The organism is Bacteroides sp. D55t1_190419_B8, from assembly GCF_015558905.1.
GTDB lineage: Bacteria > Bacteroidota > Bacteroidia > Bacteroidales > Bacteroidaceae > Bacteroides > Bacteroides vicugnae.
Map to the genome: position 1 here is coordinate 115,344 of NZ_JADMOU010000001.1, position 461,373 is coordinate 576,716.

The following is a 461,373-nucleotide window of genomic DNA, read 5'->3' on the forward strand; positions in this document are numbered from 1 at the left end:
TTTTAAATCAAGGGAAAGTAGCTAATCTATACAACAGATATCAGTCTACCATCTCCCAAATCCCAAATCCGAATCTATCATGGGAACGTACCAAATCATGGAATTTCGGTGTAGACCTAGAGTTATTCAGTATGTTTTATATGAATCTGGAATATTATACACGACGTTCCAATGCGATTGTTGAGTTGGAATTACCTTATGAATATGGAATAACATCCATGAAACGCAACGGTGGTATTATCCACAACAGAGGTATCGAATATACATTAACTTTCACCCCGATACAAAAACGAGACTACGCATTAAGTGTCAGCCTGAATGCTTCCAAGAACTGGAATGAAGGAGGACATACAGACATTGATGTCAATGCAGCTTCTTTTTTAAGCGGGCGTTCAGATATTGTACTAAAAGAAGGATATCCGCTCAGCAGTTTCTGGTCATACTCTTTTGCCGGATTAGACGGGAAAACCGGTGAAGCTTTATTCAATCTTTTGGATATTCCGGAAGAAGAACGTAGCAGACAAATCGATCCGACTACTTATCTGGTATATTCTGGTCAGAAAGAGCCTTATTTCACCGGTGGATTGAGCTTAAGTTTCCGCTATAAATCATTGACTTTAAACACAAGTTTTTCACTTCTACTTGGTAACAAGAAACGTCTGCCATCGCCATATGAACAGTTCGCAAGTTCATATTATATGCCAGATCCGTATACAAATATAAACCGTGATTTACTGAACCGTTGGAAAGAACCGGGAGACGAAGCACATACAATTATTCCTTCTTTACCCAGAGCAGGTATGGCCTATGTGGAATTGCCCAATAATGAGAATGTTTATAGAATTCCATTATGGGAACAATCTGATGCTATGGTGGTCAGCGGCTCTTTCTTACGCTGTCGCAACATCGGTTTATCCTGGCAAATGAAACGCGAGTGGTGCGAAAAGATATATATGAAAAATCTATCACTCAATTTTAACATGGATAACATCTTCGTTATCGCCAGCAAACGTTTCAACGGTTTCGACCCGGAAGTTAGCAACAGTGTACTTCCACGGAATTATTCATTAGGTATTAACATTGGTTTCTAAAAAATAAAAAGATAAACAATGAAAAGAATTATATATATACTAACAGGAATAGCCTTACTATCGCTATCCTCTTGCTCAGATTTTCTAGAGCCTAAATCTCAAAGTGAGTATGTTCCTAAAGATGCAAATGCTTTGCAGGAAATGCTGATAGGCTCCGCTTATCCCAAACAAGACAAAGGTAATAGCCTGCTAGCCTTTCTTAGTTTCTTCGACGATGATATTCAGTTTCATAAAACCGATTATGAATTTAGTATTAACTCTCTAAAAGAAGTAGAGGCCAAGCAAGCTGTTTATACATGGCAACCGGATATGTTTTTCATTATGGAAAGAAATGGTTACAATATTCAAAATGTCTGGGAGGGATACTATAACTATATTTTAGGTGCCAATGCCGCTCTCGATTATATCGGTGACGTAAGTGGTACGGAAGCTGAAAAAAATTATGTAATAGCTCAATCTCTCGGATTAAGAGCTTTCTATTATTTTATGTTGGTTAATCATTTTGGAGCACCATACAACTATAACAAACAAGCTTTAGGAGTTCCGCTCAAACTAGACAGCAACCTGCTCCCTGAAGACCAACTGTTAATGACACGAAACACCGTTGAGGAAGTATACAACCAAATTGTGGACGATCTGAATGAAGCTGAACGTTTATTCCTTACTTTGAGCAAAGATAAACAATATGAGCCCAATTATCTGGTCAACCTTCCAATGATACAATTACTGAAATCCCGTGTTTTTCTTTATATGGAAAACTGGAAAGATGCAGCTATATACGCCAATAAAGTAATAAATGACTGGTCTTTCTCTTTAATAGACTTAAACGCCCTCCCTTCTCCAACAGTGGCAGAGCCTTATTATAATTTTACATCTTTAAAATCATCTGAAGTTATTTGGTTATACGGAAGCGTTTCAGACCTTACCGTGTTCAATGATCAGTCGGTAGAGTATGAGGAAGAAGGTTACTTCGGTAATACCACCTACTACAGAGAAGCTTTTATCGCTTCTGATAACCTGATTGAAAGCTTTGAAGATGGAGATTTAAGAAAAGAAAAGTATATAGCGAAAGAGTACAATAAAGATGATTACGTTTTCTATGAAGACTCTTACACAACTTTTGGCAAGTACAAACTTTCGGCTACAGGTGAGCCTAGTGGATCGGAAAACTTTGCTTTATCCTTCAGACTAGGCGAAGCCTATTTAAATCTAGCAGAAGCAGCTGCTCATAATAATGACGAAGGTACAGCACTCTCTGCTTTAAAAACCTTACTGGCTAAACGTTATGCCCCCGACAAATTTGTTGAACCTACCGGATTAACCGGCGATGCGCTCAAAACTTTCATCAAAAGTGAAAGAAGAAAAGAACTTTGTTTTGAAGGGCAACGATGGTTTGACCTCCGACGCTACGGAATGCCACAAATTATTCATAGATGGGGAGAACAGGTATATACATTAAAACAGAATGACCCTTCCTATACTATGCCTATACCAGACGCTGTCTTGATTAAAAATAAGAAACTGGAACAGAATCCTTTAGCTCCAAAACGGGAAAGTTAATAGTATATATCTGATGAATTAAACAAAGGAAATGAATATGAGAAATATATATATTTTATGGGGATTACTTGCTTGTATGGCATTCACCTCATGTTATGAAGAAGATACACTGACTCCTACAGAAGGAGGCGTTGAATTACGCTTCAAAGTACCTCAAGGAAATAATAGCTGGGACGATGACATTGCTCAAATATACGAAGACTATAATGTATATCTGATTTATAAAGATTTGCAAAAGGAAGATTTTAACCGGAGCTGGACAGGTACAACATATGGTAGTGGCTACGAAGGCCAAGGCTGTGTAAATGATGAAATGACCAATTACTATGTCGAATTTATGAAAAAGCAAATCTTTGCATACTTGAATCCGCCGATCACTTCTAAAGTTCTGCCTATGTATTGGTATTTGGGATACAATGTCCATAGTAAAAGCGTATTAGAAATTGGAGGCGTGATCCTAGCGAGTTGGATTGTGCCCATACACGAGAATCGCGATGGGTTGGATTATTGGTGCACTTGTATGTTCGGAGAAGATAATCCCGGCGATCCTTATTTAATACCTACAGACAGGGCAGTGCTTGACAGACGCCGGAAAATGATATTGGGTCCCATATTGGAAAAAGCTGTAAAAGCCGGAAACATTGTTATACCTGAAGAATTTGAGGCAGGATTCGACCATGTCACCAATCTGGTAAGAGGTTTGGGAATGGAAGATGACCCAAACTATTATCTTACCAGAGGATATCCGGGAAGTGTCAACACATATGTATTCAATAGTATCAGCACACCGGACAATAACTCTTATCCTCCAACCAATGAAGAGACTTTTATAGGATATATGCATCTTTCCATGTTCTATAACCAAGCTCAATTAGCAGAGGAATATCCGGCTGATAAATATCCTTTTCTTGCCGAAAAGTTCGCTTTCGTACAAAAATATTTGAAAGATAAATATCAGATTGATCTGGAAGCAATAGCCAACGGACCGGAAAATTGGGATTTACCTTTACCTCCAATACCGGAAACGCCCGATGAAGAATAACAACTCTGACAATTAACTATAAACTTATAATAATGACAAAAGTAAGAAATTCATTGCTAACCATATTACTCTTATGCAGTGCCACTGTATGGGGAAATAACGGACTGAAAATATCAGGAAGAATAAAGGTATTAAAGCCAACGACTTTGCAAATAAAAGACATGAACGAAAGCGTTGTATTAAGCTGTCTCATCGGCACGAATGGCACATTCAGTACCGACGAGACAGACATCCTCCCTGATGTCTATAAACTTTATTTAGGAGAAACCGAGCAGGATATTTATCTAGAGAATACTCCGGTAACAATCAATGGTTACTTTGATGAAAAGAACCCCGAACAAAGTTCGCTTTCATTCACCGGCATCGATTCGTTTCTGACTTTACAAAACTATATGCCTACAGAAAGAGATCCGGATATAGCAACGATTTCTGCTTCTGTCAAAGGGAAACTGACTCCCGGCATGGCAGCCGCACTAGCCTATCTGGCAAATATAAATGATTACCAATCCAACAAAATGTTGTTGGATATGATACCGGAACAAGACAGAAAGTCTTTATCTGCCAAATGGCTGGTAAATCGGGTAGAGGTCCTCTCCCATCAAATTATCAGCGCGGAATGTCCCGACTTTACATTCATAGATGCCAACGGAAAAAATGTAAGTCTGAAAGATTTCCGTGGGAAAATTGTCGTACTGGATTTCTGTGCTTCTTGGTGTGGTCCCTGTCGCAAAGAAATGCGTAGCATGCTGACAATATACAATGAACTGAAAGCTGACGATCTGGAATTTATCAGCGTCTCATTAGATGACAGCGAAGCTAAATGGAGAAAAATGCTGGACGAAGAAAAACTCCCGTGGGTGATGCTGTGGGACAAGACAGGCTTCCCTAAAAACAGTAAAACTCCAAGTGCTATCCAGAATGCTTATGGCTTCTACTCTATCCCCTTCCTTGTAGTCATTGACAAAGAAGGCAAACTCGCAGCACGCAACGTCCGGGGCGAACAGGTGCGCGAAGCCATTTTAAAAATAAGAAAGTAACTAAACTGTATAAATTATAACTCATCCAACAATGAAGAAACTTATATTTCCTATCGTATGCTGTTTTGTCAGCATGGCAGTATCGGCCCAGTTAGTCAAACAAAAGGTAGAAACACAAAAGAAACAATCCGAACTGGACTGGTTTAACTGTTCTTTCGACCAAGACAGTGTGTACGGGGCTGAAGTAAACAAGGCCTATGATTACCTGAAAGCCAACAAAAAGAAAGCTAAAAAAAGACCGGTCGTCGCATTGATCGGAACAGGAATGGACGTAGAACACGAAGATCTGAAACAGGCTATCTGGGTCAATCCCAAAGAAAAGCTGAACCAGAAAGACGATGACAAGAATGGTTTGATAGACGACATCAATGGATGGAATTTCATCGGCGGTAAAGATGGTCAGGTCATGGAAGCCCTGACACGTGAAGGAGAACGTGAATTCTTCCGCCTCAAAGATAAATACGCTGATTATGTCTTTGATGGAAAGAAATATTATAAAATCGTTAACGGAAAACGTCAGGAGGTTCCCGCACCGGAAAATATGGAAGAATACAATTATTATCGTTTTAAGGTTATGCCGGAATCCAGAATTGGCGGTTCATACGGTGGCTTGCAACTTTCCTATGTAATTGAGGAATATATCGAAAAGTTCGACAAGGACATGAAAAAACGTTTTCCCGGAAAAGAACTGACTGTTGAAGAATTCCAGAGTTGTTATAATCCTAAAGCGGAAAGAGACAGTCTTTCTGAAGTTGCTTTTGTTTTTACAGCTTACTCATTCAGCATCTATAATACAGACAAGTGGGAAACTGTATATCAGAGAATGGGAAAGAAAAGCGCAGAAACTGCCAAAGCATCCTACGAAGATGCATTGAAGAAATATGGTACAGACAACCGGAGAGAAATTGTAGGTGACAATCCTTTGGATATTAATGACATGCATTACGGCAATAATGTACTGTTGACATCGGATGCAGCAACCGGTGTAATGAAAGCTGGTGTCATCGCAGCCAAACGTGACAATGGTATCGGAAGTAACGGTATTGCCGATAATGCCGAAATCATGACCTTGCGCATCCATCCGGGAGAAGGGGAACCTTACCTGAAAGATATGGCATTGGCCATCCGCTATGCAGTAAATCACGGAGCAGACGTTATCTTACTGCCGGAACAAAACTCCTTATATCCTGAAGAACAGAAACAATGGGTAACAGATGCGCTGAAAGAGGCAGAAAAGAAAGGAGCATTAGTTATCGTTCCTGTTTGGGATCTGTCGATAGACATGGATAAAAGTGAATTCTTCCCGAACCGGAAGATGGGCAAGGATGGCGAGCTTACCAATTTCATGGTGGTTGCTTCATCCGACAAGAAAGGTAATCCGGTACTGAACACGAACTACGGCGCAACGACTCTTGACATCTATGCTCCGGGAACGGATATTTATTCTTCTTATATGGGCGATACTTACCAGAAAGGAACCGGTGAAGGAATGGCCTCGGCTACCGTGGCCGGTGTAGCTGCCCTTGTAAAATCTTATTTCCCCAAACTGACCGGCTCTCAAATCCGTGATATATTACTGAAAAGCGTCACCTCACGCAAAGGAGTGGAGGTAGAAAAAGGAATCCGTGTGAACGATAGTCCTTCACAAGATTTGTTTCTTTTTGACGATTTATGTATTTCCGGAGGTATCGTAAATGCTTATCAGGCAATTTTGGAAGCGGAAAAAGTCAGCAAATAAAGATTAGTCTATGAAGTATACTCGTATAACAGGAACCGTCATCGCCTTTTGCATGGCGGTCTCTTTATTCGCCCAACAATATAAAGCAACCATACCTTATCAAATGGTAGGCGGAAAAATGGTTATCGAAATGAAAGTGAACGGCACCGCACGTCCTTTTATCTTTGATACCGGGGGACGTACCGCACTCACGACCAAAGCCTGCCAAGTACTACAGATAGTGGCTACGGACTCGATGAAGGTGACGGATGTAAACAACGTGGAAAGCTATTACAAAACTGCGCGGATAGAAAATCTGACAACTCCCGATAATATTATCAACTTTAAAAATGCACCGTCGCTGGTTATCGATGAGGTAAAAGGTTGGGAATGTTTTGGAGTAGACGGTATTATCGGCAGCGATTTGTTTGCCAGTACCATTGTCAGCATAGATTCACAGACAAAAAATATCATAGTCACATCTGCAGAAAAGCCTTCTACGGTATCTTTACGGAAAATGCTGAATTTCACGAAAGATGGCGGTATGCCGATTATCAATATACAGATAGCCCCGGTGAGCAACATAACTGTATTATTTGATACAGGTAGTCCCAGTCTGTTATCTCTTATTGAAAGCGATTTTGAAAAAATCAAACCCGAAGCCTCTATGGAAGTGGTTTCCGAAGGATATGGAGAAGGGAGTATCGGAGTATCCGGTCAGGCGGACAAGGCGTCTTCTTACAGGGTTCGTATTCCATTGTTATCAGTCGGAGCCACCAAATTCCGTAACGTAACAACCAGCACCAACAATCACCCATACACATTATTGGGTGTCAAGCTGTTGCAATACGGTAAAGTGACCATTGACTATCCACGCGGAAGATTCTATTTTGAAGCATTTCAACCGGACAATGAAATAAACAATCAAGGTAATAATTTTGACTTGACGGTCAAAGACGGAGACTTATATGTATCTACTGTATGGAGCAGTACGAAAGGTAAGATAGCAGTCGGAGACAAGGTGATTAAAATCAATGGCAAACCTGCTAAGAAATATGACTTCTGCGAAAGTATTCTGAACGGAATACCGGAGTTGAAAGAGAAGAAGAAAACGAAACTGACGATCAAGACAGCTTCTGGAGTAAAGGATATTATCTATGAAAAAGAATAATATGAAAAGAATAGGAATACTGACCGGCTTATGGTTGCTGTTATTTCTAAACTGCGGACAAAGAATGGCAGCGCAAATCCGGAATAAGGTTTGCGACACCATTCCTTATGAATTTATACAAGAGAAAATCATTATCCCCGTCACCGTTAACGGTATAAAAGTGAAATATATCGTCGACACGGGAGGAAGAACCGGAACTATGTATGATGCTGCGACGGAAATGAAAGCTACTGCCGCAGGATATATGCGTATTTCCGATGTGAATGCACAAGGCTCCAATTATCAGGAAGCACATGTACAGAATGTATCTATCGGGGAAAACTATAAAATCAAGCAGTTGAAGACAATGGTACTGCCAAAGAATCCATTCTTCACCGGACTAGGGGTTGTCGGTATTCTTGGAGGAGACGCTTTCGCACAGTCGGTAGTTACATTCGATTCCCGTTCTAAAATAATGGTTATCAATTATCCGTATCGTCCTGAAGGACTAAAAGTAACGGATGGGATTCCACTGTTGGATGAGACGGAGCATCATTCCATCGTCAACGTCCGCTTAGGGGATAATGATTTCAAGGTTCTGTTCGATACGGGTGCAGATGGATTTCTGCTTTATTCTACAGAAGATTATGAGAGACTGTCTGACATTTCAAAAGTTACTAATCACGGATATGGTATCGTAGCTGCCGGAATAACAGGTCTGGGCAAGCCGGTAGATATAAAGAAGGTGACTGTTCCCCCCATCAACATCATGGGGAAAGAATTCACAAATGTGGGTAGTACGACCACGGTGATGAATGGAAGCATCATCGGAGTGGATTTACTGGAATACGGTAAAGTAATTATCGATTATATGCGCAGACGGTTCTACTTTTTTCCGTTTGAAGAAGGAAAAACCGACATGGGCGGTGCTCCAGCTCTCTGGAACGTAAGTATACTGCCGCGCAATGAGAGATTTGAAATCACAACGATCTGGGACAGCATGAAAGATAAAGTAGCTTTCGGCGACCAGGTGATTAACATCAACGGTACTTCTCTGGAAGATTGTCCCATGAGCCAGATGGCTGTAGAAGATATCATGAATGCCATCCCCGGTGATACCGGTTATATTATTGTCAAGAAAGACAATCAAGAGAAAAGAATTGAAATCAGGAAAGAGAAATGAACTTTAAACAGAAAAAAGATATGAAGCGAATAATAACAAAGATGTATCTCTGTCTACTTGCATTTTGTATTGCCGGAGGAATCAGTGCACAGACACAGAACAGTATGACAGAGGTCATTCCATTCAAAACCATTGATGGAAAGATAATCGTAGAAGCCGCCATAAATGGCGAAGTGGCAGACTTTGTCCTCGATCTGTCAGGACATAACGCCCTGCTTCCTGAGGCCATCAAGAAGTTACACATCGACACGGGGAAGAACGGTACTTTTAGTGCTTATCAGGATTTTGTATTCAAACAAGTACCTGTTGGAAAAGTATATGAAATGGCAACTGTTGCTATTGGCAACAATACGTTTAGCAACGATCTTCCAGCTTTCGTTCTGGAAGACGAACCGTATCTACGCAAGCTGGGAGTGATGGGTGTATTAAGCGGTGCCATTTTCCGCACTTCTGTTCTGACCATTGATATGCAACGGAAAAAGCTCACAATTACGCAGCCCTATCGTCCCTCTTATATGAAATTAAACTACCGGGAGAACTTTGATCTGATTACAGGATTAGGAATCGTATGTCCGATATCCATTCAAGGGAAACCTGTTTCTCTTGTTCTGGATACGTGGAGCGAAGGACTGGTAAATCTTACCGAAAAAGATTTCAATACATGGAGCGCACAATACACCAAAGGAACCAACCAAAAAGTTTCCAATGGATATAAAGAAGCCACTCAAGAAGAGGAAAGCCTCATCTTACCGGAAACCATGTTCGTAAAAACAAAGATTGAAGATGCCATGGCAGTGAAGAACCCGTACTTGAAACGCTCTGTATTAGGCAAAAAAATACTGGACTACGGAATCATATCCATTGACTATATTCATCAGAAAATTTATTTCCAGCCATTTGACATGGTTCCCATACCGGAAGCGGAAGCTAAAGTAACGGAAACTAAAATTGAAGACGGTAAACTGAATCCGATTACCCGCCAATTCTTCCTCGAACACATCTTCGACTACAGAAAAGGGAATGATTTCGTTTATAACGGCGACAAACCGGTTGTGATTGATTTCTGGGCAACTTGGTGCGGACCTTGCATGCGCTTACTTCCGGAAATGGAAAAGCTGGCCGAAAAGTATAAAGGTAAAGTTGTATTCTACAAGGTTAATGCGGACAAAGAAAAGGATTTATGCAATCACTTCGGTGTACAGGCATTGCCTACCTTATTCTTCATACCTGCAGGCGGCAAACCGATTATTGAAGTCGGAGCCACTCCGGAGAAGTACGTACAAATCATCGAAGAACAACTACTGAAATAAAAACTCTCTCTTAATTATATAACTAAATTAATCTGAAACTTTAGCTAAAAGCCGGACATCGTTCCGGCTTTTTTATTTCCATATTATTGGAACTTATCATATAAACAAGTACATTTGCCCTGTCAAACCTATTTATAACTTAACACACATTTTGACCATGAAGAAAAGTATTTCTCTTCTTCTTTTGTCCTTATTAATGATTACCCCCAGTTGTCAGAAGACAAAAGAAGCGGTGAACGAGTACAACATCGTTCCCAACCCCAACCAGATTCTTCCACAGGAAGGACGCTTTGAACTAAACAACAAAGTCTGCCTCGTAGTTCCTTCGGATGCTCCGGAAGTAAAAAGCATTGCCGACAGCTTAGCCGGACAACTAAAACTGACAGCAGGAATTTCCTTGAAAGAAGCTGAAAGTGCAGACGGAAAAACAGCAATCTCTTTTGTTGTACAGGAAGGTATGCCGAAAGAAGGTTATAAATTGTCGGTTACTCCCAGTCTCATTACACTCACCGCTTCCCAACCGAACGGATTCTTTTATGGAGTGCAGACTCTTTATCAGTTACTCCCTCCGGCAATTTACGGAAAGCAGTTGGATAAGAAAGCTGACTGGTCGGTTCCTGCCGTAGAAATTGAAGATTCACCCCGTTTTGTTCATCGCGGACTCATGTTGGATGTTTGCCGCCATTATGTACCGATTGACTACATTTACAAGTTTATCGACTTACTGGCTATGAACAAGATGAATGTCTTCCACTGGCATTTGACAGACGATCAGGGATGGAGAATTGAGATCAAGAAATATCCCAAATTGACGGAAATCGGTTCCAAGCGTGAAAAGACATTGGTAGACTATTACTATGTAAACTATCCGCAAGTATTCGACGGAAAAGAACATGGAGGTTATTATACACAGGAGCAAATCAAAGAGGTAGTGGCTTATGCTGCAAGCAAATATATCAATGTCGTTCCCGAAATAGAAATGCCGGGACATGCATTGGCTGCACTTGCTGCCTATCCGGAATTGTCATGCGACTCGACACAGACTTACAAGGTATCTCCTACCTGGGGAGTATTCGAGCAGGTATTCTGTCCAAGTGAAACGACTTTCAAATTCTTTGAAGGAGTGATGGATGAAGTGATAGAATTATTCCCCAGCGAATACATTCACATCGGTGGCGACGAATGTCCCAAGACAGCATGGAAGAACAGTGCTTTCTGCCAGCAGTTAATCCGTCAGTTAGGATTGAAAGATGATACGACTCCCAGTAAGATAGACGGAATAAAACACAGCAAAGAAGATAAGTTGCAGAGCTATTTCGTTACCCGCATGGAGAAATACCTGAATGGTAAAGGCAAAAACATCATCGGCTGGGACGAGATTCTCGAAGGTGGTCTGGCTCCCAATGCGACTGTTATGTCATGGCGCGGTGTAGAAGGAGGTATGAATGCAGCCAAAGCTGGGCATAATGCCATCATGACTCCGAATCCTTATGTATATTTGGACTACTATCAAGAAGAGCCGGAAATTGCTCCGACTACTATCGGCGGATACAATACCTTGAAGAAAACATATAGCTACAACCCTGTTCCGGACGACGCTGACGAGCTTGCCAAGAAACATATCATCGGAATACAAGGTAATATCTGGAGAGAGTATATGCAAACTTCAGAACGTACAGACTATCAAGCTTTCCCGCGTGCAATGGCTATCGCCGAAACGGCCTGGACACAAAACGCAAACAAAGACTGGAAGAATTTCTGCGAACGGATGGTGACTGAATTTGAACGTTTGAAAGTTATGAACACCCAGCCTTGTCTCAATTTCTTTGACGTAAATATAAATACGCACGCAGATGAGAACGGTCCTTTAATGGTATTGCTGGAAAGTTTTTACCCGGATGCGGAAATCCGGTATACAACGGACGGCAGCGAACCGTCCAAAGCGTCCGCTTTATATGAAAAGCCTTTTGTTCTTGAAGGCAATATCGACCTGAAAGCTGCTGCTTTCAAAGACGGAAAGATATTGGGCAAAGTAGCCCACAAGCCACTGTATGGCAATTTATTGACAGGAAAGCCCTATACGGTTAATTATACGATGGGATGGACAGGCGATATATTCGATGAAAACGATGTATTAGGAGCCGACCAGACTACTTTCGGACTGACCAATGGTAAACGAGGTAACAACGCTTCGTATACTCCATGGTGTAGCTTCGGTATCGTTGAAGGTAAGGATTTGGAATTTATCGTTCACTTGGATAAGCCGACACAAGTCAGCAAAGTTATTTTCGGTTCTTTATTTAATCCTGCCATGAGAATTCTTCCTGCAGGAGGAGTTGCCGTAGAAGTATCAGCAGACGGTAAGCAATACACACCGATAGCCGAAAAAGCTTTGAAACACGATTATCCGGAAACAGGAAGAATTGCATTCACCGATTCCATTGAATTTGAACCGACACAGGCTACGTTCCTGAAAGTCAAAATCAAGAATGGCGGCACACTGCGTAATGGTGTCAACTTTGAAAAGAATAACGGTCCGGAAGTCATTCCTGCCGAATTATGGATAGATGAAATAGAAGCATATTGACCAAAGACAATCGGCAAATGCTGTTCTACAAAATCACCCACGCTACAGATTAAACTCTAACGTGGGTGATTTTTATATTTATAAGGGTTTTAATCCCCTTCTATGATCGGATATAAACCGGATTAAATAAGTCCTTTGGCAGAAAGATAACGTTCTGCTTCCAAAGCAGCTTTGCAACCACTTCCAGCAGCCGTAATAGCCTGACGATAATGCGGATCGGCAACGTCTCCTGCTGCAAAAACTCCGGGGACTTTTGTACGGGGACTATCACCTTCCGTGATGATATAACCCACTTCGTCCGTATCAACGTATTCTTTAAATATTTCAGTATTCGGCTGATGTCCGATAGCCAGGAAGAAACCGTCGATAGGCAAGCTATAACGTTCTTCATCCGGTTCACCCCAACGTTTCACCAGGTTTACACCTTCTACCCCATTATCGCCAAACAAACCAACCGCATTGTGTTCAAAAAGAACTTCAATCTTCTCGTGGTTCATTACTCGCTCCTGCATAATCTTCGATGCACGCAGAAAAGGTTTGCGGACAATCAGATATACTTTGGATGCAAGTCCGGCAAGATAAACAGCTTCTTCACACGCTGTATCACCGCCACCGACTACAGCTACAACTTTCTTACGATAGAAAAATCCGTCACAAGTAGCGCAAGCACTTACCCCCATTCCGGCATATTTCTTCTCATCCTCCAGTCCCAGATATTTAGCAGTAGCTCCGGTAGCAATAATCAATGATTCTGTTTCAATAACCTTATCACCGTCGATTGTTATTTTATAAGGAGCTTTGCTCAAATCGGCCGCTGTAGCAATACCGAAACGAATGTCTGTTCCGAAACGGCTTGCTTGTGCACGCAAGTCTTCCATCAACTGCGGACCACTGATTCCTTCCGGATAACCGGGGAAGTTCTCCACATCCGTAGTAGTAGTCAACTGGCCACCCGGTTGCAATCCTTCATAAAGTACCGGACATAAATTTGCACGTCCTGCATAAATCGCTGCCGTATATCCGGCAGGTCCTGAACCTATAATCAGGCATTTTACTTTTTCTATTTCTGCCATTTTAATTTATCTTTTTCGTTTTGTTATAAACGTATATTATCTCAAATCTATCACCTCCGCATTGGGATATTGCTTTTTATCAAACGTAAAAACCTGATCCGCATAATTCTGCTTTGTCTGATAACTTGTAATGGTTATCTCATTACGTGTCTGTTGACCACGCTGTTGAAGCAAAATATACAAAGGTTCATAAGTATCCTTCGTCACAAAAAGAGTGATACGTTCCAACTCCTGTTTCTTATCTCTGGCAGTCAAAACGACTTCCCAAACAGCTTTTCCACGATACGTCTTAGTTGCTCCCAGCTTATAAGAGAATCCTTTCTGATACATATATAGAAATGTATACGGATTAATCTGCTGCAACTCTTCCTGTGTCGGATTGCTGACGTTCACTTCATCATTCTTTGTCACATAACTCCACTGCGTTTTTCCATCAAACCAAGTGATGATATCCGACGTTTTCAGTACGAATTTCTCTCCTTTCAACTGAATCGTTCCATTTTCAGCACCTTCTACCAGACCGTTCGTCACAGCCTTTACAGTAAAATCGGCCTTTACACCACCTGCTTTACGAAACGCCTCTGCCGTCTTATCAAGAATGACTTTAGCCTGCGACTGCTGTTGTTGGGCAATCACAGGCAAAGACAGTAAAGCTATTAAAACACTAAAAATGTATTTTCTCATTTGATTAATAAACGAACGGTTACTGTAAATTGTTCAATCGCATTTCAAGATCATTATCATCCATGCACAAGACATCACGTGCCTTGCTTCCCTGGGTAGGGCCTACGATTCCCGCTTTTTCGAGTTGGTCCATAATACGTCCGGCACGGTTGTAACCGATAGCTAATTTACGCTGAATTAACGAAGTGGAACCTTGCTGATGAATCACTACCAATCGGGCTGCATCTTCGAACAACGGATCGAGACGTCCCATATCAATATCTCCTACTTCACTACCACCATCTTCGCTCACGAATTCAGGCAGGAAGAACGGAGTAGGATAACTTTGCTGACGAGCGATGAACTTCGTAATTTCTTCCACTTCCGGCGTATCGATAAAGGCACACTGCACACGCACCGGATCGGCTCCCTGCAAGAAGAGCATATCCCCCTTACCAATCAGGCGGTTAGCACCCGGACGGTCGAGAATGGTACGGGAGTCCATCATGGCGGATACACGGAATGCGATACGCGCCGGGAAGTTGGCTTTGATCGTACCCGTAATAATATTTGTAGTCGGACGCTGTGTAGCAATAATCATGTGAATACCGACAGCACGCGCCAACTGTGCAATACGGGCAATCGGAAGTTCCACTTCCTTACCGGCAGTCATAATCAAATCTCCGAACTCATCAATCACCACTACGATATACGGCATAAACTTATGTCCCTTTTCCGGATTCAAACGACGGTTGACAAATTTTTCGTTATATTCTTTGATATTACGCACATGCGCCATCTTCAAAAGATCATAACGGGTATCCATCTCCACACAAACAGAGTTCAAGGTTTGCACTACTTTCGTTACGTCCGTAATAATAGGTTCGCCTCCATCAGGAAGTTTGGCAAGGAAGTGATTTTCAATCACCGAATAGATACTGAATTCCACTTTCTTCGGGTCGACCAGTACAAACTTCAATTCTGCCGGATGTTTCTTATATAATAAAGAAGTGATAATAGCATTCAAACCGACAGATTTACCCTGACCGGTTGCACCTGCCACCAATACGTGCGGCATCTTGCAAAGGTCGAACATAAAAACTTCGTTCGTGATCGTCTTACCCAATACAATAGGCAAGTCATATTTGGATTCCTGAAATTTCTTGCTTCCGATCACACTTTGTCCGGAAACAATCTTCGGATTCTTGTTCGGTACTTCAATACCGATGGTTCCTTTACCCGGTATCGGAGCAATAATACGGATACCATCAGCGGAAAGGCTCAATGCGATATCATCTTCCAACCCACGGATTTTAGAAATACGCACTCCCTGTTCCGGAGTAATTTCATATAGAGTTACCGTAGGTCCTACGGTTGCTTTAATCGTACTGATTTCGATTCCGAAGCTACGTAATGTATTGATGATGCGGTCTTTATTTGCATTCTGCTCGTCCATGTCAATCGTCGGATCATCATTTTCGAAATGCTTCATCAGGTCGATAGTCGGAAAACGGTAGTTCTCCAGATCTTTAGTAGGATTATAAGGTTCAAGTTCAGGTCCCTGATATTCTTCTTCCGAAGCTGCCGGTTCTACCTCAAACCCAGGTTCCGCCTCTTCCAAAGAGTCTTCCTGCACAATAGGAGCAGGATTGGAAAGTGTCGGTTCAAATACCATAGTCACTCCTTCACTTTCGTCAGATACAGAAGTATCTTCCTTTTCCGGTTTATTAATAGGGAGGTTTTCTTCAGCCTGAATATCCATCACTGGTACCGGAGGAGGTGTCTGTTTATACGTCCGTTTCAAATTGAACTCCACTTCTTGCGGTTGGGAAGTTGTAAATTCCGGATCGTCTTCTCCTTCCGGAACGTTCTCTTTTTCTTCTTTCTTTTCGCGTTTCAGGAAACTCAATGCAAAAAGTTTACGCAACCAGATAACGGTACGTGCACTTATATATATAAAGAAACAGATAGCGGTTATCAACAGGATCATCCACACACCGGGTACTCCTACTTGCGAAATCAGCCAACGACTGACATTATATCCGTGCATACCTCCCAAATAAATGAAAGAATCCTGATAATGATCCATAAAGGCAAATCCGAAGAATACGGAGAACCAGACCAACAAGAGTGTGCAGCCGATAAACCACTTCCACAGACGTACAACACGTACACGCATCAACTTCAATCCTGCCACTGCCAGGAAAACAAGTATGAAAAAAGAGGAAACACCGAAACAGTCATTAATCAAATAACTGGCCAACTGCGCTCCGCGTGAACCTGCATAATTCTTCACCTGATTATTAACGGCTGCCAAGTCTGCCGAACTGCCACTATCGATAATACTTTGGTCGGCAGCCCCCGTGAAGAAGAAGGAAGAAAAAGCCAACAACAGGTAAACGGAAAAGATGACCAGCATCAATCCGATTACAAAATGAATGGTTTCATTCTTACATACAGCCACAATTTTACTGGGGGAAGAGGGAGTACGTTCCGCCTCCTTATCTAATTTCTTCTTTGCCATGAGTCTTTAATTCTTTTTTATAAAACTGGAATGAGATTCTAAGCTGCAAAAATAATAAAAAAATAACGAGCACTACGCTCATTCAATCCTTTTTCTTACCTTTGCGTTTCAAATCAATATAGATCATGGAAAAAGAAAGCCAAACGATATTTGATAAAAACGTAATTGAGTTCGTAACGGTAGCTGCCGAATTTTGTGCATTTCTCGAACGTGCCGAACGCATGAAGCGTAGCACTTTCGTTGATACATCATTAAAAATACTTCCCCTGCTCTATCTCAAAGCATCTATGCTGCCCAAATGTGAGACTATCGGGGACGAAGCGCTCGAAACGTATGTCACAGAAGAGATTTACGAAATTCTGCGCATCAACCTTTCCGGATTGATGGCCGACAAGGATGATTATCTGGACGTATTCGTACAAGATATGGTGTATAGCGACCAGCCTATCAAGAAGTCTATATCGGAAGACCTGGCCGACATTTATCAGGATATTAAAGATTTCATATTTGTCTTCCAACTGGGACTGAACGAAACGATGAATGATTCATTGGCTATCTGCCAGGAGAACTTCGGTACACTGTGGGGACAGAAACTGGTAAACACGCTCCGTGCCCTTCATGATGTGAAATATACCCAGGAGGAAGAAGAGGAAGAAGGATTTTACGAACCAAGCGACGACAACGATTGTTGTGAAGAAGATGGCTGTCATTGCCACGATGATGATTGCCACTGCCACGAAGACGGTTGCCATTGCCATGATGATGAATTAAAATAGAAATGATTGTAAGAAGAACCATAGATAAAGATGAACTAAAAGAACTCCCGAAAACTGTCTTTCCGGGACGTATTTATGTTATCCAGTCGGAAGCTGAAACGGAAAGAGCAGTAGCTTACCTCCAATCCAGACCTGTGATAGGTATCGACAGCGAAACTCGTCCTTCCTTTACCAAAGGACAATCGCACAAAGTAGCACTTCTCCAGATTTCTTCCGAAGAATGCTGTTTCTTATTCCGTCTCAATATGACGGGATTGACCCAGCCATTGGTTGACTTGTTAGAAAACCCGGCTGTTATCAAAGTGGGACTTTCACTGAAAGACGACTTTATGATGCTGCATAAACGCGCACCTTTTACCCAACAAAGCTGTATCGAGTTGCAGGACTATGTGCGTCAATTCGGAATACAAGACAAAAGTCTGCAAAAGATTTACGCCATCTTATTCAAAGAAAAAATATCCAAATCACAACGCTTGTCCAACTGGGAAGCTGATGTATTAAGTGACGGACAGAAACAATACGCTGCTACCGATGCATGGGCGTGCCTCAATATCTATAATCTGCTGCAAGAGCTGAAACAGACAGGAGATTGGGAGGTTTCTCCGCTAACAGCTACAGTCTCTCCCACGGAGGAAGTGATAGGTAATAAAATAAGTGATTAATAACCAATAATAAAACCATCTAAAGCCCTTTCCCCGTTGGGAAAGAGGGTTGAGGAAAGACTACATTATGCATAAAGTATATCTCAAACCTGGTAAAGAAGATTCTCTTAAGAGATTCCACCCGTGGATTTTTTCCGGTGCTATCGCTCGTTTTGACGGAGAGCCCGATGAAGGTGAAATTGTAGAAGTATATACCTCAAAAAAAGAATTTATTGCCGAAGGACATTTCCAGATCGGAAGTATTGCTGTGCGCGTACTGTCTTTCCGCCAGGAACCTATCGATCACGATTTTTGGAAACGCAAACTGGAAATAGCATATGCTATGCGTTGCAGTATCGGCATCGCCACCAATCCGGTCAACAATACTTACCGGCTTGTTCACGGTGAAGGAGACAATCTCCCCGGACTGGTGATTGACGTGTATGCCAAAACCGCTGTTATGCAGGCACACTCTGCAGGAATGCACGTAGACCGCATGACAATTGCCGAAGCTTTATCCGAAGTAATGGGTGACAAGATCGAAAATATCTACTATAAATCAGAAACAACTCTTCCTTTTAAAGCAGACCTTTTCCCTGAAAACGGTTTTCTGAAAGGAGGAAGCAATGACAATATCGCACAAGAATATGGATTGAAGTTCCATGTGGACTGGCTGAAAGGTCAAAAGACCGGGTTCTTTGTAGATCAGCGTGAAAACCGCTCTTTGCTGGAACGTTATGCCAAAGACCGTTCGGTACTGAATATGTTCTGCTACACTGGCGGATTCTCATTTTACGCCATGCGCGGAGGTGCGAAACTCGTCCACTCTGTCGACAGTTCAGCCAAAGCGATTGATCTGACTAACAAAAATGTGGAACTAAACTTTCCCGGTGATTCCCGTCACGAAGCGTTTGCCGAGGATGCTTTCAAATATCTCGACCGCATGGGCGACCAGTATGATTTAATCATCCTTGATCCGCCTGCATTCGCCAAACATAAAGATGCATTGCGGAATGCTTTGCAAGGCTACCGTAAGCTGAATGCCAAAGCATTCGAGAAAATCAAACCGGGCGGTATCCTGTTCACCTTCTCTTGTTCGCAAGTGGTAAGCAAAGATAATTTCCGTACTGCCGTATTTACCGCTGCAGCCATGTCAGGGCGTAGTGTACGCATCCTACACCAGCTGACTCAACCGGCTGACCATCCGGTAAACATCTATCATCCCGAAGGAGAATATTTAAAAGGGTTGGTACTCTACGTAGAATAATCGGTAAGGTGCCGGAGTCAAGTTTCCATTCGGATATCAGGCATTTCTCCGGAAGTATAACTGATCAGAGAGGGCAGTAACAGAAAAATGGAAGATTCAAAGTTAATTATAGTTAACAAACAGAAGATTTCCGAGAAAACATTATGTTGTATAACATAAACCCCATATCTTTGCACTGTGTTTTTCATGGTATTAGATTTAAGGTTAACAAAGATTGGCTGTCTGGGATAGATAGCCTTCTTTTTTTTATACCCTCTTCATTTGTTTTTTCACACCCAAATCTCATCTATTCTTCGCATTTATACCATTTTTATCCCCTTTTTATCAAATTACTTATCCACCTATTCAACGAAAATATTATATTTGCAAGGTTTATGAACGTGAAGAGAAACACAAATTAAAAAAGTCATGAGTATAAAAGTTCGTTTGATTATTATGAACTTCCTGCAATTCTTTGTATGGGGGTCATGGTTAATATCACTAGGTGGTTATATGGGAAGAGAACTTCATTTTGAAGGAGGACAGATCGGAGCCATTTTCGCCACCATGGGGATTGCCTCTTTGGTAATGCCGGGTATTATCGGTATTATCGCTGATAAATGGTTTAATGCAGAACGTTTATACGGACTTTGCCATATTGCAGGGGCAGGATGTCTCTTCTACGCTTCTACCGCAACGGGATACGACCAGATGTATTGGGCCATGTTGCTCAACTTGTTAGTATATATGCCTACTTTATCCCTCGCTAACACAGTATCGTACAATGCACTGGAACAATACAAATGTGACCTGATTAAAGACTTCCCTCCTATCCGTGTATGGGGAACAATCGGTTTTATCTGTGCCATGTGGGCTGTCGACCTTACCGGATTCAAGAATTCAAGTGCGCAACTTTATGTAGGCGGTGCTTCCGCATTGCTACTCGGACTTTATTCATTTACCCTCCCGGCCTGTCGACCGGCTAAATCTGAAAACAAATCATGGCTCTCCGCTTTCGGACTGGATGCGCTGGTATTATTCAAGAAAAAGAAAATGGCTATTTTCTTCCTTTTCTCCATGCTTCTAGGTGCAGCATTGCAGATTACGAATACTTACGGCGACCTTTTCTTAAGCAGTTTTGCCAGCATCCCTGAATATGCAGATTCTTTCGGAGTGAAACATTCAGTCATCCTGTTATCCATTTCACAGATGTCCGAAACATTGTTTATTCTTGCCATACCTTTCTTCCTGCGTCATTTCGGAATCAAACAAGTCATGCTAATCAGTATGTTCGCTTGGGTGTTCCGGTTCGGGCTGTTCGGTTTTGGAGATCCGGGATCGGGACTATGGATGCTGATCCTTTCCATGATCGTTTATGGTATGGCCTTTGATTTCTTCAACATTTCCGGTTCGTTGTTTGTTGAACAAGAAGCCAATTCTTCTATCCGTGCCAGTGCACAAGGATTGTTCTTCATGATGACTAACGGATTGGGAGCCATCATGGGGGGATATGCCAGCGGTGCGGTAGTTGATGCATTCTCGGTGTATGCTGACGGTAGACTGGTGAGCCGCGAATGGATGGATATCTGGCTGATCTTTGCCGCTTATGCGCTGGTGATCGGTATTCTGTTTGCCCTGATATTCAAGTACAAACACCAGCGAAAGTAAAACAAATTAAGTAAAAGAGAACGATGGACAAAAAGATAGAATTACAAGTTATAAATATCACAAACAGCCAGGCGCAAGTAGGCGCGTTTGCTATGCTATTAGGCGAAGTGAACGGTGAGAGGCAACTGCCTATCATCATCGGCCCTGCGGAAGCCCAGGCTACAGCTTTATATCTGAAAGGAGTAAAAACTCCCCGTCCGTTGACACATGATTTATTTATAACAAGCCTTACTATACTGGGAGCCAGCCTGATACGTGTATTGATTTACAAAGCAAAGGATGGTATTTTCTACTCCTATATTTACCTCAAAAAAGACGAAGAGATTATACGTATCGACGCACGGACTTCAGACGCAATTGCCCTGGCAGTGCGCGCCGACTGCCCGATTCTTATTTATGAATCTATTCTTGAACAAGAATGTCTTCATATGTCATCAGAAGAAAGAACCCGTTCTGGAAAAACGGACAACGACGAAGAGGCTGAAGAAGAACATGATTTGCCCGGTGCTACTTCCAGAACACTTGAAGAAGCACTGGAACAGGCTATCAAAGATGAGAATTATGAATTAGCCGCCCAGATACGTGACCAAATCAATTCAAGAAATAAAAATCAGTAAGTAATATTATGCACGTATTTTATACTCCCGATATACAGAAAAGCAACGAGCTTCCCGAAGAGGAAGCACAACACTGTATCCGTGTTCTGCGGTTAAGTATCGGAGACGAAATCACTCTTACCGACGGTAAAGGTAACTTTTACAAAGCTGAAATCACTGTTGCAACCAACAAACGTTGTTTCGTAAACATCAAAGAATCCATTTTCCAGGAGCCTTTATGGCCATGCCATTTACACATTGCCATGGCACCGACGAAAAATATGGACCGTAACGAATGGTTTGCAGAGAAAGCCACCGAAATAGGTTTTGACGAACTGACTTTCCTCAACTGCCGTTTCTCGGAACGTAAAGTTATCAAGACCGAACGGATTGAAAAGATTCTGGTATCAGCCATTAAACAATCTCTCAAGGCACGACTGCCAAAGTTGAACGACATGATCGAGTTTGACCGATTCATCGGACAGGAGTTTAAAGGACAGAAATTTATCGCACACTGTTACGAAGGAGAGAAACCTCTATTGAAAAATATCCTGAAACCCGGAGAAGATGCTCTTGTCCTGATAGGTCCCGAAGGAGATTTCAGTGAAGAGGAAGTGAAGAAGGCCATCGAACGGGGATTCGTTCCGATCAGTCTCGGCAAATCACGGCTCCGTACAGAAACAGCAGCACTAGTGGCCTGCCACACGCTGAATTTGCAAAATCAATAACAGCAGTAAACGTCTGAATCAATGATTATACAACTTTTAAATAACATAAGTATGGCAAAGAAAACGATTTCACGACTCTCGGTACTGGCAGTACTGATTGTTTTCCTGGCAGCATGTTCCAAGACATCGGAATATACAAATGTGATACCGGCTGACGCTTCGGTAGTTGCCTCTATCAACCTCAAATCCCTCGCAAGCAAAGCAGGATTGGATGATAAAGAGAATGAAGCTGCTAAACAAAAAGTACTGGAAGCACTGAAAAGTGGAATGAATGCCGCCACATTCCAACAACTGGAAAAGGTTATGAAAAATCCGGGCGAATCGGGAATCGATGTTGAATCTCCATTCTATGTATTCTCTTCATCTTCTTTCCCTTATCCCACCGTTGTAGGTAAAGTGAACAATGAAGATAAGTTGCATGCTTCACTCGACGTGATGGCAAAAGAACAAATCTGCCAACCGGTAGGTGAAGCTGACGGTTACAGTTTTACAACGATGAACGGCGGTTTGCTTGCTTTCAATAATTCTACTGTACTAGTAGTTAACGTAAGCGGAACGACTCAAACTGATAAAGCCAAAGAAGCCATTACTAATTTGTTGAAACAGACAGCAAGCAACAGTATCGTGAAATCAGGAGCTTTCCTGAAAATGGAAAAACAGAAAAGTGATATTAACTTTTTCGCTTCCATGACAGCTATCCCTTCAACCTACCGCGATCAGATAACCATGGGATTACCTACCGAAGTGAAAGCGGAAGACATCACTCTGATAGGAGGACTGAACTTTGAAAAAGGCAAGATTGCCCTCAAAACAGAAAACTATACTGAAAACGAAGCTGTAAAAGCTCTCCTGAAAAAACAAATGGAATCTGTTGGAAAAGCTAACAACACTTTTGTTAAATACTTCCCTGCTTCTACCCTGATGTTCTTCAACGTAGGCGTAAAAGGAGGCGAACTGTATAACCTGTTGAGCGAAAACAAGGAATTCCGCAACACAGTATCTATCGCTAAGGCAGATGAAGTAAAAGAATTGTTCAGTTCATTCAATGGTGATATTTCAGCAGGGTTAATCAATGTTACCATGAGCAGTGCCCCTACTTTCATGATGTATGCTGACGTCAAGAACGGCAATGCACTTGAAACTATTTACAAGAACAAGCAATCATTGGGACTAAAAAAAGGAGAAGACATCATACAACTTGGCAAAGACGAATACGTCTACAAGACAAGAGGCATGAATATATTCTTCGGCATCAAGGATAAACAAATGTATGCAACCAATGATGAGTTACTTTACAAAAACGTAGGTAAAGCTGCCGACAAATCAGTCAAAGATGCTCCTTATGCATCGGATATGAAAGGAAAGAGCTTATTTATAGCAATCAATGCCGAAGCAATTCTTGATTTGCCTATAGTTAAAATGGTGGCAGGTTTCGGAGGACAGGAAGCTAAGACATATATCGAACTGGCCAACAAGGTTTCTTACCTGTCTATGAGTTCGGAAGGAGAAATCAGCGAGATCGACCTTTGCCTGAAAGACAAGGATGTAAATGCCCTCAAACAAATTGTAGACTTTGCCAAGCAATTTGCCGGCATGTAATAAATGTATAAACAAACGGTATGAATAGTATTCACCTACAGCAAACACTTCCCCAAGTGTTTGCTGACCGTAATTCGGTGACTTCGGACGTATGGCATCAGGATCTTTTCTTCCGAAAAGGAGAGATGTATCTGATTGAAGCGGCTTCCGGCACCGGCAAATCTTCGTTGTGCAGCTACATCTATGGTTACCGCAACGACTATCAGGGGATTATTAATTTCGATGAAACCAATATCAAAGCATACTCCGTGAAGCAATGGGTCGACCTGCGAAAGCATTCACTAAGTATGCTTTTTCAGGATTTACGCATCTTCACCGAACTGACCGCTCTTGAAAATGTGCAATTGAAGAATAACCTCACCGGATGCAAAAAGAAAAAAGAAATCTTATCATTCTTCGAACAACTGGGGATCGCAGATAAAATAAATGTGAAAGCCGGTAAGCTATCTTTCGGACAGCAACAGCGCGTCGCCTTTATCCGGGCGCTCTGCCAGCCGTTCGACTTTTTATTTCTGGATGAACCGATCAGCCACCTGGACGATGATAACAGCCGCATCATGGGTGAACTTATCATTGCCGAAGCAAAGGCACAAGGAGCCGGAGTGATCGCCACTTCCATCGGTAAACATATCGAGTTGCCTTACAACCATACACTTCAACTGTAGTAAGCTGGTTAATAATAGGTAGCAGGTAATAAACAATCTCTTTTCACAGCATCATTTCAAATCGTAAATCGTAAATTGTAAAATCGTAAATAAAATGCCAACTCTTGTCTGGAAACTCCTTCGCCAACATATCAGTATCGGTCAATTAGCCGGTTTCTTTTTAGCCAACCTATTCGGCATGATGATTGTATTGCTTAGCGTACAGTTTTATAAAGATGCCATTCCGGTATTCACCGAAGGAGACAGCTTTATGAAAAAGGATTTCATCATAGCTACAAAGAAAATCAGCGCTCTCGGTTCTTTTGCAGGAAAAAGTAATACATTCTCTGCCGAAGAAATTGCGGATCTGAAGAAGCAACCGTTTACCAAAACAATAGGAGCTTTCACTCCTTCCCAATTTAAAGTTTCGGCAGGATTAGGAATGAAGGAAGCTGGTATTCATCTTTCCACAGATATGTTTTTTGAGTCTGTTCCCGATGAGTTTGTCGACATCAAACTCGATAAATGGCATTTCGATGAATCTACACATACCATACCCATTATCATTCCCCGCAACTATCTGAATCTTTACAACTTCGGTTTTGCGCAAAGCCGAAGCCTTCCCAAACTATCGGAAGGATTGATGAGTCTGATTCAAATGGATATTATGATGCGTGGCAACGGACGGGTGGAACAGTATAAAGGCAACATTGTCGGCTTCTCCAATCGCCTGAATACGATTCTTGTTCCCCAGTCCTTTATGAAATGGGCTAATGAGAATTTTGCACCGAATGCAGAAGCCCAACCGGCACGATTGATTATCGAGGTTAGCAATCCGGCAGATTCCGCCATCGCCAGTTATTTTCAGAAGAAAGGATACGAAACGGAAGACGGCAAGCTGGATGCCGGAAAAACAACTTATTTCCTCCGTCTTATCGTAGGTATTGTATTGGGAGTGGGTTTATTTATCAGTATCCTTTCATTCTATATACTGATGTTGAGCATCTTCCTGCTCTTACAAAAGAATACGACCAAGCTGGAAAGTCTATTACTAATCGGATACAGTCCCAACAAGGTAGCATTGCCTTATCAGTTGCTCACGGTAGGATTGAACGTTATCGTGCTTGTATTATCCATCGGATTAGTCTCCTGGTTACGCAGTTATTATATAGACAGCATCCGCTTGCTATTCCCACAACTGGAAACCGGATCATTATGGGCAGCAATCAGCATGGGAATTGTATTATTCATCGCCGTATCGGTTATCAATATAGTGGCAGTGAAAAGAAAAGTGCTTTCCATATGGATGCATAAGGCGTAGATGGAAAAGACTCGCTAAAACAAAGTTTTCACAAAGACTTATAATATATGAAAAGCATAACTACATTTTCGATTAATAGGGTTTCAATAGCTTTCTTTTTCGGAATGCTGTTCTGTTTTGCTCCATTGTCGGGGCAAAACGAACAAGATACAATCATTGCGTATTTTAATCTGCTGGAAAAAGTCCCACAGGAAAAGCTGTACCTGCATCTGGACAAGCCATTTTATGGGGCAGGAGAAAAAATATGGTTCAAGGGATATCTGGTAAACTCTGTTACACATCAAGATAATACACAAAGCAACTTCATCATTACAGAGCTTGTCAACCGTTCCGACTCTATCGTAGAACGTAAGAAGATTCGTAGAGATTCACTGGGGTTTCATAATGCTTTCACCCTCCCTCCCACTCTCCCGGCAGGTGATTATTATTTGCGGGGATATAGTAACTGGATGCTTAATCAGGAACCGGAATTCTTTTATTCACGCAATCTGAAAATCGGTAACTCGATTGATAACACGATTGTCTCGAATATTGAGTATCAGCAAGAAGACGAATCACATTATACAGCCAAGGTAAGATTTACCAGCAATGCCCAAGAGGCTTTCAGAAATACTGCTATCCGCTACCGCTACTTTGAAAATGGAAAGATAAAAGATAAAGGTAAAAGAAAGACAGACGAGAATGGGATGATTTCTATTTCCCTGCCGGATCTGAAGCCTATTGCCACACGCCACATTGAAGTAGAATTCGATGATCCCCAATATATCTATAAAAAGACTTTCTATCTGCCTTCGTTTACAAAAGACTTTGACGTTAAGTTCTTCCCGGAAGGGGGAGCTCTCCTGGCCGTTGCTCATCAGAATATAGCTTTCAAGGCTCAAGGATCGGACGGCTTTTCCACAGAAATAGAAGGCTGCCTGTTCGATGCCAACGGAGACACATTAACAGTCTTCCGCTCAGAGCATGACGGCATGGGAGTTTTCACACTGAATCCGACTATAGGGAACTCTTATTATGTGATTGCCAAATCCGATGACGGTATCAGTAAACGATTCGACCTCCCGGCTGTAGAAGAAAAAGGAATCACACTTTCCATGACACATTATAAAAAGGAAATCCGTTACGAAATCCAGAAAACAGAAGCTACCCAGTGGCCTCAAAAGTTATTCTTGATTGCACATACTCGCGGAAAGCTGATCATCCTGCAGCCAGTCAGTGTCGACAGGACTTTTGGAAGAATGAACGACAGTTTATTCAACGCAGGCATCACCCATTTCATGCTGATCGACCAACAGGGTAATGCACTTAGCGAACGCCTGGTTTTCGTACCCGACCGGAATCCGCATCAATGGCAAATTCTTGCAGATAAGCCGACATACGGAAAAAGAGAAAAGGTATCCCTGCAAATTTCAGCAAAAGATGATAACGGTACTCCGGTAGAAGGTAGTTTCTCCGTCAGCATTACCGACAGAAAGAGTATCCGTCCGGATTCGCTTGCTGACAATATCGTATCGAATCTTCTATTAACCTCCGACTTAAAAGGATATGTAGAAAATCCCGGATATTATTTTCTGCAACAAGACCTCCGGACTCTCCGCACGGTAGACTTCCTGATGATGACGCACGGATGGCGCAGACACCATATCCGGAATGTACTGACTGCACCTTCAATGAACCTCACCAACTATATGGAAAAGGGGCAAACTATCAGCGGACGTATCAAAGGCTTCTTTGGAGGTAACGTTAAGAAAGGACCTATTTGTATTCTGGCTCCCAAACAGAACATCATCGCCACTACCACCACAGACGAAAAAGGAGAGTTTATCGTGAACACATCTTTCAGAGATAGCACGACTTTCCTTGTTCAGGCACGTACCAAAAGAGGATTTGCCGGAGTAGACATTGTGATTGACACTCCTCAATACCCGGCAACTTCACACAAGTCTCCTTTCCATGATGGAACAGCAACGTTTATGGAAGATTATTTGCTCAATACCCGCGACCAATATTACATGGAAGGTGGAATGAGAGTGTACAATCTGAAAGAAGTGGTAGTCACTGGAAGTCGTAAAAAGGCCAGTTCAGAAAGTATTTACACAGGAGGTATCAACACCTACACGATCGAAGGGGACAGATTGGAAGGATTCGGTGCACAAACAGCTTTCGATGCAGTCACCAGACTTCCGGGCATTAGCGTGACAAATGGAAATGAAATACATATCCGCAACAATCCCGAGCAACCTGTCATTGTCGTTGACGACGTGGTATATGAAGACGATAACGACATCTTGACCATGATACAAACCAGTGATATGTCGAGTTTGAGCCTTCTCCGCGGTGCCGATGCAGCAATCTTAGGCTCCCGCGGTTCGGCAGGTGCTATCGTTATTACGCTGAAAGACGGTAAAGATATCCCGGCAAGACCGGCACAGGGCATTATCACGTGTACTCCACTGGGGTACAGCGACTCGGTCGAGTTCTATCATCCTACTTATGATACGCCCGAAAAGAAGAATGACCAACGCTCGGATTTACGAAGTACAATCTATTGGAATCCTACCCTACAACTGGATGCTAATGGAAAAGCAATCATCGAATACTATACTCCGGACAGCACTGCACCGGAAGATATAACCATAGAAGGTGTGGATAAAAATGGAAAGGCATGCCGGATCATACAGGCAATAAGCAACAGATAAATGTGAAAATGATTTTGAACTAAAGGCACTTTAGCTGAACAATGCCAGTATCTTCAAGCTACTTTACCCGTATCTATGCGTTATTCTCACACGCTTCATCATCATTAGATTGAATACCAGCAATTAGAGGTTAAAATACAAATTAACCTTCCCTACTCTCTTATTTATCTTGATAAAAAAGCGATTGAATACCAAACAGGTTAAAAATATTTCGTAATTTTGCAGATATAAAAGAATGAAGCTATGCCGGACTATGATTTAATCGCCATACTCGGACCTACAGCCTCGGGTAAAACTCCCTTTGCCGCTGCCTTGGCCTATGAACTCAACACAGAAATTATCAGTGCCGATTCCCGTCAGATATATAGAGGAATGGATCTCGGTACAGGAAAAGATTTGGCCGACTATACCGTAAACGGACGTACAATCCCCTATCATCTGATTGACATTGCAGACCCCGGATACAAATACAATGTGTTTGAATATCAACGTGATTTCCTGAATTCTTACGAAAGCATCAAACAAAAAGGCTGTCTTCCCGTTTTATGTGGAGGGACAGGTATGTATCTGGAATCCGTGTTGAAAGGATATAAACTGATGCCCGTACCGGAAAATCCGGAATTACGCAACCGTTTGGCAAATCATTCGCTGGAAGAGTTGACGGAAATATTAAGTCAATACAAGGCTTTGCATAACTCCACCGACGTGGATACCGTGAAACGGGCGATACGTGCAATAGAAATTGAAGAGTATTATGCAGCCCATCCGGTTCCCGAAAGGGAATTTCCGGAACTGAACAGCCTCATCATCGGAGTGGATATTGACCGGGAACTGCGCCGTGAAAAGATCACCCGCCGATTAAAACAACGATTGGATGAAGGAATGGTGGACGAGGTAAGACGATTGATCGAACAGGGAATTGCACCGGACGATCTCATCTACTATGGACTGGAATACAAATACCTGACATTGTACGTCATAGGCAAACTGACTTATGAAGAAATGTTCAACGGTTTGGAGATAGCCATCCATCAGTTTGCCAAGCGACAAATGACCTGGTTCCGTGGCATGGAAAGAAGAGGATTTACGATCCATTGGATGAATGCAGAGTTACCAATGGAAGAAAAGATAGCTTTTGTAAAAGAGAAACTGCAAGGGAATTAGTATCTTTGGCAGTTATTATAGTGCGATTTTTAATACACAATAGGATAGATATACAAATATGAGTGTAGAACCGAAGAAATGGGGAGTGATTTACAACCCAAAAGCTGGTACCCGAAAGGTAAAGAAGCGCTGGAAAGAAATTAAGGAGTACATGGACAGTAAAGGTGTAGACTATGACTATGTACAATCCGAAGGTTTCGGTTCGGTAGAGCGTCTCGCTAAAATTTTGGCCAACAATGGTTATCGCACGATTGTCATTGTGGGAGGTGATGGGGCATTGAATGATGCCATCAATGGCATTATGCTATCCGATGCCGAAGATAAAGAGAACATTGCCCTCGGTATGATTCCGAACGGTATCGGAAATGACTTCGCCAAATATTGGGGACTTAGCACCGAATACAAGCCGGCTGTCGACTGTATCATCAATCATCGGTTGAAGAAAATAGACGTAGGCTACTGCAACTTCTACGACGGAAACGAACACCAGCGTCGCTATTTCCTCAATGCCGTTAATATCGGACTGGGAGCACGAATCGTCAAAATCACCGATCAGACCAAGCGTTTCTGGGGAGTGAAGTTCCTTTCATACGTTGCCGCCCTGTTTTCTCTTATATTTGAACGGAAGCTTTACAGAATGCATCTCCGTATCAATGACGAACATATCCGCGGACGCATCATGACCGTATGTATAGGCAGTGCCTGGGGATGGGGACAAACACCCAGTGCCGTTCCATACAACGGATGGCTGGATGTATCCGTAATCTACCGCCCGGAATTCCTGCAAATTATTTCCGGACTATGGATGCTGATTCAGGGAAGAATCCTGAATCACAAAGTGGTGAAAAGCTACCGGACGAGAAAAGTAAAGGTACTCCGGGCACAGAATGCAGCGGTGGATTTGGACGGGCGTTTGTTGCCTAAACATTTTCCTTTAGAAGTAGGCGTGCTCCCGGAAAAGACAACGCTTATTATTCCAAATTAAATATAATTAGGCACGGATTACGCGGATTACACGGTTTTCTTAATATAACCGAATTGGCAAGAACAGTGTAATTTACAGTATCTGCAAGAACCGTGTAATCCGCGTAATCCGTGCCTGAAAATAAACTTATAATAGTAGTTAAGTATGATAGAACTTAAGAACAACCCCACCGGCAACTTTTTCCTGTTGGCCGGTCCGTGTGTGATAGAAGGTGAAGAAATGGCAATGCGCATTGCCGAACGAGTAGTAAAGATCACCGAAGCACTGCAAATTCCTTATGTATTCAAAGGTTCTTACCGCAAGGCAAACCGCTCACGTCTGGATTCGTTTACCGGCATTGGCGATGAGAAAGCACTCAAAGTATTGAGAAAAGTACATGAGACTTTCGGAGTCCCTACCGTAACCGATATCCATACCGCAGATGAAGCTGCAATGGCAGCCGAATACGTGGACATACTTCAAATCCCGGCTTTTCTTTGTCGCCAGACCGACTTGTTGGTTGCCGCAGCCAAAACCGGAAAAACGATTAACATCAAGAAAGGACAGTTCCTTTCACCGCTGGCAATGCAGTTTGCTGCCGACAAAGTGGTGGAAGCCGGAAACAAGAATGTGATGCTTACCGAACGCGGAACAACTTTCGGCTATCAGGATCTTGTTGTGGACTATCGTGGTATCCCCGAAATGCAAACATTCGGCTATCCGGTGATTCTGGATGTCACTCACTCCTTGCAGCAACCCAACCAGACCAGTGGGGTAACGGGAGGAATGCCGCAGTTGATAGAAACTGTCGCCAAAGCAGGTATCGCCGTAGGTGCCGACGGAATATTCATCGAAACGCATGAAAACCCTGCCGTGGCAAAAAGCGATGGTGCCAATATGCTAAAGTTAGACCTCCTGGAAGGACTGTTAACTAAGCTAGTCAAGATACGGGAAGCTATAAAATAACTCTTTTCCCTGTCTATTTGTGATTTACAACCAAACACAACGACAAATAACACAGAAATATTTATTTAAACTAAATAGAACATGAAACATTTATTACGTGGATTATTTATTGCAGTCCTTTTTATATGCTGCAATTTCCAGCTCGTACTTGCACAACCCATGCAAGAGTTACCTGTAGACAAGAATGTCCGCATCGGTAAACTAGACAACGGGCTTACCTATTACATTCGCCACAATGCCCTTCCCGAAAAACGAGTTGAATTCTACATCGCCCAGAAAGTAGGTTCTATTCTTGAGGAACCGCAACAACGTGGTCTGGCTCACTTTCTGGAGCACATGGCTTTTAATGGCACAAAGCACTTCCCGGGTGATGAAACCGGACTTGGCATCGTGCCCTGGTGCGAAACGAAAGGTATCAAATTCGGCACGAACCTGAATGCATATACCAGCGTCGACCAGACGGTGTACAACATCAGCAACGTACCGACTGAAAATATAAACGTGGTAGACTCTTGTCTGCTGATCCTTCATGACTGGTCGAATGCTATCAACCTTGCCGACAAGGAAATTGACAAAGAACGTGGTGTTATCCGCGAAGAATGGAGAAGCCGCAACAGTGGTATGCTTCGCATCATGACTGATGCACAGTCTACTCTATATCCGGATTCTAAATATTCAGACTGTATGCCTATCGGAAGCATTGATGTTATCAACAACTTCCCTTATCAGGATATCCGCGATTATTATGCGAAATGGTATCGTCCGGACTTGCAAGGAATCGTTATTGTAGGTGATATCAATGTAGATGAAATTGAAGCCAAACTGAAAAAGGTATTCGCAGATGTAAAAGCTCCGGTAAACCCGGCCAAACGTATCTACTATCCAGTGGCAGATAATCAGGAACCGCTTATCTATATCGGCACAGACAAGGAAGTGAAGAATCCTTATGTAAACATCTTCTTCAAACAAGACGCTACACCGGATTCTTTGAAAAATACCATTGCTTATTATGCTACCCAGTATATGGTCAGCATGGCTATGAATATGCTGAACAACCGTTTGAACGAACTCCGCCAAACTGCTAATCCTCCTTTCACTAGTGCAAGCGCAGAATATGGAAACTATTTCCTTGCCAAGACTAAAGAAGCACTCGCACTTGATGCAAGCAGCAAAATAGACGGCATCGATTTAGCAATGAAAACAGTTTTGGAAGAAGCTGAACGTGCACGCCGCTTCGGATTTACCGCATCAGAATATGAACGCGCACGCGCCAACTATCTGCAAGCCGTAGAATCTGCTTACAACGAACGTGAAAAGACTAAAAGTAGTTCTTACGTCAACGAATACGTTAACAATTTCCTTGAAAAAGAACCGATTCCGGGAATCGAAGTTGAATATACACTGGTAAACAAACTGGCTCCGAATATCCCTGTAGAAGCTGTCAATCAGGTGATGCAACAACTAATCACTGACAACAATCAGGTGGTTTTACTGGCCGGTCCGGAAAAAGAAGGCGCTAAATATCCTACTAAAGAAGAAATTGCTGCTTTATTGAAACAAATGAAGTCATTCGATCTGAAACCTTATGAAGATAAAGTTTCTAACGAACCGCTGATCTCTGAAGATATTAAAGGTGGCAAGATTGTTTCTGAAAAAGCTGGTGATATTTATGGTACGACTAAGTTGGTGCTTTCCAACGGCGTAACTGTATATGTGAAGCCTACTGATTTCAAGGCTGACCAGATTGTAATGAAAGGTGTAAGCTTCGGTGGTACCAGCGTATTCCCGAACGAAGAAATTATCAATATCTCTCAATTAAACGGAGTAGCTCTGGTAGGTGGAATCGGTAATTTCAGCAAAGTGGATCTGGGTAAAGCTTTAGCCGGCAAACGTGCAAACGTAGGTGCGGGTATCGGCAACACTACGGAAACTGTTTCCGGTAGTTGTGCTCCGAAAGACTTTGAGACAATGATGCAGCTTACTTATCTGACTTTCACATCTCCGCGTAAGGATAATGAAGCATTCGAATCTTACAAGAACCGTCTGAAAGCCGAACTTCAAAATGCGGACGCTAATCCGATGACTGCTTTCAGTGACACAGTTACAAGTGTACTATACGGTCACCATCCGCGTGCCATCAGAATGAAGGAAAACATGGTAGACCAGATTGACTATGACCGTATTCTTGAAATGTACAAAGACCGCTACAAAGATGCTAGTGATTTTACTTTCTTCCTGGTAGGAAACGTAGACTTGGCTACAATGAAACCGTTAATCGCCAAATATCTGGGAGGTCTGCCATCTATCAACCGTAAAGAGACTTTCAAAGATAACAAGATGGATATCCGCAAGGGAGAGATCAAAAATGTATTTGCAAAGGCACAGGAAACTCCAATGGCTACCATCATGTTCCTTTATAGCGGCACTTGCAAATATGACTTGCGCAACAATGTCCTGCTTAGCTTCTTAGATCAGGCTCTGGATTTGGTTTACACTGCTGAAATCCGTGAAAAAGAAGGAGGTACATACGGTGTAAGCTGTAACGGAAGCCTTGGTAAATACCCGAAAGAGGAACTTGTTCTTCAGATTGTATTCCAAACTGACCCTGCCAAGAAAGATAAACTGTCTGCTGTTGTTGTAGAACAACTTCACAAAATGGCAAAAGAAGGTCCGTCTGCCGAGCACATGCAGAAGATCAAAGAATATATGCTGAAGAAGTATAAAGACGCCCAGAAAGAAAACGGCTACTGGCTTAATAATATGGACGAATACCTCTACACGGGTGTGGATAATACCAAAGACTATGAAAAGTTGGTCAACAGCATCACAGCGAAAGAAGTGCAAGAATTCCTCGCCAATTTGCTGAAACAGAACAACGAAATTCAAGTCATCATGACCGTGCCGGAAGAAAACAAATAAAAATTCTCTAGTATATCTACTGAATGATGATATTCAACGAATTACGCAAACATGGAAGGCTTGCCGCCAAACGGCATCCGATGTATGAAAAGAACAAAGTTGCTAAAATACTCGGTTATGTCATGGGCGCATTCTGGGCCGGTTACCTGATATTCTTCGGTACGACGTTCGCGTTCGGATTTTCTGATATGGTTCCCAACCGGGAACCATATCATGTGATGAACGCAGTGGTTCTGATCTTTATCCTGGCACTGGACTTTCTGTTGCGTGTTCCGTTTCAAAAAACACCGACACAGGAGGTAAAACCTTACCTCCTGCTGCCGGTTAAACGAATTCGTGTCATCGACTTTTTACTAATCCGCTCGGGACTAAGCCTGTTCAACCTGTTCTGGCTGTTTCTGTTTGTCCCTTTTTCCTTCATCACTATTACCAAGTTTTTCGGTATCTCCGGTGTCATCACCTATCTTATCGGTATCTTGCTATTGATTATTGCCAATAATTACTGGTACTTGCTTTGCCGCACTCTTATCAACGAACGTATTTGGTGGATTCTATTACCTATCACTTTTTACGGTGGAATAGGCTGCCTTCTTTTCATTCCCGAAGATAGCCCCCTCTTCTATTTCTTCATGGATCTGGGAGACGGATATATACAGGGCAACATTCTATATTTTCTCGGCACCATACTTGTGATTGCCATTTTATGGCTGGTTAACCGCAAGATCATGTCCGGACTTATCTATGCAGAGCTGGCAAAAGTAGAAGATAGTCAGATTAAGCATGTCTCCGAATATAAATTCTTCGAACGCTACGGGGAAGTTGGCGAATATATGAGATTGGAACTGAAAATGCTTTTACGTAACCGCCGCTGTAAAGGTGCATTACGCAATATCGCTATTGTAGTGGTGGCTTTCTCCGTTGCACTTAGCTTTTCCAGTGTCTACGACGGCAATTTCATGACTTCCTTCATCTGTGTATACAACTTTGCCGTATTCGGAATGATTATCCTTTCACAGATTATGTCCTTCGAAGGCAATTACATTGATGGCCTGATGTCTCGTAAAGAATCAATTATGAGTCTGCTGAAAGCCAAATATTACACATACAGTATTGGTGAAATCATACCTTTCATACTCATGATTCCCGCCATCATCATGAATAAACTCACTTTACTGGGCGCCTTCGCCTGGTTTTTCTATACCATCGGCTTTATTTATTTCTGTTTTTTCCAACTGGCTGTCTACAACAAACAGACGGTACCCTTAAACGAGAAAGTGGCAAGCCGGCAAACGAATAGTGCTATACAGATGGTGGTTAATTTCGCGGCTTTTGGTGTGCCTCTCATCTTATACAGTCTATTAAATGCATTTTTAGGTGAAACAATCACTTACATAATTCTGTTAGTTGTCGGTCTCGGATTTACCCTGACTTCTCCTTTATGGATTAAAAATGTATATCATCGTTTCATGAAACGGCGATACGAAAACATGGAAGGCTTCAGAGACAGCCGCCAATAAACGCTCATGAATCATTAACCATATAAACATTGAAGATCATGATTATCATTGACAAACTTAAAAAGAATTTCGGTGAGAAGATTGCCGTAGACATAGAACACTACGAAATCAATCAAGGCGATATGCTCGGATTGGTGGGAAACAACGGTGCCGGTAAAACAACTCTCTTCCGAATCATGCTGGATCTGCTAAAAGCAGACGATGGTAAGGTGATTATTAATGATATTGATGTCAGCCAAAGCGAAGACTGGAAAAACATTACCGGTGCTTTCATTGACGATGGTTTTCTGATTGATTATCTCACTCCGGAAGAATATTTCTATTTCATCGGAAAGATGTACGGACTAAAGAAAGAAGAAGTAGACGAACGTCTGATTCCTTTCGAACGTTTTATGAGTGGAGAAGTGATCGGGCACAAGAAGCTAATCCGCAACTACTCCGCAGGTAATAAGCAAAAGATCGGAATTATTTCTGCCATGCTTCATTACCCGCAATTACTGATACTGGACGAACCGTTCAACTTCCTCGATCCAAGTTCTCAGTCTATCATCAAACATCTGCTCAAGAAATATAATGAGGAACATCAAGCTACGGTTATTATATCCAGTCACAACCTCAATCATACCGTAGATATATGTCCGAGGATCGCTTTATTGGAACACGGTGTCATCATCCGGGATATTATCAACGAGGACAACTCCGCAGAGAAAGAACTGGAGGATTATTTTAATGTAGAAGAAGAGTAAACGGTAAATAGGGAATGATAAAATAATGAATGGTAAGTATTCATCCTTACCAAAATTATTGCATAAACTAATTATGATGAGATATATAACAGAAAAGTCTGATACCCATAAGTCTAGTATAAAGAAACCTGATAGAAAGAAAAGATACTTCCTGCAATTCGTCCTTTTATTAGGACTGGTTGCCAGCCTTAGCTCCTGCCGCACCTCCGCTCCCCGGCTGGATTATCAAGCATTGGCGCAGGCTTCTATATTGTTGGGGGTAGATATCAATATGGAGGATAACCATAAGCTCTATCTGGAAGCAGCCGACTGGATAGGAGTTCCCTATCGTGGTGGAGGTGATTCGAAACGAGGAGCCGACTGTTCGGGATTAGTTTATCAAGTGTACCGTAAGGTATACCGCACCCAAGTGCCGCGTAACACGGAAGATCTGAAAAAAGAAAGTAATAAAGTCGCCAAGCGGAATCTCCGGGAAGGAGACTTGGTATTCTTCACCAGCAGCCGTTCAAAAAATAAAGTAGCTCATGTAGGCATTTACCTCAAAAACGGAAAGTTTATCCATTCCAGCACCAGTAAAGGAGTGATCGTCAGCAACTTGAACGAGAACTATTATAGCAAACACTGGATAAGCGGCGGCAGGATACGTTAATTATCAACTTCTAATGATATAAAATTATGAAATCATTCATCGGAGCAGTTCTATTTATTTGCGTGGCATTCAGCGCCAATGCACAGCTTTTATGGAAAGTGTCCGGCAACGGACTGAACCAACCGTCCTACATCATAGGCACTCACCATCTGGCACCGTTCAGCATCATGGACAGCATTGCCGGACTTAAAAAGGCTATGAATGAAACCCAACAAGTATATGGAGAGATGAAAATGTCGGAAATGCAATCGCCCGCCACCATGGGAAAGATGCAAAAGGCAATGATGATTGAAAGTGATACCACGCTGAACTCTCTCCTTTCTCCGAAAGACTTTGAGACTGCTAATAAATTCTGCAAAGAAAACCTGATGGTAGATTTAAATATGGCTCCGAAGCTAAAGCCTGCCTTCTTATTAAATAATGTAGTGGTGATGGCTTACGTAAAACATATAGGGAAATTCAACCCGCAAGAGCAACTCGACACATTCTTTCAGAGCCAAGCCATCCAAAACGGAAAAAAGGTGGACGGACTGGAAACTGCAGAATTCCAATTCAACCTGCTTTTCAATGGCAGTTCACTACAACGGCAAGCACAACTATTGATGTGCACTCTTAACCATATAGAGACTGAAGTAGAAAACCTGAAAAGGCTCACAAACGCCTACATGAGCCAAGATCTGAACACTATGCTTAAAATCAGCGAAGAGCGTAAAGGCGATCAATGTGACGCACTTCCCGGCGAAGAAGATGCTATGATTTACAACCGTAATAAAGCATGGGCTGAAAAACTACCGGCAATCATGAAGGCTGCCCCGACTTTTGTCGCAGTAGGCGCCCTGCACCTCCCCGGAGAAAAAGGATTATTAAACTTACTAAAAAGACAAGGATACACAGTAGAAGCTGTGAAATAAGAAAAGTATTTAGTACTTTTGCGGAAAAGTTTTCCCCAATGAACTACAAAACCTATTTATTCGATTTCGACTACACACTAGCCGATTCGTCGCGTGGTATCGTTAAGTGTTTCAGAATTGTGCTTACCCGGCATCAGTATTTAACCGTTACTGATGAAGCTATCAAGCGTACAATCGGCAAAACATTAGAAGAATCATTCAGTATCCTTACCGGAATTACCGACCCGGCACAGTTGGAGGCCTTCCGGCAGGAGTACAGACTGGAAGCTGATGTACACATGAATGTAAATACCCGTCTTTTCCCCGACACATTGTCTACGCTGAAAGAATTGAAGAAACGGGGTGCCCGCGTCGGAATTATCTCTACCAAGTATCGTTTCCGGATATTGAGTTATCTGGAAGAATATCTGCCTAAGGATTTTCTTGATATAGTAGTGGGAGGAGAAGATGTAAAAGCACCGAAACCTTCGCCGGAAGGAGTTAAATTTGCATTAGAACATCTGGGAAGTAGCCCCGATGAAACATTATATATTGGAGATAGCACCGTAGATGCCGAAACAGCGCAGAATGCAGGAGTCGATTTTGCAGGTGTGCTGAACGGAATGACAACGGCAGAGGAACTTCGTGTTTATCCACACAAAATCATTATGCAGAATTTAGGAGAATTAGTCCAATAGGCTACAATGAGAGCTAAAACGCTCATTTATTTGCCGTAATCATTTTATCTCCTATAAAAAATAAAAGAAATATTTGTCGGGAACGAATAAAAATAGTACTTTTGTGCCCGATTATTCCGCAACGGGTTCGATAAAGAGTTCTTTAAGTGATTAAAGACCACCCGCCGGAGCTAACTTATACATTTATATATAAGATGTACGCAATTGTAGAGATTAACGGTCAGCAATTTAAAGCAGAAGCTGGTCAAAAGTTGTTCGTTCACCACATCGAAGGTGCAGAAAACGGTTCAACAGTAGAATTTGAAAAAGTTCTTTTGGTAGACAAAGACGGAAATGTAACAGTAGGTGCTCCTACCGTAGAAGGCGCTAAAGTTGTTTGCCAGGTTGTTTCAAACTTGGTTAAAGGCGACAAAGTTCTTGTTTTCCACAAGAAAAGAAGAAAAGGACACAGAAAACTGAACGGTCACCGCCAACAGTTCACTGAATTAACAATTACAGAAGTAGTAGCTTAATCAATTAAAAAGTAAGAAGAAATGGCACATAAGAAAGGTGTCGGTAGTTCTAAGAACGGCCGCGAATCACAAAGTAAAAGATTAGGCGTTAAGATATTTGGTGGCGAAGCTTGCAAAGCAGGTAACATCATCGTTCGTCAAAGAGGTACTGAATTCCACCCGGGTGAAAACATCGGAATGGGTAAAGACCACACTCTTTTCGCTTTAGTAGATGGTACAGTTAGCTTCAAAGTAGGCAAAGAAGACAGAAGATATGTTTCTGTTGTTCCTGCTACCGAGGCATAATTGCACAACTGAAAATATTTAAGAGAAGGAGATGTAATCCAATGGATTACATCTCCTTTCTTTTTATACAACCAGAGTTTTATATATTACTCTAAAAGAGACATATATATCATTCACTGCATATATGTTTATTATACAGCTCAATACATGTATTATATATATATATCATAGACATATCATATATATTATATATAACACATATATTTGCTTGATTATTCGTTTTTTCTTTATCTTTGTAGCCTTAAATAAGAAAGTTCATAAAAAGTATAGATATGCTTACCATTAAACAAATTACAGAAAACACAGAGGCGGTACTCCGCGGACTGGAAAAGAAGCATTTCAAAAATGCAAAGGAAACGATCGATCAAGTGATCGCTCTTAACGACAAGAGACGTAGCACACAAAATGAATTAGATAAGAATCTGGCAGAGGTTAACTCGCTTTCACGCACCATCGGTCAACTGATGAAAGAAGGCAAGAAAGAGGAAGCTGAAACTGCACGTGCCCGCGTTGCCGAACTAAAAGAAGGTAACAAAGTATTAGACGCCACCATGACACAGGCTGCAACAGATATGCAGAATGTACTTTATACCATTCCTAACATTCCTTACGACAGTGTGCCCGAAGGTGTAGGCGCTGAAGATAACGTAGTGGAAAAAATGGGAGGTATGGAAACTGAACTTCCTAAAGATGCACTTCCTCACTGGGAACTGGCTAAGAAATATGATTTAATAGACTTCGACCTGGGTGTAAAAATCACAGGTGCAGGTTTCCCTGTATATAAAGGTAAAGGCGCACAACTTCAACGCGCTCTTATCAACTTCTTCCTGGACGAGGCACGCAAATCCGGATATACTGAAATCATGCCACCGACAGTAGTTAACGCTGCTTCCGGTTATGGCACAGGACAGCTTCCTGACAAAGAAGGACAAATGTATCATTGCGAAGTAGATGATTTATATCTGATCCCGACAGCAGAAGTGCCTGTAACCAACATCTACCGTGATGTGATTTTGGAAGAAAAACAGTTGCCAATCATGAATTGCGCCTATACACAATGTTTCCGTCGTGAAGCTGGTTCCTATGGTAAAGATGTGCGCGGACTGAATCGTCTGCACGAATTCTCCAAAGTAGAATTGGTTCGTATTGACAAACCGGAACACTCCAAACAATCTCATCAGGAAATGCTCGACCACGTAGAAGGTCTGTTGCAAAAACTGGAACTTCCGTATCGTATCCTCCGCCTCTGTGGTGGTGATATGAGCTTCACCGCTGCCCTTTGCTTCGACTTCGAAGTATATTCAGAGGCACAGAAACGTTGGTTGGAAGTAAGTTCCGTATCCAATTTCGATACCTATCAAGCCAATCGTCTGAAATGCCGTTACCGTAATGCAGAAAAGAAAACCGAGCTCTGCCATACATTAAACGGTTCAGCATTAGCATTGCCACGTATCGTTGCCGCCCTACTTGAAAACAACCAAATTCCGGAAGGTATCAGAATACCAAAAGCATTGGTTCCGTATTGTGGTTTTGACATGATAGACTAATATTTGGCATGACAGACTAATAAAAGTACCGTATATAAAAAGCCACTCATCAAAAGAGTGGCTTTTCTTTTATATTTCGTAAATTAGCTGTATCTTTGCCAAAATTTATATCATTCTGATAGCAGTTACGTAATAAAAACAACAAATTAATTAGATAATGAACAAAATCATTAGCAAGGAACGCTTTTCTGAAAAAGTATTCAAATTTGAAATTGAAGCTCCTTTAATTGCTAAATCTCGTAAGGCCGGACACTTCGTCATCGTACGTGTAGGCGAAAAAGGAGAACGTATGCCATTGACTATCGCAGGTTCCGACCTAAAAAAGGGCACCATTACTCTGGTAGTACAGGAAGTCGGGCTTTCTTCTACCCGTCTCTGCGAGCTGAATGAAGGCGAATCTATTACTGACGTAGTAGGCCCACTCGGACAAGCTACCCATATAGAGAAATTCGGAACAGTAGTCTGCGCTGGTGGCGGTGTAGGTGTGGCTCCGATGCTTCCTATCGTACAGGCTTTGAAGGCTGCCGGCAACCGTGTTATCACCGTATTGGCTGGACGCAATAAAGACCTTATCATCTTGGAAAAAGAAATGCGTGAAAGCTCTGACGAAGTAATTATCATGACGGACGACGGTTCTTACGGTCGTAAAGGTCTGGTGACAGAAGGTGTAGAAGAAGTTATCAAACGTGAGAAAGTAGACAAATGTTTCGCTATCGGCCCTGCCATCATGATGAAATTTGTTTGCTTGCTGACTAAAAAATATGAAATTCCGACAGATGTTTCGCTAAATACGATCATGGTGGACGGAACTGGTATGTGCGGTGCTTGCCGTATCACTGTGGGAGGAAAAACAAAGTTCGTTTGTGTAGACGGTCCGGAATTCGACGGTCACCAGGTGAATTTCGACGAAATGCTGAAACGTATGGGTGCGTTCAAGAATATCGAACGCGAAGAAATGCATAAGCTGGAATCGGAATGTGAAGCAACCAAAGAAATCGATGAAAAAAGTCGTAATGCTGCTTGGAGACAGGAGTTACGTAAATCCATGAAACCCAAAGAACGTACAGCCATTCCTCGTGTAGAAATGAATGAACTCGATGCTGAATACCGTTCACATAGCCGTAAAGAGGAAGTTAATCAAGGATTAACAGCAGAACAGGCTGTTACAGAAGCCAAACGTTGTCTCGATTGTGCTAATCCGGGATGTATGGAAGGCTGCCCGGTAGGCATTGATATTCCCCGCTTCATTAAGAATATCGAACGCGGCGAATTCCTCGAAGCTGCCAAAACATTGAAAGAAACAAGTGCGCTTCCGGCTGTTTGCGGTCGTGTGTGCCCGCAAGAGAAACAGTGCGAATCAAAATGTATTCATCTGAAAATGAATGAAAAGCCGGTAGCTATCGGTTATCTGGAACGTTTTGCAGCTGATTATGAACGCGAAAGCGGACAAATCTCCGTACCTGTCATTGCAGAGAAAAATGGTATCAAAATAGCAGTTATCGGTTCAGGACCTGCAGGATTGGCATTTGCCGGAGACATGGCTAAATATGGATATGATGTAACTGTATTCGAAGCGTTGCATGAAATTGGAGGTGTATTGAAATACGGTATTCCCGAATTCCGTTTGCCAAACAAGATTGTAGATGTAGAAATCGACAATCTTGGCAAGATGGGCGTTAACTTCATCAAAGACTGTATTGTAGGAAAGACTATCGGTGTAGAAGACTTGAAAGCGGAAGGTTTCAAAGGAATATTCGTGGCTTCCGGTGCCGGACTGCCAAACTTTATGAATATCCCGGGAGAGAACTCCATCAATATCATGTCTTCAAATGAATACCTCACCCGTGTCAATTTAATGGATGCCGCCAGCGAAGATTCGGACACTCCGGTAGCTTTCGGTAAGAATGTGGCAGTAATCGGTGGTGGTAACACAGCTATGGACTCTGTCCGTACAGCAAAACGTCTTGGCGCTGAACGTGCTATTATTATCTATCGTCGTTCGGAAGAAGAAATGCCGGCACGTATCGAAGAAGTAAAACATGCCAAAGAAGAAGGAGTTGAATTCCTCACTCTGCATAATCCTATCGAATATATTGCTGATGAACAAGGTTGCGTAAAACAGGTTATTCTGCAAAAGATGGAATTAGGAGAACCGGATGCTTCCGGACGTCGTAGCCCTATAGCTATCCCGGGAGCAACAGAAACAATCGATATAGACCTGGCCATTGTCAGCGTTGGGGTATCTCCTAACCCGATTGTTCCAAGCTCTATCAAAGGACTGGAATTAGGACGAAAAGGAACTATCGCAGTAAATGACAACATGGAATCTTCTATCCCGATGATTTACGCAGGTGGCGACATCGTTCGCGGCGGAGCTACTGTAATTCTGGCGATGGGTGATGGCCGTAAAGCTGCCGCTGCCATGAATGAGCAACTGAAAACAAACGCCGGCAACTAACTGCCGCTTATTAACACCCGGGCTAAACTTCCCTAACACGTGGGATAACTACATCTGACACGTGGGCGGAAGTTTATCGAGAGGTGGGCTAAAGCCAACTCATATGTGGGTAGAACACCGATCATCCCCGGCATAAAAAATAGAATAAGAAAAGCCCCGTTTACGAAATGTAAAACGGGGCTTTTCTTATTCAAATATCAAAGATACTTTCTACTTTACCACTTTGTTCGTCGCAGGATCAGGGAAAATGACAGCCGGTTTAAACGACTTGGCTTCCTCAAAATCCATCAATGCATAAGACATGATTATCACAATATCATCCGGTTGCACCTTGCGGGCAGCAGCACCATTCAGACAAATTTTGCCCGAACCGCGTTCACCTTTGATAATGTAGGTTTCAAAGCGTTCACCGTTGTTATTATCAGCAATATACACTTTCTCTCCCGGAATCATGTTTGCAGCATCCAGCAGGTCTTCATCAATCGTGATACTACCCATGTAGTTCAGATTTGCCTCTGTGACACGTGCACAATGAATTTTCGACTTCAACACTTCAATCATCATAAGGTTTCGTCTTTTTAGTTATTCTTTATATTTAATGTTATCAATCAGCCGGACTTCTCCACAGAACACTGTGATGCATCCCACCGCATAGGAAGTATCTTCCCAATTACTAATTTTCTGCAATGTGTTTCCGTCTACGATCTCAAAATACTCCATACGCAAACCCGGAGCAGCTTCAATCGCATCTTCAACCATCTTTTGCGTCTCGCTCACTGTATGAGTGGCTGCAAAGTTACGACTTTTAAATAAGGTGCGAGAAATATTTAAAGCATTTTCACGTTCTTCTGCAGATAAACGTTTGTTCCGGCTACTCAATGCCAGTCCGTCTTCCTCACGTACAATTGAACAACCTACAATTTCAAGATTATATTTCAATTGCCGAACCATTTCACGAATAATCGCTAACTGCTGGAAGTCTTTCTCTCCGAAATATGCCCGATCCGGCAGTACAGCATCAAACAGTTTGCTGACAATTTGGCAAACACCGTTAAAATGTCCCGGACGGAAAGCTCCTTCCATCACCGTATCCAATGGTGCATAGCTAAATTGACGAGTATCCGGTTCCGGATACATTTCGCTAACTGAAGGAACAAAAGCGAAATCCGCCCCGCATTCTTCCAACAAACGACAATCTGCATCCAATGTACGCGGATATTTCTCCAAGTCATTTTTATCGTTAAACTGTGTGGGATTCACAAAAACACTCACAACAGTTACACCATTCTCACTTACGCTGCGCTTTACCAGAGATGCATGTCCCGCATGTAAAGCACCCATTGTAGGAACCAGTCCCACCTTTTTACCTTGGGCTCTTAGGGCAGTCAATTCTGCCTGTAAGTCCTTGATAGTGTGCACTACTTTCATTTTCGTCAATTGGTTTATGTTTTACTCGTTTGCAAAAACTCTGCAAAATAAACTAATATTTGCCACATAAAGAAAGAATATCTTATTTAATGTGTCTTTTTTTTCGTATCTTTGCAGAATATTATAGTGAACTATTGTTATTATGACAAAGGCGAATAAAGTTTTATTTATTACTCAAGAGATTACACCTTACGTTTCAGAATCCGAAATGGCCAATATAGGTAGAAACCTTCCACAGGCGATACAAGAAAAAGGCCGTGAAATCAGAACCTTTATGCCTAAATGGGGAAATATCAATGAGCGCAGAAATCAACTGCACGAAGTGATCCGCCTCTCTGGTATGAACCTGATTATCGATGATACTGACCACCCCTTGATTATAAAAGTTGCTTCTATCCAATCCGCACGCATGCAGGTATATTTCATCGATAACGATGACTATTTCCAGAATCGGATGCAGACAACGGATGAAAATGGTATAGAATATGATGATAATGATAGCCGTGCCATTTTCTATGCACGCGGTGTATTGGAAACAGTGAAAAAGCTCCGCTGGTGTCCTGATGTCATTCACTGTCATGGCTGGATGACAGCTTTAGCTCCTCTTTATATTAAGAAAGCCTATAAAGACGAACCTTCTTTCCGCGACGCTAAAGTGGTATTCTCTGTTTATGAAGATGATTTCAAGAATACACTTAGCGACGATTTCGCAACAAAACTGATGCTGAAAGGTATTACCAAGAAAGATTTAGGTGATTTGAAGGAACCGGTAGACTACGCCGCTCTTTGCAAACTCGCTGTTGACTATTCGGACGGAGTAATACAAAACAGTGAAAAGGTAGACGAGTCTATTATTGAATATGCCCGCCAATCTGGCAAATTGGTACTTGACTACCAGAACCCGGAAAACTATGCGGATGCCTGCAACGAGTTCTACGATAAAGTATGGGAAGCCACTGCAAACGAAGAAGAAGAAGAATAAAAAATCAAGATACGACGATCATGAAAGCAAAATACGCCTTAATAGCTTTACTGGCAATCACCTTTTGGGGTTGTGATGACAACACTGCCGGACTGGGATTGGGAATGTTTCCGGGAAGCGACCAAAATATCAATGGAAAGCTATCTACATTTGATGTAACTACCGAATCCGTTCATGCCGGTAAGATATATGCAATGACCAATGTGGGGTATGTAGGAAAGTTCACTGATGAAACATTCGGAACTTATCAGGCAGGTTTCTTGGCGCAACTTAACTGTCCGACTGGAATGACATTCCCCGGAGTATATGATGGTACTGCTTTGGACAGTAAAGGGAAAGCTACCCGGGTAATGGTAGGGGACGATAATGAATATAATAAAGATGTGACTTTCATACGCGATGATAAAAATAATATAATTGGCAACATCCATACAATTGAACTTTATTTGTGGTACAGCAGTTATTTTGGAGATTCATTAACAGCCTGCCGCCTAAGTGTTTATGAATTAGGAGGTGAAGGGAAGAAAGAACTAAATGCAGATAACGCTTACTATACTGATATCAACCCAGAAGAGTATTACAATTCTCAGAATATATTAGGTACTAAAGCATACACAGCTGTTGATCTTTCCGTAAAAGACTCTATCCGTAACCTTAGCACATATGTCCCAAGTGTACATGTTTCTTTCAAGAATGAAGCTGCAATAAGAATAGGTACAGAAATAATAAAAAAATCCAGAGAATTAGGTGTCAATCTTGATAATAAAGCATTCAAAGATATATTTAAAGGAATCTATATAAAAAGTGATTATGGTGACGGTACGGTACTTTATATAGATCAAGCACAAATGAATGTAGTATATAAATGCTACGCTGTTGATACACTTAAGGGTACTATCCTACCCAAACAAGTAGTAAAAGAAGGAGAGTCTAAAGATTCTACTTATTATGGCTATCGTACCTTTGCTACTACTCGTGAAGTTATTCAAGCTAATCAATTAAACAATGACAAGGATGCTATTCAAAAGTGCATTGATGAAGATACTTGGACATACCTAAAGAGTCCAGCAGGAATTTTTACTCAAGTAACCATTCCTGTTAGCCAGATAGCAGAAAAACTCCAAGGTGATACATTAAATGCTGTCAAGTTAGGAATGCCTATCTATAATGAAACCAATGATAAAAAGTTTGGTATGTCTACTCCTAATAATGTTTTATTGATACGTAAAAAGTATAAAGACAGTTTTTTCAAAGACAACCAGCTAAGTGATGGTATAACCTCATCTCTATTTACCCCTACCACAACCAACTTTACTCAATATACATTCAATAATATCACTCAAATGATAAATGATTGTTTAGCAGATAGAGAGAAAGCTGAGAAAGAAATACGGGAAAAGGGATCTATAACAATCAAAACAACTGATTTAGAAGGAAATAGCAAAAATGAATCGGTCAATGATATTAAAGACTGGGAAAAGTTAAGTGAGTGGAACAAATTCGTACTTATCCCAGTACTTGTGACTAAAGATTCTTCTTCAAGTAATAGCTACTATGGTTCCAGTAATATTATCAGTATACAACATGATTTAAAACCTGGTTATGCACGTTTGAAAGGAGGTAGCAAAGGAAGTATACAAGATACTCATGGTAACCCTTCATATCCAGAGTATTTACTCAAACTTGAAGTTGTCTCTACAAACTTCGGAACAAAATCGAAATAAAAGACAAGTAAAATAATCTATAAAATAATAGCACAGGTAACATTAGAGTAACCTGTGCTATTATTTTATAGATATATTCAGATGAAGCAGCCAAGGCAAATTTCACTCTTTGTATTATAAAAAAAGACATTCATTGAAATCCCTTAAAATCTCTATCATAAAAAACCGTGAGTGTCTTTTATCTTACCCACGGTTCCAATATATAATAATTCTTATACTCCCTTATTTAGCAGCAGCCTTTTTAGCTTTACCTGTAGCCTTCTTCGGCTCCGCAGCTGCTTTCTTAGCTTCAGCTTTCTTTGCAGCAGGCTTTGATTTAGCAACAGCTTTCTCTTTTACTGCCGGTTCTTTAGCATCAGCAGCCTTTTTGACTGTCGTTTTCTTTGCCGCTTCTGCTTTTGCCTGCCATTTAGCCACTTCTTTTTCCAACTCGGTAATCTCATCTCCCTGGTTCTTAATTGTAGTCAACAAAGAATTTAATTCTTCACTGTCTACATCAGCAGGATATAGTGCATCTACCCGTTTGATAAAGTCACCCAGAATATTCATATAGTTGGTGAAAGCATCATAAGGAGAATCATAGATCCCACGATTCAGCCACATACCATTATTCTTCGTTGTCATGAAACGGAAGTTATTGCTAGCCTGCAAATAATCCCAATCCTGTTTGATACGACGGTCGTCACACAAATGCACACGTTCAGCTACACTATACAATTTATTGAAAGCCTCGCGTTGCATAACATTACCTAGCCAACAACTAGTATCTCTTTCTTCATCTACCCATGACATCGGATATGCAACATCAAGCTGTGACACTGATTTCAACTTCGTTACAATTTCTGTCGGTGTAGAGAAAGTGATTCCCTTAGCCTTTGCGCATTCCGGTAATGCTTTCAAGAATTCAAGAATATTAGAAGATAACGGTTGAGCCATACCAAGTGCGCTCAATTCCATGAAGATATTAATTACTTGTTCTTCTTGCGGTAATGCATCGATCCAATTAATATATTTATCAGCGAACAAAGGATATTCCGCCCAATCCGAATTGGAGAAACGCAAGCTGATATCGTCAGAAAGTTTGAAATCTCTCAACAAAAGCTTAAGACTGGGAGCTTGATTACAGTGATAGACATAATGCGGACTCTTCCATCCCAACACATGTTTAGCACCTTCCGTTAACATCCCCTTAAAACCCATAGAAGCTACCAAGCCACCAATTTCATCAGAATAAATCAGACTAGAATTGCGGAACACTTTCGGTTCTTTACCAAACATCTGTTTCATCTTATCACGTTGACGAAGCACTTCTTCGCGGAAGCAATCCTCGTTGGCAAGTGAAGACAAACCATGTGAATAAGGTTCACACAAGAACTCACAACATCCTGTTTCATTCAACTGATGCAATAAATCAATGACTGCCGGAGCATGAATTTCCAATTGTTCCAAGGCTACCCCCGAGATAGAAAGCGCTACTTTAAAGCCCCCCCCCGAGTTCTTCACCATCTCAATTAAAGTATTGAGAGCAGGAATATATGAACGTTCAGCGACCTCATTCATACCCGTTTCATTCGCATAATCATCGTAATAATAATGATCATTACCAATATCGAAGAAACGATAGCGTTTCAAATGGATAATTTGATGTATTTCAAAATAAAGACAGATAGTTCTCATTTTTATTTATTGTTTTGTTATTTACCATAGTTTCTTAACACAGCATCATAGAGAGCACGGATTCTCAAGCCGACTTTTTCCCAAGTAATCCCATCCACTTCTTTCTTACCTTCTTCCTTGAGGTATTCGAAAAGAGACGGATTAGTACAAAGAGAGTGGATAGCGTCAGCCATTGCATGAATATCCCAGTAGTCAGTTTTTATCACCTTATCAAGAATCTCGCCACACCCTGACTGCTTAGAAATGATGGAAGGCGTTCCACACTGCATCGCCTCCAATGGAGCAATACCGAAAGGTTCAGAGACAGACGGCATGACAAACACATCACTGTTCTTATAAACTTCATATACCTGCTTACCTTTCATAAAACCAGGGAAATGAAACCGGTCAGCAATACCACGCTCGGCCACCAGATTGATCATGGCATTCAACATATCACCCGAGCCAGCCATAACGAAACGAATATTACGAGTACGACGCAACACAAGAGCAGCAGCTTCTACAAAATATTCCGGCCCTTTCTGCATCGTAATACGTCCGAGGAAAGTGACCACCTTTTCTTTTGAATGATCGGGACGTGGAATGTCCAGCAGCTCCTGCGACAATGGATAAACAGCATTATGCACTGCAAATACTTTTCTAGGGTCCTGATGATACTCGTTAATAACAGTGCGGCGAGTCAACTCGGACACGCACATGATACAATCGGCATGATCCATACCATTCTTCTCAATCGAATAAACAGTAGGATTGACTTTGCCACGAGAACGGTCAAAATCAGTGGCATGCACATGGATACAAAGCGGCTTTCCACTTACCATCTTGGCATGTACACCGGCAGGGTAAGTGAGCCAGTCGTGAGCATGAATAATATCAAACTCCTGCTGACGGGCTACTACTCCGGCAATGATCGAGAAATTATTAATTTCTTCGTGCAAGTTCCCGGGATAGCCACCTGCAAATTCCATACATCCCAAATCATTCACATGCATATAAGAAAAATCGGCATAGATATGATCACGGAAAGAATAATACTCCTCCGGTGTCATTTCCAACAAACGGGACTTCAAGTAATCGTAGTGGACATCACGCCATACGATGGGTACTTGATTCATACCGATTATTTTCAAGAACTTTTCTTCTTCGCCGCTAGGCTTAGGCATACAGAAAATCGTCTCCATATCACCTTGCAGACTCAATCCTTTAGTTATTCCATAAGAAGCAACCGCAAGACCACCATATATTTTGGGAGGGAATTCCCATCCAAACATTAAAACTTTCATCTTCGTTCCTCCTTTTTTAATAATACTTAGACAGTAGCTTTAAGACACGCAGTATTTCTGCTACATTCATCGCGAACGACACCGCGCCACGTCCTTTGAAAGGCGGGTTCCCATCGAACAACTCGGGAATGGAACCAACACAATGGCTTGTCATCTCGTCATCATAACTAATAAGCTGGCGTTCAACAAATGACAATCCGCTCATCTTATAAATTCGAAGATAAGCTTCCAGATAGAATCCCATCAACCAAGGCCAAGCAGTTCCCTGATGATAAGCATAATCCCGTTGTATCTGCGGACCCACATAGTTAGGATTATATCCACCACTCTTCGGACTCAATGAACGAATTCCTTTCGGAGTGAGCAGCTCTTTGGTCACAATATCAAGCACCTGTTTCTTTTGTGCACGATCCAAAGGAGAATAATCAAACGCTACGGCAAATATCATGTTAGGACGTACACTCCAATCCATCATATTACCGTCAACATAATCAAGCAGATAACCATATTCGTTACGGAATACCTCGACAAAAGACTTTCCGGTTACTTCCGCCTGCGCATCGAGTTCATCCGCCAAGTATACGTCTCCCCCTTCGCGCACCAAATCAGCGATGAAACGCAGCGCATTATACCACAACGCATTAAATTCAACAATATATCCTGTACGAGGAATCACCGGATGTCCGTTCACAGTAGAGTTCATCCATGTAATCGCCTTATCCGTACCGTTAGCAAAAAGTAATCCATTGTCATGCAAAAAGAGATTCTCATGTTTCCGCTGACGGATAAACTCCATCATATCTTTCAGGAGTTCTCCATATTTCTGACGACATTGCTCACGGGAAGTCTCTTTTGCATATTGCTGCAAAGCCCAGACAGCCCAAAGCAAAACGTCCGGATGCTCCATTTCATAAATCTTGTATCCGACAGGTTCTTCATTAATAAAGTTGCGAATCGCTTTTTCCGCCGTTTTCATCACATCCTCAAACTGGTCGACCTCATCGAGCGCAAGCGTCAGCCCCGGCAGTGCAATGAACATATCACGCGCACGACACTTAAACCACGGATAACCGGCAAGAATATAATGTTCGTCTTCCTGTTGGTTATGGAACTGATGAGCGGAATTCTTCAGGCAGTGATAAAAGCTATCACGCGGGGTACGATCAGCCACTTCAGCCTCAAATGTCTGTTTCAATCTACGGGGAGTCACTTCTGAAGTTCCGGCAGAGAATACGATACTCTCCCCTTTCTTTATATCCACCTCAAAATAACCGGGAACATAAAGGTCTTCATTGAAGTCATACCCTCGTTCTTGTTCTTTCGGGTATTCAATCCCCCGATACCAGTCAGGCATGAAATGGAACTCACACTTTTTATTCAACTGCATATAAAGTTCCGGATAGCCGGGATACATACAGGTTTTAATACCATTTTCCACAAGTTGATACTCGCGGCTTGCCTGCCCATTTTCATGTGTGTACTCGCGTACACTCCTGAAAGCGAGGAACGGGCGAAAGCGCAAGGTTGTGGCCGAATGCGCATCAAGTAACGTATAACGAATCAGGATTCTATTTTCATGATGTACAAAGATTTTTTCTTTGCGGAGGATAACACCTCCGACACGGTAAGTTGTTGCCGGGATATGCTCACAGTCAAACTCACGGATATACTTGTGTCCGTTAGGACTAAAGTTGTTTCCTTGATATTTGTGCAACCCCAAGTTAAACTCCGCACCGTGTTGAATTACCGTTTCATCAAGAGAAGATAGCAGCACATGATTTTCATCGTCGAGATTGGGAACTGGAATCACCAACAGGCCGTGATATTTGCGTGTGTTACAATCAACAATCGTCGTACAATGATAAGCTCCTGCTTTGTTCGTCCGGAGGATTTCTCTTTGAAGAGATTCTTCCAGATTCGTCATGAGGGTCTTGTCAAATCGTAAATAACTCATAGTTGTGCATTATTAAAGGTTAATTATTGGTCATTATATCGTATATCTATTTATTGTTACATACCGTATATATTGGCTGTAGCATCATATACAACGGGTATAACGCCCAAATGTACAAATTATAGATAAAAACAAAAATAAAAAGGCTTTTTATTTTCAGATTTTGTGCAAATATTCGTAGTATTGCGTAAAATATCTAAAGAAAAGAATGTCATGAAGCAAGATATTCAGCGTATCATGCTGGCTGCAGCAAAGCCTTTGTTCCTTATTTTTATCCTCTATTTACTCAAGATTATGGAAGTCGGAATGGACTGGGACTTCTCTCGCTTGGGGGTATATCCTATGGAGAAACGGGGACTGGTAGGTATTTTAACTCACCCGCTGATACACAGCGGATTCAGTCATTTACTGGCAAACACAATCCCTTTATTTTTCTTGTCATGGTGTCTTTTTTACTTTTACCGGGGGATAGCAAATAAAATTTTCATCCTAATCTGGCTAGGAGGCGGACTACTAACTTTCCTGATCGGAAAACCGGGATGGCACATCGGTGCCAGCGGATTGATTTACGGACTTGCCTTCTTTCTCTTTTTCAGTGGTATTCTCCGCAAATATGTTCCACTCATTGCCATTTCTCTACTCGTCACCTTTTTGTATGGAGGAATTATATGGCATATGTTTCCTTATTTCTCCCCCACCAATATGTCGTGGGAAGGTCATCTCAGCGGTGGAGTTATAGGAACATTCTGTGCTTTCGTTTTCGTCAATCACGGTCCACAACGACCGGAACCTTTTGCAGACGAAGCGGAAGAAGAAGAGAATATAGAAGAAGTAACGACAGCAACGGCAGAAGAGGAAAAAGAAGAGAAAGAACCATTATAAATGCCACCTCATGCCACCGTACTGTCACAACTGTGCCATCGTATTGGCACAATTATGACATAGGCGTGGCACAACTGTGCCACCATGGTGGCACAGTTAATATAATAGCTTTCCAGTTCAATAAGATAATCTGAATTCAATCAAGACCGATGCAACGCCTCAATCAATAACGTTATATTTGCCGTAAACAATCTTACAGATATAGCCAATAAGATGATGCCGAAGAACTTACGAATAATATAAATACCTCCTTTTCCCAGGAAACGTTCTACACGACCGGTCATACTCACTACAAAGTAAACCCAGATCATGTTCAAGACTAAAGCTATAATGATATTAACACTGGCATATTCCGCCCGGAGAGAAAGCAAAGTGGTGAAAGCTCCGGCACCTGCCAACAGAGGAAAGACGAGCGGTACCAAAGTTGCTTCTTTGATAGGACCCTGGTTCTTGAAAATCTCAATATCCAGAATCATCTCCAAAGACATGAGGAAAATGACAAATGCGCCGGCTACTGCAAACGACTCAATATCTACATGGAAGAGTTTCAGCATCATATCTCCCGCATAGAAAAATCCGATCAGCAAAGCAAAAGAGATGACAGTAGCTTTCATTGCATTCACATCTTTCCCTTTTTCTTTCAGGTTAATTATAATAGGTATAGAGCCGATAATGTCTATCACGGCAAAAAGTACGATAAACGCACTGATCATCTGTTGCCAATTGAAGCCTGCGAACATAATTTCCTCCTTTTTTTCTGCAAATATACTCTATTTTTATGCATTCAAACAATAAAAAAAACAAAAAGAACGCTCAGATATTGACAGCAGTATTGTATTATGAGTAAATTTGTACGATTAACAAGAGATTACAACATATGGAAACAATGTTCGACACTTTACTCCAATTGCCTTTATTTCAAGGTCTTTGTCATGAAGATTTCACAAGTATTCTGGATAAGGTCAAGCTACACTTTATCAAGCATAAAGTGGGAGAAACTATCATAGAAAATGGTAGTCCGTGTAAACAACTCTGCTTTCTGTTAAAAGGAGAGGTTTCTATCGTCACAAGTTCCAAAGAAAATATATACACCGTCATTGAACAGATGGAAGCACCTTACCTGCTGGAACCACAGTCGTTGTTCGGCATGAACACCAATTACACTTCCGCTTATATAGCACATACGGAAGCACACACTGTCAGCATCAGCAAAGCGTTTGTACTTAGCGACCTGTTCAAATATGAAATATTCCGGCTCAACTACATGAACATTGTCAGCAACCGGGCACAAAATCTTTATTCCCGTTTATGGGAAGAACCGACACAAGACTTACAAGAGAAAATCATTCGCTTTTTCCTGCTACATTGTGAAAAAACGCAGGGAGAAAAGATATTCAAAGTAAAAATGGATGACCTTGCCCGCTACTTAGATGACACTCGGTTGAATACATCAAAAGCACTCAACGAGCTACAAGACAAAGGATTATTAGAGTTACGCCGGAAAGAGATTCTTATTCCGGACGCACAAAAGCTGATAAGCGAATAGATACGAATTAACCAACAAAAGAAATTATCTATCACAAAAATAGCCTCAACAGGAATTTCCATTGAGGCTATTTTTATGATACAAAGTGTATTATTCCCATTCAATAGTTGCCGGCGGCTTGGAACTGATATCATAGGTGACACGGTTCACTCCTTTCACCTTATTAATAATATCATTCGATACCTTACCCATAAATTCATAAGGCAGATGTGCCCAGTCAGCTGTCATGGCATCAGTAGATGTCACAGCACGCAAAGCAACCGCTCTCTCATAAGTACGTTCATCTCCCATTACACCCACGGACTGTACCGGCAACAAGATAACCCCCGCCTGCCATACTTTATCATACAATCCCCAGTCACGCAATCCCTGGATAAAGATATCGTCAGCATCCTGCAGAATACGTACTTTTTCAGGAGTAATATCTCCCAGAATACGCACTGCCAGTCCCGGTCCCGGAAACGGATGACGGGTAATCAGATGCTCCGGCATACCCAACTCACGGCCCACCCGGCGAACTTCATCCTTAAACAACAAACGAAGCGGCTCACACAACTTCAGATTCATCTTTTCAGGAAGTCCCCCTACATTATGATGGCTCTTTATTACCGTACCCGTAATAGACAATGACTCAATGCAATCCGGATAAATAGTACCCTGCGCCAGCCATTTCACGTCTTTTATCTTATGAGCTTCTACATCGAACACATCGATAAAGCCCTTACCTATAATTTTACGCTTACTTTCCGGTTCAACCACCCCAGCCAGTTCTGCGAAGAACTTTGCACTGGCATCAACGCCAATCACATTCAAACCGAGACACTCATAATCCTTCATCACATTCTTGAACTCATTCTTACGCAGCATACCATGATCTACAAAGATACAAGTCAAGTTCTTGCCAATAGCCTTGTTCAGCAACACTGCTGCAACCGAAGAATCGACTCCGCCACTCAAACCGAGAACGACTTTATCATCCCCCAACTGCGCTTTCAGCTCGGCAACCGTACTTTCAATGAATGAAGCCGGCGACCAGTCTTGTTTGCAACCGCAAACATCTACCACAAAGTTCTTCAGGATTTGAGTTCCGTCTTCACTATGGAATACTTCCGGATGGAATTGAACACCCCACACTTGCTCACCTTCTACCTGATAAGCAGCAATCTCCACTTTATCTGTTGAAGCTATTTTCTTGAAATTATCGGGAATAGCAGTAATCGTATCTCCATGGCTCATCCATACCTGCGACCCATCACGCACTCCTTTAAACAGCACATTATCTTTGCAGAATGAAGCCAAGTGAGCACGTCCATATTCGCGTGTTCCGGCCGGTTCCACTTTTCCGCCATTAGTGTATGACATAAATTGTGCACCATAACAAATACCCAATATCGGATATTTACCACGAATTTCACTCAAATCTACTTTGAAAGCATCTTTATCGTAAACCGAGAAAGGACTTCCGGAGAGAATAACCCCTTTAATAGTCGGGTCTTCTTTAGGAAATTTGTTATAAGGAACAATTTCACAATACGTATCCAATTCGCGTACACGACGACCTATAAGCTGTGTTGTCTGCGAACCGAAATCAAGAATTATTATTTTTTCCTGCATATCAATGGTTGGATTTTGAATAAATTGAGTTGCAAAAGTAGAAAAAAGTACGCAATCTATATTAATAATGAAGAGAAAAATAAAGGAGATTCACCAGTTTACACTTGGAACCTCCTTTATTTCAATTAGAATCAACGATTCTTTTCTTTCAATAAATCACGTATCTCCGTCAACAAAACCTCCTCCTTCGTTGGCGCAGGAGGAGCTGGAGGAGTGGCTGCCACTTCTGCCTGTTTTTTAGTTGTCAACTTCGTAATCAACCGTATAAATAAGAATATAGCGAAAGCTATAATCAGAAAATCAAAGGTGGCTTGCAGAAACTGGCCATAATCCAACGTCACGGCCGGAGCTATCTCCTTGCCGTCAGCACCAATCTCCGCTGCTTTCATCACCCATTTCAAATCTGTAAAGTTCACACCGCCAACCAGTAAACCAATCGGAGGCATGATAACATTAGCAACCAATGATGATACGATTTTTCCAAATGCACCACCAATAACAACACCGACAGCCATGTCAATGACGTTACCTTTCATAGCAAACGCCTTAAAGTCCTGTAAAAATGTGTTCTTTCCCATCTTTTTTCAATATTTAATGTGAATTTAATATGCGAATATAAAAACATTTTTGTAATTTTGCACCGCATTTGAAAATAAAACAAGTGCGAAGGCTGAGAGATATTTGAACAAATATTATAAAACCCTTAAAAGTTTAAACAAAATGATTAAAGTAGGTATTAATGGATTCGGACGTATCGGACGTTTCGTTTTCCGCGCTGCAATGACAAGAAACGATATTCAAATCGTAGGTATCAATGACCTTTGCCCGGTTGATTACTTGGCTTATATGCTGAAATACGACACAATGCATGGTCAATTCGATGGTACTATCGAAGCAGATGTTGAAAACAGCAAACTGATCGTTAACGGTCAAGCTATCCGTATCACAGCTGAAAGAAACCCGGCTGACCTGAAATGGAATGAAGTAGGCGCAGAATACGTTGTTGAATCTACAGGTTTGTTCTTGAGCAAAGACAAAGCTCAGGCTCACATCGAAGCTGGTGCAAAATATGTTGTAATGTCAGCTCCTTCTAAAGATGACACTCCGATGTTCGTTTGCGGTGTAAACGAAAAAACATACGTAAAAGGTACTCAATTCGTATCTAACGCTTCTTGTACTACTAACTGTTTGGCTCCTATCGCTAAAGTATTGAACGACAAGTTCGGTATCCTTGACGGTTTGATGACTACAGTTCACTCTACAACTGCTACTCAGAAAACAGTTGACGGTCCTTCTATGAAAGACTGGAGAGGTGGTCGTGCTGCTTCTGGCAACATCATCCCTTCTTCTACTGGTGCTGCTAAGGCTGTAGGTAAAGTAATCCCTGCATTGAACGGCAAATTGACTGGTATGTCTATGCGTGTTCCGACTTTGGACGTATCTGTAGTTGACTTGACAGTTAACTTGGCTAAACCGGCTACTTACGCTGAAATCTGCGCTGCAATGAAAGAAGCTTCTGAAGGCGAATTGAAAGGTATCCTGGGTTACACTGAAGATGCAGTAGTTTCTTCTGACTTCTTGGGTGACACTCGTACTTCTATCTTCGACGCTAAAGCAGGTATCGCTTTGACTGATACTTTCGTTAAAGTTGTATCTTGGTATGACAACGAAATCGGTTACTCTAACAAAGTTCTTGACTTGATCGCTCACATGGCATCAGTTAACGCTTAATTAGAAGCCTGAACAATATAGAAACCGCTGCGGGAAACCGTAGCGGTTTTTTTATACATTTCATTTTATATATTGTTAAAAAGCAACGTGTTATCCGTTGAATAAGCTACAATTTTAGTAGCTTTGTACCTCTATGAAGAGATTATTACTAACATTGATACTAGTTTGCACTATGAACAATATAATAAATGCCCAGAATCCTTTCTACGGGCAATATCATACGCCGCACGAAACCGTGCCGTTCGACCGGATTAAAACCGAACATTATGAACCTGCTATTCTGGAAGGAATCAGGCTGCAAAATGCTGAAATAGAAGCTATCATACAGAATCCGGAAAAGGCTGACTTCACCAATACAATAGAAGCTTTCGACGAATCCGGAGAATTACTGGATAAAGTAGTAGCCGTCTTCGGCAATATGCTAAGCGCAGAAACGAATGACGACCTGCAAGAACTGGCTCAAAAGATAATGCCGTTGCTTAGTGAACACAGCAACAATATCACACTGAACGAAAAGTTATTCGCACGTGTGAAAGAAGTGTATAACCAGAAAGAGGCTTTGCAACTGACACAGGAACAAAAACAGTTACTGGAAAATGCATATAACAGCTTTGTACGCCATGGCGCCAACCTGGAAGGAGAAGCACGGGAAGAATACCGTCGCCTGACTACCGAATTGAGTAAACTGACTCTAACTTTCAGTGAAAACAATCTGAAAGAGACGAATGCTTATCAAATGCTGTTAACAAAAAAAGAAAGCCTCGCCGGACTACCCGAAATTATCATAGAAGCAGCTGCAGAAACAGCCAAGAGCGAAGGAAAGGAAGGATGGGCGTTCACGCTTCACGCTCCGAGCTATGTTCCTTTCATGACGTATTCCGATAATCGGGATTTACGTCAAAAACTGTATATGGCTTATAACACCAAATGTACACACGATAACGAATTCAATAATATCGACATCGTAAAAAAAATAGCCAATACACGCATGAAAATAGCCCAATTACTGGGATACAAAGATTATGCGGAATATACGCTAAAGAAAAGAATGGCTGAAAACAGCAAGTCGGTATACAAGCTACTCAACCAACTGTTGGAAGCATATACTCCTACTGCACAGCAAGAATATAAAGAGATACAGGAACTGGCTCGTAAAGAACAGGGAGCTGATTTCGTTGTCATGCCTTGGGACTGGAATTATTATTCAAACAAACTGAAAGACAAAAAATTCAATATCAACGAAGAAATGCTTCGCCCCTACTTCGAACTGGAACAAGTGAAGAAAGGAGTGTTTGGTCTGGCTGAAAAGTTATATGGAATCACGTTCCGGAAAAACACAGAGATTCCGGTTTACCATAAAGAGGTGGAAGCCTTTGAAGTGTTTGATAAAGACGGTAAATTCTTAGCCGTCCTATACACCGACTTCCATCCGCGTCCGGGAAAACGTGCCGGAGCTTGGATGACGAGTTACAAGGAGCAATGGATAGATAAAAAGACCGGTGAAAACAGCCGTCCGCATGTATCCGTTGTAATGAACTTCACCAAGCCAACCGAGAATAAGCCTGCTTTATTGACTTTCAATGAGGTAGAAACATTTTTACATGAGTTCGGACATAGCCTGCACGGTATGTTTGCCAATTCCACTTACAGGAGTTTAAGTGGAACTAATGTATATTGGGATTTCGTGGAACTTCCCTCACAAATTATGGAGAATTTCGCCATAGAGAAAGATTTCCTCAATACCTTTGCCCGTCATTATCAGACGGGAGAAGTTTTGCCGGATGAATTGATAAAACGTCTTGTAGATGCATCAAACTTCAATATTGCGTATGCTTGTCTGAGACAAATAAGTTTCGGTCTACTTGATATGGCATGGTATACGCGTAACACTCCTTTTGAAGGAGATGTGAAAGCTTATGAACAGGAAGCCTGGAAGGATGCGCAAATATTACCGGTAGTACAAGAAGCTTGCATGAGTACGCAGTTCTCCCACATCTTTGCCGGTGGATATGCCGCTGGGTACTACAGCTACAAATGGGCGGAAGTATTGGATGCTGACGCTTTTTCATTATTCAAGCAAAAAGGGATATTCAATCAGGAAGTGGCAGACTCATTCCGCAATAATATTCTGTCGAAAGGAGGAACGGAACATCCGATGGTACTTTATAAACGTTTCCGCGGACAGGAACCGAGCATTGATGCTTTGCTAATCAGAAATGGGATAAAGAAATAAGTATTAAGTTATTAGATATTAAATATGAAGAGAAGTATATTTCAAATAGTAGGATTGCTTTTATTGCTTCCTTTATTTTCTGGATGTAATGATTCGGACGATGTAGCTGCTATCTTTACAGGAAAAACTTGGAAACTAAATTATATCACAGTAGATGGAGGTCATGAGATGTTTGGCTTTTGGGAGAATGAAGAACAAGAAAAAGCAAGTATTGAAGAGCTTAATAAAAACGGTACATACAACATCGTATTTGATGGTACAGTAGATGGAGATGTTATCAACGGAAATATAAAAGGAAGTGTAATTGCAACCAGTACTTTTGAAGGGAAATGGAATGCCAACGCCAAGAACAACAGTTTTAAAGCTACAGTCACCACCGCTGGTAGCTATGGCAACGATAGACTCGCCAAAAATTTTATAGAGGGACTTAATACCGCCACATCTTACGAAGGAGACAGTAACAACTTATACCTTTTATACAAACCGGCATCCGGAAAACAAACTTTCCGCATGGTTTTCCGGGTAGTCAGCAATAAATAGTAAACAACATGGACACTAAAAAGAAACAATTAGAACTTGACAAACGTTATATACGCATGGCCAGCATATGGGCTGAAAATTCCTATTGCCAACGCCGTAAAGTAGGAGCTTTAATTGTTAAGGATAAAATGATTATCTCCGACGGATATAACGGGACACCTTCCGGATTCGAGAATGTATGTGAAGATGAAAACAACCTGACAAAACCATACGTTCTGCATGCGGAAGCCAATGCCATTACCAAAATAGCGCGTTCAAACAACAGTAGCGACGGTGCTACCATGTACGTCACCGCCTCTCCTTGCATCGAATGTGCAAAGTTAATCATACAGGCGGGAATCAAACGGGTAGTTTATTCCGAGCATTACCGCCTGGAAGATGGAATAGAGTTATTAAAACGGGCGGGAATCGAAGTTATCTACACAGAGTTAGATGATAATTCCTCTCCCAATAAATAAGAAGACGAACGTTTTAAAAAAGGAATAGACATGAGTACAAAAAACTCTTCACGTTTCACACCTGTCATCATAGCAGTCAGCGTGGTAGTCGGGATTCTTATCGGTACATTTTATGCCAAGCATTTTGCCGGCAACCGTTTGGGTATCATCAACGGTTCCTCCAATAAGCTAAACGCATTGTTACGCATTGTAGACGATCAATATGTCGACACCGTAAACATGGCCGATTTGGTAGAAAAAGCCATGCCGCAAATTCTAGCCGAACTGGATCCGCATTCAACTTATATCCCAGCCCTAAATCTCGAAGAAGTCAACTCTGAGCTGGAAGGCAGCTTCAGCGGAATTGGCATCCAGTTTACCATACAGAATGACACCATTCATGTCAATGCTGTTGTTCAGGGAGGTCCTTCTGAAAAGATAGGATTAATGGCGGGCGACCGCATTGTTACTGTAGACGATAGCTTGTTTGTCGGCAAGAAAGTAACGAACGAACGGGCTATGCGCACCTTGAAAGGTCCGAAAGGCTCACAAGTAAAATTGGGAATCAGACGAACAGGAGAAAAGGACTTATTACACTTCAACATCACGCGTGGAGACATTCCTCAAAATACCGTAGATGCCGCTTATATGTTAAATGACAATATCGGTTATGTGAAAGTCAGTAAATTCGGACGTACCAGTCATGTAGAATTGCTGAATGCATTAGCACAGCTCAACCATAAAAAATGCAAAGGTCTAATCATTGACCTACGCGGTAATACCGGAGGATATATGGAAGCAGCCATCCGCATGGTTAATGAATTCCTGCCCGAAGGCAAGTTGATCGTATATACTCAAGGCCGTAAATATCCACGTGCAGAAGAATTTGCTAACGGTACGGGTAGCTGTCAGAAAATGCCGCTTGTTGTATTGATTGACGAAGGTTCTGCTTCTGCCAGTGAAATCTTCACCGGAGCTATTCAAGATAACGACCGGGGTACAGTTGTAGGACGCCGTTCTTTCGGTAAGGGACTTGTGCAACAGCCCATCGATTTCAGTGATGGATCGGCTATCCGCCTGACTATCGCCCGCTACTACACCCCATCCGGACGTTGCATCCAACGCCCGTACGAAAGTGGTAAAGACCGTAACTATGAGCTGGATTTATATACCCGTTACGAACATGGAGAATTTTTCTCACGTGATAGTATCAAGCAGAATGAGAGTGAACGTTATAATACCAGCTTGGGACGTACTGTGTATGGCGGTGGTGGTATCATGCCGGATATATTCGTACCGCAGGATACGACGGGAGTCACTTCTTATCTATCGACAGTTATTAACCGGGGATTGACTATTCAGTTCACATTCCAGTACACCGACAACAATCGGAAGAAATTAAGCCAATACGAAACAGAGGAAGAATTGCTGAATTATCTTCGTCATCAGGGTTTGGTGGAACAGTTTGTCCGTTTTGCTGACAGTAAAGGAGTGAAAAGAAGAAACATCCTCATTCAGAAATCATACAAATTATTGGAAAAGAACCTCTTCGGCAACATCATCTACAACATGCTTGGATTGGAAGCTTATCTCCAATACTTCAACAAGACAGATGCTACTGTTATTAAAGGTATTGAGATACTTGAAAAAGGAGAAGCTTTCCCAAAAGCTCCGGTAGCCGTTGAAGAGGAAGAAGTGACGAAGGATAAAAAAGATGGAAAGAAAAAAAGAACTGCGCAAGCATATAGCATTACTGAAGACCCGACACGCGGATTCAACTATGCGAAAGCTGCAATCAGCTAACATACTTGCCGCCCTCGAAGCCCATCCGGCTTTCAGGGCGGCAAATACAGTATTACTATACCATTCGCTGAATGACGAAGTAGACACACATGCCTTTATTCAAAAATGGAGGACTGAAAAGCGGATCCTACTCCCCGTAGTAGTAGGCGATGATTTAGAACTACGGATATACACCGGACCGGAAGACATGTCAATCAGCGGTATCTACGGTATAGCAGAACCAACCGGAGAAATATTCACAGACTATGCAGCCATAGACTTCATCGTCGTTCCCGGAGTAGCTTTCGATGCTAAAGGTAACCGTCTGGGACGGGGAAAAGGATATTATGACCGTCTCCTGCCACGCATACCATCAGCCTACAAAGCAGGAATCTGTTTCCCATTTCAATTAGTAGAAGAAGTTCCGGCGGAATCATTCGACATCCGCATGGATATAATTATAACAATCAATGAAGACGAATTATCACACCCATACCACCCGCTGCCATCATGCGACAGGGAGTGACGAAGAATTTGTTTTAAGTGCCATCAAAGGCGGCTATCAAGAATTAGGTTTTTCTGACCACACTCCGTGGAAATACCACACTGATTATATATCCGACATCCGGATGCTTCCCGAAGAATTAGCGGAATATGTGGAAAGCATCCGTTCGCTGCAAGAGAAATATAAAAATCAAATCAGCATAAAAATAGGATTGGAATGCGAATATTTTCCTGAATACATACACTGGCTAAAAGGAGTCATCAAAGAATATAAACTGGACTATATCATCTTCGGAAACCACCATTTTCACACAGATGAGAAGTTTCCCTACTTCGGCCGGAATACAGATTCGGTAGACATGCTCGAACTCTATGAAGAGAGTGCTATTGAAGGAATGGAAAGCGGACTATTTGCCTACCTTGCCCATCCGGATTTATTTATGCGTTCTTACCCCGAGTTCGATCGTCATTGTAAGCTAGTCAGCAGGCATATCTGCCGGACAGCAGTACGGTTAAACTTACCGTTGGAATATAATATCGGATATGAAGAATATAATGACATTCATGGTATTACTACCATTCCTCATCCGGATTTCTGGAAAATAGCCGCCCATGAAGGTTGCACCGCTATCATCGGCGTGGACGCCCATAACAATCAATATTTGGAAAATCCTTTTTATTACAACCGTGCAACCGAAACACTCCGGAAGCTAGGCATAAAGGTGATAGACAGAATATCTTTCTTCAACGAAAAATAATATTTGTAATAACGGTAGCCCCGACTTTCTGATTCAGCGTGCGTACCAATACCTCACGCCCCATCATCAATTCCTGACGAAGAGCAGCAGAAGTCAGATGCACATACAATGTCTGATTACGAATATAAAGATTGCTGGTATAAGCCGCCGCCGGTCCCAAGATTTGAGGCCAGGCATCCAGCAGCCTTTGTTCGTTCAGCGGAGATTCCAAACTCTCCTGACGAAGAAACTGTTGAATCAGTTTTCCTATTTGTTCGGCATCATTGCGCTTCATTTTCAGCCTCCGTTTCTTGAATTGTACCCTCCTCTACACGAAATATTTTATAATCGCTGCCTACCTTATGTAAAATACGGTCGAGATGTCCCCGGTTCGTATCCGTTATAAATATCTGCCCGAAATTGTCTCCGGCCACCAGCTTCACAATTTGCTCTACACGGGAAGCATCCAACTTATCAAAAATATCATCCAGTAATAATAAAGGAACAGTCCGACCGGTACGTTTCAAAAAATCAAACTGTGCCAGTTTCAATGCTACCAGATACGTTTTGTTCTGTCCCTGCGAACCTTCTTTCTTTATCGGGAATTCACCCAACAACATATTCAACTCATCTTTATGAATGCCACGCAAAGAGAATCCCATTATCTTATCCCTCTCCCTGCTTTGCTTCAACACTTCCAACAAAGAAGCATCCCGCGCATGAGACTCATAAGATAGTCCCACCACCTCTTTATCTTGCGAAATAAAGGAATAGAAAGATTGGAAAATAGGAATAAACTCCCGGATAAACGCTTCACGCTTCTGGAATACGATTGCACCGGCTTGCGCCATCATCTCCTCCCATACAAGAAACAGCTCCTCCTCCACCGGAAACTCACTCTTCAACAATGTGTTACGCTGCGCCAATGCTTTATTGTACCGTATCAGCGCTTCAAGATATTCCTTATCATACTGCGAAATCACTACATCCATAAACCGGCGGCGCTCCTCACTTCCTCCGGCTATCAATTCGGAATCGGCAGGTGAAACCATCACCAGGGGCAGAAACCCGATGTGGTCCGAAAAACGACTATATTCTTTCTTGTTCCGTTTAAATTGTTTCTTCGAACGGCGTTTCATCCCACAATAAATCTCTTCAGGAGTTCCGTCCTCCGCTTCATAAAAGCCCTGAATCACGAAAAAGTCTTGTTCATGACGAATATTTTGAGAATCAATCGGGTTTCCGGAGCTCTTACAGAAAGACAAGAAATACACCGCATCCAGCAGATTCGTCTTTCCCATTCCATTCAGTCCGAAAAAGCAATTCAGCTTAGCAGAGAATCCCAGTTCTACCTCTTCCAGATTCTTATAGTTTAATACAGATATTCGTTTCAGTATCATTGTGTACACGTTAATTTGTTCACAAAAGTAGCAAGATTTTCGTGGTTTTCGGGTGTAAAACAAAAAAAGATGCTTCTAAATTTCGTTTGTAGATATAAAAAAACTACTTTTGCGAGTCGAAATATCAAACGGTGAATAATAACAAAAAGAATCATATAAAATGGCAGAACAAAAGAATCAGAACGAACATCTGAACGTAGAAGATGCACTGACACAATCGGAAGCATTTCTTATCAAGTACAAAAACGCAATTATTGGCGGTGTTGTTGCTGTGATTATTATTGTAGCAGGTTTTATCATGTACAAAAACCTCTATGCTGAACCACGTGAGGAAAAAGCACAGGCAGCTCTTTTCAAAGGACAGGAATACTTTGAACAGGATGCTTTTGAGCAGGCTTTGAATGGCGACAGCATCGGTTATGCAGGTTTCCTGAAAGTTGCCGATGACTACAGCGGAACAAAAGCGGCAAATCTGGCAAAAGCTTATGCTGGTATTTGCTACGCACAACTTGGCAAATATGAAGAAGCAGTGAAGATGCTGGACAGTTTCAATGGAAAAGACCAAATGGTTGCTCCGGCAATCTTGGGTGCTGCAGGTAACTGCTATGCACAACTTGGCCAATTAGACAAAGCGGCTTCTACTTTACTGTCGGCTGCAGACAAAGCAGACAACAACACATTAAGCCCGATCTTCCTGATACAAGCCGGTGAAATCCTGGTAAAACAGGGAAAATATGACGATGCTGTAAACGCTTACACTAAGATCAAGGATAAATACTTCCAATCTTATCAGGCTATGGACATCGACAAATATATCGAGCAAGCTAAATTGATGAAAAAATAATATACCTTATTATATAAGGGAATCGAGGCACGGATTACACCGGATTAAGCGGACTATCTATTAAAACCGTGGAATCCGTGAAATCCGTGCCTTTCTTCTTAATCTCTCATACTCTCAAATTTTCATTTTATAATCCTCAACTTTTAATTAACTATGGCAACAGCTTACCATAACTTATCCGAATATGATTTCAATTCCGTTCCGAATGCAGAAGCAATGAAATTTGGTATCGTCGTATCCGAATGGAATTTCAATATTACCGGTGCTTTACTGAAAGGTGCAGTCGATACATTAAAAAAACATGGAGCAAAAGACGAAAATATTCTGGTGAAAACTGTACCGGGAAGTTTCGAACTTACTTTTGGAGCCAACCAAATGATGGAAAATTGCGATCTTGATGCAATTATTGCAATTGGTTGCGTAATTAAAGGAGATACTCCACATTTTGATTATGTTTGCATGGGAGCAACCCAAGGAATTACCGAATTAAACGCAACTGGCGATATACCAGTTATTTACGGATTAATTACCACAAATACAATGGAGCAAGCAGAGGATCGTGCCGGTGGCAAACTGGGTAACAAAGGAGATGAATGTGCAATTACTGCAATAAAAATGATCGATTTTGTTTGGAGTTTAAATAAATAGTTGTATCTTTGCACCGCAATTGAGAAACAAACCTCCTCAAAAGCAAAAAAGGGCAAATACCAGAGTGGCCAAATGGGGCAGACTGTAAATCTGCTGTCTTTCGACTTCGGTGGTTCGAATCCATCTTTGCCCACAAAAAATTGCGGAAGTAGCTCAGTTGATAGAGCATTAGCCTTCCAAGCTGAGGGTCGCGGGTTTGAGCCCCGTCTTCCGCTCTCCAAAGAGAATCTGAGAAATTAGATTCTCTTTTTTTGTTTTACTTTAGTCCGCTAAGCTTATGAAGAATTCTCCGGTACAATCGCACGTACTCCGGCTAGCACATCCCCCTATCCCCACTGTCCGCATCGGGATTATAGGACTGGGCAATCGAGGATTGCTCACCTTACAACGTTATCTGCAAATCGAAGGAGTAGAAATCAAAGCTCTTTGTGAAATAAGAGAAGGAAATTTAAGTAAGGCTCAACAACTATTAAAAGAAGCCGGCCGTTCCGAAGCCACCGGATATACTGGAGTGGAGGGATGGAAAAAGATGTGCGAATCGGACGAAGCAGATTTAATATTCATCTGTACCGACTGGTTAATGCACACTCCAATGGCAACCTTCACAATGGAATGCAATAAGCATGTAGCCATTGAAGTTCCGGCTGCTATGAGCGTGGAAGAATGTTGGCAGTTAGTAGACACTGCAGAAAAAACCAAGCGACACTGCATCATGCTCGAAAATTGTTGTTATGATCCTTTTGCACTAATGACCCTCAATATGGCCCAACGAGGACTGTTCGGAGAAATCATGCATGTAGAAGGAGCCTACATTCACGATCTTCGTTCAATGTACTTTGCCGAAGAGAGCGAAGGCGGCTACCACAACCATTGGGGAAAAAGATACAGCATCGAACATACAGGCAATCCTTATCCCACTCATGGGTTAGGCCCCGCCTGTCAGATACTGGATATTCATCGCAGCGACAGAATGGAATATCTCGTTTCCATGTCTACTCATCAGGCAGGAATGAGCGAATATGCCCGCAGACTATTCGGCGAATATTCACCGGAAGCCCACCAGAAATATCAATTGGGAGATGTAAATACCACTCTCATCCACACGCTCAAAGGGAAGACGATCATGCTTCAATACGCCATATCCACCCCACGTCCTTACAGCCGCCTTCAAACAATATGCGGCACACTGGGATTCGCCCAGAAATACCCTGTCCCCTGTATCGCCCTGGATCCTAATGGAGACACTCCACTTGAAGGAGAACTGCTAGAAAAAATGATGGCACGCTATAAACATCCTTTCAGCGCAACCATTGGCGAAGAAGCACATCGCAGAGGCCTACCTAATGAGATGAATTATGTAATGGATTACCGCCTTATTCATTGTCTGCGCAACGGGCTTCCACTGGATATGGATGTATACGACGCTGCCGAGTGGTCGTGCATCACAGAACTAAGTGAAAAATCTGTACTGAATAAGAGCATGGCAGTAGAAATTCCGGATTTCACCAGGGGAGCCTGGAAAAAATACAAATACTAGGTTCCAACAGAAGTACAGCTGAAGCAGGTAGCTTACCCCAACAAGAGTAGTAAACGTTAAGCAATTCTAAAAAGGTGACTTTTTTTTAGGAAGAGTCTCTTTATGACATGTCTTTTATATGTATTTGACGTCACATAAGCCTACACAAAATCAGGTAGAAAAAGCCTGACTCATTTTTTACCTCATAATAGAAACTTATCTGATGAAAATATCGATTATAAATACAAATAATTGGCTAATTAATTACTATTTTTGACACGTAAATGAAAAACAGCGAATAACCCCTATTAAAAACTTTAAAATATGATGAAGAAACTACTTACAGTCACTGCCATCGGCTTGGCTTTGTTAACTTGGCACACCAGTTGTACTCAACAACCAAAGGCTCCGGAAGCCTTTACTCCCATCAAAGTAGAAACTCCTGCCCGCCCTGCCGGACAAGAAGATGTAATCCAACTCGTTACTCCTAAAATTGATACCGTTCGTGTCGGTTTCATCGGATTAGGAATGCGTGGTCCCGGCGCCGTGGCACGCTGGACCCATATCCCGGGAACTAAGATTGTAGCATTATGCGACCTGCTTCCCGAACGTGTTGAAAAATCACAAGAAATTTTGAAGAATGCCGGACTTCCTGAAGCTGCTTCTTACAGCGGTTCGGAAGAGGCATGGAAGCAACTTTGTGAACGAGACGATATTGATCTGGTATACATAGCCACCGACTGGAAACATCATGCAGCAATGGGTGTTTATGCCATGGAACATGGCAAACATGTAGCTATCGAAGTTCCTGCCGCCATGACACTGGATGAAATCTGGCAGCTAATCAATACTTCCGAAAAGACCCGTAAACATTGTATGCAGCTCGAAAACTGCGTATATGACTTCTTTGAACTGACCTCTTTAAACATGGCACAACAAGGCGTATTCGGAGAAGTGCTTCATGTAGAAGGTTCATATATCCACAATCTGGAAGATTTCTGGCCTGAATACTGGAATAACTGGCGAATGGATTATAATCATCTGCACCGTGGCGATGTATATGCTACCCACGGCATGGGTCCTGCTTGTCAGGTACTTAATATCCACCGTGGTGACCGCATGAAAACATTGGTATCAATGGATACGAAAGCTGTCAACGGACCGGCTTATATTAAGAAACAAACAGGAGAAGAAGTGACCGACTTCCAGAATGGTGACCAGACTTCTACCCTGATTCGCACAGAGAACGGAAAAACAATGTTGATTCAGCACAACGTAATGACTCCACGCCCATACAGCCGTATGTATCAAATAGTGGGAGCCGATGGTTATGCAAGCAAATATCCGATTGAAGAATATTGCCTGAGACCTTCACAAGTTGATTCAAAAGATGTGCCTAATCATGAGAATCTGAATGCACATGGTTCTGTACCTGAAAACGTAAAGAAAGCCTTGATGGATAAATATAAAGATCCTATTCATATAGAGCTGGAAGAAACAGCCAAGAAAGTAGGTGGACACGGTGGTATGGACTTTATCATGGACTACCGCCTGGCATATTGCTTGCAGAATGGACTGCCATTGGATATGGACGTTTATGACTTGGCAGAATGGTGTTGCATGGCTGAACTTACCAGACTTTCTATCGAAAACAATTCAGCTCCGGTAGAAGTACCCGACTTCACTCGTGGTGGATGGAATAAAGTACAAGGCTACCGTCACGCTTTTGCAAAATAAAACAGAATATTTCCTTTTAGCACGAGCATAATGAACCAATCCGGCTTCTCCCCCAAAGCCGGATTATTCATGGGTTCGTGTTTGAACATTTTATAGATTATCATTATCACGTTTATGAAAACAGCTATTCCAAAGCCTTCTAAGCAAAGCATTATCCGTGAAGCCAGAGATTATGTAATGATTGCCATCGGCATGATTTTGTATGGTATCGGTTGGACCGTTTTTCTGTTGCCTAACGATATCACCACCGGGGGAGTACCGGGTATTGCTTCTATCGTATATTGGGCCACAGGTTTTCCGGTACAATATACGTACTTCAGCATCAACCTCTTCTTGCTGTTACTGGCACTCAAGTTGCTGGGACTAAAGTTTTGCATCAAAACTATTTTCGGTGTATTTACTCTCACCTTCTTTCTGTCCGTCATTCAAAAACTGACGGCAGGTTTCGGTCTTCTCCACGACCAGCCCTTTATGGCATGTGTCATCGGAGCATCCTTCTGTGGAGGCGGCATAGGTGTTGCCTTTTCGGCCAATGGAAGTACGGGAGGTACAGATATTATTGCAGCCATCATCAACAAATACCGGGACATCACATTAGGAAGAGTCGTGCTTATCTGCGATATGATTATCATTTCTTCCAGTTATTTTGTCTTAAAAGACTGGGAAAAAGTGGTGTATGGGTTTGTAACTCTTTATATTTGTAGTTTCGTTCTCGACCAGGTAGTGAATAGTGCCCGCCAATCCGTACAGTTCTTTATCATATCTAACAAATATGAAGAAATAGGACGGCATATTAACGAATATCCACACCGGGGAGTGACGATTATCAATGCAACCGGCTTTTATACAGGACGAGAAGTAAAGATGATGTTTGTATTAGCCAAGAAAAGGGAATCGCCTATCATCTTCCGATTGATAAAAGACATAGACCCGAATGCATTTGTATCGCAAAGTGCTGTCATCGGAGTGTATGGAGAAGGATTCGATCATATCAAAGTAAAATAAAAAAGAAATGAAAAACCAATATTGAGATACATGAAATTTCGACCAACCCCCAATTTATTAACAGGCATTTTCATGGGAATATTTTCCCTGACAACACTTAGTACAATGGCTGAGAAAGCCGTGAAACCTTATTGGCAGGACGTGCAGGTAGTTGAAGTCAACAAAGAGTATCCACGTACTTCTTTTATGACATACAACAATCGCGCTGATGCTTTGAGTGGCAAGTTCGAACGAAGCAAGTATTACCGCTTGTTGAACGGAACCTGGAAATTCTACTTCGTAGACTCTTATAAAAAGCTTCCCGACAACATTACCGATCCGAACACCAATACAGATTCGTGGGATGATATTCAGGTGCCCGGAAACTGGGAAGTACAAGGACACGGAATAGCCATCTACACCAATCATGGTTATGAATTCAAACCTCGGAACCCGCAACCTCCTACTCTTCCCGAAGCCAATCCGGTAGGAGTTTATCGCCGGGACATCGATATTCCGGCAGACTGGGACGGGCGGGATATCTACTTGCATCTGGCAGGAGCTAAGTCCGGCGTATATGTATATATCAACGGACAAGAAGTAGGATATAGTGAAGATTCCAAAAATCCGGCAGAATTTCTTATCAACAACTATGTGAAGCCCGGAAAGAACGTACTTACAGTTAAAATCTTCCGTTGGAGCACCGGTTCATATCTTGAATGTCAGGACTTCTGGCGTATGAGTGGTATTGAACGCGATGTTTTTCTGTATTCACAACCTAAAGCCGCTCTCAAAGATTTCCGAATTAAGTCTACGCTGGACGACAGTTACAAAAATGGAATCTTCGGTTTAAATGTCGATTTGAGAAATCATGAAAAGGCTGCAACTAATCTTACATTAGTTTATGAACTATTAGATGCACAAGGAAAAGTTGTAGCTACTGAAGAGAAGACAGCCTATATTCCATCGAACGAAGTGCGTACACTTTCTTTCGATAAGAATCTGACAGATGTCAGCACATGGACTTCCGAACATCCGAATCTATACAAACTGTTGATGACAGTAAAAGAGGATGGCAAAGTCAATGAAATCATTCCTTTCAATGTAGGATTCCGCCGGATTGAGATCAAGCCTATCGAACAGAAAGCTGCTAACGGAAAACCATATGTCTGCTTATTCATCAACGGTCAGCCTCTGAAACTGAAAGGGGTAAATATCCACGAACATAATCCGTCAACAGGTCATTATGTAACAGAGGATTTAATGCGCCGTGACTTCGAACTTATGAAGCAGCATAACTTAAACAGTGTACGCCTTTGCCACTATCCGCAAGACCGCCGTTTCTATGAGCTTTGTGATGAATACGGACTTTATGTATATGATGAAGCCAATGTGGAAAGCCACGGAATGTATTATGATCTCCGGAAAGGCGGTTCACTGGGAAACAATCCCGAATGGCTGAAACCACACATGGATCGCACCATCAATATGTTTGAACGTAATAAGAACTACCCGAGCGTTACATTCTGGTCGCTGGGAAATGAAGCCGGAAACGGATATAATTTCTATCAGACTTATCTGTGGGTGAAAGAGGCAGACAAAGACCTGATGAATCGTCCGGTCAACTATGAACGTGCTCAATGGGAATGGAATTCCGATATGTATGTTCCGCAATATCCGGGTGCCGACTGGCTGGAAAATATCGGAAAGAATGGTAGTGACCGTCCTGTAGCCCCTTCCGAGTACGCACATGCCATGGGAAACTCCACTGGAAATCTGTGGGGACAATGGCAGGCAATTTACAAATATCCGAATCTCCAAGGCGGATATATCTGGGACTGGGTAGACCAGGGCCTTCTCCAAAAAGATAAAAATGGAAGAGAATACTGGGCTTACGGAGGTGACTTCGGGGTAGACGCACCGAGCGATGGTAACTTCCTCTGCAACGGTCTTGTCAATCCGGATCGTGGTCCGCATCCGGCAATGGCTGAAGTGAAATATGTACATCAGAATGTAGGTTTTGAAGCAGTAGATGCCGCAGCCGGTATATTCAAAATCACCAACCGTTTCTATTTCACTAACCTGAAAAAGTATCAGATTCACTACCATATACTCGCTAACGGGAAGACAATAAAAGGTGGAAAAGTATCTTTGGATATTGCTCCGCAAGCCTCTAAAGAGTTCACCGTACCGGTAAATAGTCTGAAAACCCAACCGGGAACAGAATATTTTGTCAACTTCAGTGTAACAACCACAGAGCCTGAACCGCTGATTCCAACCGGATATGAAATTGCATACGACCAGTTCCAACTTCCTATTCAAGCAGAGAAGAGTATTTATAAAGCAAACGGTCCGGCATTGAAAACAATAACCCAAGGAGATGAATTAATCGTTTCTTCCTCCAAAGTAAACTTTGTATTCAACAAGAATAGCGGATTAGTAACCTCGTATAAAGTAGACGGTACTGAATATTTCAAAGACGGATTTGGTATTCAGCCTAACTTCTGGCGTGCTCCTAATGATAATGATTATGGTAACAGCGCTCCTAAACGCTTGCAGGTATGGAAGCAATCAAGCAAAAACTTCCGCATAACGGATGCTACCATGACAACAGAGGATAGAGCAGTTTCTTTAAATGTGACCTACTTATTGGCTGCCGGCAACTTGTATGTCGTCATTTACAAAATCTATCCGAACGGAATAGTCAACGTAAATGCCAAGTTCACATCAACGGATATGCAGCCTACAGAAACAGAAGTTTCCGAAGCTACCCGCATGGCTACATTTACCCCCGGAAGTGATGCTGCCCGCAAGGCTGCCTCCAAATTGGAAGTCCCCCGTATCGGGGTGCGTTTCCGCTTGCCGGCACAGATGAATAATGTACAATACTTTGGCCGTGGCCCGGAAGAGAATTATATCGACCGCAATCACGGAACGCTCGTTGGCGTATATAAGACAACAGCGGATCAAATGTACTTCAACTATGTGCGTCCACAGGAAAACGGACATCACACAGATACCCGTTGGATCGCCTTATCTCCTAATAAAGGAAACGGTCTGGTTTTGGTAGCGGACAGTCTTATCGGATTCAATGCCTTGCGCAACTCTATCGAAGACTTTGACTCTGAAGAAGCTCTGCCCCACCCTTACCAATGGAATAACTTCAGCCCGGAAGAGGTTGCCAATCACGATGAAAACGCTGCCCGCAACGTATTACGTAGAATGCATCATGTCAACGACATCACTCCCAGAGATTTCGTTGAAGTTTGTGTGGATATGAAGCAACAAGGAGTAGGCGGATATGACAGTTGGGGCGCTCGCCCGGAACCTTTCCACCAAATCCCGGCTAACCGTGATTACCAGTGGGGCTTCACATTAGTGCCCGTTCGCTCGGCTAACCAGGCCAACGAAGCTGCTAAATATGATTATCGATAACCTTTGTATAAATTTTTAAAGAAAAAAAACATGAAAGATTTATCTAGCATCGTAGCTAAATTTAAAGTCCAAGGTACGATAGAAGAAATCAAACCTTTGGGTGCAGGACTTATCAACGACACTTATAAAGTAAATACCAAAGAAGCAGATGCTCCCGACTATGTTTTGCAACGCATCAATCATGCCATTTTCCAGAATGTAGAAATGCTTCAATCCAATATTACTGCTGTTACCAATCACATTCGCAAGAAACTGACGGAAGCCGGAGAATCGGATATAGACCGCAAGGTGTTGAGTTTCCTCGAAACAGAAGAAGGTAAAACATACTGGTTCGACGGTGACAGCTATTGGCGTGTGATGGTATTCATCCCACGTGCAAAAACGTATGAGACGGTGAATCCCGAATATTCCAACTATGCAGGAGAAGCCTTCGGCAGCTTCCAGGCTATGTTGGCCGATATTCCGGAAACATTGGGTGAAACCATACCCGATTTCCACAACATGGAGTTCCGCCTCAAACAACTACGTGAAGCCGTTGCAAAGGATGCTGCCGGACGGGTATCAGAAGTGAAGTACTATTTGGATGAAATAGAGAAACGCGCAGATGAAATGTGTAAAGCTGAACGTTTATATCGTGAAGGAAAACTTCCCAAACGCGTTTGCCACTGCGATACGAAAGTGAATAACATGATGTTCGACGAGGATGGTAAAGTGCTTTGTGTCATCGACCTGGATACGGTAATGCCTAGCTTTATATTCTCCGATTATGGTGACTTCCTACGTACAGGTGCCAACACAGGTGATGAAGACGACAAAGACCTTGATCGTGTAAACTTCAATATGGAAATATTCAAAGCATTTACCAAGGGTTATCTGAAAGGAGCTAAATCATTCCTGACGCAGATCGAGATTGAAAATCTTCCTTATGCGGCTGCTTTATTCCCATACATGCAGTGCGTGCGGTTCCTGGCAGATTATATCAACGGAGATACTTATTATAAAATCAAATATCCGGAACACAACCTCGTTCGCACCAAAGCACAATTCAAATTACTTCAAAGTGTGGAAGCAAACACACCGGAAATGACAGCGTTCATCAACGAATGCTTGTTAAATTGAGAATTGAGAATTAAAAATTGAGAAATAGGGATTATTCAATAATCCCGCTGATTAAAAATATCAAAAAGGCAACTAACTCGTAAAGAATTAGTTGCCTTATATTTTTTTATTTTGAGAATATCCAGAGATAGCCACAGCGCAGCTTATTTCTCAATTTTTAATTCTCAATTCTCAATTTAACAAATGCTCCATTTTTCCAATGGTAGACTACAGGGCAGCGGAGAAACGGTTTCAGTTTCTCTGCTGTTTCTTTTGACATATAGTCGGGGGTTGTTAACGTAAGTGTCAGTTCCGTATTTTCTTTATTAAAATCGGCTTTCATCAATAGCATATCTGCCGAACGACGTGCTTCATCAAACTTATAAACTCCTATTGAATCGGGAGCATTCAGAAAATCATCCATCAAGGGCAAGGTAATAAAGAGAGATGTAGTAAGCGGTTTCCAGTCGTCCGTATAGAAACGGATGCTGCTATCACAAGCAGGAGCACAAACAGTAGAGACTGTACAGATTACGTTCGTTGAATCATTTAGTGCCAACACTTTCATCTGCCAGGTAGATTGAGCTGACATTTGCATACGGATATAGTCTTTACCAAGATCAGTCATCTCCGACTTCTTGCCGAAACGGTTTTCCACTTGCGCTTTCATCTTACTTTCCAGAAAGTCTATACAATCTTCACGATTCACTTTTGTAAGCAAGGGACTTAAAGAATCCGGCATATTCACAAACAAAGTTTTGGCTTCTTGCGCCTGAAGAGCAGTCGAAACAAAAAGTCCGACAGCAGAGAAGAATATAGTGATAACAAGTTTATTTATTTTCATATCTGTCTTATTTAACCTATGACAAACAGTCTTGTGTTACTGTTTTAACTTTTAGACCCCAAATATAAGAATATCATTCCGATTAACACCAGTATAAGGTCAATCGCTTTGCTTTTTAAATTCTTTTCACGGAAGAAAAGCGCACCGAAAGTGAAAGAAACAACCACACTTCCCCGACGCACCATCGAAACGATAGAAATCATCGAATCGTCGTAACTTAATGCGTAAAAGTAAACAAAATCGGCAGCAGAAAGGAAAATGGAAATCAGGATAATCGTCCAATCCCAGCGGAACGGAGTAGTGGACTTTCTTTTAGGCCACCAAAGCAACAGCAGGATAGGACACATGATAAACACCTGATAAACATTATACCAAGATTGCACCAGCATCGGATTCAGAGACTTCATCAGATATTTATCATACAAACCGCTGATAGCACCTGTAATGGCAGCCAATACAATAAAAAAGATCCATTTGTTATGCTTAAAATCAATTCCTTCTTTCTTTCCCGAACGGCTCAACATAAAGAAAGAGGCAATGGCCAGCATCACGCCAATCCATTGATAGAGATTCAATCGTTCACCAAATACCAGCATAGCTCCCACGAGCACCATCACCGGACGGGTGGCATTGATAGGTCCCACAATGGTTATGGGTAAATGCTTCATTCCGAAATATCCGAATATCCACGAAGACAATACGATGAACGACTTGATGATAATATATTTATGCTGTTCCCAACCAGCAACGGGAACATTGAATATCGTTCCTCCCAACAAATCCGGTTGATAAACGGATATCAGGATAAACGGTAGAAAGATGAGACTGGAAAAAAATGTATTTAGAAACAAGACAGGAAGTACTGCATTATCTTTCAACGATTTCTTCTTGAATACATCATAAAAGCCCAGCAAAGTAGCCGATAGGAATGCTAATAATAACCACATAAGATGATTTACGATTTGACGATTTACTATTTACGATTGAAATTTCCTAAATGATAAGATGCTATTGGTCAGGTAGATTCAAATATATTTTCCGGATACTCCACATTGACTAAAAACAGGGCTTGCCCCGGAGCAGATGTCCCGGCTTTGCAACGGTCCTGCTGTTCTATAATCCGCCGGAAACCTTCAATAGTCAGTTTCCCGCGTCCCACTTCAATGAGTGTGCCTACGATGGCTCGCACCATATTCCGCAGAAAACGGTCGGCACGAATCGTAAATACCCAGGTAGCATCTTTTTCTTGCGTCCATTCTGCATGGGTGATATGACAAATATTGGTCTTTACATCCGTATGAAGTTTACTGAAACTCGTAAAATCGTTGTACTCGAAAAGGATACGCGCAGCTTCGTTCATGCGTTCATAATTCAACTGGTTATAAAGCCGCCAGCGATATTGCCTGTTAAAAGGATATTTCGATGTCGTCACATAATATTTATAAGTTCGCGCAGTCGCATCAAAGCGGGCATGGGCATCCGGCCGAACCCGGCAAACACGATAAATGGAAATATCGGGAGGCAGCAGACGATTTAATTTATCAGTAACAGAAGTAGTATCCAACGGTTCATCGGAATCAAAATGAGCAACCATCAGAGAGGCATGCACTCCCGCATCCGTCCGGCCTGCTCCTATTACTTCAATTTCGCGACGCAGAAAGGTAGACAATGCTTTCATCAGACATTCCTGCACACTAATCCCATTCGGTTGAATCTGCCAACCGTGATAGTTGGTTCCGTCATAAGCCAAATAAATAAAATACCTTTGCACGCTAATTCCTCTCTTTTAGGGTTTTCGCGCGCAAAAGTAGTCATTTTATCTCATTTATCTTTGTATAATTCGCATAAACCTGTATATTTGGAGAACAAAATAATCATGATTCACTAATACCTCACAATTATGAGTAGTACCATTTTCCTTATTATTGCCCTTGTGACAACAGGAATATTTGTAATCCAATTCGTTCTATCCATCTTTTTCGGAGACATAGATGCCGATGTAGACGTGGATGCTGACATCAGCAGCGTAGTTTCTTTTAAAGGACTAACTCATTTTGGAATCGGATTCGGTTGGTACATGTATTTAGCGGGAAACACTGAAATTCAAAGTTATGTCATCGGCATTCTAGTGGGTCTTTTCTTTGTTCTCGCTGTGTGGTTTCTCTATAAGAAAGCTTATCAACTGCAACAAGTGAATCATTCTGAACAGACAGATCAACTTGTAGGACGGGAATGTACTATATACTTCAAGCAAAGTGACAGCAAATATACAGTACAGACAAGCCGGGACGGAGCAATGCGCGAAGTAGACGTCATCTCCGAATCCGGAAAAGCATATCAGACGGGTGACAGAACAATCATCACCCGTTATAAAGACGGAACGCTATTCATTCAATAACTATTCAAATACACAATTCTATGACACAAGAAATGTTGATTATGGCTGCTATATTAGTGGCAGTCATCCTACTCACTTTTATTGGTATCCTTTCTCGTTACCGCAAATGTAAGAGTGATGAAGTCCTCGTTGTATATGGTAAAACAGGAGGAGATAAGAAGTCAGCGAAGCTATATCACGGTGGTGCAGCTTTCGTATGGCCGATTATCCAGGGATATGAATTCCTTTCCATGAAACCCATGCAGATTGAATGCAAACTGACGGGTGCACTGTCTGCTCAGAATATCCGTGTGGACGTGCCGACTACCATTACTGTAGCTATCAGCACTGATCCCGAAGTAATGCAAAATGCTGCTGAACGTATGCTGGGTTTGACGATGGACGACAAACAGAATTTAATTACCGATGTCGTATATGGTCAGATGCGTATGGTGATCGCCGATATGACTATCGAAGAATTAAATTCAGACCGCGATAAGTTTCTGGCTAAAGTAAAAGACAACATCGATACTGAACTTCGCAAGTTCGGTTTGTACCTGATGAACATCAATATCAGTGACATTCGCGATGCTGCCAACTACATTGTCAACTTAGGTAAGGAAGCTGAAAGTAAAGCTCTGAACGAAGCACAAGCTAACATCGAAGAACAGGAAAAGCTGGGTGCTATCAAAATTGCCAATCAGATTAAGGAACGCGAAACCAAAGTTGCAGAAACGCGTAAAGATCAAGATATCGCCATCGCAGAAACGAAGAAACAACAGGAAATCTCGGTTGCCAATGCAGATAAGGACAGAATTTCTCAAGTAGCCATCGCCAATGCGGAAAAAGAATCACAAGTAGCAAAAGCTGAAGCTGAAAAGAACATCCGTATCGAACAGGCGAATACCGAAAAGGAAAGCCGTGTTGCCGAACTTAACTCGGATATGGAAATCAAGCAGGCGGAAGCTGCCAAGAAAGCTGCCATCGGACGCAATGACGCACAGAAAGAGGTGGCTCTGTCAAATTCAGAACTGGCCGTGACGCAAGCTAATGCCGACAAGCAAGCCGGTGAAGCTGCCGCCAGATCGGAAGCTGCCGTACAAACTGCACGTGAAATTGCCCAGAAGGAGGTAGAAGAAGCCAAAGCACGTAAAGTAGAATCTTCATTGAAAGCTGAAAAGATCGTTCCTGCGGAAATCGCCAGACAGGAAGCTATCCTACAGGCTAACGCCATTGCCGAAAAGATTACTCGTGAGGCAGAAGCACGCGCAAAAGCTACTTTGGCACAAGCGGAAGCAGAAGCAAAAGCTATCCAGATGAAACTGGAAGCAGAAGCGGAAGGTAAGAAACGTTCATTACTTGCTGAAGCGGAAGGTTTCGAAGCAATGGTAAGAGCAGCCGAATCGAACCCGGCCATCGCTATCCAATACAAGATGGTAGACCAATGGAAGGAAATCGCCGGCGAACAGGTAAAGGCATTCGAGCACATGAACTTAGGAAATATCACGGTATTCGACGGAGGAAACGGTGGCACAAGCAATTTCCTGAATACATTAGTAAAGACAGTAGCTCCGAGCCTTGGTATATTGGACAAGCTTCCTATCGGTGAAACAGTGAAAGGCATTATCAATCCGGACAGTAAAACGGAGGAAGAGCCTGCAACGAAAGCTGAAGAGAAGAAGGATAAGAAATAATCCTGCTCCGACAAATAATAGTGCGCTGATGAAAGAAAATGATTGTTCTTTCATCAGCGCACTATTTATATACACATAAACAAAAAAAGTCTTTGAATATTCCCCAATTATTACGTTCTTTGTATTACATAAAATATGTAACATAAAAGATATAATAAGATATGAAACCATATAATCCATTCCTTGTGTACGGTTACAACAGTCCGGAATACTTTTGTGACCGGGAAAAAGAAACTGATAAAATGATTTCAGCGTTACAAAACGGGCGGAATCTGACATTAATATCTCCTCGGCGTATGGGAAAGACGGGACTCATCAAAAATGTATTCTACCGGATGAAACAGGAAAAGAATCCGAATACCGCCTATTTCTACATGGATATCTATCCCACACGCGACTTAAAGGCATTCATACAATTGCTTGCTCAAAATGTTCTCGGGAAATTGGATACCCTGTCCCAAAATATACTCAGGCAAATGACCGCTTTCTTCAAATCTTGCCGCCCCATAATCAGTACTGACGAAAGAAGCGGTATGCCTACCGTAACTCTGGACTTTGCCCCTGCTCATGCCGAACAGACACTAAAAGAAGTGCTCGACTATATGGCAGCTTCAAAAAAACATTGTTACCTTGCCATTGATGAGTTCCAACAGATTACAGAATATCCGGAAAAAGGTGTAGAAGCATTGCTCCGTTCTCATATCCAATTCATGCCAAATGTACACTTTATCTTTTCCGGAAGTAAAAAACATGTAATGGAAGAAATGTTCAGTTCTGCAAAACGACCTTTTTATCAAAGTACCCAGATTATTGTATTAAAGGAGATTCCATTGGAGAATTATTATTCATTCGCACACTCATTCTTTGCCAAAGAAAAAAGAGAGCTACCGTTAGAAACATTCTCCTACTTATACCAACTTGAAAACGGACACACCTGGTACATTCAAAGCATACTCAACCGATTGTATGAGAAGAAAATCAACCCTATTGATAACCGACTGGTAGATAGCTGTATAAACGACATTTTAGATGAACAGGAAACCATATACCAAAGTAACCTGACACTACTAACCAACAATCAAGTGGATCTATTGAAAGCTATTGCCACAGAAGGCTGTATAAAAAGTATAAATGCCAATGACTTCATCAAAAGGCATCATCTAAAAACGCCCAGCAGCGTTAACGTGGCACTGAAGTCCTTACTAAATAAAGAACTGATATATAATACACCAGATGGTTATATTGTCTATGACCGTTTTTTCGGAAAATGGCTGAAAGACACAGTGATCTAACCACACTAGAAATGATTTGGCAATTTCATTTCTCATATTCTCATAATATTTGATTAATAACCTACTAATCAACAATATATAATATGAGAAATACTTTTCAATAAGGTATTTCTCATATTATTTTGCCTGAAAAAGTCGTAAATAAACGGTATTTCTCATACTTATCATCATGCATTTCTCATACCGAAACTGATATTCAATAAACGGAAGTATATACCTTCTTTTTACTTTCATACAGACTTCCTTTGTCCCATATATTGTGGGAAGAGATTCCCTAGCTGGAGGGAAAAGATTCCCCCATTTTGTGGGAAAGTATTCCCACATTTTATGAGAATACTTTCCCACAATATATGGGACTATCGGAACTAATAGATATCCTTAACCTAGATCATAGTATTCTATGTATTCGTCAAATTGAGGTGATCCGGCAACGCCCCTCTTGCGGAAAAGTCCTTGTATATATTCCTGCTCCTTCGGCTTTATCAATCGCTCTTTGTTGCAGCAACGGTAATAAACAGTCTTGCCGAAATAGGAAATCATCTGCCGTTTAATAATGTTGGCATCAGCAAGGGGCACACGATCCAATATATGTTTCATTCCCCGTGCAAAAAGCAAAGGCTTTTCATCAATAAAGTAAGTGCAGTCTCCGCCATCGGAAGTGATATGTTCGGGATTGATAACCGTTACAGCAGCCCGTTCTTTCGGCATCCGGAGAGTTACTTGTCGACGCAGACATTTGTCCGCGCGCAAACAATGTCCATTCAAGCAATGAGCAAAGCTGACGGGCATAGAATTGTAATCGAAATCTGTTTTCATGTGTGTTATGTTTAGTGTGAAATGGTCTATTTTTATAAACCGCTACAAATGTATAAAAAAATAGCGTATATTTGCGGGCAAAAAATACAAAATGACTATTTATAAGCTTCGCATATTACCGCTATTTTTATTAGTTATTGGGGTGACAACGCTTACTTCGGGCTGCAAAAAGAAAGATATGTCACTGAAACTGAATGAGCCACGCAACATTCGGGGTGTTGTCAGCTACAAACGTTCTTTCCCTGATTTGAACGACGCACATCTGAAAGCCGCTAAAAAGATCGGTATTAGTCCGCTGGCAGACCGAGAGGAAGCGGAAGCAATGAAAGAAAAGCTGACTCATATCACTGATAATGAATTTTATGCAGTGGATTCATTAACACACTCCATTCCCTACCTCGTTCCACGCGCCAGTGCATTGCTCGATACAATAGGTTCCAACTTTCTCGATTCATTGGCTGCCAAAGGTTTGAATCCTAATCAGGTAATCATCACCTCCGTACTACGCACCGAAAACGATGTGAAACGTCTCCGCCGCCGCAATGGAAATGCCTCCGCCAACTCTGCACATTGCTTTGGAGCAACCTTTGACGTCAGTTGGAAACGTTTCAAAAAAGTAGAAGACAAAGATGGAAGACCGTTGCAAGATGTAAATGCCGACACACTGAAACTTGTCCTGTCCGAAGTTTTAAGAGACCTGCGACAAGCTGAAAAATGCTACATCAAATACGAATTGAAACAAGGTTGTTTCCATATTACTGCCCGATAAATATCTTTTTCCAAAATCTTTGACCAGCATATCATAAAACCTTCAAGGTAAATTTTGCGTTAAGATGAAAAACTGCTATCTTTGTATGATTCCAACGCTAAAAAAATCAGATTATGGGCAAGCTTTATCCTATCGGCATACAGAATTTTGAAAGTCTTCGCAAAGACGGTTATCTCTATGTAGATAAAACCAAACTTATCTATCAATTAGCAAAGACCGGCCGTTATTATTTTCTTAGCCGTCCCCGCCGTTTTGGAAAAAGTCTGCTGATATCTACCCTTGAAGCTTATTTTTCGGGGAAAAAGGAACTTTTCAAGAATCTAGCCATAGAGGAACTGGAAAAAGAATGGATCAAACATCCCATCCTCCACATTGATCTCAACACCGAAAAATACGATACACCGGAAAGTCTGGAAAATATCTTAAACTTCACACTGGTAAAGTGGGAGCGACTGTATGGCACCTCTTCATCAGAGACCACCTTTTCTTTGCGCTTCCGTGGAATCATCGAACGGGCTTATGAACAAACCGGGCAACGTGTCGTCATTCTTATTGATGAATACGACAAACCCATGTTGCAAGCAATTGGCAACGAAGAACTTCAACAGAAGTTCCGCAACACAATGAAGGCTTTCTACAGTGTATTAAAAACAATGGACGGATTCATCAAACTCGCTTTCCTGACAGGTGTCACTAAGTTCGGAAAAGTGAGTGTATTCAGCGATCTCAACAATCTGATTGATATTTCAATGGACGAACAGTACGTGGAACTCTGTGGTATCACAGAGAAAGAAATCCACGACAATATGGAAGAAGACTTGCATATATTGGCAGACAGACAGAAAATGACTTATGAAAAAGTATGTTCTGAATTGAAAGAATGTTATGATGGTTACCACTTCGTAGAAAACTCCATAGGAATATATAATCCTTTCAGTCTACTCAATACGTTCTATAAAATGAAATTCGGTAGTTACTGGTTTGAGACCGGCACTCCGACTTATCTGGTAGAATTACTTAAAAAATCCAATTATGATCTTCAACGTATCACGCATGAAGAAACGGATGCAGATGTACTGAACAGTATTGATTCGACTTCCCGAAATCCGATACCGGTTATTTACCAAAGTGGATATCTTACAATCAAAGGATTCGACAATCGTTTTGGGATTTATAAATTGGGATTCCCTAACCGGGAAGTAGAAGAAGGCTTTGTTAAATATCTTCTTCCTTTCTATACGAATATAGATTTAATTGAATCCCCTTTCCAAATACGTCAATTTGTGGATGAAGTGGAACAAGGTGATTACAACGCCTTTTTCCGCCGCCTGCAAAGTTTCTTTGCCGATACACCTTACGAATTGATACGCAATTTGGAGCTGCATTATCAAAATGTGCTTTTCATCGTATTCAAACTCATTGGGTTCTATGTAAAAGCAGAATATCATACTTCTCGGGGACGCATTGACCTCGTCTTACAAACCGAGCGTTTCATTTATGTTATGGAATTCAAGTTGGATGGAACTGCCGAAGAAGCTCTGCAACAAATCAATGACAAACATTATGCACAAGCATTTGCCACAGACAAACGACAAATATTCAAGATAGGCATCAATTTCAGTAATGAAACAAGAAACATCGAAAAGTGGATAGTGGAAGATTTGCAGTAAAATTCACCTCTAAACAATCAGAGAATCCAAAACGTTTCATTAAATTTGCAGAAATTTTTCTTTAATACGATTGAATGATAGAGAAACTGATTGTTCTTGAGGATATTGATCCGGTTATTTTTTACGGCGTAAACAACGCCAACATACAGTTAATTAAAGCTTTATATCCAAAGCTACGCATAGTTGCCCGAGGCAATGTCATCAAAGTGCTGGGCGACGAGGAAGAAATGTGTGCCTTCGAAGAAAATATCACCAAACTTGAAAAGTACTGCGCCCAATATAATTCACTGAAAGAAGAAGTTATCATTGACATTATAAAAGGAAATGCGCCGCAAACGGAACAGACAGGAAACGTGATTGTGTTCAGCGTCACGGGAAAACCTATCATCCCCCGAAGCGAAAACCAGTTGAAACTGGTAGAAGGATTCGCCAAGAATGATATGGTATTCGCCATCGGTCCGGCAGGTTCGGGAAAGACATACACCGCTATCGCTCTCGCCGTACGTGCATTGAAGAATAAAGAAATCAAAAAAATCATCCTTAGCCGCCCCGCCGTAGAAGCCGGAGAAAAGCTCGGTTTCCTGCCCGGCGACATGAAAGATAAGATCGACCCATACCTGCAACCTTTATACGATGCCCTGCAAGATATGATACCTGCTGCCAAGTTAAAGGAATACATGGAATTGAACATTATCCAGATTGCCCCGTTAGCCTTTATGCGCGGACGCACGCTGAATGATGCAGTCGTGATTCTTGACGAAGCGCAGAATACTACCGCACAGCAAATCAAAATGTTCCTCACCCGCATGGGTATGAACACCAAAATGATTGTGACGGGAGACATGACACAGATTGACCTTCCCGCTTCACAAACGTCAGGATTGGTGCAAGCTCTCCGCATCTTGAAGGGAGTGAAAGGTATCAGTTTTGTTGAACTGAATAAAAAGGATATCGTACGCCATAAACTGGTGGAACGTATCGTGGATGCTTACGAAAAATTCGACAAAGAAGCGAAAGCCGAACGTAATGGTTCACCACAGAGGACACAGAGTACACAGAGGATTTAATCCTGATATTTCAATAAACTCTCTGTGTACTCCGTGTCCTCTGTGGTGAAATTAAAGAAAGAAGCATAATTTTAATATATATCATTATGAATGCATTAACAAAAACAGATTTCAACTTTCCGGGACAGAAAAGCGTGTACCACGGAAAAGTGCGCGATGTATACAACATCAACGGCGAAAAACTCGTCATGGTAGCAACCGACCGTATTTCGGCCTTTGACGTAGTACTTCCTGAAGGTATTCCTTACAAAGGACAAATGCTGAACCAGATTGCAGCTAAATTCCTCGATGCCACTACTGACATCTGTCCGAACTGGAAAATAGCTACTCCGGACCCAATGGTAACGGTAGGTGTATTGTGTGAAGGTTTTCCGGTAGAAATGATTGTACGCGGTTACCTGTGTGGTAGCGCATGGCGTACTTACAAAAGCGGTGTACGCGAAATTTGTGGCGTGAAGTTGCCGGACGGAATGCGCGAAAACCAGAAATTCCCGGAACCCATCATTACTCCGACTACGAAAGCTGAAATGGGATTGCACGACGAAGACATCTCTAAGGAGGAAATCCTGAAACAAGGACTGGCTACTCCGGAAGAGTATGAAATTCTCGAAAAATATACATTAGCCCTTTTCAAACGTGGTACTGAAATCGCAGCAGAGCGCGGACTAATCCTCGTAGATACAAAATACGAATTCGGTAAACACAACGGTACTATCTACCTGATGGACGAAATCCACACTCCGGATTCAAGCCGCTATTTCTACTCTGAAGGTTATCAGGAACGTTTCGAAAAAGGCGAACCGCAGAAACAACTTTCTAAAGAATTCGTTCGTGAATGGTTGATGGAAAACGGTTTTCAGGGCAAAGACGGTCAGAAAGTACCGGAAATGACTCCGGCTATCGTACAAAGCATCAGTGACCGTTACATCGAATTGTTCGAAAACATCACCGGTGAGAAATTTGTGAAAGAAGATACTAGCAATATCGCTGAACGTATATTCAAAAACGTCGAAACTTTTTTGAATAGCTGATAAGCGATAAATGACAGATAATAAATGATAGTTGATAGATGATAAATGATAGTTAATATGCAGCTTATCGCATATAATTATTGACTCTGTCATCTTACAACTATCATTTATCAACTATCTTCTTCAACTATCAACTATCATTTATCAACTATCAACTAAAAAATGGATTACCCGCAACAACATATCAAGCCTTACGACGAAGAAGGGAAAAAGACCGAGCAAGTGGAACGTATGTTCGACAATATCGCACATGCCTACGACAAGTTGAACCATACCTTATCTTTAGGTATCGACCGCAGCTGGCGCAGAAAAGCTATTGCCTGGTTACGCCCTTTCCAACCGCAGCGCATGATGGATGTAGCGACCGGCACAGGGGATTTTGCTATCCTCGCCTGCCGCAAACTGCAACCTGCCGAACTGATCGGCACGGACATCTCGGAAGGTATGATGAATGTGGGACGTGAAAAAGTAAAAAAGGAAGGACTGTCGGATAAAATATCTTTTGCCCGAGAGGACTGTACTTCACTCTCTTTTGCCGACAATAATTTTGACGCTATCACTGTAGCTTTCGGTATCCGCAACTTCGAAGATCTCGACAAAGGGCTCTCCGAAATGTGCCGCGTACTGAAACCGGGCGGCCATCTTGTAATTCTGGAACTTACCACTCCGGACCGTTTCCCGATGAAACAACTGTTTTCCATCTACTCTAAAGTCGTCATTCCATTATTGGGCAAGCTTCTCTCCAAAGACAACAGTGCCTACCACTATCTGCCGGACACGATCAAAGTATTTCCTCAAGGGGAAGTCATGAAAGGAGTCATCGCACGAGCCGGATTTAGCGAAGTCAACTTCAAACGGCTGACTTTTGGCATTTGCACTCTTTATACCGCGACAAAATAGTACCAAATCATTATGAATGATTAATTTAATCCTGATTGCATTATGGAAAAATATGGTTTAATCGGCTACCCTCTGCGACATTCATTTTCTATCGGATACTTTAATGAGAAATTCAAATCCGAAGGTATCAATGCAGAGTATGTGAATTTCGAAATTCCCAGCATTAATAACTTCATGGAAGTTATCGAAGAGAATCCCAATTTATGCGGGCTTAATGTGACTATCCCCTACAAAGAACAAGTGATTCCTTTTTTGGATGAACTCGACCGTGATACCGCAAAGATAGGTGCAGTGAATGTCATTAAAATCATCCGCCAGCAGAAAGGAAAAGTCAAACTGGTTGGCTACAACTCCGACATCATCGGATTCACTCAATCCATTCAGCCTTTATTGCAGCCTCACCACCAAAAAGCTTTGATTCTGGGTACCGGCGGAGCTTCCAAAGCCGTCTACCATGGGCTGAAAAACTTGGGTATTGAAAGTATATTCGTATCACGAACCCACAAAGCCGATGATATGCTGACTTATGAGGAACTGACTCCCGAAATCATGGCAGAATATACAATCATCGTCAACTGTACTCCCGTAGGAATGTTTCCCAAGGTAGATTTCTGTCCTAATATTCCTTATGAGCTACTGACTCCAAACCATTTGCTCTACGATTTGTTATATAATCCTAATGTTACGCTATTCATGAAAAAAGGAGAAGCACAAGGGGCTGTTGTTAAAAACGGTCTGGAAATGTTGCTGCTCCAGGCATTTGCCGCATGGGAGATATGGCATAAATAAGGATTAGAAAGAATTTTTATGAGGAGAAAAGTTGTATATAGCATCATTATTATCATGCTGGCATTGACCGGCTGCACCATCGGAGGAAGTTTTTATATGTTAAACTTTTCATTGACTCCGAATGCCAAGATTTTGTCTAAAGATGCCGACTCTTATCCCTTCATGTATAGAGACTACCCTTTCCTACGTCCATGGGTGGACAGCCTGAAACAAGTGGACGCACTGAAAGACACTTTCATCATCAATCCGCATGGAATACAACTTCATGCGTATTATGTTGCTGCTCCCCAGCCCACCAGTAAGACAGCAGTCATTGTACATGGATATACAGATAATGCTATCCGTATGTTTATGATTGGTTATCTATATAATCGAGATTTAGGATATAACATATTACTTCCCGACCTGCAACATCAGGGAGAAAGTGAAGGTCCGGCCATCCAGATGGGATGGAAAGACCGTTGGGACGTATTGCAATGGATGAACATTGCCAATGAAATTTTCGGAGACAGTACGCAAATGGTTGTACACGGCATTTCAATGGGAGGTGCGACAACCATGATGGTGTCCGGTGAGGAACAGAAGCCATTTGTTAAATGCTTTGTTGAGGATTGCGGCTACACTAGCGTATGGGATGAATTCTCACATGAGCTTAAAGCCAGTTTCCACCTTCCTCCTTTTCCACTAATGTATACCACAAGCTGGCTCTGCGAAAAGAAATATGGATGGAATTTCAAAGAGGCTTCCTCACTGAAACAAGTAGCCAAATCACAGCTTCCGATGTTGTTTATTCATGGGGATAAAGATACGTATGTACCCACCTGGATGGCATATTCGCTCTACGAAGCCAAACCGGAACCCAAAGAACTATGGATTGTGCCGGGAGCGGCTCATGCTGTTTCATACAAAGAGAATAAACAGGAGTACACCGACCGAGTCTGTGCATTCGTTGGGCGATACATTCATTAAACCTATTATAACAAAGAGTTTTAGATTCATAACAGAAAAAGTTTCTATATTTGCAAACGTAAAATAATCGTTATGAAATCAATATTGACTTTTATACTAGCTACTTTTCTTCTGTTCCCACTACAAGCTCAAGAGAAAGTATACACGGTGGACAACCTCCCGAAAGTTCATCTGCAAAACAAAATGCAATATGTTTGCAACCCGGCCGGCATACTTTCACAGGCTGCTTGTGACAGTATAGACTCCATGCTTTATGCCTTGGAACAACAAACAGGAATTGAAACGGTGGTTGCCGTAGTTCCTTCAATCGGAGAAGAAGATTGTTTCAACTTCTGCCACCAGCTACTCAACCAATGGGGTGTTGGGAAAAAAGGCAAAGATAATGGATTGGTCATTTTGTTGGTCACAGATCAACGTTGTATCCAGTTTTATACCGGTTATGGCCTGGAAGGAGTGCTCCCCGATGCGATCTGCAAAAGGATTCAAACCAAATATATGATTCCTTACCTGAAAGATGGAAATTGGAATGCAGGAATGGTGGCTGGTCTTAAAGCAACTTGCCAGCGTCTTGACGGTTCCATGGAAAACGATGCCCTCTCCGATTCGAACGACGGTGGTTCCTTTGATTTTGTTCTTGCCATCCTTTGCTTTATTGTCATCGGTGGAGGTCTTGCTTTCTTTTCTGCACGCAGGCAAAGCCGTTGTCCGAAATGCGGTAAACACCAATTGCAAAGAACCGGAAGTGCAGTCGTATCCCGGATTAACGGAGTGAAAACTGAAGATGTCACCTATACATGTAGAAACTGCGGACATACCATCATACGTCGTCAACAAAGTTATGATAGCGACTACCATCACCGGGGAGGTGGCGGAGGCGGTCCATTTATCGGCGGCTTTGGTGGAGGTAGTTTAGGAGGCGGAGGCGGTTTCGGTGGAGGCAGCTTTGGCGGAGGAATGGGAGGCGGTGGTGGTGCCGGCTCACGTTTCTAAAGAAAATAAGAAAAAACAGATTATCAAATTCAATAAAAACAAGAAACATGAAGAAGTCAATTATTATCATCTTAGCCGTTGTGGCTATCCTTGTCATATGGGCAGTAAATGTATATAACGGTCTGGTTACTATGGACGAGAATGTAAGTGGCCAATGGGCAAATGTAGAGACTCAATACCAACGCCGTGCCGACTTGATACCTAATTTGGTAAATACCGTGAAAGGATATGCGACACATGAAAAGGAAACATTAGAGGGAGTTGTTGCCGCACGTAGCCAGGCAACTCAAATTAAAGTGGACGCTGCCGATCTGACACCGGAAAAGCTGGCGCAATACCAAAAGGCACAAGGTGCTGTAACATCAGCACTGGGCAAGTTATTAGCTATTACCGAGAATTATCCGGACTTAAAAGCTAATCAAAACTTCCTGGAATTACAAGCTCAACTGGAAGGAACTGAAAACCGTATCAATGTAGCACGCAAAAATTTCAATGATACTGCACAGGCTTATAACACCAATATCCGCCGTTTCCCAAAGAATATCTTTGCAGGAATGTTCGGCTTTGATAAGAAAGCATATTTTGAAGCAGAAGAAGGAAGTGAGAAGGCTCCAAAAGTAGAATTCTAAAAAACTTCTCAACATAAAAAAACGTTGCCTGAAAAGTTTGAGTATTAAAGAAAATACATAAAACTCTTCAGGCAATATTTTTAGGTCAGTCCCTCTACACGAGAGAAACTATAGAACGTCTAAACGCTACTTATTCCACAGTCAGGATTTCATTATCTTGCCAGTCAATTGTTCCACTTGCTCCATTCTGGTCAGTCCATCCTTTGGTTTGTCCAAGCCAAGAGTTATTATCCAGAATATCTTTGGAAAGTCCCAAAACATAGTAATTAGTGTTCCAACCGATCTTAATCCATTCATTGTTATTATTCTTATCCGGTTGTGTGTTAGGCTCACCATATTGGAAATTGGCTTCCCAAAAATCGGCTACTTTCCTGAGTTGATTTTGGAAATCAGCAGATTCCGGATCAGCAAAGATATTCTTACGAAGATCAGCCAACACGTCTTTGCTGGCCGGTGTATAGCCATCCTTAACGTCTACATATTTAGCAGTTCGGTATTTCTCAGTCAATGGAGTCACCCCTAAGAAGGAACAAGTATTTGTAGAACTTAACTCCATTGTTCCGCCCTGTCCGCCATCATAAAGCATCCAGCGCCAAATATCCCAATACCTTTTTCCCTCATAAGCCAGCTCAACCTGACGTTCCCGCAAACATGCGGCAAGAGCTGACGCACGGTCTGTTACATAAGTATCCAACCCATAATTATTATCCGCTGGGATACCGACACGTGCACGTAACTTTCCAATAGCCTGTTTACATAAATCAATCTGGTTAGTAGCCGCATAGCATTCTGCCAAATTTAATTGCAATTCTGCATAGCGATAATCATAAATATGCACGCCTGAAGCTTCATAGTTATTATCCGAAGCCGTAGTAAGCCCACTCATCTTGCGAACAAATACCGGACTGGAAATATTTACACCTTCACTATAGGCAAACCCGCTAGTAGTCGATGTCGTAGTTCTCCAACGATAAGCCCAAACTGTATCATTCGTCAAACTCTTATGTCCCCATTTCAAGCCATTGAAAGCAAATGTCTGATAGAAACGCGGATCACGATTTTCCATGAAACGCAAGCTTCCATCTTCCACTCTATGAGCAACATCGGGCAAAGTTCCGTCAGCCATTGGAAATACATCTATCAACTCAATAGGCACACCTTTTCCACCACTACCTCCTTGAGAACTCAAACGGATTGCTTTCTCCCAACGATTATTTTTATATCCCAGCGAAGAATTACTTTCTTTTGCCAACAATCTGACAACCAACGTCTCTCTATTTGAATGTTCATTATCATCATCCGCAAGAATCTTACTCCAACTTGCCGCATCTGTCACACCATTCAGTCCACTAGCAGTAATACCTGACATTGCATTCAAAGTAGCATTCAAGGCTTTCTGCCAGCGATCATTACCCGCATCATTCCATCCTTTATTAAATATAGGGCTGGCATAAAATAACAACACACGACTTTTGTATGCCAGTGCACCTCCACGCGTCAGCCGACCATAATCATTTGTTCCCCATTCATCCGGCAGCAAAGTTGCCGCTTCAGTCAAATCTTTCACAATCTGTTCTACACACTGTGTCACAGAAGCTCTCGGCAGCCCTGCATCCGTAGCCTCTGCATTCAATACCGTTGTCACAATAGGCACACAACCATACATACGCACCAAATCGAACAATTGCATAGCACGCAAAAAAAGTGCCTGGCCTTTAGCTTTGTCCTTTGTCTCCTGCGAAACAGAAGAGGCATCTATATCACGAAGCAGAATATTGCAGTTACGAATACGTGTATAAGCATTATTTGTAACGCTTGATCCTAACGCCTTACCGAAATAACTGGCAAACAACGGGTCATAGCTTTTACCACTAGAAGCATCTGTTTGTGTTTTGATATCATCAATCGTTGAATACCGAGTACTCGGGTCAATCCGGCTGGTAGAAGTAATTCCCCACATTTCATCAGTAAATTCATTAAAATCCTGGGCGTATGAGGCGTGTAATCCCAGATATTGAGAGGTAGGAGAAGTGTAATTCTCAAAACAATTCTGATATAAACCTGCCAAATACCAGGTTATTTTAGTTTCTGAATCAAAATCATCATAAGCTCCATAATTATTCATATCCAAAAATGAATCGCTACAGCCAGACATGAACATACCCAAAGCTAAAGTTCCTGCATATAAAAAATTTCTCTTTTTCATCATTGATACAACTATTAAAATGTAACATTAACACCTAACGACCAGGTTCTCAAAGTAGGATATTCTGTAGAAGAACTATCATACATATTGCGATAATGATTCGGATAAGGATTATACAAATCCCACAAATTATTACCGGTCAGATTCAGACGGACAGCCGACATCTTCAACGGTGCAATCCATTTCTTAGGAAGTGTATAGCTGACAGACAGATTACGTATATAACAACGGAACGTACTAATCATCCATAAATCTGAATTGGCAAGAGCTGAACTGGAGATTAACGATTCTACTCCTAAATTGGGATATTTACCATCCGGATTGTAAACTTCATCAAACATATCTCCCCAGAATGAATCCGGTGCCCAAATCATTGTACTCTTACTTCCTCCCATAGAAGCACGGTCTATAAAACGTACGCCTCCCCATGAAGTCGAGATGCTGGCACTAATAGCAAGACCTTTCCAGCTAGCGCCCAATCGGGTTGACACATTGTAGGTTTTATTCTTTTCACACAATTTTCCATAATCCTGTTCAAGAACGATCTGTCCATTAGGTCCCTGCTGCACACCATTAACCATTTCACCACCCAAATCTTGATAAGCAACCATACCCGGACGTAAATCATCTTTACTCGTTTTATCCAAATACTTAGTTTGTCCACCTTCAGGAGTCCACGACTCCAAATAATTCCAATAATTATTGATGTCTTCCTGCGTACGCAAAATACCATCGCCACCGGAAGTATTCTTCCACACTTTAAATCCCCACACAGGAAGATAAGTAGACATTCCTTCCTCCCAACTTGAGTTGCACGGATATTTGTTATAACGTAAGCCCGGAACCCATTCTCTGACTCTACTGCCACTTAGACCGAAATCCATACCGATATTATAGTTTACTTGTCCGATCTTGTCACGCCAAGTTAAAGACAATTCACCGCCGTAAGTATCAACCCGGCCAAAATTTTCTTCCGCATACGAACCACCTGCATAAACAGGAATACCTGGCTGACTAGCCATATACTGATTCAGAATGTTATCATTTATGTCATAGTAGAAATCAAAAACTGCGCTTAACCGACCATCAAAGAAACGAGTATCAAAACCCAGATTAAACTTATCTGAAACATCCCATTTTACATTACGGTTCGGAGATGCCTGCGGTATCAGACTAGTACCCGGTTTTCCACTTTCAGCACCAAACTGCATACCTTTCAAATCCATTTTATATTGTTCTTTCCACTTCCACATTTTAATATTATCACGTCCTGTACGCCCCCAAGACGCACGAACTTTCATAAATTCAAACCAAGGCAATGAACGTTTGAACCATGACTCTTCAGACATGATCCATCCGGCAGAAATACCAGGAAAAAAGCCCCAATAATTTTCAGGAGCAAACTTTGTCGAAGCATCCGAACGGAAAATAAACTGCAACATATAACGGTCCGCATACGAATATGCTACACGTCCCAAATAAGAAAGTGAACCTGATTCACCTTTTGATGTCACTGTATTATCTGAAGTCAAAGCCGATTTGCCATCCTGCCCCACGATAGAAGGTCCACCAACTCCCAGATAAGTATCAGATATATCATGTGCTAAATCAGCATACTCAATATCACGGGAATCATAGAATGATTCGTAACGTTCAACAGAAACCATAGCAGAAATAGAATGTTTGCCAAATGTACGGTCATAGTTCACATAGAAGTTCATCTGCCGTCTTTCCGCTTGCTTATCTTTAAATGACAAGGTACTGTTTTTATCAAAAATAGCTTTTGTAAAAGAACTGTTAGGAATAGTATAGACCAGATGTTGATCAGAAGCCATTCTGGTGTTTACATAAGCCAACTCATAAGGAAAACTAGCCTGTTCAGTGGCTTCGCTCGAATGTGAAGATGAATAAGTGGCACGAAGAGACAAACCTTTCACAAAAGGCACCTCATAAGTCAATGAGATATCAGCGTTCCAGCTATTAGTCCTTTCTTTACTAAAGGAACCGCTATTGTTTAAAGCAAAATAGTTCCAGGAAGTCACGTAGTCACGATTGAAGTTGGGGTTATTATAAGTGTTCTCTATCGGTCCCAACCAATATTCCTGATCTTCTCCGTTTTCATTGGGTAATGTTACACTCCAAGGCATATGATTAGGCATGTGGTGTAATGCGCTATAGTCAGACTTTTCAGTACTTCCTCCCATACCATACAGTTTGAAACGTGCTCCTTTAGTATATATCTGATCAGACTTACCTTCGTTACCGGCAACGGTAGCAGACAACTTAATATCATTTGTCAAACGTACATCCACACCAGCACGATAAGTATAGCGCTTATAACTTTGATTTCCCAGATTCGCTCCCTGGTCAAAATAAGTAGCTCCTGCATAGTAAGTAGCACGTTCACTACCGCCACTCACATTCAACGTATGTGTCTGCTGGAAAGCGGATTTCCACCCAGCTTTATCCAACCAGTCATAATTCAAGTTATCCATCTCGGCCAACTCCATATCACTATAAAGCACATCAAAATCATCATAACCACTAGCTTTGTTAGAGCCTATTGCCAAAGAATTATAGAAACGTCCATAATCGGAACCTTTCAAAACCTTGGAATGACTAACCGCATCATTTACGGCGAATTTACCAGAATAAGAAATCAGGGGAACACCTTTTTTTCCTCTTTTAGTCTTCACCAGAATAGCTCCATTAGCTGCACGCGAACCGTAAATAGCTGCACTCGCATCACGCAACACCGTAATGCTCTCCACTTCTGAAGGATCCAGCATATTAAATTGTTCCATACTTGGCTGACCGTTAGTACCCAACTGAATCACATCATCAATAATTATCAATGGTGTAGAATTTCCTCCATCTTTAGAAATGCCTGTAAAAGTTCGATTCTGACGAATATAGACTTCATTGGCATTTGTACCCGGACGGCTGGAGCCTAGTTCTACTGTCAGGCCATTAACCATTCCCTGTAATGCTTCTGAAAGATTAGACACCGGAAGGTCTTCCAACTCTGAAGCCGAAATTGTTGATACAGAACCTGTAATATTTTTCTGTTTCATGCTACCATAGCCAACCACAACTACCTCATCAAGTTTTTGACTATCTTCCTGAAGAACAATATGCAAAGTATTAGCTTTGGGGGTAATAACTTGAGTTACAAAACCAATATAAGAAATAACCACTTTCTTACCTTCCGGTACATTTAACGAGAAATGACCATCTATATCAGTAACAGTACCTGCCGAAGAATCTTGCAATCTTATGGTAGCACCAATGATTGCCTGCCCACTTTCGTCCAATATCTGCCCCGTTACTTTTCGGGTCTGTGCGTTAACAGACAGTGCAAATGCAATAAAGCATAACAATACACCTATCTTTTTAACGAATAAGGAACTTATTAACTTCATAAATATAACGTGTTTATCCATATTATTTTTGTTTTTTGATGTGTGTCGATTGCGAACTATTGTCTCCATTTTAAAGCCCCTACACTAGAACAACCAGAGAATAATTCGTTCAGCTTGAAATTGTTATTTCCAGGATCGGTAAACAAACTGATCGTCGACATTTTGGAGTCAGCCAACCCAAGACTTCCCTTACTGGAAGAATGGTCGTTTGACTGGAAACTATTCACTGGGCTGAAACGATAAGTTCCGGTATAATCATCCTGTCCGCCCGAACCCAGTTCGTTAAACATTGGAAGATTGCCATTAATTTTCATAGAGCCACCAAAAACGCAATTCTCAATATTGACAGCAATACTCGCATCCACCCGGAATAAAAAAGAGTTTTCCATTGGAGCATAACAGAAAGTGGTGTTTGTAATCGAAATATTCTTACCGCTGTCACTATTTCGAAGATCAACAATGCCACAAATATTGGTTATGGTACAATTGTCAAAAGAAACATTGTTTATATAATTACCTTTTTTACCATCCGTCGATACTATACCTTGATTACCAATCGCATTTATCGTACATTCTTGAAATGAAATAGCTTCAACATTTCCACCAGTGCTCTTTGAACGAACGATAGCACGGAAATTTTCAATATAACAATTAGAAAAATCAATCTTATTAATCAAGAAATTAGTAGTTTCCGGACAAATCACCTGTTTACCACTTAAACTGTTATTGGTAGCTTCATCTAATGATTTCGATGCTTTAAGATTAATACGTTTGAAAGTTACTTTATCTATTGCCCCACCTTCTACTACACGGAAAGCGTTCTCAAAGCTAAAGGTACAATAATCCTCCAAAGTTTGTGGCGTCACAAAGTTGACAGAATGTGCAAACTCTGCTACCACTTCACCGCTATTCACCACAAATGTTTTTCCTGCAGGAAGCAGAAAAGTCGTTCCTTCCTCCAAAGAGTTCCAATCCAGTTTATTGAAATAGTCCGGATCAAACGCTTCATTACGTAAATCTACCCGGTTCGCCGTACCATAATCCGCATCCAGATTTTCGGTAGCTTCTGTTTTCACCTCTACGCGCGCCTGATATGTATCAGAGGTCTGTTCTTCACCTGAATAAAGGCTAACCCGATAAGCTGTTTCAGGAGAAAGTTCATCAATCACCTTAGAACCAGACAGATACTCTTCTGCAGAAACAGGATACACTTTCATTGTTTGTGTAGATACTTCTTCCGTTCCCATCGGAACAGCGGTCAAAGCTGTGATAACAACCGTATCATTAGGTATCCATGCGACAAGAGCTTTTGTATCTATAGCACGGGATTCTTTCAATTCAATAGACAACGGGCGATAAAGAATACCTGTTACTTCTGTCTCCCAATAACCGGACAGTCTTCCATCACCAGTACATTTTACCTTAAATTTGTAGTTTTCCTCCCAATCTAAATCTATCACACAGGAAGATTGACTGGCAGGTACTATTTCTGTTTTATAAAGCTCCTCCCCTTTATCGGTCACTTTATAAACCTCAATTACATACTCAGTTGCTCCTTCTACCGTTTTCCAACTTAAATAGGCCTTGTTTTGTACAACCTCCATAGTAGCAACCGGACGCAACAATACTTTTGAACTCGAATCATCATTATCCGAACAGCCTGTCAGTAATGCTGAAAAACAACTCAAAAGGAGTCCTACCGCCATCAGTTTCATTAAATTCATAGCATTTTATTTTAATATTAACATTCGATTGATTTACTTCTTAAAGTTGTACGAGATGCTTTCATCCACCAGACTATTGAGATATACTTCCAAAGCAGTATACCCAACATCCGTAGTTTTATTACGGTCTTCAGGATTATTCGGGTCCAATCCTACTTTCTTTTCCCAAGCATCATCCATGCCGTCTTTATCCGCATCAGTAATGGCTCCTGAGGTTTTATAGGTCAAACCTCCAAAACCTTCGGCTTCATCAGGACTATTAATTATCCCAGGAATAGAACCGCTAGTTTCATTTCCTGCTCCCGTGTAAGTACAACTGCCGTTCTTCACTTCCTTCATAATACGTTCATCGACCTTGTCACGTGGAAAAGCACCGGCTCCATTTTGTCCAATTACCGACTGGAAAGCCTGTTCTGCAGATTCATATTTTTCAGATAACGTATATGTTTCCCAATCAAACCAATATTGTTCGTAGTTATCTCTTCCAGAGGCTACAATAAAAGAAGGAGCTTTCATTTCATCGAAACTATAAGGATAGCTTCCATCTGTATATACCCCTTTCCAATTATCAGAAGTCAGTTCTGAATTACCTTCCATCACATTGCCACTAAAATACCATTTAGAGACAGCACGTAAAGGTGCTTTTTCCGAATCACGCGCACTCGACTGACGGAAAAATTTCAGATCTTTCACCCGGCTCGTTGTAGCAGGTCCAGGTTTATAATAATTATTCACGAAATTACATGCCCATCCATGATGTTCCGGATCTTGTGATTCATCCATTCCACCGTAAGTTGCCATCTGACTTCCCCAGTTATAATTCACATTATTGATGTATTCCATATATACATTAATATCTTGTCCGGGATCTTTTCCACGTGCACCATTCATCAACGGAGTACGGCTATTACAGTGAGCAAATAGATTATGATGGTAAGTAGATGAAGTTCCTCCCCATGCACCTCCATAAGCACGGGAACCTTTCTTATTAACTGAATAATAAAGTCCTTCACTAGAAATACACCATTGTACTGTAGAGAAATGAGTATCAATAAAATCAGTATTCTCTTCACTAGCCCAACTAAACGAACAATGGTCAATTATAAAATTATTCGCATTCTCCACACGAAGACATGCTGCATTATGATCTTTTCCATTCGCATCTTTATCCCCTACACGAAAGCGCATATGGCGAATTATAAAATTCTCGGAACCTCCAAAGTTTACTTCATTTTTAATTACACAAATGCCACCTCCCGGAGCCGTCTGTCCAGCTATTGTAAAATTCTTAGCTTTACAACGTATATCTGATTTCAGTTCTATTTTACCGGAAATAGCAAAAACAACAGTCGTAGCTTCATTTTCAGAGCATTGCTTCAATGCCCACCGGAAAGACCCTTCCCCATCATCATCGGTATTAGTAACAATAACAACTTTGCCTCCACGTCCTCCTGTAGCATTTTTACCGAAACCTTCAGCAGTTGGAAAAGCTTTTAATACTTCCGGATCTTTTGCATAAGGCCCCAGTTCCATGTTAGTAAATCCTTTAATATCAGTACATGCTCCCAAACTCAAAGTGCAGCCAATTAGAAAAAGACTTTTAACTAAACAACGTTCCATTGTATTAGAAACACTCACATGTCTTGGTTTTAAAAACTCAAAAACACGCTCTGTACGCATACGTGTTTTCCATTTCTCAATAAATGCATAATTTTTCATCCATTTTAATTTAAAGTTTATACAAATTACCATAGCTTTATGAGAGAGCTATATGATTATAATCGTTAATATGACACAATATAAATTATATTGTACTCACTTTTTCGTACTTAATTTCGCCTTTTAAATACTATTTTTCCTAAAAGAATATTCATTGCCACCTTCTATTTTCGCATAGATTGTCCGTAATTATACAATAAGATATAAAATTACTTAACTACATAATCCAAGATTATCTGGTATTTTCAATACTACATAATGATAATTTCCTAACGAAAAGAATACGAAAACTATTTTGAGTAATGGCATTTCTATAAAGATAGTTGGCTGTACAAAAAAAAAGCAGTACTTTTGCAGCCGTATACAATATAATTCTATAACTCATGAGTAATCAACGATACATGATGCGTGGAGTAAGCGCATCAAAAGAAGATGTGCACAACGCCATCAAGAACATCGACAAAGGAATTTTCCCGAAAGCATTTTGCAAAATTATCCCCGATATATTGGGAGGTGACCCGGAATATTGCAACATTATGCACGCCGATGGCGCCGGAACCAAATCATCTCTTGCTTATATGTACTGGAAAGAAACGGGTGATTTGTCCGTTTGGAAAGGCATCGCACAGGATGCATTGATTATGAATATCGACGACCTGCTTTGTGTAGGTGCCGTAGACAATATTCTTGTCTCTTCTACCATTGGACGTAATAAACTGTTGATTCCCGGAGAAGTAATTTCCGCCATCATCAATGGAACAGATGAATTGCTGGCCGAACTCCGTGAAATGGGGGTAGGTGTATACGCAACCGGTGGTGAAACAGCTGATGTCGGCGACTTGGTTCGTACAATCATCGTTGACTCTACCGTAACTTGTCGCATGAAACGTTCAGACGTTATCGACAATGCCAATATTCGTCCGGGTGACGTGATCGTCGGTCTGGCTTCTTACGGACAAGCTACTTACGAAAAAGAATACAATGGCGGTATGGGCAGCAATGGTTTGACAAGTGCCCGTCACGATGTATTCGGAAAATATCTTGCTGAAAAATATCCGGAAAGCTACGATGCTGCCGTTCCCGAAGAATTAGTTTACTCCGGCAAGTTAAAACTGACAGACAGTGTAGAAGATTCTCCGATTGATGCAGGTAAGTTGGTGCTCTCCCCTACTCGTACATACGCACCGGTAGTGAAGAAATTACTCGATGCACTGCGCCCGGAAATCCATGGAATGGTACACTGTTCCGGTGGTGCACAAACCAAAGTTTTACACTTTGTTGAAAATGTTCGTGTAGTAAAAGATAATCTTTTCCCCGTTCCTCCTTTATTCAAAACTATTCAAGAACAAAGCGGTACGGACTGGGCAGAAATGTACAAGGTATTCAATATGGGACATCGCCTCGAAGTCTACTTGTCACCGAAACATGCAGAAGAAGTAATTGCTATTTCCGAGTCATTCGGTATTCCGGCACAGATTGTAGGACGTGTTGAAGCATGTGAGCAAACAGAATTAATCATTAAGAGCGAATTCGGAGAATTTAGATACTAAAGAATGGCAGATAACAGTACCATATTAGAAAAATTAGACGGACTCGTAGCCCGTTTTGAAGAAATATCTACCCTTATCACAGACCCGGCAGTGATTGCCGATCAGAAACGTTACGTCAAGTTGACTAAAGAATATAAGGAATTAGACGACTTGATGAAAGCAAGGAAAGAATATATCCAATTACTGGGTAATATTGAAGAAGCTAAAAATATCCTTGCTAATGAATCGGACACCGAAATGCGCGAGATGGCAAAAGAAGAAATGGACAATAGTCAAGAGCGCCTTCCGGTATTGGAAGAAGAAATCAAACTGATGCTTGTCCCTGCCGATCCGCAAGACAGCAAGAACGCAATTCTTGAAATCCGTGGTGGTGCAGGAGGTGATGAAGCAGCTATCTTTGCCGGTGACCTCTTTCGTATGTATGCCAAATTCTGTGAAACCAAAGGTTGGAAGATGGAAGTCTCCAATGCAAACGAAGGGACAGCAGGAGGATTCAAAGAAGTTGTTTGTAGCGTCACGGGCGATAATGTATACGGAATCTTAAAATATGAATCGGGAGTACACCGCGTACAGCGTGTTCCTGCTACCGAAACACAAGGACGTGTTCATACTTCTGCCGCATCAGTGGCGGTACTTCCCGAAGCTGAAGAATTCGATGTAGTCATCAACGAAGGAGAAATCAAATGGGATACTTTCCGAAGTGGTGGTGCCGGTGGACAGAATGTAAATAAGGTAGAATCCGGAGTACGTCTGCGTTATATCTGGAAGAACCCGAATACAGGTATTGCCGAAGAAATACTCATTGAATGTACCGAAACACGTGACCAACCGAAAAATAAGGAACGTGCTTTGGCCCGTCTCCGTACGTTTATCTATGACAAGGAACATCAGAAATACATCGATGACATTGCCTCCAAACGTAAAACAATGGTATCGACCGGAGACCGTTCTGCTAAAATCCGCACCTACAACTATCCGCAGGGACGAATCACCGACCATCGCATCAATTACACGATTTATAATCTTGCTGCATTCATGGACGGGGATATTCAAGACTGCATCGACCACCTGATCGTAGCAGAAAACGCGGAACGCTTGAAAGAAAGCGAGCTTTAGAAAAATGAAGAGTTGATCGTTGAGAATGATTTCTTAGAAATAGTCAATAGTAAATTGTATAATAGTAAATAACAAGATGGATAAGCAACAATTATTTGAAAACATAAAGCGCAAAAAATCATTCCTCTGTGTAGGACTTGATACTGACATCAAGAAAATCCCGGAGCATCTGTTGAAAGAAGAAGATCCGATCTTTGCATTCAACAAAGCCATCATCGACGCGACAGCAGATTTGTGCATCGCCTATAAACCCAATCTGGCTTTCTATGAAAGCATGGGCGTAAAAGGATGGATCGCATTTGAAAAGACAGTAAAATACATCAAAGATAACTATCCGGATCAATTCATTATCGCTGACGCAAAGCGTGGTGACATCGGAAATACTTCTGCCATGTACGCCCGCACCTTCTTTGAAGAGCTTAATATCGACTCTGTAACGGTAGCTCCTTATATGGGCGAAGACAGTGTTACTCCGTTCCTTACCTATGAAGGTAAATGGGTGATCCTGTTGGCATTGACTTCCAACAAAGGTTCGCATGACTTCCAACTAACAGAAGATGTAAACGGCGAACGTCTGTTCGAGAAAGTATTACGTAAATCACAAGAATGGGCTAGTGACGACCGCATGATGTATGTGGTAGGTGCCACTCAAGGACGCGCTTTCGAAGATATTCGTAAAATTGTTCCGAACCATTTCCTTCTCGTACCAGGTGTAGGAGCACAAGGCGGCTCGCTCGAAGAAGTTTGTAAATACGGAATGAACAGTACATGCGGAATCATTGTTAATTCCTCACGTGGTATCATCTACGTAGATAAAACAGAGAAGTTTGCAGAAGCTGCCCGCACCGCCGCACAAGAAGTACAGGCGCAAATGGCTGAACAACTCAAAGCAATTCTCTGAAAAGAGAAAAAGGATCTCTAAAGAAAACGAATGCCTTACGAAAGAAAGATAATTAACGACCCCGTATTCGGGTTCATCAATATTCCAAAGGGGTTACTGTACGATATAGTACGGCATCCCCTTTTGCAGCGTCTTACCCGCATCAAGCAGGTAGGATTATCATCTGTTGTATACCCCGGTGCACAACATACCCGCTTCCAACACTCTTTAGGTGCTTTTTACTTGATGAGTGAAGCTATCAGCCAACTGGCTTCTAAAGGTAATTTCATCTTTGACAGTGAAGCGGAAGCTGTACAGGCCGCCATCCTGTTACATGATATAGGACATGGGCCTTTCTCACATGTACTGGAAGATACTATAGTAAAAGGGGTCTCCCACGAAGAGATTTCCCTCATGCTGATGGAACGGATGAACAAAGAGATGAGTGGTCAGCTTAGTCTTGCCATTCAAATCTTCAAAGACGAATATCCAAAACGCTTTCTCCATCAACTTGTAAGCGGTCAGCTGGATATGGACAGATTGGATTATCTTCGCCGCGACAGCTTTTACACAGGTGTGACAGAAGGAAATATCGGTTCCGCACGGATTATAAAAATGCTTGATGTAGCGGACGACCGCCTGGTTGTCGAATCCAAAGGAATCTACTCTATCGAGAATTTCCTTACGGCACGTCGCCTGATGTACTGGCAAGTATATCTGCATAAGACGTCCGTCGCATACGAAAAAATGCTTATCAGTACCCTATTACGTGCTAAAGAACTGGCATCACAAGGAGTGGAACTGTTCGCATCACCCGCATTGCGTTTTTTCCTTTACAATGATATCAATCCTACGGAGTTCTATAACAACCCCGACTGTCTGGAGAATTTTATTCAACTAGACGACAATGATATATGGACAGCCTTGAAAGTCTGGAGTACTCATGCAGACAAGGTACTTTCTACTTTAAGCATGGGAATGATAAACCGAAATATCTTTAAAGTAGAAATTTCATCGGAACCGATTAGTGAGGACAGAAAAAAAGAATTAACTTTGCACATCAGCCAGCAATTAGGTATAACCCTTTCCGAAGCGAACTATTTTGTCTCTACCCCCAGCATCGAAAAGAATATGTATGACCCGGCAGATGACAGTATTGACATTATCTACAAAGACGGCACTATCAAAAATATTGCCGAAGCATCGGACATGCTGAACATCTCATTATTGTCCAAAAAGGTAAAGAAATACTATCTCTGCTATCAGAGATTACACAGATAAGTATAAAATATTCATGCAATAACACGGAAATCTGAAAAAAAAATCCGTTATTTGTGAACTAATTAAATTTTAAATTAAAGACATGGAGTTCTCGGCTAAGCAAATTGCAGCATTTATCCAAGGGGAAATCATTGGAGACGAAAACGCTACGGTACACACATTCGCTAAAATTGAAGAGGGAATGCCCGGAGCAATTTCTTTCCTGTCAAATCCCAAATATACACCTTACATCTACGAGACACAATCAAGCATTGTCCTGGTTAACAAGGACTTCACTCCCGAGCACGAAATAAAAGCTACTCTGATTAAGGTAGACAATGCATATGAAAGTCTGGCTAAATTGCTCAATCTTTATGAAATGAGCAAACCTAAGAAACAAGGTATAGATTCATTAGCTTTCGTTGCACCCAGCGCCAAAATTGGTGAGAACGTATACATCGGTGCATTTGCCTATATCGGTGAAAATACCGTGATCGGAGATAATACCCAAATTTATCCACACACTTTTGTTGGAGACGGCGTGAAGATAGGCAACAGTTGCTTGCTTTACTCCAATGTAAATGTTTATCATGATTGCCGCATAGGTAACGAATGTATCCTGCACTCGGGTGCAGTGATCGGAGCTGACGGATTTGGCTTTGCTCCCACTCCGAACGGATACGATAAGATTCCGCAAATCGGAATTGTCATTCTGGAAGATAAAGTAGATATAGGTGCTAATACTTGTGTAGACCGTGCTACAATGGGAGCTACGGTAGTGCATAGTGGTGTCAAATTAGACAATCTGATACAAATAGCACATAATGATGAAATAGGTTCGCATACCGTAATGGCTGCACAAGCCGGAATTGCCGGTTCTACCAAAATTGGTGAATGGTGTATGATCGGAGGCCAGGTAGGTATTGCAGGACATTCCAAGATAGGAGACAAAGTTGGTTTAGGCGCACAGTCAGGTGTACCCGGAGACATCAAATCCGGTAGTCAACTTATCGGAACTCCTCCCATGGAACTGAAGCAATACTTTAAAGCATCCGTCGCACAAAGAAGCTTGCCGGATATGCAGAAAGAATTGCGTAATCTGCGCAAAGAAATAGAAGAATTAAAACAACTATTAAATAAGTAACCAATGCTGAAACAAAAAACGCTGAAAGATAGCTTTTCACTGAGCGGGAAAGGTCTTCACACTGGACTTGATCTCACTGTAACATTTAATCCTGCTCCGGACAATCACGGATATAAGATCCAGCGCATTGACGTAGAAGGACAACCAACTATCGATGCAGTAGCCGACAATGTGACAGAAACCACCCGTGGTACTGTATTGTCGAAGAATGGAGTCAAAGTAAGCACCGTTGAACATGGTATGGCAGCCCTCTACGCACTGGGCATTGATAACTGCCTCATCCAGGTTAACGGACCGGAATTTCCTATTTTAGATGGTAGTGCACAATATTATGTACAAGAAATAGAACGTGTAGGAACCGTAGAACAAAATGCCGTCAAAGACTTTTATATTATCAAGTCTAAAATTGAGTTCCGGGATGAAACGACAGGCTCTTCTATCATTGTACTTCCTGACGAGAATTTCAGTCTGAATGTACTGGTTTCTTACGATTCAACCATTATTCCGAATCAGTTTGCTACACTCGAAGATATGCATAATTTCAAAGACGAAGTGGCTGCCAGCCGTACTTTCGTCTTTGTTCGCGAAATAGAACCGCTGCTTTCCGCCGGATTGATTAAAGGGGGTGACCTGGACAATGCAATCGTAATCTACGAGCGTAAGATGTCACAGGAAAGTTTCGACAAGTTGGCAGATGTGATGGGAGTACCTCACATGGACGCTGAACAATTAGGCTATATCAACCACAAGCCGTTGGTTTGGCCCAATGAATGTGCCCGCCACAAGTTGTTGGATGTGATCGGTGACCTTGCTTTAATTGGTAAACCGATTAAAGGTCGTATCATTGCTACCCGTCCCGGACATACTATCAATAATAAGTTTGCACGCCAGATGCGGAAAGAAATCCGTTTGCACGAGATACAGGCGCCAAGTTACGACTGTAGTCGTGAGCCGGTAATGGATGTAAACCGTATCCGCGAATTATTGCCGCACCGCTATCCTTTCCAACTGGTTGACAAAGTGATTGAGATTGGTGCTAACTACATTGTAGGTATCAAAAATATCACGGCTAACGAACCTTTCTTTCAGGGACATTTCCCACAAGAACCTGTGATGCCGGGAGTACTTCAAGTAGAAGCAATGGCACAAGTCGGTGGTTTACTTGTCTTGAATTCAGTAGACGAACCCGAACGTTATTCTACCTATTTCATGAAAATAGATGGAGTGAAATTTCGCCAGAAAGTAGTGCCGGGAGATACTATTATCTTCCGTGTAGAAATGCTGGCACCTATCCGCCGCGGCATTTCTACTATGAAAGGATATGCATTTGTTGGCGAGAAAGTTGTTTGCGAAGCAGAGTTCATGGCACAAATAGTGAAAAATAAGTAATAATTGATATATTAAAAGCATGATAAGTCCTTTAGCGTATATTCATCCCGAAGCTAAAATCGGGGAAAATGTAGAAATTGCGCCTTTTGTATTTATAGATAAGAACGTAGTTATCGGCGACAACAATAAAATTATGGCTAACGCCAATATTTTATATGGTTCACGTATTGGTAACGGAAACACTATTTTTCCGGGTGCTGTTATCGGAGCCGTTCCGCAGGACCTTAAGTTTCGCGGTGAAGAATCGACAGCCGAAATCGGGGATAATAATCTGATTCGTGAAAATGTAACAATCAACCGTGGTACAGCAGCTAAAGGGCGCACGATTGTAGGAAATAACAATCTACTGATGGAGGGTGTACACGTAGCACACGACGCATTGGTTGGTAACGGATGTATCATCGGTAACTCTACCAAGATGGCAGGTGAAATCATCATTGATGATAATGCGATTGTCAGTGCTAATGTATTGATGCACCAATTCTGTCATGTAGGGAGTCATGTAATGATTCAGGGCGGATGCCGCTTCAGTAAAGATATTCCTCCTTACATCATCGCAGGACGTGAACCGATTGCTTTCAGTGGAATCAATATCATCGGCCTGCGCCGTCGTGGTTTTGCCAATGAAGTGATCGAAAGTATTCACAATGCATATCGTATCATTTATCAAAGTGGTTTGAACACGACAGAAGCATTGAAGAAAATAGAAGATGAATTTGAAAAAAGTCCGGAAATTGACTATATTATTGATTTCATCCGTAATTCAGAACGTGGTATCATTAAATAAACAGTTCAAAATAGTCATATTATGATATACAGATTTACTATCATATCTGATGAAGTTGACGATTTTGTCAGAGAAATACAAATTGATCCGGAAGCTACTTTTTATGACTTCCATGAAGCAATACTGAAATCAGTAGGGTACACAAACGACCAGATGACTTCTTTCTTTATCTGCGATGACGATTGGGAAAAAGGAAAAGAAGTAACCTTGGAAGAAATGGACGACAATCCGGAAATGGATAGCTGGGTAATGAAAGACACCGTTATCAGTGAACTGGTGGAAGATGAAAAACAGAAACTGCTATATGTATTCGATTACATAACAGAACGTTGTTTCTTCATCGAACTATCCGAAATTATCACCGGAAAAGATATGAATGGCGCCAAATGTACCAAGAAATCAGGAGATGCCCCTAAACAAACGGTAGATTTTGAAGAAATGGCTGCTGCCAGCGGTTCTCTTGATCTGGATGAAAACTTCTATGGTGACCAAGATTTCGACATGGAAGACTTCGATCAGGAAGGATTCGACATAGGTGGCGACGCAAGTACTCCATACGAAGAAGAAAAATTTTAAGTATTAAGTATCAAGTATTAGGTATTAATTGCTATGCAGCGCCAAGCAGTTAATACCTAATATTTTTTAGTTCCCCACACATCTTAATACTTAATACTTGATACATAATACTTAATACTTAAAGCCCAATGCCTACTCTCATTGTTCTAATAGGTCCTACAGGTGTAGGGAAAACGGAATTGAGCCTGCGCTTAGCAGAAACTTTTCAGACAAGTATTGTATCTGCCGACTCGAGACAGCTTTATGCCGAATTAAAAATAGGCACGGCAGCTCCTACTCCCGATCAACTTAAACGTGTCCCTCATCAATTGGTCGGTACGCTCCACCTTACAGACTATTACAGTGCCGCCCAATATGAAATAGAAGCGTTGGAAATTCTGGAAAAATTATTTACGCAACATGAAGTTGTGATTCTCACAGGTGGCTCAATGATGTATGTAGACGCTATCTGTAAAGGTATCGACGATATTCCTACCGTTGATGCGGAAACCCGTCAACTCATGCTACAGAAATATGAGGAGGAAGGACTTGAACAACTCTGTGCAGAACTTCGCCTGCTAGATCCGGAATATTATCGGATAGTGGATCTGAAGAATCCCAAACGTGTAATTCATGCATTGGAAATTTGCTATATGACCGGACGCACTTATACTTCTTTTCGCACCCAACAAAAAAAGCAACGTCCTTTCCGTATTCTAAAAATCGGTCTGACTCGCGACCGGGAAGAGTTGTATGACCGTATTAACCGTCGGGTAGATCAGATGATGGAGGAAGGATTACTGGAAGAAGTACGCTCGGTACTTCCCTATCGCCACCTCAATTCGCTCAACACAGTAGGTTATAAAGAACTGTTCAAGTATCTGGATGGAGAATGGGAACTCCCCTTTGCCATAGATAAAATCAAGCAAAACTCCCGTATTTATTCGCGTAAACAGATGACTTGGTTCAAAAGAGATGAAGAAATACAATGGTTCCATCCGGAACAAGAAACGGAGATACTGGCGTACCTCCGTCAATTTTTATCATAATGTATTTTGACCGTATTTGAAAATAGAGAGTATTTGAAAATCCACTGCTATTCTTCGGATACGGTTGTTTTTATTGTGGAAGTTACTGTATCATTCACAGTACGAATAGGAATCTGACGGACTTGATATTCCTCTTTTACTAAAAGATTCACTTCAATCACTCCATTCTTCCCCTTATCACCATAAGCCGCCAAAGCATTCTTATCTTTCAATACAGATATACTTCTAATACGATCAGGAGATATATTTGCCAAAGGATCATCACCAGAAGCCTCTTTGCCATCAATAATAATCAAAGGCTTCCCTCCAGTAGCAGAATGAAACGTAACACCCCAATTCTTAGCCCCACTATTCAATGCGTCTAACCTTGTTTTATTAAGACTTCCTATTTCTATCTTTTTCGGTTTAAACTTCTTTTCCGAATATAGCTTTATATTCATCAATCCATCCTTGGCTTTTTCTCCATAAATCTTGATAGCCTTTTCAGCACCTATAACAGAGATACTCTCAATACGTTCCGGATTCAAGGCATTTACCACTTCATAGTCCGACTCCTTCCCATTAATAATAACTAAAGGTTTTTCTTCACCTGAAATTCCCCGCACCGAAACAGCCACCTCCTTTTCTCCGGATGTTAAGACAGAATCTTTCTTTTCTGCACGATACCCTACCACTATCACCTTATTTTTAGCAGTATCAGCCGGTTCCTTAACAACATTTTCTTCACTCTTTTTTTCTACAATTGCTGCCAAATCATTAACTTTGACAGCAGAAATCTCTTCCATTTTTTCAGAGATTTCAGGACGGGCAAAAGCAGTTACTGCAATAGCTGCCAACGGAAGTACATACAAATACTTCAACCGTGCCCACGGATTCGATTTTTCTTTTAACATCATAGTGATACGTTTTTTAAGTTTACTGTGATTAAAGCTGTTGGCCATAGAGTAGAGCCTTGTGCCAACAGCTTTTTTTATTAATAATAGTTGATATTCCTTCGCGTTTACACCCTCATTAATTACAGTCTCATCCGCTTCGTACTCATGAATATTCTGCAACTCCTGTTTCAACAACCACGCACCAGGGTTGAACCATTGGAAAAAGATGCAAATATCCGCCACCAATAAGTCAACTGAATGACGATGGTGAATATGAGCCATTTCATGAATAAGGATTTCCCTCCCGTTTTCCTTCAGGTCTTTCCGGCTGATGACAATATACTTCATCCAACTGAACGGAGCTATCTCCTGATTGTGCACCACAAGTGTACCCCCCTTTTCCAACTTCTCATGTTTACCGGAATGTATCAACCGGAAGAGACAAATCAAAGAATAGATATTGCAACAGGCAAGAAACAGAATACCCGCCAAATAAACCAGCAGAACCACCTGTACCCAAGATATAGCCGACGTCTCCTGCACTACATCAGCATCAACAGGGGTAGCTTCCAACTCTGCCATCAGTAGCAACTGCTCGATGGAAAGCATAGCCTGTTGCACCTCAACCTGATGCCGGGTAGTTACTTCGATACAAGGAATGAGTAATGAAAAGAACAACACTCCCAATAAAGCCATTCGATTGAAACGATGAAAAGTTTCCTTGCTAAGTAATAACCTGAAAAACAGGTAAAACAAAACAAGACAAACTGACGATTTTAATATATAGATGAAGAAAACTCCCATAGCATAGATTTTCGTTAAAAAGATTAGTGTTTCTTATCAGCCTGTTCCACTTCGTGAATGAGTTGTTTCAATTCATCCAACGAAATATCTTCCTCTTTAACCAAAGAAGAAACAGCATTCAGATAAGAATTATTAAAATACTTGCTAATCACATTCCGCAACGTTCCTTTACGAAAATCCTCTTCACTGACTACGGGATAGTATTGATAAGTATTCCCAAAAGTATAGTGAGCTAAAAAACCTTTTTCTTCCAGCCCACGCACAATCGTAGATAATGTATTAAAATGAGGCTTGGGCTCTTCATAGAAAGCCAACATTTCTTTCACAAACAAGGGGCCTTTTTCCCAGAAAAAGCCCATGATTTCTTCTTCTTTTGCTGTTAATCCTTTCATATCTGCAACTTTGTTTGCTGCAAATAACGAAAAGTTTTAGTTCATAAACTAATTTATCTAGTTAAAGTAAACTAAAAGCTATAGTTAAGAAGAAAATCTTACTATTAAATACCTGTGAAACAGAATTTCTACTAATCCTTTAGCCCCACAGTTTATTCACAATAAAGTTGCCGATATAGAATAAGTCGCCCATAAAAACAATACTGAATACCAGAAAAGTGAAACAAGTACTCCATCGGGCTCCTCCATCCTCTTCGCCGCGTTTGATACGGAGCAAGGAACTATGCAAACAATCACCTGCTATGAACAGCACAAACAAACTCGGTATCAAGTCACCCCACGATACCAACCACAGATTATCCCCCTTCCCTAACAGGAATGTCAATGCTACGGCCAATAAGAAGACAGAAGCATATTGCAAATCTTTTCTTTTTGAATTCATAGTGGTAATGTTTAAAGTCCTTTTCACAAAGATATTGAATCTCACCCAATAATCCTTATCAAATCTATATAAAAATCGGTCAGGCTTTGTTGAATCTAAGTTTATTGTTACTTTTGCAAGTACGAATTAAAACCAAAACCGATTATAAAAGCAGATGAAAAAGATCAGCATCACTTTATTACTCTGCCTTCTCTGTCTGACCGGAATGGCACAAGGACAAAAGGCACTCGATTTAAAAGATATCACCTCCGGACGTTTCCGCCCGGAAAATATCCAGGGAGTAATCCCCATGCCTGATGGCGAACACTACACGCAGATGAACGCTGACGGCACGCAAATCATTAAATACTCTTTCAAAACAGGCGAGAAAGTAGAAGTGATTTTCGATGTAAGCACTACACGCGAATGTGACTTCAAGAACTTCGACAGTTACCAGTTCTCGCCCGACGGTCAGAAATTGCTGATTGCTACTAAAACGACACCTATATATAGGCATTCATACACAGCTGTACATTACATTTACCCTTTGAAACGAAATGATAAGGGCGTTACGACAAACAACATTATTGAACGGCTGTCTGACGGTGGACCTCAACAGGTCCCCGTCTTTTCTCCAGACGGTACAATGATTGCTTTCGTCCGCAACAATAACATATTTCTTGTTAAGCTGCTTTATGGCAACAGTGAAAGCCAAATCACGGAGGATGGCAAACAGAACTCTGTAATCAACGGCATCCCCGACTGGGTGTATGAAGAAGAGTTCGGTTTCGACCGTGCTTTGGAATTCAGCGCTGACAATACACTGATCGCTTTCATCCGCTTCGATGAGTCAGAAGTTCCCTCCTATTCTTTTCCGGTATTTGCCGGGCAAGCACCCCACATTGATGCTTTAAAAGATTATCCGGGTGAATATACCTACAAGTATCCGAAAGCCGGATACCCGAATTCGAAAGTAGAAGTACGCACGTATGACATCAAGTCACATGTCACCCGTACGATGAAACTCCCGCTGGATGCAGATGGATACATTCCGCGTATCCGTTTCACAAAGGATGCCAACAAATTGGCTATCATGACATTGAACCGTCATCAAGACCGTTTCGATCTCTACTTTGCCGATCCTCGTTCAACACTTTGCAAACTAATACTCCGTGATGAATCTCCTTATTACATAAAGGAGAATATTTTCGATAACATTCAGTTCTATCCGGAATATTTCAGCCTGCTTAGCGAACGTGACGGTTACAGTCATCTCTATTGGTATAGCATGGGAGGTAACCTGATTAAAAAGGTTACTAATGGTAAGTTCGAAGTGAAAGATTTCCTGGGATATGATGAAGAAGACGGCTCTTTCTATTATACCAGCAACGAAGAGAGTCCTCTGCGCAAGGCTGTCTATAAAACAGACAAGAAAGGCAAAAAGACCAAATTGTCTCAACAGGCAGGAACCAATACACCGCTTTTCAGCAAATCGATGAAGTATTATATGAACAAGTTCTCCAGCCTGGATACTCCTTTGTTAGTTACCTTGAACGATAATTCGGGCAAAACGCTCAAAACGCTTATTACAAATGATGCGTTGAAACAAACATTGTCCGGATATGCAGTACCACAAAAAGAGTTCTTTACTTTCCAGACTACAGATGGCGTGAAGTTGAACGGCTGGATGATGAAACCGGTTAATTTCTCCGCATCCAAAAAATATCCGGTACTGATGTATCAATATAGTGGCCCGGGTTCCCAACAGGTATTGGATACTTGGGGAATCAGCTGGGAGACATACATGGCAAGCCTCGGTTATATCGTGGTATGTGTAGATGGTCGTGGCACTGGAGGCCGTGGAGAAGCTTTTGAGAAATGTACCTATTTGAAAATCGGAGTCAAAGAAGCCAAAGACCAGGTGGAAACAGCGCTTTACCTAGGCAAACAAGCGTATGTGGACAAAAACCGCATCGGTATCTGGGGTTGGAGTTATGGCGGATACATGACTCTTATGAGCATGAGCGAAGGAACTCCCGTATTCAAAGCCGGAGTAGCAGTAGCCGCACCGACCGACTGGCGTTTCTATGATACGATTTATACCGAACGTTTCATGCGCACTCCCAAAGAAAATGCGGAAGGATATAAGGAATCATCAGCCTTCACCCGTGCCGATAAACTTCATGGAAATTTATTGCTGGTACATGGTATGGCAGATGACAATGTTCACTTCCAGAACTGCGCAGAATATGCCGAACAGTTAGTCCAGCTTGGAAAACAATTTGATATGCAAGTGTACACGAATCGTAATCACGGAATATATGGTGGCAATACCCGCCAACACTTGTACACACGGTTAACCAACTTCTTCTTGAACAATTTATAATGACGGATAGAGTACGTAAGCCCGAATGGCTGAAAATTAATATCGGTGCCAACGAACGATACACCGAAACAAAGCGAATTGTCGACTCCCACTGCTTGCACACTATATGCAGCAGTGGGCGTTGCCCTAATATGGGGGAATGCTGGGGAAAAGGAACTGCCACCTTCATGATTGGCGGTGATATCTGCACACGTAGCTGTAAATTTTGTAACACACAGACAGGACGTCCCCATCCGTTAGATGTAAACGAACCGACGCACGTAGCAGAGTCCATCGCACTGATGAAACTGGATCATGCCGTCATCACCTCTGTAGACCGGGATGATTTACCTGATTTGGGAGCAGCACATTGGGCACGTACCATCCGGGAAATAAAACGGTTGAATCCACAGACAACCATTGAAGTACTGATTCCGGATTTTCAAGGCAGAATGGAGTTGGTAGATTTAGTAATTGACGCCCGCCCCGACATCATATCACACAATATGGAAACTGTGCGCCGCATTAGTCCACTAGTGCGCAGTGCAGCAAATTATGATACAAGCTTACAGGTTATCAGGCACATTTCCGAAAAGGGAGTCAAATCTAAAAGCGGCATTATGGTCGGACTGGGTGAAACTCCGGAGGAAGTCGAAACATTGATGGACGATCTGTTAGCAACCGGTTGCCAGATCCTTACCATAGGTCAATACCTGCAACCGAGTCACCGGCATTATCCTGTTGCGGCATACATCACTCCGTTGCAATTCGCGAAATATAAAACAGTTGGTTTAGAGAAAGGGTTCAATATCGTAGAGAGTGCTCCCCTTGTTCGTTCCTCCTACCATGCAGAGAAACATATTCGTTAGAAAACAAAACACATACACTATTTGTTTTATAGATAGAACCGACAAATAAACATAAATATAGAGATGGACCATAAAGGAATACTTTCTTCCGCATTTAACATGTCGCTGGGTTTTATCCCCGTTATTATTTCCATTTTGTTGTGTGAACTTATAACGCAAGACACGGCTATTTACATCGGTACAGGTATAGGTATTATAGGAATATACCTTTCTTATCGACGTAAAGGATTGTTAATTCCTAATTTTATCCTCTATATAGCGACCGGAGTGTTGGCACTATTATCCGTAGCAGCTCTCATTCCCGGTGATTATGTTCCCCCCGGTGCGTTACCACTGACTCTGGAAGTCAGTATTCTCATTCCGATGCTAAGTCTTTATATGCATAAGAAAAGGTTTATCAACCACTTCTTAAAACAGATAGGTTCTTGCAACAAACGTTTATATGCTCAGGGAGCAGAAGCCGCCGTTGTATCTGCCCGCATTGCCCTGATTTTTGGAATACTGCATTTCATTATAATCAGCATCACTGTCATTTTGCAGGACCCACTTAGTAAGACAAGTCTGTTTGTACTCTATAAAGTATTACCTCCTACGGTCTTTCTCATGAGCATCCTGTTCAACCAGATCGCTATCCGTTTCTTCAATCACTTAATGTCTCACACAGAATATGTTCCTATTGTGAATACAAAAGGAGACGTAATCGGGAAGACCCCTGCGATAGAGGCTGTTAATTATAAGAACGCGTACATCAATCCGGTGATAAGAATTGCCATATCCACTCACGGAATGCTATTCCTTTGCGACAGATCGTCAACAGCAATTTTGGACAAAGGAAAAGTGGATATTCCCATGGAATGTTATCTCCGTTACGGAGAATCTTTGGAGGCAGGTGCCACTCGTTTGATAAACAATGCTTTCCCGCATGAGAAAGATATCAAACCTGAATTCAACATCGTTTATCACTTTGAAAATGAAGTAACCAACCGTCTTATCTACTTATTCATCGTTGATATCAAGGATGATTCCATCCTTTGTACCCCTCGCTTTAAAAACAGTAAGCTATGGAGTTTCAAACAGATAGAGGAAAACTTGGGAAAAGGCTTCTTCAGTAGCTGTTTCGAAGATGAATATGAACACCTGAAAGGCGTTATTTATATAAGAGAAAAATACAGGGAATCTTAGACAGTTCAGGCACATGTCCCTTCCAGTCCTTCACTGTACGCGTCTGTATATACTCTCCTTCACACGTAATATCGGCAGCAATACAAAGCTTTGTTTGAGGACGGCAGTTTAATAAAATATCTTCTATCATCTTATGATTCCGGTAAGGCGTCTCAATGAAAAGTTGTGTCTGATTTTCAGCATACACACGCTGCTCCAATGTTTTCAGTTTCTTGGCACGTTCCCCCGGTTCAATCGGCAGATAACCATGAAACGCAAAGCTCTGCCCGTTAAAGCCCGAAGCCATCACGGAAAGAATAATCGAAGAGGGTCCGACCAAAGGAACGACCTTCAGTTTTTTACGTTGTGCGATGGCAACCACATCCGCTCCCGGATCAGCTACCGCCGGACAACCGGCTTCGGAGATAACTCCCATTGAAGCTCCGCCTACCAAAGGTTGCAGATAACCGGAAATATCTTCAGGTGAAGTATGTTTGTTCAACGGATAAAATGTCAACGCATCAATATCAATCTCCCGGTCCACCTTTTTCAGGAAACGACGGGCAGAACGAACATCTTCGACTATAAAATACCGGATACCGGAAATAATTTCCTTATTATAGGAAGGCAATACCTTTTCAATCGATGTATCGCCTAAAGTCACGGGCAACAAATAAAGGGCAGTTTCCACTTATTAAATTGAGAATTGAAAATTAAAAATTGAGAAACAAGAAAGAGAAACGATTCAGGAAGCCAGGTAGTTGGATTCACTTAACATTTCGTGGTAATCAGTAAATTCCAGAAGATCTTTCAGCTTCATATCCTTATGCTTTTTCATGTAAGAAGCAATGATTCTTGCTCCCACCCACGTACCTATCAATGCCGGAGCTTGAGCACCCAACATATCAACAGCAGGAGCAGGCTTCATATAATAGCGAATCACCATCGGGTCACGAGCATGCAGATGATCGTTGGTACAGATATAATTCCATATCTCCTTTTCATTATCCTTGCACCAGTCGCTTTCCTCCTTGGAATACCCCATTGCTTCACCTATATCACTATATCCCAATAAGTTCTGCACTACGTAATTGATCTTCCCCGTATGCATCATCAAGTCAATCAGACAAGTACCTTCATGATAGTTCATACCGTAGCGGCTCAAAAGATAAAAAACAAAACAATCCGGCACAATCCGTTCCGGACGCATCGAGCGACACTGATAATCGTAATAGAAACGCTTATAAAGAGGATAATCTTCCCCCATATATTTATCAAGACTGATTCCCAATAAAGAATCCACCAAAATAATAGATTCGTTGAAAGCGGATACTTGCGAATAGATAAACGGCACTTTCGTATCAGGCACTTCCTTTTTCAGTTTCCGAAATCCTTTGCTAAGTCCTTTTTCCACTTCATCCAGATTAGGATATTTTGCTTCTACATCGCTAAGCAAACGAACCAAAGTCGTATCCGAATAGAATTTTTGCAGACGTTGCGAGATGGTATCATCTTTCACCGTGCCGATAGACAATACATCCTCAATCAGGATCTTCGTCGGCATACGGTAGTCCATCGTCAACTTCTGCATGGCAGAAAAGCTGTTGGAGCGAACATATTCACTCAACAGCTTATCATATCTCAGAACAGAAATCTCTTCTTCCTTCTGCTCCATACCCTTTCCTGTGCTTATCCCGCAGGAGGTGAAAAGCATACTCATTAATATAATAAGAAGAGAGATCCGTAGTTTCATAATCTTTTATCCGTAAATGATGTTACCATTTTCGTCCATGTACTCATCGAGTCCTTTTTCGTAAGTAGCCATGGCACGAAGACTCATACCTACGCTGGAGAATCCACCGTCATGGAATAAGTTCTGCATAGTCACCTTACGGGTAAGATCGGAGAACATCACGATGCAATAATCGGCACATTCGTCAGCCGTTGCATTTCCGAGCGGAGACATACGGTTGGAGAAGTCGAACAATTTGTCCATACCCTTCACGCCCGAACCGGCAGTAGTAAATGTAGGCGACTGTGAAATCGTGTTCACACGTACGCTATGTTCGCGTCCGTAAATGTAACCGAAGCTGCGAGCAATAGACTCCAACAAAGCCTTTGCATCTGCCATATCATTATAGCCATAGAAAGTACGCTGTGCGGCTACGTAGCTCAAAGCAACGATAGAACCATAATCAGCAATAGCATTCAGTTTCTTGGCCGACTGAATCATTTTGTGGAATGAAACAGCTGAAATATCCAATGTCTTATCCAACATTCCATAGTCAAGGTCATCGTAAGTACGTTTCTTGCGCACGTTGGGAGACATACCGATAGAGTGGAGTACAAAATCAATTTGTCCACCCAGTATATCCATGGAGGTCTTGAATACATTCTCCAAATCTTCTACGCTAGTGGCGTCTGCCGGAACAACCTGGCAATTTAATTTTTCGGCCAAAGCATCGACTTCTCCCATACGGATAGCCATCGGAGTATTTGATAATGTAATGGTTGCACCTTCTTCTACGGCACGCTCTGCCACTTTCCAGGCAATAGACTGATCGTTCAAAGCACCGAAGATAACACCTCTTTTTCCTTTCAACAAGTTGTAACTCATATCTTTTAATAGTTAAATTTTGTGCAAAGATAGGAACTTTCTGCATAAAAACACGAGAAGTGTGCAAATAATAGACAGAAATGACAAAAAATACACGTAATCTATCAATTAGTCCACATCGCCTTAGGCTTTCCCACCTATCTTTGCAATCGATAATTAAGAGGTTTTTTCAAGAAAAACAATAGATGTATAACCCTATAGAAATTAAGTTACTAAATGAACACATTGACAAAAAGACTCTTCTGGATAGCCGTATGCTGTTTACCGTTTATTGCATCGGGATGTAAACAAAGCAAGACTGCTGTAAAAGAAAGCTCAATCAGTGACGCTCTTTACCAGAATTTACCTTTTGAAATGCCGAAAGTACAGCAACCGGTTTTTCCTGCTTACGAAGTAAACATTGAGAAATTCGGAGCCAAAGGAGACGGTCTGTTCCTGAATACCAAAGCTATCAACGATGCTATTAAAGACGTGAATCAACACGGAGGGGGTAAAGTGATTATCCCGGAAGGTGTCTGGTTGACTGGTCCGATCGAGCTGTTGAGCAATGTAAATCTATATACGGAACAAAATGCGCTGGTACTTTTTACCGGTGATTTTGAAGCATATCCTATCATTGCCACTTCTTTCGAAGGACTTGAGACTCGTCGTTGCCAATCGCCGATTTCAGCACGCAATGCAGAAAATATCGCTATCACCGGACATGGTACATTTGACGGAAACGGTGACTGCTGGCGTCCGGTGAAAAAAGGAAAGCTGACTGCTTCACAATGGAAAAAGCTGGTAAATTCAGGAGGTGTTCTCGACGAGAAACAAGAGATATGGTATCCTACTGCCGGCTCACTGAAAGGTGCAATGGCTTGCAAAGACTTCAATGTACCCGAAGGTATCAACACAGATGAAGAATGGGCAGAAATCCGTCCGTGGTTGCGTCCGGTACTGTTGAGTATCGTCAAAAGTAAAAAGGTACTGCTGGAAGGCGTTACTTTCAAAAACTCACCAAGCTGGTGTCTGCACCCCTTGTCATGCGAAGATTTCACAGTAAATAATATCATGGTCATCAACCCCTGGTATTCTCAAAACGGTGATGCTATCGACTTGGAATCCTGTAAAAACGCTCTAATTATCAATAGTGTGTTTGATGCGGGAGATGATGCCATCTGTATCAAATCCGGTAAAGACGAAGATGGACGCCGTCGTGGAGAACCTTGCCAGAACGTTATCGTGAAAAACAATACAGTATTGCACGGACATGGTGGATTCGTGGTAGGTAGTGAAATGTCCGGCGGTGTGAAGAATATCTATGTAGAGGACTGCACATTTATGGGTACAGATGTAGGTTTGCGTTTCAAGAGTACCCGCGGACGTGGCGGTGTGGTAGAAAACATCTACATTAACAATATCAACATGATTAATATCCCGAATGAACCTTTATTGTTCGACTTGTTCTACGGTGGAAAAGGTGCCGGTGAAGAATCGGAAGAAGATCTGTTGAACCGTATGAAGACTGCCATTCCTCCGGTGACGGAAGAAACACCTGCTTTCCGCAATATTCACATCTCCAATATTGTTTGCAGAGGTTCGGGACGTGCCATGTTCTTCAACGGACTGCCGGAAATGCCCATCAGCAATATTACCGTTAAAAACGTTGTGATGACGGAAGCTACGGATGGAGTCGTTATCAGCCAGGTGGACGGAGTTACTCTGGAAAATATTTATGTAGAATCTTCTAAAGGCAACAACATATTAAATGTTAAGAATGCCAAGAATCTGACTATAGACGGAAAGGTTTATGAGGAATTAGGAGCAAAAGAGGAGATTTTAAGTCTCAAATAAGGTTCACCACAGAGGACACGGAGGACACAGAGGATTCTGTTTAATAAAATAAAATCCATTTACTGCATATTTATTCCTCTGTGTCCTCCGTGTCCTCTGTGGTGAAAGAAAAGAAAACCACAATATCATTATATAGAGTAAAAAGCTCAAATAGCAGACTATAATCTCCTCAAAAGAGACACAGTCTGCTATTTTTTCTGCTATTTTTGCAAGGAGAAATACGACGTATAATTTCAGCCTTAGAAACATGAAGAAGAATCTTTTTATTATTACTTTCTTTTTAGGAGCTTTCAGTCTGTCTGCCCAAGCGCAGAAACAGGAGAAAACCATCACAGTTGAAGTGCAGAACAACTGGAATCAGGCAAAAACGGATGCTCCGATTGTCATCAATTTGCATGAACTGCATACTGGTTTCAAAGTAAAATCTGCCATTGTCATGGAAGGGAGCAAAGAAATAGCTTCCCAGTTGGACGATCTGAACAGAGACCGTAAGATGGACGAACTGGCTTTTGTTGCCGATCTTCCTGCTCATGGTAGAAAAACATTCCAGATTACACTTTCTTCAGAAAAGAGTACAAAGACTTATCCTGAACGAGTTTATGCCGACATGTTTATCGTAGACAACCGGAAAGGAAAGCATCAGCGGGTACAAGCTATCACTGTTCCCGGCACTAGTAATATATACAGTATGGTACGTCCTCACGGTCCGGTATTGGAATCGGAACTGGTAGGATACCGCCTTTATTTCAATGAGAAACAGACGCCGGATATTTATGGCAAGTTCAACAAAGGGCTGGAAATCAAAGAATCGCAGTTCTATCCGACGGATGAGCAGTTAGCTAAAGGATTCGGAGATGACGTGCTCCGTGTGTTCGACAGTTGCGGACCGGGTGCGTTGAAAGGTTGGGACGGACAGCAAGCTACACACATCACTCCGGTAGACACCCGCACGGAACGTATCATCTCTTACGGACCGGTACGCGTGATTGCTGAAATTGAAGTGACCGGATGGAAATATCAGGATACGGAACTGAATATGATGACACGTTATACGCTCTATGCAGGACATCGCGATCTTCATATTGAAGCATTCTTTGACGAACCGCTCAATAAGGAAGTTTTCTGCACAGGTGTACAAGACATAGTAGGTACTTCCAAGTCTTTCTCCGATCATAAAGGGCTTGTAGGAAGCTGGGGAACGGACTGGCCTGTAAACGACACAGTGAAATATGCTAAAGAAACCGTAGGACTGGGCACTTGCATTCCTCAACGTTATGTGAAATCGGAAGAAAAGGATAAAGCTAACTTCCTTTATACGATTGCCGCTCCGGGAAATAAATATTTCCAGTATCATACGACTTTTACTTCGATGAAAGAAACTTTCGGATATAAAACACCGGAAGCATGGTTTGCCTATCTTCGTGAATGGAAAGAAGAGTTGGCTCACCCGGTAACCGTAAAGGTGATAAGGTAGATACATATACAACTAAACAAAAATTACGAGGTTTCTACCAATTTTTCTATGACTCTGCACAAATATTCCTCCTTGTGCAGAGTCTTTTTTTCTACCTTTGTCACCGGATAAAACCAGCAAATCACTTATATAATTATAATCTATAACATGAAACGATTGACACAGACTTTAGCTTTTTGCCTATTAACGGTCTTCACCGCAGTAGCACAAAAAAACTATGTATCTGAGGTATGGGTTTCCGACCTCGGAAACGGTAAATACAAAAATCCGGTACTTTATGCCGATTACTCCGATCCTGACGCTTGCCGCGTAGGAGATGATTTCTATATGACTTCATCCAGTTTCAACTGTTTACCCGGATTACAAATCCTACATTCCAAGGACTTGGTGAACTGGACGATTATCGGTGCCGCCGTCCCCAATGCCCTCCCTCCCATCGAAACTCCGGAACGGCCGGAACATGGCAACCGTGTCTGGGCCCCAGCCATTCGCCATCATAACGGAGAGTTCTATATCTTTTGGGGGGATCCTGACCAGGGAGCTTTTATGGTGAAAGCCAAAGACCCGAAAGGTCCGTGGAGCGAACCAGTCTTGGTGAAACCGGGAAAAGGAATTATTGACACCTGCCCGTTTTGGGATGAAGACGGGAAAGTGTATATGGTACATGCATACGCAGGAAGTCGTGCCGGACTGAAAAGTGTAATCACCATCTGCGAACTAAATGCAGAAGCAACAAAAGCCATCACTCCTTCACGCATAATCTTCGATGGTCATGAAGCACATCAGACTTGTGAAGGTCCTAAAATGTATAAAAGAAATGACTATTATTATATCTTCCATCCGGCCGGTGGCGTACCAACAGGCTGGCAGGTTGTACTACGTTCTAAAAACATCTATGGTCCCTACGAATGGAAAACCGTACTTGCGCAAGGCAACTCTCCTGTCAACGGTCCTCATCAGGGTGCATGGGTAGATACTCCTACCGGAGAAGATTGGTTCCTTCACTTTCAGGATGTGGGTGCTTATGGACGTATCATGCATCTTCAGCCTATGAAATGGGTAAACGACTGGCCTGTGATTGGCATAGATAAAGACGGTGACGGCTGTGGCGAACCTGTTCTGACTTATAAAAAGCCGAATGTAGGTAAAACATATCCCATCTGCACTCCGCAGGAAAGTGACGAATTCGACGGATATACCCTCTCTCCACAATGGCAATGGCATGCCAACATCAATGAAAAATGGGCATACTATGCAGGTGATAAGAGCTATGTAAGATTATACTCCTATCCGGTTTTGAATGACTATAAAAATCTGTGGGATGTAGCCAACCTGCTTCTACAGAAAACGCCTTCTGACAATTTCACTGCAACAATGAAACTTACGTTTACCCCTAATCCTAAAAATAAAGGTGAACGCACCGGACTGGTTGTAATGGGTAGAGATTATGCCGGAATCATTCTGGAAAATACAGATAAAGGTCTGGTCCTGTCTCAAGTTGAATGTAAAAAAGCAGATAAAGGAAAACCGGAACAGGCAAATGCTTCTGTGGATCTTTCTCAAAATACTGTTTATCTGAAAGTTCGTTTCAGCTATGACGGCAAGAAGATCAAAGGCAGCGAAGGCGGACACGATCTCATTGTGATGTGTAACTTCAGCTACAGCCTTGACGGAAAGAAATATCAGCCACTAGGCAATCCTTTCCAGGCAAGAGAAGGACAATGGATTGGCACAAAGGTCGGAATGTTCTGCACACGACCGGCTATCGTCACTAACGACGGAGGATGGGCAGATGTAGACTGGTTCCGGATTACTAAGAAGTAATCAATGTATATATAATGATGAAGAAGAAGATTGTCCCACTACTTTCCAACAGAAGTAGGACAATCTTCTTTATCATTATATAAACTCACATACAAGCCCAACCAAATTTGCGAACAAGCTCCGCTAGCAGGCTACGGTCTTTCATTGGCAAATTAATAACCACATTCTCTCGCTTCTCTCCAGACAAAACATATCCCTCAGCCGGCAATTTATCTTCCGACAAGGCACTTTCCTTTAATAGCGTTTTCTGATATTCACCCGATTGAAACACAACATCGTAATACTCATGTTCACTTTCAGGCTGCAGATAGAGCAAACGCAAATCCGCTTCACCCACTAAAAAAGATTCAAGCCTATGTGTAGAGATACGAATTCCCGTATAGCGACAAACCGTCTCATCATCGTACAAAAGGCAAAGATACAGTGTATCAAAGGCATCTCTTGCCACAAAAAGTTGCGGCACATCACAGAAATCCAATATCCTGTCTATCCTTAATACATCTTCCATAATCAGACTATTTTAGCTTGTAAAACATTAAATTCCTTCGTTCTCCACCAAGAATAATGTGCTATACCGAAGGTTTTCTTTAACACTCCATCTTTTGGTTCTAAGGTGACTAAAGCAATACTTGCCTTCTTAAACTTAGGAAGTTTCAATCTTTTCTCCGCTTCTTCCCTTTCCGAAAATAGAGAGACTGCCCTTGTTACGCATTCATCTATTCCTAATCCTTTAAAGACTTTATCCGGCTGCATTTTTCTTTGTGAAAAGAAATCTTCTGTTGTAGCAGGATTACCATTTGCAATTCTATAATAATAGCCTTCGCACTGCTTCGCATCTGTAGGAGGGCATTGTTCGGGCAGTGTCTTAAACCATTCTGCATTCATTATTCTTTAGTTTTTCGCAAAGTTAAGTCAATCCGGTAAAATAACAAATATATTTCCAGCTTTGTTTGTCATTGGATATTCTCTAAACTATTGCTCCACTCTTCCCTATCTCACTTTTTTAGTATACCTTTGCAAATCGGGAGATTTAAGTATAAGATTAACAATAAACCAAAGACTCAATGAAGAAACTAGTTATATTTGACCTGGATGGAACATTGCTGAATACCATCGCCGACCTTGCCCACAGCACCAATTATGCTTTAAATAAATTAGGATACCCCACTCATGAAATAGAAAAGTACAACTTCATGGTAGGCAATGGTATCAATAAACTCTTTGAACGCGCATTGCCCGAAGGTGAAAAGACGGAAGAAAATGTACTTCGTGTACGCAATGAGTTCGTTCCTTATTACGATATTCACAATGCAGATGATAGCCGACCTTATCCGGGCATTCCGGAACTGTTATCCTATCTGCAGTCTGCAGGCATCCAAATTGCCGTAGCATCCAACAAATATCAGGCTGCCACAGAAAAGCTGGTTGCCCATTACTTCCCCGGTATTCACTTTACAGCAGTTTTCGGCCAACGGGAAGGAATAAATGTCAAACCCGATCCGGCAGTTGTTTTTGATATATTAAAACTAGCCAATGTACAAAAGGAAGATGTTCTTTATGTAGGCGATTCCGGTGTAGATATGCAAACGGCTGCCAATGCAGGAGTTACCGCTTGCGGAGTGACTTGGGGATTTCGTCCACGCACGGAGCTGGAAGAATTTGCTCCTCAATACCTCACAGATACTGCTGAAGAGATAAAACAGTTCCTCTAGGCCGGTAAAGTCTAATATTACATATTTTCCGTACAAATTTCAATATTACTTTCCTTACAATGCATTTTCTTTGCAACAGGTAAAGAAAGGTTCACTTCTGTGCACCTAAATCTAAGAACAGTAGTAATTTAATTTATTATACAATGAAAAAGCATCTTATACTATTTTTTATCGGAGTAATATTGAGTTATGGGAACATAAAAGCACAGACAGTTCCCGATAAAAAAGAAATTCTCAAAGTAACCCTCCAGGTGAACGACTATTTTATGAAGAAATATGCTGATTATCGCACTCCTTCTTTTGTCAAAAAAGTGGTTCGTCCTAGTAATATCTGGACACGGAGTGTGTATTACGAGGGTCTAATGGCACTCTATTCCATCTATCCTGCAGACGAATATTACCTCTATGCCAAGGAATGGGCAGATTATCACCAATGGGGATTCCACCGGGGAACAACCACCCGTAATGCTGATAACTACTGCGCCAGCCAAATCTATCTCGATTTATACAACATTTGCCCTGATCCTGAAAAAATACGGAAAACGAAAGCCAATATGGATATGCTGATCAACACTCCACAAGTAAATGACTGGTGGTGGATAGATGCCATCCAGATGGGGATGCCGATATTTGCCAAAATGGGAAAACTTACGGGCGAACAGAAATACTTTGATAAGATGTGGGACATGTATGAATATACCCGCAACCAGCATGGAGAAAACGGAATGTTCAACCCCAAAGACGGTTTATGGTGGCGAGATCATAATTTCGATCCTCCGTACAAAGAACCGAATGGTAAAGACTGTTACTGGAGCCGTGGAAACGGATGGGTATATGCAGCTTTAGTACGAGTTATGAATGAAATTCCATCCGATGAAAAACATCGTCAGGATTACATCAATGATTTTCTGACTATGAGCAAAGCACTGAAACAATGTCAGCGTGAAGACGGCTTTTGGAATGTCAGCCTCCACGACCCGACAAACTTTGGAGGCAAAGAGACTTCCGGTACAGCCCTTTTCGTATACGGCATGTCCTGGGGGGTACATAACGGGCTATTGGATAAAAAGACATATCTGCCTGTAATCATAAAAGCATGGAATGCCATGGTGAAAGATGCAGTCCACCCGAATGGCTTTCTTGGCTACGTACAGGGAACCGGCAAAGAACCGAAAGACAGTCAGCCTGTCACTTATGATAAAGTTCCTGATTTTGAAGATTTCGGTACAGGCTGCTTCCTGCTTGCCGGAAGTGAAATCTACAAATTAGACCTCCATATATAGTTGATAAACAATCTTACGTTGAATCTGGTCAACTTTTCATAGACCGGATTCAACGTAAACTCTAAGCTTTATTTCTTTCTCCTTTCTGGTAAGCAGAAGGAGATACTCCAAACTGTGCCTTAAAGCATTTACTGAAATAAAGGGGATCGTTAATACCAACTTTATAAGAGACTTCCGCAACAGTCAGATTCCTTTCGGTTAAAAACAATTCGGCAGCCTTCTTCATTCGGACAACACGTAAATACTCATTCGGTGAGTATCCTGTCACTCCGCGTAATTTCTTATAAAACACAGTTCGTCCCATCCCCATCATTTGCGCAAATTCATCAATAGAAATATTGTATTGAGAATAAATCTTTTCGACTACAGCTACCAACTGGTCTGCAAATTCCTTGTCCCGGTCCGTGTTGCATAAAGCAGGACGTACCACCCCCGGCTCACTGGAGAATTTCTTCCGCAACTTTTCGCATTGCTCTATCAGCCGGAACACTTGCGCAAGCAAAAGCTTAAAGCTAAATGGCTTCGCAATATAAATATCCGCTCCCGCCTCAAGACCTTCCAGATGTTTATCCGGCGAAGTCAATGCAGTCAGTAAAATAATGGGAATATGGCTTGTCGCAAAGTCTGCTTTCAATTTCCTGGTTACTTCAAAACCGGTCATTCCGGGCATCAACACATCACAGATAATCAGATCAGCATCATAGTTGCATGCCTTTTCAAATCCGGATATTCCATCTGCTGCCACTTCTACTTCAAAATAAGCACTTAGTTCCTCTTGCAAGAATCCACGAATATCATTATCATCTTCAATTACTAGTATTTTATGTTTTCTCGATGAAGTAACAGCCTTCTCATGTTCCTGATATTCTTCTGAAAGTTCCTGCAAATGGTGAGCTTGCATATTCGCTTCTTCCAACAGAACATTGCCGGGCACCAGAAAATCTTTTTCCGAATAAACCGTTTTATCGGTTGGAATACATACGATAAATACAGAACCTCCTCCTTCATTATCTTCATATTCAATGGTTCCTTTATGTACCTGCACCAATTCATGGCTCAAATGAAGCCCTACCCCAATGCTATCTCCGGAGAAACTGCTTTGCATAAAGCGCTTAAACAGTTCACTCTGCTTCTCTTTAGGGATGCCTACTCCCGTATCGGCTACCTGAATCTGCAAGCACTTCTTTGCCTCATCCACATTTACAGAGAACAGAATTGTTCCACCCGAAGGAGTATATTTAAAAGCATTTGAGAGCAAGTTATAAACCACTTTATCCAGGTTTCCTTTATCAATAAACATTTTGTAGGATGGCACTGACGGCAAAAAGCGGAAATCCATATTTTTCTGTTCTGCCACATCACTGAAACTTAGATATATTTCATACAGGAAAGCAACTACATCTGTTTCCTGCAGAGAAAGAGCCAATTTGTTATTCTGCATCTTCCTGAATTCCAGCAACTGATTAATCAGCCTCAACATGCGCTGGGTACTTTTATCCATCACCTTCAAAGGATGCAATAATGCCTGAGGAATATCGTCTATCCGGTACATTTTCTCCAATGCTCCCTGAATCAACGTAAGCGGAGTACGGAATTCATGAGAGATATTCGTAAAAAATACCAGTTTATATTCCGTCAATTGCTTTTCAACGTTGATGCGGTTGCGCAGTCTATTGAAATTAATGATGATACGATATGTGAAATACAAGGCTATTAATATCAAGATGAAATATCCAAGCATAGCCCAACTTGTTTTCCAGAACGGCGGTACGATGACAATCTTCAAAGTTGTTTCGGTATCATTCCAAATGCCGGCGCCATCACAGTATTTCACATGGAATATATAAGTGCCCGGCTCAAGATATTTATAAGAAGCAAAGCTCAAAGAAGATGGAACATTCCATCCTTTATCATAGTTCTCCAGCCAGTACATATACTTGATTTGTCCATTATCCGAATAATCGAGAGTAGAAAAATCAAGCATGAAAGAGTTTTGGAAATATTTCAATGTGATCTTATCCGAATAAGCCAAAGATTCCTGCAAAGGAGAACCCGGCATATTAGGCTTCACCTGAATTCCATTGACAGACAGTCCGGTAATAACAATCGGGGAAAGCAGTCTCTCGGTTGGAATCTTTTTCGGGTCAATAATGGTTAATCCATAGTTTGTTCCAAAAATGAGTTTCCCGTCTGCTCCCATACATGCACTGTTTTCGCTATACACATTTCCCAATGTATAGGATGAGAAGAAATAGTTTTCAAAAGAATGACTATTCGGGTTGAATCTTGAAATCCCATATTCCGTGGCAATCCATAATTGCCCCGAATGATCTTCCTGAATAGCCTGAACCATATTATTGACCAGTCCTTCTGATATTCCATAATGCGTATATTTCAAAGATTGGCAATCATCTGTCAATTCACATAGATTCAAACCGGCCCCCGAGGTTCCTACCCACATACGCCCTTTACTGTCACGAAACAAGCAGCGAATCTCATTGCTACAAAAGTTGCCATCCGTATAGCTAAACAAACGATAGTTGTCTTCATCAGCTATCAATGAATCCGGATGGAAAATACAAATTCCTTCACTTGTACCCATCCATATCATTCCTTTTTCATCTTCTGCCATCACCCGGACTATCCGCAAACCATATTTTTTTTGTTGGAAGAAACGACGGAACTTATATTGTCCGCCCGCAGTTTGTTCGGCCAGATCTAATCCGCCTCCAAATGTTCCCACCCACATACGGTTCTTTTTATCACGAAGAATGGAATAAATATTAGAATGAGACAAAGCAAAAGGATTAGACGGATCCGGTTTATACCAAGTGTCTCCTACTTTTAGTCCGTCTCCCCGGGTTCCTATCCATATATTCTCCTGACTATCTTCTGAAATCGCATAAATATTATAGGGCAAATAATGATTATCTATCTTAGTTTTCAGATGAGAATCATAATTATACAATCCACCTCTTCGCGTTCCTACCCATATATCTCCATTCGACATTTTAGTCAGTAACCGAATTGTATTCGAACGGTCAAAAACATCCGGTGATTCTGGATAGACATGCGTAATGCCTTTATTTGAAATGGAAATATGAGACAAACCGGAATATTCGGAGCTTACCCATATTCCTCCTGTCCTGTCTTTCATCAAACATAACAAGAAATCTGACCCTATAGGTCCTGCATTCTTCCCTTCGGAAACAAAGTGTTCCAACCGGTCTTCCTGAATATCATAAGTGAAAAGTCCGTTCCCATAAGTCGAAATCCACACTATTCCCCGATCATCACGAACCACATGATAGCGTTCATAATCTATATATTTCATCTTCTCTTCCGGGATCAACTGGAAGTCCTTTATTTCTCCGCTCTTCACGTTTATATAATAAATCCGTCCCGTATTATTGTAAGCCCAACAATCTCCGTAATTGTCATGAATAACTTTCCCATTATTTATTTTCAACTTCCGATAAGGAGTTATTTGGATAGTTTGAAAATCAAACTCATACACTCCCTCGTTTGACGTAAATATAACCCATTTGTCTTTTATCAATGAATGTGCACTGACGGATGTATTACCGGCAATCGTAGAAAGAGATGCTAAACAATATATCTTTTTCGAGCCATTGACACAGCGATATACATCTCCACCCTTTGTCAAAAAATACATATCCCCTCCATGAGGAAAAGAAGAGGAAAAATTCAGTTCCCTATCTACAATCTCAACTTTCCCTTTATAGACCGATGCAAGTCCATGCATGGTACCAATCCATATTCTGCCACTGGAATCTTCATTGATAAATTTAATTCGATCGTCCGGCAATCTTCCTGACTCTGCGCGGAACTTCACAGAAGTCATGGTACGATTCTCCTTACAAACGATTTGACGCACTCCACTTGCTCTGTGCCAAAGCCACACATCTCCATTAGAGGACATATATATTTCCGAGTAACTCTCTCCATCATCTCCGGTACCGGTAAAATCGACAAAACAAGCTTTTTGCAAGTCATAACAACTGAATAATTCCGGCACTGTCTTTATCCATAGGAAACCATTTTTATCCTCTGCTACGTGTTTTATTCTATTGTCTGCCAAAGAGACCTGATCGTGTTTGCCGGTTTCCAACTGATAGGTAAGAAAAGAATTACCATCATAGCGGGTCAATCCATCTAAAGTGCCCAACCACAAAAATCCTTTACTATCCTGATACATACATCGCACAGAATTACTGGGTAGTCCGTCACTGGTCCTCATTTGTTTGGAATTAAGTTCGATATCGGCATAACTTTCCGGCACAAATAAAAACAACAAAGCGAAGAGGGATAATAATTTATTTTTCATACAGTCCTTTAGGTTATTTTGATTGCTGGTTACAAAGATACGTCTTTCCCACTGCAATAAAGAGTACAGCATTATGAAATAATAGAAATTCCATATAAGTTTGTTCCTAATATAATCAGACGACAAACGGACTAGATACACGTTTAGCAAATGACTCTTTTAAAATCTATGTGAACAAAACTAGTTAAAAAGTAAATAAAGTACAAAAAAAGATTCCTACAAATTCCGAATAAGGATTATTATCCATATTTATGTCATTTTTTCCATATACCGAGCTGTACTTTACATGAGCTCAACTCCGGTACAGAAGTAAGCAAACTAATTTGTTTTCTCTAATACCAGCAGTAGTATCTCCCCCAAAAAGAAAGAGTGCCGAAAAACGCTTCACCCTTCACCTTCTCCTGTTCATCGGTGTTATCGGGTGAAGGCCCGCCTTTCACCGAGAGTTCACTCCCGATTTCATTATAGCAAATCTAATTTTCATTATAGCAAATCAGAATATGCTTATAGCTAAATTTATTATGCTCCCGGCAACCAGTTTTTTTCTTCCTAAGATTTGAAACAAACATTAGGATATTCCAAGTGAAAGATGCTAAATGATTGAAACAAACTCTTTGATCTTTAAAAAGCACTGCTTTAAGCGGGGTAAAGCTATGCTTTACTACTTCTAAAGCTTAGCTTTGGATATGAAAGTATAGGTGAAAGACAGCTTCTTCACCCTGTATCGCTTTATTCATCAGCTTTTGCTATGAAAAGGTGAAGAGAGAATGAGAATGTGGAAACTGCAATGATTTGTACATCATAGGCAGTCTTCCACTCTTCTTCATCCATAGTTATTTTTATCTATTACAACGATATCCTATTTCACCAACTCGCCATTGATATAAAGATTCTTGAAAGTGACATCTTTCGTCCCTTTAATATCATTTCCTCCTTTGGCTACATTATTAAAATGAGAATCCTCTACACTGATGTTATATACATGTTTATCATCCTCCAATCCGATAATAAGCACACCCAATTTACTCTTCTCACAAGTTACATTCTTCAAATGCACGTTACGGACAATCGGATCAAAACCTCTCTTGCATTTTTCCCGATTCTCATATTGCAGATTGATACGAAGTACTGCTTCACGACATTGCCCTACTGTTACATTGCGCACATATACATTTTCTATAAGTCCTCCACGGCAAGTACTGGTCTTAATACGAATGACACGATCCAGATTCGGACTATCCATCCGGCAATCTTCTACAAACAAGTTACGATAACCACCGGAAATCTCACTGCCAATCACTACTCCTCCATGTCCATTCCTCATCATGCAACCACGTACGATAATGTTCTCACTGGGAATATTCCATTTACGTCCGTCTTCATTACGTCCTGATTTAATGGCAATACAATCATCACCCGTGTCAAATGTACAATTCTCTATCAACACATTCTTACAAGATTCAGGATCACATCCGTCTCCGTTAGGTCCACGATTGAAAACAGTCACTCCACTTACAATCAGGCTCTCACAGAAAAGAGGATGAATCACCCAAAACGGAGAATTCAACAAAGTAACACCTTCAATCAAGATTGTGTGACAGGAATGTAAATTCAGTAGCTGCGGACGCATCCCGTCTTCCGGCTTCATCAGACGTTTGTAAACGGGAGTCGATGTTTCACCATACATCAACAAGCGTTCACGACCTCCATTGCGTTGAGCCACCATACCTTCTTTCCAACCATACTTTACGGCTCCACACATAGGCCACCAAGTTTCCATGCTACCCTGTCCGTCAATTATACCTTTTCCGGTTATGGCAATATTATTTTCGCCATAGGCATAAATCAAGGGGTGAGCGTTATAGCAATCAATTCCCTCCCAACGGGTTAAAACAGCAGGAAAGTAAAGGCTCTGATCCGTAGAGAATTTCAAGACAGCTCCCTCTTCGAGATGGAAATTCACATTACTCTTCAGAGTGACAGGTCCGGTATAGAAAGTTCCTTTGGGCACAATTACTGTGCCACCTCCTGCCAGACTACACTGTAGAATAGCTTGATTGATAGCTTCATGGCAAGGATTAGCCTCATCATCTGTTTTTGCTCCGAAATCGGTTATAAGAAACGTTCGTTTCGGAAAAGAGGTTCGTTTAATCTGTTTTTCGATGCGGGCACTTTCTTTAAACGCCTTATCAAAATCAACAGTATTCGCATAAGTTACCTCTGCCACAAATAGCAGTATAAGTAGTAAATAAATAGTTCTTCTCATCATAATGCATCTCTTTTTAATCATTTATTTTTGTTTTATTGAATTGTAATTCCCATCAGGCCGATAACAACATCGTTCGAAAGTGTTTCCAACGTCAGATGGCTTAATTCTTTAGAAGGATTCAAAGGCATATCCAAAAGTATGCCCGCTCCCCCCTCAATGGAACGTCCATAAACACCCTTTATTCCTAAGTCTTTTCCCAAGTCATTACTTACCATACCTGTCTTGAAATGAATACGGTAAGGACGAGGAGAAGATACAGTGAATGCCTGACCATCGACATAGAAATCCTGCTCGATAGGACACCAGTTATCCGGATTCACTAATTCCAGCACATCGGAAGTGCCATCCGTATAGAATACACGAATGATACCATTAGCAATGCGGCACTGCATGTGGTTAGTACTACCTGCCATCATCAAATAGGCATGAGAAGCTCTACCGGAAAGCGGAATACTCAAACTATCCGGATAATTATCCCACAAAGAAGTGAAAGCTATATTCTTTCCTTGAGCCAATGTTCGGAATGAAACACCCAATTGGGTAGTCAACACCTCATCATGCACCAACGCACGCAAACCCGTATCGTCAATATCGGCTGTTAGTTTCGGGTGACACCACTCACCAATGCCCTGAACAGGAAGCTGTAGAGTGGTAAATGGTGAACGGGGAGTGAGATACTTATTCCGGAAAATATCAGTAACATTCGCATTGAACAGAGAATCCATATTTATCATCCGGCACTCCAATGTGTTCACCTGTGAAAAAGGGAGAACGACTGATGATTTTTCTAATTCTGATATTTGTATATTCACAGGCTGCCACCATTCCATTTGTCCCTGTTTCATGCGAACAAAGAAAGTATGATGCCCTAAATGATCGTTGACTTTACTTCTAATAGATGTATCACTAATGTTCGGTTGTACCAAAACTCCCTGTGGATCATATATCTCACCGAATAATGCCCCTAAAGTTGAAGGGATATTGATCTCCGCTAAAGCATCCGTCTGTATTTCAGGCAGCACCGAACTCAAACTTTTTCCTCCCCATACAATTTCGACTGTTGATTTCTTTGCAGAAGAGGCAGGGATGATAATCACCGGATAACCGGAAGCCGCTTCTGCAAAACTCCAGTCAGCCTCTCTCCCATTCACTTTCACCGAATGAATTTCTTCTCTCCCGGCATTCACTTGTAATGTCAATGCCAAAGGAGTCTCAAAACGTTGCTCTATTTGATAGGTATCCACATCTTTTTCCCGAACAAAGCTATAAGTCATATCCGGCAAAGAAATAGAAGCTTTTGACCATTCTGCGGGAAATCCCGGACGAATCACCATCTTACCGTTCAAAACATCCGGTAAAATACCATACAAGCCTTGTACCAGCAATCGGGAAGCTACCCCAATCGGATCTCCGAAGTCACGATAGCATTCTCCACGGGCAGCATCATAAAAACTGACTTGTCCAAAATTGCCCGGACTGTTCCCTAGATACATACCATCCAGAAAGGAGCTTTTCATCAGTCGGCATCCTTCCTCCGGACGTCCTGCCTGAAAATAAGCCAAAGCTGTATGCATCACCTCTGCGAAAGCCACATTATTGATACTCCAGGAATAAGGTAACCAATTGGTAGTGGCAATCGTTGCATACCCCTCTTTCAGTCCATCGGCATATACAGGAATATGAGGTATTTCCGTATCGACATAGCGCGTAGCCTGATAAGCCTGAAAAGGATCAGCAACTTCACTATCAAGTGCATGATATATAGTCCACAATCCCGGACTTTCATGAAGCCGACGATGTCCCATGAAATCCTGATACTCCGCCCAGCAACCTTTACTCTGCATCCAAAGGCGTTTATTCATCGCTTTCAATATTTGTTCGGCTTCCTTCTGATAAGGTACAGAATCTTCACCTATCAAGGAAGCTAGAAAAGCTGCCATTTTATTGGAACGATAGTTGTAAGCCGATGAATGGGTGACAGCACCACTATTGTAATAAAGTGCATCGCTTGCCCAGATACAAGCATAAGCATCATATAAACCATCATTATCCGGATCATAATTTAATTTTTCCCAAGCAAGATGACGGGTAATTACAGGCCACATTTTACGGACATACGCCGTATCTCCCGTCCAGTTGAAATGCCATAAGAGTTCATCCATATAACAAAGATTCATGTCATAATGATGCATTTGATTATTGCGCCCCGGATTCCGGCAAATATAACCGTTACTATATTGAGGAGTTCCCCAACGTTTTTCCGAACGTGCCAGATTCATTGTGGAGTCCTGTGCCGGATGCGGAATTGTATTCGGAACATCAGTCACCTGACTGGCCGCATAAGCATCAAAATGAGTACGTGCCCGATCATGCCATCCTAAAGCATCACCGGTATACCCGGCTCTCCACCCACTCAACGGCATACGCCAGCCAATAGCACCGTGCAACCAGACTTGCCCATCCCAAATTCCATCGGCAGCAGCAACTAACGCTCCTCCCAAGGTATTCAAATAAGGGTCCGGAGTTTCTATTTTCAAACGGGAGGCTAATGCCAAAGAAGCCGCCTCCGCTTTTTGATAGAGTTTATGGGCATTAGATTGTTCAGGCACTTCCCCACGTACTAAGTATGCTTCTTTCTGCAAGGGAAGTTCACCTGTGACAAGATCGGTAACTTCGGCCGGAAGTTCGAAACAATCAGCCGGATCGACTCCCATATCTCCATTACGACTCAAACGTTTCCCGGTAGCACCTCCATGCTGCCAACGAAGTATAGCCCCTTTAGGCATATTCGAAGCGGAAAAACGCCAGATAGCTCCATCCATATCGGCTAATGCCAATACTACAATACGCAGTTCTCCTTTTCCCCAGGAAGGGTCTGTCAGATAATAGGTACGCTTTCCTGCCGAGTAGCGGGATTCACAATATCCGGTACGGTCAAGTGCGACTTCTGTTCCATCACGAAGAATGATTTTGAAACTTATATTTCCTCCACGTCCATTATTATAAAACGCAAAAACCGGCCGGTCACTTGTTTCTACACGAAAAGGGCTATGGCTACCATACAAAGCACGGGTATAGCGGTTCTTACCGTTGATACAAACAAATTCATCTCCATCAGGATGGTATTGCAACGTCCGTTTTGCCCCTCGCAAATGCTCGTTTAAGGAGATGGATTCTTTAAAGTCACCGATCTGTTTTGCCTCTCTTTGAGCATTTAATTGCATTGCCGGCAACATAAAAAGACAATAAGCAGTAAGCCCTCCTTTTAAAATAAGATTCAGACGAAAATATTTCATATTTTTTGTGTTTGATTATGGTAATGGCTTCAATCCTTCCCAACGAACATTCCATGTCCCGTCTTTCGGGAATCCCGGATTAGTTTCGGTACATCCGTCCCAACCTGCACACATCATTGCAATAGCAGTCAACAAGCCACCATTACCCGGTAAATAAATGCGCAAACGACCGTCTTGATAATTATGACCATTCGGCAGGTATGTATTGGTACGTTTATCCATCAGTAAAGCTCCAACAGCCTTTTCCGGTTCACCCAAGCGGGCAGCATTCATGGCTGTCATCGGATAATCCCATCCCCAGGTTTTACCCCAATTCCAGTTATCCCAAATCCAGTGCAATGTATTTTTCATATAATCTTCCCGGATAAGTTTATTCATCGGAAGGATACCGACTGAACCCAGCACTGCCATGTGATCGGAAGTATAACGAATGTCTTTATAAGTATCTGTAGCTGTTTCAGCAGCCAGATAAAGTCCATCTGCATTATAAGCTAGAGGTGAAAGTTTGTCGAGCATTTCATCCCATTCCAGATTACGCTGTTGCCCCATACGCTCACGCCATTGTTGGGCGGTCTGCATTGCAAAATGCCAGTAAGAAAGTTCGAAAGGAGGATTAACAGTTTCTGCTGCACGTAACGTTTCTTGTGCGGGGATGGCACCTTTCAACACATAGCGTCCTTCCAGTTCATCATAGGTAGCAAAGGAGTACATAAATTCAGCCGTCTCTTGTACTAAACGATTATATTTCTCTAGTACTTTTTTAGTCGGATCGGCACGATAAAGCAATTCTGCCAGATAAATTAAATGGGGTTGTTGCCAGATCAAAAAACTTCCTACTTTAGAGGGAGCTTCTGTTCCTGACGGGTCGGTCATTTTCATCCAACGAACACCGTCAAATCCTTGTCTCTGTGCTATTTGGCGTGCCATAGGTTCTGCTTTTTCATACCAAGCAAGTGTACGGTCGAGTAAATTGCTACGGTTCCAGAGAGCAAATTGGGCTTCGTGCCACCAGATCATTTCAAGATGAAATTTACCAAACCATGAATTATAAGTAAGCCCCGTTTCTTGCGGAGGAGTAGTACCCGCGCTTTGAATAGCAAGCAGATATTGACTAAGTACCACACGTCGTTCCAATTCTTTGGCGCGTGAATCCGTACATGAAGAGAAATCAACAGCTGCACCTTCTTTCCAGAAAGAGTTCCAATAGTTTTTTGCTTCTTCCTGAATCTGTTCCACGGTGACAGTCTGCGTAGAAGGAGCTTCACTAGTAAAAGCACAGGTAAAAGCCAGTTTGTCGTCTATCGGGGTCAAGACAAAACAGTGTTTTGCTTTCTCATTCAAAGTCGCTTTTCCTTCCCAGTGTAAAGTCACATAATACTTTGTACTGTCCAGCGTATGCTTCAATACTGCAGAAGATTCATTTTGAGTAACAATCGTCGTCGTATGTTTATCAAAGGCTTCCCAATTACAAGCATCATCACAGTGTCCTCCTGTAGGATACGGAAAGCGAAAACAAATTCCGGTATGTGCCTTGGAGGTTATATGAGCAGCAATCATATCACTGGAAGGATGGCAGACAGTCTCCACCTGATAATCTTCACCATTTAATTTAAACCTGCTCTCAATTTTTCCATTCCACAAACAAAGTTTCTGATGAATATCAGTCACTTGTTCAATATCCGTATCTTCTTTCACGTCGAAACCGACAATCCCTAAATGAAGACGGTGTGGATTGACACGAAACCAGTTAGCGGCATCTTGCTGTCTGCCTTTCTCTTTGAACTGTGTGGCATAAAATTCTTTCTTCCCTCGCCCAAAATCGTACTCTTTCAGGGTTTCTTCCGGAGTAAGATGTTCCGGATTGGCAAAGCTATGCCATCCCCACTGGCTTTGCGTTCCTAATGGAACACCTTTGCTGTAATTATCCGGAAATGTCTGCAAACCGGTTATATCTACCGTATAAGCAAACTCTCCATTTCCTACAGAAAGGGAAGCCAATGAATCGAATGCCGTAACAACGGGACTATTTCTTTCTACTAATGCTTCACGGTCAATCGGAGTTTGCTTCTCCGAACCACAAGCCGCCAAAACAACGGCGAGTAATAAATAAAACAGTTTTTTCATGGCATTTAATATATTTGATTAATATTTATAGTTGTGTCCGAACACAAAACAACACTTCCTTACCAACTTCTGTTTAACTTGACAGAAGTACCAAGATAAATGATAATATAGAAGCGATGGCTAAGCTACTCTACGATTATTGGTTTGCATAATTCAATTTCCTGAATGAGGAAAAAACCACTTGATAAAATCTACTTCATATAACTGGAATGTTGCGTCAAATTAGGATTATCAATTAATGAATGACCGACAGACCGGGCCGAAAAAGACAACAATTCACAACAATTTTCTTAAAAATCGAAATAAAGGTCATCGCTGCCATCAGTAGCTTCAATCCAATTCAGATATTTCCCGCCATTCTCTTCAGTTCCTGTCGGATTTTTATAAATTAGCTTGCTCACTTGCAGTTCTGTAGAGTTTTTCTTGTTGACCCCTGCGCAACATATGTACATTCATATTATAGGCACCGTCATGTGTCTCAAACATTTGTGTAGGATAATATTGAGCACCCTCATTCACTGCTATACCATGTATTTTTACTATATCCAACAATTTAGTCTGGAATTAGCCATTCTTTCAATTCTATCAAAGAACTCGTAAAAATTGCGAAAGAGCGGGTCTCTTTGGAGAGACCAACACTTTCGATTCTTGCCACCACTACCTTCAAATGGGCGTCGATACCGCAAGCCAGCTGTACCAACTGAGAGAATGTTACGTGTACCATAAGTTATTCATTTGTAGAAGTTATATAATACAAAGGTAACTTCAGCTGAACATTTACATTCTCTTTAGCGAGTTTTTTTATCTCATGGGGATTTCATTTGAATACAACCTAATTTTTATTGAGTACTCACTACTTTTACATTAGTATTTTTCCTATTCCAACGCATCAATTCCTATACCCTTCATTCTGCTCATAAAGTCCGGGGGTAACATTTAACTGATTCATCGGAATCGGATAAATATGTCGCCCGTCTTTAAGATAAGTTTTCAGCTCCGAAAAATTATAACGATCAAATTTCTCTTCCGTATCCGATTTCCATGTACCATAGCGAACTTGGTCGAACCAACGGACACCTTCACCCATAAATTCAATCTTACGTTCACGTTTGATGTAATTCATGGCATCTTCCTCGCTAATGCCTGTTTCAGGTAACGCATCACAATTAGCTCTTGTCCGTATCTTATTAACAATCTTCATAGCATTTTTCATATCACCTTCACCGGCCAACAATTCCGCATATAAAAGTTGCATATCTTCAATACGAATAATGGGAAGATTCACACCCCAATCATCATACTTTTTCATGCCACTCTCCGCATCAAAAGACATACCAAGCCCCTCAATTTTCACATGGGTAGGTATAAATTTATAGAACATAGCTTTAGTATATACCTCACAAGTGGTTCCATCCTCAAAAGTCATCGTTTCGGACGGACTCTGATAAGCAGGAGCCACCGCGTCAGCCTCAAACCCAGACATCACACCAAAATTATACCCACGCCCATCTTTCTTTCCATTTGAGTATTCACGGTCAAATTCGTGCATCAACGTCTTTTCCACATAAATATTATTCAGCGAGAAATTATAGTTTTTTGACCAATTAATCGGAACAATTTTAACGGGAAGCATATTGAATATAGCTGGATTACCTGTACCGCCCGTTCGATATTGAATAGAAAAAATGGAATATTTGTTATAATATGCGTCGGTTGGCATCCATTGCTTCCGCCACTCTTCCAATGACGGAGCCCAATAATCGGTGGCATGCGAGTCGTTCAAAATACTCTCCAATTGCATTTTCGCCAAAGCTTTTGCATTGGAATCATTATACGGATAACCGACCAATGTCATGTACACACGCGCCAACATAGCTTTCGCCGCCATTTTATCGGCACGTCCTTTTTTACTGATATTTGCACCGTTGGCATCTTTCATATCGTCTTTATAAGGCAAATTTTCCGCATTTTTCAAATCTGGAAGCACGCGGTTATTAATCACATCCTGTGGTGCCGACTGCTTTACGGATTTTATTTCTGCCGGTGACATCGGTTTGTCTATCACAGGTACATATCCGAATAAACGGGTCAATTCAAAATACGCCCATCCCCTTAAAAAATAAGCTTCATTCACTAATTGAGTCTTAAGTGTTTCCGAAGTAAAAGAAGTATTTGGAATCTTTGAAATGGCAACATTAGCATCGTAAATCACCTTATACCACATATTCCATGTGTCATTGAACATCGCCATATCATCTGTAGCCCTGAATGTTCCGATTTCAGAATATTCACGGAAAGCATCCGGATTAGGCTCTACCCACGCAGCGTCAGAACGGCATTCAGACATAAACCAATACTCGCAATTGGACGCCTGACGCAAATCTGTGTAAATCCCTAAAACTCCCTGTTCCGCCTGAGCCTGTGTCTGATAAAATCCGTTCGAGGTCAATTTATCCACAGGTGGAGTGTCTAAATAATCATCACAAGAAAAAATAGTCAACGCCAATGTGCTTATATACAATATATTTAAAAATTTAAACATAATCTTCATTTTAAGGATTAGAAATTAACGTTTATACCAAGTGTAAATGTACGGGCGCTAGGATAACCACCATAGTCCAGCCCCAATGCGCTGGCTCCGCCGGGGCCAGAACCCACATTAGCCGCCTCTGGAGAATAACCACCATAGTAATTATCCCATTTTGCCAAGTTTTCTATAGACAAATACACACGTGCAAACGAGATGAATCTAGGATTAATAGGCAACTTATATCCTACAGTAAGATTCTTGATACGTAGATAATTGGAAGAATACAGCCAACGGGAATCCAATGTTGTACCAGTCGTCTGACTCAAGATATAAGGAACAGAGCCATTACCCAGTTCGTCCTCAGACCACCACGCATCTCTCCAATGCCCCATTATATTGGATTTAGCCCCCATACTCGGACGGTCGATGGCACGTCCCAAGATACCATAAATCTTACCGCCGGTTTGTGCTGTCAATAATATTGATACATCAAAGTTCTTATAAGAAAATCGGTTAGTCATACCGAATACAAACTTAGGTGTCGGACTTCCCAAATAGTCTCTGTCATTATCTTTATCATACTTACCGTCATTATTAACATCTCTGTAGCGAATGTCACCCGGTTGGATTTTCTTACCTTCGAAGGTTACAGGCTTTCCATCATGATCCGCACTATAAGCATCTATTTCTGCCTGATTTTTCCATACCCCGACAGCCTCATACATATAATATGTATTAACAGCCTTACCTACAGTCAAGATATTGGAATAATTGCTGCCGGAGAATCCGGAGAAAATCGGAGTATTATCCGTGCCCAGTTTCTTGACTTCATTCTTGTTATAGGACATATTGAATGAGGTATCCCATTTAAAAGTACCGGTCAGGTTGTGAGTATTCAATTCTATTTCAAAACCTTCATTATGGATATCACCTAAGTTATCCCAAATGGTGCTGAAACCAGATGCTCCTTCTACTGGAACTTGATACAACAAATCTGTCGTATTTTTTGTGTACCAGTCCAAAGACAATTGAATACGATTATTCAAGAAGCCCAAATCAACAGCAATGTCCGTACTATGCGTTTTTTCCCAACCCAAATCAGGATTACCCAAGCTGTTTGTATAGAAACCCGACGCACCACCATAAACAGCAGACGCCAAAGTAGCATAAGCCGCAGTATTGCTAATAGAGTTGTTACCCGTCACACCATAGCTACCCCTGACTTTCAAAGTATTCCACCATTTCTGTTCCCAATTCTTAAAGAATTTTTCATTAGAAACGATCCAACCACCAGATACTGCAGGAAACACTCCCCACTTATTATTGGCACCGAAAACAGAGCCACCGTCAAAGCGCAAGCTACCGGAAACCATATAACGATCGTCATAATTATACTGCAAACGCCCGAACGTAGAAAGTAATTTATTGGGAGTCTGTTCAGTCACCGTATTGGTGCCGACCGCTACTTTCGAACCATCAAACGAACCGATAATGGCATCGTTAGGGAAAGGACCCTTAAAGCCTTGTTCAGTTTTATATCCCAAAGAGGATTGCTCAGAAGAAAAACCAAGCATGGCACTTACCCCATGTTTGCCAAATGTATGATCATAGTTAGCTACAGCCTGTAACAAAGTGCTCCAGATACGACTTGTTGAATGGCTTCCGGAAGAAGACTGCCCTTCACCTTTCGCCCAACTTTTTCCTGAACTAGAAAAAGAATATTTATTACCATCCACATCATAATAATTGGCAGCTGCAGACAACTCAATACGGAAATCCTGAAACGGAGTTATACGTAAAAATGCATTTCCAACCATACGTAATGTACGATTCTGATTTATATCCGTATTCAAGATATAGCTGGGACTTGAAGTCGTATCTGCCCATCCGTAGCGATCGTTAGGCTGAACATAAGTCATGTAACCGACTCCCGGTTCTGAAACCGGGCAAGAAGACAATGTCTTATGAGCCTGAGAGTCTTTACCGTTAGCACGTCCCGAGCCATTCGTAACTATATAAGTGGGTGCCAAGTTCATTCCGATAGAAAAATACTTATTAATCTTGGATTCCACATTGGCACGGAAAGAAAAGCGTTCATAATCTGTCCCCGTCGCCAAACCTTCCTGGCTTAAATAACCACCAGAAAACAAATAATTGACATTGTCAGTTGCACCGGAAACACTCAAACTATAATCTTGAATAACAGCCAGACGATACACTTCATCCTGCCAATCCAACAAGCTAAGTTTCTCCGGAGTCGTAGTATAAGTATGCGAAGCCTTCATATCCTCACTTAGATAATTAAACCAGCGGTTATCAAGAATATATAGATAAGAGTCGTCTGTGCCTGCTTTAATTCCCACATTAGCCAGACGGGTAGCATTATCGTCCCTGACACTTGCATTAGCAATACCTTTCTTTTGGGCTGTCGCCAAATAATTAGCATCGTTCCATTTTGTACGGAATTCCATCCATTCGGCAGCACTCAATAAATCTATTTTCTTTTCCAGTGTTTGAAAACCTACACTCGCATTAAAAGAGACTTTTGGCTTACCGACATTTCCCTTTTGAGTAGTTACAATAACAACTCCATTCGAACCACGGGAACCATAAATCGCAGAAGAAGCCGCATCCTTCAAAACTTCAATGGAGGCAATATCCGCAGGATTTATACCACTTAATGTATTCAAGGGAACTCCATCTACAACGTACAAGGGATCTGAATTCGCATTCACAGAAGCTGCGCCACGTACACGAATCTGCATATCCGCACCCGGCTCTCCATTTGTTGTCCGAACGGTTACACCGGCAAGTTGCCCTTGTAATGCCGTTTCAGGTCTGGCCAACGGACGATCTTGTATTCCCTTCTTGTCCATTTTTGCCACAGCACCGGTCAAAGAGCTCTTTCTTACAGAGCCATAACCAATCACTACAACTTCATCCAAGACTTCCGTATCTTCTTCCAGAATGATCTTAAGATGACTCTGTCCTTTCACTGCAACATTTTGAGGCTTATAACCCACAAAACTAATCTGCAAAATTGCATCATCCGGAACATTATTCAATGTAAATCCACCATCAACATCAGTGATAATACCATTAACAGTTCCTTTAACCAAAATGCTTGCACCAATGACAGTCTCTCCTGCTTTATCAAAGACAGTACCTGTGATTGTCTTTTCTTGTGCAAGAATGTTTAAATGAAAGCTTACTAACAAAAGCATTAACAAGCACATTCTTTTTTGTGAAATTTTCATAAGTTATTAATATATTTGATTCATTAATGTTCGGAATAGTTTAGAACAATCTTTGTTGCTCGTCAATATCCGGTTTTAATTGATAATTATCCAATTCATTAGTCAAAAATCGATATACAGTATTCTTGCCTTCTGTGTAATTTTTCATAGATTATGAACTTCATTTCATCAGGGTAGTACTTAGAGACAATAGGACAGGAAAGCCTTATAGCCAAATCACTGATAATACTAGTTTCTTAGTCCACCCATAATGCAAAATGGTCCATTCAAAAAAACAGAAACGTCAAAACTCCCCCGGCAAGGGCCAATTGGGAGTAGGTATATGCATCTTTTTCATTTCCTTTTCAAATTCAGTCACCATTTCAGGATACTTATCAGCCAAATTGACTGATTCAGTCATATCTTCCCTTATATTGTACAATTCCAAAGGCGCATCCTTTTTAATCGCAACCACTTTCCAATCACCGCGGCGAGCAGCACGTTGCTTACCAGGGAACTCCCAATACAACAGACGATTGTCCGTATCTACTTGACCACCATAAAAAAGAGGCAATATATTGATGCCATTGAGTTTTTGAGGTAATTTATCCGTAGCGTCTCCCAATGCCGCCAATGTAGGCATCACGTCTGGGAAATATACAATATTGTCTAATTTACGAACAGAAACTTTACCCGGTTGATTGACAATGAAAGGGATACGAATTCCACCCTCGTAAAGCTGGCCTTTTATACCTTTAAGGCTCCCTTGACAATTAAGTTCAGCAAGAGGTGCCTGCTTAGCAGCCCCGTTATCGGAAGCGAAAATAACAAGTGTATTCTCACGCAATCCCAATCTGTCAAGTTCGGCAAGCAAACGTCCAATGGCCCGATCCATGTGAGTGATAAGGGCAGCATAACGTTTGGTATTCATATTCCAATCTTCCTCGTCATACCATACAGTGTCATCAATGATATAAGGCTCATGAGGAGCGTCATAAGCAAGATATAGGAAAAAAGGATTGGACTGATTGCGATGAATAAATTTTATCGCATCATCGGTAGATAGGTCAGTATTATGTTTTATATGACGATCCAATTCATTCTCTTTTATGTTTTCAATTTTACGGTTATTAAATCGCCAATATGGATAATAATAGGGGTCATTGGAATAGGCAGTGCTGATGAGCCACCCGTAAAATTCATGAAAACCACGGTTCAGTGGAGTGGCTTCAGAATTAAAACCGTCAAGATGCCATTTATTGACTAGACACGTGCGATAGCCGGCAGCACTAAGTACGGTAGCAATAGTAGTGTCATTGGGCATCAAGTGCATACGTCGAATAGGTTTTGTGCCTTTAAGTCCTTCTATTCCACCCGCATTACAAAAATTGTCACGGATAGTAGTATTTCCAGTATTACGGCCTGTCATAAGGGCGCAGCGTGAAGGTGAACTTATGCCAGAACCCGCATAACATTGAGTAAAAGTGGTTCCTGTAGCAGCAAGTTTATCTATATTAGGAGTTTTGATGTACTTATTTCCATAGCATGCCAAATCACAATATCCCATATCATCAGCGAGTATGAAGATGATATTAGGCTTCTCTTTATGTTCTACGAACTGCGACTGTGCAGCAACTGACGTAGTGGCAGTAAGCATCGCTACCGTGTAAAACGGTGAAAGAATTTTTCTTCTATTCATGATATATTGCATTTACAAATTAATTTATGATCAGTACATAGAAATTATTATTCACACTAAACCTTATTATTTGTTCAGTTCAATACAACCCATAATGAAAGGTCCTGTCGCTTTCGCATCATTATCTCTCATTTTCTCTCCTATATAATATTCAAAACTACCATCCCGATAAGGCTTACCACCTAATCCACCTACTTGGCAACATTTGGTTAATGTCAATGTTCCGTCCGGATTGGAAATCAGTAGTTTATCACACAGACCTTTAAAAGCCTTTTCTGCAATGGCGCGATACTGACTATCAATGTATCCTTTATTCACAGCTTTCATATAGGCATACATACATTGCGCCGTAACAGAAGCTTCCGGGAAATTATCGGTACGTGAAGGTTGGTCAATTACCTGATACCATAAACCATTTTTATCTTGATATTTTGAAAGGGTTTCTGCTAATTCCTTCGTCCATTTAATCATATCAGCATAGCCTGAATGATCTTGGGGAATATATTCCAAAGCATCTACCAAAGCCATAAACCACCAACCGATACTACGTCCCCAGAAATTAGGAGAATGGCCAGTTTCCGGATCAGCCCAGCGCTGGCTACGGTCCTCATTCCATGCATGATAATAAAGTCCGGTCTTGGTATCGTATGTATGCTGATGGCAGAGAGTGAACTGTTTAACAGCCTCATCAATCCATTCCGGACGATTAAATTCAGCTCCATATCTAGCCATAAAAGGAGAAGCCATATACAATCCATCCAACCACATCTGATAAGGATATATTTTTTTATGCCAAAAACCTCCATCTGTTGTACGAGGTTGTTTTTTTAGCTGATCTATCAAATTCTCGATAGCCAATTTATATTTCTCCTTTTTGGTTTCCTTGTACAAATCAAACAGAACTTTTCCGGAATTTATATAATCCAGATTATAGGTTTCTTTCTTATATAAATGAATCTCTCCTTTGTCGTCTACCAAAGAATCAGCCCATGCCTCTACATAATCAAAGTACCTACGGTCTCCTGTTTTCTTCCAAACTTGTAACATCGCACAACAACCTACTCCTTGCGCATAACCAAAATACAGGCGTTTTCCATGATCCAGTTGCCACGCTTTCGGGAAACGGCGAATTTCCGAATCGGCAAACAGACGATAATAAGTGTCGGAAGCAAAAGAATCTGTACGGAAAGGAACTGCCGGAAGTCCGGCTTTATTAAACAGATTTACTCTAAAGAAAGTCCCATAACCGTAGCGTACAGCTACAGGTACAGAGACATAAGTTGAAGAAAGCGTTATCGAACTTCCATCAATTACGGCTTCAGCCGGATAAAACCGCGCATCATTGCCAGCAATAAAAAATCCTTTTACCGGTTCATTGCCGGGTGTCTGCAGGCCACCTTCCGCAAATTCAAAATCTAATGTAATTTCTCTCCCATTCACTTTCATTGATTTGTAGAGAGGTCCTGAATAAACAATCTTTTTACCATATTGCTTTGCTAATGCCCAAGCTGCCAGCCGTTCGCCCGGTGCAACTTTATTTCGTGGATGTATGTCTGTAGAATCGGCTGCATCCGTCACTACTGCCATACCAATGTTCTCAAGTCCACCTAACCATGTTTTCAATTGTGCTTCACGAATACCTGCCGGTTGTTTGTAATGTGGTGCAATCTGTACAAAATAGAATGGCATATCCGGCTGATTCCACTCTTTCCGCCAACTATTTATCAAGTTAGTAAATACCTCCTGATATTTCTCATAACGAACAGAGTTGGACTCTCCCTGATACCAGATATTCCCTTTTACAGTATACCCTACTATAGGAGCAATCATACCATTCCACAATGTAGCCGGAACCTTGCACTTATCTTTTTCCCTACTCACCTTTTCCTTTGAATATTGTTTTAAGACATCGGCATACAGCGGATTGTTTTCCATCACTTTCATGCTTGTCCAGGATTCGGCATGTGTTCCTCCCCAAGTAGACTGAATTAAACCAACCGGTGTACTCAATTCCTTATGCAATTTACGCCCAAAGACAAATCCTATAGCAGAAAAGTCTTTCAGATTCTCCGGACTACAAACCACCCACTTCCCTGTACAATCCTCTTTTTCACCATCAGGCGCCATCTGATGCTCTACATGAAACAGACGGATTTCCGGAAAATCAGCATCTTTCATTTCCTCCGCTTCATACAGCATTCCTGTTTTCCATTTCACTTGCGGATTACGAGCTACTGGAAATTCCATATTTGACTGTCCGGTACAAAGCCAAACTTCACCTATTAATACATTATTGATATGAATCTTATTATCGCCTTTCAATATCACAGACTGTCCGGAAGTGGCTACCGGTGTTTGTATCATCAATTCCCAATGACCGCTTTCTGAAGCAACCACCTTATATTTCTTATGATCCCACGAAGTTTTTACCTGAATCTTCTCTCCGGGACGTGCTTTTCCCCAGAAACGTACTTTCGCATTTTGCTGAAGTACCATATTATCTGATAATATAGAGGGAAGTTGTATATCTGCATAAATTCCCAAAGGGAAAAAACAGATCAATAGCCACAGACAAAAAATAATTCTACAGAATTTCATTGTATTTTATAGTTTTAGATTCAATGTTTTACTAAATAAGCACATGTCAAAGATAGCGTATTACATGGCAGAATTAAAGGAAAGGAATATGGAGAATTCGACTTTCTTATGTAAATTCATATGCGTACAGCCTATCAGACGTCGTTTTTGTACGATTTTACAGTCTATGTACAATTTTCCAGTCTTTCTGCCATTCTTTTTTAATTCACCTTAGTTATTTCAACCTTTCTTATGATGAGTGAATCAATTATGTTTTCATCTATCTTCACATCCTTTTTCGCCTTGATAGCCAGATTGTCGAAACAGAAATTGGATAATTTGTACTGATTTGATTTCTCTACAGCAAAAAAGGAATCGCAATCCAGGTGAATATTACGCATCGTTATATAGCTGGAATATGAGACCGGCATATCTTTGCGATCTTTCAGATCATAAAACTGTGTCCATGGAGCAATAAAGATACAATTGCGAACATTCCCTTTTACGTCTTCAACCAAGATGTACTTATATTGTTGAGGAGTATCCGGACGCATTTTCAGCCATAAAAGGCGTTTAGCCTGATCCAAATCACAACGCCGGAGAATTATATTATGATTATAGATTGACTCACTTCCACAAGTCAGCACTCCGTGACAAAATCCGAAAGTACAGTCTTCAATAATAATATCACAATTGCCACCATTATCGGGATCTTGATCCGCCCAGGGTCCTTTCCCGCCTTTTAAAGCAATCGCATCATCGTTGACAGACATATAACATCCCTTAACCAGTACATTTTTACATGCATCAATATCAATAGCATCTGTGCTGGGAGCTTTTACAGGGGAAGAGGGAGAATAGATATGTAAATCCAAGAGTTTTACACTATCACACTTATAAATGTGAGTCGTCCAAAATGGAGAGTTCACCAGCCGTACATCAGAAATCTGTACGTTATTACTATGGGATATATGAAGCAAACGGGGACGTAATTCATCCATATTAGTACATTTAGGAATAACCCGCCGCCGCAACCAGAATGATTTCCAGTATCGCTCACCGTTTCCATCAATCGTTCCTTTCCCGGAAAGAGTAAAACCATCAATCTTATCAACATTAATCAAGGCAGAAAAGTATTTCAGATTCTGTCCTTCCATCCGTGTTTCTATTACAGGAAAGTTGCTAATATCATCACTACCTTTTAATATAGCCTTTGATTCCAGATGTAAATGTGTTCCCGGTTTGAAGAAAAGTGCGCCACTAAGATAAGTGCCCTCCGGAATGACAACAACTCCCCCACCATTGTCGGATGCCAAATCTATAACAGCCTGAATCTTTTCAGTTTGTAGTAGTGTACTATCATTCACTACTCCATAATCTGTAATCAAAAATTTCTTTCCCATTATACTGATATCAGTTTTCTCATTTTGGTAAAACCAATCCGGTATCATTTTACCATCGGGAAATTTCTCCTGACTAAATAGTTGTAAGCTACAACATGCCGCTACTATTAAAATTGCTGACTTTATCATTTTCTACTGCTTATTACTTTTTCTGCAAAAGTACCGCATCTGCCCATTCACCCCAAGCTTAAGGATATGGAGATATTGATTTTCTTATGGAGTTCCATGCAAAAGCCTCAAATACTACTTATTCGTATACAATATTCCATATCCGGATGCACTTTTCTACATACCTAAAATCAGTACAGTTTCTCCGTCTCTTAAATAAAAAGCGCATCCTCTTTATAAAAGAAGACACGCTACAAATAGACTTTTTTCTTATATCGACGTTTGGAGATTAATTCCCCGGCAGAATATTATCTCGTAGTCACAGAAACTGTAATATCGTACGTAAAGAATATAATTTTTCAACAACAATGTTTATATCATTTACTTTTCATAAGAAATCCCCAATCAAGTTATATTTCGTATTATACCAAAGAAGAAAAAAACTGACTCATCTTTCATAATCCTCTTCACCGTTCTTAATAAATTATTGAGGAGTTTATTATAAACGCTATCCAAGTTTATTATAAACTATAAATTCCGGATCTAAGAACACAGCCATGATTTTTTGCAACAAAAAAGGCTGCAAATCCCATAAAGATTCGCAGCCTTTGGCTTATACGAAAACTCTCACAGTTTAACTACTGCAAGAATTTCCTAATATATTGTCATCATATTGTACCGGTTTCTTTTTCATTCTTTTTATAATACTACCTTTTACCCATTGATATTAACATCCACAAATATACAACATAAAAAAGGTTTTGTCAAGAGCATCCCGCCCATAAGAAGAATTATTTTTAAATTAATTTCAAAAGGTGCACAATTGTATATAATCTTTGTACATTTCTCCATTTCATACATTCAAAAAAGAAGTAATTTTGCGAGTGAATAAATATATTATTGATTATCATGAAACACCAATTATATCTTTTCGTTTTTCTGCTGATCACACTGTCTATTATCAACAGTCAGGCGGCCGAACGCAAAAAATACAACTTCAACAGTGAATGGAAGCTGCAAATAGGAGAATTTCCTAAAGCCAAAGACACTAAATTCGACGACAGTGAATGGAAGCAAGTAACTTTGCCTCATGCTTTCAATGAAGATGAAGCATTTAAACTCTCCATCGAACAATTGACAGACACAGTGGTGTGGTATCGCAAAAGTTTCCGGATTCCGGAACTGAAAAGTAACCAGAAAGTATTTATCGAGTTCGAAGGAGTACGTCAACGTGGAGACTTCTATCTCAACGGTCATAATCTGGGCAGACACGAAAATGGCGTAATGGCAGTGGGATTCGACCTGACTCCATATATGAAGGAGGGTGAAAACGTAATTGCCGTTCGCACCGATAACAACTGGATGTACAGAGAAGAGGGAACCAACTCCAAATTTCAGTGGAACGACCGCAATTTCAATGCTAACTATGGCGGTATCCCCAAAAATGTATTTCTGTACGTTACCGATAATGTATATCAAACTCTTCCCTTATACAGAAACCTGAAAACAACAGGTGTTTATGTGTACGCCAAAGATTTCGATATAAAAGGGCATAAAGCAACCATTCATGCCGAATCAGAAGTCAGAAACGACAGTAAATCTCCCCGCCAGTTCAGTTATCAAGTGACTGTGCTTGATGCCGATGGCAAACGATTGAAGACTTTCCAAGGTGATAAAGTGACTTTAAAAGCAGGAGAGACTAAAACGGTAAAGGCATCCGCCATTATCAATAATCTTCATTTCTGGAGTTGGGGATATGGTTACCTGTATACGGTAAAAACTGCCTTGAAAGATGACAACAATCAGATATTCGATGAAGTCAGCACCCGCACCGGATTCCGTAAAACACGCTTTGCTGAAGGAAAAATAGAATTGAACGACCGTGTTATCCAAATGAAGGGATATGCACAACGTACCAGCAATGAATGGCCTGCAGTGGGTCTGTCCGTACCAGCCTGGTTGAGCGACTTCTCTAATGGTCTGATGGTAAAAGGAAATGCAAACCTAGTTCGTTGGATGCACGTCACTCCATGGAAACAAGATGTAGAATCTTGCGACCGTGTAGGTCTGATACAGGCAATGCCTGCCGGAGATGCAGAAAAAGACCGTGAAGGACGCCAATGGGAGCAACGGGTGGAACTGATGCGCGATGCAATCATTTATAACCGCAACAACCCGAGTATCTTGTTCTACGAATGTGGCAACAAAGCTATCAGCCGTGAACATATGATAGAGATGAAAGCTGTTCGTGACAAATATGATCCGTTTGGCGGACGTGCTATCGGTTCACGTGAAATGTTGGATATTCGTGAAGCGGAATACGGCGGCGAAATGCTATATATCAACCGAAGTGAGCATCATCCGATGTGGGCTACCGAATATTGCCGCGACGAAGGTTTAAGAAAATACTGGGACGAATACAGCTATCCTTTCCATAAAGAGGGTGACGGTCCGCTTTATAAAGGTAAACCGGCTACTGATTATAACCGTAACCAAGATGAATTTGCCATTACCATGATAGCCCGCTGGTATGATTATTGGCGTGAGCGTCCCGGAACAGGCAACAGGGTCAGCTCCGGCGGCACTAAAATTATCTTCTCTGACACCAATACCCATTACCGGGGAGCGGAAAACTATCGCAGAAGTGGAGTGACAGATGCTATGCGTATTGAGAAAGACGCCTTCTATGCACATCAGGTGATGTGGAACGGATGGGTAGATACGGAAGAAGACCAGACCTACATTATCGGACACTGGAATTATCCTGAAAATACAGTAAAACCCATACATGTGGTATCTACCGGGGAAGAGGTGGAACTTTTCCTGAATGGTAAATCTCTGGGTAAAGGCAAACGCCAATACAATTTCCTCTTTACTTTTGACAACATAACATTCAAACCGGGTAAACTGGAAGCAGTCAGCTATAATCAAGCAGGAAAAGAAATCAGCCGCTACGCTATACATACAGCCGGTGAACCAGCCAAACTGAAACTTACCGCTATTCAAAATCCCGAAGGATTCCATGGAGATGGTGCAGACATGGCTTTAATACAGGTGGAAGTTGTAGATAAAGACGGAAAACGTTGCCCATTGGATAATCGTACGGTTCAATTCACACTCAACGGTCAAGCAGAATGGCGTGGAGGGATTGCTCAAGGTGAAAACAATCATATCCTTGATACAAAACTTCCGGTAGAATGTGGCATCAACCGTGCACTGATCCGTAGCACAACCACTGCCGGAAAAGTAACTCTGACAGCACAGGCTAAAGGATTACTTGCCGCCACACTCACATTGGAAACAGTGCCTGTAAAAGTTACTGAAGGTTTAAGCACTTATCTCCCGCAGGAGACTTTAAAAGGACAACTGGACAGGGGTGAGACTCCTTCTACCCCTTCTTACCAAGATAGCAAAAAAGGTGTACGCATCGTTTCAGCAAAAGCCGGTTCCAATAACAGCGATGCTGAAAAGAGCTATGATGATATCGAACTGACGGAATGGAAAAATGACGGTAAGTTGAGCACTGCCTGGATTACTTATACACTGGAGAGAGAAGCCGAAATAGACGATATATGTATCAAATTGCAAGGGTGGCGTTCACGCAGTTATCCATTGGAAGTATATGCCGGAAACATCCTGATTTGGAACGGAAATACAGATAAGAGTCTGGGGTATATTCATCTCAATGTAGAAAAGCCGGTACGTGCCAACACTATAACCATTCGCCTGAAAGGAAATACTAGTGACAAGGATGCTTTCGGACAGATCATTGAAGTAGAAGCCAAAGCTGCCAATAAAATGGAACAGGAAAAGAGCAGTAGCAAAAATCAGTTAAGAATCATTGAAGTAGAATTTCTCGAAACAATCAAATAAATTAGTTCTCAACAGGTATTAGCACTGCTTTAATAGCCTCCCCTAAAAAGTCATTAGCCAAGCTTTCAGCTCCATCAACATTTCATTGCGGAATTTAAAACTATCTTTCATTCCCCATCCGTGTCCACCACTGGGATAAATATATATGGCAGCCGGTATCTCCTTTTCTTTCAAAGCAGAATAGTAACGAATAGAATTCATAGGTACCACACCCCTGTCGTCATCGGATAAAGCTATAAACGCTCTCGGTGTGAGCGAATCCACCTGATACTCATTACTAAATTCCTTTTTCAATTCCTCCGTTGCTCTTTCACCTAGAAACTGTCTGCACGATCCACCATGCCCGTATTTAGGTTCCATCGAAATTACCGGATAAAAAAGAATCTGAAAAGCAGGACGAAGTTCTTCGGAAGCATGCGTAGCCACTGTAGAGGCCAAATGCCCCCCTGCCGAAAATCCCATGATACCAATGCAATCAGGATTAATATTCCATTCAGAAGCATGTTCTTTCGCATAACAAATAGCTTCGTATGCATCCGACATGGGAACTTCCCGGTTACCATTAGGCATACGGTACTTCAAGACAATAGCAGCTATTCCCTGTTCATTGAAAAACGGTGCCCAGTCATAACCCTCGTGAGCCATTGCCAAATGCCCGTATCCACCTCCCGGACATATAATAACAGCTTTCGCCGGCTGTTGAGAGGCTTCCGGCAGATACACCCGGATACTAGGTTTGAAATTATTCTTTTTATCATCATATCCCTGGGCTTCCATCCCATTCGTATTGGGCAATCCGTTTTGCCACAAATCTATATCAATAGGTGAGTTCTGTTTTTTCATCACTTTATCTTGTGCATTTATAGAAGTACAAGCAGTTGTAAAGCAACTGCTCAAAAGTAATATTTTACAAAAAGAAATCAGTTTCATACTATGCTATTTTAGTTAATCTTATTCTTGTGAATCCTGCGGAGAATCACTATTATTATTCACACCACGCTGATAAACAGACGGTGCTACTCCGAATTGAGCTTTGAAACATTTACTGAAATAGAAAGGATCGCTGATACCCACCTTATAGGAGACTTCTGCAACCGTCAGATTATCTTCCGACAGTAACAACTCGGCTGCTTTCTTCATGCGCACAACACGTAAATATTCATTAGGCGAATATCCCGTTACTCCACGTAGTTTCCGATAAAATACCGTTCGTCCCAACTTCATCATCTGTGCAAACTCATCAATAGAGAATTCAGGCCGGGCGAGGTTCTGTTCAAGGATAGCAGCCAACCGATCTGCAAATTCTTTATCCCGGTCAGTGGTACACATGGCCGGACGCACAATACCCGGTTCACTGGAGAACTTCTCACGCAATTTATCGCGCTGCTCGATCAGGCGGAATACACGTGCCAACAACAATTTTACACTAAACGGTTTGGCTATGTAAGCATCCGCTCCGGCTTCTATACCTTCCAGATGTTTCTCCGGTGAACTCAAAGCAGTCAGCAGAATGATAGGAATATGGCTCGTATCAAAATCCGATTTCAGCTTCTTAGTTACCTCAAATCCCGTCATTCCCGGCATCAGAACATCACAGATAATCAAATCGGCATCATACGTACGTGCCTTCTCAAATCCGGATGTACCGTCAGCAGCAACTTCTACTTCGAAATAGGCTCCGATTTCCTCTTTCAAGAATTCACGAATATCATTGTCATCTTCAATAATCAAGACTTTCCGTTTATTCAGAGGAACAGCCAGTTTTTCCGAGTCAGGAAGTTCTTCAGAGAGCTGCAACAAATGATGCGCATGTCCGTCCGCCTCTTTCAGCAGTACATTGCCCGGGACAAGGAAGTCTTTCTCCGAATACACCGTCTTATCCGTCGGAATGCATACGGTAAATACAGAACCACCGCCTTCATTATCCTTATACTCAATCGTTCCTTTATGTACCTGAACTAGTTCATGGCTCAAATGCAACCCTACACCGATACTGTCACCGGAGAAGTTACTCTGCATAAATCGCTTGAACAATTCGTTCTGCTTCTCTTTAGGAATGCCGACTCCCGTATCCGAAACCTGAATCTGCAAGGTTTGCTTCCCTTCGTCCACATTCACCGAGAGAATAATTGTTCCGTTCGAAGGAGTATATTTAAAGGCATTTGAAAGCAGGTTATAAGTCACCTTATCCAAATTTCCTTTATCAATAAACATTTTATAGGACGGCACCGAAGGCAGGAAACGGAAATTCATATTCTTTTGTTCCGCTACATCTCCGAAGCTCAAAAATATTTCATAAAGGAAAGAGATGACATCCGTTTCCTCTAAAGAGAGTGCCAGCTTGTTATTCTGCATCTTTCTGAATTCCAGCAACTGATTGATAAGCCTCAACATACGCTGCGTGCTCTTATCCATTGTTTTCAGCGGATATATCAATTCACGCGGGATATCAGTCACCCGTTGAATCTTCTCCAATGCTCCCTGAATCAAGGTAAGCGGAGTACGGAATTCATGAGAGATATTGGTAAAAAACACCAGTTTATATTCTGTCAACTGCTTTTCTACATTGATGCGGTTACGCAAGCCATTAAAGTTACGAACGATACGGAAAGCAAAGTACAAGGCTATGATTAATAACAGCACATAACCCAGCATTGCCCAAGTCGTTTTCCAGAATGGAGGGACAATTACAATTTTCAGTGTAGTCTCGCTATCATTCCAAACACCCGTTCCATTGCTCGACTTGACGTGAAGTATATAAGTTCCCGGATTAAGATACTTAAACGAAGCAAAATTCAGAGGAGAAGGAGCACTCCATCCCTGATCGTAATTTTCCAGCCAATACATATATTTGGTATGACCGCTATCCGAATAATCAAAAGTAGAGAAATCTATCAAGAATGAGTTCTGAAAAAACTTCAGGGTTATTTCGTCCGAATAAGCCAACGATTGCTTTAACGGAGAGTCCTCCATCTGCGGATTCATCTGCGTTCCATTGACATATAAATCCGTGAAAACAACCGGGGAGAAAGTTTCGTTATCCTGTATCTTTTCAGGATCGATCACTATTAATCCGTAGTTTGTGCCAAAAAGCAGTTTTCCATCTTCGCGCATACAGGCGCTATTCTCACTATACACATTTCCCAGTGTATAGGAAGAAAAGAAATAGTTTTCAAAAGAATGGGTAGCCGGATTAAATTTGGAAATACCATATTCGGTGGCAACCCAGAGATTCCCCTTTTTATCTCCCAGAATGGACTGGATTACATCGTTAACCAATCCTTCGGAAGTTCCGTAATGTTCATATTTCAAAGAACAATAGTTATCCTGCGGCTCACAAAGATTCAGTCCCGAACCGGACGTACCAATCCACATCCGCCCTTCCGTATCCCGGTAGATACACTTGATTTCATTACTGCAAAACTTTCCGTTTGTATAACTGAAAAGATGATAATTATCGGCATCTGCAATCAATGAATCCGGATGAAAAACACAAATACCCTCACTGGTTCCTACCCACACCATCCCATTTGCATCTTCTTCTATCACACGCACCATCCTCATCCCGAATGTTTGCTGGAAGAAATGACGGAATTTATATTTACCGTCGGGAGTAGGTTCAGCCAATTCCAGCCCACCGCCAAATGTTCCTATCCACATGCGGTCTTTACGGTCGCGATAAATGGCAAAAACGTTATTATCGGATAAGGCTGTCAAATCAGAAGGATTATTATAATACCAGGTATCCCCCACTTTGAGACCATTTCCACGAGTTCCCATCCACATTCGTCCCTGCTTGTCTTCGGTGAGAGCATAGATATTAGAATGGAAATATTGATTGGTCATTTTTGAATGAAGGCTCGAATCAAAAGTGTATAATCCCCCCTTACGCGTACCTACACAGATATCTCCATTAGACATTCTAGTAAGCATACGGATGGTGTTCGACCGGTCGAACAAATCACGGGATTCGGGATAGATGCGGGAGGTTCCTTCATTCAATACGGAAATACGGGACAAGCCTGAATATTCCGAAGCTACCCAGATGCCACCAGCACGATCTTCCATCACATATTGCAGGAAATCCGAACTGATATGACTCTGGTCATTAATGTTCGCCACAAAATGCTCCAGTTTATCTTCGGCAGTATTATAAGCGAAAAGCCCATTTCCATAGGTCGAAATCCAAATAATTCCCCGCGAATCATGGACGATATGATAACGTTCAAAGTCGATATAACTTATCTTATCCTGGGGAATCAACTGGAAGTCCTTACTCTCTCCGGTTTCGGCAAGCACATATGTAAGTCGTCCCGTATGATTGTATATCCAATAATCTCCACGATTATCACGTATCAATTCTCCCTTTTTAATATTCAAGCGAGGATCTGCGGCCATCTCTCCGGTAGCAAATTGATAAGTATATACTCCGGTAGTAGTCAGGATCACCCACTTATCTTTCAACAGGAAATTTCCGGTTGGCGATGTCGCCCCTGCCACAGTGGCAAGAGAAGCCAACTTTTGCATTTTTTGAGTAGCCTCCTGATAATAATAGATATCTCCATCTGCTGTAAGGAAATACATATCGTTCTTATAGGCTAGCGAAGAAGTGAAGTGGATTAATCGGTCTTCTATCCGATATTGCCCGTTGGAGACAGAAACCAGACCGCATTGAGTGCCGATCCAAATACGCCCACTGGTGTCCTCATTCACGAATTTCACCCGGTTATCCGGCAGGTTTCCACGTTCGGTCCTGAATACGGTAGATGTCATCTCACCATTTTTCTGATGTACCATCTTCCGGCAGCCGTTTCCCGAATGGGAAAGCCAGACATCTCCGTTAGCAGCTACAAATACCCCTGAATAATTCTGTCTTAGTTCGCCACAACCGGTATAGTCAACAAAACGGGCACGTTGCAAATCATAGCAACTATATAGTTCAGGTGTAGTGGAAATCCACAAAAAGCCATCTTTATCTTCTGTCAGATCGTAGATACGGTTGTCTGCCAAAGACACCTTGTCACCGATTTCCGGACGGAAAGTAAGAAAAGAGTTGCCGTCATAACGACTTAATCCGTTCAAAGTAGCCAGCCACAAAAAACCTTTGCTATCCTGATAAATGTATCGAATAGAGTTATTGGGAAGACCGTCACTCGTTCTCATTTGTGTAGAACGAAGCTCTATCGCACCATAGGCATTCAACACAAAACTAACAAGAAAGGTAAAGATTAAAAGGTGTCTTTGCATCATATAGATTCCAAGATTAATAATTAATGTTGGACAAAAATAATCAAGATAGTTGAGATAATAAAAGAAACAACGAACCTAATTACTAAAAAATCAATCCATGTGAAATACTTCCGGCAAAGGAATGGACACCGGCGAGTTGTCCGGATTCACTTCCATGATATCCGCCATATAGTCCCACCATTTCTGCACAATCTCCGTATTACCCAAGTCCTGCGAACCAGCCTCACCTTCCGTTTTCTGGAAAGCAAACAGGATATTGGTCTCCTTATCCCAATAAATCGAATAGTCCGACACTCCGTTCTTGGAAAGCAATGCTTTCAATTCGGGCCAGATGGCAGCGTGTCTTTTCTCATATTCAGCTTCACATCCGGGTTTTAAATACATTTTAAAAGCTTCTCGTTTCATGGTTCTATCTATTTAAAGTTAATCTTTCTTTTCTTCTGTATCGATGGCAAAAATAGGTGCAGTCGTCTTCTGTTTCACCTGATAATACTGAACGGCGCTGTCATTCATCTGCGGGTACTGATTCTTCAATAGAGAAATCATTTCCGCACCTGCCCAAAGCACCGGTCCGTATCCATGTGCCGCATATACATTGACCGGACGATAGTAATAAAAAGCAGGATCGAAAGCCATCCCCGTACCCACACAAGTGCCTTCCACCTGACCTTCCGCATTGATCTTACCGGCCACGGCATGCCATCCCAAATGAGCGACAGGTCCATAAGCAATGGCATCAATCCAGCCTTTATTGATAGCATGCGCCAAACAGTATACGTAAATAGCCGTAGCAGACGTCTCCAGATAAGAATCATTCCGGTCGAGCAATTGATGCCAAAGCCCTTCTCCACTTTGCAAGGCAGTCACTCCGCGTACATGAGCCCGGAAATAATCCATCACTTTCGCGCGTTGGGGGTAATCTTCCGGTAATACATCGAGCAATTCACATGCTGTCAGCATAGCCCATCCATTGGCACGCGCCCAACAAAAGGCAGGATGATCGGTACTGCTTTCCACCCATCCATGACGATACAAACCTTTTTCAGGGATAAACATACGGTCGGCAAATTGCAGGAATTGTCTGACAGCCTCCACCAGATATATCTCTTTTTGAGCCTTGTCATAACGGCTCATCTGGGCTACTGCCGGAATCCCCATAAACATGTCGTCCAACCAAAGTGTATTATGTTGCGGACGATTGCGGGCAAAAGTACCATCTGCCAACCGATATTCTTTATTCTGAATAAAATCAAAATAGTTCTCAATTAATCCGCCTACAGGAAGCGAGCGGTCTTTCACACGGACTTTCACCATCGCTGCACACACAGCCCCGGCATCATCCAGGGCATGAGGGGTGAGGATTTGCAGCAGTTGAGGGTCTGTCGTGCCTTTCTCTTCGTACACACGCCTAAAATGAGGCGCCACTTCTGCCAGAAAGCGGAAACGGTTCTGCACATAGTCCATGTAACGTTGATCGCCCGTAGCTTCGGCAGCTGCTATCAAGGCTGAATAGGTTACTCCCCATTCGTAACTTGCCAGACGGAAAGCACCACGTTCCAGTTGCGCTTCCTCTCCCATCGTGGTGTAGTCGGTTATCAGTTTACCAGTGTTCTTATCTACCACACGTGCCGGAGTCTCCTTATCAATATAAGCAAATACACGGTCTATATCTTTCTTGACCTGCCCGGGTGTCAGGTCACCATAAGTACCCTGATAGGCAGGTTGCAGCAAATGTAAAGGAGTATTTGAATCATTCACTACCGTTTTCTTTTTCTGTGCACTAACCGGCAAGGTTGCCAGCAATAAAGCAATGGTTATGATACGAATATTCATAATCTATTTTTTAGGTATTTTACATCCTCTGAATACAGTGCCCTGAAGCTCCGGTCCGAAATAGAATCCGGGCTGTGTAGGCTGATTATAAGCAACATTCTGGGTAGCGATACTTATACGATAAATCGGATCTTCGAGGAAAGTATGAAAACGATAGTCGGTAGGAATAGTGGAGACGTAAAGCCGCAAAGCTGTATTATCAGTTGTACGCATCAGTACTTCTTCGCGCCAGTCACCCACGATATCTCCCTGAAGGCAAGGATTCGCTTTGGTTCCATTATTAGAAAGAGTCCCCTCAAAAATAGCTATGCGCTCACAGATTCCTTTTTCCCAATTGTATTTGCTGATCCTATTTCGATCCAGCAATTCACGCAACAAATCTCCATCCCACCAGACAGCCATATTACAGGATAAACCTCTCACCCGGTCTTTTACTACTTCTCCTTTCACATTCCTTATTCCTCCGGAAGCAACAGACCACATTTCAACGCCCGGTTGAGTCGGGTCAATATCGGCTGCCATACAACGCCCCACATCCGTACTGTCTTTAATCTGAAATAAAATTTCTCCGGTAGCTGCATCCCGATAGGTAGAACCGTCACGTTTATTTTCATGGCAATCCCATACTTGCATCCCTTTACGAGAAGGGTCGAAATGAGTCAGGTGAATGGCATCGCCGTGTCCCATTTTCGTGGTGTAGAGTCCTTTGCCGTTATGGTCTATGGCGCATGAACCGTAGATAATCTCATCGCATCCGTCACCGTCCACATCACCTACCCGCAGGTTATGGTTTCCCTGTCCGGCATAATCTTCACAACCGGGATTATTACTGTCGAATACCCAACGTTGTTTCAGCTCCTTTCCATCCCAGTCAAAAGCAGCCAAAACAGTACGTGTATAATATCCACGACACATCACTACGCTTGGGTGTATGCCGTCGAGATAGGCAACGCAGGCCAGAAAACGGTCGCTGCGATTACCACGACTGTCTCCCCAACCCATCAAGTTTCCTCTTTCGGGCACATAATCAATTGTTTGCATCGCTTCTCCTGTCAATCCGTTGAATACTGTCAGATATTCCGGTCCGGTCAGAATACGCCCCTGCTCACTTCGATAGTCCGCATTGACGTCTCCAATCACTTTTCCGACTCCATCCACCGTTCCGTCTGCGGTCTTCATCACCACTTCCGCATGACCGTCACCATCCAGATCATAAACCATAAATTGAGTATAATGCGCACCTGCACGTACATTCTTTCCCAGATTAATACGCCATAGCTGCTGACCGTTCAATTTATAACAATCAACATATACTTCTCCCGTATAACCGTCGTGTGAATTATCATGTGCATTACTCGGATCCCATTTCAGAATAATCTCATATTCACCATCACCGTCCACGTCACCGATACTGGCATCATTCGGAGTATAAAAATAGTTTTGTCCTAACGGAGTCGTACCATCTTCGGGGCGGTTCAACGGAATATTCAGATAACCCGACGGGGCATTTGCCGGTAATTGATAGCTGCTTTCCGTTTTCCCTTCCCTTGCTTTCACGGTATAAAGTACAGATTCTGTTCCTGTATAAGCATCCTGAAAGAAAGTGGCATCCTTCAACGGATGGTTATTTATCTTTTCACCATTCCTATAAATATCAAAAGATTCATTCATCGGGTCGGAAGACAAATAACGCCAGGAAACAGCTACAGTAGACGGATTCTCCCGGATAGCAATTACACCACGTCCCAGACGTTCGCGTTTCAACTTCGAAAAGTCATAGTTTGGCTGGGCTATCGAGGAGATAGCTATCAGGCAGAAACTAAAAAAAAGAGTTATGCACTTCATAGTTTTATCGATTAATCAAATTACAACACAAAAGTAAAGGACGCAGCCCATTGATAAAATAGAATATTGTACAGATATATGTAGAAATCATCATTAGACGTACTTTTAACACTATTTTCTGCCATCTCGTGAACGAATTTAAAGACATTTGCACGGAAATCCATTGAAAAAGAAAAGAACGTCTCTTACCTTTGCCATAGAAATTAGTATAAACAGCAAATTAATAAAACAGAACTATTGTACCATGAAGAAACCACTATTCTTACTCTTTACAGGATTGCTTCTTTCTTGTCTGATACCAGTCCATACGGTCGCAGCACAAGAACTCCCGACACAAAAAGAGACTTTAGAGAATATCATAAAGGTGAATGACTACTTTATGAAGAAGTATGCCGATTACACTACTCCCAGTTTTTATGGTCGTGTACGTCCCAGTAATATCTGGACGCGTGGTGTATATTATGAAGGATTGATGGCTCTCTATTCTATTTATCCGCGCGAGGATTATTATAAGTATACTTACGACTGGGCAGATTTCCACAAATGGGGAATGCGCAACGGCAATACTACCCGTAATGCAGACGATCATTGTTGCGGACAGGCATACATTGATATCTATAAAATCTGCCCGTCAGACCCGAATATGATCCGGAATATCAAAGCGAGCATCGATATGGTGGTGAATACGCCGCAGGTGAACGACTGGTGGTGGATTGATGCCGTACAGATGGCAATGCCTATCTTCGCTAAATTCGGAAAGATGACCGGAGAACAGAAATACTACGATAAGATGTGGGATATGTACTACTACACACGCAGCCAACACGACGAAACGGGTATGTTCAACCCTAAAGACGGTCTGTGGTGGCGTGATCAGGATTTTAATCCTCCATATAAAGAGCCGAATGGCGAAGATTGCTATTGGAGTCGTGGAAACGGATGGGTATATGCTGCTTTGGTACGTGTGTTGGATGAAATTCCTTCTGACGAGAAACATCGTCAGGACTATATCAATGATTTCCTGACCATGAGTAAGGCTTTGAAGAAATGTCAGCGTGAAGATGGTTTCTGGAATGTCAGTCTTCACGACCCGACGAACTTCGGAGGAAAAGAGACTTCCGGTACAGCCTTATTTGTTTATGGTATGGCTTGGGGAGTCCGCAACGGATTGCTCGACCGCAAAGAGTATCTCCCCGTCCTGTTAAAAGCATGGAACGCTATGGTGAAAGATGCCGTACACCCGAACGGATTTCTGGGATATGTGCAGGGAACAGGCAAGGAGCCTAAAGACGGACAGCCGGTTACTTACAAGAGTGTACCCGATTTTGAAGACTACGGAGTCGGTTGTTTCCTGCTTGCCGGAACAGAAGTTTATAAATTAAAATAACATACAGTTTTCGATAAGGTATAAGAGAATAATAAGGCACGGATTACACGGATTAACACGGTTGTTTTACGTAATCATAGCACTAAAACCGTGAAATCCGTGTAATCCGTGCCTAAAAAAGAAAACGAACATGAAAAATAAATTGTTTCAGTATACGTGCGGACTGATAATCATTGTATGCAGTTTACAACTGCAAGCGCAAAATAAAGTTTCCGCTCCCATGGCAGACGTCAATCAGGTGGTTGACAACACGCTGGACAGCTTGAATAAGGCACGCACCTCGCGGCCGGAAGCCGGTTCCAGCCGGAAAGGTAACAACCCGGTTCTGTTTCTGGTAGGTAATTCAACCATGCGTACCGGAACTTTAGGAAATGGCAACAACGGACAATGGGGATGGGGCTATTTTGCCGGCGACTATTTCGATTCCAACCGGATTACTGTTGAGAATCATGCGTTGGGAGGCACCAGTAGCCGTACTTTCTACACCCGTCTTTGGCCGGATGTAATCAAAGGGGTACGCCCCGGAGACTGGGTTATCATCGAATTGGGACACAATGATAATGGTCCTTATGACAGCGGACGTGCCCGCGCCTCTATTCCGGGAATCGGCAAAGATACGCTGAACGTAACCATCAAAGAGACCGGAGTGAAAGAAACCGTATATACATACGGGGAATATATGCGCCGTTTTATTCAGGATGTAAAAGCAAAAGGGGCTCATCCTATCCTATTCTCGCTTACTCCCCGCAATGCTTGGGAAGATAAAGACAGCACCATCATCACACGTGTCAACAAGACTTTCGGATTGTGGGCAAAACAAGTAGCCGAAGAACAGGGGGTTCCTTTTATTGATTTGAATGATATCAGTGCCCGCAAATTCGAGAAGTTCGGTAAGAATAAGGTGAAATATATGTTCTACATCGACCGTATACACACAAGTGCTTTCGGTGCCAAAGTCAATGCGGAATCTGCTGCGGATGGAATACGTGCTTATGAGGGATTGGAATTGGCCAATTATCTGAAGCCCGTTGAGAAAGATACTGTGACAGGTTCCAGTCGTAAAGATGGACGTCCGGTATTGTTTACTATCGGAGACAGTACAGTCCGAAATGAAGATAAAGACAAAAACGGTATGTGGGGTTGGGGAAGCGTAATTGCCGATGAGTTCAATCTGGATAAAATTTCTGTAGAAAACCGTGCCATGGCAGGACGCAGTGCCCGCACTTTCTTGGACGAAGGTCGTTGGGATAAGGTTTATAATGCCTTGCAGCCGGGAGATTTTGTGCTGATTCAGTTCGGACATAATGATGCGGGAGACATTAATGTAGGCAAAGCCCGTGCCGAATTACGTGGTTCCGGTGACGAGAGCAAAGTCTTTTTGATGGAGAAGACAGGGAAATATCAGGTGATTTATACATTCGGCTGGTATCTTCGGAAATTCATTATGGACGTTCAGGAGAAAGGAGCTGTTCCCATCGTTCTAAGCCATACTCCGCGTAACAAATGGAAAGATGGAAAAATAGAACGCAACACAGAGTCTTTTGGTAAATGGACACGTGAAGCAGCCGAAGCTACCGGAGCTTACTTCATTGATCTAAATAAGATTAGTGCCGATAAACTGGAAAAGGTGGGTATCAAGAAAGCAGCTACTTACTATAACCACGACCATACGCACACTTCCCTGAAGGGAGCACACATGAATGCGAAAAGCATTGCCGAAGGACTGAAAAAGACCGATTGCCCGTTGAAAGAGTATCTGAAATAATAATGCAATAAAGACAAAGAAGAAATATCGACCATATCGAATGCTTACATATTCAATATTAAAAAAGGAATATTTAAGCATTGCAGAAAAGGAAGAATGACATAAATGAATAAGGGAGGATGAAATAATTCCGGCATTTGCCAACATCTTATTTCTTCATTTCACTTTTCACTGCCGTTAGCTGTCAAATAGGAAATTATTATATATCCATCCCTTGCAGATAGATATCATTTTAGTAAAACACTATTCATAATAGCATTTAGGTTCTTTCTTTATTTTCAATCCAATTAGAGAAATACCACCCCCAAAAGAGCACACTTGCAGCTTCCTCACCGATAAAGGATAGGTTCCTCGGTGGGGAAGACAGCGTTCCTCACCGAGGAACACCTCGTTGGTTTAAACCCAATGAACCATTTATCTATTAGAGAAACAGTATATTCTATCGGTTATCATTCACTTTTCGTCTATATTCCCGTATATTATTGCACCTATTTATACAGTTTTTCTTCCAGTTTACCAATCCTAAAACGATCATTCTCCGGTTTAATCTTAAAAACAGAACATCGAGATAGGATAGAATCGTCTTCTTTTCAAAAAGAGGCAAACAGCTATCCTCTGCAAATACGGCCACAAATCATTGATTTATTCCACAGAATAGATTAACTTTGCCTATACTAATTAAAAGTCTGCCAATATGAGCCAAGTGAAAGGAATACCATACGGAATATCCGATTTCAACCAAATGAGAAATGGAAACTTCTATTTCGTCGATAAAACCATGTATCTCCCCCTTATTGAGGAAATGCCCAGCTACCTTTTCCTGATTCGTCCGAGACGTTTTGGAAAAAGCTTGTTTCTAAGTATGATGCATACCTATTACGACATATTACAGAAAGATAATTTCGACAAATATTTCGGCGACTTATGGATAGGAAGTCACCCGACTGAACAACGCAACAGTTTCCAGGTCCTTTTCTTTGACTTCTCAAAAGCCGGTTGTTCGCTGCCGGGAGCAGACTTGATGAGTAGCTTCAATGAATATTGCAGCATCATCATCAATCAATTTGCACATCAATATGCACCTTTCTATGATGCAGATTTTAAGGAAACGGTTGAAAACATCGAAAGTGCCAAAGCAAAACTCGCTTATATTGAGATAAAAGCAAAAGAAAAAGGATATCCTCTCTATCTGATAATCGACGAATATGACAACTTTACCAACGTCATATTGAGCGAACACGGACAGAAAATGTTCCATGATCTGACTCATGCCAGCGGTTTTTACCGTGAATACTTCAAGCAATTCAAAGGTATGTTCAACCGGATTTTCCTAATGGGAGTCAGTCCTATCACTTTGGATGACTTATCCAGTGGATATAATATCGATTGGAATATATCGACCGATTCCCGTTTCAATGCTATGATGGGATTTGATGAGACAGAAGTACGTGAAATGCTGTGTTATTATCAGCAAAACGGTTTGCTGGTCGGTAATATAGAAGCAATGATTACGGAAATGAAGCCATGGTACAACAATTATTGCTTTGCCAGAATGTCTTTAGACAACGACCGTGTATTCAATTGCGATATGACTTTATATTATCTGCGTAACCAAATTGACTTCCACCGCCCGCCCGAAAACATGGTAGACAAAAATATCCGTACGGATTACAGCAAATTGAAAATGTTGGCACGCATTGACCACGACACCACCCATGAAGGAAGCCGTATGAGCACTATCGAGGAAATTGCGGCAAAAGGCGAAATATTGGTAGACTTGCATACTTCGTTCCCGTCAGAGAAAATAGCGGATATTGAAAACTTCCGAAGCCTGCTCTATTATTATGGCTTGCTCACCATGTGCGGCACCCGTGGCGACCGTTTGAAAATGTGTATACCTAACAACTGCGTACGCGAGCAATATTTAGGATTCTTACGCGACTACTATCAACAAGCCCATAGCCTGAATCTTTCACACCTAAAAGACTTGATAGATGATTTCGCCTTCGATGGTCACTGGCAACCATTCTTTGAAACCATTGCCCGCGCTTATCGGGAAAATTCTTCCATTCGCGATGCCATAGAGGGAGAAAGAAATTTACAAGGCTTCCTGAAAGCTTATCTGGCAATCGCTTCCTACTATCTCGTACAACCGGAACTGGAAATGAATTATGGTTATTGTGACTTCTTCCTATTGCCGGACAAAGCACGTTATTCCGATATAGAACACAGCTATATCCTGGAACTGAAATATGCTCCACGTACAGCTACCGCTGAAGAACTTGAAACTCAAGCAGAAGAAGGAAGAAAGCAATTACTGCAGTACAGTAAAGATAAAATCGTACAGAAACTGGCTACCGGTACGACACTCCACCTGCTGTTACTCCAGTTCCAAGGCTGGGACATGGTGAAGTACGAGGAAATCAACGGTTCTGTTATTCATCCCTCGGAATAACTTCCTGCATATAAATAGCGTCGAGACTCCAAAGGGCAGCATCATTCGTGCTGATGCTTGCACATTCATCTAATGGAGCCGGAACTTCCGGTGGAAGGATGGTCGTGATGCGGAAAGAGGGTGCAGGTGTATGTTCCAAACGGGTGAATAAGTCCGTCCAGGCTTCTTCTGCCATTTGTCTATCACGCAGATGATAAGCCGCATAAGCCATCAGGCGGGATATACGGAAACGGCTGTGACTAAGTTCCCATGCTTTCTTCTTATAACGTGCGGCATGGTCAAGCCAGGCGTCTTTCCATTCGGGTATATCAATCATACGCATCATTTCATTGGCAACCTCAAATCCGCCCATGATCGTCATTAAATGATTAGTCGATTCTAATTTCGGATCACATTCGGTTGTGATGATACCTGTTTCCGGATCAAATCCCAGAGCTTTTGGACCGGTAAACAGGCGGTTGGGTAAGGCGGAAATACTCTTCATTCCTGCTATGATTTTGTCACGATAAGCCGTGTTACCCGTACGCTCCCACTCTGTCATCCAATTACCGGTATAGGCCAGCCAGTCGGGACCGATACGCAAACGGGCAGGTGCAGTGCAAGGATATTCACTGCGAGGTTGAGCCAGACGCATAGGGTCTAGTTCGTAGAGTTTATGGTCGGCATCTTTGACTTCGGTCATTAAGTCTCCACAGCGTTCGTCAGTAGTGAGATAATAGTAGAAACGGTTCCAGGCGGCCTGACTGATTCGTGCTTCTTTTGCACCACACCCCCAATGACTCACATTATGACGGCTACCCAATCCGGCATTCGGACCAATGTGGTAAACGTCGACTTCACCCGTATGCCGGGTCATGGCTTCAGCCATACGCCAGATGTCGGCACGACCGGTACGAAGAAAATTATACCAAAGCCACATATTGGAAGCTAGTTCTGTATTGTCCCAAGCAAAGCCTCCGACGTCATAACGCCAGGTATGACGGACAGGATCATAAGCGTGCATCACATCACCATAATTCCAGAAGCCATACCATTTGTTCTGTTCAATAGCTTTCTGGTAGAAGTGGATGTAAGCATCCAGACGCTCTTCCACACGAATACGAAAGGAAGTACTGCGATCGGGTAGACTCCATATTCCGAAAGCTCGACGGTTATACAGGTATTCCGGAGTTGGCATTAATATGCTGGTGGCAGAGAGCTGTCGGGCGTCATCCGCAAAAGTTTTCTTTCCTGTGTAACCTCCTTGCGGAACGAGAGTGAGCGTGGTGGTGCGGGCAATACCATATGGAGTACTCATTCCTTCCTGCACATCTTCATAGCTGGCATTCAGACCGTGAGCCACATTATCATAGTGGCGTAAGTCCATCGGTTCTGCATCCGGACTCCACAGCCAAGCAGTAAGCGTGGCAACCGGAGTTCTTGCATCTGAAATTTCGATAGAAGACGGATAAGATTGCCAGAAGTCATGCAGGCAAAGTCCCAGTCCACCTGTTATATCACCGGCAAAAGCATAACCGTCACTACGGGTACCGGAGAAAGTCCCTATCCAGGGAGCATCACCATTAGTACGTTTACGAATGGAGAATGCGTCAGCCGTGAGTTGAGACAGGCGGTAGCCATTCCATGAAGCCCAGTCATTAAGCAATTCCCGGTTTTTCTCGTCAAAAGCTTCATAAGGAGGAATACGTTTGCCCTCCATTTGTTGCTGTTGCAGAGATAGTTCATCTTGTACCTGTGGCATGGTAAGCATACGTCGTCCCACTAATGGTTGCACCGGTTCACTCCAGACTCCTCCATCCGCACACGAAAAAGCGACGTGACGGTTGTACAGGGCTTCACGCATCGGAACATCGAAACGAATGCCCAGACTACGGATGAAATCCATCTTCTGATCGCCGTCATAGATAAAGCTATGCACCATTTTTATCTGTTCACTACCAGCATAAAAATAGAGGCGGACAACAAAAGGAAGCCACTCACGATTATTCTGACTGTTCTCATCAGAGTCATTCGCGTAGTTCCCTTCAGAGTAGTTCGTATCAATCTCCTTATTTCTGTTCCGATGCACGCCTTCCAACTTTATAAGTGCCCGTACTGAACCCAGACGTTCTACGGTTACTGATTTTATTTCTCCTATGTAACGAGTAAAAGATATTTGAGATGTATTTTCTTGAATCGGTTTGCTTTGAGTGCTACAAATAAGATGTGCTTTCTCTCCTACTTTAGTTCCTTTATATAACAGACTATCAATCAGGAAATCTCCGTATCGAGGGATAAAAACAGAAAGTACCCCTGTTTCAATTTGAATATTTTCAGGTGTTTCAGTGATAGAGATAGAAGCCTTAGGCTGTTTATTGGTCGTTTTTGCTTTCTTGGAGGCTTTTTCTAATGTCAATCTTTCCGTTCCGGCAGGAATGACTCCGGCAACTCCGCTCCATTTCACTGAGCCATCCGGCCAATAGGCTAATGGCCAGGTATCCACTGGAATATCTTGATATTCATTCACTTTTAGCCGCAACGGAGTTGCAGGAAATACATCTCCTTCATCAAAAGGAACTCCGAAACTTACCGCTTTATCCTGTTCAGGGGTATCACCGATCCAATGCAAAGGAACGGCAGAAATCTGTTGAGGTGAACATTCATAGCGAAAATTAGTAATGCGGGTACGTGATAAGGTGGTACGAAAACCGAACCATCCTTCAGTCAGAGGTTCGGCATCGCGGAAGTCCACCAGTCGCTCGCCATCGATGTAATAACTAACCCTATTATCTTCATTGGTTATCTTGATGTGATACCAGTGATTTGCCTTTAGCAAATGGTCGGCATCCGTATATTCTTTCCATATAGCAGGACGTATTTTCGGATCTGCGATTCCTGCCTCATTACCGTCATAACGGCGGAAGCGCGTAGTGGAGTTATAATTTCCACCATATCCCATATAGTAGAGTTGCAGGGAATAACAATTCAGAAAGATTCCGTTGCGCCACTTTTCACGTTTCCAGATATTATCAGGATAGATAGGATCCGAAGCCATCCAGAAACAATTCAAATCACTCAATCGGTCTCCTTCTTTTTCTACAACTACACACGCGTCATATTCAATCGTCGCCCGTCCATTCATCTTTTCTTTTCTCCAGAGAGTTAGCCCTTTGGGAGAAACGATTTCAGCTGTATCACCGATAAATGTCACTTTATAATCAGGAGACTCCGATTCGACCTTCCAATATTTATGAAACTGGCGGGCGTTGAGGCCGGAGACTTGATTGTCTTGTGCATTCATGTTCATTCCCAAAGTGATGAAAAGGAACAAAAGAGGAAATATGTTCTTCATACGTCAATAAGCTATGTCACACTGCAAAAATAAGGAGAGCCGATTAATAAAGAAATGGAATATCATCCATTTATATGGCGATTTGTGCAAATATGAAAAAAAGAACAACCCGACAAAATGGTCGGATTGTTCTTTTTTACAAACTAATCTTTCAAATAAAGTTCTTCTTATTCTGCATTCTTCATCGTTTCTGCACCGACGTAGTAACCTAAATTAGTCCCCTGGTTATATCCCATATTCTGCATAGCTTGAGACATATCATAAGTGTGGTCTGTCATCAAATGAGGTAAACGATGAGTCGTAGGATGGTTAGTCGAGAATATATAAATAGACTTACCATCACTCGAACCTAAAATGACCTCTTCACGATAATCACCGAGGAAATCGCCATAGTAACAAGGATTATATTTCGTACTGTGATTTCCGTCGTTAGCACCATAAATACCGAAATACACCAAACGATTTTTATTTGTCTTGTTTACATCCGGATTGTTCTTGTAACTAACAACACAAGCACGGTCATACATTTCTCTAGTCGGCTGGCCACTCCAATAAATAGCAGCATTATACATCACACCACTACCAATTCCTTTCGGATAATCAGTAGCAACCACTCCACCACTACTACAACTGTACATACCCGACTGCAAAGACGAATAATATTCAAATCCCGGACTATCCGGATCTACATCTGCTACAATACAACGTCCCACATCACCATTTTTACCTGCTCCATGTCCGGTAATCAGGTTTCCATTTCGCGCATCAATCACCTGACAACCGTATCCAAGCCCTTGTGTACTGTAAGTTTCCTCTTCCTCAAAACAAGCAACAATTTGTAATCCTGCACGGTCTTGAATGAATTTACCCACATACAAACAGTCGCCATGACCATTTCCCGTACACCATAGTTCTACTCCATTATCGTCAATAGCTGCTGATCCATATAATATTTCATCCTTTCCGTCACCATCCAAATCAGCCACACGGAAACAATGTGAACACATCGCTTTCCATTTATCATCATGGTCGGCTGTATCAAATTTCCAACGATTCACCAGTTCGCCTCCTTTCAAGTCGAATGCCCACACCTGCCAATTCGCGTAAATACCCCTACTGATAATCAGACTGGGATTGGCTGTTCTTACACCAGTTGTTTCGTCTGGTATACCGTCCAGATAAGCCACACCAATAAAGAAGCGGTCCATACGGTTTCCATAATCATCCCCCCAATAGCTATTCCAATATTGAGCACGAGAGGTTTTAGATTCATCTTCTTTGCCACGAGGTATATTAGTAACACGCGTGATTTCGCAACCGTCATATCCACGGCAAATAGAAATATATTCAGGGCCTTCCAATATCAATCCACAAGTTGTATACAGGCTTGCTCCCGAATACCAACCCACACCATTCGTGTCACGTATACGATAATCATTCACATTTCCATTCGCATCAGTAATTTGTTTACCATTACCGAACTTCGTTCCTTCGGACGAACGGAATGCGATTTCACACAAGCCATCTCCGTCAAAATCATATAATATATAAGAAGTATAATGCGAACCGGAACGAATATTTATACCTAAGTCTATTTGCCATAATAACGTACCGTTCATCTTATACGCTTCAAGCAAAGTGGTACCATTGCGCCATCCACCTTGATTAGCTCCGTCATACGGTTCTCTTTTCACAACAATTTCCAATTCACCGTCACCATCCAGATCGCCTACCTGAATATCATCCGGAGAGTATGTTAATGATAAATCCGGCACATTCGTATTTAGGACAATTTCATGATAGAATTTGGTTGCCATTTGAGAGGTAAAGGTATAGTCACAAAGCGTTTCTGTCTGACCGGCCAGTGTCACTCGATAATAACTATTCTTATCCGGATCAATATCTGCATCCGTCCAACAAGTAGTATTTGTAATCGCTTCCTCATTCAGCTTTACTTCTATACCACCATTTTCCGATTTATAAATATCAAAAGCCGTATTCGCCGGATCAGTCAACAGTAATCTCCAACTTATTAATGCAGACGAAATACCTGTTGCATTGTTTACATCAGAACTTGACATAGGATCATAACTAACCCACATTGCGCGACTACCTGTGATTACCTCCGTCGGCAAGTCTGGCAAGACTTCCTCCGGTTGGTTTGAATTATTACTGTCGTCGACTATAGGATCACTTTCTGAGCAAGCACCTGACATCAGCAAGCTCAACAATCCCATTGTATATAATATCTTCTTCATATTCAGTACCTTTTTTGTTTAATAATCATTTACCATCCCGGATTTTGCACTAAGTTAGGATTCTTCCCTCTTTCACTCTGCGGAATCGGGAATAAATACATCTTGTCATCCCACTGCCGACTCACCGTATTACGAGTATATTTAAATGAACCATCTGAATTTTTAGTGATTTTCATTTCATCAATACTCTTGAAATAAGTATCTGCTTCTTTCCAACGGCGTACATCCCAAAAACGATGTCCTTCAAAAGCAAGCTCTACCATACGTTCATTTTTATACTTCTTCCACCAATTTGCATTAGTCATACCGGTAGGAAATTCCGGCATTTTAACCCGAATACGAGTCTTATTCACCATATCATTGGCAGAAACTCCAAATTCAGGATCTTTTGTATAAGGATTATCGAAATACTTGAACAATGCTTCCGCATAGTTCAAATAAAACTCACCCAAACGGAACGTAATCCATGTATGATAAGATGTAGAAGCACTTGCAGAAGTTGTATTTACCGCAGCCTGACAATACTTTTTCAAATAGTAACTGGTAGGAGTACCTCCACTTAAAGGTTCACCATTTGCTCCACTCGTATAGGTTTCCAAAGCTGTTTCATTCCAGTTCGGCCACTTTGTATCGCCATTTTTAGCTATTGTTTTTTCAAATCTCGGGTCACGTCCTTCATAATAAGGTTGATTCTTATCATAACCAGTAGTTTCATCCGGTCTCAAACCGGTTGCCTGAAATTCGTATGCATCTACTAACGTTTGTGTAGGACAGTTTCCTCCCTTACAATTTTCCAATCCAATGGGAAAATTATATTTTTCGAATGAGTTGGTACCGGTCGAAGCGCGTTTTCCAAAAATAAGTTCATCAATAGCATCATTATAGCTTGTTGCACTCCACAGAGTTTCATATTCACTGATTAATTTCATCTTGGCTTCGTCACAAGCATCAATCAGTTCTTTGCTTGCCGTCGCAGCACGATACCATAATTCTTTATTATTGTCCGGATTAAACAATGGACTCGCTGCATAAAGGGCAGTACGCGCTTTGAGTGCCAACACAGCACGTTTGTTAGCTCTACCTGTCTCTGTTGATTCACCTGAAGGCATTAAATCTCCCAATTTGGTATAGTCAGGGATAATATCATTTTTTATTGCATCACATTCGGAAATGATGTAATCAAAAATATCTTGCGCAGGTGTACGAGTGAGTGAGTTGACCTCACTCGTTGACAATACATGATCCGTAAAAGGAACATCACCGTATTGTCGCACCAGATTGAAATAGAAATAAGCTCTCAAAAAACGAACTTCATATTGGTAATTGTTATAACGGTACATCTCCGCTTTATAATCTGATATTTGTTCATAATCAGAAAAAGTCAGTCCCGTAAACTCTTCCAAATAAAGATTACAATCGGCAATAGCCTTATAACAGGCAGTCCACATACTGCTTTGTGCATTTGTCGGACTCCAGGAACCATTGTAGAAATACTCAATCGAATTTCCTGTATAGGCATATTCCGCTTCATCCGTAGCAGAGCCTAAAACAGCCCCGCTATAGTTACCGAAGTCAGTGTCGAGTTCTTGATAAATGTTGGACACTAAACCGCCCACATCACCAAAAGTACGTTTCACATAATTCGCGTCATAATTACTGTATTCTTTATATTCCATATTGTCCGCGCAAGAGGAAAGAGCAAAGATGCCCAGAACACTATATATCAATTTATTCAGTTTCATTCTTTCGCATTGTTTTTAGTGATTAAAAACCTATTATCACACCAACTACCACGCTCTTATTCAGCGGGTTTGTCGCACCGTAAGATTCCGGATCCGCCACATCAATGTGGTCAAAACAAAGTAAGTCTACTCCACGGACATACAACTTGGCACTACCTAATATTTTAGTACGCTCCATCAAACGTTTGGGAAATTTGTAGTAAACTTCCAGGTTACGTAATTTCAAAAATGAACGGTCAGCCAGCCAAATGGTATTAGTCTGATAATTATTAGCATTACTTTCTGAACTCAGACGCGGATATTTAGCATTCTGATTCTCCGGCGTCCAACGATTTTCATAATAGTGAGTAGAAAGAGACGAGTTGCTGATTAATGGCCAGAACACGCTTTTTGTATTCAATACGGCAGAGTAATTACCAGCGCCCTGGAACATGGCATCGAAACCAAGTCCTTTCCATTCAGCTCCCAAATGGAATGAATAATAAATTTCAGGAGCAGTAGTGCTATATCCAATAGCTGTCTGGTCGTTGGAATCAATGATGCCATCACCATTTACATCTTTATATTTAATATCGCCTGGTACTACCGTACTGAAATTCTGTGTAAGACTATTTGCTATATCCTCTTTATCTTTGAAAAAGCCCTCTGCTATCATTCCATAAACCTGTCCCAACCGATGACCGGTTTGCACCAAATTGTTATATAGACGTGGTTCTTCTAACTGTTCTTTAATCTCATTCCGATTCCAGGCAAAATTACCTCCGATGTTAAAAACTAAATTACCTATCCGTTTGGTATAGTCCAGACCAATCTCCGTGCCCCAACTATCTACAATACCTGCGTTCTCAAAAGGAGCATCCATACCTAATACCGTGGAATACTGCCCTTCGGAAGATACCCAAATATCTTTTCTACGTTGATAATAGCCTTCCAACGTCAAATTCAACCCTTTAAACAAGGTGGCATCAATACCTACATTATATTTATAAGCCTTTTCATGGGTAGAGTTTACAGTTGCTAAACGACTGACATACGTACTTCCGAAAGCAGAGTTGTAACCGGAATCAAAACGATACATTGTACCGGAAGTCGAATAAATCTGATCCCAATAGTCATAAACCGTATTGCTTCCATCTTTAGGAAGATAATCGGCATTGATAACACCAAATGAAGCCCGTAGTTTTAATAAGTCAATCCACGAAGTGTTCTTCAGGAAGTTCTCTTCCGAAAGCACCCAAGCTGCAGAGATGGTGGGTGAAAAAGCCCACTTATGTCCCGGTGCCAACAGGCTCGATTCAGACCCCAACAGTGCCAAATCTACATAATACCGTTTATTGAACCCGTAGTGAGTATACCATGACACATTCTGACGGTAGATGGTAGTGTTTAACCCGTAACTGTCACGATATTCATACTCCCACTTCAATTGAGAATAGAGATCATGTTTACCAAACGAGCGGTTGTAGTTAATATTACCGGAAAAGTTAAACTGGCGTGTCCAATCGTTTGTATTAGCACTGGTTGACATTTCGCTAGGCGTACCACCCGTAACAGTAGTATACATCGGACCACCGGCACTAGGGTCTGTCCAACTGGCCGTATACCCTTTATAAGAATAAGTCTTACTATGGTCTTCCCAGATAGACGAATAGTTGTCATAGGCCAAACGCAAATCAACTCCTAATCCTTTTACGAAACCGGATAAGTCTTGTGATAAAGTCAAATCAGCAAACAAACTACGTGTATGTCCCTTACTATAGGCCGCGCCTTGTGACTGTGCCACAGGGTTTAATGTGCCTGCCCAAGTGGAATTACCACCCCAAGTTCCATCTTCTGTACGTACGGGGAAAGCAGAGGGAGGCAATGAGTAAACCATATTCCACAAATCTGCCGAAGCTCCCGGACGACTTGATTCCGCCAATGTACCCAGAATATTCAACTTCAATTTAGTCGTATTCGTCAAATCGATATCCAAATTCGAACGCAAGTTGGCACGAGAATATTTATCTTGCGTAGAGTATCCATCGTTCATATTGGCATTCTTTATGAAACCTTTATCGGTTAGTAATCCAACCATCGTGTAGTAACGAAACTTATTACCTCCACCTCGGAACTCAATGGTATATTTATTTGAGATACCTGTGTTTTTGAATGTTTCATCAATCCAGTCCACATTCGGATAAAGATAAGGAAGCATGGCAGATATATTTGCACCAATACCGCTTCCTGTCACCGTTCCATTACGAAACATATTAATTTCATCCGAAGTATAACGTGCGCTCAATCCTTCATAGCCACGTGCTTCATTGATTGCTTCAGCATAGGTTGCAGCATCCGCAAACTCCGGACGACGCACTTGGAAATTCGTCACGTGGTCGTAAGTAAAGTTCACTTCTCTGGTGTTATACTTACCACGTTTCGTAGTCACCAGGACAGCACCATTAATACCTTTGTATCCATATAATGCTACCGCGGCAGCATCTTTCAATATAGATACTGATTCTACTTCTTCCGGGGTTATCAAGCTCATATCACGTTCCAAACCATCTACCAATATAAGCGGTGAACTGCTTGACAAGCTCTGCAAGCCACGTATATAAAAGGTAGGCTCCACGGTGGAGTAGTTACCTGCATTTTGCAAAGTGGTTAGTCCCAGTCCTTGTCCGAAAAGAGAATTAGAAATATCCTTTGAGGCACGCTTGTTGAATTCCTCGTTATACACAGTAGAAACCGCTGCAGTTGATTCGTGACGGGTGAATGTACGATTGGCTCCTACATCAATTGTTTCCGCTCCATAATCCATCACTATCCTCACTGGTTTTCCGTTTTTCTCCACCTTTACAGTGGTAGAACCTTTATCCGATGTCACCACCTGTAAACTCCGCCCTGCCTCGGCAGCAATCTCAAATTTACCATTCTTGTCGGTCTCTACTCTGACAGACGGTAAACCTGCTACTTGTACGGATGCTCCATACACAGGATTTCCCCATTTGTCTACAACAACACCTGTAATATTGTTGTCAGTATTCTGTGCTCCACCCGGAATGCTTAAACATGCCAACAGAGCCAGTACCAGAATCTTATATTTCTTCATATCATTATCTAATATCGTTATTCATATTTGTTGCCTCATTACCATCCCGGATTCTGAATCAACCCATATCCTTTGTTGATTTCACTCTGTGGGAACGGAGAAAGGTACCACTTGGAATCAAAACCTTTTGTCCACCAGACACGCGTTCTGTTTTTCAATTGGAACTTTTTATAACTAAACTTTACAGGCTGCAAAGCACCGCCATTCTTACTTGTTGTTTTATCAGATCCTTCACGCCATGCTTTCTCTATAGGTGAACCATTACTATCCAAACGATAGATCAGCAATCCATGCAAAGGAGTTTCGAATCGATCGGCACGTTTGTAACGAACCAAGTCAAAGTAACGGCTATCTTCCATACCTAGTTCACAGGCACGTTCACGCAATAGTTCTTCCAGTAAAGCGTCTTTGTCAGAAAGCAGATTCTTGTCGGGATTACATTTCACGAGTCCGGGCAGTCCGACACGAGCACGCACAATATCAATTTGGTTTACAGCTCCTTGAAGATCATTGTTGGCTTGAAGCAATGCTTCTGCATAAGTCAAATAAAGGTCGGACAAACGAAGATATACCCAATGTACCCCCTGGCGATTATAATCGCTATCACTCAAGTAGTATTTCATATTCTCGTAACCGGTGGCAAAACGTCCACTCTCCAGGAAAGAGCTTGTTCCGGCATCCGAGCCGCCTACCCAAAGCTCCCACGGGTCACCACTCATGCTGGCAGAAGACCATCCCAGATTTTCAGGTACGTTGTTCACTATCGCCGATTCATATAGACGTGGGTCACGTGTTAAATCAAGATCTGAAAGTGTTTGTTCCCCATCTTTAAAAGTCCCCTTCAGGAACATCTCGTCCAACTTACCTTCTGCTTCAGTCTTATCCCAATCGAAAGGTGTACCATCTGCCCAAGGAAACATTTCCACATATTCTTGTGTGGGGGTATATGAATTACGACCATTGTTACACCAGGCATGCCAGAAATAACTTGAAGAACCACCGGTTGTCTCATACCCATTTACACGGACAGAGTGTAACACTTCGGGACTATTCAGCAATACATATCCCATACGATAAGCATAGCGGTAATCAGCAGGAGTATCACCAGTTGCTTCTTTCAGCTGATAGAATCCATTCACTGCCATAGCGTTGAAGAACTCCTTGCAGGCTGCCAAGCAGTTGTCCCAAAGTTCTGAACGATAGCTTCCGTACCACACCAGATGTTGTTGTTCAGCTTCACTGCTTCCGCCTGCATATCCCTGGCTGGCATTAAATAGAGGAGAAGCAGCAAACTGCCAGATTTTACACTTCAGAGCCATCGCTCCGGCTTTTGTCCAATGTCCCGTTTCAGTAGTAGCATCCGCTCCTGTATAAGCCCATTCAAGCCCTCCTGAATTAATAGCTTCATCCAACAGGTTAATCATATATTTTACTGTTTCCTCCACAGTAGCACGCGGTAAGTTATAGCTTGATTCTGTTCCGGAAAATGATTCGTAAACTAATGGTAATCCTCCGTAATGGCGGAACATATCAAAATAGCGGGCAGCCATTATACACTTAGCTTCTGCTTTTATCTTTGTTTTTTCTGTATCGCTCATACCCGGTACATTATCCACATTCTCCAATAACAACCAACACCAGCGTACAACCTGCCACACTACCTCACGAGTGTACCCAAAGATATCACCACGCGTTCCATAATTGGCTGTGTGTGTACCACTATAGTAACTATTGTAAATGGTAGTAGACTCATAATGAAGTTGCCAACAGTCAGTCAACGCATCAAACTTTCCCAGATAAGGATTAGATGAGTCCGGGAAATCGACATTCGAGCTATTTCCATAAGGCAGTCCATAATATTGGCGACTGTAGCAGGAATTCAGAAATTGACGCGTATAGGTAGCACTGTTAAACACCGTATCTTTAGTAGCCGTTCCGCCCGGTGCTTTATCAAGGAAGCTATTTCCAAATTTAATTTCGTCCACACAGGATACAGAACCTATGCAAAGAATCCCCCCTATCACTGCTCTGACGAGCCATTTATATCGTTGTTTCATATTTTTTCTTTCTAAAAACGGTTAGAATCCTAATTTCAAACTCACTGTATAGGTCTTAGTCAATGGATAGGAAGGTGCATTACTTGCTGTTGCTTCCGGATCTCCCCAAAGGTATGGGGTAAACGTCAACAGATTGTAACCACTGAATGCCAATTGACAGGTGTTCAATCCTAATCTCTTCATGAAAGGAAACTGGAAGTTATAAGACACGGTAAGCGTTTTCAGACGCAAGTACTTGGCATCTTTCTCATACAGTGTAGAAGTGGCATAGTTATTGTCCGCATTATCCCAAGTTGCACGAGGATATTCCGCATTCTGCGAAGGATTCTCTGTAGTCCATGTATTGGTCAAGTGGTAAGCCAACAGTCCCCCCCCGGTCTTGGTAGCAGAAGAGACAAAGGGCTGACGGAATACATCTGAAATCATACGGCTTACATTCCAAGCCCCTGTCCACTGTGTATTTACTTCCCAATTCTTCCAGGCAAATCCGAAATTAAGACCAACCATATATTCCGGATCATCCGTAAATCCATAGTCGTAACTCATATCGTTAGAGTCTATTTGACGGTCACCATTTAAGTCAACGTACACAGCATCCCCATTTTTCAAGTCTACTGAATGTGTTGGGAATGGACGATTGAATGTCTTTTCATACAGTTCGGGAGTACTTTCATCGTAATAACGCCAAAAAACATACTGGCTACGCGAACCAATGCGGTGACCTTTCAAATACTGATAGTCGTAATCTTGCGGTGATTCTTTACGTTCAATGATCTCATTCTGGTTGTAAGAGAGATTAATCCCTGCCCAATAACGGAAATTCTTACCTATTCTATCATTCCATTTCAGTGATAATTCCCATCCCCAGTTTTTCACTTCCCCAAGATTTGAATATGGTGTGGTAAATCCCAGCATACCTGGCGCTGTTCCATCCTGCAACAGAATGTCCCAACGATGTTCCTTGTAATATTCGATTGTAGCGGATAATCGGTCATCAAAGAAGTTGATATCCATGCCATAATTCTGCTTGAAAGCTTTTTCCCATGATACGTCCGGATTATTTTTTGATTTTTCGTAGGCTCCTTTGCTAGTTGTAACATTCAGACCGTCCGTTCCGAAAAAATAGCCATAGCCACCACTACCGGAAGAACTTGCATATCGATTGGTTAAATCATTTAAGTTAACGCTATACGGGTCAGCTGTATACATAAACCGGCTACCACTGATCTTGTCATTACCTACCAATCCGAAACTAGCACGTAATTTCAAGAAACTAACGAACGGTTTTGCACGTTGAAACCAATTTTCTTCGCTCATCACCCAACCCACAGAACCTGCAGGAAAAAGAGCAAAACGTTTATCCGGAGCAAAGTTCTCAGAACCGTTATAACCCATATTAGCTTCAATCATATAACGATTCTTCCAGTCATAAGTGACACGTCCTACCAGTCCGACATAACCACGCGGAACATCCGGATATTCTGTATTTGAATAATAATATTCTTTGGACTGATTGTAAAGTAACAATGCACCTACATTGTGGTTTCCGAAAGAACGATTATAATTCAATCCTGCCTCCATATACCAATCACGCGATTTACCTGTACCACTACTATAACTTACATCTGTATACTTACTCCCATCCACAGGGCGCAGATTTACTATACCCTCACTTGACAATACAGGGTTATAAGTCATTTCTGTTCCACCGGATAGATATTTGTAAACAGTGAATGAACTATTATAAGATCCTTTCAATTTGAATGAAAGTCCCTTCGTGATAAAATCCAATTTCTGATCCAGAACAAGGTCAGCGTTCAATGAGTTATTACTAGTGCGAGTAGCACCACCTCCATAGTAAGTAAATGGGTCGATATCACCAGTAAAAGGCAGGCTCATTCCATCATCATAGCTGTCAGTTGTAGTGTAAACCAATTTATCATTTACAAAACCGGCACTTTTGAATGGAGTGGCATAATAGATATTTTTCACCATACCTGATGAGCCCTGACTTGTACGTGGTTTATCAGAAGAATTAACATTACCCGCCACATTAAAAGACAGAGTGGTTGTTTTTGTCACATCCATATCCAGATTACTTCGGTAGTTGAACCGACGATACTGATAACTGATGTTATAAGGTAACTGAAATTCATTGAAAAGTCCCCCTTGTGTATAAGCTCCGGCAGAAATGAAATAACGTACTTTATCCGTACCTCCGGATATATTAACATTATGTTGACTTTGCAAGGTGGCATCTCCCATGATATAATCGACCCAGTTAATACTTGGGAAACGAATAGGATCAGATCCATCTTTAAATTTCTGAATTACCGCATCACTAAACATCGCTTCTTTCCCATCATTGGCACGCATCTGATTATAAAACGTTGCATAGTCATACGAATTGGCCGTCTCCACCATTTTAGTCGGCATCAATACGGAAGCTGAAGTAGTAAACGAAATTTTCGCCTTTCCTTCTCTACCACGTTTAGTAGTTATCAAGATAACACCATTAGCACCACGAACACCAAACACAGCAGTTGCCGAAGCATCTTTCAGGATAGAAATGGACTCTATTTCATTCGGGTCAATATCATTCATGCTACGTTCCACGCCATCCACTTGTATCAATGGAGTAGAATCTGCCCACGTTGCTTTACCACGAATAAAAATATCTGCAGCATCCGAACCCGGCTCACCGGAATACTGTACAGTAGTCAAACCTGTCATTTGACCTCCCAATACATTAGAAACAGAACCTACAGATGTACGTGTCAAAGCCTCACTCTTCACACTGGCAATCGCACCGGTCATAGTCACTTTTTTCTGCACACCATAAGCTATGATTTCTACCTCTTGCAAGGCAGTAGCATCTTCGACCAGCACAACCCGCATATCTTTCTTTGCCGCCACTATCTGGTCGCTATATCCAATAAAGGATATTTTCAATTTTGTACCTGGGCGTACATTGACTTTGAACACACCATCAATATCGGTGATTGTACCGATATTAGTGCTTTCAACAACTACATTCGCACCGATCACCGGTTCGCCTTTATCATCTACCACCGTTCCTTTGATGAAGCCTTGCTGCTGGACTACGTCCATGGCAGCAAAGACTTGTCCTTGATTACCGAAACTCGGAAGCAGGGCGAAGGAGAAAAACAGTGCGACAGGAAGAGCAGTTCCTTTTATTAAGTTTTTCTTATTCATATTTATCACTCATAATAGTTTTTTAATCGCATATTGAAAGAGTCGCTCCATTTATTTTAGACAACATCCTCAACATATTTCTTATAGCAAATTATCCTGATGCTTTTAAAATGCAAGCATCATAGGGAAATAACCAGCTGCTCCTCCTTGGTTTCGATATTTATCAACCAGGTATGCTCCTGTAGCCTGAAGTAGATGCTGATATATTACCGTTGTATTTCCTGTACGTTCATTACTACTCCAATGACGACTACCTACAGCCAGAGCCTCTCCACCTGCGTTTTTAATACTTTCTTGAACGGTAGATATAACATTTACGAGTTCATCTAATTCGTATAAAGAGGGAAGATACCAGCTAGAGGCAGAAGCAGGCACGAAAACTGCTCCACGATAAGCCTCAACATAACTTACAGCCTTGTCGCACACAAATGTATTAGGAGACATCGTCATTAATACTGTATTGTTATATCCCAAATATGCTGCAATGGAAGTATTATATGTTGTACAAGCTACAAATTTATCCGACCAATCTTCATCCGTTGAATACCAGCCGCCAAAAAACACATCTCTATTAGTTGAAAATGCAGCAGTTTGTGTTCCACCAACTGACGGGTAAGTTATAGCCAGTACGAGTCCATGCGTACAGCTTGGATAATCACGGCGCAATGCATCATTTGTTTCTGTATATGTAGCAGGAGTTGTTATTGACGGTTGCGGATTACCTACATGATATACAATACCGATTACATTGTCTGGTGCAGTTTCTACATCTTTGCTGACAATAGAACCATCTGCACAATAATAGTCTCCTACAGCCAAAAGATGTGAACTCTTATTTGTGTCCTCGATCACATATTTTTTTGCAGTTCCACTTTCCAAAGTACCGTTAGCAGCATAATCCATTTCTTGTGCTCCAGTATAAGTCCCTTTGATAGAAAAAGCCGTATTGGGTTTCACCAAAAAGCGATAAGTATCTGTACTTGCCTGATAATAAGGAGATGCCTCCACATTATCTATAGTAAAAGAACCTACAGTTACAGGCAATTTATAATCTTCCAGTGTTACATCCGTATTTGTAAAGGTATACACCTTTTCAGGCATTTGTATCACAGCCATCGCCATTCTATGCTGCATGGTAAAAGCAATTGACCCTTTCAAGCGGTCACCTTGTACAGTCCCTGTGCTTGTCATCAAATCATACTTAGTATAGTTATCACCACTTTGGTCTACTCCAACTTTCCAATTGCTGACATATGTAGCGAAAGGATCATCATTCGCAGGTTCGAAAGTAACTTTAGAGTCATAGGGATAATAAGCATAAAAGTTCATTTTAGAGAACTCCGAACCTTTATATTCTATAGCATCTTCACCGTCGGTCAACACCCATTCCCCATCCTGATACGTAAATTGGCGGTTATTTATATCTTCAACAATATTTTCACCTTTGACTGCGAAAATACCAATCATATCGCCTTCGGAAAATTTAGTTGTATAATTATTCTCCGTAGCCCGCGTTCCAGGAGCATTTACAGTTTGAAAGCCATCTTCAGATACGCTGATTTGGAAGCCTTGTAAAGTTCCCATATTTTCACCTTCTATCCCGTCATCCTGCGAACAAGAAGCCAAGGACACTACTCCAAGAAGAAGCATTGATATATAGTTATATACTTTCATAAATCAGATTTTATTTAGTTTTTAGTAATTCTTTCGTTTTATTCAAAATATCATTTTTTGGATGTAGGAGTAATAGTTTCTTCTGTGATATTCCAGCTTGGATTAGTGATGTTCGTACCTGTTCCTGCTACACTCGGATCTGACTCAACAGTTCCGCCATCTTCATTTTTCCATCCAATGATTTGTGTCTCTTCGGTAATAGTTAATACAAAAGGATTATCTTTATACTCATTAGCTTGAATAGTATAATTATAAGAAACCCCAGGCTCCAATTTTGTCAAATTCGGAAAGTGAACTTCGTAATAATATCCGTTCATTCCTGCTTGGATATAGACTTCTTTCTGTGGAGTTTGCGGTAATAAGATAGCCTGTATCGTATAATTATCAGCTGCACCTACTTTAGTCCATACAATATCATCATCCGACGTTACAGATTCTATACTTACAGTTGTTTCTCCTGTATTCGGATTAAATGTCCCGTTCTTCTTCAAATTAATAAGGTAGCATGTGATATCCGACAATGTAACATTCGTACCAGCTGTAAAAGTCAGTTTGATACGACTCATTACATGATTAAATGCTAATTTTACATTGGGAGTTTCGGCAGTTGCCTTTCCTGATGCATAAAGAAAGTCAATCTGTTCACGTTTTTCTGCTGTAGCCTGATTTTCACTATCAGTAGACACTTCAATGGTTTCAGCTTCCGTACCTGATGTTCCAGTGAACGGATAATAAGCTGTCACATCATATTCTTGAGTACCTAATACCCAGATATCTTCAGCATATCCACTTTTTGCGGCAAACAAGCTATTTTCACCACCGGTATATTCATACTCAATATTCACCTGCCGGGATCCGCATGTAATTCCAACCAAGTCACCCATTTCCCAACTTGTTTCCGTAGCTCTAGTCTTAAGTTCGCTTGCCTCTCGATTATTAATCACTGCACTAAAAGAAACTTTTGCACCTGTTTCTCCTGCGAACTTGATATCAGATTCTTTCACGTCATTACTGCATCCCGCCAAAAGCAGCAGAGCAAAAGCAGCCGTTACATAGTTTATTTTCATACCATGTTTTTTAAAATTAAACAAATATATTCTCATTTATAGATTCTCCATAAGTAATAAAGAATAGCCCTCGAAATTCATCCTTTCTAATGACTATAAGTGAAAGGCTGTGTTTTCCATAGTTTATCATACTTCAAAATATTAAGTTAAACAAAAGTTAGATTCTCTTTTGACTTGAAAGCCTTGTTTATCAAAGCATTATTAGGATTAGAAAGTTACCGTTAGACAATAATGAGGCAGCTATTGAAGAATCTTCAATAGAGAAAAAATTTGAAAACAGAAGAAATGCCTCAAGACGAGGCATAAAAGAATCAACGTTTTATAATAACTGATTTAATATTTCCCTAAATACTTTATCAGCATGTTCTTGCATAATTTTGATATAATTGAATATAGGACGATTGTTTTTCATACTGTGCCCTATGCAATACTCTATTTTCTCAATTTGGATACCTAAGTTATATCCATGTTGTGCAAATGTCTTTCGAGCAGAATAGTAAGTAACCTTTTTACTTATCCCCGAAAGTCGTGCTACTTTGTCTATATGTCGAAAAATCAAACTGTATATCTGTCTATAAGATGAATACTTTCCAAATTTTAAATACCCGTCTCTAGTCAGATATTTATCTATGATAGCTTTTGCTTCGGGTTGTAGAGTAAATGCAATTTCATTCTCTCCTTTTTTACTATTACGTGTTTTATGACGTATATATCTCATATACTTTTTATCTTTAAAATTATATGCCAACAAATCTCTCAAGTTAATACCACCTAAATAATAAGTAAGCATAAAAATATCTCTTACTATAGATTGAGAAGGTTTAAAAAGACGAGTGTCTCGTATTCTCTTTAATTCATCTACTGACAAATCGAGTTCTCGTACATTACTTGCAGGCATTTTAAAGAGAACAAAAGGATGGATAGAATAAGTTACATAGTTCATTTTACCTGCATAATTCAATACGACTTTTATCAGAGTCAAATATATCCTGATAGTAGTATCTGCCAGATTCTCTTTACGGAGAGCTTTTGAAAATCCTTGTATATGGAGAGGACTCAACTGTATTAGAGGGAAATCTCCATTCATATACTTAATGAATCTCTCTGTAGCTATCTTGTAGAGTTTATAAGATTTCTCCCGTTCTTTTCCTTTCATAAAATCCATATACTCTTTCGCAACAGTTTGAAAAGTGATTCCTTTTTTCTTTTGTTCATAAGTGATAATACGTATTAGCTCAGTACATGAGATTACAGGTAAATAGCTGATTGATGTAACAATTTCCTCATACTCATTGATTAGTCTTCGAAGACAAATGTTCATATTTGCAGCATTCTCATGCCTTACTACTCTACCATTTTTTAACTGGTTGGCAGAATCCAAAGTAAACTGGGTAGATATATATCTGGTTTGTGAATGGTGGGCTACTGCTACCCTTATCCGATGTCTGCCATTTGATAATTTTTTAGTTGGAACAATTACAATTGAAAAATTCGCCATATCGTTTTTTAGGTTTATAAATTACTATTTTCAATACAATAAAATAGAAACAAAAAGATTCATAGTCATTGGTCACCAATCGAAAATCGCACCCATAACATGGAATATCGTGCAAAAGACGGTATTTTCCATGCATTTGTACGATTCTGCATTGCTATATCTTGATTAAGTCGTTATGTTTGCAACACTTTTTCACAGGTAGAATGTAAAAAGTTTCTTTTAAAAAGAGAATCTAACTTTTGTTTAACTTAATAACAATAAATACACTATGTAAATATATAAATATTATATAATACATTACATTACCAATCCTCTATAAAATCCTATATTACAGGAATATCCCCATATAATAAAGCAAGAGATAAAAAGTCCTCAAAAGAAGACGAAAAGAAAATGAACAATAAAGGCTATATAAACCAATATTTATAACTTAATAATTAAAGTATGAAAAGCAACAAAAAAGGTAATCACCTGTACGCCTATAAGGATACTATCCGACGGCTATTTCTCCTCACTTTGTTTTCTTTTTTAATAGTAGAATCTTATGCCCAGAATAAGACAATTTCGGGCACAGTTACAGATTTCACCGGAGAACCGGTTATTGGTGCCAGTGTATTGGTTAATGGTACTACTAATGGTACAATTACCGATTTAAATGGCAAGTTTTCTCTTTCCAATGTGCCAATGAAAGGTACAATCACTATCACTTATATAGGATATAAAAAACAAGAAGTATCCGTGGCCGGAAATACTAACTTCCAAATTACTCTTCAAGAAGATACAGAAACCTTAGACGAAGTAGTAGTTGTAGGATATGGAGTCCAGAAAAAAAGTGACGTAACCGGTGCTATGGCTCGCGTAGGAGAAAAAGAACTGAAAGCAATGCCTGTAAGAAACGCACTGGAAGGAATGCAAGGCAAAACAGCCGGTGTAGATATCACGTCCAGTCAACGTCCCGGAGAGGTCGGTAACATTAATATCCGTGGACAACGCTCCATTAATGCGGAACAGGGTCCGTTGTATGTGGTAGACGGTATGGTCATTCAAAATGGAGGCATTGAAAACATCAATCCTTCCGATATTGAATCTATTGACATTCTGAAAGATGCTTCAGCCACAGCAATTTATGGTTCACGTGGTGCCAATGGTGTCATTCTTGTGACTACTAAAAAAGGAAAAGAAGGGAAGGTAACCCTGAACTATTCCGGTACTGTCACTTTTGAAACACTACACGATGTAACAAAGATGATGTCTGCCTCCGAATGGCTGGATTATGCCCGCTTAGCTAAATACAATGCAGGATCTTATGCTTCCGCCACTCCGACTTATGAAGCAGATAAAGCTGCATTCGGCAGTGTAACCTCTTCATGGCAGAACATCGAGAAGGCATGGGTAAACGGAGTTTACGATCCATCTTTAGTAGGTTCATACGACTGGACTTCTCACGGCAAACAAACAGGGATCACTCACGAACATACCTTAAGCGCATCCGGAGGGTCTGACAAATTTCAAGGCTATGCCTCATTCGGCTATCTGGACCAGAAAGGTACACAACCGGGACAAGCATACGAACGCTATACATTGAAAACCTCATTTGACGTAACTCCTGTCGATTGGTTCAAAATGGGTTCTTCAATCAATGCATCGTATTCAACTCAAGACTATGGATACAGTTTCTCAAAATCTGTAACCGGTTCGGGTGATTTCTATAGTGCATTAAGAGGTATGATCCCCTGGACAGTGCCTTACGACGAAAACGGTGAATATGTCCGTTATCCGAGTGGTGATGTAAATATCATCAACCCTATTCGCGAATTGGACTATAATACTAATCAACGCCGCACTTTCCGCGCTTCTGCCAGTTTGTATTCACAAATTGATTTCGGTAAAATCTGGAAACCATTGGAAGGTTTGTCCTATCGTCTTCAGTTTGGCCCTGAATTCCAATTCTACACCTTAGGAGTTGCTAACGCTGCTGATGGTATTAATGGAGACGGTAACAATGGTGCACAATATAAAAACGAACAAAAACGTGCATGGACATTAGATAACCTGATCTATTACAACAAGTCTCTGGGACAGCATAATTTGGGAATGACATTGATGCAATCCGCTTCTGCCTACCATTACGAGATGGGAGATATGAGAGCCACTAATGTAGCCTCATCGGATGAGCTTTGGTATAATATAGGCTCTGCCGGCACACTGAACTCTTTCGGCACAGGACTGACTGAAACTCAAATGGCTTCTTATATGATTCGCCTGAATTATGGTTATAAAGATAAGTACTTGCTAACAGCATCTATGCGTTGGGACGGTGCCTCTCAATTAGCCGAAGGACACAAATGGGCCAGTTTCCCCTCTGCTGCTATCGCATGGAGAATGGATCAGGAAGATTTCCTGAAAGACATCAGTTGGCTGAATCAGTTGAAACTTCGTGTAGGTATGGGTGTTACAGGTAATGCGGCAATCAAAGCATATGCAACCAAAGGTGCCATCACAGGTTTATACTATAACTGGGGACAGAATGACTCATCTCTGGGTTATGTACCTTCAGATCCTTCACAGAAGGAACCCGCCAAAATGGCTAATCCGACTCTAGGCTGGGAAAGAACTACACAATACAATGTCGGTGTTGACTATGGTTTCTTTAATAACCGGCTTACCGGTAGTGTCGATGCATACAAAACGAAAACAGATGATTTGTTACTGGAAATGTCAATTCCTTCGCTAACGGGTTATGTTTCCACTTATGCGAATGTGGGTAAAACATCCGGATATGGTATTGACCTACAAGTAAATGCAATACCTGTACAAACAAAAGATTTTTCTTGGAACACTACTTTAACATGGTCAATGGACAGAAACCGAATTGACGAATTGTCCAATGGTAGAACGGAAGATGTGAACAATAAATGGTTTGTCGGTGAAGAAATCGGCGTTTATTACGACTGGGTATATGATGGCATCTGGAAAACAGAAGAAGCTGAAGAAGCTGCCAAATATGGACGTAAACCGGGACAAATCAAAGTGAAAGATTTAAATAATGACGGCAAAATTGATGCTAATGACGATAAGAAAATTGTAGGGCACACACGTCCACGCTGGACAGGTGGATGGAGTAATACTTTCAGTTATAAGAATTTTGAACTGTCCTTCTTTATTCTATCACGCTGGGGTTTTACAGTTCCACAGGGAGCCGTTACTCTTGACGGTCGCTATATGCAGCGTAAAGTAGACTATTGGGTGGCCGGTACCAATGAGAATGCAAAATACTATTCACCCGGTTCTAACGGTGAAGGAGCCGATGCCTTTAACAGTGCAATGAACTATCAGGATGGCTCATACATCAAAGTTCGTAATATTTCATTGGGTTATAACTTTGCCCCACAGCAATTAAAGAATTTGGGTATCAATAATCTGAAGTTGTATGTTCAAGCCATGAATCCATTCAACATCTATAAGGCATGTGACTTTTTGGATACTGACTTGGTAAACTATGACAATAACACCAAGACATTTGGCTCACCTACCACTTTGAAGAGTTTTGTAATAGGTGTCAACATTGGATTCTAATAAACAAATTAAAGTAAAGACATTATGAAATTAAATAGAATATTATTTGCAGCTCTAATAGCCGGCGCAACAGGAAGTTCGATCACTTCGTGCAGTGAATCTTTCCTTGATGAGAATTTAACAACTCAATATAGTACTGACCGCTTTAAGACACAGGAAGGACTTGATGAATTAGTGACTGGAGCCTACCAGAAACTAAAATTCAAATTCAACTATATATGGGGTATTCAGTGTTACAACATGGGAGTGGATGAATTTACCGATGCTAACAATGTTATCCCTGCATGGAACCACTATAGCCAAGATTTAAATTCATCTGAAAAAGATGCCAACCAACCTGTCTGGGACAATTACTACGGACTGGTTGAACCCGCAAACATATTGATCCAGAATATACCTCAATATTATAACCAAAGTTCACCCTCATATAACACACGTCTGGGAGAAGCGCATTTTCTAAGGGCTTATGCTTATTTCGAATTAGTGAAGCAATTTGGTGGCGTACCGTTAAAATTAGTTCCGTCCACAAGTGCGGAAACATATTTCACACGAAATTCTGCTGAAGAAATATACACCCAGATTATATCAGATTTTGGAGAAGCCTACAGACTACTTCCGGATAAAGGTGAATCGATTGGACGAATCAATAAATACGCTGCCGCCCATTTCCTCGCAAAAGCGCATTTATTCCGGGCATCCGAATTGTACAGTGACTGGAACAGTAATTATGTAGCATCCGACCTTGATGCTGTGATTCAATATGGTTCGGAAGTGGTAGATGCACATCCGTTGTGCAATGACTATGTAGAACTTTGGGACTATGAGCAGCCGAACGGAGCCAATGAAAAAGTAAGTGAAGTGGTTCTGGCAGCTCAATTCTCTAACGACGAATCAACATGGGGACGTTATGGAAATCAGATGCATCTTTATTATCCGGCCGTATATCAAGGTAATGATATAGGTGGATGTAAACGCGACATCTCCGGAGGACGTGAATTCTCATATGTGAGTGCCACAGAATATACTATGCAGGTGTTTGACCGTGTCAATGACTCTCGTTTCTGGAAATCATTCATTACCTGTTATGGAGCCAACGAGACCAAAAGTGCTCCCACCTGGACAGCAGAAGATATGCCATATGCCCCGGCAGGTGTAAAAGAAGGCGACAAACGTTTTAGTGGAGGTGAACTCGGTATGAAATACATCGTTAATGACCCGGGAGACAACCGCTATGAAAAATATTCCAACGCTCCGGCATATACTGTTCTGAAAGATGGAAAAATGTGCAATACATATACATATGTACGTTATTTCAAAGGACAGGAACACAGCTGGAATATAAATGAGAAAACGGGCAATTATTACGATATCATACCTCACAAGCGTTCAGTAGCTTTATCTAAATTCCGGGATGGTTACCGTGTTTCCATTGCATCTCAATTCGGTACTCGCGATGCCATCATCGCCCGTTCGGCAGATGATGTATTAATGGTTGCCGAAGCGTATATTCGTAAAGGGGAAGCCAATTACGACAAAGCTATCGAATGGATAAATAAACTGCGTGAACGTGCCGGTTACGAAACAGGTGAAGACCGTAGTAAGAATGTAGATGGCGGACAAGCTTATAAGAATAATCCTTATTGTTCCGGAAAAGGTGGCGGGCATTCTTCCGAAGGTGCTATTTACTGGGAAGAGAACACTTATTATGAGTCAAACAATATCGGACAGGAGACTACTGCTTCTACTAAAACAACAATGAAATTAAATAGTGTGGCAGATGTTTATAACTCTACAGTCGACACCCCTATCTACAACGAACTGGGCTGTACATCCAATGCAGACAAAATGATGTGCTTCCTATTAAATGAACGTACCCGTGAGCTTTGTGGCGAATTGCAACGCTGGGAGGATCTGGCGCGTACCAAAACATTAGACGCACGTTGGCATAAATTCAACGATGGTGTCAGCAGAGGTCTTGGTGAATTCAAACCGGAGAAACATTACTATCGTCCGATTCCTCAAGCCTTCCTGGATGGTATCACCAATTCAAATGGTTCTGCACTAAGTAATGAAGAAAAGAAAGCAATGCAGAATCCGGGATATTAAGATAAACAACTAAACTTATTGCCACTTGACACTCTTTGAAATAGTATTCCTAATCAAAGAGTAGCAAGTGGCAATATCATTATCTTAATTCCCGATATATTTTCACTTCGTCTTCTTCATAAACATCTTAATCTGATCGCTAATCTGCTCCATCCCCTTTATCGAAGGATGACCGCTCTTTTTATCAATATCATGCAGTTCAATACAATCAATATTATAGTGATGACAGATAGCTCTGACCGACTCATTAAACTCTTCCTTTAAACCTGAATTCAGCAGAAAATAGATCTCAACATTAGGATAACGATCAATCATGTGGTCGAGCAGATATGCCATGGCCGGACGGAATGTATATAAATCTTCCTTGGTCCATCCTTCATACTTGTAATCCCCAAGCGGTGAACCGGCCCAACAATCATTCGTTGCACCGAAAATAAAGATGATATCCGGACATCCCAACTTATCCATACGGGTAATAAAAGAACGATCCGAATAATCAGCCTGATTATAACCGGTATTACAAATTGTTGCGCCGGAAAATGAGTTATTGATACAAAGGCGGTAGTTATTCTCTTTGATGAATTTATGCCACCAAGTCTGCTTTACGGAAGTTACGTCCGTTTGCTGTTGCGGAGAAACGTAATACCAAATGCTATTGGTATCGGGTTGCAGGTATCCTTCAAATGTTGAATACGAATCGCCTAAAATAGATATAGATTTCAGGCTTTGGGCAAAGCTGATACTGCTATATAGAGTGATTAGCAGTAATAAATAAAAGGATTTCTTCATCTTAGCATAAAGTTTTCAATTTTGCTGCTAAGATACTACATTATACTAAAATTATAGCATGAAATTTTCCGCTACTTTCAGGAAAGGGTTATTTCCCTTTCCTATCATAAGTCACATTCTTTTCCACTACATTCTCTACATTATTCACTTTCTTCACGAACTCTTTCACCTCACCCACTTTCACATTCTCAATCGTTACATTCTTAACCGGCAATTTGGCATTCCCCTTCAATTCATAGATGGCATCTGCCGACTCACAAGTCACCTTATCCATATAAATGCCATCAATACGGGTAATCCGTTCCTCATAAGTAGGTACCAGATCTTTCCATTGATACAATACTTCCGTATCTATTTCAAGCACCCGTTGAGCGATGCCTGCCTGTACATTTTTCATGTAAACGTTTTCTATAAATCCACCCCGGCGATGATTGGTCTTCACGAAGAAAAGACGCATTACCGAATTAGGAGCCGTGCAATCGTGCATATAGATATTCCGTATGCCTCCGGATATTTCACTTCCGATGCCAAGCAAAGTATGCCCTTTAAGAATTTGACAACGACGGATAACAATATTTTCACAAGGAGTATTCAATCTCCAGGCATCCTGATTGCGTCCGGCCTTGATAACTACCGCATCATCCCCCTGATCGAAAGAACAATCCTCCACCAGAAAGTTGCGACTCATTTCAAAGTCGATACCATCGTTATTATGTCCATGAGCTTTCACATCCAGATTGCGTACCACTCCCCCGTCACACATATAAAGGTGAATGGTCCAGAACGGACTTTCCCGTATCTTAAATCCATCCAACAGCACATTCTTACAACGATTGAAATGAATCAGATGCGGACGAAGATGATTCTCCCCTATTGCCATCTGACGTTCTATCACAGGGACATTAGTCGAAGCTTTTGTATACAACTCCTTCAACGCTTCCAAATGAGGCTGGGGACGTTTGAACCAAACTCTCCAGGCATCCATTTTCGGCTGGAGAGTTCCTTTACCCGTAATCGCCACATTCTCACATTCAAAAGCATAAAGTAAAGGAGAATAGTTATAACATTCCAAGCCTTCCCAGGAAGTCATCACTGCCGGAAGATAATCAGAAGGATTATCCGTGAAATTCAAAACTGCATTCTCTTCCAAACAGAGGTTTACATTACTCTTGAAATGAATAGGCCCGGTCAGCCATGTACCAGCCGGAACAACCACACGTCCACCTCCCGCTTGATTACATGCCTCAATAGCGGCAGCAATGGCTTTGGTATTATCCGTCTCACCTCCTGGTTGTGCACCGTAATCCGTTATCGGGAAATCTTTATCGGGATAAATAAAGATTTTAATAGGCTGCATGGGAAAAGGCGCTTTCACCTTTACCGTCTTATAATTATCACCGGCAAAAGCCAAAGAAGCAGTCAACAGACAAAAGCAGATACCTGCCATATATTTCAATAAGTTCGTCTTCATCGTATGATTCTATTTTTAATTCATTCAAATCCTGCAAAGATAAAAATATCTATTTATTGTTACATTGAAAAGACCAATACACCTGCCGTAGGAATTTCCGTAGTTCCTATCAGCGCCTTGCCCCCTTTCGGCAAGTTAAATGTATAAGGACGATCCGAATAGTTCAATACAATTCCCAATCCATTACGATATTCCATTGTCACACCAGATGGCAGGTCCATCACCGGGATATTCAGTTGTACATATAGTTTCTTCAATATATCTTTTTCCAATGCTCCATCATGACTGTCCACTCCAACATAAGTGATTGTTCCCTTTCCTAATTTACGGAAAGTAACAGCCGGACTTCCTTCATAGAATTCGTTTTTATAAGTAGCCCAGACCTGTGCGTCAATGGGAGGATTCAGAATTTCTCCCCATGTATTCCAAGCATACTCCTTTCCATCCATCATTACAGTACCGGGATCTTCAGGAAGAAGTAAATCGTAAAAGTTCATTTCGTTTCCTGTCAAAGGAGTAATCATGGAGCCAAAAGGAGCTTCAGGAAGACGGCCATAACGATCCTTTTGTGCCGTACGGCAGGTTAAGATTAGATTTCCGCCATTTTTCACGTATGCAATCCATTTATCCACCAATTCCTTATCAGCCAATTGATAAGCCGGTATTACGACCACCGGATAATCGGATAAATTCTTTGTCTCTGATATAAAATCGACAGGAGCTCCGAATGATTTTAGGGTACGGTAGTACTTTTCGATGTGTGCAAAAGTGTCCCATGTACGATTCTGCTTCTGCCGCTCGATACTCCAGGAGTTTTCATGATTGAAAAGAATTGCAGTACGACGGGCAAGGTAATCGGCAGGTTTGGTTTCACGGGAAGAGCAATGTTTACGAAGTTCACGAATCTCCTTTATAAATGTCTCATATTCTCTTCCGCCGGGAGTAACAGTCACTCCGTCCGTGCCGACAATTCCGTAATGATATTGTTCCGTGCCGTAAAGAGGCTGGCGATAACGATAGGTGCAGATAAAATCACTTCCACCGGCAAACACACTCCACATCCACAGACGAACTGCGCCCGGAAGAGGTTGGGGATTGATACTGCCCCAGTTCACCTGTCCCGGCTGTAATTCCATCACACCATAAGTTCCCTGTATCGGACGGAAAAAATCATTTGCCCAGGCTATCCGCAACGGATTACCTACCCGGTAGCCTCGACGACCAATCCCCTCATTATCACCATATACCATATAGCGGGTGTAACTCTGGAAATCAAGTGCGGGGCTACCACCGATGTGACCTTCGTCATAATTCGGTATATAATTCGTAGTCACCCATTGGTTCTTTGCATATTTCTTAATCAACAGACATTGTTCGTTCAGGAAATCATTGGTTTGTGATGCAGCAAAACGGCGGTAATCCAAAATTTGATGATGATTCATAAACATCTGTACGCGCTTGGGAAGCGTTATTTCATCAAAAGACGAATAAGCCTCACTCCAGAAAGCAGTGCCCCATGCATCATTTAAAAGTTGGATATCATTATTGTATTTGGCACGGAGAAAATCACGGAAAGCAAGCTCCGCTTTCGGATTATAATCAAACTGTACAGCAGGTTCGTTGTCGAGTTGCCATCCGATAATACGGGAGTCATTTCCATAATGTTGCGCCAGTTTTTCAATCATCTTGTATGATAATTCCCTGTAAAGAGGCGAAGCAAATGAAGCATGCTGGCGAGCACCGTGGTCAAGTATCGTTCCATCCTCATTCTTCAATAGAATTTCGGGATATTTCCGGCTCATCCATACAGGAGGAGTGGCAGTAGAAGTACACATGATCACTTTCAAATCATATTTGGCAGCTAAAGCCACGGCTTTATCGAGCCAAGCAAAATCATAGCGTCCCTCTTCCGGTTCCAGTTGCGCCCAGGCAAACTCGGCAAAATGGGTAAATTCAAATCCCAGTTCATGCATCTTCTTGAAATCACGTTCCCACTGGCTTTCATCCCAATGTTCGGGATAATAATAGACTCCTGTCAGTGTCAGGTCTTTGTCGTTAAACCAAGACTTCTTTTTTAGTGTCTCCACAACAGAAGCATCCACCGCAAACGCCGTTCCATGACGGATGCCTCTCGGGAAAGAGACCTGATCGGACACATCTTCCCATGTTTCACCATGATCCAAAGAACGAACAGCTCCATAACGATGGTCACGGTATTTATCAAAATAGACATAAAGCGTATCACCTACAAAAAGAGGAGCCGGACCTTCCGCCCAATATTTTCCTGTAATAGATGCTGATACTTGGGTCGGGAATCCTTTTTCTATCTTCTTTGTACGTGTCACACGCAAATTCTTTTCCGGTGGATTGGAATTTTCATTCTTGACTACCATTATCAGATCTTCCCGCTTCGGGTCTTTCACAATAGCGGCATCAATCACACTGAAATCTGGATTGAAGAACATCTTCGTCTTCGAGAAAGTACGAAAATCCTTCGTTGTTACATAATAAATACGATGATTCAGTCCTTTCTCACTTTCACTGGTAGCCACTTCTTTGTGACGACCGGGAATCGTAGTTGCCCAAAAGATATAATAGGTTTGTGAAGGTTCATCGTAAAACAGTTCGGGAGCCCAACAGTTATGTGCATCCGGCTCGTGCATCATCACAGGAATTGCTTGTTGCTCACTCCAATGAACCAAATCTCGGGAAGAGGCATATCCGATAATCCGGTCCGTCCAACTAGAAGTCCAGACCATGTGAAAAGTTCCGTCCGGCGACTGGCAAATACTGGGGTCACGCATTAATTTATCTTTACCAACCGCAGGGGTAAGATAAGAACGTCCGCCATGTAAAGGCAGCCAGTTCAATCCATCATAACTATATGCTAAATGCAGTCCGTCTTTACTGTCATTGATAAAATAAGAAAAGAGGTAAGCTGTCTCACCGGCAAAGATTGTCATCACCGACCAAAGACTTAGAGCTATCCAGATTACTACTTTTTTCATGGTTCCTTATTAAGATTAAAAAGTTTACCCTGCAAAGATAAGGCATCTCCGCCCCTCCTCAAAGATAAAGAGCATGGACAATATTTCAAATCCATGTAGTTTTGTACACGAACGCTTTTAGATGTCCATTTTGATACAATATTCTATGTATCTGTACATCTTTCTATTTACTAAACCCTTAAAAAGCTCTACTTTAGCGGCAGATTTTAAAAAGAATGAAAAACATATCAATTCTATATATCATGAAACGACTTTTAGTAAGTATTGCTATCGTATTTATCTCCATACTGACCGTAGCGGGACAAAATCACTCTTTCAGTTTATCCGGCAAATGGAATTTCCGGATAGATCGGGAAGATACCGGCGCCAAGGAACAATGGTTCAAAAAATCCCTCGACGATTCTATCAACCTGCCCGGCTCCATGCCCGAAAAATGGAAAGGAGATGAAGTGACCGTCCGTACCCAATGGACCGGAAGCCTCTACGACAGTTCTTACTACTTCAACCCATATATGGAAAAATACAGGATAGAGGGACAAGTAAAGCTACCCTTCTTTCTGACTCCCGACAAACATTATGTAGGTGTGGCCTGGTATCAAAAGAAAGTGACAATTCCGGCTGACTGGAAAGGAGAAAGAATCACTCTTTTTCTGGAACGTCCGCACATCGAAACTACTGTATGGGTAAATCAGCAGGAGCTTGGTATGCAAAACAGTCTTTGTGTTCCCCATGTCTATGACCTGACTGCTGCAACCACCCCCGGAAAAACGTACCTGATTACCATCCGTATCGATAATAGAATCAAAGAAATCAACGTAGGTCCCGATTCTCACAGTATCACCGACCAGACACAAGGTAACTGGAACGGCATCGTCGGACGAATCGAGTTACAAGCTACTCCCAAAGTCCATTTAGAAGATATTCAGGTATATCCCGATTTGAGCAATCAGAAAGCGCTGGTTCGCATGAATATACGGTCTGCTTCTTCCACCAAGGGAGAGATCACCCTTTCCGCCGAGAGCTTTAACACGGACATTCAGCACAAAGTGGCTCCCATACATCAAAGTTTCAACATCCGTCCGGGAGATAATCCGGTGGAAATGGAACTTCCGATGGGAAAAGAGTTTCTGACGTGGGATGAATTCAGTCCGGCACTTTATAAACTGACGGCAAAGCTGGTCAACGGCAAACTGTCTGATACGAAACAGGTACAGTTCGGTATGCGTGATTTCAAGATCGAGGGAAAATGGTTCTATGTGAACGGTCGTAAGACAATGCTTCGCGGTACAGTGGAAAACTGTGATTTCCCGTTGACAGGCTATGCTCCGATGGATGTGGCTTCTTGGGAACGGGTATTCCGCATTTGCCGCAGCTACGGCTTGAATCATATGCGCTTCCACTCTTTCTGTCCGCCGGAGGCAGCTTTCATTGCTGCCGATCTGGTTGGTTTCTATCTGCAACCGGAAGGACCGAGCTGGCCGAACCACGGTCCGAGACTGGGTAACGGACAACCGATTGACAAATACCTGATGGACGAAACCATTGCACTGACCAAGGAATATGGGAATTATGCTTCATACTGTATGCTGGCTTGCGGCAATGAGCCTTCCGGTCGTTGGGTGGCATGGGTCAGCAAGTTCGTGGATTATTGGAAAGCAACCGATCCGCGTCGTGTATACACAGGAGCTTCCGTTGGAAACAGTTGGCAATGGCAACCTCACAATGAGTATCATGTGAAAGCAGGTGCACGCGGATTAAGCTGGGCAGGTGCGCAACCGGAAAGTGAATCGGATTATCGTACAAGGATTGACACGGTGAAACAACCGTATGTATCACACGAAACGGGTCAATGGTGCGTATTCCCGAATTTCAATGAAATCCGTAAATATACGGGAGTTAACAAAGCGAAGAACTTTGAAATCTTCCGGGATATTCTGAACGATAACCACATGGGAAGCCAAAGCTACGATTTCATGATGGCTTCGGGCAAATTGCAGGCACTCTGCTACAAACATGAGATTGAAAAGACCTTGCGTACTCCGGACTATGCGGGATTCCAGTTGCTGGCTCTCAATGATTATTCCGGTCAGGGAACTGCATTAGTCGGTGTACTGGACGTGTTCTTTGAAGAAAAAGGATATATCAACGCAGAACAGTTCAGACGCTTTTGCAGTCCGACCGTACCTTTGGCACGTATTCCTAAATTTGTATATGCCAATAATGAAACATTCCATGCCGACATTGAAGTATCCCATTTCGGAGCTGCTCCCTTGAAAAGTGCAAAAACAGTATATACCATTAAGGATAAATTCGGAAAAGTATATGCTCATGGAACTGTCGGCACCCATCACATTCCCATCGGAAATCTTTATTCTCTGGGTAGTGTAGATATGACTCTGGAAGCAATCGATACACCGCAGAAACTAAATCTGGAAGTACGTATCGAAGGCAGTGATGCCGTAAACGACTGGGATTTCTGGGTATATCCGGCACAAGTGGAACTGGCGCAAGGAACAGTATATACCACCGACACCTTGGACGCCAAAGCATTGGCAGTGTTGCAGGACGGAGGAAATGTGCTGATTACGGCTGCCGGAAAGATACAATACGGCAAGGAAGTCAAACAATATTTTACTCCCGTATTTTGGAATACTTCCTGGTTCAAGATGCGTCCGCCACACACAACAGGTATTTTCCTGAATGAATATCACCCTCTTTTCCGTGAATTTCCTACTGAATATCATAGCAACCTGCAATGGTGGGAACTGCTGAACAAAGCGCAAGTGATGCAATTCACCGACTTCCCGGCAGAATTCCAACCTACGATTCAAAGTATTGATACCTGGTTTATCAGCCGGAAAATTGGAATGTTGTTCGAAGCAAAGGTGTTGAACGGCAAACTGATGATGACCAGTATGGATATTACCTCCCAACCGGAAAAACGGATTGTAGCCCGCCAGATGCACAAAGCAATCCTGGATTATATGAATTCGGATGCTTTCCGTCCGACAGAAAAGATAACTCCGGAACTAATCCAAGCATTATTCACCAAAGTGGCGGGAGATGTGAAATCTTATACCAAAGATTCACCTGACGAGCTCAAACCAAAAATTAACTAAATGGGAAATTATCAGGCACGGATTACACGGATTACGCTGTTGCTCTATAGAAAGCATAATTCTAAAAACCGTGAAATCCGTGTAATCCGTGCCTAAACTCCATAAACAATATACTTTTATATTATTTACATGAAAACAACTATTATAGGTTTGCTAGTCCTGGCAACGGCAAATATCAACGCACAGGAGAAAGCCCAAACATACCAGTTGGCAGACGCTCCCCGCTACAGTGAGGAGACAGGATACGGATATGATCTCGTCGCTACTCCCGCGAAAGGCAGTAAGGCACCCTTCTTCTTTTCTGTCCGTGTGCCGGATGGTAACTACCAAGTAACCGTTCGCCTGGGAAGCAAGAAACAGGCAGGGGTGACCACTGTAAGAGGCGAGTCACGCCGACTGTTCATTGATAACCTCGCGACCCAAAAGGGACAATTCGTAGATGAAACATTTATCATCAACAAACGCAATCCCCGCATTTCCGAGAAAGAATCCGTACGTATCAAACCCCGCGAAAAGACTAAACTGAACTGGGACGATAAACTGACTCTGGAATTTAACGGCGATGCACCCGTATGCCAGAGTATCAGTATCAAGCCTGCCGATCCGTCGGTGATTACCGTTTTTCTATGCGGCAACAGTACCGTAGTCGACCAGGACAATGAACCATGGGCGAGCTGGGGACAAATGATACCTCATTTCTTCGGCACGGACGTTTGTATCGCCAATTATGCGGAATCGGGCGAATCAGCCAATACTTTTATTGCCGCAGGACGTTTGAAAAAAGCATTGAGCCAGATAAAGAAAGGAGATTATCTTTTCATGGAATTCGGACATAACGACCAAAAGCAGAAAGGGCCGGGCAAAGGAGCCTATTACTCTTTTATGACCAGCCTGAAAACATTTATTGATGAAGCCCGTGCACGGGGAGCATACCCCGTACTGGTCACTCCCACCCAACGCCGGAGTTTCGATGCCACCGGACATATCCGTGACACACACGAAGATTATCCGGAAGCCATGCGCTGGCTGGCAGCAAAGGAAAATGTTCCGTTGATCGACCTCAACGAAATGACCCGTACGCTTTATGAAGCCTTGGGGCCGGAAACGTCCAAACGCGCTTTCGTGCATTATCCGGCAGGCACTTATCCGGGACAGACCAAGGATTTTGCCGATAACACCCACTTTAATCCTTACGGAGCCTATCAAATAGCCCAATGTGTGATTGAAGGAATGAAGAAAGCCGTACCGGAACTGGCTAAACACCTGAAAATAGACCCATCCTATAACCCGGCACAACCGGACGATGTGAATGTTTTCCATTGGAACGAATCACCATTCACGGAAATAGAGAAACCGGACGGAAATTAGGAGATAAGTATTAGGTATTAAGTATCAAGTATCAGGCATTAGATAAATATGAAAACCAAAGGCATCTTTCCCCTGCTCCTACTAGCAGGCACACTTTTGACAGCAGCTTGCGCCACCCCAACGGCCAAACAGGCAGGAAACAACAGCTTCGAATGGGGGCAGGTTCCGCAGCAACCGGATTTGTCGTGGGCCGACAGTGTAGGCAGCCGGCAAATGCCCGGAAACAATGTAATTTTATCCGCTAATTCTTTTGGCGCAGTAGCAGACAGCACGGTGCTTAGCACGGAAGCTATCCAGAAAGCAATTGACAGTTGTGCCGTCAGCGGTGGAGGAACGGTAGTTCTCCAACCGGGATATTACCAGACAGGAGCACTGTTCGTAAAAAGCGGTGTCAACCTGCAACTAGACAAAGGGGTGACTTTATTGGCCAGCCCATCCATTCATCATTATCCCGAATTCCGTTCACGGATTGCAGGAATCGAGATGACATGGCCCGCGGCAGTTATCAACATTGTCAATGAAAAGAACGTTTCTGTCACCGGAGAAGGAACACTGGACTGCCGGGGAAAAGTATTTTGGGATAAATATTGGGAAATGCGGAAAGAATACGAAGCAAAAGGATTGCGCTGGATTGTGGATTACGACTGCAAACGGGTACGGGGCATCCTCATAGAACGTAGCTCGGACATTACATTGAAAGGATTTACCCTGATGCGTACCGGTTTTTGGGGGTGTCAGATTCTTTACTCCGATTATTGCACGATAGACGGACTGACAATCAACAACAATATAGGCGGACACGGTCCGAGCACGGACGGTATCGACATTGATTCTTCCTGCAATATCTTGGTCGAAAACTGCGATGTAGACTGTAACGATGATAATATCTGTATCAAATCGGGACGGGATGCAGACGGACTGCGGGTGAACCTTCCTACAGAAAATGTGGTCATACGAAATTGCATCGCCCGCAAAGGTGCCGGACTTATCACCTGCGGAAGCGAAACTTCCGGCAGCATACGGAATGTATTGGGATATAATCTGGAAGCAATCGGCACCTCGGCCGTACTGCGGTTGAAAAGTGCCATGAACCGTGGAGGAACAATCGAAAACATTTATATGACTGAAGTAAAAGCGGCAAACGTCCGTCACGTACTGGCAGCAGACTTGAACTGGAACCCCAGTTACAGTTACAGCACTTTACCCAAAGAGTATGAAGGGAAAGAAATCCCGGAGCACTGGAGAGTCATGCTGACCCCGGTAACGCCTCCCGAAAAAGGTTATCCGCGTTTCCGCAATGTCTACGTATCAAAGGTAAAAGCGGAAAATGTGGACGAATTTATCTCCGCTTCGGGATGGAATGACTCGTTACGTCTGGAAAATTTCTATCTTTATGCCATCGAAGCGCAGACCGACAAACCGGGCAAAATCTGCTATACGAAGAATTTCAACTTATCTGAAATCACGTTAAAGACAGAAGAAAAGAATGTCATTGAACTAAAAGAGAATGAACAAAGTAATATCAACTTCAACTATGTTAAGACATCTCCTGACCATCGCACTGCTGGGAATCTTGCTCATTGATGCGCAAGCACAAGCACTGACGCCACCTGCCGGCACTTTCCGGTTGGGTGTATCGAAGAAAGGAAACGAAAGCCACTGGCTAAAACCTGAAGAAAAGATACAGGGAGTGTCCTTCCAATGGAAAGCATTGCCCGATAGTCGTGGATTTATCCTGGAAGTAGAAGTCGCCTCTGCTCCGGAAGCCGATGCCCTATTTTGGAGTTTCGGCGATTGCCAACCGGATTCGGACATCAATGTATTCAGCGTGGAGGGACAAGCCTTCACTTGCTACTACGGAGAAAGCATGAAGTTGAAAACGCTGCAGGCTGTCACCCCTACCGATGATATCCGCTTGAGCGACGGACATAAGGATGCAACTCCCCTGATGCTTTACGAATCGGGCAAACAAACCGACTGCCCTGTATTGGCCGGACGTTGCAGTCTCTCCCCGGCTTCTTCCCGAAACGAAGGAAACAAGCCTTTCCGGCTTTATTTCTGTTTCTACGAACAGAATGAAAAAGCGGATTACAACTACTATATGTTACCGGATATTTTTGCCAAAATCGACAAAAAATGAAAAGGATCTATTTATTATTCAGTCTGTTAATAGGTTGCATTTATCTACATGCAGCCATTTATAATGTAATGGACTTCGGAGCCAAAGCGGATGGGAAAACAATTGATTCGCCTGCCATCAATCGTGCGATTGAAGCGGCCGCACAGGCCGGAGGAGGCACAGTATATCTACCTGCGGGAGAATATGCGTGCTATTCCATCCGGTTAAAAAGTAACATTCATATCTATCTGGAACAGGGCACCCGCATCATTGCCGCCTTTCCCGGAAAAGAGGAAGGATATGATACCGCCGAACCGAATGAACATAACAAGTATCAGGATTTCGGTCACAGCCATTGGAAAAACTCTTTAATTTGGGGAATCGGACTGGAGAATATTACGATCAGTGGTCCCGGCTTAATCTACGGTAAAGGCTTGACCCGTGAAGAGAGCCGCCTGCCGGGTGTAGGCAATAAGGCGATCAGCCTGAAAGATTGCAGAAATGTGACCCTGAAAGATTTATCCATGCTGCATTGCGGGCATTTCGCCCTGTTGGCTACCGGAGTGGATCATCTGACGATTCTGAATCTGAAAGTAGACACCAACCGGGACGGCTTCGACATTGATTGCTGCCGGAACGTACGTATCAGCCAATGCACGGTGAACTCCCCCTGGGATGATGCCATTGTCTTGAAAGCCTCTTATGGATTAGGACGCTTCCAAGACACAGAAAATGTGACGATCAGCGATTGTTATGTCAGCGGCTTTGACAAAGGCAGCGTAATGGACGGCACTTGGCAGCTGGACGAACCGCAGGCTCCCGATCATGGTTTCCGTACGGGACGCATCAAATTCGGCACAGAAAGCAGTGGAGGTTTCCGCAATATTGCGATTATGAACTGTATCTTTGAACATTGCCGTGGGCTGGCATTGGAAACGGTAGACGGAGGACATCTGGAAGATATTGTAATCAGTAACATCACAATGAGAAATATAGTCAACGCGCCTATTTTCCTCCGGTTGGGTGCACGTATGCGCAGTCCTGAAGGTACTCCTGTAGGCACCATGAAACGTATTCTTATCAGCGATATCAATGTATGGAATGCCGACAGCCGGTATGCTTCTATCATCAGCGGCGTACCGGGAGCCTGTATCGAGGATGTGACTTTCCGTAATATTCACCTTTATTATAAAGGTGGCTACAGTGAAGAGGATGGCAAACGCGTTCCGCCCGAACAGGAAAAAGTATATCCCGAACCGTGGATGTTCGGCACGATTCCCGCCAAAGGATTTTATATCCGTCATGCACGGAATATAACTTTCGACGGTGTCCGTTTCCACTTTGAACAGCCGGACGGACGACCGCTTTTTGTTACTGATGATGCAGAAAACATAGAATATTATAATACGCCGAACGAATGATGAATAAAAGACAATGGATAGTCCTTTGCCTGCTTGCCGCAGGTGGAGTAATGCAAGCACAGCAATGGCCGGATGCTCCGGTGGAAGCACGTCCCGGTGCCAGATGGTGGTGGTTGGGAAGTGCCGTAGATGAAAAGAACCTGACATACAATCTGCAAGAATATGCACGCACCGGAATGGGGGCGGTAGAAATTACTCCCATCTATGGTGTGCAGGGCAATGATGCGAACGAGATTCAATTTCTCTCTCCCCGCTGGATGGAAGTTCTCAAACATACACAGGTGGAAGGAAAGCGCACCGGTATCGAGATTGACATGAATACCGGAACCGGATGGCCTTTCGGCGGACCGGAAGTCAGTATCGAAGATGCAGCTACAAAGGCTATCTTCCAGACATACAACCTAGAGGGGGGCAAAGAGATTGAACAAGATATCAACGTGACCGACCCTAAGCAACAGGCTTATTCCGTACTAAGCCGAGTGATGGCTTACGATGAGAAAGGTAAATGTATCAACCTGACCGCCCACGTAAAAAAAGACAAGCTACAATGGAAAGCCCCTGCGGGCAAATGGAAAATCGTAGCTCTTTATATTGGTAAGACACGACAGAAAGTGAAACGTGCCGCTCCCGGAGGTGAGGGATATGTAATGAACCATCTCTCAAAGAAAGCTGTAAAGAACTATCTTTCCCGTTTTGACCGTGCTTTCAAAAGCAGCAAGACGAGCTATCCCCATACATTCTTCAACGACTCTTACGAAGTGTATCAGGCAGACTGGACAGACGATTTCCTGGAACAATTCACTCGTCGACGGGGGTACAAACTGGAAGAACATTTCCCTAAATTTCTGGACGAAAGCCGTCCGGAAGTCAGCAGACGTATCGTATCCGATTACCGGGAAACGATTTCCGATTTATTATTGGAGAACTTTACCTGTCAGTGGACGGACTGGGCACACAAAAACGGTAGCATTACCCGCAATCAGGCACACGGTTCCCCCGCTAACCTGATTGATATTTATGCCGCCGTAGATATTCCCGAATGTGAGGGTTTCGGACTGTCGCAATTCCATATCGAAGGATTGCGTCAGGACTCCTTGACCAAAAAGAATGATTCGGACCTGTCTATGCTAAAATATGCTTCTTCAGCCGCTCACATTGCAGGAAAAACATATACTTCTTCCGAAACATTCACGTGGCTGACGGAACATTTCCGCACTTCTTTGTCGCAGTGCAAACCGGATATGGATCTGATGTTCGTTTCGGGTGTCAATCACATGTTTTTCCACGGCACTCCGTACTCTCCGAAAGAAGCCGAATGGCCCGGATGGTTGTTCTACGCTTCTATCAATATGAGTCCGACAAACAGTATTTGGCGTGATGCTCCTTCGTTCTTCAACTATATCACCCGTTGCCAGAGCTTTCTGCAAATGGGACGGCCGGATAATGATTTCCTGATTTATCTTCCGGTATATGATATGTGGAATGAGCAGCCGGGACGATTGTTATTATTCACGATACACCACATGGATAAACTGGCTCCTAAGTTTATCGACGCTATCCATCGCATCAACAACAGCGGCTATGACGGGGATTATATTTCCGATAACTTTATTCGCAGTACACGTTTCAAAGACGGACAGTTGGTTACTTCGGGCGGAACGGGCTACAAAGCATTGGTAGTGCCTGCTGCGCACCTAATGCCGAGTGATGTATTGGCACATCTTTATGAACTTGCCAAACAGGGAGCTACTATCGTATTCCTCGAAAATTATCCGACAGATGTACCGGGATACGGTCAGTTGGAACAAAAACGCCAAAGCTACCAGCGTACGCTCCGGCAACTTCCGGCTGTTTCTTTCTCGGAAACAACCGTTACTCCAATCGGAGAGGGGAAGATTATCACAGGAACGGATTATGCACGCACATTGGCCAGCTGCAATATTTCTCCCGAAGAAATGAAAACCAAATTCGGACTACAAGCGATCCGGAGAGTGAATGATACGGGACACCACTATTTCATCTCTTCCTTGCAAAATAAAGGAGTGGACGGTTGGATCACATTGGGAACGAATGCAGCCGCAGCCGCTCTCTTCAATCCCATGACCGGAGAATGTGGTGAAGCTAAAGTGAGACAGGCAGACGGCAAAACACAAGTCTATTTGCAATTAAAATCCGGTGAATCGATTATTCTGCAAACGTATCAACAATCTTTGCAGACATCCAAACCGTGGAAGTATGTAAAAGAACAACCTTTCAGCCTTCGTCTGGATCATGGTTGGAAGTTGCACTTCGCCGAAAGCAAACCGGAAATTCAAGGAACATTTGATATAGATCGCCCCTGTTCATGGACCCATATCAATCATCCGGCAGCCCAAACGAACATGGGAACCGGTGTTTATTCCTTAGACATCGAATTGCCGGCTTTGCAAGCTGACGACTGGATTCTTGATTTGGGAGATGTACGCGAAAGTGCCCGTGTCCGCATCAACGGACAGGAAGCGGGATGCGCATGGGCAGTGCCTTATCAACTAAAGTTAGGCGAGTTCTTAAAACCCGGAAAAAACCACATCGAGATAGAAGTCACGAATCTCCCTGCGAATCGAATTGCAGAATTAGACAGGCAGGGAGTGCAGTGGCGCAAATTCAAAGAAATCAATATTGTTGATTTGAACTATCGTCCGGCCAATTATGGGCATTGGAGTCCATTACCCTCCGGCTTGAATAGTGAGGTACGGCTGATTCCGGTAAATGTGATGCCATAGTTGAGGCATTGTCATATCATCATACTGCAACAAACTATTTTTTCAATCTTGTACTTAAGACTTTTCAGTGCAAAGATTAAGGGTTTTCAGTGCAGAGATTAGTAGTTTTTTATGCAGTCGGTAAGTCGTCCCGTTACAACGGGACAATAGGCACATTACAAAGTGACCAATATCACCTTATAAGATGATATTGGTCACTTTGTAATATGATTACCTGTCTTTGGAAAGATGGGAAGCACTAAAGATACAAAATTAAATAGTAAAAAGCAAGAGTGAGACAGGAAATATAGCTTCATCCCCTGAACGGATTGATTTTATTTCCGAACCGGGGAATGGACTAAAAAGACTACTTTAAATCCATTACAGCCTGCTCCAACTGTTTCAATGCTCTTTCCAGCGTAACACGTGGACAAGCAACGTTCAACCGCATAAATCCCTCGCCTTCCTTACCGAATGTTGTTCCATCATTCAGTGCCAGATGAGCATCTTCTACAAAAAGACGATTCAGTTCTTCCTGATTGAGTCCCAATGCGCGGCAATCCAGGAAGATCAAGTAAGAGGCTTGCGGACGGATCATCTTGATAGCAGGAATATGTTCTTTCAAATACGTTTCAGTGAGATCCACATTTCCTTTAATATATGCTATCACTTGGTCCAGCCATTCTGTTCCATGACTGTAAGCAGCTGCAACACTTAAATAAGCAAAGAGATGTCCTTCGCTAAACTCGCTGGCTTCCATATATGTCCGGAAACGGTGACGAAGTTCGTCGTTCTCAATAATTGCATAAGAACTTGCCAATCCCGGCATATTGAATGCTTTGCTGGGAGACATAAAGACAAGAGAATTCATACGTGCCTTCTCTGAAATCAAAGCAAAGGTAGGATGTTTGTATGGAGGCAGCGTTAAGTCAGCATGAATCTCGTCAGAGATAACCAATGTGCCGCTTTCATAGCAGATGTCGGCTATTTGAGACAGTTCTTCTTTCGTCCATACACGTCCACCCGGGTTATGAGGGTTGCTTAGAATAAGCAATTTGCATCCTTGAATATCTTGACGGAAGCGGTCGAAATCAATATAATATTGTTCATCTTTCAGGACTAACGGGCTGAATACCACTTCGCGCTCATTCTTTTGAGTGACCAAAAAGAAAGGATGATAAACAGGGGGCATTACCATTATCTTATCTCCTTTTTGCGTAAAGCAGTGGATCACAAAAGCCAAGCCGCGGACAATACCGGGAGTGAAAGTCAACATCTCTTCACGGATAGTCCAACCATGACGCTCCTTCACCCAGTTAATAATAGACTCCGACCATTCTTTGCAAGCAAATGTATATCCGAGTACTTCATGTTCCAGGCGTTTTTTCAAAGCCTCTATGACAAAAGGAGCTGTGCGGAAATCCATATCAGCTACCCACATTGGAATCAGGTCATTGCGTCCCCAACGACTCTCTACTGCATCCCATTTTACGGAATCTGTACCGTTACGGTTTATTATTTCATCAAAATTATAGTTCATACTGCATAATGTTTTTATGTTATGTGAGACAAAAGTAGTACATTTGTATTCAATTCAAAAAAGAATTTATGACGAAAGCTTTATTTTTTGATATAGACGGAACGCTGGTCAGTTTTGAAACTCACCGTATACCGTCTTCTACCATCGAGGCACTGGAAGCTGCCCGTGCAAAAGGGCTGAAGATATTTATCGCCACCGGGCGCCCGAAAGCCATTATCAATAACCTTTCCGAATTGCAGGACCGGAACCTGATCGATGGATATATAACCATGAACGGAGCCTATTGTTTCGTTGGTGAGAAAGTTATTTATAAAAGCGCTATCCCACAGGAGGAAGTGAAAGCAATGGGAGCTTTCTGCGAGAAGAAAGGTGTTCCCTGCATTTTTGTAGAAGAACATAATATCTCTGTCTGCCAACCTGATGAAATGGTGAAAAAGATATTCTATGACTTCCTTCATGTGAATGTAATCCCGACTGTGTCTTTCGAGGAAGCAACAAGCAAAGAAATCATTCAGATGACACCCTTTATCACGGAAGAGGAGGAAAAGGAAATCCGCCCGTCTATCCCCACCTGCGAAATTGGACGCTGGTATCCTGCCTTTGCAGACATTACGGCAAAAGGAGATACCAAACAGAAAGGGATTGATGAAATCATCCGTTATTTTGATATCAAACTGGAAGAAACGATGGCATTCGGAGATGGAGGAAATGATATCAGCATGCTCCGCCATGCGGCTATTGGAGTAGCCATGGGACAAGCTAAGGAAGATGTGAAAGCCGCTGCCGATTATGTTACAGATTCAATAGATGAGGACGGAATCAGCAAAGCAATGAAGCATTTCGGAATTATTTAATCAATATGCTAATATGAGCGTAGATACTGATAACGCCGCATTTCAGGATGCATTGAACCTAATTCAATATACCCGTCAATCGGTCTTTCTAACAGGAAAGGCCGGTACAGGAAAATCTACATTCTTGCGTTATGTCTGCGAGCATACCAAGAAGAAGCATGTCGTACTTGCACCAACCGGGATTGCCGCGATTAACGCCGGAGGAAGTACGATGCACAGTTTCTTCAAACTCCCTTTCTATCCGCTGCTGCCGGATGACCCGAACTTGAGTCTCCAGCGTGGTCGTATCCATGAATTTTTCAAATACACCAAGCCTCATCGGAAGCTGTTGGAACAAATAGAACTGGTCATCATCGACGAAATTTCAATGGTAAGGGCGGATATCATTGATGCCATCGACCGAATCCTACGTGTATACTCTCACAATCTGCGCGAACCTTTCGGCGGGAAACAACTGTTATTAGTAGGCGACGTATTCCAACTGGAACCCGTCGTAAAGAACGACGAACGGGAAATATTGAATCGCTTCTATCCCACTCCCTACTTTTTCTCTGCCAGAGTATTCGGACAGATAGATCTGGTATCCATCGAACTTCAAAAAGTATACCGTCAAACAGACCCCGTTTTTGTCGGTGTCCTCGACCATATCCGGAACAATACAGCCGGAGCGGCCGATCTGCAACTACTGAACACCCGTTATGGAAGTCAGATAGAAGAATCGGAAGCTGATATGTATATCACTTTGGCCACCCGCAGAGATACGGTAGACTCTATCAACGAAAAGAAACTGGCAGAACTTCCCGGCGACTCCATTACTTTTGAAGGAGTCATCGAAGGAGATTTCCCCGAAAGCAGTTTGCCCACTTCACAAGAACTCGTACTGAAACCTGGTGCACAAATCATCTTTATTAAAAATGATTTCGACCGCAGGTGGGTAAACGGTACAATTGGTGTCATTGCCGGAATTGATGAGGAAGAAGAAACGATCTATGTTATCACCGATGATGGAAAAGAGTGTGACGTAAAGCGTGAGTCATGGCGCAATATCCGTTATCGCTACAACGAAAAGACCAAAGAAATAGAAGAAGAAGTCTTAGGCAGCTTCACCCAATACCCCATCCGGTTAGCTTGGGCCATCACTGTCCATAAGAGTCAGGGACTGACTTTCAGCCGTGTAATCATCGACTTCACAGGTGGTGTATTTGCAGGTGGACAAGCATACGTGGCACTAAGCCGCTGTACCTCACTGGACGGTATTCAGCTCAAAAAGCCTATTAACCGTGCTGACGTCTTCGTCCGCCCCGAAATCGTAAACTTTGCCGGACGCTTCAACGACCGCCAGGCTATCGACAAAGCTCTGAAACAAGCACAGGCCGATGTGCAATACGCCGCCGCTTCACGCGCTTTCGATAAAGGAGACATGGAAGAATGCCTGGAACAGTTTTTTCGTGCTATCCATTCCCGCTACGATATTGAAAAACCTGTTCCCCGCCGTTTAATCCGCCGCAAGCTCGGTATCATCAATACACTAAAAGAGCAAAATAAAAAACTCAAAGAACAAATGCGTGAACAACAGGAACGCATACGACAATATGCCCATGAATATCTATTAATGGGTAACGAATGTATTACCCAAGCCCACGATATACGCGCTGCCCTCGCCAACTACGATAAAGCCCTTAGCCTCGACCCTAATTATGTGGACGCCTGGGTGAGAAAAGGCATCACCCTCTTCAACAATAAAGAATATTTTGACGCTGAAAACTGCTTCAACATCGCAGTCAACCTCCATCCCGCAAACTTCAAGGCTGTTTATAATCGGGGAAAACTTCGATTAAAAACGGAAGATACAGAAGGAGCAATTGCAGATTTGGACAAAGCAACAAGTCTGAAACCGGAACATGCCGGAGCACATGAGCTATTCGGGGATGCCCTGTTGAAGGTAGGTAAAGAAGGGGAAGCTGCTTTGCAATGGAGAATTGCGGAAGAACTCAAAAAGAAAAAAGGGAAATAAAACAGCCCCTTTGGCGAAGTTAATTCAATACCGAAATGAGGTAAATGGTCATTTATGAGTTCACCACAGAGGACACGGAGGACACAGAGGTTTAATATTTTTTATTCACTATAGAGTAACACAGCTTCTCACGTATTTATCGCTCTGTTTTACTTGCAGAAAGAGAGAAAAGAACTCTGTGTCCTCCGTGTCCTCTGTGGTGAAATTATTTAGCGAAGAGATATGCATTCATTATTTTTCTTTATATCCAAATCTTATTGTTGTTTAATAATGACATGTTTTTCAAGAGCGAGGTACTATTAATCAAAAACTTTTATTAGTTTTGTTCTTTGTAATATCTCAAACTCTTAAAATAGAAGCAAATGAAAAAAGGTTTGAAAATCGCAGCTATCACAGTAGGAGTCATCATCATTCTGATGTTCCTTCTTCCTTTCGCCTTCCAAGGAAAGATAGCCGACATTGTAAAAACAGAAGGCAACAAAATGCTTAATGCACAATTTGACTTTAAGAACCTTAACATTAGCCTGTTCCGTAACTTTCCACAGGCTTCTGTCACTCTCGAAGATTTCTGGTTGAAAGGTACTGGTGAATTCGCCAATGACACCCTTGTACGGGCCGGAGAAGTTACTGCCGCAGTCAACTTATTCTCTCTTTTTGGAGATAGCGGTTACGATATTTCTAAAATATTTATTGAAGATACACGGTTACATGCCATTGTATTGCCGGACGGACGTGCCAACTGGGATATCATGAAACCGGATACAACAGCAACTGCCGAAACTCCTGTTTCAGAAGAAGAAGCATCTTCTCCTTTCAAAGTAAAGCTACAACGGTTTGTTATCAAAAACATGAACCTGATTTATGACGATCAACATGGGAAGATGTATGCTGATATCCGCGACTTTAATGCAATCTGCGCCGGAGACTTAGGAAGTGACCGTACTACTCTGAAACTGGAGGCGGAAACCCAATCACTTACTTACAAGATGAATGGAATCCCTTTCCTTGCCAATGCCAATATCTCCGCAACAATGGATGTGGATGCCGACCTTGCCAATAATAAATACACATTAAAAGACAACACCATCCGCCTCAACGCCATTCAGGCAGGTATCGACGGTTGGGTAGCTTTGAAAGATCCGGCTATCGACATGGACCTGAAACTTAACACGAACGATATCGGGTTTAAGGAAATCCTGTCACTGATCCCAGCCATTTATGCTACGGAATTCTCCAGTCTGAAAACAGACGGAACCGCTACGCTTACTGCAACGGCCAAAGGTATCTTGCAAGGCGACACCGTTCCTGCATTCAACATTGATATGCAAGTCAAGAATGCCATGTTCCGCTATCCGGCTTTACCAGCAGGAGTGGATCAAATCAATATCAGTGCCAACGTCCAGAACCCGGGAGGAAATATCGACCTGACTACGGTCAATATCAATCCTTTCAGTTTCCGTCTTGCCGGAAATCCGTTTAGCCTGACGGCTAATGTGAAAACGCCGGTCAGCGATCCGGACTTTAAAGCTGAAGCTAAAGGGATTCTCAACTTAGGCATGATCAAACAAGTCTATCCACTTGGAGACATGGAGTTGAACGGTACCATTGATGCTGATATGCAAATGTCGGGACGACTTTCCTATATCGAAAAAGAGGAATACGAACGTATGCAAGCTTCGGGCACTATCGGACTGACGGGTATGAAACTCAAAATGAAAGATATGCCGGACGTAGAAATCAAGAAGTCCCTCTTCACTTTCACCCCAAAATACCTCCAGTTGAGCGAAACAACCGTCAACATCGGGAAGAATGATATCACAGCCGACAGCAGGTTTGAAAACTATATCGGTTACGCATTGAAGGGTACTACATTGAAAGGGAACCTGAATATCCGTTCCAACTATTTCAATCTGAACGACTTCATGACCGCTTCTGCGGATGAAACGACTGCATCAGAAACTGCGTCTACCGACTCCGTAGCTACAGCTGCCACGGGTATTATGGAAGTTCCCCGCAACATCGACTTCCAAATGGACGCTAACCTGAAACAGGTGTTATTCGATAAGATGTCTTTCAATAATATGAACGGTAAGCTTGTGATAAAAGATGGCAAAGTGGATATGAAAAATCTCTCCATGAACACCATGGGTGGCAACGTGGTCATGAACGGCTACTACTCCACTGCCAACGTAAAGAAGCCGGAAATGAAAGCCGGATTCAAACTCTCCAATATCGGTTTTGCACAAGCTTACAAAGAGTTGGATATGGTGCAGAAGATGGCTCCTATCTTCGAAAACCTGAAAGGTAATTTCTCTGGAAGCATTAATGTACTGACAGATCTGGATGCAACCATGAGCCCTGTACTGAATACAATGCAAGGTGATGGCAGCCTTTCCACCCGTGATCTTAGTTTAAGCGGAGTGAAAGCAATTGACGAGATAGCCGATGCCGTCAAACAGCCAAGTCTGAAAGACATGAAGGTGAAAGATATGACACTGGATTTCACCATCAAAGACGGACGCGTAGAAACCAAACCGTTCGATATCAAGATGGGAGACTACACATTGAATCTTTCCGGTAGCACAGGCCTCGATCAAACCATCGACTACTCCGGAAAAGTGAAGTTGCCGGCATCTGTAGGCAATATCTCTAAACTAATGACTCTTGACTTGAAGATCGGAGGTTCATTTACCTCTCCGAAAGTCAGCGTCGATACTAAAAGCATGGCCAACCAAGCTGTCGAAGCTGTAGCCGATGAAGCTATCAGCAAACTCGGACAGAAACTGGGACTGGACTCTGCCGCTACCGCCAATAAGGATTCAATCAAACAAAAGGTGACAGAGAAAGCAGCAGAAAAGGCACTGGATTTCTTAAAAAAGAAACTCAAATAAGAAAGAAGGAGAATGAATTATGCTTCTGAAGCTATATGACAAAAATAATAACCCGCAGGATTTACAACGAATCATCGATATCCTGAATGACGGCGGACTGATTATCTATCCCACTGATACGATGTACGCCATCGGCTGTCATGGTTTGAAGGAACGTGCCATAGAAAGGATATGCCGGATCAAAGAGATAGACCCTCGAAAGAACAACCTGTCTATCATCTGTTATGACCTGAGTAGCATCAGCGAATATGCGAAAGTAGACAATAATATCTTCAAGCTGATGAAGCATAATCTTCCGGGGCCATTTACTTTTATTTTGAACGGAACCAATCGGTTGCCCAAAATCTTCCGCAACCGGAAAGAAGTGGGTATCCGTATGCCGGATAATAACATCATCCGCGAAATCGCACGCCTGTTGGATGCTCCCATTATGACTACCACACTGCCCTACGAAGAGCATGAGGACTTGGAATATATGACAGATCCCGAACTGATAGATGAGAAGTTCGGTGGCATCGTTGATCTGGTCATTGACGGAGGTATCGGAGGTATAGAACCTTCTACCGTAGTGAAATGTACCGACGACGAGCCGGAAATCATCCGGCAAGGGAAAGGATGGCTGGAAGAGAATTAATATCTTTCCACCGGAATCAATCTTTCTATCAAAAAAAGGGCTGCCCTCCGTTCGATACGGAAGCAGCCCATTCTTTTGATGGAATCCATTCAGAGGATAGAATCTTACTTAATCAATGATTCCGGATCCAAATGAGCAGATTCGATATCTTTAAAGTAACGGTAAGTACCCACTTTCAATTCCGCCGTAGCAGCATCATCACAAACGATAATACCCTTTTCATGCATTTGCAATGCACTGATTGTCCACATCTGTGTGATAGCACCTTCTACAGCGTGATACAAAGCACGAGCTTTGTTATGACCATTTACAATAATCATCACTTCTTTTGCAGAAAGCACAGTACCCACTCCCACTGTCAAAGAAGTCTTAGGAACTTTGTTGATGTCATTATCAAAGAAACGGGAGTTAGCAATGATGGTATCCATTGTTAACGTTTTCTGACGAGTGCGTGAAGTCAATGAAGATCCCGGTTCGTTGAACGCAATATGTCCGTCAGGACCGATACCGCCCATAAACAGGTCAATGCCACCGTATGACTTGATCTTTTCTTCGTAACGAGCACATTCTGCATCCAAATCAGGAGCATTACCATTCAGAATATTCGTATTCTCCGGTTTGATATCGATATGACCGAAAAAGTTATTCCACATGAAAGAATAATAGCTTTCCGGATGTTCTTTCGGCAATCCTACATATTCGTCCATGTTGAATGTTACCACATTCCGGAAGGAAACGATTCCTTTCTTATTCAGGTCAATCAAAGCTTTATACATGCCCAGAGGAGATGATCCGGTAGGACAGCCCAACACAAATGGTTTTTCGGGGGTTGGATTGGCAGCTTTTATTTTAGCGGCAACATAATGTGCAGCCCACAGAGATACGGACTGATAGTCCGGCTGAATAATAAGTCTCATAAGTCGATTGTTTTATAGGTTAGTTAATAAATTATCTCATTCACTGTTTTAACGATCTTTCTTCAAACGGTCTGCCATGGCACGTGCCAGATTTTCGCACTGGGTATAAGTCAGGTCTTTCATCGCCTGCTTCATCTCCACCGGATCACCGATCAATTCGAATTTACTCTTTTCAGCAAACTCCGCCAGACGTTTCACCGCTGCACCTGCCCATGCGAAAGAACCGAAGTAACCCAAATAGCGTCCCTTCACCTCACGCAGCAGAATCTTTGAAAGCAGCGCTTCCACCTCCGGGAATATCTGATTACTATACGTAGGAGAACCGATAATCAATCCCTTATAACGGAAAATATCCGCTATAATATAAGAAGGATGACTCTTTGTCACGTTATGCATAACGATATTCTTAACCCCCTGTGCAGAAAGCTCTTCAGCAATAGCTTCCGCCATCTGCTCCGTATTTCCATACATGCTTCCGTAAGCAATAACAACACCTTCATCCGCATCATAACGGCTCAAACGATCATATATACCGATCACCTTTGCAATATTCTCCGTCCATACCGGTCCGTGAGTAGAACAAATGGCAGAAATGGGAAGTCCGCCCAATTTCTGCAAAGCCTTTTGCACGGGGCTTCCGTATTTACCAACGATATTAGAGTAATAACGGACCATTTCTCCCCAATACTTATCTACATTGATCCGAGTATCCAGGAATCCGCCATCCACCGTACCAAAACATCCGAATCCGTCGCCGGAGAAAAGAACTCCATCCGTTTCATCAAAAGTCATCATCGTTTCCGGCCAATGCACCATCGGAGTCATATAAAAACGCAGTTTGTGACGTCCCAAAGCAAGGAAATCACCATCCTTTACCAGATATTGTTCACCGGTTACCCCATAGAAACCTTCAATCATACCGAATGTCTGCTTATTACCCACAATGATAATCTCCGGATAATGTTGTTTAATCAATCGGATAGATCCCGAATGATCCGGTTCCATGTGATTTATAATCAAATAATTAATGGGACGTTCTCCAATCACTTGCTTGATTTTACGCAAGTAGACTTCAAAATAACAGATATCTACCGTATCTACCAATGCCACCATTTCATCATCAATCAGATAAGAGTTATATGAAACTCCATAGGGCAATGGCCACATCGCTTCAAATCTGTGCTTGTTACGGTCATTTACTCCCACATAGTGGACATTTCCTTTAATTCTTGTTTTACTTTCCATCTTTCAAATCCATTAAATATTTCTTCCACTATTCTATACTCCGCAAAACAGCTGTTTATTAAGTGGTAAGTTTATCGTCTGCAAAAATAATCCTTTTTTCCGAATCCCTATACTTCTTACCTTGATAAGCACCTCTTTCTTTCATTCTTTTTTGTAAACGAGCTACAAATTCATAATTTTTCAATCCCCAGTCCGGAGCTATTAATAAATCTTTAGGAGATTGGGAAACAAAGCGTTCCACAACCATATCCGGACGGAGATGCTCTACATAATCAATCACCAGATCAATGTATTCCTCAACCTCACTAAACAAATGAAAGTCAGCAGGAGTTACGTCATACTCATGTGCCATTCGCGTACCACGGATCAACTGTAACTGATGAATTTTGAGCGTAGCTAAAGGCAGATCGGAAAGAATTTCCGCTTGCGCCACCATTGTATCATGCGTTTCTCCCGGAAGCCCGAGGATGATATGTCCACCTGTCAGGATACCACAGGCCGCTGTCTGGCACACAGCTTCTACTGTATCTGCATAAGTATGCCCCCGGTTAATACGTCTCAAGGTTTCATCACAAGTGCTTTCGATCCCATATTCTACCATGAGAAACGTATGTTTGTTCAATTCTTCCAGATAACGCAACAAGCTTTCCGGCATACAATCGGGACGCGTACCAATCACCAGCCCGACTACTCCATCCACCGCCAATGCTTCCTCATACTTACGCTTCAAGCCTTCCAACTCCGCATACGTATTGGTATAAGCCTGAAAGTAGGCTAAATATTTCATTTCCGGATATTTATGGGCAAAAAAACATTTGCCTTCTTCCAACTGGGTAGTAACAGATTTCTCTGTCCGACAATAATCCGGATTAAAAGTCTGGTTATTACAATACGTACATCCGCCCCATCCTTTTGTTCCATCACGATTAGGGCAAGTGAAACCTGCATTCAATGAAATCTTTTGTACTTTGTAAGGAAAATATTTCCGCAGAAAAGTAGGGAAATCATTATATAATAGCTGCGTAGACATATTCATTCACTTTTTTTCTTTATTTTACCTACAAACATAAGCAAAATCAACGAGTTACGGAAAGTTGGCACAAAATATCTTCAATATATTAAAAAAATCATAATTACTATAAGATAAATTAATAAATATTGCAATACGAAAAACTATTTAATTAGCTTTGCTATGATTTTAGGCATTGGCAGGAGGATACTTGTGAAAGTCTTGTGCAATTTATTCCCCAATTATGATTTCATCTCACCATACCCCATGCAACTCTTGTCAATAAAATTATCCTCTTTATAATCTGAATTAAGATTATAAAGAGGATTTTTTACTAATATGATTCCTTGACTTTATCTAAAACACAAAATAGAAATCAGAGCTATATAGCAAGAAGAGGAAAAAATAGGCAAAAACGAGTATTATTCGTTCAAACCACCTATCTATCTTTCTATTCTGCTTTGTTTTCTCTATTTTTGCTACAAACATTAAAACAACTACTATGAAACGGCTCCATATTCTATTTCTTTTTCTGACAATAACAATCACTCTAACCGCTCAACCCATCTGTCAGGTTAAACACTTTTCGGTAAGTGACGGTCTCGCTCAAGGAGTAGTGATGAGCATATTACAGGATCAGAAAGGGCTTGTTTGGTTTAGTACCTGGAATGGGCTTAACAAATTTGACGGATACACGTTTAAGACTTATAAAACTTCGCAAGAAAGTAAATATGCATTTGGAAGCAATCGCATGGGGACTATTTCAGAAAGCAAATACGGAGATATATGGTGTCCCACTTACGATGGACAAGCTTGTCTTTTTGATGTGGAAACCGAGAAGTTTATCGATGTCCTCCAACCTATTGAGCTTGCCACGAAACAAACAAATGATGTCACGCGTATTTATTCGCTGGAGAAAGGGATCGCCTGGATTCTCTGTAAAAACGGATATGCTTTCAGAGTAGACGAACAACGATGTAAAAAAGGAGAAGGTATCACTCTTTATTCAACTTCCAACCACAATCTGAAAGGAGATCAGATATTGAGCGTTTATCAAGACTCTGAAGAAGATGAATGGATATTGACGGACAAAGGTGTTTCTATCATAGGAAAGAAAACACTGGATACTGACTTTCCTTTCCAGTTTATCACTCAAATAAAAGAGACCATCTATCTGATTGCAGAAAATGACAAGTTAGCCAGATATAACTTCCACACTAAAAAACTGAAATTCGTAGACATTCCTTATCCCCATCATAAAATAAACAATGTCACTGCCATAGGAAAAGATATGCTGGCATTGGGAACGGACAATGGACTCATTTTATATTCTATCCCGAAGAATAGTTTCCAGCAAATAGACATCCGTACAGCTACCCAAACTTCCAACGATGTGGAATCTGTCTATCAAGACCACTTGGGAGATATCTGGATCTTTTCAAAAGATCCGGGGATTGTTCATCTTAACCTCGCGACCCATGAAAAAGAGCATCTGTTCACTCCCAAAGATGAGATTATCAAGCATGGGCGTAAAAGTCGCAAACTTATTTTTGAAGACAATGCGAAAAACCTATGGCTACTCCCCACGGAAGGAAACTTTTGCTACTATGACCGGAAAGAAAGAACTCTCAAACCACTTCTTACGGATATCAATAATCCCAAGTCTATTTTCAGTCCGTTAGTCAGGTCTTATACATTGGATAATCAGGGAAACTGCTGGTTTGCAACAGCACGCGGCGTAGAAAAACTATGCTTCTTTCCACAGAGTTATCAATTTAACTTGACTGATTACGAGGCGGAAACACGTGCCTTCCTGCAAGACAGCAATCAACGTCTATGGACAGCATCGAAATCTAATTATATCCAGATATTTGCACCGGATGGTAGCTTGGCGGGATATTTATCCAAACAAGGAAATATCATTAAAGAAAAACAGTCGTTCTATAATGGAGTATATTCCATTCTGGAAGATAAAGATGGAAATATCTGGTTGGGGACTAAAGATATCGGACTTTTCCAACTCAAAAAGACAGGAGTAAATCATTATTCTATTCACCATTTTGAACACCAGCCAAACGATCCTTATAGTTTAAGCAGCAATAGCATTTATGCCATCTTTCAGGACAGTCGCAACAACATTTGGGTGGGATGTTATGGGGGCGGTTTAAATATGCTGACACAGGATAAAGATGGAAAAACATCCTTTATTCATAGTAATAATGAATTAAGAAACTATCCCATAGCTTACGGTATGAAAGTACGCAATATTGCAGAAGCTCCGGGAGGAGTGATTTTGGTGGGAACGACTAACGGGCTGCTTACATTCTCAAACAACTTCGAACGTCTGGAAGAAATTAAATTCTACCGGAATATCCATAGGCCGGGAGATAAAAACAGTCTTAGTGCCAATGATATCATGCATATCTATACAGACAAGAATAAAACCACTTATGTCATCAGTTTTACCGGAGGTGTAAACAAAGTGATATCTCCCAACCTGCTTAGCGATCATATCCAATTCAAGAACTACGACAAGAACAACGGGTTGGCCTCCGACTTGGCACTATCAATCATTGAAGATGCACAGAATCAATTATGGGTTGTTTCGGAGATTGCGCTCTCCAAGTTCGATCCGGCCAAAGAAACTTTTGAGAACTATGAATTAAGTTCCATCTATCAGGAGTTCAATTTCTCCGAAGCTCTTCCTATCATCAATGCCCGTAACCAAATTGTATTGGGAACTGATAAAGGCTTTCTGGAAGTTTCTCCGGAGAAGATGCGGAAGAGTAGCTATGTTCCTCCTATTGTGTTTACAGGACTCAAGATTCAAGGACACCTTACCGATCACTCCATTGACAATCTGGAAGAATTGGAACTGGAACCGTCGCAAAGGAATGTAACTTTCCAGTTTGCTGCGCTTGATTATGTCAATCCAAAAGGGATTTTATATGCCTATCGCCTGCAAGGACTAGAAGAAGAATGGAATGAAGCAGATAATAACCGTTCCGCAAGCTATATCAACTTACCTGCCGGCAAGTATCAGTTGCAGATAAAGTCAACAAACAGTGACGGAGTCTGGGTGGACAACGTACGGGCTCTATCCATACATGTACTTCCCACCTTTTGGGAAACCTACTGGGCATGGCTGCTCTATTTCATTCTATTCACACTCTTCACGGCAAGCATCGTATACGTGTTGTTTTACATCTACCGGTTACGCCACAGAGTGGATATGGAACAACAATTAGCAAATATCAAACTGCGATTCTTTACTGACATATCTCATGAATTACGCACTCCGCTGACTTTAATCAGTAGTCCTGTGACAGAGGTATTAGAGAATGAACCTCTTTCTCCTTCTGCCCGTGAGCACTTGACTTTGGTACATCAGAACACAGAGCGCATGCTCCGACTGATGAATCAGATTCTGGATTTCCGCAAGATTCAGAATCAGAAAATGAAACTACTGATTGAAGAAACCGATTTGATTCCACTTCTGCAAAAGGTGATGAGTAGCTTCAAACTGATAGCCGAAGAAAAGAACATAAACTATCAGCTGACTTCTACCATCCAATCGGTGTATAGCTGGGTGGACAGAGACAAGTTTGAAAAGATATTCTTCAATCTGCTTTCCAATGCATTCAAGTATACACCTGCCGACAAATCGATCACCGTTCATATCACAACGAAAGAGAAGACGGTAGAGATAGAGGTTGCAGACGAAGGAATCGGAATTGCAGTAGAAAAGCAACATTCCTTGTTCCAACGTTTCGAGTCATTGGTAAAACAGAATATTCTGCAACCATCTTCCGGAATCGGACTGTCTCTCGTGAAAGAGATGGTGGAAATGCATCATGGCACTATTACAGTAAATAGTCAACCCGGAGTAGGCAGCCGTTTTACAGTAAGCTTGCCTTTACAACGGGAAATTTTCGAAGAGGATGTGCAGGTAGAATTTATCCTGAATGATAGCCAGCGTTCAGCGCCTCATCCCGTCGATAGCATGAAAGCACCGGAAGAAGTGGAAGAAAAAGAAGACCTTGAGAATAATTCGGATAGTTTCTCCATACTGGTGGTAGAAGATAATGAAGAGTTAAAGGCTTTTCTGAAAAGTATTTTATCGGAGAATTATACGGTAATCACAGCTTCCAATGGTGAAGAGGGATTGCAACATGCTGTTGACGATCTGCCCGATCTTATTATCAGTGATGTTATGATGCCGGTAATGGACGGTTTAGAAATGATCAGGCAAATCAAAGAGAACAACAATATTTGCCATATCCCCATCATCGTATTATCTGCCAAAGCCTCTCTGGACGACCGTATCGCCGGATTAGAACAAGGCATTGACGATTATATCACCAAACCTTTCAGTGCTACTTATCTAAAGACCCGTGTAGCCTCCTTGTTACGACAACGCAAAGCATTGCAGGAGCTCTATATGAATAGACTGATGGAAGGAAAGAATACCTCTTCTCCCGATCCTCTGACTCCTTCACAACCACAGATTACTCCATACGACGAGCAATTTATGGAGAAAGTAATGGCATACATGGAAGAACAGATGGACAACGCCGAACTAACGATTGACGAATTTGCAGAACAGTTGATGCTTAGCCGTACAATCTTCTACCGGAAATTAAAATCAATCGTCGGGTTGACACCAGTTGACTTTATACGGGAAATACGTATCAAACGTGCCGTACAACTGATTGACAGCGGCGAATATAACTTCTCACAGGTAGCATACATGACAGGGTTCAACGATCCTAAATATTTCAGCAAGTGCTTCAAAAAAGTGATAGGAATTACTCCGTCAGAATATAAAGAAAGGAAAAAGTGAAGAAATCCTCCTTTTCTACCGGATATTCCCCACAAAAAGAATGAAAAGGGCGTACTATTGCAGTCTCAAATCTAAAAACCAAAAAAACTAGAAAATGAAAAAGCAATGGATCATTGCCTGTTTTATCGGAATTCAAGGGGTAAATGTACAGGCACAACAACCCAGCAAGTATCCCTATCAGGACACGAAGCTGACTGCGGAACAACGGGCGGATGATTTACTTCAACGCCTCACATTAGAAGAAAAAGTGGCGTTGATGCAAAACAATTCACCGGCTATTCCCCGGCTTGGCATTAAGCCGTATGAATGGTGGAACGAGGCCCTTCATGGCGTTGCCCGTGCCGGACTGGCTACTGTTTTTCCGCAAACCATAGGTATGGCCGCTTCTTTCAACGATGCATTACTATATGAAGTCTTTGATGCCGTATCCGATGAAGCACGTGCCAAGAACCGCCAATTCAATGAAAAAGGACATTATAAACGTTATCAGGGACTGACCATGTGGACTCCCAACGTCAATATCTTCCGCGACCCCCGCTGGGGACGGGGACAGGAAACCTATGGCGAAGACCCTTACTTGAGCGGTCGGATGGGAATGGCAGTAGTCAGAGGCCTGCAAGGACCGGAAGATGCCGAATATGACAAACTTCACGCCTGCGCCAAACACTTTGCCGTGCACTCGGGTCCCGAATGGAACCGTCACAGCTTCAACGCAGAAAACATCGCACCCAGAGATTTATGGGAAACCTATCTGCCTGCCTTCAAGGAACTGGTACAAAAAGCAGGAGTTAAAGAAGTGATGTGCGCTTACAATCGTTTCGAGGGCGATCCCTGCTGCGGCAGCAACCGTCTGTTAACCCAAATTCTCCGCAACGACTGGGGATTCAAAGGAATCGTAGTCTCCGACTGCGGAGCAATCGGAGACTTCTTCCAACGCAAGAAACATGAAACGCATCCCGATGCCACCCATGCCTCTGCCGACGCTGTTTTAAGCGGAACGGATCTCGAATGTGGCGGCAACTTCAAAAGCATCACCGATGCTGTGAAAAAAGGGCTGATTTCGGAAGAGAAAATCAACACATCAGTCAAAAGACTACTGAAGGCCCGCTTTGAACTGGGAGAAATGAATCCGACTCATCCTTGGAGTAACATTCCATTTTCTGTTATCGACTGTCCCAAACACAAAGAACTGGCACTGAAAATGGCACATGAGAGTCTGGTATTGCTCCAAAACAAAAACAATATCCTTCCATTAAACCGCCAGATGAAAGTGGCAGTCATCGGCCCCAATGCCAATGACTCGGTCATGCAATGGGGCAACTACAACGGCTTCCCTTCACATACCGTTACTTTACTGGAAGGAATACGCGCCAAACTGCCCGACGCACAAATCATCTACGAACCTGTATGCGGATATACAAACGACACCACCCTGCACAGCCTGTTCAACCAGTGCAGTATCGACGGAGAAGCCGGATTCAACGCCACCTACTGGAATAACCGCGAATACAAAGGCAAGATTGCCGCAACCGACCGCCTGACCACTCCTTTCCATTTCAGTGCCGAAGGTTCTACCGTATTTGCTCCCGGTGTAGGATTGAAAAACTTCACCGCCATCTATCGTTCCACTTTCCGCCCGGTGGATTCCGGTGCCGCCACTTTCCGCGTGATGACGAACGGAGGAGTCACTTTATTCCTCAACGGCAAGCAAATAGCTGAAGCCACCAACATCAAGAATCATACCAATCTGTATTCTTTCAACTACGAAGCAGGAAAGAGTTACGACATTGAGTTGCATTTTATTCAAGTAAAAGACAATCCTGCACTGAACTTCGACCTGGCGAAACAAACTCCTATGGATGCCCGTGAAATCCTGAACAAGTTGCAAAGCGCAGATGTAGTTATCTTTGCCGGAGGTATCTCTCCCCTGTTGGAAGGAGAATCCATGCGGGTATCCGATCCCGGATTCAAAGGTGGCGACCGTACAGAAATCGAATTACCCGCCATCCAGCGCGAAGTTCTTGCTCTTCTGAAAAAGAATGGAAAGAAAACAGTATTCGTCAATTTCTCCGGTTCGGCGATGGCCATCGTGCCCGAAACGCTGAATTGCGATGCTATCCTGCAAGCATGGTATCCCGGACAGGCAGGTGGAACAGCCGTTGCTGATGTTCTTTTCGGAGATTACAATCCTGCCGGACGTCTGCCTATCACTTTCTATAAAGGTTTGCAGCAATTACCGGACTATGAAGATTATTCGATGAAGGGACGTACTTATCGTTTCATGGCGGAAACTCCTCTTTATCCATTCGGCTACGGTTTAAGTTATACCCATTTCTCTTATGGGAAAGCCACACTGAACCAGTCGAAACTAGCCAAAGGCGAAAAAGCCATCCTTACTATCCCGGTAAGTAACGTCGGACAGAGAGACGGTGAAGAAGTGGTTCAAGTATACATCTGCCGTCCTGACGACAAAGAAGGTCCGCAAAAAACTCTTCGTGGTTTCCAACGGGTCAACATATCCAAAAGCAAGACCGAAAATGTAACAATCGAGCTTCCCTACGAATCATTCGAGTGGTTTGATACCGCCACTAATACGATGCGTCCTTTGACCGGAACATACAAGGTACTTTATGGTAGCAGTTCATCCGCCGACGATTTGCAATCACTCTCTATAACGATTTTATAATTTTACCCTCATGCCCTCATAAGCTACTTTAATCCCTTTATTCATCGGGGATATAGCTATGAGGGCAGACTATAACAGCAAGTAATGGCGAAAATTAACCGCCGTGAAATTAACCGTCGTTATTTTTAGGAGGCATTATTAGATTTTATAACAGAACCAAATGATTGGAATAACTTGGAACAGATCGATCTAGGAATTAAACACCATTCTTTCTGTCAACTTTTCGCTTTCTCCTGCAAAAGATTTTTCATTTTCATTTCTCATATTCTCATAGTATTCGTATAAAGCAAAGACTGTCAAACAGATAGTCTATGAGAAATGATTTCTAAATAGGCATTTCTCATAATTTTTTGGCAAAACACCCCGGATTTTACCTCATTTCTCATACTTACTGGAGGCATTTCTCATAGTGTATCCGGAGGATTTCCCATCAACAGAACTTATTGCTTCTTTCCGTGTGTACTGCTTTTATTCCTACGGCAATGACATTTTGCAAACAATTCATTGTTTGTTTATATGAAATGTACTCGTTAATAAGTTATTAATCAATGGATAATACCGTTTTTTCTAAGGAGGAAGCCAATCGTTGCACTCCAGTGAACAGATCCTTGCACTTTAGTGGAAAGAACCGTTCACTGGAATGCAACGATCTGTTCACTAGAGTGCAACAAACCGAATAGTGGTAAGAAAAAACGGTTATGATGAAGGAAAAACAGATAAGTATACGGTGAATAATACACAGAAAAGCTATAAACAGCAGAAAGTTGCCAATTAAACTGAAGAAGGAAAGGAGTATGAGAATAAGATGTGATTACTAAAGGGTTGAACAAGCTGTTATCCAACCCTTAATTTGAACCCTATTAATTCTTTGTAAGCAGCCGTTTTTCTGAAATTGTCCCGTATTCTTTGCCATTGATAGTAATACCTGTTGTATTCTCTATCTGTATCATCGAATCATCGGGAGTTTCTATATCCACATTCTCTATGCTAATCTTTGCAACTTTGTTAATCACGATACCTTGCTTTGCACCCGTCACCACCATATTCTTGATGGATATGTTCTCAATCGGCATTTCGGGAAGTCCGTTAAGAAAAACCACCCGTCCGGCTTCCTTACAGATCATATTATCAATACATTCGAGAAGTTAAGTACTCTCTGACTTCTTCTTTAATCCTAAGCACTAAAGTATTATATATTTTAACATTCAGATCAACTATTTTCAGTGCTATAAAATTAGCCTTTTCATTATCTCCTTGCTTTAAGTACATTTTCCAAAGTAAGTAACTAGGTATAATTCTCGAGGGAACCATATTTGAAGCTATTTTATAATAATACTCGGCTTTATCAAAATCTGATTTAGATGCATATGCATTCCCAATCTCACAATAAGTTTCACAAGACGGAAGTAGTACATACTCATATTCTATTATTAAATCATAATGCTGATTTTTAGAAAGCCACATATTCATTCTGTTTAGGAATATAAGTTCATTTTTCAAACTCTCAAAATTCATTTTCAAATAATTGCTCATGCAATCTTCTTCCCGAATTGATAATTTAAGTTCATCAGAATAATCCTTAAACTTCAAACCTTGCAAAATTGAAATATTCATTAATACCAATAGCATTATTTGAATTAAATATGGAAAGCATTTTATTTTTATTACATGAGCACTTTCAATAGAGGCGCATATAAGTGGCAATAATATTATTAATGGAAACACATTTGCAGGATAAGAAAATTGAGATACTATGAGAAATGAAGCAAGCAAAGATTTAAATATTCTATTACTAGAATTTACAGGTGCCTCAAAAAACAAAACTATTAATAATAAGATAAATAACATTCCAATTATGCCTTGTTCCACACTTATATGTATAAACTCATTATATGGATAAGCCACATTATCCGCTATAATTGAATAATGAGAATCCGGACATGTTTCAAAAAAAGATGCTTGATAAAGCATATACTCTTCATTAAACGAATTTAACCCATGACCACAAATTGGTTTATCACAGATCATTTGTAAAGAGACCTTCCATATCAGCAAGCGGGCATTAGCTGAATCAACTCGATAATTATATAACAGAATTACTATCCCACCTAAAAACACAATTACAAACATCACAATTAAGACACTTCTTTTCAGGCAATATTTTTTATTATCATGAAGAAAATAAATCAATAATCCAACAATTACAGCCAACATACTTGTTCGAGAATCAGCAAGAACTAAGGCGAATAATATTAAGACTGATGACAATAAATAGAATATACATTTCAATATGCTATTTTTATTATAAAAAAACAAGCATAAAGAAGCCACTAGTGCAAGTGCAAGAAAGCATCCCAATGAGCCAGGATTTCCAAAGCTACCAGTGATATCAAAAAGCGAATGATTGCTACGAATGTACCCAAACTTTTGTAAAATGACAATAATCGATTGAAAGGTTCCCGAAATTATAATACTATTAATTACTATCCATTTGGATTTCATTTTTCTGACAACTATATAGCAAATTAAATTAGAAATTCCTCCCCAAATAAACATTGCATCTACTCTCCAATCTTTACTCCATGCAAGAAAAAACATATAGACATACCATAGTCCGATAACAATATCCGACAAGCTAAGACTGACTTTAGTTTTATTCGTAATTTTATTAACAAAGAAAAAGTAGACTAATAAAATAACACAGAAAAAAGTTGCAGAATAAATTATTAATTCAAGTTCAGCATAAAGACGAGTCCTTATTACCCAGTCATAAAGAAGCGGAAGTAATATTATCCCTCCTGCCAACATATTTGAGCCAACTTTTTTCATTATGTACATGCACAAAATTACCAATAATAGAATAAATATACAGAAGTGCAGAGGTTACCCCTCTACACTTCTACAATACGCCATAGTAATTTATTATAGTTCTTCAATTGAAAATTCCAATTCTCTCTCTGTTAGTTTTTCTCCAGGGAAATCGGTCAAAAGCCCTATTAACTCTCTATATTTCCGATTAACGTCCAGTCTATAGTCTCCAGTATTGAAATTATCGGACAAATACCTTCCTCCAACAAAAGGGGTGCCATTAATTATTCCACTAGAAAGTTTACCATCAATATATTCTCCTTCAGAAAAAGAGCCATTCCTACAATAGCTTCCTCCAATACCATGAGGCAATCCATTCCTTATTTCTCCATGATATACACATCCCGTTTTTTTATAAATGTATCCTTCTCCATTCGATGACCCATTTTCAAAATCACAAATTACAATCGTTCCTGAAGGCCATTCTAGTCGCCCGTGTCCAGAATACTTTCCATTTTTAAGTTCTCCATAATATCTACATCCGTTTTTCTGATATTTAGTACAAGGTTCTCCCTTTTTTCTATTGAATATAGTACCTTTATAAATATCCCCATTAATAGTATAGAGAACCCCTACTCCATTTTGAATATTCCCGATGAAGACACTACCATTAACAAAGCGAAGAGTATCGTTTTGAGCGTTAACATAACATCCGAACATAAGTAGCATTAACAAAATCATATTCTGTTTCATATTCATATCATTCTTGTCGTGTTACAAAATAAAAATACTTGTGACAATATGGGCATTTTATATAATATCGAGTCCCGTTAGGCTCCAGCCACGTTACTATTTTTTTACAATGCATAACAGGTTGCAAATGTTCTTTTTCTTCAGTACTTGGTTCTGGAGAAGAGTTATCATGTGATTCATTGCAATTACGTCTTCCACAAATATAACAAACATCACTACACATATGACAGCCTACCCCACTGCAATAAATACACCAATCTTTATCATTAAATGGGTCACACCAAGAGCAGCCTTTACCACTGCACCATGAACATTTACTATCATTGCTACCATAATCATTATCATTTCCACTACCACCATAATCATTATCATTTCCACTACCACCATAATCATAGTCGTTATCACTATTGCCATAATCATTGTCAAAGTCATAATCACTGTCTGTTCCGTTTCCCCAATTTTCCCCCCATCTAGTCATTGGATAGGAACTTTTACGAGATAACTTGAAATTTCCAATGATCTCTGCAGCATGTAGATAATTTGCTTCAATTTTCTTATGGCTATCATCACAAAGTTGCACTTTTGCAATTCTATTACCTTCATTATATCTTTCAACTTTTTTGTGAGAAGTAAAATTTATATCGGAATATACAACAACCCCACTAAATTTGCCCTTACTACCTAAAGTAATAAAATTGTTAGAAAGGTCTTCTTTTTTAGAAAAAAACTTAGAATCAGGGATTAATGTCACTAAATACAAGCTATAGACATCTTTGTCAATATCCTTTTCTATGACTATTTTTTGCGTTATATCCACAGTGTTAATCTGAGGTCTAACACCATTTACCCCAACCCTTGTAGCACGATATTTATATTGTGGAATAATTGGTACATCCGTATTAATAATCATACCATCCTGAGAAAGCACTGCCTTATCCCATAAAGGTGTAAAGTCTCCAGGTGTTATTGGATTGCCTTTTGATTCTGGGTCGTCAATTAACAACTTTGTATAATTATTATCAAAGAAAGCACGCGCTTCTGATATAGACTTCGTTTCTCGACTTACATTATTTAACAGACTATCTTTTTCACACGATAATAAAATAGCTACAGAGCTCACCAAAATAAAGCTCATCCATATATAATTATTTTTTTTCATTTCTTTATTTTCAAGTATGATTAAACATTACATTATTTATTCGTATTTTTTTTAGAAGCCCAGTGCCGTTGAAATCTATAAGTCATTTCCGCTAACCATCTATCATAAGTTTTATGATTAAAAACACTTTTAATATTTGCACAAAATTTTTGGTGAGCTTCCATACTCATTATATACTTGTCAGACTCTGACAATCTAGACTTTCCAATCTTGTAATCTTCAAAAACATAAGAATTATACAATTCCTTAAATTTTTCAACTTGAAGCTTTGAAAGGCCATAATCATTGATAAGAGAAAATTCCAAATAATTATTCATACGAGATTCCCATTTCAAAAATGTAGAATTATCTAACATAGTAGTTAATGCTTGTAATTTGTCATTTTCTACTTTTTCCAACTCTATTTTTTGCTCTCCTTTACTTATTCCTTTTGCATAGACTTCACTTCTTTTTCCTTTATAATAACGTTCAATCTCGGATAAATTATACGCTTCTTTATATGATATATTATATACATCCATATTTTTTATTGCGTCTTCCCAAATATGTTTCCGTAAAAGATATGTCCTACCAAGCTCCTCACCCAGAATTTTATTAAGATTACTTCTCAGTTCTGTACCCAGCCTAGCTTTTTCTTTCTTTTTCCCTAATTCATCCATATTGCTCAACGACATATCATAACGTTTTTGATAATATCCAGTTTCAATTTCTGATACTTTTAAGACTTTGTCAATTGGAACAAGCCAATCCTCACTAAGTATTCTATAAATTTCACAATTATCAGCAATTATTTTTCTCCACATTTCAAACTGTGAAGAAAAAAATATTTTAGAAACCTGACTCTTAAATTCATCATATATTGATTCATATTCAGCAATATAACGTTCCGCAGAAATCTGTTTACTTTGTAAGAATAGTATTTTATCCTTTTTAAAATTTAAAGCATTAGTATACTCTTTCGCTTGCCAAATCGTTAATCCATATGAATTTCTCATATAAATTTCTCTTTGAACAGATGAAATCTGATTAATTCTCGGAATCTGTGAGCTCGCATACATATAAGATGTATGAGTAATTCCCTCAATAAAGAGAATCAATAATAACAGCATTTTTGTCTTCATTCTATTATTTTTTATGTTAAGTAAATTCTACCACCATATTTGTTTCTCATTTTCATATGTAAAAGGACGTTCTTCTCTTCCTTTACTTATATTACGCAGCCAATACAACCCATTTCTTGGAACATTTTTATATACCAACCAATATTCCTTTGCTATCTGTTTTCCCATACCAACCCAACGATTATCCCAATATAACAACTCATATTTCTCACCAGGAACTATATTATTATCATCAGTTCTTGGACAGTACTCTATCGCTTTTACAGTTACAGGTTTTTCAAGTTCGAGTCCTATCCAAGCATCAATAACAGCAGGTATAGTAATATATGTCAGCACTTTATCATCAAATAGACGATTTAAAGAAGCATCCTTGAGAAAGTCACTGGATATAATATTCCCATTAATTCTCTCACCCTTTTCATTATAAAAACATAATTCAGCCAAACTTAAATTCCTACCTTTTTTCTTATATCGAAGATATTTAAATTTTTGTTTATTATTGATTATAATTTTTGTTGAATGGCTTTCCAAACTATCCCCACTGATAACATATAATTCTTCTGCATCCGAAAAGTCTCTTCTATTCGCTCCTTCAAACACCCCGCCTTTCATTAATTGTGCAAACTCCTTTATTCGCTCTGTCAATGGATTCTTTCGTGTTAATACCATCGTTTGAGTCTTATTCTTATCTATATTAATTTCTCTTTTTCCATGTGTAGACAAAATAAAAGGATTGCCCAAAGACACTAATCCATCCATTGTATAAAAAGAAGGTAAATACAAAATTCCATATCCTACATTTTCACCTCTAAACTGATTAATACCATTGATACTTCCTAAGCCTACATTTCTAAAAGTAGCTTTATTTTTTCCGGCTGCAGTATATGCAATGGGAATCCAACCTTGACGAGAAAAAAGAGATAAATATACAATTTTTGATAGTCTGTGATCATAACTTATTGTAAAATCAGTTACATCCAAATCGTAATCTTCAGTAACATCTATCTTATTTAAATTAGCAAATTCCCCTGGAATCACTTCTTCCTGACGATATTTAAATAAGACATCATCCTTAACTGTTTCAAAAGAATGACGGTAAACTTTGGCCACTTTATTTCCTGCCCATTTGTTATCATACAACTTTCCTTTCACCAACGTCTCCAAATTTACAAAACTATTAGAGGGAGTAATTACAACAGCCATTTGGTGCCCCATATTATTACTTCCCCATATAGGGACAACATCTACAGCAGACGGTATTCCTAATGCCCTCAAAATCATAACTTGTAATAATACTGCATCATCACATTTCCCGCTTAAATCATTTCTCATTGACGAATAACTCTTATTTGCCTTTTTAAAAAAAGTCGCACGAACCTCAAAATTTAAATCTTGTCCAATTTTCTTTGCAACTTCTATAGGATCTTCACTATAAAGAATATACTTAGAATATTTATGAAAGCACTCTTTCTTCCATATATACTCTAAGGGTTCATTATAAATGCGATATGGTAATACAAAATTATAAAATTGTTCCTGAGAATATAATTTAGACCAAGGTACTTTATTCCAAGCTAATAATGATTCATTCAATGATATAATCAGAGAATCCGCTTGCAAAATATCTATATCATATATAATATCACGACCTTTTTTTCTATTCCTGTTATAAGAATATTGGAATTTAGAATAATCTATAATATTGGATTTTAAGGAACTATTTATATATGCATTTTGAATTTTCACATCATCAACAAGAGAATACTGCGAAGATATGTTTTGAATGATAAAGTTTGTAATTTCTTTTTCTAACGATGTATTCGAATACTTGCTTACAAACTTGTCTATTTCCTTATATTGAAGTATTTCTGCACGTTCATTAGTTGGTACACAACTTACTAAAAAGAAACTAAATAATATGGATAATTGAATTTTCATCATTACTATGATATTTTGGTATTACTAGTAATCAAGTTCATTTTATTAGAATCTACAAATAATCAGTATTCAGTGGTATCATAGCATTGATGTTAGATAGAATATATAGATTCTGATATTTTTCTAAAGAATATCTTTTGTGACATTTGTTCTCAAAAATAGACATTAGAGGGTTGAACAAGCTGTTATCCAACCCTTAATTTGAACTCTATTAATTCTTTGTAAGCAACCGCTTCTCTGAAATCGTTCCCAATTCTTTTCCATTGATGGTTATATCGGTTGTATTTTCTATCTGTATCATCGAATCATCGGGAGTTTCTATATCCACATTCTCTATGCTAATCTTTGCAACTTTATTAATTACGATACCTTGCTTCGCGCCCGTTACCACCATATTCTTTATGGAAATGTTCTCAATCGGCATTTCGGGAAGTCCGTTCAGATACACCGCCCGTCCGGCTCCCTTGCAGAACACGTCCGAGATATGTATGTTCCTGAATGCCGGAGTTTCTTCGGTAACATCCGGCACAGGCCCGCCCGGAGCACCTTTGGTGGCATAATACAAGTCGGCAATCAAGGCATCATTCGGAATGTCTATCATATTGATATGGTTGATATAGATATTCTCCACAACACCGCCACGACCGCGGACACTCTTGAACCGCAGCCCTACATCCGTACCGATAAACGAACATTCGGATACATACACATTCTTCACGCCGCCGGACATTTCGCTACCAATGACGAATCCGCCATGACCGTGCAACACGGTATTGTTTTTCACAATCACATTCTCGCAAGGCTCTCCACGCCTGCGCCCGTCTTTATCCTTTCCCGATTTCAGACAGATTGCATCGTCACCCGCGTCGAAGAAACAGTTCGTTATCAGTACATTCTTGCAGGATTCCACATCGAGCGCATCCCCATTCTGCGAGTACCACGGATTGAACACCTTTACATCATTCAACGTCAGGGATTCGCAAGACAAAGGATGAAGGCACCAATTCGGAGAATTTTTAAAAGTCACGCCTTCCAGAAGCACCTTTCTGCTCTTCACAATGCTTAGCAGAACAGGACGCAACCAGCTTTTCATTTTTTCCCATTCTTTTATATCCATGTCCGGACGCTTATTTCCCCAGTCTGCCATAAGCACGGAAGCCTTTAAAGCACCTTCATCAGGATACCACACCTTGCCGCTTTCATCTACCTTACCGCCGGATTGAAGCAACTTTTTCCATTGTCTATCCGTCATCTTATCCTTTTTGACGGGACGCCACCGGTCTCCCGCCCCATCGAAAACACCGTAGCCGGTGATGGCTATGTTTTCCGCATTTATTGCCGAGATAGGCGACTGGCAACGTCGCGTATCCAATCCTTCAAACGAAGTCGTGACGATTGGATATAAAGAAGTATCACTACTGAATACAATCAAAGCATTCTTTTCAGCGTGCAAATTGACGTTACTCTGCAAAACAATGGGACCTGTCAGCCATAAGCCTTCCGGAATGATCACTTTGCCCCCGCCTTTGTCGTGAACCGCTTTGATAGCCTTGTTAATAGCCTCTGTATTCAGCGTCACACCATTGCTTTTTGCTCCAAAATCACAGATACTCACCTGATAATCGGGGAAAACGGGACGTTCCACTTTAGGCATGGAGAAAGGAAGATCTTTATATAAATCTTCCATTTCTATCGTTTGATCCTCCGAGTTTGAATATGCCTGACAAGATGCCAATAACAAGAGTCCCATCAGCATTACTCTGAAATCCTTTTTCAAAAATCTATTCATACTTATCTTTATTATGTATCAAAACCTATTGAAATATACTATTTATTTTCAACGGGAAAGAATCGCCTTATTTCCCAAAGAACCATACTGATTCACGGCACAAACCTGCAATATCATCACCGGATATTCAGGAAGAGTCAGATACATTCCACGTGTCATACCTACTACCCTGTCTCCACTGAAAACAATATACCCCGTCGCATCCTTCACACTTTTCCACTCCAGTCTCCGGTCCTTTCTTTTAAGCCCCTCCGGAGCAGGAAGTTTTTCCATCATCCTGCGGGGATTCCACTGATCTGTTCCGGGAATTATATTCTCATAAGTATAAGTAGCAGCCTCTTCTGCCGTAATCACCGCACGACAGGTTCCTTTCGGAGCATTCTCACCACGTCCCTCATATTCCGTCTTACGCTGATCCAGTTGCAGGACATTACCCGCGGCATCCCGACTGTCATATTCGGCAAACAAAGCAGGGATCGCACCCATATTTGCCCAACCTTCAGGAGAAATAGGAATATTCATAGTAGTGTGAATATAAACCGTCTTTGGCGAATTATGCCACGGACGTCCCAGTTTCACCCCCCACTTCTTAACATTAGCCGCCGCTTCGTTACCATCTATCGTACAGTCTCTGAAAACATACCCCCATTTCGCATCCTTATGACAAGGAGCTACAATAATAGCACCGCTACGAGTATTATAGAAAGTACAATTTTCCGCCAGTACATTTCCTCCGCCATAGAAATAATCTACCGCTCCTTCAATCCAACAATCTTTGACGTAATGTCGTGCAGTATCATTGCCTGTAGTCATCCATGTATCCTGAAAAGAACGGAAGTTACAATTATTAAATGCGATACGATCCGCCTGACTGCTCATTGCCAAAGCTTGCGGCCCTTTCTGGCTATCCACTCCCCAATCGTTAACATAAGAGATGTTTTCCGAATAGAAATCAGGCGCTTCAATCTTCACTACACTGCCATCGTATTTATAGACATCCGATTCCGGATTATGAACAGAATGCCTCCAATAGTCCGTATCTGTCGAAGTAGCCTCAGGTTTGCCACCCACATTCAGACTGTGGTGAATGATGGTTTTATCTTTGTCCTGTCCTATCAAATGGATGAATGTTTTTGTCTTTGGTATAAATAGGTACTCTCGATAAGACCCATTCTTCACAAATATACACCAAGGCGTCTTTGAATTTTCGGGTGCGACATCAATAGCCTCTTGCACCGTTCTGTAATCACCACTGCCATCTCTTGCCACTACAGCCTGAAAAGGAGAATTACTTTCACCGGAATGATTCCTATCTATAAGCCCCCTCCCATCAGCACCCCAGACTGGGGAACACAAGGAGAACAGCAAGATGACTCCCTGTAAAATGCATTGTATCTTCTTCATACTTCAATTATGTAAATTTTATATAGAGGAAAAAAACAGCCCCCGGTTTCTTTTCCCAAGGGCCATTTGTTTTCAGAAAAACGATTACCTGTTCATAACCAGTATGGTCCTGACAATGATCCGGTTATGGAATCCAACGAGTATCACCGGAACGATTAGTGACAATCGGAGAATTCGAATCCTTGATTGTCAGATCGCCCTTTTCCGGGTCAACAAACAGTTCGGCAGCAGTCATATCCAAATCGGTTGCATTGATCTTACTACCACCCAACGCATAATCTTTCGTTGTATAATTGTTAGAGAAGCTAGTGGTAGTATTGGCACCGATTGAATAAATTTCACCACACGGTGAAGCCAAGACTACTCCTTCCAACACCAATTCCGAACCAACAGCAGACTGTATATTAATCATACGCTGATTGCGACAGAAGCTGTAGAAGGTTACATTTTTATATTCCAGATGAATAGGTTTGTCCAGATTGGGAGCATAGAAGATGTTACCCCAGCCCCAGCCGTCTGTACTGTTGTTATCTCTACTGAATGTGCAGTTTCTGAAAATAACTCTTTCCAGATGATCATAAGAGTTACCTTCCTTGTCTGTCGATCCAAGATGGAACGTACCGTATGCACCTGTCTGCCAACCGCATTGTTCAAACTTGCAGCCTTCCATTTCGAAGTTCATCAGATGTTTATTGTTAGCTCCCTGATGACGCCAGAATCCACGTCCGAATCCATAGAAGTCGCAATTAACGAAACTGATATTCTCCAGCGTGTATGCATTACCACTATTAAAGAAATAACTGTTCAATATCTCCTGCCGGAATTCAACATTTACAAACTCTATACCGGAAATATAAGATCCGGCAACCACATTCCATGAAGATTCCATAGTGACAATAGGCTTAATGCCTTCCGTGCTACCGACCAGACGGAAACCTTTCTTTATTGCAAATGGACTCAAACGATAAGAAGAGCCAGCCGGCAAGAAATATTCGGTACCCTCCGGAATCTCCGCATTATCATTATTATCAGTCAGAAGTTTCGTCAAATCATCATCCCAACCTACCGTAATAGATTCGGCAGCCGGTCCCGCTGTACGGAAAGTAGCCTGATTATAAGGTTTGTCATACTTCCTCGGCTTACTTGTATCGTAAATATTAACCGCATACAGTGTATTCTTATCCAGACCGGTCACTTCGGCACGTCCCTGTGCTTTTTCCTCTTCAGTCAGATAACGGGATACATTCGCTAAAGTTTTGTCCATCATCGGCATCACGCTGATACTGTCCACCGGATTCTGTACATCTACTTTCCAACGAATGATAGCAGAGTTTTCTGTTATCTCTGTTTTTGATACGTCTTCCAATAACTTCGCATATTCCGGTCTGGCCTCTGTAGAAGCATTCGTATAAGTCCATTGAGAATTATTGACTGCATTTGCCGCATTCGAACGCACACGAATATAGAACGTTGTTCCATAAGGGATATCGTCCAGAAAGACAAATGGTTCAGTTGTATCTACCGACATAAACAAACTTTTGTAATACGTATCCTGATGCAACTCTACCGTATAGGATGATGCATCATTTACTTTATACCACACCAAAGTAATAGAATTACTCTTCACCTCCGGTTTCTCCAATACGAATCTGGGCTGAAACAGATCGTCTATTTTGTTATATTGGTCGTCTTGGCAACTTGTGAAAAGCGCTCCCCACAACAAAGCAGGCAATAAGACTGTTGTCAATCTATATAGTAACTTCATCATAACATTCATTTTTACTGGTTAATATCCATAATAGTTTTGAATAGCCCCTCTATGGTCTGTAATTACTTGTGAAGGATAAGGACACAAATATCTCAACGGATCAGAAGGTTTCACACTCTTGTCGTTATTCAGATTGATAAATCCTCTGAAACTCCAGGAAATCTCTTTCAAGGTCTCAAATTGCTGCGTTTCCGAGTTCAGGACTCTCCATCCAATAGCGTATGCCAACGTTTGATAACCGGCAGGTTTACCCGTTCCGAATTCTTCTTTCTCAATGCCGACTATATCCAGAATGGTTCTGTCCGGATGTTCCGGATCAGGGACTGACTTATAATAAATATTTTCAGGTACTTTCTCAATACCCGGTATATAGGTACCATTGGCAACCAACCCCCAATTAATCATTTCAAAATAGAGATTATAGATCACCTCACTGTACTTATTCCAACGGGCCAAGTCATATTTACGGATACTTTCACCCCCAAATTCCCATTTTCGTTCGTCCATGATTGCTTTGAAGAAATCGTCTTCTGTATTCAGACTTTCTACGTAAGATTCTACTTTCGAAGCCCACAAAGAAGGATCAAACGCACGCCGCCTTACCCTCTTCATCGCTTCCTTTGCATCATCACGCGGTCCGAACCGCTCGTTCACCGCTTCAGCATACATCAACAACACATCTGCAAACCTCATGCGTATGCTATTGATACCCGTTCCCGCACCACTGGAAGAGCCTAACGGAGACTTCATTTTAAGTTTCGACCATTTACCTACTCCCATGCCGGCGATTCCCATATCCATCTCCTGATTCAGGTTCTTATCGTATTTGTAAGGAGCACACGTAACGTCACGACGCAAATCATCCCCATCAAATGTAAACATATACGTACCACAATAATGCAGATAGTTGCTGGCACTTCCATACTCGTGCTTGTCACCGGCAATCGTTACACCTACATTATACCCGTAACGGCTGGTCACACTTTTCAGCATAGGGATAGCAAAAATCACATCGTCATTATTCGCCGTCGTCCAATTGCATTCATTGTACCAAAGTTCTTCGTAACTCTGTTTCAAATCATGCTTGTTTTCCTTGATTACTTTACCCAGATAGGTGATAGCGATATCATAATAATGCTCGAAATTGTCACCACGTTCCATATATCCCACGTTGTCCGGATTCTCTTTATCGGGACGTAAAGACCATCCTCCACGATACAAAGCCAGTTGTCCGATAAGTGCCTGGCAATATTCGCGGGAAGCACGCTCTACCCCGTAATCCAGATCGGCGGCATATTTCATCATCGGCTCTACATCAATCAACTCGTCAATCAGGTATTCCAGTATCTTGTTCCGTTCCGTCACACCGACTGAAAAGAAATCATCTGTGGATTTCGAAGGTTCGGTCACAAAGACGACATCTCCCCATGTACGAATCAAATCCAGATAAAGCATCGCACGAAGTGTTTTCACCTCTCCGTACATCTGTTGAATTTCAGTCGGTCCCTCCTCTTTTATCTGTAAGGAGAACAAAGAGGAATTTTCCATTTCATGCAGGAAGTCGTTCGCATAATTGATCACGGAATACATATTGTTCCATGTACTATTCAACGTATTCCAGTAGGGTTTGGAATCGAAACAACCGATATCCGCACCGGTGGCCGCTACGGTATTATTCTTAAAGGAAGACATTTCTACATCCGTATTCGTATTCAGGCTGTTGGCAAGCGTACTGCCATACATACCGTCTTCTGTCATTGCAGAATACATTTTAGTCATCAAGGCTTTGGCTTCCTCTTCTGAAGTAAAAACGTATCCGGGGGTAAATCCTGAAGGAGGCTCCACATCCAGAAAGTCATTACAAGATGTGAAAGAGAGCATCGCGCAGGCTATGGTTGAATATAATAACTTCTTATTCATTGTTCTTTCATTTTAGTTAGTTTATTAAAAGGTCAATTGCACACCGAACGTGTATGTGCGGCTTCTCGGATATCTGTTATTATCGATATTCGGCGTTAATCCGGTAGCAATATCTACCTCCGGATCATAACCGCTATATCCGGTAATCGTAAAGAGGTTGTAACCTGACGCATAGAAACGTACTCTGCTCAAACCCACTTGATTGGTCCATACACGTGGCAGTGTATAGCCGATAGTAGCCGTATTGAGACGCAGGAAAGAACCGTCTTCCACTGCATATGACATTGCAATGGGACGTCCGATAGAAGTCGGATTCCACATCGTCGCATTCTTATTAAACTCTGCAAGAATTTCCGGACTGTAACGAATTTCATTACCCATATCGTCAAAATTACGCCAACGCTTCGCAGCAGAAATATCCATACTGAAATTGTTGTAATTATTGCTTGCCCATGTAGTCATCATTACTTTATTAGCATTGAACACATCGAAATCATACATGAAATTAAAGAATGCACTTACATCAAAACCTTTAAAAGTTGCATTTAATCCAAATCCTCCCGAAAACTTCGGAGTAGTATTACCGATCACAGTACGGTCGTCATCCGTCAACGTATACGGGTTGGCACTATTTTCATCCACCGGAGTGAGTTTTTTAAATTTGGCATTACCCGGACGCGGGTCACCGGACAACGGGCTGGAGTTTACGACTCCGTCTTTCAATGTCCATGTTCTGGATTTTGAATCAAATGGCTTGAAATCATCCACTGTATAGAAACCGTCATTCACAAATCCATAGATCAAACCGGTAGTACCTCCTACGTAGGCACGATAATCATCTGAATTCAATAGTTGAGAGCCTGCCCAGCCAGAAGAAAGCACCATTTCCTTTTCACCACTTGCGAGCTTGTCGATCTTGTTTTTATTACGACCGATATTAAACGTCGCGTTCAATGTAAAGTCCGGACGGTCGATGATATAACCGGTCAGAGACAACTCAACCCCTCGGTTTGAAGTCTGCCCCACATTCTCCATAAGATGCGTGTAGCCTGTATAGCCGGGAATAGTAGAAGAAAGCAGTAAGTCTTTCACCGTGTTCCAATAGAATTCCAATGATCCGCTTAACCGTTCTCTGAAAAAGCCGAAGTCAACGGCAAGGTTACGGGTAATGGTAGTCTCCCATTTTACATGGGGATTATACAGTTCTTTCGTGTTATAAAATTGATAATAGTACCGGCTCGTTTCTTCCCAACCCGCAGGCCGGCTGCTGCTGATACCATACAATTTCTGATAAATATCGGAAGAGATACGGTCATTTCCAGAAGCACCATAACTTACTCTCAATTTAAGATTCGACACCACTTCACTCTCTTTCAAAAAGTCCTCATTAGACATACGCCATGCAACAGCCGCTGCCGGGAAAAATCCCCAACGATTGCCTGAAGCAAACTTCGATGAACCATCGGCACGCAAGGTCACGGTAGCGAGATACTTATCCTTATATCCATAGTAAGCACGACCGAAAAAAGAAGAAATGCGTGTGGGCGAACCGGCAGAAGACTTATTTTCGTAAGGAGTACCCAAAGACAGGTTATCAAATGCTTTTTCCGCAGTTGTATTCACCGGAAAATAGCGGGTAGTATAGGTCTTACGGCTGGATTGGGAACTCTTCATTTCTTGTCCGACCATCAATTGGATATCATGCGTATCATCCAACATAAAGTTGTAGTTAAACACATTGGATAATTGCCATTTGGAACCTTGAGACATACTCCACTCAGCCATTGGCTGGTTATTATTATTCTTGGCGTTAGATGTATCAGTGCCCCAAAAACGTCGAGACTCCTCTGTATTATTTTCAAAGCCGAATTCCGTACGGAAAGTCATGCCTTTCATTATATTCCAAGTCAGAGCACCTATCGTATTGAGAGACTTATTAATTCTTTTCTTATAATTCTTTTCAGATTCTTCTTTCGGGTTAAAGCGGGTTATCTCATCCAATAAATCAGGGTCATAATAAGTATCATCTTCCGGCAATTTCATATATTCATCCAATCCTTCAGTAGGTGCCTGACGGAGTGCATCCAAAAGACTCACCCCATCCGTACCGGAACCGTCCACTTCTTTATGCAACAAACGGGTGCGGTATTCAAAAGTCAGGAATTTAAAGAGTTTGGTATTCAGACTCACATTCAGGTTGTTCTGTTTCAACCCGTTCCCCACCATCACACTAGGACGGTCTTGATGGATAAATGCCACTTTATACTTCGTTTTCTCTGTACCGCCATTGATACTAAGGTCTACATATTTAGATACCGGATTCGTTCCAAAAATTTCATCCTGCCAGTCCGTTCCTTTATCTCCCTGATAAATATAGAATTCATATGCTTGTCCATACTTATTAAAGAAATCGTCGGGTATGGAATTCTTTTGACGGGCATTCTCATATTGCATCAAAACATATTCGTAGGGATCCATCACGTCCAGCTTGTTTGATAATGTGCTTGTCTGCAAGTAAGTATTCAAATTGATAGATACGCGTCCTTCCTTTGCTTGTTTGGTAGTCACCAGAATGACACCATTAGCACCGCGAGCTCCATAAACTGCCGTAGAAGCAGCATCTTTCAAGACATCGATGGACTCTACATCTGTCGGTGGAATATCATTTAAACTTCCCACTTCAAATCCGTCTACCAAAATCAGCGGACTGTTGTCCTGCGTGATCGAACCTCCACCACGCACCAATATTTTAATTTCCGCATCCGGTGAACCATCCACTGCTGTCACCTGCACACCCGGCATTTTACCGACAATAGCCTCTGCAACGGAAGCAGTCGGTACTTTTTCGAGAACCTTGCCCGATACACTCGATACCGAACCAGTCAGATTTCCTCTTTTCTGTGTACCATAACCGATTACGACCACATCATCCAATTGTCCGACGGCTTCCGTCATCTGAATATGAATTCCGGAAGTACGTCCTTTCAACGGTTCTTTCACTTCATTCATTCCGACATAACGGATAGTCAACACAGCTTTATTCACATCAGGAACATTGGTCAGTGTAAAGTTTCCGTCCATATCGGTAGTAGTACCTATTTTTGTGCCTTGCACCATTACTGCGGCACCTATTACCGGCCCGTAGTTATCTGTCACCGTACCGGTTACGGTCTGTGCAAAACCACTGACCGCCACCAATAACAGGGTGAATATACTTATAATTAGTTTATTCATTATACTAAAGTTTTTTGTTACAAAATATACGGTTTACTATTTCTTCTCGATAACCTGACCGCCCAGATTCTGATTGTAAACAATATGCTGAACCAGGTTATGAAAATAAACTTCGAGATTGGAATAACGCCCGTTGGGATCTACTGACGTACTTATCTGTGCAGCATCATCCGGATTATTCGGATCAAGTCCGTAAGCTTCTTCCCAAATATCAGGAATTCCATCGCCATCCGTATCAGGCCAGGCTTTCAACGATTTAACTTCAGGATATCCTTCTGTATCTCCTACCGTATCAATAATTCCAGGACGCGGTTTTTCATCCTTCGAACCAGTCCATGTAGAAGTACCTCCTCTGACCTCTTTCACGATACGTTGATCAATAATATCTCTGCGCAAAGAGGCGCCGGCATATTGCAATACCTTTTCATAGGCTTGCTCGGGTGTATGGCTGGTCACCTTACTAAATGGCTGCGGTTCCGCCATTCTCATTGCATGCATTTCTTCTTCTGTAGGATGCAAATCGCGCCAAAATTGACTCCAGATTCCATTCGTCCAGTTATCTGCCGTAACTTCTGCACTGGCAGTCACATGGTTGCCCTCGATATATGCTCTGGCGGTAGGATCACTTGACAGAACTCTCCACGACATACTTCCTGTTCCGGTAGCCGGTCCTGCTTTATAATAGCAGTTGACAATATTGAACGTTCCATATTTTCCACCATAACAGCCAAATCCGGCTTCACTCCAGTTATAATAGACATTGTTTCGTACATCAAAATATCCGATATGGTCACCGGCTCCTTGGGTTCCGGGTTCCGGCATATCAGAAATTCGGGGAGCACGGCTACTATGATGTGCCATCAGAATATGATGGTAAGAAGCATTATCACCACTAAACATCGCTCCATACCCATGAGCTCCTTTGGCATGATTGGAATTATTCAAGCTCTCTGTTGACATACACCACTGCGCAGTAAAATTCTGACAACCATAGAAAGACAGAGTTTCATCAACTCCCCAACTGGCAGTAACATGATCGACAATCGCATTCGTGAAATATCTTCCTCCAATAGCATCTTCGGCATAATCCTCGTATTTGTCACCGGGACGGCAACGTAAGAAACGAATAATTGCATTCATTTCTTTGCTGTCTGCCGACAGATTAAAAGAGAAATTATAGTTCTTCAACGTGATACCATCGCCCGGAGCTGTCTGTCCCAAGATACTTACATTGGGATGATCTACTAAAAACAATCCACGCTTCAGTTCTATGATACCCGAAACATCAAAGATGATATTCCGAGGCTGGTCGGACTTCTCGATTCCATAACGCAGACTTCCTTTGATGGGAGTTTCATTTTTGCCATAATCTTCCAGATTAGTAACCCGATAGATTTCACCGCCACGGCCTCCGGTTGTAAAACGTCCACCTCCCTCCGCACCGGGGAAAGCCAAAAGTTGTCCGGCCGATGGGTCGTCACCAATACTCGTATCAGGTTTACCATACTGAAAAATCTCTATCTTCTGTTCCAACACGCTGTTCTTTATGGTCACAGAAGAAGTGCGTGGAAAACGATCTGTATTATCTTGTATTTTCAGTACGATTGCATCTTCTGTCGAAGCTTCCTTATCCAAAGTAATCCAGGGTTCGGTTGAAGTCATCGTATATTCTATTGCATATTCTTGAGTGACGGGAATAGTTAGTGCCTTACACTTATAAGGAATAATATATTCATCCTGCTCTACTTCCAGAGTCGTTTTGAGTCCTTCCTGAACAATCTCCACAGTCTTACTCATGATGTAATCACCCACTGTCTTAAATACGATATTCCCTCTTCTCTCCGCTGCCACGTTCAATGCAATAGCAAAGTGAACATTATCCGTCACAAAACTACGGCTCTCCTGTGCAGACTGATCGACTTCCTTGATCCAGTCGGTTTGATCGTCAATCTCTATTTTCCATGCCACATTGGATACAACCTGACAAATCAGAGTAGTTCCTAAAAATGGAATCACTTCTTTTGAATAATCCAGCAAAATATCCGGATCAGTACCCAGTTGTTCTACAGAGATTTCCTGTTCAATCGTCGTATTAACATTCGTCAAAGTAACCTTAATCTTACTTTCACGCTTCGCGTCATCTGTGTTTTCAGTGAAGAATAAACGAAGATCGCCGTTTCCATTTCCACTTTCTTTCGAAAGAGTCAGCCAGCTACCATTACTTTCTGTGACTTTAGCTGTCCAATCGCCGGTTGCAGTCACATTGATAGTAAAAGAACCTCCTACATTGGTGAGTTTCACCTCATTCTTTGATACTTCCAAGTTATTAGCTAATGCTGCTTCGTTCTTTTCGTCATCCGAACTACAAGCCCCAAGCAATCCTGCCAATAATATGATTAGAAATGATCTCATATCCTATATAATTTATTCGTTTATACTTTAACTATTTTCTAATCCAATGCGGATCACCGATTCCTTTGGTATATACTTCCGAACTCTTGTCCTTAATAGTCAGATCCCTTCCCTCAACATCCGTAAAGAGTGCACTCATTGAAGTTGTTTCAGCCGGAAGTTCATTATCGTTTACTCCCCAAGTATTCATGACGAAACCTTGCGTATGATAATTGTCTGCAAATGTTCTGCCTGTTACATTTCTCAAATTAAACCAAGTACCACTGCCTTCTCCGGATATGCCACTGAACAGATTATTCTTAACCGTCAATGTGAAACTGCTGGTATTCTTCGGCGACAAATCAAAGAATGTCATACCTACAGGTGCCATTCCGATGAATGTACAATTCTCTATGGTTATACTCAAATCACCGGTCATGGAACTCAGGCCTGTTATCAATGCTTTAGTCAGATTATTTGCATGGAATGTAGAATTTCTGAACACAATATTGTAAATAGGAGCATCCTGTTTAGTAGACAACCCGAACAATCCGCTGCTACCAGAATTTAATCCGAAGAAACGGCAATCTTCAATAATAAGGTTATCAACAGTTTGCGCCAGTTTGGCATTTACTTCCTGATACCACATCGTGCGTCCCAAATCATTAATATCACATCCTTTCAGCGAAATCTCTTTCACATGGAAATGTTGATTCTTCAACTTGAAGAAATCCGAGTCTGTCGTTTTTATACTCAGGTTTTCAAAATGAACAGCATCAATTTTGTTATCACCGGTAGATATGCTCATATTACCCATTTCCATATAGGCCAGTTTTTGTCCATTTGTCGGTTTCTGCCCTACAATATAGAGGCTCTTTCCGAAATCAGTCTGTCTTCCCAACTTATACTCTCCCCCTGCTTTCAAGAACAGCTTCACTTCAGTTACAGTCACATCCGCCATCAACGCTTTGCATATCTGTTCCAGATTCTCTTCCGGATTCACATATCTATATCCATCCGGTATTCTCATCGGAGCTTCCGGATTTATTTCTTCTTCATCCCATCCTTCCGACGCTATCGTCACTTTATAATCCTGAATCATCGGTTCGTCGGCGTTATTAAGAGCAAAAGCCACCTGTGTAGTGTCATCGGGCAATATAGGGAATGTACCATCAATAGTTTTCGACTGCACCACATTATTATGCTGATCCAAATAATCAATGCGAATACCTATCTCTTTTCCTATCGTCCGCGTCTCAAACAACACCATATCATCTGTATAATTCACACCACCACTGCTGGTAGCTTTATCGCGGATTATTTCTATCGGTGTTTCTATGAATCTGGCATCCGACACTTTATAACCGGAAATCGGACATGAAAGCACAGCGCGTACCGTAGAATATCTCTTATCCGCTTTTTTATCCGTAGCTTTCAGACGGATCACTCCTGTCCGGTTATACATACGAATACTCAACGGATCATTGAACGGAGAACTGTATTCCACAGGTGCTGAAATAGCATACTTCGTTTTTGCCGCCAGATCTTGCCGAATAATAATATCATTCAAATTACTCGGACAAGGAATCGAATCTGTCTGTGTTGTTGACAGAATCCTATATTTTCCATTAGGTAACTGGAAACGATAATGTGAGGTATAATTAGCAAAATACTCTCCGTTATCTTTATATATAAAAAGAGGTTTGGTTGATAATCCCGTATTCACTGCCCACGGTTCATCATCCAAGAATAATTCGATTTGATTTACTACTGAAGTCGAATACTTATCATCATCAGAGCAAGCATACGTACCCAGTAGAAGTGTCAATCCCACTAAAGAATAAATTATATTTTTTCTCATAAGACTCCTGTTTTAAAATTCAGATTCTTCTATTGTAAATGGTTGGGGTAACATATCAGTTTTACTCATGACCAGACTACGAGTCCACGAATTTTGTAAATACGCTTCCTCTAATATAGGCATATAGACTATAGAATGTTTGGACGGTTCAAAGGCAATGCCTGTATCAAGCGGACTATTTGTGCGGTTTACTTCTTCTCCGCCTTTCAAATATACCACATCTACCGACGTTCTTAAGTCTGCATTGATTGTTGGAAATGAATAAACAGATGCACTAAAGCCTGCAGCCCGATCCACACTAATCGTTATATCCTGTTGAACACATGCTCCGGTTTTTACTTTATAGGCAACACCTACATTCGTAAAAGTGACATTCAACTGGTCAAACCGAGTAATAGCATTGAGTTCATCTGCAGTTTCTCTAGGTTGGAATGTAGCTTGTCCAACCAAACGTTTCAGTTCCAGACTTAGATTACTGACAGAATAGTCTGAAGTCAGATCTACAACATTGGAAATATACACCTGTTTTTGTGCATAGATATCTTGATACACTACCACTTTAGAGAGGCTGTCTACATCGGTCAGATGATCCGCATTCGCTACAGCGAAAGTTTGCAGATTTTCTCCGAGAGGAAGATCTATTTGCAAATTCCCATCGTTTAAAGGTAGATTCTTTCCGTATACCATAGAATCTTTCAGATACGCATAAATGCCAATCTCCGTTATGCCTTGTTCGGTAAAGGTTTCAAGACTTGCCCGGCTAAAACTAACGCTTACAGGATGCGTTTCGGGCTCTTGAGGTAACTCGCCAGATTCCCATCCCTCCTCTATCTGCTGTGAGCAAGAGAAGAAAGTGAGAAATAGTAAAATTGAAAATTTCGTTAGATGTCTCATAAATATTAGTTTATACAGTTTTAAAATACAACAACCATTATAGTGTTCTTTTCCCCCAAGGGACAGGGGGGCTTTTTAAGGAGAATTCATACTCCGGAATAATAGATTCATGTTTCTCATTTGTTTAGATTTTCATTATACATTAAGATGTTTTTCGCTAAAGTGAATTCTTTGTTCTTTCACCAGTGCAAATTTGAAGATTAAACAAGAGAAGATAGAGTAAGATTTAGTAGAAAAGGAGGAAAAAACGGACTGGGGCAAAAAGTGCCCCTCAAGTATAGCTATGCACAAAAAAGATATGCCCTTCAAGTGTTATCATAAAACACCTGAAAGGCATATCATCTAAATTCACCGCATTGAACGGAGAATTACTGATTACCTATTTGTTCTGTGCATCGACTATATTTTGCACCAAACTATTCAAATATACCTCAAGATTCGTATATTGTCCATTCGGATCTTTCGTTTTTGTATTTCCATCTGCGGGATTATTCGGATCAAGTCCGTTTTTTATTTCCCACTCATCAGGTATGCCATCACCGTCTGAATCCACCGGTACCGAAAGACCTGCTATTGACAATTCCGGCCAGGGAGAATCACCTATATCTTCGGGGCTATTGATAAATCCGGGTTTATTTCCTTCTCCTGTGAAAGTTGCCGTTCCTTTCCGGGTGTCAGAGATGATACGTTTGTCTACTTCATCACGATAATTACAACAACCCGCATAGTTCATTACCTGTTCATAAGCCTTGTCAGCCGAATAGGTAGTGATTACTCCAAAATCAAGAGGTTCTTTCAGACGGATAGATTCTTTGGCTTCTTCTGTCCAGAGGAAGTCTACTTTTTCATCATTCTTCAACTGGGCATAGACCCCATCCGTCCAGTTATCGGCAGTCACTCTGTTGTTACCTTCTATCTTATTTCCATCAATATAGAAAGTTCCCCATTTCTGCAGGTAAGGTTGAAAAGCTAAGTTCTTTTTGGGTTCTCCATCAACGTAAACATAAGCCTGCGGATAAACTCCGACTTTGGCGATACGATATTGCACCTGTTTGGAGGCCTGTTTGGTTGCCGGTCCCGGTTTATAATAGTTATTGACGATATTGACATGCTGATCTTCTCCGCCATAGCAACCGTTTCCAGCCCAGTTGTAGAAAACATTATTCCGAATATCAACACATTCGCCAAGAGCTAATGTAGAAGGACGAGGGCCCAGACGCGGCACGCGACTTTCACAGTGAGCGATCAAGTTATGATGATAGGAAGCTTTATGGCCTCCCCAATTACCGCCATATCCGTGTGCCCCTTTTACATGAGTCGCTTTTCTTAATGCTTCAGAGCCAATACACCATTGTACCGTGGAGTTTTCCATACCATAAACGGAAAGACATTCATCCACACTCCAACTAACGGAGCAATGGTCTACCATAATATCTTTTTTATCACAGCCGCCCAATCCATCGGGTTCTTTTCCACTGGCTTCTCCGGGGCGGAAACGAAGAAAACGGATAATTACATTATTAGAATTAATAGAAAAGCCATAATCAGCCAGACAGATTCCTCCGGGAGAAGTCTGTCCTGCAATGGTGAGATGATCTTTCCCTGTTCGTAACTCCGATTTCAGATGAATCGTGCCAGCCACATCAAAAACAATCGTTTTAGGTCCATTTTGTTTCAAAGCCCATCGTAAAGTCCCTTGCGAACCATCGTCTTCCAAAGAAGTCACATGATACACTTTACCACCACGGCCGCCCGTCGTGTATCTACCGTGTCCTTCAGCTCCGGGAAAAGAGATCACTCGACCTTCCCGGACGCCTGTCTCCTGTTTTTCGGGTATGTCATAGGAAAAAGACATCGTTCCTCCCACGACCATTGCCAGCAGACAGACATTAACTAATATTCTTCTCATTTCCTTATTCACATTATTAGATGATGGAAACAAAAGTAGTGGAAGCTTTTCATTCTGACATTCATTTTTTGACCGATATGGGGGAAAAATCAGTTTTTATGATAAGATTGAACCAATTTTAGATCCCCAGCCGCTCTTTTAATAACCGGTAACCGGAAAGACTCACTTTTAGTTTCACGCCAGTTTTCAATAACAACTGATAAGTTTCTTTTCCAAAAAGCTCCACCCGCGAAATTTGTGTTACGTTGACAATCGTAGAACGATGTACACGCACAAATGTATCAGGAGACAGATGGGTCTCAAAATACTTCATTGTTTGTTCTTTCAGATATTCTCCGGTAGGAGTTATCAGCATCACATAATCTCCACACGCTTGTATGTAGATCAGTTCATCTGCCTTTACCAGATGAATTCGGGAACCGTCTTTCACTGTAATGCGATTTATTAATTCTGTCTGTGGTTTTCCTTGTTGTTCGGTCACAGTTAGCTGATGTGCAGCCAATTCTTTATCCAGTTCCTGATTCTGTACTTCTTCCTTAGTTACGATCAGGCGATACCATAAAGTAATGGCAATCAAGGTTGGTAGTCCGAATAATAACCGGAAAGGTATGGTCTGCACAAAAGGAATATAGGATACGCCTACAATCCTCACCATGATATCACAGATCATAAAACTACCCGCCAGCCATAACAGGCTTCCAACGATTATCATGATTATATCCGTCTGGAACAACGAAACAAGACCGACCACAAACCAGGCTAAATAGGCTATGGCTGCCAGCCAACCAATTGTTGCGACTCCATCTACCAGAGCAGGAAGATAGTTGGTTCCGGTATATCCACAAACTAAAGCCACCTGTGTTGCAACCAGAATCAACGCTAGCACCAGCATCGGAACCCAGCGGAATGGATAATCTATTATCGGATGTGCTTTCATACGCTAGTCTTTAACTTCCAAGCCTCCGAAAGAAAGCGTTCCACGAATGACCAATATGCTCTCCTTGTTTACATTCCCATTTTGCCAGCGTTTGTCATCACATCCTCCAAAAAAAGCATTGCATTTGAACACGACTGTCCAATCCGACGGGACATAAATTTCGACTCCCCCCCAACTGCAATCCAAATCAATATAGGTTTCTCCCGGTGCAATATGGGTATGGCGAAGATCAATAGTTGTCCCCCCGAAAGAGGTACGAATGATGGCTCCTTTAAACAACTCATCAAGTACTACGTGGCGTGCAGCTCCCCAGACATTCTCCGAACGCAAAAAGCCATCTACTGATTCCGACTGTTGTTGTTCACTCTCAAAGTTCATGCCGGGTCTACCCTGATGCATCTTCATCCATTGCCGACGATGTTCCATTGTATGCTGACGAGCCCATTGCGCCCTCTTATTTCTGCCGGGTTTGAAGATAAATAAAACGCCTGCTATTATCAGGGCGAGGGGCCACACCATTGCCTGTGAATTCTCCGGCAACCAGGAAAGTCCTCCTGTCAAAAAATAGGCACCCGCCAGAAAAAGGATGATTCCACCGATGAAATGGCGGCGAATCATAGCATATATACCTAATAATATAAGGAGTGAATGCCAGGATACGATTATATCAAATACTTCTGATGTAATCCATCCCATATTACGGGCAAACAGTAGAATCCCGGAAAGGATAAAAAGTGAAGCTATCAGTATTTTACCGGAAAAGCCTGTAGCACGGGGAAAATTTTGTTTCTCTTCCATTGTCTCTATTATTAATTGATTAATGGTTCAAAGATACATCATTTCCCTATGCTTCCACAGGCTTTTCTGTTGATTTACGGTATAAATTCCGATGAATGCCGGATAAAAACCGGTGAAAAAATCAATTTAGAAATCCCTGATTCGTATATTTGCCGGTCTTTAGAACACAAATAACACCCTTCAAAGCTAATAACTACACCTCGCAACAAACTAAAAAACAAAAAATACGAGGTGAAAAACAAATATTGCACATCACTATATCTTCATTCTCATACTTTTGTAGCGATGAATGAACTCTCATCGGGATTTTTATGAAATATCAAACAACAACCATTAATTAATAAACATGCAAAGAATGTCTAACAAAGTGAAAAACATGCGCTCTTTATTGCTAATACTATTTTCAGCAATATCGCTTAGCGTATCTGCGCAAACGATTACCGTAAAAGGTAACGTGAAAGACACCAGCGGAGAGCCTGTTATTGGAGCCTCTGTTGTAGAAAAAGGTAATACTACCAATGGTACGATTACAGATTTAGATGGTAATTTTTCTATTAAAGTTGATGGCAAAAAAACATTGGTTATTTCATACATAGGTATGAAAACTCAAGAAGTAGCCGTTCAAGGTAGAAAAACAATTAATGTACAAATGGTCGACGATTCGAAAGCTTTGGACGAAGTCGTAGTAATTGGTTACGGTACAGTCAATAAAAGAGATTTAACCGGTTCTGTAGCCTCTGTTAGTGCCAAAGACTTAGCTGCTATACCAGTAGCAAGTGCATCTGAAGCCCTTACCGGTAAACTTGCCGGAGTTAGTGTTACTACTACTGAAGGTTCTCCCGATGCAGATATAAAGATCCGTGTTCGCGGTGGTGGTTCATTATCACAGGATAACTCACCTTTATATATTGTAGACGGTTTCCCTGTTTCAAGCATTAGTGATATCGCCCCCTCGGAAATTCAAAGCATCGACGTATTGAAAGATGCTTCTTCCACAGCCATTTATGGTGCCCGTGGTGCAAATGGTGTAATCATCATTACTACTAAGAGCGGAAAAGAAGGTAAAACGCAAGTAGACTTCGGTGCTTCTTTCGGTTTTAAACAGGTAACCAAACTGACTGAAGTCTTGAGTCCTTACGATTTCGTTGCTTATCAGCGTGAAATCGGTTCTCTGGATTATGGTAACTTTGCCGATATGGATATCTGGCGTTCTATTAATGGTACCGATTACCAAGACGAGATGTTCGGACGTACTGGAAACCAGCAACAATATAACATTAATGTAAGTGGCGGAACCAAGCAAATGACTTATAGTGTCAGCTATGCCCATAATGAAGAAAAAAGTATCATGCTTAATTCCGGCTTCAAAAAAGACAATGTAAATGCAAAAATTAAATCAGAACTGAATAAATGGATGACACTGGACTTTAATGCCCGGTTAAGTTACTCTACCATTGACGGTTTAGGTGGTGGTGCTGATACCAATGAATCCAATGCTGCCAATTCAACTGTGGCTAATGCTACCGTATTCCGTCCGGTTGATTCACTTAAATACAGTGATGACGACGAAGAAAACAGTTCGGCACAACAGAAATCTCCATTGGAACGTCTGCTTGCAACAGATAAAACTCGTAATACTTTCAACCAGAACTACAATGTGGGTTTAAACTGGGAACCATTCAAGAACTGGACATTCCGTTCCGAATTCGGATATGGATGGAAGTTTGACGATACAGAACAGTATTGGGGAGTAGATGCAGTATCTAATTCTAAATATGGATATAACGGTCAGCCACAAGCCTACCTATTAAGAGAAAAGACGATGAGCTGGCGTAATGCCAACACATTGACCTATGATAACAAGAAACTGTTCAAAGGTCGTGATAAACTCAATGTATTGATCGGACATGAAGTAAGCAGCAATCAAAAGAAGTCAATCGAAAATGTATCTGTAGCTTTCCCTGTCACTATGAATTTCGATGATATGAAAGCAAATATGGGTTCGGGTAAAGCTTTAGCCAACCAATCTACCATTGCTGCAAAAGAAAACATATTATCATTCTTTGGTCGTGTGAACTATACCATGATGGATAAATACTTGCTTGCTGTTACAGTACGTGCAGACGGTTCGAGCAAGTTCGGCTCCGGAAATCGTTGGGGTGTTTTCCCGTCAGCAGCTTTGGCATGGCGTATCTCTGACGAGGCTTTCATGAGTAACACTCAAGACTGGCTGTCAGCTTTGAAACTACGTTTAAGCTTCGGTACTGCCGGTAACAACCGTATCAATTCCGGTTTGCTTTCCACCACTTACTCTTTGGGAGGTAATGATGCACGCAATCCTTTCTTCAACGGAGAAAGCACTACCATGTTGGAACATGGAACGAACTTATACAACCCCGATTTGAAGTGGGAAACAACAGTAACCCGTAACATCGGTATTGACTATGGATTCTGGAACAATCGTATCTCCGGTGCTATCGACTTTTACTGGAATACAACCAGAGACTTATTGATGCGTACTGAAATTCCTTCTCTCTCCGGATATAACTATCAGTACAAGAACTTCGGACAGACATCCAATAAAGGTGTAGAATTGTCTGTTAGCGCTGTTTTATTTGATAAAAAGAATTTCTCTTTGAACTTCAATGCCAACATTGCTTACAACCGCAACCGCATTGATAAACTGAATACAGACTCTCCCTGGCAAAGTAGTAACTGGTCAGGTAGTACAATGGCCAAATACGAAGACTTCCGCGTAGAGAAAGGCGGACGTTTGGGTGAAGTTTGGGGATATAAGACAAACGGTTATTATACCGTATATGATCCTGTCACCAACCCTACCGGCGAACTGGTTTGGGCAGGTAGCGAATGGGGATTAAAAGACGGAATGCAAGATAACAGTCCTACTATCACCGGTGGTAAATACTATCCGGGTGGTTTGAAACTGGAATGTGATAAAGATGGTAACCCTCTCAAACAACGTTTGGGTAACACTATCGCTCCTACAACCGGTGGTTTTGGATTCGATGGTCGCGTAGGTAATTTCGACTTCAATGTATTCTTCAACTACTCTCTCGGAAATGTAATTGTCAATGGAACAAAACTGGCAGCTTCTTTCCGTTCAGGTTCAAGAACCGGTTATAACTTAAACAATGATTTCAGACTGTCTAACCGTTACACATGGATTGATCCGGAAACTGGTTTGAACCTGTCGTCCAGTTCTACAGATGTCCTCAATACCTATGGAGACATGACAACAGCAGGATTACGTCTGAATGAAATAAACGCTAACGCCAATATGTACAATCCGGCCAGCGCTACTACCATGCAGCTGACTGATTATGCAGTAGAAAAAGCCTCATTCCTGCGTTTGAATAACATTACTATCGGATACTCTCTTCCAAAAACAATTGTAAGGAGAGCGTTTATGCAGAATGTGAGAATCTATCTGACAGGATATAACCTGTTCTGTTGGACTAACTACAGCGGAGCAGACCCTGAAGTCGATACAAGCAGTAAGAAAAATGCGATGACTCCGGGTATAGATTACGCCGCTTATCCTAAGAGCCGCACATTTGTGGGTGGTATTAACGTTACATTCTAATTAAAACATTAAACAGATTGATCGTATGAAAATATATAAGACATTATTCCTAGGGCTGGGGTTAATTACCCTGTCTTCCTGTTCGGACTTCCTGAATCAGACCTCACCGTCTGAATTGGATAATGAATCAACTTTTAATAATGCCTATTATACAGAATTGGCACTTAATAAAGTTTACGGCAGCCTGACGCAAGACCAGACTTATTCTAATTTCCTGCCTATCATTGCCGGAACCAATACCGACTGTGAACTGATTGACGGTTTGGGTACGGATGCAAGCAACACGTCCAGCGAACGTGGTAATATGAACTATAACGCTAATCCGGGATGGTCACAACTTTCCAAAGTATGGGATGCCATGTACGGAGTAATCGAGAATGCGAATCTGGTAGTAGATGGTATAAACAATAGCCAACTGATACAACAAGCAGGAGCAACCCGTACCAGCATGATGAGATTCCGTGCAGAAGCGATAACATTGCGTGCGATGATTTATTTCGATCTGATCCGCTTGTTCGGTGATATTCCTTTCAAAACAGAATCTTCCAACAGCGACCTGTCTAATGTTTACATTGGAAAGGCAGACCGTGACGATATCATGGATGAATTGATAATCGAACTCGAGGAAGCTATCGGATATTTACCTTGGGCTGGTGAAGACGGTTATACAACTGAACATGTAAGCAAAGGCTATGCTCACGCTCTCTTGGCTAATATTGCAATGACACGTGCCGGATATGCTATCCGCGAACAAGCTAAAGACGGATATATCACCGGAGATAACAGTGACGCTACTTATCCTACTCAACGTTGCAGCGATACCAAACGTAGAGAACTATTCGAATTGGCCGAAAAACATCTGGCAGCTGTTGTCAGTTCAGGAAAACATAAACTGAATCCTTCTGTAGAAGAATACTGGCGTTTAATAAATATCGGACAACTTGATCAGACTTATCAAGAAAACCTGTTCGAGATTCCAATGGGACTGAACAAAAGTGGTGAGCTGGGATATACTATCGGATATCGTATAAACGGTGCCAGTTCCCTATTCGGTCCGAAAGGTAACTCATCCGGTAAGTTGAAACTGACTGCTCCTTATTATCTGTCGTTTGGCGAAGGAGATATCCGCCGCGATCTGACTTGTGCTATTTCACAACTTTCTACAGACAAAAACACCAAAGTATTTAAAGAATATATGTTAGGAAATGCTCCTTTCGGTCTTTATTGTGGAAAATGGGATTATCGTAAGATGATGGAAAACTCTGAATGGTACGCAGCTGTATTGGCCAGCGATCAGAAAGTTTGTTCCGGTATCAACGTAGTGAAAATGCGTTATCCGCAAGTATTGCTGATGTATGCCGAAGTTGTGAACGAACTTTATGGTAAGGGTGCAACAGCCGAAGGTTGTACATTAACAGCCACAGCAGCCCTGAAAGAAGTGCACGACCGTGCTTTCACCGATGCAACCAAACGTGATGCTGCATGGACTGCTCTAATGGGAAAAGACCTCTTCGATGCAATTGTTGACGAAAATGCATGGGAACTGGCAGGAGAAGGTGTTCGTAAGTTCGACCTAATCCGTTGGAACCTGTTGAGCGAAAAAATAGACGAGTTCAAAAACGAATATACAAATGCAGTGTATAATGGTACATATCCACAGTATGTGAACTATAAATATCGCACGGACAATCCGATGTATATCGATATGACTTCTCTCGTATTTGGAGCTAAAGTAGGTGGAGAATATGAAAACAAGAGCTTCTTCGGAGCTGAAACCAGTGACAAGGAGCAAAAGAATCTGAAAGTAAACTTGCCTAGTATTTCTGGCGGATTGAACAAGGCTGTAAAGAATCGTTATTTATTGCCGATAGCTTCTACAACCATCTCTACCTCAAACGGTAAATTACATAACTCTTATGGTTATTCGGATTAATCTTAAAATCTTAAAATCGTAAAATGATGAAGAATATAAAAAATATATTGGGAATGGGAGCTTTCATGCTCCTGGCCTCTTTGGCGGTATCTTCGTGTACAGAGAAAAGTGATTGGGATATTGACTCTTCCTATAGCCGTCCTTTCGGAACTGATGAAAACGGAATCAGTGTAGAAACAGACAGTAAAGTAGCCAGAGCGGTAGTAACTTGGAGCTCAACATCCAATACCGACTATTACATTATCGAGATTAGTCCTAACGAGATGACTGACGAAACTCCAATGGGATCAGAAGAAAATGGAAATATCGTTTATGGAAATGATCCTGCCAACCGGATCAAGCAGTCACCTTACACAATGGATAATCTGGCGGTAAATACGACTTATTATATGCGTATCAAGTCTATTTCCGGAGAGAAGGAATCTCGTTGGGTAAATTATAAAAAGACTTTTGCTTCAGTTAAGGAAGAAGCTATCCTGAATATTCCAACTACTGAAGACTTACCTGAAGGTCAAGGAAAAGTACGTATGTCATGGGAAGCCGGATTAGCAGTCGATCATTTCGAAATCATGGAAACGGGTGCCACAGAAGCAACTTCACGTGTTATTTCGTCAACAGAAGCTGCCGCAGGTGAAGCATGGGTTGAAAATTTGAAGTCGTTCACTGAATACACGATTACTATTTATAATGGAAATAATCCACGTGGTTCACAGACTGTTACCATCCCTGGTTTGGAAATCGAATCTACCATCAGTGATATAACAGCAAATTCAGCTGTATTCTCATGGGAAGAAACGGTGGATGTAGATGAATATGCTTGTGTTCTTTCTACCGAAGGAGTACCTGAATCAGGAACCCAATTATCACCAGCAGATATTGCTGCACATAAGGTAACAATCACAGGTTTGGCTTCCAGTACGGAATATACGGCTTATGCTTTCGCAAACGGCTCTATATGTTCTCGTATCACCTTTACAACTAAGAAAGGTAAACCGACAGGTTATACTGAAATGACATGGGAAGATGCCCTTGCCAACTGGGATAATCTTTCAGGAAAAGTATTAATCAATGTTTCCGGAACAGAAGGATTTGCACAAGAAAAAGAAAGCATTGCTGCTGGCGTGACTCACCTTATTTTCTGGGGTGACAGTCAAGACGGACAGGTTAATATGACTATTAAAAAGGGCGTAGGTGCCAGCGGAATATGTGATAAAGTAGAATTCCATAATCTGAATATTACCGATGAAGGAAATACAACCCTTATTTATCAAAACGGTGCTTCAGGTTGCATCAAAGAAATAGAAGTTACCTCGTGTACAATTACCAATATCCGTGGTATCGTTCGTATGAATGCAAGTACAAGTAATGCTATGTCTGTTACTATTGATGACTGTATCATCAAAGGATTGGGAAGAGCAGCAACATCCAATCATTATGGATTACTTCTTTCTGACAAGGTAACATTAACAACTCTCAACCTAGCGGTTTCCAATACTTCTGTTATTGTAGCCAAGGGAGCTTCTGCGTCTCAATTCATAAGACACAAGTCCGGACAAACCGGTACAATAACAATCAAGGATTGCACATTCTATGATATGTCAGCAAGTGATGCTTTCTGCAGAGATACAAAAGATATGACAATGACTATATCAAACACCCTGTTTGCCAAAGGTGGAGTTAAACCTTTCTACAACCCAAGTTCTGTAGCTACAACTCTAAACGTAAACGGTTTATATAAGGCTTCTGACTTTGCATTTGGTGCTACCGACTGGGGAAAAGACTATACTAGTCTTCCTCTGACTTCCGATCAGCTATTCCCTAATGGCTCAAGTGAAGATTTGACTTTTGGAGCAGATGTTCCTGAAGAATACAGAGTCGGTGACCAACGTTGGAACAAATAACTAAATAAAACTGCAAGGTTTTCCGTCAAGTCTGGAATTTGCATTTACTTGACGGAGAATCTTCTCTAAAAAGCAACAGATATTATGAATACAAATTCAATCAATACAATAAGTAAATACTTACTTCTGTTCTTGTTGATTCTTACAGGTGCTTCCTGTAATGACAACGATGATGCAGAAGATACAAGCATCCCTGTTCTGATTTCACAGAATATCAATGATGGTGATGTAGTAGGTCCGAGCGGGTATGTAGAACTGACTTTCAGCAAAGCTATGCGTCAGGCTCCGGATACAGAAATATATTTCAACGGAGGAGTAGTGCGTGTATCCATCAACTACGAAAAAGTACGTTATACCTTCTCTGGTATGGAAAACAAAGAATGTACTTTCGAAGTTCCTGCCGGAGCATTAACAGATATGCAGGGAAGAGCTTACGACGAAGACTTCTTTTTAAGCTTTACTGCCAAATCTGAAATTTCGGGTGGTGGAAAAGTATTCGATGCAATTGTTGATTCAAAAGGGAATGGTGATTACACTACTCTCCAAGCCGCAATCAACGCCATCACTACCCCACCGACCAGTCCTTATAAAATCTTCATTGCCAACGGAACTTATAATGAATGTGTCCGAATCAATAAGAATAAACCATTTGTTCATTTAATCGGTGAGAGCCGCGATGGTGTTAAAATCCAGTTTGCAGTAAACCGTGTAGATGATTCAAGTAATGCTACCTCATGGCCTTATTCTATTTTCAACGAAAACTCACCAGCCCGCAAAGCCGGATATAGTGAAGACCAAAACACAGTAGTGTTGATTGAAGCCACAGATTTTTATGCTGAAAACATTTCAATCATCAATCTTTATGGTGCATTCTCAAATCGTCACACTGGTGGTTTAGGTAAAAATGGACAGGCAGAAGCCTTGATAAACCGTGAAGACCGCTTTGCTTTGAATAATTGTTTGCTTGTCTCCTATCAGGATACATGGTGGACCCGTTATTGGAACAATACAACCCCTCATCGTGCATACGTTTATAACTCATGGATTGAAGGTCATACAGATTATATCTGGGGAAGTGGCGATGTACTTATCGAAAACAGTACATTCTATAATACAGGCAATGACGGTGGTAGCGTTATAACTGCTTCGCGTACCAGTGAAAGCGATAAATACGGATATGTTATAAAAGATTGTACGGTAAACGGTGATGATACAAAATTCTCATTCGGACGTTCCCAAGCAACAACCACGAAAACTGTCTGGATCAACACCAAGTTGAAAATGGATATTATAGATTCACACTGGGGATATGGTGGACAAATACCTACACTATATGCTGAATATAACACTATCGACAAGAATGGAAATATGATTGCGGAAAGTAAAACAATCACCTCCGGAAACGTTTCCTTCACTAGCTCAGTGCTAACAGCATCCGAAGCTGCTAAATATACATATGAGAATATAATAACTATTGACAGCTGGAACCCGAAAGAGTATATGGAAACTCCCCTTGCAGCACCTACCAATGTCAATCTGTCGGGAAACACTCTGACATGGGATGCAGTATCCGGTGCTGCCGGTTACCTCATCTTTATGAATGGTAACTATGCAGGGCAAACTACAGACACTACCGTTACACTGACCAACACTGACGAAAGCAATATTTATACAGTGAAAACTGTAAGCCAGTACGGTACAGTAAGCGAATAAAACCAATAAGATTTAATAAAGAGTTCTTTGTCACATCATCAGCAAATATAATGTATGAGACAAAGAACTCTATTTTTTTAAAAGATAATTTGTATGCTCAAATCTATTAAAATGGGATTATTGTGCTTCTGTGTAATCAACCTATCGGTTGCTTGCAGCAGCGAAGACCCAAGTATCACTGATGAAACACCGGGACAAAATACCGGTAACGGTGGTAATGAGAACGAAAGTGGTGAAGAAGAGACACCTGCCGAAACGCATTATGCCTTTCCGGGCGCTTACGGTGCAGGTTGTTATACTACCGGCGGAGCAGGCGGAGAAGTGTATACAGTAACTTCGCTTGAAGATAACACAACACAAGGGACACTACGCTACGCATTAAATCGTACGGGAAAGCGCACGATCGTATTTGCGGTAAGTGGATTGATAGAACTGAAAAGCCCCTTGAAGATAACCAACGGAGATGTAACGATTGCCGGCCAGAGTGCACCGGGTGACGGTATTTGCCTGAAAGGACATCCCGTATCCGTACAGGCAGACAACGTAATCATCCGCTTCATGCGTTTCCGCATGGGATCGGACAACTTTACAACAGAAGCAGAAGCCGACAGTGGTGATGCATTGTGGGGAAAGCAACATAAAAATATTATCATTGACCATTGTTCGATGAGTTGGAGCACTGATGAATGTGCTTCTTTCTACGATAACACTAATTTTACCATGCAATGGTGCATCATCAGCGAAAGTTTGAATCGTTCGGTACATACCAAAGGTAATCACGGTTACGGAGGAATATGGGGAGGATCACCCGCTACATTCCACCACAATTTATTAGCCCACCACAGCAGCCGTACACCACGTCTATGCGGTAGCCGCTATACAGGGAAACCGGAAAATGAAAAAGTCGATTTACGAAATAATGTTTTCTATAACTGGGGACCGACCAATGGCGGCTATGCAGGAGAAGGAGGAAGCTATAATTTCGTGAACAATTACTACAAGCCCGGACCAGTTACCAATACCAAGAAAAATATTGTAAACCGTATCTTCCAACCTAACGGTGACGACGGTACAAATAAAAACACCAAAGGTATATGGGGTACTTTTTATCTGAAAGGAAACTATTTTGACGGCACATGTCCTGAATTGAAAGCCGAATATCAATCTCTGCTTACTTCTGTAAACAATGACAACTGGCAAGGGTTACACCCCAATGCAACAGAAGCCGTTCCTTTACCCGATGGAGGAGAAAAAGCACTTCAGTCAAGTAACGAATTTACCATTTCCGAAGATGCATCCGAATTCACTCAATCGGCAAAAGAAGCTTATGAATCAGTATTAAAGTATGCCGGTGCTTCCTTAAAATATGATGATGTCGATAAACGCATCATAGCCAACGTTCGCAACGGAGATTATACGGCAGACGGCAGTAATGGCAGTGAAAAGGGACTTATTGATAAAGCCAGCGATGTAGGTGGCTGGCCGGAATATAAAAAGGAAACCGGTCCGAAAGACACCGACGGCGACGGCATCCCTGATGAATGGGAGACTGCCAACGGTTTGAACCCCAAAAGTAAAGCCGACGGTGCCAAATATACTCTAAGTAAAACGTATACCAATCTGGAAGTTTACCTCAACAGTCTGGTAGAAAAGTTGTATCCCAACAAATAAATCGTCTATATCCCTAAACAGTTAAAAGATAATGAAGCAGAAAATATCTCTATTTTATATAGCTATTGCATTCAGCATCGCAGGATTATGTACCTCATGCTCTTCAGACGATCCTGTAGATGATACAGGTGGAGGAACAAATAATTCAGGTGGGACATCTTCTGATGTCAAGCAACTGGATTATGGAGAACTTCTTGCTTTCCCATACGCCGAAGGGCACGGTCGCAATACCACCGGAGGACGCGGGGGAAAAGTTTATCATGTGACTAGCCTTGAAGACGACGCCAGTGGAAGTATCAGCGGAAGTCTGCGCTGGGCTATGCAACAAGACGGTCCTAAAACGATTGTATTTGATGTGTCGGGTACCATCTATTTGAAATCGGAATTAAAAACCCAGAAAGATGATCTGACCATTGCCGGACAGACATCACCGGGCGGTATCTGTATTGCCAATTATCCATTTACGATTAATTCCAGCAATATCATCATTCGTTTCATCCGTTTCCGCCCCGGAAACTCTAACGTAGACTGCGACGGATTAGGAGGTTGTGACAAACAAAATGTAATCATCGACCATTGTTCAGTAAGCTGGGGAAGCGATGAATGTCTTTCTGTCTATGGTATGCAAAATTCTACCGTACAATGGTGTTTAGCTTATCAAGCCTTACGTGTGACTGATGTAAAGATCAATGCTGCCACAGGCAAATTCGCTTCTCACGGATATGGCGGTAACTGGGGAGGAAACTATGCCTCTTACCACCATAACCTGATAGCCCATTGCGAAAGCCGTGTTCCACGCCTTGGTCCCCGATATACTACATTAGCACTGAACAACAACGATGGAGAGCGAGTGGATATGCGCAACAATGTTTACTACAATTGGGGAGGCGAAGGCTGCTACGGTGGTGAAGCGCAACACGTGAATATCGTTAACAACTACTACAAGCCAGGCCCCGGAACCGATGAAAGCGGTAAAGCAGACCGTGCATACCGTATCGCGAAGCCAGATGTATATCCGGAAAATTACTCTGGCGAAGCCTACAAAAAATGGCTTCAAACTTGGGGAAAGTTTTATATCGACGGAAATAAAGTAGTAGGCAATACGACTGTTAGCAATGATAACTGGACAAAAGGTGTATTTGACCAAATGGACGGTAAAAACTGTGCAACTACGGAGCTTTGGAACCAACATACCCAGATAAAATCAAGTTCACCGATAGTTAAGGCAGGAAATGTAAGAACTCATACGCCGGATGAGGCTTATGAACGTGTGATGAGCTATGCAGGAGCCAGCAACTATCGTGATAAAGTCGACGAGTTGATAATTAGCGACGTTAAAAACAGAAAAGCAAGTTGCACGGGAGATGCCAGCAAATGGGAAGGTCTTTCCGGCTACTCACAAAACAAAAGTGGATATATCAACGACCCGAAAGATGTCTGCAGAGCCTTAGGAGTAAATGATCCCTACGATGTTCTGAAATCTGTAACCAATGCAAACGTGAAAGATACGGACGGTGACGGTATTCCCGACTACTGGGAAGAAGAATATGGTTTGAATCCCAAGAAATCTGCTGATGGAAAAGAAACGACTATTGACAAAAACGGGAAGTACACTAATCTGGAAATGTATCTCAATAGTCTGGTGCACGAAATCATGGTAAATGGTGCGACAGGTGGCAGTGTTATAGAATAATTTTAGTAAATTCGAACCCAAATGATAAATTAGTAATGAAAAAGAATATATTAGCAATCTGTAGTTTGATATTGGCTTTTCCTCTAGTGGGACAAGCCATGCAACCTGCCATTTCGGTTGAAAAAACATCAAAGGACTATCCTACCCCGGATCGTTCTAAAGTTCTCGCCTTCCCCGGTGCCGACGGAGCAGGAAAATATACCACCGGTGGTGCCGGAGGTGCTGTATACACTGTTACGTCCCTGGCAGACGACGGTTCGGAAGGGACACTTCGCTGGGCTATCAGCAAGAAAGGTCCCCGCACCATTGTCTTTGCGGTTAGCGGAATTATTGAACTACAAAAAGCATTAAAACTCAGCAATGGTGATGTGACCATTGCAGGACAGACAGCTCCGGGTGATGGCATTTGCCTGAAAAACTATACGTTCTCTATTCAGGCAGACAACGTAATCGTCCGTTTCATCCGTTCCCGTATGGGAGTCGACATCAAACAAAAAGGTGACGACGCAATGAATGGTACAAAAGCGCACCAAAACATTATCATAGACCACTGCTCCATGAGTTGGTGTACGGACGAATGTGCCACATTCTATGATAACCGTAATTTCACTCTTCAATGGTGCATCATCAGTGAAAGTCTCGCCAATTCTATCCACGAAAAGGGAGCGCATGGTTATGGAGGTATCTGGGGTGGACAGCCTGCTACTTTTCACCATAACTTACTCGCCCATCACACTAACCGCACACCCCGTCTTTGCGGAAGCCGTTATACGGGTCGTCCGGAAGATGAAAAAGTGGAATTATTCAATAATGTGATTTATAATTATGGCAGTGACGGTGCTTATGCCGGTGAAGGAGGTTCCTACAACTTTATCAATAACTACTATAAACCGGGACCTTTCAGTGCGACAAAAGGTTCTTTCAAACGCTTGTTTACAGCGTATGCCGATGATGGCAAAAACAACAATAAAGCAGGTGTTCATGGTGTATTCTATTTCAAAGGTAACTATATGGATCCTACCTGTCCCAAACTGACTGACAAGCAGAAAGAGGCTCTTTATAAAGTGAATATGGATAACTCTTACGGACTGGTTATCAAAAAAGACTTTGCCACAGAAAAGGAAGTACTGTCTAAAAAAGCATTTGACATAGCCGAACATACTTCTTTGCAACCTGCCAAGAAAGCCTACAAAGATGTTCTCGAGTTTGCCGGTGCTTCATATCGCCGTGACGCCATAGACCAACGCATCGTAGATGAAACTCTCAAAGGCACTTATACTTACGAAGGTTCTCACGGAAGCACGAATGGAATGATTGACCAACCGTCTGATGTAGGAGGATGGCCGGAATATAAATCAGAAACAGCACTTGTTGATACAGATGGTGATGGTATTCCCGATGAATGGGAAAAGAAACACAACCTTAATCCCAATGATCCTTCAGACGGAGCCAAATATACATTAAGCCCGGAATATACAAACTTGGAAATGTATATGAACAGCCTTGTGAATCATCTGTACCCTAAAAAATAAATTCGGATAACCAAGATGAGGGTAAATGTATCGAAACTCTCATAAACAATAATTCACCCTTGCCACAGATAGTTGTAGCGAGGGTGATTTCGATAAAAGGGGAGCTTTGAACATCCCCCTTTCTATATCTTTCCTTTCCTATTATTATCTCCCTACTCTATCCCGATACTCCGTAGGCGTCATTCCAACCTGTGCTTTAAAGCATTTACTGAAATAACGCGGATCATTAATGCCTACCATATACGAAATCTGGGTCATATTAAATTCTCCGGTTTCTATTAATTGTGTAGCCCGCTTGATACGCATTTCTTTGATAAATTCAATCGGAGCCAGTCCGGTAAGTGTTTTCAGCTTCTTGAAGAAGACAGAACGGCTGACAGCCAGTTCCCGAACCAGATCATCTACCACCAGTTCTCCATTATCCATGTTCTGCTCCATCAACTCTACCAATTTATCCATAAACTTACGGTCGTTGGGAGACATTTCGAGAGTTGCAGGTACAGTTTCGGAGGCATCTTCTTCAGCAGACGGCATATCCGTAGCCACAGGCGCTACCTCCTGGCCGGTAGAAATATTGATATGCATCAGACTATCCCGGTAGAAACTTTGCAGTTTCTTACGCTGCATCAACAGATTTTCCACACGGGCTTGCAAATAGGTAGCACTGAAAGGTTTCGTTATATAATCGTCCGCACCATATTCCAGTCCCTCCAGTTTGCTTTCAATCGTAGTTTTGGCAGTAAGCAAGATGATAGGTATATGGCTGGTCGTCATATCCGCACGCAGTTCACGCGTCATTTCAATACCGTCTTTTTCAGGCATCATCACGTCACTGATGATAATATCCGGCAGGTACTTCAAAGCCTTGCTTGCCCCCTCCTTACCGTCAGCAGCTTCCACCACCCGGTACATCGGAGAAAATATACTGCGCAAGAATTCACGTAACTCCTGATTATCTTCGACTAACAACATCAATTCTTTGGAGTTTTCTTCTTTCGCAAATTCTTCCCCATACACATCTTCAATTTTCTCCGAATCATCGCTTACCAACGTTTCAGACTGAATGGAAGAATTGGCTATATCCACTACTTGTCCCATTCTTGCCGGAGCAACCGCATCTTCCAGAATAAACTCGGCTTCCTTATCATAATGTTCTTTTCCCTTTAGGAAATCTACTTTGAAGCAACTCCCTTCTCCCAAATGGCTATCAACGGAAATAGTCGCTTTATGCATTTCTACCAGCTCTTTCACCAATGAAAGTCCGATACCCGTACTAGCCTGATTGAAAAGATTCTTATCCACCAGATTCTCAAAACGGACAAACAGTGACTTCTTTTTATTTTCCGCAATACCGATACCCTGATCTTGCACGCCAATAGAAACTGTATTTTCATCTTCACGGATAAACACTGTAATCATCTTACCATTCGGCGTATATTTAAATGCATTGGAAAGCAAATTGAATACAATCTTTTCCAGCTTATCGGCATCCACCCAAAGATAAAGATGTTCCTTTTCGGTCTGGAACAGGAAATCAATCCGATGTTCTTCGGCCACAGCTTCAAAATTATCCATCACCTTACGGACGAAAGGTACAATATCCAGCCGCTGCACCTGCATCTTCATCTTCTTATTCTGAATCTTGCGGAAGTCCAGAATCTGATTGACAAGACGGAGCATCCGATTGGTATTCCGTTCAACCACCACTAACTGTTCGCGAGCATCAGCCGGCAATTTATCATTCTTCAAGACCTGCTCCACCGGACCTGCTATCAACGTAAGCGGGGTACGCAACTCATGCGATATATTAGTAAAGAAACGTAGTTTTATATCCGAAATCTGCTGTTCGACCGAAACCTCATGCTTCAACCGATAAATGGTAAACAGGATATAAACGGCTACGAAAATAATAATCAGAATAAAAAGTACATAAAGCACATAAGCTACCGGCGTCTCCCAGAAAGAAGGAAGAATAACAATGTTCAGCAGACGTTCATTATCCACCCACACACCATCACTATTCGTTGAACGAACACGGAGCACATACTCTCCTTTCGGAAGATTCGTATAAGTCACACTACGCTGTTTGTCGGCAAAAGTCCACTGTTTCTCAAATCCGTCGAGAATATAAGCATACTGTATATTCTGCGGATTGGTATAATCAAGTGCCGCAAAGTGAACGGAGAAAATATTCTCTTTGTGTGAGAGCACCAATGGGTCGGTATCGTCAATATCCACCTTCAGCAAGGAGTCATCTCCGGGTGTAATATCCTCATTAGTCACCATCAGCTTGGAGAATACGATAGGTGGGATATAGCTACTCTTACGAATAGAGTCGGGATTAAATATAAAGACTCCGCCACTGGCACCGAAAAGCATACTTCCTTTAGCCGTCAATGTGGAAGCCGCTTCACTAAAGCGCACCGGGAAAGTAATACTACGTTCGTCGTAACTTTCAAAACGTTCTTCAGACGGGATGAACTTACAAATCCCATTCTCCGTACTAATCCATAAATTCTCCTTACTATCTTCGCGGACAGAAAGCAAGACGTCAGAAGGAAGACCATCCAGTACGGAATATGATTTGAACTCTCCATGACCGTCTTTACTGATAGATACCAGTTTGTTGAGTCCCCCGCCGAAAGTAGCCAGATAAAGTTCCTTTTTCTTAGTGGAAATAATCCAATGGACATCATTATTACTCAAACTTTGCGTATCGTTCGGCATACGGGAGAAATGATAAAACTGCACATCCTCCGGTTTCTTAAAGTTCTCATCAAAAGCAACAGCTCCCGTAGTTGTGCCTACCCACAGACGTCCATTATGATCGGAAGTAATGAAACGCGCTTTGTAGCAAGGATCAATCGGATATCCTTTCAGATTGTTCCGGTGATTGATAAACAACGTCTTTCCTGCTTCATTCTCCGTAATATAATTGATACCTCCGGCAAAAGTAGCTACCCAGATACGACCATAATGATCTTCATAGATACAATACACATTGTTATCGCTCAAACTGTACATATCTTCTTCACGATGAAGATAACGGGTCAGTTTATAAGACATTCCGTTGGAAGAAGTCGGCTCGGCACGGACAAGTCCGTCTCCTTTTGTTGCAATCCAGATCATTCCTTTCGAATCCTGAATAACAAAATAAACAGTTCCCAACATGGGAGTACCAGTAGTAGAAACGATGCCGCTTTCGGTCAGGTATCCTTTATAAGTTTTATCGGCATCATACATACGAAGCATACCGTCTTTCAAACCGACCCACAGATTACCCAGTTTGTCTTCACACAGGGCACGCACCTCATTATGCAATGATTCATGTTCATGCGGCATAGGAGTCATCATCGCGAAAGGCACATTCCGATAAGTCACTTTCTCCAATCCCTTAGAGTGGGTGCAAAGCCATAAATTACCTTGTTTGTCGGAAAAAGCCGAATGAATCTTATTGGAAAAACGCCAGTCACGGCTACCCAATTCATTATAGAAAGGAACCAACCGCTTTTTTTGAGGATCAAAATAAGAGAAACCTCCTCCGTAAGGATGTACCCAAAGATATCCGTTTACATCTTCATGGATATGGAAGGCCGGACGGGAACGTTCGGGATTACTGTATTCAATAAGAATCTGTTCACGGGTCACCACTCCGGTCGAAGGATTAAAATGGGCTACAACACCCGGTTCTTCCTGCTCAAACCACACTTCCGAAGCACGGTCTACATAAGCAGAAAGGATCGGTTTTGCGGGTAAAGCCTTGCAAGTCAGGAATGAATAATGCACATTTGTTTTAGTCCGCAAGTTGTAAGTAAAGAAACCATCCGAATCAGTAGTGATCACAGAGATGTCCGGTGCAACCGGATGAATAGAAGTGATCCGTCCTTTCGTGGGGAGCTCGATCAACGTAAATTCTCCGCTTTCTTTCTGATAAGACCAGATGCGTCCATGATCGGAGGCAAAGCAAATGTCCTTATCCCGCTCCTGTACTGCATAAAAAGCTTGGTTCATTCCGCCAAACTTTCCTTTTGTCTCCGTAAAGTAAGAGTCCGGTTCTTTCTTTTCGGGGCGGATCATGCCGAGACCGTTATCTGTCAACAGCCAGTCATTGCCTGCTTTATCTTGATGTACTTTGAGTATATGTAGAGAGGGAAATAACTCCGTCTTACTGGAATAAATATCCCATGTCAGGCGATTATTCTCATCCGGATGAGTCTGGATTCGGATAGCTCCGTCATTTTCTGTCAGCAGCCAGACGGTTCCATTCGGCATCACCTCAATGGTATGTACATTGAAAGCGCTTCCCTCTTCTCCGGCAGCAGGCACCTGTTCAAAAGTCTCCGTCTTCGGATCGAAACGATGGACACGATTATCATAGGTCAGTAGCCACAGAAAACCGTAACGGTCTTCATAGATACGATCTACACGGTTATTGGTCAAACTGATATAGTTTCCCTGACGGGCCTTGTATGTTTTAAAGGTATAACCGTTGAAACGGTTGATGCCATCCCAAGTGGCAAACCAAAGATTGTCTTTGTGATCCTGCAAGATGTTCATCACCGTATTTTGGGATAATCCATCTTCAGTAGAATAGTGGGTGAAAAAACAGTGCTGCTGTGCATGTGTCAAGAACACAATAGCTAGCAAAAAGATTACTGAAATTAAGGTTTTCTTCATCATATCACTCGGTTCTGTGCCGTAAAGATAGAAAAATACTTGTAGTTTAATGCAATCTTTAGCGGCTATTTAACAGAATCGGACCATTCTATAGAACAAGTCATCAATTTTAGACATAAGAATAAAAGAACAAAATATCTTGTCGGATTCTGTTTTTTCGCTCTTTTGTTCTTATGTCCACTTATTTATACTTCTGCTTTGTTGTTCTGCTGCTTCCAGCTAATTTGTTTCTTTACCTGTTCATCAAATCAGCGCTTTACCGTTATCAGTTTGTTTCCGTTCTCTACCGGATTCCAACCATCTTCTCCTGCCAAAACAGTTGTTATCTCATATCCTTTCTGATTTTTCAATTGTCGGGAGAAAGCAGCACGTGCTTTCGGGTTGGCCCCTTCACCCCGATTTTCGTATTCGGCATAAAAGACTGTCTTTTCATTTTCTTTCTTGCCCCAATTATTCCAACCGACAGGAAGGATATGTTTCCCCAACTCACAACGAATAAATACAGCCTGTGCATACGGACGCCAAGGACGGGACAGATATACTTTCTTGGCTTCCGGCTCTGCTGTCAACCGGCAATCGTAGAAGACATAGCCGTACTTTTTCCCTTTATCGGTAGAAGGAGCAGTGACATAGCCATCGCGTTTGCTATGAATGTGACAGCGATTAAAAACAGCGGTAGACCAGCCGAAAATAAAATCGACTGTTCCTTCAATATAGCAATCTTCGTAATATTGACGGCTTTGCTTCCCATATGTGTAGAGAGTATCTTGGAAGCCGAGGAAACGGCAGTTCTTAAAATAGACACGGTCGGCAGATACAAAGCAGGCAACTGCCTGTCCTACGGGACCTGATGAGTTCTCAAAAGTGATATTTTCCGCATAGAAGTCGGGAGCATAGATATAGCAACTGGATGAACCGGAAGTTCCCATATTCTCACCGAATACATTTTTCTTGTTTGCGAAACCGTCATAAGTCAATATCGTACCTTCTTCTCCAATCAGGGAAATATTAATCTTGGATTCAGGGATGATGAGTTTCTCTTTATAAGTACCCTTGCGAACCAGAATAGTGGTACGGATGTCTTTGCGAAAATCGGGAACAGCATCGATCGCTTCCTGCACGGTAAAGAAATCACCGCTACCATCTTGAGCCACTACATAATCGGATTGACGGATATATTTCGCCAATTCCGGAATTTCCTTGCCGATGGCATCCACAGCCAGCCCTGCAATAGTTCGCGCTCCGTATACATTCAAGTGAGTATTGTCTTCACGGCCTTTCGGAAAAGCAGGCACTTGATTGGGCTCAACAAACACAAATAATTTCTTAGATTCTACTGGTCCAAGTCCTTGTACCAGGTCATGAGTGATTTTATTCATATCAATGAAAATCACTCCTAATTCTTTTGCCACATTGCGGGGAGCATCCAGATAAGCACCATGTGTATCGAATAAAACAGCTCCTTCCTTCGGCTGTTCCTTTTCCCCCGGCGTGCGGCGGACATCTTTTGCAATGGCGTCATCCTTCGGTTGCACAAAGTTACGACGGACGATAGAGTTAAACAATACCGGTATTCCACCCTTGGCACGGGTTTCATTTACATAGCGGCGAAGAATCTCATCAAAAGTTGTCCCCGGATCAGTGTGACGGGTAGAGTCTGCTTTCTCATCGTTATGACCGAACTGAATAAAGACATAATCTCCTTTTTTCACTTTGGAAATCACTTTTTCCCAACGTCCTTCACTGATAAAGCTCTTGGAACTGCGTCCGTTAGCAGCATGATTGTCTATCCGTACATCTTCAGAAAAGAATCCGGGAAGCACCATTCCCCAACCACGTTCAGGGTTTCCTCCATCTATTTTCTTGTTAGCCATGGTCGAATCGCCTATCATGAAGATAGTGATAACCGGTTTGTCCGCACGAAATGCAGAAAAAAGAATGAAAACTGCGGCCAGCAGCCCCCACATTTTATGTCTTTGTGTCTTCATATTTATCTATAATTATAATACTAACTTGCAGCTTATCGTAAACCGATTTATTTCGGTTGAACCAATGTGTTCACCGTATTGAAGCAAAGTGTTTCAAGCGTTGAAACTAATAATCACAAGCGGGCTGGCAACCATTCGCCTTGCTTCTCTCATTTATAAGGATACCAGTTACTACTTTCTTTAAAGATATTTTCCGGGGTATACTTCGTTATTTCCTTCTTTGTCAGCTGTTTGGCCCACATTACACGTCCTGTCGTGTCAGCACCTGCACCGGTATTTCCAAATTCGGCATAACGAGCTGTTTTTTCGTTCTCCGGATTCTTCCAGTTGTGCCATCCTTCGGGGCGGATGTGATTACCAAACTCGCAATTAATAAAAACCGTTGCCGCATAAGGACGCCACGGACGACCCAGATATACTTTTTTCACATCCGGAGCAGCTGTCAACTTGCAGTTCTTGAAAACATATCCGAATTCTTCACTTTGTGGGGTTGAAGCGGCCGTGATATATGAATCGCGTTTGCTATGAAGCTCACAATATTCAAATAGAGCAGTTGAGGGACCAAAAATAAAATCGGTAGTCCCCTCGATATAACAATTGGTAAATAAGAGCCGTGTTCTTTCAGAACCGGTATAAATAGTATCCTGATTTCCCAGGAAACGGCAGTTGACAAACATGAGCCTGTCACCTTCGGTATGAAGAGCTACCGCCTGTCCCAATGGAGCCGCATTATTCTCAATCGTCAAATCCTTAAAAGTAATGTCATTTCCCTCTACTTTTACTGTATAGGTACGAAATGTCCCCATCTTATTGATGTTGGCATGATCGTCATAAGTAATAATCGTTTTCTCTGCACTTTCGCCCACCAGTTGAACATTCTTTACCCAAGAAGGGATGACCAGTTTTTCTTTATAGACACCATTCTTGATAAATATAGTTACCGTATAATCCATAAAAGCGCGGACAGCTTCCACTGCTTCCTGAATATTACGATAGTCTCCTGTCCCGTCACGTGCCACAACTAACGTGTCTTTGCGTTGCTGTTGCTGTGAATAAACAGATGTTACTCCTACGCCGAGCAGAAGCAAACACATCATTCCTTTAAAAATAGTCCTTTTCATCGCCGGAAATTACTTTTGTAAACGTTCATATTCCAAGCTAGCCATAATAAAAGGTCCTACGGCTTTAGGATCGTTATTGCGGATAGTTTCATTTATATAATAGTCATAATCGCCGGAACGGTACACTTTTCCTCCCAATCCTGCTACTGCGCAAGCTTTGGTGATGGTTACCAATCCATTTTTGTCCACTTCGATAAAATTATCGAGAAATCCCTTATAACCTTTCAGCGCTACATCCAGATAAGATTTATCAATATATCCCAGACGGACTGCCTTAAAGAGCGAATAAACGAACATAGCAGAGCAGGAAGATTCCACATAATTTCCCTTGTCCCCACTCCTGTCCATTACCTGATACCATCCTCCTGTCTTCGGGTCTTGAAGTTTCTTCACCTGCACAGCCACATTATTCAGGATATCCAGCAGGGAATCTCTTCCGGCTTCATGCAGCGGAATAAATTCAAGTGCATCTACCAATGCCATTGCATACCATCCCATAGCACGTCCCCAAGTATGTTTCGACTGTCCGGTTACCGGATCTGCCCAACGTTCGGTACGACTTACATCACACGCATGGCGATAAAGACCGTTCTTAGGGTCATACGTATGCCGCGCACAGGTGATAAATTGGTTGATAACATCTGCATAGTCCTGCGGAAGATTATTACGGAAGGCATATTCGGCATAGAAGGGAGCTCCCATGTAAATTCCGTCCAGCCACATCTGATGAGGATAAATCTTTTTGTGCCAGAAACCACCGTCTTCATTGCGCGGCTGTCCTTCAAACTGGCTATAAAGCAGATCGAGCGCTTTTTTATATTTAGGATTCTTCGTTTGCTCATAGATACGGAAAAGAATTTTTCCGGAGTTGATACGGTCGAGACTATAATCAGTTAATTTGTAAGCGGTAATGCTGCCGTTCCCATGCACCATTGTATCTGCATACGCAATGGCATAATCACGAATTTTCTTGTCACCATAAGCATCATACACATCAAGCATAGCTCCCAATTCCAGTCCGTGGCAATAATCCCACTTCAATTTCGGTTGGAAATCGAGTTGCCAGGATTCCGGGCAACGGATCATTTCCGATTCGGTCATCCGTACAGACCAGGGCAACTTGCCGTCTACCTGTTGCGCCGATACCGGAACGGTCATTGCAATCAGCAGAGCCAATATAAAAAAATTAGAAAAAAGAGTTCGTCTCATGGTTTGTTATTTTAAGGATTAAACATACAAGTCTTTCACGCTACGAAAGTAGTGTTTTTCCTCCAAACCCGATAGGATTTTTTAGTCAAGTAGGTGCATTTTTTGTTTTTCGTGCACGGAAACGACCAATTTTGTGCACGTAAACGTCAAAAATGTCCATTTTTTATGCAATATCTGATAAATTAAGAGTTTCGTTTTGGAAGAAAGCGGAAAAGGTCGTACTTTTGGCACGGTTTACAACTAATACCCTCTGGGGGAAACACAGGTAATTTATCATTAAAACAGAGAAAAAATAGAACAGAATGGAAGAAGTATTCAAGTACATTATCGGTCTTGGAGCGGCAGTGATGATGCCGGTCATTTTCACAATCTTAGGAGTATGTATCGGTATTAAATTCTCTAAAGCGCTGAAAAGCGGTTTATTGGTAGGTGTCGGTTTCGTCGGTTTATCGGTAGTCACAGCGTTGCTTACCAGCAGCCTGGGCCCTGCACTAAGTAAAATGGTAGAAATCTACGGATTGGAACTGGGTATTTTCGACATGGGATGGCCCTCTGCAGCAGCAGTTGCCTACAACACATCTGTCGGTGCTTTTATTATTCCGGTTTGTCTGGGTGTTAATTTGCTGATGTTGCTTACTAAAACAACCCGCACTGTCAACATCGACCTTTGGAACTACTGGCATTTCGCCTTTATCGGAGCGATCGTTTATTTTGCTTCCGACAATATCTTCTGGGGATTTTTCGCTGCAATCATCTGCTACATCATTACACTAGTAATGGCGGATATGACTGCTCCCGCTTTCCAAAAGTTCTATGATAAAATGGAGGGTATCTCTATTCCACAGCCTTTCTGCCAAAGTTTTGTTCCGTTTGCTATTGTAATCAACAAACTACTTGATAAAATTCCGGGATTCGACAAACTGAATATCGATTCTGAAGGTATGAAAAAGAAATTCGGATTGATGGGTGAACCGTTGTTTCTGGGTATAGTCATCGGTTGCGGTATCGGAGCACTGGGTTGTGCCAGTTGGAAAGAAGTATTGGACAGTATTCCGGGGATTTTAGGATTAGGAATCAAGATGGGTGCGGTGATGGAGTTGATTCCACGTATCACCAGCCTTTTCATCGAAGGTTTGAAACCGATTTCTGACGCTACCCGTGAGTTGATCGCTAAAAAATATAAGAATAACACCGGTTTGAGCATCGGTATGAGTCCTGCATTGGTAATCGGTCATCCGACTACGTTGGTGGTATCTTTGCTTTTGATCCCTGTAACGATCTTCCTGGCTGTTATCCTTCCGGGCAACCGTTTCTTACCGTTGGCTTCTCTGGCAGGTATGTTCTACTTATTCCCGATGATTCTGCCTATTACAAAAGGTAACGTAGTGAAATCATTCATTATCGGTCTGGTAGCTTTAACAGTCGGACTGTATTTCGTCACAGGACTGGCAGGTTTCTTCACGCTGGCTGCCAAAGATGTATATGCTGCAACGGGTGACCCGACAGTGAATATTCCCGCCGGTTTCGAAGGTGGAGCACTCGATTTCGCTTCCAGCCTCTTCTGCTGGGGTATCTTTCACTTGACTTACAGTCTGAAGATTATCGGTCCGGCTATCCTTGTCGCGCTGGCACTCGGTATGGCTGTTTACAACCGTATCCGCATGACCCGGAATGACGCGAAAAATGCATCAACCAATAAAGAATAATATAAATCCTATAAAGAAAAGATGATGAAAAAATTAGCAATTGCAATGATGTTGGGTATCGCAGCGATGTCTGCTTCTGCCCAGGTGAATTACAAGATGCAAGTGGCTTGCAGTCCGCAAGACGTGAAAACGTATGATACAAACCGCTTGCGTAGTAGCTTCCTGATGGAAAAAGTAATGGTTCCGAATGAAATTAACCTTACTTATTCGATGTACGACCGTCTGATCTTTGGCGGTGCAGTACCTGCAACCAAAGAACTGGTTCTGGAAACAATCGATCCGCTGAAAGCTAAATTTTTCCTCGAACGCCGTGAACTGGGTGTTATCAACATCGGTGGCGAAGGTATTGTAACTGTAGACGGTAAAGAATACACGCTGAAATTCAAAGATGCCTTGTACGTAGGTAGAGGCAAGCAGAAAGTGACTTTCAAGAGCAAAGATTCCAGCAATCCTGCCAAGTTCTACATCAACTCGGCGACTGCTCACAAAGAGTACAAAACTCAATTGATCACTATTGACGGACGCAAAGGCTCCCTGAAAGCTAATTCATTCGCTGCCGGAAAGATGGAAGAAAGTAATGACCGCGTTATCAACCAGTTGATTGTCAACAATGTACTTGAAGAAGGTCCTTGCCAATTGCAGATGGGATTGACGGAATTGAAACCGGGTAGCGTATGGAACACGATGCCGGCACACACTCACTCCCGTCGTGTGGAAGCATACTTCTATTTCAACGTACCGGAGGGCAATGCTATCTGCCACTTCATGGGCGAACCTCAAGAAGAACGTATCGTATGGATGCAGAACGAGCAGGCTATCATGTCACCGGAATGGTCTATCCATGCTGCTGCCGGAACAAGTAACTATATGTTTATTTGGGGTATGGCTGGTGAAAACCTCGACTATGGAGACATGGACAAGATCAAATATACAGAAATGCGCTAACCGTTGCGTATTCCTATTCATACATATAATCAATGATCCGAAAAACTTCATTCTTTTCTCTTGCAGGAGAAAGGGGTGAAGTTTTCCGGATTTTACATATTCTTCCCCCAAAGAACAAACACTTCGTTACCTATTATATAATAAGATGTAACAAAATCCATATATAATGCAACGAATAATACATGATTTTGACCAATTTTTACAAATAAAATTCAGTCGAAATGCCGACCTTTGTCAACGAAACAAAATCTATTTAAATCCATTATCATGAATGCATTTCAAAAAACAGGCGAAAAGATGACAAACTACAGGTGGACCATCTGTGCTATGCTATTTTTTGCTACTACAGTTAACTATCTCGACCGTCAGGTTCTCTCATTGACGTGGGACGAATTTATCAAACCGGAATTCCACTGGGACGAATCTCACTACGGTACTATTACTTCTGTTTTCTCCATTGTATACGCTATATGTATGCTGTTTGCCGGTCGCTTTGTCGATTGGATGGGAACTAAAAAAGGATTTTTATGGGCCATCGGTGTCTGGTCGGCAGGTGCTTGTCTTCATGCCGTTTGTGGCGTTATCACAGAAGCACAGGTAGGTCTGCATAGCGCAGCAGAACTGGCAGGTGCCACAGGAGATGTGGTAGTCACCATTGCTACTGTCAGTATGTACTGCTTCCTTGCTGCCCGCTGTATCCTCGCTTTGGGAGAAGCCGGTAACTTCCCCGCTGCAATTAAAGTAACTGCAGAGTATTTCCCTAAGAAAGACCGTGCTTACGCTACTTCTATCTTCAACGCCGGTGCTTCTATCGGTGCATTGATCGCTCCTCTTACCATTCCTATTCTAGCAAAAATGTTCGGTTGGGAAATGGCGTTTATCGTAATTGGTGGACTTGGTTTCATCTGGATGGGATTCTGGGTATTCATGTACGATGCTCCGTCGAAAAGCAAACACGTTAACCAGGCAGAGCTTGACTATATCGAACAAGACCAGCGCGAAGCTGGTAGTGCGCCGATGGCAGACGAAAAAGATGAAAAGAGAATGAAATTCTGGCAATGCTTCAGCTACAAGCAGACATGGGCTTTCATCTTTGGTAAGTTTACCACTGACGGCGTATGGTGGTTCTTCCTTTTCTGGACTCCGTCTTACCTGAATACTCAATTCGGTATCAAAACTTCCGATCCACTAGGTATGGCATTGATTTTTACGCTTTATGCAGTAACAATGTTGTCTATCTACGGTGGTAAATTGCCTACTATCTTTATCAACAAAACAGGTATGAATCCGTATGCAGCCCGTATGAAAGCGATGTTGATTTTCGCCTTCTTCCCATTGGTTGTATTGTTGGCACAGCCGTTAGGCACGGTTTCTCCATGGTTCCCGGTTATTTTGATCGGTATCGGTGGCGCTGCTCACCAGTCCTGGTCGGCTAATATCTTCTCTACTGTAGGTGATATGTTCCCAAGAACAGCTATCGCAAGTATCACTGGTATTGGTGGTATGGCAGGTGGTTTCGGCTCCATGATTCTTCAGAAAGTAGCAGGTAACTTATTCGTATATGCTTCCGGAACAACGATGGTTGACGGTAAAGAAGTCGAAATGACGAAAGAGTTGCTGGAACAGGGAGCGCAATTCGTACACCCGGCCATGACATTCATGGGCTTTGAAGGTAAACCGGCCGGATATTTCATTATTTTCTGCGTGTGTGCAGTAGCTTACTTGTTGGGTTGGATCATCATGAAAGCATTAGTTCCGAAATACAAACCTATCGTATTGGATTAATTCCATATCAATAGATACTATCCATAAAAACAAAAGAGTAATCCGTCGCCGGATTACTCTTTTGTTTTTTAACCAATTATTCAAAAAATGAAAAAAATAAAAAAGCCTCTTCTCACGAAGAAGGCTTTTTAGGTTTACTTATCCTGCATCATCCTCCTGCAAAATATTTAAACGTAACACTTAAAACAGTGTTTTTGCATTCCTATAATGAAGTATAGTAAACGTTAAGATGAAAAAAAGGGAAGTCTCACGACTTCCACAATTCTTCTAACCTTAAATCTAAATCTCTATGAAAAAAACGTGTTGCAAATATAGGCGTTTGTTCAATATAGAGGTGTTAATGAATTGCATAAAGAGAGAATAAAAACTAACATCTGCAAAATGATGCAATTTTTCAGGAGCCTTCTATTAATTTTAATAAACTTTTGTAGAGTGGATTACGTTCCAAGAGTTCGGGAACTCCTGTGATGAACATCTGTTTCCTCGCACGGGTTAAGGCAACATTCAGTTTCCGGTCAATCAAAACACCCTCTTCTTCCGTCAGATTGGATAGAAATTTTAATTGATAAGGGTAGTTGACACAGAAGGAATAGATTATTACATCACGCTCGCTTCCCTGAAACCGCTCCACGGTGTCAACCAGAATGCGATTCAGAACCGGAATACCTACTGATTCTATTTCTTTTTTTATCAATGCTATCTGACTCCGATAAGGAGTAATGATTCCTAAGGTACGGGATTCGTCAAAATCCGACTGATGGTGTTCATAAATGCGAACGGCTAAATCTGCAACGATACGTGCTTCCGAATAGTTGATTTTGGCAGACGCTCCTGCTTTCTCCGGCACAGAAGGATAAAAGGCTAAACGGCAGATCGTGTCCGAGTCCTCTATTTGATGAGGTAGTCCGACAGGAATCAGACGACCTCCGTAAAAAGTACGATTGGCGAATAAGGCAACCTCCGGATGCATACGTCCCTGACGACAAAGCATATCATAGGAACGCTGAATAGCGGACGATGAACAGGCTGCCGTACAGCTCCGGTAAAGACGTTCAAACAAAGAATCTTTCAGATTACTCAACCCGATAGACAGTAATGATTCATCATAGATTGCCGCCTGTTCGGTGTTTTGCTGAACAACGGCAGGCAGTTGCTTATGATCTCCAATCAATACAAACTTATCAATTGCATTTTTCCCGTCTTCTCCACGGGCACAAAGAATACCCAGTAACTGCGGCTCCAATATTTGAGTAGCCTCATCAATGATAGCCACATCAAAGTGTTTCAGACGAAACAGTTCCGGTTTACCGGAAATAGCCGCTACGGTCCCCACGATAACCCGGCAATTCCGAATACGCTCGTAGACCTCTGAACGACGGTTGCAAGAAGATAACTCATTTTCAATCAGATGCTCGCGATAGGCTTCATCACAGGATAATTCGCTTCCCACCCGGATAAAATCAACTGCCGGGGCAATGGAAGCCAACGACTTGCATATCTCATCAACCGCCCGGTTGGTATAGGAAAGCAAAAGAATCTGCGCATCCTTGTCTGCATGAAAGGTTTCTACCATTTTCTTCAAGGCGCACGAAGTCTTGCCCGTTCCCGGAGGTCCGATAAGAAGGAAATAATCCTGTGCGGCTTTTGCTTTCAAAGCAACTCGTGCAAAATCATCCTTCGAAGAGGAAATGAGAGAATCCAATGATTCATCAAACCTCGGAGAACGCTGCGATAACAACAAATCCCGACGTTCCTGTGCGGCGGAAAGATAGGCATACAAGCCCTGATACATGGAACGGAATGTAGTATCCATGATATCATGTTCTATCGCATAGAGGCTTTCGGCAGGAAGCACGGATGGATTCTGCTGGGTAGCACGCAAACGAATACCAATTTCATTTTCTGTCAGGTATTCAATATTACCTTTGAAAACCATTTTATTGGTGACATTATCTGCATCGCAATTCCGTTCATAAAGGATAATAGCATCTCCTTGACGGAAATTAGGAAGAAAAGTTTCACTTTCAAGAGCTCTATTTCCGATTATCTTACTTTCAGAGACTTCATTTTCAGTAATATCACTTCCGGTAGTCCCATTTACGGGGATCTTATTTGTCAAAGCATCCCCTGCTTTTTTCTTTTGAAAAAAAGAAAAAGTAAGTCCGGCTTTATGTTCATCAGCAGCATGATTCTCCTTTATTTTCAAATCATAAATGATTTCTCCGGCCTCACATTTCTCCGCCAACGTAGAGAGCCACAAAGAAGCTGCCCCTGTACGTCCTTCATAATCTACGTCACCGGATTTTGAGGTATAAAGTTCCTTTGTTATAAAGTTGTACACCGCATAGAAGTAATTCTTTTCCAATGAGGAAAGAGCTTTCAGCTTCGATTGGAAGTTATCAATAGAAGGACGCAGGTATGTTTCCCAGAAACGCCCTTTCAAGCCTCGTTCATTCAAGGTGGAAGCATTGATTTCTTCCAGTTTTTGTGACGTATACTCCAAGCTGTTTCGTAATTGGATGCCATATTCATCAGCTACAATCCGGTTACGCAAATCAATTACCCGGCGTACCATCGCCCACGAAGGACGGGAAGGGTAAAGAAGCGGATAGCGGGTATAAAGTAAATAAGCCTTCACTTTCCGGTGATCCATTCCCATCGAATATTGCAATACCGCCTGATAAAGCAACATCTGTACCTTATTATTCTCTTTCGGTTCTACCTTGCCCCGGATAGCATACTCGTCCGCTTTACCGGATTTCATTTCGATGAAAGAAGACATATCCCGCTGCATATAGTCAAGACGTCCCTGAAGTCCGAGTGCCTCACAGATATAAGATGGTTCGAGCACGGCATCTGTTTTGTCAAGCTCATAGCCGGCTGCATGAAAGGTGTCATTTACTGTTTCACGAATATGATCGAAGTGCAATTTGCAGTCTTCAAAGAATTGGCGTTCTTTCTCCTTGTCTCGTAAATCGGAACAGGCGGCCAGTTCAATAGGATAACGCCGGAAGGCTTTCTGCATACAGGTACGATAGTCTATCTCTTCGCTCTTTGCATGAATCCATTCGTCCAGAAAAAGGTTGGCTATATTTCCCAATAATAAAGGACGGGCATTTTCGATCGGTTGAAGACGGGAAAGAAAATAGTTGGCCGGATGGTGTCCGTAGTCACGGAAACACTCGGCAAGGGAACTGATGTCGAGCAAGTAATCCGGTTCGAGTACGATAAAAGAAGGGGTCAGGATTCCAGCTTCATCGATGGCTACATCCAATAAGTTGACTTGCGCATGACGCCAAAGCAGCTTGCACGTTTCTGCAAACTCTTCATTGATCTGGGGAACATTATAACGGACAAGGTATGGTTGCTCCGAAACTTCCTCCAAGGGAGTCACATACAGATATTGTTCGTCGGCATACTGGAAACAGACACGCATCCGCTGTACCCGTTCGCGGGCAGGAGGCGCAACCAAATAGGTGGCATCCGCACGGGGAAGCAACCGATATAGTTTCGGAGGAATATCTTCTTCCAAGAGTTTACGGATAAAGAAAGCCAGAGTTTTCGCATCCCGCAAGAGTTGTTCCCGATTGGGCTCTTGTTGACGGTTCAGGATAGCATTTGAAGTTAACCGGAAGGTATGCAGCCGATTCTGCTCGGCAACAGAAAGACCCACCTTAGCCGACACAAAACTAATTCGTGCGGAAAGATCGGTCATCTGTAAACTTTCGTTTTGCATTTGCGCGCGACAAATGCGTTCCAGCAAGTCACGCATTTGCTTATATCCTACGGCAAGGTAGGCGTCTTCTGCCCGGCAAACTGCTAAAAGTAATTCATAAGATTCTATCGCTTCACTCTTCGGACAGGGCAACGTCATCTCCAGCTTCATCTTCTACTTCCTCTTCGGTTTTCTTCTTGTCTTTTATCATCAAAATACTCATCTCGTACAACAGATAAAGTGGAATAGCTACGACACTTAAAGTGAAAGGGTCGCCTGTCGGAGTAATAATAGCTGCTGCTATCACGATAACAACCACCGCATGACGGCGGTATTTCCGCAGGAAGGACTTGTTCACCACTCCCATCAAAGAAAGCAGCCATGTAACCAATGGAAGTTCAAAAGCCAATCCCATGCAGAGAATCAGCATCATAAAATTATCTATATAGGAATTGAGTGACAAGATATTCTCCACTTCCGAGCTCAACTGATAAGTAGACAGGAAACGAAGTGTCAATGGATAAACCATAAAGTACCCCAGCAGAACACCGATGAAGAACATCAGCGTTCCAATAGTCAATGCTTTACGTACTCCTTTTCTCTCATTCGGATAAAGAGCGGGATTAATGAAACGCCATATTTCAAAGAAGAGATAAGGCATAGCTGTCACAACCGACATCCAGAATGCTGTCGACATGTGAATAAAAAATGGAGCAGCCAAGTTGATATTGACTAGCTTCACATAAAACTGTTGTGTAAAAAAATCATCGGTCAAATCAAATGTCTTCCCGATATGCCGTAATAAATCGTAGAATATGAAATCATTGTGGCAAGGTGCCAATATCACATGATCGAAAAGATAGGGCATAGCAATGAAGTAGCCTACCGCCAAAACAAACCAAATTCCGATCACCCGAAAAAGTACCTTACGCAGTTCATCCAAATGATCCCAAAAGGTCATTTCTGCCATCCGTACTTGCTTTACTTACCTGTGTCGGCAGGTTTATCCAGATCTTCTTTTGCCTTGTTTATTTCATCTTTTGCTTCGTTCACACCGTCTTTGAAGCTCTTCACGCCTTTGCCTAATCCGCGCATCAGTTCAGGTATTTTCTTTCCACCAAAAAGAAGAAGGATAACCAAAGCGATAATAATCCATTCGGACCCACTAGGCAAAAAGCCTAACAATAATAAGTTTGTCATAAGTTTATTTGATAAAGAGGTTTTTAATAGTTGCTGCAAATATAATCATTTTCACTACAGGTTACATGGATTAACACAGATTTTTATTCACCACAGAGGACACAGAGGGCACAGAGTCCTTTTTTTATGATACGCTGTCAGTATCTGATTTGTATCTTTGAAAAAAACTCCGTGTCCTCTGTGGTGAATTAATCCTGATAATATACCCGTTTCACCCGTGTCGATATACTTGTCAGCACTTCATAAGGGATCGTATCCAGCTTATCGGACAACACCGTAATCGGCAGATCATCACCGAAAATGATGGCCTGATCGCCTTCCCGACAGTCAATGTCCGTTACATCTATCATGCACACATCCATGCAGATATTACCCACATAAGGGGCTTTCTTTCCGTTCACCAGGCAATAGGCATTGCCACGTCCCAAATGACGGTTTAATCCATCCGCATAGCCGATAGGAATAGCTGCAATACGTGAAAGGCGTACCAGATGTCCCATCCGGCTATATCCCACCGTATCTTCCTGGGGAACATCCCGGATTTGAAGAATGGTAGTCTTGAGCGTGCTCACATTATGTATAATCGAATTGTCTATCGGGCTAACTCCATAAAGTCCGATTCCCAAACGTACCATATCAAACTGTGCATCGGGGAAACGTTCGATTCCTGCCGTATTGCAGATGTGACGGAGAATCTTGTGAGAGAAAGCGGCTTGCAATTCCTGCGAACCTTTCTCGAACAATTCAATCTGTTCACGGGTGAAAGCGTCGAACTGCGACGAATCACTTCCTACAAAATGAGAGAATACCGAACGGGGGATCACTGCACTCTGATTCTTCAGACGACGAATGAGCAATGGTATATCCTCTACCGCAAAGCCCAAGCGATGCATACCTGTATCCAGTTTCACATGAATCGGGAAGTTGGTGATTCCTTCTTTTTCTGCCGCTTTGATGAGCGCATCGAGCAGATGGAAATTATAGACTTCCGGTTCCAACTTATAATCGAACATGGTTTTAAATGCTGTAAGCTCCGGATCCATGATTATAATAGAGGCGGTAATACCTGCTTTGCGAAGTTCGGAACCTTCGTCAGCCACCGCCACAGCCAGATAATCGACATGGTGTTCCTGCAAGCTCTTGGCTATTTCGTACGAACCGGCTCCGTAAGCGGATGCTTTCACCATACAGATTACTTTTGTTTCCGGATGGCGAAGCATGGAACGGTAATGGTTCAGATTGGCGACCATCGCTCCGAGATTTACTTCAAGGATGGTTTCATGTACCTTCAATTCAAGCTCTTCGGATACCAAATCAAAGTTGAACACGCGCGAACCTTTTACCAGAATTACTTCCGAATGAAGTGATTTGAGTATGCCGGACGTAAGAAGTGCTTCTGTGTTGGGAAAGAAGTAGCGTTCGAGATCATCATCAAAACGAGCGGAACAGGAGGATATTTCCTGCCCTACACCAATCAGTTTATTTATTCCTTTACTCTGCACCAGCTGTGCCACACGCCGGTAGAGCGTAGCGGTACTTTGTCCGGTTTCTAGTATATCCGACAGGATCAGTGTCCGCTTCAAGCCTTTCTTTTCGGAACGGCGTACCAGAAAGTCGAGTGCAATATCCAACGATGCCAGGTCTGAATTATAACTATCATTAATCAATACGCAGTTATTCTTTCCTTCTTTCACTTCCAGACGCATGGCAATCGGTTCGAGACGGGCCATCCGTTCGGTGATCTGGTCGGCAGGCGTCATCAGGTAAAGACAAGCTGCCAGGCAATTCAGCACGTTTTCGATGGAAGCGTCATCGATGAAAGGAATACAGAATGTATTATCCATTTCCAGATAACGATAGGATATAACGGTATGATCTTCTTTCTTGATTACACGGCTGATATACAACGGACGTTCAATATCCTTACAGCTCCAGGCTATTTCACGTGCGGTCAGCATTGATTTTGCGACACAATTACTGATTAATTCGTTATCACCGTTGTAAATCACTACATCGCAGTCTTTGAAAAGCGTCAACTTCTCCATACACTTCTCTTGCAATGAGAAGAAGTTTTCCTGATGGGCACCGCCGATATTGGTCAGAATACCAATGGTAGGCTTTATCATTCGTTTCAAGGCTCCCATCTCTCCCATTTCAGAGATGCCGGCTTCAAAAATACCCAGTTCTGCTTCTTCTGAAAGCTGCCATACAGAAAGAGGAACTCCGATCTGCGAATTATAGCTACGCGGAGAACGGACGATACAACGATCCGGACTAAGTAACTGGTGCAACCACTCTTTCACAATGGTTTTTCCATTGCTTCCGGTGATACCGATCACAGGGATTTTAAATTTATCACGATGCGCTTCGGCAAGCTTCTGCAAAGCTTTCAGAGGATTGGGAACGATAAGGAAATTGAGAGTTGAGAGTTGAGAATTGAGAATTGGCTGCGCATCATCATCCTGCCCAGATTTCTCCATTTTCAAATCTCCATTCTCAATTAATTTAAAGTCTTCTTCTGTTATTACAAAATTGCGTACGCCCCGGTCGTATAATTCGGGGATATAACGGACTCCGCTATTTCGTTTGGTAGTTAAAGCAAAAAAGAGAGTTTCTTCCGGAAAACTCAAAGAGCGGCTGTCTGTTAACAGCCAATCAATAGTCGCTTTATGTTTGCCTATACGGCGGGCACCGATACTTTGGGCTATGGATTCAATCGCATATGACATAGTTCTGTTTCTTTTTGAAAATCTAAGTACGGGTATTTTCCGATAAGTCGTTCTATTTTTAACACTATTTGTCCTAAAAAGCGTTGATACGCCTCTGACTCGGGGTGAAAGGGTTTATGTGCCAAGTCACGGCGGATGTCTTGCACTGCCATGATAACCTGCTTTGTTTCAGTGGAAAAGAAGGTTTCGGAGAAGCGCTCCCACAGGTAACGAATCGCCAGAGGAGACGGATGCAGCATATCGTCAGCATAGAAGCGATAATCACGCAATTCGTCCAATATGATCTCATAAGAGGGGAAGTAGAACACTCGTTCCGGGAACAGTTGCTGCAACCGGTCGATGGCGAGCAACAAGGTAGATTTGCTTAATTGGTTGGCGTGCATCCCGTCGCGTATATGACGGATCGGGCTGACTGTAAACAGCCATTTTAATTTCGGGTTCCGGGCGGCCATTTCGGTGATGAGTGCTGTATAATCTTCTACAATTTCTTCAACAGTAAGCCGGTAACGTAAGAAGTGGTTTTCCGGCAGTTGATGGCAGTTGGCTACCACTTGTCCACTCTCTTTTTGTTTATAGACGTAGGCAGTGCCCAGAGTTACCATTAGCCAGTTCAATTCCGGCAGTCTTTGATGGGCGTGATGAAGACGGGCATTTATGGTATGCAATGTTTCTTCGGGCGTAAAAGCTGAAAAAGAGCCGTGATGCATCGGACTATGCCATAAGTCTTTGTAGGCAAACAAATCCTGACTGGTATATTCTTTATTTCCTATAATCTCTCTCAAAGCGGATGAGATGGACAAAGGATTATAAAGGATACCAAAAGGATTCAGATCCAGCTGAAACCCGGCATTTGTTAATTGTCTCCCGATATTTTCCGCAAAACAGGAGCCCATCAGAAGAATACGATCTGCATGACTGACAGGCGGCATCCCGGCAGGCAATTCTACAGATGTTTGAAAGTTCATACGATTTTCCATCATTTCATTACGTTTCATATGCAAAAGTAATCAAAAAACAATTTCCTACCTCTTTTTCCTCACGATTCAATAATCTTAGGGGGTACGGAAAAACAGATACGTCTCTATGCCGAATAAGATTTTATAAAAAAAAGGAGGCCGAATATACTTTCTTTTCGTATTTTTGCACTAAATTTCCTCGAATCATGAAGAATGAACCGATATATAACTTGCTAAACACTATCAATTATCCTGAAGACCTGCGAAAACTAGACGTGGAGCAACTGCCGGAGGTATGTAGTGAACTAAGGCAAGACATTATTAAAGAACTCTGCTGCAACCCGGGGCATTTTGCTGCCAGTCTGGGAACAGTGGAGCTGACCGTAGCTTTACACTACGTCTACAATACACCTTATGACCGTATTGTATGGGACGTGGGACATCAGGCATACGGCCACAAAATACTGACAGGACGCCGTGAAGCCTTTTCTACGAACAGGAAACTCGGAGGAATCCGCCCTTTCCCGTCTCCGGAAGAAAGCGAATATGATACTTTCACGTGCGGACATGCTTCCAATTCTATTTCTGCAGCTCTCGGTATGGCTGTCGCAGCCGCCAGAAAAGGAGATGCCAAACGCCATGTAGTAGCCATCATAGGCGACGGTTCCATGAGTGGCGGACTGGCTTTCGAAGGACTGAACAATGCATCCGCCACGTCGAACAACCTGCTCATTATCCTGAATGACAATGACATGGCTATTGACCGTAGTGTAGGAGGCATGAAGCAGTATCTCTTTAATCTGACAACTTCCAACCGCTATAATCAGCTACGTTTCAAGCTCTCGCGCATGCTGTTCAAGCTCGGCATCCTAAACGAAGAACGTCGCAAAGCGCTCATACGTTTCGGGAGCAGCCTGAAATCAATGGCTGCACAGCAACAGAATATTTTCGAAGGGATGAATATCCGTTACTTCGGTCCGATAGACGGACACGACGTAAAGAATCTGGCAAGAGTATTGCGCGACATCAAAGATATGCAAGGACCTAAAATCCTGCATCTGCATACTATCAAAGGAAAAGGATTCGGACCGGCAGAGAAGCACGCTACCGAATGGCATGCTCCCGGCAAGTTCGATCCCGTCACCGGCGAACGTTTCATTGCCAACACAGAAGGAATGCCTCCGCTTTTCCAGGATGTATTCGGAAATACATTGGTAGAGCTTGCCGAAGCCAATCCGAAGATTGTCGGTGTCACTCCCGCCATGCCTAGCGGTTGTTCGATGAATATACTGATGGAGAAAATGCCCAAACGCGCGTTTGATGTAGGCATTGCCGAAGGACATGCGGTTACTTTCTCCGGTGGAATGGCCAAAGACGGATTGCAACCATTCTGCAATATCTATTCTTCTTTTATGCAACGGGCGCATGATAATATCATTCATGACGTAGCGATTCAGAATCTCCCTGTTGTTTTGTGCCTCGACCGCGCCGGACTGGTTGGCGAAGACGGTCCCACTCATCACGGAGCTTTTGATATGGCGTGTTTACGTCCGATCCCCAATCTGACGATCAGTTCGCCCATGGACGAACATGAATTACGTCGCCTGATGTATACGGCACAATTGCCGGACAAGGGTCCGTTCGTGATCCGTTATCCTCGCGGACGCGGTGTATTAGTGGATTGGAAGTGTCCGCTGGAAGAGATTCCGGTGGGAAAAGGACGAAAACTGAAAGAAGGTAACGACCTTGCGGTTATCACTATCGGACCGATAGGAAACATAGCCGCCCGTGCCATCACCCGGGCAGAAGCTGATTTCGGTCTGTCTATCGCCCATTACGATTTGCGTTTCCTAAAACCACTGGACGAAGAGCTGTTACATGAGGTAGGACGTAAATTTCAACGTGTGCTGACTATCGAAGACGGGATTATCAAAGGCGGAATGGGTAGTGCTATCCTTGAATTTATGGCAGACAACGAATACAAACCAACCGTGAAGCGTATCGGTATCCCTAATATATTTGTAGAGCATGGTTCAGTGGCCGAACTATATCAACTGTGCGGCATGGATGAAGAAGGGATTCTGACTAAAATAAAAGAATTTATCAATTGACATGAAGATTATTATTGCCGGTGCCGGCAACGTAGGCACCCATTTGGCCAAGCTGTTATCGCGCGAGAAGCAAGATATCATCTTGATGGATGATGACGAAGAGAAACTAAGTGCTCTTAGTGCCAATTTTGACTTGCTGACTGTTGCCGCTTCTCCTTCTTCCATCTCCGGATTGAAAGAAGTGGGCGTCAAAGAAGCCGACCTGTTTATCGCAGTCACACCGGACGAAAGCCGTAACATGACCGCCTGTATGCTGGCTACCAATCTGGGAGCTAAAAAGACAGTGGCACGTATCGACAATTACGAATATCTTCTGCCCAAAAATAAAGAGTTTTTCCAGAAGCTGGGAGTAGATTCTCTGATTTACCCGGAAATGCTGGCTGCCAAAGAAATCGTATCTTCGATGCGTATGAGCTGGGTACGCCAATGGTGGGAGTTCTGTGGAGGTTCTCTGGTTCTGATTGGTACGAAGATGCGCGAAAAGGCTGAAATCCTGAATATACCGCTGCATCAGCTAGGCGGTCCTAATATACCTTATCACGTAGTAGCCATCAAACGCGGAACGGAGACGATTATTCCCCGTGGAGACGATGTCGTTAAATTGCATGATATTGTTTATTTCACCACTACCCGCAAGTATATTCCTTATATTCGTAAGATAGCCGGCAAGGAAGATTATGCCGACGTACGCAATGTGATGATTATGGGAGGAAGCCGCATCGCAGTCCGTACCGCACAATATGTGCCGGACTATATGCAGGTGAAAATAGTAGATAATGACCTGAACCGTTGTAACCGCCTGACAGAGTTACTGGATGATAAGACAATGATTATCAACGGAGATGGTCGCGACATGGATTTGCTCATCGAAGAGGGACTAAAGAATACCGAAGCATTTGTAGCTCTGACCGGTAACTCGGAAACAAATATTCTAGCCTGTCTCGCCGCTAAACGTATGGGAGTGGAAAAGACGGTGGCAGAAGTAGAGAATATCGACTATATCGGTATGGCGGAAAGTCTTGACATCGGTACTGTTATCAATAAAAAAATGATTGCTGCCAGCCATATCTACCAAATGATGTTGGATGCCGACGTGTCTAATGTGAAATGTCTTACTTTTGCCAATGCGGACGTTGCTGAATTCACTGTACCGGAAGGTGCTAAAATCACCAAACACCTGATTAAAGACCTGGGACTCCCGAAGGGTACTACCATCGGAGGAATGATCCGCAACGGAGAAGGTATCTTGGTGACGGGTGATACACAAATCCGTCCCGGCGACCATGTAGTCGTATTCTGTTTGAGTATGATGATTAAAAAGATTGAGAAGTTCTTTAATTAAGTATTAAGTATCAGGTATTAAGTATTAACCGTGGCAATCCATTTTCACCGACTAATACTTAATACCTGATACTTAATACCTGATACTTAATACTAGTTTATGATTAATTCAAAGATGATATTCCGGATTCTGGGCTTTCTGCTTCTGATAGAAACAGCGATGCTGTTATGTTGTGGAGCGGTCTCTCTTTTTTATAAAGAGAATGACTTGCAGAGTTTCCTGATTTCATCTGCTGTCACAGCCTGTATCGGCGTTCTGTTGCTTGCCGTCGGGAAAGACGCAGTGAAATCCTTGAATCGTCGCGATGGATATGTCATCGTCAGCGCAGCATGGGTTACCTTTTCCCTTTTCGGAATGTTACCTTATTATATAGGAGGATATATTCCCAATGTTACAGATGCTTTTTTTGAAACGATGTCCGGATTTAGCAGTACGGGGGCCACTATTCTGAATAATATAGAGTCGATGCCCCACGGAATACTTTTCTGGCGGGCTATGACGCAATGGATAGGTGGTTTGGGTATTGTATTCTTCACCATTGCCGTTCTGCCGATTTTCGGTGTGGGCGGAATTCAGGTATTCGCAGCAGAAGCCAGTGGACCTACTCATGACAAAGTGCATCCCCGCATTGGCATCACCGCTAAATGGATTTGGGGTATTTATGCCGGAATGACGGGAACACTGATTATTTTATTAATAGGTGGTGGCATGAGTATATTCGATAGTATATGTCATGCTTTTGCAACGACCAGTACCGGTGGGTTCTCTACCAAACAGGCCAGCATTGAATATTACCATTCACCTTACATAGACTATGTAATTTCCATTTTCATGTTCCTTTCAGGAATTAACTTCACATTGCTACTGTTGATGTTTAATGGGAAAATTAAGAAGTTCCTACATGATGCGGAACTGAAGTTCTACTTTATTTGTGTTTCATTCTTCACTCTATTCATTGCTGTCTGGCTCCATCAGACTACTTCTATGGGAGTAGAGGAGGCATTCCGGAAATCGCTTTTCCAAGTGATTTCATTGCAAACTTCTACGGGATTCGTCACAGCTGACTATATGCTTTGGCCTTCCATCCTTTGGGGCTGCCTCGTCATTGTGATGATTATCGGAGCTTGTGCCGGCAGTACAACAGGGGGGATCAAGTGTATTCGTATGGTTATTCTGTTTCAAGTAGTGAAAAATGAATTCAAACATATTCTTCACCCTAACGCCATACTCCCGGTGCGGGTAAATAAGCAAGTTATTTCCCCTTCCATCCAGTCTACTGTATTGGCTTTCACCTTTTTGTATGTAGTTATTGTTATCATCAGTGTTCTTGTCATGATGGGCTTAGGAGTCGGTTTTCTGGAATCAATAGGAACCGTAATCTCAAGCATAGGTAATATGGGACCAGGCCTCGGCACATGTGGTCCGGCTTTCTCATGGAGTGCATTGCCCGATGCTGCCAAATGGCTGCTTTCTTTCTTAATGCTCTTGGGACGCTTGGAATTATTTACTGTATTATTGCTTTTCACTTCCGACTTCTGGAAGAAGAATTAAAAACTCAAATTCTCAACAATACTTATCCCTATGAGAAAAAAATACTCATACCTATGAGAATATATTTCCATTGGTATGAGTATTTTTTCTCATTACGATGAGTATTCTATCGTATTTCTACGTCATTATCGCATCATATCTTTCTAAGTAAAATCTTTCTTACTACAGGTTTATTAACCTCATAAATCTTATTGATAAGAACTTCCATTTCCTGCTCACGAGCTTCACGGACAGGATCCAACATCATCTTTGAATACATATCGCGACGTCCTTTCAACCAGACATTCTTATCCACGTTTTCATCCATTATCTCAATTGCTTTTCTATCATTAGCGAACAACAATCCCTGCTGCTGGAAAAAGCCAAATTGACACCATGCATACTCTCTGAATGTTCTTTCAATCTCCCAACGATATTCATTCAGGTGCATCACTGTCAATGCCTGTTGATATTGAGGAGTTTTGGATTCGGCAGCTAGATTAATGCCTTTTGCCAAGTCGTCGTCTCCACTCCATATTCCAATTTCTTCCTCATCAATCAACAATTTATAATCACCTTTCAGACCTGTTACTTTCAGAACCTCACGATTCATTTCATCCATAAAAGGAATGACTTTCGTAGCTTCTGCCTGACCTTTTTTTTGTCCCCATCCACGGGCAATCGTATCCAAAGGATAAGGAAGAGCTTCTGCCAGATAGTCAAAGCTCAAATCTTTCCCGTTCTTCTTGATATTTGAGACTGTACAATTCTCTGCTTTAACTGCCTGTTTCTTATTAGCATTTATCTCCATTTCTGCTACTTCTTTACCCACAAATCCTTGTGCTTTCAGGAAAAGGTAAGCCATCACCATGTGTCCGTCATTATCCGGATGAATACGGTCGCTGCCACAAAGCGTAAATGCCGGATCTTTCTGTTGGTTTTGTTGATTCAAAGCAACCATAGGAGCATTCAAATCCGTAAATTCCCAATTGTTCTTAGCTGCAGATTCTTTCTGGTATTCAACGATACGTTTGATAGTTTCGTTCTTTGTTTTGAACGGTACATTCTCTTTCAATTGCACGGTTTCATCATAAGGGGAAGTTCCGACCATCACAATACGGGTATCAGGAAGATCTTTGAAACGCTTCTCCATTTGCTGATAGTTCTTGATACTTTCCTGATATTTCTGTTCACCGAATTCTTTGGGATTATCCCCGTTATATTCAAAATATCCGGAGTCATTCATACCAAAAGTAACCATCAATACAGAGGGTTTCATTGGGAAAATATCTCCATCCAAGCGTTTGTTCATATCGTATGCCGTATCTCCGCCAATACCACCGTTCAATATGCGGAGAGGCATATTCGGAAAACGAGTCATATAATACAACCAGATATACGAATGGTAATGACCGCCATCCGTGATACTGTTTCCTAAAAATACTGCTCTTTCACCCTCTTTAAAAGGTTTCACAGTTTGAGCAAAGGCAGTAGTATATGTCATACAAACTGCCGCAATCAATACAAAAATCTTTTTCATGTCTTAATATTTTTTACAAATACAAATGCCAAACAGAAAGATTATGATCTTCTTCATGAACATTTTCTTTATTTTTTGAGAGAATCGTATACAGCAACTGCCACGCGAGAATCAGCACAGCCATAATAGAGGAACCACTTCTGGTTGTGGAATACAAGTCCCTCGATAAATACCGTTCCGGCAGGGTATTGTCCGCTTTTCTCAAAGTCTGATTCGGGAGTATAGAACGGTTTATCCAGACGATCGATTAGTTTGGTAGGGTCTTTACTATCAAACAGGGCTTGTCCGGCACAATAGGAATTCGCTGTATAAAGCGTATCCCCCTCTGCACCCGATTTGTTTTTACCGTTATAAAACAACAGGATTCCTTTATCTGTCAGGATAGCAGGAGGACCACATTCGGTCAGGTCACTGTCGAATTTACCCGGACGGGGTATCATGACTTTCAGGAATTCGCCGTTTTCATCCAACATTGGTTCCCAGTTGGCGAGGTCTGTGGAGGTAGCTACATTGACAAACTTTTCTCCCCAATACATCCAGTATTTCCCATCTATTTGAGCGATCACTTGTTTGCCGTCAACTAATTTAGTCAGGATAGAGGCAGACTTTGAGAATTCATCCAGAAATCTTCCATTATAGGCTTTGGCAAAAGCAGGTCCGTGTTTTTCCCAAGTTTGGAGGTCACGTGAGGTGGCCACTGCCAAACGTGCCTGTTTACGATTCCATTGTGTGTAATGCATTACATAGAGTCCGTCTTCTGTTACGGCAACGCGCGGGTCTTCGCAACCACCCGGATTCTCGAGTTCTTTCTGACTATCGTCTGCCGGATAAAATACGGGAACAGACATTCGTTGGAAATGGATTCCGTCATCGGAAGAAGCGTATCCTAAACGGGAAGTACGTGAACCGATACCGGTTGCCGAATTATCTTCAGCCCGATAGAGCACTACAACTTTTCCATCATAAACGGTGGCAGCCGGATTGAATGTATCGCTCGCCTCCCATGCCACTGAATCCTGCCTCATCGGACAATAGAAAATAGCAGTAGTATCAGGTGAGATAATTGGATTAACGCCTTCCGGACGCTGGAAGTCCGCCCACGCCCAATCCGGAAATTCGGCTGTTTGTTTCTTCTCGCCGCATGAAGTAACGAATGCGGCAGCCATCAGTAGATAAGCTATGCTCTGTAGTTTTCTTTTCATTCTTACGTTGTTTGATTAATATGTCTTCATAATTAGTTTTCATAATAAAATAGGCACGGATTACACAGATTAACGCTGTTGCTTTACATACCCATCATTCTAAAAACCGTGAAATCCGTGTAATCCGTGCCTAATCTTTTTGCAAAATTATTACCAACCTGCTTTATTTCTTTAAGGGAAAGAGGGAGGCACCACTTTAGTTCCCCATTTTACATCGGGTTTGGCCGAGGTAGCAAAATCAATAGTCCCACCATTATTAAGTTGATCCCAATCTATCCATGTACTATCATACGGTTTGCCATTCAACTTCATGGATTTGATATAGATATTCTTTTCCGAACCGCCTTTTATCACTATATCTCCTTTCTTCAGATGAACTTTCACCGATGAAAAGATTGGTGTATTTACAGTAAAGCCTCCTATTCCCGGTATTTCGGGATAAAGACCGATACAGGCAAACACATACCAGGCACCCATCGTACCTAAATCATCATTACCCGGCAGACCGTCAATTTTACTTGAATACTGTTCATTCAATACACGGTTGATAATTTCCTGTGCTTTGTAGGGAGTTCCCACCCAGTTGTATATCCAGGGGATATGGAAACTCGGTTCATTGCCGGAAGCAAACCAGGCATCATTGTAGCCGGCATCCAGACGGGTGAAGAATTCGTCCAAACGTTTCTCTGCCGCGGCTTTTCCACCGATTATTTCAATCAGACCGGCAATATCGTAAGGCACCATCCAGAAATAATTCTTATAGGTCGATTCACGGAAGTCTTCAGTCAGAGGTTTCCACGAACCATCCGGATTACGTGATTGCAACCAGCCGGTTTCCGGATTGTACAGATTCTTCCATGAACGGGCAAAATGAAAATAACGCCAACTTGCAAATTCATCTCCTACGGCGTGCAATGCAAACTGTCCGATGGCAAAATCCGCAGAAGTATATTCCAACTGAATGGAAGCATTATAATATCCTTTATCCAAATACTGTTTCAATCCCGGACGCGCCTCCACATTCTGCGACATTGCTCCCGGTTCTTCGGCTCCCTTTCTCATTATTTTGAAGATCGGCTTCGGATCATAATTACGGGCACCAAAAGCATAGGCATTAGAGATCAGGATAGGAGTCGGATCTCCTTGCATCACTCCGGTTTCAATATTCGCCATGACCCAACGTGGATAAGCGCCGCCAGCTTCTTCAGCAAATAGTTGGTGAGAAATCACAATATCAGAAGCTACTTCGGGATCGAGCATCGACAATAATTGAATCTGTGTGCGATAGGTATCCCAGTTGCTGAAAGAGGTATAGTGTTTAGAACGGGACTTATGCACCTTGAAATCAGCTCCCATATACTCTCCGTTCACATCACTGCATACATTCGGGTGAATGAACGAACGATACAAATGGGTATAAAATTGAGTGGTCCGGTCCGGATTAGTGCCCCCTACTTCGATTTTACCCAAGTAGTCATTCCATTTGGATTCTACCTGGTTTTGAATCTGTAAGAAGTCCCATCCGGTATTCTCTGCTTTCAGATTCTCACGTGCATTTTCTACGGAAACATAAGAAACACCAATCTTATACTGGATATTTTTCTTCTTGCTTACATCAAAAGTAAAGTAGACTCCGGAATATTCTCCCTCGGCAAAAGTGGTGTTCGGTTTCAGTTCATCTCTTTTCCAGGTTCCCGATTCCAAGGCATCGGCATCAAATTCTGCAACGAAATAGACTTTATACGGTGTACGCAGACCGCAGAAATTGCCACCCTCCGCATAACCTTCACACTTATTCGGTGCAGTGATTACAACGGCTGCCTGCTCGATCGGAGTGGCGGAAATACCTCCACCGATAATGACCGTACCATATTGTTGATCTGCCGGATATTCATAATTCGCCATACCGGTTCTTTCGGTCACAGTCAGTTTGGCTTTGATATCTTCCTGCACCATTGCCTCATAATAACCTGCGTGTCCTTTTTCTTCAGAGATATTGATACGATAGTTGAGAATGTTGTCCGGAGACATCTTCAGTTTGCCTTTTACCGGAAAAGTAGGGAAGTTGCCCATGTGTTCGCAACCGCCGCCACTCAATTGGTTGATGACGAATCCTGAACGTTTGGAAAAGTAAGAAGGGGTGAACTGCACCATTCCATAAGGATAGGTGGCTCCGGGATAAAGATATCCCGAAGTCAGACCAACGCCTTTTGTACCTATCAGTGTATTCACCTGACGGGCATAATTGCTCCCGGCATTCTGTGCCAGGAGGCTCCCCCACCCTCCAATCAATACCAATAATAAACCTGTTAAAACTTTATTTTTCATACTGCATTTCGTTGTTTCTTTTCTTATTCTTTCGACAGAGAGAAAGGAGCGGCATATTTTGACGTGCATCTTTCTTTATTCGGTTGCCCTCCCATTTCAAAACGGAGCGTACCACCGTCTGCTATGTCGTCATATTTAATGAAATTCTTGTCCAATACACGTCCATTCAAAGTAGCAGACTGGATATAGACATTCTCTTTATTGTTGTTATTTGCTTCGATCACAAACTTATTTCCGTTTTCCAGCGTTATGGTAGCCTTTTTAAATAGTGGACTGCCAATCACATATTCATCCGTACCCGGACAAACGGCATATATACCTAATGAACTCAATATATACCAAGATGACATACCGCCTTGATCTTCATCACCCGGATATCCTCTTTCTGTTGAATTATAGAGTCTTTCAACAATCTGGCGTACCCAATACTGTGTTTTCCATGGCTGTCCGGCATAGCTATACAAGTAAGGCATGTGCTGAATCGGCTGATTGCCATGTGCATACTGTCCCATCCCTGCCAATTCCATTTCTTTCATTTCATGGATCACTCCTCCGTATGTTCCCGGCTTGATAGTGCTGGGCAGGGTAAACACTGAATCTATTTTGGTAGTAAACTTCTCATCGCTTCCGAACAAGTTGATTAATCCTTCGGTATCATGGAATACCGACCAGGTATAATGCCAAGCATTGCCCTCACAGAAAGGTCCGCCCCATTCCAGCGGGTCAAACGGTTCCTGCCATTTGCCATCGACTCCTTTTCCACGCATAAAGCCGATGGATGGATCGAATACATTCTTATAGTTGTACATCTGACGAGCAAAAACTTCCTGATAGTGTTTGTTTCCGACCATTTTTGCCAGCTGGTAGCCACAGAAGTCATCATAAGCATATTCCATGGTCTGGGCACTCGATCCCATTGATTCCGGATAAGGAACATATCCCAGTTCAAAATATTCTTTCCAGAAGCCGCGTCCGTTGGCTCCTCCCCAAGGACCTTTGTTCATCGCTTCGTGTGCGTATGCTTTCAATGCTTTTTCCGGGTCGAAGGTACGGATGCCTTTTGCCCATGCGTCTGCCAATAATGAGATGGAGTGATTACCCAACATTCCTCCCGTTTCTCCGGGAGCCGACCAGGATGGTAGCCACCCGCATTGTTCCTGTGCGGCAAGCAAAGCATTCATGTAGCGTCCTTGCATAGTAGGATGAAGAATATTGGTCAGTGGGAACTGTGAACGGAAAGTATCCCAGAATCCATTATCGGTATACATATATCCGTCATATACTTTGCCATCGTAAGGGCTGTAATAATAAGGTTCTCCGTTCGCTTTACGTTCGTAGAATTTACGTGAGAAAAGATTAGCACGGAACAGACATGAATAAAAAGTCTTCATTTGTTCTTCTGTTCCACCCTCTACCTGAATTCTGTTCAGCAGTTCATTCCATGTTTTTTGTCCACGGGCTTTAGTGGTTTCCAGATTGGAGTCTTTACCCAGTTCATTGTTCAAAGTAATCACAGCCTGTTCTGCACTGATATAGGAAGAGGCTGCCTTAGCATGTACTTTCGAGCCTTTTTTAAACTTGATATAAGCACCATAACCTTTGCCTGCTCCCTCCTGTTTTTTAGAGAAGATTTCATCTTTCTGATTTTCCCATACGCCGTAATCTTCAAATGCTTTATCGAATTGCACAACGAAATAACTGCGGAATGTCTTGGAATTATTTACAAAACGCTGGTTATTCACCCAACCGGATATTTGTCTCTTGGCGGGATCTATTTTGATTTCACTCATATCTGTATATCCGTCGATCACCAGATAGGCATCTCCGGTAGAAGGATAGGAAAAACGCAAATGCACGCCGCGGGTAGTCGGTGCCATTTCGGTGGTAATGCCATTATTCAGTGTTACTTTATAATAATGCGGCTTGGCAATTTCATTGTCATGACTAAATTTCGTCGCCCGTTTATCCTGATTAACAACTAGTTCTCCCACCATCGGCATAAAAGAATATACGGCATAATCACTCATCCACGGGCTGCATTGATGTGACTGGCAGAATCCTCTGATGGCATCTACCGCATACTGATACTTCCAGCCCTCTCCATTCTTTCCGGTTTGTGCAGACCACGTATGCATGGCATAGGGCATACCGGTAGTAGGATATGTATTTCCATAACTTAATCCAAAATGGGAATCAGTGCCCTGTAACGTATTGACGTATTGCACCAAGTCTTTCGTTTGAGCGTATATTCCAGTGGAAATAAAAACTGTTACAATAGAAGTCAATAGATTTTTGATATTTATCATTTGCACGTTATTATATGATAGTTATTTACTTCTTTAAGACGAATAAAAATACAATTACCACTAAATCTTCCTCATAGTAAAAAGGAAAAAAGAAAATAATGCATATCATAACATCATTCTCTTTTAACACATCAATCAGTTTATTACGTAGAGTAAAAGACTACTTAATAGTACAAACTAAATATAAACCATAATTTCAATAATATAAAATTTAGTGTGAATACAAACCAAATACAAAATCATAGCTTCCTCTATCTACGACTATTGTTTTTTTTTGAATACCCATCTTTTTATTGTTTATCTTGCACGAAACAGCATTATCAGGTATACAAACAGTAGCAGTTGTTCCCGCAGGAATTGCTAATTGAAGACACAACTGACCATCTTCCAATTTCCAATTGACGCCAATAGTACCATAAGGAGATTCTTTCGTAATTTTAGCCCAAGTTACTCCATTGGGTATTTGAGGATCAATATAGATATGACGATATCCTGGAGCAGCCTCATCAGGATGTATTCCTCCTACAGCTTGGTAGAACCAGGTTCCAATCCCATTATAGCAGTTATGTACCCGGCTACGTTCACCACTCCAATATTCCCAAGTTGCTGTAGCACCATTATCAATCATATACAAATAACCAGGATAATCACGTTTCTTCAACATCTGATAGAAGAAATCTACCTTCTTATTCCGAACAGCCCATTCTGTCAGGATTGGTACTCCAACCAAACCAACTGCTATATGTCCTTTATGTTTTTCCGCAGTGATAGCCATCATATTCTCTTTCACTGTGTTATATAGAGAATCGGGTACGACACCTACCAGCATAGGATAGCACATATCCAACTGCGAACCGGTAGAATAAATGCCATCATTCGGACGATAAAAAGTTCTATGTATTAATCCATTAAGCTTTTCTTTACGTATTGCAAATTCTTCGGCCTCTTCTTTCTTACCCAACGTTAGGGCTGCCTTACTCATAGTACCTAGACATTCACTGATAAAACAGTTATTTACTAAATCTACAGATGACTGGTCACCGGAATCCACCCCCATCGGTGCTAGCCAATCGCCAAGATACCAGTCACGATATTTCGTATCAGGCCAGCGTTTCAATAAACCGTCGACTGTATATTTATCAACATACTTGAACCACTCTTTCATTTGAGAATAATATTTCTTTATTAGCCGTGAATCACCGTAATTAACATAAGTTCTCCAAGGAGCCAACACAAAGAATCCACACCAATAAGGACCACCTCCGCCAGCACCGGGATTAGGTCCAACATGTGGTAAACTACCTCCCTCACGCATGGAGTCTCCCCATGTCTGTACCCAGTTTAGAAAAGTTGGAGCTACGTCATACATAGTCTGTAAAGATATTGTCGAAGAGTTCCCGTCACCACCATAACCGGCGCGTTCCAAATGGGGACAGTCTACCATATATCCGCTAAAAGTGAGGCATTTCATTGTATACTGAATCATATTATGAATAGCATTCAAATCGACATCCGAACACTCAAAAGTAGCGGTTTGCTGATAATCTCCGTGAATCTGGAGAGATCTCATCCATTCACTTTCTGGCCTTACAGGAAGATTAGAGATCCGTACATACCGATAGGCATGATGATTGAATTTATTTCTAAAGCATTCTCCTTTCCGTCCACCAGATATATAAATATCACTCTCGCTCTGCTTATCAAATGCCCCATCCTTAGTCAAATTATCACTGTATTCCATTATTATTTCATGCCCCATAGGCAACATAGGCATGTGCATTTCAAACCATCCGGTTTGTACCCGTCCCATATCTACCAGCCAAACGTCTTCGTTCAGCTTCTTTATAGAAACAGGTTGTAATTTCTGATAAATTTTATTTACCTCACACATTTGAGGTGAAGTGATATGATTTGGGACTTTCACCGATACGACTGGAGCCCACCTCATTTTGTCCAAAGTTTGTGAAGAAAGATCTGTCGGTAAAATTCTCCCATCCACCCTTTCACCAGCAAACTGCAATGCACGCCAAGTCCCTGTATCTGCATAACCACTCTCACGTCCCCACCACGAATTATCGGTTTTCGTTAGCACTTCCCACTTTCCATTTCGTAAGACATTCAATTCGGCCTTTACTAATGGACCATCATATGCTGCTCCAAAAGTAGTACTTTTATACCATCCTTGTCCAATCCAGATCAATAAGTCATTTTCTCCCTCTCTTAAGTAGGGAGTTACATCATAAGTAACAATCAAGGAACGCTTAGTCAGATGAGATACAGCAGGTGTCAAAACGCTTTCTCCTACTTTTTCTCCATTAATATAAATCTCGTGATAGCCCAGTGTATTCACGTGTAGAAATGCAGTTTCCTTTCTTTTTATATTTATTTTCTTGCGAAGAATAGGAGCACAAATCTCCCCGCCCTCAACAGAAGCCCCTATATATTCACCATGCATTTGTGATTGTTCTAAAATACCAATAGAAAAATGAGCTATCGAGCTCCATGCTGAAACCTGCATTTTAGAGTTCCACACACGAACTCTCCAATAACATAATGAACGGGAAGATAAAGAAACACCTTGATAAGGTACCATCACCGAATTATCAGACTTCAATTTTCCTGTATTCCACAAATCAGCTTTATTCCGGACCAGTAAAATACTATCCGAAGCAACCTGTATCTCATAATAGGCTTGTCCGCCTATTAATTCTTTACCTTTCAATTTCCAACTGAAATGAGGAGTGACATTATCAATGCCCAGAGGATTGACCAAATTCTCACACTTTAATTCTGCCAGTATAAAAGGAGGCTCTTTTGTTTCGCCATATACAAACAATGACATACCACAAAAGCAATGTATTAATCCTACACATAATAACAAACGTATATTCCTCATAAAATATTTGTTAAATATTCAACACAATCGATTCATATCCCTCTACCCACAGCCAGCAAAATGACTATGAATCACCTATATTATAAATCTACCCTAGTCAACCTCACCCGATGAATGACAGGCTTGTTTATTTCATAAATTGTTTCAACAATAGAATTCATATAATTACTCCATACTTTACGGATTTCAGGGTGCATCGCCTTGATATACCAACCGTAACTTGCCCTAAGAAAAAAGTCCTTAGGCAAATATTCTTGAAGTTTATTAATGGCTTTCTGATTATCGGCAAATAAAAGACCTTCTTTTTTCAGAAATGAATATTCTGTCCACAAATATTCCCTAAATCGTTTTTCTATTTCAAACCGCTCTTCATTCAGATACATGATCTTTATGGCTTGCTGATATTGGGGAGTAATCGGATAATTCGCTAAATTAACCCCATCTTCCAACTGTTCTGATGAAATTTCATCTATAAACTGATTGTCTATAGTCAACCGATAAGTCCCTTTCTGTAGATTGATTACCTGACAATATTCCTGATTGAATTCTTCCATAAACGGAACTAATTGCATCGCGTCACGTTGAGATCTATTGTTTCCCCAGCCATGTCGAGGAATGGAATCCAAAGGATAAGGAAGTGCATAAGCCAGATAATCGAAAGTAAGTTCATTCTTTTCCTTCTTCAATTTTGATATTTTGCAGTTCTTATGTGTAACCACATTCGAACTCTGTGCATCAATCAAGAATTCCGATACCTTATTTCCATTCAAGCCTTGTGCTTTCAAAAATAAATAGGCCATCACCATCTGACCGTCATTATCAGGATGAATCCTATCTATCCTGCAAAAAGTAAATGTAGAATCTTTCTTCTGTTCTTCTAAGCTTATTTCACACATCGGACGATTGAAATCCACAAACCCCCAGCCGTTTTTTCGTGCCGATGTACGCTGGGCATCTACAATTTTCAAGATAGCATCATTCTTCTGATGCAGAATGAATCTATTAAATTTTGAGGTTTCATCATAAAGAGAACTACCGATCAACACCTTGGTTATTTTATTTTTAGCCTGTAATCGCTCCTCTATCTCCCGAAAGCCTTTTAATGATTTTATGATCTGTTGTTCTGATAGTTCTTTAGCGTCATCTTTCATGTAAATATCATAACCAGTATCATTCATACCAAAAGTAAGAGCTACATAAGTCGGTTTTCTGTCAAAAACATCATAATCCAACCGTTCTTTAATATCCCATACACTTTCTCCACCAATGCCAGCATTCATGATAACAATCGGCTTATCAGGAAAACGGGTCATATAATATAACCATATAAACGAATGATAATGTCCACTATGAGTTATGCTATTACCAGTGAATACTACTCGTTCTCCTTTTCTAAAAGGAGGTATAGCAGATTGTGCTTGCAAGCCATTACAACTTATATAAAATAAGCATACTAGAAAAAGTATATTACTAAATATTTTTATATTCATCAGCCATTAAAACTATTCAATAATAAAATTATTATGATTTACATACCCTATCCCATCTGATCAGAACATTTCATAATATAGGAGAACCCCGTTATTACACTACTACCAAAACTTAAAAGTGGAGAACTTAATTAAGTTCTCCACTTCATTTATCATTCGCATGTTTCCTCTACTACAAAATCACTATTAGTTTCATTATCCAAAATAGAAATACTTTTATCCTTATTTGTAAAATGAACCCGGATATTTAAGATAACAGCATCTTTTGGCAAACTGAAGAACTCTTTCGGGTAAATATATTTCTGCCATGAAGTAACCTGGCCCATATCACCTAATTCTTCCATTAATGTCTTACTGCTTGTCTCATCTATAGTCTTTTCTTTTTCCACTCCGTTTTCCTCGTATGTTACTTTCCCCACCAAATACGCTTCACCACCTTTAAGACCACCTTCCGTTACATAATTTGGTTCATTATACTTGATTGAGAAGATATCACCGAAACCGAAAGTAGCTGGCACAAACGAAATTGCAGGATCAGCAGTAAAGTCCATCATTGGTTCATCTCCTCCAGTTACCTCAAGTACCTTAGAAGCTTTCACATAATCATCTGGGTATTTTTCACTGTTAAATCCAAAAGCTTCACCACAGAATGTATAACCCATAAAGAATTTTATAGCTCTTGCTCCTGTATGAAGTTTAATATTCACAGTACCAGTTACTTCTTTTTGTCCTGCAACCTGATCATTAATCTGGAATGTAGTAGCGGACTTAAAAACGACCCATTCAACAGGACCGGTATTCTCTAATACACCAATCTTACTTTGAAATGAAGATGCCCAAGGCAAAGCGTCCGATGGATTTTTTTCTCCTGATCCTACAAGTACCATAGGTTCATTAGTCACAACATTAGCTGCAAAGCCTGCTGCAGTTGTAAGTGTCAGAGTAGCATTATTGGCCACATTCCAGCTTTTGGGAACCAAGATGCCAAACGCCAATTTACTATTACCATCAGTTTCTGCAACGATCTTTATTTTAACTGAAATATTAATATCGCTATCCACCTGAGCGTTATCCGGATGAATAATATCCTCTATAGTCATACAAGTGGCAACAAGGAATGATGCTACCAAAAGTAGCAACAAATGTTTGCTTTTTTTCATGAGTTTCATATGTATTCTATTTATTGATTTATACTTTTAAAGGTGTATTTATAATTCAGTGACGGACAATCCAATTGGAAAGGAATAGTGAATTCTCCATTTTGATAATAGGCGATTACATGTTCTGTCCCAGTTATACGCAATTCATTGGGAAGTGCCTCTGTATTCAGATAGCAATCTACTTTACCAGATGGGACCTCAAAATTATAAGGAGAGAAAGGTACCTCCCCGTTAGAAAAAGTCACGCCGCTTATTTTACTGTCAGTGTAGTGTATGGTCAGACGAAACGTCTCAAAGAATGGGAACTTTGAAGCGACATCTATACCATTTATATTCACCTCATCGTATTGCATTACCTGTCTAATACCATAATTTATATCTCCATCAACAGGATAATTATCACTCATCTTTACCCGGTCATCAGTATTACAACCTGAGAGGGAAAATAGCAATGATACTATTACTAAAATCAATGTATTCTTTTTCATATCTTTTTAAACTTTTCTAAATTTGAACTATAAGTGCATTGCCCAAATTCCTTGCAACAATACATTCTTATTTCTCATTCATTTTAAAATCTTATCTATTTCGATCCAAAAAAATCTGGGACGATAAGTACTCACATCACTAAACTGTTCTGCAAAAACTTCTGTATTGACATTATAGCTTATTAATAGCATACCGTCCTTCTCGAATTGAGGATGAGCCATCGCATTATAAGTAAATAAGTGAGGGATATCCTGTTCGTATGTCTTGAAAATAAGTTGTTTGTTTCCCCACGGTCCATACGGAGTATCTGCCGTGAACGTGTATATCTCGCCAGAATTGAATGTTTTCTTCTGCGTTAGCAAAACATATTTATCACGCAATCTAAACACATTGAACTGTGAGGAAACCGGCACACTTGTCAAACCTTTTAACTTTTCTGTTGCGGAAGCATTAGTGCTCCAACCGGAACCTGTGTAATACTCCCAACCTGTATACAGATTATTCATCATAGATCTTGCAACTAACACTTCAGAAATAGGATTCATATCATTAGTCACATCTACTTGCGCATACATATAAACATACTCTCCATCTTTCAGTGCTGCCATTCCATAATGAATATTCTCGGAACCATTAAAAGGTATGGGAGTAGTCTTTACCAGCTCCAGGCCAGGTAAGTTATACTCCAGAATGTGGGTTGTTTCGTATCTGAATCCCCACATATCACCACTTCCCTGATACATCAATGTCTGAAAAATATAGAGTTTGTTACCATCCACAAATCCATGGCCGGGCCAGTACCACTTCTTTTCATCCGGATATTCGGGAGGTACGGCTGCCGAAGAGTTTTTATTGCCATTGGCTCCGTAAATAGCACTGACTTTACCTTTACTATACACAATATACGTATTTCTATACATGTGATCTGAACCAGAACGTTGACCATTAGTAACAGTCCCGATATATGAATCGCCCATCATGAAAATACTTCTGCCATCGGGCAACAGAATCGAATACATACCATCTCCTCCCGTAACACTACCTTGGTCAGGAATGATAATCCTTGATATTGTTTTGTCAAGACCATCAATCTTTACTTGCGTCGCAAAGGTTTTTACAACCTCATCATTCTTGATTAATGATATAGATACAGATACAAGTTCATTGTACGGTACATGAGTGAAATAGAATTCCGTCTTATCTTTACCGACAGTTTTGACTGTTTTGGGCTTGTCTAGCTCAAACCTATAATTATCAAAACTCACTTTGGTATTAGTAAGTTCCCACGACAAGTATAGCGTATCAGCATTTGATGAGTTAATGACCTTCATAAAAGTATCACTTTCTCCATTGTCAAATGGGTTCTCTTTCGTGCCCTCATCCTCCGAACAAGAGAATAAAAGGCATAAACAGAATGCTAAAAATACCATATATTTGGAGTTACACTTCATTTTCAAGTTATTTATTTTCAGTATCTTTTTGCAATGACATTTTTTAGTCTCTTTTCAGATTAGGATTCAAACGTTTTTCCCGGATAGGATAAGGTAATAAAAGATCTGCTTCCTTAAATGCAGCACTATGTCCTGGAGTTTGATACCCAATCATATCTACAATCTGACCTGTGACAGCATGCAAAGCTTTTCGAGTTCTCAACATATCATACCATGTCTGTCCTTCAAAGCAAATTTCCCAGAATCTTTCTTTCAAGACATCATTCGTCTTTATTGAAGTCGGTTTTGCTTCTGTAGGCAATGCTCTTTTTCTCACTGCATAATATGCATCAATTGCATCGGTGTCAGTTGTTGTACCTCCATCCGCTTGTGCCTTTGCTTCAGCCATCATCAACAATACATCAGCATATCTCAGCAATGTGTAATTAGCACCTGATTTTCCTGTATTCGCTGCCTCATCATCCCAATATTTATATATATAAGGTCTTCCTAATTGAACTATTGCTGACTTATCAAGAGCTTCATGCTCGGTATAATAAAATGCCTGTTCATCCTTACGTTTATCACCAGTGGGATATGAATTATAAAACAACATCGTTGGAACCAATGCACCGCCATATACAGCATTGGCTGAAATAGCTTTTGCAGGTGCGGGATAAGGTAGCATATTACCATGTACAGGAGAACCTGCATTATCTGCCTCTCTTTGAATAGACCATATATGTTCACCAGCATTTTCACTGGTTCTCAATTCTTCGTATGTATCAAACAATTTAAACGCCTCACTTTTATATACTTCACTGGCCTTTGCATAAGCTTTCTGATAATATTCTGTGCCTTTCTGTAATGGATATCCGGCCATTGTCAAATAAATCTTAGCATGCAATGATTTTACAGCTCCTTTAGAAACTCTTCCGTTGGCATTCGTCCAGACACTTTTATCCATGAGTTCACCAGCTTTCGTCATATCCTTATCTATTTGATCATAAACTCCTTCAATGGATGTTAACCCTATTTCAACATTTGATAAATCTGATGTGCTGGTTAGTTTCAATGGAACAGGTCCATAAAGTCTTACCAAATTGAAGTAGTAATATGCGCGCATAAAATAAACTTCACCTAACAGCTCGTTTTTTTTATCTTGAGTTAAAATTCCCTCCTTCATGGATTCAATACCTTCAATAATGCTATTGCAGTTCTCTATAGCTTTGTATCCCGTTTCCCAGAATTTCTGAACATATCCGTTATTTTCCGCCACATTCAGATTGTTGGCCTGTGCCAAATCCTGAGTGCCCGAACCACGAAGCCGTTCACCATATCCAGACAAGTATTCTATAAAGATGAATGTTTGTGAACCTGGTTCTATATCTCCGTCAAAGATATCGTCCAAAAATGTATATAGTCCGTTCACTGCAGCGACTACTTGCCCTTCATTTTGGAAGTATAATTCAGGGGTAAGGAATGTTTTAGGTTTCTCTTCAAGAAATGCATCACATGATGTTGCAATTACTGCCAGAGTAATCAACCCACATAAAATTGAATATATTTTTTTCATAATCGTCTATTTTATTTTCTTAAAATACAACCTTTATATTACCAGTAATAGTAGTCGGACGGGGATAAGCATAAAAATCTATACTTTGTCCACTATCTGCATTGAATGCACCAACTTCCGGGTCATATCCTGGATATTTTGTAATTACCAACAAATTTTCTGCAGAAACCCCTATAGACAAACTTTCAAAAATTTTAAGCGCTTTCATAACTTTAGGAGAAAAAGTATATGATAATGAAATGTTACGAAGTCTCAAGAAATCACCTTTATGAAGCATATATGAGTCTTTCTCATTTTCTCCAAAGTAGTTATCCGAAGGAAGACGTAACGCGGCAATCATTGTATTCTGATTTTCAGGAGTCCATGCGTTAAGTATGGATTTAACATTATTACTATACAATGGTCTGTTTTCTAACATGGAATTTGTAATGTCCATAATTTTAAATCCATAAGTATAGTTCAGGTCGACCATCAAAGAGAGACCTTTATAAGTGAATGTATTTACCATTGTCAGACTTCCTTTAGGAGTACCACTTCCCATAATCTGGCGGTCTTCCTCATCAATTTTATAGTCTTTATTCACATCTTCATATTTGATGTCACCTGGTTTCTTACCATATTTAGCAGCTTCTGCTACTTCTGCCAATCCCCATGTGCCCAGTCTTTTATATACATAGTATGACGCCCACTTTTCTCCTTCTCTAGCTATCGTATTATTACCTGTATCAATCGTTTCTCCATTGATATCTGCAACCACCAATTTATTGGTAGAAAATACCAAGTCTGTTACCCACATAAAATCACGGGTATGAATGTTGCGTGAAGTAATAGTTGTCTCAAAACCTTTATTAACTATTTCTCCCAGATTAGTCCATGTAGTCGTATAGCCGGTTGTAAAAGGAACCTGCTTTTCGAACAACAAATCTTTAGTAGATTTGTGATAGTAATCCATGATTACTTCCAAACGATTATCCCAGAAACTCATATCAACTCCGATATTGAATTGACGTGACGATTCCCACTTCAAGTCTTTATTACCTAGATTACTAAGAACTACGTAAGAGGTAAGTGCCTTGTTAAATATAGTAGAGCCGTTGCTATATTGCGATATGGTTCTATAATTGGGAATAGAAGCATTTCCTACGATACCATAACTAGCTCTCAATTTCATTTGACTGAGGACATCTTTTACAGGGAAGAAGAATTTTTCCTCTGAAATACGCCATCCGGCTGATACAGATGGAAAATATCCATACTTATTATTCATACCAAAGTTTGAAGCACCATCCACTCTGAATGTGAAACCAAGAAGGTATCTATCAAGAAAACTGTGGTTCATTCTAAAATAGTATGAATTCATAGTATTCTGATTCATTCCTGATTTTGGTTCATGCCATGTGGTTCCTGCCGATAAATTGTGATAGCCGAACGAATCGTCGAAATATTGTTCAGACCCCGAAGATGATTCTTCTGCATGATTATAATACCAACTGGCTCCCAAAACAAAGTTCGAGCTAAGTTTTCCATCAAAGAAAGTATCTGTATAAGTAAAATAGTTTTCACTGGTAAGTTTTTGGCTATCGCTATTTTTTATATCAGCATATCCGCCATTGTTTTCACTGACATCAAACAGCCCGGCTTTGGCATAGCTCATTTCTTTCCTATTTGATACCTGATAATCTCCCTGAGTAGTAAATGTTAACTTCTTAGTAATGTCAAATGTAGCATTCAAACTAAACAATGAGAAGTTAGACTTCCATTCGTTCTTTCTATCCTGAAGTAGTAACAACGGATTCTCTGCTGTTTCCGATAAAGGATAATCGTGTTTACGTCCCCATGTACCATCATCATATTTAATAGGAACGATAGGTGGCATTTCAATCATGTTTCTGATAGCCCCCTGATTAAAAGATCCCTCCATATCGTTATTATTGCCTTTCTGACTACCTACAGTTCCCACAAGTTGGATACGGAACCAATCTTTTATCTTAGTTCTTACATTCAATGTAGCAGAATAACGTTCGTACACGCTTTCTTTTATCAATCCTTCCTGATTCTGGTATCCGACACTGGCATATACGCTTGTATCTTCATTCCCTGATGAGAAAGAAAGGATATGGTCGTTAGTCATAGCTGTTTGTGTCACCGCTTTCTGCCAATCTGTATTATATTTCGGAGAAGCAATCAAAAGTCCGTTTTTATCGTATTGGTAATTTTGGGAAGCATCTTTAGCATAATAGAACAGATTTTCATAAGGTGTTGTCAAATGAGGCATTGTCTGTCCACTATATGCGTATGCACGTCTTTGAACCTCCATATATTCATCCGCATTCAGCATGTCGAGCTTACGGTTCATAAAGCCAAATCCGACTTTACCATCATAAGTGATTGAGCCTTTGCCTTTTTTACCCTTCTTGGTGGTTATAAGAACAACTCCGTTTGATCCTTGTGCACCATACATGGCAGTTGCAGCAGCATCTTTAAGAACATCAATAGATTCCACGTTGGCAGCGTTTATAATGTCCGGATCCACTCCAATAACACCATCCAATACATAGATAGGATCTTTTCCTGCATTGATAGATCCCATACCACGAACACGTAAAGATGACGATCCACCTGGTCTACCAGACATCGATATATTTTGCACACCTGCTACTTTTCCGGCAACGCTCTGCATAATATTGAAAGCCGAAGGTCTGTTATTCAGTTCATCACCTTTCACAGAACTAACAGAAATTGACATATCTTTTTTCGAACGGGTTCCATATCCAATAACCACCACATCATCAATCAACACTGCATCTGATTCCATTACCACTTTAAACTGTGACTTGCTGCCAATAGGCAATTCTCTCGTCTTCATTCCCATATAAGAGAATTGTAGGATTCCTGCATTTGCGGGTATCTTTAGTGTAAAGACACCATCAAGATTAGTTGTCGTACCCACTCTCGTACCTTTAACCATTACCGTTACCCCTATTAAAGGCTCACCATTTTCATCTGTCACTAAACCAGAAATTGTTCTTTCTGATTGTTGCAAAATGCTGTCTGAAAAGGCTTTTGCCTGAACTCCACCCCATAATAGTAGAGCCAGTAACAACATCATTTTTGCAAGTCCGGGAAATGCACTAAGTGCATCCGCTCTTTGTTTTCTTTTCATAATAGTAAACAATTTTTAATTAACAAAACATTTTCATGTTATTTATATATCAACTCAGAATCCTCTAACCATTTTAGGATATTCTATATATTAAACCTTATCTATTTTAAGCCACTCACAATCAATTCAATATTTATCTTCCCCACTCTTTATTAGGTGTATTACCCATATACAATTCCAAGACACTACCGGCCGCAATATCTGCAAAGTCCAGATAACATTTATTATATACCTTGCCGTTTAATAAGGCTTTTTGTATATACATATTATCTTTGTTGTTATCATGGGCAATCACCGTAAACGCTTTCCCTGAATAATATTTCGGATCAAGATGAAACTCTACCTTATCGAAAACGGGACTTGTTATTTCCACACGCGTGTTGCCCGGACAAGAAGGATGAATGCCAGAAGCTGCCAAAATATACCATGCTGACATTTGCCCCACATCCTCATTACCAACAATCCCCTCTACTTTATTTGCATAAGCTTTTTCACAGGTGTGGCGAGTCCACTTCTGCGTATACCAAGGTACCGCAAGCTGATTAAACAAGAAAGGCACGAAGTGTACCGGCTCATTTGCATGGTTATAATATTCATTCCATAACATACTGGAAGGAGTTTTATTGAAAAAATCAAGTAAGTCTGCGATCACCTTTTCTTCACCCCCCATCAACTCTACCATTCCTTGGACATCGTGTGGAACAAACCAGCCTTGTTGATAAGCATTTGCTTCTATACAACCATACCATTCTTCAAGACGTCCATTTTCCGGCCATACTTCCCAGGTACCATCCACCTTGCGAGGACGAAACCATTCTTTTTCTTTATCAAAAATATTATGATAAGCCTGTCCTTTTTCATAAAAAAAATTTATATCTTCTTCCTTTCCCAAGGCTTTAGCTAATTGAGATATACACCAGTCGGTATAAGCATATTCCAAAGTATGTGAGATACTCAACGGTCCCGAAGTATAGCCCAATGAGTCATTGCCAAAACGATGAGATGTATTGATGGCATACTGATATGCTTTTTCGATATCATACGTACGGATTCCTTTTATATAAGCATCAGCCAATACAGACAAGACAGGATTTCCCAACATACAACCGGAATAAGAATTCAGAAACTCCCAGCGTTCGTAATATTTACGCCCGCTTTGATCGGCCATCGTTATCAAAGAATTTAATTCATCACTAACCAAACGCGGATTAATAATAGTCTGCAGAGGAAATTGGCTACGGAACACATCCCATCCACTAAAAATCGTACGTTTCGTAAATGTGCTGTCTTCTGTGTGTATATTATAATCTCCACCTACATAACGTCCATCTACGTCTGTATAAATACGAGGATCAATCATCGTATGATATAAAGCCGTATAGAAAATTGTTTTTTCATCATTCGTCCCTCCGGATATCCGAATGCGGCCAAGTTCTTTATTCCACAAATCCGTAGCTTCCTGTTTTACCTGTGCTAAATCTTTAGAAGCAATTTCCTGTTTAAAATTATTAGCAGCTCCTTCCATATCGACGAAAGAGATACCCACTTTCATCTCCACGCTCTCCCCTTCTTTGGTCGGAAATTCAGTAAAGAAGCCCAAGTGTTTGCCTTCCAACTCTTTCTTATCTTTTATAATCGGAGCCTGTGAAACACGTGTCAGATAGGGAATACTCACTACCTCATCCCGCTTCCGGGTCCATTGGTCAGGAATATCTGCACTCCAGAAACCGTAATCAGTCAGAGGTTTGCTGAATTGCGCATAATAATAAACGGTATAATTGGCTTTTCCCTCGCCATTACCCCATCCACCACCATCGGGTGTGCACTTCATCCAGCCTTGAATCGTATAATCATCTACCACTTTAATATATTGGGAAGTAGATGTTCCTCCTACCCTGCGTGCCAGATCTATCTGAATACGGGATTGATCGTTAGAGGGATAAGTGAAACGCAATATTCCACAATGCGGCGTCGCACTGCTCTCTACTTTTATTTTGTAATCAGTCAACTCTACAGAATAATATCCGGCTTTAGCTGTCTCGGTTACTTTATTATAAGCCGAACGATATCCTTTGATACTATCGTTATTCTCTTTGCCTGCCACTTTATACAATTCACCGGTAGTTGGCATTACAAGAAAATTTCCTAGATCCCCAAACCACCCTACGCCACTCATCTGGGTAAAAGCAAATCCCTCAATCGTTTTATGCTCATCACTATAACCGGAACCGTTATCGCCTCCTGTTATTGTGTTCGGGCTAACTTGCACCATACCATAAGGAGTCGTAGCCCCAGGAAAAGTTTTACCTAACCCATGATAAACGCCGGCAGCTCCCACACTGGTACTGGCACCAATAAATGGATTTACATAATCCGCCGGGATTAGTTCTTCCGAAGCTGTATGGATCGATGAACACCCTGTCATCCACCACAAAGAGCAAGCAATTAAAAGACTAGCAGTTGCTTTATACATAACAATATTATAATTATTTTAATTCAAACCCAAAACAAATGTCTTTATACCAAAACGAGGCATTGAAATTGTCATTTCCGACTTTCCGGCATGTGTTTTTATTTTCTTTCTTTCGATGCATTGACCATTCAGATCGACTTCTTCCACGCTTGATAATGGCATATCGAAAACGATCTTCTGCAGCTTGTCATTTCCTTCTGCATTAAACAGGCGTAATATAATCTTTCCACTTTCCAACCGGGCAGTACTTATTTGATAACCTGTATTTCGCAAATCGACAAATGATTTTGATTCCAAAGCTGCTATTGAATGGCAGGAATATAGCAACGGCTCATTCCAGCAATCGCTATCATCTGCTATTGATGCTTTGTCCCATTTACCACGATGAGGTATGATTGCATATTTCATCTTCAGCGGCTGCGTAATTTTATAATCCGGCCCCCAAAGTCCTCCTCCCGAATATTGAGCTGTGAGTCCTAATGGATAATCTTTCCCATGAGAATAAGAAGTGGTATGATCTGACAATAAAGCCAGTGCATAATCGCCCTCCTGTTCAGCCAAATCAACCCAATGAAGTATGATATTATGTTTGATCTGATCCCAGGAATTAAAGAAAGTATTGTCGAGTTTACTTTCACAAACATCAAACGGTGCATTCTTATAGATACGAGGAGAATGAAGATCGGCTGGAAACAGAACATTCAGTTTAAACCGGTCATCACAAAAGGCCCTACGATTATCACTCCAATGATTTTCTTTATATTCTCCAATACCTACATTCTTTTTCCAATCAATTGTCAATTCAAAATCAATTCGTTTTGTTCCTTTAGAAAGAGTTATAATCTGTGTAAACGGATGAGAAGCAATTTCTCCTTGTACCTTTACTTTTTTCTCATACGTGTTATCTCTCAATACCGTCAGTCTGCCCGGTGTTTCCGTAGAAGAATGAAATTTATTTTCTTCATAAAAGAAACCTCTCAATTCTCCCAAAGAATATTCACCTGTTTTACATGCAAACTCTTTATTCCCCTCTTTCTTAGCAATCAGACTTTTTATAATTCCTCCTTTCGATAAGTCGAAAACAATCTTATACATATCATTTTCAACCGCGTACTCCTGTTCATTAACCTTTTCACTCTTTGAAACCTGTTCATTCCCTGAAACTGCTCTTTTACCTGTTTCTTTCTTTTTTATGCAATACGTGGAGTAACCGAAAGGAGGAATATCTGCTTCAAAAAACAATCTTATTTTTTCACCCTCACTTTCTACAAAGCAACCTATCTCTTTCCCTTTCCAATCATAAATACCTAAATCCGAATATCCTGATTCCGAAGGAAGAAGGACATTCATTGTTTCTTTTCTTTCCGTTCCTAAAGTATTGAAAACGCGTATATACTGTTGTTGAGTGACCTTTTTCTGTTGAGCAATGGGATTATCAAAGCTCTGCATAGATGCTCCGATAATTCCATCAGCAATAGCATTCGTACTATCTGTCCAGCGTTTGATCTGATCTGCCCATGTACCCTGTTTATTCAATCCATTGTAGGGCACAATCCATGAGTCATGATGCTGCGCCAGCATTAAAGTGCGCCATGCCTCATCCATATCAGCTTGTGGACAGGTATATTTATTCTTCAGATAAGCCATCACGGACATTTTTTCCGCCATGATAATCCGATTTTCAGATGTGCGTACTTCCTGTGCGATACGCTGCATCACCTGACTTCCCCACATCAGGTTTACATGCATGTCCTCCTGTGAGAAATGCCAGTCATCATCTGTTTTTCCAATGGAGATCTTTTCAATGTAATCTCTCCATCTCATATATATAGAGTTATTTTTTGTGTTCTTCCCACTTCCTATCCACGGACCATTTTTCCATCCGGCATCCTGAAAACACATACCAACCGGATGCTGGATACCTGCATCACGACAAGCTTTCAAATATGCGTCCGAATTCCCCCAGGCAGTTGTTTGCCAAGTCGATTTCTGCTCCAATTCTTCACAAGCATACCGGGGAACTGCCAATATGGAAGTACCATCTGGTCCTACCCAGTTAACCAGTTCACCACCATAAGCAGCCGTATATCCTCCCCAACAAGTATTAGGACATTTCAATACAGCATATTTAAAACCGAATAGTTTAAGAATTTGTGGCAAACAGCTTGTGAAACAAGGTTCCTCCACGGAATAAGTGACGAAATCCACCTCTGGAAAATGTGCATTTATTTTAGCTATACCATATTGAAACTGCCGTATGATACTTTCACCCGAAATATTATAGCAATAGGGTTGCGCATAAGTAGGATTCGTAAATTCTACCTGCTGACTGGTTGCCACTTCTTTAAAATGCTGATAAGCTTCTGGGGTCTGTACACGAATCGTATCCCAGGTTTCAGGTTCTATTTCCAGACCTATTCGCCAATCCGGATGCATGTGCAACTGATCCACTATAAATTGCGTTTTCCATTTCACCGGATAATGACCATATATTCCGCCATGGTATCCGTCAACAAAATAGGCTTGCTGCGAATAGGCATTAGTAGATAAGAAAACAGTCAGTAATATGATATAAATTTTATTCATGGTATCCTAAGACTATTTGGTTTTGCGTTGTTCCATTTTACGCATAAATTCTTTTAATTTTTGCTGCGCAACTTCTTCGTCATTCTCATTCTCCGGAAATGTCCAATCAAGAAGTACCAAAAGATTCTGATTTACAATAAATTCTTCTTTAAGTTCTTCACTATTATCCACTTCCTGCAGAAAATTTGTTTTTTCATCAGAAGTCAGTTCATCAGCAAAATATCTATTCAGAAAATTTCTCATTCCTCGTCCTTTTTTATCAAAGAACGATTAGATACATAAAAACCCCTAAAAGAATATCTATAAATTAATTAAAAGTCACGCTGCTAAGCACACATTAAGTTTTACTCTCAATTTTTTAAGTGCTATTCCCATTTGACATTCCACTGTATTCACCGAAATTCCCAGCTTCTCGGAAATCTCCCTGTATTTCAATCCCTTCATACGACTTAACAAAAATATATCACGGCATCTTTTAGGTAAACTGTTGATAGCATCTCTGACCAGTCTTTCCGTTTCATTTCCCTCGGATATATCAGATACATCAAAACGGTCTAAAGATTGCAGTTTCAAATTTAATTCTATCTCAAAAGAGGCTTGCACATTCTCTGCATATTTTTGTTCGAATACCTTATGCTTCAAATAATCCAAGCATCTGTTTCTTACAAGTCTGAAAAGGTATGCATTTACATTTTCGATATGATCTATCGCATCTCTTCTCTCCCATAGGTCTGTAAACACATCTTGCGTTATGTTTTCAGCATCCTCTTCCAGTACAACAAATTCTTTTGCGAACCGAACAAGTTTGGGATAATACATAAGATATAATTCTGAAAAGCTCATAGTTGTGTGTTTCTTTAGATTAGTATTCAGTTATCAAAAATCTTATGTTGCAAATATAGAGATGAAAAAAGCCTACTTCTGTGTGGAAGTAGGCAGGAAAGTAGACGTTTTAAAGACTAAAAATCTTATATATATTTAATAATCAACATCTTATCATAATACCATTTTGTTGTTTTGGTAAACCCTGTAGAATCATTTTTGAGATAAAGAACCGAGCTTTTTCACCTCTTCTTCAAAGAGATTACTATCAAGAACAGACATTCTCTTCACTTTACTCTTATAATTATAAATTGTCTGCACAGAATAATGTAGAAATACAGCGATCTGACCTACGTCTATGATCCCTAATCGGATCAATGCAAATATGCGCAATTCTGTATTTAACTGGTCTTTTTCGAGCTTGTAATGCTCCTCCGGTTTCAACAGAGAATTAAACTCTTCTACAAAATTGGGATACAATTTAAGAAATGCTTTATCAAAGTTATTATAAAGTTCTTCAAGTTCCTTTTCAAAAGGACGGGAAGAGGATTTATACAAATCATCAATTTGTCCTGTCTTTATTTTCCTGTTTACATTCTTCCTGTATTCATCAAGCTTATTAATATAAACGGCACACTGGTTCATAAAATATCCCACATACTTTTCCTTGATTAGATTTGCTTCATCAAGATTCTTATTCAATCCAATCAATTTTTCATTCATGGCTTTAAGATGTCGTTTAGCCCGGGATACCACTTTTGTTTGCTTATACGTGAAATACAAGGTTATTGCAAGCGCCACCACAAACAAACTGGTCAGTAATATATAAAAACGCAGGTTTCGTTTCTGCTCCTCCAGCCTGTATAAATAAGTATTCTCTATAATCGGATGAATACGGGCTATTACGGTATTCTTAAAACGGGAGTTATAGAAAATTGCATCATCCAAAGCCACTTTTATATAATTATAAGCGCGGTCTATATCTCCTTTATGATACAAATTGACTGCTAAAGTCAACAATGCTTCATTCTCTTTCACCGCCAACTTCGTATCTGTCATAGCAGCCAGTATCAGGTACTTTTCCTCCAATTCAGGATTTTTCATCAACCGATAGATTCGTGCAAGTCCCATAGCCATCATAGCATATCCATGAGACTCCGGTTCCTGTTTATCATATATTTGCGTCAATATCTGAAGTGCTTCTTTTGTGTCACCACTATCTTGAAGCTTCACCGCTTTTTCTTTCCTGTACTCGTCGGACTCATTAAACAAGATACTCATGACTGTATCTCGATAAGCTTCTTTTTCTACAATATATCCTTTAGAGAATCGTACATCATCCGTATATTTAATGAGGTTTTCATAATAGCGTATCTTATTCCAACAATACAATGCTTTCAGATGATCGGGTAAATCTGCACACTCAATTGACTTAAAAATGTCATTTGCCTGAATAAACAAACCGGATAGGGAATAGACGAAAGCCAAACGGAGTTTCTCTTCCAAAAGATATTCCTCATTACCCATCTTCTTTGCAATCTCAATATTCTCATGAATATATTGTTCTGCCGAATCACAGACAAAAGTTTCATACTGATGGATAATCTCTTTATTCAAATTATACAAATCTTCCGGAGTGTTCTGTCCGGACTTCTTTGTCTTCAATTCTTTTATGGTGGCTTCCTTTTTCTGTGTATACACCAAACGTTCAGAAATCACTTTGTCCAACACCTTCAACAAAGAGTCATTTTCATTACCTGCATAGAGGTAAAATAAGGAGTTCAAGAGAAAAAATGTAAACCAAAGTGTGCGTTTCATATTAGTGCGTTCTTTCTTAGTCTGCAAAAAAATGTATTTTATTTGTGTAATTCGTAAAAAAGGAAGTAAATCGTTCTTTTTATTGCATCTTTTAACAAATACAGGAGAAAGAATAGCTTTATTTCAAAATGATATTTATGAAACCGTACCGACCAAAAAACGAATCCTCTGGAAGCGGAGTTAAAAAAAGCTTTTTTGCCACTCGGACTTTGCAAAAAGTATAAATATTAGTTCTATATTTGCAGCCGTTAAAGGAGAAAGATGAAACAAAGCTTAAAATTCGGACTACTTTTAGTATTGGCTTTGCTCATCCATTGTGCAACTAATGGAGCAATGGAAGATATGTGCAAAGTTTCCTCCCCGACTTATCGGCAGGAGAAGTGCTATGTGTCACAAAATTGTCCGATTCACAATGCTTTAGAACGTCTTTACAACCTTTACGCTACCCAATCTTGCGATATGAGTCATACGGACGTCACGCATGTCCCGGCAAATAAAAGCATACTGTTGCCAGTTGCTTTTTCCGGAGAACATCACAATTCTCAAACACCGTACCACTCTTCATCTTCTCATCCCCCAACGTGCTATTATGATCCTATCTCCTATTATATATATGAGTTAAGAAAGATTGTTATTTAGCCTACAGTACAGTAGACTCTTTTACTCGTCTTTTATTACAGTTGGTTTTATTCTCCATAGGGCGAATAGATTAATTGTTTATTTCTATATAATATTCAATCTAAACAGCTATTGAATTATGAATTTTACATTTTTAGTTGTTGTTTTACTGACAGCGCTTGCTTTTGTCGGTGTAGTAGTAGCTCTTTCGCGTGCTATTTCTCCCCGTTCATACAATCTGCAAAAGTTTGAGGCTTATGAATGTGGTATACCGACACGTGGTAAATCATGGATGCAGTTTCGCGTAGGCTACTACCTGTTTGCTATCCTGTTCCTGATGTTCGATGTCGAAACTGCTTTACTGTTCCCGTGGGCAGTAGTTATGCATGACATGGGACCACAGGGACTTATTAGTATTCTCTTCTTCTTTATCATTTTAGTTCTGGGTCTTGCTTATGCCTGGAGGAAAGGAGCTTTGGAATGGAAATAACCAAAAAGCCAAAAATAAAATCTATTCCGTATGATGAGTTTATCGACAATGAATCATTGGAAAAGTTGGTCAAGGAACTTAATGCAGGAGGAGCAAACGTTGCCCTCGGAGTTCTTGACGACTTTATCAACTGGGGACGCAGTAACTCACTGTGGCCGCTTACCTTTGCAACCAGTTGTTGCGGTATCGAATTTATGGCACTGGGTGCCGCGCGTTATGACATGGCCCGCTTTGGGTTTGAAGTAGCACGTGCCAGTCCGCGCCAAGCTGATATGATTATGGTATGCGGAACAATCACCAATAAAATGGCTCCGGTACTGAAACGACTCTATGACCAGATGCCCGATCCGAAGTATGTGGTTGCCGTAGGCGGATGCGCTGTCAGCGGAGGTCCTTTCAAAAAGTCCTATCATGTGGTTAACGGAGTGGACAAGATTCTTCCGGTAGATGTATATATTCCCGGATGCCCGCCACGTCCTGAAGCTTTCTATTATGGCATGATGCAATTGCAACGCAAAGTAAAAATAGAAAAGTTCTTTGGTGGAGTAAACAGAAAAGAGAAGAAACCGGATTATTTAAAAAATGAAGAATGATTCTACATTCTGTAATTAAAAGGATTTATGCAAGAAATACAATTTATAGCTCCTGCAACGTTACACGACGAGATGCTGCGCTTGCGAAATGAAAAACAGATGGACTTTCTCGAAAGCCTCACCGGTATGGACTGGGGAGTAGCCGATGAGAAAGACGCTCCGGAAAAACTCCGCGGTTTAGGCGTAGTCTACCATCTGGAATCTACCATTACAGGCGAACGGATAGCATTAAAAACAGCGACAACCAACCGCGAGCTACCTGAAATTCCATCTGTCAGCGACATTTGGAAGATAGCCGACTTCTACGAACGTGAAGTTTTCGATTATTACGGTATCACTTTTGTCGGTCATCCTGACATGCGCCGGCTTTATCTGCGTAACGATTGGATAGGTTATCCAATGCGCAAAGATAATGACCCGGAAAAGGATAACCCATTGTGTATGACCAATGAAGAGACGTTTGATACGACTCAAGAAATAGAACTGAACCCGGACGGAACCATCAAAAATAAAGAGATGAAGCTGTTCGGTGAAGAAGAATATGTAGTTAACATCGGTCCGCAACACCCTGCTACTCATGGTGTAATGCGCTTCCGTGTTTCTCTGGAAGGTGAAATCATTCGTAAGATTGATGCGAACTGCGGTTATATCCACCGGGGCATCGAGAAAATGAATGAAAGCCTCACCTACCCTCAAACATTGGCTTTGACAGACCGCCTTGACTATCTGGGTGCACACCAGAACCGTCATGCACTGTGTATGTGTATTGAAAAGGCTATGGGTATTGAGGTTAGCGAACGTGTGAAGTATATCCGTACCATTATGGATGAATTGCAACGTATCGACTCTCACTTGCTGTTCTACTCTTGTCTTGCCATGGACTTGGGAGCATTAACAGCATTTTTCTATGGATTCCGTGATCGCGAGAAAATTCTCGACATCTTTGAAGAGACTTGTGGCGGACGTCTGATTATGAACTACAATACGATTGGCGGTGTACAGGCTGATCTTCATCCTAACTTCGTCAAACGAGTAAAAGAGTTCATTCCTTATATGAGAGGAATCATCCACGAATATCATGATATATTTACGGGTAACATCATCGCACAAAGCCGTATGAAAGGCGTCGGTGTGTTAAGCCGTGAAGATGCCATCTCTTTCGGTTGTACCGGAGGTACAGGCCGTGCTTCAGGATGGGCGTGTGACGTACGTAAACGAATGCCATACGGTGTATACGACAAAGTAGATTTCAAAGAAATTATTTATACGGAAGGTGACTGCTTTGCCCGTTATCTGGTGCGTATGGATGAAATCATGGAAAGTCTGAACATCATCGAACAATTAATAGACAATATTCCCGAAGGACCTTATCAGGAGAAGATGAAGCCTATCATCCGTGTTCCGGAAGGCAGTTATTATGCTGCAGTAGAAGGAAGTCGTGGTGAATTTGGTGTCTTCCTTGAAAGCCAGGGTGACAAAACGCCTTACCGCCTGCATTACCGTGCTACGGGATTGCCGCTTGTTGCCGCAATCGACACCATCTGCCGGGGAACGAAGATTGCCGACTTAATTGCTATTGGCGGAACAATAGATTATGTCGTTCCGGATATTGATAGATAAAATACTTAATTATTAAGAATATATGTTCGACTTTAGTATAGTAACAAACTGGATACATGAGCTACTGCTCTCCATTATGCCGGAGGGATTAGCCATCTTTATAGAATGTGTAGCTGTCGGCGTGTGCCTCGTAGCACTATATGCCATCCTGGCTATCATATTGATCTACATGGAGCGTAAAGTTTGCGGTTTCTTCCAGTGTCGTCTTGGTCCGAACCGTGTTGGTAAATGGGGTTCTATTCAAGTGGTCTGTGACGTACTCAAAATGATGACCAAAGAAATCTTCATGCCGAAGGGTGCCGACCATTTCCTTTACAATCTTGCTCCATTCATGGTGATTATCGCCTCATTCCTGACTTTCGCTTGTATTCCTTTTAATAAAGGTGCAGCGATTCTGGACTTTAACGTAGGCGTGTTCTTCCTATTGGCTGCTTCCAGCATTGGAGTTGTCGGTATCTTGCTGGCCGGTTGGGGTAGTAACAACAAATTCTCTTTGATTGGTGCCATGCGAAGCGGTGCACAGATTATCAGTTACGAACTTTCTGTTGGTATGAGTATCATGACTATGGTAGTGCTGATGGGAACCATGCAATTTTCTGAAATCGTAGAAGGACAGGCTGACGGCTGGTTCATCTTCAAAGGACATATCCCTGCTGTCATTGCTTTTATCATTTACCTGATTGCCGGAAATGCAGAATGTAACCGTGGCCCGTTCGACCTTCCCGAAGCTGAAAGTGAGCTGACTGCCGGATACCACACAGAATACTCCGGTATGGGTTTCGGTTTCTTCTATCTGGCAGAATACCTGAATCTGTTTATCGTGGCCAGTGTTGCCACCACTATCTTCCTGGGAGGATGGATGCCGTTACACATCGTCGGGCTGGATGGATTCAACACTGTAATGGATTATATTCCGGGCTTTATCTGGTTCTTCGCTAAAGCATTCTTCGTGGTGTTCCTTCTGATGTGGATCAAATGGACGTTCCCACGTTTACGTATCGACCAGATTCTGAATCTGGAATGGAAATATCTGGTTCCAATTTCTATGGTAAACCTATTATTAATGGCATGCTGCGTAGCTTTCGGCTTCCACTTTTGATAAATGAAAATTATGGAATATAAAGATAAAAAATATACGTACTTAGGTGGTCTGGTGCACGGCATCAGCACACTGGCAACGGGTATGAAAACCAGCATCAAGGTATACTTCCGTAAGAAAGTGACCGAGCAATATCCCGAAAACCGGAAAGAGCTGAAAATGTTCGACCGTTTCCGTGGTACGCTGAATATGCCCCACAATGAGAATAATGAACATCGCTGTGTAGCCTGCGGATTATGCCAAATGGCTTGTCCGAACGATACAATCAAAGTGACCAGCGAAACCGTCGAAACAGAAGATGGCAAGAAAAAGAAAATCCTGGCAACCTATGAATATGACCTGGGTGCCTGTATGTTCTGCCAACTCTGTGTCAATGCTTGTCCGCATGATGCGATTACGTTCGACCAGAACTTCGAACATGCAGTATTCGACCGGACAAAACTTGTCCTGAAACTGAATCACGACGGTAGTAAAGTAATAGAAAAGAAAAAAGAAGTTTAGATATGGGATCAACACTTGAAACAGTAGTATTCTACTTTTTGGCAGCATTTATTATTGCTATGTCCATCATGACGGTGACTACCCAACGTATCGTACGCTCGGCCACCTACCTGCTCTTCGTGCTCTTCGGCACGGCCGGCATCTATTTTTTGCTGGGTTACACCTTCCTGGGCTCTGTTCAGATAATGGTTTATGCCGGTGGTATCGTCGTTCTTTATGTATTCTCCATCCTGTTGACCAGCGGAGAAGGTGATCGAGCCGAGAAAGTGAAACGAAGTAAGCTCCTGGCCGGGCTCATTACCATGATTGCCGGTTTAGCAATTATCCTGACCATCACGTTGAAGCATAATTTCATGCAGACGGCTAATCTTGCCCCGCACGAGATCAATATTCATGCCATCGGGAACGCTTTGCTTAGTAGCTACAAATACGGTTATATATTACCTTTCGAAGCTGTCAGTATCCTGTTGCTGGCTTGTATCATCGGTGGTATCATAATTGCACGTAAGAGATAGAAAATCAAGTATTAACTATTAAGTATTAAGTATATGATACACATGGAATATTATCTGGTAGTTTCTACCATCATGATGTTTGCAGGAATCTATGGATTCTTTACCCGCCGGAACACACTGGCTATCCTGATTTCTGTAGAGTTAATGCTGAACGCCACGGACATCAACTTTGCCGTATTCAACCGTTTTCTCTTTCCGGAGGGAATGGAAGGCTATTTCTTTGCACTCTTTTCCATCGCCATCTCGGCTGCGGAAACTGCAGTAGCCATTGCCATCATGATTAACATTTATCGTAATCTCCGGAGCATCCAGGTGCGCAACTTGGACGAGCTGAAGTGGTGATTTGTTTCTCACCAAGAACAAATAATAATAAATCAAGTAATAAAAATAAAACTGTATGGAACTAACAATTCTAATACTCCTTCTTCCTTTCTTCTCCTTTCTCATACTGGGAATCGGAGGTAAATGGATGTCCCATCGGACAGCGGGCACAATTGGTACGCTGATACTGGGAGCAGTAGCGGTACTATCCTACGTTACAGCTATCCAATATTTCTCGGCTCCACGACTGGAAGACGGAACATTCGCCACACTGATACCTTACAACTTCACGTGGCTTCCTTTTACAGAGACCTTACACTTTGATTTGGGCATCCTGCTCGATCCTATATCAGTAATGATGTTGATTGTCATCTCTACCGTGTCACTGATGGTACATATCTACTCTTTCAGCTACATGAAAGGTGAGGTAGGTTTTCAACGTTATTATGCTTTCCTATCCCTGTTTACCATGTCTATGCTGGGATTGGTTGTTGCAACCAACATCTTCCAGATGTACCTTTTCTGGGAATTGGTGGGTGTAAGTTCTTATCTGCTAATCGGTTTCTACTATACAAAACCTGCTGCGGTTGCCGCTTCCAAGAAAGCGTTTATTGTCACTCGCTTTGCCGACTTGGGCTTCCTGATCGGTATCCTGATTTACGGATATTATGGTGGTACATTCGGATTTACCCCGGACACGGTATCCTTGATAAGCGGTGGAGCTTCTATGCTTCCATTGGCTCTCGGATTGATGTTTGTCGGTGGTGCCGGTAAAAGTGCCATGTTCCCGTTGCATATCTGGTTGCCGGATGCAATGGAAGGTCCTACTCCGGTCAGTGCATTGATTCATGCGGCTACCATGGTTGTTGCCGGTGTATATTTGGTGGCACGTATGTTCCCGCTTTTCATTGCCTATGCACCGAATACGCTGCACATGGTTGCCTGGGTAGGTGCATTCACCGCATTCTATGCAGCAAGTGTGGCTTGCGTACAATCAGATATTAAACGCGTACTGGCTTTCTCTACCATTTCACAGATTGGTTTCATGATGGTAGCTCTGGGTGTCTGTACTTCCATGAATCCTCACGAAGGAGGCTTGGGCTACATGGCTTCCATGTTCCACCTCTTCACACATGCTATGTTTAAGGCATTGCTCTTCCTCGGTGCAGGTAGTATCATTCATGCTGTACATTCTAACGAAATGTCCGCGATGGGAGGTTTACGCAAATATATGCCGATCACTCACTGGACATTCCTGATTGCTTGTCTTGCTATTGCCGGTATTCCTCCATTCTCGGGTTTCTTCTCGAAAGATGAAATTCTGGCTGCTTGCTTCCAATACAGCCCTGTAATGGGATGGGTAATGACAGTAATTGCTGCGATGACCGCTTTCTATATGTTCCGTCTCTACTACGGTATTTTCTGGGGGAGCGAGCCGCTCCGGGCAGATTCCCATTCGGAACATAACACGCCGAAGGGAAACTTGGAAGCGGCACCTTGCCGCCCTTGCCGCCCACATGAAAGTCCGTTGGCTATGACTTTCCCATTGATGTTTCTGGCGGCAGTAACTTGTGGAGCCGGATTTATTCCTTTCGGACACTTCATCAGTTCGAATGGAGAATCTTATTCCATCCATCTCGATCCGTCGGTGGCTATTACGAGCGTTGTCATTGCGATTATTTCGATTGCAATCGCTACATGGATGTACAAAAATGCCAAACAGCCAGTTGCCGATTCATTGGCAAAACAGTTCAAAGGTCTGCACAAGGCTGCTTATAACCGCTTCTATATTGACGATATATACCAGTTTATCACGCATAAGATTATCTTCCGCTGCATCTCTACTCCTATCGCATGGTTCGACCGTCATGTAGTGGATGGATTCTTTGATTTTCTGGCATGGGCTACCAACACAACAAGCGACGAGATCCGTGGTTTGCAGAGCGGTCAGGTACAACAATATGCATACGTGTTCCTTTGCGGTGCACTGGCACTTATCCTACTGCTGATTCTCTAAATAGTAAATAGTAAATCTTTAAATAGTAAATCATAAAGATGAATTTCTTATCAATATTCGTACTTATCCCCTTATTGATGCTGGCCGGACTCTGGGCAGCACGAGGAATCAAAGCCATCCGGGGGGTTATGGTTACTGGCGCATCGGCACTTCTGATTGCCTCCGTCGTACTTACATTCCTGTATCTGGGAGAGCGTAGTGCCGGAAACACGGCAGAAATGCTTTTCCGTGCAGATACGCTTTGGTATGCCCCGCTTCACATATCCTATTCAGTAGGTGTTGACGGAATTTCGGTAGCCATGTTGTTACTGTCCGCTGTCATTGTGTTCACCGGTACATTTGCTTCCTGGCGTCTGCAACCGCTGACAAAAGAATATTTCCTTTGGTTCACCCTATTGTCTATGGGAGTATTCGGATTCTTTATATCCGTCGATTTATTCACCATGTTCATGTTCTACGAAATCGCATTGATACCGATGTACCTGTTGATTGGTGTATGGGGATCAGGACGTAAAGAATATGCAGCCATGAAGCTGACCCTCATGTTGATGGGTGGTTCTGCCTTCCTGCTGATCGGTATTCTCGGAATCTATTTCGGTTCGGGAGCAACCACTATGAACCTCCTCGAAATCGCGCAGTTGCACAACATACCTTTTGCACAGCAATGCATCTGGTTCCCGCTGACTTTCCTTGGTTTCGGTGTATTAGGTGCCCTTTTCCCGTTCCACACATGGAGTCCTGACGGTCACGCTTCCGCCCCGACTGCCGTATCTATGCTTCATGCCGGAGTATTGATGAAACTGGGAGGTTACGGATGTTTCCGTATTGCCATGTATCTGATGCCGGAAGCTGCTAACGAACTTTCATGGATATTCCTGATATTGACAGGTATCTCTGTAGTTTACGGTGCATTCTCCGCTTGCGTACAAACCGACTTGAAATATATCAATGCTTATTCATCCGTATCTCACTGCGGACTGGTTCTTTTCGCCATTCTGATGCTGAATCAGACAGCAGCAACAGGAGCTATCCTTCAGATGCTTTCACACGGATTGATGACAGCCTTGTTCTTTGCTCTTATCGGTATGATTTATGGACGTACACACACACGTGACGTTCGCGAGCTTGCCGGCTTAATGAAAGTTATGCCGTTCCTTAGCGTATGTTATGTAATTGCCGGTCTTGCCAACCTCGGTCTGCCGGGATTAAGTGGCTTTATTGCTGAAATGACTATTTTCGTCGGCTCTTTCCAGAACAACGACCAGTTCCACCGTGTACTGACTATCATCGCTTGTTCTTCGATTGTGATTACTGCAGTCTACATTCTGCGTCTGGTAGGTAAAATTCTATACGGAACCTGTACCAACAAACATCATCTCGAACTGACTGATGCGACTTGGGACGAACGTGTAGCCGTTATCTGCCTCATCGTTTGTGTAGCCGGACTAGGTATGGCTCCTTTCTGGGTTAGCCACATGATTGGTGAAAGTGTACTCCCCGTAGTCTCACAACTGATTCCATAGCCCTTTAATTTTTAATCTTTAATTTTGAATTGATAAAGATGGATTATTCACAATTTCTATATATGCGAGAAGAGCTGTCGCTCATAGCCGTCTTACTGCTGCTATTTCTAGCTGACCTCTTCATGAGTCCGGATGCACACAAAAATGGTGGGAAAGCACGCCTGAACACAATGTTACCCGTTATTCTGATGGCTATCCATACAGCTATCAATTTAATTCCGGGAACTGCTGCCGATGCATTCGGCGGTATGTATCATTATGTACCGATGCACACAGTGATTAAATCAATCCTGAACGTCGGCACACTGATTGTTTTCCTGATGGCACACGAATGGATGAAAAGAGAAGATACTTCGTTCAAGCAAGGAGAATTCTATGTACTAACACTCTCTACCTTGTTTGGTATGTACCTCATGATTTCTGCCGGACACTTCCTGATGTTCTTCATCGGGCTGGAAACTGCTTCTATCCCGATGGCAGCACTGATTGCCTTTGACAAATACCGTCATAACTCTGCCGAAGCAGGAGCCAAATACATTCTGACAGCTCTTTTCTCCAGTGCATTACTGTTGTTCGGTCTGTCAATGATCTACGGTTCTGCCGGTACTCTTTATTTCGATGACCTTCCTGCCCATATTGACGGAAATCCGTTGCAGATCATGGCATTTGTATTCTTCTTTGCAGGAATGGCATTCAAATTATCATTGGTTCCGTTCCACTTATGGACAGCAGATGTTTACGAAGGTGCTCCGAGTGCAGTTACCGCTTATTTGAGCGTTATATCAAAAGGATCGGCAGCATTTGTTTTGTTGGCTGTACTTATCAAAGTATTCGCTCCAATGATCAATGACTGGCAGGAAGTACTTTATTGGGTAACCATCGCTTCTATCACGATTGCCAATATATTTGCTGTCCGTCAGCAGAACCTGAAACGTTTGATGGCGTTCTCCAGTATTTCACAAGCGGGATACATTATGTTGGGCGTTATCGGAGGTACGGCACAAGGCATGACAGCTTTGGTATATTACGTATTAGTGTACGCTGCTGCCAACCTCGGAGTATTTGCCGTGATTACTATCGTGGCATTACGCAGTCAGAAATTCACGCTCGAGGATTATGCAGGACTTTATAAAACGAATCCCAAAATCGCTTTCCTGATGACTCTGTCTCTGTTCTCATTGGCAGGTATCCCTCCGTTTGCCGGATTCTTCTCGAAGTTCTTTATCTTCATGGCTGCTTTCGACGCAGGTTTCCACTTGCTGGTATTCATTGCATTGGTAAATACAGTGATTTCATTGTACTATTATCTGTTGATTGTAAAAGCAATGTATGTCACTCCTTCCGACAACCCGATTCCTACTTTCCGCAGCGACCGCTGCACGAAATGGGGACTGGCACTCTGCACACTGGGTATCATCGGACTGGGTATCGCAAGTATCGTATATCAGTCTATCGATAAATTGTCGTTCGGAATATAAACGAACTACCTCTATAACATAAGAAACGGTCTTGGTTTCATGTCCCTATCAATCGACATCAAAACCAAGACCGTTTCCTTTATATATTAAATTGCCCCTTTACCGGGCACAACTCATCTCTTCCGTCACAATTACCCCAGGAATAGTAAACCAGAACCGTGATCCTTTTCCTTTTTCAGAGTCAACGCCAATACGTCCACCCAGTTGTTCTACAATGCTTTGACAGATAGAAAGTCCCAATCCTGTACCGTGCACAAAAGAATTAAGCTTCACAAAACGTTCAAAAATATGCGGTAACTGCTCTTTCTCAATACCGATTCCCGTATCTTTGACATAAAACTCCAACTCTCCTTCTTTTATTTCATATCCGACATGAATACTCCCTTCGGAGGTAAACTTCATTGCATTATTAACAAAGTTAGAGATCACCTGATGTATGCGATTACGATCACTAATGACATGACAGACAGGAAGATGATTATCGAGTACCAGTTCCACGTCTTCTTTCGCTTTCATACGCATCGAGCGGACAATATCCTCACACAACAGATTTACATCTACGTCTCCATTAGTAAACTCAAACGTACCAGCCTCAATCTTCGAGAGGTCGAGTATATCCGAAATAAGTTGCAGTAACAGATCATTATTCTCACGTACAATCTTAATATACTCCTGACGTTCTGCCACGTCTTCAGTTTCCACCAACAAATCGGAGAAACCAACAATAGCATTCAGCGGCGTACGGATTTCATGACTCATATTTGCAAGGAAAGCACTTTTCAAGCGATCCATCATCTCCGCTTTATCGCGTGCCTGAATCAATTCGGCTTCGGTCTCTTTCAGCTCTGTGATGTCATAATTGATACCGATGATTTCTATTTCGTTTTCTTCCGGTCTATAGTTAGTGACCATTACATTACTATTTACCCAATTCCATTCGTTCTTTGTTCCGGGACGACGAATACGCACTTCTCCCTGAAAATGCCTCCTTTTACCCTTCTTGACTTCGTCATAGAAATCAAAGAAACGTTTACGGTCTTCCGGATGCATTTTGCCATAAACTCCCACAACCTCGCTCAAAGGAATATCTTCTTCCTCACCCAAATTCTTATACCACTGTTTAATAGCATAACCTTTCCGGTTCAAAAGATTCAGTTTAGCATAACCTACCTTGGCATAGTCGGATATCATCAGGAAGAAATTCTCAAAATCACGGATACGATTCATCGCGTCGATGCGTTCCGTATTGTCAATGCTGATTAAGATATATCCGTTAAAGTTACCCTCGTTGTCATATAGTTTACTAACTTTCGAATATAGTTCGATCACGTTGGAGCGGCTTGTTTCATAATATCCCCCGGTTTGCTCAAAAGAATAGTTAAGCCGGAAATCGACTAAATCCTCATTCCTCACACGATCACGGATGTTCTGTGGTACATTCGGATTCTCAAAGAAATTAACCCCTATTACATCCGATTTATTCACTACACCGAATATCTCCAGATCTTTATTATTTAAATCCACCAGATACCCGTCTTTATCATAGATTTCGACTCCTGCCGGGATATTGGTAAAGATATTCTTAAATAACTTTTCGCTCCGGTCCAGTGCCCGATTGGCTTTCACTGATCCCGTGGAATCGAGGAACAAGCCGACAACTTCATCCTGTTCAGGAGAATAAATAATCCAATGCGTATAGCGTTCCGTTTTAGGAAAATATTCATCTTTTTCCCTATAAGAATCACTATCCAGGATCTCTTTCAGAAAATCAAGTTTTTGGAGATAGTCGGAATGCTTTTCAGATCCCAAAGCACCAATATAAGATTCCAAAGGATGTCCGAAAAATGTGGAACTTACCTCATTTGCATCTGTCACCCGATAATCACAAGGCTTATTATTCTCGTCACGGATAATCGACATACGGATATAACCCATCGGCATAAAATGGAACAGGTTATTCAGGAAAGCCTGTTCACGGATCACCTTGTCCTTGGCCTTACGCAACTCGATACAAATGCTTATAATATTTCCCAATGAAGAGAACCATTGAAAATCTTCATTACTCCAGCCATGGTAATTTTTCACCAGATCAATGCCCATATACCCCCAAACGTGATCACCCGTCATCAAAGGAGTAACCATTAAAGAACGAATCCCCTGAACAGCAAGTATCTTATACTCATCGGCTGCTGCTTCCGGTAATTGTTCCAATGTATCCAAGAGAATAGGTTTACCAGCTAATATCTGTTCGCTCCACCACTTCGATTGACTGATAGGTATATTTTGGAGAGTCTCTTTTTCAGCTGATACCCCTTCGGAAACAACTTCATAAGTACAACTATGATGGGTATGAGTCTCATCATATTCAAAAATATAAACGCGTCCTTCGCCATCATATAGATTCAGTATATCTCTTAAAATATCTGTTATACAAGATTCCACCTCTTCATCACGAAGGAAACGAAGCAACGATTGCGACACAAAATTCTGACGGCGAAGCAAGTCATTCACACGTCTTAATGCATCCCTTTGATCTTCTTCCTTAGGAGCTTCGACACGCTGGATTACTCCGAAAGATTTATCACCTCCATCAGCACCTGCTCCCTTCTCACGAAAAGCCAGACGAGTATGTAACCAAACCTCACCATATTTGGAATGAATAGGAAAAGTTTGTTCATAAAAGTCCTTATGAATAGAAGTGTTTGCCTGAAACTCTTGGGTAATTTGCTTGCGATAATCTTCACGTACCAGATTCAGAAAATCCGAATTAGAAATAGTATCTCCATCCAAGCCCAGAAGATCACAAAGATAATCGGAACATAAGTAATATCCTGTCGTTAAATCTACTTCCCACCACCCGATCTGTGCAAGAGAAGCCATTTTATGGTACCGCTCGTTGTCTGTTTGCATAATTTATATCATTGTAAGATAATAGGTCGACAAATATACGAAAAAGGAAATCACTCATACCATAAAAAACCAAATAAAAAAACTAAAATAAGATTACGAAAACAAACAAATAGAATATGGGAGAATCTGTTTGTTACAAATACTCCCATACCTCCTATTAAAAAATAAACCTCGCTAATCTATATCTTAATTATAATGAGGAGAAATTATATCCGGTCCAAGTGAACAGGGATGCATCTGCACCAGTGTTAGTAGCAGGTTCGGTAAATGTATTCAATGTACCGTTCAGCTTCGTTTTATATTGCAGAGTATTCGTTATGCTAATGCTGGAAGCTGGATTTCCCGCACCTTTGCTGTCGTTCATATCAATCAGGTCGATGGTTCCGCCGGTTCCTTTGACAAGCGCATTGATAATGGTAGCTTTCGCGCCACGACGAATCTTTATCACATCCTGCATACGGTCTACATTGTCCGTTGTATTTGCAGCATTATTTACAATCGTCATATTTTCAACCGTAAAGTCCGATTGACGCAGATGATCGGGATAGATACCGTCCAAATTACCGTCTGCTTCAATACCGCGCGGATCTGCTTCCGTACTGGTATAACCGCTTTCCCAAACACCATAGCAGTTTTTCAATGTACCGGAATATCCTTGAGTAAAGTCGAACATATCATCATCCGGGTTTACAGCTAACAGGTTCGTTACATTCACTGTACCGCCAAAGAATTCGATAGCATCATCCGCACTTTCAAGAATATAGATATTCTCAATCTTGGTACCGTTTCCAACACCGTTCAACGTCAATCCATTGTGTTCGATATCTGCTGTAGAGCGGGCACCGGCATAGCAGATTTTCACATAAGTCAGTGAACCGGAATTATCATTATCGACACTACCACCATATTTATAGTTATTGTCGATTTCTGTCAGACCTGTATCACTCTTATTTGCATTCGAACCGGAGATCGGAGCTTTACCGTTGATAATGACTCCTCCCCAATAACCGGATGTGGGACTCGTTGAGTTGGCTGTGAAAACGATTGGCTTGTCAGCGGTACCGTCAGCATAAAGTTTACCCCCCTGTGCTACCAGCAGATAACTGCTGAAACCTTCACGGGCTTTAATCGTTGTTCCGGCAGGGATATTCAGACGGCCTCCGTCTTCAATCACGACTGTTCCGTTCAGAATATATTCCTTAGCTTCCAGCGTTTGCTCTCCGGTCAGCGTTCCGGACAGGATATTTTCACCCACAACGATAGAGCTACCTGTTCCGCCATTGTTTCCACCATTTCCATTACCATCGCCGTCTCCGTCACTATCACTGCTACATGCAGTCAATGTAAGTGCTGTTGCCATAACGGCAAATGTCATAAAGTTCACAAACAATCTTTTCATTTTGCTTTCATTATTAGTTAATAATTTTATTTCATCACCCGGTTTAGAATGTACACGACACCCCCAGGCTTATATTTATTCCTTTCTTATAATCATTCAGTATCACCTTCTCCCCATTTTCGTTCGCTTTGCGGCTTAACTTATAAGAGGGATTCAGCAGATTACGAGCTTTCAGATTGAGTGAGAGATGTTTATTGAGTTTAGCTTGAGACACAAAATCCAGTGTCAGGATTCCCTGCTCCATCATATCTTGATAGCCCTGTGTACCAATGGTATATATCTTATCACTCACATAATTAAGTACCAATGTATTGACAAAGCTACGCTTACCCTTCGTGAAGTTATGTGAGAGATCGAAATTGACAATCCACGGTGCAGCTCCTTCCAGTTGCGAACCGGTAGTAACGGTTGCCAAAGGCATTTTGGCATTCGTGTAGATATAAGAGCCGTTCAATCCGAAAGAGAGTTTATTCATTCCATTCGCGGCATTACCTGCCGGACGGACAAACAGATTCTTACGTATTTCCACTTCTACTCCGGCTATGGTTGCTTTATCCGCTATATTCTCATAAGAAAGATAACCTCCGGCACTTGCCACTTCTATGCGGGATATCGGATTCTTGATCAGTTTATAAAAAGCCGTGAGAGAAATCAATTCGGTCGGAGTGGGATTAAAGTCCCATTTCAAATCAAGGTTATAATTATCCGAAGGTTTCAGATTGGGGTTACCCTGGCTGTTGAAGTTCACACCAACATAACGGTAAGGAGATATTTCCTTTGCCTGCGGCAGCGTATACGTTTTGCTGGCTCCCAGACGAAGCGAGTTTTTCTCATTCAGATTGTATTTGAGATTCAAGCTGGGCAGGAAATAATCTTTTTGAATGGTATTGTTTCCTTTAGAGCCTCCACGATTGACATTATAGTCCACTTCAATGTCTACCTTGTCATATTTCAATCCCAGATTCACAATCCAACGGGAAGTAAACTGGTAGGTAGCTTCGGCATAAGCGGAATGAATATTCTTTTTTACTGTATATTCATCTATATTCTTCTGTATCTTAAACCAGTCGGAAGAAAAGTTTTCCTGATTATAATAATCGTCAAGCGAGAAGTCATGCAAAGAAGGGATGGTAGAAACATGTCCTACCGTCAGATTATACTCCGTAGCTTTGAAGTTATCATCAACGAATCTGCCTGCATATCCGAAACGGACATTTGATATCTCTTCCACATCATCTTTCAGACGATAGACCAAGCCTGCTTTTACATTCAGGTCGTTTTCGTCTAAAGTTGAGAAATAGCGCTGTTGCGAGTTTCCTCTAAGCAATGTATATCCATTTTCCGCTTTGGTCAGGTTGTTGATACGACGGTCCGGTTCATAACCTTTCACTATATTATAGGAAGCGCCTGCATCCAGACTTAATGATTTGGTTAATCCCCAGTTGGTCATCAGCTGATTAACGATCAACATATTGTCATTCGCCTGTTGACGACGGGTGAATCCGAGGTTTTCGTAGTCGTCACTAAAAATCGAGTTCTTACCGTTGTAGTCACCCACCGACTGGGTATTGGCATGAATCATCATAAAATTATAACTGATGTGATGACGGTTCTGCATATCGAAATCAACATTGGCAAGTGCCAGCTGACTGATATTCTCCGTATACTTCTTGCCATTCATATCTTTATATGTCGTACCGCTGGTAGTTGTATTACGTATGATTTCATCCGTATACTGATAGTCCGTCGTATGTCCGGCAGTCAGGAAGAAAGAAAGCGGATTTTTGTCTTCTCCGACATAGAATCGTTTGCCACCGGAAATGCTATAACTCCGATTGATCTGGAGATGTTGACCGAAAGGGTCTAACTTATTTTTGAAGTTCCATGAGTTTTCATCCACAGGTTCGGTGCGATTGGCAAAGCCCATAAAGTTCACTCCATCCTGTTTCAGAAAATCGGCCGCTACAGTCTGTGTGTTCAAGCCACCGGAAATACCGAATCCCAAATGACCGCTACCTATCAGTTCTTTGGATACAATATCTATGGTTGCCCCTCCAACATCACTGCTGCCTCCTGCGTTGAATGCTTTATTTACGCCTACAGACTGGATAATGTCCGTACCGAAGAAATCAAGAGAGATATTCTTATATTCCGGATCTTCGGAAGGAAGAGCGAATCCGTTGAACGTGGTTGCATTGTAACGGTCTCCCAATCCACGGACAAAGACATTCTTCACCCCGTCTTGTTTAGATACTCCGGCAACTTTAGTGACGGCACCTTCCGCATCCGAAACACCCTTGCGGGAGAGTTCCCTAACGCCGACGGATTGCACGGCAATCACTGCCTTCTGCTGTTCGAGCAACAGCATATTCTCATTTTCCCGGTTCTTTTTGGCTACTACCACCACGTCGGAAAGTTCTTGTGCATCTGTTTCCAGTTCCAGATTCAAAATCACCAGCTTTCCATTCTCCACACGCACCTTACGGCGCACTTCTGTCTTATAGCCTACATATTTTATTTCAATATCATACATACCTTCCAAAACACCGGCAACATTCAACTCGAAGTTACCATCCATATCGGTAACGGCTCCGGCTTGAGTGCCTATCAGCCGGATAGTAGCTCCGATCAGAGGTTCTTTGGAAAGTTTGTCTTTCACAGCTCCTTTCACCTTTATATTAGCAGCCAATGCGGAAAGTACACATACGATACTGAAGAAGACTGCAACAGAGAATCTTAATAGAAATGGCTTTTTCATCGAACTTTACTCTACGTTTAAATTACATCGGCAAAGGTAGAGCGTAAATGTTACGATGATAATACGAAGAAAATACAATCTATTGAAATAAGCATTGCAATCTCATTGCTTCTACATGGAATTTCCTTTCATTGCTATCTTTATTTCCTTTCCTGCTTATGACAGGCAATGCCAACCCGCTGGCACAACTGTGCCAGCGCAATGGCACAACAGTGACAACGTAGTGGCACAACTGTGACAAGCCGCTGGCACAAGCCCTCGTCCAGAGCATCTCCAGAGGCTTCCTTTGCAGAAAAAACGGAGTCCGGGAGGGGGACTAGCGTCAACCGGTCTCTATCCCCTCGCCAATCACTAAATCAATTTCTTTTTCTTCCGGTAGTTCTCACGAAACTCTTTGGGCGAACAACTCTTTTTCTTTTTAAAGATACGGTTGAAATTGGAAAGGTTATTGAAACCGCACTCATAACAAATCTCGGCAATAGACATAGTAGAATCGACCAGCAACCGGGAAGCAAAGCCCAAACGAATGTCTATGATATAATCAGATAAGTTCTTTCCGGTACGCAGTTTGAAGAACCGGCTGAACGACACATCCGTCATTCCCACCATATCAGCCAATTGCCCCAGACGTATTTCCTCCTGATAATGTGCATTGATATATTCCTGCACTTTTTGCACACGGCGGCTGTCCGAATGAATATCTATCTTGGCAAAAGACGAACTGGACAACGTACGGGCTTCTTCTTCAAAGAGAGAAAGCTCATACAGTATCGTCATAAACTTGATGACTGCATAGAATCCCTGTTTCTCGGAAGCAAGCGTATCCAGCAACGGATAAATTTTCAGTATGGCAGACATGGGAAAACAAAGTCCCTTCTGTGCCTTATCCAGCATCCGGCGGATAGAATCGAATTGATTCTTATTGATAAAGCTCTTGAAGAAAAGATCGGAAGAAAACTGGATGGTAATCTCCCGTATCTCTTTAGAACGACAGTCGTTCTGTTCCCAGACGTGTTCCAAGTCTTTTCCCGTTATCAGCACCAGATCATAGTCGCCTATCACTTCGGAAGAATCTCCTACAATCCGCCTCACCCCGGCAGCCTTTTCGGTGAAGTTCAATTCAAATTCGGAGTGATTGTGAATAGGATAAGTGAATTCCGTTTTATAACGCTCCGCAATGTAAAAGCAATCCTTATCTGATAAAGGAGTGATTTCACGGATAATCTGGTTGGATAACGGTGTAGTCATAGTAGTAGTAATTTATAAACGTTTGATTAGTTTTCTATCTTTACCCCTATCCGATGGAAGTCGGCTCCCGACGGATTCTGGAAAACACGCAGATCGAATTCAGGAATAATGGCAAGCACATGATCGAAAACATCTGCCTGTATGCCTTCATAGGCAACCCATACTTTATTGGCAGAAAAGAAGTAGAGTTCCAACGGAATACCGGTTTCGGTAGGCTGGAGCTGGCGTACCATGCAGGTCAGATCCTGATTGACGGTAGGCAGGTTTTTCAGATAATTAGTCAGATAGGCGCGGAAAACTCCCAGGTTTGTTTGCCGACGTCCATTCACTAATACGGAGTTGTCGATGTGATGCTCCTTATTATATTCTTCCACTACCTTTTCCGTTTCATCCACATAGTTCGTCAAAAGTTGTATCTTCCGGTATTTTGCCAACATTTCCGGTGTACAGAAGTGCACGCTGGTCATATCTATATTAATGGAACGTTTCACACGGCGTCCGCCGGATTCCTGCATTCCCTGCCAGTTCTGGAAAGAGTCACTAATCAACAGGTAAGGAGGAATGGTGGTGATGGTGTTATCAAAGTTACGCACCTTTACGGTGTTCAATGTTACCTCTATCACCGTACCGTCCGCACCATATTTCGGCATCGTGATCCAATCGCCCACTTTCAGCATATTATTGGCAGAAAGCTGGATGCCGGAGACAAATCCCATGATACTGTCCTTGAAGACTAACATCAAAACGGCAGCGGAAGCTCCCAGTCCGGTCAGCAGCACCACCGGGCTTTGCTTTATCAGGATACTGATAATAATAATGGCTCCTATAAAGAAGAGAACGACTTGTGCTGTCTGCAAAAGTCCCTTCAAAGGTTTGTCCTTATATTGTTCACGTGCGCTATATACGAGGTAAACGGCTGTGAACAGCGCACTGACGAAGCGAAGAAAGACTGCCAGGATATAAATCATACAAAGTCTGCGAAGGAAGTCCAGCAAACCGGAGTCCGCATGTTCGGGAAATGCGATAGGGATAGATATATAAATCAAAATAGGTGCTACCAATCTGCTGATATTCAGCATCACTTTATCATTAAATACAATATCATCCCAAGTTGCTTTCGTCTGTTTCACCAATCTGGCTACGGTACGCAGAATAATCTTGCGGCAAATCAGATTGGCTAATAAAGCGATTCCGATTATGCACAATAAGATGATAAAGTTATCAATCTTATCTGCCCAGACTTCATCTACTCCCATCGAAAGCAAAGCATGGTTTACTTCTTGCATCATTACATTACCTGCTTCTTCCGGCTGTCCATTTGCCAATGCTATACTCACAGTGTCAACTACTTCCTTTACTTCTTTCATAAGCAATCTTCTCTCTCTCTTTTAGTTTTTCTTTTATTTATGATTTCTGTTTATTTTTTCCTTCTTCCAAATATTCACTGATATCCTGCCGCAACCAATCGTAATGGAAGAGCCTTTTGTAGGCTACATTCTTCTTGAGCATGATTTCCACATTCACCTGGCTGTTCTGATAACAAGTCAGTTCGTTTCTGAATTGTTCATTGTGTTCGGCCAGTCGTTTGATTTCCTGTTCCCGTTCACGGCGTAATACAGTGCAGACCGGAATCAAAAGTTTCATTACCACATTATCCATCACATGGTGTCCCTGCATATACAAATAAGTAGTTTCCGGCACTAACCCCAGCTCTTTAAATTCAGCCTGCAGTCCGTTTACTTGATTGATGTTATGAGGAAATTTCTTTTTCAACTCTGCCAACTTCTGGTTAACCCGTTGTTGGAGTGATTCCAGACTCTTTTCCGGATTCCGGAGATTAATCTCACGCAAAGAGGTATAGGTATGGAAATCGTACATCGGGAAAGTGTAAGTATCCCGTTGGCGATAGAACCATACGTTCCAGAGAAAAAGCGGATATACTATTTCGGAGTATCTCTTTAGATAGGAATTGAAGTCGAGAATGGAACGGTCGTTCAATGTGGCCTGCACACATACCTCGTGAAGGCTCTCGGCAAAACAATGATAGTTTTCAATAGCATAGGTATAAGTCTGAAAAATATATCTGTTCCGGTTGATTTTACGGGAGGTATTGGTGGCTCCCTGCAACAGGAAATCATAGTCACTGTCCACACAGGCAATCAGGCTTCTCCCCAGTTCGGCTGTATTCAGCGTGTTCATGAGTACCATCTTTTTTCCTTTTGCCAAAGAGGTGGCCGAAGGGAGCATCACCTGGAAATAGTGTTCATCATCTTCAAATTCTTCAAGCAATGTGCGCCAGAAAGCGATGTCGTCATAGCTTTCTACATAAGCGATGATACGTCGGCGGGCTTTTTTCGGATAAAGCTTATGGGCGGCATTGAAATAGGAAGAAGTCAGATTATCTCGTAGTGAAGTTGCCATCAGTTTTATTTATATTGGTAGATATATCGCTTACTTCTGTCACGGCATCCAGCCATCCTTCCATAATGACGGCAGGTGAATGGGTAGTCAGGATGATCTGCACATTCGGATTCAGTTCACGTATCATAGCAATCAATTTTTGCTGCCATTCTATGTGAAGGGAAGCTTCCGGCTCATCCATAAACAATACGCAGTGGCTGTTGTCCTGCACAAGTACGGTCAGCAGAATAACCAGCATTTGCTTTTCGCCGGACGATAGTTTATAAGGAAACAATAGTTCGCCATCTTGGTAGAAAGCAATATCATTCCGTTTCCGGTCTATCTTTTTACGTGTATAGCTGAACAGTTCGTCAATCATATCTTGAAAGCGGCGCTTAGCCACAGACAGTGTGGCCGCCTTGCGACGTTCCTCTTCATTGTCGCTGGAAAGCATTTCGATCATCTTATTGCCTATGTTAACCTGATAATCGAGATAACGGCGTTGCAACAGGTAGAGTTGCCAATCCAGTTCGGACTTTACATTCTTGTCTGCCATACGGGCGGTGAAGTCTCCCATAATCAAGGGACGGTCGTAGCTCCGGATCACATTATAGGGGATATAGGTTGCCTGGGGATTGTCGAAGAAAAGACGCACTCCGTTCTTCTCGTCACTTTTCATTTCACCGGAGAGTTCCTCGAGATATCCTACCGAACGGTTCAGAATGGTAGTCTTCCCCACTCCGTTGATGCCGGAGAGGATATTCACATCGGGACGCAAATCCCATCCTATATTAAAGCGTTCCCATAGTCCGTGTATCTCGATACGACGGATATAATTGGCTTGTTGTTCCATAATATTCAAGTTTAATCAAGGCAAATATAAACAAATCATACGATAAAAAGCTACCTTTGCAACCGTTTTCTCTATTTGATTGTTAATGATATCAGAAATATAGTAAAATAAATAGCATCAACATGGACAAAAGTAAGAACCTGTATGGTCATTTGTTTGCGCTTACGGCAAACGTTATGTGGGGATTAATGTCTCCCATCGGTAAGTCAGCTCTTCAAGAGTTTTCCGCAATTTCAGTTACCACGTTCCGTATGGTGGGAGCAGCAGCAGCTTTCTGGATTCTTTCTATATTTTGTAAACAGGAACATGTGAATCATCAAGATATGCTGAAAATCTTCTTTGCTTCACTTTTTGCGCTAGTATTCAATCAAGGAGTGTTTATCTTCGGACTTTCTATGACTTCTCCTATCGATGCTTCTATCGTAACTACTACTCTACCGATTGTAACAATGGTTGTAGCGGCCATCTATTTGAAAGAACCTATTACCAATAAGAAAGTAATGGGAATTTTTGTAGGTGCTATGGGAGCACTCATTCTCATTGTGAGCAGCCAGGCAGGAAGTAACGGAAACGGAAGCCTGATTGGTGACTTGCTTTGTCTCGTTGCGCAAATCAGTTTCTCCATATACTTAACTGTATTCAAAGGATTATCTCAACAATATTCAGCAGTAACGATTAACAAATGGATGTTCATCTATGCTTCGATGTGCTATATTCCATTCTCCTATTATGATATTTCTACGATTCAATGGACTTCTGTTTCCACAATTGCTATCATACAGGTATTGTATGTCGTATTAGGAGGTAGTTTCCTCGCATATCTCTGCATTATGACTGCGCAGAAACTGCTTCGTCCTACGGTAGTCAGCATGTACAATTATATGCAACCGATCGTGGCTACAATTGCGGCAATTGCAATGGGTATCGGAAACTTTGGCTGGGAAAAAGGGATTGCCATCGCACTCGTATTCTTGGGAGTATATATTGTGACTCAAAGTAAATCGAGAGCTGACCTTGAAAAAACAGAAAAGCTTCATTAATAGTATAAACGGGTAGAAAGACTGAACGTTTCCTACCCGCTTATGCTAAATGTATTCTTAAATAATTAGAATCTTGTTAATTTAAAACCTTATTTCAAATCCTCAAAGTAAGTATCGAGCAGACTTCTTGCAGCTATAAACGAAGTCAGGTTACCTTTCAATACCTGCTGTTCTTTTTCTAAGAGCATCGCTTCAATCTTCGGATTATGATAAAAGCTGTCACGAAGTTGTTCATTAATGCTTTCATACATCCAATATTTACTTTGTTCGTTTCGGCGATATTCAAAGTAGCCGTTTCCTTTCACGAAATCAATGTACTCGTAAATCATGTCCCAGACTTCCTTCACTCCCAGATTATAAAAACCGGAGTAAGTCAAGACTTTAGGAGTCCATCCGGATTCAGGCGCAGGAAACAGATGCAATGCATTACGGAATTGAGTGGCAGCCAACTTGGCACGTTCCAGATTATCTCCATCGGCCTTATTGATAACGATACCGTCCGCCATTTCCATAATACCACGCTTAATCCCCTGCAGTTCATCTCCCGTACCGGACAACTGAATCAACAGGAAGAAATCAACCATCGAGTGAACAGCCGTTTCGCTCTGTCCCACTCCTACGGTCTCCACAAAAATCTTATCAAATCCGGCAGCTTCGCAAAGAATAATCGTCTCCCGTGTTTTACGTGCCACTCCTCCCAATGAACCGGCTGACGGACTAGGGCGGATGAACGATTTAGGATGTACGGCCAGCTGTTCCATACGCGTCTTATCTCCCAAGATACTGCCTTTACTGCGTTCACTACTGGGATCGATAGCCAATACCGCCAACTTGCCCCCTTTTTCAAGTACATGCAGACCGAATACATCTATCGACGTACTCTTTCCCGCACCGGGAACACCACTGATACCGATCCGAACCGAATTGCCGGAAAATGGCAGACATTTCTCGATGATTTCCTGTGAGACAGCCTGATGTTCAGGCTTTACGCTTTCCACCAATGTCACAGCCTGACTCAATATAGTGACATCACCCTTTACGATACCTTCTACAAACTCTGCTACTGAAAGTTGGCGTTTCTTAGGTTTCCGCTTTAAGTAGGGATTCACAGATGAGGGTTGCTCAATACCTTTATTGACAACAAGTCCCTTATATTCTTCACTATTTTCAGGATGTTCCATAACAATAGGATTTAGCGTTTGATATTGATTTCGACTTTCGGGCGTAGCGGATCATTCGTTATCATCAAGATACGTAAATGATGTTTCTTATTACCTACGTCACGCTTACGAATGGTCACTTTAAGTTTCGTCATTCCATCCGGGGGAAGCACTGTCTTTTTCAGGCTCACTCCTACCGATGAATTAAATACCTGCAACTTACTGATAATTAATGGAGTTTTTCCGGCATTGGCTATCAATATGTCGTGGCTTGCCTTTTTCTTCTTTATCAATGGCACGCTCAGGTCGATGTTCGTTTCAGAAATACGCATGGCAGGAGCGTTCAGAGAATCTTTTTCTGTCATACGTGAGAAGTCGGGAAGAAGAATAGCCGAAACCGGTATTTCATTATCTTCGCTCACCTTATCACCGGAAAAACGGGAAAGGTAAACGGATGTTTGTGTCAATCCATAATCTTTCAGCTGGCTTGCATCCAGCGTCAGTTTAACAGTTCCTTTCTTACCTTTCAACAGCACTTTAGGTTCCGCTTCCATTTTCAGATAAGGAGGCAGGTGCATCAGCACCGGTTCGTAGGGACGATCGGAAAGATTGGCGATGTTGAAAGTCAATGAAGGCTGCTGTCCGCGATAAACATCAGGAAAAGCAAACTCATCACGATCTAAACGGATATTTCCGATGGCATGAGGAAGCAGCTTGGTATAATCTTTAATTTCCTGCACCACTTCGCCGGTAAACTTCAGATAAACCAGACTCGGACTGGCATTGCTATAGATGCCTACTGACTTCTCAAAATGCCCTAACGCCTTGGCATCAAAAGTAGCCTTTACTACTCCCTTTCCTCCGGGAGCAATCGGTTCTTTCGTCCAGTCGGCCACGGCACAGGCACAAGAGGTCGTGACGTTGGTCAGCACCAACGGTTGGTTTCCCGTGTTAGTGATGGTATATTCCACAGCCACCGGACGTTTCCACTCTATTTGTCCGAAGTTATGTGTCTCTTTATTTGAAGAGATACGCGGTTGGGCAACGGCTGCCAAAGCGACAGTAAGCAAAGTTAATATAGATAGTAAACTACGTTTCATGCGATATTTTTTATTTTGGTGCACAAATGTAGGGGTTTTAGATGAGTTTTTCACCACAGATTACACAGATTAACACAGATTGGGAAAAGACTTTACTTAATAGCATTCCTTGTAAGCCCCTGTTTATAAGAAAAAAGTTCCTCACCGAGGAAGGATGCCTTCCTCGGTGAGGAATACCCTCTTCATCGGTGAGGAACGCCTCGCTCATCGGTGAGAATAAAAATCCCCTGCCGGAACTATTTAATAATAATTGTCATCGAAGCAGAATGAGAAGCATATTCCGGTGCATAAGCACACTGCATAGTTGCCAAACCTGTTTCGTAAGTTCCTGCACGACTGACACGGTAGCTATATTCCAACACGTATACACCCTTTCCTAAATGATCGAAGAAGAAATTAGTCGATGCATCTTTGATGTCTACGTAATAGCCAAGCCCGTTGTTCCAACGATAACCGGAAATGCCGCCAATCGGTTCGAAACAAGCGCCCCGCTGATCTTTCAACTGTACAAAGTCCATCGGACGGTCTACGCGGATGCTCAAACGGGAAACGACTTTATCACCTACCTGAAGAACCGTTTTGGCAGTAATAGGTTGCAATTGAGGCACGTTATTCACCGTACGCTCCACATACAACTGTTTCTCAACATTCAGTTCACCGCCCTGTTGTTTCACATCACTCATAGGAGATTCAAATTCTGCATACACAGCTCCCCAGGCAATACCCGGATTTCTCTTTTCCACTTCAATCTTGCGGGCATCCACCACATTCTTCTGTGTGAAAGAACGTTTGATATATCCCAATCCGGGAACAGTCGTTTTACTTGGACTAACAGTTTCCAGCACTTCATCAGCAATCACAATCCGTACATCTCCCTGATTGTCGAGTAAATTAGTACCCTTCATCAACAATGCAAATACCGCATCGGCAGTAGCTACCGGAGAATTCCACTGTTGTGTCTGCTTTTGCTTCAACAACCAAAGTTTCATTTCTTCCACTGTATCGGTATTGCCGCCTGTCTGTTCCAGCGCTTCCATCACATCTACATGAGCCTGCATCTGCATTCCGCCCCATGTATACGGATTCTCGTTGAAAGCAAAGAACATTCCCTGTTCATCTGTCTTCGTCAGATGTTCTTTCAGAGAAGCGACAAACTCCTGCGCTTCCTTCTTGCGTCCGGCTTTATCAAGCACAATGGCGGCAATCGCTTTTGTATCCATCGAAGGAGAAGTCAGCAATTCTCCTACCTTAGAAAGATAATAGGTATAAGCCGCTTTATTGACTGCGGGTACCTGCTCTCCCGAAATAGCGATGAGATACAAATATTGCAGAATACTGCCCGAAACGCCCGTAAACTTCACACCGTCTTTCTGTGCTTTCAGGATTTCCTTATACTCGTCCAAAGCTGATTGATGAAGGTAAGCGAAAGCCTTCTGTTGCAAAGAAAGAGCCGATCCGCTTAATTTCTCACCTGTCAGCATAGCCAGACGGGCATTCAGTTCGGCGATATAGGTAGTTACAGATCGACTGCCGTTCATTCCTTTATACCAGGACCATGCCCCGTTTGAGTTCTGTAACTCCTGCAATCGAGTCAAAGCTGCGATATTATTACTACGGATGTTATTCAAATCAAACAAGGTGGCGATGCGCTCTTTCTGTTGCTCTTCCGTCTGTGCTTCGAGCACCCAGGGAGACTCGGACAAAATGATATTCTTCACTTCCTGATTCTTTTGCAGATTGCCCAAGAACGTTTCTTTCGTACCTCCTTGCAGTTTCCAACTTTCAAATACCGCTTTGATCTTCGGCTGACTGTTCATGATAAACGAGGCCAATGTATTGGCATAGTAGGCAGTAGCCCAGGAAATAGCGTTATTACTTGTCGGAAGACTCAATGAAGGCAATGCCTGAACGGCATACCAAGCCGGGTTTCCTGTAAATTCAACAGTTAGTTTACGATCTGTGGCTGTTTTACTTTGCTGATTGAACAGATGATCGAGTGAGAAAGTACGGGTTTCTTCTCCACGCACTGGCATTGGAAGTGTCTCCACCAAATGCTCTTTATTGCTAAGAACCGGAAGCAACTGTTGTTCTCCATCGCTGAAAGTACCACTGTCGGCAATCATCCGGCATCCCACTATTTCGTATTTATCACTAACGGTAAACTGGAAGTCCACACCCATTGTCTTTCCGGCAGCAAGGCTGAATTTCTGTTTTTGTGTACTGATAACCTTCTCTGTCATCGGGTCAAAAAGGACCAGACTGACCGTTCCGGCTTGCGGCTTACCAGTCATATTAGAGATAGAAGCTGCCAGAGAAGTCTTATCACCCACACGCACAAAACGAGGGAGATTAGGAGTCAGCATAAATTCTTTGCTTGTGGCAGCTTCGCCATCCAATGTTCCCGTCAACATTCCCTTTGTATGAGAATATCCACGGAAGTTCCAACGCGTCAGACTTTCGGGCATCGTGAAAGAGAAAGAGATCTCTCCCTGTTCATTGGTGCGAAGTTGAGGATAGAAGAATGCTGTTTCTGCTAAATTGGTACGCAAGTCGGCAGATGCTTCGGGAAGCATTTCGTTGTCAGATGCCTCATCCGCTTTTTCTTCCATGGGTATCATTTCTGATTGAAATTCAACATTAGTCATGGCATCAGCAGCCATAGCCGATTTCATCTTAGGCGCATTACTCCTTAAAGTTGCAACATCCAATGTCGAAACGCTACCTGTCACCGTCAACTTTCTCGTCGAGCCATATCCTCTCACTATTACTTCACCCATTCCTCCACTATTATAATGGTCCGATAGCATCACAAAATGGTCATACTCCAGTGATGGCACTTTGAGACTCTTCGTATTCCACCAATAATTGAATGAATTATTACCGGAATATCCACTCATCCAATTAGAATATGGAACAATCTGATTATAGTAGATTTGGAAATTCTGTTGCCGATTCCATATTTTATCCAAGGAGGCATCATACATCGTTGCCAGCATTTCCGCATTGGCAGCCTGCCCTTGCGGCGTTTTAATCGTCAGCTTCCATTCTTCCTTTTGTCCCGGACGCAATTTATCACGGAACACTTCCCACTTCATAGCCAGCGTTTTATCAGGAATCCGTTTGGTCAGCCGCACCTGTTCCTGATAAACCTGTCCGTCCCTCACCATACAGAGATTCACAAAGACACCATCCCCATAACTTTCCCGATATGGATACTCGAAACGGACAATTGTATCTGACAAATTCAACGTCTTGCTCTCCAACAATTTATCACCGGAAAATACATTCATCATCACATAAGCATCTTTTTTCGACGTACCGAAACAGAACACGGCCGGATGGGTAGCATCAAATTCCGTATTTGCACCATAGAACCACATCGTCGTTTCTATGGGCGGACGTTTGTCCTCGACAGAGAAAAGAATCGTGTTGGTGTCAGCAGTCACTTCCTTGCCCTGATTGTCTTTCACTGATGCTTTCAGCACATAAGGTCCCGATGGAAGATTCTTCCAGTCGAGCGTCATGTCTTCATTAGAAGTAAAGGTTCCCGTTGCAACCGGTTTCTCTTCCAGCTGCTTAAAGTCCTTGTCTTTGGCAGGGTACAAGTAATAATCCCCCTTCACCTCCACAGGTTGTCCATTCAGGTTCTGTACTTTAAATATTGTTTCGAAGGGTTGATCCTTGCAAGTCTTATCTTGCAATTCCACCTGCAAAACCAACGAACGGTTTCCTGCCGAAATCACGTCCGTAGAAGATTGTGTTTCACCTGCCACGTTGGTAACAGTGGCCTCAATGGAATAACGATAATATACCTTATCGTTATTTTTATAAGAGTCACTTTCCTGCAGACGAACCGGTATCGTAAATTCTCCATTCTCATTGGCCATCACTTCACCGGAAGCAATCTGCACAGATTCCGCAAACCGCCAAAGGCTGTATGCAGAACGCTTTACCGTATATTTCACCGGAAGATCCTGAAGCAGCACACCACTATAAGATTGTACCATCCCTTTCACCTGTACCTCATCACCCAGTTTGTAACTTCCTTGTTGCTTTTCGAAAGTGACATCAAATGTCGGACGTTTATAATCTTCTACCCGGATGCTTGTACGGCCTCTTCCCGCTTTCAAAGAAAACATTCCGTTCAGGCAAGCCGAAGGCAATGCAAAATCGGTGGTAAACGAACCAAACTCATTGGTACGTACCGACTTCTGCCCTACTTCCTGATTGTTTACATCCAATAAAGTCACCGTATATTCCTTGTTCGGAAGCACATTCGCCGTATCTGATTGTTGAGAATAAGCAATTCCCTTCACATATACCGTCTGCCCGGGACGATACAAAGAGCGGTCGGTCAATAAAGTCATATTTTCAGTCACTTTATCTTCGTCGCCGTAATATCCGTAACTTCCTGCATAAATGCCTTGTTTCGGCATTGCCGTATCCGTCCCCTTGGAAGCTTTCAGATAGCGGTATTCGGATTTCCAGGGAAATACGACCTTACCCTCTTCGTTTGTCGTAAACTCCTGCAACACTTTTTCGTCATTACTGTACATTGTCACTTTCGCATGGGGAATAGGATGCCCTGTCTGTCCATCCAGCGTCACCACTTGATACTGTTTTTCCGGCAGACGGCACGTCAGCACTTTGAAACGTGTTACATCAAACTTGCTTTCACTATCTCTCTTCGCACTAATATCAGGTATGATACGCATCACGTAAGATCCAAGCTCGGGAGCTTTGAATGTAAACACAGTGTCCTGCGTCCGGTAATCTTTTGGCCGAAGCACAGCGTAATGTTGTTCCTTTATCAGTTTCTTCGCCTGATAAAGACGGACAGTGAAACCATCCAGATTTTTGTGTGAGACCCTCAATTCTATCTCTTCGTTCGGAAAAGCCAAATCGGATGCATAAACATTCAAATAAGGAGCCAATATCTCTTCCCGAAGATTTTTCAAAGCATTGATTCTGCGATAGCCTGGATAAAGGCGGATTGCCTCATCGCAAAGCTGCAATGCATTGAGCTGCTGTTGTTTTCCAATAGCATACCGGGCTTCCGCCAAATAGACTTCGGCACAGATGGGTTCGGAAGCATACTTGCTTTTCAATGTGTTCAAAGCTTTCAGATAAGTATCTTCCGTCAGTACCGGAAGTTCGCCCTGTGCCTGGAGAGGTCGAATATTCCGATCAGCATTCCATCTCCATTCCAGATAGTTAAGTGCTGTCAACACATAACCTTCTTTTAATCCGGCTGCTTTATAAGCGGAAATCATATTTCTATAAATAGCTATTATATCTTGTTTTACCGGATTCACAGTACCGTCATTAGTAATCCTGTTACCCAGTTCTTCCACCCGTTGCAGTGCTTCAATGCTACGGGAAGCCAATAAATGATACATATCATGGTGATAGTATTCGCTCGTTTCTCCCAGTTCTACAAACGGAATATAGTCGCGTGAGGATGTTTTGAGCAGCAATACAGAATCGGCCAATGCCTCCTTTATATTTGTCCGCACTTTTTCGATGAACATATTGGCTGTCCATTCACGTATATCGGTGGCAGGTGTCTGGTCTACAATTTCTGTCCGTTGACGGAGTTGCCACTGGTTACTGGCTGCATAATCTGCATAGATTCCCGCTATCAAAGAGTGTAGGATGGCGCGATCCATTGGTTGGTCAGTCTGTTTCACCCATTGTTCCAGTCCTTTTAAATTAGCATAAAGACTGTCGGGATTCAACATTTCCCGATATTTCATCCGCCACGTATATGCTTTGAGCATTTGTGGTGAGTTTTTCTCTTTTTCCCCTTTCTGATAAATCTCATCAGTCAGTTTTATTACTGTCTTAGGCAAGCTCTTTTTCCCCGCTTGCTCCACTTCTTTCCATAATTTGTCGAAAGTTTGTGCTTGTACTGCCGGAATCACTCCCAACCATAGCAGCACCATCATACAAATCTGCTTTACTTTCATAATCTTTCTAGTTTAAGTTTGATATAAGTCTCACTCTTATAAATAACAAAGTAAGGAAATAAAGTTTAAAGATTTGTACTTTTTAGCTTAAAAAAAGCTTTTATCAAGCTACCAGCCCTATAGCATATTGCATAAACATTAGCCTATTAATCAACTCACTTTGGAATAAAATAAAAAGTCCAAAGGCTGCCACTCCGTTTGTTGTTTAATTGAAAAGTTTATCTTCTGCAATAAGATTAACCTATCTCTTACAAGTTCAAAAATGCAAAAGTATCTTGCACCTTACACTAATCCTGTGATAGTTAATTGATATACAGGATTTGTAGCAGTACAAAAAACAACTTTATGTAAAATTTTAGATATAAAAAATGGGGATATCGTATTTAATAACGTATCCCCACTCTAAACTTAGTTAATGTACTTGTTCTCATTTCTCAATTCTGTACCCCCATGAAAGCATTTCATTACGACCTACTTCACTAAGGATTTTTCTAACTAAAGAACTCATTTTCTTTGCCATAATCTTTAAACCTTTAAAATTACTAATTCCTGAAAACTAAAAAATAAAACTTACTTGTTTGGTTTGGTATTAATTGTTGAATATCCCCAAACATGTACATCGGCTTCGCCGATCTTTCTAAACAATCTTTTTAAACTTTTCATTTTGTTATCCTCCTAATTACATGTTTTACAACACAAAAATACAGCCTTTGTTTATACATTGATCTAAAAAAGAGAGAAATTTATGTTTTATAGCATATTTCTTGATTTGCATCAATTAATTTATTTGTTATACAGCAGAATTGTAATATACGCTGCAATAAATATGACAAAAGGCACAGATGAAATATCATCCGTGCCTTCACTATGGTTACCTATTATATAATAGGAGAATATTTATATAAAGAGAAATACGTTATTTCATTGGAGTTTGCTCCAAAGTTGCCACCAGAAAGTCATAGAACTTCTGTACGGTAGGAATCAACGCTCTTTCGTCCGGCGAATGCGGTGAACGCAAAGTCGGACCAAAAGAAATCATGTCCAATCCCGGAATAATAGCACCGATAATACCACATTCCAAACCAGCGTGAATCACTTTCACTGCAGGTTCTACGCCAAACTGCTGTTTATAGGATGACTTCATCGCATGCAAAATCGGAGAATTTACATTAGGTTGCCAACCGGAATATCCGCCTGTCATCTCTACCTTCATCCCTGCCATAGAGAAACAAGACTCTAAGCTGGTAGTCAGATATTCCTTCATGCTATCGCTTGAACTACGAGCCAAAATCTTAATGGCTGCCTTCCCTTCACCAATCGTAATAATAGCAAGGTTGGAAGACGTTTCTACCGTATCCGGAACAGTAGGGATCATACGTGTCACACCGTTCTGACAAGCAAAGATTGCATCAATCAGATTGTCTTGAATTTCTTCAGGTACTTCACCGGCAGGAAGTTCTACGCGTTCAGCTGTAAAACTGATCGGAGTTTCAATAGCCGAATATTCTTCATTGAACAGGTTTTCGCAGTATTTCACCAAGCCCAGCAGTTCTTCTTCATTTTCAGCCGGAATGGTAATAACCGCATGCGCCTCACGCGGGATAGCATTACGCATATTACCACCTTCCCAGCTAGCCAAACGGGCTTCATAGCTGGCAACCGCTTCACGAACGAAACGAACCAATAACTTATTGGCATTGGCACGCCCTTCATTGATTTCCAATCCCGAATGTCCGCCGCGCAATCCTTTCAAAGTAACTTTCACTGCGATATCTCCTGCTTCGGGAACTACTTCCTTATATTCCAAGGTAGCAGTTACGTCCATACCTCCGGCACAACCGATATACAATTCACCTTCATCTTCCGAGTCCAGATTCAACAGAATTTCACCGTTCAGGGTGCCCGGCTTCAAACCAAATGCACCGTACATACCGGTTTCTTCATCTTTAGTGATAAGAGCTTCCAGAGGACCATGTTTCAGGTCTTTTGCTTCCAGCACGGCCATGATGGCAGCTACTCCCAGTCCGTTGTCCGCACCCAAAGTAGTACCTTTTGCTTTCACCCAGTCACCGTCTATATAAGTTTCAATCGGGTCTTTTTCAAAATCGTGTACGGTATCGTTGTTCTTCTGCGGAACCATATCCATGTGCGCCTGAAGAATTACACCTTTCCGGTTTTCCATACCCGGAGTTGCCGGTTTACGGATAATCACATTACCTGCTTCGTCTACAAAAGACTCCAAGCCCAAGCCTTTTCCGAAACCAAGAAGAAATTCAGTTATTTTTTCCATGTGTCCTGACGGACGAGGAATCTGTGTCAACGAATAAAAATGCTTCCACACATTTTGTGGAGCTAAAGAAAGAATGGTACTCATAATAAATATTTTAAAACGATTTTAAATCTAATAATTAAACAGTGCCAAGTTATGGAAAAGTTTTCAGATGGCAAAGGACGTCAACAAAAACATTTAAGAATACACAGTTTTAGCTAAAATTTCACCCTCGATGTCTATTGGTGAATGGCAGAGCGGCAAATCCATAGATGCCCAACAGAACAACCAGAAAGGTTTGAATACCGTGTACAATCAGGGCAAAGATTCCGGCATCCGTCACATTTACTCCATAAAGCATCATCATAGAAATGATAGCGAAATGCCACGGCCCCGCCCCGTTGGGAGTAGGCACAATCACGGCAAACGTACCGCCCACAAACATGACCAATGCCGCCAGAATACCTAAATGCGCTGTAAAGGCAAAACAATAGAATGTGAAATAGAAATGGAGAAAGTAGCACGTCCAAATAGCCAGTGTATAAAAAATAAAGAGAGGAATGTTACGCACTCCCCTTAAAGACATAATCCCCTCCCATATATTAAGTACAAAGCCTTTCACCCGTTCGTAAAAGAACAGCGTTTTTCTTAAATAATAAAGAAGGATCGCCACACCGATAAAACAGAACAGGATGATATAAAACCATACTGAAGTCAAAAGATGAACAAGAGAGGGTATTTTTGTTCCGGTCTGTTGAAGAAAGGTGACGAAGATAGGTAATTGAAGTAAAACAGTGATGCCTGTAATAAGAAGAATAGTCAACGTATCAACCAGTCGCTCCGTAACGACTGTTCCCAACGACTTGGCAAACGAGACGTTATCATATTTCGCCAAAACCCCGCAACGGCTCACTTCCCCGATCCGGGGAACTACCAGACTGGCAGCATAAGAAATGAAGATAGCATTCACACAATCGCTCTTTTTCGGGAAAGCGTCCAACGGTTCCAGTGTCTGTCTCCACCGCCATCCACGAAAGACTTGTGCGAACACCCCGAACACTAATGAGAAGAGCATCCACCACCAATTTGTACCGTGTAATAACACATCGCCCGCTTTTGTAAAATCAAAGTCGCGATACACCCAGAATAAGATAAAGCCGCCTAAAACAACCGGTAATATCAGTTTCAGTGTCTTTTTTAATAGTTTCTTCATCCTTAATTCTTCATTCTTCATTTAAAAGAATTACCTTTGTCGGCTGCAAAAGTAATTATTTAGTTGGTAAATGAAATTAGTAAAGCCTAAAAAGTTTCTCGGACAGCACTTTCTGAAAGATCTGAAAGTTGCGCAAGATATTGCCGATACTGTCGACACTTTCCCCGAACTGCCTATTTTGGAGGTGGGACCGGGTATGGGAGTATTGACCCAGTTTCTGGTGAAAAAAGACCGGTTGATAAAGGTCGTAGAAGTTGACTATGAGTCGGTTGCCTATCTTCGCGAAGCTTATCCGTCATTGGAGGACCACATCATCGAAGATGACTTTCTGAAAATGAACCTTCACCGGCTATTCGACGGCAAACCTTTCGTACTGACCGGTAATTATCCGTATAACATCTCCAGCCAGATCTTTTTCAAGATGCTGGACAACAAAGATATCGTTCCCTGCTGTACGGGAATGATTCAAAAAGAGGTAGCCGAACGTATTGCAGCCGGACCGGGCAGCAAGACTTACGGCATCCTTAGCGTATTGATTCAGGCTTGGTACAAAGTGGAATACTTATTCACAGTGAGCGAACATGTGTTCAACCCGCCCCCCAAAGTGAAAAGCGCTGTCATCCGCATGACGCGCAACGAGACTAAAGAGTTGGGATGTGATGAGAAACTGTTCAAACAGGTAGTGAAAACGACTTTCAACCAACGACGCAAAACATTGCGCAACTCTATCAAACCTATTTTAGGCAAAGATTGTCCACTCACGGAGGACATATTATTTAATAAACGCCCGGAACAACTATCGGTAGCAGAATTTATAGACCTGACCAATAAAGTGGAAGAAGCATTAAAGACGGCAGGCAACAACCAACAACCGACTGACGGGCAGCAGTGAGCAGAGAACTGGATTTTGTAATAATTTGTAATTGACAACGATGAACGAGGAATACATTGACAACGTTAAACACCTTATTGAGCAAAAAGACGCCGATACGGTAAAAGGGCTTCTCATCGACCTCCATCCGGCCGACATCGCCGAATTGTGCAATGACCTGAATCCGGAAGCGGCCAAGTTCATCTATCGCCTGCTCGACAACGAAATTGCCGCCGACGTACTTGTCGAAATGGACGAAGACGCTCGTAAAGAGCTACTCGAAATGCTCCCTTCGGAGACAATCGCCAAACGCTTCGTTGACTACATGGATACGGACGATGCCGTAGACCTGATGCGTGAACTCGATGAAGATAAGCAGGAAGAGGTTCTTTCGCACATTGAGGACATTGAACAGGCAGGTGACATTGTCGACTTGTTGAAATACGACGAAAATACCGCCGGTGGTTTAATGGGTACGGAAATGGTACTCGTCAACGAGAACTGGAGTATGCCCGAATGTCTGAAAGAGATGCGTCAACAAGCGGAAGAGCTGGACGAAATCTATTATGTATATGTCATCGACGACGACGAACGTCTGCGAGGTATCTTCCCGCTCAAAAAGATGATTACGTCTCCTTCTGTATCCAAGGTGAAACACGTGATGCAGAAAGATCCGATTTCCGTGCATGTAGATACTCCCATTGATGAGGTGGTACAGGCGATTGAAAAGTACGACTTGGTGGCCATCCCCGTCATCGACAGTATCGGCCGGCTTGTAGGACAAATCACCGTCGACGACGTCATGGATGAAGTTCGTGAACAATCGGAACGTGATTATCAGTTGGCATCCGGTCTTTCGCAGGACGTAGAAACAGACGATAATGTATTGAAACAGACCACTGCCCGCCTCCCCTGGTTATTAATCGGTATGATCGGCGGAATCGGGAACTCTATGATATTGGGAAATTTCGATGCTACTTTTGCCGCTCATCCCGAAATGGCACTTTATATCCCGCTGATCGGTGGTACAGGAGGAAATGTCGGAACACAATCTTCGGCAATCATCGTACAAGGCTTGGCAAACAGTTCGCTAGATGCCAAAAACACATTCAAGCAAGTTACCAAGGAAGCAGTAGTAGCATTAATCAATGCCACGATTATCTCCTTATTAGTATACACCTACAACTTTATCCGGTTCGGTGCAACAGCTACGGTGACTTATTCCGTATCCATCAGCCTGTTTGCCGTGGTTATGTTCGCTTCCATTTTCGGAACACTGGTACCAATGACTCTGGAGAAGCTAAAGATTGATCCTGCAATTGCAACAGGACCGTTTATAGCCATTACAAATGACATCATTGGAATGATGTTGTACATGGGAATAACCGTTTTATTGTCATAAAAACACGATAAACAAAAAAAAATAAGCAAAATAGTATGAAGTAATCGTTTTATTTCATTAATTTGTGACCCAAAACTAATATACAATGATGGACGCTCATGACACTAATCAACCCTTGAACCAAGGGGAATTAGAAGAAGAAAAGAAAACAGTCGAGGTTTCTGAAGCTATTACAGAGACTCCGACTGAAGAAGTTACTGCCGAAGTTCAACCTGAAGCAGCCCCTAAACCTGCCACTAAGGAAGATGTACTAAACCAGCTGAAAGAGCTTGCGCAAGATGCCGAAAATGCGAACAAGCAGGAAATTGACAATCTGAAACAATCATTCTACAAGTTACATAATGCCGAGTTGGAAGCTGCTAAGGTACAGTTTACAGACAACGGTGGAAACATTGAAGATTTTGTTGCCCAAGAGGACCCGACAGAGGAAGAATTCAAACGTCTGATGGGGGTTATCAAGGAAAAACGCAGCAGACAGGTTGCTGAGCTGGAACGCCAGAAGGAAGAAAACCTGCAAGTGAAACTTTCCATTATCGAAGAACTGAAAGAATTGGTGGAATCCGGAGATGATGCCAACAAATCTTATACAGAATTCAAGAAGCTGCAACAGCAATGGAATGACACGAAATTGGTACCGCAAGGCAAAGTGAATGAACTTTGGAAAAACTATCAATTATATGTAGAGAAGTTCTACGATTTATTGAAACTGAACAATGAATTCCGTGAATACGACTTCAAAAAGAATCTGGAAATCAAGACGCGCCTCTGCGAAGCTGCTGAAAAGCTGGCTGACGAGGAGGATGTGGTTTCCGCTTTCCACCAACTGCAGAAGTTGCATCAGGAATTCCGCGATACAGGTCCGGTAGCCAAAGAACTGCGTGATGAGATCTGGAATCGGTTCAAAGCCGCTTCTACCGCTGTCAACCGCCGTCATCAGCAGCACTTCGAGTCGCTGAAAGAGGCCGAGCAGCACAATTTGGACCAAAAGACCGTAATCTGCGAAATCGTTGAAGCGATTGAGTATGATGAATTGAAGACATTCTCTGCTTGGGAAAATAAGACTCAGGAAGTGATTGCCCTGCAAAACAAATGGAAAACCATCGGTTTTGCACCTCAAAAGATGAATGTGAAAATCTTCGAACGTTTCCGCCATGCCTGCGATGATTTCTTCAAGAAGAAAGGAGAATTCTTCAAGAGCTTGAAAGAAGGTATGAACGAGAATCTGGAAAAGAAGAAAGCACTCTGCGAAAAAGCGGAAGCTTTGAAAGACAGCACGGACTGGAAAGTTACTGCCGATGCGCTGACCAAACTTCAAAAAGAATGGAAGACCATCGGACCGGTAGCCAAGAAACATTCGGATGCTGTCTGGAAACGTTTCATCACTGCTTGCGACTACTTCTTTGAGCAAAAGAACAAGGCTACTTCTTCACAACGCTCTGTCGAAACAGAGAATATGGAAAAGAAGAAAGCATTGATTGAAAAGTTATCCGCTATCGATGAGAACATGGATACTGAAGAAGCGAGCAATCTGGTTCGGGATTTGATGAAGGAATGGAATTCTATCGGTCACGTGCCGTTCAAAGAAAAAGATAAGCTATACAAGCAATATCACGGACTGATCGATCAGTTATTCGACCGTTTCAATATCAATGCTTCCAACAAGAAGTTAAGCAACTTCCGTTCGAACATCAGCAATATCCAGGGAGGCGGAACTCAATCTTTATATAGAGAACGTGAGAAACTAGTGCGCACTTATGAGAATATGAAGAACGAACTTCAGACTTATGAGAACAATCTGGGCTTCCTGACTTCTACTTCCAAGAAAGGCAGCAGCTTGTTGACTGAACTAAACCGCAAGGTAGACAAGCTGAAAGCAGACTTGGAACTAGTATTACAAAAAATTAAAGTAATCGACGAATCAATTAAAGCAGAAGAATAATCCTCTGCCCGATTTAGAGAAATAAGAGAAACCGGTTTTATGCTCGCTTGAGCAATAAAACCGGTTTCTCTTTTCTAGCAAACAAGCTTATACAGCCTTTAAGGATTTATTTCTTAAACATCAACCCCACGGCTTCTTTTCACAGCAAATATGTGTTTCTTCTGACTATAAATGTCAGAAAACAATAAAACCCTGCAAGATTTAATTCTTAGCAGGGTTCTATCTAAATTAACGTTGATTTGTTGGGCTACCTGGATTCGAACCAGGAATGACAGGACCAGAATCTGTAGTGTTACCATTACACCATAGCCCAATGATTTTCGTTTGCGGGTGCAAAGATACAAATATTTTGGGAATTCAAAACAATTCTGATATTTTTTTTTGCAAAAATGTCCAAATAAGCTTTCTAAACAAAAGTATCTCCACTAAAAAACACAAAAATTGAGGGATAACTTTCTTGTATCCAATAAATCAGCGTATATTTGTCAAAAATATCACGTTTATAATCAGAAACAAAGGGTTGCCTTTTTTTGTTATAAACAAATAGAGAACATAAATTATTAATCTCAATTACAGGAATGAACGATACTAAAGTATTAATTGAAAAAATAAAAGAAGGAATTCAAGAGAAAAAAGGTAAAAAGATAATCGTTGCCGATTTAACCAGCATAGAAGATACCATCTGTAAATATTTCGTTATCTGTCAGGGAAATTCTCCTAGTCAAGTGAGTGCCATTGTAGATTCAATCAAGGAATTTACACGCAAAGGTGCGGATAGCAAACCTTATGCAATCGATGGGCTCCGGAATGCAGAATGGGTGGCAATGGACTATGCCGACGTACTGGTACACATCTTTTTGCCGGAAGTAAGAGCTTTTTATAATCTTGAACACCTTTGGGCAGATGCCAAACTCACTCAAATCCCCGATCTAGACTAATTAATGATTATGGACAATAATAATAGCAATAATAACAATAGCAATAAACCTAACAATAAGGTTAATATGCCTAAGTTCAACCTGAACTGGATGTATATGATTATTGCCCTTATGCTTCTCGGCCTCTGGTGGGGCAGTGATTCAAAGGGAGCTGGAAGCAAAGCTGTAACTTACAGTGAGTTTCAGGACTACGTAAAAAAGGGCTATGTAAGCAAAGTATTGGGTTATGAAGATAAGTCAATCGAAGCTTTTCTTAAACCGACTGCTGTAGGAGCTGTTTTTGGAGCAGATTCTACCAAAGTAGGACGTAACCCTATCATTACAAGTAGAACGCCATCTACCGATAAACTGGAAGAGTTTTTGCAGGCAGAAAAGGAAGCCGGTCATTTTGACGGCTCTTCTGACTATCCGCCCAAATCGGATATTTTCCCCGCAATCCTGATTCAGATACTCCCGCTTGTCTTGCTTGTAGCGTTATGGATCTTCTTCATGCGCCGTATGAGCGGAGGTGGCAGTGGTGGCCCCGGTGGTGTATTTAACGTAGGAAAATCAAAAGCCCAGCTTTTTGAAAAAGGCGGAGCCATCAAGATTACATTTAAGGATGTAGCGGGTTTGGCAGAAGCTAAACAAGAAATAGAGGAAATAGTAGAGTTCTTGAAGGAACCGCAGAAATATACGGATTTGGGAGGTAAGATCCCTAAGGGAGCATTGCTGGTAGGCCCTCCGGGAACCGGTAAAACTTTGCTTGCCAAAGCTGTGGCGGGTGAAGCTAATGTTCCTTTTTTCTCACTGGCAGGTTCTGACTTCGTGGAAATGTTTGTGGGTGTAGGTGCATCCCGTGTTCGCGACTTGTTTAAACAGGCTAAAGAAAAAGCTCCCTGTATCGTCTTTATCGATGAGATTGATGCCGTAGGACGTGCTCGTGGCAAGAATCCTGCAATGGGAGGAAATGACGAACGTGAAAATACATTGAACCAGTTATTGACAGAGATGGACGGTTTCGGTTCCAACAGCGGTGTGATTATCCTCGCTGCTACTAACCGTGTAGACGTACTTGATAAAGCGTTGCTCCGTGCAGGACGTTTTGACCGTCAGATACATGTGGATCTGCCTGACTTGAATGAACGTAAAGAAGTATTTGGTGTGCATTTGCGCCCGATCAAAATAGACGATAGTGTTGATGTAGACTTGCTGGCTCGCCAAACTCCGGGATTCTCGGGTGCGGATATCGCCAATGTCTGCAATGAAGCTGCACTGATTGCTGCCCGCCACGGAAAGAAATTTGTAGGCAAGCAAGACTTTCTGGATGCGGTAGACCGTATCATCGGTGGTCTGGAAAAGAAAACCAAGATTACTACGGAAGCTGAAAGACGTTCCATCGCTTTGCATGAAGCAGGACACGCCTCTATCTCCTGGTTATTGGAATATGCCAATCCGTTGATTAAGGTAACTATCGTTCCCCGCGGACGTGCATTGGGAGCTGCCTGGTATCTGCCGGAAGAACGTCAGATTACTACTAAGGAGCAGATGTTGGATGAAATGTGCGCCACTTTAGGAGGACGCGCCGCTGAAGATTTATTCCTTGGCCGCATTTCAACTGGTGCCATGAACGACTTGGAAAGAGTGACCAAACAGGCATATGGTATGATTGCTTATTTAGGTATGAGCGACAAGCTGCCGAATTTATGTTATTACAACAACGATGAATATTCTTTCAATCGTCCATACAGCGAAAAGACAGCCGAACTAATTGACGAAGAGGTAAAGAGAATGGTGAACGAACAGTATGAACGCGCCAAGAGAATTCTGTCAGAGCATAAAGAAGGTCACAACGAACTGACACAATTACTGATTGACAAAGAGGTAATCTTCGCAGAAGACGTTGAACGTATCTTCGGCAAACGCCCCTGGGCTTCGCGTTCGGAAGAAATCATGGCTGCTAAAGAAAGCCAGGATGCTGCAAGAGCTGAAAGGGAACTTGCCCAAAAGCTGAAAGAAGAAGAAAAAGAAATCAAAGAAGAGGAAGCTGAAAATACTGCAGAGGAACAAGCACCCATTGACACCAAAGTTGCCGCAGCGGGTAACAAGGTTACAGTGGAAGGCAAAGTTACCGTAGAGGGTAAGTCTAATGGAGAAGAACAAGCTAACGAGTCCAACTAATTAAAACGAATAGATTTTGATTAATAATTTCATAAAACGAGCTATTACAGGTGTACTCTTCGTTGCCATCTTGGTAGGGTGCATCCTTTATGATGCATTCAGTTTTGGCATTCTGTTCACCGCTATCAGTGCACTGACTATTTATGAGTTTGCACAGCTGGTAAATATGCGCGCAGAAGGAGTCAAGATAAACAAAACCATTAATATGCTCGGCGGGGCTTATTTATTCCTCGCAATCATGGGATTCTGCATTGATGCAGCCGATTCGAAAATATTCATCCCGTATGTGCTTTTATTGCTTTACATGATGATTAGCGAATTGTATCTGAAAAAGGAGAACCCGGTACTTAACTGGGCTTATTCGATGCTTAGCCAACTTTATATCGGCCTGCCTTTTGCTTTGCTAAATGTATTGGCTTTCCATAACGACCCAGCGTCGGAATTCAGTAGCATAAGCTATAATCCGATTCTACCGTTATCCATCTTTATTTTCCTTTGGCTGAATGACACGGGTGCTTATTGCATCGGTTCACTGATAGGCAAACACCGACTCTTTGAACGCATCTCCCCGAAAAAATCATGGGAAGGTTCTATCGGCGGCGGAGTTGTAGCAATCGGAGTATCTTTTATACTTGCTCACTACTTCCCATTTATGTCAATGATTGAATGGGCAGGACTGGCATTGGTAGTGGTTATATTTGGCACATGGGGCGACCTGACGGAGTCATTGCTAAAACGCCAATTGCACGTAAAGGATTCGGGAAATATCCTTCCGGGACATGGAGGGATGCTCGACCGGTTTGACAGTTCTTTGATGGCTATACCGGCAGCAGTCGTTTATCTATATGCATTAACGTGGTTCTAACAGGAGTTTTTCTCATCAATTAGAATTGCACACAATACAAAAGGTCGGGAACTTCGATAGAAGTATCCCGACCTTTTTCACACACAGTAAATCATAGTTAGGTTATCGGATCGAAGAAGTGGAGTGTACATCCTTCGCAGCTTCCGGCACACCTACCGGATGATCCAGATCAAGAACGATCACTCTTCCTTCTCCATGTTCTCTTGAATTTATAGTCACTTTAAAACCTTTCATTGTTGATTCAGAATCTTTCTCCGTTGGGAAGAACTTTTCCAGATTATAAGAAACTCGTCCCCATCCCCAATAATCGGTTACATCTTCATACGTATTATAACGCAGTTCCAAATGTACGTAACCATCTTCAGCCACATTCAATGTTCCCGGTTCTGACGGTTCTCCCGTTTCTATCTTATTTTGCACAAGACTGATACGATGTTTCTCCGAGCGAGGCAGTTCCTGACGAAAAATTACATTCAGGAATTTTCCTCCCAACCACATATCACCCTGATAAATCAGGATAGGATCATTGCCGAATTCCACCGCTTCTTCCTCTGTGGTCATATCTTCTACTTCCTTTGTCAACAATTCCTGTACACCTTCCATCTTCACCTGAACTCCTTTTCCTCCTTCCATGTCATACAAAGGATTGAAAAAAGCCACTACACGTTCACCGTCCACCGGTTTAAACCAAGGTATGGAAGTAGCAACCGGATCAATCAATCCCCAACGATCACCTTCCAAATAATAGCCTCCTCCACCGGTTGCACGAACGGTCGCCCAGTCCCAGCTAAAGTCTCCGATAGAATAGCCATCATCATCACATGATTGCAACATTGGCACTAATGCCAATAACAACATTCCTAAAAGCCACTTAAATTTTTTCATATCTTTTTTCCTTTCTTTTTTAGTCTTCTGCTTAATAAATAAAAAAGCCGTGCAATTACTGCATCGGCTTTACGTTTATTCAGAAAAAGAAAGTTATTTTTTCAACAAATGCAGCATTTCACGAGCTGCACGACGGGGAGCACCGGCAGGTCCCAACCGTTCAGCCATATATTCATATCCCGAAAGCATTTCATTTCTATATGCTTCATTTCCAATGATATTTTTCAATTCACTCTGCATATTCTTCACGGTCATCGTATCCGCCACCAGCTCTTTTACCACTTCACGGTCGGCAATCAAATTAACCAACGAAATAAATTTCACGGTCAAGATATGACGCCGCAAGAAGGAAACTATTTTCCCTATCGGAGTGTGATAACAAACGACTTGGGGAACACGGAACAATGCCGTCTCAAGAGTAGCCGTGCCTGAAGTGACCAAAGCCACATCTGCGTGTTGCAACAAACGATAGGTTTGATCGAAAATGATTTTCACTTTCGCCTCTCCTACATATTTTTTATAATATTCGGGAGCAATGGCAGGAGCACCCGCCAGAACAAGCTGATAATCAGGAAAAGCAGAAGCCGCCTTCAACATATCCGGCAGATTATCTTTGATTTCCTGTTTCCGGCTACCTGCAAGAAGAGCTATTATCGGTTTATCTTCCAGTTGATTCTCCGCAATAAACAAATCCTTATTTTTCGGATGAGCTTCCTGATAGGCCACCACCTCATCCACGGTAGGATTTCCAACATAGTGGATGGGATATTGATGCTTTCCTTCGAAGAACTCTACTTCAAAAGGAAGAATGGAAAAAAGTTCGTCTACATCTCGTTTTATATTCTTAATGCGATACTCTTTCCACGCCCATATCTTCGGAGAAATATAATAATAAACCGGAATCTGTGTCTTTGCATGGACAAACTTGGCTATATCCAGATTGAATCCCGGATAGTCCACCAGAATAACAACATCCGGTTGCCAGGAAACAATGTCTTCTTTACAACGCTTCATATTTGCAAAGATAGTGCGCAGATGGAGCAACACGGGAATAAACCCCATGTACGCTAGTTCTTTATAATGTTTCACCATCGTTCCTCCAACGGCAGCCATCAAATCACCTCCGAAAAACCGGAAATCAGCCTGCGGATCTTCGGCCTTTAAGGCAGCCATCAGATGAGAAGCGTGCAAGTCGCCGGAAGCTTCGCCGACAATCAAATAATACTTCATAATAGTTGATAGGTGATAGGGGATAAATGATAGGTGATAGGGGATAAATGATAGGTGAAAATTAAAACATGACAACCACTAAGTCGTGTCTTGTAACCGATTCTCAACTCAACATCTATCGCTTATCACCTATCATTTATCAACTAATTAAACCATTTGTTAAGTTCATCCATAAAGTGATAAGCTGTCACATCAACCGTGGTCGGAGTGATAGCAACATAGCCATTTGCCAAAGCCCAATGATCATTCTTCTCATTTTCAAGCTCGTGGTCGGTAAATTCGCCGGTCAACCAGAAATAATTCGGATCGTTCAGACGGGGACAGGCAGCCCATTCGTTCGTCCAACGACCTTTTGCCTGTTCACAGATTTTGATTCCTTTGATATCGGTTGTATTCGGGAAATTTACGTTCAGGCAGGTCAAAGGAGGAAGTCCTTTTTCCAGTACCATGGCGGCAATACTGCGAATATAAGGTCCAGCAGCTTCAAAATCGGCATCAGGTTCATGATTACACAAAGAGAAGCCAATAGAAGGGATTCCATTCAAACAACCTTCGAACACCACTCCCATCGTGCCGGAATAATGCACGTTAGTGGCGGAGTTATCCCCATGATTGATACCACCGACTACCAAGTCCGGTGTCCGGTCGAGCACTGTGTTCCGTGCCAATTTGATACAATCGGTCGGCGTTCCCGAACATTTATAAACAGTTAAACCTACCTCTTTCTTTACTAACTGGTAATGAACAGGCTGCGTCACCGTCAGCGCACAACCACTGCCCGAACGCGGAGCATCAGGTGCCATTACCACAATATCTCCCAAAGGGCGAAGAAACTTCACCAGTTCATTAATCCCTTTAGCCATCACGCCATCGTCATTTGAAACAAGTATCAACGGCTTTTCATTTTCCATATCTTCAATCCTTTCCTTTTTTATATTCGCACAAAAGTAACAAAAAGAAGCCGTACCGCCAAACACCTCCCTGCATCAGATCGAAAAGTCTCTTTCCACCCCATTCCTACCCGTTTACAAATCTTAATCTTCTGCAAGCGAGCAAAAAAAGAAATAGATATCCAATATAAATATGTATATTTGCAAGCTCGTTAAAGAGAAAAGTAGATGATGCAACCTGTTGAAGTTTTGTAACCGTTTCGTCCGACAGTTATTAACAAAACAGGCGACTTATCAACAGAAATTGCAAAGTTTCTCTTTTTTCGTAGGCGCTCTAAGGATTTATCACTTATTTCGCTGCCAATAAATTTAGAGAATATGGGAAAAATTATTGCTTTGGCCAATCAAAAGGGTGGTGTAGGAAAAACAACGACTACGATTAACCTCGCAGCTTCACTTGCTACACTGGAAAAAAAGGTACTCGTGATAGATGCCGACCCGCAAGCTAATGCCTCTTCCGGTCTGGGAGTAGACATCAAGCAGTCGGAATGCACTATCTATGAGTGTATTATTGACAGAGCCAACGTACAGGACGCTATCCTTGACACGGAGATTGATTCTTTGAAAGTGATCTCTTCGCACATCAATCTTGTAGGGGCAGAGATTGAAATGCTGAACCTCCCAAACCGAGAAAAGATACTGAAGGAAGTACTCACTCCTTTGAAAAAAGAATATGACTATATTCTGATAGACTGTTCTCCTTCATTAGGACTAATCACGATCAACGCCCTAACGGCAGCGGACTCGGTGATTATTCCCGTTCAAGCTGAATATTTCGCTCTTGAAGGTATCAGCAAACTATTGAATACCATTAAAATCATCAAGTCGAAACTGAATCCGGCTTTAGAGATCGAAGGTTTCCTGCTGACGATGTATGATTCTCGTCTGCGTCAGGCTAATCAGATCTATGACGAAGTGAAACGGCATTTTCAAGAACTGGTGTTCAATACCGTTGTTCAACGAAATGTAAAATTGAGCGAGGCTCCCAGCTACGGTGTTCCGACCATCCTTTACGATGCGGAATCTACCGGTGCCAAGAACCACTTGGCTCTTGCTAAAGAGATTATCAACCGAAATAAATAAAAGAAGAAGATATGGCAACACAAAAAAGAAATGCATTAGGACGCGGTTTAGACGCCTTGCTCTCAATGGATGATGTGAAAACCGAAGGGTCTTCTTCCATTAATGAAATAGAGCTGGCAAAGATTACTGTCAATCCTAACCAGCCCCGCCGTGAGTTTGACGAAACAGCGTTGCAGGAACTGGCTGATTCCATTGCGGAAATCGGTATCATCCAACCTATTACTTTACGCAAACTCTCGGACGATGAATATCAGATCATCGCGGGAGAACGTCGTTATCGCGCTTCACAAAGAGCAGGCTTGAAAACAATCCCTGCTTATATACGCACCGCCGACGACGAAAACATGATGGAAATGGCGCTGATTGAAAATATCCAGCGTGAAGACCTGAATGCCGTAGAAATCGCACTTGCCTACCAGCATCTGCTCGATCAGTATGAACTGACACAGGAACGTCTTAGCGAACGTATCGGAAAGAAAAGAACGACAATCGCCAACTACCTGCGTTTACTAAAATTGCCGGCTCCCATACAGATGGCCCTGCAAAACAAGCAGTTGGACATGGGACATGCCCGTGCGCTGATTTCATTAGGCGACCCGAAACTACAAGTTAAAATATTCGAAGAAATACAAGAGCACGGATATTCAGTCCGCAAAGTAGAAGAAATTGTTAAATCATTAAGCGAAGGAGAAGCGGTGAAAAGCGGTACGCGGAAAATAACACCGAAACGTGCCAAACTTCCCGAAGAGTTCAACTTATTGAAGCAACAACTCTCTGGCTTTTTCAACACCAAGGTACAACTCACCTGCTCTGAAAAGGGAAAGGGAAAGATCAGTATTCCTTTCGGTAACGAGGAGGAACTGGAACGTATCATGGAAATCTTCGATACGCTAAAGAAGTAAATGACAAGAAAAAGTAAGAAATATCAGTTACTAGTCAGCGCCCTGCTTCTCTGTTTTTTACAGGTGGCAGGGATTGATGTGTATGCACAGTCCACTGTTACTCCAGTACGGAAAGATACAACAATCATACAGCGTGAAGCACCGAAAGCCCGTGCACGAAGGCATCGCGAACCGATTGCACAGGATTCGACAAGACAGGATTCTATCCGGATCATACCCTCCAAAGAACTTCCGGCCATCGACAGCTTATCAGCTGCCAAGATACAGATAGCAGACAGTCTGGACGCAGCCAACAAGAAAGAGCTGAAAAAGATAGAACAGCCGTCATCGATTATTGTAAAGACCGACAGTGTACCGCCAACGACTCAAGATATTAACAAGAAGATATTTATCCCGAATCCGACCAAAGCTACCTGGTTGGCAGTCGTATTCCCCGGTGGAGGACAAATTTACAATCGTAAATACTGGAAACTACCTATTATATATGGAGGGTTTGCAGGTTGTGCCTACGCGTTAAGCTGGAACGGCAAGATGTACAAAGACTATTCGCAAGCCTATCTGGATATCATGGACAGCAATCCGAACACCAAAAGTTACGAGGATTTGTTGCCCCCGAACTCCACTTATAATGAGGAGCAGCTGAAAAACACCTTAAAAAGAAGAAAAGATATGTTCCGTCGCTATCGGGACCTTAGTATATTTGCATTTATCGGAGTTTACCTGATCTCTATCATCGACGCTTATGTAGATGCAGAGTTATCCAACTTCGATATAACCCCCGACTTGAGCATGAAAGTAGAGCCGGCCGTTATTGATAATAACAACCAGTTCCGCTCCAACAGCTTTAAAAACAAGTCGGTTGGCCTGCAATGCGTATTACGATTTTAAAAACACAATTTAGATTGATCTTATTATTGAAGCATGAAGAAATTAGTTAGCTATTGTTCGATTATTTTTCTTTTACTAGTGGCCACGTCGCAGGTAAAAGCGCAAAGTGTAGATGTAGTGATTCGTGAAAATGGAACTGAACGCAAAGAAAGCATCGACCTGCCTAAAAGTATGACTTATCCACTTGACAGTCTGTTGAATGACTGGAAAGCTAAAAATTATATTGATTTAGGCAAGGATTGCAGTACGGCTGAAATCAATCCTTTATTCAGTGACTCTGTCTATATCGACCGCTTGTCACGCATCCCGGCCATCATGGAAATGCCTTATAATGATATTATCCGCAAATTCATCGATATGTATGCAGGACGCTTGCGCAATCAGGTTTCTTTCATGCTAAGTGCCTGCAACTTCTATATGCCTATTTTTGAAGAAGCACTGGATGCATACGGACTTCCACTGGAACTAAGATATCTGCCGATTATCGAATCTGCGTTGAACCCATCAGCCGTATCACGTGCAGGTGCTTCCGGTCTGTGGCAATTTATGATTGGTACAGGTAAAATTTATGGTTTGGAATCAAACAGCCTGGTAGATGAACGTCGTGACCCGATTAAAGCAACTTGGGCTGCCGCTCGTTATCTCAAAGAAATGTATGATATCTATGGAGACTGGAATCTGGTAATTGCTGCTTATAACTGTGGACCCGGTACAATCAATAAGGCAATCCGCCGTGCCAATGGCGAAACTGATTATTGGAAAATCTACAATTACCTGCCTAAAGAAACGCGTGGTTATGTGCCTGCCTTTATCGCTGCCAACTACGTGATGACTTACTACTGCGACCACAATATCTGCCCGATGGAAACCAATATTCCGGCAAGTACTGACACAGTGCAAGTAAACCAAAATCTACACTTCGAACAAATCGCTGACCTTTGTAATGTACCTCTGGATCAGATCAAGAGTTTGAATCCGCAATATAAGAAGCAAATGATTCCGGGTGACAGCAAACCTTATACGCTAAGACTCCCTATCGACGCGATCAGTACTTTTATCGATAAGCAAGATACGATTTATGCACATCGTGCCGATGAGTTGTTCCGCAACCGCAAAACCGTTGCTGTAAAGGATATTACACCTGCAACCCGTAAAACGACAACAGCAGTTGCCGGTAAGGGGAAACTGACCTATTACACAATAAAAAGTGGAGACACTTTATCCACTATCGCCGGAAAGTATGGCGTCACAATCAAGGATATACAAAGGTGGAATGGAATGTCTAACACTAAAATTGCAGCAGGAAAACGATTGAAAATATACAAATAAATAACTTCCTGCTTGCATCGTTCGGAAATTTGCTTATTTTTGCAGAACTAAGCAAGTGAAAGGATAACAATTATGGATAATCTGGCCCCCAAAGAAATAGCTGACGAAGAGATGATTAATCAGGCGTTCCACGAACTACTGAATGACTATCTCAATACTAAACATCGCAAAAAAGTTGAAATCATTACGAAAGCTTTCAACTTTGCCAATCAGGCGCATAAAGGAATCAAACGCCGTTCGGGTGAACCTTATATTATGCACCCGATTGCCGTTGCCAGCATTGTATGCAATGAAATAGGTCTCGGTTCCACTTCTATTTGTGCAGCCTTGCTGCATGATGTGGTAGAGGACACTGATTACACAGTGGAAGACATCGAGAATATCTTTGGTCCGAAGATTGCCCAGATTGTGGACGGACTGACTAAAATATCCGGTGGAATCTTCGGTGACCGTGCTTCGGCACAGGCAGAGAACTTCAAGAAGTTACTGCTCACCATGTCGAACGATATCCGGGTCATTCTTATCAAGATAGCGGACCGTTTGCACAACATGCGTACTCTTGGCTCCATGTTACCCAACAAGCAATATAAGATTGCAGGCGAAACGCTTTACATCTATGCTCCACTTGCCAACCGTTTGGGGCTCTATAAGATAAAAACGGAGCTTGAGAATCTAAGCTTCAAATATGAACATCCCGAAGAATATGCGGAAATAGAAGAGAAGTTGAATGCTACTGCCGCTGAACGTGACAAGGTCTTCAACGACTTCACAGCCCCGATCCGTACCCAACTGGATAAGATGGGATTGAAATACCGGATACTTGCCCGTGTAAAATCAATCTATTCCATCTGGAACAAGATGCAGACCAAGCATGTTCCTTTCGAAGAAATATACGATTTACTGGCTGTTCGAATCATCTTCGAACCACGCAATGAAGAAGAAGAACTCAACGACTGTTTCGATATCTACGTTTCTATTTCCAAGATATACAAACCCCATCCGGACCGTTTGCGCGACTGGGTCAGCCATCCTAAAGCTAATGGTTATCAGGCATTGCACGTCACTCTGATGGGTAACAACGGACAATGGATTGAAGTCCAGATTCGTAGTGAACGGATGAACGACGTTGCCGAACAAGGTTTCGCAGCCCACTGGAAATACAAAGAAGGGGGAGGTAGCGAGGATGAAGGCGAATTAGAAAAATGGTTGAGAACGATTAAGGAGATATTAGATGATCCGCAACCGGATGCCATCGACTTCCTGGATACCATTAAGCTAAATTTATTTGCATCTGAAATATTCGTGTTCACTCCTAAAGGCGAACTGAAGACTATGCCGCAGAACTCTACGGCTCTCGACTTCGCATTTTCCCTGCACACGGATATTGGTAGCCATTGTATTGGCGCTAAAGTCAATCATAAATTAGTGCCGTTGAGCCACAAATTGCAAAGTGGTGACCAAGTTGAAATCCTGACTTCAAAATCGCAACGCGTACAACCGCAATGGGAAGTTTTTGCAACCACTGCCCGTGCCCGTGCCAAGATAGCAGCCATTCTCCGTAAAGAGCGTAAAGCAAATCAAAAGATAGGGGAAGAAATCCTTAGTGAGTTTCTGAAAAAGGAGGAAGTCCGTCCGGAAGAAGCTGTTATCGAAAAGCTACGCAAACTGCATAATGCCAAGAATGAGGAAGAATTGCTGGCTGCCATTGGTAGTAAAGCAATCGTTCTGGGAGAAGCAGACAAGAATGAACTGAAAGAAAAGCAAACCAGTAACTGGAAGAAATATCTGACTTTCTCTTTCGGCAATAGCAAAGAGAAGCAGGAAGAGAAAGAACCGCAGGAAAAAGAAAAAATCAACCCGAAAGAGGTGCTCAAACTGACGGAAGAAAGTTTGCAGAAGAAATATATCATGGCCGAATGTTGCCATCCTATTCCCGGTGACGATGTATTGGGATATGTGGATGAAAACGACCGGATCATTATTCACAAGCGCCAATGCCCTGTTGCCGCCAAATTGAAGAGCAGCTATGGCAACCGCATATTAGCGACCGAATGGGATACACATAAAGAACTGTCTTTCCTGGTATATATATATATAAAAGGTATAGACAACATGGGACTTTTGAATGAAGTCACCCAGGTCATCTCCAGACAGCTCAATGTAAATATCCGTAAGCTGACCATCGAAACCGAAGATGGCATCTTTGAAGGAAAAATCCAGTTGTGGGTACATGATGTGGATGATGTAAAAACTATCTGCAACAATCTGAAGAAAATACAGAATATCAAACAGGTGAGCCGTGTAGAGGAATAGCTTTCATTTATTCCCGCCCATCCAGTTCGCGTTTAATGGCCAAAAGCTCTTCTTTGATCGCTTTCAGCTTATTAACGATCTCATAATTACGAACTGTAGCTTCTTTATTATCCTTCAAACGTTGCCGGGCACCGGGAAGTGTCATCCCTTTCTCTTTGACCAAATGATAGATAAGTCCGATCGTTTCTACGTCTTCCTTACGATACTGACGTATTCCTCTTCCTGCTGTTTTAGGCGAGATTTGCGGAAATTCCTTTTCCCAAAAACGGAGTAACGACGGATTGACTCCGAACATATCGGCAACCTCTCCTATTGAATAATATAGCTTCAATTCTTTATCTGTATTAAGCATAGCACTCCTGTTTAAAGATTTTAATCGAATACTTTACCATGATTGGCTGCCAGCTGAATCATCCTTTCATAATCTTCGGCACTCAAGTCCATGAAATAATAATTGACCGGATTCACGACCTGTCCTTTCACATGCACTTCGTAATGCAAATGCGGACCGGTACTCTTTCCTGTACTCCCCACTTTTCCGATAATCTCACCACGCACTACTTTCTTTCCGACTTTCGTATTAAATCCTTGCAAGTGAGCATATCGAGTGAGATATCCGAAACCATGATCGATTTCGATGGTATTCCCATATCCGGTCTCCCATCCTACTTTCACTACAGTTCCGTTTCCGGTAGCATATACATCTGTTCCCGGATGAGCAGAGAAGTCCATACCTGCATGAAACTTTGTCGTACCGTAAATAGGGTCGATACGTGTACCATAACCGGATGCTGTCTGACGAAGATCTTTATTCGAAATAGGCTGGATAGCCGGAATACATTTCAACATCTCATCATGGTTCTTACACATATCAATCACATCGTCGAAAGATTTCGACTGAATATACAGTCTTTTGGAGAGCACATCCAGTTTTTGAGTCGTATTCACTACCAACTTAGAATTCGCCAAATCCATCAGTTCTTCGTAACGGTTCGTCCCGCCATAACCAGCTTGGCGGATAGCCGGAGAAACAGGATCGGCCTGCAAAATCACCCGGTACAAATTATCGTCACGCTGCTGGATATCCTGAAGTACTCCCATAGCGTCGTCCAGACGACGGGAAAGTACATTATACTGTGCCAAAAGACGGCTGTTCTCAATTCTTAATTCTTTCTCCGATGGAGAGCCAAAAATCAGAAGCAATACAATAAAGCAACCTGCTCCCAACCCCATTCCATAGAAAAGCCGGCGCAGGATACTAAGCGCACGCTGCCGTACGGTAGGGTAAATTCGATCATAAGTCTGGGTCTTTGAATTATAGATGTAGTATACTTTGCGCATCTTTTTGGAAATATTTCGCTTGTTAATACGGCAAAAGTAATAAAAACAAGCTATCTTTGCACAGTTTTTTGAGAATATTAACCTCAACGATAGATATATAGAAGAATATGTTGACTGCAAAAGAGATCAGAGATTCATTCAAGAATTTCTTTGAGTCGAAAGGACACCACATCGTCCCCTCGGCTCCGATGGTGATTAAAGATGACCCTACCCTGATGTTTACGAACGCGGGGATGAACCAGTTTAAAGATATTATTTTGGGTAACCACCCGGCGAAATACCAAAGAGTCGCGGACTCGCAGAAATGTTTGCGCGTTAGCGGAAAACATAATGACCTGGAAGAAGTTGGACACGACACCTACCACCACACCATGTTTGAAATGCTTGGGAACTGGTCGTTTGGCGATTATTTCAAGAAAGAAGCAATCAGCTGGGCGTGGGAATATCTGGTAGAGGTCTTGAAACTGAATCCGGAACATCTCTATGCAACCGTATTTGAAGGAAGTCCCGAAGAAGGATTGAGCCGTGACGACGAAGCTGCTTCTTACTGGGAACAGTTCTTGCCAAAAGATCACATCATCAACGGTAACAAACACGATAACTTCTGGGAAATGGGTGATACAGGACCTTGCGGACCTTGTTCCGAAATCCATATCGACCTTCGTCCTGCTGAAGAACGTGCCAAGATCTCCGGTCGCGACCTCGTGAACCACGATCATCCACAGGTGATTGAGATCTGGAATCTCGTATTCATGCAATACAACCGCAAAGCAGATGGCAGCCTTGAGCCGCTTCCAGCCAAGGTTATTGACACCGGCATGGGATTCGAACGTCTTTGTATGGCTTTACAAGGAAAAACATCCAACTACGACACAGATGTATTCCAGCCAATACTAAAAGCTATTGCAGCCATGTCGGGTACAGAATACGGAAAAGACAAGCAGCAGGACATCGCCATGCGTGTAATTGCCGACCATATCCGTACCATTGCATTCTCTATCACAGACGGTCAGTTGCCTTCTAATGCGAAAGCAGGTTATGTGATCCGCCGTATCCTTCGCCGTGCCGTTCGTTACGGATATACTTTCCTCGGACAGAAACAGGCATTTATGTATAAGTTGCTTCCTGTATTGATTGATAACATGGGAGAAGCTTATCCTGAACTGGTTGCACAAAAAACACTGATTGAAAAAGTAATCAAGGAAGAAGAAGAATCATTCCTCCGCACACTGGAAACAGGTATCCGCTTACTGGACAAGACCATGGAAGATACCAAAGCCAGCGGAAAAACAGAAATCAGCGGTAAGGATGCCTTTACTTTATATGATACATTCGGTTTCCCACTCGACTTGACAGAACTGATTCTCCGTGAAAACGAAATGACTGTCAACATTGAAGAGTTCAATGAAGAAATGCAGCAACAGAAACAGCGTGCACGTAATGCTGCCGCTATCGAGACTGGTGACTGGATTGTGCTGAAAGAAGGTACGACCGAATTCGTTGGTTACGATTACACTGAATACGAAGCTTCTATCCTTCGTTATCGCCAGATCAAACAAAAGAACCAAACATTGTATCAGATTGTACTTGACTATACTCCATTCTATGCAGAAAGTGGTGGCCAGGTCGGTGATACCGGCGTATTGGTAAGCGAATTCGAAACGATTGAAGTGATCGATACCAAGAAAGAAAACAATCTCCCGATACATATTACCAAAAAGTTACCCGAACATCCGGAAGCTCCGATGATGGCTTGTGTAGACACTGACAAACGTGCTGCCTGCGCAGCCAATCACTCGGCGACTCACTTGTTGGATGCTGCTTTGCGTGAAGTGTTGGGTGAACACATCGAACAGAAAGGTTCATTGGTTACACCGGATTCATTACGTTTCGACTTCTCTCACTTCCAGAAAGTGACCGATGAAGAAATCCGTAAGGTAGAGCATATCGTCAATGCGAGAGTTCGTGCCAATATTCCTTTGAAAGAATACCGCAACATTCCTATCGAGGAAGCTAAAGAATTGGGGGCTATCGCTCTCTTTGGTGAAAAGTATGGTGACAAAGTACGCGTGATCCAGTTCGGTTCTTCTATTGAATTCTGTGGAGGTACACACGTAGCTGCAACCGGAAATATCGGTATGGTGAAAATCATGTCGGAAAGTTCTGTTGCTGCCGGTGTTCGTCGTATCGAAGCCTATACCGGAGCGCGTGTAGAAGAATTGCTGGATACAGTGCAAGATACACTTAGTGATTTGAAAGCTCTTTTCAACAATGCTCCTGATTTGGGTATTGCAATCCGCAAATATCTGGATGAAAATGCAGGATTGAAGAAGCAGGTAGAAGACTTCATGAAAGAAAAAGAAGCAGCTCTGAAGGAAAGACTGTTGAAGAATATACAGGAAATTCACGGCATCAAAGTGGTTAAGTTCTGTGCTCCGCTACCGGCAGAAGTAGTGAAGAATATAGCTTTCCAACTTCGTGGCGAGATTACAGAAAACCTGTTCTTCGTTGCCGGAAGTATAGACAACGGTAAACCGATGCTGACAGTCATGCTTAGCGACAACCTGGTTGCGGGTGGTCTGAAAGCCGGTAATCTGGTGAAAGAAGCTGCCAAGTTGATTCAAGGTGGCGGCGGTGGCCAACCTCACTTTGCAACCGCAGGAGGTAAAAACACTGACGGCCTACCGGCAGCTGTTGAAAAAGTACTGGAGCTAGCAGGAATCTAAAAGTAAATAAAAAGGGCCTGATAAGAAGATAACAGGCTCACTTTACATAAAGATTTAAAATTAGGCGCGGATTACGCGGATTTCACGGTTTAAAGAATAAAAATCCGTGTGATCCGTGTAATCCGCGCCTAAATATTATACAAATCGAGGCACTGATGAGCACCCCGTCCGACATCGATGAAACAACCCTGCGGCACGGAGGAATACGTTGTCCGATGCCAAGGAATATCGACCAGATGTAGAAGTCTATTTGTCTCTCTTAAAAAATATTAAGCCTAGAATTTAGGCTTGTCACAGTTTTTTTCTACCTTTGTGACCTGATTAATTATTTTTCTTATCCTTCAAATAAATAAAATAAGTAATCACTAATACCTAAAAAGCAATGAGAACACCAGCTTATCTATGCCTGCTGCTAACCTGCATGCTCATTTCTTGTACCTCTACACAAGAAAAACACGAAATAGATTACACATCTTATGTAAATCCATTTATTGGAACCGACTTCACCGGAAATACTTATCCTGGTGCCCAAGCTCCTTTTGGCATGGTACAACTTAGTCCGGATAACGGACTTCCCGGTTGGGATCGTATCTCCGGTTATTTCTATCCGGATAGTACGATTGCCGGCTTCAGCCACACGCATCTCTCCGGCACCGGAGCAGGAGACTTGTATGACATTTCTTTCATGCCTGTCACCCTTCCCTACAAGGAAGCAGAGGCTCCACTTGGCATCCACTCTAAATTCTCCCATAAAGATGAAAGTGCCCATGCCGGTTACTATCAAGTACGTCTGACTGATTACAATATCAATGTTGAACTGACTGCCACCGAGCGTTGTGGTATCCAACGTTATACATTCCCGGAAGCCCAATCCGCCATCTTCTTAAACCTGAAGAAAGCCATGAACTGGGATTTCACCAACGATTCTCATATCGAAGTCGTAGACTCCGTCACTATTCAAGGTTACCGTTTCTCTGACGGTTGGGCGCGCGACCAGCATATCTATTTCCGCACCCGCTTCTCCAAGCCTTTTGAGAAAATGAAACTGGACACTACCGCTATCATCAAAGATAATAAACGCATTGGTACTGCCGTGATCGCCCGTTTCGACTTCAACACCCAAAAGGATGAACAGATACTAGTAAACACCGCTATTTCCGGTGTCAGCATGGAAGGCGCAGCCAAGAACCTGCAAGCAGAAGTCCCCGAAAACGACTTCGACAAATACCTGGCCGAAACGAAAGCAAACTGGAATCATCAACTCGGAAAGATTGAAATAAAAGGGGATAACGAAAATGATAAAGTTAATTTCTACACTGCTCTCTATCACTCAATGATTGCACCTACTATTTACAGTGATGTAGACGGAGCTTACTATGGCCCCGATAAGAAAGTGCACCAGGCCGGCGGCTGGGTAAATTACAGTACTTTCTCCTTATGGGATACGTACCGTGCCGCCCATCCCCTCTTTACCTACACCGAGCCGGAACGTGTTAACGACATGGTGAAATCTTTCATCGCTTTTTACGAACAGAACGGACGTCTGCCTGTATGGAACTTCTATGGAAGTGAAACAGATATGATGATCGGTTATCATGCTGTCCCTGTCATTGTAGATGCCTATCTGAAAGGAATCGGTGACTTTGATGCCAAGAAAGCCCTCGATGCTTGCATAGCAACAGCCAATCTGGATAATTATCGCGGTATCGGACTCTACAAAGAACTAGGATACATACCTTACAATGTAACAGACCACTACAACGCAGAAAACTGGTCGTTATCCAAAACTCTGGAATATGCTTTCGATGATTACTGTATTGCCGAAATGGCAAAGAAGTTGGGTAAGCAAGACATTGCGGACGAATTTTACAAACGTTCTCAAAACTACAAGAATGTCTATAACCCCACCACTTCTTTCATGCAGCCACGTGACGACAAAGGCGTCTTTATCAAGGATTTCAAAGCCGATAACTATACACCACACATCTGCGAAAGCAACGGATGGCAATATTTCTGGTCCGTACAGCATGATATTGACGGGCTGATCGACCTTGTAGGAGATAAAAACCGCTTTGCCGAAAAACTGGACAGCATGTTTACCTACCATCCGGCAGCAGATGATGAGCTGCCCATTTTCAGTACAGGTATGATAGGGCAATATGCACATGGTAATGAACCGAGCCATCACGTTATTTACCTGTTCAATGCCATAGGACAGGAAAACCGCACGCAAGAATATGTGGCGAAAGTAATGAACGAGCTTTATAAGAACGAACCGGCCGGTCTTTGCGGCAACGAAGACTGCGGACAAATGTCAGCATGGTATGTATTCAGCGCTATGGGATTCTATCCTGTAAATCCTGTCAGCGGTAAATATGAAATAGGAACTCCGTTGTTCCCGGAAATGCAGCTACACCTTTCAAATGGAAAAACCTTTACCGTACTCGCTCCCAAAGTCAATAAAGAAAATATCTATATCCAATCTATCAAAGTTAACGGACAGCCGTATGACAAAACGTATATCACCCATGAGCAAATAATGAGTGGAGCGACTGTAGAATTTGAAATGAGCAAGACCCCTAAAATTTCCGGGAGCCCTTTTAAAGAGAGAAACCCTTAAAACCCACCTAAACTAATCAGAGAGAATGAATGAGAACTTCGATGTAACCTACAAAAGTTTATTTCGCAGATACTACCCTAACCTGATCTTCTATGCTACCCGCCTAGTAGGAGAAGAAGAGGCTGAAGACATGGTACAAGATGTATTTGTAGAACTGTGGAGACGCAAAGACCATATAGAAATAGGCGAACAGATTCAAGCCTTTCTCTATCGTGCAGTCTATACCCGTGCCCTAAATGTCTTAAAACACCGTAATGTAGAAGACGGTTACTGTGCTGCCATGGAAGAAATCAACCAAAAGCGTACCGAATTTTATCAACCGGACAATAATGAGGTAATCCGGAGGATTGAAGACAAGGAACTCCGCAAAGAAATCCACGATGCGATTAATGAACTTCCGGACAAATGCAAAGAAGTTTTCAAGCTAAGCTATCTGCACGATATGAAAAACAAAGAGATAGCTGATGTTCTCGGTGTTTCCCTCCGCACTGTGGAAGCCCATATGTATAAAGCCTTGAAGTACTTACGAAGCCGTCTCAATCCTCTTTGGACAATTCTTTTCTTATTTTTATGGAGATAATGATAAGTGTTTTTGTATTCTGAATTGTATTATTAATATGAAGGAAAAGAAAATGAATAATCTGAGTGAAGAAATAATAAACAAATATCTGACAGGACAATGTTCTGAAGAAGAGCTTGTCGAGGTGAATACCTGGATGAAAGAATCGGAAGAAAATGCCCGCCAGCTCTTTCGCATGGAAGAAATTTATCATCTCGGTAAATTCGACCAGTATGCTAACGAGCAGCGAATACTTCGTGCGGAAAGACGGCTTAATAAAAAGTTGGACGAGGAAAAAAGAAAACAGAGAAAAACAGCACTAAATATGCAGCATTGGATGAAATACGCTGCAATGATTGCTGTAATATTGGTAATTGGCGGCGGGCTCGGATATTGGCTTTATCAAAACGGAAACGACCAACAAATGATGGTCGCAGTAGCCAATGAAGGCATCGTGAAAGAAATCATTTTGCCAGATGGCACCAAAGTCTGGCTGAATAATTCGGCAACTTTAAAGTATCCCCGCGAATTTTCCGAGAAAGAGCGTAACGTTTATTTGGATGGAGAAGCTTACTTCGAGGTAACCAAAAACCGACATAAGCCATTCACCGTACAAAGTGATGCGATGCGAGTACGTGTACTAGGAACGACATTCAACTTCAAATGTGATAGGCATTGCCGAATAGCAGAGGCAACATTGATTGAAGGTGAAATTGAAGTAAAAGGCAACAAAGAAGAAGGACAAATTATTCTCGCTCCCGGCCAACGCGCCGAATTAAACAAAAACAATGGACGCCTGACCGTGAAGCAAGTAAATGCAAAACTGGATGCAGTCTGGCATGATAATCTGATTCCATTTCAGAAGGCGGATATCTTCACAATCAGTAAGGCTTTGGAACGTTTCTATGACGTAAAGATTATTTTGTCTCCGGACATGAAGGCAGACAAAACCTATTCTGGTGTACTGAAAAAGAAGTCAACCATCGAATCCGTGTTGAAATCATTGCAAAACTCCATACCTATCGATTATAAAATCGTAGGAAACAACATCTTTATCTCTCCTAAATAGAGAGATAAAGAACAAATGTGATAAAACTTAAAAGCCATTAATACCATGAATTTAAAAACATTCCTAACAGTAGGATGTTTAGGAGGTTTATTCACACTTAGCTCCTGCACAGCCCCCACTAATGTAAAAGACTACAGTTCTTATGTCAACCCTTTCATCGGTACCGGTGGACATGGACACACTTTCCCCGGAGCAGTAGTTCCCCACGGCATGATTCAACCCAGCCCGGACACCCGAATTGATGGCTGGGATGCTTGTTCGGGTTACTATTATGCAGACTCTACCATCAACGGTTTCTCACATACACACGTCAGCGGCACAGGTTGTTGCGACTACGGGGATGTGCTACTCATGCCTACTGTCGGCAAACAACAATATCTAACTACCGATCCCCAAAGCCAGACACTGGTCTATGCTTCTTCTTTCTCTCACGAAAACGAGGTGGCAGAACCGGGGTATTATTCTGTTTTTCTGGACACCTATCAGGTAAAAGCTGAAATATCAGCAACTAAACGCGGTGCCATCCACCGTTATACTTTCCCCGAAAATTCAGAATCCGGTTTTATCATCGATTTAGATTACAGCCTGCAACGACAGACTAACTCGGAAATGGAAATCGAAGTGATCAGTGACACGGAAATTTGCGGACATAAAAAAACTACTTATTGGGCTTTCGACCAATATATTAATTTCTATGCCAAATTCTCTAAACCGTTCTCTTATACATTGATTACGGATTCTATTACCATGGACGACGGCAAACGACTTCCCGTCTGCAAAGCACTGTTGCATTTCGACACGAAGAAGAACGAACAAGTACTTGTGAAAGTAGGCGTTTCCGCTGTCGATATAGCAGGCGCACGCAAGAATGTCGAATCTGAAATTCCCGGATGGGATTTCGATAAGGTACGCAAAGACGCACGTCAGGCGTGGAATCAATATCTGTCGAAAATTGACATTACAACTTCCGACAAGGAAGATAAAACCATCTTCTACACCGCTCTTTACCATACGGGAATCAGCCCGAATCTGTTTAGCGATGCAGACGGACGTTATTTAGGAATGGATCTCGAAGTGCATCAGGGAGATACTGTCAATCCTGTGTATACCGTATTCTCATTGTGGGACACTTTCCGCGCATTGCACCCGTTAATGACGATTATCGATCCCAATTTGAATAATCAATTTATCAATTCACTGATAAAGAAGCAACAGGAAGGCGGAATATACCCGATGTGGGATTTGGCTTCCAACTATACCGGTACCATGATCGGTTATCATGCTGTCCCCGTCATAGTGGATGCTTATATGAAAGGGTATCGCAATTTCGATGCAAAAGAAGCCTATAAGGCCTGTCTGCGTGCAGCCGAATATGATACTACCGGTATCAAATGCCCGGACTTGGTACTGCCGCATCTCATGCCGAAAGCGAAATATTATAAGAATGCCATTGGTTATATTCCCTGCGACCGTGAAAATGAATCCGTAGCTAAAGCGCTGGAGTATGCGTATGATGACTGGTGCATTTCTATTTTTGCAGAAGCAATGAATGATTTTGAGTCCAAAGCCAAATACGAGCGTTTTGCCAAAGCATACGAATTCTATTTCGATAAATCAACCCGCTTCATGCGTGGACTTGACTCGAAAGGTGAATGGCGCACCCCGTTCAATCCGCGTGCATCGACTCATCGCAATGATGATTATTGTGAAGGAACAGCGTGGCAATGGACTTGGTTTGTACCTCACGATGTAGAAGGACTGGTCAACCTGATGGGTGGCGAGGAGGCATTCGTTCAGAAACTCGACTCACTGTTTACGGCTGATTCATCACTCGAAGGTGAGACAACATCGTCAGATATCAGCGGACTTATCGGTCAATATGCACATGGCAACGAACCGAGCCATCATGTGATTCATTTGTACAATTACGTAAATCGTCCATGGAGAACCCAAGAATTAGTGGATAGTGTTTATCGCAGTCAGTATGCCAACAGTGTAGACGGGCTATCCGGTAATGAGGATTGCGGTCAGATGTCTGCATGGTACATACTCAACTCTATGGGATTCTATCAAGTATGTCCTGGAAAGCCGGTATATTCTATCGGACGCCCCGCATTCGATAAAGCAGTGATCAATCTGCCCGGAGGTAAAACATTCAGCATTATAGCAAAGAACAATTCCAAAAAGAATAAATACATTGAAAGCATATCACTGAACGGCAAGTCTTTGGAAACTCCATTCTTCAACCATCAGGATATAGTAAACGGCGGAAGAATGGAAATCTGGATGACTGACAAGCCTAACTACAAAACATATATACCATGAAAAGAATATTACTGACAGTTTGTGTGCTTGGTTGCACATTCTTTGCCAAAGCCAAAGACTGGACACAATATGTCAACCCGCTAATGGGTTCGCAGTCTACCTTCGAGTTATCAACAGGTAATACTTATCCGGCCATTGCCCGTCCCTGGGGAATGAACTTCTGGACTCCCCAAACTGGAAAAATGGGAGACGGGTGGCAATATACCTATACCGCTAATAAGATTCGTGGTTTCAAACAAACGCATCAACCCAGTCCATGGATTAATGACTACGGACAGTTCTCCATCATGCCAATAGTTGGCAAACCGGTGTTTGATGAAGAAAAGCGTGCCAGTTGGTTTGCGCATAAAGGAGAGATTGCCACTCCTTATTACTATAAAGTATATCTTGCAGAACATGATGTGGTCACTGAAATGGCACCGACAGAACGTGCAGTTCTCTTCCGTTTCACTTTCCCTGAAAACGATCACTCTTATGTTGTTGTAGATGCCTTTGATAAAGGTTCCTACATCAAAATAATCCCGGAAGAAAACAAGATTATCGGTTATACCACTCGCAACAGCGGTGGAGTTCCCGAAAACTTCAAGAATTATTTTATCATTGAATTCGACAAGCCTTTCACTTATAAAGCTACAGTAGCCAATGGTAATCTGCAAGAAAACATAGCCGAACAGACTACTGATCATGCCGGAGCTATTATCGGTTTCCAGACACAGAAAGGCGAACAAATACATGCCAGAATCGCCTCTTCTTTCATCAGCTTCGAACAGGCTGCCGCAAATATGAAAGAACTGGGTAAAGACAATATCGAACAGGTAGCCAAGAAAGGAAAAGAAGCCTGGAATCAAGTTTTAGGTAAAATAGAAGTGGAAGGAGGCAATCTTGACCAATACCGCACATTCTATTCTTGTCTGTATCGTTCATTGCTTTTCCCGCGCAAGTTCTATGAACTGGACGCCGCCGGACAACCGATTCATTACAGCCCGTACAACGGTCAAGTCCTGCCGGGATATATGTACACCGATACTGGTTTTTGGGACACATTCCGTTGCCTCTTCCCATTATTGAATATGATGTACCCTTCTGTCAACAAGGAAATGCAGGAAGGACTTATCAATACTTACAAAGAAAGTGGTTTCTTCCCCGAATGGGCAAGCCCCGGACACAGAGGTTGCATGGTTGGTAACAATTCAGCCTCCATCTTAGTAGATGCCTATATGAAAGGGGTAAAAGTAGACGACGTAAAGACTTTGTATGAGGGTTTGCTTCACGGCACAGAAAACGTACATCCTGAAGTTTCTTCTACAGGGCGTCTGGGACACGAATTCTACAACAAATTGGGCTATGTTCCTTATGATGTGAAAATCAACGAGAACGCTGCCCGTACACTGGAATATGCATACGATGACTGGTGTATCTATAAACTGGCCAAAGAACTGAAACGTCCGAAAAAGGAAATCAACCTTTTCGCCAAGCGTGCCATGAACTACAAAAATCTTTTCGACAAAGAATCTAAATTGATGCGCGGACGTAATGCGGACGGCACATTCCAGTCTCCATTCTCTCCGTTGAAATGGGGCGATGCCTTTACAGAAGGAAATAGCTGGCACTACACCTGGTCAGTTTTCCATGATCCTCAAGGGCTTATCGACCTGATGGGCGGAAAGGATGAATTTATTACTATGATGGATTCTGTCTTTGCCGTACCTCCCATTTTTGACGACAGCTACTATGGACAGGTGATTCACGAGATTCGTGAAATGACAGTAATGAATATGGGTAACTATGCACATGGTAACCAACCCATCCAGCATATGATTTATCTGTATGACTATGCCGGCCAACCCTGGAAAGCCCAATACTGGTTACGCCAAGTAATGGACAGGATGTACACTCCGGGGCCTGACGGTTATTGCGGTGATGAAGACAACGGACAGACTTCCGCCTGGTATGTCTTCTCCGCCCTGGGCTTTTATCCTGTTTGCCCAGGAACGGATGAGTATATCTTAGGTGCCCCACTGTTCAAGAAAGCAACTCTTCATTTTGAGAATGGCAATAGTTTAGTAATTGATGCCCCGAACAATAGCAAAAAGAACTTCTATATCAACTCCATGAATTTCAATGGAACTGATTATACCAAGAATTATCTTCGTCACGAGGATTTATTCAAAGGTGGTACTATCAAAGTAGACATGGACAACAAACCTAATCAGAATAGAGGAACAAAAGAAGAGGATATGCCTTATTCTTTTTCTAAGGAATAAAAGCCCTTAAGACATAATAAAAGCCTATTTATCAAGATTCCAACTGATAAAAACAGCCTGAAAGTATCTTTTTACTTTCAGGCTGTTTTTATCTCCTCTTGATTACTTTTTCACTACCTTTGCTCCCACAAACAATAATTCATGAGCATGAAAGAAAAACTTGACTTTTCAGAAGTCCCTTATCAATACTCGATGTGCCTGAACCGACAATGTCCGAAAGCCGACACATGCCTTAGACAACTCGCCGAACAAAGTGTACCGGAAAAGGTCGAACATTGGACAATTATTAGTCCCAAGCGTTTAACTACTGTAGAAGGAGATTGCCCTTATTATCGTTCCAATATCAAAGCGCGCTATGCAAAAGGATTCATCGGCATCTTGGAAAGCCTGCCCCATAAACAAATGGAAAGTGTAATCACACACCTAATGAGTTTTTTCAGTCGCAGAACCTATTACCGTGCCCGCAAAGGTGAACGTTTACTCTCTCCCGCCGAACAACAGCAAGTGCTGAATATCCTTAAGCATTGTGGTGTTTTACAACCACCTAAGTTCGATAAGTATATCGAAGCTTATGACTGGTAACAAGCCTTAAATGCCATGACAGTGACACCATATTGGCACAGTTGTGCCATCGAAGTGGCACGCTTGTGACAAGGCGATGGCACAGTCGTGCCACCACGGTGGCACAAATCATTAAAACCAAGGATAGCTATTAAGAAGCAAAAGAAAAATCCTCCTGCTCTACCATTCTATATAAGTAAGGTAAAGCAAGAGGATTTTGTCTAAAGATGATAAGCAATGAATAAAACAGCTTTATTCTGCTGAACGATGCCGGATAGTAACGGCTTTATTTGTTTATTTATAAACAATAGTCGTTGCGTCATTTTTAGTTAGATTCGGAATCTCCTGGCCTTTTTTCAGATAAAGAGTTTTAACTTTATTACTACGGTTAGCATTTAAGGTCGTTAGCATTGGACATTCTGAAACATCAATAGAAGTCACATTGTCATAACTTTCGTACCATGAAATAATGCTTAAATCTAAAGATTCCAACTTACTGCTACTAAATTTAAGGCTTTCTGCATATGAATACGCATAAGTTCCCCCTGCATTAAAACTGGGGATTGGATTATCTCCTAAATTATATTCTTCGCAATATCTCGCGTTACTTAATGATAATGATTTCACTTTATGTAAACCTGAAATATCAAGCTTCTTCATATTTGTGCAATATCCCAAACTTAATGAAGTGAGGTTCGGGAAATTTTCTATTCCCGTAAGATCCGTGAGTTGACTAGAATATGAACTATTTGACAACGAAGTAGCATTGAGTCCTGCTTCTAAAATAATGCATTGAGAACCTGCAATTGAAAGAGCCCAATTATTTTTTACCACAAGCGCTCTAAGGTTTTGGTCCGGAATACTGACTAATTCAACGTCAGGATCCTTTTGTACTACAGCGATATCACTGGCTAACGTATTATTTGTATTAGTAATCCGGACAAGACCTCCACGTGTGTCTGTAGCACCACTAAGAGTATAAGTCAAAGTTACTGTTGTCAAGCCATCATCTCCTAATTGCGGTTGAGAAACCGATTGTTCGGTAATCCATTCGTCTCCTTGTACAATTGAAGCCGTATATTCAACATTATATCTTACCTTGAATGAAATGGTACGCGCTGAAAGATCATACATCAAAACGTCCGTTTCCGGAATAATAGCTTCCGTTCGTTTTTGGTTTACATTGACGTTTACAGGGTTCGTAACAAGTGGACTTGAAATAGTGATGGTAGCAGAACGTTCTTTATAAGTTACATTTTTTGCAGCTTTAAATGACAAGGTAACTTTACCACCAAAATCACTCCGTTTATCAAATGCCAACCATTCTTCACCCCCCTCGCTATAAGTAATGACAGGTTCAGCGATATTTGTATTGAGCTGAATTTGTATAGCATTTTCTTCTCTTGAAATCGACAAGTTATCATCAGAAAGTAAATCTATAATATAATCAGGCAAAGTTTCTACCTGCAAAGGTGCTACAGCAGAACCTGTAAAAAATTTGAAAGTCGCCGTACGCTTCTCGTCCAGTGTATTAGGATCAATTGTAAAAGTGACTACGTCACCATCTTTTCCTGACATAACCGACGGGTGTGCCCAATCACATACACCCGCCAGTCTCCAATCTCCCGAACTTGCCACTGTAACAGTAATGTTTCCTCCATTTTTATCAGTCTGGATAGTATTGGTAGACAATGAGATAGTAGCCTCACTCCCATTGATCGATTCATCATCATCGGAACAACCCCACAACATGGTAGCTGCCAACAATGTTATCATTATATTTTTTAGAAAGTCCATCTTTTTCTGTTTTTAAGGTGAAATATAAACTTCTGTTAGAGAGCCTTACGCTCTGTGCTATTTTTACTGTAATAGTGGCTCGGGTAAACGAGTTCTTCGTCATACAATCCTCTACATACGCTCTGGCAACGAGATACCTGCGACCTATATAATGAAGGATCAAGCGCAAAAAACATATAGTATCCAAACCCGGCTTCTTTTTTAGAACGTGCCGTTGATTCACTTGAATCTCCGCTACCACGGCGAAGCTCAATCGACATGCCGCCACATTGTTTCAGTGTCATACCAGTACCAGGGCTTGCAGAGCCTCCATAATCACCTACAGCGTAATCACAATATTGACCGGGATCAACACCATCAATAATCTGAAGGCTATTTGAGTACATTGCTCCAAGATTGTAGAGCGAAACAATCTTTTCAGGCATCGCCAATTTGCACTCATACATTAACCGTGAACCTGCATAGGCAGACTGACTTGCAAGCCATGGATTAGATAAATCCGGTGAGCTTGAATATTCATCGTCAAAAGCAACACCATCCAGATTGTATGCACGACAATAAGCTGCCAATTCCCGAGCAAACTCTTTAGCTCCCATATCCGAAAGTTGGGCTACTCCTGCTTCATCATGGTTACCTAAGATACTGATGATGACTTTCATACCAACCTTACGAAGTGGTTGTAGATATTTGTCATTATTGTCAAGCAAGAATTGAACATTTTCGTTGTTTGACAGATACACACGCTTCTTTTCAGGATCCCAGTTAATGTTAGCTGCAAAAAGCACTATATGATCAAAATAATACTTACCACTTTCTGTCAGAAACTCCAGTGCATTAAGTGGATTGGTATCATTAATCTCGAAGTAAAGTACCATCTGTACCGCATCTTTTCCTTTGTTGGTGTTAGGCTTGTTACGGTAATCTTGCACAAGAAGTACCATATGTTTGGATGATTCGGTCAATGTAACTCCTTCTGTTGTTGATGTAGCTGTCAAAGGAATGATATATGTTTCATCTTCTTTCATTCCTTCGAATGCGGTGAGAGTTACTTTTACACTCGGAGTATTTTTATCATCCGGCGCAAGCACAAAAGTACCATTATTGGCTATTTTGACGTTGGCTGCGGGAAAGGCTTTGAAATCAGTCTCATGGACAGCATTATAAGTAGCCACATATGATTCATCAACAGCTATTTGAACATCTACTCCTTTTTGAGGAAGTTTGGATAGCCGAAACACTACGTTAGTACTGTGTTCATTGTCACGGAGCTCCACAACAGAACTGTTTTTATTAGTATTTTCATCCAGTAGTAAACCGTTTAACTGCGTGGATGTTAGATAAGGAGATTCATCAATCCTGCTTCCTACTACAATATCATCTTCACAAGATGTAAAAATTGTCATGGCAAACATTGCCAATGGCAGAAAACTATGTTTGATATTATTTATCATATTCGAGATTTTATGAGTTTATTATTGAGGTAATGAGACGGACACCCAATTAGGTTCGTTTTCAATTGTCAAGTCATAGCCACTCGTACTGTAATCTTTTGCTACAGTTCCCGAGCCTTCGTTGAATTTCCAATAAGCGATAAGTCCTTCTGAATCAGGTTCTACTGTATAGAAATGATTGGCAGATTGGATTTCCTCTGCAGTAAGTACCCGGTTCCAAATTCTAGCTTCAGAAACAACTCCATCAAAGTAACGGTCACTTGAGTAAGCGTAACCTACCCAAAAACAACGTGAACCATCTTCTTCATTCGTATGTTTAGCTCCCAGATTAACGGAAGTTTTAGATACAGAGTCTGAAAGTTTCTCTACTCCATTGACATACACTTTAATGGCACCCCTATTAAAGGTAACAGCTAAATGATACCATTTGTCACTTTCAAACTGGAGATCTGTGCTTGTACAATTTCCGCCAGATGTAGCCACTTGTAATTGGTTGGATGGAACGCCAGCATCACCAAGGCGTAATAAGTAGTTACCTTCAATACCCATTAATGTATTTAATGTATTGGGGAACGAAGTAGCTTTGAACAAAATTTCCATTGTCTGCTCTGTCAAATTATTGAATTTAGAGTCATTATTAAAGTCGGGATAAGCACGATTTCGACTAATATTACATACTACGTTAATGAGTGATGCTCCGCGGAATACGTAATAATATGTTTTGGCACTTTGTAATATCCCAATTCCCTCCACAGATTTAATAGTTACAGGTAGTACATAAGTTGTTTTGAGGTCAAGCTCGCCTGTATTGGTGAATTCAATAAACACTTCAGGACTGACTATGCTACCGGACTTTATGCTTGTAGTAGTTTCAGGCATGGAATAGTGCTCTTCAGGCAGAAGTATTGCATTTTCATCATAATATGCCATTTTGTAAGTTGACAAAAGTTCAGGAGCGGGTGCCATAGTTACCATGATATCATGTTCTTCAGGCTTGGCTATAGCAACGGAAATACCAGCTTCCACATTTGTATCACCAGCTTTAAAAAGTATTTCTTTAGTAAAGTTGGATGCTGAAATGAAAAGTTTGTTATCATAGTGTTGCTCGTTTTCATCATTATTCTGGCAACTGCCGAGAAATACCGAAAAACCGGCAAGGGCAGTGATTATTAGGTTGTTTAGTTTCATAAGATGTTGTTTATTTAACGGTTGGACTCAATATATTAATGGCTTCTTTTATAGTCGGATAAATGTTGGCAACATTAAAGTAGTCTTTTTCCGCTGCATCAATCGAGATTCCTGCCTTGGTATAGTCAGAAGTTTTTGAGACAGCCCATTGAGCTGCTCCTATGATAGCAGACGAACCATCGCCTAGTTCCCCATTATAACTCCCTGAATTGGTAAGATAAGGAGTAGTCACCCCCATCACAAAGCGGTCAGTGGGCACATCCTTGGCAGATGCCATTAACACGAGATATGACATTTCATTTTGATTCTTGGCACCATGTGCATTGATAATAATATACTTACAATCAGCAAATAACTTCTTGTCGATAACATTTTGCGGAGAACCTTTGAAAATAATTGTTTTATCCATATTTGAAGCTTTCCAATTAGATACCACATCAAAAAATGCCGCTTGACGTGCTGTTTCAGCAGCTATTTCGCTTTCCTCAACCAGTGAATTAAGGTCAAAACCTGTATAGTTTGCTACAATTCCGTCTACTCCCAAAGCACTGCTTGCTGCAACTTGTTTAGCCACTTCATTCTTACAGTATTCAATAAAGCGTGTTGCATTATCAACAGGTTCTTCTTCTCCCTCATTCTCTGTTTCATCGGAAACAGTTTGTACATTGGCAGCTTCCTCATCAAGGATTTTTTTCCATGCACTTTCTATTTTATCGAAATCTACCAAACCTAACACTTTTGTACCTAACCGACGCACCTCTTCCATTTCAGATGCATTTACTTCGCTCACTTCCATGATATTATTCAAGCAAATGTAATCAATACTGTCGGGCATATCAGTAAGATGTTGGCTGCGCGAGGTTGGAATAGTGCTTACATTGTCAATTGAAGTAATCACAACCTGATGTTCTGATGTCTTGAATTCATTAAGAGACTTTACGTATTGGGCGTAAAGCTCAGGGTTCTGTTCCTCAATAGTCGGCGTATTTAGTTTAATACTTTCTACATCTGTCCAGTCGGAACAAGATGCTACAGCAACCAGTGTCATTGCAGAAAACAATGTTTTGAATATACTATTTCTCTTCATATTCGTTCAATTTTCTTTTGATATATAATTATTTGCAATCCCACCAAACATGAGTAGCCATTGAGTCTCCTTTTTTAGTCTTAGACTCTTGAGTCAAAGTCAAAACAGCAGCCTCCACGCTTTCTTTATTTTCACGATATTCGTCGGTCGGATATGGCATACGCCGCGCACCTTCTGTATCATCAACAATACCACTGCTGGCATTTGCCGCCATCGGCATCAACTTTGGATAGCCGGTACGCCGATATTCAGACCATGATTCCATACCATTCGGAAAATTGGCAATCCATTTCTGAGTAATAATCTGTTCAAGACTTTTCTCAAAGTCACCACCAGCCCATGCTACTGTAACAGCAGTATTAATCGAACCGGAATAATCATAAGTCTGCCCACTCTGTCCTTTTAATGGATCCTTGTAGCCTTCTACTTTTCCAGTATTCGCCAAATAGCTTTCTACTCCACTACTGATATTGTTTTCTTCAAATGACAAACGGATACCTGCTTCATAAAGGTCTTTTGGAGAGCCTCCCATATTCCACCCACGAAGAGCTCCTTCAGCACGTAAGAAAGCAACTTCTGAAGCACGGAATACAACAATGTTATCACTTGCAGCTACTTTCATACAAGAAGAACCTTGTGACCAAGAATTATACTGTCCCTGCAAAATGCCCCGACGCAATCCGACGTAACCTTCTTCTCCCGTATATGCATTTCCTGATACGGTACCAAAAGTACTTTTGTCATAATAGGCTTCACGACGAGGGTCATTATAACCATTCATGTAACAAGTTAAATCGGCTGAGATTCGTGCGTCAGACCATAGTACCATAAAACGTTGCCACGGATTATGATCGGCAACTTTGCGATAAGCACCGTCAGAGACGGTAGTCATTACACCTGCTTCTACAGCTTCTTCAGCCAACTGCTGCGATGTTTTTCCGTTCACATTGAATCCTGCTACGTAACAAGTACGCATCGCCATTCTAAGCTTCAAAGAGTTGGCAAACTTGCACCATGCTAATGTATTACCATTATAAATTCTGTCTGCACTTGAACTGAAACTCTGGCTAGCATATTTACTCAATACTGAGATAACATTATCCAAATCCTCAAACATCTTAGTATAAACAGCTTGCTGAGAATCATAAGGGGATTTGATTGCGTTAGCGGCTCCCACCTGTGAATAAGGAATAGGACCATATGTATCTGTTACACGTAACATAACAACAATGCGATATAGCTCGGCTAATGATAAGAATAATTCATCATCACTCTGATTCTTCAAATTAAAATAATCAGGATAGAACTTTGAATAGAAATCATTAAATGGAATTTTCTTCCAGTCATCCGAAGGATTATAAGTTGCATAACGACCAGACCAACCTGTTCCCAAATTAGAGTCTGCTACATATCCCGAGAATCCTCCTGCCATCAAACAGTCTACATACTGAGAAAAGTTTTCTTGTTCCGGCATCATTAAATCCTGCAAGTTAAGAGCTAATGACCTCACTAAATACCAATCTACCCCCATATCGTTCTGATCCGGTTCATGAGGATTCTTATTATAATCTTCAAAGTTTCCCGTACATGCAGTTGTACCAAAAAGAAACAAACCAGCGACTATAAACTGTATTATTGTATTTTTCTTCATCTTTTCAGTTTTTAGAATTTAAGTTTCAAATTGAATCCTACGCTACGAAGGCTAGGCATCATAAAGTAATCAATTCCTTGATAATAATTACCTGTAGTTGCCACTGACTCCGGATCGAAAGGAGCCTTACAGTAAATCATCCATAAATTACGTCCTACTAATGAAAGAGTTATATCCATTATGTTTTTCAGTTTTTTTCTTGGAATGGTATAACTTACTGAAGCTTCTTGCAGACGCAAGTTAGTGGCGCTATACGTATAGTATTGAGGAATACCACTGTCAGCACCGACTACTGAATACCATTTTTGTGCATCAATTCTATCATTACCATTTATCACAACCCCACCATTGTCACGGGCTGCCGCTGTTACCTCAGACACACCATAAGAATCAAGTACGGCTTGGGTTGCAGAATACACAACACCTCCCAAACGGGCTGTTAACAAGAAACCAAGCCCCCAATTGCCATATTGGAAATCATTACGCCATGCCATATTAGCTTTTGGGAAGACAGAACCTAGATAAATGTCATCAACTTTATCGTTTACTGTCACATTTCCATCTTCATTTACATAAATCTTATTATTCGAATCGCGGAGTAAGTCGGACTGTGAATAAAGATCACCCAAAGAACCACCTACTTTTAAAATAAACCTAGCCTTTGATAAACCACCTACATCCATTCGGTCTTTTGTAATCTCTTCACCTGTCACAGGATTTATATACCCGTCAATCAAGCTTAATATTTTGTTTTTATTGGCGCTGAATGTATAATTCGAACTCCATGTAAATTTATTCCATGTATTTTTGTAACCCAAAGAGAGTTCTACACCACGGTTGCGTACATTACCAGTCTGTGCATAAAAAGTGCTGTATCCTCCTGTTGGAGAAAGTTTGGCATCCATAGTCTGATTATAAGTCTTGGTATTGTAGAATGAAACATCCAAATTGAAGTTTTTCAGAAAGCGTGCAGTAAGACCAACTTCCCAAGAGTCTGTTCTTTCCGGTTTCAAATCATATAATGGATATGCAGATTGAGAAGAATACGCTCCGGTAGAAGTATTCCAAGAGAAAGTCGGATATGCTAAGAAACGCCCGAAGGGTAGACCAACAGATGCCCATGAAGCACGTAATTTCAAGTAAGAAATACTTTCAGGTAACTTAAACAACTCTGACAGAACAATAGAAGTACCTACTGACGGGTAGAAAAAAGATGCTTGTTTTGAGTTCGGGCCCGCCAGTTGGCTCGGCCAATCATTACGTCCGGTAAGAGTTAAATAATAAGTACTCTTATAGCCAACTTCCGCTGATGCAAATATAGATTGAGTCTGTTCACGATAACCGGTTTCCTCACGTTTACCTGTATCCTTATCCAGTTGGGCAACAGTGAAAAAGTTAGGAAGACCGTTTGCGGCAATCGGTCCACTGACACCAAGAGCTTCAGAACGATTATCGGAATAGGAAGCACCAATATTGGCAGTCAGGCTCCAATCCTCTCCAAATGTCTTGTTAATATTCAGCAACAAATCCGCGTATGTTTGTTTGTCACGAGTATTTGTTACTCCATAAAAACCATTTTTACCTTCAGCTATGGTTTCAATAGTAGAAGCATAGTATTTTTGTGTATATGTGTTATAGGAATTATCCAAACGTACACGCCCGGCTACATTCAACCAACTTAAGATATCATAACTCAAAGCTGCACTCAACATATAACGGTCTTTGTCATTTTCGCGCAAGTTACGGTAGTTGATCCAGTAAGGATTTTGCAAACGAAAAGAACCACCACCTTGCGGCCAGTATTGAGTATACATGTTACGTTCTAAATCATAACGTTCATACATCTTATAATCTTCCCAGTCGTTACCACGTGGAAATAAATAAGCAGAAGCCAATGGATTGGCATAGATACCTTGGTTTACCATATTACGGTCTTTCTGCATAATATATTGAGCCCCCACATCCAACTTCATTTTATCATCTAGGAAAAGAGTTGTATTACGGAATGTAAAGTTATAGCGTTCATACTTATTATTGGGAATAATTCCACGTGAATTAACCGCAGCAGCAGACAAATAAGTCTGATTGTGTTCAGTTCCGGTAGAAAGTGTTACAGACTCTGTTCCGATAAGTCCTGTTTGGAAATAATCACTTGCAGGATCGTATCCATAGTAATTGGCATCGTTCAGTCTCTTTCCCCAACTGGCATCTGTGCCGGATGTGCCATAACGATTTTGGAATTCCGGCATAACAAACTGGGATAACATTTCTGTATTACTGGATACCGTCAGAGATACACGCCCAACTTTTCCTTTCTTTGTAGTAATTACAATAGCACCATTGGCAGCATTGCTACCATACAATGCGGCAGCAGCGGCTCCGGATAAGACCGACATTGATTCAATATCTTCCGGATTAATATCTGCTATAGCTTCTGTGGAACCTTGTGATTGAAATTCTTCAGAACCACCTGAAGCACTTAAATTATACATTGGAATACCGTCAATTACATAAAGTGCATTGGAAGATTGTTCAATACCTCTTGATCCACGCATAACAACCTTACTTGCACCACCAATACCGGAAGAAGAAGAGTTGATGTTCAAACCTGCGACCTTTCCATTTAGAGAGTTGATAAAGTTTGCATCTTTTACAGCCAAAGCCGATTCGGCATCTACTTGTGTTACATTGTAACTCAAAGCTTTCTCTGAACGTTTGATACCTAGTGCTGTAACTACAACCTCATCAATCACTTGTGTATCGTCCATCAACGTTATATTGATAGAGGTCTGCCCTTTTAAAGGCACCTCCTGTGTCTTATAGCCAATATAAGAATAAATAATAATAGGATTATTACTTTTTGTGATTATTTTATAATTACCATCTAAATCCGTAATAGCGCCATCTGTTGTTCCCTTTACTAAGATACTAACACCAATTAGAGGTTCACCCTTAGAATCCAATACTTGTCCGGTTATAGTACGTTCTTTTCCACTTTGCTGTTGTACTGGATTAGAATCCCCCTTTTCAGATAAATAAATAATATTCTCTTCTATTTTATAAGAGACTGCCTTATCTTTAAGGAGTGTACTTAATACTTGCTCCAAAGAAGCGTCCTTCACTTTAAGAGGCTCAACCGTAATGGTTGAAAGTTTGTCATTATAAAAAAACTGATACTTTGATTGTGATTGAATTTGCTTGATTACAGTGCCTAAAGTTGTACGGGGAGTTGATAAGGTCAACTGCGCCATAGCCCATTGTACAGGAACTGCCAAAAACAAAAAGACTAATAAAGCCCGAAATAACTTCGAGTTTCGAAGCGAATGTTTGCTTTCCATACATTTTATTTAATGGTTATACATTTTATTAAACTCTCAAGGATGGTGTCGACTTCCCCTCCTCTGTTAATAAAACAATGCTAAAATAATAAACACTTAGTCCGATTTATCTTTTTTTTAAAAAAAATCTTTTCCAAGAGAAAATAATTTGCGGGGTATGCGTGCCAATGCTTACGGTTCACACATGATTTTTACTATGGCCTCCAACTGAGACAATTTTGAAACAGTGCAATTACCGACTATGCAAAGAATAGCTCGCTCTTTCTAGGATGAAGAACTAGTATTCGACAGTATCAAATCTCTCAAAGACTGGAAATAATAAACTTATTAAAATGAAACTGAAGATATGAAAACAATAAATAAGTTATTAATGGTTATGTCTATCCTGCTCCTTGTAGGGTTGATGTAATGATGACAAACAGGAGGGAATTACAACAGAACCAATTTCTAAATTAGAAATAGAACAGGAAATATAAAAGTAAAGATTGGTAGCGAAAATAAGGTGACTATCAGTATTACACAAGGAGGTGGTGAATACAACGTATCTTCACTAAATCTGTATATTGCCCAAGCTACGATAGAAAATAGTGGAACCCAAATAGAAGGTTTTCAAAATGTTGGAACAATAATTATAGTATCAAACAAAGACAGAAGATTCCGTAAACTGTCTGTTAGTGTTTATGCCACCGACATATTGGAACTAGACAAAGAAAGCATCGAATTTATTACCAGACTTGAATATTCAGACGAAGCAACAATCAATGTTACAAATGGAAATGGAGAATTATTCTATAACATCTAATAATAAAGTTGCAATATCTCAATACAAAAAGTAAGTTTGTAATAAGAAGGTTCTATAAATAAATCCTCCATGATGTGTATATGAAAAATGAAGGGCTTTTAAAAAAGTTTTGAGATAAAAACATCTTAATCACTCCACCTGTTCTTTCGGATAATTCACCAAATACAATGTTTTTGTCGCACGAGTAAAAGCCGTATACAGCCATCGGAAATAATCAGGAGTCAAATACTCATCCGTCATATACCCCTGATCTAAAAATACATTCTGCCACTGCCCACCTTGCGCTTTATGACAGGTTATTGCATATGCATATTTCACTTGCAATGCATTATAATGCGGATCAGCTTTCATCTTTTTCATCCGGTCTCTTTTGATTGGAATATCTATATAGTCCTCAAGTACTGTATAAAATAATCGGTCATTGTCTTCTTTTGATAATGCAGGTGAATCCGAATGCAAAGTATCCAATAAGAGATTTGCATCCAATTCAAAATCATTCTGGTCAGGAAAACGGAGAGTGACTTCCGCAAAACGAAAGCCATATATGTCACGAGTTCGACGAACACGCCGGACAACTGCTATCTCGCCATTCGCTATAAAATCCATCTCCTTATATTTCTCTGTCCAATAGTAATTATTTCTAGCTATCATCAACATATCTCCTGAGTTCAATTCATCTTCACGCCAAAGAATTTGAGCACGTATTCCATTATTATATAGGTTTGCACGCTTATTAGAACGACAGACAACAATCGTTTCATCCATACCATCATGATCATAACAATTAGTCAGTTCCTCTATCAGTTCCGTTCCCGGTACCAGTTTAATATCAGGAAAGCCTGCTATTTTTATTTTAGGCAAAGAATAACAATCATCCTCCGCTATCAATCGCCTCAACTGTGTGGCATTCCATAATATTCCGGATTCTTGCACCTGACGGACTACTTGAGTAAGATCAATCTCACGTACTTCAAGCCCATACCCCTTCAATGCATCGGAAAAAAGTGCCGGGCTTAACTCCTCTCCTACCGGAGGAAGCTGCGCAGTATCACCCATTAACAAGAGACGACACCCCTGCCCCGAATAAACAAATTGCACTAAATCGTCCAATAGACGACCTGTTCCAAACACACTCCCCGACAGTCCTTCGTTTGAAATCATGGAAGCCTCATCAACGATGAATAAAGTATTTGTAGCCAGATTATCATTGATCGAAAAATTACTAAGCTCATTCGAAAAAGACTGTTGCCTATATATTTTTTTATGAATGGTGAAAGCCGGATGTCCTGCATATGTTGAAAAGACCTTTGCCGCGCGCCCTGTAGGAGCCAACAATACAGATTTCTGCTGCAATTGATCCATGGTTTTCACCAATGCCCCTACCAATGAAGTTTTACCAGTGCCGGCATAACCTCTTAAGATAAAGACTTCATCCGCCAGTGTGGACAGCAGAAACTCTGAAAGAGATTTTACAGCAATTTCCTGCTCTAAAGTTGGTTGATAAGGAAAATTTTCCTTAATTTGCCTTTCTAAATAGTTATTTATCATTTTTGTACGAGAAAAAAGTTCGAGGAACTATCGTATTTAAATTTATTTATTCTATTTTTGCGATGCGAATATAACAACTAAAAACATAATTTATCATGAAAACAGTATTTAATATTGTATTGGTGCTTTGTGCTGCTGCACTGATTTACATCTGCTACACCAGCATTATGGGTCCTATCAATTTTGAAAACGCTAAAAAAGACAGAGAAAAAGCAGTCATTGCCCGTTTGATCGACATCCGTAAGGCACAGCAGGAATACCGTACGCTGCACCGCGGAATGTATACAGACAAATTTGACACATTGATTGACTTCGTTAAAAATCAAAAATTGCCGTTCGTTATGAAGATGGGAATGTTGACCGACAAACAATTGGAAGACGGACTGACTGAAAAGAAAGCTATGGCTATCATCGAAAAAGCAAAGAAGACAGGCAAATATGATGAAGTTAAGAAATGGGGACTTGAAAACTTCAAACGTGACACTATGTGGGTAGCTGTTATGGATACTATTTTCCCGAAAGGATTCAACCCGGATTCTATGAGATACATCCCTTACGGAGGTGGTGCTCAATTCGAAATGAATGTAAAAAACGATACTGCTAAATCCGGTGCTCCTGTATACTTATTTGAAGTAAAAGCTCCGTATGAAACTTATTTGAACGGACTTGACAAGCAAGAGATTATTAATTTAAAAGATGTTCAGAGCAAATTGGGTAGATACTGCGGTTTGATGGTAGGTTCTATCGATACTCCGAACAATGGTGCTGGTAACTGGGAATAATGATTGATTTTACTAAATCAAAACAATATACTTTATCCATCCGTCTTAGTACGGATGGATTTTCTTTTTCTATCTATAACCCGATTCATGACGATTCGCTTTCAATCATAGAGAAAGAGATAGACGCTTCTCTATCCCTAACAGCAAATCTAAAGGCAATCTTCCACGAATCGGACTTCCTCAATCATCCTTACAAACGGGTAAACATTATGATGGCAAGTAAACGTTTTACAATCGTGCCATTAGACCTTTTTGAAGAGGAACAGGCGGAACTTCTATTTTATCACAATCATCAGAAAAAAGAAAACGAAACGGTACTCTACAATATTCTAAGAAAGAATAATGTAGCTGTCATTTTCGGTATAGACAAAAGCGCACAGATCTTTTTGAATGAACAATATCCCGAAGCTCGCTTTTATTCTCAATCTACTCCGTTTATCGATTATTTTTCTGTAAAAAGCAGATTAGGAAACAGTAAGAAGATGTATGCTTCTGTACGCAAAGACGGTATTGACATCTATTGCTTTGAACGGGGTCATCTACTTCTGTCTAATTCTTTTGAATGCACGCATACAGAAGACCGTATTTACTATTTATTGTACGCTTGGAAGCAACTGGAATTTAATCAGGAGCGGGATGAGCTACATCTAACTGGAACACTTTCCGAGAAAGAAGTTTTAATGAGCGAACTGAAAAAGTTTATCCTACAGGTATTTATTATGAATCCTGCAACTAATATTGACATGCAAGCCTTATTAACATGCGAGTAATCAGCGGTATTTACAAACGAAGAAGATTTGACGTGCCCCGAACATTTAAAGCACGTCCTACAACAGATTTCGCCAAAGAAAATCTGTTCAATGTACTCAACAACTACATCGATTTTGAAGAAGGAGTCACAGCTCTCGACTTGTTTGCCGGAACCGGAAGTATTAGTATCGAACTGGTATCCCGCGGATGTGACCGGGTTATTAGCGTTGAGAAAGATCCTGCGCATCACTCGTTCATCTGCAAAATCATGAAAGAGGTGCAAACAGACAAGTGTCTGCCAATACGCGGAGATGTATTCAAATTTATCAAGAATGGTCGCGAACAGTTCGACTTCATCTTTGCCGATCCTCCTTATGCATTAAAAGAGTTGGAAACAATACCTGAATTAATCTTCCAAAACGATCTTCTCAAAGAGGGAGGATTATTGGTACTGGAACACGGAAAAGATAATAACTTCGAAGATAATCCACATTTCATAGAGAGAAGAGTGTATGGAAGTGTAAACTTCTCACTGTTCAGATAAGTTTTCCAATCAATCTCATCACTATTAAAGTAGCGGAGCCAATAAACGCACGATAGACTCCGCAGCTTTTTGTCTCCACGAACGTCTGACCCAATTCTTAAAAAAGATTTGTGTACTTTCTCGCTGATCCTGAAGAAATATCTCTTTCATTTCAAGGGCTGTTTCTACGTCATACATAAAGGCATTCACTTCAAAATTGTGCTCAAAGCTACGAAAGTCAACATTAGTAGACCCCACTGTGGAAAGCATGTCATCTGAAACCATGAGCTTAGAATGCAGAAAGCCCCTCTTATAAAAATAGACTTTAACACCTGCCTGCATCACATCTGCCAAATAAGAACGCGATCCAAGATGAGTAATCCAATTATCGGCACGTTCCGGTAACATTAAGCGCACATCTACCCCGGACAATGCAGCTGTTTGCATAGCAGCTAATATTTGCTCTGTAGGCAAGAAATAAGGGGTTTGCATATAGAAATATTTTTTTGCACTGGTAATGGCAACCGTCAAGCCCTGCATGATTTCTTTCCAGGGTCCGATAGGCTCACTCGTGACAATTTGCGCTAAAGAATTTCCACAAGAATCAATCTTTGGAAAATAACGGGAAGCAGTTATCAGCGTACGGTCTACAAAATACCAATCGAGCAGAAAAGCCGTTTGCAGACCGTGCACAGCCTTCCCTTCCAGCATGATATGCGTATCACGCCAAACTCCCCAAGAAAAGCCACGCATATAGCGTTCTGCCAGATTCATTCCCCCAACAAAACCCACACGCCCGTCAATGACAACAATCTTTCTATGGTTCCGGTAATTCACTCTACTGGTAAATAAGGGAAAACGTACCTTTAAAAAGCTCCTGACCTCTATACCGGCATTACGCATTTCTTCGAAAAAGCGGTTAGGCACATGCCAGCAACCTACATCATCATAGATCACCCGCACTTCAACTCCTTGAGAAGCCTTTTCTATCAGTACGTCTCTGACCAGACGTCCAATAGCATCATCCTCAAAGATATAATATTCCATATGGATATGCTGCTTCGCTTTTTGTAGTTCGCGCAATAATGATTGGAGTTTGGTATATCCTTCGGTATAGATTGCCACACGATTTCCCTCAAATGGAAATGCCTGATTCGTTTGCTGGAAAAGTTGAATAAGACGGGAGTATTCATAGGGAACATCCGAACAATCCTGTGCCAGATATTCGGCCATTGGTTTCTTTAATAGGCGGTCATAACTTTTTTGCCCGATGATACGCTCACGACGCTGGCTCCGGCCAAAGAAAAAATAAAAGACAAGCCCGACAATAGGTAAGAAAAGTAATATGAGTATCCATGCCATCGTTTTAACCGGATTCCGGTTGTCAAGAATGATAATGACAATCGTACCGATAATGGCTCCAAAATAAAGAATATCAAAAGCTACTGTTGCTATCTGGCTAAGCATATAGTTCCAATCAATCATAGGAATCTCCTTTCATACAGATACTGAACAACAAATATAGAGTAAATTATCGGATTAACAAAGAAGTCCCGGTGACAACATTGAATGTTGTGCCGGGACTTTCTTCGTTTTATTTGAATCTATTACGCTACTTCAGAATGGTCTGCCACCTCCATAGCCTCCACCACGTGGGCCACGCGGACCACCACCATCAAAACCACCATGACGCATATTGCCACGGGCTTCTTTATTTCCAAAAATATTCAGGCGATAAGAGAAACGAAGCATACAATAACTATTAATTCCATTATATTCGGAAACAGAACGCATATCGGCTGTCAACGAACGGCTGATATTGGATTGCTGCCGCAAAATATCATATACTTCAAAACTGATGGTTGCAGCATTGCCTTTCAGGAAGTTTTGGGCAATCTGCGCATTCCAGATAAGTTCATTCTTATTCATACTAGCATCACGATAACCACGGCGTGCGTTATTAGTTATATTGGTTGACAACGTCATACTCCAAGGTAAAGAGATATTAGTGCTTGCACCATAACCAAATGTATAAGGTTCCTGGTTATTTTCCGGACGCAGTTTGTTTCGTTCAAAGTTATAGTTGATCGAACCATTCAAGGTAAATTCAAACCAGTCGTTACGAAAAGTTCCATTCAGATTCTCTCCTAAAGTCAATGTTGTACTGGTGTTCTTGTCATTTATCTTGGTATCGTCATTGAAAAGGTAAGAAACCGCATTGGTATAGTTGGCACGAGAGAAAGAATTTATAGTGAAACGCTTATCTTTCAATGCTGTATTGAACCCAAACATACCCATCGCATTCCAGTTTCCGTTGATATTCTCCGGTTTAACTGTTACTCCACCAGTACTCTGATTGTAAGTAGTGGCATTGGTAATATTGTTTTGAGTCATATTCAAGTTTGCATGAGCCATTATGCCACGCTGTTTATCTGCATTATAAGTATTGTAGAACAAACGCATAGAATGAGAGAAGGAAGGCTTCAATCCCGGATTACCCTTACGAATGTTCAACGGATTAGAATCATCGGTTACATCCAGCAAATTTTCCATACTCGGCTGGCTTGCACGTCCCCGATAAGTAAAGCGTAACTGGCTGACTTTAGAGAATCTGTAACGAAAATCAACATTAGGAGCAAAATTGAACACATTTCTTTTTACTACAGTATCTACTTCAGCTTTCTTATAATCTAATCTGGTATTCTGCGGTTGCAGAGACACTCCAAAGTTCAATCGATATTTCTCGCGGATAATATTCAACCCTGCATTAATATCATGGTTATAGTATTTATATTGAGCATATTTACTCAAATCTCTATCCTTATTCTCTTCATATCCTTCAGGTAGACCATCACCAAAATTCCAAAACCAATCCTGTCCTTTATCTGCATCAGGAATCAAACTGTACGTACTTCTATCGCTTTCACTATACTTATATTGAAATTTATAGCGGAACTGTAAAAAAGTAGCTCTCGCAATCGGCTCACTATAAGTCAGTTCGGCAGTATAATCATAACTTTTGGTTGGAGAAGTAGTATACTGTTTACGTTCATCATCTTCTTTTTTTGCATTATCATCAAAATAACGCGTCAATGATTCACTAAACTGTTCGCTATCATTATCTCCATAACTAAATGTACCACGGAAAGTGATGTTTCGTCCCTGATTATTCAATCTACGATTCAGCTGTAAAGAAGCATTTGCAGAGAGACTCTGACCTTCTGATTCTGATTCACTGTTGCTGGCGTTGACACGAATAGCTTCTAAAGGATCATCTGTACTTCCCCAGAAAATCTTATTCAAAAACTCATTAGGATTAGACACCAAATTAAATGGATCTCCATTAAAAGTACCCGATTCGGAAATAGAATAACTGTTAGACTTTCCATAAGAAACGTTCGGACGGAAAATGATGTTTGTCAATGTATCCGGTTTCCATTCCAAACGGAAGTCGGCATTGAAGTTTGTATTTTTATTACGGCCTTTACTGTTTGAGTTAGAGTACGAATTTCCATTTTGCAGGAAACGTTCCGAGTAGTTTGTAGATGTTGCATCCCGGTCACTGAAATTATAACGGGCACTACCTCCCAGTTCCAGCTTATCAGTCTGAGTAGCAAAGTTAGCTCCAAGCATCTTGGTAGCAGTCAAACCATTGCTATTCTGGAAACGAGGGCCACCACCTCCACCTGAGAATCCTTGATCGTTCACATTATTGGCCGAACCAATTAAAGAGAATTGGCTATTATCGACAAAACGGTTCAACATCAAGTTACTTCCGTAACGGTCTTCTGTACCACCAGCAACACTTGCGTTACCAAACCAGCCTTGATTCATTCCTTTCTTCACTTTCAGGTCGAGAACGGTTTCTTCTTCCCCATCATCTATTCCGGTGACACGTGCCAAGTCCGATTTTTTATCGTATGTTTTCAGTTTATCAATCATGTTGACCGGCAAGTTCTTCAATCCGGTTTTCACATCACCCCCAAAGAACTCTTTACCATCTACCATAATCTTCTTTACTTCTTTACCATTGATTTTGACATTACCGTCATCATCAATCTCTGCTCCCGGAAGTTTCTTTACCAATTCTTCGAGCATCGCTCCTTCCGGAGTACGATAAGCAGCCGAATTATATTCCAGAGTATCTTCTTTTACGGTCACCTGCGGAGCTTCGGCAGTAATCACTGCTTCTTTCAGCATAACAGCATCCGGATCTAATGCAATGGTCCCCATCTTTTTATCGGTGGCATTAGCAGATAATTGTACTGGTACGAGTTTGGTACGAAACCCGATATAGGAAACTTTCAACACATATTTCCCGGCTTTTACTTTGGGGAGAGTGAACCATCCCTGATTACTACTGGCTATACCAGCGGCATAAGCGCTATCAGGCAATGATAACAATTGAACTGTAGCCTGCGCTGCAGGCTCTTTTGTGTCGGCTTCCACCACACGTCCCGAAACGGTAATTACCTTATTCTGTGCAAAAATTGAGAAGGTGCATAGCAACATCAGCACCAACCCTGCTGAAAATCTTTTCATTTACCTTATTTACGATTATATTAGTAGCAATAACAATGTCTTTTTGACAAATCGAATCGCAAAAGGTTTAATTGAAAAGAAAATTATCTTTTAAAGAATCGATCAACAAGCGCTTTTTTAAGACCAAATTCCAAACAAAGCACATTAAAAACCAAAAAGGTCAAGAAAGAGGAAGTATCAACATTAATCACATCTCCTTGCATTACACGCCACAACATACCACCAAAGACGAACAAGAATGTTAAAAAGATAGCATTACGAACAGCTGAATTACGAATCTGCTCCGTTTCCCGGCTCTCATTTTTACTGAATGCAAAGATTATCAACAAGCATCCTGCCATCATCAATAACTTTGTGCATTCTTTATAAAACAGCAAGTTATTATCGGTCACCACTCCCCGCATCACTAGAATAAAAGGGATGAACAGAGCTACCAACAAGACAACATATCCTAAAGGACGACAATATACAGGTAATAATGCTTTCATGATTGAACGTTTTAATGAGACAAAAGTAAGTAAAAAAAATATTTTATATACATTTGCAGAGTAAAAAAGCAAAAGAATCATGAGTAAACAAGAAGTTATTCTCTGCGAAAGCTTGGAAACGAGCCTCGGTCGTGCCATTGAGTTATGCCCGCATGACAAACTATTCGTCCTCACAGACGAGCATACCCAGCGTCTTTGCCTTCCTTCCTTAAAGGCATCAGGTCTACTGAAAGATGCTGTAGAAATCTGTATCGGAGCCGAAGACGTACATAAAACGATGGAAACGCTTGCCTCCGTCTGGATGGCATTAAGTACTCAAGGAGCTACCCGCCACTCTTTGCTTATCAATCTTGGAGGAGGGATGGTGACGGATCTCGGAGGTTTTGCCGCAGCCACATTTAAACGTGGTATTTCCTATATCAATATCCCCACTACTCTACTGGCTATGGTAGATGCATCAGTAGGTGGTAAAACAGGAATCAACTTCAACGGACTGAAAAATGAAATCGGTGCCTTTGCTCCGGCAAACAGTGTACTGATTGAAACAGAATTCCTGCGTACACTGGATGCATACAATTTTTTCTCCGGATATGCTGAAATGCTAAAGCATGGTTTGATTAGCAATACGGCACATTGGGTGGAATTACTCAATTTCAATACTTCTAATATTGACTATACAGCTCTCAAACAATTAGTAGGTCAATCGGTACAAGTGAAAGAAAACATCGTAGAACAGGATCCCTTTGAACATGGAATCCGCAAGGCATTAAATTTGGGACACACTGTGGGACATGCATTCGAAAGCATGGCATTGGCAGAGGAGCGCCCTGTATTGCATGGATATGCAGTAGCTTGGGGAATCGTATGCGAACTGTATCTTTCTCATCTCAAAGTCGATTTCCCGAAAGAGAAAATGAGACAAACGATCCAATTTATCAAGGACAATTATGGCGTTTTTACTTTCGATTGCAAAAAATACGACCAACTATATGCATTCATGACGCATGACAAAAAGAATACTTCAGGCACAATTAATTTCACTCTACTGAAGGATATCGGAGATATTTGCATCAATCAAACTGCCGATAAGGACACTATTTTCGAGATGCTCGACTTCTATCGTGAATGTATGGGAATTTAATCCGACACCGGAGAGATTACATAATAAAAGGGAATGAAGTAAACTTCATTCCCTTTCTCTTCCCAATCCCTATAAATAATTGACAATTGTGCGACAATTGCCCGCGCTATTGTTCTAAATTACTCATTCGATACTGTGAAAGCGACATACCTGTATGCTTTCTAAAAAAACGTCCAAGCGACGATTGATTCGCAAAGTTCGTTTTTATGGCTATTTCCTGAATATTCAGGTTTGTATTCTTCAATAAAGCCTTGATTTCTAATATGATGTATTCGACTATCCAATCTTTAGCAGATTTCCCGCTTGTTTCCTTGATTACCATAGTCAGGTATTTGGAAGTAATACACAGTTTATCTGCATAAAAAGCTACATCCTTATTCTCCTTAAAATGCTTCATGATAAGCCCAAAGAATTTATTAGCTAATTCTTCTTTACGGGTATCCCTGCGGACAGTCATCAAGGTCGATTCCTTTTGATAAGCATTGAACAGTTCCAGATACAGATACCTCAACAAATGAATAATCAGCTCCCGCCTATATATATCTTGAGAAGTAACTTTATCTTTTATCATACCCAGATAATTATACATCCGAGGAATGTCGCGTTCCGATTGCGGATACCAATAATGACTCCGCATATAGAAAAAGAAATGCGGAGAAAATCGGGGCACACCACTTAACGCATCACTAAACAGTGAAGTAGATATTACCATCGTAACGGTCGAAAAATCTTCACTTGGCTCACTAAATGAGACAAATTGTCCGGGTAATAATATAATCAATTCCTCCGGTTGTATCCAGTGTACATCCTCATGCACTGTGATTTTAGCCCTTCCACTTAAACAATAAATAATCAATGCTGATTGATTATTAGAAGGATAAGAAGTCAGAGGAAGATACTTCAGATTTTGATAAAACTTAAAATCGTCACCCAGGACGTATATCTCTAATGTCTCTCTATTTTTAATGTCTAACATTTAACACCTTTCTAAACTAAGTCTTTTTACAAATGTATAACTTCCTAATTTACCACACACCAAAATTGGAAATATAGTATCATACTAGGGAAATCAAACACCTTTTATTTGCATTAATTTATAAACAAACTCACTGATTGTTAGTTCATTTGTCATTTTCCTATTTAGTTTTATTATAGACTTCCCTACTTTTTATAGTGTTTTTAGGACAGGAAAAGGATTAATGCTTTCAAATGAAAAATAAGCAGATTGTTTTCCAATTCAAGCAAAATTAAAAAATGTACTTTTATATCACATAAGAGGCAATCAAAAGAACTACTAACTCATTGAGAAAAAGATTTGCATAGTCCCAAGAAAGACTAATAATCAGAATAATAGCTATAAATCGGCACAATTCATACTAGAAAAATCAACGGATTATTTGCTATTTAAAAATTAATCAGTACTTTTGCATCCGCAATTCGGGGTGTAGCTCAGCCCGGTTAGAGTACTCGTCTGGGGGGCGAGTGGTCGCTGGTTCGAATCCAGTCACCCCGACTGGTGAAAGAGGTTAGAAGCCGAATGGGTTCTGACCTCTTTTTATTTAAAAAACAATGAAAGAAGATCCTAGACATATCCGCATCAGTGAATACAATTATCCTCTTCCGGATGAACGTATTGCTAAATTCCCGTTGCCTATCCGCGACCAGTCCAAACTCCTGATATATCGTCGGGGGGAAGTAAGTGAGGATATCTTCACCTCTTTACCGGAATATCTTCCGCAAAGCAGTCTGATGATATTCAATAATACGAAAGTCATTCAAGCACGTCTTCATTTCCGGAAAGAAACAGGAGCACTGATTGAAGTATTCTGCCTCGAACCGATTCAGCCGAATGATTATGTATTAAACTTCCAACAGACAGAACATGCCGCCTGGCTTTGTATGATCGGTAACCTGAAAAAATGGAAAGATGGAGAATTAAAACGAGAAATGACAGTCAAAGGACTTACAATCACATTAACCGCCGCCAGAGGAGAATGCAGAGGAACCAGTCACTGGGTAAATTTTTCATGGGATAATCCGGAAGTGACGTTTGCCGATATTCTTGAAGTATTCGGAGAACTTCCTATCCCTCCTTACTTAAACCGGAATACGGAAGAAAGTGATAAGGAAACTTATCAGACTGTTTACTCTAAGATTAAAGGTTCGGTAGCTGCGCCTACGGCCGGTTTACATTTCACCCCGCGAGTGTTGGATGCACTACAGGAGAAAAGCATCGATCTTGAAGAGTTAACATTACATGTAGGAGCCGGAACATTCAAACCCGTAAAAAGTGAAGAGATCGAAGATCATGAAATGCATACAGAATATATATCGGTCAATCGGAGCACAATTAAAAAACTAATAGACCATGACGGTTGTGCCATTGCCGTAGGAACTACTTCTGTACGCACTCTCGAAAGCTTGTATCACATTGGAGTTATTTTAGCAGATCACCCGGACGCTACTGAAGAAGAATTGCACGTCAAACAGTGGCAGCCTTATGAAAAATACGATCAGATACCTCCGGTGGTTGCACTACAAAAGATATTGGGTTATCTCGATAGAAATGGACTCGAAGCACTCCATACCAGTACACAAATTATTATAGCTCCTGGATATCAGTACAAGATAGTGAAAGCGATGGTCACTAACTTTCATCAGCCACAAAGTACCCTGCTATTATTGGTTTCTGCTTTCGTAAAAGGAAACTGGCGTGCGATTTATGATTACGCTTTAGCACATGATTTCCGATTCCTAAGTTATGGAGATTCTTCCTTATTAATACCATAAATTTCTACACCCAATAGAATCGATCTAGTTCACTAAAAACAAAAGCACAATGTTAAGCGATAATAATCAAGAAATGTTCCCCATCGTAGACGAACAAGGAAATATCACCGGAGCAGCCACTCGTGGGGAATGTCATAGCGGCAGCAAACTACTTCATCCGGTAGTCCATCTTCATATTTTCAATACCCGTGGAGAGTTGTATCTGCAGAAACGTCCCGAATGGAAAGACATCCAACCGGGGAAATGGGATACAGCGGTAGGTGGACATATTGACTTGGGCGAAAGCGTAGAAATCGCTCTAAAGAGAGAAGTCCATGAAGAATTAGGCATCACGGACTTTACTCCTGAACTACTTACTAATTATATTTTCGAATCCGAACGTGAAAAAGAACTTGTCTTTGTTCACAAGACTGTTTACGATGGAGAAATCCATCCCAGTGAAGAACTGGACGGAGGACGATTCTGGACCATTGAAGAAATAAAAGAGAACTTAGGAAAAGGGATTTTTACTCCCAATTTCGAAAGCGAATTGCAGAAAGTCTCTCTTATTCCTTCTCTATCCAAGTAACGATTTTTTCAGAAAACGGACTTTCTTTAGGAGAGGCAAAGCCCACCCAGTTTCCATTCTCATCAATCATGAATTTCTGGAAATTCCACTGAACCGACGCATCTTCTTTACCATTCAGCTTCTTCTCTGTCAGCCATTGATAAAGAGGAGCGATTTCTTTCCCTTTGACGGAAATCTTAGCCATCATCGGAAAAGTGACACCGTAGTTCAAAGAACAAAATTGAGCTATTTCCTCATTACTTCCAGGTTCTTGCCCCATAAAGTTATTTGCCGGAAAACCGATTATTACAAAGTCTTTATCTTTATATTTCTCATATAATTTCTCCAGTTGAGCATACTGTGGCGTCAGTCCGCACTTGGAAGCCACGTTGACCACAAGCACTTTCTTACCTTTCAATGAAGAAAGAGAAAATTCTTTGCCATCAATCGTTTTCACTGCAAAATCATAAAAAGACTTGTTCTGCGCTTCCAAAGAAACGGCAAACAACAGACTTACCATCATCAAGACGAATGTTTTCATGGTGAATATACATTTAGTTTGTTTTTATAATAAACGAACCAATGTGAAGAAATGTTCTGTTATTCTATGATAGCTGCAAAACCTCCGTTTCTAACCATCTTAACGGTCAACAGCTCTCCGACTTTCACCTGCGATGACTTACAACGATAATCCATCGCCTGACGTCCTGCATTGATGCCATCTTCGAAAGATGTCATCTGATAAGAACGGCCTCTATTCAAAAAATCCAGCTTGATGGTAAATTCACGTTCTTTTTCACCATTGTTGGCGATTCCTCCTATGAACCACTTATCACCTTTACGTTTCGCTACAATTACGTATTCACCGGCTTTAGCTTCCAGTGCCACTGTCTCATCCCAAGTTACAGGAACTTGTGTAATGAAGCGGGTACAATCTTCATTGCGATAATAAAGAGTCGGATTGTCCGCCAACATCTGCAGAGCGCTTTCGAAAACCACAAACAATGCCAACTGATAAGCACGTGTTCCGATACTGGCAGCATTAGGGCGCTCTGCTCTATATACATTAGGCTGCATACTAATCATAGCTCCGGGAGTATAATCCATCGGACCAACTGCATTACGTATAAACGGTAAATACAGACTGTTATCCGGATAGCATCCTCCCATTTGTTCCATACCACGCACTCCTTCGTAAGAAAGGACATTCGGATATTTATATTCTAATCCAGCCGGTTTAAAAGAACCATGAAAATCAACAAACAAGTGATATTTAGCAGCTTCACGAGCTACCCGTTCGTAATAGTTGACCATCCACTGGTCACTTCTATCCATAAAATCAATCTTGAGTCCTTTCACTCCCCATTCATTGAAAGTTTTGAATAGATCAAAATTATTTTCCACAGTCAACCATGTCAGCCAAAGCACAATCCCTACATTCCTTTCTTTGCCATAACGAATCAGTTCATGCAAATCTACTTTAGGGTTCGGCGTATAAGGGTCACGAGTACTTTCGGCCCAGCCTTCATCCATAATAATATAAGGAATACCGAATTTGGAAGCAAAGTCGATGTAATACTTATAAGTCGCCAGATTATAGCCAGCAACAAAATTCACATCGGGCCCGTAAGGAGAGGCGTCATTCCACCATTCCCAACTTACTTGTCCCGGCTTTATCCATGAAACGTCTTGGAGCTGATTTTTTTCGGCAAGTCGATAAGTCATTGTATTTTCAATCAGCTGCTTATCATTCCTACTTATCACAAAGTAACGCCAAGGATAATTTCTCGTACCTTTTGTCCTGGCAATATAATCAGCTTCTTCTGTGATTTTCACACTACGATCACCACTTTCCGTAAAAGCAAGCGGAGTCTTAGGAAAAGTAGAGATCAGTCCATTTTCACCTGTTCCTTTGAGAAACATACATGGATAATCGGTCAGGTCCGATTCACTGATTAATATCTTATAATCTTTCTTTGTATCAATCAAAGCGGGCAGAACAGCCATTTTATCTTCCGGCTTCCATGTGTTACTCCAAATATGTGTATAAGGTTCTTCATAAGCTGTTTTGAAACCTCCCGGTTGTTGCAAGTGAAGCAGATAATCCGACGGGAAGTTGATAGCAAATTCTTCACTCATTACCTCAACATCACCTTTTTGCGAGGTAAGGAACCGATAAGCAACTCCATCGTCAAAGGCACGGAACTCTACTGAATAATCTTTGAAAGTCAGTAGCAATTGATTATAACGATTATTGATTTTCGAATATTTCAAGGGCACAACAGGAGTTAAATACTCGTCGATACTCATACGCTTCTGACGACGCAACTTAGGATTCTGCCCCAACACTTGATTCTTCAGAGTCAACTGAATAGAGTTATCTTTCAATAATACTTCTCCGTTGTAATCTATACTGTAATAGATTTTATCCGAAAGATTAAATAGTACTTTTATTTCTCCATTGGGAGATACTAACTCGAATTTGTTCTGGGAATGAAGTAGTGATGCCAAGCACAGGAACATCAATAGCAATAAATACTTTCTCATTGTTTTTATTTTATGTTATACCGTAATTTGAAAGACTTTATACAAAGATAAAGATTCTGTTTAAAGTCCGTATTAAAACCTCACTGTTTTTCTTGGAAAAGATAACGATGAAGCTACTGCCTCATTCTGACACTGCACGTTTATAATTCAACCTACCACTCCTTACCAAATCCAACTTTATGTCATTATTTACATCATACTTCAAATAAGAAAGAAATTCTCCGTTATAATCTATTATTACATAGGTTACAACGGAGAATTCCAATATACCAGAACCTCACTTAGCATTAATTTAAAGGACTAGGCAATACTCCTTCAAAGGTCATCTTCACCATATTATAATGTACCCAACTACCATGATACATATAATATGCCCGTCATCATCTTTGAATGCAAACTAATCAACAGGTCGAGCTGCATGGGCTATCTTATCAATTAGAAATTCACCTAAAGCATCCTTAAAACGGGCTTGCAAGACGATTTAATATAACTACGCCAATCCCCTGCTTCACCATTATTCTGAACATCATTTACTCTGAAAAATACAACTTCTTCAAGGCCGGCATATCAACTAAAAAAACAGGATTACCACTCTTTTTTCTTTTCTGAAAGATTTACCTGATATTTCATTGTCTTTCCCGGTAACGACAAAGAAGGAGCTACCGCTTCATCTGATACGGCACGCTTATAGTTCGGTTTACTGCTCATGATAAAACGCAGTTTCACGCCATCACGTATATCCGCATACTTCAAATAGGATTTGTCATATTTCTTACCATTAACATATAATTCCTTCACATACACATTCTTCGGCGACCAATTATCTGCTGTCATTTCAATCACCTTTCCATTACTCATCTGAACGGATATACCCTTAACACAAGGTGAACCTATATTATAGACATTACTTGACGGAGCAACCGGATAAAAGCCCAAACAATTGAACATATACCAAGCAGACATCTGACCGCAATCGTCATTTCCACTCAAGGCATCCGGCGTATCGCCATAGAAACGATCAACAATGGTACGAATCCATTTCTGACATTTCCAAGGTTCTTTCAGATAGTTATAAAGATAAGCCACATGATGACAGGGCTCATTTCCATGCCAATAAGCACCGATACGTCCCTGAATGTCATGAGCACCCGGAATATCATCCGGTAATTCCACCGTGAACAATTCATCCAGACGATTACGGAACCACTCCTCACCGGCTTCATTTATATACCCTTGTACATCTTGTGGGACATACCAAGTATATTGGACCGTAAAACCTTCCGTTATATCTCCCCAGCCATGCACAGAACCGGGCCCCTGATAAGCAACGGGAGTAAACGGAGTACGCCAGCCACCCTTACTGTCACGTCCGCGCATATACTTCGTTTCGGGATCGATCAGAGTCTGATAAGACAATGCCCGATTCAGGAAATATCGGTAATCACCTTCCTTACCTAACTTCTTGGCTGCCTGTGCGATGCAATAATCATCATAAGCATATTCCAACGTCTTGGAAACGGATTCCGCTTCCTTATCGAAAGGCACATATCCCATTGCACGATATTCCGGCAGACAATCGTAATTCGGATTCATCGCCGTAGTCTTCATCGCTTCGTAAGCACGTTCATAATCGAAGCCTTTGACCTCTTTCACGATCATGTCCGCCAAAACGGAGACTGCATGGTAACCAATCATACACCAGGTTTCATTTCCATAGAACGACCAAATAGGAAGCATCTTCTCTACGCTCTTGTCATAATGTGCCAACATCGAATTGGCAATATTGGCATTTACATCCTGCTGCACAAGGTTGAACCAAGGATGCAAGGCACGATAAGTATCCCAAAGAGAAAATACAGTATAGTTGGTGAAGCCTTCCGCTTTCTCTATATTCTTGTCTAGTCCGCGGAACTGCCCGTCTGAATCCTGAAAGATGAACGGATGCAAAGCCGCATGGTAAGCCGACGTATAGAAAGTTCTTTTCGTTTTAAGATCGGCAGTAAGGGTATATTTCCCTAGTTCCTTTTCCCACAGAGCTTCACCTCTGGCTTTCAGATCATCGAAAGTCAGTCCGGAAAGTTCTTCTATATTATTCTTCGCACCATTCGTGCTGACTGACGAGATGGCAGTTTTCACAATCACCTCCTCTCCAGCTTTTGTTTCAAAAGAGATGCAGGCCATCAGATTCTTGCCCCAAGTCTCGTAGCAGCTACGGAAACGGGAAGTGTTATAAATCACCGGCTTCTTATCTTGCATAAAACGCAGTCCGGTCAACTTTTTAGAAAAAGTAGCCGTAAAATAGACATGGCGTTCCGGTCCCCAGCCCTTCACCAGTTTATAGCCGGTGATGGTAGAGTCGTTCTCCATGCGCAGATTCGCCCATTCACAAGATTGCCATAAAGTATGATTCATGTCAATCATGATAAAAGACTTGTCTGATTGAGGGTAAGTAAAGCGGAACATACCGCTGCGCACGCCTGATGTCATTTCAGCCTTCACTCCATAGTCTGTCAATTCTACCGCATAATAATTGGGGGATGCCCACTCCCTTTCATGTGAATAATGGGAACGGTATCCTTTTTCCGGATTCTCACGAGTACCCGGTTCTAGTTTCATTTCCCCGGTTCCCGGAATGAACAGGAAATCTCCTAAGTCGGGTATGCCAGTCCCACTCAAATGAGTCAAGCTGAACCCTAATAATGTGGAGTGATTGTATTTGTAACCGGAAGCGGCATCATAGAATTTGCTGTCTGTATCCGGACTCATCTGGATTCCTCCGAAAGGAATCTGTGCACCCGGATAGACATTCCCATAACCGTCCGTCCCCGCAAATGGATTCACATAATCAATCAGCTTTTCGGTTTGAGCCATGCCCGGCAAAGCACTCACCAGGCATAGCCAGACCAAAAACAATCCTCTTTTACCCATTACACTCACCATATTTATACTCTTTATTATGCCTGTATATCACCTACGGCAATCTGATATTCGCGCCACAACTCGTCTATGTTATATTCATCTCCCAAGATATGCTTGATAGCTCCATCGAACGACCAAGGAATTACCTCCAATGTACTCCGGTTAAACTTACGCAGGAACTCAGGGTCTTTGTTGTCACGCAACCACACGAAGAAATAACCCGCCGTACGATATCCATCCATATAATTTCCACCTTTCGGACGGGCATTCGGTCCGTCAAATCCTCCATTGGCAACCCGCACGGCGTCTGCCATTCCCTCGATAAATGCCCAGAACACACGATTAGTTCCGTAAGAGCCAATTCCCTGTGGTTCCAGCTGATATGCGTGCGTCAATTCATGCAAAAGTACCCCGCGTGTTTCAAAAAATAACTTAGCTGTATCATTCGCTGCAAAAGATTTCTCAATGTGACGTGTACTGTAGAAGATTGTCACATCGCCATTACCACCGCCTTTGGCTGAAACGCCGTCAACATCTTCCAATGTATAATGTATCTTGTATACAGTTGGAATACTATCTTCAGGCGAGTTGTAAAGAGTAGCCAATACAGTACGTGCCTGTTCCTTGATGTATGATTCAGCATCGGGAATGATCCGGTGATAAATGTCCGATCCCAGCGTTTCCGGTGCTTTGTCCTCAAACAATATAGCACCCGTATTGTACTCCTTCCATACGTCAGGATTATCCTCCACTTGTTTTTGCGCACTTGCAGCACAAGCCCCCATACCTACCAGCAGGCAGGCTGCATAGATTAAATGTCTCTTTTTCATATTCCTTTATTGATTATTTGTTGATTCCGTTAGTTAATGAATAAGGTTTATCCTCCGGTGATAATCCACGGCGTTTGTTAGGTGACGCGCCCATCTTGAATTCCAGCACGCCTCCTTTCAGTATGTCCTCATGTGTAATATACATCTTGTCGTATACCTTGCCGTTCAGCTTCAGCGACTGTACGTAACGTTTCTTGTCGCTAACACCCGGCGCTTTGATCTCCAGTGTCTTTCCGTCAGGAAGCGTCAGCTTCAGATAAGGCAGATAGGGTGCTCCCAACACATACTGGTCCGTACCGGGACAAACCGGATAAAAACCCATCACGGAGAAAAGATACCATGCCGACATCTGTCCGCAGTCATCATTTCCACCCAATCCGTTAATATCATTCTTGTACATCTTATTTAGAATCTCACGCAGCCAATACTGTGTTTTCCACGGCTGGGAAGTCCATGCATATAGATAAGGCACATGGTGGCTCGGTTCATTACCATGCACATATCCGCCTACCAGACACTCTTCTGTAATATCTTCATTATGCTCATAGTACTTCTCCGGCAAATGCATGGAGAACAGTTCATCCAGTTTCTGCACGAATGTCCTTTCTCCCCCCATCAAATCGATCATGCCAAACACATCGTGCGGCACATGGAAAGAGAAATTCCATGAATTGCCCTCGATAAAACCTTCACCGTAGGTTTGCAATACATCAAACTCTTTCTTGAAAGAACCGTCACTATAACGAGGACGGGCAAAACCAATACTTGTATCATAGATCGTACGATAATTGAGGGCGCGTTTCCGGTAAGCCTCCGCTATTTCCTTGTTGCCTGCTTTCAAAGCTGTCTGATAGATAGTCCAGTCGTCATATGCATACTCCAAAGTGGAAGAGGCTGCCGTACCGCTCTTGTCTAGCGGAATATATCCCAACTTCATATAATCGGCTACACCTTCATAGTATGGAACGGTGGAGGTGCTCACCATCGCCGCCAATGCTTCGTCCACATTCGAAAAAACACCTTTGGCTATTGCATCCGCCAACACGGAAACGGCATGATAACCGCTCATGCACCAGTTTTCATTTCCCATCAGGCTCCATACCGGCAACATTCCGTGCACGCTTTGCTGCTCATGTTTAATCATGGATTCCACCATATCGGCATTGCGTCCCGGTTTCACCAGATTCAGGAAAGGATGTTCCGCACGGTAGGTATCCCAAAGAGAGAATATAGTGTAGTTGGTGAATCCCTCCGCCCGGTGTATGTTATGATCCAAGCCGCGATAGCAACCGTCTACATCCATATATACAGACGGATTAATCATGGTGTGGTAAAGGGAAGTATAGAACATCGCTTTCTGGTCGGGCGTACCTTCGATCTCGAAATGATCCAATTCGTTATTCCAATCTGTACGGGCAGCTTCCACCAACTGTTCGAAGTTCTTTCCGGAAGTTTCGGCACGCAGATTCTTGACCGCACCTTCCGTACTGACTGCTGACAATGCCACTTTTACGACCAGTTCCGGGTTGTTAGCGGTATCGAAGTTAAAATAAGCTACGATCTTACGACCGGTGATCTCCGGGAAATTCTTTTCCAGACTGAAGCGACGCCAGAAGCCATTGTAGAGAGACTTTTCCTTATCTTTGTATCCATAATCTCTGACAGGCTGCGAGAACGAGATAGCAAAATAAGTGTAGTTGGTACGAGCCCATCCGTTGGTAATACGGTATCCAGTCAGCAAGGTATCATTCTCCACCCTTAGATTCGCCCACAGCACTTTGCCGTCATAATTATAAATACCATGCACCAAGTCCAGAATCAGATGACCGTCTTTTCCTTTTGGGAAAGTGTATTTATGTACACCCGTCCGTTGTGTCGCCGTCAGTTGGGCTTTAATGCCATAATCGTCCAACACCACTTCATAATATCCGGGAACAGCCTTTTCTGTGGCATGGTCGAAACGCGAACGGTATCCTTCTTCCGGATGATCCGCCCGTCCGGGATTCAACTTCACATCACCAACAGCGGGCATCAGCAGGATGTCTCCCAAATCGGAATGTCCCGTGCCGCTAAGATGGGTGTGACTGAAACCGACAATGGTCTTGTCCCGATACTGGTAACCGGCACAATATTCATAAGCATTTTTTTGATAAGCCCCATTCACATTATGCGGAATTGTATCTGTGTCCGGACTCAACTGCACCCATCCGAAAGGAGTACAAGCACCGGGAAAGGTATGCCCCATCCCGTTGGTACCGATTATCGGATTCACATAGTCCACTGGTTGTTGCGCTATGGCGGACAAAGTTGCCGCCGCCATAGTCATCATCAAAACTTTCTTTTTCATATTATTCATATCTGCTTACTTTGCATCACGAGAGAATGAATAGGGGAAGTCTGATTCGTTGACACCTCTCCCCTTATTCGGTTTATTATCCATATCAAACATCAGACGCCCGCCCTTCAACAAATCAAAGTGGTTCAGGTAATTCTTCGTATAGTTCTTGCCGTTGTAGTTCAACGAACGGATATAACGATTGTCATCGCTATTCTTCGGAGCGGAGATTTCCAGTTTCTTACCGTTCTCCAGCGTAATTGTCGCTTTCTTGAAGTAGGGAGCTCCCATCACATATTCATTGCTGCCCGGACATACCGGATAGAAACCCAATGCGGTAAAGACATACCACGCAGAAGTCTGGCCATTATCTTCATCTCCGCAATAACCGTCCGGAGTGGGAAGATAGAGGCGGTTCATTGTCTCACGCAGCCAGTATTGGGCTTTCCACGGCTCACCAGCATAATTATACAAATAAATCATATGTTGGATAGGCTGGTTACCATGTGCATAGTTTCCCATGTTAGCGATCTCCATTTCACGAATCTCATGAATCACTCCTCCGTAATAGCTGTCATCAAATACGGGAGGAAGATTGAATACAGAGTCGAGCATGCTGACAAACATCTTCTTACCGCCCATCAGTTCAACCAACCCCTGTACATCGTGGAATACCGACCAGGTGTAGTGCCAACTATTTCCTTCTGTAAAGGCATCTCCCCATTTGAAGGGATTGAACGGAGTCTGGAAAGTTCCGTCGGAGTTCTTTCCGCGCATCAGTTTAGTTTCCGGATCGAACAAGTTACGATAGTTCTGGCTCCTTTTCTTATAAACATCCAGTTCTTCTGCCGGGCGACCCAACTTTTCACCCATACGGTAGATACACCAGTCATCATAAGCATATTCCAATGTGCGTGCCGCATTCTCGTTAATTTTCACATCATAAGGCACATAGCCCAGTTTGTTATAATATTCGTATCCACGGCGTCCGGTAGTAGAAACTCTCGGATGCACACTGTTGGCTCCTTTCAACAGACCTTCGTACATTTTTTCCGCATCCGCTTTAGTCACATTCTTCATGAAAGCATCTGCCACTACAGAAGCTGAATTGTTTCCAACCATGCAGCCACGATGCCCCGGACTTGCCCATTCAGGGAAAAATCCGCTTTCAAGATAGGTATTTAGCAGGCCTTCCTGCATCTTCTCGCCCATTGAAGGGTATACCAAATTGACAAATGGGAACAAGCAACGGAAAGTATCCCAGAATCCGGTATCGGTAAACATATATCCCGGACGAATTTCACCATTATAGGGGCTGTAGTGCACAGTCTCACCTTTGCCGTTTACCTCGTAGAACATACGGGGAAACAATACTGAACGATACAGGCAAGAATAGAATGTACGCATACGGTTCTCATCACTGTCTTCGACCTTGATACGGCCTAACACATCGTTCCATGCCTTACGTCCGGCTTCTTTTGTCTGTTCGAAGGTCTTATTGCCGATTTCTTTCAGGTTCAGTTCCGCCTGCTCGGGACTGATAAATGAGGATGCCACTTTTGCGTGTACCTGTTCTCCTTTCTTCGTTGAAAAACCGATAGCAGCACCCACGTGATTGGATTGCAGTTCGAGATGTGTTTCTACCAAATGATAATCTGCCCATACTTTGTTGAAAGTAAAAGGTTTGTCGAACTCTATTACAAAGTAATTCTTGAAGTTTTGAGGAACCCCGCCACTATTGCGTGTCGTATAACCGACTATTTTATTTTCTTCGGGAATCACCTTCACATACGAACCGCGATCGAAAGCATCTATCACTACATAGGCATCGGAAGTTTCTGGGAAAGTGAAACGGAAATATGCGCAACGTTCCGTCGGAGCTATTTCAGTTGTCATGTCATACTCGGACAAATAAATACTGTAATAATAAGGAGTGGCTTTCTCTGCCTTGTGAGAGAACCAGGAAGCACGACTGTCCTGATCAATCTTCAACTGCTTAGTCATCGGCATGATTGAGAACTGGCCGTAGTCATTGATCCACGGGCTGGGCTGATGGGTTTGCTTGAAACCTCTGATTTTGTCGGATGCATAAGTGTAAGCCCAACCATCGCCCATCTTCCCGGTTTGTGGCATCCAGAAGTTCATACCCCAAGGCAACGCGATGGCAGGATATGTATTTCCATTGGATAGTGATATTTTCGAATCAGTCCCCATTAAAGGATTCACATAGTCTACCGGTTGCTTTTGCGCAAAGGTAGAGGAAGCTCCCAATAGCAGGGCTATTGCGAAAGATAGTAGTTTCTTTTTATTCATGGTCTACGAATTAAGCTATTAATACTAGATTATCAAGATCTTTTTTTTACGTTACAAATTAAAGCATCTTTCAGCAATTATCAGTCCTCTGATACGCCAAAATAAGAAAAAATAGCAGTATAGTCAACCAAAGGAAACGAGTGTCAACAAGAGTACAAGTTAAATAACTGGAAATCAAGATGTAATATTTATGTGCATACCACGAGAGTACAACCGGAAGACTAACTGTTTAAGCAATAGAGAGAGGATAATTAGCCTTTACCCTCTCTCCAATTCTATCAGAAACAAATATTTAATTATTACCAGATTAATTCCATCCCGGGTTCTGGTGTCCTTCCAAAGCTGGGTTAGCCTGAATTTCATCCAACGGAATAGGCCATAGCAAAGCATATTCAGGAATGGCTCCGGCTCTTGTGCTTCCATCAGGCTTGTTCTGAATCTGAGCAGATGAAAGGGCAGTCCATTTCAACTTTCCAGTTTCAGTAGATGCTTCCGGATACAAACGAGTACGGCGAATGTCATCCCAAATCTTAAATTCCAACGGCAACTCATGCAGACGTTCAGTCAAAATCGCTTGCACCAGATTGTCTCCTGTAGCAGTCTCATCCATCAGTCCTGCGCGTTTACGCACTTGGTTGAGGTAATATTTAGCGCCACCGACAGCATTATCTTCATGCCCTGTACGTGCCAGACCTTCGGCTGCAATCAGCAAGACTTCCGCAAAACGGAATACTGGCATATTATAATCGCCGTCATGACCGCTAATCAAAGCATTTTCATCAAACCATGCCCAGTTGCCTGCATTGTTCAAAGTATGAGTCCCCCCTGCAGCATCGGTATATTCCCAAAAGAAAAACTGTTTCTCATGTCCCCGAATATCAGCAGGATCATAGCTGTTAAGCAACATATCACAGGGAAGGTATGCATTATATAACACGTCTCCTCCCGGATGGAACACTCCCCACTGAAATGCATCCGCTCCGATAGAACGGCAAGCATAAGAGTTGCCTACACTATAATTGGTGTAATTGTATTCTTTAGCATAGATGATTTCAGCAGATTCTTTCGTAGTCTTGATCACATTATATGCCGAGTTCAAATCATCAGTCGTTCCATTCGGATGAATAAGTCCATGAGGACTGTCATTGATCACTTTCAAAGCCATCTGTGCAGCTTTACTATAATAGTCTGCTCCACCATTTAACGGTGCACCTGCCCATTGCAGATAAACCTGTGCCAGCAAAGTCTGCGCCATTGCCCTGGTAACATAACAGCCATTTTCATAGAACGTCTTATTAGGCAATGCATCTCCATTGACAATATCCAGCAAGTCGGCTTCAATCTTCTTATAGATCTCTTCGGCAGAAAGTCGTTCTTTGTACATACCTTCTGTAGAAGTGTAAGGTTCTGAAATATAAGGAACACCACCAAATTCTTTGACTAGCCAAAAATATCCGTATGCACGGAAGAATTTACCTTGAGCCACATAATTATTAATAGTAGCTTCATCCAGCACTCCAGTCATTGACGGAATATTGGCAATAACAAAGTTGGCACGTGAAATGCCTTTATAGAACTCATGCCAATATTTCATTGCAATATCATCAAAAGATTCAATATTGAAATTACAACCTTCGGATGCTGTAGTAAATGTTCTGTCCTTACGTTTATCGACATACAATCCAGATACGATACCACCCCACATCGTCGCTTTAGGAGTCCAACCACCGCCTACATCAGTGTTATGCAAATAAGGTACACCACCGAAATACAATGCGTTCACACCCGATTCCGCATCAGCTTTCGTCTTCCAGAACTGGTCAGATGACTTCATATCTAATGGCTCTTCTTTCAGAAAATCGTCACATGAATTCAGCAACACAGAAAGTGAACACATGCAAAATGCAGATATATATACTTTTAATAGTTTCATAATTCTTATGGTTTTTATAACGGTGAATTAAAATGCTACATTAAGACCGAACGTAAATGTTCTCGGACGCGGATAGGTAAAGAACTGGCGGTTAGCACCCCATTTGTTGTCACCTAAACGAGATGAGTTATCCGGATCATATCCGTTATAGTCTTTAGAAGTAATCAGGAATGCGTTATTCACATTCGCATACAAGCGCAACGAAGAAAGACCGATCTTCTTAACCAGTGTCGGATTGAAAGTGTATCCGAGCTGAATCATGTTACAACGCAAATAAGAACCGTTGCAAACCCAATCATCATCTGCTTGGTTATTAGCTCCCTGACCAAAGTTGTTCAGGCGGATTGCCTGTTCTTTACCCGACGGATTGAGAGTAGGATGCCATGCTTCTTTATAAAGACGGTCTATACCATTGGTAAGGAAACGGGCTACAGTAGAGTGATAATATTCTTGCATCACATCTACTCCCCATGTAAACTGGAAATCTAACGTCAAATCGAATCCTTTATAATTGAAGGTATTGATAAATGAGCCCATCCAGTCAGGTAAACCGTTACCGATAATTTCACGTTTCTTATAAGTCACCTTTTCACCGATAGTGGAAGGTATGTTCATTGTCTCCGGGTCCCAGTTAGACGGGATTCCATCATAGATACCAGCACGCTTATAACCATAGAAAGAAGAAAGCTCTTCACCTTCACGAATCAACATATCGTAACCAACAAAACCATCGGTTGTAATCTGACGCTTACCGGTGACAGGATCAACAGAAGCACTTTCATCCAACTTCTCTACACGGTTCTTGTTGAAGCCCAGATTAAGAGTGGAAGTCCATTGAAAATCATGTGTTTGGATAGGATATGCTGTAACGAGAATATCCACACCGCGGTTGGAAACGGCTCCAATATTATCCATGATAGAAGAGTAACCTGTTGATTCGGGAACCGGACGGTCGAGTAACAAATCTGATGTATACTTATAATAATAGGAAATATCGAAATTCAGTCTGTTATTGAATAACCCCAGTTCAAATCCTAAGTCCCACTGTCCGGTCTTTTCCCATTTCAAGTCCGGATTAGGCATATTGTCCAAGTAAGACACAACGTGCAGAGCATCACCAATGATTGTATTCGACTGGCTCACTGTAGCCAATGATTTATAAGTACCGATTTCCGAATTACCTGTCAGACCGTAAGAAGTATGCAACTTCAGTTTGCTGATCAATGAGTTATCTTTCAAGAAGTCTTCATTAGAAATCATCCATCCCAAACCGACTGATGGGAAAAATGCATATTTATTGTTCTGTCCGAATTTGGAAGAACCGTCATAACGACCGGTTACGGTAGCCATATACTTGTTGTCATAAGAATATGCCAGACGCAAGAAATAAGAGTTCATCGCCCACTTGTCGTAATCACTGCCAACAGAAGGACGGTTCGTACCGGAACCTAAATTATAATATCCGTAGAAGTCATCGATATACTTACTGTCGGAAGCATTGAAAGAGGTATAGCGATATTCCTGCCAAGACATACCTGCCATTGCATTAAGATGATGTTTATTAAAATCTTTCACATAAGTCAGGTAAGTTTCTTCCTGCCAATACAGTGAATTGGAATTACTTGCAGAAGCTGATCCTTCAGTACTCTGATTAATCATCGGACGCGGAGTGAACGGCGTATAGTTAGCGTCGCGATTATTGTGGTAATCGATACCGAACTGGGTTTTCAGATCTAATCCTTTCATGAGATGGAAAGTCAAAGCCGCATTACCAAAGATCTGCGTACGATATTGCATAGCCTGCATTCGTTCGAGCAACTCAACAGGATTACCTACACCTTCCGGGCTGAAACCTTGTTTTCCACTATTAGGATCAGTCTGATTGTTGAGAATAGAACTTGTATTAATTATATTTGTCTGCGTATATTCGCCATCCAGCTTAACTGGCAAGAAAGGTAACTGTTCGATCATTGTACGCAATGCACCTTGTCCGTAGGGGTTATCAGAAGTTCTGTTACCCCAAGTATGGTTCACCAGCAAATTAACGGAAGTAGACAACCAATCTGTCGGTTTGTCATCATATGCCAGTTTTGCGTTGATACGTTTGAAGTAAGAGTTCAGCAAAATACCCTGTTGATCGGTATAATTGATAAATGCTCCGATAGAAGATCCTTCTCCCGTACGTTGGATACTGATCTGGTGGTTGTGAGAAATTGCCGTACGGGATGCTTCATCCTGCCAGTCGGTATTATATTTCGGAGAACCGTCGGCATTGAACAAACGTTCGTCAGTGAATATCTGAGACAGATCGGTTGTGAAGTTCTTACCTTGGAAATCATTGGCATTTTCCAATCCCTGCTTAAAGGCAGACATCCATTCGTTAGCATCCATTACATCTATTTTTTTGGCCATCTTACCGATAGACAATGAACCATCATAGGAAACATGGACTCCTTTTCCCGCACTACCGCGCTTGGTGGTCACCATGATAACACCATTAGCACCACGGGCACCGTAGATAGCGGCAGAGGAAGCATCTTTCAACACTTCGATAGATTCGATATCATTCGGATTAAGTAACTCGAAGTTTGACATTACCACTCCATCGACTACATACAGCGGTGATGCTGATGCGTTAATGGTAGAAATACCACGAATAATGACACGTGACTCTCCACCCGGCTGACCGGTATTAGAGAAGATATTCACACCGGCCACTTTACCTTTCAATCCGTCAAGCGCATTGAAAGACTGTGCTTTCAGCATGTCTTTACCTTTAGCTGTGGAAATGGAACCTGTCAAGTCGGATTTGCGCATCGTACCATAACCAACAACGACCACTTCGTCCAACGCTTTCGTATCCGACTGCAGAACTACGTTCAAAACATTGCTCTTTAGTTCCGAGACTTTAAATTCTTGTGTAATATAACCAATGTACGAAAATACCAAGGTAGCATTGGAAGGAACAGAGAGGGTGTATTTACCGTTAACGTCAGTGATTGTTCCAGTACTACCGTTTTTAACTTTTACAGTACCACTGATAACCGCCTCTCCCTGATCATCGGTTACCGTACCGGAAATTGATTTTACAGATTGAGCATTAATGCCCAAACTCAACATCATACCCATTACAAATAAGGTAAGATACTTTAGTTTTCCATTCATAATTCCTTAAATTTGATTAGTAATAAGGTTAATTCCTTTTAAAAAGATCACTGCAAATAAAGGTTATTTAAATAAAAGTCAAATGCTCTACCTTGCCAAAAAAACGGCAAAATAGAGAGACATACCTAAAGCACAGAATGGCAGATTTGAGCACAAACCAATACACTGATAATCAATCAGATATAATCCACAAAAAGGATTTAGAGTACAAGGTAGTGACAAACAAATAAACGACAGTGTTTCCCAATCAGTCACCTATACAAAAGAATTTAGCCTGCACAATCAGCGTACATTTCGCTGTTCCCGATAATCTTTCGGTGTCATCCCGAACCGACGGGTAAATTCTTTATAAAAATAAGAACGACTGGAAATACCAACTTCCATAATAACATCTTGAATGGAAAGTTCTTCATCAAGTAACAGACGGGCTGCCTTTTCCATACGGTAACTTTTTATTAAATCACCGGGAGCTGTATTGGAAATTTCCTTGAATTTACGATAGAACTGACGTGAACTCATCGCCATACGATCAGCTATCAACGTTGATCCTAATTCTTCCTTGTCCAGGTTTTCTTCAATCACCTTTAACAACTTGCGAATAAAATCAGCCTGTTCGGTAGTTGTACAGACAATCTGGCCTGCCAAATCCCCCAGTTCCTCCATATATATCTGTTTCGCTTCCCGTTTACCATAAATAGCATTATGAACAACTTCCCGCAAGAATAATATATCATAAGGAAGTACAACATAAGAATCAGACCACAAGATCAGCTCCCGCTGAATGGCTGAACTGACTTTCCAGGTTAATAACGGAATAAAAGCTGTCCTTGAAAGCAAGGTACGATTCCGACTAACATACTCCATAAAAGTACTTTCAGCATTTGCATACATTGTCATATCCACCAGTAATAGAGCCGGAGCCGACCGACGAATTTCCTCAAAAGCAAGCTGCACACTCTTCACCTGATGAACCACATATTCATCAGCCAGAAAATTACTGATTAACCAAGTCATTTCGTCCCTGTCTTCCAGCAAAAGCACTGTTTTCTTCCCTTGTTCACCAGTCACTGGTAAGAGCGCCGGTTCAAAAACAATCGTCAACCTACTGCCACTCTCATCATGATCATAACGAAGAACGGCATGAATCCGTTCCAAGGCTGACCGTACAAAACCTAATAGTAAATGTACGCCAAACACATAATCGGCATCTTTCTCCGCTACAGAAGAGGCTTTATCAGAAAGATATTCATACAACGCTTTCACTGTAACGTCTTTAGAAGAAAAATGCAACTGCATCTTACCATCTTGTTCTGACATGTCTACTATTACCCCATATGTACCTTTCATTTCGGCAATACGAAGGTAGCAGCAATAAAGAATACTATACAATGCGTTCTTGTAAACCGGAAACGTTATATGTTCCGGGATCGCTGATGTGATAGAAGAATGATCAATCCCTTGTTCTTCCAACGTACGCAATACTTCTTGGGAAACTCCTTGTATACTCATACGTGCAGAAACAATAAACCGATCCGGAAAGAATTGTTTAAGTTCTTCCAAATGCAGAGTGTCAGGATTAAGAAGTGCGGTCATCACCGTTTCACGTATCAATGACACCTTTTCAAGAGATTGCTCATAAGAAAGATTCTCTGCACGCAACTGGTCGCAATAATTATAAATAAGGGTAAAATCTTCAAGTACCCTACGATCGGTATAGGCAGTTTCGGATTTCCGACAACGTTCTGTCCCCATCAGTGTTTTCATCATCCGTTCCTGAAGGTAGTTTTTACGAAGCAAATATATCACGTACCCTAACAATAACAGGAAAATGATAAAATAAATAAAATAAGCCGGCGCTGAACGATACCAAGGAGAGAGAATATGCACCGGAATAGAAAAATGACGATACTCTGTATCAAACACATCTCTCTTATAACGCACCTTAAAGAGATAATCGCCTGCCGGCACTCCCGTATATGAGGCTTCATTAATACTACTGAAAGATGTCCAGTCTTTGTCGTATCCTTCCAACTGGTAAGAATATTCTATATCTTCTCCTGATAAAAAATCCGGCACAATAAAAGAAAGCGTAAACGAAACCTCCGCTCCTTTAAACTGCAACGCCTTACCATCATCCGTATAATAATTTTCCTGAACCACCTGCGTATGTCCAATCGTCAACTTACGCAATAAAATATCCGGGTAGAATTCCGGAGCAGCCTGCATCTCCTTATCCAGATAAAGCAACCCGTCAATCCCACCGAAGAAAAGTTCCCGTGTATAAGGACACATATAATAAGCGTCATCACTGAACTCGCCGATCTGGACACCTGCACTGTAGAAGTAGGCATGTGATGAGCCGTTTATCGGATTATATTTAATCAATCCCCTGTTCGTACCAAGCCACAAGAGTCCGTTTTCATCTTCGAGTACACCATGAATCATATCATTGAGCAATCCTTGTTCCCGCCCGATATAGGTAGCTTTCATCTGGCCCCTATTAGAATTCAGACATACCAATCCCGATGTTGTCCCCACATACAACACCCCTTCTTTGGTCCGATACAAGCTAAGCACATCGTCTACCGACTTATGAAGCATTTCTTTCAAAGAAATCACCTTATATTCTTCAGTCCGCTTATCAAACCGTATAAGTCCTTTCTCCCGGCTACCAAGCCACAAAATAGAATCTCCCTCGGCCAGCATTGGATAGAACATTGTAATTTCTCGCTGACCATGAAAGAAATGATAGCTTTTCTGGGATTTGAAACGAATGGTACCTGCCTGCTTCTCAAGTATTAATTTATGAAAACCGGAACCGGCTGTCACCACATAAAGTACACTATCATTTTCCTCATCAATACCATGAATTTCGGTAGGTTGTGCCGGCAAGTTTTCCACACAATGCAAAGCTTGATCAGCAAAAGAATAGTAGAAAAGTCCCGGATCACCAGAGCCTATCCAAAAGCCATCCATATAACGGCTTTGGACCAATTTATAAACGGGAAATTCTTTATTCCACCGCATATAAGACATCACATTTTGCTTGCCTTCAGGAGAATAGACTGTAACGGCGGAAGCCTCTTCACTCTCACGATAGTCCGGTATATGCAATAGTCCGTCGCCTTTCGTCCCGAACCATAGCCCGCCACGATTGTCTGTCATAACAGAACGTACCTGCCTGCTCAAGTTAGACGAAAGTTGATTAAGCATCAAATTGGTGGCAATGGAGTATTTCTTAGCATACATAATCGTTCCCTGCCCGTCCGAAGCAACCCATAGAACATTCTGATGAGGATCTCGATAAATACTGTATATACGTACATTCCGGTCGACCACTTCTTCTTTATATTTCTGAGATGTACGAAGACGGACTAATCCATTCGTCCTAAAACCAATGATAATATCTTCATAGAAAAGAGCTATTCCTGCAATTGTACCATACTTTTGCACTAATGAAGAAAGGTTACGAATATAAATTTTAGATTGTCGGGAAATATCATAAACATAGAGATCATGTTCACTATCGATAAAACAAAGAACACCATTCTGATAAAAGACATCCATAATGGGGTTCGCATGAAAATCGGTAGATGAAACAGTTGAATAAATTGATAATGTATCACAATCAAAAGCATCCTGCGAAACCTGTAACAATTCCCCTGTATGCTGGATAAAAATCCACAAGACACCATCATCCGTTACGAATGCCCGTTTATCCATATCTTCAACAGAGACTTTCAGATTATTAATATTTACAAATCGTTTATAAGATGTATTATAGTAGAAAATTCCATCACGACTCACCACCCATGTGTTTCCTTTAGAATTGGAATGTAGATAATAATCATCTGTAAAGTCATAATAGCCGACCACTTGCCGCGAATCCAGTGAAAGACGATTTATTCCCAAATGGGTAGAAATCCACAAACAATTATTATCCGCCTGTTGAATAGAATGAATCACATTGTTACTCAAAGATTTTTGGGCTGAAAAATCAGAACGAAAAACTTCCATATTTCTGCCGTCATAGCAATTCACACCATCATATGTGCCAAACCACATTAACCCTCTATTGTCTTGAAAAAGACAAAGTACAGCACTATTAGATAACCCTTGCTGATAATCTACTTTCCGGAAGATATAGGTATCTTTACCGCCATCTGCTTGACAGACCAATGAATAAATCAATAGAACAAAAGACAAAATCAAGCGTATTTTCATTGTGTTAATCATTAATATCATCTATTAAATATTAGGCAATCGCTTATATGTTTTGTTTCGCTGCGCGAAAAAAAATTGCCACTAATAATCGATGTCTTTAATTCACTTCACACAAAGATACGTTTTTATACGGAAAATGCAATCTATTTTATCAAATAGACGCATTTCCATACAAACTAATACACCCAATTAAACAAATTCCATCAATATTTCACTACAATATCCCCCATTGCATATTGGGTGTATCCCCCAACCACAATTCAAGTACACCACCTTGTTCCAACACCATATGAGGAAGTTGATAAGAATTATATTCTTTACCATTCAACCGAGCACGCTGTATATAACAATTCTTTGAAGAATTATTGTATGTCTTGATTTTGAAAGTTCTCCCCTTGTAATATGCAGTATCCAGTTGTATAGTCACTTCGTCAAAAACAGGACTAGTAATATCATACATCGGATTTTGCCGGGAACCTCCGTCAAGACCGAATAATCCCACTGCCATCAATACTCCTATGCCTCCCATCTGTCCCTGATCTTCATCGTGACCACCATAACCCTTATCCGGAGTAACAGCTCCGTAAGCTTGTTCCTTCACCCTACGCACCCAATATTGCGTCATCCACGGCTTTCCGGCATGGGAAAAGACATGGGCATTAGAACATCCCGGCTGGTTGGCATAACTGACGGTTCCACTTCCATAGCCATATACAAAATCCATAGGGGCCGATTGCTCAAAAGCATCATTCAGTAAAGAACATAAGCTGTCATTCCCTCCCATCAACTCTGCCAGTCGAGGAATGTCATGCGAAAGGCCGAAAGTGGCCTGCCATGCATTAGCTTCTATATATCCGACACCGCTCGTCAAGTCAGTATGTAACCAACTGCCGTCTTTGCGCCGCGGCAAGATTAATTTTTTTTCATTGTTAAAAGAAGCCGGCCATCCTGATGAACGTTTACGATAATAAGTATAATCTTTCTTCATTCCCATACGAGCAGCCATTTCGCTCAAAGCCCAATCTTCGAATGCCCATTGTATAGTCAGCCCCGCATTGTCCGGACAATAACCATATTGAACATAAAAGTCCAATTCTTTATTCATGTCCAACGCTAACATACCACCTTTAGCATGATTCTTTTTCATCGCTTTATAACCGGCTTTAGGCGACCATTTATGAATAATATTCCTCTGATATGCACTTGTGATAAGCGATGTGGCAGGACATCCGCTCATGATGTAAGAATATCCGCCGGCACAAGGACCGCGAGGCAACAAATCGCCATTCAAATCATATTCGATCAGGGAAGCTGCAAAATCATCCAATACAGATGGATAAGCGATCCCCCAAAGTGTATTCAGATTCCATTGAGTCAACCAAAAAGCGTCAGAATTATACATATGATGTACCGATTGTCCGTTCTTATCTTTCCGGAGCTGCTTCACAATCATTCGTGCCTGTAAAGTATGTGCTCCCTGACGCACACCTTGTGTATAATCCGGATATTCGCCGTTAAAGTCATCTATTTTGTGACGCCCTAAAAGCGTATGCCACAAATCTGTATAAAACTTCCTTTTCTGTACATCAGTTCCTCCTTTTACATCTATCCTACCTAACCATTCATTCCATTCCGTCTGTGATTCCCGACATATACGATCGAAATTCCAATGATTACAGCTTTGCTTCAGATTCTCTTTCGCATTATTTACACTGACATAAGAAATAGCCATTTTAATCTGCAACCTATCTCCTGCCTCCATTTTATATTTGGCAGAAACACCTGATGTAGACGCATCATAATAAGACCACCCTGCAGCTTGCGGTTTGCTGTCGGTAGTACCTTGTATTTCATACACATCATGCTTATAATCAGCTCCGGCCCATCCGTCCAACACATTAAATGGTCGGTCAAATTCAGCAACAAAAAATATCCTGACCACATCAGGACCTCCCCATAACCGCCCCATCGTATCAAAAGAACCGCTGATTTCATTTGGGCCGCTACGTTTTACCTGTGCATTGACCATAGTAGATGTCCCTACATATCCACCTAAATTAAGTAAGATTTCCGCTTCACAATCCTTAGTATATGTCAGCCTGTAAAAGCTAGCATAATCTGTTGCTGTTTGTTCTACCCATGTATCATATTTTTCCAGATAAAGACGATGATATCCCGGCTGAACGATCTCCCCTTCATGGCTAAACGGCGATTTCCAATGCTGCTCTCCCAATGTCGGGTCAACCTGTCCGGTTGTTGGCATGAGAGTAAGTCCCGACAACATCCAACAATGCACTTGCGGAAATCCCAATACTTCTGTGGAATTATAATTATATCCCCCACCATATTGATTTTTATTACGTGTTAAAGGTGCAGCCCCGATCATGCCAAAGGGTTGGTTACCTGTGATAAAGAAAAAATACCGTCCGCGAGCCGATTCAATGTAAGGATCCACCCAAGAAACATAGTCCTTATAATCTTCAGGAGCCGGATAAACTTCTATTTCAGACAAACCAAGATGTTCTCCGTCTCCATCGGTCACTTCAAAACGAAGCCAACGAGTTTTCCGTGCCGGAAATGTTACAACTTTAGGCCTGCCGTCATTAGCGATTTCCCAAACATTAATACGACTACCATCACTGAAGTGAAGAATGCCGCTTGCTGTATGTGTTTTCTCATCCGCTCGATCATACAATACCACCTTATCAATACATACCTCTTGTTCCCAATCCAATTGAATCCAAGGATAGTCTATTGCCCCCCAGAAAGTTTCTGTACTTTTAGAAGCCCATTCCCCCTTTCCTGCGATACGAATCAGTTGATCGGTCACATTTTCCGCTTTGTGAAATTCATCAAGTACAGAAGATGCACTTACCCGGCTTTGCGGTGCTATATTATATGGAGAAGCATACATCGCACAAACAGAGAATAATGCAATAAGAAGAGATGGTAATCGTAATATAGCCATAAATAAATATGCTTACTGATTATACATTAATAAATCTTTCACTATTATTTCCCCTGTCTGATACATGATTCCCGGAGCTGTCAGGCCGCAACAATCATGCATCAGAGACAGAAGAAACCCTCTATTCAATTTAAACTTCAAACAATATCTGATGTAACGAAATTACTTTCGTTCGCAATATACACCAAATTCGGCAATTGAAGTAGTCCCATTCGATTTCTGCACTTTCATACGGACCGCATCTCCCCATACAGTGTCAAAACGGTGAATTTTCACACGTTGAGAAGTAGGAGCCTTACCTTCAAACAGTGTTTTCCAAGTATTACCCGTACGATATTCAAGACTATATTCCTGCAAACGGTCATTATTACGATCAGTAATAACAATCATATTGAAAGGCTTCTCACGCTCAAACGTAACCGAATACCAAGGAGCATCTACAGCTTGATTACAATTCCAGCAAGAACCAAAATCATCATCATTAGCAAAATCCATGATAGCATAATCATTACTCCATGTACCTTCTGCCGGTTGATATTTAGCTATATTGGAAGAAATAATGGGACTATCCGCTTGAGGAACATCGGCAATATGTCCATCATTCTTCCAGAGTTTTCCAATCTCCTTCAATGCTTTCAGAGCATTAGCATCTATTAACCCATCTCTGTTGGGAGCCACGTTCAGGATAAAGTTACAATAAGCTTTTCCCATCGGAATAATATTATCATTTACCATTTGTGCAGGAGATTTCACCGGAGTTGTCGGGAAGCTTTCTTTCCAGAACCAATTCTGTTGCAACGGCAAACAAGACAATGCAGGCAAGCGGTTTGTATCTTTTGAGATATGCTGTCCGGCTCCTTGTTCATATGACTTGATATCAGTATAGAACAGAGCTTCAGTAGGATATTTTGCAGCATTCAAGTCCATCACCAAACAATTAGGCTGAATAGACTTAATCAAACGATAAATATCTTCAAAAGGAACATCATCGTAAGAGATGCGTGACCAAGGAGCATCCCAACCATCAATAATCACTGCTTTGATTTCACCGTAGTTTGTCAAAAGCTCGCGAAGCTGCTCTTTAATCATCTCAATATGCTTCGGCGTGATACATTTTGGACGCAAACGAGCATGCGTGTCAAGAATAGAATAGTAAAGCATCACTCCAAGCCCTTCGGCACGGAACGCATCTGCATATTCTTTCACTACATCGCGTTTGAAAGGACTGCTCATTACACTGTAATCAGTAGTTTTTGTATCCCAGATACAGAAACCACTATGGTGCTTAGTGGTCAAACAGCCATAAGTCATATTAGCTGATTTTGCAGCTTTTGCCCATTGTTTGCAATCCATTTTTTTAGGGTTGAAAAGCTCAGGAGAAGCATCCGGATCCGGCCAATCTTCATTGAAGAAAGTAGGCATGTTAAAGTGAATGAACATACCACAACGAAGATCTACAAACTCCTGTTGTAATTGGTGTAGTGATTTGGTTTGAGCATTGGTATGCAGTGCTGCAACCATACACAAATAGATAAGTACGAAAAGTTTTTTCATGACTCTCATTGTTTTTTGTAGTTATACATTAATAATTTGTTATCGGTTATTTAGCTATTTAAAAAAAATCCGAGCGTATCTCCCATTATCAGTTCGAGCGTTCCGCCCGCTACAATATCTTTAAAATCAATGTAACATTTATTATACTCCTTACCGTTCAAACGGGCACGCTGTATGTAGCAGTTCGTCTTCGAATTGTTGCGGGTCCGGACAACAAACTCTTTTCCTTTGAAGTAAGTACTATCGAGCCGGATACGCACTTCGTCGAACACGGGACTAGTGATTTCGTAGCGCGTTGTCGCCGGACAAGAGGGATGTATGCCTGTTGCTGCCAATACATACCACGCCGACATCTGTCCCACATCCTCATTGCCCACCATTCCTTCTACCGAGTTGCGGTAGGCATTCTCACAGATGTGACGTGTCCATTTCTGCGTCAACCAAGGAACATTTAAGCGGTTGAACAGGAAAGGTACGAGATGCACCGGTTCGTTGGCATGATTATAGTAATCATTCCAGCGAATACTCTCGGGAGTCTTGTCGAAAAACGCAGTCAGCTCTGCCAATGCCTTCTCCTTGCCGCCCATGAGCTGCACCATGCCATCAACGTCATGCGGAACAAACCAGCCCTGCTGATACAAGTTAGACTCTTCGCAGCCGAAACTGTAGGCTGTGCGCGCATCGTCACGCCAAGGGGCGTATGCACCGTCTTCCTGACGCGGGTAAAACCATCCCACTTCCGGATTGAACGTATTGCGATAATTCTGCCCCCGTTTTTCGTAAAATGCCGCATCTGCCTCATATCCCAAAGCCTTTGCCAACTGCGAAAGACACCAGTCAAAGTAAGCATACTCCAGCGTTTTCGACACGCTCATCACCGAGTATCCTCGCTCACCATTGCCGAAACGTTCGGCGGTGTTGCAGGCATAACGGTAGGCCTTTTCCACATCGTATTGACAGATACCTTTCAGATAGGCATCCGTCAATACAGATATCGCCGGATTGCCAATCATACAACCGCTATAAGCATTCAGAAACTCCCAACGGTCGTAATATTCATGTCCACTCTCTTCGGCCAATGACACCAACGAGTTGATTTCATCGTTCACCATGCGCGGGTTGATAATAGTCTGAAGAGGGAATTGGCTACGGAATACATCCCAACCGCTGAATATTGTACGTTTGGCAAAGCTTTTACTGCGATGTATCTTTCCATCTCCTCCCGTATAACGTCCATCTACATCAGCTATAATACGAGGATCAATCATGGTATGATAGAGGGACGTATAGAATATTGTCTTTTCATCTTCACTTCCCCCTTTCACTTCCATTCGCGAAAGCTGACGGTCCCAACTTGCCACAGCTTCTTTGCGCACTTGATTAAAGTCCTTTTGGGCTATTTCACTGCGGTAATTGCGTTCCGCACCGTCCATATCAACAAACGAAATACCTACCTTCATCGTCACTTCCTCGCCTGCCTGTGTAATAAACTCCGTAAAGAAGCCGATGTGCTTGCCTTCCATCTCACGCCCGCCTTTGGTAACGACAGCTTTCGACACTTGTGTCAGATAAGGCACGCTCACCACATCGCCGTTTCTGCGGCTCCATCCATCGGGGATGTCAGCACTCCAAAAACCGTAGTCCCGCAGCGGTTTGCTGAACACGACATAAAAGTAAACGGTGTAGTTAGCTTGTCCCCAGCCATTACCCCAACCACCTCCTTCGGGTGTACACTTCATCCATCCGCAGATGGTGTGTTCATCTTTTACCAGTACATATTGAGCCACAGAAGTACCACCCACACGCCGCGCCAAATCTATCTGTATGCGCGACTGATTATGTTCAGGATAAGTGAACCGAAGCATACCGCAATGCGGAGCGGCTGTAGTTTCCACTTTAATATTATAGTCGGTCAAAGCCACGCTGTAGTATCCAGCCGAAGCCTTTTCCGTCGCTTTATCGTAAGCAGAGCGATACCCCTGTATGGAGCCGTCTTCGCGACCGGCAATGACCTGGAACCTACCAGTAGTAGGCATGGTCAGCAAATTGCCCAAGTCACCATACCAACCCACTCCGCTCATTTGCGTAAAGGCAAACCCCTCTATCGTTCGATGTTCGTCGCTATAACCCGGTGCGTGGTCGCCTCCAGTTATCGTCTGTGGACTTACCTGAACCACCCCAAAAGGGGTGGTTGCTCCCGGAAAAGTCTTTCCCAATCCATGATAACTTCCGGCCAATTCCATACTGGTACTTGCTCCGATGAACGGATTGACATAGCGAGACAAATGTTTATCGGCTGCCATTCCTACACCATTCCCGCAGAGGGCGGTAAAAACAATAAGACAAAGTATGTATTTCGTTGTTCTCACAATCTAAAAAGTAGGTTTTATTATTCTTCCTTTCTCTGCATCTTCATCCACATACCGCCGTTCTCGGTAGCACCTGTATCCGGACACAACAAGTAAATGTAGAATTTATTATCACCAGCTACATTCAAGTGGTCGTAACGAATCACAAACAGTCCTTTCTCATTGAACCAAGTATCCAACAAGGGTTTGGTGTATGCATTCATATCTTTTACTTGATTGGGGTTCATCGCTCCACCACCGCAAGTTTCACCTTCACCCGACAAATTGGTGAAATGTATCCAATCCTTATCAACATTATTCATTCGGATATTAGCTCCCGGCTCGCTACTTCTAAAAGCAAGGTTCGCAAACCACCACGACCAAATAACCAACGGACGCTGCGTGCAATCCGCATTTTTCCATCCATAGTCATATTTCATTAGGTTGATGTCCGCTATAGTGCCGCCATCTGTGAAAGAACCTTTCGTGCATTCCCAGATTTCATCACAGGCAGCACCCTTATTCTGCGCCTTACAGAATGAAAATTCTTTGCCTGCCGTCACATAATCAAAATCAGTTACAGCATCCTTGTTGGAAATGAATGTCACACCGGACATTCCTTCAACAGCCACCGTTTCGCCACTACAATCTATGGCTTTGAACGCATAAGTGTTTCCATCCAATGCCTTGATTCCTTCCACCGGAGTTTCCAATTTAAATACTTTTCCCTCTTTTACCAGCATTGATTCGTAATATTGTGTATGCCCGTTCACATCATTTCCACTCTTATTTTCAAGCGTAACAATCTTTACAGAAATATCTGAAACACCAGCCAATGCCAAACTATAATAGCCAATCAGATTGCCGGAAGCATCACAAATCACTTGATTATCCAATAGGTTCTTGGCAAATAATTCTGTAAACTCCGCTTTAGGTGCCACTTTAGTCTCTATATAACTTTTCGCCACCGTATGCAACTCCATCTTTCTGCCGGTAGCCACACCGACCAATATCAGTTTAGTGCTTTCCTCTGCTCTAGTAGCGTCTACTGCCGGAACTTCAGTGATCATAAATTTCGTATCCACATATTCCGAACTTAAGTTTTGAAAATGAACATTACATTTATCAATGGTCAACTCTACCGCTTTACCACTTGTTGCAAAAGTAGTCTTCACTTCTATTGCTTGTTCCAAGAAATCGGAATCAAGAATTACCGTTCCATCCTTGCTAAACTGAAAGAAGAATTCACGTCCCTCACATTCAGTTATCCAACAACCCTCTGACGCATTATAAAGTACTTCTTTCACATCCGATGACTTCAACCGATCACTCTCGCCATATCCTACGTCACTCAAATCAATTGTATTACATCCCCATAAGAGGAACATACACAACACACCGTATATATATGATAATTTATTCATGTTTATGTTTATTGATGATTGTTCAAGAATTTCTTTACTTCAGCTACATATTCATTCCATAAGTCTTCCATAGACATGTCAGGATAGCTTTCTTTCAGGATATATTTCACTGCATACTCCAAACTCCAGTCATTAGTCAGTGCATCCATTTTTACAGTCCACGGCAGCATGCGCACAAAGTCACCGTTATAAATTCGCAACCAGCTCATGAAAGCACCAGAGGTGTTATAATCAATCTGCCAAACATAAACTTTGTTATCCTGTGGATCTTTATACGGTTTTTCAATCGCAGCTTTATATTCATTAATCTGACCTTCCGTGGCAAGTCCGAAGAATCCGCCGTTGGAGATTTTCACTGCATCCGGCCATCCTTCCTGATATCCCTGTTTGTCGCAGTCTTCCCCCTTCTTCTCATAATGTCCTTTGTGGGGCATCCATTCTACGCAATGACCCATTTCGTGCATCACTACTGCCTGCATATCGGGCAATAACCACCAGGCATCACTTCCCATATTGCTTTCTGATGCCGGGTAAACAATACCACGTCCTTCGTTGTGGCTCGGATAATCGAAGGCATAAGCACCTCCAGTCTGTTCTTTCTTAATCATGAAAGTCAAATTTTCGTAAGGGTCACAAGCAATGTTGTGAGGCTCGAACGACATGGTAGCACAGTCCATATAATACCATTTACGGAACTCTTCCTGCGTTGCGTCTGCGCCACTATATCTGTTGTACAGCCATTCTACTGTACGTAAATCCGAGTTACTTTCAAAATGTATTTTCAGCGGATTGCTCTGACGCTCTCGAAACTCTTTCCAAGCCATATAGTCCATGTTCAGCGTCATCTCTGCATTGGCAAGGTGTTCACTCAAGCTTGTCCAGTCGCTGTATTGTTTGTTTCCTGCTTCGTCTACGTAAATAGAGCGGAAACGGCAATCACGTGCACCATGTTTGGTAGTAACCACTACTGTACGGAAACGACTCAAGTTCAGCGTAGCATTCGGCAGTCCGTTGTCTCTCTTCACGGTCAGGTTACCGAAATCGCCTATGTTGGAAATCATCACGCGTTTCACTTTCGTTTCAGTGAGCAAGGAAGCAAACTCTACTTCGGCTCCCACATACTCGTTTTTCTTCTCCCACGCATCGTTGCCACCGTCCCAAGTGATGTAAAGTTCGTTCAGATAAGCATCATACTTTGCCTCGGAAATCGGAGCAGGTGCATAACCTACTACCGTAGCTCCATTTTTCGGGCTTTCCCAGCTTCCTTTATAAATGTCGGGAATCTGATATCCGTCTTCCTCGCCATAGCAGCCGCTCACGACCAACGACACCAAAAGACCCAATGCCATATTTTTCCAATATTTTGTATTCATTACTTCTTAAAAATGTGTTTAACAATAAAATTTACCAACCTAAGTTCTGTACCAATTCGGGAATACGACGGATGTCATCATAAGGAATCGGCATGAAGTATTGTTTCTTTGAGAAGTTAGCACGGTTTTCGAGCAAGGTACGTGCAAAGAAGTCTGGATAATCCTTATCCATATTCATACCGTACACATTGCCACCCTCGCCACCTTTGTGATATTCGGGGTAAATCCAGTGATCGGGATCATTGTTGCCTTCGGCCACTTTCCAACGGCGAACGTCGAAAAAGCGGTTCCACTCGAACACCAATTCCACAATACGTTCGCGACGGATACGATTGAGCAAGTCATTCTTTGTCTTCGGACAAAACACTTTTCCGCCCTCATTAGTGAATGAGTATTCGGGGATACCGGCACGCTCACGAATCTGGTTCAGTTGCAATAGTGCGCCTTCCAAGTCGTCACACATACAGAGTGTTTCAGCATATCCTAAAATCATATCAGCCACACGAAGCGTGGGAGAGAACATTTTAGAACCGTCATCTTCCGTAGCTTTTGCTCCTTTACGGATTAGATAGCCAGAGTCAGGACAGTCACCGGAAGCTTTCGATTTACCGCAGGTTCCGCGTGCACCATTTGTAAAGTCGGTACGATGTTCTTCGTTTTGACTACCATAGTTCAGCCAGATAGAACCGTTGTAAGTGACATTTACATAGAAACGTGCCTCACGGTCTTTCCACTGTTTCAATACATAAGAATTGTCTGCATCGAAATATTTCAATTCGGTATCATTCTCGTCATAATACTGTCCGGAAGTAAAGTTACCAGCAGAAGGTACTCCTTCGAACTTGTCATAAGAGGGATCACGGTCTATTGTCAGTCCATTCTTCGTAAAGAACATATCCACTGTTTCTTGTGTAGTATAATAGCCTCCACCACCACTCACACTAGTGTCTTCGAAACCGGAGAACTTAGGACAGGTCCAATAAGTGTAGTCCCATTGGTCGCGTAATTTGACCATAATCAGTTCGTTGAAGATGACATCATAGTTCTTCGTGTAGAAAGCAGCAATAGCACGACAGGACTTGTAGGGGTCGAGCTTACCATCCGTATATACTTTTGTCAGCCCATAATTCTGCGAAGTAGCAAAGCTAAAGAACTCTTTATAAGCTTCGTTGGCTTTATTCCACTTAGTGAGGTCTTCCGTCTGTGGGAAAAGCTGTTTGCCATCTAAGTTTTTGACAGATGCCATATCTGTGTTTCCATTAAACAGCGGGCTTGCCCAATAGAGATATAACTTAGCTTTCAAAGCCTTGCAGATCCCTACGTCCATACGTCCCAAATTGTTCTTGGAAACTCTGTTCGGCAAGTCGCCTGAATCAATAGCCTTTTGCAATTCGTTAGCGATAAACTCTACACATTCGTCTACCGAGTTGCGCACCTTAATCAGTTCTTCCTTTGAAGCATCCAAAGGTATCGGATCTTCGCCAATCAAAGGTATGGGACCGTAAATGCGAAACAACTCGAAGTAATAGTAAGCACGTAGCACACGCGCCTCTTCTTTCCAACGTCCACGTACGGAAGCACCTACTTCCTGGCATTTGTCTACGTTCTGAATGAAGGTACTTGCTTTGGCTATAGCTTGATAGTAGTCTGTGAAGTAGCGGTTAGCCTGGCTATACGAAGCAGTTGCCCCCCCCGTTGTCCATTCCGCATACGTCTTGTTCCAACGGTTGGCTCCTTCCAATGATGCTTCGGTGAAGATAGTTCCGTTCATGTTTGCGTCCACATGGAGCACATCACCCACCTCACGGATATAGCTGTATACATTATTCAGATATTGCTCTGTGCGTTGTTTCGAAGCAAACGTCTCTTCCAATCCAAACTGCTTGCCCGGAATAGACTCAAAGAAATCGCTGCATGACGACATCCCCAAGCAAATCAAAGCTGCTGCAACATATTTTCTTATTTCTGTTTTCATACTTTTCTTTTTAGACTTGGTTAAAAATTAAACTTAAGACCTATTGAATAGCTCGATACGTTAGGATAAGCCGTACCGTTAGATGTATTCAATTCCGGATCCCACAATTTGAACTTAGAGAACGTGAGCAGATTGGTTCCCATCAGATAGATCTGTGCGTTCTTAATCAGTAGCGGATCTGTCCACTTCTTAGGCAATGTATATGAAATGTTTACTTGTTTCAAACGCAAGAAACTGACATCTTTCACCCACCATGAACTTGGCTTCACGTTATTGTTGTTGCCGTCGCTACCGACTGACAAACGAGGATAGAACACGTCTTGATTGGTAGGATTGTCTGCTCTCCAACGATCGGTGATGTTAGCAAATACGTTGTCGCGTCCTTCATCGTCCCAGAACGGTTTTATAGAAATGCCGTCCAAATAGCGGTCAGCTTGTGCATTTCCCTGGAACAAAGCGCTGATAGAGAAGTTTCCAACTTGCAGATCTGCTCCGAATCCATAATAAATTCTCGGTACATCTCCACGACCAATTACCGTTTTATCGTAATCGTCAATCACACCATCGTCATTCAAGTCACGATATTTAACATCACCCACGTGAAGCGTACCGAACTGGGTAGCGTGGTCATCAATCTCATCCTGGCTAGTAAACAGTCCGTCAGCAATGTATCCCCAAATAGCGTTCACGTTTGTCCCACGGGTTTCCATCCATGGATAGTCTACAGGCGGCTGATCGTTTTCTATAATTTTATCTTTGTTGAAAGTCATATTACCACGCACGGTAAGGAAGGTGTTTTTACCAATCTTCTGCGTATAGTCCATCGCAATTTCAACACCCTTATTCTCTACAACACCCAAGTTGGCGTAAGGATTCTCAATCCATCCGGCATAGCTTGGCACAGTACTTCTCTGTAAGAATATATTATCTCTACGTTCTTTAAAGAAGTCAATTACAAATGAAAGGTTGTCGTTTAGTAATTTCAGATCGATACCCAAATCCTGCTTACATGATTTAGACCAAGTGACATTCACACCATACTTTTCTTCGCCATAACCGCTAGCACCATTATGCGAGGTACCAAACCAAGTGCCACGTAAACCTCCAAATACACCTTGATACATAAAACGACGTCCTGTAGCTGTATCACTACCTACCCAACCATGTGTATAACGGAATTTCAAGAATGATATATATTTGCGTAACGATTCCCAAAATGGCTCATTAGAAACTGCCCACCCCAAACCGAATGCGGGAAAAGTACCGTAGCGATTACCAGGAGTGAAGTTTTCCGAACCATTAATACCTAAATTGAATTCTGCAAAGTAACGGTCATTCCAAGAATAAGTAGCACGTCCGGCAAAACCACGCTGCTTGTAAGCCATACCGCCAATGACATCGGAAGCATTTAAATCCCAGTATATTTTCTGGTTGTAAAGCAACAAAGCACTTACACGATGTGCACCGAAATCGCGTTCATAATTTAAAGAAGCCTCCGTATAAACGGTGCGGTTGCTCGAATGAGTAGGAGTGTCAAGCGTCAAGATTCCGTCTGCTTCACCCAATACATCGTACAAATATTCCCCTGTTTCTTCATCAAATAAGGTATCTTCAATCCAAAGCCCATTTTCGTCTGTAGCTCCTTTAAACTTATACATTGGTTCGCTACGGTTGTAGTTTCTGCGGCGGGAATTATAGGTATCGAATGCTATCATTGCAGAAGCAGAAAGTCCTTTGCTCCATTTCCAGAAGTCCAAATCCTGTTTTACACGTACATTTGAGTTCAACTGAGTGCTGAATTCATCATAATAACCTCCACGAGCCAACTTACCATAAGGATTGAATTTCTGTTGCGTATTGATGCCCGGAATCATTCCATTGGGCAATACCATCGGATAAATAACCGGATTGACATCCATACAAGAGGCATATAAGGATGCAGCGCTGCTTTGTGGATAGTGTCCTTGTCCCAAATAGCCGAAAAATCCTAAGTCAATAGCCGTCTTTGTTGTAGGCTTCAAATTTAAGTTTGAAGTAAAGTTGTATCGTTCATACTTCATTGACGTATTATAATTCTCCAGCTTGAAGTTACGTGTCATACCGTTTTCGCCATAATAGCTCAATGAAGCATAATAGCTTGCCTTCGGTGCACCACCACGAATATTAATGTTGGCACGGCGATTGTGGCCCCAATCGTTAAACAATTCGTTTGCCCAATCTACGGCCGGATACAGATACGGATTATACAAACGAGGATTATCATTCGGTAGCAAGCCGTTCGATTTTTTCGTAGCATCGATATACGCTTGAGAATAAGCAATGGTATTATTCTTATTCATTTGCGCTTCGTTGCGTGCTTCCATGTAAGTATAAGCATCGGCCATATCCACCTTTTTAGTCATGCGGGTGAGGCTTTCATAATAATCCACGCTAAATGTCGGTTTACTGATGCGTCCGGGTTTTGTCTTTACAATTACCACACCATTAGCACCACGCACACCATACACGGCAGTAGCAGAAGCATCTTTCAACACAGTAAATGATTCAATATCTTCCGGATCAATATTATTGAAGCTACGCTCCACACCGTCCACAAGTACCAACGGACTAGAACTTTGCCCATTTTTAACCAATGTAGAAATACCACGAATCCAGATATCCGACTCGTCATGTCCCGGTTCACCACTACGTTGCACAGCAACTACACCGGCAATACGTCCGGAAATAGCTGAAGATAATTTGGCAGCAGGCATTTTGATAGCTGAAGCGTCTAATGAAGACTGTGCGCCAACAACAGATACCTTACGCTGATTACCGTAACCTACCACTACCACCTCATCCAGCGACGATACATCTTCTACCAAAACAATATCCACCACTTTCTGTTTGCCAACTTTAACCTCCTGTGGTTTATATCCTATATAAGAGATAACCAAAATAGGATTTCCTGTTGACAATTTTAAAGTGTACTGACCATTCGTGTCGGTAATGGTACCGTTCGTCGTCCCTTTTTCCTGTACACTAACTCCAATGAGCATTTCTCCTTTTTCATCCGAAATACGTCCTGTGACCGAACTGCCCTGCGCCTGCATTGTTACACTATACGTGAACAACAATAGCAGCAACCACAAAGACCTGATGCGATGTTTTTTCATTTCAAACAAATTCATACTACTTGTTTTAAATTAATAATAAGGTTATCAAATGCAATAATTGCATGGCGGCAAAATAACAGGATTTAAAAAGAAATGAAATACTCCTGCACGCCAAATACTAAAGAAAGGAAAAAATGTCCGTTTGAAGTACATTATGTCATTCAGAGTACTAAACAAAACACTAATAATCAACGAAGTGCACAATTAATTCAGAAAAAGAGAGTACAGCCCCTAGTATCAAAAAAAACAGCATAGTTCAGCACAGGATATGCTATTACACACACCAATATGTTCAATTGCAGATATTAGTATGTTTAAACAATATCAAATTTGTTCCTCTTTATTCAGATAAGTCTCCCTGTAAACCTTCGGAGTCACACCAAACTTACGCGTAAACTCTTTATAGAAATAAGCGCGGCTGGAAATACCGACATCAGAAATAACATCCTGTATAGACAAATCTCTATTCTGCAATAAACGGGCAGCTTTTTCCATCCGGTAATCTTTAATCAAATCACTTGGAGTCATTCCGGATATTTCCTTTAATTTCCGGCAGAACTGACGGGAACTCATCAACATCTGTTCCGCGATAAAGGTAGAACCCAAATCCTCCCGATCCAAATTCCGCTCAACCACCTGCAAAAACTTCCGGACGAAATCCGCCTGCTCGGTAGTAGTGCATACAATGGAGTTCGTCCAGCCTTCCAACTCTTCCAGATACACTTGCTTAGCTTCCCGCTTACCGTAGATCACCTTCTGAATAGTCTCTTTTAAGAACGGTATGTCATAAGGAAGAACCAGATAAGAGTCTGCCCACTGGATCAACTCCCGCTGCATTGCCGTACTAACCTTCCAAGTCAACATTGGAATAAAGGCAGTCTTTGAAAGCAGCGAACGATTCTTGGCTACGTATTTCATAAACGTGCTTTCAGCATCCGTATACATCTGCATATCTACCAAAAATAAAGCAGGAGCCGAAGTATGCATCTCATCAAACGCCAGCTGTACGCTTCGCACCGGACGAACGTCATATTCATCAGAGAGCAGGGCACTGATAAGCCATACAATCTCTTCACGGTCTTCCAGCAACAAAACAGTTTTCTTCGTCTCATCCTGCGGGGCGATAGTAACCGGTTCGAAAGTGATTGCCAGCCGGCGCCCACCCGATATTTCCTCCGTCACACAACAAAGTGTACAGTTCTGCTGTCTCAACGCTGAAAACACAAAACGTTGCATCGTCCGGATGCGGAACCGGTCGTCCGAATCTTTCCCTTTCACCGGCAATGATTCCTGCTCGGTCAATATCTTATGCAGTCCCTCCACCGTATCATCCGAAGAAAAGAAAGTCAGCGTCATCCTGTTTTCTTCCTCTTTCATACTAACCGACACTTCACAGGTGTTCCTGTCCAATAGGTAGAGACCGCTGAAATAAAGGATGCAGCGCAACGCATTCTTATAAACAGGGAAAGTGAAATCCGCCGGAATATCCAAATGGATAGAGGAAATATCACGACCTTCCTTTTCAAGTACCCGGAGCACTTCTTCCGCCAACTGTGAAAGAGGCGGTCGCCCCGTAACAAAGAATTGCAGGGACGACAACAACCGGAAACACTCGTCGCCAATGCCGCACCCGAAGAGCAAAGCCATGACGGCCTCACGGATCTGCCCGACTTTATCAGCATACTGATCCAACGAAAGCGTCTTGTCATTCAGTTGGTCACAGGCTTGGTAAATGAGCGTACAGTTATCAAGTACCTCGCGTTCTTTGTAACCGTCTACCACCAGTGAAGCGTTACGGCGTTCGGTTTCCAGCAGTTCCTGCATCATACGTTCATGACGGAAATATTTGTGGAATAAATGAATGACATATACCGCCAGCATAAGTCCGATCAACAGATAGATGATATACGCATAAACCGTCCGATACCAGGGAGGAAGAATATATACAGGAATAGTGAACGTCTTGTATTCCGTAGCAAATACATCTTTCTTATAACGGACTTTAAAAAGATAATTGCCCGAAGGCACACTAAAATAAGAGGCCTCGTTGACACTACTGAATGCCCCCCAATCCTGATCATACCCTTCGAGCATATAAGAGTATTCCACATCTCCGTCACTTGTATAATCCGGCACGACAAAAGAAAGAGAAAAAGACACCTTCGCCCCTTTCATCTGCAACCCTTTCCTGTCCGGCAAATAGTGGTCCTGTAAGTTAACGAATGTTTTCTCAATCACCAACTTACGCAATAAAACCTCCGGGTAATATTCTGGAGCGGAAGGTACATTCTTGTTCATATAGAGCAGCCCGTCGATTCCTCCGAAAAAAAGATTTCCAGTGTAAGGACAGCGATAATAGGCATCGTCGCTAAATTCTCCGATTTGTATGCCGCCACTATAATAATAAGCGTGCGAAAAGAAATTGTCCGGATTGAATTTGATAAGACCGCGGTTCGTCCCCAGCCAGAGAAGTCCGTTGGCATCTTCCAAAATACTGTGTATCATATCGTTGAGCAATCCTTGCTTACGCCCGATATGGACGGTTTCCAACCTGTTCTCCTTGAAAGTGACACGCACCAAACCGGCAGTAGTGCCTACCCACAACTCTCCACGACGCCAATGCAAACACAGTACATCATCCACGGATTTGTGCAACATCTCGCTCAAAGAGAAGACCTGATATTCTTCCGTCTTCCGGTTGAAACGCACCAATCCCCTCTGCTGACTGCCCAGCCACAACAAGGAATCTCCTTGGGGCACCATACTATAATAGAGATTAAGCTCCTGTTGCTCATAGTAGAATTTATAATGTTTCAATGACTTTATCCGGAGCGGTCCATGCCCGCTGTCGAGCACCACCTTACAAAGCCCTTCACCCGAAGTGGCAAGATAGAGTACACTGTCATTCTCTTCGACGATGGAATGTACTTCATTACCGCCCTCTACCGGAACTCCGGAATCAGTTCCCACCAAAGGATGAAGTTGTCCGTTATCGAATGAATAATAGCACAAGCCCGGAGAAGCGGCTCCCACCCAGAATCCGTTTCTATAACTGCTCTCCCGCATAGCATAGATTCGCAACTCCCGTTCCGGCCTCACGTAAGATACCGCAGGCTGTTTCCCATTCAGCGAATAGACCTCCACATCGGATGCCCGCACTCCGTCACGATAATTTTTCACATGAAGCAGGCCGTTTCCCTTGGTTCCTACCCAAAGGCCACCCTGTTTATCCGTCATGATTGCCCTTACCTGCCGAGTCAAATTGGGAGAGAAGCTGCTCAACATCAGATTGGTAGCAATAGCGTATTTCCGCGAATACATCACCGCTCCCTGCCCGTCGGTTCCCACCCACAAAACTCCTTGCCGGGGATCATTATAGATGCCGAAAATCCGCATATTCCGGTCAATCACTTCTTCCGCATATCGCTGGGAAAGACGCAAACGCATCAGTCCATTGGTATGAAAAGCTAAAATGATGTCTTCATAGAAAGGCACAATGCCGGTGATAAGCCCATACTTCCGAACCAACTCACCAATATTCCGGATATAAATCTTAGACTTTCTTGAAATATCGTACACGAAAAGATCGTAGTCGGAGTCATAAAAGCAAAATACGCCATTCTGGTAGCATACATATTCTATCCGCTTCTGATGAAAATGGGAAGGAATGGTGGTAAGCCGGGTGGACAGAGTATCCTGATCAAAAGCATTCAACGAAAAGCGATACAGGTCACCGCTTTCATAGGGGAAAAGATACAAATCGCCTTCATCAGTGACAAACGCCCTGACATCGACTTTCAGCATATGGATGTCCGGCATCGGAATGTTAACAAAACGATGGTGAAACGTATTATAATAAGAAATCCATCCGTAGCCCAACACCCAGGTATTCCCTTTCTGATTGGAATGAATGACAAAGTCTCCTCCGAAATCGTAATTACTAATAATCTGTCGGGAGTCTTTTGAAAAACGGTTGGCTCCCGAATGCGTGGTCATCCACAGGCAACTGCTATCCGCCTGTTGAATAGAGTGCACAATATTGTTGTTCAATGTTTTCTGTTCGGAAAAGTCGGAGCGGAATACTTCCATATTTTCTCCGTCATAACAATTCGCACCGTCATACGTTCCAAACCACATCAATCCTTCGTTATCTTGGAAAATACTTAATACGGCACTATTGGAGAGTCCTTGCTGATAATTCACGGTCCGGAAAAAATAGGTTTCATTCCCTTTATCAGCACGGACAGTCAATGAAGCAGCCAGTGTTATAAGAAATAAAATCAGGTGTGTTTTCATCGTACTTTCTTTATATTACAGATCGTTTTCCCCCTCCTTCCGGAGTAGTAATTCGATCTTATATTCCAACCGTCCGATACGACGGTCCAATTCCATAATCTTCTCATCTTTACGTTCGAACAGTTCAAGTAACTACTTGTTAAATATGCTCACTATCCATTGGCAAACTGCCTCCAAAAACATAATCTTTTGTATTTCAATGTAATCTCTAATTATACCACCGAAATAAAGGAAGCAAGCTTTCATTTATCAGATAATTCAGAGCAAATATAGTGAATTAATATAAATAATACCAAAATGAAGCAGAAAAGTAATCTACAACAGCATACTCCTTTCATTCCGCCCAAAAGGTTGGAAGCAAAAAAGTGGTAAAACAAAAAAACGGTGTCAGACCAGAAGCACTGTGTAGTGGTTCATTGACGGAGCGGCAAAAGTCTTCTTGCTTTACAAACACGGTTACCGGAAACGAGAAAGCAATTGGGAGAGCAATTTGAAAACTTGGGGAGATTTGATTCAGGACAATCACATTCTTAAAATAGATTCATTCCGGTACGAAACCAAATCAAACCGTAACCGTAAATGGAGTATATGGTTTAATACTACATAATGTCGGCTCTATATGACAATTTTGATATTTTATTAATGGACAACTGTAGTCGGCTACTTGGTCAAGTACAGTTGGCTACTTAGACGACTATAGTTGACTAGATAGTCAACTATAGTCGGCCAATATCTATGTTGACTATTTCAATCCATTATTCAAGCATATTGGTCTTCTTATGTCCTTCCATATGAAGGAAACACCTAAGCTTTTGTTTTAACTAAGGCTCCTTTCCCAAGAGGTAGGGAACGCAGTGTGAAGGATGTGAAGAATTAAAAAGAGAACCTTAAATCACAGCAAACATCTGTCACACTACAACTTACGAGTCTGTGATACTTGTGAAGGTCAAAAGCGTTTTTTTAAAAGGATCAAACTACCGCAATTTTGATTCATAACCAAAACGAACCGTTTTGAGGATAGTTGTTCTGAAACATATCCCCTCAAAATTAAACAGAGCCAGCAATTGCCTGTCAAATAGATAAACAGAATAAACAAAGGGAGAGCTTGATAGTGAAGCTCTCCCTTTATTATTTTTCCGATGATGTTAATGAATCGTTATTTCTTGGCTAATTCATTAATCACATCCATTATCTTCTGACCGATTTCTTCGGCTGCCTCCATTGTAGAAGCCTCGCTATATACGCGGATGATCGGTTCTGTATTACTCTTACGCAAATGTACCCATTTGTCGGCAAAGTCAATCTTCACACCGTCGATATCGTTGATTTCTTCGTTCTTATAGATTTCCTTTACTTTTGCAAGGATAGCATCTACATCGATTTCCGGAGTCAGATCGACACGGTTCTTAGCTATGAAGTAAGGAGGATAAGTGGCACGAAGCTCGCTAACTTTCTTTCCTTCATGAGCCAGATGGCTAAGGAATAAAGCAATACCTACCAATGCATCACGGCCATAATGGCTGGCAGGATAGATTACTCCACCATTTCCTTCACCACCGATAACGGCATTGGTTGCTTTCATCTTCGTTACAACGTTTACTTCGCCTACAGCAGAAGCACTGTATTCCATACCATATTTACGGGTTACATCACGCAGGGCACGGGTAGAACTCAAATTAGAAACTGTATTCCCCGGAGTATGTTTCAGTACATAATCAGCCACAGTAACCAGTGTATATTCCTCACCGTACATTACACCATTTTCGCAGATCATTGCCAAACGGTCAACGTCTGGGTCTACAACGAATGCTACATCTGCTTTGCCCCCTTTCATCAGGTTCATGATGTCGCCGAGGTTCTTTTCAAGCGGTTCTGGGTTGTGTTGGAAGTTTCCGGTAGGTTCACAGTAGAGTTTTTCTACATGTTTCACCCCCAAACGTTCAAGAAGTTCAGGGAGAATGATACCGCCTACAGAGTTCACACAGTCAATCGCTACCCGGAAGTTGGCTTTCTTGATAGCTTCTACATCTACCAGGTCGAGAGCCAATACACTGTCGATATGTTTCTGATTATAAGTCAGGTCTTTGCGGTAAGATCCCAGATGGTCAACATCGGCATAGTCAAATTCTTCAGCTTCAGCAATACGAAGTACTTCGTTGCCTTCGGCTGCATTCAGAAATTCACCATGTTCATTCAGCAATTTCAGTGCGTTCCACTGTTTCGGGTTATGAGAAGCTGTCAGGATAATACCACCACAAGCGCCTTCCATTGTTACAGCAAGTTCTGTGGTCGGGGTAGAAGCAAGATCAATGTCTACTACATCCCAACCCATTCCCATCAATGTGCCGACTACTACGTTTTTTACCATCTCACCCGAAATGCGGGCATCGCGTCCAACAACAATCTTGTTGCTCTTCGCTTTGCAGGTCTTACGAATCAAAGTAGCATAAGCCGAGGTGAATTTTACAATGTCAAGCGGGTTCAGTCCTTCCCCCGCTCCTCCGCCGATAGTTCCGCGGATTCCAGAGATAGATTTGATTAGAGTCATAGGTTTTTAACTAAAAGATTTATCTAATGTTAGTGTCTTAACTTTTCGCTTTTTCAAACTTCCGGATATCATAGAAGTAGGGATTGACATATTGTTGCGCAGTTGTATGCCCCATCTTAGAAGGTACAATCAAGCGCACATGAGCATTATTACGTAAATATGGTAATGCAATCAACCATCCGGATGGAATCGCAGTTCCATAACCATTAGCAACCGTCCACAAATAGTCATAATCAAAATCACCAGATAAAACGATTCCATAAACAGTAGATGTGTTTTGCACATAACGGAATGTCAATGGGGATTTATAATATTCAGAGATATCCATCCATTTTTCCAAAGGAACATTGAAACATGTAGTATCTCCTGTCATCATATCCTGTTCTACATAACGAGTACAAATGATGTTATTGTTAGCAAAAGTATCTACCTCATTAATAACTTCAACTCCATCCTTATCCTCTTTTCCTCCACGATCTACGATCTGCATATATACGCCATTGGAGAAAGCAACATATTCGTCATATCCATTCCCTGCTTCTTTAGAAGCTGTAATAGTATCCCGTTCAAACTCTTCCAATGAAATGACACGGATATCATTATCTTTGATGAACTTATTCACCGCATTTTTCTCGTCTTCCAGCATTTCTGCATAAGTCTTCGAATTGTCGCATGCCTGGAACAGACTTCCGGCGGTTAACAAAGAGAGAAATAAAAATACAAGTTTCTTCATTATCTGTTATTTAGCTATATTCTGCACAAATGTATCTCAAAATCATTAAAAGTTGAAAGAGGGAAGTTGAAAGTTCGTATCTTTTAACCTTTCCATATTCACTTTTAACCTTCCATCTTTAGCTTTTCGCTGTTAGTAAAGGTTTATATTTCTCAAGCGCTTTCTCAAAGACCGCTTTTGCCTCTTCCATCGTTCCGAAAAATTCACCGCCCGAAGCATTCAAGTGCCCTCCTCCATGGAAGAATTCGGCAGCTAGCTGATTGCATGGGAAGGTTCCTACCGAACGAAGGGATATTTTAATCATCGGTTTCTCTGTATCTTCCCTCAAGAAGCAAGAGAAGCAGACATTTTTAATGGAAAGGGGGATATTAACAAAGCCCTCACTATCGCCTTTTATGTAGTTGAATTTACTTTGCTCTGCTTTCGTCAGGGTGATTAGTGCCGAATTATAATCCGAATACACAGTCATGTTCGACAATACATAGCCCATCAAACGTAAACGACTCTCCGAATAGGTGTTGTACACCTTACGATAAATATCATCTTTATCGATTCCTTTAGAAAGGAGTTCGCTAATGATAAAATATATCTCCCGGTTGTTCGAGTTATAGGTGAACCCACCGGTATCTGTCATCATTCCTGTGTAGATACATTCTGCACCTTCCTTGGAGATATCACTGAAATATCCCATACGGCAGATGAGACGGAATATCAGTTCGGAAGTAGAAGATATTTTAGGATAAGACATTACTATCTTACAGAAATCTTCGGGATACAAATGATGATCGATCATTATTTTACGTGCCGGAGAAGCAGCCACAGCGTCTGCCATATCGTCAATACGCTTCAGTGCATTGAAATCGAGGCAACAAATGACATCTGCTTCGGCAATCAATTTATCTGCAAAGTCTTTGTAACGGTCATACAACAGAATATCCTTACTGCCCGGCATCCACCGCAAAAAATCGGGAAAAGCATTCGGCACAATTACGTTTACTGTTTTTTCCTGTGAATCCAGGAAATGATATAATCCCAGTGAAGAACCGATAGCGTCACCGTCAGGGGAAACATGAGATACAATTACTATTTTGTCAGCTCGTTCAAACCATTTGGTGAAATGGTCTATTTTGGCTTGTTCAATTACTTTCGTCAACATACTCTTATACTTTATCAAGGTGCAAATGTACGATAAATCTTTGTACTTAGAGCAAAAAGCGGACAGAACCTTCGTCGGATAGCGAGATAAACCGCAGACCGGATTGCTTGCATTCGCTTTCAAGGAGGTGTTTGCGGTATTCCGAGAGAGATGCGTCCAATATGACGTAAGAGAAAGAAAAGATTCGAGTGAGCTCTTCCATATGTCCGTCATATCCTTTGCATAAGTAAAGATACTGAATATATAACGGAGAAACGGTAGTTTTGTTCCGCCAATGGTTATCATTTATTACACAAATATGACAGCCATGATAGGATATAATCTGCTGCTGACGGTTTAGTTCCATATACCGGCAATCGGCAGTTATTTTT

General features: G+C 41.8%; 298 protein-coding genes and 4 tRNA genes (2 of these 302 running past the window's edge). 150 read left to right on the forward strand and 152 right to left on the reverse strand.

Features of this window, described 5'->3' with window-relative positions:
* From I2I13_RS00390 to I2I13_RS00430, 9 genes are all read left to right on the forward strand, one after another.
* Nucleotides 1-1,091 carry the final stretch of a SusC/RagA family TonB-linked outer membrane protein gene (locus tag I2I13_RS00390; protein WP_195648445.1) on the forward strand. The gene continues 2,476 nt to the left of window position 1, outside the view, so the window shows 1,091 of its 3,567 coding nt (coding positions 2,477-3,567); its start codon lies beyond the left edge, outside the window; the stop codon is at nucleotides 1,089-1,091.
* Nucleotides 1,092-1,109: 18 nt separating this feature from the next.
* Nucleotides 1,110-2,651, forward strand: a complete 1,542-nt coding sequence (locus I2I13_RS00395) for a RagB/SusD family nutrient uptake outer membrane protein (protein WP_195648446.1) — start codon at nucleotides 1,110-1,112, stop codon at nucleotides 2,649-2,651.
* Nucleotides 2,652-2,682: 31 nt separating this feature from the next.
* Nucleotides 2,683-3,693 carry a hypothetical protein gene (locus I2I13_RS00400; protein ID WP_195648447.1) on the forward strand — a complete coding sequence of 337 codons (1,011 nt, stop codon included), beginning with the start codon at nucleotides 2,683-2,685 and terminating at the stop codon, nucleotides 3,691-3,693.
* Between the two features lie 32 nt (nucleotides 3,694-3,725).
* A complete protein-coding gene (locus tag I2I13_RS00405) occupies nucleotides 3,726-4,730 on the forward strand; it encodes a peroxiredoxin (RefSeq protein WP_195648448.1) in 1,005 nt (334 codons plus the stop codon).
* Nucleotides 4,731-4,761: 31 nt separating this feature from the next.
* Nucleotides 4,762-6,468 (forward strand): S8 family serine peptidase, encoded by a 1,707-nt coding sequence (locus tag I2I13_RS00410; protein WP_195648449.1) that lies wholly within the window; start codon nucleotides 4,762-4,764, stop codon nucleotides 6,466-6,468.
* Between the two features lie 10 nt (nucleotides 6,469-6,478).
* Nucleotides 6,479-7,618 carry a hypothetical protein gene (locus I2I13_RS00415; protein WP_148364357.1) on the forward strand — a complete coding sequence of 380 codons (1,140 nt, stop codon included), beginning with the start codon at nucleotides 6,479-6,481 and terminating at the stop codon, nucleotides 7,616-7,618.
* The gene (locus tag I2I13_RS00420; protein WP_229128537.1) at nucleotides 7,605-8,780 is read left to right on the forward strand and encodes a hypothetical protein; all 1,176 of its coding nucleotides are present in this window, start codon (nucleotides 7,605-7,607) and stop codon (nucleotides 8,778-8,780) included. Before I2I13_RS00415 ends, I2I13_RS00420 begins: the two co-directional genes overlap by 14 nt.
* A 20-nt stretch (nucleotides 8,781-8,800) precedes the next feature.
* Nucleotides 8,801-10,090: a thioredoxin domain-containing protein gene (locus tag I2I13_RS00425; protein WP_148364356.1), complete on the forward strand. Its 1,290-nt coding sequence runs from the start codon at nucleotides 8,801-8,803 to the stop codon at nucleotides 10,088-10,090.
* 157 nt (nucleotides 10,091-10,247) lie between these two features.
* Entirely contained in the window at nucleotides 10,248-12,677 is a 2,430-nt protein-coding gene (locus I2I13_RS00430; protein ID WP_195648450.1) for a beta-N-acetylhexosaminidase, read from the forward strand.
* 122 nt (nucleotides 12,678-12,799) lie between these two features.
* Here the strand turns inward: I2I13_RS00430 and trxB are convergent, their stop codons facing one another.
* From trxB to I2I13_RS00445, 3 genes are read right to left on the reverse strand one after another with little or no spacing between them, the layout of a single operon-like run.
* A complete protein-coding gene (trxB, locus tag I2I13_RS00435) occupies nucleotides 12,800-13,750 on the reverse strand; it encodes a thioredoxin-disulfide reductase (RefSeq protein WP_004309849.1) in 951 nt (316 codons plus the stop codon).
* Between the two features lie 36 nt (nucleotides 13,751-13,786).
* Complete coding sequence (locus I2I13_RS00440; protein WP_195648451.1) at nucleotides 13,787-14,434, reverse strand: LolA-like putative outer membrane lipoprotein chaperone; 648 nt, start codon at nucleotides 14,432-14,434, stop codon at nucleotides 13,787-13,789.
* Between the two features lie 19 nt (nucleotides 14,435-14,453).
* Nucleotides 14,454-16,937 (reverse strand): DNA translocase FtsK, encoded by a 2,484-nt coding sequence (locus I2I13_RS00445; RefSeq protein ID WP_195648452.1) that lies wholly within the window; start codon nucleotides 16,935-16,937, stop codon nucleotides 14,454-14,456.
* Nucleotides 16,938-17,062: 125 nt separating this feature from the next.
* On the opposite strand from I2I13_RS00445, the gene I2I13_RS00450 reads away from it, so the two are divergent.
* The 23 genes from I2I13_RS00450 to I2I13_RS00560 all read left to right on the forward strand — a co-directional run bounded on the left by I2I13_RS00450 (nucleotide 17,063) and on the right by I2I13_RS00560 (nucleotide 44,170).
* A complete protein-coding gene (locus I2I13_RS00450; RefSeq protein ID WP_195648453.1) occupies nucleotides 17,063-17,713 on the forward strand; it encodes a DUF5063 domain-containing protein in 651 nt (216 codons plus the stop codon).
* A 2-nt stretch (nucleotides 17,714-17,715) separates the two neighbouring features.
* Complete coding sequence (locus I2I13_RS00455; RefSeq protein ID WP_148364351.1) at nucleotides 17,716-18,375, forward strand: 3'-5' exonuclease; 660 nt, start codon at nucleotides 17,716-17,718, stop codon at nucleotides 18,373-18,375.
* Between the two features lie 67 nt (nucleotides 18,376-18,442).
* On the forward strand, nucleotides 18,443-19,621 hold the full coding sequence (locus I2I13_RS00460) for a class I SAM-dependent rRNA methyltransferase (protein ID WP_195648454.1): 1,179 nt from the start codon (nucleotides 18,443-18,445) through the stop codon (nucleotides 19,619-19,621).
* Nucleotides 19,622-20,029: 408 nt separating this feature from the next.
* The gene (locus I2I13_RS00465; protein WP_074558503.1) at nucleotides 20,030-21,268 is read left to right on the forward strand and encodes a nucleoside permease; all 1,239 of its coding nucleotides are present in this window, start codon (nucleotides 20,030-20,032) and stop codon (nucleotides 21,266-21,268) included.
* 23 nt (nucleotides 21,269-21,291) lie between these two features.
* Nucleotides 21,292-21,885 carry a bifunctional nuclease family protein gene (locus I2I13_RS00470; protein WP_074558501.1) on the forward strand — a complete coding sequence of 198 codons (594 nt, stop codon included), beginning with the start codon at nucleotides 21,292-21,294 and terminating at the stop codon, nucleotides 21,883-21,885.
* Nucleotides 21,886-21,893: 8 nt separating this feature from the next.
* The gene (locus I2I13_RS00475; protein WP_074558500.1) at nucleotides 21,894-22,592 is read left to right on the forward strand and encodes a 16S rRNA (uracil(1498)-N(3))-methyltransferase; all 699 of its coding nucleotides are present in this window, start codon (nucleotides 21,894-21,896) and stop codon (nucleotides 22,590-22,592) included.
* A 51-nt stretch (nucleotides 22,593-22,643) separates the two neighbouring features.
* Nucleotides 22,644-24,191, forward strand: coding sequence for a DUF4836 family protein (locus I2I13_RS00480; RefSeq protein ID WP_195648455.1), 1,548 nt, complete (start codon nucleotides 22,644-22,646; stop codon nucleotides 24,189-24,191).
* Between the two features lie 20 nt (nucleotides 24,192-24,211).
* Nucleotides 24,212-24,856, forward strand: a complete 645-nt coding sequence (locus I2I13_RS00485) for an ATP-binding cassette domain-containing protein (protein WP_148364346.1) — start codon at nucleotides 24,212-24,214, stop codon at nucleotides 24,854-24,856.
* Between the two features lie 94 nt (nucleotides 24,857-24,950).
* Complete coding sequence (locus I2I13_RS00490) at nucleotides 24,951-26,156, forward strand: ABC transporter permease (protein WP_195648456.1); 1,206 nt, start codon at nucleotides 24,951-24,953, stop codon at nucleotides 26,154-26,156.
* A gap of 47 nt (nucleotides 26,157-26,203) precedes the next feature.
* On the forward strand, nucleotides 26,204-28,855 hold the full coding sequence (locus I2I13_RS00495; protein WP_195648457.1) for a TonB-dependent receptor plug domain-containing protein: 2,652 nt from the start codon (nucleotides 26,204-26,206) through the stop codon (nucleotides 28,853-28,855).
* Nucleotides 28,856-29,098: 243 nt separating this feature from the next.
* Nucleotides 29,099-30,019, forward strand: a complete 921-nt coding sequence (gene miaA, locus I2I13_RS00500) for a tRNA (adenosine(37)-N6)-dimethylallyltransferase MiaA (protein WP_148364343.1) — start codon at nucleotides 29,099-29,101, stop codon at nucleotides 30,017-30,019.
* A gap of 58 nt (nucleotides 30,020-30,077) precedes the next feature.
* Nucleotides 30,078-31,004: a diacylglycerol kinase family protein gene (locus I2I13_RS00505; protein WP_004301802.1), complete on the forward strand. Its 927-nt coding sequence runs from the start codon at nucleotides 30,078-30,080 to the stop codon at nucleotides 31,002-31,004.
* A gap of 144 nt (nucleotides 31,005-31,148) precedes the next feature.
* Nucleotides 31,149-31,949: a 3-deoxy-8-phosphooctulonate synthase gene (kdsA, locus tag I2I13_RS00510; protein ID WP_074558494.1), complete on the forward strand. Its 801-nt coding sequence runs from the start codon at nucleotides 31,149-31,151 to the stop codon at nucleotides 31,947-31,949.
* A gap of 81 nt (nucleotides 31,950-32,030) precedes the next feature.
* The gene (locus I2I13_RS00515; RefSeq protein WP_195648458.1) at nucleotides 32,031-34,868 is read left to right on the forward strand and encodes a pitrilysin family protein; all 2,838 of its coding nucleotides are present in this window, start codon (nucleotides 32,031-32,033) and stop codon (nucleotides 34,866-34,868) included.
* Between the two features lie 23 nt (nucleotides 34,869-34,891).
* Entirely contained in the window at nucleotides 34,892-36,385 is a 1,494-nt protein-coding gene (locus I2I13_RS00520; protein WP_195648459.1) for a DUF5687 family protein, read from the forward strand.
* A 38-nt stretch (nucleotides 36,386-36,423) separates the two neighbouring features.
* Complete coding sequence (locus I2I13_RS00525; protein ID WP_195648460.1) at nucleotides 36,424-37,131, forward strand: ABC transporter ATP-binding protein; 708 nt, start codon at nucleotides 36,424-36,426, stop codon at nucleotides 37,129-37,131.
* 25 nt (nucleotides 37,132-37,156) lie between these two features.
* Complete coding sequence (locus I2I13_RS00530; protein ID WP_195648461.1) at nucleotides 37,157-37,780, forward strand: C40 family peptidase; 624 nt, start codon at nucleotides 37,157-37,159, stop codon at nucleotides 37,778-37,780.
* Between the two features lie 26 nt (nucleotides 37,781-37,806).
* Entirely contained in the window at nucleotides 37,807-38,691 is an 885-nt protein-coding gene (locus I2I13_RS00535; protein WP_195648462.1) for a TraB/GumN family protein, read from the forward strand.
* A gap of 38 nt (nucleotides 38,692-38,729) precedes the next feature.
* Nucleotides 38,730-39,368, forward strand: a complete 639-nt coding sequence (locus I2I13_RS00540; RefSeq protein WP_195648463.1) for an HAD-IA family hydrolase — start codon at nucleotides 38,730-38,732, stop codon at nucleotides 39,366-39,368.
* Between the two features lie 194 nt (nucleotides 39,369-39,562).
* A complete protein-coding gene (gene rplU / locus I2I13_RS00545) occupies nucleotides 39,563-39,880 on the forward strand; it encodes a 50S ribosomal protein L21 (protein ID WP_004316691.1) in 318 nt (105 codons plus the stop codon).
* Between the two features lie 21 nt (nucleotides 39,881-39,901).
* Nucleotides 39,902-40,165 (forward strand): 50S ribosomal protein L27, encoded by a 264-nt coding sequence (gene rpmA, locus I2I13_RS00550; protein ID WP_004301792.1) that lies wholly within the window; start codon nucleotides 39,902-39,904, stop codon nucleotides 40,163-40,165.
* A gap of 272 nt (nucleotides 40,166-40,437) precedes the next feature.
* Nucleotides 40,438-41,712 (forward strand): serine--tRNA ligase, encoded by a 1,275-nt coding sequence (serS, locus tag I2I13_RS00555; RefSeq protein ID WP_195648464.1) that lies wholly within the window; start codon nucleotides 40,438-40,440, stop codon nucleotides 41,710-41,712.
* Nucleotides 41,713-41,869: 157 nt separating this feature from the next.
* Nucleotides 41,870-44,170 (forward strand): bifunctional dihydroorotate dehydrogenase B NAD binding subunit/NADPH-dependent glutamate synthase, encoded by a 2,301-nt coding sequence (locus I2I13_RS00560; RefSeq protein ID WP_148364340.1) that lies wholly within the window; start codon nucleotides 41,870-41,872, stop codon nucleotides 44,168-44,170.
* A 210-nt stretch (nucleotides 44,171-44,380) separates the two neighbouring features.
* On the opposite strand, the gene panD is transcribed toward I2I13_RS00560, so the two are convergent.
* Together panD and panC are read right to left on the reverse strand one after the other, a co-directional pair.
* Nucleotides 44,381-44,734 carry an aspartate 1-decarboxylase gene (gene panD, locus I2I13_RS00565; RefSeq protein WP_004301789.1) on the reverse strand — a complete coding sequence of 118 codons (354 nt, stop codon included), beginning with the start codon at nucleotides 44,732-44,734 and terminating at the stop codon, nucleotides 44,381-44,383.
* An 18-nt stretch (nucleotides 44,735-44,752) separates the two neighbouring features.
* A complete protein-coding gene (panC, locus tag I2I13_RS00570) occupies nucleotides 44,753-45,598 on the reverse strand; it encodes a pantoate--beta-alanine ligase (protein WP_074558481.1) in 846 nt (281 codons plus the stop codon).
* A gap of 142 nt (nucleotides 45,599-45,740) precedes the next feature.
* Here panC and I2I13_RS00575 point away from each other — a divergent pair, with 142 nt between their 5' ends.
* Together I2I13_RS00575 and I2I13_RS00580 are read left to right on the forward strand one after the other, a co-directional pair.
* Entirely contained in the window at nucleotides 45,741-46,580 is an 840-nt protein-coding gene (locus tag I2I13_RS00575; protein WP_195648465.1) for a glycogen/starch synthase, read from the forward strand.
* Nucleotides 46,581-46,600: 20 nt separating this feature from the next.
* Nucleotides 46,601-48,304, forward strand: coding sequence for a DUF4270 domain-containing protein (locus I2I13_RS00580; RefSeq protein WP_195648466.1), 1,704 nt, complete (start codon nucleotides 46,601-46,603; stop codon nucleotides 48,302-48,304).
* Nucleotides 48,305-48,526: 222 nt separating this feature from the next.
* Here I2I13_RS00580 and I2I13_RS00585 read toward each other — a convergent pair whose 3' ends face one another.
* From I2I13_RS00585 to I2I13_RS00595, 3 genes are read right to left on the reverse strand one after another with little or no spacing between them, the layout of a single operon-like run.
* Nucleotides 48,527-49,981 (reverse strand): glycoside hydrolase family 57 protein, encoded by a 1,455-nt coding sequence (locus I2I13_RS00585; protein ID WP_195648467.1) that lies wholly within the window; start codon nucleotides 49,979-49,981, stop codon nucleotides 48,527-48,529.
* Nucleotides 49,982-49,998: 17 nt separating this feature from the next.
* Nucleotides 49,999-51,264, reverse strand: coding sequence for a glycosyltransferase family 4 protein (locus I2I13_RS00590; protein ID WP_164727216.1), 1,266 nt, complete (start codon nucleotides 51,262-51,264; stop codon nucleotides 49,999-50,001).
* A 16-nt stretch (nucleotides 51,265-51,280) separates the two neighbouring features.
* Nucleotides 51,281-53,218 carry a glycogen debranching enzyme N-terminal domain-containing protein gene (locus I2I13_RS00595; RefSeq protein ID WP_148364336.1) on the reverse strand — a complete coding sequence of 646 codons (1,938 nt, stop codon included), beginning with the start codon at nucleotides 53,216-53,218 and terminating at the stop codon, nucleotides 51,281-51,283.
* Between the two features lie 213 nt (nucleotides 53,219-53,431).
* Between I2I13_RS00595 and I2I13_RS00600 the strand changes: the two genes are divergently transcribed.
* Nucleotides 53,432-54,100 carry a rhomboid family intramembrane serine protease gene (locus I2I13_RS00600; protein ID WP_148364335.1) on the forward strand — a complete coding sequence of 223 codons (669 nt, stop codon included), beginning with the start codon at nucleotides 53,432-53,434 and terminating at the stop codon, nucleotides 54,098-54,100.
* 140 nt (nucleotides 54,101-54,240) lie between these two features.
* Here I2I13_RS00600 and I2I13_RS00605 read toward each other — a convergent pair whose 3' ends face one another.
* The gene (locus I2I13_RS00605; RefSeq protein ID WP_004301781.1) at nucleotides 54,241-54,840 is read right to left on the reverse strand and encodes a MarC family protein; all 600 of its coding nucleotides are present in this window, start codon (nucleotides 54,838-54,840) and stop codon (nucleotides 54,241-54,243) included.
* Between the two features lie 137 nt (nucleotides 54,841-54,977).
* Here I2I13_RS00605 and I2I13_RS00610 point away from each other — a divergent pair, with 137 nt between their 5' ends.
* On the forward strand, nucleotides 54,978-55,646 hold the full coding sequence (locus I2I13_RS00610) for a Crp/Fnr family transcriptional regulator (RefSeq protein ID WP_148364334.1): 669 nt from the start codon (nucleotides 54,978-54,980) through the stop codon (nucleotides 55,644-55,646).
* A gap of 90 nt (nucleotides 55,647-55,736) precedes the next feature.
* Here I2I13_RS00610 and guaA read toward each other — a convergent pair whose 3' ends face one another.
* Both guaA and mscL read right to left on the reverse strand, forming a co-directional pair.
* The gene (gene guaA / locus I2I13_RS00615; protein ID WP_148364333.1) at nucleotides 55,737-57,260 is read right to left on the reverse strand and encodes a glutamine-hydrolyzing GMP synthase; all 1,524 of its coding nucleotides are present in this window, start codon (nucleotides 57,258-57,260) and stop codon (nucleotides 55,737-55,739) included.
* Nucleotides 57,261-57,391: 131 nt separating this feature from the next.
* Nucleotides 57,392-57,838, reverse strand: a complete 447-nt coding sequence (mscL, locus tag I2I13_RS00620; RefSeq protein ID WP_148364332.1) for a large-conductance mechanosensitive channel protein MscL — start codon at nucleotides 57,836-57,838, stop codon at nucleotides 57,392-57,394.
* Nucleotides 57,839-57,980: 142 nt separating this feature from the next.
* On the opposite strand from mscL, the gene gap reads away from it, so the two are divergent.
* From gap to I2I13_RS00655, 7 genes are all read left to right on the forward strand, one after another.
* Entirely contained in the window at nucleotides 57,981-58,991 is a 1,011-nt protein-coding gene (gap, locus tag I2I13_RS00625; RefSeq protein ID WP_143258094.1) for a type I glyceraldehyde-3-phosphate dehydrogenase, read from the forward strand.
* Between the two features lie 172 nt (nucleotides 58,992-59,163).
* Nucleotides 59,164-61,224, forward strand: coding sequence for a M3 family metallopeptidase (locus I2I13_RS00630; RefSeq protein ID WP_195648468.1), 2,061 nt, complete (start codon nucleotides 59,164-59,166; stop codon nucleotides 61,222-61,224).
* Between the two features lie 24 nt (nucleotides 61,225-61,248).
* Nucleotides 61,249-61,764, forward strand: coding sequence for a DUF4847 family protein (locus I2I13_RS00635; RefSeq protein ID WP_148364330.1), 516 nt, complete (start codon nucleotides 61,249-61,251; stop codon nucleotides 61,762-61,764).
* Between the two features lie 8 nt (nucleotides 61,765-61,772).
* A complete protein-coding gene (locus I2I13_RS00640; RefSeq protein ID WP_148364329.1) occupies nucleotides 61,773-62,222 on the forward strand; it encodes a dCMP deaminase family protein in 450 nt (149 codons plus the stop codon).
* A 30-nt stretch (nucleotides 62,223-62,252) separates the two neighbouring features.
* Nucleotides 62,253-64,004 carry a S41 family peptidase gene (locus tag I2I13_RS00645; protein WP_195648469.1) on the forward strand — a complete coding sequence of 584 codons (1,752 nt, stop codon included), beginning with the start codon at nucleotides 62,253-62,255 and terminating at the stop codon, nucleotides 64,002-64,004.
* Complete coding sequence (locus I2I13_RS00650; RefSeq protein WP_229091884.1) at nucleotides 63,982-64,509, forward strand: 5-formyltetrahydrofolate cyclo-ligase; 528 nt, start codon at nucleotides 63,982-63,984, stop codon at nucleotides 64,507-64,509. The genes I2I13_RS00645 and I2I13_RS00650 overlap by 23 nt, the downstream gene beginning before the upstream one ends.
* On the forward strand, nucleotides 64,454-65,245 hold the full coding sequence (locus I2I13_RS00655) for a histidinol-phosphatase (protein ID WP_148364326.1): 792 nt from the start codon (nucleotides 64,454-64,456) through the stop codon (nucleotides 65,243-65,245). Before I2I13_RS00650 ends, I2I13_RS00655 begins: the two co-directional genes overlap by 56 nt.
* Here I2I13_RS00655 and I2I13_RS00660 read toward each other — a convergent pair.
* Both I2I13_RS00660 and I2I13_RS00665 read right to left on the reverse strand, forming a co-directional pair.
* Nucleotides 65,232-65,519 (reverse strand): DUF721 domain-containing protein, encoded by a 288-nt coding sequence (locus I2I13_RS00660; protein ID WP_074638816.1) that lies wholly within the window; start codon nucleotides 65,517-65,519, stop codon nucleotides 65,232-65,234. The genes I2I13_RS00655 and I2I13_RS00660 overlap by 14 nt on opposite strands.
* Nucleotides 65,506-66,624, reverse strand: a complete 1,119-nt coding sequence (locus I2I13_RS00665; protein ID WP_074638815.1) for a DNA replication/repair protein RecF — start codon at nucleotides 66,622-66,624, stop codon at nucleotides 65,506-65,508. The genes I2I13_RS00660 and I2I13_RS00665 overlap by 14 nt, the downstream gene beginning before the upstream one ends.
* A 160-nt stretch (nucleotides 66,625-66,784) precedes the next feature.
* Here I2I13_RS00665 and I2I13_RS00670 point away from each other — a divergent pair, with 160 nt between their 5' ends.
* The 9 genes from I2I13_RS00670 to I2I13_RS00710 all read left to right on the forward strand — a co-directional run bounded on the left by I2I13_RS00670 (nucleotide 66,785) and on the right by I2I13_RS00710 (nucleotide 76,907).
* Nucleotides 66,785-67,468: a tetratricopeptide repeat protein gene (locus tag I2I13_RS00670; RefSeq protein ID WP_074638814.1), complete on the forward strand. Its 684-nt coding sequence runs from the start codon at nucleotides 66,785-66,787 to the stop codon at nucleotides 67,466-67,468.
* Nucleotides 67,469-67,621: 153 nt separating this feature from the next.
* Nucleotides 67,622-68,116, forward strand: a complete 495-nt coding sequence (gene ribH, locus I2I13_RS00675; protein ID WP_004301766.1) for a 6,7-dimethyl-8-ribityllumazine synthase — start codon at nucleotides 67,622-67,624, stop codon at nucleotides 68,114-68,116.
* A 50-nt stretch (nucleotides 68,117-68,166) separates the two neighbouring features.
* Nucleotides 68,167-68,249, forward strand: a tRNA-Tyr gene (locus I2I13_RS00680).
* A gap of 9 nt (nucleotides 68,250-68,258) precedes the next feature.
* Nucleotides 68,259-68,331, forward strand: a tRNA-Gly gene (locus I2I13_RS00685).
* A 62-nt stretch (nucleotides 68,332-68,393) separates the two neighbouring features.
* Nucleotides 68,394-69,653 (forward strand): Gfo/Idh/MocA family protein, encoded by a 1,260-nt coding sequence (locus I2I13_RS00690; RefSeq protein ID WP_195648470.1) that lies wholly within the window; start codon nucleotides 68,394-68,396, stop codon nucleotides 69,651-69,653.
* Between the two features lie 306 nt (nucleotides 69,654-69,959).
* Nucleotides 69,960-71,369: a Gfo/Idh/MocA family protein gene (locus tag I2I13_RS00695; protein ID WP_074560297.1), complete on the forward strand. Its 1,410-nt coding sequence runs from the start codon at nucleotides 69,960-69,962 to the stop codon at nucleotides 71,367-71,369.
* A gap of 114 nt (nucleotides 71,370-71,483) precedes the next feature.
* Nucleotides 71,484-72,374 (forward strand): YitT family protein, encoded by an 891-nt coding sequence (locus tag I2I13_RS00700; RefSeq protein WP_074560295.1) that lies wholly within the window; start codon nucleotides 71,484-71,486, stop codon nucleotides 72,372-72,374.
* 72 nt (nucleotides 72,375-72,446) lie between these two features.
* A complete protein-coding gene (locus tag I2I13_RS00705) occupies nucleotides 72,447-75,788 on the forward strand; it encodes a glycoside hydrolase family 2 TIM barrel-domain containing protein (RefSeq protein WP_370540787.1) in 3,342 nt (1,113 codons plus the stop codon).
* A 30-nt stretch (nucleotides 75,789-75,818) separates the two neighbouring features.
* Entirely contained in the window at nucleotides 75,819-76,907 is a 1,089-nt protein-coding gene (locus I2I13_RS00710) for a phosphotransferase enzyme family protein (protein ID WP_074560289.1), read from the forward strand.
* Between the two features lie 157 nt (nucleotides 76,908-77,064).
* Here the strand turns inward: I2I13_RS00710 and I2I13_RS00715 are convergent, their stop codons facing one another.
* The 3 genes from I2I13_RS00715 to truA form a co-directional block, all read right to left on the reverse strand.
* A complete protein-coding gene (locus I2I13_RS00715; protein ID WP_195648472.1) occupies nucleotides 77,065-77,730 on the reverse strand; it encodes a DUF3256 family protein in 666 nt (221 codons plus the stop codon).
* A gap of 44 nt (nucleotides 77,731-77,774) precedes the next feature.
* Entirely contained in the window at nucleotides 77,775-78,677 is a 903-nt protein-coding gene (locus I2I13_RS00720; protein WP_004301754.1) for a DMT family transporter, read from the reverse strand.
* Between the two features lie 68 nt (nucleotides 78,678-78,745).
* Nucleotides 78,746-79,501, reverse strand: coding sequence for a tRNA pseudouridine(38-40) synthase TruA (gene truA, locus I2I13_RS00725; protein ID WP_195648473.1), 756 nt, complete (start codon nucleotides 79,499-79,501; stop codon nucleotides 78,746-78,748).
* 129 nt (nucleotides 79,502-79,630) lie between these two features.
* Between truA and I2I13_RS00730 the strand changes: the two genes are divergently transcribed.
* The 3 genes from I2I13_RS00730 (at nucleotide 79,631) to I2I13_RS00740 (ending at nucleotide 83,093) form a co-directional block, all read left to right on the forward strand.
* Nucleotides 79,631-80,128, forward strand: coding sequence for a hypothetical protein (locus I2I13_RS00730; protein ID WP_148364320.1), 498 nt, complete (start codon nucleotides 79,631-79,633; stop codon nucleotides 80,126-80,128).
* A gap of 20 nt (nucleotides 80,129-80,148) precedes the next feature.
* Nucleotides 80,149-81,801, forward strand: a complete 1,653-nt coding sequence (locus tag I2I13_RS00735; RefSeq protein ID WP_148364319.1) for a flotillin family protein — start codon at nucleotides 80,149-80,151, stop codon at nucleotides 81,799-81,801.
* 161 nt (nucleotides 81,802-81,962) lie between these two features.
* Nucleotides 81,963-83,093 carry an ATP-binding protein gene (locus I2I13_RS00740; protein ID WP_195648474.1) on the forward strand — a complete coding sequence of 377 codons (1,131 nt, stop codon included), beginning with the start codon at nucleotides 81,963-81,965 and terminating at the stop codon, nucleotides 83,091-83,093.
* A 378-nt stretch (nucleotides 83,094-83,471) separates the two neighbouring features.
* Here the strand turns inward: I2I13_RS00740 and I2I13_RS00745 are convergent, their stop codons facing one another.
* Nucleotides 83,472-83,909 (reverse strand): DUF6078 family protein, encoded by a 438-nt coding sequence (locus tag I2I13_RS00745; RefSeq protein WP_008775467.1) that lies wholly within the window; start codon nucleotides 83,907-83,909, stop codon nucleotides 83,472-83,474.
* Nucleotides 83,910-84,000: 91 nt separating this feature from the next.
* Between I2I13_RS00745 and I2I13_RS00750 the strand changes: the two genes are divergently transcribed.
* The 9 genes from I2I13_RS00750 to I2I13_RS00790 all read left to right on the forward strand — a co-directional run bounded on the left by I2I13_RS00750 (nucleotide 84,001) and on the right by I2I13_RS00790 (nucleotide 92,723).
* On the forward strand, nucleotides 84,001-84,678 hold the full coding sequence (locus I2I13_RS00750) for a DUF5715 family protein (RefSeq protein WP_195648475.1): 678 nt from the start codon (nucleotides 84,001-84,003) through the stop codon (nucleotides 84,676-84,678).
* A 113-nt stretch (nucleotides 84,679-84,791) separates the two neighbouring features.
* A complete protein-coding gene (locus I2I13_RS00755) occupies nucleotides 84,792-86,348 on the forward strand; it encodes an ATP-binding protein (protein ID WP_167511724.1) in 1,557 nt (518 codons plus the stop codon).
* Nucleotides 86,349-86,422: 74 nt separating this feature from the next.
* On the forward strand, nucleotides 86,423-87,415 hold the full coding sequence (locus tag I2I13_RS00760; RefSeq protein ID WP_195648476.1) for a PhoH family protein: 993 nt from the start codon (nucleotides 86,423-86,425) through the stop codon (nucleotides 87,413-87,415).
* An 86-nt stretch (nucleotides 87,416-87,501) separates the two neighbouring features.
* Nucleotides 87,502-88,446 carry a phosphoribosylaminoimidazolesuccinocarboxamide synthase gene (locus tag I2I13_RS00765; protein WP_074560066.1) on the forward strand — a complete coding sequence of 315 codons (945 nt, stop codon included), beginning with the start codon at nucleotides 87,502-87,504 and terminating at the stop codon, nucleotides 88,444-88,446.
* Nucleotides 88,447-88,608: 162 nt separating this feature from the next.
* The gene (ubiE, locus tag I2I13_RS00770) at nucleotides 88,609-89,346 is read left to right on the forward strand and encodes a bifunctional demethylmenaquinone methyltransferase/2-methoxy-6-polyprenyl-1,4-benzoquinol methylase UbiE (RefSeq protein WP_148364314.1); all 738 of its coding nucleotides are present in this window, start codon (nucleotides 88,609-88,611) and stop codon (nucleotides 89,344-89,346) included.
* A 42-nt stretch (nucleotides 89,347-89,388) separates the two neighbouring features.
* Nucleotides 89,389-90,135, forward strand: coding sequence for a shikimate dehydrogenase (locus I2I13_RS00775; RefSeq protein WP_004304542.1), 747 nt, complete (start codon nucleotides 89,389-89,391; stop codon nucleotides 90,133-90,135).
* Between the two features lie 18 nt (nucleotides 90,136-90,153).
* On the forward strand, nucleotides 90,154-91,104 hold the full coding sequence (locus tag I2I13_RS00780; protein WP_195648477.1) for an alpha/beta hydrolase: 951 nt from the start codon (nucleotides 90,154-90,156) through the stop codon (nucleotides 91,102-91,104).
* Between the two features lie 72 nt (nucleotides 91,105-91,176).
* Nucleotides 91,177-92,094: a YgcG family protein gene (locus tag I2I13_RS00785; RefSeq protein ID WP_009000513.1), complete on the forward strand. Its 918-nt coding sequence runs from the start codon at nucleotides 91,177-91,179 to the stop codon at nucleotides 92,092-92,094.
* 47 nt (nucleotides 92,095-92,141) lie between these two features.
* A complete protein-coding gene (locus I2I13_RS00790) occupies nucleotides 92,142-92,723 on the forward strand; it encodes a LemA family protein (RefSeq protein WP_195648478.1) in 582 nt (193 codons plus the stop codon).
* A gap of 130 nt (nucleotides 92,724-92,853) precedes the next feature.
* Here I2I13_RS00790 and I2I13_RS00795 read toward each other — a convergent pair whose 3' ends face one another.
* From I2I13_RS00795 to I2I13_RS00810, 4 genes are read right to left on the reverse strand one after another with little or no spacing between them, the layout of a single operon-like run.
* A complete protein-coding gene (locus I2I13_RS00795; RefSeq protein WP_229128538.1) occupies nucleotides 92,854-94,932 on the reverse strand; it encodes a RagB/SusD family nutrient uptake outer membrane protein in 2,079 nt (692 codons plus the stop codon).
* 11 nt (nucleotides 94,933-94,943) lie between these two features.
* Nucleotides 94,944-98,351: a TonB-dependent receptor gene (locus I2I13_RS00800; RefSeq protein WP_229128539.1), complete on the reverse strand. Its 3,408-nt coding sequence runs from the start codon at nucleotides 98,349-98,351 to the stop codon at nucleotides 94,944-94,946.
* A gap of 56 nt (nucleotides 98,352-98,407) precedes the next feature.
* Nucleotides 98,408-100,075: a hypothetical protein gene (locus tag I2I13_RS00805; protein WP_195648480.1), complete on the reverse strand. Its 1,668-nt coding sequence runs from the start codon at nucleotides 100,073-100,075 to the stop codon at nucleotides 98,408-98,410.
* A gap of 33 nt (nucleotides 100,076-100,108) precedes the next feature.
* The gene (locus tag I2I13_RS00810; RefSeq protein ID WP_195648481.1) at nucleotides 100,109-101,794 is read right to left on the reverse strand and encodes a polysaccharide lyase family 1 protein; all 1,686 of its coding nucleotides are present in this window, start codon (nucleotides 101,792-101,794) and stop codon (nucleotides 100,109-100,111) included.
* A 383-nt stretch (nucleotides 101,795-102,177) separates the two neighbouring features.
* Here I2I13_RS00810 and I2I13_RS00815 point away from each other — a divergent pair, with 383 nt between their 5' ends.
* The 9 genes from I2I13_RS00815 (at nucleotide 102,178) to miaA (I2I13_RS00855) (ending at nucleotide 111,524) form a co-directional block, all read left to right on the forward strand.
* Nucleotides 102,178-103,344, forward strand: a complete 1,167-nt coding sequence (locus I2I13_RS00815; protein WP_195648482.1) for an AIR synthase-related protein — start codon at nucleotides 102,178-102,180, stop codon at nucleotides 103,342-103,344.
* 3 nt (nucleotides 103,345-103,347) lie between these two features.
* Nucleotides 103,348-104,460, forward strand: coding sequence for a peptide chain release factor 1 (gene prfA, locus I2I13_RS00820; protein ID WP_074560074.1), 1,113 nt, complete (start codon nucleotides 103,348-103,350; stop codon nucleotides 104,458-104,460).
* 76 nt (nucleotides 104,461-104,536) lie between these two features.
* A complete protein-coding gene (gene pyrF, locus I2I13_RS00825; RefSeq protein WP_074560076.1) occupies nucleotides 104,537-105,361 on the forward strand; it encodes an orotidine-5'-phosphate decarboxylase in 825 nt (274 codons plus the stop codon).
* 30 nt (nucleotides 105,362-105,391) lie between these two features.
* Nucleotides 105,392-106,621, forward strand: a complete 1,230-nt coding sequence (locus I2I13_RS00830; protein ID WP_148364311.1) for an HD domain-containing protein — start codon at nucleotides 105,392-105,394, stop codon at nucleotides 106,619-106,621.
* 82 nt (nucleotides 106,622-106,703) lie between these two features.
* Entirely contained in the window at nucleotides 106,704-107,744 is a 1,041-nt protein-coding gene (lpxD, locus tag I2I13_RS00835; RefSeq protein ID WP_074706692.1) for a UDP-3-O-(3-hydroxymyristoyl)glucosamine N-acyltransferase, read from the forward strand.
* 3 nt (nucleotides 107,745-107,747) lie between these two features.
* The gene (locus I2I13_RS00840; RefSeq protein ID WP_148364309.1) at nucleotides 107,748-109,133 is read left to right on the forward strand and encodes a bifunctional UDP-3-O-[3-hydroxymyristoyl] N-acetylglucosamine deacetylase/3-hydroxyacyl-ACP dehydratase; all 1,386 of its coding nucleotides are present in this window, start codon (nucleotides 107,748-107,750) and stop codon (nucleotides 109,131-109,133) included.
* Between the two features lie 19 nt (nucleotides 109,134-109,152).
* The gene (lpxA, locus tag I2I13_RS00845; RefSeq protein WP_148364308.1) at nucleotides 109,153-109,920 is read left to right on the forward strand and encodes an acyl-ACP--UDP-N-acetylglucosamine O-acyltransferase; all 768 of its coding nucleotides are present in this window, start codon (nucleotides 109,153-109,155) and stop codon (nucleotides 109,918-109,920) included.
* A gap of 21 nt (nucleotides 109,921-109,941) precedes the next feature.
* Nucleotides 109,942-110,496: a plasmid pRiA4b ORF-3 family protein gene (locus tag I2I13_RS00850; RefSeq protein ID WP_148364307.1), complete on the forward strand. Its 555-nt coding sequence runs from the start codon at nucleotides 109,942-109,944 to the stop codon at nucleotides 110,494-110,496.
* 128 nt (nucleotides 110,497-110,624) lie between these two features.
* The gene (miaA, locus tag I2I13_RS00855; RefSeq protein WP_074636178.1) at nucleotides 110,625-111,524 is read left to right on the forward strand and encodes a tRNA (adenosine(37)-N6)-dimethylallyltransferase MiaA; all 900 of its coding nucleotides are present in this window, start codon (nucleotides 110,625-110,627) and stop codon (nucleotides 111,522-111,524) included.
* Nucleotides 111,525-111,571: 47 nt separating this feature from the next.
* On the opposite strand, the gene I2I13_RS00860 is transcribed toward miaA (I2I13_RS00855), so the two are convergent.
* From I2I13_RS00860 to I2I13_RS00870, 3 genes are all read right to left on the reverse strand, one after another.
* A complete protein-coding gene (locus I2I13_RS00860) occupies nucleotides 111,572-113,203 on the reverse strand; it encodes a M56 family metallopeptidase (protein ID WP_195648483.1) in 1,632 nt (543 codons plus the stop codon).
* A 23-nt stretch (nucleotides 113,204-113,226) separates the two neighbouring features.
* Nucleotides 113,227-113,595 (reverse strand): BlaI/MecI/CopY family transcriptional regulator, encoded by a 369-nt coding sequence (locus tag I2I13_RS00865; RefSeq protein WP_009000503.1) that lies wholly within the window; start codon nucleotides 113,593-113,595, stop codon nucleotides 113,227-113,229.
* Between the two features lie 139 nt (nucleotides 113,596-113,734).
* Complete coding sequence (locus I2I13_RS00870) at nucleotides 113,735-114,037, reverse strand: hypothetical protein (RefSeq protein WP_004304524.1); 303 nt, start codon at nucleotides 114,035-114,037, stop codon at nucleotides 113,735-113,737.
* Nucleotides 114,038-114,191: 154 nt separating this feature from the next.
* Here I2I13_RS00870 and I2I13_RS00875 point away from each other — a divergent pair, with 154 nt between their 5' ends.
* The 3 genes from I2I13_RS00875 (at nucleotide 114,192) to I2I13_RS00885 (ending at nucleotide 118,432) form a co-directional block, all read left to right on the forward strand.
* Nucleotides 114,192-116,402 (forward strand): S9 family peptidase, encoded by a 2,211-nt coding sequence (locus tag I2I13_RS00875; protein ID WP_195648484.1) that lies wholly within the window; start codon nucleotides 114,192-114,194, stop codon nucleotides 116,400-116,402.
* Nucleotides 116,402-117,250, forward strand: a complete 849-nt coding sequence (gene lipA / locus I2I13_RS00880; RefSeq protein WP_148364304.1) for a lipoyl synthase — start codon at nucleotides 116,402-116,404, stop codon at nucleotides 117,248-117,250. The genes I2I13_RS00875 and lipA overlap by 1 nt, the downstream gene beginning before the upstream one ends.
* Nucleotides 117,251-117,313: 63 nt before the next feature.
* On the forward strand, nucleotides 117,314-118,432 hold the full coding sequence (locus I2I13_RS00885; RefSeq protein WP_148364303.1) for a hypothetical protein: 1,119 nt from the start codon (nucleotides 117,314-117,316) through the stop codon (nucleotides 118,430-118,432).
* Here the strand turns inward: I2I13_RS00885 and I2I13_RS00890 are convergent.
* Genes I2I13_RS00890 through I2I13_RS00900 form a run of 3 tightly spaced genes read right to left on the reverse strand, consistent with a single transcriptional unit; the run spans nucleotide 118,398 to nucleotide 121,028 of the window.
* Complete coding sequence (locus I2I13_RS00890) at nucleotides 118,398-119,102, reverse strand: SAM-dependent methyltransferase (protein WP_148364302.1); 705 nt, start codon at nucleotides 119,100-119,102, stop codon at nucleotides 118,398-118,400. The two genes, I2I13_RS00885 and I2I13_RS00890, sit on opposite strands and share 35 nt — an antisense overlap.
* A gap of 54 nt (nucleotides 119,103-119,156) precedes the next feature.
* Nucleotides 119,157-120,164, reverse strand: a complete 1,008-nt coding sequence (locus I2I13_RS00895; protein WP_148364301.1) for a gliding motility lipoprotein GldB — start codon at nucleotides 120,162-120,164, stop codon at nucleotides 119,157-119,159.
* 6 nt (nucleotides 120,165-120,170) lie between these two features.
* Nucleotides 120,171-121,028, reverse strand: a complete 858-nt coding sequence (locus tag I2I13_RS00900; RefSeq protein ID WP_004304518.1) for an enoyl-ACP reductase — start codon at nucleotides 121,026-121,028, stop codon at nucleotides 120,171-120,173.
* A gap of 216 nt (nucleotides 121,029-121,244) precedes the next feature.
* On the opposite strand from I2I13_RS00900, the gene I2I13_RS00905 reads away from it, so the two are divergent.
* The 3 genes from I2I13_RS00905 (at nucleotide 121,245) to I2I13_RS00915 (ending at nucleotide 126,162) form a co-directional block, all read left to right on the forward strand.
* Nucleotides 121,245-122,864 carry a glycoside hydrolase family 28 protein gene (locus tag I2I13_RS00905; RefSeq protein WP_148364300.1) on the forward strand — a complete coding sequence of 540 codons (1,620 nt, stop codon included), beginning with the start codon at nucleotides 121,245-121,247 and terminating at the stop codon, nucleotides 122,862-122,864.
* Nucleotides 122,865-123,111: 247 nt separating this feature from the next.
* Nucleotides 123,112-124,338, forward strand: coding sequence for a DUF4861 domain-containing protein (locus I2I13_RS00910; protein ID WP_195648485.1), 1,227 nt, complete (start codon nucleotides 123,112-123,114; stop codon nucleotides 124,336-124,338).
* Nucleotides 124,339-124,485: 147 nt separating this feature from the next.
* The gene (locus I2I13_RS00915) at nucleotides 124,486-126,162 is read left to right on the forward strand and encodes a glycoside hydrolase 43 family protein (protein WP_148364297.1); all 1,677 of its coding nucleotides are present in this window, start codon (nucleotides 124,486-124,488) and stop codon (nucleotides 126,160-126,162) included.
* Nucleotides 126,163-126,247: 85 nt separating this feature from the next.
* On the opposite strand, the gene I2I13_RS00920 is transcribed toward I2I13_RS00915, so the two are convergent.
* Both I2I13_RS00920 and I2I13_RS00925 read right to left on the reverse strand, forming a co-directional pair.
* A complete protein-coding gene (locus tag I2I13_RS00920; RefSeq protein WP_195648662.1) occupies nucleotides 126,248-126,676 on the reverse strand; it encodes a DUF6575 domain-containing protein in 429 nt (142 codons plus the stop codon).
* Nucleotides 126,673-127,047 carry a hypothetical protein gene (locus I2I13_RS00925; RefSeq protein WP_195648486.1) on the reverse strand — a complete coding sequence of 125 codons (375 nt, stop codon included), beginning with the start codon at nucleotides 127,045-127,047 and terminating at the stop codon, nucleotides 126,673-126,675. Before I2I13_RS00925 ends, I2I13_RS00920 begins: the two co-directional genes overlap by 4 nt.
* 179 nt (nucleotides 127,048-127,226) lie before the next feature.
* Here I2I13_RS00925 and I2I13_RS00930 point away from each other — a divergent pair, with 179 nt between their 5' ends.
* Together I2I13_RS00930 and I2I13_RS00935 are read left to right on the forward strand one after the other, a co-directional pair.
* Nucleotides 127,227-127,874, forward strand: a complete 648-nt coding sequence (locus I2I13_RS00930; RefSeq protein WP_195648487.1) for an HAD family hydrolase — start codon at nucleotides 127,227-127,229, stop codon at nucleotides 127,872-127,874.
* 143 nt (nucleotides 127,875-128,017) lie between these two features.
* Nucleotides 128,018-129,157: a glycoside hydrolase family 88 protein gene (locus tag I2I13_RS00935; RefSeq protein ID WP_195648488.1), complete on the forward strand. Its 1,140-nt coding sequence runs from the start codon at nucleotides 128,018-128,020 to the stop codon at nucleotides 129,155-129,157.
* 61 nt (nucleotides 129,158-129,218) lie between these two features.
* Here I2I13_RS00935 and I2I13_RS00940 read toward each other — a convergent pair whose 3' ends face one another.
* The 10 genes from I2I13_RS00940 to I2I13_RS00985 form a co-directional block, all read right to left on the reverse strand.
* Nucleotides 129,219-133,505 (reverse strand): two-component regulator propeller domain-containing protein, encoded by a 4,287-nt coding sequence (locus I2I13_RS00940; protein WP_195648489.1) that lies wholly within the window; start codon nucleotides 133,503-133,505, stop codon nucleotides 129,219-129,221.
* A gap of 859 nt (nucleotides 133,506-134,364) precedes the next feature.
* A complete protein-coding gene (locus I2I13_RS00945; protein ID WP_195648490.1) occupies nucleotides 134,365-135,774 on the reverse strand; it encodes a glycoside hydrolase family 28 protein in 1,410 nt (469 codons plus the stop codon).
* Between the two features lie 32 nt (nucleotides 135,775-135,806).
* A complete protein-coding gene (locus I2I13_RS00950) occupies nucleotides 135,807-139,070 on the reverse strand; it encodes a DUF4450 domain-containing protein (RefSeq protein WP_195648491.1) in 3,264 nt (1,087 codons plus the stop codon).
* Nucleotides 139,071-139,085: 15 nt separating this feature from the next.
* Nucleotides 139,086-141,194, reverse strand: a complete 2,109-nt coding sequence (locus I2I13_RS00955; protein ID WP_195648492.1) for a hypothetical protein — start codon at nucleotides 141,192-141,194, stop codon at nucleotides 139,086-139,088.
* A gap of 553 nt (nucleotides 141,195-141,747) precedes the next feature.
* Entirely contained in the window at nucleotides 141,748-141,918 is a 171-nt protein-coding gene (locus I2I13_RS00960; RefSeq protein WP_195648493.1) for a hypothetical protein, read from the reverse strand.
* A 165-nt stretch (nucleotides 141,919-142,083) separates the two neighbouring features.
* Nucleotides 142,084-143,736, reverse strand: coding sequence for a RagB/SusD family nutrient uptake outer membrane protein (locus I2I13_RS00965; protein WP_195648494.1), 1,653 nt, complete (start codon nucleotides 143,734-143,736; stop codon nucleotides 142,084-142,086).
* A gap of 17 nt (nucleotides 143,737-143,753) precedes the next feature.
* Nucleotides 143,754-146,948 (reverse strand): TonB-dependent receptor, encoded by a 3,195-nt coding sequence (locus tag I2I13_RS00970; protein WP_195648663.1) that lies wholly within the window; start codon nucleotides 146,946-146,948, stop codon nucleotides 143,754-143,756.
* A 316-nt stretch (nucleotides 146,949-147,264) separates the two neighbouring features.
* Nucleotides 147,265-148,659, reverse strand: coding sequence for a sulfatase-like hydrolase/transferase (locus tag I2I13_RS00975; RefSeq protein ID WP_195648495.1), 1,395 nt, complete (start codon nucleotides 148,657-148,659; stop codon nucleotides 147,265-147,267).
* 66 nt (nucleotides 148,660-148,725) lie between these two features.
* Nucleotides 148,726-151,155, reverse strand: a complete 2,430-nt coding sequence (locus I2I13_RS00980) for a glycoside hydrolase family 88 protein (protein ID WP_370540788.1) — start codon at nucleotides 151,153-151,155, stop codon at nucleotides 148,726-148,728.
* Between the two features lie 302 nt (nucleotides 151,156-151,457).
* Nucleotides 151,458-152,768: a glycoside hydrolase family 28 protein gene (locus I2I13_RS00985; RefSeq protein ID WP_148364279.1), complete on the reverse strand. Its 1,311-nt coding sequence runs from the start codon at nucleotides 152,766-152,768 to the stop codon at nucleotides 151,458-151,460.
* A gap of 888 nt (nucleotides 152,769-153,656) precedes the next feature.
* Here I2I13_RS00985 and I2I13_RS00990 point away from each other — a divergent pair.
* Nucleotides 153,657-156,620, forward strand: coding sequence for a sugar-binding domain-containing protein (locus I2I13_RS00990; protein ID WP_195648497.1), 2,964 nt, complete (start codon nucleotides 153,657-153,659; stop codon nucleotides 156,618-156,620).
* A gap of 42 nt (nucleotides 156,621-156,662) precedes the next feature.
* On the opposite strand, the gene I2I13_RS00995 is transcribed toward I2I13_RS00990, so the two are convergent.
* The 5 genes from I2I13_RS00995 to I2I13_RS01015 all read right to left on the reverse strand — a co-directional run bounded on the left by I2I13_RS00995 (nucleotide 156,663) and on the right by I2I13_RS01015 (nucleotide 165,548).
* Complete coding sequence (locus tag I2I13_RS00995) at nucleotides 156,663-157,550, reverse strand: alpha/beta hydrolase (protein ID WP_195648498.1); 888 nt, start codon at nucleotides 157,548-157,550, stop codon at nucleotides 156,663-156,665.
* 21 nt (nucleotides 157,551-157,571) lie between these two features.
* The gene (locus I2I13_RS01000) at nucleotides 157,572-161,870 is read right to left on the reverse strand and encodes a two-component regulator propeller domain-containing protein (RefSeq protein ID WP_195648499.1); all 4,299 of its coding nucleotides are present in this window, start codon (nucleotides 161,868-161,870) and stop codon (nucleotides 157,572-157,574) included.
* Nucleotides 161,871-161,960: 90 nt separating this feature from the next.
* Nucleotides 161,961-162,275 carry an L-rhamnose mutarotase gene (gene rhaM, locus I2I13_RS01005; protein ID WP_004301580.1) on the reverse strand — a complete coding sequence of 105 codons (315 nt, stop codon included), beginning with the start codon at nucleotides 162,273-162,275 and terminating at the stop codon, nucleotides 161,961-161,963.
* Nucleotides 162,276-162,293: 18 nt separating this feature from the next.
* Nucleotides 162,294-163,703, reverse strand: coding sequence for a glycoside hydrolase family 105 protein (locus I2I13_RS01010; RefSeq protein WP_195648500.1), 1,410 nt, complete (start codon nucleotides 163,701-163,703; stop codon nucleotides 162,294-162,296).
* Between the two features lie 3 nt (nucleotides 163,704-163,706).
* Nucleotides 163,707-165,548 (reverse strand): rhamnogalacturonan lyase, encoded by a 1,842-nt coding sequence (locus I2I13_RS01015; protein ID WP_195648501.1) that lies wholly within the window; start codon nucleotides 165,546-165,548, stop codon nucleotides 163,707-163,709.
* 244 nt (nucleotides 165,549-165,792) lie between these two features.
* On the opposite strand from I2I13_RS01015, the gene I2I13_RS01020 reads away from it, so the two are divergent.
* From I2I13_RS01020 to I2I13_RS01030, 3 genes are all read left to right on the forward strand, one after another.
* Complete coding sequence (locus I2I13_RS01020) at nucleotides 165,793-166,935, forward strand: glycoside hydrolase family 88 protein (protein ID WP_004304448.1); 1,143 nt, start codon at nucleotides 165,793-165,795, stop codon at nucleotides 166,933-166,935.
* A 130-nt stretch (nucleotides 166,936-167,065) separates the two neighbouring features.
* Nucleotides 167,066-168,700 (forward strand): rhamnogalacturonan acetylesterase, encoded by a 1,635-nt coding sequence (locus I2I13_RS01025; RefSeq protein ID WP_195648502.1) that lies wholly within the window; start codon nucleotides 167,066-167,068, stop codon nucleotides 168,698-168,700.
* 694 nt (nucleotides 168,701-169,394) lie between these two features.
* The gene (locus tag I2I13_RS01030) at nucleotides 169,395-171,155 is read left to right on the forward strand and encodes an ATP-binding protein (protein WP_195648503.1); all 1,761 of its coding nucleotides are present in this window, start codon (nucleotides 169,395-169,397) and stop codon (nucleotides 171,153-171,155) included.
* Here I2I13_RS01030 and I2I13_RS01035 read toward each other — a convergent pair.
* The 9 genes from I2I13_RS01035 to I2I13_RS01075 form a co-directional block, all read right to left on the reverse strand.
* On the reverse strand, nucleotides 171,136-174,486 hold the full coding sequence (locus I2I13_RS01035) for a DUF6250 domain-containing protein (RefSeq protein ID WP_195648504.1): 3,351 nt from the start codon (nucleotides 174,484-174,486) through the stop codon (nucleotides 171,136-171,138). The two genes, I2I13_RS01030 and I2I13_RS01035, sit on opposite strands and share 20 nt — an antisense overlap.
* A gap of 167 nt (nucleotides 174,487-174,653) precedes the next feature.
* Complete coding sequence (locus I2I13_RS01040; protein WP_148364274.1) at nucleotides 174,654-176,744, reverse strand: hypothetical protein; 2,091 nt, start codon at nucleotides 176,742-176,744, stop codon at nucleotides 174,654-174,656.
* A gap of 29 nt (nucleotides 176,745-176,773) precedes the next feature.
* Complete coding sequence (locus I2I13_RS01045; protein WP_148364273.1) at nucleotides 176,774-178,486, reverse strand: RagB/SusD family nutrient uptake outer membrane protein; 1,713 nt, start codon at nucleotides 178,484-178,486, stop codon at nucleotides 176,774-176,776.
* Between the two features lie 22 nt (nucleotides 178,487-178,508).
* Nucleotides 178,509-181,580 (reverse strand): SusC/RagA family TonB-linked outer membrane protein, encoded by a 3,072-nt coding sequence (locus I2I13_RS01050; protein WP_148364272.1) that lies wholly within the window; start codon nucleotides 181,578-181,580, stop codon nucleotides 178,509-178,511.
* Nucleotides 181,581-181,618: 38 nt separating this feature from the next.
* On the reverse strand, nucleotides 181,619-183,637 hold the full coding sequence (locus tag I2I13_RS01055) for a RagB/SusD family nutrient uptake outer membrane protein (protein WP_148364271.1): 2,019 nt from the start codon (nucleotides 183,635-183,637) through the stop codon (nucleotides 181,619-181,621).
* 21 nt (nucleotides 183,638-183,658) lie between these two features.
* Entirely contained in the window at nucleotides 183,659-186,853 is a 3,195-nt protein-coding gene (locus I2I13_RS01060) for a TonB-dependent receptor (RefSeq protein WP_195648505.1), read from the reverse strand.
* 105 nt (nucleotides 186,854-186,958) lie between these two features.
* Nucleotides 186,959-188,527 (reverse strand): fimbrillin family protein, encoded by a 1,569-nt coding sequence (locus I2I13_RS01065; protein ID WP_195648506.1) that lies wholly within the window; start codon nucleotides 188,525-188,527, stop codon nucleotides 186,959-186,961.
* Nucleotides 188,528-188,577: 50 nt separating this feature from the next.
* Nucleotides 188,578-189,594 carry a fimbrillin family protein gene (locus I2I13_RS01070; RefSeq protein ID WP_195648507.1) on the reverse strand — a complete coding sequence of 339 codons (1,017 nt, stop codon included), beginning with the start codon at nucleotides 189,592-189,594 and terminating at the stop codon, nucleotides 188,578-188,580.
* Between the two features lie 319 nt (nucleotides 189,595-189,913).
* Nucleotides 189,914-191,092: a phage integrase SAM-like domain-containing protein gene (locus I2I13_RS01075; RefSeq protein WP_195648508.1), complete on the reverse strand. Its 1,179-nt coding sequence runs from the start codon at nucleotides 191,090-191,092 to the stop codon at nucleotides 189,914-189,916.
* A gap of 444 nt (nucleotides 191,093-191,536) precedes the next feature.
* Here I2I13_RS01075 and I2I13_RS01080 point away from each other — a divergent pair, with 444 nt between their 5' ends.
* Together I2I13_RS01080 and I2I13_RS01085 are read left to right on the forward strand one after the other, a co-directional pair.
* A complete protein-coding gene (locus I2I13_RS01080) occupies nucleotides 191,537-194,668 on the forward strand; it encodes a TonB-dependent receptor (RefSeq protein ID WP_195648509.1) in 3,132 nt (1,043 codons plus the stop codon).
* Nucleotides 194,669-194,692: 24 nt separating this feature from the next.
* On the forward strand, nucleotides 194,693-196,774 hold the full coding sequence (locus I2I13_RS01085; protein ID WP_148364267.1) for a RagB/SusD family nutrient uptake outer membrane protein: 2,082 nt from the start codon (nucleotides 194,693-194,695) through the stop codon (nucleotides 196,772-196,774).
* Between the two features lie 102 nt (nucleotides 196,775-196,876).
* Here I2I13_RS01085 and I2I13_RS01090 read toward each other — a convergent pair whose 3' ends face one another.
* From I2I13_RS01090 to I2I13_RS01100, 3 genes are all read right to left on the reverse strand, one after another.
* A complete protein-coding gene (locus I2I13_RS01090; RefSeq protein ID WP_195648510.1) occupies nucleotides 196,877-197,563 on the reverse strand; it encodes an SGNH/GDSL hydrolase family protein in 687 nt (228 codons plus the stop codon).
* Nucleotides 197,564-197,651: 88 nt separating this feature from the next.
* Entirely contained in the window at nucleotides 197,652-199,034 is a 1,383-nt protein-coding gene (locus I2I13_RS01095; RefSeq protein WP_167511717.1) for a glycoside hydrolase family 28 protein, read from the reverse strand.
* 59 nt (nucleotides 199,035-199,093) lie between these two features.
* Complete coding sequence (locus I2I13_RS01100; protein WP_334313146.1) at nucleotides 199,094-201,427, reverse strand: beta-galactosidase; 2,334 nt, start codon at nucleotides 201,425-201,427, stop codon at nucleotides 199,094-199,096.
* A gap of 857 nt (nucleotides 201,428-202,284) precedes the next feature.
* Between I2I13_RS01100 and I2I13_RS01105 the strand changes: the two genes are divergently transcribed.
* From I2I13_RS01105 to I2I13_RS01130, 6 genes are all read left to right on the forward strand, one after another.
* Nucleotides 202,285-205,161 carry a sugar-binding domain-containing protein gene (locus I2I13_RS01105; RefSeq protein WP_195648664.1) on the forward strand — a complete coding sequence of 959 codons (2,877 nt, stop codon included), beginning with the start codon at nucleotides 202,285-202,287 and terminating at the stop codon, nucleotides 205,159-205,161.
* A gap of 129 nt (nucleotides 205,162-205,290) precedes the next feature.
* On the forward strand, nucleotides 205,291-206,529 hold the full coding sequence (locus I2I13_RS01110; RefSeq protein WP_195648511.1) for a rhamnogalacturonan acetylesterase: 1,239 nt from the start codon (nucleotides 205,291-205,293) through the stop codon (nucleotides 206,527-206,529).
* A 48-nt stretch (nucleotides 206,530-206,577) separates the two neighbouring features.
* Complete coding sequence (locus I2I13_RS01115; protein ID WP_195648512.1) at nucleotides 206,578-208,113, forward strand: glycoside hydrolase family 28 protein; 1,536 nt, start codon at nucleotides 206,578-206,580, stop codon at nucleotides 208,111-208,113.
* The gene (locus I2I13_RS01120) at nucleotides 208,064-208,669 is read left to right on the forward strand and encodes a DUF4450 domain-containing protein (protein ID WP_195648513.1); all 606 of its coding nucleotides are present in this window, start codon (nucleotides 208,064-208,066) and stop codon (nucleotides 208,667-208,669) included. Before I2I13_RS01115 ends, I2I13_RS01120 begins: the two co-directional genes overlap by 50 nt.
* Nucleotides 208,666-210,069, forward strand: coding sequence for a glycoside hydrolase family 28 protein (locus tag I2I13_RS01125; RefSeq protein WP_195648514.1), 1,404 nt, complete (start codon nucleotides 208,666-208,668; stop codon nucleotides 210,067-210,069). The genes I2I13_RS01120 and I2I13_RS01125 overlap by 4 nt, the downstream gene beginning before the upstream one ends.
* Nucleotides 210,066-212,831, forward strand: a complete 2,766-nt coding sequence (locus tag I2I13_RS01130) for a glycosyl hydrolase (RefSeq protein ID WP_195648515.1) — start codon at nucleotides 210,066-210,068, stop codon at nucleotides 212,829-212,831. Before I2I13_RS01125 ends, I2I13_RS01130 begins: the two co-directional genes overlap by 4 nt.
* 346 nt (nucleotides 212,832-213,177) lie before the next feature.
* On the opposite strand, the gene I2I13_RS01135 is transcribed toward I2I13_RS01130, so the two are convergent.
* Complete coding sequence (locus tag I2I13_RS01135; RefSeq protein ID WP_195648516.1) at nucleotides 213,178-214,350, reverse strand: MalY/PatB family protein; 1,173 nt, start codon at nucleotides 214,348-214,350, stop codon at nucleotides 213,178-213,180.
* Nucleotides 214,351-214,418: 68 nt separating this feature from the next.
* Between I2I13_RS01135 and I2I13_RS01140 the strand changes: the two genes are divergently transcribed.
* The 4 genes from I2I13_RS01140 to I2I13_RS01155 all read left to right on the forward strand — a co-directional run bounded on the left by I2I13_RS01140 (nucleotide 214,419) and on the right by I2I13_RS01155 (nucleotide 220,743).
* Nucleotides 214,419-215,204: a Cof-type HAD-IIB family hydrolase gene (locus I2I13_RS01140; protein WP_074638542.1), complete on the forward strand. Its 786-nt coding sequence runs from the start codon at nucleotides 214,419-214,421 to the stop codon at nucleotides 215,202-215,204.
* Between the two features lie 13 nt (nucleotides 215,205-215,217).
* A complete protein-coding gene (locus tag I2I13_RS01145; RefSeq protein ID WP_195648517.1) occupies nucleotides 215,218-217,218 on the forward strand; it encodes a tetratricopeptide repeat protein in 2,001 nt (666 codons plus the stop codon).
* Between the two features lie 362 nt (nucleotides 217,219-217,580).
* Nucleotides 217,581-220,109, forward strand: a complete 2,529-nt coding sequence (locus I2I13_RS01150; protein WP_195648518.1) for an AsmA-like C-terminal region-containing protein — start codon at nucleotides 217,581-217,583, stop codon at nucleotides 220,107-220,109.
* Between the two features lie 19 nt (nucleotides 220,110-220,128).
* Complete coding sequence (locus I2I13_RS01155; RefSeq protein ID WP_195648519.1) at nucleotides 220,129-220,743, forward strand: L-threonylcarbamoyladenylate synthase; 615 nt, start codon at nucleotides 220,129-220,131, stop codon at nucleotides 220,741-220,743.
* 104 nt (nucleotides 220,744-220,847) lie between these two features.
* Here I2I13_RS01155 and nagB read toward each other — a convergent pair whose 3' ends face one another.
* The 3 genes from nagB to I2I13_RS01170 are packed head-to-tail and all read right to left on the reverse strand — an operon-like array spanning nucleotide 220,848 to nucleotide 223,941.
* Nucleotides 220,848-221,660, reverse strand: coding sequence for a glucosamine-6-phosphate deaminase (nagB, locus tag I2I13_RS01160; protein WP_148366400.1), 813 nt, complete (start codon nucleotides 221,658-221,660; stop codon nucleotides 220,848-220,850).
* Nucleotides 221,661-221,708: 48 nt separating this feature from the next.
* Nucleotides 221,709-222,905 (reverse strand): FprA family A-type flavoprotein, encoded by a 1,197-nt coding sequence (locus I2I13_RS01165; RefSeq protein ID WP_004305272.1) that lies wholly within the window; start codon nucleotides 222,903-222,905, stop codon nucleotides 221,709-221,711.
* A gap of 58 nt (nucleotides 222,906-222,963) precedes the next feature.
* A complete protein-coding gene (locus tag I2I13_RS01170; protein WP_195648520.1) occupies nucleotides 222,964-223,941 on the reverse strand; it encodes a TIGR01212 family radical SAM protein in 978 nt (325 codons plus the stop codon).
* Between the two features lie 475 nt (nucleotides 223,942-224,416).
* On the opposite strand from I2I13_RS01170, the gene I2I13_RS01175 reads away from it, so the two are divergent.
* Together I2I13_RS01175 and xyl3A are read left to right on the forward strand one after the other, a co-directional pair.
* Nucleotides 224,417-228,757 carry a hybrid sensor histidine kinase/response regulator transcription factor gene (locus tag I2I13_RS01175; RefSeq protein WP_195648521.1) on the forward strand — a complete coding sequence of 1,447 codons (4,341 nt, stop codon included), beginning with the start codon at nucleotides 224,417-224,419 and terminating at the stop codon, nucleotides 228,755-228,757.
* Between the two features lie 94 nt (nucleotides 228,758-228,851).
* Nucleotides 228,852-231,443: a xylan 1,4-beta-xylosidase gene (xyl3A, locus tag I2I13_RS01180; RefSeq protein WP_195648522.1), complete on the forward strand. Its 2,592-nt coding sequence runs from the start codon at nucleotides 228,852-228,854 to the stop codon at nucleotides 231,441-231,443.
* A gap of 860 nt (nucleotides 231,444-232,303) precedes the next feature.
* On the opposite strand, the gene I2I13_RS01185 is transcribed toward xyl3A, so the two are convergent.
* From I2I13_RS01185 to I2I13_RS01265, 17 genes are all read right to left on the reverse strand, one after another.
* On the reverse strand, nucleotides 232,304-232,567 hold the full coding sequence (locus I2I13_RS01185; RefSeq protein WP_229128542.1) for a hypothetical protein: 264 nt from the start codon (nucleotides 232,565-232,567) through the stop codon (nucleotides 232,304-232,306).
* 4 nt (nucleotides 232,568-232,571) lie between these two features.
* Entirely contained in the window at nucleotides 232,572-234,272 is a 1,701-nt protein-coding gene (locus I2I13_RS01190; RefSeq protein WP_195648523.1) for an O-antigen ligase family protein, read from the reverse strand.
* 93 nt (nucleotides 234,273-234,365) lie between these two features.
* Nucleotides 234,366-235,004 carry a hypothetical protein gene (locus I2I13_RS01195; RefSeq protein WP_195648524.1) on the reverse strand — a complete coding sequence of 213 codons (639 nt, stop codon included), beginning with the start codon at nucleotides 235,002-235,004 and terminating at the stop codon, nucleotides 234,366-234,368.
* A 7-nt stretch (nucleotides 235,005-235,011) separates the two neighbouring features.
* On the reverse strand, nucleotides 235,012-236,163 hold the full coding sequence (locus tag I2I13_RS01200) for a calcium-binding protein (protein ID WP_195648525.1): 1,152 nt from the start codon (nucleotides 236,161-236,163) through the stop codon (nucleotides 235,012-235,014).
* Between the two features lie 32 nt (nucleotides 236,164-236,195).
* Nucleotides 236,196-237,284 carry a hypothetical protein gene (locus tag I2I13_RS01205; protein ID WP_195648526.1) on the reverse strand — a complete coding sequence of 363 codons (1,089 nt, stop codon included), beginning with the start codon at nucleotides 237,282-237,284 and terminating at the stop codon, nucleotides 236,196-236,198.
* 27 nt (nucleotides 237,285-237,311) lie between these two features.
* The gene (locus I2I13_RS01210; protein WP_195648527.1) at nucleotides 237,312-239,225 is read right to left on the reverse strand and encodes a hypothetical protein; all 1,914 of its coding nucleotides are present in this window, start codon (nucleotides 239,223-239,225) and stop codon (nucleotides 237,312-237,314) included.
* 208 nt (nucleotides 239,226-239,433) lie between these two features.
* Nucleotides 239,434-241,011 carry a glycoside hydrolase family 28 protein gene (locus I2I13_RS01215; RefSeq protein ID WP_195648528.1) on the reverse strand — a complete coding sequence of 526 codons (1,578 nt, stop codon included), beginning with the start codon at nucleotides 241,009-241,011 and terminating at the stop codon, nucleotides 239,434-239,436.
* A 48-nt stretch (nucleotides 241,012-241,059) separates the two neighbouring features.
* Nucleotides 241,060-242,415 (reverse strand): pectinesterase family protein, encoded by a 1,356-nt coding sequence (locus I2I13_RS01220; RefSeq protein ID WP_229128543.1) that lies wholly within the window; start codon nucleotides 242,413-242,415, stop codon nucleotides 241,060-241,062.
* A gap of 124 nt (nucleotides 242,416-242,539) precedes the next feature.
* On the reverse strand, nucleotides 242,540-244,183 hold the full coding sequence (locus I2I13_RS01225; protein WP_004309424.1) for a DUF5123 domain-containing protein: 1,644 nt from the start codon (nucleotides 244,181-244,183) through the stop codon (nucleotides 242,540-242,542).
* Between the two features lie 18 nt (nucleotides 244,184-244,201).
* Complete coding sequence (locus I2I13_RS01230; RefSeq protein WP_195648529.1) at nucleotides 244,202-246,103, reverse strand: RagB/SusD family nutrient uptake outer membrane protein; 1,902 nt, start codon at nucleotides 246,101-246,103, stop codon at nucleotides 244,202-244,204.
* Nucleotides 246,104-246,127: 24 nt separating this feature from the next.
* Entirely contained in the window at nucleotides 246,128-249,337 is a 3,210-nt protein-coding gene (locus tag I2I13_RS01235) for a TonB-dependent receptor (protein WP_074636975.1), read from the reverse strand.
* Between the two features lie 36 nt (nucleotides 249,338-249,373).
* A complete protein-coding gene (locus tag I2I13_RS01240; protein WP_195648530.1) occupies nucleotides 249,374-251,749 on the reverse strand; it encodes a BACON domain-containing protein in 2,376 nt (791 codons plus the stop codon).
* A gap of 31 nt (nucleotides 251,750-251,780) precedes the next feature.
* Nucleotides 251,781-253,589 (reverse strand): DUF5123 domain-containing protein, encoded by a 1,809-nt coding sequence (locus I2I13_RS01245; RefSeq protein ID WP_195648531.1) that lies wholly within the window; start codon nucleotides 253,587-253,589, stop codon nucleotides 251,781-251,783.
* Between the two features lie 12 nt (nucleotides 253,590-253,601).
* Nucleotides 253,602-254,483, reverse strand: a complete 882-nt coding sequence (locus I2I13_RS01250) for a hypothetical protein (protein ID WP_074636970.1) — start codon at nucleotides 254,481-254,483, stop codon at nucleotides 253,602-253,604.
* A 379-nt stretch (nucleotides 254,484-254,862) separates the two neighbouring features.
* On the reverse strand, nucleotides 254,863-256,392 hold the full coding sequence (locus tag I2I13_RS01255; RefSeq protein ID WP_195648532.1) for a pectate lyase: 1,530 nt from the start codon (nucleotides 256,390-256,392) through the stop codon (nucleotides 254,863-254,865).
* A 118-nt stretch (nucleotides 256,393-256,510) separates the two neighbouring features.
* Nucleotides 256,511-257,329, reverse strand: a complete 819-nt coding sequence (locus tag I2I13_RS01260; protein WP_195648533.1) for a LytTR family DNA-binding domain-containing protein — start codon at nucleotides 257,327-257,329, stop codon at nucleotides 256,511-256,513.
* A gap of 3 nt (nucleotides 257,330-257,332) precedes the next feature.
* Nucleotides 257,333-258,127 carry a LiaF domain-containing protein gene (locus I2I13_RS01265; RefSeq protein ID WP_148366409.1) on the reverse strand — a complete coding sequence of 265 codons (795 nt, stop codon included), beginning with the start codon at nucleotides 258,125-258,127 and terminating at the stop codon, nucleotides 257,333-257,335.
* A 346-nt stretch (nucleotides 258,128-258,473) separates the two neighbouring features.
* On the opposite strand from I2I13_RS01265, the gene I2I13_RS01270 reads away from it, so the two are divergent.
* The 7 genes from I2I13_RS01270 (at nucleotide 258,474) to I2I13_RS01300 (ending at nucleotide 272,174) form a co-directional block, all read left to right on the forward strand.
* Entirely contained in the window at nucleotides 258,474-261,731 is a 3,258-nt protein-coding gene (locus I2I13_RS01270) for a TonB-dependent receptor (RefSeq protein ID WP_195648534.1), read from the forward strand.
* A 25-nt stretch (nucleotides 261,732-261,756) separates the two neighbouring features.
* Nucleotides 261,757-263,664 (forward strand): RagB/SusD family nutrient uptake outer membrane protein, encoded by a 1,908-nt coding sequence (locus I2I13_RS01275; RefSeq protein ID WP_195648535.1) that lies wholly within the window; start codon nucleotides 261,757-261,759, stop codon nucleotides 263,662-263,664.
* 23 nt (nucleotides 263,665-263,687) lie between these two features.
* Complete coding sequence (locus tag I2I13_RS01280) at nucleotides 263,688-265,565, forward strand: DUF5123 domain-containing protein (protein WP_195648536.1); 1,878 nt, start codon at nucleotides 263,688-263,690, stop codon at nucleotides 265,563-265,565.
* A gap of 84 nt (nucleotides 265,566-265,649) precedes the next feature.
* The gene (locus I2I13_RS01285; protein ID WP_117934740.1) at nucleotides 265,650-267,278 is read left to right on the forward strand and encodes a pectinesterase family protein; all 1,629 of its coding nucleotides are present in this window, start codon (nucleotides 265,650-265,652) and stop codon (nucleotides 267,276-267,278) included.
* Between the two features lie 93 nt (nucleotides 267,279-267,371).
* Nucleotides 267,372-268,949, forward strand: a complete 1,578-nt coding sequence (locus I2I13_RS01290; RefSeq protein WP_195648537.1) for a pectate lyase — start codon at nucleotides 267,372-267,374, stop codon at nucleotides 268,947-268,949.
* A gap of 31 nt (nucleotides 268,950-268,980) precedes the next feature.
* A complete protein-coding gene (locus I2I13_RS01295) occupies nucleotides 268,981-270,642 on the forward strand; it encodes a pectate lyase (RefSeq protein ID WP_195648538.1) in 1,662 nt (553 codons plus the stop codon).
* 35 nt (nucleotides 270,643-270,677) lie between these two features.
* On the forward strand, nucleotides 270,678-272,174 hold the full coding sequence (locus I2I13_RS01300; RefSeq protein ID WP_122135610.1) for a pectate lyase: 1,497 nt from the start codon (nucleotides 270,678-270,680) through the stop codon (nucleotides 272,172-272,174).
* 144 nt (nucleotides 272,175-272,318) lie between these two features.
* On the opposite strand, the gene I2I13_RS01305 is transcribed toward I2I13_RS01300, so the two are convergent.
* The 4 genes from I2I13_RS01305 to I2I13_RS01320 all read right to left on the reverse strand — a co-directional run bounded on the left by I2I13_RS01305 (nucleotide 272,319) and on the right by I2I13_RS01320 (nucleotide 281,169).
* Nucleotides 272,319-276,854 carry a two-component regulator propeller domain-containing protein gene (locus I2I13_RS01305; RefSeq protein ID WP_195648539.1) on the reverse strand — a complete coding sequence of 1,512 codons (4,536 nt, stop codon included), beginning with the start codon at nucleotides 276,852-276,854 and terminating at the stop codon, nucleotides 272,319-272,321.
* Nucleotides 276,855-277,099: 245 nt separating this feature from the next.
* A complete protein-coding gene (locus I2I13_RS01310) occupies nucleotides 277,100-278,839 on the reverse strand; it encodes a pectinesterase family protein (protein ID WP_195648540.1) in 1,740 nt (579 codons plus the stop codon).
* A 149-nt stretch (nucleotides 278,840-278,988) separates the two neighbouring features.
* Nucleotides 278,989-279,960: a pectinesterase family protein gene (locus I2I13_RS01315; RefSeq protein WP_195648541.1), complete on the reverse strand. Its 972-nt coding sequence runs from the start codon at nucleotides 279,958-279,960 to the stop codon at nucleotides 278,989-278,991.
* A 9-nt stretch (nucleotides 279,961-279,969) separates the two neighbouring features.
* Nucleotides 279,970-281,169 carry a glycoside hydrolase family 88 protein gene (locus I2I13_RS01320; protein WP_148366417.1) on the reverse strand — a complete coding sequence of 400 codons (1,200 nt, stop codon included), beginning with the start codon at nucleotides 281,167-281,169 and terminating at the stop codon, nucleotides 279,970-279,972.
* 302 nt (nucleotides 281,170-281,471) lie between these two features.
* Between I2I13_RS01320 and I2I13_RS01325 the strand changes: the two genes are divergently transcribed.
* The 3 genes from I2I13_RS01325 to I2I13_RS01335 all read left to right on the forward strand — a co-directional run bounded on the left by I2I13_RS01325 (nucleotide 281,472) and on the right by I2I13_RS01335 (nucleotide 285,605).
* On the forward strand, nucleotides 281,472-282,875 hold the full coding sequence (locus tag I2I13_RS01325) for a PTS galactitol transporter subunit IIC (protein WP_074636950.1): 1,404 nt from the start codon (nucleotides 281,472-281,474) through the stop codon (nucleotides 282,873-282,875).
* A 24-nt stretch (nucleotides 282,876-282,899) separates the two neighbouring features.
* Nucleotides 282,900-283,820 (forward strand): 5-dehydro-4-deoxy-D-glucuronate isomerase, encoded by a 921-nt coding sequence (gene kduI, locus I2I13_RS01330; protein WP_148366599.1) that lies wholly within the window; start codon nucleotides 282,900-282,902, stop codon nucleotides 283,818-283,820.
* A 267-nt stretch (nucleotides 283,821-284,087) separates the two neighbouring features.
* Complete coding sequence (locus I2I13_RS01335) at nucleotides 284,088-285,605, forward strand: MFS transporter (RefSeq protein ID WP_195648542.1); 1,518 nt, start codon at nucleotides 284,088-284,090, stop codon at nucleotides 285,603-285,605.
* A 394-nt stretch (nucleotides 285,606-285,999) separates the two neighbouring features.
* Here I2I13_RS01335 and I2I13_RS01340 read toward each other — a convergent pair whose 3' ends face one another.
* From I2I13_RS01340 to I2I13_RS01360, 5 genes are all read right to left on the reverse strand, one after another.
* On the reverse strand, nucleotides 286,000-289,491 hold the full coding sequence (locus tag I2I13_RS01340) for an AAA domain-containing protein (protein ID WP_195648543.1): 3,492 nt from the start codon (nucleotides 289,489-289,491) through the stop codon (nucleotides 286,000-286,002).
* A complete protein-coding gene (tatC, locus tag I2I13_RS01345; RefSeq protein ID WP_167511837.1) occupies nucleotides 289,454-290,290 on the reverse strand; it encodes a twin-arginine translocase subunit TatC in 837 nt (278 codons plus the stop codon). The genes I2I13_RS01340 and tatC overlap by 38 nt, the downstream gene beginning before the upstream one ends.
* A gap of 11 nt (nucleotides 290,291-290,301) precedes the next feature.
* On the reverse strand, nucleotides 290,302-290,520 hold the full coding sequence (locus tag I2I13_RS01350; RefSeq protein ID WP_117934729.1) for a twin-arginine translocase TatA/TatE family subunit: 219 nt from the start codon (nucleotides 290,518-290,520) through the stop codon (nucleotides 290,302-290,304).
* A gap of 188 nt (nucleotides 290,521-290,708) precedes the next feature.
* Nucleotides 290,709-293,249, reverse strand: coding sequence for a bifunctional UDP-N-acetylmuramoyl-tripeptide:D-alanyl-D-alanine ligase/alanine racemase (locus I2I13_RS01355; protein ID WP_195648544.1), 2,541 nt, complete (start codon nucleotides 293,247-293,249; stop codon nucleotides 290,709-290,711).
* A complete protein-coding gene (locus I2I13_RS01360) occupies nucleotides 293,225-294,244 on the reverse strand; it encodes a GSCFA domain-containing protein (protein WP_229128545.1) in 1,020 nt (339 codons plus the stop codon). The genes I2I13_RS01355 and I2I13_RS01360 overlap by 25 nt, the downstream gene beginning before the upstream one ends.
* Nucleotides 294,245-294,411: 167 nt before the next feature.
* Between I2I13_RS01360 and dxs the strand changes: the two genes are divergently transcribed.
* From dxs to I2I13_RS01375, 3 genes are all read left to right on the forward strand, one after another.
* On the forward strand, nucleotides 294,412-296,316 hold the full coding sequence (dxs, locus tag I2I13_RS01365) for a 1-deoxy-D-xylulose-5-phosphate synthase (RefSeq protein WP_195648545.1): 1,905 nt from the start codon (nucleotides 294,412-294,414) through the stop codon (nucleotides 296,314-296,316).
* 1 nt (nucleotide 296,317) lies between these two features.
* The gene (trkA, locus tag I2I13_RS01370) at nucleotides 296,318-297,658 is read left to right on the forward strand and encodes a Trk system potassium transporter TrkA (protein WP_009000401.1); all 1,341 of its coding nucleotides are present in this window, start codon (nucleotides 296,318-296,320) and stop codon (nucleotides 297,656-297,658) included.
* Between the two features lie 99 nt (nucleotides 297,659-297,757).
* Entirely contained in the window at nucleotides 297,758-299,209 is a 1,452-nt protein-coding gene (locus tag I2I13_RS01375) for a TrkH family potassium uptake protein (protein WP_195648546.1), read from the forward strand.
* Nucleotides 299,210-299,342: 133 nt separating this feature from the next.
* Here I2I13_RS01375 and I2I13_RS01380 read toward each other — a convergent pair whose 3' ends face one another.
* From I2I13_RS01380 to I2I13_RS01455, 16 genes are all read right to left on the reverse strand, one after another.
* Nucleotides 299,343-300,728: an SGNH/GDSL hydrolase family protein gene (locus I2I13_RS01380; RefSeq protein WP_195648547.1), complete on the reverse strand. Its 1,386-nt coding sequence runs from the start codon at nucleotides 300,726-300,728 to the stop codon at nucleotides 299,343-299,345.
* 68 nt (nucleotides 300,729-300,796) lie between these two features.
* A complete protein-coding gene (locus I2I13_RS01385; RefSeq protein ID WP_195648548.1) occupies nucleotides 300,797-301,930 on the reverse strand; it encodes a glycoside hydrolase family 130 protein in 1,134 nt (377 codons plus the stop codon).
* A gap of 171 nt (nucleotides 301,931-302,101) precedes the next feature.
* Nucleotides 302,102-304,258, reverse strand: coding sequence for a GH92 family glycosyl hydrolase (locus I2I13_RS01390; protein ID WP_195648549.1), 2,157 nt, complete (start codon nucleotides 304,256-304,258; stop codon nucleotides 302,102-302,104).
* A gap of 23 nt (nucleotides 304,259-304,281) precedes the next feature.
* Nucleotides 304,282-306,564 carry a GH92 family glycosyl hydrolase gene (locus I2I13_RS01395; RefSeq protein ID WP_195648550.1) on the reverse strand — a complete coding sequence of 761 codons (2,283 nt, stop codon included), beginning with the start codon at nucleotides 306,562-306,564 and terminating at the stop codon, nucleotides 304,282-304,284.
* Between the two features lie 211 nt (nucleotides 306,565-306,775).
* Complete coding sequence (locus I2I13_RS01400; protein WP_195648551.1) at nucleotides 306,776-309,460, reverse strand: family 78 glycoside hydrolase catalytic domain; 2,685 nt, start codon at nucleotides 309,458-309,460, stop codon at nucleotides 306,776-306,778.
* Between the two features lie 80 nt (nucleotides 309,461-309,540).
* Nucleotides 309,541-310,950, reverse strand: coding sequence for an SGNH/GDSL hydrolase family protein (locus tag I2I13_RS01405; RefSeq protein WP_195648552.1), 1,410 nt, complete (start codon nucleotides 310,948-310,950; stop codon nucleotides 309,541-309,543).
* Between the two features lie 152 nt (nucleotides 310,951-311,102).
* Nucleotides 311,103-312,119 carry a DUF4961 domain-containing protein gene (locus I2I13_RS01410; protein ID WP_195648553.1) on the reverse strand — a complete coding sequence of 339 codons (1,017 nt, stop codon included), beginning with the start codon at nucleotides 312,117-312,119 and terminating at the stop codon, nucleotides 311,103-311,105.
* An 11-nt stretch (nucleotides 312,120-312,130) separates the two neighbouring features.
* Entirely contained in the window at nucleotides 312,131-312,598 is a 468-nt protein-coding gene (locus tag I2I13_RS01415; RefSeq protein WP_195648554.1) for a hypothetical protein, read from the reverse strand.
* Between the two features lie 78 nt (nucleotides 312,599-312,676).
* The gene (locus tag I2I13_RS01420) at nucleotides 312,677-314,050 is read right to left on the reverse strand and encodes a DUF5005 domain-containing protein (protein WP_195648555.1); all 1,374 of its coding nucleotides are present in this window, start codon (nucleotides 314,048-314,050) and stop codon (nucleotides 312,677-312,679) included.
* Between the two features lie 43 nt (nucleotides 314,051-314,093).
* Nucleotides 314,094-315,605 carry a RagB/SusD family nutrient uptake outer membrane protein gene (locus I2I13_RS01425; RefSeq protein ID WP_195648556.1) on the reverse strand — a complete coding sequence of 504 codons (1,512 nt, stop codon included), beginning with the start codon at nucleotides 315,603-315,605 and terminating at the stop codon, nucleotides 314,094-314,096.
* A gap of 19 nt (nucleotides 315,606-315,624) precedes the next feature.
* Entirely contained in the window at nucleotides 315,625-318,768 is a 3,144-nt protein-coding gene (locus I2I13_RS01430; protein ID WP_195648557.1) for a TonB-dependent receptor, read from the reverse strand.
* A 133-nt stretch (nucleotides 318,769-318,901) separates the two neighbouring features.
* Nucleotides 318,902-321,241, reverse strand: a complete 2,340-nt coding sequence (locus I2I13_RS01435) for a GH92 family glycosyl hydrolase (RefSeq protein ID WP_195648558.1) — start codon at nucleotides 321,239-321,241, stop codon at nucleotides 318,902-318,904.
* Between the two features lie 18 nt (nucleotides 321,242-321,259).
* Nucleotides 321,260-323,827 (reverse strand): glycoside hydrolase family 38 C-terminal domain-containing protein, encoded by a 2,568-nt coding sequence (locus tag I2I13_RS01440; protein WP_195648559.1) that lies wholly within the window; start codon nucleotides 323,825-323,827, stop codon nucleotides 321,260-321,262.
* Nucleotides 323,828-323,839: 12 nt separating this feature from the next.
* The gene (locus tag I2I13_RS01445; protein WP_195648560.1) at nucleotides 323,840-324,070 is read right to left on the reverse strand and encodes an anti-sigma factor; all 231 of its coding nucleotides are present in this window, start codon (nucleotides 324,068-324,070) and stop codon (nucleotides 323,840-323,842) included.
* A 75-nt stretch (nucleotides 324,071-324,145) separates the two neighbouring features.
* A complete protein-coding gene (locus I2I13_RS01450; protein ID WP_195648561.1) occupies nucleotides 324,146-324,670 on the reverse strand; it encodes an RNA polymerase sigma-70 factor in 525 nt (174 codons plus the stop codon).
* Nucleotides 324,671-324,862: 192 nt separating this feature from the next.
* Nucleotides 324,863-326,467 carry a DUF6377 domain-containing protein gene (locus I2I13_RS01455; RefSeq protein WP_195648562.1) on the reverse strand — a complete coding sequence of 535 codons (1,605 nt, stop codon included), beginning with the start codon at nucleotides 326,465-326,467 and terminating at the stop codon, nucleotides 324,863-324,865.
* Nucleotides 326,468-326,728: 261 nt separating this feature from the next.
* Between I2I13_RS01455 and I2I13_RS01460 the strand changes: the two genes are divergently transcribed.
* The 11 genes from I2I13_RS01460 (at nucleotide 326,729) to I2I13_RS01510 (ending at nucleotide 337,242) form a co-directional block, all read left to right on the forward strand.
* Nucleotides 326,729-327,106 carry a hypothetical protein gene (locus I2I13_RS01460; RefSeq protein ID WP_195648563.1) on the forward strand — a complete coding sequence of 126 codons (378 nt, stop codon included), beginning with the start codon at nucleotides 326,729-326,731 and terminating at the stop codon, nucleotides 327,104-327,106.
* A gap of 118 nt (nucleotides 327,107-327,224) precedes the next feature.
* Nucleotides 327,225-327,575, forward strand: coding sequence for an NADH-quinone oxidoreductase subunit A (locus I2I13_RS01465; protein WP_148366442.1), 351 nt, complete (start codon nucleotides 327,225-327,227; stop codon nucleotides 327,573-327,575).
* Complete coding sequence (locus tag I2I13_RS01470; RefSeq protein ID WP_004301465.1) at nucleotides 327,566-328,168, forward strand: NADH-quinone oxidoreductase subunit B; 603 nt, start codon at nucleotides 327,566-327,568, stop codon at nucleotides 328,166-328,168. The genes I2I13_RS01465 and I2I13_RS01470 overlap by 10 nt, the downstream gene beginning before the upstream one ends.
* 27 nt (nucleotides 328,169-328,195) lie before the next feature.
* On the forward strand, nucleotides 328,196-329,788 hold the full coding sequence (locus I2I13_RS01475; protein ID WP_195648564.1) for an NADH-quinone oxidoreductase subunit D: 1,593 nt from the start codon (nucleotides 328,196-328,198) through the stop codon (nucleotides 329,786-329,788).
* 22 nt (nucleotides 329,789-329,810) lie between these two features.
* On the forward strand, nucleotides 329,811-330,887 hold the full coding sequence (gene nuoH, locus I2I13_RS01480) for an NADH-quinone oxidoreductase subunit NuoH (RefSeq protein WP_195470190.1): 1,077 nt from the start codon (nucleotides 329,811-329,813) through the stop codon (nucleotides 330,885-330,887).
* Nucleotides 330,888-330,899: 12 nt separating this feature from the next.
* Nucleotides 330,900-331,388 carry a 4Fe-4S binding protein gene (locus I2I13_RS01485; protein ID WP_004305338.1) on the forward strand — a complete coding sequence of 163 codons (489 nt, stop codon included), beginning with the start codon at nucleotides 330,900-330,902 and terminating at the stop codon, nucleotides 331,386-331,388.
* A 2-nt stretch (nucleotides 331,389-331,390) separates the two neighbouring features.
* The gene (locus I2I13_RS01490) at nucleotides 331,391-331,903 is read left to right on the forward strand and encodes an NADH-quinone oxidoreductase subunit J (protein ID WP_195648565.1); all 513 of its coding nucleotides are present in this window, start codon (nucleotides 331,391-331,393) and stop codon (nucleotides 331,901-331,903) included.
* Between the two features lie 33 nt (nucleotides 331,904-331,936).
* Nucleotides 331,937-332,245, forward strand: a complete 309-nt coding sequence (gene nuoK / locus I2I13_RS01495) for an NADH-quinone oxidoreductase subunit NuoK (RefSeq protein WP_004301460.1) — start codon at nucleotides 331,937-331,939, stop codon at nucleotides 332,243-332,245.
* A gap of 55 nt (nucleotides 332,246-332,300) precedes the next feature.
* Complete coding sequence (gene nuoL, locus I2I13_RS01500; protein ID WP_195648566.1) at nucleotides 332,301-334,241, forward strand: NADH-quinone oxidoreductase subunit L; 1,941 nt, start codon at nucleotides 332,301-332,303, stop codon at nucleotides 334,239-334,241.
* A gap of 38 nt (nucleotides 334,242-334,279) precedes the next feature.
* Entirely contained in the window at nucleotides 334,280-335,764 is a 1,485-nt protein-coding gene (locus I2I13_RS01505) for a NuoM family protein (RefSeq protein WP_004305342.1), read from the forward strand.
* Between the two features lie 38 nt (nucleotides 335,765-335,802).
* Entirely contained in the window at nucleotides 335,803-337,242 is a 1,440-nt protein-coding gene (locus I2I13_RS01510) for an NADH-quinone oxidoreductase subunit N (RefSeq protein WP_148366448.1), read from the forward strand.
* Nucleotides 337,243-337,341: 99 nt separating this feature from the next.
* Here I2I13_RS01510 and I2I13_RS01515 read toward each other — a convergent pair whose 3' ends face one another.
* The 7 genes from I2I13_RS01515 to I2I13_RS01545 form a co-directional block, all read right to left on the reverse strand.
* Nucleotides 337,342-340,152, reverse strand: a complete 2,811-nt coding sequence (locus tag I2I13_RS01515) for an ATP-binding protein (RefSeq protein WP_195648567.1) — start codon at nucleotides 340,150-340,152, stop codon at nucleotides 337,342-337,344.
* 190 nt (nucleotides 340,153-340,342) lie between these two features.
* On the reverse strand, nucleotides 340,343-341,551 hold the full coding sequence (locus I2I13_RS01520) for a hypothetical protein (protein ID WP_195648568.1): 1,209 nt from the start codon (nucleotides 341,549-341,551) through the stop codon (nucleotides 340,343-340,345).
* Between the two features lie 43 nt (nucleotides 341,552-341,594).
* Entirely contained in the window at nucleotides 341,595-344,309 is a 2,715-nt protein-coding gene (locus tag I2I13_RS01525; protein WP_195648569.1) for a TonB-dependent receptor, read from the reverse strand.
* Nucleotides 344,310-344,660: 351 nt separating this feature from the next.
* The gene (locus I2I13_RS01530; RefSeq protein WP_148366450.1) at nucleotides 344,661-345,557 is read right to left on the reverse strand and encodes an AraC family transcriptional regulator; all 897 of its coding nucleotides are present in this window, start codon (nucleotides 345,555-345,557) and stop codon (nucleotides 344,661-344,663) included.
* 26 nt (nucleotides 345,558-345,583) lie between these two features.
* Nucleotides 345,584-346,924, reverse strand: a complete 1,341-nt coding sequence (locus I2I13_RS01535; protein ID WP_148366451.1) for a mechanosensitive ion channel family protein — start codon at nucleotides 346,922-346,924, stop codon at nucleotides 345,584-345,586.
* Nucleotides 346,925-346,961: 37 nt separating this feature from the next.
* Nucleotides 346,962-347,978: a DUF4435 domain-containing protein gene (locus I2I13_RS01540; RefSeq protein WP_148366452.1), complete on the reverse strand. Its 1,017-nt coding sequence runs from the start codon at nucleotides 347,976-347,978 to the stop codon at nucleotides 346,962-346,964.
* Nucleotides 347,956-348,810, reverse strand: coding sequence for an AAA family ATPase (locus I2I13_RS01545; RefSeq protein ID WP_195648570.1), 855 nt, complete (start codon nucleotides 348,808-348,810; stop codon nucleotides 347,956-347,958). The genes I2I13_RS01540 and I2I13_RS01545 overlap by 23 nt, the downstream gene beginning before the upstream one ends.
* A gap of 122 nt (nucleotides 348,811-348,932) precedes the next feature.
* Between I2I13_RS01545 and I2I13_RS01550 the strand changes: the two genes are divergently transcribed.
* Nucleotides 348,933-349,850, forward strand: coding sequence for a DMT family transporter (locus I2I13_RS01550; RefSeq protein WP_195648571.1), 918 nt, complete (start codon nucleotides 348,933-348,935; stop codon nucleotides 349,848-349,850).
* An 89-nt stretch (nucleotides 349,851-349,939) separates the two neighbouring features.
* Here the strand turns inward: I2I13_RS01550 and meaB are convergent, their stop codons facing one another.
* The 5 genes from meaB to I2I13_RS01575 form a co-directional block, all read right to left on the reverse strand.
* Nucleotides 349,940-351,031 (reverse strand): methylmalonyl Co-A mutase-associated GTPase MeaB, encoded by a 1,092-nt coding sequence (gene meaB, locus I2I13_RS01555; RefSeq protein WP_195648572.1) that lies wholly within the window; start codon nucleotides 351,029-351,031, stop codon nucleotides 349,940-349,942.
* An 11-nt stretch (nucleotides 351,032-351,042) separates the two neighbouring features.
* A complete protein-coding gene (locus I2I13_RS01560; protein ID WP_195648573.1) occupies nucleotides 351,043-352,110 on the reverse strand; it encodes a DUF1573 domain-containing protein in 1,068 nt (355 codons plus the stop codon).
* A gap of 236 nt (nucleotides 352,111-352,346) precedes the next feature.
* Nucleotides 352,347-358,079 carry an alpha-2-macroglobulin family protein gene (locus I2I13_RS01565; RefSeq protein WP_195648574.1) on the reverse strand — a complete coding sequence of 1,911 codons (5,733 nt, stop codon included), beginning with the start codon at nucleotides 358,077-358,079 and terminating at the stop codon, nucleotides 352,347-352,349.
* A gap of 916 nt (nucleotides 358,080-358,995) precedes the next feature.
* Nucleotides 358,996-360,453 (reverse strand): aminoacyl-histidine dipeptidase, encoded by a 1,458-nt coding sequence (locus I2I13_RS01570; RefSeq protein WP_074556838.1) that lies wholly within the window; start codon nucleotides 360,451-360,453, stop codon nucleotides 358,996-358,998.
* A gap of 121 nt (nucleotides 360,454-360,574) precedes the next feature.
* Nucleotides 360,575-361,561 carry a lysylphosphatidylglycerol synthase transmembrane domain-containing protein gene (locus I2I13_RS01575; RefSeq protein WP_074556839.1) on the reverse strand — a complete coding sequence of 329 codons (987 nt, stop codon included), beginning with the start codon at nucleotides 361,559-361,561 and terminating at the stop codon, nucleotides 360,575-360,577.
* A 70-nt stretch (nucleotides 361,562-361,631) separates the two neighbouring features.
* On the opposite strand from I2I13_RS01575, the gene rsmA reads away from it, so the two are divergent.
* From rsmA to I2I13_RS01590, 3 genes are all read left to right on the forward strand, one after another.
* The gene (gene rsmA, locus I2I13_RS01580; protein WP_148366455.1) at nucleotides 361,632-362,453 is read left to right on the forward strand and encodes a 16S rRNA (adenine(1518)-N(6)/adenine(1519)-N(6))-dimethyltransferase RsmA; all 822 of its coding nucleotides are present in this window, start codon (nucleotides 361,632-361,634) and stop codon (nucleotides 362,451-362,453) included.
* A 40-nt stretch (nucleotides 362,454-362,493) separates the two neighbouring features.
* Nucleotides 362,494-363,834, forward strand: a complete 1,341-nt coding sequence (gene mgtE, locus I2I13_RS01585) for a magnesium transporter (RefSeq protein WP_099146489.1) — start codon at nucleotides 362,494-362,496, stop codon at nucleotides 363,832-363,834.
* An 85-nt stretch (nucleotides 363,835-363,919) separates the two neighbouring features.
* Complete coding sequence (locus tag I2I13_RS01590; RefSeq protein WP_148366456.1) at nucleotides 363,920-365,773, forward strand: DUF349 domain-containing protein; 1,854 nt, start codon at nucleotides 363,920-363,922, stop codon at nucleotides 365,771-365,773.
* A gap of 242 nt (nucleotides 365,774-366,015) precedes the next feature.
* Here I2I13_RS01590 and I2I13_RS01595 read toward each other — a convergent pair.
* Nucleotides 366,016-366,086 (reverse strand) — tRNA-Gln (locus tag I2I13_RS01595).
* Between the two features lie 265 nt (nucleotides 366,087-366,351).
* Between I2I13_RS01595 and rsfS the strand changes: the two genes are divergently transcribed.
* From rsfS to I2I13_RS01610, 3 genes are read left to right on the forward strand one after another with little or no spacing between them, the layout of a single operon-like run.
* Nucleotides 366,352-366,711 carry a ribosome silencing factor gene (gene rsfS / locus I2I13_RS01600; protein WP_195648575.1) on the forward strand — a complete coding sequence of 120 codons (360 nt, stop codon included), beginning with the start codon at nucleotides 366,352-366,354 and terminating at the stop codon, nucleotides 366,709-366,711.
* A gap of 9 nt (nucleotides 366,712-366,720) precedes the next feature.
* Nucleotides 366,721-368,871, forward strand: coding sequence for an ATP-dependent zinc metalloprotease FtsH (gene ftsH / locus I2I13_RS01605; RefSeq protein WP_148366458.1), 2,151 nt, complete (start codon nucleotides 366,721-366,723; stop codon nucleotides 368,869-368,871).
* Nucleotides 368,872-368,887: 16 nt separating this feature from the next.
* Complete coding sequence (locus tag I2I13_RS01610) at nucleotides 368,888-369,736, forward strand: phosphatidate cytidylyltransferase (RefSeq protein WP_195358420.1); 849 nt, start codon at nucleotides 368,888-368,890, stop codon at nucleotides 369,734-369,736.
* Between the two features lie 102 nt (nucleotides 369,737-369,838).
* Here I2I13_RS01610 and I2I13_RS01615 read toward each other — a convergent pair whose 3' ends face one another.
* The 3 genes from I2I13_RS01615 to surE all read right to left on the reverse strand — a co-directional run bounded on the left by I2I13_RS01615 (nucleotide 369,839) and on the right by surE (nucleotide 372,762).
* Entirely contained in the window at nucleotides 369,839-370,621 is a 783-nt protein-coding gene (locus I2I13_RS01615) for a NigD-like protein (protein WP_148366460.1), read from the reverse strand.
* Nucleotides 370,622-370,714: 93 nt separating this feature from the next.
* A complete protein-coding gene (gene lpxB, locus I2I13_RS01620; RefSeq protein ID WP_195648576.1) occupies nucleotides 370,715-371,851 on the reverse strand; it encodes a lipid-A-disaccharide synthase in 1,137 nt (378 codons plus the stop codon).
* A gap of 143 nt (nucleotides 371,852-371,994) precedes the next feature.
* A complete protein-coding gene (surE, locus tag I2I13_RS01625) occupies nucleotides 371,995-372,762 on the reverse strand; it encodes a 5'/3'-nucleotidase SurE (RefSeq protein WP_148366462.1) in 768 nt (255 codons plus the stop codon).
* A 357-nt stretch (nucleotides 372,763-373,119) separates the two neighbouring features.
* On the opposite strand from surE, the gene I2I13_RS01630 reads away from it, so the two are divergent.
* From I2I13_RS01630 to I2I13_RS01650, 5 genes are all read left to right on the forward strand, one after another.
* Complete coding sequence (locus I2I13_RS01630) at nucleotides 373,120-373,884, forward strand: ParA family protein (protein ID WP_122135576.1); 765 nt, start codon at nucleotides 373,120-373,122, stop codon at nucleotides 373,882-373,884.
* A gap of 11 nt (nucleotides 373,885-373,895) precedes the next feature.
* Nucleotides 373,896-374,786 (forward strand): ParB/RepB/Spo0J family partition protein, encoded by an 891-nt coding sequence (locus I2I13_RS01635; protein ID WP_009000352.1) that lies wholly within the window; start codon nucleotides 373,896-373,898, stop codon nucleotides 374,784-374,786.
* Entirely contained in the window at nucleotides 374,787-375,674 is an 888-nt protein-coding gene (locus I2I13_RS01640; RefSeq protein WP_195648577.1) for a DUF5683 domain-containing protein, read from the forward strand.
* Nucleotides 375,675-375,707: 33 nt separating this feature from the next.
* Nucleotides 375,708-377,003 (forward strand): lytic transglycosylase domain-containing protein, encoded by a 1,296-nt coding sequence (locus tag I2I13_RS01645; RefSeq protein WP_074638096.1) that lies wholly within the window; start codon nucleotides 375,708-375,710, stop codon nucleotides 377,001-377,003.
* A gap of 72 nt (nucleotides 377,004-377,075) precedes the next feature.
* Nucleotides 377,076-379,316: a bifunctional (p)ppGpp synthetase/guanosine-3',5'-bis(diphosphate) 3'-pyrophosphohydrolase gene (locus tag I2I13_RS01650; RefSeq protein ID WP_008776780.1), complete on the forward strand. Its 2,241-nt coding sequence runs from the start codon at nucleotides 377,076-377,078 to the stop codon at nucleotides 379,314-379,316.
* A 7-nt stretch (nucleotides 379,317-379,323) separates the two neighbouring features.
* On the opposite strand, the gene I2I13_RS01655 is transcribed toward I2I13_RS01650, so the two are convergent.
* Complete coding sequence (locus I2I13_RS01655) at nucleotides 379,324-379,668, reverse strand: MerR family transcriptional regulator (protein WP_004301384.1); 345 nt, start codon at nucleotides 379,666-379,668, stop codon at nucleotides 379,324-379,326.
* 20 nt (nucleotides 379,669-379,688) lie between these two features.
* Nucleotides 379,689-380,657 (reverse strand): M23 family metallopeptidase, encoded by a 969-nt coding sequence (locus I2I13_RS01660; RefSeq protein WP_074638095.1) that lies wholly within the window; start codon nucleotides 380,655-380,657, stop codon nucleotides 379,689-379,691.
* Between the two features lie 107 nt (nucleotides 380,658-380,764).
* On the opposite strand from I2I13_RS01660, the gene alaS reads away from it, so the two are divergent.
* The 7 genes from alaS to I2I13_RS01695 all read left to right on the forward strand — a co-directional run bounded on the left by alaS (nucleotide 380,765) and on the right by I2I13_RS01695 (nucleotide 392,802).
* Nucleotides 380,765-383,383: an alanine--tRNA ligase gene (gene alaS, locus I2I13_RS01665; RefSeq protein ID WP_074638093.1), complete on the forward strand. Its 2,619-nt coding sequence runs from the start codon at nucleotides 380,765-380,767 to the stop codon at nucleotides 383,381-383,383.
* A gap of 382 nt (nucleotides 383,384-383,765) precedes the next feature.
* Nucleotides 383,766-386,003, forward strand: a complete 2,238-nt coding sequence (locus I2I13_RS01670; protein WP_195648578.1) for a GH92 family glycosyl hydrolase — start codon at nucleotides 383,766-383,768, stop codon at nucleotides 386,001-386,003.
* Nucleotides 386,004-386,028: 25 nt separating this feature from the next.
* A complete protein-coding gene (locus I2I13_RS01675; protein ID WP_195648579.1) occupies nucleotides 386,029-386,583 on the forward strand; it encodes an RNA polymerase sigma-70 factor in 555 nt (184 codons plus the stop codon).
* Between the two features lie 37 nt (nucleotides 386,584-386,620).
* Entirely contained in the window at nucleotides 386,621-387,631 is a 1,011-nt protein-coding gene (locus tag I2I13_RS01680) for a FecR family protein (RefSeq protein WP_195648580.1), read from the forward strand.
* Between the two features lie 45 nt (nucleotides 387,632-387,676).
* Nucleotides 387,677-389,956 carry a GH92 family glycosyl hydrolase gene (locus tag I2I13_RS01685; protein WP_195648581.1) on the forward strand — a complete coding sequence of 760 codons (2,280 nt, stop codon included), beginning with the start codon at nucleotides 387,677-387,679 and terminating at the stop codon, nucleotides 389,954-389,956.
* Nucleotides 389,953-392,220 carry a GH92 family glycosyl hydrolase gene (locus I2I13_RS01690; protein ID WP_148366468.1) on the forward strand — a complete coding sequence of 756 codons (2,268 nt, stop codon included), beginning with the start codon at nucleotides 389,953-389,955 and terminating at the stop codon, nucleotides 392,218-392,220. The genes I2I13_RS01685 and I2I13_RS01690 overlap by 4 nt, the downstream gene beginning before the upstream one ends.
* 147 nt (nucleotides 392,221-392,367) lie before the next feature.
* On the forward strand, nucleotides 392,368-392,802 hold the full coding sequence (locus tag I2I13_RS01695) for a DUF6078 family protein (RefSeq protein ID WP_167511841.1): 435 nt from the start codon (nucleotides 392,368-392,370) through the stop codon (nucleotides 392,800-392,802).
* 273 nt (nucleotides 392,803-393,075) lie between these two features.
* On the opposite strand, the gene I2I13_RS01700 is transcribed toward I2I13_RS01695, so the two are convergent.
* Genes I2I13_RS01700 through I2I13_RS01725 form a run of 6 tightly spaced genes read right to left on the reverse strand, consistent with a single transcriptional unit; the run spans nucleotide 393,076 to nucleotide 403,293 of the window.
* Nucleotides 393,076-394,578, reverse strand: a complete 1,503-nt coding sequence (locus I2I13_RS01700) for a BACON domain-containing protein (RefSeq protein ID WP_195648582.1) — start codon at nucleotides 394,576-394,578, stop codon at nucleotides 393,076-393,078.
* Nucleotides 394,579-394,613: 35 nt separating this feature from the next.
* Complete coding sequence (locus I2I13_RS01705; protein ID WP_195648583.1) at nucleotides 394,614-396,029, reverse strand: BT_3987 domain-containing protein; 1,416 nt, start codon at nucleotides 396,027-396,029, stop codon at nucleotides 394,614-394,616.
* Between the two features lie 21 nt (nucleotides 396,030-396,050).
* Nucleotides 396,051-397,217 carry a DUF1735 and LamG domain-containing protein gene (locus I2I13_RS01710; RefSeq protein ID WP_148366472.1) on the reverse strand — a complete coding sequence of 389 codons (1,167 nt, stop codon included), beginning with the start codon at nucleotides 397,215-397,217 and terminating at the stop codon, nucleotides 396,051-396,053.
* 10 nt (nucleotides 397,218-397,227) lie between these two features.
* Nucleotides 397,228-398,304 (reverse strand): glycoside hydrolase family 18, encoded by a 1,077-nt coding sequence (locus I2I13_RS01715; protein WP_195648584.1) that lies wholly within the window; start codon nucleotides 398,302-398,304, stop codon nucleotides 397,228-397,230.
* Between the two features lie 28 nt (nucleotides 398,305-398,332).
* Entirely contained in the window at nucleotides 398,333-399,955 is a 1,623-nt protein-coding gene (locus tag I2I13_RS01720; protein ID WP_148366474.1) for a SusD/RagB family nutrient-binding outer membrane lipoprotein, read from the reverse strand.
* Between the two features lie 11 nt (nucleotides 399,956-399,966).
* Entirely contained in the window at nucleotides 399,967-403,293 is a 3,327-nt protein-coding gene (locus I2I13_RS01725; protein WP_148366475.1) for a TonB-dependent receptor, read from the reverse strand.
* A gap of 502 nt (nucleotides 403,294-403,795) precedes the next feature.
* On the opposite strand from I2I13_RS01725, the gene I2I13_RS01730 reads away from it, so the two are divergent.
* Nucleotides 403,796-404,095 (forward strand): hypothetical protein, encoded by a 300-nt coding sequence (locus I2I13_RS01730; RefSeq protein WP_195648585.1) that lies wholly within the window; start codon nucleotides 403,796-403,798, stop codon nucleotides 404,093-404,095.
* A gap of 129 nt (nucleotides 404,096-404,224) precedes the next feature.
* Here the strand turns inward: I2I13_RS01730 and I2I13_RS01735 are convergent, their stop codons facing one another.
* Nucleotides 404,225-405,643 (reverse strand): ATP-dependent RecD-like DNA helicase, encoded by a 1,419-nt coding sequence (locus I2I13_RS01735; protein ID WP_195648586.1) that lies wholly within the window; start codon nucleotides 405,641-405,643, stop codon nucleotides 404,225-404,227.
* Between the two features lie 95 nt (nucleotides 405,644-405,738).
* Here I2I13_RS01735 and I2I13_RS01740 point away from each other — a divergent pair, with 95 nt between their 5' ends.
* Genes I2I13_RS01740 through I2I13_RS01750 form a run of 3 tightly spaced genes read left to right on the forward strand, consistent with a single transcriptional unit; the run spans nucleotide 405,739 to nucleotide 407,719 of the window.
* Entirely contained in the window at nucleotides 405,739-406,425 is a 687-nt protein-coding gene (locus tag I2I13_RS01740) for a hypothetical protein (protein ID WP_148366477.1), read from the forward strand.
* Nucleotides 406,425-407,195, forward strand: a complete 771-nt coding sequence (locus tag I2I13_RS01745) for a DUF3822 family protein (RefSeq protein WP_099146477.1) — start codon at nucleotides 406,425-406,427, stop codon at nucleotides 407,193-407,195. The genes I2I13_RS01740 and I2I13_RS01745 overlap by 1 nt, the downstream gene beginning before the upstream one ends.
* A complete protein-coding gene (locus I2I13_RS01750) occupies nucleotides 407,186-407,719 on the forward strand; it encodes an RsmD family RNA methyltransferase (RefSeq protein ID WP_099146476.1) in 534 nt (177 codons plus the stop codon). Before I2I13_RS01745 ends, I2I13_RS01750 begins: the two co-directional genes overlap by 10 nt.
* A gap of 24 nt (nucleotides 407,720-407,743) precedes the next feature.
* Here I2I13_RS01750 and cls read toward each other — a convergent pair whose 3' ends face one another.
* The 3 genes from cls to I2I13_RS01765 all read right to left on the reverse strand — a co-directional run bounded on the left by cls (nucleotide 407,744) and on the right by I2I13_RS01765 (nucleotide 412,728).
* A complete protein-coding gene (cls, locus tag I2I13_RS01755; RefSeq protein ID WP_099146475.1) occupies nucleotides 407,744-409,183 on the reverse strand; it encodes a cardiolipin synthase in 1,440 nt (479 codons plus the stop codon).
* A 132-nt stretch (nucleotides 409,184-409,315) separates the two neighbouring features.
* Nucleotides 409,316-412,240, reverse strand: coding sequence for a TonB-dependent receptor (locus tag I2I13_RS01760; RefSeq protein ID WP_195648587.1), 2,925 nt, complete (start codon nucleotides 412,238-412,240; stop codon nucleotides 409,316-409,318).
* A gap of 83 nt (nucleotides 412,241-412,323) precedes the next feature.
* The gene (locus tag I2I13_RS01765; protein WP_099146493.1) at nucleotides 412,324-412,728 is read right to left on the reverse strand and encodes a hypothetical protein; all 405 of its coding nucleotides are present in this window, start codon (nucleotides 412,726-412,728) and stop codon (nucleotides 412,324-412,326) included.
* 79 nt (nucleotides 412,729-412,807) lie between these two features.
* Here I2I13_RS01765 and aroB point away from each other — a divergent pair, with 79 nt between their 5' ends.
* Entirely contained in the window at nucleotides 412,808-413,869 is a 1,062-nt protein-coding gene (gene aroB / locus I2I13_RS01770) for a 3-dehydroquinate synthase (protein ID WP_148366480.1), read from the forward strand.
* 106 nt (nucleotides 413,870-413,975) lie between these two features.
* Here the strand turns inward: aroB and I2I13_RS01775 are convergent, their stop codons facing one another.
* Entirely contained in the window at nucleotides 413,976-414,845 is an 870-nt protein-coding gene (locus I2I13_RS01775) for an AraC family transcriptional regulator (RefSeq protein ID WP_167511842.1), read from the reverse strand.
* Between the two features lie 462 nt (nucleotides 414,846-415,307).
* Between I2I13_RS01775 and I2I13_RS01780 the strand changes: the two genes are divergently transcribed.
* From I2I13_RS01780 to I2I13_RS01790, 3 genes are all read left to right on the forward strand, one after another.
* Nucleotides 415,308-415,382: transfer RNA gene (locus I2I13_RS01780), tRNA-Pro, on the forward strand.
* 56 nt (nucleotides 415,383-415,438) lie between these two features.
* Nucleotides 415,439-416,659 (forward strand): S-adenosylmethionine:tRNA ribosyltransferase-isomerase, encoded by a 1,221-nt coding sequence (locus I2I13_RS01785; RefSeq protein ID WP_195648588.1) that lies wholly within the window; start codon nucleotides 415,439-415,441, stop codon nucleotides 416,657-416,659.
* A 49-nt stretch (nucleotides 416,660-416,708) separates the two neighbouring features.
* Nucleotides 416,709-417,227, forward strand: coding sequence for an NUDIX domain-containing protein (locus I2I13_RS01790; protein ID WP_148366482.1), 519 nt, complete (start codon nucleotides 416,709-416,711; stop codon nucleotides 417,225-417,227).
* Here the strand turns inward: I2I13_RS01790 and I2I13_RS01795 are convergent.
* From I2I13_RS01795 to I2I13_RS01895, 21 genes are all read right to left on the reverse strand, one after another.
* Nucleotides 417,205-417,747 carry a glutathione peroxidase gene (locus tag I2I13_RS01795; protein ID WP_148366483.1) on the reverse strand — a complete coding sequence of 181 codons (543 nt, stop codon included), beginning with the start codon at nucleotides 417,745-417,747 and terminating at the stop codon, nucleotides 417,205-417,207. The two genes, I2I13_RS01790 and I2I13_RS01795, sit on opposite strands and share 23 nt — an antisense overlap.
* A gap of 59 nt (nucleotides 417,748-417,806) precedes the next feature.
* Nucleotides 417,807-419,753 carry a glycoside hydrolase family 97 protein gene (locus I2I13_RS01800; protein ID WP_195648589.1) on the reverse strand — a complete coding sequence of 649 codons (1,947 nt, stop codon included), beginning with the start codon at nucleotides 419,751-419,753 and terminating at the stop codon, nucleotides 417,807-417,809.
* A 585-nt stretch (nucleotides 419,754-420,338) separates the two neighbouring features.
* Nucleotides 420,339-422,693, reverse strand: a complete 2,355-nt coding sequence (locus I2I13_RS01805) for a GH92 family glycosyl hydrolase (RefSeq protein ID WP_195648590.1) — start codon at nucleotides 422,691-422,693, stop codon at nucleotides 420,339-420,341.
* 14 nt (nucleotides 422,694-422,707) lie between these two features.
* Nucleotides 422,708-423,502 (reverse strand): basic secretory family protein, encoded by a 795-nt coding sequence (locus tag I2I13_RS01810; protein ID WP_148366485.1) that lies wholly within the window; start codon nucleotides 423,500-423,502, stop codon nucleotides 422,708-422,710.
* 13 nt (nucleotides 423,503-423,515) lie between these two features.
* Nucleotides 423,516-425,858 (reverse strand): GH92 family glycosyl hydrolase, encoded by a 2,343-nt coding sequence (locus tag I2I13_RS01815; RefSeq protein WP_195648591.1) that lies wholly within the window; start codon nucleotides 425,856-425,858, stop codon nucleotides 423,516-423,518.
* A gap of 6 nt (nucleotides 425,859-425,864) precedes the next feature.
* Nucleotides 425,865-428,150, reverse strand: coding sequence for a GH92 family glycosyl hydrolase (locus I2I13_RS01820; protein WP_148366487.1), 2,286 nt, complete (start codon nucleotides 428,148-428,150; stop codon nucleotides 425,865-425,867).
* A 307-nt stretch (nucleotides 428,151-428,457) separates the two neighbouring features.
* Nucleotides 428,458-430,083 (reverse strand): RagB/SusD family nutrient uptake outer membrane protein, encoded by a 1,626-nt coding sequence (locus I2I13_RS01825; RefSeq protein ID WP_195648592.1) that lies wholly within the window; start codon nucleotides 430,081-430,083, stop codon nucleotides 428,458-428,460.
* Nucleotides 430,084-430,110: 27 nt separating this feature from the next.
* Nucleotides 430,111-433,248 (reverse strand): TonB-dependent receptor, encoded by a 3,138-nt coding sequence (locus tag I2I13_RS01830; RefSeq protein ID WP_148366489.1) that lies wholly within the window; start codon nucleotides 433,246-433,248, stop codon nucleotides 430,111-430,113.
* 282 nt (nucleotides 433,249-433,530) lie between these two features.
* Nucleotides 433,531-437,484: a helix-turn-helix domain-containing protein gene (locus I2I13_RS01835; RefSeq protein WP_195648593.1), complete on the reverse strand. Its 3,954-nt coding sequence runs from the start codon at nucleotides 437,482-437,484 to the stop codon at nucleotides 433,531-433,533.
* Between the two features lie 202 nt (nucleotides 437,485-437,686).
* A complete protein-coding gene (locus tag I2I13_RS01840; protein ID WP_195648594.1) occupies nucleotides 437,687-440,440 on the reverse strand; it encodes a GH92 family glycosyl hydrolase in 2,754 nt (917 codons plus the stop codon).
* 162 nt (nucleotides 440,441-440,602) lie between these two features.
* Complete coding sequence (locus I2I13_RS01845; RefSeq protein WP_195648595.1) at nucleotides 440,603-441,994, reverse strand: alpha-L-fucosidase; 1,392 nt, start codon at nucleotides 441,992-441,994, stop codon at nucleotides 440,603-440,605.
* A 50-nt stretch (nucleotides 441,995-442,044) separates the two neighbouring features.
* A complete protein-coding gene (locus I2I13_RS01850; RefSeq protein ID WP_272224952.1) occupies nucleotides 442,045-444,363 on the reverse strand; it encodes a GH92 family glycosyl hydrolase in 2,319 nt (772 codons plus the stop codon).
* A gap of 20 nt (nucleotides 444,364-444,383) precedes the next feature.
* Nucleotides 444,384-445,766 (reverse strand): hypothetical protein, encoded by a 1,383-nt coding sequence (locus I2I13_RS01855; protein ID WP_195648596.1) that lies wholly within the window; start codon nucleotides 445,764-445,766, stop codon nucleotides 444,384-444,386.
* Between the two features lie 8 nt (nucleotides 445,767-445,774).
* Nucleotides 445,775-447,139, reverse strand: coding sequence for a hypothetical protein (locus I2I13_RS01860; RefSeq protein ID WP_148366494.1), 1,365 nt, complete (start codon nucleotides 447,137-447,139; stop codon nucleotides 445,775-445,777).
* Nucleotides 447,140-447,170: 31 nt separating this feature from the next.
* Nucleotides 447,171-449,114 (reverse strand): RagB/SusD family nutrient uptake outer membrane protein, encoded by a 1,944-nt coding sequence (locus tag I2I13_RS01865; protein ID WP_195648597.1) that lies wholly within the window; start codon nucleotides 449,112-449,114, stop codon nucleotides 447,171-447,173.
* 20 nt (nucleotides 449,115-449,134) lie between these two features.
* Entirely contained in the window at nucleotides 449,135-452,284 is a 3,150-nt protein-coding gene (locus I2I13_RS01870) for a TonB-dependent receptor (protein WP_148366495.1), read from the reverse strand.
* Nucleotides 452,285-452,593: 309 nt separating this feature from the next.
* Nucleotides 452,594-456,565: a two-component regulator propeller domain-containing protein gene (locus I2I13_RS01875; protein ID WP_195648598.1), complete on the reverse strand. Its 3,972-nt coding sequence runs from the start codon at nucleotides 456,563-456,565 to the stop codon at nucleotides 452,594-452,596.
* Nucleotides 456,566-457,721: 1,156 nt separating this feature from the next.
* Nucleotides 457,722-459,113 (reverse strand): phosphoglucosamine mutase, encoded by a 1,392-nt coding sequence (gene glmM, locus I2I13_RS01880; protein WP_148366497.1) that lies wholly within the window; start codon nucleotides 459,111-459,113, stop codon nucleotides 457,722-457,724.
* 37 nt (nucleotides 459,114-459,150) lie between these two features.
* On the reverse strand, nucleotides 459,151-459,846 hold the full coding sequence (locus I2I13_RS01885) for a DUF4827 domain-containing protein (RefSeq protein ID WP_195648599.1): 696 nt from the start codon (nucleotides 459,844-459,846) through the stop codon (nucleotides 459,151-459,153).
* A 118-nt stretch (nucleotides 459,847-459,964) separates the two neighbouring features.
* A complete protein-coding gene (locus tag I2I13_RS01890; RefSeq protein ID WP_004311034.1) occupies nucleotides 459,965-461,002 on the reverse strand; it encodes a bifunctional oligoribonuclease/PAP phosphatase NrnA in 1,038 nt (345 codons plus the stop codon).
* Nucleotides 461,003-461,048: 46 nt separating this feature from the next.
* On the reverse strand, nucleotides 461,049-461,373 hold the 3' end of the coding sequence (locus I2I13_RS01895; RefSeq protein WP_195648600.1) for a ComEC/Rec2 family competence protein. The gene runs 1,769 nt beyond the window's last position; only the last 325 of its 2,094 coding nucleotides appear in the window; its start codon lies beyond the right edge, outside the window; its stop codon occupies nucleotides 461,049-461,051.

Bases quoted from the DNA above. Each gene is read 5' to 3' on its own strand.
- I2I13_RS00395 (WP_195648446.1), top strand. From the start codon at position 1,110: ATGAAAAGAATTATATATATACTAACAGGAATAGCCTTACTATCGCTA.
- I2I13_RS00400 (WP_195648447.1), top strand. From the start codon at position 2,683: ATGAATATGAGAAATATATATATTTTATGGGGATTACTTGCTTGTATG.
- I2I13_RS00405 (WP_195648448.1), top strand. From the start codon at position 3,726: ATGACAAAAGTAAGAAATTCATTGCTAACCATATTACTCTTATGCAGT.
- I2I13_RS00410 (WP_195648449.1), top strand. From the start codon at position 4,762: ATGAAGAAACTTATATTTCCTATCGTATGCTGTTTTGTCAGCATGGCA.
- I2I13_RS00415 (WP_148364357.1), top strand. From the start codon at position 6,479: ATGAAGTATACTCGTATAACAGGAACCGTCATCGCCTTTTGCATGGCG.
- I2I13_RS00420 (WP_229128537.1), top strand. From the start codon at position 7,605: ATGAAAAAGAATAATATGAAAAGAATAGGAATACTGACCGGCTTATGG.
- I2I13_RS00425 (WP_148364356.1), top strand. From the start codon at position 8,801: ATGAAGCGAATAATAACAAAGATGTATCTCTGTCTACTTGCATTTTGT.
- I2I13_RS00430 (WP_195648450.1), top strand. From the start codon at position 10,248: ATGAAGAAAAGTATTTCTCTTCTTCTTTTGTCCTTATTAATGATTACC.
- trxB (WP_004309849.1), bottom strand. From the start codon at position 13,750: ATGGCAGAAATAGAAAAAGTAAAATGCCTGATTATAGGTTCAGGACCT.
- I2I13_RS00440 (WP_195648451.1), bottom strand. From the start codon at position 14,434: ATGAGAAAATACATTTTTAGTGTTTTAATAGCTTTACTGTCTTTGCCT.
- I2I13_RS00445 (WP_195648452.1), bottom strand. From the start codon at position 16,937: ATGGCAAAGAAGAAATTAGATAAGGAGGCGGAACGTACTCCCTCTTCC.
- I2I13_RS00450 (WP_195648453.1), top strand. From the start codon at position 17,063: ATGGAAAAAGAAAGCCAAACGATATTTGATAAAAACGTAATTGAGTTC.
- I2I13_RS00455 (WP_148364351.1), top strand. From the start codon at position 17,716: ATGATTGTAAGAAGAACCATAGATAAAGATGAACTAAAAGAACTCCCG.
- I2I13_RS00460 (WP_195648454.1), top strand. From the start codon at position 18,443: ATGCATAAAGTATATCTCAAACCTGGTAAAGAAGATTCTCTTAAGAGA.
- I2I13_RS00465 (WP_074558503.1), top strand. From the start codon at position 20,030: ATGAGTATAAAAGTTCGTTTGATTATTATGAACTTCCTGCAATTCTTT.
- I2I13_RS00470 (WP_074558501.1), top strand. From the start codon at position 21,292: ATGGACAAAAAGATAGAATTACAAGTTATAAATATCACAAACAGCCAG.
- I2I13_RS00475 (WP_074558500.1), top strand. From the start codon at position 21,894: ATGCACGTATTTTATACTCCCGATATACAGAAAAGCAACGAGCTTCCC.
- I2I13_RS00480 (WP_195648455.1), top strand. From the start codon at position 22,644: ATGGCAAAGAAAACGATTTCACGACTCTCGGTACTGGCAGTACTGATT.
- I2I13_RS00485 (WP_148364346.1), top strand. From the start codon at position 24,212: ATGAATAGTATTCACCTACAGCAAACACTTCCCCAAGTGTTTGCTGAC.
- I2I13_RS00490 (WP_195648456.1), top strand. From the start codon at position 24,951: ATGCCAACTCTTGTCTGGAAACTCCTTCGCCAACATATCAGTATCGGT.
- I2I13_RS00495 (WP_195648457.1), top strand. From the start codon at position 26,204: ATGAAAAGCATAACTACATTTTCGATTAATAGGGTTTCAATAGCTTTC.
- miaA (WP_148364343.1), top strand. From the start codon at position 29,099: ATGCCGGACTATGATTTAATCGCCATACTCGGACCTACAGCCTCGGGT.
- I2I13_RS00505 (WP_004301802.1), top strand. From the start codon at position 30,078: ATGAGTGTAGAACCGAAGAAATGGGGAGTGATTTACAACCCAAAAGCT.
- kdsA (WP_074558494.1), top strand. From the start codon at position 31,149: ATGATAGAACTTAAGAACAACCCCACCGGCAACTTTTTCCTGTTGGCC.
- I2I13_RS00515 (WP_195648458.1), top strand. From the start codon at position 32,031: ATGAAACATTTATTACGTGGATTATTTATTGCAGTCCTTTTTATATGC.
- I2I13_RS00520 (WP_195648459.1), top strand. From the start codon at position 34,892: ATGATGATATTCAACGAATTACGCAAACATGGAAGGCTTGCCGCCAAA.
- I2I13_RS00525 (WP_195648460.1), top strand. From the start codon at position 36,424: ATGATTATCATTGACAAACTTAAAAAGAATTTCGGTGAGAAGATTGCC.
- I2I13_RS00530 (WP_195648461.1), top strand. From the start codon at position 37,157: ATGAATGGTAAGTATTCATCCTTACCAAAATTATTGCATAAACTAATT.
- I2I13_RS00535 (WP_195648462.1), top strand. From the start codon at position 37,807: ATGAAATCATTCATCGGAGCAGTTCTATTTATTTGCGTGGCATTCAGC.
- I2I13_RS00540 (WP_195648463.1), top strand. From the start codon at position 38,730: ATGAACTACAAAACCTATTTATTCGATTTCGACTACACACTAGCCGAT.
- rplU (WP_004316691.1), top strand. From the start codon at position 39,563: ATGTACGCAATTGTAGAGATTAACGGTCAGCAATTTAAAGCAGAAGCT.
- rpmA (WP_004301792.1), top strand. From the start codon at position 39,902: ATGGCACATAAGAAAGGTGTCGGTAGTTCTAAGAACGGCCGCGAATCA.
- serS (WP_195648464.1), top strand. From the start codon at position 40,438: ATGCTTACCATTAAACAAATTACAGAAAACACAGAGGCGGTACTCCGC.
- I2I13_RS00560 (WP_148364340.1), top strand. From the start codon at position 41,870: ATGAACAAAATCATTAGCAAGGAACGCTTTTCTGAAAAAGTATTCAAA.
- panD (WP_004301789.1), bottom strand. From the start codon at position 44,734: ATGATGATTGAAGTGTTGAAGTCGAAAATTCATTGTGCACGTGTCACA.
- panC (WP_074558481.1), bottom strand. From the start codon at position 45,598: ATGAAAGTAGTGCACACTATCAAGGACTTACAGGCAGAATTGACTGCC.
- I2I13_RS00575 (WP_195648465.1), top strand. From the start codon at position 45,741: ATGACAAAGGCGAATAAAGTTTTATTTATTACTCAAGAGATTACACCT.
- I2I13_RS00580 (WP_195648466.1), top strand. From the start codon at position 46,601: ATGAAAGCAAAATACGCCTTAATAGCTTTACTGGCAATCACCTTTTGG.
- I2I13_RS00585 (WP_195648467.1), bottom strand. From the start codon at position 49,981: ATGAGAACTATCTGTCTTTATTTTGAAATACATCAAATTATCCATTTG.
- I2I13_RS00590 (WP_164727216.1), bottom strand. From the start codon at position 51,264: ATGAAAGTTTTAATGTTTGGATGGGAATTCCCTCCCAAAATATATGGT.
- I2I13_RS00595 (WP_148364336.1), bottom strand. From the start codon at position 53,218: ATGAGTTATTTACGATTTGACAAGACCCTCATGACGAATCTGGAAGAA.
- I2I13_RS00600 (WP_148364335.1), top strand. From the start codon at position 53,432: ATGAAGCAAGATATTCAGCGTATCATGCTGGCTGCAGCAAAGCCTTTG.
- I2I13_RS00605 (WP_004301781.1), bottom strand. From the start codon at position 54,840: ATGTTCGCAGGCTTCAATTGGCAACAGATGATCAGTGCGTTTATCGTA.
- I2I13_RS00610 (WP_148364334.1), top strand. From the start codon at position 54,978: ATGGAAACAATGTTCGACACTTTACTCCAATTGCCTTTATTTCAAGGT.
- guaA (WP_148364333.1), bottom strand. From the start codon at position 57,260: ATGCAGGAAAAAATAATAATTCTTGATTTCGGTTCGCAGACAACACAG.
- mscL (WP_148364332.1), bottom strand. From the start codon at position 57,838: ATGGGAAAGAACACATTTTTACAGGACTTTAAGGCGTTTGCTATGAAA.
- gap (WP_143258094.1), top strand. From the start codon at position 57,981: ATGATTAAAGTAGGTATTAATGGATTCGGACGTATCGGACGTTTCGTT.
- I2I13_RS00630 (WP_195648468.1), top strand. From the start codon at position 59,164: ATGAACAATATAATAAATGCCCAGAATCCTTTCTACGGGCAATATCAT.
- I2I13_RS00635 (WP_148364330.1), top strand. From the start codon at position 61,249: ATGAAGAGAAGTATATTTCAAATAGTAGGATTGCTTTTATTGCTTCCT.
- I2I13_RS00640 (WP_148364329.1), top strand. From the start codon at position 61,773: ATGGACACTAAAAAGAAACAATTAGAACTTGACAAACGTTATATACGC.
- I2I13_RS00645 (WP_195648469.1), top strand. From the start codon at position 62,253: ATGAGTACAAAAAACTCTTCACGTTTCACACCTGTCATCATAGCAGTC.
- I2I13_RS00650 (WP_229091884.1), top strand. From the start codon at position 63,982: ATGCGAAAGCTGCAATCAGCTAACATACTTGCCGCCCTCGAAGCCCAT.
- I2I13_RS00655 (WP_148364326.1), top strand. From the start codon at position 64,454: ATGAAGACGAATTATCACACCCATACCACCCGCTGCCATCATGCGACA.
- I2I13_RS00660 (WP_074638816.1), bottom strand. From the start codon at position 65,519: ATGAAGCGCAATGATGCCGAACAAATAGGAAAACTGATTCAACAGTTT.
- I2I13_RS00665 (WP_074638815.1), bottom strand. From the start codon at position 66,624: ATGATACTGAAACGAATATCTGTATTAAACTATAAGAATCTGGAAGAG.
- I2I13_RS00670 (WP_074638814.1), top strand. From the start codon at position 66,785: ATGGCAGAACAAAAGAATCAGAACGAACATCTGAACGTAGAAGATGCA.
- ribH (WP_004301766.1), top strand. From the start codon at position 67,622: ATGGCAACAGCTTACCATAACTTATCCGAATATGATTTCAATTCCGTT.
- I2I13_RS00690 (WP_195648470.1), top strand. From the start codon at position 68,394: ATGAAGAATTCTCCGGTACAATCGCACGTACTCCGGCTAGCACATCCC.
- I2I13_RS00695 (WP_074560297.1), top strand. From the start codon at position 69,960: ATGAAGAAACTACTTACAGTCACTGCCATCGGCTTGGCTTTGTTAACT.
- I2I13_RS00700 (WP_074560295.1), top strand. From the start codon at position 71,484: ATGAAAACAGCTATTCCAAAGCCTTCTAAGCAAAGCATTATCCGTGAA.
- I2I13_RS00705 (WP_370540787.1), top strand. From the start codon at position 72,447: ATGGGAATATTTTCCCTGACAACACTTAGTACAATGGCTGAGAAAGCC.
- I2I13_RS00710 (WP_074560289.1), top strand. From the start codon at position 75,819: ATGAAAGATTTATCTAGCATCGTAGCTAAATTTAAAGTCCAAGGTACG.
- I2I13_RS00715 (WP_195648472.1), bottom strand. From the start codon at position 77,730: ATGAAAATAAATAAACTTGTTATCACTATATTCTTCTCTGCTGTCGGA.
- I2I13_RS00720 (WP_004301754.1), bottom strand. From the start codon at position 78,677: ATGTGGTTATTATTAGCATTCCTATCGGCTACTTTGCTGGGCTTTTAT.
- I2I13_RS00730 (WP_148364320.1), top strand. From the start codon at position 79,631: ATGAGTAGTACCATTTTCCTTATTATTGCCCTTGTGACAACAGGAATA.
- I2I13_RS00735 (WP_148364319.1), top strand. From the start codon at position 80,149: ATGACACAAGAAATGTTGATTATGGCTGCTATATTAGTGGCAGTCATC.
- I2I13_RS00740 (WP_195648474.1), top strand. From the start codon at position 81,963: ATGAAACCATATAATCCATTCCTTGTGTACGGTTACAACAGTCCGGAA.
- I2I13_RS00745 (WP_008775467.1), bottom strand. From the start codon at position 83,909: ATGAAAACAGATTTCGATTACAATTCTATGCCCGTCAGCTTTGCTCAT.
- I2I13_RS00750 (WP_195648475.1), top strand. From the start codon at position 84,001: ATGACTATTTATAAGCTTCGCATATTACCGCTATTTTTATTAGTTATT.
- I2I13_RS00755 (WP_167511724.1), top strand. From the start codon at position 84,792: ATGGGCAAGCTTTATCCTATCGGCATACAGAATTTTGAAAGTCTTCGC.
- I2I13_RS00760 (WP_195648476.1), top strand. From the start codon at position 86,423: ATGATAGAGAAACTGATTGTTCTTGAGGATATTGATCCGGTTATTTTT.
- I2I13_RS00765 (WP_074560066.1), top strand. From the start codon at position 87,502: ATGAATGCATTAACAAAAACAGATTTCAACTTTCCGGGACAGAAAAGC.
- ubiE (WP_148364314.1), top strand. From the start codon at position 88,609: ATGGATTACCCGCAACAACATATCAAGCCTTACGACGAAGAAGGGAAA.
- I2I13_RS00775 (WP_004304542.1), top strand. From the start codon at position 89,389: ATGGAAAAATATGGTTTAATCGGCTACCCTCTGCGACATTCATTTTCT.
- I2I13_RS00780 (WP_195648477.1), top strand. From the start codon at position 90,154: ATGAGGAGAAAAGTTGTATATAGCATCATTATTATCATGCTGGCATTG.
- I2I13_RS00785 (WP_009000513.1), top strand. From the start codon at position 91,177: ATGAAATCAATATTGACTTTTATACTAGCTACTTTTCTTCTGTTCCCA.
- I2I13_RS00790 (WP_195648478.1), top strand. From the start codon at position 92,142: ATGAAGAAGTCAATTATTATCATCTTAGCCGTTGTGGCTATCCTTGTC.
- I2I13_RS00795 (WP_229128538.1), bottom strand. From the start codon at position 94,932: ATGATGAAAAAGAGAAATTTTTTATATGCAGGAACTTTAGCTTTGGGT.
- I2I13_RS00800 (WP_229128539.1), bottom strand. From the start codon at position 98,351: ATGAAGTTAATAAGTTCCTTATTCGTTAAAAAGATAGGTGTATTGTTA.
- I2I13_RS00805 (WP_195648480.1), bottom strand. From the start codon at position 100,075: ATGAATTTAATGAAACTGATGGCGGTAGGACTCCTTTTGAGTTGTTTT.
- I2I13_RS00810 (WP_195648481.1), bottom strand. From the start codon at position 101,794: ATGAAAAATTATGCATTTATTGAGAAATGGAAAACACGTATGCGTACA.
- I2I13_RS00815 (WP_195648482.1), top strand. From the start codon at position 102,178: ATGAGTAATCAACGATACATGATGCGTGGAGTAAGCGCATCAAAAGAA.
- prfA (WP_074560074.1), top strand. From the start codon at position 103,348: ATGGCAGATAACAGTACCATATTAGAAAAATTAGACGGACTCGTAGCC.
- pyrF (WP_074560076.1), top strand. From the start codon at position 104,537: ATGGATAAGCAACAATTATTTGAAAACATAAAGCGCAAAAAATCATTC.
- I2I13_RS00830 (WP_148364311.1), top strand. From the start codon at position 105,392: ATGCCTTACGAAAGAAAGATAATTAACGACCCCGTATTCGGGTTCATC.
- lpxD (WP_074706692.1), top strand. From the start codon at position 106,704: ATGGAGTTCTCGGCTAAGCAAATTGCAGCATTTATCCAAGGGGAAATC.
- I2I13_RS00840 (WP_148364309.1), top strand. From the start codon at position 107,748: ATGCTGAAACAAAAAACGCTGAAAGATAGCTTTTCACTGAGCGGGAAA.
- lpxA (WP_148364308.1), top strand. From the start codon at position 109,153: ATGATAAGTCCTTTAGCGTATATTCATCCCGAAGCTAAAATCGGGGAA.
- I2I13_RS00850 (WP_148364307.1), top strand. From the start codon at position 109,942: ATGATATACAGATTTACTATCATATCTGATGAAGTTGACGATTTTGTC.
- miaA (WP_074636178.1), top strand. From the start codon at position 110,625: ATGCCTACTCTCATTGTTCTAATAGGTCCTACAGGTGTAGGGAAAACG.
- I2I13_RS00860 (WP_195648483.1), bottom strand. From the start codon at position 113,203: ATGGGAGTTTTCTTCATCTATATATTAAAATCGTCAGTTTGTCTTGTT.
- I2I13_RS00865 (WP_009000503.1), bottom strand. From the start codon at position 113,595: ATGAAAGGATTAACAGCAAAAGAAGAAGAAATCATGGGCTTTTTCTGG.
- I2I13_RS00870 (WP_004304524.1), bottom strand. From the start codon at position 114,037: ATGAATTCAAAAAGAAAAGATTTGCAATATGCTTCTGTCTTCTTATTG.
- I2I13_RS00875 (WP_195648484.1), top strand. From the start codon at position 114,192: ATGAAAAAGATCAGCATCACTTTATTACTCTGCCTTCTCTGTCTGACC.
- lipA (WP_148364304.1), top strand. From the start codon at position 116,402: ATGACGGATAGAGTACGTAAGCCCGAATGGCTGAAAATTAATATCGGT.
- I2I13_RS00885 (WP_148364303.1), top strand. From the start codon at position 117,314: ATGGACCATAAAGGAATACTTTCTTCCGCATTTAACATGTCGCTGGGT.
- I2I13_RS00895 (WP_148364301.1), bottom strand. From the start codon at position 120,164: ATGAAACTACGGATCTCTCTTCTTATTATATTAATGAGTATGCTTTTC.
- I2I13_RS00900 (WP_004304518.1), bottom strand. From the start codon at position 121,028: ATGAGTTACAACTTGTTGAAAGGAAAAAGAGGTGTTATCTTCGGTGCT.
- I2I13_RS00905 (WP_148364300.1), top strand. From the start codon at position 121,245: ATGAACACATTGACAAAAAGACTCTTCTGGATAGCCGTATGCTGTTTA.
- I2I13_RS00910 (WP_195648485.1), top strand. From the start codon at position 123,112: ATGAAGAAGAATCTTTTTATTATTACTTTCTTTTTAGGAGCTTTCAGT.
- I2I13_RS00915 (WP_148364297.1), top strand. From the start codon at position 124,486: ATGAAACGATTGACACAGACTTTAGCTTTTTGCCTATTAACGGTCTTC.
- I2I13_RS00925 (WP_195648486.1), bottom strand. From the start codon at position 127,047: ATGAATGCAGAATGGTTTAAGACACTGCCCGAACAATGCCCTCCTACA.
- I2I13_RS00930 (WP_195648487.1), top strand. From the start codon at position 127,227: ATGAAGAAACTAGTTATATTTGACCTGGATGGAACATTGCTGAATACC.
- I2I13_RS00935 (WP_195648488.1), top strand. From the start codon at position 128,018: ATGAAAAAGCATCTTATACTATTTTTTATCGGAGTAATATTGAGTTAT.
- I2I13_RS00940 (WP_195648489.1), bottom strand. From the start codon at position 133,505: ATGAAAAATAAATTATTATCCCTCTTCGCTTTGTTGTTTTTATTTGTG.
- I2I13_RS00945 (WP_195648490.1), bottom strand. From the start codon at position 135,774: ATGATGAGAAGAACTATTTATTTACTACTTATACTGCTATTTGTGGCA.
- I2I13_RS00950 (WP_195648491.1), bottom strand. From the start codon at position 139,070: ATGAAATATTTTCGTCTGAATCTTATTTTAAAAGGAGGGCTTACTGCT.
- I2I13_RS00955 (WP_195648492.1), bottom strand. From the start codon at position 141,194: ATGAAAAAACTGTTTTATTTATTACTCGCCGTTGTTTTGGCGGCTTGT.
- I2I13_RS00960 (WP_195648493.1), bottom strand. From the start codon at position 141,918: ATGGTACACGTAACATTCTCTCAGTTGGTACAGCTGGCTTGCGGTATC.
- I2I13_RS00965 (WP_195648494.1), bottom strand. From the start codon at position 143,736: ATGTTTAAATTTTTAAATATATTGTATATAAGCACATTGGCGTTGACT.
- I2I13_RS00970 (WP_195648663.1), bottom strand. From the start codon at position 146,948: ATGCTTTTGTTAGTAAGCTTTCATTTAAACATTCTTGCACAAGAAAAG.
- I2I13_RS00975 (WP_195648495.1), bottom strand. From the start codon at position 148,659: ATGAATAGAAGAAAAATTCTTTCACCGTTTTACACGGTAGCGATGCTT.
- I2I13_RS00980 (WP_370540788.1), bottom strand. From the start codon at position 151,155: ATGGTACTTCAGCAAAATGCGAAAGTACGTTTCTGGGGAAAAGCACGT.
- I2I13_RS00985 (WP_148364279.1), bottom strand. From the start codon at position 152,768: ATGATAAAGTCAGCAATTTTAATAGTAGCGGCATGTTGTAGCTTACAA.
- I2I13_RS00990 (WP_195648497.1), top strand. From the start codon at position 153,657: ATGAAACACCAATTATATCTTTTCGTTTTTCTGCTGATCACACTGTCT.
- I2I13_RS00995 (WP_195648498.1), bottom strand. From the start codon at position 157,550: ATGAAACTGATTTCTTTTTGTAAAATATTACTTTTGAGCAGTTGCTTT.
- I2I13_RS01000 (WP_195648499.1), bottom strand. From the start codon at position 161,870: ATGATGCAAAGACACCTTTTAATCTTTACCTTTCTTGTTAGTTTTGTG.
- rhaM (WP_004301580.1), bottom strand. From the start codon at position 162,275: ATGAAACGAGAAGCTTTTAAAATGTATTTAAAACCCGGATGTGAAGCT.
- I2I13_RS01010 (WP_195648500.1), bottom strand. From the start codon at position 163,703: ATGAATATTCGTATCATAACCATTGCTTTATTGCTGGCAACCTTGCCG.
- I2I13_RS01015 (WP_195648501.1), bottom strand. From the start codon at position 165,548: ATGAAGTGCATAACTCTTTTTTTTAGTTTCTGCCTGATAGCTATCTCC.
- I2I13_RS01020 (WP_004304448.1), top strand. From the start codon at position 165,793: ATGAAGAAACCACTATTCTTACTCTTTACAGGATTGCTTCTTTCTTGT.
- I2I13_RS01025 (WP_195648502.1), top strand. From the start codon at position 167,066: ATGAAAAATAAATTGTTTCAGTATACGTGCGGACTGATAATCATTGTA.
- I2I13_RS01030 (WP_195648503.1), top strand. From the start codon at position 169,395: ATGAGCCAAGTGAAAGGAATACCATACGGAATATCCGATTTCAACCAA.
- I2I13_RS01035 (WP_195648504.1), bottom strand. From the start codon at position 174,486: ATGAAGAACATATTTCCTCTTTTGTTCCTTTTCATCACTTTGGGAATG.
- I2I13_RS01040 (WP_148364274.1), bottom strand. From the start codon at position 176,744: ATGAAGAAGATATTATATACAATGGGATTGTTGAGCTTGCTGATGTCA.
- I2I13_RS01045 (WP_148364273.1), bottom strand. From the start codon at position 178,486: ATGAAACTGAATAAATTGATATATAGTGTTCTGGGCATCTTTGCTCTT.
- I2I13_RS01050 (WP_148364272.1), bottom strand. From the start codon at position 181,580: ATGAAGAAATATAAGATTCTGGTACTGGCTCTGTTGGCATGTTTAAGC.
- I2I13_RS01055 (WP_148364271.1), bottom strand. From the start codon at position 183,637: ATGAAACAACGATATAAATGGCTCGTCAGAGCAGTGATAGGGGGGATT.
- I2I13_RS01060 (WP_195648505.1), bottom strand. From the start codon at position 186,853: ATGAATAAGAAAAACTTAATAAAAGGAACTGCTCTTCCTGTCGCACTG.
- I2I13_RS01065 (WP_195648506.1), bottom strand. From the start codon at position 188,527: ATGAAAGTATATAACTATATATCAATGCTTCTTCTTGGAGTAGTGTCC.
- I2I13_RS01070 (WP_195648507.1), bottom strand. From the start codon at position 189,594: ATGAAAATAAACTATGTAACGGCTGCTTTTGCTCTGCTGCTTTTGGCG.
- I2I13_RS01075 (WP_195648508.1), bottom strand. From the start codon at position 191,092: ATGGCGAATTTTTCAATTGTAATTGTTCCAACTAAAAAATTATCAAAT.
- I2I13_RS01080 (WP_195648509.1), top strand. From the start codon at position 191,537: ATGAAAAGCAACAAAAAAGGTAATCACCTGTACGCCTATAAGGATACT.
- I2I13_RS01085 (WP_148364267.1), top strand. From the start codon at position 194,693: ATGAAATTAAATAGAATATTATTTGCAGCTCTAATAGCCGGCGCAACA.
- I2I13_RS01090 (WP_195648510.1), bottom strand. From the start codon at position 197,563: ATGAAGAAATCCTTTTATTTATTACTGCTAATCACTCTATATAGCAGT.
- I2I13_RS01095 (WP_167511717.1), bottom strand. From the start codon at position 199,034: ATGAAGACGAACTTATTGAAATATATGGCAGGTATCTGCTTTTGTCTG.
- I2I13_RS01100 (WP_334313146.1), bottom strand. From the start codon at position 201,427: ATGGTAGTCAAGAATGAAAATTCCAATCCACCGGAAAAGAATTTGCGT.
- I2I13_RS01105 (WP_195648664.1), top strand. From the start codon at position 202,285: ATGAAACGACTTTTAGTAAGTATTGCTATCGTATTTATCTCCATACTG.
- I2I13_RS01110 (WP_195648511.1), top strand. From the start codon at position 205,291: ATGAAAACAACTATTATAGGTTTGCTAGTCCTGGCAACGGCAAATATC.
- I2I13_RS01115 (WP_195648512.1), top strand. From the start codon at position 206,578: ATGAAAACCAAAGGCATCTTTCCCCTGCTCCTACTAGCAGGCACACTT.
- I2I13_RS01120 (WP_195648513.1), top strand. From the start codon at position 208,064: ATGTTAAGACATCTCCTGACCATCGCACTGCTGGGAATCTTGCTCATT.
- I2I13_RS01125 (WP_195648514.1), top strand. From the start codon at position 208,666: ATGAAAAGGATCTATTTATTATTCAGTCTGTTAATAGGTTGCATTTAT.
- I2I13_RS01130 (WP_195648515.1), top strand. From the start codon at position 210,066: ATGATGAATAAAAGACAATGGATAGTCCTTTGCCTGCTTGCCGCAGGT.
- I2I13_RS01135 (WP_195648516.1), bottom strand. From the start codon at position 214,350: ATGAACTATAATTTTGATGAAATAATAAACCGTAACGGTACAGATTCC.
- I2I13_RS01140 (WP_074638542.1), top strand. From the start codon at position 214,419: ATGACGAAAGCTTTATTTTTTGATATAGACGGAACGCTGGTCAGTTTT.
- I2I13_RS01145 (WP_195648517.1), top strand. From the start codon at position 215,218: ATGAGCGTAGATACTGATAACGCCGCATTTCAGGATGCATTGAACCTA.
- I2I13_RS01150 (WP_195648518.1), top strand. From the start codon at position 217,581: ATGAAAAAAGGTTTGAAAATCGCAGCTATCACAGTAGGAGTCATCATC.
- I2I13_RS01155 (WP_195648519.1), top strand. From the start codon at position 220,129: ATGCTTCTGAAGCTATATGACAAAAATAATAACCCGCAGGATTTACAA.
- nagB (WP_148366400.1), bottom strand. From the start codon at position 221,660: ATGAGACTTATTATTCAGCCGGACTATCAGTCCGTATCTCTGTGGGCT.
- I2I13_RS01165 (WP_004305272.1), bottom strand. From the start codon at position 222,905: ATGGAAAGTAAAACAAGAATTAAAGGAAATGTCCACTATGTGGGAGTA.
- I2I13_RS01170 (WP_195648520.1), bottom strand. From the start codon at position 223,941: ATGAATATGTCTACGCAGCTATTATATAATGATTTCCCTACTTTTCTG.
- I2I13_RS01175 (WP_195648521.1), top strand. From the start codon at position 224,417: ATGAAACGGCTCCATATTCTATTTCTTTTTCTGACAATAACAATCACT.
- xyl3A (WP_195648522.1), top strand. From the start codon at position 228,852: ATGAAAAAGCAATGGATCATTGCCTGTTTTATCGGAATTCAAGGGGTA.
- I2I13_RS01185 (WP_229128542.1), bottom strand. From the start codon at position 232,567: ATGATCTGTAAGGAAGCCGGACGGGTGGTTTTTCTTAACGGACTTCCC.
- I2I13_RS01190 (WP_195648523.1), bottom strand. From the start codon at position 234,272: ATGAAAAAAGTTGGCTCAAATATGTTGGCAGGAGGGATAATATTACTT.
- I2I13_RS01195 (WP_195648524.1), bottom strand. From the start codon at position 235,004: ATGAAACAGAATATGATTTTGTTAATGCTACTTATGTTCGGATGTTAT.
- I2I13_RS01200 (WP_195648525.1), bottom strand. From the start codon at position 236,163: ATGAAAAAAAATAATTATATATGGATGAGCTTTATTTTGGTGAGCTCT.
- I2I13_RS01205 (WP_195648526.1), bottom strand. From the start codon at position 237,284: ATGAAGACAAAAATGCTGTTATTATTGATTCTCTTTATTGAGGGAATT.
- I2I13_RS01210 (WP_195648527.1), bottom strand. From the start codon at position 239,225: ATGATGAAAATTCAATTATCCATATTATTTAGTTTCTTTTTAGTAAGT.
- I2I13_RS01215 (WP_195648528.1), bottom strand. From the start codon at position 241,011: ATGAATAGATTTTTGAAAAAGGATTTCAGAGTAATGCTGATGGGACTC.
- I2I13_RS01220 (WP_229128543.1), bottom strand. From the start codon at position 242,415: ATGAAGAAGATACAATGCATTTTACAGGGAGTCATCTTGCTGTTCTCC.
- I2I13_RS01225 (WP_004309424.1), bottom strand. From the start codon at position 244,183: ATGATGAAGTTACTATATAGATTGACAACAGTCTTATTGCCTGCTTTG.
- I2I13_RS01230 (WP_195648529.1), bottom strand. From the start codon at position 246,103: ATGAATAAGAAGTTATTATATTCAACCATAGCCTGCGCGATGCTCTCT.
- I2I13_RS01235 (WP_074636975.1), bottom strand. From the start codon at position 249,337: ATGAATAAACTAATTATAAGTATATTCACCCTGTTATTGGTGGCGGTC.
- I2I13_RS01240 (WP_195648530.1), bottom strand. From the start codon at position 251,749: ATGAGATCATTTCTAATCATATTATTGGCAGGATTGCTTGGGGCTTGT.
- I2I13_RS01245 (WP_195648531.1), bottom strand. From the start codon at position 253,589: ATGAGAAAAAATATAATTTATTCTTTAGTGGGATTGACACTTCTACTG.
- I2I13_RS01250 (WP_074636970.1), bottom strand. From the start codon at position 254,483: ATGAGACATCTAACGAAATTTTCAATTTTACTATTTCTCACTTTCTTC.
- I2I13_RS01255 (WP_195648532.1), bottom strand. From the start codon at position 256,392: ATGAGAAGAATATTAGTTAATGTCTGTCTGCTGGCAATGGTCGTGGGA.
- I2I13_RS01260 (WP_195648533.1), bottom strand. From the start codon at position 257,329: ATGAAAGCACATCCGATAATAGATTATCCATTCCGCTGGGTTCCGATG.
- I2I13_RS01265 (WP_148366409.1), bottom strand. From the start codon at position 258,127: ATGGAAGAGAAACAAAATTTTCCCCGTGCTACAGGCTTTTCCGGTAAA.
- I2I13_RS01270 (WP_195648534.1), top strand. From the start codon at position 258,474: ATGCAAAGAATGTCTAACAAAGTGAAAAACATGCGCTCTTTATTGCTA.
- I2I13_RS01275 (WP_195648535.1), top strand. From the start codon at position 261,757: ATGAAAATATATAAGACATTATTCCTAGGGCTGGGGTTAATTACCCTG.
- I2I13_RS01280 (WP_195648536.1), top strand. From the start codon at position 263,688: ATGATGAAGAATATAAAAAATATATTGGGAATGGGAGCTTTCATGCTC.
- I2I13_RS01285 (WP_117934740.1), top strand. From the start codon at position 265,650: ATGAATACAAATTCAATCAATACAATAAGTAAATACTTACTTCTGTTC.
- I2I13_RS01290 (WP_195648537.1), top strand. From the start codon at position 267,372: ATGCTCAAATCTATTAAAATGGGATTATTGTGCTTCTGTGTAATCAAC.
- I2I13_RS01295 (WP_195648538.1), top strand. From the start codon at position 268,981: ATGAAGCAGAAAATATCTCTATTTTATATAGCTATTGCATTCAGCATC.
- I2I13_RS01300 (WP_122135610.1), top strand. From the start codon at position 270,678: ATGAAAAAGAATATATTAGCAATCTGTAGTTTGATATTGGCTTTTCCT.
- I2I13_RS01305 (WP_195648539.1), bottom strand. From the start codon at position 276,854: ATGATGAAGAAAACCTTAATTTCAGTAATCTTTTTGCTAGCTATTGTG.
- I2I13_RS01310 (WP_195648540.1), bottom strand. From the start codon at position 278,839: ATGAAGACACAAAGACATAAAATGTGGGGGCTGCTGGCCGCAGTTTTC.
- I2I13_RS01315 (WP_195648541.1), bottom strand. From the start codon at position 279,960: ATGAAAAGGACTATTTTTAAAGGAATGATGTGTTTGCTTCTGCTCGGC.
- I2I13_RS01320 (WP_148366417.1), bottom strand. From the start codon at position 281,169: ATGAGACGAACTCTTTTTTCTAATTTTTTTATATTGGCTCTGCTGATT.
- I2I13_RS01325 (WP_074636950.1), top strand. From the start codon at position 281,472: ATGGAAGAAGTATTCAAGTACATTATCGGTCTTGGAGCGGCAGTGATG.
- kduI (WP_148366599.1), top strand. From the start codon at position 282,900: ATGAAAAAATTAGCAATTGCAATGATGTTGGGTATCGCAGCGATGTCT.
- I2I13_RS01335 (WP_195648542.1), top strand. From the start codon at position 284,088: ATGAATGCATTTCAAAAAACAGGCGAAAAGATGACAAACTACAGGTGG.
- I2I13_RS01340 (WP_195648543.1), bottom strand. From the start codon at position 289,491: ATGAAGCTGGAGATGACGTTGCCCTGTCCGAAGAGTGAAGCGATAGAA.
- tatC (WP_167511837.1), bottom strand. From the start codon at position 290,290: ATGGCAGAAATGACCTTTTGGGATCATTTGGATGAACTGCGTAAGGTA.
- I2I13_RS01350 (WP_117934729.1), bottom strand. From the start codon at position 290,520: ATGACAAACTTATTATTGTTAGGCTTTTTGCCTAGTGGGTCCGAATGG.
- I2I13_RS01355 (WP_195648544.1), bottom strand. From the start codon at position 293,249: ATGTCATATGCGATTGAATCCATAGCCCAAAGTATCGGTGCCCGCCGT.
- I2I13_RS01360 (WP_229128545.1), bottom strand. From the start codon at position 294,244: ATGAAACGTAATGAAATGATGGAAAATCGTATGAACTTTCAAACATCT.
- dxs (WP_195648545.1), top strand. From the start codon at position 294,412: ATGAAGAATGAACCGATATATAACTTGCTAAACACTATCAATTATCCT.
- trkA (WP_009000401.1), top strand. From the start codon at position 296,318: ATGAAGATTATTATTGCCGGTGCCGGCAACGTAGGCACCCATTTGGCC.
- I2I13_RS01375 (WP_195648546.1), top strand. From the start codon at position 297,758: ATGATTAATTCAAAGATGATATTCCGGATTCTGGGCTTTCTGCTTCTG.
- I2I13_RS01380 (WP_195648547.1), bottom strand. From the start codon at position 300,728: ATGAAAAAGATTTTTGTATTGATTGCGGCAGTTTGTATGACATATACT.
- I2I13_RS01385 (WP_195648548.1), bottom strand. From the start codon at position 301,930: ATGAAAAGAAAACTACAGAGCATAGCTTATCTACTGATGGCTGCCGCA.
- I2I13_RS01390 (WP_195648549.1), bottom strand. From the start codon at position 304,258: ATGAAAAATAAAGTTTTAACAGGTTTATTATTGGTATTGATTGGAGGG.
- I2I13_RS01395 (WP_195648550.1), bottom strand. From the start codon at position 306,564: ATGATAAATATCAAAAATCTATTGACTTCTATTGTAACAGTTTTTATT.
- I2I13_RS01400 (WP_195648551.1), bottom strand. From the start codon at position 309,460: ATGAGGAATATACGTTTGTTATTATGTGTAGGATTAATACATTGCTTT.
- I2I13_RS01405 (WP_195648552.1), bottom strand. From the start codon at position 310,950: ATGAATATAAAAATATTTAGTAATATACTTTTTCTAGTATGCTTATTT.
- I2I13_RS01410 (WP_195648553.1), bottom strand. From the start codon at position 312,119: ATGAAACTCATGAAAAAAAGCAAACATTTGTTGCTACTTTTGGTAGCA.
- I2I13_RS01415 (WP_195648554.1), bottom strand. From the start codon at position 312,598: ATGAAAAAGAATACATTGATTTTAGTAATAGTATCATTGCTATTTTCC.
- I2I13_RS01420 (WP_195648555.1), bottom strand. From the start codon at position 314,050: ATGAAGTGTAACTCCAAATATATGGTATTTTTAGCATTCTGTTTATGC.
- I2I13_RS01425 (WP_195648556.1), bottom strand. From the start codon at position 315,605: ATGAAAAAAATATATTCAATTTTATGTGGGTTGATTACTCTGGCAGTA.
- I2I13_RS01430 (WP_195648557.1), bottom strand. From the start codon at position 318,768: ATGAAAAGAAAACAAAGAGCGGATGCACTTAGTGCATTTCCCGGACTT.
- I2I13_RS01435 (WP_195648558.1), bottom strand. From the start codon at position 321,241: ATGTATAAAGCAACTGCTAGTCTTTTAATTGCTTGCTCTTTGTGGTGG.
- I2I13_RS01440 (WP_195648559.1), bottom strand. From the start codon at position 323,827: ATGAATAAAATTTATATCATATTACTGACTGTTTTCTTATCTACTAAT.
- I2I13_RS01445 (WP_195648560.1), bottom strand. From the start codon at position 324,070: ATGAGAAATTTTCTGAATAGATATTTTGCTGATGAACTGACTTCTGAT.
- I2I13_RS01450 (WP_195648561.1), bottom strand. From the start codon at position 324,670: ATGAGCTTTTCAGAATTATATCTTATGTATTATCCCAAACTTGTTCGG.
- I2I13_RS01455 (WP_195648562.1), bottom strand. From the start codon at position 326,467: ATGAAACGCACACTTTGGTTTACATTTTTTCTCTTGAACTCCTTATTT.
- I2I13_RS01460 (WP_195648563.1), top strand. From the start codon at position 326,729: ATGAAACAAAGCTTAAAATTCGGACTACTTTTAGTATTGGCTTTGCTC.
- I2I13_RS01465 (WP_148366442.1), top strand. From the start codon at position 327,225: ATGAATTTTACATTTTTAGTTGTTGTTTTACTGACAGCGCTTGCTTTT.
- I2I13_RS01470 (WP_004301465.1), top strand. From the start codon at position 327,566: ATGGAAATAACCAAAAAGCCAAAAATAAAATCTATTCCGTATGATGAG.
- I2I13_RS01475 (WP_195648564.1), top strand. From the start codon at position 328,196: ATGCAAGAAATACAATTTATAGCTCCTGCAACGTTACACGACGAGATG.
- nuoH (WP_195470190.1), top strand. From the start codon at position 329,811: ATGTTCGACTTTAGTATAGTAACAAACTGGATACATGAGCTACTGCTC.
- I2I13_RS01485 (WP_004305338.1), top strand. From the start codon at position 330,900: ATGGAATATAAAGATAAAAAATATACGTACTTAGGTGGTCTGGTGCAC.
- I2I13_RS01490 (WP_195648565.1), top strand. From the start codon at position 331,391: ATGGGATCAACACTTGAAACAGTAGTATTCTACTTTTTGGCAGCATTT.
- nuoK (WP_004301460.1), top strand. From the start codon at position 331,937: ATGATACACATGGAATATTATCTGGTAGTTTCTACCATCATGATGTTT.
- nuoL (WP_195648566.1), top strand. From the start codon at position 332,301: ATGGAACTAACAATTCTAATACTCCTTCTTCCTTTCTTCTCCTTTCTC.
- I2I13_RS01505 (WP_004305342.1), top strand. From the start codon at position 334,280: ATGAATTTCTTATCAATATTCGTACTTATCCCCTTATTGATGCTGGCC.
- I2I13_RS01510 (WP_148366448.1), top strand. From the start codon at position 335,803: ATGGATTATTCACAATTTCTATATATGCGAGAAGAGCTGTCGCTCATA.
- I2I13_RS01515 (WP_195648567.1), bottom strand. From the start codon at position 340,152: ATGCAAACAGACAACGAGCGGTACCATAAAATGGCTTCTCTTGCACAG.
- I2I13_RS01520 (WP_195648568.1), bottom strand. From the start codon at position 341,551: ATGAAAAGATTGTTTGTGAACTTTATGACATTTGCCGTTATGGCAACA.
- I2I13_RS01525 (WP_195648569.1), bottom strand. From the start codon at position 344,309: ATGAAAAAGCCATTTCTATTAAGATTCTCTGTTGCAGTCTTCTTCAGT.
- I2I13_RS01530 (WP_148366450.1), bottom strand. From the start codon at position 345,557: ATGACTACACCGTTATCCAACCAGATTATCCGTGAAATCACTCCTTTA.
- I2I13_RS01535 (WP_148366451.1), bottom strand. From the start codon at position 346,924: ATGAAAGAAGTAAAGGAAGTAGTTGACACTGTGAGTATAGCATTGGCA.
- I2I13_RS01540 (WP_148366452.1), bottom strand. From the start codon at position 347,978: ATGGCAACTTCACTACGAGATAATCTGACTTCTTCCTATTTCAATGCC.
- I2I13_RS01545 (WP_195648570.1), bottom strand. From the start codon at position 348,810: ATGGAACAACAAGCCAATTATATCCGTCGTATCGAGATACACGGACTA.
- I2I13_RS01550 (WP_195648571.1), top strand. From the start codon at position 348,933: ATGGACAAAAGTAAGAACCTGTATGGTCATTTGTTTGCGCTTACGGCA.
- meaB (WP_195648572.1), bottom strand. From the start codon at position 351,031: ATGGAACATCCTGAAAATAGTGAAGAATATAAGGGACTTGTTGTCAAT.
- I2I13_RS01560 (WP_195648573.1), bottom strand. From the start codon at position 352,110: ATGAAACGTAGTTTACTATCTATATTAACTTTGCTTACTGTCGCTTTG.
- I2I13_RS01565 (WP_195648574.1), bottom strand. From the start codon at position 358,079: ATGAAAGTAAAGCAGATTTGTATGATGGTGCTGCTATGGTTGGGAGTG.
- I2I13_RS01570 (WP_074556838.1), bottom strand. From the start codon at position 360,453: ATGAGTACCATTCTTTCTTTAGCTCCACAAAATGTGTGGAAGCATTTT.
- I2I13_RS01575 (WP_074556839.1), bottom strand. From the start codon at position 361,561: ATGAAGAAACTATTAAAAAAGACACTGAAACTGATATTACCGGTTGTT.
- rsmA (WP_148366455.1), top strand. From the start codon at position 361,632: ATGAAATTAGTAAAGCCTAAAAAGTTTCTCGGACAGCACTTTCTGAAA.
- mgtE (WP_099146489.1), top strand. From the start codon at position 362,494: ATGAACGAGGAATACATTGACAACGTTAAACACCTTATTGAGCAAAAA.
- I2I13_RS01590 (WP_148366456.1), top strand. From the start codon at position 363,920: ATGATGGACGCTCATGACACTAATCAACCCTTGAACCAAGGGGAATTA.
- rsfS (WP_195648575.1), top strand. From the start codon at position 366,352: ATGAACGATACTAAAGTATTAATTGAAAAAATAAAAGAAGGAATTCAA.
- ftsH (WP_148366458.1), top strand. From the start codon at position 366,721: ATGGACAATAATAATAGCAATAATAACAATAGCAATAAACCTAACAAT.
- I2I13_RS01615 (WP_148366460.1), bottom strand. From the start codon at position 370,621: ATGAAAAAATTTAAGTGGCTTTTAGGAATGTTGTTATTGGCATTAGTG.
- lpxB (WP_195648576.1), bottom strand. From the start codon at position 371,851: ATGAAGTATTATTTGATTGTCGGCGAAGCTTCCGGCGACTTGCACGCT.
- surE (WP_148366462.1), bottom strand. From the start codon at position 372,762: ATGGAAAATGAAAAGCCGTTGATACTTGTTTCAAATGACGATGGCGTG.
- I2I13_RS01630 (WP_122135576.1), top strand. From the start codon at position 373,120: ATGGGAAAAATTATTGCTTTGGCCAATCAAAAGGGTGGTGTAGGAAAA.
- I2I13_RS01635 (WP_009000352.1), top strand. From the start codon at position 373,896: ATGGCAACACAAAAAAGAAATGCATTAGGACGCGGTTTAGACGCCTTG.
- I2I13_RS01640 (WP_195648577.1), top strand. From the start codon at position 374,787: ATGACAAGAAAAAGTAAGAAATATCAGTTACTAGTCAGCGCCCTGCTT.
- I2I13_RS01645 (WP_074638096.1), top strand. From the start codon at position 375,708: ATGAAGAAATTAGTTAGCTATTGTTCGATTATTTTTCTTTTACTAGTG.
- I2I13_RS01650 (WP_008776780.1), top strand. From the start codon at position 377,076: ATGGATAATCTGGCCCCCAAAGAAATAGCTGACGAAGAGATGATTAAT.
- I2I13_RS01655 (WP_004301384.1), bottom strand. From the start codon at position 379,668: ATGCTTAATACAGATAAAGAATTGAAGCTATATTATTCAATAGGAGAG.
- I2I13_RS01660 (WP_074638095.1), bottom strand. From the start codon at position 380,657: ATGCGCAAAGTATACTACATCTATAATTCAAAGACCCAGACTTATGAT.
- alaS (WP_074638093.1), top strand. From the start codon at position 380,765: ATGTTGACTGCAAAAGAGATCAGAGATTCATTCAAGAATTTCTTTGAG.
- I2I13_RS01670 (WP_195648578.1), top strand. From the start codon at position 383,766: ATGAGAACACCAGCTTATCTATGCCTGCTGCTAACCTGCATGCTCATT.
- I2I13_RS01675 (WP_195648579.1), top strand. From the start codon at position 386,029: ATGAATGAGAACTTCGATGTAACCTACAAAAGTTTATTTCGCAGATAC.
- I2I13_RS01680 (WP_195648580.1), top strand. From the start codon at position 386,621: ATGAAGGAAAAGAAAATGAATAATCTGAGTGAAGAAATAATAAACAAA.
- I2I13_RS01685 (WP_195648581.1), top strand. From the start codon at position 387,677: ATGAATTTAAAAACATTCCTAACAGTAGGATGTTTAGGAGGTTTATTC.
- I2I13_RS01690 (WP_148366468.1), top strand. From the start codon at position 389,953: ATGAAAAGAATATTACTGACAGTTTGTGTGCTTGGTTGCACATTCTTT.
- I2I13_RS01695 (WP_167511841.1), top strand. From the start codon at position 392,368: ATGAAAGAAAAACTTGACTTTTCAGAAGTCCCTTATCAATACTCGATG.
- I2I13_RS01700 (WP_195648582.1), bottom strand. From the start codon at position 394,578: ATGGACTTTCTAAAAAATATAATGATAACATTGTTGGCAGCTACCATG.
- I2I13_RS01705 (WP_195648583.1), bottom strand. From the start codon at position 396,029: ATGATAAATAATATCAAACATAGTTTTCTGCCATTGGCAATGTTTGCC.
- I2I13_RS01710 (WP_148366472.1), bottom strand. From the start codon at position 397,217: ATGAAACTAAACAACCTAATAATCACTGCCCTTGCCGGTTTTTCGGTA.
- I2I13_RS01715 (WP_195648584.1), bottom strand. From the start codon at position 398,304: ATGAAGAGAAATAGTATATTCAAAACATTGTTTTCTGCAATGACACTG.
- I2I13_RS01720 (WP_148366474.1), bottom strand. From the start codon at position 399,955: ATGAAGAAAAATACAATAATACAGTTTATAGTCGCTGGTTTGTTTCTT.
- I2I13_RS01725 (WP_148366475.1), bottom strand. From the start codon at position 403,293: ATGGAAAGCAAACATTCGCTTCGAAACTCGAAGTTATTTCGGGCTTTA.
- I2I13_RS01735 (WP_195648586.1), bottom strand. From the start codon at position 405,643: ATGATAAATAACTATTTAGAAAGGCAAATTAAGGAAAATTTTCCTTAT.
- I2I13_RS01740 (WP_148366477.1), top strand. From the start codon at position 405,739: ATGAAAACAGTATTTAATATTGTATTGGTGCTTTGTGCTGCTGCACTG.
- I2I13_RS01745 (WP_099146477.1), top strand. From the start codon at position 406,425: ATGATTGATTTTACTAAATCAAAACAATATACTTTATCCATCCGTCTT.
- I2I13_RS01750 (WP_099146476.1), top strand. From the start codon at position 407,186: ATGCGAGTAATCAGCGGTATTTACAAACGAAGAAGATTTGACGTGCCC.
- cls (WP_099146475.1), bottom strand. From the start codon at position 409,183: ATGATTGATTGGAACTATATGCTTAGCCAGATAGCAACAGTAGCTTTT.
- I2I13_RS01760 (WP_195648587.1), bottom strand. From the start codon at position 412,240: ATGAAAAGATTTTCAGCAGGGTTGGTGCTGATGTTGCTATGCACCTTC.
- I2I13_RS01765 (WP_099146493.1), bottom strand. From the start codon at position 412,728: ATGAAAGCATTATTACCTGTATATTGTCGTCCTTTAGGATATGTTGTC.
- aroB (WP_148366480.1), top strand. From the start codon at position 412,808: ATGAGTAAACAAGAAGTTATTCTCTGCGAAAGCTTGGAAACGAGCCTC.
- I2I13_RS01775 (WP_167511842.1), bottom strand. From the start codon at position 414,845: ATGTTAGACATTAAAAATAGAGAGACATTAGAGATATACGTCCTGGGT.
- I2I13_RS01785 (WP_195648588.1), top strand. From the start codon at position 415,439: ATGAAAGAAGATCCTAGACATATCCGCATCAGTGAATACAATTATCCT.
- I2I13_RS01790 (WP_148366482.1), top strand. From the start codon at position 416,709: ATGTTAAGCGATAATAATCAAGAAATGTTCCCCATCGTAGACGAACAA.
- I2I13_RS01795 (WP_148366483.1), bottom strand. From the start codon at position 417,747: ATGAAAACATTCGTCTTGATGATGGTAAGTCTGTTGTTTGCCGTTTCT.
- I2I13_RS01800 (WP_195648589.1), bottom strand. From the start codon at position 419,753: ATGAGAAAGTATTTATTGCTATTGATGTTCCTGTGCTTGGCATCACTA.
- I2I13_RS01805 (WP_195648590.1), bottom strand. From the start codon at position 422,693: ATGGTGAGTGTAATGGGTAAAAGAGGATTGTTTTTGGTCTGGCTATGC.
- I2I13_RS01810 (WP_148366485.1), bottom strand. From the start codon at position 423,502: ATGAAAAAGAGACATTTAATCTATGCAGCCTGCCTGCTGGTAGGTATG.
- I2I13_RS01815 (WP_195648591.1), bottom strand. From the start codon at position 425,858: ATGAATAATATGAAAAAGAAAGTTTTGATGATGACTATGGCGGCGGCA.
- I2I13_RS01820 (WP_148366487.1), bottom strand. From the start codon at position 428,150: ATGAATAAAAAGAAACTACTATCTTTCGCAATAGCCCTGCTATTGGGA.
- I2I13_RS01825 (WP_195648592.1), bottom strand. From the start codon at position 430,083: ATGAAACTATTAAAAGTATATATATCTGCATTTTGCATGTGTTCACTT.
- I2I13_RS01830 (WP_148366489.1), bottom strand. From the start codon at position 433,248: ATGAATGGAAAACTAAAGTATCTTACCTTATTTGTAATGGGTATGATG.
- I2I13_RS01835 (WP_195648593.1), bottom strand. From the start codon at position 437,484: ATGATTAACACAATGAAAATACGCTTGATTTTGTCTTTTGTTCTATTG.
- I2I13_RS01840 (WP_195648594.1), bottom strand. From the start codon at position 440,440: ATGGCTATATTACGATTACCATCTCTTCTTATTGCATTATTCTCTGTT.
- I2I13_RS01845 (WP_195648595.1), bottom strand. From the start codon at position 441,994: ATGAAAAAACTTTTCGTACTTATCTATTTGTGTATGGTTGCAGCACTG.
- I2I13_RS01855 (WP_195648596.1), bottom strand. From the start codon at position 445,766: ATGAATAAATTATCATATATATACGGTGTGTTGTGTATGTTCCTCTTA.
- I2I13_RS01860 (WP_148366494.1), bottom strand. From the start codon at position 447,139: ATGAATACAAAATATTGGAAAAATATGGCATTGGGTCTTTTGGTGTCG.
- I2I13_RS01865 (WP_195648597.1), bottom strand. From the start codon at position 449,114: ATGAAAACAGAAATAAGAAAATATGTTGCAGCAGCTTTGATTTGCTTG.
- I2I13_RS01870 (WP_148366495.1), bottom strand. From the start codon at position 452,284: ATGAATTTGTTTGAAATGAAAAAACATCGCATCAGGTCTTTGTGGTTG.
- I2I13_RS01875 (WP_195648598.1), bottom strand. From the start codon at position 456,565: ATGAAAACACACCTGATTTTATTTCTTATAACACTGGCTGCTTCATTG.
- glmM (WP_148366497.1), bottom strand. From the start codon at position 459,113: ATGACTCTAATCAAATCTATCTCTGGAATCCGCGGAACTATCGGCGGA.
- I2I13_RS01885 (WP_195648599.1), bottom strand. From the start codon at position 459,846: ATGAAGAAACTTGTATTTTTATTTCTCTCTTTGTTAACCGCCGGAAGT.
- I2I13_RS01890 (WP_004311034.1), bottom strand. From the start codon at position 461,002: ATGTTGACGAAAGTAATTGAACAAGCCAAAATAGACCATTTCACCAAA.